The sequence below is a fragment of the Mesoterricola sp. MK458 genome (assembly GCF_055384935.1).
This window is the reverse complement of sequence record NZ_AP045075.1, coordinates 3,025,246-3,470,061: the sequence shown is the minus strand read 5'-3', so window position 1 is coordinate 3,470,061 and position 444,816 is coordinate 3,025,246. Positions and strand designations below refer to the sequence as shown.

Annotated in this window: 419 protein-coding genes, 9 tRNA genes, 2 pseudogenes and 3 riboswitches (1 of these 433 only partly in view); of the genes and pseudogenes, 249 read left to right on the top strand and 181 right to left on the bottom strand. The window is 67.6% G+C overall.

Going from position 1 to position 444,816, the window contains the following annotated elements; genetic code table 11:
• Positions 1–195: 195 nt before the first annotated feature.
• The 15 genes from ACZ5LB_RS15145 to ACZ5LB_RS15075 all read right to left on the bottom strand — a co-directional run bounded on the left by ACZ5LB_RS15145 (position 196) and on the right by ACZ5LB_RS15075 (position 13,279).
• The gene (locus tag ACZ5LB_RS15145; RefSeq protein ID WP_316413690.1) at positions 196–492 is read right to left on the bottom strand and encodes an ATP synthase F0 subunit C; all 297 of its coding nucleotides are present in this window, start codon (positions 490–492) and stop codon (positions 196–198) included.
• Between the two features lie 61 nt (positions 493–553).
• Entirely contained in the window at positions 554–1,285 is a 732-nt protein-coding gene (gene atpB / locus ACZ5LB_RS15140) for a F0F1 ATP synthase subunit A (RefSeq protein WP_464603042.1), read from the bottom strand.
• An 18-nt stretch (positions 1,286–1,303) separates the two neighbouring features.
• A complete protein-coding gene (locus ACZ5LB_RS15135; RefSeq protein WP_464603041.1) occupies positions 1,304–1,681 on the bottom strand; it encodes an ATP synthase subunit I in 378 nt (125 codons plus the stop codon).
• Positions 1,671–1,949, bottom strand: coding sequence for an AtpZ/AtpI family protein (locus tag ACZ5LB_RS15130; RefSeq protein WP_464603040.1), 279 nt, complete (start codon positions 1,947–1,949; stop codon positions 1,671–1,673). Before ACZ5LB_RS15130 ends, ACZ5LB_RS15135 begins: the two co-directional genes overlap by 11 nt.
• A 96-nt stretch (positions 1,950–2,045) precedes the next feature.
• Positions 2,046–3,503, bottom strand: a complete 1,458-nt coding sequence (locus tag ACZ5LB_RS15125; RefSeq protein ID WP_464603039.1) for an NADH-quinone oxidoreductase subunit N — start codon at positions 3,501–3,503, stop codon at positions 2,046–2,048.
• Positions 3,503–5,137 carry a complex I subunit 4 family protein gene (locus ACZ5LB_RS15120; protein ID WP_464603038.1) on the bottom strand — a complete coding sequence of 545 codons (1,635 nt, stop codon included), beginning with the start codon at positions 5,135–5,137 and terminating at the stop codon, positions 3,503–3,505. The genes ACZ5LB_RS15125 and ACZ5LB_RS15120 overlap by 1 nt, the downstream gene beginning before the upstream one ends.
• Positions 5,138–5,194: 57 nt before the next feature.
• On the bottom strand, positions 5,195–7,456 hold the full coding sequence (nuoL, locus tag ACZ5LB_RS15115; protein ID WP_464603037.1) for an NADH-quinone oxidoreductase subunit L: 2,262 nt from the start codon (positions 7,454–7,456) through the stop codon (positions 5,195–5,197).
• 40 nt (positions 7,457–7,496) lie between these two features.
• On the bottom strand, positions 7,497–7,799 hold the full coding sequence (gene nuoK, locus ACZ5LB_RS15110) for an NADH-quinone oxidoreductase subunit NuoK (protein ID WP_464603036.1): 303 nt from the start codon (positions 7,797–7,799) through the stop codon (positions 7,497–7,499).
• A gap of 3 nt (positions 7,800–7,802) precedes the next feature.
• Positions 7,803–8,357: an NADH-quinone oxidoreductase subunit J family protein gene (locus ACZ5LB_RS15105; RefSeq protein WP_464603035.1), complete on the bottom strand. Its 555-nt coding sequence runs from the start codon at positions 8,355–8,357 to the stop codon at positions 7,803–7,805.
• 4 nt (positions 8,358–8,361) lie between these two features.
• Positions 8,362–8,868 (bottom strand): NuoI/complex I 23 kDa subunit family protein, encoded by a 507-nt coding sequence (locus ACZ5LB_RS15100; RefSeq protein ID WP_464603034.1) that lies wholly within the window; start codon positions 8,866–8,868, stop codon positions 8,362–8,364.
• A gap of 10 nt (positions 8,869–8,878) precedes the next feature.
• On the bottom strand, positions 8,879–10,036 hold the full coding sequence (locus tag ACZ5LB_RS15095; RefSeq protein ID WP_464603033.1) for a complex I subunit 1/NuoH family protein: 1,158 nt from the start codon (positions 10,034–10,036) through the stop codon (positions 8,879–8,881).
• A complete protein-coding gene (locus tag ACZ5LB_RS15090; protein ID WP_464603032.1) occupies positions 10,033–11,133 on the bottom strand; it encodes an NADH-quinone oxidoreductase subunit D in 1,101 nt (366 codons plus the stop codon). Before ACZ5LB_RS15090 ends, ACZ5LB_RS15095 begins: the two co-directional genes overlap by 4 nt.
• Before the next feature lie 9 nt (positions 11,134–11,142).
• Entirely contained in the window at positions 11,143–12,420 is a 1,278-nt protein-coding gene (locus ACZ5LB_RS15085) for an NADH-quinone oxidoreductase subunit C (protein ID WP_464603031.1), read from the bottom strand.
• Positions 12,421–12,422: 2 nt separating this feature from the next.
• Positions 12,423–12,926 (bottom strand): NADH-quinone oxidoreductase subunit B, encoded by a 504-nt coding sequence (locus ACZ5LB_RS15080; protein ID WP_394366855.1) that lies wholly within the window; start codon positions 12,924–12,926, stop codon positions 12,423–12,425.
• Complete coding sequence (locus ACZ5LB_RS15075) at positions 12,926–13,279, bottom strand: NADH-quinone oxidoreductase subunit A (protein ID WP_464603030.1); 354 nt, start codon at positions 13,277–13,279, stop codon at positions 12,926–12,928. Before ACZ5LB_RS15075 ends, ACZ5LB_RS15080 begins: the two co-directional genes overlap by 1 nt.
• A gap of 192 nt (positions 13,280–13,471) precedes the next feature.
• Here ACZ5LB_RS15075 and ACZ5LB_RS15070 point away from each other — a divergent pair, with 192 nt between their 5' ends.
• From ACZ5LB_RS15070 to ACZ5LB_RS15060, 3 genes are all read left to right on the top strand, one after another.
• The gene (locus ACZ5LB_RS15070) at positions 13,472–15,076 is read left to right on the top strand and encodes a GspE/PulE family protein (RefSeq protein WP_464603029.1); all 1,605 of its coding nucleotides are present in this window, start codon (positions 13,472–13,474) and stop codon (positions 15,074–15,076) included.
• A 92-nt stretch (positions 15,077–15,168) separates the two neighbouring features.
• Positions 15,169–16,038: a phospholipase C/P1 nuclease family protein gene (locus ACZ5LB_RS15065; RefSeq protein WP_464603028.1), complete on the top strand. Its 870-nt coding sequence runs from the start codon at positions 15,169–15,171 to the stop codon at positions 16,036–16,038.
• A 15-nt stretch (positions 16,039–16,053) separates the two neighbouring features.
• Entirely contained in the window at positions 16,054–16,851 is a 798-nt protein-coding gene (locus ACZ5LB_RS15060) for a S1/P1 nuclease (RefSeq protein WP_464603027.1), read from the top strand.
• A gap of 47 nt (positions 16,852–16,898) precedes the next feature.
• Here ACZ5LB_RS15060 and gcvPB read toward each other — a convergent pair whose 3' ends face one another.
• The 3 genes from gcvPB to ACZ5LB_RS15045 all read right to left on the bottom strand — a co-directional run bounded on the left by gcvPB (position 16,899) and on the right by ACZ5LB_RS15045 (position 20,563).
• On the bottom strand, positions 16,899–18,428 hold the full coding sequence (gene gcvPB / locus ACZ5LB_RS15055) for an aminomethyl-transferring glycine dehydrogenase subunit GcvPB (RefSeq protein WP_464603026.1): 1,530 nt from the start codon (positions 18,426–18,428) through the stop codon (positions 16,899–16,901).
• Between the two features lie 10 nt (positions 18,429–18,438).
• Positions 18,439–19,794 (bottom strand): aminomethyl-transferring glycine dehydrogenase subunit GcvPA, encoded by a 1,356-nt coding sequence (gene gcvPA, locus ACZ5LB_RS15050; RefSeq protein ID WP_464603025.1) that lies wholly within the window; start codon positions 19,792–19,794, stop codon positions 18,439–18,441.
• Positions 19,795–19,963: 169 nt separating this feature from the next.
• Complete coding sequence (locus ACZ5LB_RS15045) at positions 19,964–20,563, bottom strand: putative metalloprotease CJM1_0395 family protein (protein WP_464603024.1); 600 nt, start codon at positions 20,561–20,563, stop codon at positions 19,964–19,966.
• A gap of 114 nt (positions 20,564–20,677) precedes the next feature.
• Between ACZ5LB_RS15045 and nrdR the strand changes: the two are divergent.
• The 4 genes and pseudogenes from nrdR to ribD all read left to right on the top strand — a co-directional run.
• A pseudogene (nrdR, locus tag ACZ5LB_RS15040) lies at positions 20,678–21,169 on the top strand (transcriptional regulator NrdR); the annotation flags it as partial.
• A gap of 180 nt (positions 21,170–21,349) precedes the next feature.
• A complete protein-coding gene (lon, locus tag ACZ5LB_RS15035) occupies positions 21,350–23,752 on the top strand; it encodes an endopeptidase La (protein ID WP_464603023.1) in 2,403 nt (800 codons plus the stop codon).
• Between the two features lie 85 nt (positions 23,753–23,837).
• Complete coding sequence (gene ftsY, locus ACZ5LB_RS15030; RefSeq protein ID WP_464603022.1) at positions 23,838–24,749, top strand: signal recognition particle-docking protein FtsY; 912 nt, start codon at positions 23,838–23,840, stop codon at positions 24,747–24,749.
• The gene (gene ribD, locus ACZ5LB_RS15025) at positions 24,742–25,881 is read left to right on the top strand and encodes a bifunctional diaminohydroxyphosphoribosylaminopyrimidine deaminase/5-amino-6-(5-phosphoribosylamino)uracil reductase RibD (protein WP_464603021.1); all 1,140 of its coding nucleotides are present in this window, start codon (positions 24,742–24,744) and stop codon (positions 25,879–25,881) included. Before ftsY ends, ribD begins: the two co-directional genes overlap by 8 nt.
• Here the strand turns inward: ribD and thiS (ACZ5LB_RS15020) are convergent, their stop codons facing one another.
• The 9 genes from thiS (ACZ5LB_RS15020) to rpmH form a co-directional block, all read right to left on the bottom strand.
• Entirely contained in the window at positions 25,882–26,082 is a 201-nt protein-coding gene (gene thiS, locus ACZ5LB_RS15020) for a sulfur carrier protein ThiS (protein WP_464603020.1), read from the bottom strand.
• Positions 26,083–26,085: 3 nt separating this feature from the next.
• Positions 26,086–27,282, bottom strand: a complete 1,197-nt coding sequence (locus tag ACZ5LB_RS15015) for a trans-sulfuration enzyme family protein (RefSeq protein WP_464603019.1) — start codon at positions 27,280–27,282, stop codon at positions 26,086–26,088.
• Positions 27,283–27,355: 73 nt separating this feature from the next.
• Positions 27,356–27,526, bottom strand: coding sequence for a hypothetical protein (locus ACZ5LB_RS15010; RefSeq protein ID WP_464603018.1), 171 nt, complete (start codon positions 27,524–27,526; stop codon positions 27,356–27,358).
• A gap of 8 nt (positions 27,527–27,534) precedes the next feature.
• On the bottom strand, positions 27,535–28,989 hold the full coding sequence (gatB, locus tag ACZ5LB_RS15005) for an Asp-tRNA(Asn)/Glu-tRNA(Gln) amidotransferase subunit GatB (RefSeq protein WP_464603017.1): 1,455 nt from the start codon (positions 28,987–28,989) through the stop codon (positions 27,535–27,537).
• 24 nt (positions 28,990–29,013) lie between these two features.
• Positions 29,014–30,318, bottom strand: a complete 1,305-nt coding sequence (locus ACZ5LB_RS15000; RefSeq protein WP_464603016.1) for a tRNA modification GTPase — start codon at positions 30,316–30,318, stop codon at positions 29,014–29,016.
• A gap of 15 nt (positions 30,319–30,333) precedes the next feature.
• Positions 30,334–30,798, bottom strand: coding sequence for a R3H domain-containing nucleic acid-binding protein (locus ACZ5LB_RS14995; protein ID WP_464603015.1), 465 nt, complete (start codon positions 30,796–30,798; stop codon positions 30,334–30,336).
• Between the two features lie 12 nt (positions 30,799–30,810).
• Positions 30,811–32,409 (bottom strand): YidC/Oxa1 family insertase periplasmic-domain containing protein, encoded by a 1,599-nt coding sequence (locus tag ACZ5LB_RS14990; protein ID WP_464603014.1) that lies wholly within the window; start codon positions 32,407–32,409, stop codon positions 30,811–30,813.
• Positions 32,406–32,681 (bottom strand): ribonuclease P protein component, encoded by a 276-nt coding sequence (locus ACZ5LB_RS14985; RefSeq protein ID WP_464603013.1) that lies wholly within the window; start codon positions 32,679–32,681, stop codon positions 32,406–32,408. Before ACZ5LB_RS14985 ends, ACZ5LB_RS14990 begins: the two co-directional genes overlap by 4 nt.
• 98 nt (positions 32,682–32,779) lie before the next feature.
• Positions 32,780–32,914 carry a 50S ribosomal protein L34 gene (gene rpmH, locus ACZ5LB_RS14980; protein ID WP_005035876.1) on the bottom strand — a complete coding sequence of 45 codons (135 nt, stop codon included), beginning with the start codon at positions 32,912–32,914 and terminating at the stop codon, positions 32,780–32,782.
• 220 nt (positions 32,915–33,134) lie between these two features.
• Between rpmH and dnaA the strand changes: the two genes are divergently transcribed.
• The 5 genes from dnaA to ACZ5LB_RS14955 all read left to right on the top strand — a co-directional run bounded on the left by dnaA (position 33,135) and on the right by ACZ5LB_RS14955 (position 41,362).
• Complete coding sequence (gene dnaA / locus ACZ5LB_RS14975; RefSeq protein ID WP_464603012.1) at positions 33,135–34,514, top strand: chromosomal replication initiator protein DnaA; 1,380 nt, start codon at positions 33,135–33,137, stop codon at positions 34,512–34,514.
• Positions 34,515–34,739: 225 nt separating this feature from the next.
• The gene (gene dnaN, locus ACZ5LB_RS14970) at positions 34,740–35,867 is read left to right on the top strand and encodes a DNA polymerase III subunit beta (RefSeq protein WP_464603011.1); all 1,128 of its coding nucleotides are present in this window, start codon (positions 34,740–34,742) and stop codon (positions 35,865–35,867) included.
• Between the two features lie 35 nt (positions 35,868–35,902).
• Positions 35,903–38,410: a DNA topoisomerase (ATP-hydrolyzing) subunit B gene (gene gyrB / locus ACZ5LB_RS14965; RefSeq protein ID WP_464603010.1), complete on the top strand. Its 2,508-nt coding sequence runs from the start codon at positions 35,903–35,905 to the stop codon at positions 38,408–38,410.
• Between the two features lie 61 nt (positions 38,411–38,471).
• Entirely contained in the window at positions 38,472–41,084 is a 2,613-nt protein-coding gene (gene gyrA, locus ACZ5LB_RS14960; protein ID WP_464603009.1) for a DNA gyrase subunit A, read from the top strand.
• Positions 41,085–41,233: 149 nt separating this feature from the next.
• Positions 41,234–41,362 carry a hypothetical protein gene (locus ACZ5LB_RS14955; protein ID WP_464603008.1) on the top strand — a complete coding sequence of 43 codons (129 nt, stop codon included), beginning with the start codon at positions 41,234–41,236 and terminating at the stop codon, positions 41,360–41,362.
• Between the two features lie 14 nt (positions 41,363–41,376).
• Here the strand turns inward: ACZ5LB_RS14955 and ACZ5LB_RS14950 are convergent, their stop codons facing one another.
• The 4 genes from ACZ5LB_RS14950 to ACZ5LB_RS14935 all read right to left on the bottom strand — a co-directional run bounded on the left by ACZ5LB_RS14950 (position 41,377) and on the right by ACZ5LB_RS14935 (position 45,592).
• A complete protein-coding gene (locus ACZ5LB_RS14950; RefSeq protein WP_464603007.1) occupies positions 41,377–43,233 on the bottom strand; it encodes a GGDEF domain-containing protein in 1,857 nt (618 codons plus the stop codon).
• A 278-nt stretch (positions 43,234–43,511) separates the two neighbouring features.
• Entirely contained in the window at positions 43,512–43,949 is a 438-nt protein-coding gene (locus ACZ5LB_RS14945; RefSeq protein ID WP_464603006.1) for a gamma-glutamylcyclotransferase family protein, read from the bottom strand.
• Entirely contained in the window at positions 43,949–44,335 is a 387-nt protein-coding gene (locus ACZ5LB_RS14940) for a response regulator (protein WP_464603005.1), read from the bottom strand. The genes ACZ5LB_RS14945 and ACZ5LB_RS14940 overlap by 1 nt, the downstream gene beginning before the upstream one ends.
• An 18-nt stretch (positions 44,336–44,353) precedes the next feature.
• On the bottom strand, positions 44,354–45,592 hold the full coding sequence (locus ACZ5LB_RS14935; RefSeq protein WP_464606318.1) for a serine hydroxymethyltransferase: 1,239 nt from the start codon (positions 45,590–45,592) through the stop codon (positions 44,354–44,356).
• Positions 45,593–45,696: 104 nt separating this feature from the next.
• Between ACZ5LB_RS14935 and purB the strand changes: the two genes are divergently transcribed.
• Genes purB through ACZ5LB_RS14920 form a run of 3 tightly spaced genes read left to right on the top strand, consistent with a single transcriptional unit; the run spans position 45,697 to position 48,615 of the window.
• Positions 45,697–47,148 carry an adenylosuccinate lyase gene (purB, locus tag ACZ5LB_RS14930; protein ID WP_464603004.1) on the top strand — a complete coding sequence of 484 codons (1,452 nt, stop codon included), beginning with the start codon at positions 45,697–45,699 and terminating at the stop codon, positions 47,146–47,148.
• Positions 47,149–47,159: 11 nt separating this feature from the next.
• Positions 47,160–47,975: a hypothetical protein gene (locus ACZ5LB_RS14925; protein WP_464603003.1), complete on the top strand. Its 816-nt coding sequence runs from the start codon at positions 47,160–47,162 to the stop codon at positions 47,973–47,975.
• Between the two features lie 4 nt (positions 47,976–47,979).
• Complete coding sequence (locus ACZ5LB_RS14920; protein WP_464603002.1) at positions 47,980–48,615, top strand: 4Fe-4S dicluster domain-containing protein; 636 nt, start codon at positions 47,980–47,982, stop codon at positions 48,613–48,615.
• A gap of 29 nt (positions 48,616–48,644) precedes the next feature.
• Here ACZ5LB_RS14920 and ACZ5LB_RS14915 read toward each other — a convergent pair whose 3' ends face one another.
• The 3 genes from ACZ5LB_RS14915 to ACZ5LB_RS14905 form a co-directional block, all read right to left on the bottom strand.
• Complete coding sequence (locus tag ACZ5LB_RS14915) at positions 48,645–50,111, bottom strand: menaquinone biosynthesis decarboxylase (protein WP_464603001.1); 1,467 nt, start codon at positions 50,109–50,111, stop codon at positions 48,645–48,647.
• A 58-nt stretch (positions 50,112–50,169) separates the two neighbouring features.
• Positions 50,170–51,462 (bottom strand): thymidine phosphorylase, encoded by a 1,293-nt coding sequence (locus ACZ5LB_RS14910; protein ID WP_464603000.1) that lies wholly within the window; start codon positions 51,460–51,462, stop codon positions 50,170–50,172.
• 66 nt (positions 51,463–51,528) lie between these two features.
• Entirely contained in the window at positions 51,529–52,206 is a 678-nt protein-coding gene (locus tag ACZ5LB_RS14905; protein ID WP_464602999.1) for a tetratricopeptide repeat protein, read from the bottom strand.
• Positions 52,207–52,294: 88 nt separating this feature from the next.
• On the opposite strand from ACZ5LB_RS14905, the gene ACZ5LB_RS14900 reads away from it, so the two are divergent.
• Positions 52,295–52,370 (top strand) — tRNA-Phe (locus ACZ5LB_RS14900).
• 911 nt (positions 52,371–53,281) lie between these two features.
• Positions 53,282–53,743 (top strand): hypothetical protein, encoded by a 462-nt coding sequence (locus ACZ5LB_RS14895; protein WP_464602998.1) that lies wholly within the window; start codon positions 53,282–53,284, stop codon positions 53,741–53,743.
• A 160-nt stretch (positions 53,744–53,903) separates the two neighbouring features.
• On the opposite strand, the gene ACZ5LB_RS14890 is transcribed toward ACZ5LB_RS14895, so the two are convergent.
• On the bottom strand, positions 53,904–54,491 hold the full coding sequence (locus ACZ5LB_RS14890; protein WP_464602997.1) for a hypothetical protein: 588 nt from the start codon (positions 54,489–54,491) through the stop codon (positions 53,904–53,906).
• A gap of 364 nt (positions 54,492–54,855) precedes the next feature.
• Between ACZ5LB_RS14890 and ACZ5LB_RS14885 the strand changes: the two genes are divergently transcribed.
• From ACZ5LB_RS14885 to ACZ5LB_RS14870, 4 genes are all read left to right on the top strand, one after another.
• Positions 54,856–55,032, top strand: coding sequence for a hypothetical protein (locus ACZ5LB_RS14885; protein WP_464602996.1), 177 nt, complete (start codon positions 54,856–54,858; stop codon positions 55,030–55,032).
• Positions 55,033–55,041: 9 nt separating this feature from the next.
• Positions 55,042–55,620 carry a hypothetical protein gene (locus tag ACZ5LB_RS14880; protein ID WP_464602995.1) on the top strand — a complete coding sequence of 193 codons (579 nt, stop codon included), beginning with the start codon at positions 55,042–55,044 and terminating at the stop codon, positions 55,618–55,620.
• Between the two features lie 346 nt (positions 55,621–55,966).
• Positions 55,967–56,830, top strand: a complete 864-nt coding sequence (locus ACZ5LB_RS14875; RefSeq protein WP_464602994.1) for a type IV toxin-antitoxin system AbiEi family antitoxin domain-containing protein — start codon at positions 55,967–55,969, stop codon at positions 56,828–56,830.
• Complete coding sequence (locus ACZ5LB_RS14870; protein WP_464602993.1) at positions 56,827–57,702, top strand: nucleotidyl transferase AbiEii/AbiGii toxin family protein; 876 nt, start codon at positions 56,827–56,829, stop codon at positions 57,700–57,702. Before ACZ5LB_RS14875 ends, ACZ5LB_RS14870 begins: the two co-directional genes overlap by 4 nt.
• Positions 57,703–57,823: 121 nt before the next feature.
• On the opposite strand, the gene ACZ5LB_RS14865 is transcribed toward ACZ5LB_RS14870, so the two are convergent.
• The 4 genes from ACZ5LB_RS14865 to ACZ5LB_RS14850 all read right to left on the bottom strand — a co-directional run bounded on the left by ACZ5LB_RS14865 (position 57,824) and on the right by ACZ5LB_RS14850 (position 61,040).
• Positions 57,824–58,744 carry a hypothetical protein gene (locus tag ACZ5LB_RS14865; RefSeq protein ID WP_464602992.1) on the bottom strand — a complete coding sequence of 307 codons (921 nt, stop codon included), beginning with the start codon at positions 58,742–58,744 and terminating at the stop codon, positions 57,824–57,826.
• A 94-nt stretch (positions 58,745–58,838) separates the two neighbouring features.
• Entirely contained in the window at positions 58,839–59,270 is a 432-nt protein-coding gene (locus ACZ5LB_RS14860; protein WP_464602991.1) for a hypothetical protein, read from the bottom strand.
• A complete protein-coding gene (locus ACZ5LB_RS14855) occupies positions 59,267–59,623 on the bottom strand; it encodes a hypothetical protein (protein ID WP_464602990.1) in 357 nt (118 codons plus the stop codon). Before ACZ5LB_RS14855 ends, ACZ5LB_RS14860 begins: the two co-directional genes overlap by 4 nt.
• A 169-nt stretch (positions 59,624–59,792) precedes the next feature.
• On the bottom strand, positions 59,793–61,040 hold the full coding sequence (locus ACZ5LB_RS14850; RefSeq protein ID WP_464602215.1) for an ISL3 family transposase: 1,248 nt from the start codon (positions 61,038–61,040) through the stop codon (positions 59,793–59,795).
• 710 nt (positions 61,041–61,750) lie between these two features.
• Here ACZ5LB_RS14850 and ACZ5LB_RS14845 point away from each other — a divergent pair.
• The 3 genes from ACZ5LB_RS14845 to ACZ5LB_RS14835 are packed head-to-tail and all read left to right on the top strand — an operon-like array spanning position 61,751 to position 66,977.
• Positions 61,751–63,742: a hypothetical protein gene (locus tag ACZ5LB_RS14845; RefSeq protein WP_464602989.1), complete on the top strand. Its 1,992-nt coding sequence runs from the start codon at positions 61,751–61,753 to the stop codon at positions 63,740–63,742.
• On the top strand, positions 63,739–65,682 hold the full coding sequence (locus tag ACZ5LB_RS14840; RefSeq protein WP_464602988.1) for a transglutaminase-like domain-containing protein: 1,944 nt from the start codon (positions 63,739–63,741) through the stop codon (positions 65,680–65,682). The genes ACZ5LB_RS14845 and ACZ5LB_RS14840 overlap by 4 nt, the downstream gene beginning before the upstream one ends.
• Before the next feature lie 35 nt (positions 65,683–65,717).
• A complete protein-coding gene (locus ACZ5LB_RS14835; protein ID WP_464602987.1) occupies positions 65,718–66,977 on the top strand; it encodes a cation:proton antiporter in 1,260 nt (419 codons plus the stop codon).
• Here ACZ5LB_RS14835 and ACZ5LB_RS14830 read toward each other — a convergent pair.
• Both ACZ5LB_RS14830 and ACZ5LB_RS14825 read right to left on the bottom strand, forming a co-directional pair.
• Positions 66,937–67,506, bottom strand: coding sequence for a response regulator (locus ACZ5LB_RS14830; RefSeq protein WP_464602986.1), 570 nt, complete (start codon positions 67,504–67,506; stop codon positions 66,937–66,939). The genes ACZ5LB_RS14835 and ACZ5LB_RS14830 overlap by 41 nt on opposite strands.
• Complete coding sequence (locus tag ACZ5LB_RS14825; RefSeq protein WP_464602985.1) at positions 67,503–69,575, bottom strand: ATP-binding protein; 2,073 nt, start codon at positions 69,573–69,575, stop codon at positions 67,503–67,505. Before ACZ5LB_RS14825 ends, ACZ5LB_RS14830 begins: the two co-directional genes overlap by 4 nt.
• Before the next feature lie 67 nt (positions 69,576–69,642).
• Here ACZ5LB_RS14825 and ACZ5LB_RS14820 point away from each other — a divergent pair, with 67 nt between their 5' ends.
• A complete protein-coding gene (locus tag ACZ5LB_RS14820; RefSeq protein ID WP_464602984.1) occupies positions 69,643–70,263 on the top strand; it encodes an acyltransferase in 621 nt (206 codons plus the stop codon).
• 57 nt (positions 70,264–70,320) lie between these two features.
• Entirely contained in the window at positions 70,321–72,657 is a 2,337-nt protein-coding gene (locus ACZ5LB_RS14815; RefSeq protein WP_464602983.1) for a PAS domain-containing hybrid sensor histidine kinase/response regulator, read from the top strand.
• On the opposite strand, the gene ACZ5LB_RS14810 is transcribed toward ACZ5LB_RS14815, so the two are convergent.
• A complete protein-coding gene (locus ACZ5LB_RS14810) occupies positions 72,616–73,872 on the bottom strand; it encodes a DEAD/DEAH box helicase (protein ID WP_464602982.1) in 1,257 nt (418 codons plus the stop codon). The genes ACZ5LB_RS14815 and ACZ5LB_RS14810 overlap by 42 nt on opposite strands.
• A 286-nt stretch (positions 73,873–74,158) precedes the next feature.
• On the opposite strand from ACZ5LB_RS14810, the gene ftcD reads away from it, so the two are divergent.
• On the top strand, positions 74,159–75,988 hold the full coding sequence (ftcD, locus tag ACZ5LB_RS14805) for a glutamate formimidoyltransferase (protein WP_464602981.1): 1,830 nt from the start codon (positions 74,159–74,161) through the stop codon (positions 75,986–75,988).
• On the opposite strand, the gene ACZ5LB_RS14800 is transcribed toward ftcD, so the two are convergent.
• Positions 75,981–76,514, bottom strand: a complete 534-nt coding sequence (locus ACZ5LB_RS14800) for an RBBP9/YdeN family alpha/beta hydrolase (protein WP_464602980.1) — start codon at positions 76,512–76,514, stop codon at positions 75,981–75,983. The two genes, ftcD and ACZ5LB_RS14800, sit on opposite strands and share 8 nt — an antisense overlap.
• Positions 76,515–76,592: 78 nt before the next feature.
• Between ACZ5LB_RS14800 and ACZ5LB_RS14795 the strand changes: the two genes are divergently transcribed.
• From ACZ5LB_RS14795 to ACZ5LB_RS14775, 5 genes are all read left to right on the top strand, one after another.
• The gene (locus tag ACZ5LB_RS14795; protein ID WP_464602979.1) at positions 76,593–77,027 is read left to right on the top strand and encodes a secondary thiamine-phosphate synthase enzyme YjbQ; all 435 of its coding nucleotides are present in this window, start codon (positions 76,593–76,595) and stop codon (positions 77,025–77,027) included.
• Positions 77,028–77,089: 62 nt separating this feature from the next.
• The gene (locus ACZ5LB_RS14790; RefSeq protein WP_464602978.1) at positions 77,090–77,866 is read left to right on the top strand and encodes a thiazole synthase; all 777 of its coding nucleotides are present in this window, start codon (positions 77,090–77,092) and stop codon (positions 77,864–77,866) included.
• A 38-nt stretch (positions 77,867–77,904) separates the two neighbouring features.
• Positions 77,905–78,831: a lipoyl synthase gene (lipA, locus tag ACZ5LB_RS14785; protein ID WP_464602977.1), complete on the top strand. Its 927-nt coding sequence runs from the start codon at positions 77,905–77,907 to the stop codon at positions 78,829–78,831.
• The gene (gene rlmN / locus ACZ5LB_RS14780; protein WP_464602976.1) at positions 78,828–79,889 is read left to right on the top strand and encodes a 23S rRNA (adenine(2503)-C(2))-methyltransferase RlmN; all 1,062 of its coding nucleotides are present in this window, start codon (positions 78,828–78,830) and stop codon (positions 79,887–79,889) included. Before lipA ends, rlmN begins: the two co-directional genes overlap by 4 nt.
• Positions 79,890–80,133: 244 nt before the next feature.
• Positions 80,134–80,715 (top strand): non-canonical purine NTP pyrophosphatase, encoded by a 582-nt coding sequence (locus ACZ5LB_RS14775; RefSeq protein ID WP_464602975.1) that lies wholly within the window; start codon positions 80,134–80,136, stop codon positions 80,713–80,715.
• Here ACZ5LB_RS14775 and ACZ5LB_RS14770 read toward each other — a convergent pair.
• Positions 80,712–81,155 (bottom strand): hypothetical protein, encoded by a 444-nt coding sequence (locus tag ACZ5LB_RS14770; protein ID WP_464602974.1) that lies wholly within the window; start codon positions 81,153–81,155, stop codon positions 80,712–80,714. The genes ACZ5LB_RS14775 and ACZ5LB_RS14770 overlap by 4 nt on opposite strands.
• Positions 81,156–81,203: 48 nt before the next feature.
• Positions 81,204–81,403, top strand: a riboswitch (cobalamin riboswitch).
• Between the two features lie 76 nt (positions 81,404–81,479).
• Between ACZ5LB_RS14770 and ACZ5LB_RS14765 the strand changes: the two genes are divergently transcribed.
• Genes ACZ5LB_RS14765 through ACZ5LB_RS14730 form a run of 8 tightly spaced genes read left to right on the top strand, consistent with a single transcriptional unit; the run spans position 81,480 to position 88,853 of the window.
• Positions 81,480–83,462 (top strand): TonB-dependent receptor plug domain-containing protein, encoded by a 1,983-nt coding sequence (locus tag ACZ5LB_RS14765; RefSeq protein ID WP_464602973.1) that lies wholly within the window; start codon positions 81,480–81,482, stop codon positions 83,460–83,462.
• A gap of 33 nt (positions 83,463–83,495) precedes the next feature.
• Positions 83,496–84,317, top strand: coding sequence for an ABC transporter substrate-binding protein (locus ACZ5LB_RS14760; RefSeq protein ID WP_464602972.1), 822 nt, complete (start codon positions 83,496–83,498; stop codon positions 84,315–84,317).
• Positions 84,314–85,285 (top strand): FecCD family ABC transporter permease, encoded by a 972-nt coding sequence (locus ACZ5LB_RS14755; RefSeq protein ID WP_464602971.1) that lies wholly within the window; start codon positions 84,314–84,316, stop codon positions 85,283–85,285. The genes ACZ5LB_RS14760 and ACZ5LB_RS14755 overlap by 4 nt, the downstream gene beginning before the upstream one ends.
• Positions 85,279–85,998 carry an ABC transporter ATP-binding protein gene (locus tag ACZ5LB_RS14750; protein WP_464602970.1) on the top strand — a complete coding sequence of 240 codons (720 nt, stop codon included), beginning with the start codon at positions 85,279–85,281 and terminating at the stop codon, positions 85,996–85,998. The genes ACZ5LB_RS14755 and ACZ5LB_RS14750 overlap by 7 nt, the downstream gene beginning before the upstream one ends.
• Before the next feature lie 11 nt (positions 85,999–86,009).
• Positions 86,010–87,044: a nicotinate-nucleotide--dimethylbenzimidazole phosphoribosyltransferase gene (gene cobT / locus ACZ5LB_RS14745; RefSeq protein WP_464602969.1), complete on the top strand. Its 1,035-nt coding sequence runs from the start codon at positions 86,010–86,012 to the stop codon at positions 87,042–87,044.
• Positions 87,041–87,769, top strand: a complete 729-nt coding sequence (gene cobS, locus ACZ5LB_RS14740) for an adenosylcobinamide-GDP ribazoletransferase (RefSeq protein WP_464602968.1) — start codon at positions 87,041–87,043, stop codon at positions 87,767–87,769. The genes cobT and cobS overlap by 4 nt, the downstream gene beginning before the upstream one ends.
• Complete coding sequence (locus ACZ5LB_RS14735; protein WP_464602967.1) at positions 87,766–88,335, top strand: histidine phosphatase family protein; 570 nt, start codon at positions 87,766–87,768, stop codon at positions 88,333–88,335. The genes cobS and ACZ5LB_RS14735 overlap by 4 nt, the downstream gene beginning before the upstream one ends.
• A gap of 2 nt (positions 88,336–88,337) precedes the next feature.
• Positions 88,338–88,853 (top strand): bifunctional adenosylcobinamide kinase/adenosylcobinamide-phosphate guanylyltransferase, encoded by a 516-nt coding sequence (locus ACZ5LB_RS14730; protein WP_464602966.1) that lies wholly within the window; start codon positions 88,338–88,340, stop codon positions 88,851–88,853.
• Here ACZ5LB_RS14730 and bluB read toward each other — a convergent pair whose 3' ends face one another.
• From bluB to ACZ5LB_RS14705, 5 genes are read right to left on the bottom strand one after another with little or no spacing between them, the layout of a single operon-like run.
• Positions 88,854–89,486, bottom strand: a complete 633-nt coding sequence (gene bluB / locus ACZ5LB_RS14725) for a 5,6-dimethylbenzimidazole synthase (protein WP_464602965.1) — start codon at positions 89,484–89,486, stop codon at positions 88,854–88,856.
• A 36-nt stretch (positions 89,487–89,522) separates the two neighbouring features.
• On the bottom strand, positions 89,523–90,248 hold the full coding sequence (locus tag ACZ5LB_RS14720; RefSeq protein WP_464602964.1) for a DUF4097 family beta strand repeat-containing protein: 726 nt from the start codon (positions 90,246–90,248) through the stop codon (positions 89,523–89,525).
• 44 nt (positions 90,249–90,292) lie between these two features.
• On the bottom strand, positions 90,293–91,750 hold the full coding sequence (locus ACZ5LB_RS14715) for an anion permease (protein ID WP_464602963.1): 1,458 nt from the start codon (positions 91,748–91,750) through the stop codon (positions 90,293–90,295).
• A 45-nt stretch (positions 91,751–91,795) separates the two neighbouring features.
• Positions 91,796–92,944, bottom strand: coding sequence for a response regulator (locus ACZ5LB_RS14710; RefSeq protein WP_464602962.1), 1,149 nt, complete (start codon positions 92,942–92,944; stop codon positions 91,796–91,798).
• Between the two features lie 3 nt (positions 92,945–92,947).
• Positions 92,948–95,449: an ATP-binding protein gene (locus ACZ5LB_RS14705; protein ID WP_464602961.1), complete on the bottom strand. Its 2,502-nt coding sequence runs from the start codon at positions 95,447–95,449 to the stop codon at positions 92,948–92,950.
• A gap of 191 nt (positions 95,450–95,640) precedes the next feature.
• Between ACZ5LB_RS14705 and recA the strand changes: the two genes are divergently transcribed.
• Positions 95,641–96,690 (top strand): recombinase RecA, encoded by a 1,050-nt coding sequence (gene recA, locus ACZ5LB_RS14700; protein WP_464602960.1) that lies wholly within the window; start codon positions 95,641–95,643, stop codon positions 96,688–96,690.
• Between the two features lie 106 nt (positions 96,691–96,796).
• Here the strand turns inward: recA and ACZ5LB_RS14695 are convergent, their stop codons facing one another.
• A complete protein-coding gene (locus tag ACZ5LB_RS14695) occupies positions 96,797–98,095 on the bottom strand; it encodes a trypsin-like peptidase domain-containing protein (protein WP_464602959.1) in 1,299 nt (432 codons plus the stop codon).
• Positions 98,095–99,342: a DUF1444 domain-containing protein gene (locus ACZ5LB_RS14690; protein ID WP_464602958.1), complete on the bottom strand. Its 1,248-nt coding sequence runs from the start codon at positions 99,340–99,342 to the stop codon at positions 98,095–98,097. The genes ACZ5LB_RS14695 and ACZ5LB_RS14690 overlap by 1 nt, the downstream gene beginning before the upstream one ends.
• 66 nt (positions 99,343–99,408) lie before the next feature.
• On the opposite strand from ACZ5LB_RS14690, the gene moaA reads away from it, so the two are divergent.
• Both moaA and ACZ5LB_RS14680 read left to right on the top strand, forming a co-directional pair.
• Entirely contained in the window at positions 99,409–100,416 is a 1,008-nt protein-coding gene (moaA, locus tag ACZ5LB_RS14685; protein ID WP_464602957.1) for a GTP 3',8-cyclase MoaA, read from the top strand.
• Between the two features lie 30 nt (positions 100,417–100,446).
• Positions 100,447–101,292, top strand: a complete 846-nt coding sequence (locus ACZ5LB_RS14680) for a MurR/RpiR family transcriptional regulator (protein ID WP_464602956.1) — start codon at positions 100,447–100,449, stop codon at positions 101,290–101,292.
• Here the strand turns inward: ACZ5LB_RS14680 and ACZ5LB_RS14675 are convergent.
• The gene (locus tag ACZ5LB_RS14675; protein WP_464602955.1) at positions 101,279–101,719 is read right to left on the bottom strand and encodes a hypothetical protein; all 441 of its coding nucleotides are present in this window, start codon (positions 101,717–101,719) and stop codon (positions 101,279–101,281) included. The genes ACZ5LB_RS14680 and ACZ5LB_RS14675 overlap by 14 nt on opposite strands.
• Positions 101,720–101,855: 136 nt before the next feature.
• Here ACZ5LB_RS14675 and ACZ5LB_RS14670 point away from each other — a divergent pair, with 136 nt between their 5' ends.
• Together ACZ5LB_RS14670 and ACZ5LB_RS14665 are read left to right on the top strand one after the other, a co-directional pair.
• Positions 101,856–103,706, top strand: coding sequence for a putative bifunctional diguanylate cyclase/phosphodiesterase (locus ACZ5LB_RS14670; protein ID WP_464602954.1), 1,851 nt, complete (start codon positions 101,856–101,858; stop codon positions 103,704–103,706).
• A 115-nt stretch (positions 103,707–103,821) separates the two neighbouring features.
• Positions 103,822–104,097, top strand: coding sequence for an HU family DNA-binding protein (locus tag ACZ5LB_RS14665; RefSeq protein WP_306598209.1), 276 nt, complete (start codon positions 103,822–103,824; stop codon positions 104,095–104,097).
• A gap of 48 nt (positions 104,098–104,145) precedes the next feature.
• Here ACZ5LB_RS14665 and ACZ5LB_RS14660 read toward each other — a convergent pair whose 3' ends face one another.
• The 4 genes from ACZ5LB_RS14660 to ACZ5LB_RS14645 are packed head-to-tail and all read right to left on the bottom strand — an operon-like array spanning position 104,146 to position 107,484.
• Positions 104,146–105,564 carry an NFACT RNA binding domain-containing protein gene (locus ACZ5LB_RS14660; RefSeq protein ID WP_464602953.1) on the bottom strand — a complete coding sequence of 473 codons (1,419 nt, stop codon included), beginning with the start codon at positions 105,562–105,564 and terminating at the stop codon, positions 104,146–104,148.
• The gene (locus ACZ5LB_RS14655) at positions 105,564–106,118 is read right to left on the bottom strand and encodes a cysteine hydrolase family protein (RefSeq protein ID WP_464602952.1); all 555 of its coding nucleotides are present in this window, start codon (positions 106,116–106,118) and stop codon (positions 105,564–105,566) included. Before ACZ5LB_RS14655 ends, ACZ5LB_RS14660 begins: the two co-directional genes overlap by 1 nt.
• A gap of 20 nt (positions 106,119–106,138) precedes the next feature.
• A complete protein-coding gene (locus ACZ5LB_RS14650; protein WP_464602951.1) occupies positions 106,139–106,999 on the bottom strand; it encodes an EamA family transporter in 861 nt (286 codons plus the stop codon).
• Complete coding sequence (locus tag ACZ5LB_RS14645; protein WP_464602950.1) at positions 106,996–107,484, bottom strand: Lrp/AsnC family transcriptional regulator; 489 nt, start codon at positions 107,482–107,484, stop codon at positions 106,996–106,998. The genes ACZ5LB_RS14650 and ACZ5LB_RS14645 overlap by 4 nt, the downstream gene beginning before the upstream one ends.
• 81 nt (positions 107,485–107,565) lie before the next feature.
• On the opposite strand from ACZ5LB_RS14645, the gene kdsA reads away from it, so the two are divergent.
• Positions 107,566–108,408 (top strand): 3-deoxy-8-phosphooctulonate synthase, encoded by an 843-nt coding sequence (gene kdsA / locus ACZ5LB_RS14640; RefSeq protein ID WP_464602949.1) that lies wholly within the window; start codon positions 107,566–107,568, stop codon positions 108,406–108,408.
• Here the strand turns inward: kdsA and ACZ5LB_RS14635 are convergent.
• Positions 108,405–109,262: a tetrahydrofolate dehydrogenase/cyclohydrolase catalytic domain-containing protein gene (locus ACZ5LB_RS14635; protein WP_464602948.1), complete on the bottom strand. Its 858-nt coding sequence runs from the start codon at positions 109,260–109,262 to the stop codon at positions 108,405–108,407. The two genes, kdsA and ACZ5LB_RS14635, sit on opposite strands and share 4 nt — an antisense overlap.
• A gap of 40 nt (positions 109,263–109,302) precedes the next feature.
• On the opposite strand from ACZ5LB_RS14635, the gene nth reads away from it, so the two are divergent.
• Entirely contained in the window at positions 109,303–110,757 is a 1,455-nt protein-coding gene (gene nth / locus ACZ5LB_RS14630; protein ID WP_464602947.1) for an endonuclease III, read from the top strand.
• Here the strand turns inward: nth and ACZ5LB_RS14625 are convergent.
• On the bottom strand, positions 110,747–112,474 hold the full coding sequence (locus ACZ5LB_RS14625) for a protein-disulfide reductase DsbD family protein (protein ID WP_464602946.1): 1,728 nt from the start codon (positions 112,472–112,474) through the stop codon (positions 110,747–110,749). The genes nth and ACZ5LB_RS14625 overlap by 11 nt on opposite strands.
• Positions 112,475–112,587: 113 nt before the next feature.
• Between ACZ5LB_RS14625 and ACZ5LB_RS14620 the strand changes: the two genes are divergently transcribed.
• From ACZ5LB_RS14620 to ACZ5LB_RS14605, 4 genes are all read left to right on the top strand, one after another.
• The gene (locus ACZ5LB_RS14620; RefSeq protein WP_464602945.1) at positions 112,588–112,923 is read left to right on the top strand and encodes a 6-pyruvoyl trahydropterin synthase family protein; all 336 of its coding nucleotides are present in this window, start codon (positions 112,588–112,590) and stop codon (positions 112,921–112,923) included.
• 1,328 nt (positions 112,924–114,251) lie between these two features.
• Complete coding sequence (locus ACZ5LB_RS14615) at positions 114,252–115,088, top strand: polysaccharide deacetylase family protein (protein WP_464602944.1); 837 nt, start codon at positions 114,252–114,254, stop codon at positions 115,086–115,088.
• A gap of 35 nt (positions 115,089–115,123) precedes the next feature.
• Entirely contained in the window at positions 115,124–117,757 is a 2,634-nt protein-coding gene (locus tag ACZ5LB_RS14610) for an FtsK/SpoIIIE family DNA translocase (protein ID WP_464602943.1), read from the top strand.
• Positions 117,754–119,145, top strand: coding sequence for a C45 family autoproteolytic acyltransferase/hydolase (locus ACZ5LB_RS14605; RefSeq protein ID WP_464602942.1), 1,392 nt, complete (start codon positions 117,754–117,756; stop codon positions 119,143–119,145). The genes ACZ5LB_RS14610 and ACZ5LB_RS14605 overlap by 4 nt, the downstream gene beginning before the upstream one ends.
• On the opposite strand, the gene ACZ5LB_RS14600 is transcribed toward ACZ5LB_RS14605, so the two are convergent.
• On the bottom strand, positions 119,146–120,153 hold the full coding sequence (locus tag ACZ5LB_RS14600) for a DUF2231 domain-containing protein (RefSeq protein ID WP_464602941.1): 1,008 nt from the start codon (positions 120,151–120,153) through the stop codon (positions 119,146–119,148).
• A 186-nt stretch (positions 120,154–120,339) separates the two neighbouring features.
• Here ACZ5LB_RS14600 and ACZ5LB_RS14595 point away from each other — a divergent pair, with 186 nt between their 5' ends.
• From ACZ5LB_RS14595 to ACZ5LB_RS14585, 3 genes are read left to right on the top strand one after another with little or no spacing between them, the layout of a single operon-like run.
• Positions 120,340–120,927, top strand: a complete 588-nt coding sequence (locus ACZ5LB_RS14595; RefSeq protein ID WP_464602940.1) for a YceI family protein — start codon at positions 120,340–120,342, stop codon at positions 120,925–120,927.
• A 15-nt stretch (positions 120,928–120,942) separates the two neighbouring features.
• Positions 120,943–121,212: a DUF493 family protein gene (locus tag ACZ5LB_RS14590; RefSeq protein WP_464602939.1), complete on the top strand. Its 270-nt coding sequence runs from the start codon at positions 120,943–120,945 to the stop codon at positions 121,210–121,212.
• Positions 121,213–121,220: 8 nt separating this feature from the next.
• On the top strand, positions 121,221–121,718 hold the full coding sequence (locus ACZ5LB_RS14585) for a DinB family protein (protein WP_464602938.1): 498 nt from the start codon (positions 121,221–121,223) through the stop codon (positions 121,716–121,718).
• A gap of 7 nt (positions 121,719–121,725) precedes the next feature.
• Here ACZ5LB_RS14585 and asnS read toward each other — a convergent pair whose 3' ends face one another.
• From asnS to ACZ5LB_RS14545, 8 genes are all read right to left on the bottom strand, one after another.
• On the bottom strand, positions 121,726–123,024 hold the full coding sequence (gene asnS, locus ACZ5LB_RS14580; protein WP_464602937.1) for an asparagine--tRNA ligase: 1,299 nt from the start codon (positions 123,022–123,024) through the stop codon (positions 121,726–121,728).
• 54 nt (positions 123,025–123,078) lie between these two features.
• Positions 123,079–124,014 carry a chemotaxis protein CheW gene (locus tag ACZ5LB_RS14575; protein ID WP_464602936.1) on the bottom strand — a complete coding sequence of 312 codons (936 nt, stop codon included), beginning with the start codon at positions 124,012–124,014 and terminating at the stop codon, positions 123,079–123,081.
• Positions 124,011–126,134: a chemotaxis protein CheA gene (locus ACZ5LB_RS14570; RefSeq protein ID WP_464602935.1), complete on the bottom strand. Its 2,124-nt coding sequence runs from the start codon at positions 126,132–126,134 to the stop codon at positions 124,011–124,013. The genes ACZ5LB_RS14575 and ACZ5LB_RS14570 overlap by 4 nt, the downstream gene beginning before the upstream one ends.
• Positions 126,135–126,137: 3 nt before the next feature.
• Entirely contained in the window at positions 126,138–127,646 is a 1,509-nt protein-coding gene (locus tag ACZ5LB_RS14565; protein ID WP_464602934.1) for a chemotaxis protein CheW, read from the bottom strand.
• A gap of 3 nt (positions 127,647–127,649) precedes the next feature.
• Entirely contained in the window at positions 127,650–128,219 is a 570-nt protein-coding gene (locus tag ACZ5LB_RS14560; protein WP_464602933.1) for a hypothetical protein, read from the bottom strand.
• A 32-nt stretch (positions 128,220–128,251) separates the two neighbouring features.
• Complete coding sequence (locus tag ACZ5LB_RS14555; protein WP_464602932.1) at positions 128,252–128,608, bottom strand: response regulator; 357 nt, start codon at positions 128,606–128,608, stop codon at positions 128,252–128,254.
• Between the two features lie 24 nt (positions 128,609–128,632).
• Entirely contained in the window at positions 128,633–129,028 is a 396-nt protein-coding gene (locus ACZ5LB_RS14550) for a PilZ domain-containing protein (RefSeq protein ID WP_464602931.1), read from the bottom strand.
• A gap of 115 nt (positions 129,029–129,143) precedes the next feature.
• Positions 129,144–130,724 carry an adenylate/guanylate cyclase domain-containing protein gene (locus ACZ5LB_RS14545; RefSeq protein WP_464602930.1) on the bottom strand — a complete coding sequence of 527 codons (1,581 nt, stop codon included), beginning with the start codon at positions 130,722–130,724 and terminating at the stop codon, positions 129,144–129,146.
• A gap of 70 nt (positions 130,725–130,794) precedes the next feature.
• Here ACZ5LB_RS14545 and rimO point away from each other — a divergent pair, with 70 nt between their 5' ends.
• Genes rimO through ACZ5LB_RS14530 form a run of 3 tightly spaced genes read left to right on the top strand, consistent with a single transcriptional unit; the run spans position 130,795 to position 133,197 of the window.
• Positions 130,795–132,171: a 30S ribosomal protein S12 methylthiotransferase RimO gene (rimO, locus tag ACZ5LB_RS14540; protein WP_464602929.1), complete on the top strand. Its 1,377-nt coding sequence runs from the start codon at positions 130,795–130,797 to the stop codon at positions 132,169–132,171.
• 31 nt (positions 132,172–132,202) lie between these two features.
• Positions 132,203–132,652 carry an OsmC family protein gene (locus ACZ5LB_RS14535; protein ID WP_464602928.1) on the top strand — a complete coding sequence of 150 codons (450 nt, stop codon included), beginning with the start codon at positions 132,203–132,205 and terminating at the stop codon, positions 132,650–132,652.
• Positions 132,652–133,197: a phosphatidylglycerophosphatase A family protein gene (locus ACZ5LB_RS14530; protein ID WP_464602927.1), complete on the top strand. Its 546-nt coding sequence runs from the start codon at positions 132,652–132,654 to the stop codon at positions 133,195–133,197. The genes ACZ5LB_RS14535 and ACZ5LB_RS14530 overlap by 1 nt, the downstream gene beginning before the upstream one ends.
• Positions 133,198–133,207: 10 nt before the next feature.
• Here ACZ5LB_RS14530 and ACZ5LB_RS14525 read toward each other — a convergent pair whose 3' ends face one another.
• Positions 133,208–134,959: a DNA repair helicase XPB gene (locus tag ACZ5LB_RS14525; protein WP_464602926.1), complete on the bottom strand. Its 1,752-nt coding sequence runs from the start codon at positions 134,957–134,959 to the stop codon at positions 133,208–133,210.
• A 289-nt stretch (positions 134,960–135,248) separates the two neighbouring features.
• Here ACZ5LB_RS14525 and ACZ5LB_RS14520 point away from each other — a divergent pair, with 289 nt between their 5' ends.
• Positions 135,249–137,042 carry a helicase-associated domain-containing protein gene (locus ACZ5LB_RS14520; protein ID WP_464602925.1) on the top strand — a complete coding sequence of 598 codons (1,794 nt, stop codon included), beginning with the start codon at positions 135,249–135,251 and terminating at the stop codon, positions 137,040–137,042.
• A 27-nt stretch (positions 137,043–137,069) separates the two neighbouring features.
• Here the strand turns inward: ACZ5LB_RS14520 and ACZ5LB_RS14515 are convergent, their stop codons facing one another.
• Genes ACZ5LB_RS14515 through ACZ5LB_RS14505 form a run of 3 tightly spaced genes read right to left on the bottom strand, consistent with a single transcriptional unit; the run spans position 137,070 to position 138,421 of the window.
• Positions 137,070–137,357: a hypothetical protein gene (locus ACZ5LB_RS14515; RefSeq protein WP_306598174.1), complete on the bottom strand. Its 288-nt coding sequence runs from the start codon at positions 137,355–137,357 to the stop codon at positions 137,070–137,072.
• Between the two features lie 43 nt (positions 137,358–137,400).
• The gene (locus tag ACZ5LB_RS14510; RefSeq protein WP_464602924.1) at positions 137,401–137,907 is read right to left on the bottom strand and encodes a hypothetical protein; all 507 of its coding nucleotides are present in this window, start codon (positions 137,905–137,907) and stop codon (positions 137,401–137,403) included.
• Complete coding sequence (locus tag ACZ5LB_RS14505; RefSeq protein ID WP_464602923.1) at positions 137,894–138,421, bottom strand: RNA polymerase sigma factor; 528 nt, start codon at positions 138,419–138,421, stop codon at positions 137,894–137,896. The genes ACZ5LB_RS14510 and ACZ5LB_RS14505 overlap by 14 nt, the downstream gene beginning before the upstream one ends.
• A 238-nt stretch (positions 138,422–138,659) precedes the next feature.
• Between ACZ5LB_RS14505 and ACZ5LB_RS14500 the strand changes: the two genes are divergently transcribed.
• Together ACZ5LB_RS14500 and ACZ5LB_RS14495 are read left to right on the top strand one after the other, a co-directional pair.
• Positions 138,660–139,310 (top strand): uracil-DNA glycosylase, encoded by a 651-nt coding sequence (locus ACZ5LB_RS14500; protein WP_464602922.1) that lies wholly within the window; start codon positions 138,660–138,662, stop codon positions 139,308–139,310.
• 33 nt (positions 139,311–139,343) lie between these two features.
• Positions 139,344–140,711 (top strand): tetratricopeptide repeat protein, encoded by a 1,368-nt coding sequence (locus ACZ5LB_RS14495; protein WP_464602921.1) that lies wholly within the window; start codon positions 139,344–139,346, stop codon positions 140,709–140,711.
• Here the strand turns inward: ACZ5LB_RS14495 and ACZ5LB_RS14490 are convergent.
• Positions 140,708–141,076 (bottom strand): PilZ domain-containing protein, encoded by a 369-nt coding sequence (locus tag ACZ5LB_RS14490; protein WP_464602920.1) that lies wholly within the window; start codon positions 141,074–141,076, stop codon positions 140,708–140,710. The genes ACZ5LB_RS14495 and ACZ5LB_RS14490 overlap by 4 nt on opposite strands.
• Positions 141,077–141,249: 173 nt before the next feature.
• Here ACZ5LB_RS14490 and rplI point away from each other — a divergent pair, with 173 nt between their 5' ends.
• From rplI to ACZ5LB_RS14450, 8 genes are all read left to right on the top strand, one after another.
• A complete protein-coding gene (gene rplI, locus ACZ5LB_RS14485) occupies positions 141,250–141,699 on the top strand; it encodes a 50S ribosomal protein L9 (protein WP_464602919.1) in 450 nt (149 codons plus the stop codon).
• Positions 141,700–141,774: 75 nt separating this feature from the next.
• Positions 141,775–142,074: an HU family DNA-binding protein gene (locus tag ACZ5LB_RS14480; protein WP_306598167.1), complete on the top strand. Its 300-nt coding sequence runs from the start codon at positions 141,775–141,777 to the stop codon at positions 142,072–142,074.
• A 188-nt stretch (positions 142,075–142,262) separates the two neighbouring features.
• The gene (locus ACZ5LB_RS14475; RefSeq protein WP_464602918.1) at positions 142,263–142,742 is read left to right on the top strand and encodes a 4Fe-4S dicluster domain-containing protein; all 480 of its coding nucleotides are present in this window, start codon (positions 142,263–142,265) and stop codon (positions 142,740–142,742) included.
• Positions 142,743–142,752: 10 nt separating this feature from the next.
• Positions 142,753–144,603, top strand: a complete 1,851-nt coding sequence (locus ACZ5LB_RS14470) for an aldehyde ferredoxin oxidoreductase family protein (RefSeq protein ID WP_464602917.1) — start codon at positions 142,753–142,755, stop codon at positions 144,601–144,603.
• Between the two features lies 1 nt (position 144,604).
• Complete coding sequence (locus ACZ5LB_RS14465) at positions 144,605–145,846, top strand: NAD(P)/FAD-dependent oxidoreductase (RefSeq protein ID WP_464602916.1); 1,242 nt, start codon at positions 144,605–144,607, stop codon at positions 145,844–145,846.
• Positions 145,843–146,097: a sulfur carrier protein ThiS gene (gene thiS, locus ACZ5LB_RS14460; protein WP_464602915.1), complete on the top strand. Its 255-nt coding sequence runs from the start codon at positions 145,843–145,845 to the stop codon at positions 146,095–146,097. The genes ACZ5LB_RS14465 and thiS (ACZ5LB_RS14460) overlap by 4 nt, the downstream gene beginning before the upstream one ends.
• A 115-nt stretch (positions 146,098–146,212) precedes the next feature.
• Positions 146,213–147,673: a PQQ-dependent sugar dehydrogenase gene (locus ACZ5LB_RS14455; RefSeq protein WP_464602914.1), complete on the top strand. Its 1,461-nt coding sequence runs from the start codon at positions 146,213–146,215 to the stop codon at positions 147,671–147,673.
• Positions 147,674–147,682: 9 nt separating this feature from the next.
• The gene (locus ACZ5LB_RS14450) at positions 147,683–147,961 is read left to right on the top strand and encodes a hypothetical protein (RefSeq protein WP_464602913.1); all 279 of its coding nucleotides are present in this window, start codon (positions 147,683–147,685) and stop codon (positions 147,959–147,961) included.
• Between the two features lies 1 nt (position 147,962).
• Here the strand turns inward: ACZ5LB_RS14450 and thiS (ACZ5LB_RS14445) are convergent, their stop codons facing one another.
• The 9 genes from thiS (ACZ5LB_RS14445) to ACZ5LB_RS14405 all read right to left on the bottom strand — a co-directional run bounded on the left by thiS (ACZ5LB_RS14445) (position 147,963) and on the right by ACZ5LB_RS14405 (position 158,019).
• Positions 147,963–148,160, bottom strand: a complete 198-nt coding sequence (gene thiS / locus ACZ5LB_RS14445) for a sulfur carrier protein ThiS (protein WP_464602912.1) — start codon at positions 148,158–148,160, stop codon at positions 147,963–147,965.
• 2 nt (positions 148,161–148,162) lie between these two features.
• Positions 148,163–150,316, bottom strand: coding sequence for an aldehyde ferredoxin oxidoreductase family protein (locus tag ACZ5LB_RS14440; RefSeq protein WP_464606317.1), 2,154 nt, complete (start codon positions 150,314–150,316; stop codon positions 148,163–148,165).
• A gap of 93 nt (positions 150,317–150,409) precedes the next feature.
• The gene (locus ACZ5LB_RS14435; protein WP_464602911.1) at positions 150,410–150,832 is read right to left on the bottom strand and encodes a 4Fe-4S binding protein; all 423 of its coding nucleotides are present in this window, start codon (positions 150,830–150,832) and stop codon (positions 150,410–150,412) included.
• Between the two features lie 149 nt (positions 150,833–150,981).
• On the bottom strand, positions 150,982–153,135 hold the full coding sequence (locus ACZ5LB_RS14430; protein WP_464602910.1) for a hypothetical protein: 2,154 nt from the start codon (positions 153,133–153,135) through the stop codon (positions 150,982–150,984).
• 50 nt (positions 153,136–153,185) lie between these two features.
• Positions 153,186–154,253: an ABC transporter ATP-binding protein gene (locus ACZ5LB_RS14425; protein ID WP_464602909.1), complete on the bottom strand. Its 1,068-nt coding sequence runs from the start codon at positions 154,251–154,253 to the stop codon at positions 153,186–153,188.
• Positions 154,250–154,948, bottom strand: coding sequence for an ABC transporter permease (locus ACZ5LB_RS14420; protein WP_464602908.1), 699 nt, complete (start codon positions 154,946–154,948; stop codon positions 154,250–154,252). Before ACZ5LB_RS14420 ends, ACZ5LB_RS14425 begins: the two co-directional genes overlap by 4 nt.
• A 3-nt stretch (positions 154,949–154,951) precedes the next feature.
• Positions 154,952–156,583, bottom strand: coding sequence for an L-glutamate gamma-semialdehyde dehydrogenase (pruA, locus tag ACZ5LB_RS14415; protein ID WP_464602907.1), 1,632 nt, complete (start codon positions 156,581–156,583; stop codon positions 154,952–154,954).
• A 58-nt stretch (positions 156,584–156,641) separates the two neighbouring features.
• Positions 156,642–157,466, bottom strand: a complete 825-nt coding sequence (locus ACZ5LB_RS14410; protein WP_464602906.1) for an ABC transporter substrate-binding protein — start codon at positions 157,464–157,466, stop codon at positions 156,642–156,644.
• A gap of 178 nt (positions 157,467–157,644) precedes the next feature.
• Positions 157,645–158,019: a winged helix-turn-helix domain-containing protein gene (locus ACZ5LB_RS14405; RefSeq protein WP_464602905.1), complete on the bottom strand. Its 375-nt coding sequence runs from the start codon at positions 158,017–158,019 to the stop codon at positions 157,645–157,647.
• A gap of 130 nt (positions 158,020–158,149) precedes the next feature.
• On the opposite strand from ACZ5LB_RS14405, the gene ACZ5LB_RS14400 reads away from it, so the two are divergent.
• The 3 genes from ACZ5LB_RS14400 to ACZ5LB_RS14390 are packed head-to-tail and all read left to right on the top strand — an operon-like array spanning position 158,150 to position 160,593.
• Positions 158,150–159,352, top strand: coding sequence for a molybdopterin molybdotransferase MoeA (locus tag ACZ5LB_RS14400; protein ID WP_464602904.1), 1,203 nt, complete (start codon positions 158,150–158,152; stop codon positions 159,350–159,352).
• Positions 159,349–159,729, top strand: coding sequence for a hypothetical protein (locus ACZ5LB_RS14395; RefSeq protein ID WP_464602903.1), 381 nt, complete (start codon positions 159,349–159,351; stop codon positions 159,727–159,729). The genes ACZ5LB_RS14400 and ACZ5LB_RS14395 overlap by 4 nt, the downstream gene beginning before the upstream one ends.
• Positions 159,730–159,738: 9 nt before the next feature.
• Positions 159,739–160,593: a mechanosensitive ion channel family protein gene (locus ACZ5LB_RS14390; protein WP_464602902.1), complete on the top strand. Its 855-nt coding sequence runs from the start codon at positions 159,739–159,741 to the stop codon at positions 160,591–160,593.
• Positions 160,594–161,192: 599 nt separating this feature from the next.
• On the opposite strand, the gene ACZ5LB_RS14385 is transcribed toward ACZ5LB_RS14390, so the two are convergent.
• Positions 161,193–163,148: a serine hydrolase domain-containing protein gene (locus tag ACZ5LB_RS14385; protein ID WP_464602901.1), complete on the bottom strand. Its 1,956-nt coding sequence runs from the start codon at positions 163,146–163,148 to the stop codon at positions 161,193–161,195.
• A gap of 1,261 nt (positions 163,149–164,409) precedes the next feature.
• Between ACZ5LB_RS14385 and ACZ5LB_RS14380 the strand changes: the two genes are divergently transcribed.
• The 6 genes from ACZ5LB_RS14380 to ACZ5LB_RS14355 all read left to right on the top strand — a co-directional run bounded on the left by ACZ5LB_RS14380 (position 164,410) and on the right by ACZ5LB_RS14355 (position 168,968).
• Positions 164,410–165,099, top strand: coding sequence for a Bax inhibitor-1/YccA family protein (locus ACZ5LB_RS14380; RefSeq protein WP_464602900.1), 690 nt, complete (start codon positions 164,410–164,412; stop codon positions 165,097–165,099).
• Between the two features lie 17 nt (positions 165,100–165,116).
• Positions 165,117–166,061, top strand: coding sequence for a peptidylprolyl isomerase (locus tag ACZ5LB_RS14375; protein WP_464602899.1), 945 nt, complete (start codon positions 165,117–165,119; stop codon positions 166,059–166,061).
• Entirely contained in the window at positions 166,058–167,038 is a 981-nt protein-coding gene (locus tag ACZ5LB_RS14370) for a peptidylprolyl isomerase (protein WP_464602898.1), read from the top strand. The genes ACZ5LB_RS14375 and ACZ5LB_RS14370 overlap by 4 nt, the downstream gene beginning before the upstream one ends.
• 2 nt (positions 167,039–167,040) lie before the next feature.
• Positions 167,041–167,361, top strand: a complete 321-nt coding sequence (locus ACZ5LB_RS14365) for a S4 domain-containing protein (protein ID WP_464602897.1) — start codon at positions 167,041–167,043, stop codon at positions 167,359–167,361.
• A gap of 9 nt (positions 167,362–167,370) precedes the next feature.
• Positions 167,371–168,345 carry a 3'-5' exoribonuclease YhaM family protein gene (locus tag ACZ5LB_RS14360; RefSeq protein ID WP_464602896.1) on the top strand — a complete coding sequence of 325 codons (975 nt, stop codon included), beginning with the start codon at positions 167,371–167,373 and terminating at the stop codon, positions 168,343–168,345.
• Between the two features lie 131 nt (positions 168,346–168,476).
• On the top strand, positions 168,477–168,968 hold the full coding sequence (locus ACZ5LB_RS14355; RefSeq protein ID WP_464602895.1) for a hypothetical protein: 492 nt from the start codon (positions 168,477–168,479) through the stop codon (positions 168,966–168,968).
• Here ACZ5LB_RS14355 and ACZ5LB_RS14350 read toward each other — a convergent pair.
• From ACZ5LB_RS14350 to ACZ5LB_RS14330, 5 genes are all read right to left on the bottom strand, one after another.
• Positions 168,965–169,846: a hypothetical protein gene (locus ACZ5LB_RS14350; protein ID WP_464602894.1), complete on the bottom strand. Its 882-nt coding sequence runs from the start codon at positions 169,844–169,846 to the stop codon at positions 168,965–168,967. The two genes, ACZ5LB_RS14355 and ACZ5LB_RS14350, sit on opposite strands and share 4 nt — an antisense overlap.
• A gap of 73 nt (positions 169,847–169,919) precedes the next feature.
• Positions 169,920–171,860, bottom strand: a complete 1,941-nt coding sequence (gene dxs / locus ACZ5LB_RS14345; protein WP_464602893.1) for a 1-deoxy-D-xylulose-5-phosphate synthase — start codon at positions 171,858–171,860, stop codon at positions 169,920–169,922.
• Complete coding sequence (locus ACZ5LB_RS14340; protein WP_464602892.1) at positions 171,857–172,762, bottom strand: polyprenyl synthetase family protein; 906 nt, start codon at positions 172,760–172,762, stop codon at positions 171,857–171,859. The genes dxs and ACZ5LB_RS14340 overlap by 4 nt, the downstream gene beginning before the upstream one ends.
• Positions 172,759–172,995: an exodeoxyribonuclease VII small subunit gene (gene xseB / locus ACZ5LB_RS14335; RefSeq protein ID WP_464602891.1), complete on the bottom strand. Its 237-nt coding sequence runs from the start codon at positions 172,993–172,995 to the stop codon at positions 172,759–172,761. Before xseB ends, ACZ5LB_RS14340 begins: the two co-directional genes overlap by 4 nt.
• A gap of 22 nt (positions 172,996–173,017) precedes the next feature.
• Entirely contained in the window at positions 173,018–173,773 is a 756-nt protein-coding gene (locus tag ACZ5LB_RS14330) for a DUF4412 domain-containing protein (protein ID WP_464602890.1), read from the bottom strand.
• A gap of 98 nt (positions 173,774–173,871) precedes the next feature.
• Between ACZ5LB_RS14330 and ACZ5LB_RS14325 the strand changes: the two genes are divergently transcribed.
• The 3 genes from ACZ5LB_RS14325 to ACZ5LB_RS14315 all read left to right on the top strand — a co-directional run bounded on the left by ACZ5LB_RS14325 (position 173,872) and on the right by ACZ5LB_RS14315 (position 177,412).
• Positions 173,872–175,302 carry a sigma-54-dependent transcriptional regulator gene (locus tag ACZ5LB_RS14325; protein WP_464602889.1) on the top strand — a complete coding sequence of 477 codons (1,431 nt, stop codon included), beginning with the start codon at positions 173,872–173,874 and terminating at the stop codon, positions 175,300–175,302.
• Between the two features lie 147 nt (positions 175,303–175,449).
• Positions 175,450–176,424 (top strand): hypothetical protein, encoded by a 975-nt coding sequence (locus ACZ5LB_RS14320; RefSeq protein WP_464602888.1) that lies wholly within the window; start codon positions 175,450–175,452, stop codon positions 176,422–176,424.
• A gap of 199 nt (positions 176,425–176,623) precedes the next feature.
• The gene (locus ACZ5LB_RS14315; RefSeq protein ID WP_464602887.1) at positions 176,624–177,412 is read left to right on the top strand and encodes a bestrophin-like domain; all 789 of its coding nucleotides are present in this window, start codon (positions 176,624–176,626) and stop codon (positions 177,410–177,412) included.
• Between the two features lie 18 nt (positions 177,413–177,430).
• Here the strand turns inward: ACZ5LB_RS14315 and ACZ5LB_RS14310 are convergent, their stop codons facing one another.
• The 11 genes from ACZ5LB_RS14310 to ACZ5LB_RS14260 form a co-directional block, all read right to left on the bottom strand.
• On the bottom strand, positions 177,431–178,546 hold the full coding sequence (locus tag ACZ5LB_RS14310) for a branched-chain amino acid aminotransferase (protein ID WP_464602886.1): 1,116 nt from the start codon (positions 178,544–178,546) through the stop codon (positions 177,431–177,433).
• Entirely contained in the window at positions 178,543–180,036 is a 1,494-nt protein-coding gene (locus ACZ5LB_RS14305) for an aminotransferase-like domain-containing protein (RefSeq protein ID WP_464602885.1), read from the bottom strand. Before ACZ5LB_RS14305 ends, ACZ5LB_RS14310 begins: the two co-directional genes overlap by 4 nt.
• A gap of 171 nt (positions 180,037–180,207) precedes the next feature.
• On the bottom strand, positions 180,208–181,476 hold the full coding sequence (locus ACZ5LB_RS14300) for a M16 family metallopeptidase (RefSeq protein WP_464602884.1): 1,269 nt from the start codon (positions 181,474–181,476) through the stop codon (positions 180,208–180,210).
• Positions 181,477–181,533: 57 nt separating this feature from the next.
• The gene (locus tag ACZ5LB_RS14295) at positions 181,534–182,319 is read right to left on the bottom strand and encodes a hypothetical protein (protein ID WP_464602883.1); all 786 of its coding nucleotides are present in this window, start codon (positions 182,317–182,319) and stop codon (positions 181,534–181,536) included.
• Positions 182,316–183,239, bottom strand: coding sequence for an ABC transporter ATP-binding protein (locus tag ACZ5LB_RS14290; protein WP_464602882.1), 924 nt, complete (start codon positions 183,237–183,239; stop codon positions 182,316–182,318). Before ACZ5LB_RS14290 ends, ACZ5LB_RS14295 begins: the two co-directional genes overlap by 4 nt.
• Complete coding sequence (locus tag ACZ5LB_RS14285) at positions 183,236–184,096, bottom strand: hypothetical protein (protein ID WP_464602881.1); 861 nt, start codon at positions 184,094–184,096, stop codon at positions 183,236–183,238. Before ACZ5LB_RS14285 ends, ACZ5LB_RS14290 begins: the two co-directional genes overlap by 4 nt.
• Entirely contained in the window at positions 184,096–185,004 is a 909-nt protein-coding gene (locus ACZ5LB_RS14280) for an ABC transporter ATP-binding protein (protein WP_464602880.1), read from the bottom strand. Before ACZ5LB_RS14280 ends, ACZ5LB_RS14285 begins: the two co-directional genes overlap by 1 nt.
• Before the next feature lie 9 nt (positions 185,005–185,013).
• Positions 185,014–185,616 (bottom strand): outer membrane protein, encoded by a 603-nt coding sequence (locus ACZ5LB_RS14275; protein WP_464602879.1) that lies wholly within the window; start codon positions 185,614–185,616, stop codon positions 185,014–185,016.
• Positions 185,617–185,736: 120 nt separating this feature from the next.
• Positions 185,737–186,099, bottom strand: coding sequence for a 50S ribosomal protein L19 (gene rplS / locus ACZ5LB_RS14270; protein WP_464602878.1), 363 nt, complete (start codon positions 186,097–186,099; stop codon positions 185,737–185,739).
• A gap of 81 nt (positions 186,100–186,180) precedes the next feature.
• Positions 186,181–186,981 carry a tRNA (guanosine(37)-N1)-methyltransferase TrmD gene (trmD, locus tag ACZ5LB_RS14265; RefSeq protein ID WP_464602877.1) on the bottom strand — a complete coding sequence of 267 codons (801 nt, stop codon included), beginning with the start codon at positions 186,979–186,981 and terminating at the stop codon, positions 186,181–186,183.
• A gap of 236 nt (positions 186,982–187,217) precedes the next feature.
• Positions 187,218–187,406: a DNA gyrase inhibitor YacG gene (locus ACZ5LB_RS14260; RefSeq protein ID WP_464602876.1), complete on the bottom strand. Its 189-nt coding sequence runs from the start codon at positions 187,404–187,406 to the stop codon at positions 187,218–187,220.
• 161 nt (positions 187,407–187,567) lie between these two features.
• Here ACZ5LB_RS14260 and dnaK point away from each other — a divergent pair, with 161 nt between their 5' ends.
• The 15 genes from dnaK to ACZ5LB_RS14185 all read left to right on the top strand — a co-directional run bounded on the left by dnaK (position 187,568) and on the right by ACZ5LB_RS14185 (position 208,188).
• On the top strand, positions 187,568–189,457 hold the full coding sequence (gene dnaK / locus ACZ5LB_RS14255; RefSeq protein ID WP_464602875.1) for a molecular chaperone DnaK: 1,890 nt from the start codon (positions 187,568–187,570) through the stop codon (positions 189,455–189,457).
• A 102-nt stretch (positions 189,458–189,559) separates the two neighbouring features.
• Entirely contained in the window at positions 189,560–190,642 is a 1,083-nt protein-coding gene (gene dnaJ, locus ACZ5LB_RS14250; RefSeq protein WP_464602874.1) for a molecular chaperone DnaJ, read from the top strand.
• 1 nt (position 190,643) lies between these two features.
• Entirely contained in the window at positions 190,644–191,036 is a 393-nt protein-coding gene (locus ACZ5LB_RS14245) for a MerR family transcriptional regulator (protein WP_464602873.1), read from the top strand.
• Between the two features lie 44 nt (positions 191,037–191,080).
• Complete coding sequence (locus ACZ5LB_RS14240; protein ID WP_464602872.1) at positions 191,081–191,944, top strand: sigma-70 family RNA polymerase sigma factor; 864 nt, start codon at positions 191,081–191,083, stop codon at positions 191,942–191,944.
• Positions 191,941–192,849, top strand: coding sequence for a P-loop NTPase family protein (locus ACZ5LB_RS14235; protein ID WP_464602871.1), 909 nt, complete (start codon positions 191,941–191,943; stop codon positions 192,847–192,849). The genes ACZ5LB_RS14240 and ACZ5LB_RS14235 overlap by 4 nt, the downstream gene beginning before the upstream one ends.
• Positions 192,842–195,409, top strand: coding sequence for an MMPL family transporter (locus ACZ5LB_RS14230; protein WP_464602870.1), 2,568 nt, complete (start codon positions 192,842–192,844; stop codon positions 195,407–195,409). Before ACZ5LB_RS14235 ends, ACZ5LB_RS14230 begins: the two co-directional genes overlap by 8 nt.
• Positions 195,406–196,470: an SAM-dependent methyltransferase gene (locus ACZ5LB_RS14225; RefSeq protein WP_464602869.1), complete on the top strand. Its 1,065-nt coding sequence runs from the start codon at positions 195,406–195,408 to the stop codon at positions 196,468–196,470. The genes ACZ5LB_RS14230 and ACZ5LB_RS14225 overlap by 4 nt, the downstream gene beginning before the upstream one ends.
• A 63-nt stretch (positions 196,471–196,533) precedes the next feature.
• Positions 196,534–198,663: a M3 family metallopeptidase gene (locus ACZ5LB_RS14220; RefSeq protein ID WP_464602868.1), complete on the top strand. Its 2,130-nt coding sequence runs from the start codon at positions 196,534–196,536 to the stop codon at positions 198,661–198,663.
• Between the two features lie 112 nt (positions 198,664–198,775).
• Positions 198,776–199,087, top strand: coding sequence for a 50S ribosomal protein L21 (gene rplU / locus ACZ5LB_RS14215; protein WP_464602867.1), 312 nt, complete (start codon positions 198,776–198,778; stop codon positions 199,085–199,087).
• Between the two features lie 27 nt (positions 199,088–199,114).
• On the top strand, positions 199,115–199,375 hold the full coding sequence (gene rpmA, locus ACZ5LB_RS14210) for a 50S ribosomal protein L27 (protein WP_306598103.1): 261 nt from the start codon (positions 199,115–199,117) through the stop codon (positions 199,373–199,375).
• Between the two features lie 73 nt (positions 199,376–199,448).
• Entirely contained in the window at positions 199,449–200,453 is a 1,005-nt protein-coding gene (gene obgE / locus ACZ5LB_RS14205; protein ID WP_464602866.1) for a GTPase ObgE, read from the top strand.
• A complete protein-coding gene (rsfS, locus tag ACZ5LB_RS14200; RefSeq protein ID WP_464602865.1) occupies positions 200,450–201,448 on the top strand; it encodes a ribosome silencing factor in 999 nt (332 codons plus the stop codon). Before obgE ends, rsfS begins: the two co-directional genes overlap by 4 nt.
• A gap of 3 nt (positions 201,449–201,451) precedes the next feature.
• Positions 201,452–202,702 (top strand): Glu/Leu/Phe/Val family dehydrogenase, encoded by a 1,251-nt coding sequence (locus tag ACZ5LB_RS14195; RefSeq protein ID WP_464602864.1) that lies wholly within the window; start codon positions 201,452–201,454, stop codon positions 202,700–202,702.
• Positions 202,703–202,743: 41 nt separating this feature from the next.
• On the top strand, positions 202,744–204,609 hold the full coding sequence (locus ACZ5LB_RS14190; protein ID WP_464602863.1) for an ArnT family glycosyltransferase: 1,866 nt from the start codon (positions 202,744–202,746) through the stop codon (positions 204,607–204,609).
• 2,391 nt (positions 204,610–207,000) lie between these two features.
• Positions 207,001–208,188 carry a type II secretion system F family protein gene (locus ACZ5LB_RS14185; protein WP_464602862.1) on the top strand — a complete coding sequence of 396 codons (1,188 nt, stop codon included), beginning with the start codon at positions 207,001–207,003 and terminating at the stop codon, positions 208,186–208,188.
• A 74-nt stretch (positions 208,189–208,262) separates the two neighbouring features.
• Here the strand turns inward: ACZ5LB_RS14185 and ACZ5LB_RS14180 are convergent, their stop codons facing one another.
• The 3 genes from ACZ5LB_RS14180 to ACZ5LB_RS14170 form a co-directional block, all read right to left on the bottom strand.
• On the bottom strand, positions 208,263–210,107 hold the full coding sequence (locus tag ACZ5LB_RS14180) for an LTA synthase family protein (protein WP_464602861.1): 1,845 nt from the start codon (positions 210,105–210,107) through the stop codon (positions 208,263–208,265).
• Between the two features lie 180 nt (positions 210,108–210,287).
• On the bottom strand, positions 210,288–211,439 hold the full coding sequence (locus ACZ5LB_RS14175; RefSeq protein WP_464602860.1) for a murein hydrolase activator EnvC family protein: 1,152 nt from the start codon (positions 211,437–211,439) through the stop codon (positions 210,288–210,290).
• Positions 211,436–212,185, bottom strand: coding sequence for a hypothetical protein (locus ACZ5LB_RS14170; protein WP_464602859.1), 750 nt, complete (start codon positions 212,183–212,185; stop codon positions 211,436–211,438). Before ACZ5LB_RS14170 ends, ACZ5LB_RS14175 begins: the two co-directional genes overlap by 4 nt.
• Before the next feature lie 111 nt (positions 212,186–212,296).
• Between ACZ5LB_RS14170 and ACZ5LB_RS14165 the strand changes: the two genes are divergently transcribed.
• The 13 genes from ACZ5LB_RS14165 (at position 212,297) to prs (ending at position 229,966) form a co-directional block, all read left to right on the top strand.
• Positions 212,297–213,667 carry a M20/M25/M40 family metallo-hydrolase gene (locus tag ACZ5LB_RS14165; RefSeq protein WP_464602858.1) on the top strand — a complete coding sequence of 457 codons (1,371 nt, stop codon included), beginning with the start codon at positions 212,297–212,299 and terminating at the stop codon, positions 213,665–213,667.
• A gap of 51 nt (positions 213,668–213,718) precedes the next feature.
• On the top strand, positions 213,719–214,372 hold the full coding sequence (locus tag ACZ5LB_RS14160) for an HAD family hydrolase (RefSeq protein ID WP_464602857.1): 654 nt from the start codon (positions 213,719–213,721) through the stop codon (positions 214,370–214,372).
• Positions 214,369–214,866, top strand: coding sequence for a cyclic pyranopterin monophosphate synthase MoaC (gene moaC / locus ACZ5LB_RS14155; RefSeq protein ID WP_464602856.1), 498 nt, complete (start codon positions 214,369–214,371; stop codon positions 214,864–214,866). The genes ACZ5LB_RS14160 and moaC overlap by 4 nt, the downstream gene beginning before the upstream one ends.
• A gap of 225 nt (positions 214,867–215,091) precedes the next feature.
• Positions 215,092–216,057, top strand: coding sequence for a peptidoglycan DD-metalloendopeptidase family protein (locus ACZ5LB_RS14150; protein ID WP_464602855.1), 966 nt, complete (start codon positions 215,092–215,094; stop codon positions 216,055–216,057).
• Between the two features lie 103 nt (positions 216,058–216,160).
• The gene (locus tag ACZ5LB_RS14145) at positions 216,161–218,131 is read left to right on the top strand and encodes a hypothetical protein (protein ID WP_464602854.1); all 1,971 of its coding nucleotides are present in this window, start codon (positions 216,161–216,163) and stop codon (positions 218,129–218,131) included.
• Positions 218,128–218,940: a purine-nucleoside phosphorylase gene (locus ACZ5LB_RS14140; protein ID WP_464602853.1), complete on the top strand. Its 813-nt coding sequence runs from the start codon at positions 218,128–218,130 to the stop codon at positions 218,938–218,940. The genes ACZ5LB_RS14145 and ACZ5LB_RS14140 overlap by 4 nt, the downstream gene beginning before the upstream one ends.
• Before the next feature lie 15 nt (positions 218,941–218,955).
• Positions 218,956–220,233 (top strand): glycosyltransferase family 2 protein, encoded by a 1,278-nt coding sequence (locus ACZ5LB_RS14135; RefSeq protein WP_464602852.1) that lies wholly within the window; start codon positions 218,956–218,958, stop codon positions 220,231–220,233.
• A gap of 1 nt (position 220,234) precedes the next feature.
• Positions 220,235–221,983 (top strand): DNA mismatch repair endonuclease MutL, encoded by a 1,749-nt coding sequence (gene mutL, locus ACZ5LB_RS14130; RefSeq protein WP_464602850.1) that lies wholly within the window; start codon positions 220,235–220,237, stop codon positions 221,981–221,983.
• A 168-nt stretch (positions 221,984–222,151) separates the two neighbouring features.
• Positions 222,152–224,863 carry an HAD family hydrolase gene (locus tag ACZ5LB_RS14125; protein ID WP_464602849.1) on the top strand — a complete coding sequence of 904 codons (2,712 nt, stop codon included), beginning with the start codon at positions 222,152–222,154 and terminating at the stop codon, positions 224,861–224,863.
• Positions 224,864–224,873: 10 nt separating this feature from the next.
• On the top strand, positions 224,874–225,632 hold the full coding sequence (locus ACZ5LB_RS14120) for a methyltransferase domain-containing protein (protein ID WP_464602848.1): 759 nt from the start codon (positions 224,874–224,876) through the stop codon (positions 225,630–225,632).
• Between the two features lie 20 nt (positions 225,633–225,652).
• Positions 225,653–227,689 (top strand): class I SAM-dependent methyltransferase, encoded by a 2,037-nt coding sequence (locus ACZ5LB_RS14115; protein WP_464602847.1) that lies wholly within the window; start codon positions 225,653–225,655, stop codon positions 227,687–227,689.
• A complete protein-coding gene (locus tag ACZ5LB_RS14110; RefSeq protein WP_464602846.1) occupies positions 227,686–229,020 on the top strand; it encodes a glycosyltransferase family 2 protein in 1,335 nt (444 codons plus the stop codon). The genes ACZ5LB_RS14115 and ACZ5LB_RS14110 overlap by 4 nt, the downstream gene beginning before the upstream one ends.
• A 4-nt stretch (positions 229,021–229,024) precedes the next feature.
• Positions 229,025–229,966, top strand: a complete 942-nt coding sequence (gene prs / locus ACZ5LB_RS14105) for a ribose-phosphate diphosphokinase (RefSeq protein WP_464602845.1) — start codon at positions 229,025–229,027, stop codon at positions 229,964–229,966.
• 1,108 nt (positions 229,967–231,074) lie between these two features.
• Here the strand turns inward: prs and ACZ5LB_RS14100 are convergent.
• From ACZ5LB_RS14100 to ACZ5LB_RS14070, 7 genes are all read right to left on the bottom strand, one after another.
• Positions 231,075–232,526, bottom strand: coding sequence for an RraA family protein (locus ACZ5LB_RS14100; RefSeq protein ID WP_464602844.1), 1,452 nt, complete (start codon positions 232,524–232,526; stop codon positions 231,075–231,077).
• Positions 232,527–232,636: 110 nt separating this feature from the next.
• Complete coding sequence (locus tag ACZ5LB_RS14095) at positions 232,637–233,437, bottom strand: hypothetical protein (RefSeq protein WP_464602843.1); 801 nt, start codon at positions 233,435–233,437, stop codon at positions 232,637–232,639.
• Positions 233,438–233,612: 175 nt separating this feature from the next.
• Complete coding sequence (locus tag ACZ5LB_RS14090) at positions 233,613–234,575, bottom strand: sigma 54-interacting transcriptional regulator (RefSeq protein WP_464602842.1); 963 nt, start codon at positions 234,573–234,575, stop codon at positions 233,613–233,615.
• A gap of 18 nt (positions 234,576–234,593) precedes the next feature.
• Positions 234,594–234,989 (bottom strand): hypothetical protein, encoded by a 396-nt coding sequence (locus ACZ5LB_RS14085; RefSeq protein ID WP_464602841.1) that lies wholly within the window; start codon positions 234,987–234,989, stop codon positions 234,594–234,596.
• A gap of 18 nt (positions 234,990–235,007) precedes the next feature.
• Positions 235,008–237,038: a hypothetical protein gene (locus tag ACZ5LB_RS14080; RefSeq protein WP_464602840.1), complete on the bottom strand. Its 2,031-nt coding sequence runs from the start codon at positions 237,036–237,038 to the stop codon at positions 235,008–235,010.
• Entirely contained in the window at positions 237,038–238,498 is a 1,461-nt protein-coding gene (locus ACZ5LB_RS14075; protein WP_464602839.1) for a tetratricopeptide repeat protein, read from the bottom strand. The genes ACZ5LB_RS14080 and ACZ5LB_RS14075 overlap by 1 nt, the downstream gene beginning before the upstream one ends.
• Before the next feature lie 39 nt (positions 238,499–238,537).
• On the bottom strand, positions 238,538–241,225 hold the full coding sequence (locus ACZ5LB_RS14070) for a HEAT repeat domain-containing protein (RefSeq protein ID WP_464602838.1): 2,688 nt from the start codon (positions 241,223–241,225) through the stop codon (positions 238,538–238,540).
• Between the two features lie 138 nt (positions 241,226–241,363).
• Between ACZ5LB_RS14070 and ACZ5LB_RS14065 the strand changes: the two genes are divergently transcribed.
• From ACZ5LB_RS14065 to ACZ5LB_RS14050, 4 genes are all read left to right on the top strand, one after another.
• Positions 241,364–242,065 carry a hypothetical protein gene (locus tag ACZ5LB_RS14065; RefSeq protein ID WP_464602837.1) on the top strand — a complete coding sequence of 234 codons (702 nt, stop codon included), beginning with the start codon at positions 241,364–241,366 and terminating at the stop codon, positions 242,063–242,065.
• 67 nt (positions 242,066–242,132) lie between these two features.
• Positions 242,133–242,492: a roadblock/LC7 domain-containing protein gene (locus ACZ5LB_RS14060; RefSeq protein ID WP_464602836.1), complete on the top strand. Its 360-nt coding sequence runs from the start codon at positions 242,133–242,135 to the stop codon at positions 242,490–242,492.
• A gap of 81 nt (positions 242,493–242,573) precedes the next feature.
• Complete coding sequence (locus ACZ5LB_RS14055) at positions 242,574–243,941, top strand: NupC/NupG family nucleoside CNT transporter (protein ID WP_464602835.1); 1,368 nt, start codon at positions 242,574–242,576, stop codon at positions 243,939–243,941.
• An 838-nt stretch (positions 243,942–244,779) separates the two neighbouring features.
• Positions 244,780–245,601, top strand: a complete 822-nt coding sequence (locus ACZ5LB_RS14050; RefSeq protein WP_464602834.1) for a hypothetical protein — start codon at positions 244,780–244,782, stop codon at positions 245,599–245,601.
• Positions 245,602–245,962: 361 nt separating this feature from the next.
• Here the strand turns inward: ACZ5LB_RS14050 and nuoF are convergent, their stop codons facing one another.
• A complete protein-coding gene (gene nuoF / locus ACZ5LB_RS14045) occupies positions 245,963–247,336 on the bottom strand; it encodes an NADH-quinone oxidoreductase subunit NuoF (RefSeq protein WP_464602833.1) in 1,374 nt (457 codons plus the stop codon).
• Positions 247,337–247,338: 2 nt separating this feature from the next.
• Positions 247,339–247,914, bottom strand: coding sequence for an NADH-quinone oxidoreductase subunit NuoE family protein (locus ACZ5LB_RS14040; RefSeq protein ID WP_464602832.1), 576 nt, complete (start codon positions 247,912–247,914; stop codon positions 247,339–247,341).
• 282 nt (positions 247,915–248,196) lie between these two features.
• On the opposite strand from ACZ5LB_RS14040, the gene ACZ5LB_RS14035 reads away from it, so the two are divergent.
• A complete protein-coding gene (locus ACZ5LB_RS14035) occupies positions 248,197–248,682 on the top strand; it encodes a MarR family winged helix-turn-helix transcriptional regulator (protein WP_464602831.1) in 486 nt (161 codons plus the stop codon).
• Here the strand turns inward: ACZ5LB_RS14035 and ACZ5LB_RS14030 are convergent.
• The 4 genes from ACZ5LB_RS14030 to ACZ5LB_RS14015 form a co-directional block, all read right to left on the bottom strand.
• Positions 248,679–249,866 carry an RluA family pseudouridine synthase gene (locus ACZ5LB_RS14030; RefSeq protein ID WP_464602830.1) on the bottom strand — a complete coding sequence of 396 codons (1,188 nt, stop codon included), beginning with the start codon at positions 249,864–249,866 and terminating at the stop codon, positions 248,679–248,681. The two genes, ACZ5LB_RS14035 and ACZ5LB_RS14030, sit on opposite strands and share 4 nt — an antisense overlap.
• 91 nt (positions 249,867–249,957) lie before the next feature.
• Positions 249,958–252,717 (bottom strand): M16 family metallopeptidase, encoded by a 2,760-nt coding sequence (locus ACZ5LB_RS14025; protein ID WP_464602829.1) that lies wholly within the window; start codon positions 252,715–252,717, stop codon positions 249,958–249,960.
• Positions 252,718–252,822: 105 nt separating this feature from the next.
• Positions 252,823–253,602, bottom strand: a complete 780-nt coding sequence (locus tag ACZ5LB_RS14020; protein ID WP_464602828.1) for a YwiC-like family protein — start codon at positions 253,600–253,602, stop codon at positions 252,823–252,825.
• 4 nt (positions 253,603–253,606) lie between these two features.
• Positions 253,607–254,146, bottom strand: coding sequence for a uracil-DNA glycosylase family protein (locus tag ACZ5LB_RS14015; protein WP_464602827.1), 540 nt, complete (start codon positions 254,144–254,146; stop codon positions 253,607–253,609).
• Between the two features lie 123 nt (positions 254,147–254,269).
• Between ACZ5LB_RS14015 and ACZ5LB_RS14010 the strand changes: the two genes are divergently transcribed.
• Entirely contained in the window at positions 254,270–254,455 is a 186-nt protein-coding gene (locus ACZ5LB_RS14010; protein WP_464602826.1) for a hypothetical protein, read from the top strand.
• A 6-nt stretch (positions 254,456–254,461) separates the two neighbouring features.
• Here ACZ5LB_RS14010 and metH read toward each other — a convergent pair whose 3' ends face one another.
• Genes metH through ACZ5LB_RS13980 form a run of 6 tightly spaced genes read right to left on the bottom strand, consistent with a single transcriptional unit; the run spans position 254,462 to position 263,575 of the window.
• Positions 254,462–257,893: a methionine synthase gene (gene metH / locus ACZ5LB_RS14005; RefSeq protein ID WP_464602825.1), complete on the bottom strand. Its 3,432-nt coding sequence runs from the start codon at positions 257,891–257,893 to the stop codon at positions 254,462–254,464.
• Positions 257,890–258,189 carry a 2Fe-2S iron-sulfur cluster-binding protein gene (locus ACZ5LB_RS14000; RefSeq protein WP_464602824.1) on the bottom strand — a complete coding sequence of 100 codons (300 nt, stop codon included), beginning with the start codon at positions 258,187–258,189 and terminating at the stop codon, positions 257,890–257,892. Before ACZ5LB_RS14000 ends, metH begins: the two co-directional genes overlap by 4 nt.
• Positions 258,182–260,026 (bottom strand): bifunctional homocysteine S-methyltransferase/methylenetetrahydrofolate reductase, encoded by a 1,845-nt coding sequence (locus ACZ5LB_RS13995; protein ID WP_464602823.1) that lies wholly within the window; start codon positions 260,024–260,026, stop codon positions 258,182–258,184. Before ACZ5LB_RS13995 ends, ACZ5LB_RS14000 begins: the two co-directional genes overlap by 8 nt.
• Positions 260,023–261,375, bottom strand: a complete 1,353-nt coding sequence (locus ACZ5LB_RS13990; RefSeq protein ID WP_464602822.1) for an aspartate kinase — start codon at positions 261,373–261,375, stop codon at positions 260,023–260,025. Before ACZ5LB_RS13990 ends, ACZ5LB_RS13995 begins: the two co-directional genes overlap by 4 nt.
• A complete protein-coding gene (locus tag ACZ5LB_RS13985) occupies positions 261,372–262,286 on the bottom strand; it encodes an alpha/beta fold hydrolase (protein WP_464602821.1) in 915 nt (304 codons plus the stop codon). The genes ACZ5LB_RS13990 and ACZ5LB_RS13985 overlap by 4 nt, the downstream gene beginning before the upstream one ends.
• Complete coding sequence (locus ACZ5LB_RS13980; RefSeq protein ID WP_464602820.1) at positions 262,283–263,575, bottom strand: O-acetylhomoserine aminocarboxypropyltransferase/cysteine synthase family protein; 1,293 nt, start codon at positions 263,573–263,575, stop codon at positions 262,283–262,285. Before ACZ5LB_RS13980 ends, ACZ5LB_RS13985 begins: the two co-directional genes overlap by 4 nt.
• A gap of 184 nt (positions 263,576–263,759) precedes the next feature.
• Positions 263,760–263,870: riboswitch (SAM riboswitch) on the bottom strand.
• An 83-nt stretch (positions 263,871–263,953) separates the two neighbouring features.
• On the opposite strand from ACZ5LB_RS13980, the gene ACZ5LB_RS13975 reads away from it, so the two are divergent.
• The 12 genes and pseudogenes from ACZ5LB_RS13975 to ACZ5LB_RS13920 all read left to right on the top strand — a co-directional run bounded on the left by ACZ5LB_RS13975 (position 263,954) and on the right by ACZ5LB_RS13920 (position 277,481).
• On the top strand, positions 263,954–265,729 hold the full coding sequence (locus tag ACZ5LB_RS13975; RefSeq protein WP_464602819.1) for a DNA repair protein RecN: 1,776 nt from the start codon (positions 263,954–263,956) through the stop codon (positions 265,727–265,729).
• Positions 265,730–266,148: 419 nt separating this feature from the next.
• A complete protein-coding gene (locus ACZ5LB_RS13970; protein WP_464602818.1) occupies positions 266,149–267,336 on the top strand; it encodes an ATP-binding protein in 1,188 nt (395 codons plus the stop codon).
• A gap of 289 nt (positions 267,337–267,625) precedes the next feature.
• Positions 267,626–268,741 carry an isocitrate/isopropylmalate dehydrogenase family protein gene (locus ACZ5LB_RS13965; RefSeq protein ID WP_464602817.1) on the top strand — a complete coding sequence of 372 codons (1,116 nt, stop codon included), beginning with the start codon at positions 267,626–267,628 and terminating at the stop codon, positions 268,739–268,741.
• A gap of 2 nt (positions 268,742–268,743) precedes the next feature.
• Positions 268,744–269,631: a hydroxymethylglutaryl-CoA lyase gene (locus ACZ5LB_RS13960; RefSeq protein ID WP_464602816.1), complete on the top strand. Its 888-nt coding sequence runs from the start codon at positions 268,744–268,746 to the stop codon at positions 269,629–269,631.
• Between the two features lies 1 nt (position 269,632).
• Positions 269,633–270,835 (top strand): CaiB/BaiF CoA transferase family protein, encoded by a 1,203-nt coding sequence (locus tag ACZ5LB_RS13955; RefSeq protein WP_464602815.1) that lies wholly within the window; start codon positions 269,633–269,635, stop codon positions 270,833–270,835.
• A gap of 21 nt (positions 270,836–270,856) precedes the next feature.
• Positions 270,857–272,143: a 3-isopropylmalate dehydratase large subunit gene (locus ACZ5LB_RS13950; protein WP_464602814.1), complete on the top strand. Its 1,287-nt coding sequence runs from the start codon at positions 270,857–270,859 to the stop codon at positions 272,141–272,143.
• Between the two features lie 12 nt (positions 272,144–272,155).
• Complete coding sequence (locus ACZ5LB_RS13945; protein ID WP_464602813.1) at positions 272,156–272,650, top strand: 3-isopropylmalate dehydratase small subunit; 495 nt, start codon at positions 272,156–272,158, stop codon at positions 272,648–272,650.
• A gap of 290 nt (positions 272,651–272,940) precedes the next feature.
• On the top strand, positions 272,941–275,040 hold the full coding sequence (locus ACZ5LB_RS13940) for a prolyl oligopeptidase family serine peptidase (protein ID WP_464602812.1): 2,100 nt from the start codon (positions 272,941–272,943) through the stop codon (positions 275,038–275,040).
• A 152-nt stretch (positions 275,041–275,192) separates the two neighbouring features.
• Positions 275,193–275,378, top strand: a pseudogene (locus ACZ5LB_RS13935) (carboxypeptidase-like regulatory domain-containing protein); the annotation flags it as partial.
• A gap of 356 nt (positions 275,379–275,734) precedes the next feature.
• Positions 275,735–276,772, top strand: coding sequence for an outer membrane beta-barrel protein (locus ACZ5LB_RS13930; RefSeq protein WP_464602811.1), 1,038 nt, complete (start codon positions 275,735–275,737; stop codon positions 276,770–276,772).
• Between the two features lie 177 nt (positions 276,773–276,949).
• Positions 276,950–277,213 (top strand): type II toxin-antitoxin system RelB/DinJ family antitoxin, encoded by a 264-nt coding sequence (locus ACZ5LB_RS13925; RefSeq protein WP_464602810.1) that lies wholly within the window; start codon positions 276,950–276,952, stop codon positions 277,211–277,213.
• Entirely contained in the window at positions 277,200–277,481 is a 282-nt protein-coding gene (locus ACZ5LB_RS13920) for a type II toxin-antitoxin system RelE/ParE family toxin (RefSeq protein WP_464602809.1), read from the top strand. Before ACZ5LB_RS13925 ends, ACZ5LB_RS13920 begins: the two co-directional genes overlap by 14 nt.
• Positions 277,482–277,541: 60 nt before the next feature.
• Here the strand turns inward: ACZ5LB_RS13920 and ACZ5LB_RS13915 are convergent, their stop codons facing one another.
• Positions 277,542–278,720, bottom strand: a complete 1,179-nt coding sequence (locus ACZ5LB_RS13915) for an MFS transporter (RefSeq protein WP_464602808.1) — start codon at positions 278,718–278,720, stop codon at positions 277,542–277,544.
• 149 nt (positions 278,721–278,869) lie between these two features.
• Between ACZ5LB_RS13915 and ACZ5LB_RS13910 the strand changes: the two genes are divergently transcribed.
• The 24 genes from ACZ5LB_RS13910 (at position 278,870) to ACZ5LB_RS13795 (ending at position 302,945) form a co-directional block, all read left to right on the top strand.
• The gene (locus ACZ5LB_RS13910) at positions 278,870–280,246 is read left to right on the top strand and encodes an OmpP1/FadL family transporter (protein ID WP_464602807.1); all 1,377 of its coding nucleotides are present in this window, start codon (positions 278,870–278,872) and stop codon (positions 280,244–280,246) included.
• A gap of 1 nt (position 280,247) precedes the next feature.
• Positions 280,248–280,982, top strand: a complete 735-nt coding sequence (gene rlmB / locus ACZ5LB_RS13905; RefSeq protein WP_464602806.1) for a 23S rRNA (guanosine(2251)-2'-O)-methyltransferase RlmB — start codon at positions 280,248–280,250, stop codon at positions 280,980–280,982.
• 101 nt (positions 280,983–281,083) lie between these two features.
• Positions 281,084–281,170, top strand: a tRNA-Tyr gene (locus ACZ5LB_RS13900).
• Between the two features lie 27 nt (positions 281,171–281,197).
• Positions 281,198–281,273 (top strand) — tRNA-Gly (locus ACZ5LB_RS13895).
• A gap of 10 nt (positions 281,274–281,283) precedes the next feature.
• Positions 281,284–281,358, top strand: a tRNA-Thr gene (locus ACZ5LB_RS13890).
• A gap of 64 nt (positions 281,359–281,422) precedes the next feature.
• Positions 281,423–282,616 (top strand): elongation factor Tu, encoded by a 1,194-nt coding sequence (gene tuf, locus ACZ5LB_RS13885; RefSeq protein ID WP_316413953.1) that lies wholly within the window; start codon positions 281,423–281,425, stop codon positions 282,614–282,616.
• An 11-nt stretch (positions 282,617–282,627) separates the two neighbouring features.
• The gene (gene rpmG, locus ACZ5LB_RS13880) at positions 282,628–282,777 is read left to right on the top strand and encodes a 50S ribosomal protein L33 (protein WP_464602805.1); all 150 of its coding nucleotides are present in this window, start codon (positions 282,628–282,630) and stop codon (positions 282,775–282,777) included.
• A gap of 55 nt (positions 282,778–282,832) precedes the next feature.
• Positions 282,833–282,908: transfer RNA gene (locus ACZ5LB_RS13875), tRNA-Trp, on the top strand.
• Positions 282,909–282,980: 72 nt separating this feature from the next.
• Positions 282,981–283,172 carry a preprotein translocase subunit SecE gene (secE, locus tag ACZ5LB_RS13870; protein WP_464602804.1) on the top strand — a complete coding sequence of 64 codons (192 nt, stop codon included), beginning with the start codon at positions 282,981–282,983 and terminating at the stop codon, positions 283,170–283,172.
• Positions 283,173–283,245: 73 nt separating this feature from the next.
• Entirely contained in the window at positions 283,246–283,818 is a 573-nt protein-coding gene (gene nusG, locus ACZ5LB_RS13865) for a transcription termination/antitermination protein NusG (RefSeq protein ID WP_464606315.1), read from the top strand.
• A gap of 63 nt (positions 283,819–283,881) precedes the next feature.
• The gene (gene rplK / locus ACZ5LB_RS13860; protein WP_464602803.1) at positions 283,882–284,313 is read left to right on the top strand and encodes a 50S ribosomal protein L11; all 432 of its coding nucleotides are present in this window, start codon (positions 283,882–283,884) and stop codon (positions 284,311–284,313) included.
• Positions 284,314–284,399: 86 nt separating this feature from the next.
• Positions 284,400–285,089, top strand: a complete 690-nt coding sequence (rplA, locus tag ACZ5LB_RS13855; RefSeq protein ID WP_464602802.1) for a 50S ribosomal protein L1 — start codon at positions 284,400–284,402, stop codon at positions 285,087–285,089.
• Positions 285,090–285,098: 9 nt separating this feature from the next.
• On the top strand, positions 285,099–285,602 hold the full coding sequence (gene rplJ, locus ACZ5LB_RS13850) for a 50S ribosomal protein L10 (protein WP_464602801.1): 504 nt from the start codon (positions 285,099–285,101) through the stop codon (positions 285,600–285,602).
• A gap of 58 nt (positions 285,603–285,660) precedes the next feature.
• On the top strand, positions 285,661–286,041 hold the full coding sequence (gene rplL / locus ACZ5LB_RS13845) for a 50S ribosomal protein L7/L12 (RefSeq protein WP_464602800.1): 381 nt from the start codon (positions 285,661–285,663) through the stop codon (positions 286,039–286,041).
• A 337-nt stretch (positions 286,042–286,378) separates the two neighbouring features.
• Positions 286,379–290,770, top strand: coding sequence for a DNA-directed RNA polymerase subunit beta (rpoB, locus tag ACZ5LB_RS13840; RefSeq protein WP_464602799.1), 4,392 nt, complete (start codon positions 286,379–286,381; stop codon positions 290,768–290,770).
• 46 nt (positions 290,771–290,816) lie between these two features.
• Positions 290,817–295,055 carry a DNA-directed RNA polymerase subunit beta' gene (rpoC, locus tag ACZ5LB_RS13835; protein ID WP_464602798.1) on the top strand — a complete coding sequence of 1,413 codons (4,239 nt, stop codon included), beginning with the start codon at positions 290,817–290,819 and terminating at the stop codon, positions 295,053–295,055.
• Positions 295,056–295,188: 133 nt separating this feature from the next.
• Entirely contained in the window at positions 295,189–296,163 is a 975-nt protein-coding gene (locus ACZ5LB_RS13830; RefSeq protein ID WP_464602797.1) for a hypothetical protein, read from the top strand.
• Positions 296,160–296,903 (top strand): sugar phosphate nucleotidyltransferase, encoded by a 744-nt coding sequence (locus tag ACZ5LB_RS13825; RefSeq protein ID WP_464602796.1) that lies wholly within the window; start codon positions 296,160–296,162, stop codon positions 296,901–296,903. The genes ACZ5LB_RS13830 and ACZ5LB_RS13825 overlap by 4 nt, the downstream gene beginning before the upstream one ends.
• The gene (locus ACZ5LB_RS13820; RefSeq protein ID WP_464602795.1) at positions 296,903–297,406 is read left to right on the top strand and encodes a dTDP-4-dehydrorhamnose 3,5-epimerase family protein; all 504 of its coding nucleotides are present in this window, start codon (positions 296,903–296,905) and stop codon (positions 297,404–297,406) included. The genes ACZ5LB_RS13825 and ACZ5LB_RS13820 overlap by 1 nt, the downstream gene beginning before the upstream one ends.
• Positions 297,407–297,408: 2 nt before the next feature.
• A complete protein-coding gene (rfbD, locus tag ACZ5LB_RS13815) occupies positions 297,409–298,248 on the top strand; it encodes a dTDP-4-dehydrorhamnose reductase (RefSeq protein WP_464602794.1) in 840 nt (279 codons plus the stop codon).
• 11 nt (positions 298,249–298,259) lie between these two features.
• Positions 298,260–299,234: a dTDP-glucose 4,6-dehydratase gene (gene rfbB / locus ACZ5LB_RS13810; protein ID WP_464602793.1), complete on the top strand. Its 975-nt coding sequence runs from the start codon at positions 298,260–298,262 to the stop codon at positions 299,232–299,234.
• 61 nt (positions 299,235–299,295) lie between these two features.
• Positions 299,296–300,351: a GDP-mannose 4,6-dehydratase gene (gene gmd / locus ACZ5LB_RS13805; RefSeq protein ID WP_464602792.1), complete on the top strand. Its 1,056-nt coding sequence runs from the start codon at positions 299,296–299,298 to the stop codon at positions 300,349–300,351.
• Positions 300,352–300,399: 48 nt separating this feature from the next.
• Positions 300,400–301,827 carry a lipopolysaccharide biosynthesis protein gene (locus tag ACZ5LB_RS13800; RefSeq protein WP_464602791.1) on the top strand — a complete coding sequence of 476 codons (1,428 nt, stop codon included), beginning with the start codon at positions 300,400–300,402 and terminating at the stop codon, positions 301,825–301,827.
• The gene (locus ACZ5LB_RS13795) at positions 301,824–302,945 is read left to right on the top strand and encodes a DegT/DnrJ/EryC1/StrS family aminotransferase (RefSeq protein ID WP_464602790.1); all 1,122 of its coding nucleotides are present in this window, start codon (positions 301,824–301,826) and stop codon (positions 302,943–302,945) included. The genes ACZ5LB_RS13800 and ACZ5LB_RS13795 overlap by 4 nt, the downstream gene beginning before the upstream one ends.
• On the opposite strand, the gene ACZ5LB_RS13790 is transcribed toward ACZ5LB_RS13795, so the two are convergent.
• The 7 genes from ACZ5LB_RS13790 to ACZ5LB_RS13760 form a co-directional block, all read right to left on the bottom strand.
• Positions 302,946–303,614 carry a PglD-related sugar-binding protein gene (locus tag ACZ5LB_RS13790; RefSeq protein ID WP_464602789.1) on the bottom strand — a complete coding sequence of 223 codons (669 nt, stop codon included), beginning with the start codon at positions 303,612–303,614 and terminating at the stop codon, positions 302,946–302,948. It abuts the gene before it with no gap.
• A gap of 54 nt (positions 303,615–303,668) precedes the next feature.
• Entirely contained in the window at positions 303,669–305,396 is a 1,728-nt protein-coding gene (locus ACZ5LB_RS13785) for an HAD-IIIC family phosphatase (protein ID WP_464602788.1), read from the bottom strand.
• A gap of 495 nt (positions 305,397–305,891) precedes the next feature.
• Positions 305,892–306,122, bottom strand: a complete 231-nt coding sequence (locus tag ACZ5LB_RS13780) for an acyl carrier protein (RefSeq protein ID WP_464602787.1) — start codon at positions 306,120–306,122, stop codon at positions 305,892–305,894.
• On the bottom strand, positions 306,119–306,592 hold the full coding sequence (locus ACZ5LB_RS13775; RefSeq protein ID WP_464602786.1) for a VOC family protein: 474 nt from the start codon (positions 306,590–306,592) through the stop codon (positions 306,119–306,121). The genes ACZ5LB_RS13780 and ACZ5LB_RS13775 overlap by 4 nt, the downstream gene beginning before the upstream one ends.
• 6 nt (positions 306,593–306,598) lie before the next feature.
• The gene (locus ACZ5LB_RS13770) at positions 306,599–307,357 is read right to left on the bottom strand and encodes an SDR family NAD(P)-dependent oxidoreductase (protein ID WP_464602785.1); all 759 of its coding nucleotides are present in this window, start codon (positions 307,355–307,357) and stop codon (positions 306,599–306,601) included.
• The gene (locus ACZ5LB_RS13765; protein WP_464602784.1) at positions 307,347–308,405 is read right to left on the bottom strand and encodes a 3-oxoacyl-ACP synthase III family protein; all 1,059 of its coding nucleotides are present in this window, start codon (positions 308,403–308,405) and stop codon (positions 307,347–307,349) included. The genes ACZ5LB_RS13770 and ACZ5LB_RS13765 overlap by 11 nt, the downstream gene beginning before the upstream one ends.
• Before the next feature lie 19 nt (positions 308,406–308,424).
• Positions 308,425–308,664, bottom strand: coding sequence for an acyl carrier protein (locus ACZ5LB_RS13760; protein WP_464602783.1), 240 nt, complete (start codon positions 308,662–308,664; stop codon positions 308,425–308,427).
• 443 nt (positions 308,665–309,107) lie between these two features.
• Between ACZ5LB_RS13760 and ACZ5LB_RS13755 the strand changes: the two genes are divergently transcribed.
• The 5 genes from ACZ5LB_RS13755 to ACZ5LB_RS13735 are packed head-to-tail and all read left to right on the top strand — an operon-like array spanning position 309,108 to position 314,437.
• Positions 309,108–310,367 (top strand): glycosyltransferase family 4 protein, encoded by a 1,260-nt coding sequence (locus ACZ5LB_RS13755; protein WP_464602782.1) that lies wholly within the window; start codon positions 309,108–309,110, stop codon positions 310,365–310,367.
• 3 nt (positions 310,368–310,370) lie between these two features.
• Complete coding sequence (locus ACZ5LB_RS13750; RefSeq protein ID WP_464602781.1) at positions 310,371–311,648, top strand: hypothetical protein; 1,278 nt, start codon at positions 310,371–310,373, stop codon at positions 311,646–311,648.
• Between the two features lie 44 nt (positions 311,649–311,692).
• Complete coding sequence (locus ACZ5LB_RS13745) at positions 311,693–312,829, top strand: NAD-dependent epimerase/dehydratase family protein (protein WP_464602780.1); 1,137 nt, start codon at positions 311,693–311,695, stop codon at positions 312,827–312,829.
• Positions 312,748–313,377, top strand: coding sequence for a serine O-acetyltransferase (locus ACZ5LB_RS13740; RefSeq protein ID WP_464602779.1), 630 nt, complete (start codon positions 312,748–312,750; stop codon positions 313,375–313,377). The genes ACZ5LB_RS13745 and ACZ5LB_RS13740 overlap by 82 nt, the downstream gene beginning before the upstream one ends.
• A complete protein-coding gene (locus tag ACZ5LB_RS13735) occupies positions 313,367–314,437 on the top strand; it encodes a WaaS/CpsH family glycosyltransferase (protein WP_464602778.1) in 1,071 nt (356 codons plus the stop codon). The genes ACZ5LB_RS13740 and ACZ5LB_RS13735 overlap by 11 nt, the downstream gene beginning before the upstream one ends.
• Positions 314,438–314,579: 142 nt before the next feature.
• Here the strand turns inward: ACZ5LB_RS13735 and pnp are convergent, their stop codons facing one another.
• The gene (gene pnp / locus ACZ5LB_RS13730) at positions 314,580–316,673 is read right to left on the bottom strand and encodes a polyribonucleotide nucleotidyltransferase (RefSeq protein ID WP_464602777.1); all 2,094 of its coding nucleotides are present in this window, start codon (positions 316,671–316,673) and stop codon (positions 314,580–314,582) included.
• A 542-nt stretch (positions 316,674–317,215) separates the two neighbouring features.
• Here pnp and ACZ5LB_RS13725 point away from each other — a divergent pair.
• Positions 317,216–317,443, top strand: a complete 228-nt coding sequence (locus ACZ5LB_RS13725) for an acyl-CoA carboxylase biotin carboxyl carrier protein subunit (RefSeq protein ID WP_464602776.1) — start codon at positions 317,216–317,218, stop codon at positions 317,441–317,443.
• Positions 317,444–317,500: 57 nt separating this feature from the next.
• Positions 317,501–318,790: a dihydroorotase gene (locus ACZ5LB_RS13720; protein WP_464602775.1), complete on the top strand. Its 1,290-nt coding sequence runs from the start codon at positions 317,501–317,503 to the stop codon at positions 318,788–318,790.
• Here the strand turns inward: ACZ5LB_RS13720 and ACZ5LB_RS13715 are convergent, their stop codons facing one another.
• The 7 genes from ACZ5LB_RS13715 to ACZ5LB_RS13685 all read right to left on the bottom strand — a co-directional run bounded on the left by ACZ5LB_RS13715 (position 318,791) and on the right by ACZ5LB_RS13685 (position 327,192).
• The gene (locus tag ACZ5LB_RS13715; protein WP_464602774.1) at positions 318,791–319,477 is read right to left on the bottom strand and encodes a sugar transferase; all 687 of its coding nucleotides are present in this window, start codon (positions 319,475–319,477) and stop codon (positions 318,791–318,793) included.
• A complete protein-coding gene (locus tag ACZ5LB_RS13710) occupies positions 319,474–320,439 on the bottom strand; it encodes an NAD-dependent epimerase/dehydratase family protein (protein ID WP_464602773.1) in 966 nt (321 codons plus the stop codon). The genes ACZ5LB_RS13715 and ACZ5LB_RS13710 overlap by 4 nt, the downstream gene beginning before the upstream one ends.
• Positions 320,440–320,824: 385 nt before the next feature.
• Positions 320,825–323,701, bottom strand: a complete 2,877-nt coding sequence (locus ACZ5LB_RS13705; protein WP_464602772.1) for a polysaccharide biosynthesis/export family protein — start codon at positions 323,699–323,701, stop codon at positions 320,825–320,827.
• Between the two features lie 119 nt (positions 323,702–323,820).
• Positions 323,821–324,726: a PfkB family carbohydrate kinase gene (locus ACZ5LB_RS13700; RefSeq protein WP_464602771.1), complete on the bottom strand. Its 906-nt coding sequence runs from the start codon at positions 324,724–324,726 to the stop codon at positions 323,821–323,823.
• 58 nt (positions 324,727–324,784) lie between these two features.
• Positions 324,785–324,867: riboswitch (S-adenosyl-L-homocysteine riboswitch) on the bottom strand.
• A gap of 51 nt (positions 324,868–324,918) precedes the next feature.
• Positions 324,919–325,953: an SPFH domain-containing protein gene (locus ACZ5LB_RS13695; RefSeq protein ID WP_464602770.1), complete on the bottom strand. Its 1,035-nt coding sequence runs from the start codon at positions 325,951–325,953 to the stop codon at positions 324,919–324,921.
• A gap of 37 nt (positions 325,954–325,990) precedes the next feature.
• Positions 325,991–326,278 carry a hypothetical protein gene (locus ACZ5LB_RS13690; protein WP_464602769.1) on the bottom strand — a complete coding sequence of 96 codons (288 nt, stop codon included), beginning with the start codon at positions 326,276–326,278 and terminating at the stop codon, positions 325,991–325,993.
• The gene (locus ACZ5LB_RS13685; RefSeq protein WP_464602768.1) at positions 326,275–327,192 is read right to left on the bottom strand and encodes a formyltransferase family protein; all 918 of its coding nucleotides are present in this window, start codon (positions 327,190–327,192) and stop codon (positions 326,275–326,277) included. The genes ACZ5LB_RS13690 and ACZ5LB_RS13685 overlap by 4 nt, the downstream gene beginning before the upstream one ends.
• A gap of 108 nt (positions 327,193–327,300) precedes the next feature.
• Here ACZ5LB_RS13685 and ACZ5LB_RS13680 point away from each other — a divergent pair, with 108 nt between their 5' ends.
• The 3 genes from ACZ5LB_RS13680 (at position 327,301) to ACZ5LB_RS13670 (ending at position 329,491) form a co-directional block, all read left to right on the top strand.
• The gene (locus tag ACZ5LB_RS13680; RefSeq protein ID WP_464602767.1) at positions 327,301–328,392 is read left to right on the top strand and encodes a tetratricopeptide repeat protein; all 1,092 of its coding nucleotides are present in this window, start codon (positions 327,301–327,303) and stop codon (positions 328,390–328,392) included.
• 128 nt (positions 328,393–328,520) lie between these two features.
• The gene (locus ACZ5LB_RS13675; RefSeq protein ID WP_464602766.1) at positions 328,521–329,192 is read left to right on the top strand and encodes a nucleotidyl transferase AbiEii/AbiGii toxin family protein; all 672 of its coding nucleotides are present in this window, start codon (positions 328,521–328,523) and stop codon (positions 329,190–329,192) included.
• Positions 329,192–329,491 (top strand): hypothetical protein, encoded by a 300-nt coding sequence (locus ACZ5LB_RS13670; RefSeq protein ID WP_464602765.1) that lies wholly within the window; start codon positions 329,192–329,194, stop codon positions 329,489–329,491. Before ACZ5LB_RS13675 ends, ACZ5LB_RS13670 begins: the two co-directional genes overlap by 1 nt.
• Here the strand turns inward: ACZ5LB_RS13670 and rfaE2 are convergent.
• The gene (rfaE2, locus tag ACZ5LB_RS13665; RefSeq protein ID WP_464602764.1) at positions 329,488–329,976 is read right to left on the bottom strand and encodes a D-glycero-beta-D-manno-heptose 1-phosphate adenylyltransferase; all 489 of its coding nucleotides are present in this window, start codon (positions 329,974–329,976) and stop codon (positions 329,488–329,490) included. The genes ACZ5LB_RS13670 and rfaE2 overlap by 4 nt on opposite strands.
• A gap of 56 nt (positions 329,977–330,032) precedes the next feature.
• On the opposite strand from rfaE2, the gene ACZ5LB_RS13660 reads away from it, so the two are divergent.
• From ACZ5LB_RS13660 to rplQ, 34 genes are all read left to right on the top strand, one after another.
• Positions 330,033–330,317 carry an FmdB family zinc ribbon protein gene (locus tag ACZ5LB_RS13660; RefSeq protein WP_464602763.1) on the top strand — a complete coding sequence of 95 codons (285 nt, stop codon included), beginning with the start codon at positions 330,033–330,035 and terminating at the stop codon, positions 330,315–330,317.
• A gap of 162 nt (positions 330,318–330,479) precedes the next feature.
• On the top strand, positions 330,480–330,878 hold the full coding sequence (rpsL, locus tag ACZ5LB_RS13655) for a 30S ribosomal protein S12 (protein WP_306597998.1): 399 nt from the start codon (positions 330,480–330,482) through the stop codon (positions 330,876–330,878).
• 7 nt (positions 330,879–330,885) lie between these two features.
• Positions 330,886–331,356, top strand: a complete 471-nt coding sequence (gene rpsG / locus ACZ5LB_RS13650; protein WP_306597997.1) for a 30S ribosomal protein S7 — start codon at positions 330,886–330,888, stop codon at positions 331,354–331,356.
• A gap of 112 nt (positions 331,357–331,468) precedes the next feature.
• Positions 331,469–333,577: an elongation factor G gene (gene fusA / locus ACZ5LB_RS13645; protein WP_464602762.1), complete on the top strand. Its 2,109-nt coding sequence runs from the start codon at positions 331,469–331,471 to the stop codon at positions 333,575–333,577.
• A gap of 269 nt (positions 333,578–333,846) precedes the next feature.
• The gene (rpsJ, locus tag ACZ5LB_RS13640; RefSeq protein WP_306597995.1) at positions 333,847–334,173 is read left to right on the top strand and encodes a 30S ribosomal protein S10; all 327 of its coding nucleotides are present in this window, start codon (positions 333,847–333,849) and stop codon (positions 334,171–334,173) included.
• A 15-nt stretch (positions 334,174–334,188) separates the two neighbouring features.
• Positions 334,189–334,815 carry a 50S ribosomal protein L3 gene (gene rplC, locus ACZ5LB_RS13635; RefSeq protein ID WP_464602761.1) on the top strand — a complete coding sequence of 209 codons (627 nt, stop codon included), beginning with the start codon at positions 334,189–334,191 and terminating at the stop codon, positions 334,813–334,815.
• 1 nt (position 334,816) lies between these two features.
• Entirely contained in the window at positions 334,817–335,446 is a 630-nt protein-coding gene (gene rplD / locus ACZ5LB_RS13630; RefSeq protein ID WP_464602760.1) for a 50S ribosomal protein L4, read from the top strand.
• Positions 335,443–335,718, top strand: coding sequence for a 50S ribosomal protein L23 (locus ACZ5LB_RS13625; RefSeq protein ID WP_464602759.1), 276 nt, complete (start codon positions 335,443–335,445; stop codon positions 335,716–335,718). Before rplD ends, ACZ5LB_RS13625 begins: the two co-directional genes overlap by 4 nt.
• A 74-nt stretch (positions 335,719–335,792) precedes the next feature.
• Positions 335,793–336,614, top strand: a complete 822-nt coding sequence (gene rplB / locus ACZ5LB_RS13620) for a 50S ribosomal protein L2 (RefSeq protein ID WP_464602758.1) — start codon at positions 335,793–335,795, stop codon at positions 336,612–336,614.
• 12 nt (positions 336,615–336,626) lie between these two features.
• Complete coding sequence (gene rpsS / locus ACZ5LB_RS13615; RefSeq protein ID WP_316413998.1) at positions 336,627–336,911, top strand: 30S ribosomal protein S19; 285 nt, start codon at positions 336,627–336,629, stop codon at positions 336,909–336,911.
• Between the two features lies 1 nt (position 336,912).
• Entirely contained in the window at positions 336,913–337,260 is a 348-nt protein-coding gene (gene rplV, locus ACZ5LB_RS13610) for a 50S ribosomal protein L22 (RefSeq protein WP_464602757.1), read from the top strand.
• A gap of 3 nt (positions 337,261–337,263) precedes the next feature.
• Entirely contained in the window at positions 337,264–337,911 is a 648-nt protein-coding gene (gene rpsC / locus ACZ5LB_RS13605) for a 30S ribosomal protein S3 (RefSeq protein WP_316414000.1), read from the top strand.
• Between the two features lie 10 nt (positions 337,912–337,921).
• Entirely contained in the window at positions 337,922–338,341 is a 420-nt protein-coding gene (gene rplP, locus ACZ5LB_RS13600) for a 50S ribosomal protein L16 (protein ID WP_306597987.1), read from the top strand.
• A 10-nt stretch (positions 338,342–338,351) separates the two neighbouring features.
• Positions 338,352–338,555: a 50S ribosomal protein L29 gene (gene rpmC / locus ACZ5LB_RS13595; RefSeq protein ID WP_306597986.1), complete on the top strand. Its 204-nt coding sequence runs from the start codon at positions 338,352–338,354 to the stop codon at positions 338,553–338,555.
• A 7-nt stretch (positions 338,556–338,562) separates the two neighbouring features.
• The gene (gene rpsQ / locus ACZ5LB_RS13590) at positions 338,563–338,820 is read left to right on the top strand and encodes a 30S ribosomal protein S17 (protein ID WP_306597984.1); all 258 of its coding nucleotides are present in this window, start codon (positions 338,563–338,565) and stop codon (positions 338,818–338,820) included.
• Positions 338,821–338,829: 9 nt separating this feature from the next.
• On the top strand, positions 338,830–339,198 hold the full coding sequence (rplN, locus tag ACZ5LB_RS13585; protein WP_306597983.1) for a 50S ribosomal protein L14: 369 nt from the start codon (positions 338,830–338,832) through the stop codon (positions 339,196–339,198).
• Positions 339,198–339,473 carry a 50S ribosomal protein L24 gene (rplX, locus tag ACZ5LB_RS13580; RefSeq protein ID WP_464602756.1) on the top strand — a complete coding sequence of 92 codons (276 nt, stop codon included), beginning with the start codon at positions 339,198–339,200 and terminating at the stop codon, positions 339,471–339,473. The genes rplN and rplX overlap by 1 nt, the downstream gene beginning before the upstream one ends.
• A gap of 193 nt (positions 339,474–339,666) precedes the next feature.
• A complete protein-coding gene (rplE, locus tag ACZ5LB_RS13575) occupies positions 339,667–340,221 on the top strand; it encodes a 50S ribosomal protein L5 (RefSeq protein WP_464602755.1) in 555 nt (184 codons plus the stop codon).
• A 9-nt stretch (positions 340,222–340,230) separates the two neighbouring features.
• Complete coding sequence (locus ACZ5LB_RS13570) at positions 340,231–340,416, top strand: type Z 30S ribosomal protein S14 (RefSeq protein ID WP_464602754.1); 186 nt, start codon at positions 340,231–340,233, stop codon at positions 340,414–340,416.
• A gap of 12 nt (positions 340,417–340,428) precedes the next feature.
• Positions 340,429–340,824, top strand: a complete 396-nt coding sequence (rpsH, locus tag ACZ5LB_RS13565; protein ID WP_316414005.1) for a 30S ribosomal protein S8 — start codon at positions 340,429–340,431, stop codon at positions 340,822–340,824.
• A 34-nt stretch (positions 340,825–340,858) separates the two neighbouring features.
• Positions 340,859–341,395 carry a 50S ribosomal protein L6 gene (rplF, locus tag ACZ5LB_RS13560; RefSeq protein ID WP_464602753.1) on the top strand — a complete coding sequence of 179 codons (537 nt, stop codon included), beginning with the start codon at positions 340,859–340,861 and terminating at the stop codon, positions 341,393–341,395.
• A 9-nt stretch (positions 341,396–341,404) separates the two neighbouring features.
• Entirely contained in the window at positions 341,405–341,767 is a 363-nt protein-coding gene (gene rplR / locus ACZ5LB_RS13555) for a 50S ribosomal protein L18 (protein WP_316414007.1), read from the top strand.
• 13 nt (positions 341,768–341,780) lie between these two features.
• A complete protein-coding gene (gene rpsE / locus ACZ5LB_RS13550) occupies positions 341,781–342,308 on the top strand; it encodes a 30S ribosomal protein S5 (protein WP_464602752.1) in 528 nt (175 codons plus the stop codon).
• Positions 342,309–342,506, top strand: coding sequence for a 50S ribosomal protein L30 (gene rpmD, locus ACZ5LB_RS13545; protein ID WP_464602751.1), 198 nt, complete (start codon positions 342,309–342,311; stop codon positions 342,504–342,506).
• Between the two features lie 3 nt (positions 342,507–342,509).
• Complete coding sequence (gene rplO / locus ACZ5LB_RS13540; protein WP_464602750.1) at positions 342,510–342,977, top strand: 50S ribosomal protein L15; 468 nt, start codon at positions 342,510–342,512, stop codon at positions 342,975–342,977.
• A gap of 25 nt (positions 342,978–343,002) precedes the next feature.
• Positions 343,003–344,349, top strand: coding sequence for a preprotein translocase subunit SecY (secY, locus tag ACZ5LB_RS13535; protein ID WP_464602749.1), 1,347 nt, complete (start codon positions 343,003–343,005; stop codon positions 344,347–344,349).
• Positions 344,346–344,999, top strand: a complete 654-nt coding sequence (locus tag ACZ5LB_RS13530; RefSeq protein ID WP_464602748.1) for an adenylate kinase — start codon at positions 344,346–344,348, stop codon at positions 344,997–344,999. The genes secY and ACZ5LB_RS13530 overlap by 4 nt, the downstream gene beginning before the upstream one ends.
• The gene (gene infA / locus ACZ5LB_RS13525; RefSeq protein WP_005038062.1) at positions 344,996–345,214 is read left to right on the top strand and encodes a translation initiation factor IF-1; all 219 of its coding nucleotides are present in this window, start codon (positions 344,996–344,998) and stop codon (positions 345,212–345,214) included. The genes ACZ5LB_RS13530 and infA overlap by 4 nt, the downstream gene beginning before the upstream one ends.
• A 29-nt stretch (positions 345,215–345,243) precedes the next feature.
• Positions 345,244–345,360, top strand: a complete 117-nt coding sequence (gene rpmJ / locus ACZ5LB_RS13520) for a 50S ribosomal protein L36 (protein WP_243288424.1) — start codon at positions 345,244–345,246, stop codon at positions 345,358–345,360.
• Positions 345,361–345,369: 9 nt separating this feature from the next.
• Entirely contained in the window at positions 345,370–345,738 is a 369-nt protein-coding gene (rpsM, locus tag ACZ5LB_RS13515) for a 30S ribosomal protein S13 (RefSeq protein WP_316414013.1), read from the top strand.
• 16 nt (positions 345,739–345,754) lie between these two features.
• Positions 345,755–346,162 (top strand): 30S ribosomal protein S11, encoded by a 408-nt coding sequence (gene rpsK / locus ACZ5LB_RS13510; protein WP_243330331.1) that lies wholly within the window; start codon positions 345,755–345,757, stop codon positions 346,160–346,162.
• 15 nt (positions 346,163–346,177) lie between these two features.
• A complete protein-coding gene (rpsD, locus tag ACZ5LB_RS13505; RefSeq protein WP_306597969.1) occupies positions 346,178–346,810 on the top strand; it encodes a 30S ribosomal protein S4 in 633 nt (210 codons plus the stop codon).
• Between the two features lie 10 nt (positions 346,811–346,820).
• On the top strand, positions 346,821–347,792 hold the full coding sequence (locus ACZ5LB_RS13500) for a DNA-directed RNA polymerase subunit alpha (RefSeq protein ID WP_464602747.1): 972 nt from the start codon (positions 346,821–346,823) through the stop codon (positions 347,790–347,792).
• A gap of 11 nt (positions 347,793–347,803) precedes the next feature.
• A complete protein-coding gene (gene rplQ / locus ACZ5LB_RS13495) occupies positions 347,804–348,202 on the top strand; it encodes a 50S ribosomal protein L17 (protein WP_464602746.1) in 399 nt (132 codons plus the stop codon).
• Positions 348,203–348,273: 71 nt separating this feature from the next.
• On the opposite strand, the gene ACZ5LB_RS13490 is transcribed toward rplQ, so the two are convergent.
• Together ACZ5LB_RS13490 and ACZ5LB_RS13485 are read right to left on the bottom strand one after the other, a co-directional pair.
• Positions 348,274–349,359: a hypothetical protein gene (locus ACZ5LB_RS13490; protein WP_464602745.1), complete on the bottom strand. Its 1,086-nt coding sequence runs from the start codon at positions 349,357–349,359 to the stop codon at positions 348,274–348,276.
• Between the two features lie 68 nt (positions 349,360–349,427).
• On the bottom strand, positions 349,428–350,735 hold the full coding sequence (locus tag ACZ5LB_RS13485; RefSeq protein WP_464602744.1) for an adenylosuccinate synthase: 1,308 nt from the start codon (positions 350,733–350,735) through the stop codon (positions 349,428–349,430).
• A gap of 132 nt (positions 350,736–350,867) precedes the next feature.
• On the opposite strand from ACZ5LB_RS13485, the gene ACZ5LB_RS13480 reads away from it, so the two are divergent.
• The 3 genes from ACZ5LB_RS13480 to ACZ5LB_RS13470 all read left to right on the top strand — a co-directional run bounded on the left by ACZ5LB_RS13480 (position 350,868) and on the right by ACZ5LB_RS13470 (position 356,601).
• Positions 350,868–353,327, top strand: coding sequence for an ATP-dependent Clp protease ATP-binding subunit (locus tag ACZ5LB_RS13480; protein ID WP_464602743.1), 2,460 nt, complete (start codon positions 350,868–350,870; stop codon positions 353,325–353,327).
• 111 nt (positions 353,328–353,438) lie between these two features.
• Positions 353,439–355,985, top strand: a complete 2,547-nt coding sequence (bamA, locus tag ACZ5LB_RS13475; RefSeq protein ID WP_464602742.1) for an outer membrane protein assembly factor BamA — start codon at positions 353,439–353,441, stop codon at positions 355,983–355,985.
• Between the two features lie 34 nt (positions 355,986–356,019).
• Positions 356,020–356,601, top strand: a complete 582-nt coding sequence (locus ACZ5LB_RS13470; RefSeq protein ID WP_464602741.1) for an OmpH/Skp family outer membrane protein — start codon at positions 356,020–356,022, stop codon at positions 356,599–356,601.
• 2 nt (positions 356,602–356,603) lie between these two features.
• Here the strand turns inward: ACZ5LB_RS13470 and dut are convergent, their stop codons facing one another.
• On the bottom strand, positions 356,604–357,062 hold the full coding sequence (gene dut / locus ACZ5LB_RS13465) for a dUTP diphosphatase (RefSeq protein WP_464602740.1): 459 nt from the start codon (positions 357,060–357,062) through the stop codon (positions 356,604–356,606).
• Positions 357,063–357,149: 87 nt separating this feature from the next.
• Between dut and ACZ5LB_RS13460 the strand changes: the two genes are divergently transcribed.
• The 3 genes from ACZ5LB_RS13460 to ACZ5LB_RS13450 are packed head-to-tail and all read left to right on the top strand — an operon-like array spanning position 357,150 to position 360,925.
• Positions 357,150–357,998 carry a DUF4097 family beta strand repeat-containing protein gene (locus ACZ5LB_RS13460; protein ID WP_464602739.1) on the top strand — a complete coding sequence of 283 codons (849 nt, stop codon included), beginning with the start codon at positions 357,150–357,152 and terminating at the stop codon, positions 357,996–357,998.
• Positions 357,999–358,007: 9 nt separating this feature from the next.
• Positions 358,008–359,690: a M16 family metallopeptidase gene (locus tag ACZ5LB_RS13455; protein WP_464602738.1), complete on the top strand. Its 1,683-nt coding sequence runs from the start codon at positions 358,008–358,010 to the stop codon at positions 359,688–359,690.
• Positions 359,687–360,925, top strand: coding sequence for a M16 family metallopeptidase (locus ACZ5LB_RS13450; protein WP_464602737.1), 1,239 nt, complete (start codon positions 359,687–359,689; stop codon positions 360,923–360,925). The genes ACZ5LB_RS13455 and ACZ5LB_RS13450 overlap by 4 nt, the downstream gene beginning before the upstream one ends.
• Here ACZ5LB_RS13450 and ACZ5LB_RS13445 read toward each other — a convergent pair.
• Positions 360,918–361,814: a phosphoribosylaminoimidazolesuccinocarboxamide synthase gene (locus ACZ5LB_RS13445; protein WP_464602736.1), complete on the bottom strand. Its 897-nt coding sequence runs from the start codon at positions 361,812–361,814 to the stop codon at positions 360,918–360,920. The two genes, ACZ5LB_RS13450 and ACZ5LB_RS13445, sit on opposite strands and share 8 nt — an antisense overlap.
• A gap of 11 nt (positions 361,815–361,825) precedes the next feature.
• The gene (locus tag ACZ5LB_RS13440; RefSeq protein WP_464602735.1) at positions 361,826–362,878 is read right to left on the bottom strand and encodes a tetratricopeptide repeat protein; all 1,053 of its coding nucleotides are present in this window, start codon (positions 362,876–362,878) and stop codon (positions 361,826–361,828) included.
• Between the two features lie 82 nt (positions 362,879–362,960).
• Between ACZ5LB_RS13440 and ACZ5LB_RS13435 the strand changes: the two genes are divergently transcribed.
• The 3 genes from ACZ5LB_RS13435 to ACZ5LB_RS13425 all read left to right on the top strand — a co-directional run bounded on the left by ACZ5LB_RS13435 (position 362,961) and on the right by ACZ5LB_RS13425 (position 365,551).
• Positions 362,961–363,575: a hypothetical protein gene (locus ACZ5LB_RS13435; protein ID WP_464602734.1), complete on the top strand. Its 615-nt coding sequence runs from the start codon at positions 362,961–362,963 to the stop codon at positions 363,573–363,575.
• 7 nt (positions 363,576–363,582) lie between these two features.
• Positions 363,583–364,344: an MBL fold metallo-hydrolase gene (locus ACZ5LB_RS13430; protein WP_464602733.1), complete on the top strand. Its 762-nt coding sequence runs from the start codon at positions 363,583–363,585 to the stop codon at positions 364,342–364,344.
• A gap of 157 nt (positions 364,345–364,501) precedes the next feature.
• Positions 364,502–365,551, top strand: a complete 1,050-nt coding sequence (locus ACZ5LB_RS13425; RefSeq protein WP_464602732.1) for a Fic family protein — start codon at positions 364,502–364,504, stop codon at positions 365,549–365,551.
• Positions 365,552–365,597: 46 nt separating this feature from the next.
• Here ACZ5LB_RS13425 and atpC read toward each other — a convergent pair whose 3' ends face one another.
• The 7 genes from atpC to ACZ5LB_RS13390 are packed head-to-tail and all read right to left on the bottom strand — an operon-like array spanning position 365,598 to position 371,696.
• A complete protein-coding gene (gene atpC / locus ACZ5LB_RS13420) occupies positions 365,598–366,014 on the bottom strand; it encodes an ATP synthase F1 subunit epsilon (RefSeq protein WP_464602731.1) in 417 nt (138 codons plus the stop codon).
• A 7-nt stretch (positions 366,015–366,021) separates the two neighbouring features.
• On the bottom strand, positions 366,022–367,452 hold the full coding sequence (gene atpD / locus ACZ5LB_RS13415; RefSeq protein ID WP_464602730.1) for a F0F1 ATP synthase subunit beta: 1,431 nt from the start codon (positions 367,450–367,452) through the stop codon (positions 366,022–366,024).
• Between the two features lie 37 nt (positions 367,453–367,489).
• Positions 367,490–368,359, bottom strand: coding sequence for an ATP synthase F1 subunit gamma (gene atpG / locus ACZ5LB_RS13410; protein WP_464602729.1), 870 nt, complete (start codon positions 368,357–368,359; stop codon positions 367,490–367,492).
• 3 nt (positions 368,360–368,362) lie between these two features.
• Positions 368,363–369,931 (bottom strand): F0F1 ATP synthase subunit alpha, encoded by a 1,569-nt coding sequence (atpA, locus tag ACZ5LB_RS13405; protein ID WP_464602728.1) that lies wholly within the window; start codon positions 369,929–369,931, stop codon positions 368,363–368,365.
• Positions 369,932–369,958: 27 nt separating this feature from the next.
• Positions 369,959–370,501 (bottom strand): ATP synthase F1 subunit delta, encoded by a 543-nt coding sequence (atpH, locus tag ACZ5LB_RS13400; protein WP_464602727.1) that lies wholly within the window; start codon positions 370,499–370,501, stop codon positions 369,959–369,961.
• Entirely contained in the window at positions 370,498–371,223 is a 726-nt protein-coding gene (gene atpF / locus ACZ5LB_RS13395) for a F0F1 ATP synthase subunit B (protein WP_464602726.1), read from the bottom strand. The genes atpH and atpF overlap by 4 nt, the downstream gene beginning before the upstream one ends.
• Positions 371,223–371,696: an ATP synthase F0 subunit B gene (locus tag ACZ5LB_RS13390; RefSeq protein ID WP_464602725.1), complete on the bottom strand. Its 474-nt coding sequence runs from the start codon at positions 371,694–371,696 to the stop codon at positions 371,223–371,225. Before ACZ5LB_RS13390 ends, atpF begins: the two co-directional genes overlap by 1 nt.
• A gap of 213 nt (positions 371,697–371,909) precedes the next feature.
• Between ACZ5LB_RS13390 and ACZ5LB_RS13385 the strand changes: the two genes are divergently transcribed.
• From ACZ5LB_RS13385 to ACZ5LB_RS13365, 5 genes are all read left to right on the top strand, one after another.
• A tRNA-Val gene (locus tag ACZ5LB_RS13385) sits at positions 371,910–371,985 on the top strand.
• A gap of 21 nt (positions 371,986–372,006) precedes the next feature.
• Positions 372,007–372,083 (top strand) — tRNA-Asp (locus ACZ5LB_RS13380).
• A 52-nt stretch (positions 372,084–372,135) separates the two neighbouring features.
• Positions 372,136–373,815, top strand: a complete 1,680-nt coding sequence (gene der / locus ACZ5LB_RS13375; RefSeq protein ID WP_464602724.1) for a ribosome biogenesis GTPase Der — start codon at positions 372,136–372,138, stop codon at positions 373,813–373,815.
• A gap of 60 nt (positions 373,816–373,875) precedes the next feature.
• A complete protein-coding gene (locus tag ACZ5LB_RS13370; protein ID WP_464602723.1) occupies positions 373,876–374,154 on the top strand; it encodes a BrnT family toxin in 279 nt (92 codons plus the stop codon).
• Positions 374,108–374,404, top strand: coding sequence for a BrnA antitoxin family protein (locus ACZ5LB_RS13365; protein ID WP_464602722.1), 297 nt, complete (start codon positions 374,108–374,110; stop codon positions 374,402–374,404). Before ACZ5LB_RS13370 ends, ACZ5LB_RS13365 begins: the two co-directional genes overlap by 47 nt.
• Here ACZ5LB_RS13365 and ACZ5LB_RS13360 read toward each other — a convergent pair whose 3' ends face one another.
• A complete protein-coding gene (locus ACZ5LB_RS13360; protein ID WP_464602721.1) occupies positions 374,405–375,184 on the bottom strand; it encodes an SDR family oxidoreductase in 780 nt (259 codons plus the stop codon).
• Between the two features lie 123 nt (positions 375,185–375,307).
• On the opposite strand from ACZ5LB_RS13360, the gene ACZ5LB_RS13355 reads away from it, so the two are divergent.
• Complete coding sequence (locus tag ACZ5LB_RS13355) at positions 375,308–376,693, top strand: MFS transporter (protein WP_464602720.1); 1,386 nt, start codon at positions 375,308–375,310, stop codon at positions 376,691–376,693.
• A gap of 54 nt (positions 376,694–376,747) precedes the next feature.
• Here ACZ5LB_RS13355 and ACZ5LB_RS13350 read toward each other — a convergent pair whose 3' ends face one another.
• A complete protein-coding gene (locus ACZ5LB_RS13350; protein ID WP_464602719.1) occupies positions 376,748–377,011 on the bottom strand; it encodes a rhodanese-like domain-containing protein in 264 nt (87 codons plus the stop codon).
• Positions 377,012–377,167: 156 nt separating this feature from the next.
• Here ACZ5LB_RS13350 and ACZ5LB_RS13345 point away from each other — a divergent pair, with 156 nt between their 5' ends.
• Together ACZ5LB_RS13345 and ACZ5LB_RS13340 are read left to right on the top strand one after the other, a co-directional pair.
• Positions 377,168–377,686: a KdsC family phosphatase gene (locus ACZ5LB_RS13345; RefSeq protein WP_464602718.1), complete on the top strand. Its 519-nt coding sequence runs from the start codon at positions 377,168–377,170 to the stop codon at positions 377,684–377,686.
• Between the two features lie 32 nt (positions 377,687–377,718).
• Positions 377,719–378,294, top strand: coding sequence for a hypothetical protein (locus ACZ5LB_RS13340; protein WP_464602717.1), 576 nt, complete (start codon positions 377,719–377,721; stop codon positions 378,292–378,294).
• Here ACZ5LB_RS13340 and lpxB read toward each other — a convergent pair.
• Positions 378,291–379,403, bottom strand: coding sequence for a lipid-A-disaccharide synthase (lpxB, locus tag ACZ5LB_RS13335; RefSeq protein WP_464602716.1), 1,113 nt, complete (start codon positions 379,401–379,403; stop codon positions 378,291–378,293). The genes ACZ5LB_RS13340 and lpxB overlap by 4 nt on opposite strands.
• Positions 379,400–379,987, bottom strand: a complete 588-nt coding sequence (locus ACZ5LB_RS13330; protein ID WP_464602715.1) for a hypothetical protein — start codon at positions 379,985–379,987, stop codon at positions 379,400–379,402. Before ACZ5LB_RS13330 ends, lpxB begins: the two co-directional genes overlap by 4 nt.
• A gap of 32 nt (positions 379,988–380,019) precedes the next feature.
• Between ACZ5LB_RS13330 and ACZ5LB_RS13325 the strand changes: the two genes are divergently transcribed.
• From ACZ5LB_RS13325 to ACZ5LB_RS13310, 4 genes are read left to right on the top strand one after another with little or no spacing between them, the layout of a single operon-like run.
• A complete protein-coding gene (locus tag ACZ5LB_RS13325) occupies positions 380,020–380,385 on the top strand; it encodes a DUF2203 family protein (protein WP_464602714.1) in 366 nt (121 codons plus the stop codon).
• Positions 380,382–380,705 carry an MGMT family protein gene (locus ACZ5LB_RS13320; RefSeq protein WP_464602713.1) on the top strand — a complete coding sequence of 108 codons (324 nt, stop codon included), beginning with the start codon at positions 380,382–380,384 and terminating at the stop codon, positions 380,703–380,705. Before ACZ5LB_RS13325 ends, ACZ5LB_RS13320 begins: the two co-directional genes overlap by 4 nt.
• Before the next feature lie 17 nt (positions 380,706–380,722).
• On the top strand, positions 380,723–381,847 hold the full coding sequence (locus tag ACZ5LB_RS13315) for a hypothetical protein (RefSeq protein WP_464602712.1): 1,125 nt from the start codon (positions 380,723–380,725) through the stop codon (positions 381,845–381,847).
• A 34-nt stretch (positions 381,848–381,881) separates the two neighbouring features.
• On the top strand, positions 381,882–382,424 hold the full coding sequence (locus ACZ5LB_RS13310) for a metal-dependent hydrolase (RefSeq protein WP_464602711.1): 543 nt from the start codon (positions 381,882–381,884) through the stop codon (positions 382,422–382,424).
• Positions 382,425–382,475: 51 nt separating this feature from the next.
• Here ACZ5LB_RS13310 and ACZ5LB_RS13305 read toward each other — a convergent pair.
• Positions 382,476–382,550 (bottom strand) — tRNA-Gln (locus ACZ5LB_RS13305).
• Between the two features lie 111 nt (positions 382,551–382,661).
• Here ACZ5LB_RS13305 and ACZ5LB_RS13300 point away from each other — a divergent pair.
• The 5 genes from ACZ5LB_RS13300 to ACZ5LB_RS13280 are packed head-to-tail and all read left to right on the top strand — an operon-like array spanning position 382,662 to position 387,427.
• Positions 382,662–383,207, top strand: a complete 546-nt coding sequence (locus ACZ5LB_RS13300; RefSeq protein WP_464602710.1) for a hypothetical protein — start codon at positions 382,662–382,664, stop codon at positions 383,205–383,207.
• A 2-nt stretch (positions 383,208–383,209) separates the two neighbouring features.
• Positions 383,210–383,998 carry a hypothetical protein gene (locus ACZ5LB_RS13295; protein ID WP_464602709.1) on the top strand — a complete coding sequence of 263 codons (789 nt, stop codon included), beginning with the start codon at positions 383,210–383,212 and terminating at the stop codon, positions 383,996–383,998.
• Positions 383,998–384,984 (top strand): GGDEF domain-containing protein, encoded by a 987-nt coding sequence (locus ACZ5LB_RS13290; RefSeq protein ID WP_464602708.1) that lies wholly within the window; start codon positions 383,998–384,000, stop codon positions 384,982–384,984. Before ACZ5LB_RS13295 ends, ACZ5LB_RS13290 begins: the two co-directional genes overlap by 1 nt.
• A 44-nt stretch (positions 384,985–385,028) precedes the next feature.
• Complete coding sequence (locus tag ACZ5LB_RS13285) at positions 385,029–386,000, top strand: diguanylate cyclase (RefSeq protein ID WP_464602707.1); 972 nt, start codon at positions 385,029–385,031, stop codon at positions 385,998–386,000.
• Positions 385,997–387,427, top strand: coding sequence for a protein kinase domain-containing protein (locus tag ACZ5LB_RS13280; RefSeq protein ID WP_464602706.1), 1,431 nt, complete (start codon positions 385,997–385,999; stop codon positions 387,425–387,427). The genes ACZ5LB_RS13285 and ACZ5LB_RS13280 overlap by 4 nt, the downstream gene beginning before the upstream one ends.
• 291 nt (positions 387,428–387,718) lie before the next feature.
• On the opposite strand, the gene ACZ5LB_RS13275 is transcribed toward ACZ5LB_RS13280, so the two are convergent.
• The 3 genes from ACZ5LB_RS13275 to murA all read right to left on the bottom strand — a co-directional run bounded on the left by ACZ5LB_RS13275 (position 387,719) and on the right by murA (position 390,610).
• A complete protein-coding gene (locus tag ACZ5LB_RS13275; protein ID WP_464602705.1) occupies positions 387,719–388,279 on the bottom strand; it encodes a hypothetical protein in 561 nt (186 codons plus the stop codon).
• Between the two features lie 4 nt (positions 388,280–388,283).
• Complete coding sequence (locus ACZ5LB_RS13270; protein ID WP_306597922.1) at positions 388,284–389,234, bottom strand: ribose-phosphate diphosphokinase; 951 nt, start codon at positions 389,232–389,234, stop codon at positions 388,284–388,286.
• Between the two features lie 65 nt (positions 389,235–389,299).
• The gene (murA, locus tag ACZ5LB_RS13265) at positions 389,300–390,610 is read right to left on the bottom strand and encodes a UDP-N-acetylglucosamine 1-carboxyvinyltransferase (RefSeq protein WP_464602704.1); all 1,311 of its coding nucleotides are present in this window, start codon (positions 390,608–390,610) and stop codon (positions 389,300–389,302) included.
• 55 nt (positions 390,611–390,665) lie between these two features.
• Between murA and ACZ5LB_RS13260 the strand changes: the two genes are divergently transcribed.
• On the top strand, positions 390,666–391,988 hold the full coding sequence (locus tag ACZ5LB_RS13260; protein ID WP_464602703.1) for a glycosyltransferase: 1,323 nt from the start codon (positions 390,666–390,668) through the stop codon (positions 391,986–391,988).
• Here the strand turns inward: ACZ5LB_RS13260 and lepB are convergent.
• Positions 391,985–392,422, bottom strand: coding sequence for a signal peptidase I (gene lepB, locus ACZ5LB_RS13255; protein ID WP_464602702.1), 438 nt, complete (start codon positions 392,420–392,422; stop codon positions 391,985–391,987). The genes ACZ5LB_RS13260 and lepB overlap by 4 nt on opposite strands.
• A complete protein-coding gene (locus tag ACZ5LB_RS13250) occupies positions 392,419–392,790 on the bottom strand; it encodes a 6-pyruvoyl trahydropterin synthase family protein (protein ID WP_464602701.1) in 372 nt (123 codons plus the stop codon). Before ACZ5LB_RS13250 ends, lepB begins: the two co-directional genes overlap by 4 nt.
• A 55-nt stretch (positions 392,791–392,845) precedes the next feature.
• On the opposite strand from ACZ5LB_RS13250, the gene ACZ5LB_RS13245 reads away from it, so the two are divergent.
• The 3 genes from ACZ5LB_RS13245 to rfaE1 are packed head-to-tail and all read left to right on the top strand — an operon-like array spanning position 392,846 to position 395,763.
• Positions 392,846–394,570: an electron transfer flavoprotein-ubiquinone oxidoreductase gene (locus ACZ5LB_RS13245; protein ID WP_464602700.1), complete on the top strand. Its 1,725-nt coding sequence runs from the start codon at positions 392,846–392,848 to the stop codon at positions 394,568–394,570.
• Between the two features lie 9 nt (positions 394,571–394,579).
• The gene (locus ACZ5LB_RS13240) at positions 394,580–394,762 is read left to right on the top strand and encodes a Trm112 family protein (RefSeq protein ID WP_464602699.1); all 183 of its coding nucleotides are present in this window, start codon (positions 394,580–394,582) and stop codon (positions 394,760–394,762) included.
• On the top strand, positions 394,759–395,763 hold the full coding sequence (gene rfaE1 / locus ACZ5LB_RS13235) for a D-glycero-beta-D-manno-heptose-7-phosphate kinase (RefSeq protein WP_464602698.1): 1,005 nt from the start codon (positions 394,759–394,761) through the stop codon (positions 395,761–395,763). The genes ACZ5LB_RS13240 and rfaE1 overlap by 4 nt, the downstream gene beginning before the upstream one ends.
• Before the next feature lie 7 nt (positions 395,764–395,770).
• Here rfaE1 and ACZ5LB_RS13230 read toward each other — a convergent pair whose 3' ends face one another.
• Positions 395,771–396,235 (bottom strand): hypothetical protein, encoded by a 465-nt coding sequence (locus ACZ5LB_RS13230; RefSeq protein WP_464602697.1) that lies wholly within the window; start codon positions 396,233–396,235, stop codon positions 395,771–395,773.
• A gap of 15 nt (positions 396,236–396,250) precedes the next feature.
• Entirely contained in the window at positions 396,251–397,246 is a 996-nt protein-coding gene (locus ACZ5LB_RS13225) for a zinc ribbon domain-containing protein (RefSeq protein WP_464602696.1), read from the bottom strand.
• A 150-nt stretch (positions 397,247–397,396) separates the two neighbouring features.
• On the opposite strand from ACZ5LB_RS13225, the gene tmk reads away from it, so the two are divergent.
• Both tmk and ACZ5LB_RS13215 read left to right on the top strand, forming a co-directional pair.
• Positions 397,397–398,056, top strand: a complete 660-nt coding sequence (gene tmk, locus ACZ5LB_RS13220) for a dTMP kinase (protein ID WP_464602695.1) — start codon at positions 397,397–397,399, stop codon at positions 398,054–398,056.
• A gap of 2 nt (positions 398,057–398,058) precedes the next feature.
• Positions 398,059–399,060 carry a hypothetical protein gene (locus tag ACZ5LB_RS13215; RefSeq protein ID WP_464602694.1) on the top strand — a complete coding sequence of 334 codons (1,002 nt, stop codon included), beginning with the start codon at positions 398,059–398,061 and terminating at the stop codon, positions 399,058–399,060.
• 1 nt (position 399,061) lies between these two features.
• Here the strand turns inward: ACZ5LB_RS13215 and ACZ5LB_RS13210 are convergent, their stop codons facing one another.
• Both ACZ5LB_RS13210 and ACZ5LB_RS13205 read right to left on the bottom strand, forming a co-directional pair.
• Positions 399,062–400,234, bottom strand: a complete 1,173-nt coding sequence (locus tag ACZ5LB_RS13210) for a GGDEF domain-containing protein (RefSeq protein WP_464602693.1) — start codon at positions 400,232–400,234, stop codon at positions 399,062–399,064.
• Position 400,235: 1 nt separating this feature from the next.
• Positions 400,236–402,200 carry a hypothetical protein gene (locus tag ACZ5LB_RS13205; protein WP_464602692.1) on the bottom strand — a complete coding sequence of 655 codons (1,965 nt, stop codon included), beginning with the start codon at positions 402,198–402,200 and terminating at the stop codon, positions 400,236–400,238.
• A gap of 113 nt (positions 402,201–402,313) precedes the next feature.
• Between ACZ5LB_RS13205 and pilB the strand changes: the two genes are divergently transcribed.
• The 4 genes from pilB to ACZ5LB_RS13185 all read left to right on the top strand — a co-directional run bounded on the left by pilB (position 402,314) and on the right by ACZ5LB_RS13185 (position 408,218).
• A complete protein-coding gene (gene pilB / locus ACZ5LB_RS13200) occupies positions 402,314–404,131 on the top strand; it encodes a type IV-A pilus assembly ATPase PilB (protein ID WP_464602691.1) in 1,818 nt (605 codons plus the stop codon).
• A 20-nt stretch (positions 404,132–404,151) separates the two neighbouring features.
• Positions 404,152–405,336, top strand: coding sequence for a type IV pilus twitching motility protein PilT (locus ACZ5LB_RS13195; RefSeq protein ID WP_464602690.1), 1,185 nt, complete (start codon positions 404,152–404,154; stop codon positions 405,334–405,336).
• Positions 405,337–405,420: 84 nt separating this feature from the next.
• On the top strand, positions 405,421–406,623 hold the full coding sequence (locus ACZ5LB_RS13190) for a type II secretion system F family protein (RefSeq protein WP_464602689.1): 1,203 nt from the start codon (positions 405,421–405,423) through the stop codon (positions 406,621–406,623).
• A gap of 263 nt (positions 406,624–406,886) precedes the next feature.
• A complete protein-coding gene (locus tag ACZ5LB_RS13185) occupies positions 406,887–408,218 on the top strand; it encodes an IS701 family transposase (protein ID WP_464602688.1) in 1,332 nt (443 codons plus the stop codon).
• Between the two features lie 200 nt (positions 408,219–408,418).
• On the opposite strand, the gene ACZ5LB_RS13180 is transcribed toward ACZ5LB_RS13185, so the two are convergent.
• Complete coding sequence (locus ACZ5LB_RS13180) at positions 408,419–408,763, bottom strand: hypothetical protein (protein ID WP_464602687.1); 345 nt, start codon at positions 408,761–408,763, stop codon at positions 408,419–408,421.
• Positions 408,764–410,044 (bottom strand): transcription antitermination factor NusB, encoded by a 1,281-nt coding sequence (locus tag ACZ5LB_RS13175; RefSeq protein ID WP_464602686.1) that lies wholly within the window; start codon positions 410,042–410,044, stop codon positions 408,764–408,766.
• 53 nt (positions 410,045–410,097) lie between these two features.
• Here ACZ5LB_RS13175 and ACZ5LB_RS13170 point away from each other — a divergent pair, with 53 nt between their 5' ends.
• The 10 genes from ACZ5LB_RS13170 to ACZ5LB_RS13125 all read left to right on the top strand — a co-directional run bounded on the left by ACZ5LB_RS13170 (position 410,098) and on the right by ACZ5LB_RS13125 (position 418,056).
• Positions 410,098–410,937 carry an Hsp33 family molecular chaperone HslO gene (locus ACZ5LB_RS13170; RefSeq protein ID WP_464602685.1) on the top strand — a complete coding sequence of 280 codons (840 nt, stop codon included), beginning with the start codon at positions 410,098–410,100 and terminating at the stop codon, positions 410,935–410,937.
• Positions 410,934–411,653, top strand: coding sequence for a lysophospholipid acyltransferase family protein (locus ACZ5LB_RS13165; RefSeq protein ID WP_464602684.1), 720 nt, complete (start codon positions 410,934–410,936; stop codon positions 411,651–411,653). The genes ACZ5LB_RS13170 and ACZ5LB_RS13165 overlap by 4 nt, the downstream gene beginning before the upstream one ends.
• 70 nt (positions 411,654–411,723) lie before the next feature.
• Positions 411,724–413,757 carry a serine/threonine-protein kinase gene (locus tag ACZ5LB_RS13160; RefSeq protein ID WP_464602683.1) on the top strand — a complete coding sequence of 678 codons (2,034 nt, stop codon included), beginning with the start codon at positions 411,724–411,726 and terminating at the stop codon, positions 413,755–413,757.
• An 18-nt stretch (positions 413,758–413,775) separates the two neighbouring features.
• A complete protein-coding gene (gene queC / locus ACZ5LB_RS13155) occupies positions 413,776–414,474 on the top strand; it encodes a 7-cyano-7-deazaguanine synthase QueC (protein WP_464602682.1) in 699 nt (232 codons plus the stop codon).
• An 11-nt stretch (positions 414,475–414,485) separates the two neighbouring features.
• Complete coding sequence (queF, locus tag ACZ5LB_RS13150; protein ID WP_464602681.1) at positions 414,486–414,881, top strand: preQ(1) synthase; 396 nt, start codon at positions 414,486–414,488, stop codon at positions 414,879–414,881.
• Positions 414,878–415,771: a hypothetical protein gene (locus ACZ5LB_RS13145; RefSeq protein WP_464602680.1), complete on the top strand. Its 894-nt coding sequence runs from the start codon at positions 414,878–414,880 to the stop codon at positions 415,769–415,771. Before queF ends, ACZ5LB_RS13145 begins: the two co-directional genes overlap by 4 nt.
• 1 nt (position 415,772) lies before the next feature.
• Complete coding sequence (locus ACZ5LB_RS13140; RefSeq protein WP_464602679.1) at positions 415,773–416,918, top strand: glutathionylspermidine synthase family protein; 1,146 nt, start codon at positions 415,773–415,775, stop codon at positions 416,916–416,918.
• Positions 416,919–416,920: 2 nt separating this feature from the next.
• Positions 416,921–417,361: a 2-amino-4-hydroxy-6-hydroxymethyldihydropteridine diphosphokinase gene (gene folK, locus ACZ5LB_RS13135; RefSeq protein WP_464602678.1), complete on the top strand. Its 441-nt coding sequence runs from the start codon at positions 416,921–416,923 to the stop codon at positions 417,359–417,361.
• Between the two features lie 40 nt (positions 417,362–417,401).
• The gene (locus tag ACZ5LB_RS13130; RefSeq protein ID WP_464602677.1) at positions 417,402–417,698 is read left to right on the top strand and encodes a BrnT family toxin; all 297 of its coding nucleotides are present in this window, start codon (positions 417,402–417,404) and stop codon (positions 417,696–417,698) included.
• Positions 417,691–418,056 carry a hypothetical protein gene (locus tag ACZ5LB_RS13125; RefSeq protein ID WP_464602676.1) on the top strand — a complete coding sequence of 122 codons (366 nt, stop codon included), beginning with the start codon at positions 417,691–417,693 and terminating at the stop codon, positions 418,054–418,056. The genes ACZ5LB_RS13130 and ACZ5LB_RS13125 overlap by 8 nt, the downstream gene beginning before the upstream one ends.
• 30 nt (positions 418,057–418,086) lie before the next feature.
• Here the strand turns inward: ACZ5LB_RS13125 and ACZ5LB_RS13120 are convergent, their stop codons facing one another.
• From ACZ5LB_RS13120 to ACZ5LB_RS13085, 8 genes are all read right to left on the bottom strand, one after another.
• Complete coding sequence (locus ACZ5LB_RS13120; RefSeq protein WP_464602675.1) at positions 418,087–418,767, bottom strand: superoxide dismutase; 681 nt, start codon at positions 418,765–418,767, stop codon at positions 418,087–418,089.
• 52 nt (positions 418,768–418,819) lie between these two features.
• Positions 418,820–419,602 (bottom strand): TSUP family transporter, encoded by a 783-nt coding sequence (locus ACZ5LB_RS13115; protein WP_464602674.1) that lies wholly within the window; start codon positions 419,600–419,602, stop codon positions 418,820–418,822.
• Positions 419,602–420,174 carry a ribosome recycling factor gene (gene frr, locus ACZ5LB_RS13110; protein ID WP_464602673.1) on the bottom strand — a complete coding sequence of 191 codons (573 nt, stop codon included), beginning with the start codon at positions 420,172–420,174 and terminating at the stop codon, positions 419,602–419,604. Before frr ends, ACZ5LB_RS13115 begins: the two co-directional genes overlap by 1 nt.
• Before the next feature lie 63 nt (positions 420,175–420,237).
• Entirely contained in the window at positions 420,238–420,918 is a 681-nt protein-coding gene (locus ACZ5LB_RS13105) for an HAD family hydrolase (protein ID WP_464602672.1), read from the bottom strand.
• Positions 420,915–421,412 carry a hypothetical protein gene (locus ACZ5LB_RS13100; protein ID WP_464602671.1) on the bottom strand — a complete coding sequence of 166 codons (498 nt, stop codon included), beginning with the start codon at positions 421,410–421,412 and terminating at the stop codon, positions 420,915–420,917. Before ACZ5LB_RS13100 ends, ACZ5LB_RS13105 begins: the two co-directional genes overlap by 4 nt.
• The gene (queD, locus tag ACZ5LB_RS13095; RefSeq protein ID WP_464602670.1) at positions 421,412–421,759 is read right to left on the bottom strand and encodes a 6-carboxytetrahydropterin synthase QueD; all 348 of its coding nucleotides are present in this window, start codon (positions 421,757–421,759) and stop codon (positions 421,412–421,414) included. Before queD ends, ACZ5LB_RS13100 begins: the two co-directional genes overlap by 1 nt.
• Positions 421,760–421,780: 21 nt before the next feature.
• The gene (locus ACZ5LB_RS13090; protein ID WP_464602669.1) at positions 421,781–424,798 is read right to left on the bottom strand and encodes a sensor histidine kinase; all 3,018 of its coding nucleotides are present in this window, start codon (positions 424,796–424,798) and stop codon (positions 421,781–421,783) included.
• Between the two features lie 45 nt (positions 424,799–424,843).
• Positions 424,844–426,094 (bottom strand): threonine/serine exporter family protein, encoded by a 1,251-nt coding sequence (locus tag ACZ5LB_RS13085; RefSeq protein WP_464602668.1) that lies wholly within the window; start codon positions 426,092–426,094, stop codon positions 424,844–424,846.
• A 65-nt stretch (positions 426,095–426,159) separates the two neighbouring features.
• On the opposite strand from ACZ5LB_RS13085, the gene ACZ5LB_RS13080 reads away from it, so the two are divergent.
• Positions 426,160–426,450: a hypothetical protein gene (locus ACZ5LB_RS13080; RefSeq protein WP_464602667.1), complete on the top strand. Its 291-nt coding sequence runs from the start codon at positions 426,160–426,162 to the stop codon at positions 426,448–426,450.
• 39 nt (positions 426,451–426,489) lie between these two features.
• Here ACZ5LB_RS13080 and ACZ5LB_RS13075 read toward each other — a convergent pair.
• The 8 genes from ACZ5LB_RS13075 to ACZ5LB_RS13040 form a co-directional block, all read right to left on the bottom strand.
• Positions 426,490–426,566 (bottom strand) — tRNA-Arg (locus ACZ5LB_RS13075).
• 67 nt (positions 426,567–426,633) lie between these two features.
• Positions 426,634–427,815 carry a SpoIIE family protein phosphatase gene (locus ACZ5LB_RS13070; RefSeq protein WP_464602666.1) on the bottom strand — a complete coding sequence of 394 codons (1,182 nt, stop codon included), beginning with the start codon at positions 427,813–427,815 and terminating at the stop codon, positions 426,634–426,636.
• Complete coding sequence (locus ACZ5LB_RS13065) at positions 427,812–429,521, bottom strand: [Fe-Fe] hydrogenase large subunit C-terminal domain-containing protein (protein WP_464602665.1); 1,710 nt, start codon at positions 429,519–429,521, stop codon at positions 427,812–427,814. Before ACZ5LB_RS13065 ends, ACZ5LB_RS13070 begins: the two co-directional genes overlap by 4 nt.
• Positions 429,518–429,781 (bottom strand): (2Fe-2S) ferredoxin domain-containing protein, encoded by a 264-nt coding sequence (locus ACZ5LB_RS13060; protein WP_464602664.1) that lies wholly within the window; start codon positions 429,779–429,781, stop codon positions 429,518–429,520. Before ACZ5LB_RS13060 ends, ACZ5LB_RS13065 begins: the two co-directional genes overlap by 4 nt.
• Positions 429,768–431,792 (bottom strand): [FeFe] hydrogenase, group A, encoded by a 2,025-nt coding sequence (locus ACZ5LB_RS13055; RefSeq protein ID WP_464602663.1) that lies wholly within the window; start codon positions 431,790–431,792, stop codon positions 429,768–429,770. The genes ACZ5LB_RS13060 and ACZ5LB_RS13055 overlap by 14 nt, the downstream gene beginning before the upstream one ends.
• A 1-nt stretch (position 431,793) precedes the next feature.
• Complete coding sequence (locus ACZ5LB_RS13050; protein WP_464606313.1) at positions 431,794–433,683, bottom strand: NADH-ubiquinone oxidoreductase-F iron-sulfur binding region domain-containing protein; 1,890 nt, start codon at positions 433,681–433,683, stop codon at positions 431,794–431,796.
• Positions 433,684–433,691: 8 nt separating this feature from the next.
• Positions 433,692–434,198 carry an NADH-quinone oxidoreductase subunit NuoE gene (gene nuoE, locus ACZ5LB_RS13045; protein WP_464602662.1) on the bottom strand — a complete coding sequence of 169 codons (507 nt, stop codon included), beginning with the start codon at positions 434,196–434,198 and terminating at the stop codon, positions 433,692–433,694.
• Positions 434,199–434,291: 93 nt separating this feature from the next.
• Positions 434,292–434,939 (bottom strand): redox-sensing transcriptional repressor Rex, encoded by a 648-nt coding sequence (locus ACZ5LB_RS13040; protein WP_464602661.1) that lies wholly within the window; start codon positions 434,937–434,939, stop codon positions 434,292–434,294.
• A 730-nt stretch (positions 434,940–435,669) separates the two neighbouring features.
• On the opposite strand from ACZ5LB_RS13040, the gene ACZ5LB_RS13035 reads away from it, so the two are divergent.
• The 8 genes in view from ACZ5LB_RS13035 to ACZ5LB_RS13000 are tightly spaced (at most 8 nt apart) and all read left to right on the top strand, a layout consistent with a single transcriptional unit that may run on beyond the window.
• Positions 435,670–437,619: a polysaccharide biosynthesis protein gene (locus ACZ5LB_RS13035; RefSeq protein ID WP_464602660.1), complete on the top strand. Its 1,950-nt coding sequence runs from the start codon at positions 435,670–435,672 to the stop codon at positions 437,617–437,619.
• 8 nt (positions 437,620–437,627) lie between these two features.
• Positions 437,628–438,563, top strand: coding sequence for a hypothetical protein (locus tag ACZ5LB_RS13030; RefSeq protein WP_464602659.1), 936 nt, complete (start codon positions 437,628–437,630; stop codon positions 438,561–438,563).
• Positions 438,560–439,894 carry a nucleotide sugar dehydrogenase gene (locus tag ACZ5LB_RS13025; RefSeq protein WP_464602658.1) on the top strand — a complete coding sequence of 445 codons (1,335 nt, stop codon included), beginning with the start codon at positions 438,560–438,562 and terminating at the stop codon, positions 439,892–439,894. Before ACZ5LB_RS13030 ends, ACZ5LB_RS13025 begins: the two co-directional genes overlap by 4 nt.
• Positions 439,891–440,889, top strand: coding sequence for a Gfo/Idh/MocA family protein (locus ACZ5LB_RS13020; protein WP_464602657.1), 999 nt, complete (start codon positions 439,891–439,893; stop codon positions 440,887–440,889). Before ACZ5LB_RS13025 ends, ACZ5LB_RS13020 begins: the two co-directional genes overlap by 4 nt.
• Entirely contained in the window at positions 440,890–441,492 is a 603-nt protein-coding gene (locus ACZ5LB_RS13015) for an acyltransferase (RefSeq protein WP_464602656.1), read from the top strand. It begins immediately after the preceding gene.
• A complete protein-coding gene (locus ACZ5LB_RS13010) occupies positions 441,489–442,613 on the top strand; it encodes a DegT/DnrJ/EryC1/StrS family aminotransferase (RefSeq protein WP_464602655.1) in 1,125 nt (374 codons plus the stop codon). The genes ACZ5LB_RS13015 and ACZ5LB_RS13010 overlap by 4 nt, the downstream gene beginning before the upstream one ends.
• A gap of 3 nt (positions 442,614–442,616) precedes the next feature.
• Complete coding sequence (locus tag ACZ5LB_RS13005) at positions 442,617–443,888, top strand: lipopolysaccharide biosynthesis protein (RefSeq protein ID WP_464602654.1); 1,272 nt, start codon at positions 442,617–442,619, stop codon at positions 443,886–443,888.
• Positions 443,885–444,816 carry the 5' portion of an O-antigen ligase family protein gene (locus ACZ5LB_RS13000; protein WP_464602653.1) on the top strand. It continues 223 nt past the right edge of the window, so the window shows 932 of its 1,155 coding nt (coding positions 1–932); its start codon is at positions 443,885–443,887; the stop codon falls past the right edge of the window. The genes ACZ5LB_RS13005 and ACZ5LB_RS13000 overlap by 4 nt, the downstream gene beginning before the upstream one ends.

Sequence of the window (444,816 nt, the reverse complement as noted above, 5' to 3'; positions counted from 1 at the left end):
GGATTTCATGACCTGAAGAGCACGAGCACTGAAGAAAACGTATCGTCCCGGGTGCCGTTGGACGTTGATTGGCTGGAAAGATCCCGGGCGGGTGGTGCGGTGGAGCGATTGTACTGCGAAAAAATCGAGGGACGCCAAGGTTTTATGGCGAAATTCCCGGAACGGGGCACGGGCCCCGTTCCGGGCGGGTGCGGGCTACTTGACGGCGAAGGCGGCCACGAGCACGTAGATCACCAGGGCCTCGATGAGGGCCAGGCCGATGATCATGGTGGTGCGGATGTTGCCGGCGGCCTGGGGGTTGCGGGCGATGCCTTCGCAGGCGGCGACCACGGCCTTGCCCTGGGCCATGCCGCAGCCGGCGGCCGCAATGGCGAGGGCGATGTGGGCCAGGAACTTGCCTTCGAAGATGCCGGGGGCGGGGGCGCCGGGGACCTGGGCGAAGGCGGCGACGGCCAGGGTGAACAGGAAGGCGGTGGTGAGGAACTTCTTCATGGGAAACCTCGGAAAAGGGGGACGCGGGGTTCGGAATCCCGACGTCCGGTTGGAAACGGGGCTAGTGCTCGTGCGCGACCGCTCCGGACACGTAGATCGTGGCGAGCATGATGAACACGAAGGTCTGGATCAGGCCGAAGAAGAGGCCCATGAAGGCCAGGGGCACCGGAACGACGAGGGGGGCCAAGCCGAAGAAGATCCCGGTCACCACGTGCTCGCCGGCGATGTTGCCGAAAAGACGCAGGCTATGGCTCAGGATGCGGGAGAACAGGCCCAGGACCTCGAGCGGCCACATGAGGATCCACAGGAACCACACCGGGCCCGCGAAATGGCCCAGGTACTTCCCGACGCCGTGCTCGCGCATGCCGTGGAAGTTGTAGTAGAGGAACACCACCAGGGCGCACCCCAGGGTCACGTTGTAGTTGGCCGTGCCCGAACCCAGGCCGGGGACCAGGCCGAAGAGGTTGTTCAGGAGGACGAAGACCCCCAGGGTGCCGATCAGCGGCACGTAGCGGTCCGGGTGATGGGCCACGTTGTCCGACACCAGGGTCCGCACGAAGCCCACCAGGTATTCCATGGTCTGCTGCAGGGGGCCGGGGACCCGCACCAGCTTCGCCCGGACCATGAGCACGAGGATGACCGTTACCAGGGCCGCCAGGACCGAGATGAGCAGGTGGTCGTAGCGCTCCAGGACCGACAGGGCCTGACCGTGGGCGAAGCCGCCCCACGGGTGCCTGGCCAGCCCCAGGAGGTTGGTCAATAGGACCGCGAGAAAGGACGCATGGTGTTCCATGGTGGGGACCTCGGGTGCTCAGTCGGGCCGGAAGATCAACCAGAACGCTTCCAGGACGATGGAAGCGCTGAACAGGAGGATCCCGGTGACGAAGGGTAGTACTTCCGAAGGGAAGCACACCATCATCCCACGCAGGAGAAGCACGATCAACGCCAGTTTGGCCAGCACCAGGAACCCGAAGAGCCACCGGCGCCTCACCGAAGGGGTCAGCATGCCGCCCACCACCCACCGGTGGAGGTTCCAGAAGAGGATGCTGGCCACCCCCCCCGCCGCGAACACCAAAGCCGCCCGCCAGGACCGGGCCAGACCCCAGCCCGCCGCGCCCAGGGGCACCAGGGCCAGCTGGATCCGGCCGATGCGGGTCAGGTGGTGCGCCCCCCCGTCCTCAGCCCCCATGGGAATCGTCCTTGCGCTTGCGTTCGGCCTCGTCGAAGCGGTCCAGGCGCACGGTGGTCTTGTACAGCTCCCAGAACCCCGTGGCCACGCCCCAGGCCAGGCCCACCCACATGCCGGCCCGGGGATGCCCGAAGAGCCCCCCGATCCAGCGCCCCAGGAAGAACCCCGAGACGATGGCGATGGGAAACACCATGCCCAGCCCCATGAGGTCGCCCCACAGGGCCCTTTCCCGGGGGTCGACCCCCTTGTCCTTGCGCTGGAACAGCATGCCGCCACCCGCCCTTGTCCGATTATCGCCTATTGTAACGGCCATCGCCGGCAGTCCCCATGGGGAGAGCTGCCGGCGACGGGGAAAGGGGGCGGGCTAGAGGATCGTGCCGGCCCAGTCCAGCAGGTAGGCCCCGAAGAGGGTTCCCGCCAGGACCAGGGCGCAGGACATGCCCACCACAAGGCTGGTGATCCCGCTCACGGGCTTGACTTCGCCCTCGGCGGGTTCCTTGAAATACATGACCGCCACCACCGCCAGGTAGTAGTAGGCCGCCACGGCGCTGGTGAGCAGCGCGATGACCGTGAGGGTCACGTGACCCTGCTCGATGGCCAGCTTGAACAGGTAGAACTTGCTGAAGAAGCCCACCAGGGGCGGAATGCCCGCCAGGCTCAGGAGGATGACCATCATGGCGAAGGCCAGCACCGGCCGGGTGCGGGCCAGGCCGCGGAAGTCCTCGATGCGCTCCCCTTCGCCCTTGCCCTGGAGGTAGATGACGATGCCGAAGGCCCCGCTCTGCATGAGCAGATAGGTGAGCATGTAGAGCCAGATGGCCTGCACGCCGCCGGGAACGTTGGAACTGAGCACCCCCAGCAGCATGTAGCCCACGTGGGCGATGCTGGAGTAGGCCAGCAGCCGCTTCATGGTCTGCTGGCGGAGGGCGGCGATGTTGCCCAGGATCATGCTGGCCGCGGCCACGAAGGCCAGGGGCGCCGTCCACTCCGCGTGGAGGCCGCCGAAGCCCGACCCGAACACCCGCGCGAAGGCCGCGAGGGAGGCCGCCTTGGGCGCCATGGACATGAAGGCCGTGATGGCCGTGGGGGCGCCGTCATAGGCGTCCGGGCTCCACATGTGGAAGGGCACCGCCGCCACCTTGAAGCAGAAGCCCACCATGACCATGAGGATCCCGAGGAACACCAGCAGGTTGCTGGAGGCGGGCAGGAGCGCCAGCTTCTCGTTGAGGTCCGCGAGGTTCGTGGTGACCCCGCCCGTGGCGGCGAAAAGCAGGCTGATGCCGAACAGGAGGATGCCGCTGGAGAAGGCCCCCAGCAGGAAGTACTTCACGCCCGCCTCGATGCTGCGTTCCTGCTCCCGGAAGTACGCCACCAGGATATAGATGCACAGCGCCATGAGCTCGAGGGAGAAGTAGACGGACACCAGGTCGGAGGCCCCAACCAGGAACAGCATGCCCGTCACCGAATAGAGGATCAGGGCGTAGTACTCCACCGACTGGTCCTTGTGCAGGTTCAGCTGCAGCTGGCTCAGGAGCACGGTGATGATGCCCGCGGCCAGGCACAGGTACTGGAAGCCCCGGGTGATGCCGTCCACCTGGTACATGCGGGAGAAGCCCATCCCGGAGGGGGTGCGGCTCACCAGGAACGCCGCGGCCGCGAGGACCAGGACGGTGACGGCGGCCCACTGGCTCTTCCCGCCCTTGGGCACGAACACGTCGCCCGGCCAGAGCATGACCGTGGCGGCCACCAGGATGAGAAGCTGCGGGTAGATGAGCGGGAGATCCCTGACCAGGGTCCCCCACAATCCGGCGGCGAAGGACATTACTCACCCCCTCCATGGCTGGTCGCGTGCTCTTCGGCGGCACCCTCGGCATGGGCCGGCGCGGCCATGGCGGCCATGCCGCGCTGGGCGGCTTCTCGCTGGGCGGCCGTGAGGGGCTGCTGCTTGTAGAAGGACGGATTGACCTGCATCACCAGCTTCTCCACGGGCTTGTCGAGGACGGCCAGGATCGGCTTGGGATAGAGCCCGATCCAGAAGGCGGCGATGAGCAGGGGCACGAAGTAGGCGATCTCGCGCAGGTTCAGGTCGGCCATCTTGGTGTTGGTCTCGCTGATGGGTCCGAACATGGCGCGCTGGTAGAGCCAGAGCATGTAGGCGGCGCCCAGGATGATGCCCGTGGTGGCCACCACCGCGATCCAGGGCGCGGCCTGGAAGGCGCCCTGAAGGATGGCGAACTCCCCGATGAAGCCGTTGAGGCCCGGGAGCCCGATGCTGCTCATGGTCATGATCATGAAGACGGTCGCGTAGATGGGCATGGTCTTGGAAAGGCCGCCGTACTCGGCGATGAGGCGGGTGTGGCGCCGCTCGTAGACGATGCCCACGATGAGGAAGAGCGCGGACGTGGAGATGCCGTGGTTGAGCATCTGGAGGATGCCGCCGGTGATGCCGTTGGGGTTCAGGGCGAAAATGCCCAGCATGCACAGGCCCAGGTGGCTCACGGAGGAGTAGGCCACGAGCTTCTTCATGTCCTTCTGGATCATGGCCACCAGCGCGCCGTAGATGACGCCGATGATCGACAGCGTCATGAACCAGGGCATCAGCTCCTTGGTGGCGTCCGGGGCGATGGGCAGCAGGAAGCGCAGGAAGCCGTAGGTGCCCATCTTCAGGAGCACGCCGGCCAGCACCACCGAACCCGCCGTGGGAGCTTCCACGTGGGCGTCAGGCAGCCAGGTGTGGAAGGGGAACATGGGCACCTTGATGGCGAAGCCCAGGAAGAAGGCCACCGCCAGGAGCGTCTGGAAGGTGTGGGACTGCTGGCCGACCGTGGCCGCCATGGCCTGGAAGGAGGCGATGGACATGTCGTAGTGGCCGGTGGTCTTGAACTGCAGGAAGTAGATGGCCAGGATGGCCACCAGCATCAGCACCGACCCCGCCAGGGTGTAGAGGAAAAGCTTGATGGCGGCGTAGAGCTTCTGGGGGCCGCCCCAGATGGCGATCAGGAAGTACATGGGCACCAGCATCAGTTCCCAGAACAGGTAGAACTGGAACATGTCCTGGGTGATGAAGACGCCCATCATGCTGAACTGCATGACCAGCAGCCAGATGTAGTACTCCTTGTGGCGCTCCTGGATGGCCGTGAACGAGCACCACACCACGATGAAGCCCAGGAGCGTGGTGAGCAGCAGCAGCACCAGGCTGATCCCGTCCATGCCGATGCTGAACTTGACCCCGATGCTGGGGATCCAGTCGCAGGAGTAGGCCCACTGGACCGCCGCGCTGGACCGGTCGTACTGGAACCACAGCGGAAGGCTCAGGAGGAAGTCCGCCACCGTGAAGGCGAGCGCTCCCAACTCGAAGGTCCGGCGGCTCTCCTTCGGAACAAGCAGAAGGAATAGGGCCCCCAGGAGGGGAAGGAAGGTGACCCACAACGGGAGGTTTTGGTACCAGGGGATCATGGGAACTCCAGGGAGCGTCTAAAGGTCGAACGGGGAAATCGAAGGGAGAGAAGGGGTTCAGGCCAGGAACTTCCAGAATGCGAACACCAGGAAGCCCAGGAACATGACGAAGGCGTAGTTCTGCACCCGGCCGCTCTGGAGCTTGCGGAAGCCCCCGGCGACCTGCTGCAGCACCCAGGCCACCAGGTTCACCAGGCCGTCGACGATCTTGGCGTCGAACCAGTGCAGGGCGTGGCTGCTGACGAGGGTGAACCGCGCGGCGCCGTTCACCATGCCGTCCACCGCCCAGGTGTCGAAGGCCCACAACTGGGCACCCAGCTGCTTGCAGGGTCCGATGAAGGCGGCTTCGTAGAACTCGTCGATGTAGTACTTGGCGTTCACCCATTCGAACAGCTCGGGGAAGCGCTTCACGAAGGCCTTGGGCTTGGACCAGGTGGGATCCGCGCCGTAGAACCACCAGGCCAGGCCCATGGCGGCCGGTGCCCACACGACGGTGGCCACGAACATCAGGATGTATTCCATGGCCGGGATGGCCTCGTGGGCCTCGTGGGCGTGGGTCTGGTAGAGCAGCGGGGCGATCCAGGCACTGAAGTGGCCGCTGCCGATCCAGTGGAGGCTGTGGGGGATGTTCAGGAAGCCGCCCACCAGGGCCAGGAGGCCCAGCAGGGCCACGGGCACCCACATGTTCCAGGGCACCTCGCGGGGACCGTGGGACCCGTGGGCGTCGTGGGCATTGTGAGCATCGTGGTCGTCGTGGCCGTGGGAGGCGTCGTGCCCGGCATGGTCGTCGGCGGCGTGGTGGACCTCGGAGGGGACGGTGAGGTGGTGGGGGTCATGCCCCGCGCCACGGTATTCCCCGAAGAAGGTCATGGCCATGAGCCGGACCATGTAGAAGGCGGTCATGAACGCCGCGATCATGCCCATGCACCAGGCCACCAGGTTCAGGGTGGAGCCCTGGTAGGTGCCGCCCGCGAACCAGCCCTCGAACACCTTCCAGAGGATCTCGTCCTTGGAGAAGAAGCCCGAGAAGGGGAAGATGCCGGCGATGGCGAGGGTGGCGATGCCCATGGACGCGAAGGTCCAGGGCATGTATTTCCTCAATCCGCCCATGTTGCGCATGTCCTGCTCGTGGTGGCAGGCCAGGATCACCGAGCCGGACCCCAGGAAGAGGGCGGCCTTGAAGAAGGCGTGGGTGAAGACGTGGAACATGCCGGCGGAGAAGGCCCCCGCGCCCATGCCCATGAACATGAAGCCCAGCTGGCTCACCGTGGAGTAGGCCAGCACCTTCTTGATGTCGTACTGCGCCAGGCCCATGCTCGCCGCCACCAGGGCCGTGAGGGCCCCCACGAAGAGCACCACCGACAGGGCCACCGGGGCGTTGATGTAGATGAAATTGAGCCGGGCGATCATGTAGAGGCCCGAGGTGACCATGGTGGCCGCGTGGATCAGGGCGCTCACCGGGGTCGGGCCCGCCATGGCGTCCGGAAGCCAGACGTAGAGGGGAATCTGGGCGCTCTTGCCGCAGGCGCCCAGGAACAGGCAGCAGCCGATGAGGTTGAACCACCAGGTGGGCGCGTGGGAGACGCCGAAGAGCGTGATCTCGGGCCGGGCCAGGATGTCCCGGGTCATGCCCATGAGCGTGTCGAAGTCCACCGAGCCGTAGATCATGAAGATCAGGAAGAACCCGATGAGGAACCCGAAGTCGCCGATGCGGTTGGTGACGAAGGCCTTCTTGCCCGCAACCGCCGCGTATTCACGGTCGAAGTAGAAGCCGATCAGCAGGTAGCTGCAAAGCCCCACCCCTTCCCAGCCCAGGAACATGATGATCATGTTCGCGCCCAGCACCAGGTTGAGCATGGAGAAGATGAAGAGGTTCAGGTAGGCCATGAAGCGGTAGTACTCGCCGCTCTTGCGCTCATCGGCCATGTAGCCCGTGGAGAACAGGTGGATGAGGAAGCCCACCCCGGTCACCAGCAGGCCCATGCAGGCGGAAAGGGGATCCACCTTGTAGGCCCAGGCCATGGTGTTGTGGGTGATCCCGCCCAGCACCTGGGCGTCGCCCAGGCTCAGCCAGGTCCACACCGTCTGGGTCACGGAGCGGTTCGCCGGTTCCAGGCCCATGAGCTGGACGAAGGTGTAGCACACCAGCAGGAAGGACGCCGCCACGGAACCCAGGGCGATGAGGTCCACCAGCTTGTTGTTCTTGAGCCTGCGCCCCGTGGCGCCGTTCAGGATGGCGCCGAACAGCGGCAGGAAAGGGATGAGCCAGAGCACGGAACTGTGGAGGGGCGTGCTCTGGACTGCGTGTTCCATGATCATGCGTTCACCTGGGTCGAAGTCGTCAGAGGGGAGGTCATGCTCAGCCCTTGAGAAGGTTGATCTGGTCCACCTGGATGGTGTCCTTCTTGCGGTAGAGGGCCACCACCAGCGCCAGGCCGATGGCCACTTCCGCGGCGGCCAGGCCCATCACCAGCAGGGCGAAGGCCTGTCCCGCCACCGTGCCCGCGTGGCGCGCGAAGGCCACGAGGTTCAGGTTGGCGGCGTTGAGCATGAGCTCCACGCACATGAGGATCACCAGGGCATTGCGGCGCACGAGGACGCCGGCCACACCCGCGGAGAACAGCAGGAATGAGATGAAGAGGACCGTGTTCATGGATGCCATGGCCTACACCCTTTCCTTCTTGGCCAGCGTCACGGCCCCGACCAGGGCCACCAGCAGGATCACCGACAGGATCTCGAAGGGCAGCAGGTAGCCCGCGAAGAGCCCGCGGCTCACGGCCTGGGAGTTCTCCTTGGCCACGTCCAGCCCCCGGGCCAGGCCCGGGTCGAGGGTGAGGGCCACGTCCGCGCTCTTCGTGAACCAGGTGCTCACGAAGACCCCGACGATGGCCGCGGCGCCGATGGCCACGGCCACGAGGGCATAGGGCGTCTGCGACTGGAACAGGCCCTTCTCCTTGAATTTGGTCATTTCCACCAGCATGACCACGAAGAGGAACAGGACGACGATGCCCCCGGCGTAGACCAGGAGCTGGGCCACCGCCAGGAACTCGGCGCTCATGCAGAGGTAGCAGCCCGCCACCGAGAGCATGGAGAAGAGGAAGCCCACCACGCTGTGCACGGCGTTCTTGGAGAAGACCAGCGCCAGGGCCCCGCCCACGGCCATGAGGCCGAAGATCAGGAACAGGTTGCGCCCGATGAAAGCCAGGAAGGTTTCGATCATGGGTTCAGTCCTCGTCCGAATAGGAGAACTTGCCGACCGGGGTCAGCCCGAACATGTTCTGGGACTCGCCCAGCATGCCGATGGAGAAGTCCTCGCGGTTGTAGGCCGCCAGTTCGAACTGGTGGTTAAGGATGATGGAATCGAATCCGCAGCTCTCAACGCAGAACTCGCAGAAGATGCAGCGCTCCATCTCGAAGTCGTAGCGGGTGGGGATCTTGGTCTTGCGCCCCTCCTTCTTGCCGCTCTCGATGGTGATCACCTGGGTGGGGCAGATCTTCTCGCAGGCCAGGCAGCACACGCACTTGATCTCGCCCTGCTCGTCCTTGAGCATGGTGAGCCGCCCGCGGAACCGGGGCGCCAGCTTCACGGGCACCTCGGGGTACTCCTCGGTGACGTGCAGCTTTACCTTGCGCCGGTTCGCCGTGGCGAAGACCTTCGCGAAGTGCGTGCCCGTCAGCTTCATGCCCTTGAAGATGTCCACCGGGAACAATGTCTTGAGGAACTTTCGCATACTCACTCCCCTAGGCCGCGAAGCGCAAGGCCGCAGCCAGCACCACAAGGACAAGCGTGAAAGGAATCAAATATTTCCACGCCACTGCCATGACCTGGTCGTACCGGTAGCGGGGAATGGTCCCGCGAACCCAGATGAAGACGAACAGCAGGAAGATCATCTTCACGACGTACCAGAGCGCGTTGGGCGAACCGATGATGGGCCAGTCCTGGACGAAGCGGTGCAGGCCGAAGGGCAGCAGGTAGGGTCCGCCCAGGAAGAAGGCGCTGGCCAGGGCCGCGACGACCACCATGTTGATGTACTCGGCCAGGTAGAAGAACCCGAAGCGCATTCCGGAGTATTCGGTATGGAACCCGGCCACCAGTTCGTTCTCCGCCTCGGGCATGTCGAAGGGCATGCGGTTGGTCTCGGCGAAGCCGCAGGTGAAGTACACCAGGAAGCCCACCGCCATGAGCGGCGCGGCCAGGGGAGACATCTCCAGGGCCAGCCTGCGGGTCATGTCGTTGAAGTTCAGGGTCCCGGTGAGCACCACCGGCACCAGCAGGCTGAGCGTCAGGGGCACTTCGTAGCTGACGATCTGGGCACCGGAACGCAGGCCGCCCAGGAGGGGATACTTGGAATTGGAGGCCCAGGCTCCCAGCACGATGCCGTAGACGCCCACCGAGGCGATGCCCAGGATGAACAGCAGGCCCACGTTCATGTCGGTGATGAAGCCGTTGAAGGGCACGCCCCCCAGGATCGGCACGAACTTCGGGAAGGTGAACAGCGCGCCAGGGTAGAAGCTCACCGCCGCGAACACCACCACCGACGCGATCAGCGACAGGGCCGGCGCCACCAGGAAGATGGCCCGGTCGGCCTTGGTGGGGACGATGTCCTCCTTGAGGAACAGCTTGGCGATGTCGCCCACCAGCATGGGGAGCCCGCGCCAGTAGGACAGGAAGGGCACCTTGCCCATGCGCCACATGCCGCGGTTCAGCCAGCCCGTGAGTCCGACGCGGTGGCCCGCGATGCGGGTCGCGCCCAGGCGGTCCTGGGCGTGGCCCAGCACCTTGCGTTCCGCGTAGATGGTCAGCGGCACGATGATGAAGATGAAGAGGACCACGCACACGGCCTGGATCACGGCCATCAGGCAGGTCTGGAGGAGGGTCAGCTCGGGGGTTGCGTTCATCGGTCGATCTCTCCCAGGACCACGTCAAGCGTTCCGATCGTGGCGATCACGTCGGCCACCAGGCCACCCTCGATCATCATGGGCAGCGCCTGGAGGTTGATGAAGCCCGGGGCGCGCACGTGGAAGCGGTAGGGGTTCAGCGAACCCTTCTCGCCCACCAGGTAGTAGCCCAGCTCGCCCTTGGGGGCCTCGGTGGCGTGGTAGACCTCGTTCACCTCGGAGCGGAGGACCTTGGGCAGCTTGGCCATCACGGGGCCTTCCGGCAGCCCGTCGATGCACTGCTGGATGATCCGGGCGCTCTGGCGCATCTCCTCCAGGCGGACCTGGTACCGCGCGTAGGTATCGGCCTCGGTGCGCGTGGGGATCTCGAAGTCCATCTCCGAATAGGCGGCGTAGGGGAAGGCCTTGCGGATGTCGTAGGCCACCCCGGCGGCCCTCAGCACCGGCCCGGTGACGCCCATGGCGATGGCGTCCTCGGCCTTGAGGATGCCCACGCCGATGGTGCGCTTCTTCCAGATGCGGTTCTCGGTGAGGAGGGTCTCGTATTCATTGATGCAGTCGGGGAATTTCGCCAGGAAGTCCCGGACCTTCTTCTCGAAGCCCGGCGGCAGGTCCTCCCGCAGCCCGCCGATGCGGAAGGCCGTGGTGGTGAGCCGGGACCCGCAGAAGGCGTCGAAGATGTCCAGGATGGCCTCCCGCTCCCGGAAGGTGTAGATGAACACCGTCATGGCGCCGATGTCGAGGCCATGGGTGGCCAGCCAGATCAGGTGGGAGGCCAGGCGGTTGAACTCATTGAGCAGGGTCCGGATGTACACCGCGCGCCTGGGCACCGTGATGCCGAAGAGCTTCTCGATGGATTCCGCCCAGCCCAGGTTGTTGGCGATGGCGGACGTGTAGTCCATGCGGTCGGTCCACACCTGGCCCTGGAAGAAGCTCTTGTTCTCGCAGATCTTCTCGACGCCCCGGTGGAGGTAGCCGATGCAGGGGGTGCACTTCGTGATGACCTCGCCGTCGAGCTTGAGCTTCAGGCGCAGCACCCCGTGCGTGGACGGGTGCTGCGGTCCCATGTTTATTTCCATCTCCTCGTTCTTGAACACAAGGAACTCCTATTCAGCTTTGGGCGGATGGAGGTTGATGCCCAGGTTCCCGGCCTTCTCCATCGCGATGCGCATCAGCACGCCGCTCCGGTCCTCGCGGAAGTCGATGTCCCGCTGGCCGAGGCCGGGGGTCGGATATTCCTTGCGGAGGGCGTGGCCCTCCCAGTCCTCGGGGCAGAGGATGCGGGTCATGTCGGGGTGTCCCTGGAACCGGATGCCAAGCATGTCCCAGATCTCCCGCTCCAGCCAGTTGGCCGTGGGGTAGACGGGGACGGCGCTCTGGGGCTCGTAGCCCTCGGGCACCAGGATGCGCAGGCGCAGGCGCTTGTGCCGGCGGATGCTGGTGAGGTGGTAGACCACCGCGAAGGCCCAGCCCTGGGCCGCCGGATAGTGGGTCGCCGTTTCGTCCGCGAGCATCTCGTAGCGCAGCGCCGGGTCCTCGCGGCACAGCTCCAGGACCTCCCGGATGGCGTCCCGGTGGACCTGGCAGGTCATTTCGCCGCCCTGCTGGAACGCCTCCTCCACCTTGTCGCCCAGGACCTCCATGAGCTTCAGGAGATCGGGGTCGGTGGGAGCCTGGGGCGCGGGGAACTTCATGTCGTTGGCGTCCGGCTTGGGCACGGGACGCACCGGCGCCTTGGGGGCGTCCTTGCCCTCGGCTTCCGCCTTGGCCTTGGCCGTCTCGTAGTCCGCGAGCGTCTTCTTCCACTTGGCCTCGTCGGCAGCCGCCAGGGCGGCCTGCTCCTCGAGGTAGGTCTTCAGGCTGGGCAGCGGCACCGTCTTGGGCATCACCACCTGCCGGTTGGGCGCGGCCTTGAGGTCGTAGACATAGGCAGCGGGCGCTTCCGGAGCGGCAGGCTCTGAAACCTTGGGCGCCGCGGGCTCGGGGGTCTTGGGCGCCACGGCCTCAGGCGCCTTGGGCGCCGCTGGCTCGGCCGCCTTGACCGGCTCCGGAGTGGGCTCGGCCGGCTTGACCGGTTCCGGGACATCCGGCGCCTTGGCGGCAGGCGCCTCGGGCGCGGGGGCCGCGTCCGCCACCTGTTCGAACTTGATGACCGTCACCGGGCACCCGTTGGCCGCGGCGACGATGCCGGCCTCCAGGCTCTTCTGCAGGTCCACCTTCAGAGGGGCCTTCTCGGCCCGGTTCTCGGTGGTCTGGCCATCGGCCCGCACCGCCGCGTTGATCACACAGGTATCGTCCGTGACGTGGAATACATCCGCGCACTCGGCCTCGCAGGCGTTGCAGACGATACAACCTTCGTCGATCCAGACTTTGATGATTGCCATGGTCAGCCCACCGCCTCGAAGATTTCCTTGTAGCGGTCAGCCATGCTGCTCGCCATGATCTTGTCCTGGAGCTTCATGAACCCGTAGAGGAGCCCCTCGGGGCGAGGCGGGCAGCCGGGAATGTAGACGTCCACGGGGACGACCTTGTCCACCCCCTGGATCGTGTGATAGCTGTCGAAGGGCCCGCCGGCGGTGGCGCAGCTGCCCATGGCGATCACCCACTTGGGCTCGGGCATCTGGTCGTAGAGCTGCTTGATGATGGGCGCCATCTTGTAGGTCACGGTCCCCGCCACGATCATCAGGTCCGCCTGGCGCGGTGAGGCCCGGAAGATGCCGCACCCGAAGCGGTCGAAGTCGAAGCGCGCAGCGCCGGCGGCCATCATCTCGATGGCGCAGCAGGCCAGCCCGAACGTCATGGGCCAGACGCTGGTGGCCCGGGACCAATTGATGACTTTCTCAACCTTGGTGGTGATGAGGATGTTCTCCAAGGCGGAGGGTTGATTCATCATTCCCATGTGAGGGCTCCTTTGGACCAGATGTACCCGTAACCGAAGAGAAGGAGGAACAGGAAGATGCCCATCTCGACGAGGCCGAAGATGGCGAGTTCCTTCATCTGGATGGCCCAGGGCATGAGGAAGACCGTTTCCACGTCGAACACCAGGAACATGACGGCCACCAGGTAGTAGCGCACCGAGAATTTTTCCCGGGCCTCGGCGACGGTCTTGATTCCGCATTCGTAGGTCGAGTATTTGGCCGCGGTGGGTATATGCGGACGAACGACTCTGGAAATGCCCCAGATCACCACCGGCAAAGCGATGGCGACCAGTATCAGCAATAAAACTGGAACATAACTGCGCATGGCACCTCCCGGGGGAGCGGTCGTTAGGATTTCCATTGTGGTATCCAGGCCCAAGGCCGGTCAATGAAGGATACCCGGGGAATTTAGTCAATAAGACCGTTTGAACCACTGGTCAAACCGACACACTATTAGACCATGGTAACCCCACCCTCCTCCCAACCTGAACCCGGAAGTCCCCTTCTCGCCGGCGAAATGACCACGGTCTTGGCAGCAGAGGAACTTACCAAGACCGAATACCGGCCGGCCTCCCTCTACCCCTCCCTGGACCTGACCCGGGAACCGGTGGATTTCGCCCTTTTCCAGGCGATCCCCCTGGATTTGATGTTGAAACATCGATTTGTCCCGGTGCACGAGCGGGACGGCGCCCTCTGGCTGGCCATGGCCGATCCCCTCGACGTGGTGGCCCAGGACCTGCTCCGCATGCACCTGAAGCGTCCCCTGCGCTTCGCGGCGGCCCCCTTCGCGCAGATCCAGGTGGTGCTCAAGAAGTCCGAATCAGGCCAGAAGGTCCTTGAAGAGGCCGGCGAGGCCCTCCGGGTCCAGGTGCTCCGGGAGGAGGACATCGACGAGGACGTGCTGGACCTGGAGAACCTCACCGACAAGGAGGAGGCGCCCATCATCCGCCTGGTGGACACCACCATCTTCAACGCCCTGCAGCGCCGGGCCTCCGACATCCACCTGGAGACCACCAGCACCGGATTCCAGATCAAGTACCGCATCGACGGCAGCCTCTACGCAGCCGCCGACCCCATCGACCGGCGCTTCGCGTCGCCCATCATCAGCCGGATCAAGGTCATGTCGGAACTGGACATCGCCGAGAAGCGCAAGCCCCAGGACGGGCGCTTCAAGCTCAAGGTGCGGGGCCGGGCCATCGACTTCCGCGTGAGCATCATGCCCACCATCCACGGCGAGGACTCCGTCATCCGAATCCTGGACAAGGAGAACCTCAGCGAGGAGTTCAAGAGCCTGAGCCTGGACATCCTGGGCTTCTCCCCCACCGAACTGGCCCGCCTCCGCCGCTTCGCCCGGGAGCCCTACGGCATGTTCCTGGTCACGGGCCCCACCGGCAGCGGCAAGACCACGACCCTCTACGCCGTCCTCAGCGAGATCCGCAGCCCCGAGGACAAGCTGATCACCATCGAGGATCCGGTCGAGTACCAGCTGGAGGGGGTCACCCAGATCCCCGTCAACGAGAAGAAGGGCCTCACCTTCGCCGTGGGGCTCCGGTCCATCCTGCGCCACGACCCGGACAAGATCCTCGTGGGCGAGATCCGGGATTCCGAGACCGCCCAGATCGCCATCCAGTCCGCCCTCACCGGGCACCTGGTGTTCACCACCGTGCACGCCAACCACACCCTGGACGTGCTCAGCCGCTTCCAGCACATGGGCGTGGAGGTCTACAACTTCGTCTCCGCCCTCAACTGCATCCTGGCCCAGCGCCTGGTGCGCACGCTCTGCGTCAAGTGCAAGCGTCCCATCGCGGCCCCCGGTGCCCAGGAGCTCAAGGAGAACGGCCTCACCGAGGCCTGGGCCCGCACCGCCACCTTCTACGAGAAGGTTGGCTGCATCGAATGCAGCGGCACCGGTTTCCGCGGCCGGCAGGCCATCATCGAGTTCATGGGGCTCAACGACGACCTGCGCGAACTCATCACGCGCAGGGCCTCGGTGCGCGAGATCAAGGAGGCCGCCCGGAGCTACGGCATGCAGAGCCTGCGGGAAAGCGCCGTGGAGAAGGTGCGCCAGGGCGTCACCACCCTGGCCGAGATCAACAAGGTGACCTTCCGCGAAAGCGAATGATTTATTTTTACAAATCATTCCCTTAACTCATAAATGCAACGAGCACAGGCTCATGGTTTGTCCCGGCCTCCGGGACCCTTTTCAGAGGAACCATGACCAGACTCGCCTGCCTCCTGACCACCGCCGCCCTCGCGGCGCTTCCCGCCTCCGCATGGAGCGACCAGGGCCACCGCCTTGCCGCCCGCGGCGCCGTCAAGGACCTCCCTCCCGCCGTGGCCATGTGGTTCCACCCCACCATGGAAGCCAGGATGGCCGACCACGCCAGCGATCCCGACACCTGGAAGGTGACCGACCCTTCCGAGCGGCCCCGGCACCACCTGGAATGTGAACCCTACGGAGGTCCCGGAAACGTGCCCCTGGACGAGGACACCGCCCGGAACCAGGTGGGCCCCGACCTGTTCCAGGCCTCCGGCCAGGTGCCCTGGACCATCCTGGCGCGGGTGGTGGAACTCACCCGGGCCTTTTCCGCCCAGGATGAGTATGAGGTCGTTTTCCAGGCCTCCATCCTCAGCCACTACGTGGCCGACCTCCAGGTGCCCCTGCACACCACCACCAACCACAACGGGGATGACACCGGCCAGCATGGCGTGCACAAACGCTGGGAAAGGGGTCTGGTCGAACGCATCGTGGAACGGGATGGATGGATACCTGAAGTCCGGCCCGCCGTTCTGGGCCCCGAGCCCGCCAAGGCACCCTGGGCGTGGCTCCGCCAGAGCCACAACCTCGTGGCCGGGCTCCTGCGGGACGACCTGGACGCCAGGCTCGGCCCCCCCGAGAAAGGACAGGCCCAGCAGGACGCCTACTGGACCGCCTTCATGGAGCTGCAGGGGCCCCACGTGAAAGAGCAGCTCAACCTCGCCGCCCAGCGCACCGCCGAGATGATCCTGTACGCCTGGACCCGCGCCGGAAAGCCCCGGCCCCCGGTCTCCTACCCGACCGGATCGGCACAACCCTCACGATGACCTTAGGATGGACCCATGAGGTCCACCCCACTTCTCCTTCTCCTCGCTGTCCTCGCCCCTTCCCCCCTGGCCGCCTGGGGGCGCAAGGGGCACCGGATCGTGGCGCGCCTCGCCCTGGAGGACCTGCCCCAGGGCCCCTCCGCCTGGTTCAAGGGGCGGGAGGCCTTCGTGCAGGCCCACAGTTCCGATCCGGACGAATGGAAGGAGGATGCCCAGGAGGGCCCCCGGCACTTCCTCGACATGGACCGCTACCCGGGGCAGGTGCCCACCCTCCGCGGCGAAGCGCGGGAAAGGGTCGGTCCGGCCATCTTCCAGCGGGCCGGCCAGGTGCCCTGGGTGGTCCAGGACCGGGTCAAGCTGCTCACCGAAGCCTTCCGGAAGGCCGACCGCGCCCAGGTGGCCTTCCAGGCCGCCGTCCTCAGCCACTACGTGGGCGATCTCCACGTGCCGCTCCACACCGTCTCCAGCTTTGACGGTCAGGCGACGGGCCAAAGAGGTATCCACAGCCGCTGGGAGACCGGCCTGGTGGACCGGTTGTCGACGGAGCCCCAGGTCCGTCCCGCCGCCCTGGAGCCGGGCCTCCTCCAGGCCCCCTGGCGCTGGCTGGAGGAAACGCACGCCCTGGTCCCCGCCCTCCTGGCCGATGATCGCGCCTCCGGCCCGGCGCCCGGCCGGACCCCGTCCGGGAGCTACTGGATGGCCTTCGCCCGCAGACAGGAGGGGACGGTCCTGGACCAGCTGGCCCGGGCCGGCCACCACACCGCCCAGTTGATCCTGGTGGCCTGGAACGAGGCCGGCCGGCCCACCCCATGAAAAAGCCCCCCCGGTGACCCGGGGGGGCTTTCGACGAAAAGGGGATGCTACTGGGGCCGGGTCCAGCGCAGCACGGGCTTCCGGGCCGCGGTGGTCTCGTCCAGCCGGCGCATGGGCGCCAGCACCGGCGCCTGGTGGAGCGCGTCGGGGTTCTCGGCGGCTTCCCGGGCGATGTCCTTCATCGCATCGATGAAGGCGTCCATCTCCTCCTTGCCTTCGCTTTCGGTGGGCTCGATCATCAGCGCGCCGTGGACGATGGCCGGGAAGTAGATGGTGGGCGGATGGAAGCCGCGGTCGATGAGGCCCTTGGCCACGTCCAGGGTGTGGATGTCGTGCTGGGCCAGGTAGCTGTCGTCGAAGATCACCTCGTGCAGGGTGGGCGTCTGGTATTCCAGGTGGTACGTCCCCTCCAGCTGCTTGCGGATGTAGTTGGCGTTCACGATGGCCCGCAGGGTGGCCGCCTTGAGGCCGTCGCCGCCGTGGCTGGCGCAGTAGGTGAGCGCGCGCACCAGGATGCCGAAGTTGCCGAAGAAGGTGTGGACCTTGCCCATGCTCTGGGGCCGGTCCCAGTCCAGGCGGTAGCTGTGCGCCGGCACCTGGCCTTCGCCCACGGTCCGGGTCTCCCGCACGACCACGGGCCGGGGGAGGAAGGGCTCCAGGGCCGCGGAGCAGGCCACGGGCCCCGAACCGGGGCCGCCGCCGCCGTGGGGGGTGGAGAAGGTCTTGTGGAGGTTGAGGTGCATGACGTCCACGCCGAAGTCGCCGGGCCGCGCCACGCCCACGAGGGCGTTCATGTTGGCGCCGTCCATGTAGACCAGCCCGCCCACGCCGTGCAGCGCGTCGCAGATGTCCTTGATGCGGTATTCGAACACGCCCAGCGTGTTGGGGTTCGTGATCATGAGGCCCGCCACCTCCTCGCCCAGCTCGGCCAGGAGGGTCGTGAGGCCCTTCTTCACCTTGCCCGAGGCGTCCACGACGTCCTCGAAGCTGACGGTTCCATCCGCCTGGGAGGCGATCTCCACCACCTCGTAGCCCGCCATGGCGGCGGTGGCGGGGTTGGTGCCGTGGGCGCTGTCGGGGATGAGGATCACCCGGCGCTTGCGGCCGTGGGCCACATGGAAGGCGCGGATGAGCATGACGCCCGTGAGCTCTCCGGCGGCGCCGGCGCTGGGCTGCAGGGTGACCGCGGCCAGGCCGGTGATCTCCTTGAGCCACTCCTGGAGCGTGTGGATCACCGCCAGATTGCCCTGGACGTGGGCGGCGCCTGTCATGGGATGGCTGTCGCAGAAGCCGTCAAGGCCCGCGGTCTTCTCGTTCAGCCGGGGATTGTGCTTCATGGTGCAGGAGCCCAGCGGGTAGAGGCCGTCGTCCACGCCGTAGTTCCACTTGGAAAGGCGCGTGAAGTGCCGGATGACGTCCACCTCGGTGACCGAGGGCAGCGCGTTGAAGGTCGTGCGCTTGAGGTGCGCCGGACGGGTGTCCTTGGCGGCGGGAACGTCGAGCCTGGGCAGGTCCATGCCGACCTTGCCGGCCACGGAGCGCTCGAAGATGAGGGGTTCGCGGGTGCGGTTCATCATGGCTTCGTCCTTATCCGACCACGCTGGGAACGCGGGCCAGCACCTCGACGAGGTGCTCGATCTGTTCGCGGCTGTTGAGTTCCGTGGCGCACCACAGGATCCGGTTCTTGAGGCTGGCCGCGTAGGGCGTAAGGTCAAGGCCCGGGAGGATGCCCTCCTTGGCGCATTCCGCCTGCAGGGTGGCCATGTCGCCCTTGTATTCCGTCACGAACTCGTTGAAGAAGGGAGCGGCGTAGGGAGCCGTGAAGTCCGGCAGTTCCAGCAGCCGGTCCCGCAGGTACTGCGCCTTGGCGGCGTTCTGGGCCGCCAGGCCCTGGAGGCCTTCGGGGCCCGCCAGCTGCAGGTAGATGTTGGCCCGCAGGGCGACCAGGCCCTGGTTGGAGCAGATGTTGCTGGTGGCCTTGTCCCGCCGGATGTGCTGCTCGCGGGCGGTGAGGGTGAGCACGTAGCCGGTCGTCCCGTCCAGGTCCCGGGTCTGCCCCACCACGCGGCCGGGGATTTCGCGCTTCTGCGCGTCCTTGACCGTCAGGAAGCCCAGGAAGGGCCCGCCGAAGCTGGGCCGGTTGCCGAAGGACATCGCCTCGCCGCAGGCCATGTCGGCGCCGGCGCGGCCCGGGGCCTCGAACCAGGCGAGGCTCAGGGCCTCCTGGGTCACCGACACCACCAGGGCGCCCGCGGCGTGGGCCAGCTCCCCGATGGCCGCGAGGTCCTCCACGCAGCCCAGGAAGTTGGGGTAGCCCACCAGGAACGCGGCCACGTCGCCGTTCAGCTTGGCCTTGAGGTCCTCCAGGTCGGTCACGCCGTCCTTGAGGTTCACCACCACCAGCTTCAGGCCCTCGTGGGGCGTGATGTTGGTGCAGAGCACCTCCTGGTAGTGGGGGTGGAGCCCCTGGGAGATGAGGATCGTGTTCTTCTTCTTCTGGAGCCGCACCGCCATGAGGGCGGATTCGACGCAGGCCGTGCCGCCATCGTAGAGGCTGGCGTTGCCCACTTCCAGGCCCGTCAGGTCGCACATGAGGGTCTGGTATTCGAAGATGTGCTGGAGGGTGCCCTGGCTGATCTCGGGCTGGTAGGGCGTATAGGCCGTGAACCACTCCTGCCGGTTGATCATCTGGTCAACCGCGGAAGGCACGAAATGGTCATAGGCCCCGGCACCCAGGAAGCGCGCCGTGAACCGTGTGTTCAAGTCGGCGAACCCCTGCATTTCCGCAAGCACTTCCTGCTCGGACAGCTGACCCGGAAGGTTCAGTTCCCGGTGAAGGCGAAGGGATTCGGGGATCCCCACAAGGAGTTCCTCGGCCCTCTGCACGCCTATGGCGTCGAGAAGGGCGCGATCCTCCGAAGGGGCCGTGGGCAGGTAGCGCATAGGGCAACCTCATAAAGAGTGGGAAACGATGATCAACCGTTCACCGTGAAGGGTACCATGGCGCCGCCCCCGATGCCTCGCCTTCAGGGGTTCAGGATGGGGTGTGACGGTTTTCACCGTCCGGTACCAGGACCCGGGCGGGGTTCCCCGGCCTCGGGATTCACCCCACTCAGGCCACCGTGTCGACCAAGCTGCCGGGCGCTCCGTTGGGCTTGGCCGTTTCACCGTAGGGCCCCTTCCCCACCCCGGCCTTGGGGCCGGTCGCCTTGGCGCCCTCCCGCGCCAGTTCCGCCGACGCCTGGGATGCCATGGAAGCGGCCTCCGCGGCCACGGACCGGTCCTGCCCCGAAGGGTCCGCCGGAGCCAGGGCGGACGCCATGATGCGGGCGGCCTTGACGAGGGTGGCCTGGGGGTTGTCCTTCACGGGGGAGGTGTCCACGGAGACCTCTCCGCCCACCGCGTAGTTCCGGCCGTCCGGTCCCCGCTGGTAGGCGTAGCTCGCCCCCGAGGTGACAACCCCGGCCCCGGCGGCGATGTGCGCGGCCTCATGGGCCTTCACGGCCGCGTCCCGGGCCTGGAGCTTGGCCACCTCGGCCTTGGCTTCCGGGGAGAGGTTGAGGGTGTCCGCGGCGCCCGAGGCCTTTGCCGTCGGACCACCAGGTTGCTTGGCGGCCTTTCCGTCCCCTGCCTTCCCGGACGCACCCTGGGCGGCGCGGCGGGGGTCCTCCGCGACGGCAGGGAAGGTAAGGGACGGAACGCCGTCGGTCATGGCACCTCATTATCGGCCAACGTTCCATCCAGGATGAGGGTTTTCCGGCCCCGGGCCCCTGTTCCACGTGGAACAGCGCGGCTCGGGCCCATGCCTTTGGGTTACTCTGGAGGCATGCGTTGCCCCTTCTGTGGCCATATCGAAGACAAGGTGGTGGATTCCCGCGAATCCCGGGAAGGGGATGCCATCCGGCGCCGCAGGGAGTGCCTCAAGTGCGGGCGACGCTTCACCAGCTACGAGCGCCTGGAGGAGCTGCCCATCCTCATCGTCAAGAAGGACGGCCGCCGGGAAGCCTTCGACCCCCACAAGCTCATGCGCGGCATGACCGCCGCCTGCCAGAAGCGCCCCGTGCCGCTGGGCAGGCTGGAGGAGGTGGCCGGGGACATCCAGGCCCGCCTCATGGAGATGAGCGATCGGGAACTGCCCAGCCGGCAGCTGGGGGAAATGGTCATGGATGCCCTCAAGGGGCTGGATTCCGTGGCCTACGTGCGCTTCGCGAGCGTCTACCGCGATTTCAAGGACCTCCCCGACTTCGTGAAGGCCCTGGAGGGCCTGATGGTGCCCCCCGCCGCGGCGCCGGCCCGGCCCGCTCCCCCATCCCGCCCGGCGCCTCCCGCCCGCGCCCCCGCGCCGCCGGCGCCCAGCGAGCCGCCCCCCGCCGCCGACGGCCTTCCCTTCGAATCCACCCCGCTTTTCCCCGGCGTCGAACCCGAGCGCCCGGGGCATCCGAAGCGGCGCAAGCCCCGCTGATGCGCACCAAGTTAAACTGAGACCTCGAGGTATGCCGTGGCCGAAGAAATCCTAGCCCCCCAGATCGTTGACGAGTCCCCCAGGATCCCCGACGTGCTGCCCGTCCTGCCCTTGCGCGACGTGGTGGTCTACCCCTACGTCATCCTCCCCCTCTCGGTCAGCCGGGAGAAATCCCTGCGGGCGGTGGACACCGCCCTGGTGGAGAGCCGGATGATCCTCCTCCTGTCCCAGAAGCAGATGGAAATGGACGATCCGGGCCCCGAGGACCTCTACAAGGTGGGCACCGCCGCGCTGATCATGCGGGTCCTCAAGCTTCCCGACGGCCGCGTGCGGGCCCTGGTGCAGGGGCTCCAGCGCGTGCGGGTGGAGTACTTCACCGAGACCGAAAGCCAGTTCAAGGCCAAGGTGGAAGTGCTCTCGGAGTCCGAGATCTCGGAGCGGAACATCGAGCTGGACGCCCTCCTGCGCTCCGTGAAGCAGACCCTCGAGAAGGCCGTGGCCCTTGGCAAGAACCTTCCCCAGGAGGTCCTGGTGATCGCGTCCAACCTGGACAGCCCCGGGCGCCTGGCGGACCTGGTGGCCTCCAACCTGGACCTCAAGCCCCCCCAGATGCAGGAAGTGCTGGAAATCGCCAACCCCACCCAGCGCCTCAAGCGCGTGAACGAACTGCTCATGCGGGAAATCGACCTCCTGGAAGTGCAGCAGAAGATCACCATGGAAGCCCGCGGCGAAATGGACAAGAGCCAGCGGGAATACTACCTGCGCCAGCAGCTTAAGGCCATCCAGCAGGAGCTGGGCGAAGGCAGCGAACTGGCCGAGGAGATCCAGGCCTTCCGGGACAAGATGGCCAAGATGAAGGTCCCGGACGAGCCCCTCCTGGAGATCGACCGCAACCTCAAGAAGCTCGAGCGCATGCACCCGGACAGCAGCGAGACCGCCGTCACCCGCACCTACCTGGAGTGGATGACGGAAATGCCCTGGGGCACCACCACCGAGGACAACCTGGACCTGAAGGAGGCCAAGCGGATCCTCGACGAGGACCACTACGGCCTGGAGAAGATCAAGGACCGCCTGGTGGAGTACCTCGCCGTGCGCAAGCTGAACCCCGAGCACAAGGGAACCATCCTCTGCTTCGTAGGCCCTCCGGGCACCGGCAAGACCTCGCTGGGCAAGAGCGTCGCCCGGGCCCTGGGCCGCAAGTTCAGCCGCATCTCCCTGGGCGGCGTCCACGACGAAAGCGAGATCCGGGGCCACCGCCGCACCTACGTGGGCGCCATGCCCGGACGGATCATCCAGGCGCTCCACCAGGTCAAGTCCATGAATCCCGTGATCATGCTGGACGAGGTGGACAAGATCGGCCGGGACATGCGCGGCGACCCCTCCGCGGCCCTCCTGGAGGTGCTGGATCCCGAGCAGAACCACACGTTCCGGGACCACTACATGAACGTCCCCATCGACCTCAGCCAGGTGCTTTTCCTCACCAACGCCAACGAACTGGATCCCATCCAGCCCGCGTTCCGGGACCGCATGGAGATCATCCACCTCTCCAGCTACACCCTGGAGGAGAAGGTCGGCATCGCCGAACGCCACCTCATCCCCCGGCAACTCGAGAAGAACGGCATCACCGACAAGCAGGTGGCCTTCAGCCCCAAGGGCCTCCAGGCCATCATCACCGGGTACACCCGCGAAGCGGGCCTCCGGCAGCTGGAACGGGAAATCGGCACGGTCTGCCGCAAGGTGGCCCGCAAGGTGGCCGAGGGCGACCTGAAGACGCGGATCACCCTCAGCGACAAGAACGTCCATGACCTCCTGGGCCCCGTGAAGCTCCTCCAGGACGAGAGGCTCAAGGCGCCGCGGGTGGGCGTCGTCACCGGCCTGGCCTGGACCTCCACCGGCGGCGAAGTGCTCTTCGTGGAAGCGCTCAAGATGCCCGGCAAGGGCGCGCTGGTGCTCACCGGCCAGCTGGGCGACGTCATGAAGGAAAGTGCCCAGGCGGCCCTGAGCTACATCCGCAGCCGCAGCGACGCCTTCGAGATCGACCCTGAAGTGTTCCAAAAGAACGACTTGCATATCCACTTCCCCGAGGGGGCCATTCCCAAGGACGGCCCCAGCGCCGGTCTGGCCATCGCCACCGTGCTCCTGTCCGTCCTCAAGGGCCTGCCCGTGCTCAACACCTTCGCCATGACCGGCGAAATCGACCTCCGGGGCGAGGCCCTGCCCATCGGCGGCCTCAAGGAGAAGTCCCTGGCCGCCCTCCGGGTGGGCGTGAAGGAGATCATCATCCCCTTCGCCAACCAGAAGGACCTGGAGGAGATCGCCCCCGAGGTGCGGAAGAAGCTCCACTTCCACCCGGTCAAGCACGTGGAGGAGGTCTTCGAGTTCGCCCTGGAGGGCTGGACCTGCCCGGAAAAGCGCAAGAAATCCCGCGCCAGGAAATGACCCTGTAATTTTCGAAGCTTCCCCTTTTCAAGCGTAAGGGCGATGTTCCACATGGAACCGCGCACCCCGCCCCCCCGAGGTTCCTTTGAGTCTTTTTGGTGATCTGTTCAACAAGTTCAAGCAGGGACTCCAGCGCACCCAGGAGCTGGTCCTGGCCCCCATGGGCCGGCTCCTGGGCCTGCGCCGCCTGGACGAGGACCAGTTGGAGGAACTGGAGGACCTGCTCCTCCAGGCCGACCTGGGGGTCCACGGCGTCAAGCGGCTCATGGACCGGCTCCGGTTCGAGATGAAGCGCTCCGGCGACATCGACCCCAAGGCCGTGCTCAAGGACGAGCTGCTGAAGATCCTGAACCAGGTCCCCCCCCGCCCCCTGGCGGCGCAGGGCACCCAGGTGTGCCTCCTGGTGGGCGTGAACGGCGTCGGCAAGACCACCACCCTGGGCAAGCTCGCCGCCCACCTCAAGGAACGGGGCGAGGACGTCCTGGTGGTGGCGGGCGACACCTTCCGGGCGGCGGCCATCGATCAGCTGGAGCTGTGGGGCAAGCGCGCGGGCGTACCGGTGATCCGCAACCAGATGGGCGGCGACCCCGCCGCCATCGCCTTCGACGGCGCCACCAGCGCGCTGAGCAGGGGCATCCCCTGGGTGCTGGTGGATACCGCAGGCCGGCTCCACACCAAGGACCACCTCATGCGGGAACTGGACAAGATCCGCCGCAGCCTCCAGAAGGTCATCCCCCAGGCCCCGCACCGCGTCATCCTCGTCCTGGACGCCACCACCGGACAGAACGGCCTGGTGCAGGCCGAAGCCTTCAAGCAGTCCGCCGGCATCACCGACCTGATCCTCACCAAGCTGGACGGCAGCGCCAAGGGAGGCGTGGCGGTGGCCATCCTGGAACGGCTGAAGCTCCCCATCGCCTTCGTGGGCGTGGGCGAACAGGTGGACGACCTGATTCCCTTCGATCCCGAGACCTTCGTGGATGGCCTCCTCGATGTGTGATGCACCCCGGCCCCTCACCGGTTCCCTGGCCTGGGAGCTGGCCTGTGGCGGACCCTTTCCGGATCCGGACGCCTGCATGGGGGACGAGCATTTCATGGCGCTGGCCATCCGCCAGGGCATGTCGGGCGTGGGCCTCAGCAGCCCCAACCCGCCCGTCGGGTGCGTCCTGGTGCAGGACGGGATCGTCATCGGCCAGGGCGTCCATACCCGGGCGGGCGATCCCCACGGGGAGATCATGGCCCTCCGGGACGCGGAGCTGAGGGACCAGGACACCCGGGGCGCCACGGCCTACGTCACCCTCGAGCCCTGCTGCCACCACGGCCGCACCCCGCCCTGCACGGAGGCCCTCATCCGGGCCGGCATCGCCCGGGTGGTGGTGGGCGTCAAGGACCCCAACCCCCGGGTGGACGGCGGCGGCATCGCCATCCTCCGCTCCCACGGCATCGAGGTCGCGGAGTCGGTGCTGGGCCTGGCGTGTTCGCGGTTCCACGCTCCCTTCTTCAAGCTGATCCGAACCGGCCTCCCCTGGGTGGTCCTGAAGCTGGCCCTGGGGGCCGACGGTTCCCTGGGCCCCGAGGGCCAGAGCACCCAGGTGACCTCCCCTGAAATCCAGAACCTCGCCCACGCCCTTCGCCGGGCCACCGAGGCCCTGGTGGTGGGCCGCTGGACCGTGGAGGTGGACGACCCCCGGCTCACCGACCGTTGGCCCCAACCCACCCCGCCCCACCGGCAGGCCCTGCGCGTGGTCCTGGACAGCCAGGGGCGCCTGCCCGGCTCCCGGAAGGTGTGGCTTCCGGTGGCCGGCCAACCGGTTCTGCGCGCCCTGACGGAGGACTGCCCGCCCATCCGCGGGGTGGAGGACCTCCACCTTCCGCCGGGTCCCGGCGGCGTCAGCCTGAAGCACCTGTTGCACGAACTGGTGGCCCGGGGCGTGGGGCGGGTCCTGTTCGAAGGGGGCGGCATCCTCGCCCGGCGCCTCCTGGAAGAGGGCCTCGTGGACGAGTTCCATAGGTTCGTGTCGGACGAACCCGCCCACGGCGCACCGGTGCGGCTGGACGTCTCCCGCCTGGGGGTGCTCCGGGCCCGGACGGCATTCCCCGGCGGGTCCTGGGACGTCCTGTCCGTGCTCTGATCAGCCGCCCCCCACCAGGCGGATCACTTCCAGACGGTCCAGGTCCTTCAGGGCCGTGGTGCCGAAGCTGGCCTTGCGCACCACCTCGCCGTTCAGTTCCACCGCGCTTCCGAAGGCCGGCAGCAGGAGCCACTGGGCCAGGTCCGCCACCGTTGCCAGGTCGGGCGTCTCGCGTTCCTTGCCGTTGAGGATCAGCTTCACCTGCTACCTCGCCGCGTCGGCCGCAAGGAAGCCGCTTTCCAGGTCGGCCTTGAGGTCCGCCTCGTCCTCGATGCCCACGGAAAAGCGCAGGAGCCCATCCGTGATGCCCAACCGCGCCTTCACTTCGGGGGGCGTGCGGAGGTGGCTCATGCTCGCGGGGTGCTGAATGAGGCTTTCAACCCCGCCCAGGCTCACCGCCCGGGTGATGATCCCAAGGGCCTCGCAGAACCGTTGCCCCGCCAGGAGGCCACCGCGCAGCTCGAAGCTCATCATGGCCCCGTAACCGCCGTTCATCTGTCGGCTGGCCACTTCGTGGCCCGGATGGTCCTTGGTGCCGGGGTAGTCCACCCGGGCGACCTGGGGCTGCCAAAGCAGCCATGCGGCCAGTGACTGGGCGTTGTCCGAGGCCCTGCGCACCCGGAGGTAGAGGGTCTTCAGTCCCCGGTGAAGCAGCCAGGCGGCAAAGGGATCCAGGGTGGGGCCCGTGATCTTGGCCGTGGCCCAGCAGGCCGCGATGTCGGCCTCGGTGCCCGCGATGACCCCGGCCACCAGGTCCGAGTGCCCGCCCAGGTATTTCGTGGCGCTGGAAATGCTCAGGTCGATGCCCAGTTCCACCGGCTTGGTGAAGATGGGGGTCGCGAAGGTGTTGTCGGCCACCGTGCGCACGCCCTTGCGCCGTCCGATGGCCGCGATGGCCGCCAGGTCCGTGACGGCCAGGGTCGGGTTGGAGGGCGTTTCCGTCAGGATCAACCGGGTGCGCTCCGTGACGGCCCCCTCCCATTCCGCCACGTCCAGGGAATTCTCCACCCAGGTGATCTTCAGGCCCTTGCGGGCCTCCCAGGCGCGCAGGAGCTGCTCGGTGCCCAGGTACACCGCGGCCGGCGCCACCACGTGGTCGCCCGCCTTGAGGAAGGTATCGAAGACCGTGGCGAAGGCGCTCATGCCCGAACTGGCCACCAGCGCTCGCTCGGCCCCTTCAAGGGTGGCCACCACCTGCTGGACCTCGCTGAAGTTGGGATTGCCCCATCGCGTATAGAACTGCGGAGGCTCGACGGCATTGGCGAACTCCGCCCCCTCCGCATTCTCCATGAGCTCGAACACCGAGGTCTGGAAGATGGGCGTCGTCACGGAGCGGGTTCCGTTGTGCGCCTTGCCGGCATGGATGGCAGTCGTGCTCAGGCCCCAACCCTTTGGATCCATGCTTCGCTCCCCCGGGGCCTTGGCGCGCCCCGCATCGCGGCCATGGTATCACCCCCGGGCCCCGGCCTCCATGTCACCTTGCCAGTCCGAACACCACGGATAACGCAGCCACGGCCACCAGGACGAGCACGAGGACCCTCCAGAAGGTGGGCTGGGGATCGTGGTCGTCCCTGGAATGGGCCGCGGGGTCCTGCAGGGCCTCGCGCTCCAGTTCGTCCTCTAGGGATTCGGGCGGCTCTTCCACGGGACCCCCTACCCTGCCAGCGCTTCGTCGAGGGCCTCGTTCACCAGCCGAGGGTCCACCTGCCCCTTGCCGGCCTTCATGACCTGTCCGACCAGGAAGCCCCGCAACGCCACCTTCCCGGCGCGGTAGGCCTCCACCTGGCCGGGATGGGCTGCCAGCACGGCTTCCACCAGGTCCACCACCGCGGCGCGGTCCGTCACCTGCGCGAGCCCCCGGTCCCGCACCAGGCCGGCCGGGGTGCCCTCCCCCCTCAGCAGCGCGGGAAAGACCACCTCCTTGGCGGTGTTCAGGTTGAGGGTGCCCTCGGCCACCAGGCGGATCAGTTCCGCCAGGGTCCCGGGGGCCAGCCCCAGGTCCTCCAGGCGCCCGCCGCCTTCGTTCAAGGTGCGGCTCACCTCGCCCAGCATCCAGTTGGCGGCCTGCTTCCCGTTGCCGGCGGCCCGCGCCACCTCCTCGAAGTAGGCGGCGAAGGAAGGCGTCTGGAGCAGCATTCCCGCCTCGTAGGCGGACAGCCCGTGCTGGGCCATGAAGCGCCGGCACCGCGCTTCCGGCAGTTCCGGGAGTGACGCGGCGGCCGCCTCGATCTCGGCCTCGGTGAGCACCAGGGCGGGCAGGTCCGGCTCCGGGAAATACCGGTAGTCCATGGCCGCTTCCTTGCTGCGCTGGCTCCGGGTCTCCCCCTTGTCCGCATCCCACCCGCGGGTCTCCGGGTCGAAGGACTCCCCCTTCTCCAGGAGGGCCGTCTGGCGCGCGAACTCGTAGTCCAGGGCCATGCGCACGAACCGGAACGAGTTGAGGTTCTTGATCTCCACCCGGGTGCCGAAGGGTTCCCCGGGGCGCCGCACGCTGATGTTGGCGTCGGCCCGGAAGGACCCCTCCTCCAGGTTCCCGTCGCAGATGCCCAGGAAGGTCACCAGGCGGTGGAGGGCCTTGAGGTAGTCGGACGCCTCCTGGGCGCTGCGCAGGTCCGGGGCCCCGACGATCTCCAGGAGGGGCACCCCCGCCCGGTTCAAATCCACCAGCGACTGCCGCCCGTGGGCGTCGTGGATGGATTTCCCCGCGTCCTCCTCCAGGTGGGCCCGCTCGATGCCCGCCCGCACGGGCCCCTCGGCCCCCCGGACCCGGGGGTCGCCCGGGATCATGACGTGACCGTTCTCCACGATGGCCACGGGTCCCTGGGTGATCTGGTAGCCCTTGGGCAGGTCGGGATAGACATACTGTTTGCGGTAGAAGGTGCTCCTGCGCCTCAGCCCGGCCTCCACGGCGAGGCCCAGGCGCAGGGCCGCGGTCACGGCCTCCCCGTTGAGGACCGGCAGGGCGCCGGGCAGCCCCAGGCACACCGGGCAGGTGCGGGAATTGGGTTCCCCTCCGTAGGCGTTGGCGCACCCGCAGAACATCTTTGAACGGGTGGACAGCTGGATGTGGACCTCCAGCCCGATGACCGCCTCGAAACCAGGATTCATGTGCCGCTCCGGATCCAGTCTATGTCACTTCCCAAGGCAGAACCCCGAGAACAGCTGATCCAGGGACGTCTCCGCGCGATCTTCCCCCGTGAGCCGCGCCAGGAGGCCCCAGGCGCCCTGGAGGAGGGAGGCGGCCACCTCCGGCGGGGCGCCGGGGTCCAGGCCGCACAGGAGGTCCATCTGGGCCACCAGGTCGTCCAGGATCCCGCGCTGGCGGGCGGTGTCCAGGGCGCCCAGGCACGCGTCCGGCGCCAGGGGACCCAGGAAGCGACGCTGGAGGGCCTCCGCCAGGGACGCCAGGTCGCCCGTGGCCGCGGAGATGCAAGGGTCCCCGCCGGGGGCGCCCCCGAGGTCCGCCTGGTTGCGCACGGTGACGACCTTGGCGTTGAAGGGCTCCAGGCGCTCCAGGATGGCGGGGTCCGGCGCGGGGTCCGGCAGCGGCACCAGGTGGAGGATCAGGTCCACCTGCTCCAGCACCTCCCTCACCCGGGCGACGCCCAGACGCTCCACGGGGTCCTGGGTCTGGCGCAATCCGGCCGTGTCGAAGAGGTACAGGGGGAGGCCCGCCCATTGGGCCCTCACCTCCAGGACATCCCGGGTGGTGCCGGGCACCTCCGTGACGATGGCCCGGTCCTGGCCGGCCAGGGCGTTGAAGAGGGTGCTCTTGCCGGCATTGGGCCGGCCCACCAGGGCAACCCGGATTCCGTCCCGGAGCCATTTGGCCCCCGCCGCCCTGCCCTGTTCCACGTGGAACAGCGCCGACACCTCCGCCAGGGCGCTCCGCATGGCTTCCAGGTCCAGGCCGATGCCCTCCTCCTCCCCGTAGTCCACGCTGGCCTCGGCGCGGGCCATCCACGGGGCCAGGGCCTCCCGGGCCCGGGCGATCCAGGCGGGCGCCCCCCCGCTTCGCGCCTGGGCCTGGCGCAGCTGGGTGTCCGTGGCGGCACCCACCAGGTCCCGGAGGGCCTCCACCTCCAGGAGCGACTGCTTCCCGTTGAGCAAGGCCCGCCGGCTGAATTCCCCCGGTTCGGCCATGCGGATGCCCAGCCCCCCCAGATGCTCCAGGAAGCGCCGCACCAGAAGGGGGTTCCCGTGCAGTTGGAACTCCACCAAGTCCTCGCCCGTGTAGCTTCCGGGCCCGGGAAAGTGGATCACGAGGCAGCGCTCCCGGTAGCCCTCCCAGGCTAGCGTGCGTAGGGCCGCCTGACGGGCGGGAGGCAGGTCCAGGAGGGAGGACAAACGCTCAGCCAACCTGGCGCCCGTGACCCGCACCACGGCGATGGCCGAGGGCAGGAGCGGGGTCGCCGGGGCGCAGATGGGCTCGAGCATGGGGACCCTGGGGGTCTAGACCCGGGTCACCTTCAGGGCCTTGAAGGTGCCCGTGCCTTCGCTCTCCGTGGCAAAACCAGGCTGGCGGCTGAGCACCAGATGAACCCAGCGGCGCTCCCGGGGGCTCAGGGAGGCGAAGGTATAGCTGCCCAGGGTCTTGGCCCGCTCGGCTGCCATCCCGGCCATGGCCACCACTTCCTTCATGCGGAAGAGGCGGAAGGACTGGACGTCCAGGTAGGCCTGCCGGTTCTCCTCCCGCTCGCCCTGGGCTTCGTGAACCAGGAACTGCAGGGCGTCCAGCCCCAGTCCCTTGTTGGCAGCCAGCCAGTGGGCGTCCGGCCCGTCCAGGACGATGCGGTTGGGAAAGAGGGTCTCGTCCCCGGAAGGCCCGGGTTCGGCGGTTACCTTCAGGCCCAGGTGGCCGCACAACTGGGCGACACGCTCGGGAACCTGTTCAAGGGGCAAAGCGGCCTTGCGCATGTTTCCTCCGGTTCAGGCCACCACGGGCTGGGGCTTGTAGCTCCGCATGACCAGCCAGGTCTGCAGGATGCCGATGAGGTTGAACATCAGGTAGTAGAGGCACAGGCCCGAAGGGGTGGTGGCGAAGAAGAAGGTGAACATGACGGGCATCATGACCATCATCATCTTGCGCTGGGTGGGATCGCCCACGGAAGGGGTCATGGCCTGCTGCACGATCATGGAGACGCCCATGAGGATGGGCAGCACGTAGTAGGGGTCCTGGGCGGAGAGGTCCTTGAGCCAGAACGCGAAGGGTGCGTGCCGCAGCTCGTAGACGGCGTTCAGCATGGACCAGAGCGCGAAGAACACCGGCATCTGGAGGATCATGGGCAGGCAGCCGCCCATGGGGTTGTGGCCGTTCTTCTTGTAGAAGGCCATGAGCTCCTTCTGCATTTCGGCCTTCTTGGCCATGTCGTTGCCGAACTTCTCGTACTTCGCCTGGAGGGCCTTCTGGTGGGGCTCCAGTTCCTTCATGCGGACCATCTGGACGGTGGTCTTGGTGTTCAGGGGCCACAGGGCGCCGCGGATGACCAGGGTCAGGAGGACGATGGACCAGCCCCAGTTGGGCACCACCTGGTGGATGCCGCGGAGGATCAGGAACAGCAGCTGCGCCACCAGGCCGAAGAAGCCGAAATCCATGATCTTCTGGAAGATCTTGCCGTCGGCGGGCCGTCCGGGGGCATGGAAGGCGCCGAGCTCCTCAGCCTGCTTGGGCCCCAGGTAGAGGCGGGCCGAGGCATTCCCGGAGGCGTCGGGCATCAGGTTGTAGCCCTGGGCCACATCCCGCACCGTGGTCGCCGAAGCGTCCCAGATGGCGGCGAAGTACCAGGCGCGCTGGCCCTTGGAGCCCAGGTCCAGGCCGGCGTCCATGCCCAGGCGGGAGGAGGCCGGGGGCAGGACCTTGCGCTTGGCGCCCACGAAGCTGAAGAAGGGGTCCTTCATCATGTCGGTCCAGGTGACGTCGTTGACCTTCTTGGCATCAAGCGTGAACACCCGGCCCAGGTTGTGCACGCTCAACAGGCTGGAGGGCATGGGCAGGAGGTTCAGGCCGGCGCCCCGGGGGCTGGACCATCGCATCTCGACCACGTGGCCCTTGTGGGGCACGCGGTAGGTCAGCTTGTCGCCCTGGCCGGACGTGAACACGACCTCCCGGCCGCCTTCCACGGGCGTCACCGCAGGGTCGCCCTCGAAGCGGCTCTGGAAGGCGCTGCCGAGGCCGGGGAAGTCCTGGGCGACCTCGTGGCCATCCTTGTCCTTGTGGGCCTGGGGCAGGAAGGGGGTGCCGTCCGCCCATTCCACCTGCACCAGCGCGCCGTCCTGCTTGCGCCAGGTGAGGGTGAGGCCGTCATTCTTGAGGGTGAACCGCGCCGTGGGATCCACCGCGCCCGGAACCGGCGGCAGGACGGCCTGCGCCGCGGGGGCCGGGGCGGGAGCGGCGGGGGTGGACGCCGGCGCTACCTTGGCCGCCGGGGGCACCGGCTTCGGGGGATAGAACTTGTTCATGGCGTAGTTGTAGCCAACCAGCATGAGGATGCTGGCGACGACGAAGATCACCATATTGCGGTTGTTCATCGGGGTTCCCAACGGCTCAGGGCCAGACGGATCTGGCCGACGATTTCCAGGTACGAGAATGGGCAGCCTTTCTTGGCGCTGCGTGCGGGACGGACCCACACGACGCCGAGGCTGCCTCCCAGGGAAGGTTGTTCACGGAGCACCTGCAGAAAGGCCATTCGGACCCTGCGGCGGAACCGGTTCCTCTGCACGGCGCGCCCCTGCTTGCGGGACGCGTTCACGAGGAGCATAGGCTCAACGCCGGAGGCCATGCGCCACACCCGGACGTCCAAGGCCTGCTCCTTGCCCAGCAACGGGCGGGGAACGACTTCGGGAACCGCGTGATCCTGGCGCCGCACGACCCGATAGGTCCCGGCCACCCTCATGGCACTTAAAGTGCGAGGACGTGCCGGCCCTTGGCGCGCCGGCGCTTGAGCACCAGACGGCCGTTCTTGGTCTTCATGCGGGAAAGGAAGCCGTGCGTCTTGGCGCGGCGACGGTTGTTGGGCTGAAAAGTCCGCTTCATGGTCCACCTCATGGCCCCATCCTGAAGGAAAGGGCGAACCTTCGAGGCTACCAGCAGGTCTTCGATCTCTCAACCCCAAAGAGAGGTCCCAACCTCCGGTTCCAGGTGATAAAGTAGTTCTCCCGAATCCAGACCGGAGTTCCGGGACGATCCCGAGGCGCTGCCCGCTGCGTTCCACCGCAGCGGGCAGCGCGGGTTCACCATCGAAAAAGGGCCTCCCATGCAAACGAACGATCCACACGCTCTCTGGGAAACCCTACGCAAAGGCCTGGCCACCCACCTCCCCGAGCGCACCTTCCACGACTGGATCGAGCCGTGCAAGGCCGTGAACTTCGACGGGACAACCCTCCTGATCCAGGTTCCCTCCCCCTCGGCGCGCATCTGGATCGAGCAGCAGCTGGCCGAGGAGTTCCACGACGTGCTGGTCCAGTGCGACCTGGCCAACCTCCGCCTTGGCTTCATGGTGGCGGGGGACGCCAAGGCCCCCGCCCCGCCCGCCAAGGGCAAGGGCGCGCACCCCGTCGTCCAGGAAGCGCCGCTGGATTCGCCCTTCCCCCAGGGCTTCCACCGCTACACCCTCGACCGCTTCGTGGTGGGTCCCAGCAGCCAGCTGGCCTTCGCCGCCGCCAACGCCGTCGTGGAGAGCCACGGCAAGCCCAATTCGACCCTCAACATGAATCCCCTCTTCATCTATGGGGGCTCGGGCCTGGGCAAGACCCACCTGATGATCGGCATCGGCAAGGGCATCCTGGCCAAGGCGCCCAACCTCCGGGTGGCCTACCTGAAGGTGGACAACTTCTTCAACGAACTCACCATCGCCATCCGGGCCAAGAACACCGAACCCATGCGCAAGAAGTACCAGCAGAACGACCTGCTGCTCCTGGACGACGTCCAGACCCTGGGCCGGATGGAGCGGACCCAGGAGGAGATCTTCTATATCCTCGAATACCTCCTTCAGTACGGTAAGCAGATCGTCATCACCTCGGACAAGCCCCCCCAGCGCCTGGAGGGCCTCCACGACCGCCTCATCACGCGGTGCAAGTGGGGACTCACGGCCGACATCCAACCGCCCGACTTCGAGACCCGCGTGGCCATCCTGCGCAAGAAGCTGGACGACGAGGTCTTCAAGGACCTGCCCGAGGTCCCGGAGGACGTCATCACCTTCATCGCCCACAAGGCCAAGGGCAGCGTGCGCGACCTGGAGGGCCTGCTCACCCGGGTCGTGTTCCAAAGCAGCTTCCTGGGCGTCTCTCCCAGCCTGGGCGTCGCCCAGGAGGCCTTCCTGGGCCAGACGGGGTCCGAGGCCACCGCATCCATATCCATGGAGCGCATCTGCCGCATGACCGCCGAGACCTTCAACATCTCCTTCAGTGACCTCATGAAGAAGAAGACCCGGCAGCAGGTGATCCTCCTGCCCCGCCAGGTGGCCATGTACCTGTCGCGCGAACTCACCGCCGCCTCCTTCACGGAAATAGGCAACAGCTTCAATGGAATGCATCATTCCACCGTCATGAACGCCATCGACTCCGTCAAGAACCGCATGCAGAAGGATGCCGATTTCCACAAACTGGTGCACTCCCTTCTTAATAGCATCCAGTGACAATACTCATGTTAGGTCCAGTTTCCACAACCGTGGCCCGCCCCCCCTGTGGACCCGCTGTGGAGAAGGCCCGGCCCCGGGGATCCCGTTCCGGCTTCCGGGGGCCAATCCGCGACTCCGCAGCCGAGACCCACACCTGCCCAGAGGCGTCCTTTCCAGATACACTAAGGGTTTGACCGTCATTTCCGCAGGTTGGCCCGCCACTCAGCATAATCAGGGTGAATCATGAACTTTCAAGTACAGGTCTCCAAGGAACGTCTTGATAAGACGCTCGGGATACTCAAGCACGCGCTGGAACGCAGGGTGACGCTGCCCATCCTCCAGCACGTCCTGGTGGAAGTTCAGGACCACGAGATGACCCTCAAGGCCACGGACATGGAACTGGCCTTCGAGGCGGTCCTCCCGGTCGAGGGACGCGGCAACCGCACCGTGGCCATCCCCGGCAAGAAGTTCGTGGAGACCGTTCGGGTCTATCCCGACGGCCTGCTCACCCTCGAGTGGCCGGACACCGGCAACCGCATCTGGCTGCGCGCAAAGGGTTTCAACTCTGAGCACAACATCCAGCCCGGGGAAGGCTTCCCGGAGCTGCCCAAGCCCGAGGCCGGCCTTCCCAGCGTCGTCGTTCCCGCGGCCCTCTTCCGCAAGGCGATCAACCTCGGTTCCATCTCCGTCAGCAAGGACGCCACCAAGCCGGCCCTGTCCGGCGTGCTGCTGCACATGGGGCGGACCTTCATCCGCGTGGTGTCCACCGACGGATTCCGCCTGGCGGTGGTGGAAGTCCCCATGGAAACGGGCCTGGAAGCCGACGCCCGCATCATCGTGCCCCGGCGCGCCCTGGACCTGCTTCCCTCCAGTCTGGGGGACGACGGCCACCTCACCCTCTCCTGGGACGAGCGCAGCCTGTTCATGGACCAGCCCGGACTCAAGTTCTCCACCCGGCGGGTCACGGGCAACTATCCGGCCTACGAGAAGGTCCTGCCCTCCGAGCTCCCGCGCAAAGTGATCGTGGACAGGGAGGATTTCCTCAAGACGCTGCGCGTCGTGGGCCTGAAGAAGGACGACTACAACAAGAACGTCCGGCTGTTCTTCGAGTTCCCCAACCTGCGCGTCTTCTTCCAGCACCCCGACGAGGGCGTGAACCAGGGCACCATCAGCTTCACGGGGGAGGAAAACCCCCTGGAGCTGGCCTTCAACATCGACTACCTCACGGAGCTCCTCGAGCGCATCCCCGGCGAGGAGGTCGTCTACCAGTTCAAGGATGACGTCGGCCAGGGCATCTTCATGTCCCCCAGCATCGAGGACATGAGCTTCAGGTACATCCTGATGCCCGTTAAGTTCGCGAATCCCAGCTAGCCAACACCCCAGGAATCCAGGAAAAGCGAGTATTGATGACCGAAGAAGTGAGCAAGGCCAAACAGCAGGAAACCGAACCCACCTACACCGCCGACAACATCACCGTGCTGCGCGACCTGGAGGCCGTCCGGAAGCGGCCCGGCATGTACATCGGGGACACGGACGACGGCAGCGGCCTCCACCAGATGGTCTACGAGGTGGTGGACAACGCCGTGGACGAAGCCCTGGCGGGCTATTGCACCCGGGTCGACGTCTACCTCCACGACGACGGCAGCTGCTCCGTGGAGGACAACGGCCGGGGCATTCCCACCGACCTCCACAAGGAGGAGAACCGCTCCGCCGCGGAAGTGATCATGACGGTCCTCCACGCCGGCGGGAAGTTCGACGACAACTCCTACAAGATCTCCGGCGGGCTCCACGGCGTGGGCGTCTCCTGCGTCAACGCCCTCTCCGAGCGCCTGTGGCTGACCATCTGGAAGGACGGCAAGGAGCACGCCATGACCTTCACCCAGGGCAAGGCGGACGCCCCCCTGGCCATCCTGGGACCCACCACGCGCCGGGGCACCCGGGTGCGGTTCAAGCCCGACGCCGAGATCTTCCACCTCAAGCTCGACTTCTCCTTCGAGATCCTCAGCCAGCGCCTGCGCGAGCTGAGCTACCTCAACAAGGGCGTCCACATCCGCATCACCGACGAGCGCAGCGGGGAGCACCACGACTTCTTCAACGCCGGCGGCATCGACGCCTTCGTGGAGCACCTGAACCGGAACAAGTCCGTTCTCCACAAGCCCCCCATCCACATCGAGGACACCAAGGCCGACATCACGGTGGAGGTGAGCCTCCAGTGGAACGACTCCTACCAGGAGACGCTCTTCTGCTTTACCAACAACATCCGCAACCGCGACGGCGGCGCCCACCTCGAGGGGTTCCGCGCCGCCATGACCCGGGTCATCAACACTTACGCCGAGAAGAACAACCTGCTCAAGTCCGCCAAGGTCGCCCTTTCGGGCGAGGACGTGCGCGAGGGCCTCACGGCGGTCATCTCGGCCAAGGTGCCGGACCCCAAGTTCAGCAGCCAGACCAAGGACAAGCTGGTCTCCAGCGAGGTGAAGGGCATCGTCCAGACCATCGTCTACGACCGCCTCACCAGCTTTTTCGAGGAGAACCCCCGGGAGGCCAAGGCCATCCTGGAAAAGGCCATCGAGGCGGCCCGGGCCCGGGAGGCGGCCCGCAAGGCCCGCGAACTCACCCGGCGCAAGGGCACCCTGGACAGCGCGGGCCTGCCCGGCAAGCTGGCGGACTGCCAGGAGAAGGACCCGGCCCAGTCGGAGATCTTCCTGGTGGAGGGCGATTCGGCCGGCGGCTCGGCCAAGCAGGGGCGTGAACGGCGCACCCAGGCCATCCTTCCCCTGAAGGGCAAGGTCCTCAACGTCGAGAAGGCCCGCTTCGACCGGATCCTGGGTTCCAACGAGCTGCGGATCCTCATCCAGGCCCTGGGCACCGGCATCGGCGCCGAGGACTTCAAGGTGGAGAACCTCCGCTACCACAAGATCGTGCTCATGACCGACGCCGACGTGGACGGGGCCCACATCCGGACCCTGCTCCTGACCTTCTTCTACCGCCAGATGCCCGAACTGGTGCTTCGCGGCCACCTGTACATCGCCCAGCCCCCGCTCTACAAGGTCAAGAAGGGCAAGCAGGAGCGCTACCTCAAGGACGAACGGGCCCTGGAGGAGTACCTGTTCAACAAGGCCCTGGACGGCTGGGTCCTGACCCTGCCCGACGGCAGCGAGCACCAGGGCCCCGCCCTCGTGCGCGAGATGAAGAAGTGGGGCGAAGTCAAACACTTGTATGAAAAGCTGGACCGGCGCGGCTACGCGCGTCCCCTGGTGGACGCCCTCCTGGAGGACGGCCTCCTGGACGAGGGCCGCTTCGGGTCCGACGAGGAGCTGGGGCAGCTCATGGTGCGCCTCCTCGCCAAGAAGCTCGGCGAATGCGAGCTGGAGACCCTGCCGGAAGAACTGGTGGACGGGGTCGCCATTCCCGCCGTGCACCGCCTGCGCGTGACCCGCATGCACCTCTCCCGGCCCATCACCCTCTGGATCGACGAACAGGTCTCCCACTGGGGCGAATTCCGCCGGCTGAAGGCCCTCCATGCGGACCTGGCCGTCTTCCAGGGGGGCGCCCTCAAGCTCCGCCGGAGCAACGCGCCCGCGGCCCCGGTGGAAGGCGAGGAGCCCGAACAGGGCATCACGACCCGGTCCCGGGAGCTCAGTTTCGCCAATGCCGAGGAGATGCTCGTCATGATCCTCGAGGAAGGCAAGCGGGGCCTCGGCATCCAGCGCTACAAGGGCCTGGGCGAGATGAACCCCGAGCAGCTCTGGGAGACGACCATGGATCCGGAGCGGCGCACGCTGCTGCAGGTCCAGGTGGACGACGCGGTGGAAGCGGATGAGATCTTCACGATCCTCATGGGCGACACCGTGGAACCCCGCAGGCGTTTCATCGAGAACAACGCCCTGCTGGCCGAGAACATCGACGTCTAACTTCCCCTTGAAAACCCTGCCTTTTTCGCCCCTGTTCCACGTGGAACGAATGGAAGACTGAATGACCCAGAACCAGCGAATCGAGCCCATCGAGATAGAAAAGGAAATGCGGAAGTCCTACCTGGATTACGCCATGAGCGTGATCGTGGGCCGGGCCCTCCCCGACGTGCGCGACGGCCTCAAGCCCGTGCACCGGCGCGTCCTCTACGCCATGAAGGAAGGCGGCAACGACTGGAACCGCGCCTACAAGAAGTCCGCCCGCACGGTGGGCGACGTGATGGGCAAGTACCATCCCCACGGGGATTCGGCCATCTACGACACCCTGGTGCGCATGGCCCAGCCGTTCTCCATGCGCCACGTCCTGGTGGATGGCCAGGGCAACTTCGGCTCCATCGACGGCGACAGCGCGGCGGCCATGCGCTACACCGAGGCCCGGCTCTCCCGCCTGGCCAACGAGATGATGTCCGACCTGGAACAGGACACCGTGGATTGGGGGCCCAACTACGACGACAGCATGGAGGAGCCCCTCAGCCTCCCCACCCGGTTCCCCAACCTGCTGGTGAACGGCAGCCAGGGCATCGCCGTGGGCATGGCCACCAGCATCCCTCCCCACAACCTGCGGGAGTGCTGCAACGCCCTCATCGCCCTGGTGGACGACCCCACCCTGGGCCTGGACGGCATCATGCAGCACATCAAGGGCCCCGACTTCCCCGGGGGCGGCCTCATGCTGGGCACGGAGGGCGTCCTGGACGCCTACCGCACCGGGCGCGGGCGCTGCATCGTGCGGGCCAAGTCCCACGTCGAGCAGATCAAGCGCGCCGGGGACCGGGAGCAGCTGGTCTTCACGGAGCTGCCCTACCAGGTGAACAAGGCCACCCTGCTGGAAAAGATCGCCGAGCTGGTCCACGAGAAGAAGATCGACGGCATCAGCGATCTCCGGGACGAGAGCGACCGCGAAGGCATCCGCATGGTGGTGGAGCTCAAGAAGGGCGAAGCCAGCGACATCGTCCTGAACCAGCTCTACCAGCTGACCCAGCTCCAGAACTCCTTCCCCATCACCATGCTCTGCATCGTCAACGGCCAGCCCCGGATCCTGACGCTCCGGGAAGTGCTCAAGGAGTTCATCGGATTCCGCCGCGAGGTGGTGACCCGGCGCACCCTCTTCCAGCTGCGCAAGGCCGAGGAGCGGCACCACATCGTCATGGGCCTGCAGATCGCCCTGGACCACCTGGACGCCGTCATCAAGCTCATCCGGGCCGCCGCCTCCCCCGAGGAGGCCAAGCAGGGCCTCATGGACGGGGCCTTCGCGACCGCCGCGGCCATCAAGAAGAACCCCGGCCTCAAGCTTTCCGAGCGCCAGGCCCAGGCGATCCTGGACATGCGCCTCCAGCGCCTCACCGGGCTGGAGCGGGAGAAGATCCTCGAGGAGTTGCGCGAACTGGAGCAGACGATCGCCTCGCTGAAGGCCATCCTCAACGACGACGCGCTTCTCATGCAGGTCATCCGCGAGGAGTTCCGCAGCGTGGCCGAGCAGTTCGGCGACGACCGGCGCACCGAGATCTCGGCCTTCTCCGGCAACATCCGCATGGAGGACGTGGTTCCCGACGAGGAGATGGTGGTCACCATGTCCAAGGCGGGCTACATCAAGCGCACGGCCCTGGCCGCCTACCGGCGCCAGAAGCGGGGCGGCAAGGGCAAGCTGGGCATGAAGACCAAGGACGAGGATTTCGTCGAGCGGCTCTTCCTCACCAAGGCCCATGACACCCTGCTGGTGTTCACGGACCGCGGCTACGCCTACGCCCTGAAGGTCTACGACCTGCCGGAGGCCGCGGCCTCCACCCGCGGCAAGCACATCAAGAACCTCATCTCCCTCAAGGACGACGAGAAGGTGGTCACCCTCATGGCCCTGCGGGAATTCCCCGAGGACAACCACCTGATCTTCGCCACCGCCGACGGCACGGTGAAGAAGACGAGCCTCAGCGCCTACGCCAACATCCGCTCCAACGGGCTCATCGCGCTCAACATCGACGAGGGCAACAGCCTCGTGTCGGTGCGGGTCTCCAACGGCACCCAGCAGATCCTCCTGATCAGCGCCCTGGGCAAGGCCATCCGCTTCCCCGAGGAGGATGTGCGCGCCATGGGACGCACCGCCACGGGCGTCCGGGGCATGCGCCTGGGCACCGGCGACGCCATCGTGGACATGGAGGTGGCGGATTCCCTGCCCGACCTGCCCGAGGGGGAGGTCGCCGACGAAAGCACCGCCTCCCACGGCATGCTCCTCACCGTCACCGAGAAGGGCTTCGGCAAGCGCAGCCTGCTCCAGGACTACCGCCTGCAGGGCCGGGGCGGAACCGGCGTCATCAACATCCGGGCCGGCGTTCGCAACGGCAAGGTGGTGGGTTCGGTGCTGGTGAAGGAGGGCGAAGGCTGCCTTCTGATCTCCCAGGAGGGCATGGTCATCCGCTTCAGCATCGACGGTGTCCGAAAGACCGGACGAGCGGCCATGGGCGTGAAGCTCTTCGCCCTGCCCTCCGACGCCGACCGGGTGGTTGGCCTGGCGAAGATCGACGCCAGCGCCCAGGCCCTGGACGAGGAGGAGGACGGCGTGGAAGGCGAAACCGGCCAGCCGGGTCCCGACGAGACCGGGGAACCCCAGAAGCTTGGGCTCGACTAGGTAGACGTACCGGAGCGTCCGCCTCGCCCCCCCGGGGGTGAGGCGGACGCCCTGCGTTTACGGCGTGGATGCGCGGGACGAAAAAGTCTGGGCGGAACGGCGCAAGGCGACCCATGCTTGGGGTGCATCCTGCGGGAAAGGAGGCTCCCGTGCATTTCCACCTCCCCTACCACCCCTTCCAGAACCACCCCATGGTGCCCGGCGCCTACGTCGCGAACCTCGTGCTGATCCTTCTGAGCATCCTGGTGGCCCTGGCCATCGGTCCCCTTCACCCGTAGCGGGAATCAGGCTTCTACGTGGTGGGTAGGCTGGCCCAGACGATGGGCCGGCCCTGGTGGCTTTCCGCCAGGAGCACGCCCTTGCCCACGAGGTCAGAGACATCCGGATAGCCGGCCATGATCTCCTGCAGGGATTCGGGCGCGTCCAGGGCCTCGTGCACGCCCACCCAGGTGTTCCGGCCCATGGTTTTGGCCGCGTAGAGGCATTGGTCGGCCACTTCGGCCACCTTCTCCCAGGCCACCCTGCCGGGTTCCCGGCGGAAGAACGGGTAGGAGGCGAACCCGATGGAGCAGGTCTTGTGGATGTGCTCCCCGTTGCCCAGGTCGAAGTCGAAGGCCTCCACCTGGGACCGGATTCTTTCCGCGACCAGATGGGCGTCCGTACGTGAGGTGTGTTTGGCCACCACGAAGAATTCCTCACCGCCCCAGCGCACCACCGTGTCGGAATCCCGCATCGTCTGGGAGAGGATGCCGGCGAACTGCTTGAGGACATTGTCCCCGGCCACGTGGCCATGCTGGTCGTTGACGGCCTTGAAATGGTCGATGTCGATCATGAGGAAGACCACATCGATGTTGGCGACCATGCGCTCCTTGCCCGCTTCCGACCTGCCGGCCCTCTGCAGGCGGTTCACCTGGGCCAGGTCCTCGGCGATGCGGGTGGTGAGGTAGCGGCGGTTCGCCAGGGAGGTGAGCGGGTCCCGCAGGCTCATGTCCGCCAGGGCCTTGTTCGCCGTTTCCAGCCGGCGCCGGCTAAGCACCAACACCCCGGCGATGCCGAATCCCAGGCCGCCCAGGGCGATCCACAGGAGGCGAAGGCGGGACTGGTTGCGCCGGTCCCGGCGGAGGGCCTCGATCTCCAGCTGCTTCTTGTCGTTCTCGAAGGCCGCGCTGGCATCGGCGATGTGCTTCAGGTCCTGGGACGCCTTGAGGCTGTCGGCGAGGGACTTGAATTCCACATGGGTCTCGTAGGCACGCTTGAAGTCGCCGGCGAAAGCGAACTCCTCGGCAAGGCTCCCGGCGATCTCCGCGGTGTCGTTGACGGCTCCGGATTTCTGGAAGTGCTCCAGACCCTCCTGGATCGCCTTCAGGCCTTCCGCGCTGCTGCCAAGCCGGTTCAGCGCGATGCCCCGGTTCACCTTGCACACGGCGATCGAGCCCGGGTCCTGGGCGGCGACGGCCAGCTTCATGGCGGCATCGGCGAACTTCAGGGTCCGGCGGTAGTCCTTCTTGCCCAGGTATACATCCGCCATGTTCACGGAAACCAGGAGCTGGGTGGCCGAATCGTTGACCTTGCCGGCCAGGTCCGAGGCGGTGCGCATTTCTGCGAGCTGGCGGTCCGAGTCGCCCATGGAGCCGTAGGCGTTGGCCAGGGAAAGATGGAAGGGGGCCTGCAGACGCAGATCGCCCAGGGATTCCGCCTCGGCGATGGCCGCCCGGTGCGAGGCCACGGCCTCGTCGAACCGGCGCATGAAGACGTAGAGGTAGCCCATGCGGTCCAGGATCTGGGCGTGGCCCTTCCGGTCATCGACCTCCTCGCTGATCCGTTGGGCCTTCTGGAGGGTCTGGATGGATTCGGAAAGTCGCCCCAGGTTCCGGAGGGCCGTGGAGAGGTTGCGGTAGGCGCGCGCCAGGAGCCGGCCCATTTCCACATCCTTGGGTGCTCCCTTGCGGTAGGTTTCCAGGGAGGGGATCAGGGTTTCGGCCTGGGCCTTGGACTCGGCGAAATGTTCGGTGGCCAGGAGCAGGTTGGCGGCTTCCACTTCCAGGGCGAAATGATCGCGCTGATTCCCGGTGCGGCCCACCAGTTTCCGGGCGCGCTCCACCGTCTCGGCGGCCTTCTTCAGGTCCTTGAGGACGATGGTGTCCCGCAATCGGCCAAGGAGGAACCAGGTCTCGGTTTCGGAATCCGGTTCGCGGGCAAGGAGGGCAAGGGCTTCATCCTCCGCAGCCAGCGAGACCGAGGGATGGGAGCGATTGTCCGACTCAACCTTATTTCTTAAATAATGTAGCTTGGCGCTTGTCAGCGCAGGTTCCTGTGCGGACAGCGACGTGCCTGGAAGGACCCAGAGAAGGGCCGGAAGGCACATGACTCCCGGTACCATCGATCTGAAATGCCATGGATGCATGGTTTCAATAATACTTGGAAGCATCAATCTTCGAGATATTCTTTCCAGTCTCCATTGAAAAGTTCAACCCCGTCCCGTTCGAGCCGGGGCAGGCGGTCGGGCGTAAATACATAAACCCAGGCACCGTAGCGGTGGCCGGAATCCAGGACCACGGGGAGGACGATCCGCGTGAACAGCCCGCCTTCCACGTCCTCCAGCGGGTCCAGGTCCTCCAGGGCGCTTTCCAGGGCCGCCTCGTCCTCGTAGCCGACGAAGGCGCCCGCCACCCACCCGGCTCCGGGGGGAGGCTGGGACGGCTCTTCCTGGGCCACCATGGCCGGGAAGCCATTGGCGGGGAGATGGAAGAGCCGGCCAGGAACGTGGGCCGCCGTGAGGCCTTCGGGGTTGGTTCGCATCAGCCAGGCGTGGTTCCGGCCGCCTTCCCGCATGGGGCCGTAGACGAAGATGCCGTCGGCCTCCACTACCCCTCCGCGGCCAGGAGCCGGCGCACCTGGTCCAGGAGATCCTTGCTGCGGTAGGGTTTGGCGAGAAAGCCGGTGGTGGGCGTGGCGCGGGTCAGTTCCGGCCGGGTGTCCGGGGAGAAACCGCTGCTGATGAGAATGCGGGTCCTGGGAGAGGCGTGGATGATCCGGTCCATCACCTGGAAGCCATGGAGACGGGGCATGACCAGGTCAAGGATGACCAGGTCGAACCGGCCGCCCGATTCAAGGAAGGCGTCTAGGCCGGCCTGGCCATCCACGGCCTCGGCAACGTCATATCCGGAATTCTCCAGGATCTCCCGGGCCATTTCCCGGATGAGCGGCTCGTCGTCCACCACCAGGATCCGGCCATTGGATGGGCTGGCCATGCGAGGTACCCCTGAAGGCTATTCGGGAATGGGGAACAGGCCCGTCTGCTCGAAGACTTCCTGGCGGATGCGGGCCGTCGCCGCTTCCTCGCCGCGGTGGCGCAGGGCCAGGTCGATCCAGCCGGCGATGCGTTCCATCTCGGGCTCCTTCATGCCCCGGGTGGTGATGGCCGGCGAGCCGATGCGGATGCCGGAGGGCTTGAGGGGGGGGTTGGGGTCGAAGGGGATGCCGTTCTTGTTGACGGTCATGCCGGCCTTGTCGAGGGTCTGCTCGGCCTCGTTGCCCAGGATGCCCTGCTGGAAGACGTCGATGAGCATGAGGTGGTTGTCGGTGCCTCCGGAGACCACCCGCCAGCCCCGCGCCATGAGGGACGATGCGAGGGCCGCGGCGTTGCGCACGACCTGCTCCTGGTACGCCTTGAACTCAGGCTTGAGGGCCTCGCCCAGGGCCACGGCCTTGGCCGCCACCACGTGCATGAGGGGACCGCCCTGCACGCCGGGGAAGAGGGCGCGATCCAGGTCCTTGGCGAAGCGCTCCTTGCAGAGGACGAGCCCGCCGCGGGGGCCGCGCAGGGTCTTGTGGGTGGTGGTGGTGACGAAGTCGGCGTGGGGAACGGGGCTGGGGTGGTGCCCGGTGGCCACCAGGCCGGCGATGTGGGCCATGTCGACCATCATGAGGGCGCCCACCTCGTCCGCGATGGCGCGGAAGGCGGGGAAGTCGAAGGTGCGGGAGTAGGCGGAAGCGCCGACGACGATGAGCTTGGGCTTGTGCTCCAGGGCCAGGCGGCGCACCTCGTCCATGTCGACCTTCTCGGTCTCCCGGTCCACGTGGTACCCGATGAACTTGTAGAGAATGCCGGAGCTGTTCAGGGGGTGGCCGTGGGTGAGGTGGCCGCCGTGGGCCAGGTCCAGGCCCAGGACGGTGTCGCCCGGCTTCAGGATCGAGAAGTAGACAGCCATGTTGGCCTGGGCGCCGCTGTGAGGCTGGACGTTGGCGTGCTCGGCCCCGAAGAGCTGCTTGGCGCGGGTGCGGGCGAGGTCCTCGACGCTGTCGACGTTGACGCAACCGCCGTAGTACCGGCGGCCGGGGTAGCCCTCGGCGTACTTGTTGGTGAAGTGGCTCCCCATGGCCTGCATCACGGGCCGGGATGCGTAGTTCTCGGAAGCGATGAGCTCCAGATGGTGGCGCTGGCGCTGGACTTCAAGCTCCAGGGCCTGGAAGATGGCAGGGTCGGCGACTCGCAGGGCCTCGTACATGGGCATGGCAACACCTCATAGGTTTCCGACAGAAATCTTCTCACAAGAAGCGCATAAAAGCGCGTTCCCGTCCGATCTGCCAAAATGAAAGGGAAAGGTGGCCCATGCCCATTCTGCCCCCCAGCGACGCCAGCGACCTGGAAAGCTTTGAACATCCCCTCGCCTCCCGGTACGCGTCCAAGGCGATGGTGAGGCTGCTTTCGCCCCTGTACCGCATGCGCGTGTGGCGCCGCCTTTGGATCGCCCTGGCCGAGAGCGAAGCCGAGCTGGGGCTGCCCGTGACGGCGGCCCAGATCGCGGAGATGCGGGCCACCCGGGACGCGGTGGACCTGGAAGCGGTGGCCCGCTTCGAGGCCTCGCTCCGCCACGACGTGATGGCCGCCATCCACGCCTGGGGCGAGCAGGCGCCCAGCGCCCGCCCCATCATCCACCTGGGGGCCACCAGTTGCTTCGTCACGGACAACGGGGACCTCCTCATCGCCCAGGAGGCCCTGCGGCTGATCCGTCGACGGCTGCAGGACGTCATCGCGGGCCTCCGGGACTTCGCTTCGGCCTGGCAGGACCAGCCCTGCCTGGGCTTCACCCATTTCCAGCCCGCCCAGCCCACGACGGTAGGCAAGCGCGCCACGCTCTGGCTCCAGGACCTGCTCCTGGACCTGGAGGACCTGGACCACGTGCTGCGCACGACGCCGGTGCGCGGCCTCAAGGGCGTCACCGGCACCCAGGCGAGCTTCCTGGAGCTCTTCGACGGCGATGGGGCCAAGGTGGACGACCTGGAGGCGCGGTTCTGCGCCAAGGTGGGCTGCGCGGCCATCCCCGTGTCGGGCCAGACCGCCACGCGCAAGCTGGAGGACCGCATCGGACAGGTGCTCTGCGGCATCGCGGCGTCGGCTTCCAAGTTCGGCTGCGATCTGCGGCTGCTGCAGCACCTGAAGGAGGTGGAGGAGCCCTTCGAGAAGAGCCAGATCGGCTCCAGCGCCATGCCCTACAAGCGCAACCCCATGCGAAGCGAGCGCATCGTGAGCCTCGCGCGCTTCGTGACCGGGCTCCTGCCCAGTTCGTACCAGACCACCTCCACCCAGTGGATGGAGCGCACCCTCGACGATTCCGCGCACCGGCGCCTCACCCTCAGCCAGGGGCTCCTGGCCGTGGACGCCATCCTGGTGCTGCTGCGCAACGTGACCTCCGGGCTGGTGGTTTACCCCCGCATGATCGAGGCCCGGCTCCAGTCGGAACTGCCGTTCATGGCGGCCGAACTCCTGCTCATGGAGGGGGTGAAGCGAGGGGGCGACCGACAGGATCTCCACGAGCGGTTCCGGGTGGCGTCCATGGAGGCGGGTCGGCGCATCAAGGAGGAGGGGCAGCCCAATACGCTTCTCCGGTTGCTGGCGGAAGATCCAGCGTGGAACATGAATGAATCGGAACTGACGGGCCTCCTGGATGCCCGTCGTTTCACGGGCCGCGCCGGGGAGCAGGTGCGCGCCTTCCTGGCCCAGGAGGTGGCTGCCGCCCTGGCGGACCACGAGCCGGCCGATGCCGCTTCCGTACGTGTTTAGAAAGGTATTTCATGCTTAAGCTTGCCGTCATTGGCGCCGGAACCCTCCTGGGGCGGGAACTGGTGGACACCCTCGAAGCCCGGGATTGCTCGGTGCTTCCGCTCTCCCATGGCCCCACGACCGTGGAGGAGGAACTGGGGGACGTGGTCATCTTCGCGCCCAGCCCCGCCCTCCTGGAGGGGATCGAGCTGGTCATCCTGGCCGAGACGCCCCTTCCCGAGGTCCTGGAGGGCTTCCAGGGCCGCGTCCTGGACCTGCGCCCGGACGCCGAGCCCTCCCTGGACCCCATGCCCCTGCAGGGGGCCTGGCCCAAGGGCAAGCTCGCCCTGCGGAACCGCCCGGCGGTGGAGCAGGTGCTGGCCGCCCTTCCGAGGCTGGTTGGGGGCATCGGTGAGGTGGGGGGCACCCACCTGCGCTCCGTGGCCTTCCTGGGCGATAAGGGGCTGGACGGGCTCGTGGAGCAGACCCTTACGGTGCTGAATGGGGAGGATCCGGAAATCGAGAAACTGGGTTACCGGGCCGCCTTCGAGGTGATCCCCCAGATCCCCCGGGGCCGGTTCGTGGAGGTGCGGGTACCCGCCTTCCACGGGGACCTCCTGGTGTTGCACCTGACCGCGGCCCCCGGCGCGGTGCTCACCCAGCTGGAGGCGCCCCAGGGCGTCACCTGGTCGACCCACCCGCCCTCCTCCCGGGAGGTGGCGGTGACCCCCGAGCTGCTGGCCCACCTTGGGCTTACGGACGAGGGGCGCGCGGGCGTGCTCACCCTCGGCTTCGACCCCATCCTGTGGGGGACGCTCATGCCCGTGCTGCGTCTCCTCGAGCTCTAGGACCATGGCCAAGCATCTGGACGAACCGCATGACCGGGGGGACTTCTTCAAGTCCCTGGGCACCCTCATGGCCGGGTTCGTGGCCATGCGGGTGGAGGACGCCGTCACGGGGGCCGGTCCTTCCCTGCTGCGGCCGCCGGGGGCCCTGGACGAGTTCGATTTCCTGCTGGCCTGCACCCGGTGCGACAAGTGCATCGAGGCCTGCCCGCAGGACTCCATCCTGAAGGCCGGGGCCCAGACGGCCCTGGCCACGGGCACGCCGTACATCCTCACCCGGAACATGCCCTGCTTCCTGTGCACCTCCCTGCCCTGCATCACGGCCTGCCCCGACGGCGCCCTGGTGTGGCCGAAGCGGAAGGTGGGCGACCAGGCCCTGGAGGGCCCGCCCGCGGTGAAGATGGGCACCGCGCGGGTCAAGCCCCGGCTGTGCCTGACCTACGAGCGCGAGGGGGAGACCAGCCAGCCCTGCACCACCTGCGTGGACCGCTGCCCCTACCCGGGCGTGGCCATCCGCATGGGGGAGGCCAAGGAGGGCGCCCTGCCCCATCCCGAGGTGGTGGCGGAATTCTGCACCGGCTGCGGGCTCTGCTCCTTCGGGTGCCCCACCCCCGAACCCGCCATCGTGGTGGACGCGCGCTAGGGACGTTTGTTCCACGTGGAACAGGCGGTTCAGATCCCGTATTCGGACCAGCGCCGGCCGATGCGCTCCAGGATGGCCTCGGGGAACACCAGGTCCCGGGGCCATTCCCTCTGGAAATTGTCCATCTTCAAACTCTTGCGGGTGGCGTCGATGCCGACCTTGCTGCCGAAGGCGAAGCGGTCGCTGCTGTGGTCCAGCACGTCCAGGGGGCCCTCGGTGAAGAGGAGGTCCCTGCGGGGGTCCACGTTGCTGGTGACCCGGAAGAGCACCTCATTGGCGTCGTGGGGATCGATGTCCTCGTCCACCACCACAATGCCCTTGGTGAACATCATCTGGCCCGTGCCCCAGATGGCGTTCATGACTTTTTGGGCGTGGCCGGGGTACGCCTTGCGGATGGCCACGATGGCCAGGTTGTGGAAGCCGCCGGCCGGAGGCAGGTGCATGTCCACCACCTCGGGAAGGACCATCTTAAGTAAGGGCAGGAAGATGCGTTCGGTGGCAAAACCGAGGTAGGCGTCCTCCTGGGGGGGGCGCCCTACGATGGTGGCGGGGTAGACCGGGTTCCGGCGGTGGGTGATGGCTTCCACGTGCAGGACGGGATAGTCGTCGGCCAGAGAGTAGTATCCCGTGTGGTCCCCGAAGGGGCCTTCCCGGCGCAGTTCCGCGGGGTCCACCCACCCTTCGATGACGATCTCGGAGTCCGCGGGCACCTCCATGTCGTTGGAGACGCACCGCACCATCTCGACGCCTTCGCCCCGCAGGAATCCGGTGAACATGATCTCCGAGAGGAAGGGCGGCAAAGGCGCGGTGGCCGCGTACGACAAGGCGGGATCGCCGCCCAGGCTCACGGCCACGGGCATGCGCTCTCCGGGAGCGTAGCCGTGGCGGGCGCGGGCGCCGTCATGGTGGAGCTGGGTGTGGAAGCCCAGGGTGTGGTCGTCGTAGACCTGGAGGCGGTACATGCCCATGTTCCGCAGGCCGCTCTTGTGGCGCGTGTGGCTCAGGCCGAGGGTGATGAAGGGGCCGCCGTCCTCGGGCCAGGTGGTGAGCACGGGAAGGCGGGAGAGGCGGGCCTCCTCGCCGCGCCACACCACCTCCTGGCAGGCGCCCTTGCGCACGGTCTTCGGCATCCAGGCCCCCACCTCGGCCAGCACAGGCAGCTTGGAGAGCTTGTCCAGGAAGCTCGCTCCGGGCTTGGGCATGGCCTCCTGGATGAGCTTCTCGATGCGCGCGGCCACGGCGTCCAGGCCCCGGGGATCGCCGTCCACGCCCAGGGCCATCTCCATGCGGCGGAGACTGCCGAAGACGTTCATGGCCACGGGCATGGTGGCGCCCTTGACGTTCTCGAACAGGAGCCCCTTCCCTCCCCCGGGGGCCTTGCTGACGCGGTCCGCGATGGCGCCGGCCTCCAGATGGGGATCGACCTCGGCGCGGACGCGGGCGAGCTCGCCGCGCGCGTCCAGCCGGGTCAGGAAGCTCTGGAAGTCCTGGGTCATGGTGCACCTCGAGCACCAGTTTCCATGGAAACGGGCTGCGGAGGCAACGCGGGTCTAGCTAGATGGTTTCCAGGAGCCAGGGCGCCTTGGCCACGGGGGCGGCCTGGATGTCGATCCAGCCCGCGGGGAGCGGGTTGCCGGTCCTGCCGTTGTGGTGCAGGGTGAGGAGCTTCATGCCCTTCTCGACCCGGTCGCCCACGTTGGCGTGCACCTCGATGCCGATGCCCAGATCCAGGACGTCGTCCTTGGAGGAGCGTCCGCCGCCCATCTCCATGGCCTTGATGCCCAGGCACCGGCTGTCCACGGCGTGGATGTAGCCGCTCGTCTCGGCCAGGATGTCCTCGCGGTGGGCGGCGCCGGGCAGGAGGCTGAAGTCGTCCAGGGCCGCGGCGTTGCCGCCGTTGGCGGCAACCCAGGCGCGGTAGGTGGCCATGGCCCGGCCCGACGCGACGCTGTCGGCCACGAGGGCCTCGGCGGCGGCGAGATCGGCCGCGGCGCCGCCCAGGATCAGCATCTCGGCCGCAAGGCGGAAGCTCATCTTCGCCAGGTCGGAACCGGCATGCATGCCCTTGAGGATCTCCACGGACTCGATCACCTCCATGGCGTTGCCGATGGCCCGGCCCAGGGGCTCCTCCATGCGGGTGATGAGGGCCTTGATCTTCATGCCGTGGGCCTGGCCCACGGCAACCATGCTCTGGGCCAGGGTGCGGGCGTCGTCCAGCGTCTTCATGAAGGCGCCGCCGCCGCACTTCACGTCCAGCACGAGGGCATCGGAACCGCCCGCGAGCTTCTTGGACATGATGCTGGCGGTGATGAGGGGGATGGACTCCACGGTGGCGGTGACGTCGCGCAGGGCGTAGAGCTTGCGGTCCGCGGGGGTGATGTCGCCGGTCTGGGCGCTGTTGGCGAAGCCGGTTTCGCGCAGGCTCTGACGGAATTCGTCCTGGCTCAGCTCCACCTTGAGTCCGGGGATGGCGGCGTACTTGTCCACGGTGCCGCCGGTGTGGCCCAGGCCGCGGCCGCTGAACATGGCGCAGGGGATGCCGCAGGAGGCCACGATGGGCCCGAGGATCAGGGTCGTCTTGTCGCCCACGCCGCCCGTGGAGTGCTTGTCCACCTTCACGCCGGGCACGGAGGCGAGGTTGACCTTGTCGCCGGAGTCCCGCATGCCCAGGGTGAGGGCGAGGGTCTCCTCCACGTCCATGCCGCGCCAGCAGATGGCCATGAGGAGGGCCGCGCTCTGCTCGTCGGGCACGGTGCCGCGGGCGGCGCCATCGACCCAGAAGGCGATCTGCTCGGGGGTGAGCTTTCCGCCGGTCTTCTTCGTGTAGATGAGATCGTACATTCTCATGGCTGGTACCTCCGCGCGGGGACCGGGACCCGGTCCGCCGGGCCCCCTCCCTCGATTCGATTGGGCCTAGACGCCCTGGAGCATGCGCTCCACGGCGGGATCGGCCTGCGTCTTGAAACGGACCTTGTAGTCCGCGAAATCCTTCAGGGCCTGGCTGCGGTCACCCTTGAGGCGGTCGGCGTCCAGGAGGGTGGTCCAGAAAAGGGGTGCCCAGGCCTGGTCGGGATCCGCGTCCTTGCGCAGGGAGCCCAGGGTGGACAGCGCCTCGGCGCCCTGCCCCATGGCGACCTGCTTCTGGGCCAGCCGCAGCTTGCCCCAGGCGTCTCCCGCCTCGGCGGGAATGGCGCCCTTCCCATCCAGCTGGAGCTTCCAGGAGGCCAGGATGCCTTCGGTGGTGGTCTTCTCGGAACCCGGTGCGCTGCGCACCAGGGCCTCCAGCTGCGGAAGCTTTTCGCGCATGCGCTTCTCGACCTCGGCGGCGGGCAGCGGTTCGGTGCTGTCGCCCGTGACTTCCAGCTGCAGGTTGGCGAGCTCGCTCTCGTGCCGCTCGATGCCCGCCGCACGCCAGTACCTGAATCCGAACACCACGGCGCCGAGGCCGAACACGACCCCCGCGGTGATGAGCATGGGCTTGAGCAGACCGGTCTGGATATCCTGCCCCGACGCGACCTTCTTCTGGAAGGCCTGCAGGCTCTGGGCCGGCTTCTGGACCTGGATGACCTTGTTTTTGCTGTTGGCAGCCATGGACGACACTCCGAACATTCAAGCATGCCCGACCGGCCCAGGTTTCGCACTTGAAAACTGGTGGGCGCCTGATACGATGGAACGCTAGGCCCGGATAGCTCAGTTGGTAGAGCAATGGACTGAAAATCCATGTGTCGGCGGTTCAAATCCGTCTCCGGGCACCAAAGAAGCCCCGATCCTGAAGGATCGGGGCTTTTCATGTCGGGTCGCACGTCCTCAAAGGGCCTGTTGAGATATCCAAAATCCTATCCATGCGGCGGGTCATTCCCTACAGGAATCACTACACCCAGGACCGGCTGGACCCGCACCAGATATCGGTTTCCGTCACGCAGTACCTACCTGGGAGGGTATTTGCCTGGGAACGGGTTTCCCTGAACACCAGCTTTGCCAGCCATGAGGCTACGGGCGGCAGACCTATGAACCGGTGTCCCAATGGCCTGAGACGGGTTGTGGCTTTACCCGAGGGGGATGTTACAAGGCGAGGGCACTATTGCTCGGGCTTTGGCAGTTGACCATCGGGGAAGAATCCATCAGGGAGATCCAGCGTCATGGGCAGTGTCTTCTTGTCCGGGAGATTGATCACCACGCCCCTCTTCCAGTCAATCCACCGCTCGCGATAGGAGTCCTTGGCATTGGGATCATTTTGGGCAACAGCCGGATCAGCCGGGTGGCGAGTCGCTTCCGTTGGGCGAAGGCGGCCCCCTTGCGCCGACACCGGGCGCCGGCACGACGATGGGCCTCCGTCCTGCAGGCGGGGTCACCGCAGACGTGCTGGCGGTTGCCCACCTTGGGATCAGGGGCGAACCAACGGTAGCAGATCCGGCAGGGGCGCCTGAACGACATGCCTCACCTCCTGGATGATCCTTCCAGCCTGTCGGATCGGGGGGCCTAGGCCAAGGCGGAACAACGAGTTCGGCCTCAGGCGACAGAACGATTTCCCCCCTGGAGTGCTGGCCCTGCCCAGACCAGGGCTGGATCTGGGAGGATGGGAATGAACATGGGAGGACGCATGGCTCGTTCGAAGCCGCGGAAAAAGTAGGTCGAAAAGGTGCGGCAGGAACGCACGGTGCAGCACATGGAGAACCGGACCCGGAAAGAGGAAGTGGGCCTGTTCTACGAAGTGGTCAAGGGCATCCTCACAAACCATCCGCCGGTAAAAAAGGAGAAGCCGATTACCCTCGAGGAGATCGAACACTGGTTCGATTCGGCCCCTGAGGCCCCAGTCGTCCTCCTCTCCTTGCCGCCAGATGAACATTCCTGGCAATCGCGGCGGATCAAGATCACCGTCAATCAGCTCGCCGTGGAACGCCACCTCAGAGAGCGGGGCAAGGACGAGAGCCACCCGTCCTGGGACCTGGGGTGCGCGATCGTCGGGAAAACTCTCCGGGACACTGCCAAGGAAGTGCTGGAGGATTACCTCCTCGAGAGATTGGACGACGACTTACTGGAGGATCCCCCCTGGGACGAAATCCCGGATCCACGCTCAGGGTGGATCAGTTCTGCCAAGCCGGAGCGGTCAACTTCTGACGAGCACTGAAGCTGGCGGTGCTCGGGACCGTGCTCCGGTACTTGTCCACGCCCGCGGTCGTCGTGATCGATCGCAGTGCCCCGCCCAAGGAATAAGGGACAACGCCCTTCCTGGCGGTCCAATTCCCCCGGGTTCTGGGGATTTGGACCGCCAGGTTTGGACGGACCCATTACATGAGGTTGACGGCCTGGAACAGCTCCCGGACGGTGAAGACCCGGGGAACCTGGTCCAGCCGGGTAAGCGTGATCCGGGCATGCTCCGGATTGGGAATCGAGCTGCGGAACAGGGTGCCATCCACTTCAAGCTCGATGCCTACCGCTACCGGAGCGGGTGCCGGGGCGGGAGCGGGCTGGACGTTGGCGACCAGTTCCTTCTTCAGCTCCAGCATCCGGGGGATCAGGAAGCTGGTGAACCAGGCGTCGAGGGCCTCGGTGGCGGCGATGTTCGCCTCATCCTTGGTCTTCACGTCGCGCAGGGTCTGCACCAGGACTGGAAGGCCCTCCATCGAAATGACCCAGCCCGGCTTGTGGCCCTTCTTGAACCCGTCCACCTCGATCTTCCGGACATAGGGATGCAGGGCTTTGACGTTGTACAGCAACTGCAGGAGGAAAGCGGGCGAGCGGTTGGTGTGCAGGTCATACGCACAAACCTCCACCCTGATGTCGAGCTTGGGGACGGCCCCAGTCCCCGCCACGATCTCGCGAAAGAGCCGGCACTTGCCGCCCCAAGGGGCTTTGATCACTTCGATGGGCTTCATGATAGGTTTCTCCGATTCGACCCCGGCCTGAGGTCTGACAATAAACTAATTCATCCAAAAACTTTTGCAATAGTGAAAACTTTTCGAATCGATGCAGATACCCACTTGAGTGATGTACCACTTCAAAAACGAGGTCGGTTGTGCATCCTCCCCCGCCTGGGACCGGATGGCCGGGAATATTTAGGCTTAGTTCAGCTAAATCAATGCGTTCCCCCGCGATGAGGCTGTCTACCAGTTCAAGGACGACATGGCCCAGGGCATCTTCAGGTCTCCCAGCATCGGGGACATGAGCTTACGCCACCCCCAGATGCCTCCCGCGTTCGATGGGCACGGAACCCCGCTGCCCCCACCTGAAAGGAACCCCATGCATCGAACCGCCATCATCGAGCTCGAGGACGGACGCCTCGTCAAGGGCGCCGTCCAGTCCGCCATCAACCACGGCATCCATGGCTGGGAGATCGAGCTGGCGCTCGCCTCCGGCGACACCTTCATCTGGAAGCAGGCCATGGACCGCGGCCAGCTCCTTCATCTCGACGCCTGAGGAGGCTTCATGGCCTACGAACCAATTCTTGGAACCTGGTCCCGCCACGGAAACCTCGGCCGGTTGACCCATCTGGAAGGTGTCCGCCGGGCGAAGGTCGATGAGGCGGTCCGGACCGGCCTCGGGGTAAAGGCTCTAGCGCTGGCCTACACGCCGGCTCGGATCATCGAAGCTCTCCAAGTTTCCCTTCCCCGGTACCGGGCTCTCGCCCGGGGCGAGTCTCCGGCCAGGGACGAAGCCTCCCGGATCAACCATTGGTGCCGACTGCTCCTGCGGGACCTGCAGCGCCTGGACGAAAGCCACCAAGTCCTCCAGCGCATCCAGGAGTGCCTATGGGCGGAGTGGAAGGCTCAGGGCACCGGGGAGACCACCTTCCGGCTCCGCATCCGGACTGAGCAGCTCGACGTGGGCCAGCACGAGGCCTTCGTGGACTGCCTGGCCCCAAGCGGCGGGGTGCTGTGGACAAGCTACGCCACCACCGTGGTCTACAAGACGGCCGCCCTCGCCCTCAGGGGCAGCAAGGCGAGGCTGGTCCATGTCATGCCCTGCCAGGACGATTACGCCGCCAGTTTCTTCGAACCGTTCTGATTTCAGACCAAACGGGACGAACGACCTTCCCGAACTCCTTGGGAAACACAAGTTTGTACGTTAGCTCACGAGAAACGCAATTTCAAAAGAATCCATCCTTACGAGCGAAAACAAATTCAATTAACACAATTCATTGCGATTGGATTAGGTTTGAGACTTTCCTTGAGAACTTCGGATGGAACGAACGTATCGATTCAATAGCAATCCCTTTTCTTTTTGGACAAAAATTCAGAAAAACCTTGACTTTGGGGGGTGTCACCTTTATACTCACGTCCAAAGGACGTGAGTATAAAGGAGACCCCGGCCTAAAATGTCAAAATCTTTAACGCGAATCCTAGAAGAGGGGTTGGCCCCCGAGGGCCGGCGGATCGTCTCGGACTGGAGGGCCCAGGTGATTTGGCTCCGGGCGTTCTTCCAGGGCTCCGAATCGGAAACCGTTCAGGCCAGGACGTTGGCCCGGACCAAGACCCTCCTCCGCCGAATGGTGGACAACCAGGACCTGGTGGTGGCCGACGAAGAAGCCGGCCTGTTCCAGATCTCTTCCCCCTATGCGAGCAAGGACCCGATCCTGGACTGGGAATTATTGATGGAGGCGAACCCGTCTTGCGCGGTCGCCTTCCACTCCGCGATGGCCTTCCACCGGATAACCGAGGATTTCCCGACCGGCCTTCAGGCTATGATCCCGGCCACCCCAGATTGGTTCCCGGTCGGCCTGACCGACGTAGACCTGGAAATGCAGGCCAGCATCCCCGCCCACTCCCGCCGATTCCCCAAGCTCCGGGGGATCCCCGTGGATTGGCACATCATCAAGCACACCCAGGGAATCAGGGAATACCACACCTTCACCTACCCGATCCGCGTCACCACTATGGAAAGGACGCTTCTCGACGGGTTGGCCCACCCCGAGTGGTGCGGCGGTCTCGAGTCAGTTTTCCGCTCGTGGACCAAGGCCCTCGATTTAATCAAGCTCCCCACCTTGGTGGACTTGGTCGAAGAGATGGATCGGCCGCTCCTGCGCCAACGTGCCGGGTTCGTCATGGAGACCCTGGGGCTCACCCATCCAAACCTGGAGGGGTGGTCCAAGAAGTCCGTGGCCGGGGGGTCCTCACGCCTGCTCGGCACCGCGCCCTTCCAGCGAGAAGGGTTCAGCGAGCGATGGAAGCTCTCCATCAACGCGCCGATCAACACCCTTCTGGAGGGCCACGTTTGAAGGATCTCTACCCCCGCTCCTTCCAGGAATTGACCACCTGGTGCCGTTCGAACGGAATCTCCGCCAACGAGGGGCGGGAACGCTTCGTCCAGTATGGCGTCCTTCTGGCCATCTCACGATCCAACACCCTCCGAGAACTCCTTGTGTTCAAGGGCGGCAACGCCCTGGACTTCATCTGGCTGCCCAATCGCAGCACCCAGGACTTGGATTTCACGGCCCGCGCCACGCAGCTCGATCCCAAACGGCTGGAAACGACCTTCGCAAACGCCCTGAAGGTCGCGGAGGTCGAGACGGGAATACGGTTCCGGGTGCAGAGGGTCGAGCAAATGCCGCGGGGCTCGAACCGAACCAGGGCCACGTTCAGGGTAAGCATCGGTTACGCGCTCTCCGATGATCACGCCAACCAAAGGAGGATCGACCTGGGGGCGGCTTCCAGGGTTTCGCTCCCGGTGGAGGTGAGCACCAACGAGGTGGTCTGCGCCGCGGAACCCGTCCGGCTTGACCCGGCGGGGGACAACCTGATGGTCGCGACGATTGAGGACATCGCGGCCGAGAAACTGAGGGCCCTACTCCAGCAAGTGACCCGGAATCGCCGGCGGAAGCAGGATTTGTTAGATCTCGCGGCCATGATCAAGCAAGGCACGGAACTGAACCCCCTCCGGCTCCGCGAGTTCCTCCGGCAGAAGGCCCGCGCGCGGGAGATCGAGCCAACCACCGAGGCGTTCCGGAATGAGGAGGTATGGACGCGGGCCGGTTACGATTACGAGCAGTTGAAGGGCCGGACGCGTGTTCTTTTCGTCCCCTTCGATGAGGCCAAGTGCCTTGTCCTCGACCTGGTTAACAAGCTTGGGCTCGAGGAGGAGGAAGGTTGAAAGTTGGACGTCCTATCGGGCGTCCCTGGATGGCGTGGGGGGCGCCCCATCTCTCAGGACGCAGCATCGCGCCCGGCTCCATCCACAAGTGGCCCTGCCCTCGAAGGAGGGCGAGGTCAGTTCAGTTCGTCCCCGGGACGCGATCATGGAGGGTCCAAAGAAGGCAATCAACCAAGGAAATGGCACGCAAGGCGTTCAGTTCCGTAGCGTATCCCACGTCCAAGCCGTGAAGAATGGCGTTTCGGCTGAATATTTCCTGGGACGCCAGCCATTCCTCGCTGGATTGTGAGAAGGGCAAGACCGCTTTCAGTGGTTCGAGAACGGCGTCCAGGAAGGGGGAGTCCTCCTGGGCGGCCAGTTCCTCCAGGTGCCGGATCCGCTCCTGCACCCTTCCCTTCACACCTGTGAACAGATGGCCTTGTCGGTTCAGCGCATCGTCACACACCCCATCCGCTTGGGCCAAAAGGACGGGGATAGCCAGGGCATAGCGCCCCTCACGATGGGCGGCGAACGCTTCCTTCAGAAGAGGGGCCCGCGCCGGGAGCCTTTCGAGAGCCCACGCTTCGACCCCCTCCCAATGGGTTCGGTAGTGATCCACGAAAAGGGCATCGATATCTTCGTCGTCGAGGCACTCCATCGCCGTAAAGGTGTCTATCGGGAGTTCAGGCCCGATGAACCACCCCCGCAGGGCAGCCTTGGTCGCGCACACCCGTGTTCGGTCTGGCAGGGCCTCCAGAGCGGCGGCGCTTGCGCGCAATGGCTCCGTAAGGACCAGGAAGGCCTTAGGGTCCCAGACCGGGATGGCGTTTTTGATGGCTTGCGAGATGCCCTGGGTCAGGCTCTGCGTCCCGCAATGCGCGGCCTCCTGGATCTCCCGGATCATTTCGGCGAAGCGGGCCAAGTCTGGGCCCACCTGGTGGAGGACCTCCCAATCCTTGGGCGCGATCTTGTTCTTCAGAGAGTCCATGCCCTGGTCGCCTTCTGCTGTTTGTCTGTTTTTAGACTGGGGGGAAAGACCTTGGATGGCAACCAAGGCGGACATCCCATCGTTTGTTCCAAAACGTAGAGGGGCTCCGGAGGGGGTCAAAAACACGCCCCCCTGCCCGAAGGCAGAGGGGCGTGCCGGCTCTATGGGCTTAACAGCCCAGAGTGCGCCGGACAGGGCGGAGCCAAGCCAGGGCCATCTCCAGGAGGTGACCCATGGTGGGCGGCGCCGCTTTCTCGTCGAAGAGGTCAACGCCGCTGACCCGCTGCCATGACTTGTTCGGGATGAACTCTGTCAGCAGGTGCCCGGAGAAGCGGATGGAGAATCGGCTCTCCGAAGTATCCAGGTTCACGTAGGCGGAGCCCTTCGAGCCGGTGCGGCAGATCGAGATGCCCCGCCCCAGGGGGTGTAGGCGCAGCATGGCGGCAAGATTCTGGGCTGTATAGTCCGCCGCGACCTTTGCCAGGCCCGGGTCCATGCAGCCCACAGGAACATGGTGCGCCGCCATCTGGTCAAGGCTCATGGCCTCGAGGGGTGTCTTGTCGATGGATAGCTTGAGGACGGGGAAGAGTCCGCGAGTCACTGGCCACCTCCTGCGAGAGAGGCGAAGTGCACGTCGGCGGCATAGCCTACGGCGGTGACGACAGCGGCGGCCGTGGTCGCGTTCAGGGCGTTTCCCCAACCCGGAATCCAACCGAGCAAGACGGCGGAAACGCTGCGGCCCACAAGGCTAGCGGAGAGGGTAAGGACGAGGTCCGTGGCCGCTGCGTTCGCCAGATCGACACCGTGGGCCCTGGCGATGGCCACCACGAGAGCTGTCTCGATGGCGGAGAGGGGGCCCGAATCCGATCCTGGGATTTGAGCGAGTCCGCTCCCGATTGCGGCGCCAGCGGCCGCTGCGGCCGCAATGAGCGGCCCGGTCTGTTTCGTGTTCATGGAGTTCTCCTAGTAGGTGCCTGAATTGTGATTAATAAAAAGTTTATTAATAAGGGTGCTGCTCTTGATAAAAGGGGTGGAGACCTTCACCTGACACCATACGCTTGCTCGGCCGTGCTGTATAGGTCTTTTAATCGGTTCCTCGCTGAAGCGAGTGGGTAGCGACCGGTTATAACCGGGCGGTTTGCCAGGCTGGGGTCAGATCGAACTTCAGCTTGCCGGCGATGAGGTAGGCCATCGTCACCAGGTTGCGGATGGTCCGGTAGCCCCGGGCTTTGGACTTGGCGGCCTGGAGCAGCGAGTTGATGCCTTCCAGCAGCCCATTGGCCAGGCCGCTCTTGAACCAGCGCAGAACCCCAGCCATGTGGTCCTTGAGCGTGTCGGCAGCTTTGACCATGGGTTGGATGCCGGACTCTCTGACCATCGTGATCCACTCTTTCAGGAACATCCCGGCCGCTTGTGGATTCGCCTGCTCATAGAAGTCCTGGAGGGTGAGTTTCATTCGGTAGGCCTCAGCCGTCAGCAGGTTCGCGCCCCGCAGTTCCTGGAGTCTCCCAGCCTGGGTCGCCCTGAGGTTAGAGGGGTTCTTCAGCCAGATGTAGCGGGTCTTCTTGAGCTCGGGCCGATCCTTGGCCTCTCCGCGCCGCACGTCGTCCACGGCCCTGTTGATCATCTGCATGACATGGAAGCGGTCGAAGGTCAGGTGCGCCTTCGGGAAATGCGCTCTCAGCCCCTTGATGAACGAGGGAGACATGTCCAGGCAGGCCTCCTCGATCCTCTCTGGGTCACCCATGTGGGCCACGAGGTCGGCCTTGAAGGCCTGCACGGTCTCATGGCTTCGCCCGGCCACACCGAACAGGACCTTCTTCTCCTCCATGTCCATGACCAGGGTGATGTAGTTGTGCCCGCGCTTGGCGGCGGTCTCGTCAATGCCGATCCGGGTGACGGTGGACATGTCCACCTTTGCCCGGGCCTCATCCACGTGGTGATGTACCAACCGCCAGAGCTTGGTATCGTGCTCGCCGACCAGCTTGGCGACTGTGGCTACCGGCATGGCCTGGACCAAGGTCATGATCAAGGCTTCGAACAGGAGGGTGAAACCTGATCCGGGTCGAGCCCAGGGGACCTGGACTTGCTTGACCCCGTCCACATCGCACTTGCAGCGAGGCACCCGGGCCGTCAGGTAAGCGGCGTGCTGAAAGAAGTCCAGGTGCCGCCAGGTCTTCTCCTCGGTGTCGTGGACCTTGGCGGGCTGGCCGCAGACCGGGCATGGAAAGTCAGCCCCACGGGTGAAATCGATCGTGATGTCCAACCGCTTGGCCTCCTCGTCGAACTGGAGATTCTTGACCTCCCAAGGGGCCTGGAGGCCGAGTGCCATGGTGAACAGGGTGTTGGTGTCCATGGCCCCATTGTCCATGGAACAGGCGCGCCGACCCACCCTCTGTGGCCGGTGCTCGGGAATGGAAAGCCCGCCGGATTCCGCTCCGCGGAACGGCCTATGGCCGCCCTTCGGGTCCGCGTCCTTCCCACACCCTCGGGCTCCGCCTGGAAAACGCTGGCGCGTTTCCCACACCGCCCACAGCGACCGTCAGCAGCAGCATGGTTTTGAGCCTCTACTTTCCCGGAATCCGAGTCCTGGCTTCACCGTTCCAGGAAACCTTTCGGAGCTGGGCCACAGCACGAAACAGGTCGGCGCTTTATGCGCTGGTCACCCACACGAAACAGCGACGGGCCCTATTTTTACACACCATCTGGAGCATTGTTCGTCAGCGAGCGAGGACCTAGGCTGTGCCGCTGTCATGAGTGATTTGCGGAAGAAGCCGGCGCAATGCTGCTTGCCATCCTTGGTTGGGAACGCTCATTCACGGAGGGTCCCATTGGGCATCGTCTGGATGGCAGTCCACAGCCAGGGCGGGAAGGGAATCCCGCCCGACTCCTTCCCCTTGGATCGCCCCCGGTGCACATCCCGGTTGTAGCCAATGGGCTTGAGCGGGTGGATCAGGTGGGTGGATGCCCGCCGCCGGCTGGGCGGAACCGGTTCCCAGATCCGGAAGGTCCCGTGAGGGGTTCCGTCCGATGGGCCAGGGTGGGAGACTGGAGGCAAACCCAACCTGATCCGAGGCATTGATGAAAACGGCTGCCCTGCTGCTCCTGCCTTTCCTCGCCCTGCCCCTCCTGGCGGCGAAATGGCCATCCATTCCGAAGGAGGTGTGGGCGATGCGGGACGACCAGGCCCTCGTGGCGGGGGGGGCCGTCATCCTGGAGCGCAAGCTGGATTTCCAGCCCAACTACCTGGAGGAGTCCGTGCGGGTCCGGGTTCTCAGCCAGGCGGGAATGGCGGCGGTGGAATTCACCGACCTGCCGCCGAACCTGACGTCGCTCGAAGGCCAGGTGACGCAGGCGGACGGCAAAGTGCAGGTCATCGGCCGGCGGGAGGATTTCCTGGTGCGCAAGGTCGTGTCCACGGTGGACGGCTCCGTGAACGAAGGGGTGCTGATTCCCCCGGGGGTCACCACCGACTGCGTCGTGGAGGTGCGGTGGCGCGAAGCGACGGAACGGGGGAAGGCCGAGCTCAGCCGGATGTCGCTCCGGGACAAGGGGCACCTGCCCGAGCGGTACGGGGATTTCCATTTCTGGAGCCTGGGTTCGGCATACCCCACGAAGGTCGCCCTGGTGCAGCGCGCCAAGGATCTGGAATGGCCCTTCCTGTTCTTTTCCACCGGCGGCCATCCCATGCAGGAGGGTTCGGGGTCCATGGGTTCGACGTACCAGTTCCGGGATCTGCCGGCCCTGCCCCCCGCCCCCTTTTCCCTGGAGGTGCACCGCCCTGTGCCCAAGGTGCTCTTCTACCGGCCCATCGATGGCCTGTCCTACCTGGCCAAGGCGCCCGCGATGGACTATTGGCAGAAGGTCGTGGACCTGGCCTACAAGCATTGGTTCATGGTTAAGGTGGCCAAAGGCGAGGCCTACCGGACATTTTCCGCCGGGATCCGAAAGGACCTGACCGGCGGTCCCCGCGAACGGGCCCGGCTCATCGCCGAGCGCCTCCAGCGGCGCACCGTTGACCTGGACCAGCTTCTGTACGATGAGAAACCCGACCCCCTGGCCCGCCACGCGGTCTCCGAGGACGGGGTCTCCAACCTGGATTACGCGGCCAAGACGGGTTTCGTGGACAGCCCAGGCATGGTCAAGCTCCTCTTCCACGTGCTTCTGGACGAAGGCCTCCAGCCCAAGGTGGCCATGGTGGCTGACCGTCGGCAATGGGTGGTGAACCCCGAGGTCCGCACGCCCTTCCAGTTCACCCACCACCTCCTGGGGGTGGAGGAACCGGGGCAGCCGGTCCTGTGGCTGGATCCCCTGGGCCGCGTCGTGCCGCCTTCGGAAGTGCCCTACTACTTCCAGGGCACCAAGGCCCTCACCTTCGACGGCGTCACCTGGAAGGCGGCGTTCCAGGAGGTGCGGGTCGCCCCGGCCAGCGCCAATGAACGGAAGTTCACCTACGACCTGGATCTCACGGACGAGGTGGCCAAGGTGCGGGTCGAGGCGACCTTCACGGGCGCTTCGGCCCTCCAGGCGCGAAGGACGATCTGCACCCAGTCACCAACCCAGAGGGAGGCCTGGTTCAAGAGCCCGCTGGAAAAGCGCGGGCTCGCCGTCTCCCGGGTGGAGGTGGCCAACGCCATGGATGTGACAAAGCCCCTGGCCTGCACGGCCGAGGCCACCCTGCCCGTGGAACCGGGGCGGATCCTCAAGGTCAACCCCTTCCCCGGCATGGATGCGGGGATTTATCTCCCTCCCTCGCTACCCGTCCAGCGCATGGATCCCATCATCATGCCCTTCCTGGGCATCCAGGAGGCCCAGAGCACGATCAAGGTGCCGTCCGGCTACGTCCTGCCCGCGCCCGTCATCCTGGTGAAGTCCACCCAGTGGGGCACGGTGCTCCTGGAGGTCCGCCAGGACCCAAGCAGCGGCAACCTCTCGGCGCGCATGAGGGCCAGCACCCTCTCCTCGTACAATTTCCCGGCGGCCTACGGCTCCCTCAAGGACTACCTGCAGGCGGTCCGGGCGGTGGTCTATCCGGAGGTCACCCTGGAGAAGTCGGCGGAACCCGCGAAATGAAGGCCGTGGCGCTGGCGGCGCTCTTTCTCTTCCAGGGCGCGGCGGAGGTGCCCGGTCTGGGCCGGCTGCCGGCGTGGGCCCAGGGGCCCGCCCGGGAGGCCGCCCAGGAAACCCCGCCTGCGGGGGCCGATGCATGGGTGCTTCTTTCGCGCCGGGAGATCGGGTACGGGGGGGATGGGGTGGTGCGCGTCCGGGAATTCCGCCTGGTGAAGCTCATCCGGGGGCGGGGCCTGGAGGAGGCGGGCTACGTGCGGCGAGGCCTGCTGGACGGCGCGGAGCGGATCCGGGACCTGAAGGGCTGGAACCTAAGGCCCGACGGGGAGATGGTCAAGCTGGAAGCCCGGGACAAGGCCACGTTCGGGGACGTCAGCCAGGCCTCCTTCGACCGGCGGACCGCCCAGGTAGCGCAACTGCGCCGGGCCACGGAGGGAAGCCTGGTGGCCTTCGAAGTGGAGGAGGAGGTGGGACCCCTGAAGGACCCCTGGACCTGCCCGGTGATGGAGGTCCACCCCGTGCGGCGGTGGGAACTGGACGCCTCGGCCAGGGACGGCGGCACAGCCGTCCAGGTGAGGCGGCTGCGCTTCCGGCCCTGGGTTTCCGGCGGCGGGGAGGAAGGCCCGGTCCAGTTGGCCCAGGTGCCGCCCCAGCCCCTGGCGGAGCCCGCCTGCCCCTTCCCCCACCGCCAGTTGCCGGCGGTGGAGGTGCGCTTCCTCGATCCCCGCTGGACCGGAACGGCCATCCTGGCTTCCTGGGACAACCTGGGGGGGTGGTACCACGGGATCTTCGCACCCAAGGTGCAGCCCGTGGCGGGGGAGGGCCAGGGCCTGGCCGGACTGCGGGCCATCTGGCGCCGCCTGGGGCGGGACCTCGTGTACAAGCAGGTCTACCTTTCTCCAGCGAGGTCCAATGTGCCCGAGACCTCCGTGGAGGTGGCGCGCAAGGGATACGGAGACTGCAAGGACCTGACGTGCCTGTTCCTGGCCCAGGCCCGGGCGGCGGGTTTCGAAGGCTATCCCGTGCTGGCGCGCATGCAGGTTGGGCCCATCCTCGAGTCGGAGATCGCGGGGCCGCCCCGGGACACCTTCGATCACGTCTTGGCGGCGCTTCGCCTGGAAGCGCCGCTGGGCCTGGAGGCGGAGGTGGTCACTCCCAAGGGCCGGTTCCTGCTGGTGGACCCGACGGATCCCTTCACGCCCCTGGGGCGGCTGGGAACCGCCCACCGCGATGGCAGGCTGCTCATCTGCCTTCCCGGGGGCGGGCAGTGGGTGGCGGTACCGCAGGGGGCCGTGGCCCCGGGCTCGGTGGAGATCAGCTTGAAGGGGAAGGTGGACGCCGGTGGTGGTCTGGAAGCCGAGGCGCGCCTCGTGGAGGCCGGCGGGCTGTGGGGCCTGAGGAGCCGGGCCAAGGCGCTCACCCGTGATGATTTCAGGGCCTACGTGGAGGCCGAAGTGCTGGACCAAGCCATCAATGGGAAGGTGGAGGTGCTTGCCCTGGGCGATCCCCTCGACCTGGAGCGCCCGTTCGCGGTGACCCTGAAGCTGGCGGGCCCCGGCGCGCTGGGCCGGCAAGGGGCCGCCTGGGTGCTTCGCACGCCCCTGGGATTGCCGGGGATGCCCCCGGCCTTCGCGCCGATGGGGCGGAAGCGCCAGTTGCCGGTGGTTTCACGACGCACCGGGCGGGTCGTGCTGGATGCGACCCTGGAGCTGCCGGGGGAGGCCCGGCCCATCCTGGCCGAATCCTCGGGGGAAACCCCTTTCAGGGCGCTGGCCTGGAAAGCCTCGCTGGAGCCCGGAGGGCGCCTGCTCCGGCTCCGGGTCGAGGAGAGCCGGAAGGATGCAGCCTTCGGCCTGGCGGATCTGGCGGCGGCGGAGGTGGCCTGGCGGAAGGACCGCGCCCTGGTGCGCTCCCTCCTGGAGGACGGGATGGCGTTCCGGCCCTGAGTGTTAGGATTGGGATTTCCGGGTCAGGAGGGCCGATGATGCTCGCAATGCTAGTTAACGATCCCTTCGCCGGTACGCTGGCCCTCCTGGCGCTCGTGTGGATCGCGGCCAAGCTGGGCGGTGAGGTGGCCGTGCGGCTGGGGCTCCCCTCGGTGGCGGGGGAGCTCACGGCGGGGCTGGGGCTGGCGGCGGTGCACCAGGCGCTTCCGGGGTTTCCGGATGTGGCGGCTTCGCCGGGGGCCGAAGTGCTGGCGAACCTGGGAGTGATCTTGCTGATGTTCGCGGTGGGGCTGGAATCGACGGTGTCGCAGATGCTCAAGGTGGGGGCGGCCTCCCTGCGGGTGGCCGTGCTGGGGGTGGTCCTGCCCATGGCGGCAGGGCTCCTGGGCGCCAAGGCGCTGCTGCCCGCGGGTACGCCTTTCATGGTGGACCTGTTCATCGGGGCTTGTCTTTGCGCCACCAGCATCGGCATCAGCGCCCAGGTGCTGCGGGAGCGGGGGGCGGCGGGCTCGGCGGAAGGCCGGGTCATCGTGGGCGCGGCGGTCATCGACGACGTGCTTGGCCTGCTGGTCCTGGTGATGGTGAGCGGCCTCGTGGCGGCCTCAGGGGGTGGCGGCCTGCCCTGGGCCAGTCTGGGACGGACCCTGGCCCTGGCCATGGCCTTCCTGGTGGCGGCCCTCACCGCGGGGCGCCTGGCCACGCCGCAGCTGTTCCGCCTGGCCAGCCGGCTTCGCAGCGAGCAGCTCCTGCTGCCCCTGGGGCTGGCTTTCGCGTTCCTCCTGGCGTGGCTGAGCGGGCTGGCGGGGCTGGCGCCCATCGTGGGCGCCTACGCGGCCGGGTTGATCCTGGAGCCTGCGCATGTGGAACTTCTGGAGGAGCGGGAGGCCCATTCCCTGGAGTCCCTGCTCCATCCCCTGGTCATGGTCATGGCGCCGGTCTTCTTCGTGCTCATGGGGGCACGGGTGGACGTACGGGCCCTGGTGGAACCGTCGACCCTCCTGTTCGCAGGGGTGCTGGGGGCCCTGGGAATCGCCGGCAAGCTCCTGGCGGGCTACGGGGCCGGAGGTGGACTCCGGGCGCCGGTGGTGGGTTGGGGCATGGTGCCCCGGGGGGAAGTGGGTCTGATCTTCGTGGCGGTGGGAGCCCAGAGCACGATACAGGGCGCGCCCCTGCTCTCCCCCGGGGTCCAGGCTGGGATCGTGGGGGCCATCCTCCTCACGACGGTGGCCGGCCCCATGGCCCTGGGACGCCTGCTCAAGCGAGAAGATCCCGCAGGCAGTCCGGACAGACCGTGAAGGCGGCCTGGGGCTGGACGGGCGCAAGCTCCCAGCCCTTCCCGCCGGTGTCCACCCGGTGGCACCAGGCGCACAGGGAGGGATGCCGGGGGCGGGCCCGGGCGCCCAGGGCCCGGCGGAGCTCGAGCACCAGGGCGCACTGCTGCTCGTAGAGGGCCTTGAGCCGCAGGTGGTTCCGCACCCGGGCTTCGATGAGGGCGGGAGGCGTGGACTTGGCCAGGTAGTCCACGGCGCCCAGGCCGAGGCCGGCGCATTCGTCCCCCTCGCCGGATTGGACCGTGAGGAAGATGACGGGGATGGGGGCGAGGCGGGGGTCGCCCTTGAGGCCGCGGCAGACCTCGAAGCCGTCCATTCCGGGCATGACCACGTCCAGGATCACCAGGTCCGGCTGGGTCCGGCGGGCCAGGTCCAGGGCCTCGGCCCCGCTGGTGGCGAAGAGCACCTCGCACTGGCGGACCAGGACCTCGCCCAGGACCACCACCTCGCTGGGGACGTCGTCGACGATCAGGACGGCGGGGCGTCGGGTCATGGGTTCCTCCCGGATTCGGACAGGGTGTCGAGGATGGCGAGGGCCCGGGGGAAGTCCAGGCTCTCCACCGCCTCCTCCAGGTCGCCCAGGGCCCCGGGGGGGCCGGAGCGCAGGAGCGCCTCGCGAAGGCGCGGGAGATGCTCGAGCGCGTCCAGGCTCTTGCGTTCCAGGAGGGCGCGCAGGGACGGGAGGTCCCCGGGGGCGGCGGGTGAAGGACTGGGCATGCGGACAGGCGTGAGGTATTCAGAAGCGGACAGTTCGGCCTCCAGCCTCCCCAGGGCCTGCTCCAGGATCGCCAGGTTGGCGGCGGAGGGCATCCGGTGGAGGCGCCGGGCGGCTTGGCCCACCGGGTCGGCGCCGATGTTGCCGGCGGCGCCCGCGAGGGAATGGGCGAGGGGGACAAGGGCGGCCAGGTCGCCGTGCTCCATGGCGTCCCGCATGGACGCGCGGAAGGAGGCGGCTTCCCGGCGGAACTGGCTCAGCACGCGCCGGAGGAGGTCCGGGTTGCCCTTGATGCGGTCGTGGAGGTACGCCCACCGGATGGAAGGCTGGCCGGCGGGAGCACGGGGCGCCTGGGGGGCGTGGAATTCCGGCAGGTGATGGCCCAGGGTCCGGTACAGCAGGTCGGGTTCCACGGGCTTGGCCAGGAAGCCGTCCATGCCCGCCAGGGCGCACTGGCGGCGCTCGTCCTGGAGCAGGCGGGCCGTGAGGGCCAGGATGGGGATGTGGGGGCCGCGCAGGCTCCGGATGTTCCGGGTGGCCTCCAGGCCGTCCATGTCGGGAAGTTCCAGGTCCATGAGGATGCAGGCGGGGGGATCGCCGGGGGCCATGGCGGCCCGCAGGCCGCTCCGGCCGTCCGCGGCCTCGACGACCGAGAACCCCACCTGCTCCAGCAGGTCCCGGGTGACCATGCGGCTCACCGCGTTGTCCTCCACCAGGAGGATCCGGGGGCGCCCCCGCACACGGATGGCGGCCGGTTCCAGGGCATCGGGGGCGGCGTCCCGGACCAGGTCCAGGATGCGGGCGCTGTCCGTGGGCACCAGAAGGAAGTCGAACACCCAGCCCAGGTCCACGGCCTTCTGGGCCCGGCGCACGGACCGGGCCGGCACCCGGTACACCAGGCTCCGCGCGGGCAGGCCGTGGCGGCGCTGGAGCCGGGGGGCCCCGTGGGGGATGAACAGCAGGTCCGGCACGTCCCCGGAGGTGAGGCGGGCCTCGGCGTCCGCCAGGGTCGGCAGGATCGACACGGATCCCACGAACGGGCGCAGGCCCGAGGCGAAGGCGTTGGCCAGGGCGGCGTCGCCGTCCACCACCAGGGCGGTGGCCAGGGGGGCTCCGGGGCCCTGGCTCCCGGCGGCGGGGAGGGTGAACCGGAAGGCGGACCCCTGGCCGGGAAGGCTTTCCACCGCCATGTCGCCGCCCATGAGATGCACCAGGCGCCGGCTCAGGGCCAGGCCGAGGCCGGAGCCTTCCCGCAGGGGGATGGGCCTGGAGAATGGGGTGAAGAGGGTGGCCAGCTGGCTTTCGTCGAGGCCGGGGCCGGTGTCCCGCACCCGGAATTCCAGGCCGGCGGGGATCCGCTCCACGAAGAGCCGGACCTCGCCTTCGGGGGTGAACTTCAGGGCGTTGTCCACCAGGTTCACCAGGACCTGCTTGAGGCGGTCGGGGTCGCCCAGGACGTGGCGGGGCACGTCCTGGCCCCACTGGATGCGGAAGAACAGGCCCTTCTCGTCGGCGCGGCGGCGCACCAGCGTGATCAGGTCCCGGCAGAGGGCGCCCAGGTCCAGGGGTTCCCGGGCGGGCTGGAGGGCCCCCGCCTCGATCCTGGACAAGTCCAGATTGTCGTTCACCAGGCGCAGGAGGGTGTGGGCCGAGGTCTGGATCTGCTCCAGGTAGCCGCGCTGCTGGGAGGAGAGGGGGGGCGTGTGGGTGGCCAGGTGGCAGAGGCCGAGGATGACGTTGAGGGGGGTGCGGATCTCGTGGCTGAGCTCGGCCAGGAACAGGGTGGTGGCGTCCGGGGCATGGACCGGCGTTCCGGGTGGCTGTGCGCGTTCTCCCTTCTCAGCCATGGCGGCTTCTCCCGCTAGAATCTGGGTGCCGCGCCCGGGGAAAGGTTCCGGGCCGGAAGGGGGGGCGATGGAGGACGGCGTGGAACGGTACCGGGACCAGCACAAGCTTCGGCTGTCCTGGATGCCCTGGCTCTTCTTCGCCCTGAAGGACCGGCACCGGGCGTGGGCCCAGGCCTGGCAGGAGGAGGTCCAGGCGCGGCTCCGGGACCAGGAGACGGTGGAGATCGGTCCGGGTTGTTTCGTGGCGCCGGAGGCGCGGATCTTCGGGGAGCCGGGGCGGGCGGTGGTGCTGGGGGCGGGCTGCTCGGTGGCGGCGGACGCCTTCCTGCACGGGCCCATCGTCCTGGGGCCGGACGTCTCCATCAACGCCCGGGCCTCGCTGGATGGGGGCGCCCGGGGGATCGCCATCGGCGAGGGAACCCGCATCGCCAGCGGCGCGGTGCTCTACGCCTTCGACCACGGGATGGACCCCGGGCGTCCCGTGCGGGACCAGCCGGTGCGGTCCCTGGGCATCACCGTGGGCCGGGACGTGTGGATCGGGGCCAACGCGGGCGTCACCGACGGCGTCGCCATCGGGGACCACGCCGTGGTGGCCATGGGGGCGGTGGTTACGAGAGACGTGCCGGCGTGGGCCATCGTGGGCGGGGTTCCGGCTCGGGTCATCGGGGACCGGAGAAATAATCGGTAATATTTCCAACCTCTCCTATTTATACTGCCTCTGCCGCGCAGGTGGCCGAGGGGGACGATGATCGAGCACGGGGATGCCAACCGGGGAACGCTGGAGGAGGGCCCCCTGCGCGACGTGCTGGAGAGCATGCCGAACCCGGTCTTCTTCAAGGACCGGCAGGGCGTCTACGTGGGCTGCAACCGGGCCCTGGAACTCTACCTGGGCCGGCCGCGGGAGGAGATCCTGGGGCGCACGGTGCGGGACCTGATCCCCGCGGAGGAGGCCCGGGTCATCGAGGGCCGGGACGAGGAACTCTTCCGCACGGGCGGCCGGCAGGTGTACGCCGCCGATGTGCGGCGGCAGGACGGCGAGGTGCGCCACATCCTTTTCAGCAAGGCCCTGTGGATCGGGGCGGACGGGGAGATCGCCGGATCCGTGTGCCAGTGCCAGGACATCACGGACTACCAGCGCATGGAGACGGCGCACCGGGAAAGCGAGGCCCACATGCGGGCCCTCCTGGACGGACTCCAGGAACGGGAGGCCCAGTTCCGGGCGCTGTTCCTGGCCGACAACGGCATCAAGCTGCTGCTGGCCCCGGAGGGCGGGTGGATCCTGGACGCCAACCCGGCCGCGGAGGCCTTCCTGGGCCATGACCTCCCCACGCTGCGCACCATGTGCATCTCGCAGTTCAACGGCATGGCCGAACCCCAGCTCACCGAATCCATGGCCCACATCGTCCTGGCGGGGGGAGAGAAGGTCCAGCGGGCCTACCGCCTGGCCTCCGGGGAGATCCGGGAGGTGGAGGTGTACGCCGCCCCCGTGGAGGTGAAGGGCAAGACCTACCTCTGGGCCACCCTGCACGACATCACCGAGGGCGTGGCCGCGGAGGCGGACCTCAAGGCCTCGGAGGGGCGCCTGGCGACCCTGGCGGAATCGGTGGAGGTGATCGTCTTCCGCTTCGGCCTGGATGGGGCCTGCATGTACGTGAACAGCCACTACGAGCGGATGACGGGGCTGCCCGCGGCCCTGGTGCTCCAACGGAAATGGGCCAAGGTCATCCACCCCGAGGACCGGGAGCGCATCCTGGAGGGCTGGAAGGCGGCGCGCAAGCTCAAACAGGTGCACGAAACCGAGTTCCGGCTTCTGAACGCCAAAGGGCAGGAGCTCTGGGTGCTGGGGAGGACCTCCCCGGAGCGGGACGCCGGCGGGGAGGTGGTGAGTTTCCTCACCACGTGCACGGACATCAGCCGGTTCCGCCGGGCCGAGGAGGCGCTGAGGCAAGCCACCAAACAGGAGAGCCTGGGGCTCCTGGCCGGAAGCATCGCGAACGATTTCAACAACATCCTCCAGGGCGTCTGGACCAGCCTGGATCTGGTGGAGGCCTGCGCCGGGGACCCGGCGAAAACCGCACAGGCGCTGGAGTGGGCCCGGGGGTCCCTGGGGAAGGCCAAGCGGATCACCCAGTTCATCCAGCAGTACAGCGGCCGGGGCACCAGTGCGCCCGAACCGGTGGACCTGGGGGCGCGGGTCCTGGAGATCGTCGCGGAACTGGCCACGCCGGGCATCCGCCTGGATGCGGAGGTGGCGCCGGGGCTGCCCAGGGTGGTGCTGGACCCCGAGCAGCTGGCCCACTGCGTGAAGGCCATGGTGGTCAACGCGGTGGAGGCCATGGGGGATCCCAAGGGCACCATCCGCGTCCTGGCGCGCCGTCCGGAGCGCTTCGACGCGGCCGACGGCGTGTGGATCCTCCACCCGCAGCCCGGGGACTCCGTGGAGCTGGTGGTGGAGAACGACGGACCCGGCATCCCGCGGGACGAGCTGCACCGGATCTTCGACCCCTACTTCACCACCAAGGAGGCCGGGCGCGGCCTGGGGCTCGCCTCGGTGCTGGGCATCGCCCGCACGCATCGCGCGGGGTTGTGGGTGGAGAGCCCGGCCGGCGCGGGGGTGCGCATCCGCATGCTCTGGGCGGTGGGAGGGCGGGTGATGGCGGACCTGGCGCCCATCCAGGGCGGCCCCGGGGCCATCCTGGTGGTGGACGACGATTCCGAGGTGCTGCGCGTGGTGTCCCGGCTCCTGGAGGAGATGACGGGACGCGCGGTGATCCTGGCCTCGGGCGGGGAGGAGGCGGTGGAAGCCATCCGGCGCGCCGGCGACGGGGTGAGCGTGGTGCTCATGGACGCCAACATGCCGGGCATGGACGGCACGACGGCCTTCCGGCTGATCCGGGAGCTGCGTCCGGGCATGCCCGGGCTACTGTTCTCGGGCTGCGACCCGGAGCAGGGCCGGGAGCTGGCCCGCACCTGCGGATTTTCGGGATACATCCAGAAGCCCTTCGACGCGGAGGATCTGCGGCGGAGCTTCGAGGCGCTGCTACCTGCGCGGGCGGGGGGAGGAAGGCCGGCCCCCGCCTGATCCGGGACGCCTGCCGCCGCCCTGGCGCGGACCGCCGCGGCCCAGGACGATGGGCTCGGCCTTGGCGTCGGGGTCGGGCACGAAGCCGGGGACCACCTCGGAGGGGAGGGTGCGCTTCAGGAGCTTCTCGATGTCCTTGAGGAGCCGCACCTCGTCCACGCAAACCAGGCTGAGCGCCTTGCCTTCGGTGCCGGCGCGGCCGGTGCGGCCGATGCGGTGCACGTAGTCTTCGGGCACGTGGGGGAGCTCGTAGTTCACGACGTGGGGAAGCTGGTCGATGTCCAGGCCCCGGGCGGCGATGTCGGTGGCCACCAGGACGGTGATGCGGCCGGCCTTGAAGTCCTCCAGGGCCTTGATGCGCTGGGGCTGGCTCTTGTTGCCGTGGATGGCCATGGAGGCGATGCCGTCGGTCTCCAGCTGCTCGGAGAGGCGGTTGGCGCCGTGCTTGGTGCGGCAGAAGACCAGGACCTGCTGGAGGCGCTGGCTGCGGATGAGGTGGGAGAGGAGGGCGCGCTTGCGGTCCCGGTCCACGGGGTGGACGATCTGCTCCACCAGGTCGGTGGGGGCGTTGCGCCTGGCCACGTCGATGAAGGCCGGGTTCTTCAGGAAGGCGCCGGCCAGATCCCGGATCTCGTCGCTGAAGGTGGCGGAGAAGAGCAGGTTCTGGCGCTTGGTGGGCAGCAGGGCGAGGATCTTGCGGATGTCCCGGATGAAGCCCATGTCCAGCATGCGGTCCGCTTCGTCCAGCACCAGGAAGTCCAGGTGGGAGAAGTTCAGGTTGTTCTGGCCGTAGTGGTCCAGGAGGCGCCCGGGGGTGGCCACCAGGATCTCCACGCCCGAACGCAGGGCCTTGACCTGGGGGTTGATGTTCACGCCGCCGTAGACGCTGGTGGAGCGCAGGGGGAGGTGGCGGCCGTAGGTGCGCACGCTCTCCTCGATCTGCATGCACAACTCGCGGGTGGGGGTGAGGATGAGGCAGCGAATGGGGTGACGTGCGGGCGAGGCGCTGGAATTGGCGTTGGGGGCCAGCAGCTGCAGGATGGGCAGCACGAAGCCCGCGGTCTTGCCGGTGCCGGTCTGGGCGCCGGCGAGCAGGTCGCGGCCGTCGAGGATGGCGGGGATGGCCTGCTCCTGGACGGGGGTGGGGGTTTCGTAGCCCTGCTCGCGCACGGCACGCAGCAGCTCCGGCATGAGGCCGAGGTTCTCGAAGGACATTGATGCTCCTGGTTGGGCCCTCCCGCGTTTTCGTGTGCGCGGGCCCCGGTCAGGGCAGGAATGGGATTTCGAAGCAGGAACCCGGCTCCGGCCGGGTGAAGGACGCAGACCGGAGCGCCTTCCAGAACGAGGGGATAGAATAGCGAGAATTGGTCGCAAATTCCACGAAATTCAATAACCTAAGCGGAATCAAGGTCCATTCCCCCTGCGATGGTTGTCACAAGCCGCTTGGCCCGGGATGCACCCCAGGGCATCTTGGAATGAACGATTTTTCGCGAGGCGTACGATGGCTCACCAGGTGGTGGAATGCGTTCCCAATTTCTCCGAAGGCCGTGACCTGGCCAAGATCCGCCAGATCACCGACGCCATCGGGGCGGTGGCCGGGGTGACCCTCCTGGACGTGGATCCCGGGGCCGACACCAACCGCACCGTCGTGACCTTCGTGGGGAGCCCGGAGGCTGTGGTGGAGGCCGCCTTCCAGGCGGTGAAGACCGCGGCCCGGGTGCTGGACATGGCCAGCCACGCAGGTGCCCATCCCCGCATGGGCGCCACGGACGTGTGCCCCTTCGTGCCGGTGGAGGGCGTGACCCTGGCCGACTGCGCGGCCCTGGCCCGGAAGCTTGGCGAGCGGGTCGGACGGGAGCTGGAGCTGCCGGTGTACCTGTACGAGCACGCCGCCACCCGCCCCGAGCGCCGGAACCTCGCGGTGGTGCGCAAGGGCGAGTACGAGGGGCTGGAGGAGAAGCTCAAGGATCCCCAGTGGGCCCCGGACTTCGGCCCGGCGCGCTTCGATGCCCGTGCCGGCGCGCTGATCACGGGCGCCCGGGAGTTCCTGGTGGCCTACAACGTCACCCTCAACAGCCGCGACAAGAACCACGCCACCGACATCGCCTTCGAGCTGCGGGAGAAGGGCCGCGTGGCCCGCAGGGGCCAGAAGGACGCCTTCTACAGCTCGGGCGAGATCCTGTTCTACCGGGAGGGGTGCTTCCCCTGCGGCAACTGCGAAACGGATTTCGCCACCTTCGAGGAGGTGGAGGCCCACTGCAGGGCCGAGCACGGCTACGAGCTGCGCCACCTCCTCAAGCTCAACGACATCGACGCGGCCAAGGGGGTCGTGGGGCGCAAGGTCCACCGGGCCGGTCTCTTCACCCACTGCAAGGCCATCGGCTGGTACGTGGACCAGTACAAGCGGGCCCAGCTCTCCATCAACCTCACCGACTACAAGGTGACGAGCCCCGTGGACGTGCTGGAGGCCACCCGGCGCATGGCGACGGAGCGCGGGCTGGTGGTCACGGGCAGCGAGATCGTGGGTCTGGTGCCCTATCAGGCGCTCCTCAAGGCCGGCCAGCACTACCTGCGGGTGCAGGGGAAGAGCCCCTTCGTGCCGGTGGCCGACGTGCTGGAGAACGCCGTGTTCTCCATGGGGCTCGCCGACGTGGCGCCCTTCGAGGTGGAGAAGAAGGTCATCGGGCTGCCCCGCACCTACCCCAAGGGCCTCATGGCCATGACGGGCTCCGCGTTCGTGGACGAGGTCTCCCGGGACACCCCGGCGCCCGGGGGCGGCTCCATCGCGGCGCTGGCCGGCGCCCTGGGCGCGGCCCTGGCGTCCATGGTGGCCAACCTCACCCAGACCGGGGCGCCCGAGCTGCGCCAGGCCGCGGAAGCGGCCCAGAAGGCCAAGGATGCCCTGGTGCTGGCGGTGGACGAGGACACCGACGCCTTCACCGCCTACATGGAAGCCCGGCGCCTGCCGGCGGGCACCCCCGAGGAGAAGGCGGCGCGGGAGCGGGCCATGCAGGACGGACTGAAGCTGGCCGTGGACGTGCCCCTGAACACGGCGCGCACCTGCTACGCCGCCATGGAGGCGGCGGAACTGGCCATGCACCACGGGAACCCCGCGTCCATCACCGACACCATGGTGGGCTTCACCATCGCCTTCGCCGGGGTGCGGGGCGGCATCTGGAACGTCCTGATCAACCTGAAGGACATCAAGGACGACGCCTACAACGGAGCCATGAAGGCCACCTGCGCCGAACTGCTGGCCCGGGCCCAGGCCCTGCTGGATCGCGCCACCGCCCACGGGGACGCGAAGCTGGAGGCCATGCTGGTCAGGTGAGGTCCTCCAGGAGGCCTTCGCCCTGGGCCCAGGAACCATGCCCCGAGGCCGTGTTCAGGTGCCCCTTGGGCCCCACGTCCGTGAACCGGCTCTGCCAGGCGTCGGCGAAGAACCGCGCCCGCTCCAGGGTCACGTGGGGATCGTTGCTGGAGGCCGCGACCCGGCTCAGGAAGGGCAGGCTGTGCAGCGGGATGGGGGCCCAGGACGGGTACTCCGCCAGGCCCTCGGGGGTCTCAACGTCGGTGGGCGCCACCAGGAGCGCGGCGTGGATGGGGTGCCGGTAGGCATCGGCCCAGTGGGCCACCGCGAGGCAGCCCAGGGAATGGGCCACGAGGATGGGGGGCCCGTCCTCCCCTGCCCTGCGGATGGCGGCGTCCAGGGCTTCCACCCAGTCGGGGCGGTGGGGGAAGTCCCAGTTGGGCATTTCGACGCGGCGGGCGCCGGGGAGGGAGGCCTCCCAGAGGCTCTGCCAGTGGCCGGGTCCGGAGTTCCGGTGGCCGGGGATGATGAGGATGGGCGGGCGCATGGGGACACCTGGGATGGATGCGCCCATTCTGCACCCATTCGGGCCGGGATCCTATAATGCTCGACTGCGGAGGCGCCCATGAAATCCCATCGAAGCACCATCACCCTGCATGAACCGGAACGGGTGGGATTCGTGAACATCACGCCCGACGTGGAAGAAGCCCTGGAGGCCAGCGGCATCCAGGAGGGCCTGTGCCTGGTCAACGCCATGCACATCACCGCCAGCGTGTTCGTCAACGACGACGAACCGGGCCTCCACGAGGACTACAAGCGCTGGCTGGAGCAGCTTGCCCCCTTCAACGCCGGGAGCGATCCCGCGCGGGGAGGGTACCTGCACAACCGCTCCGGGGAGGACAACGGGGACGCCCACCACAAGCGCCAGGTGATGGGGCGGGAAGTGGTCGTGGCCGTCACGGAGGGCCGGCTGGATTTCGGACCGTGGGAGCAGATCTTCTACGGCGAATTCGACGGCAGGCGGGACAAGCGGGTCCTGATCAAGATCATCGGCGAGTGAGCCTGGGAGGCTCTCCGGATTCTCCGGTGCAGTAGACTGGAACCTCGTTTTTGGAGTCGCCCATGCTCACCATCGCCGGCCGCACCTTCGGTAATCGCCTCATCCTGGGAACGGGCAAGTACAAGGATTTTCCCACCATGAAGGCGTGCTACGAGGCCGGCTCGGTGGAGATGGTCACGCTGGCGGTGCGCCGCTTCGACCTTTCCGCCAAGGGCGAGGACAACATCCTCAACTGGATTCCCAAGGGCATGGCCCTCCTGCCCAACACCGCGGGCTGCTACACCCGGGAGGACGCCCTGCGGGTGTGCCGCCTGGCCCGGGAGGCCCTGGAGACGGACTGGGTGAAGCTGGAGGTGATCGGCGACCCCTTGAGCCTCTATCCCGACGGGGAGGAGACGCTGCGCGCGGCGGAGATCCTGGTGAAGGAGGGGTTCGTGGTGCTGCCGTACATCAACGCGGATCCCATCCTGGCGAAAAAGCTCTGCGAGGTGGGTTGCGCGGCGGTGATGCCCCTGGGTTCGGCCATCGGTTCGGGGCTGGGGGTCCAGAATCCCTACGTGCTCCAGATCCTCCGGGACGTGGTGGGGGGGTTCGGCCTGCCGCTCATCGTGGACGCGGGGGTGGGCACGGCCAGCGACGCGGCGGTGGCCATGGAGCTGGGCGCGGACGCGGTGCTCATGAACACGGCCGTGGCCGAGGCCTCGGACCCCGTGAAGATGGCCCGGGCCATGGACTTCGCGGTCAAGGCGGGGCGCCTGGCCTTCGAGGCCGGCCGCATGCCCCGTCGCTTGTACGCCAGCGCCTCCAGCCCGGTGGGTGGGGTGGTGGGGAAAAGCTGAGGCGCCGGGTTATCCTGGTTGGGCAAGGGAGCCCATACATGCCTCGATTCTCAAGACGATCCGGCCGCGAAGTCCTGGAGGGCCATCCCCGGCTTCCCCACTGGATCGTCCAGGAGAAGGTCAAGCTTTCCGATCTCCACGCCATGAAGGCCGGGATGCGGGAATCCGACCTCCACACGGTGTGCGAGGAGGCCCGCTGTCCCAACCGCAACCACTGCTTCACCCACGGCACCGCCACCTTCCTGCTCATGGGCGACACCTGCACCCGGGCCTGCGGATTCTGCTCCATCCAGAGCGGCAAGCCCCTGCCCCTGGACCCCCGGGAGCCGGAGGAGACCGCCCTGCGGGTGGCTTCCCTGGGGCTGCGCTTCGCGGTGCTCACCTCGGTGAACCGGGACGACCTCCCCGACGGGGGCGCCGCCCACCTCGCCAGCACCATCCGCGCCATCCGCCGCCACAACCCGGGCGTGGGGGTGGAGGTGCTCACCCCGGACTTCATGGGGAACCTGGACGCCGTGGCCGAGGTGGTCGCCGCGGGCCCGGCGGTTTTCAACCACAACACCGAGACGGTGCCCGGCCTCTACGCCGAGGTTCGGCCCGCGGGGCGCTTCCAGCGGTCCCTGGATGTCCTGGCCCACGCCAAGCGCCTGGGCACGGCCCTGTTCGGGGACGAGTTCCGCACCAAGTCGGGGCTGATGCTGGGGCTGGGCGAAACCGAGGACGAGCTGCTGGAGGTCTTCGGGAAGCTCGTGGAGGCCGGCGTGGACATCCTCACCCTCGGGCAGTACCTGCGCCCCACGCGCCACCAGCTGCCGGTGCGGAGCTACGTGCACCCCGACGCCTTCGCCGAACTGGGACGCAAGGCCAAGGCCATGGGATTCCGCACGGTGTATGCGGGGCCCCTGGTGCGTTCGAGCTTCAACGCCCACGAAGTGAGCGCCATGGAAGGGATCTCCATCGCATGACCACGCACGCCCACCCCTGGGACGCTCCGGCCCCCGAGGCGGCGGGACTGCCGTCGGCCTTCGGGCTGCTGCCGGAGGACCTCGAGGCGGCCCCGGGCCGGGCGGAGCACGTCTTCGGCCGCCTGCAGCGGCCCTGGACCTACCGGCCCGAGGGGCTCTTCCTCAACCGGCAGGCCCGGGAGTGGATCGCGGCCTCGTTCGACACGTCCCTCCCCGAGATCGTGGAGCGCCACCCCAGCGAGGACGGCGCCACCAAGGTGGTGCTCCGCCTGCGGGACGGGGAGCGCATAGAGGCCGTCCACATGCCGCGCGACGTGCGAAACCCCAGGGTGACCCTCTGCATCAGCAGCCAGGTGGGCTGCGCCATGGGCTGCACCTTCTGCGCCACCGGCGCCATGGGCATCCGGCGCAACCTGTCCGCGGGGGAGATCGTGGGGCAGGTGCTGAGCCTCATCCGCACCCTGGGCCCCGCCCAGCCCCACGCCATCACCCTGGTGTTCATGGGCATGGGGGAACCCCTGCACAACCTGGACAACGTCCACCGGGCCATCCGCATCCTCAACCATCCCTGGGGCCTGAACATCTCCACGCGGCGCATCACGGTGTCCACCTCGGGGCTGGTGCCCGCCATCGAGCGGCTGGCGGGGCTGCGCCCCCGCCCCTGGCTCGCCCTCAGCCTCAACGCCACCACGGACGCGGCCCGGAGCCGGGTGATGCCCGTCAACCGCGTGTGGGGCCTCGCCCGCCTGCGGGAGGCCCTGGACGCCTGGGGGCTGGCGCCCGGGGAGAAGTTCCTCCTGGAGTACGTGCTCCTGGCCGGGGAGAACGACACGGTGGAGGATGCCGACCGCCTCGCGGACTGGCTGGGTGAGTTGCGCCACGGCCACAACATCAACCTGATCCGCATGAACGAGCATGCGGCCTCCGCCTTCAAGCAGCCGGAGGAGGAGCGTCTCCAGGCCTTCCTGGATCGTCTGAAGGCCAGGGGCTGCTTCGTGACGGTGCGCAAAAGCCGCGGCCGGGATGTGCAGGGCGCCTGCGGGCAGCTCCTCAAATGAATGGCGCGGCGGGCTGGTTTGATTAAACATTAATTTATCGGTGTGACCGCCGACCATTGGTGAACCGATTCAACCGTGGTAGCGTTCACCTCGTTCCTGATCGAGGTTCCGCATGAATCTGCCGGAAGACGTCTCACAATCCTGGGTTCCCCCCGCGGAGACCTGGCCGCCCGCGGGCCAGCCTCCCTCGATGGATCCGTATTATGAAGACCCGTACAACCCCGATCCCTATTCCAGGATGTAGATGAAGATCCTCCTCGCCTCCCGCAATGCGGGGAAGCTCCGGGAATTCGGGGAACTCCTCCGGGACGTGACGTTCCTCCCGTGGCCCGCCGACGCGCCGGACATTCCCGAGGACGGGGCGTTCTTCCAGGACAACGCCCTGCAGAAGGCGACCTTCGCCCGGGACTGGTGGGCCCGCCATGGGACCGGCCCGGTCGATGGGGTGCTCTCGGATGACTCCGGACTCTGCGTGGATGCCCTGTGGGGCGGTCCCGGGGTGCTGAGCGCCCGGTTCGCGCCGGGGCTTTCCCAGGATGCCCGGAACCGCCGCCTCCTGTCCCTCATGCCCCAGGGCGCCGCCCGTTCGGCCCGTTTCGTGTGCGTCCTGGCCTGGGCGCCCACGGCCGGCGATCCCACGACCTTCGGCGGGTCCGTGGAAGGCCACCTCGCCCTGGAGCCCCGCGGGACCCAGGGCTTCGGCTACGACCCGATCTTCGTGCCGGAAGGGCACCACCAGACCTTCGGGGAGCTCAGCTCCGCCGTGAAGCAGACCCTGAGCCACCGGTCCCGGGCAAGCCGAGCCTTCCTGGAAGCCGTGCGCTAGGCCTCCTCGTCGCCCCAGATCTTCTTCTCCCGCAGGTTCACGGCTGCCTGGTAGGCGGCCAGGATGGCGTTCCGAACCCGCTGGTATCCCTGCTCAGTGACCTTGGAATTGAACGTCAACGTGGCGATGACGTAGTGCCCCTCGCCGTTGGGCAGGGGCTGGGGGGCCGAGATCTGGATCTGGGGGGGGAGCACGGCGGAGGAGCTGTCCTCCCGAAGGCGGACCGCCACGCGGTCGGCCCATGCCTGGAGGCGTGGGGTGATGGCCAGGCCTTCCCCGGCGTCGGCCACCAGAACCCGCCCGTAGAGGGTGAAGGAGAGGCGGAGCTGGGGCATGTCGATGGCGCTGTTCAGGTAGCCGGCCATGGACGCCAGCTGCTGGAGGTCCTTCTGGATCGCAAGCAGCTTGGGACTCGTCTGGGAGAGGGGACGGGTGGGCATGGACCCATTATGCACCTTGAAATCCGCCCGGCCTCCTGCGAACCTTGAGCCCTACAGCGTGTGCTGGATGTTCGGGAAGCAGGTTGGAATCCTGCGCTGCCCCGCAACGGTATGCACCCCGGGCCGAGCGCCATGGACCGGGAGACCCTGCTGGATCCACTGGGGCGTATCCCCGGGAAGGTTCCAGGGGCATCGAAAGATGCCTGTCGCGTGCGAGCCCGGAGACCGGTCCTGCATTAACCCAACCGTCGTGGGGACGGGGAGGGCCCTTGCCCAACCGGCGATGCCTTCACTGCTCCCCCGGCACCATGCGCGGAGCATGCAATGGGCAATTCAAGAATTCTTTTCCTGCTGGCCATGGGTGCCGGCCTGAGGGCCGGAGGCCCCGTGGTGGAGCCACCGCCTCCCCGGTCCGACGCTTCGGCCACCGTCACGGTCACCGCGGAAGCCACCCCGGTGGAGCTGGTGCGGACCCCCAATCCCGTCCTCGTGGTGGACCGGGCCGCCATCGAGGCCCGGGGCGCCGACAACCTGGGCGACCTCCTCAGGATGCTGCTTCCGGGCCAGGTGTTCGCCTCGGGCGGGGTGGGCACCGCCGCCACCCTGAACCTGGGCGGGGGCCGGGCCCAGGACACGGTGGTGACCCTGGACGGCATCCGCCTCTCCGACGCCACGGGCCTGGGCGGGGTGAACCTCTCCATGGTCTCCCTGGCGGGCATCGAGCGCATCGAGGTGCAGCAGGGCCCCTGCTCCACGCGTTTCGGCTCGGACGCCCAGTCGGGGGTGGTGGCGCTCTACTCGGCGGGCCACGCCCGGGAGGGCCTCAGCGGACAGGTACGGGCCGGGGCCGGAAGCCAGGCCATCCGCCAGGGCCTCTTCGCGCCGGCCTACGGGTGGACTTCGGGCTGGGTGCGCGCCTCGGTGAGCGCGCAGCAGGAGGACGGCGCCACCGAAGCCGACCACCCCTTCCGTTCCTCGGGCGTCTTCCTGGGGGGGGGCCAGCAGCTGGGGTCCGACACCCTGCTTACCGCCAGCTACCGCAACGCCTTCGCGGGCGTGCCCGTTCCCATCACCTACGCGGACTACGGTTCCGGCAACCGGGACGCGTCCCAGTACGTCCCCTCCCGCCAGGATTTCAGCCGCACCGAGGTGGTCAGCGCCACGCTGCGCTCCACCCTGTCCCCGGCGCTCCTGGCGGAGCTGACCCTGGGGCAGGCGCTGCAGACGCGCCTGGAGCCAAACTACACCGACGGCGCCGCCACGGAGCGGTACACGAGCCGGCGGGACCAGGCCAACGGGGCCCTCACCTGGCGGGTGGACCGCACCACCACCCTCCAGGCCGGCTTCGACGCCTACCAGGAGACGGCCCGGTTCGCGGGCACCCTGGACCCGGCCAAGGGCCGCCACGTGGGGCTGTTCCTCGAGGACCAGACGGAGCTCACCGCCAGCCTGCGCGTGGTGGCGACGGTCCGCGCCGAGCAGGACCGGCTTACCTTCCCCGACGCCCCCGAAACCCGGGTGTCCCGCACCACCTGGAAGCTGGGGGCCAACTGGATCCTGGCGCCGGGGCTGCGGGCCTACGCCTCCGCGGGCACGGCCTTCGCGAACCCCCTGCTCTTCCAGACCATCTACAACGCCCAGTACCAGGGCCAGACCCTGGAGAACGAACGCAGCTTCACCACCCAGGCCGGCCTCACCTTCGGGAAGGGGCCCTGGACGGCGGGGCTGGAGCTCTCCCGCACCCGCTACGCCAACCTGGTGTACTTCGACGCCGACGGGGGGCAGTTCATCCCCACCTCCTGGGGCGGCTACTACTCGGGCATCTACCGCAACGGATCGGATTTGCGGCTCCAGTCCGCGCAGGTGACGGGGGGCTACCGCACCGAGGCCTGGAGCCTGCAGGGCTTCTACCGCAACCAGGAGTTCCGGGACGAGCGCGCCGCCCCCGGCGCACGGTTCTCCTCCGCGGCGGTGATCCGCAAGCCCTTCCAGTCCCTGGGGCTCAACGGCCACCGCACCTTCGGCGACCTCCGGCTCGAAGGCTGGTGGTCCTGGATCGGGCCACGCTACGACTACGGCCTGCCCACGGCCTTCAGGCAGCACTTCAACGACCTTGGCCTGAAGGCGACCCTGGCGCTGGGACCGGCCCTGGCCGTTTCCCTGAGGGGCGACCACCTGCTGCAGCCCCGCACGACCGTGGCCCAGTGGCTGGCCCGGGAGCGGGACTTCGAGAACGACGCCTCGCAGATCTTCGGGTTCCCAGCCCAGCCCCCGACGATGACGCTCGAGATGCGCTACCGTTTCTAGAAACCTTCCTGCGTGAAGGACACACCCTTGCACATGCGCCGCCTCCTGACCGTCCTCCTCCTCCCCGCCCTCCTGTGGGCGGGGGGGCCCACGCGGGTCGTGAGCCAGACGGTGGGCACCGACGAGCTCCTGGTGGCCCTGGCGGCCCCCGGCCAGATCGCGGCCCTGAGCCACCTGGCCCGGGACCCGGCCTTCACCCCGGACGTGCGCGTGAACGCGAAGTACCCCTGCCTGCGCACCGGGTCCGCGGAGGACGTCCTGCACTTCAGGCCGGGCCTGGTGCTGGCCGCGGCCTGGACGGCGCCCGAGACCCTGACCATCCTGCGCCGGGCCAAGGTGGATCTGGTGGTCGTGGAGCGCTTCGAGACCCTTGAGGACCTGTACCAGGCGGCGCGGAAGATCGGCGCGGCCCTGGGCCGCCGGGAACGCGCGGAGGAGCTCATCGGACAGTGGAAGGCGCGGGTGGCGGACCTGGACCGGCGGCTGAAGGGCGTGAGGCCCGTGCGGGTCCTGTCCGTGGGCCTCTACCCCTTCACGGCCGGCGCGGACACCACCTTCCAGGACCTGTGCGACCATGCCGGGGCCCTTAACGTCGCGGCCGAGCAGGGCATCCGGGGCCACCAGCCCACGCCGGGCGAGAAGGTGCTGACCTGGAAGGTGGACGTCCTGGTCACGGACAAAGGCGAACGCATGGCCGAGCGCCTCCGGGCGACGGCCCCGTACAAATACCTGGACGCGCTGCGCCGGGGGAACCTGGTGGAGGTGCCCGGACCCCTCATGTCGGCCACCAGCCAGGCCCGCATCGACGCCTACGAATTCCTGGCCCGCGCCCTGCACCCAGAGCGGTTCCGGTGAGGCGCCGGGCCGGGCTGGTCCTGGGACTGATCCTGCTGCTGGCGGTGGCGGGCTCCCTGGGGCTGGGCGACTCCAACCTCGGGCCCATGGCGCTCCTGAGGGCCCTGGCCGGCCGGGGCGACGCCCTGGACCGGACCATCCTCTGGGACCTGAGGCTGCCCCGGACCCTCGTGGGCATCGCGGTGGGGGCCGGTCTCGCGGCTTCGGGCGTGACCATGCAGGCCTTCTTCCGCAACCCCCTGGCGTCCCCGGGCCTCCTGGGCGTGAGCGCGGGGGGCGCCCTGGGGGCCGTTGCGGTGCTGGCCCTGGGCTGCCAGGCCAGCCTGCTCACCATGCCGCTGGCGGCCGTCGCCGGAGCCTTCCTGGCCACCGGCGCGGTCCTGGTGCTGGCCCGGCGCGGGGCGAGCCCCGAACACCTGCTGCTCTCGGGCGTGGCCCTGAACGCCTTCTTCGGGGCGGGCACCAGCTTCCTGCTGGCGATGTCCGCCGGCAAGTTCGAAGTGAGCGGCCAGATCCTCTTCTGGCTCATGGGCGGCATCGAGAACCGCACCTGGGAGCACGTGGCCATCGGCCTGCCCGGGGTGCTCCTGGGCTGCGCCCTCCTGCTGCCCCTGGGCCGGCCCATGAACCTCCTGAGCCTGGGCGAGCCCTCGGCCCAGAGCCTGGGGGTGGACGTGCGCCGCCTGCGGTGGCAGCTCATCGCGCTGTCCACGGTGCTCACGGCCCTGGCCACCGCGGTGGGCGGGGTGGTGGGCTTCGTGGGCCTGCTGGTGCCCCACCTCCTGCGTCTGGCGTTCGGTCCCGATCACCGGCGGCTCCTGCCTCTGTCCATGGTGGGCGGCGCCGCCCTGGTGCTCCTGTGCGACCTGCCCACGCGCTTCGTGCCGGGAGGCCTTCGCCTGGGGGCCATGACCGCCCTCGTCGGCGGGCCCTTCCTCCTCTGGATGCTGCGGCGGAACCCATGCTGAAGCCCGCCCTGGAGGCCGATGGCCTCACCCTGGGCACCCGCCTCCGGGAGGTGTCCGTGGCCCTGGAACCGGGCCGGATGGTGGCGGTGGTCGGCCCCAACGGCGCGGGGAAGTCCACGCTCCTCCAGGTGCTGGCGGGCCTCCTCCACGCGCGAGGGCGCATCCGTTGGCAGGGCCGGGACCTGGCCCGCATCCCCTTCCTCGAGCGGGGGAGGACCCTGAGCTGGCTGGGCCAGGAGAGCCATGCGGAGTTCGCGTTCCCCGTGCGGGAGGTGGTGGCCCAGGGGCGCCACGCCTGGGGCGACGACGGCCGCGGGGTGGAGGCCGCCCTGGAGGCCCTGGACATCCTGCACCTGGAGGCGCGTCCCATCACGGAGCTCAGCGGGGGCGAGAGGCGGCGGGTCTTCCTGGCCCGGGCCCTGGCCACCGGCGCCCCGCTTCAGTTGTGGGACGAGCCCGCCGCGAACCTGGACGTGCGCCACGCGCTGGAGGTGCTCCGGCTCGGCCGGGACCTGGCCAGCGCCGGATCGACGCTCCTGGTGAGCCTTCACGACCTGCGCACCGCCTTCCGCTTCGACGACGTGATGGTGCTGGACCAGGGACGGCTGGTGGGCTTCGGCCCGCCCGAAGCCATCCTCACCCCGGAACTCATCGCGGCCGTCTTCCGCGTGATGGCCGCTCCCGCCCAGGGTCTCGCCCTGGAACTTCCCTGACGAGGAATCCCATGCGCCTTCCGGCCCTGCCCGCCCTTGACCCGGCCTTCCGCGCAGCCGTGCTGCGGCACGTGGACGACCTCACAAAGCCCCTGGGGGCCCTGGGGCGCCTGGAAAGCCTGGGCGCGCAGCTGGCCTGGATCGCCGGCACCCTGCGCCCGGCCGATCCGGAGGCCTGCATCCTCACCTTCGGGGGGGACCACGGCCTCGCCCGCCACCAGGTGTCGGCGTACCCCCAGGAGGTGACGGTCCAGATGATGGCCAACATCGCCGGCGGCGGCGCGGCCGTCTCCGCCCTTTGCCGGGCCAACCGCATCCACCACCGGGTCGTGGATGTGGGCGTGGCGTCCCCCTGCCCCTTTCCCGGGGTGGCCCAGCGCAACGTCCTTCGGGGCACCCGGGACGCCCTGGCGGAACCGGCCATGACGCGGGCCGAGGCCGAGGCCACGGTGCAGGCGGGCCTGGACGAAGTGGCGCTCCTGCCGGCCCACCCTTTCGCCCTGCTGGGCGTGGGCGAGATGGGCATCGCCAACAGCTCCGTGGCCGCGATCCTGATGTGCGCCTTCACGGGCCTGGACCCCGCCGAGGCGGTGGGCCCCGGCACCGGTGTCGCGGGGGCGAGTCTGGGCCGCAAGATGGAGGTCATCCGCCAGGTGCTCGAGGCGCGCCGGCCGGACCCTTCGGATCCCATCGGCGCGCTGGCCGCGGTGGGCGGCGCCGAGTTCGGCGCCATGGCCGGGGCGATGCTCGGCGCGGCCGCGCGCGGCTGGGCGGTGATCGTGGACGGCTACATCGCCGGGGCCGCGGCCCTGGTGGCCCTGGCCCTGGACCCGCGCCTTGACGATTTCCTGGTGTGGAGCCACCGCAGCGCGGAACCCGGGGCCCGGCGCCTGCTGGAGCATCTGGGCAAGGAGCCCGTGCTGGACCTGGACCTGCGCCTGGGCGAAGGCACCGGAGCCGCGCTTGCGGTGCCCATCCTGCGCTCGGCCTGCGCGGTGGTGCGCGAGATGGCCACCTTCGCCGGCGCGGGCGTGAGCCGCCCATGATCCCGAGCCTGGTGGCCGCCATCCGCTTCCTCACCCGCGTCCCCATGCCGGGCCGGGCCACCCGCGTGGAGGACATCGCCGCGGGGGTGGGCTGGTTTCCCCTGGTGGGGGCGATGGTGGGGGGTGCGACCGCGGGCATCTTTGCGCTCGGGATGCGGGTCTGGCCCGCGCCCCTCGCGGGCGCCGTCGCGGTGGGCTGCGGCCTGATGATCACCGGCGGCTTCCACGAGGACGGGGCCACGGACGCCATGGACGGGCTGGGCGGAGGATGGACCCGGGAGCGGGTGCTGGAGATCATGAAGGACAGCCGCATCGGCGCCTACGGCGCCATGGCCCTGTGGGTGCTGCTGGCGGTGCGCTGGAGCGCGCTGGTGGCCCTGGACCGGAGGGCCCTGTGGGCCCTGCCCCTGGCCATGGTGTGGGGCCGGTGGTCCATCAGCGCGCTCATGGGGCTGCTGCCGCCGGTGGCTCCCGGCCTCGCGAAGGAAGTGGGGGGCGAAATGCGGTGGGGGCCCTTCCTGGGCGCCACCACGATCCTCCTGGCCGCGAATTTCCTGTGCCGGGGCCTCCCAGGCCTGGGCCGGGCCGCCCTGGCGGCCCTGGGGACCCTGGGCCTCTGGGCCCTGTACCTCAAGCGCCGCCTGGGGGGCCAGAGCGGGGACCTGCTGGGCGCGGGGAACCAGCTGGTGGAGGCGGCGGCCCTGCTGGCGCTGGTGGCGCGATGATGCCCCTCTACCTGCTCCGCCACGGGCCCACGGAGGCCGTGGCGAAGGGGGCGCCCCTGGGACGCCTGGACCTGCCCGTGACGCCCGAAGGCCGGGCCCAGTGGCCCCGGGTGAAGGCGGAGCTGCTTGCCCTGGGCATCCGCCGCGTGCTCACCTCCGACCTGGGCCGGGCCCGGGACCACGCCCTGGACCTGGGGCTGCCCTGCCTCGTGTTGCCGGGCCTCTCGGAACAGGCCTTCGGCGAATGGGAGGGCAGGCCCTGGGACGAGGTGGACGGCGCGGAGGGCTTCTTCCGGGACCCGGTCCGGGGCGTGCCCCCGGGCGGGGAGAGCTTCCTGGCCTGCTCGGGCCGGGCCCTGCTGGCGCTCCAGGGATCCCTGGACGGGGAGGGGGCGACCCTGGTGCTGGCCCACGGCGGACCCCTGCGGGCCATTCTGGCCCACTACATCGGCCTGCCCGCCACCCGCGCCCTGGACCTGTCCTGGCAGCCCTTCGGGCTCACGCGGGTGGACGCCTACGCCCCCGACCGCGGGGTGCTGCGGTTCCACAACCGGCTCGCGGGCTGACCGTGGGGCGGATCCTCTTCCTCACCGGACCCGTGCGCAGCGGCAAGAGCTCCTATGCGGTGGAGCGCGCCGCCGCCTGGGGGGAAGGCGTCGTCTTCGTGGCCACCTACCGTCCGGACCCCGCCGACGGAGAGATGCTCGAACGCGTGGCGCGCCACCGGGCCGGGCGCCCCGGGTGGCGCACCCTGGAGGCTCCGGCCCGGGTGTCCGAGGCCCTGGAACGCCTGGACCCCCCGCCCTCGGGCGTCGTGCTGGACTGCCTCACGCTCTGGCTGGGCGATCGCATGGAGGGGTCCGACGATGAGATCCTGCGGGCCTGGGACGAGGAACTGGCGGCCTTCGCCCGCAGCCCCTGGCCCATCGTCATCGTGGGCAACGAGTTGGGCTGGTGCCCCGTGCCGGCCGAGCCCGGGCTGCGGCGCTTCCGGGACCTGGCGGGGTGGCTGGGACAGGCCACGGCGAGGGCGGCGGACGAGGCCTGGCTCTTCGTCGCCGGATGCCCGTTGCGCCTGCGGTAGCTATCGCTGCAGCAGGTGTTTGGCCAGGGGGTTGCGGTGGTCCCAGCCGGCGATCTCCAGCACGGGGATCTCCGGTTCCTCCTGGGGCCAGCCGATGCAGAGGTAGCCGACCCAGCCCCAGGTGGGGGGCAGGTCCATGACCGCGCGCAGGCGCTCCGGTTCCAGGATGCTCACCCAGCCCACCCCCACGCCCTTGGCCCGGGCGGTGAGCCAGAGGTTCTGGATGGCGCACACGGCGGAGTCCCGCAGGGTCTCGGGCTGGGTCTGGCGGCCCAGGCCGTGGCCGGAATCGGGGTCCGTCTCCACGCACACCAGCAGGTGGATGGGGGCCTCCCTGAGCCCGGCCAGCTTGAGGCTTCGGTACAGGCGCGCCCGTTCGGAGTCGTAGCGCGCCGAGGCGGCGTCGTTGGCGCGCTGGAATTCGTCCACGACGGCCTGGCGCCGGGCGGGGTCGTCCACCCTCACGAAGCGCCAGGGCTGGGAGAGCCCGACGGAGGGCGCGTGATGGGCGGCCTCCAGCAGCTCGGTGAAGAGATCCTCGGGCACCGGGTCCGGCAGGAAGCGCCGCACGTCCCGCCGCAGGCGGAACAGCTCCTGGAGCTGGAACTGGAAGATGGGGGGGAAGGCCGGCATGGTCGGGCTGTCCTCGGCAGCTCAGCCCAGTGTAGTTCAATCCAGGGTGATGTCCCCGTTGACGGTCTTCAGTTGCAGGATGTTGGAGCCATCCCCGAACGAGGCTTCGAAGCTGCGCCGGGACACGTGCACGTCCTTGGCGCCTTCGCTCCTGATGCGCAGGTCGCCGTTGACGGTGGTGGCCCTGAGCCGGCCCTTCAGGCCCTGCGACGACAGCCTGATGGCGCCGTTGACGGTCTTGGCGCTGACCGGGCCTGTCAGGCCCCGGCCCGTGATGGCACCGTTGACGGTCTTGGCCTTGAGGGATCCCTGGAGCCCTTCCAGGGTGATCTCGCCGTTCACCGTCCTGCACTCGGCCGCGCCGGTGACGTCCTTGAGCTCCACGGGGCCGTTGACGGTCTCCAGGGTGGGGAGGGCGGAACGGGGGACCTTGAGGTCCATGTCGCAGGTCGGGCCCTTGCGGGACTCCCTGGGGTGCTCCCCGCGGATCTCCAGCCCGCCGCCCCGGGTTTCCAGCACGACCTTGACCTGCTCCCCGGAACGGGAGGGGGTGAAAGAGCCGGTGAACTCGACCTCGGAGCGGTCCCAGACGGTGACGCGGATGCGGCCGTTGACGTTGCGGACCTGGAGGGGCGCGCCCGGGGCCAGGGAGACGGTTCGCGTCTCCCTGGCGGCGGCGCCGGGAGCGGGCTGGACGACGACGGTCTGGGCTGCCAGAGGGGCGATGAGGATGAAGGCCGCGACAGGGGCAAGGAGATGCATGGTTCCCTCCGTTCGGTGGGGATACGGAGGGAACCGGGCCGGGTTTAACCCACGGGGTGGACCACCGTCAGCCAGGGGATCCCGAGGAAGATCAGGACCGCGATGAACAGGATCCCGAAGAAGAGTCCCAGCCCCCAGAAGGCCTTGGTGGAGATGTAGCCGCTGGCGTAGTACACGGGGCCGGGGCCTGTGGCGTAGGGGGTGATCACGCCCATGATGCCCAGGGCGAAGCACAGCAGGAGCGCGAAGGCCTTGGCGGGCATCCCGGGGATGGCCAGGCCCGAGGCCAGGACCACGGGCAGCACGGCGGCGGTGTGGGCCGTGAGGCTTGCGAAGAGGTAGTGCACGAAGAAGAAGAAGGCGACAAGGGCGCCCATCACCAGGATCGGAGAGAAGCCCGCCAGGTGCGCGGCGACGGCCTTGGCCACCCAGGTGACGAAGCCCACCTTGTTGAGGCCGTCGGCCATGGTCACGAGGGTCGCGAACCACACCAGGACGTTCCAGGCGGGCTTGTTGGCGAGGATGTCGTCCCAGGTCACCACCGCCAGCACGACCATGGCCGAGATCACGAAGAACACGACCGCCGTGGCGTCGATGAAATTGGAGCCGAACAGCGGCAGTCGGATGTTCTTGTTGGAGCCCACGATCCACAGGGCGACCGCGAGGATCACCAGGCACGCCATGGCCCCTTCCGAGAACTTGAACGCGCCCATCTTCTTGAGTTCGCCGGCGGCCCATGCCGGAGTTTCCTCGGACACCCGGACCTCGGGCGGATAGAGGAAATAGGTAAGGAGGGGGACCAGGGCCAGCAGCAGGATGCCCATGGGCAGGAAGCCCATGAACCAGTTCATCCAGGTGACGTCCATCTTGCCCACGGAGCGCAGGATGGCCAGGGCGGCCACGTTGGGCGCCAGGGAGGTGAGGAACATGGAACTGGTCACGCAGGTGGAGGCGAAGGCGGTCCACATGATGTACGAGCCGATCTTCCGGGCCGTGGGGCCGGGCTCGGAGCCGTAGAGAGCCGGGATGTTGCTGATTACCGGGAAGATCGTGCCGCCGCTGCGGGCCGTGTTGGAAGGGGTTCCGGGCGCGAGGACCAGGTCGGCCAGCATGATCGCGTAGCCCAGGCCCAGGGTGCGCCGGCCCAGGAGCTTGACCAGGAGCAGGGCGATGCGCCGCCCCAGGCCGCTCTTGGCGTACCCGATGGAGAAGATGAAGGCGCCGAAGATGAGCCAGACGGTCTTGTCCGAGAAGCCCGCCAGCGCCCACGCCACGGAGGCCGCGGGCGTCGGCGCCACGTAGCACATGATCGCGGCGAAGGAAATGCCGATGAACCCCACGGCCGCGGGTGGCAGGGGCTCCAGGATCAGGCCCAGGATCGTCGCCGCGAAGACGGCGAAGAAGTGCCAGGCCGCGGGCGTAAGGCCCGCTGGAACGGGAAGGAGCCTCAGGATGAGCCAGAAGAGGACTGGGCCGAGGGCCTTCATGACTTTCGTATTCATGGTTGCCTCCTGGATTTGCGTCCAGGATACTCCCGGCAAATTTGACTATGCGAACAACTTGATGGTCTCGTCGAGCTTCCTCAGGACGGCCAGGATCCGGAAGGGCTCGACGGGGAGGAAATCCACGGCGCCCGCAGCCAGGGCGCGGTTCCGCTTGAGGCCCTCGTCCTCGTCCGTGCCCACCAGGATGATGGGCAGGGCGCATTTTTCCTGCTCGACCACCTGCCGGGACAGCTCCAGGGGGCTGGCCAGGCGCAGGTGGTTGTGGATGAGGATCAGTTTCACCCGGCCCCACCCGGTTTCGTCGCCACCGAAGGGCTTGAGGAACGGGCGCACGGGGCCCGTGATGTAGTCGAGGCTGATCACCCCGAACTTCCGGCCCAGGGCTTCGGACATGTGCCGGGCGAACTCCTCCCGTTCCGTGAGGATGAGGATGGTGGGCTCGCGGTCGACCCAGAGCCGCGCCTGGGGCAGGTTGCTGCCCTTGGCCGGGGCCCGGCCCGATTCGAAGCTCTCCCGGTCGCGCTGGGCCTGGATGCGCTGCTGGGTGTCCAGCCACGTGCGGTACTGGCCCAGGAGGGTCTTGTCCACGCGCTCGGTGAACTTCATGCCCACGAAGTTCGCCCCGAAGTAGGCGACCCGGGCCGAAGCGGTCAGGAGCAGGCCGTCCTCCAGCGCCAGGTCCAGGGTGGACTCCTCGCCCATCCTCAGGACGTCCTCGATCTTCTGGGAGGGGTCCTTGAGCGCCAGTTCGAAGCCGTCGTTGCCGAAGCCCCGGATCTCGCCGTCGAGAACCGCGTTCCTGCTGTTGCTGAAGGTGACCGGGGGCGCGACGTCCGGGGCGAAGTGCGCGAGGCGGTTGTCGTCGGCGCGGCGCAGGGTCCGGGGCAGGGTGAAGGCGGCGCAGGGCACGCCTTCCAGGTCCGCGGGACCGACGAAGGCGATGACCGTCTCGTAGCGGAACCCCCGGTCGTCCAGGGTCATGGAGACGCTCTCGTCGGGCGCCAGCGCCCACGTCTCCAGGTCCTTGGGCCCAAGGCGGATCCCGATGCGGCCGGGTTCCTGGAAGAGGATCTGGAACATGCCGCGCTGGTCGCGGCAGCCCAGGGAGACCTTCATTCCGGCCACGCAGAGGCGCTGGAGCATCATGCGGATGGCGTAGGCGTTGTCGATGGTGCGGTCGGAGGCGTTCATGGGTCAGGCCGGAGGAAGCCATCGTTGGAGGGCGCTCTTGAGGTCCACGATGGTGATGGGCTTGGGAATGTAGTCGTCCATGCCGGCTTCCAGGCACCGTTCGCGGTCCCCCTGCATGGCGTTCGCGGTCATGGCGAGAATGGGGGTGCGGCGGTGCGCCCCCTCCCGCTCCCGGATGACTCGGGTGGCCTGGAAGCCATCCATCTCGGGCATCTGGCAGTCCATGAAGACCAGGTCGTAGGCCCCGGCCAGGACCATTTCCACCGCCTCCGCCCCGTTGTTGGCGACGTCGGCGGTGCACCCCAGCTTCCGGAGGATGGCCAGGGCGACCTTCTGGTTCACGGCGTTGTCTTCGGTCACCAGGAGGCGGGCACTGGACTGGGCGCCTGCCCAGGGCGTGGCTTCGGCCACGGCCGGCAGGGGCACGGCGTCCTTGCTGCGTTCGAGCAGCGCCTTGAGGTGGGACTTGCGCATGGGAAGGGGCAGGAATTCCGTGATGGGCAGGGAGGTGGGCTTGCGGGCCTCTTCCTGCTCGTAGAGCGAGTGGGCCATGATGAGGCGGAGGGCATCGAGGCCCGGGGCCGCGTGCACCGCCTGCAGGAACTCCATCATGCCGGCCTGGATGCCGCCTTCGGAGCCGAACACCAGGAGGGTCTTGTCGTCCAGGGGCGCGCAGCGCTCCCGCAGGAGGGCGAGCCCTTCCAGGCTGGGCTCCACGGTGGTCGTCGCGTAGCCCCACTCCTTGAGCTGGGCTTCCAGGACGCGGCCGGTGGCCGGTGGGAGGCCGGCCAGGAAGAAGCGGAAGGGCGCATCGGGCAGCCCCGTGTCCTGGGGTACGTCCTGGGCCTGGAACCGGGCCGAGAACCAGAACAGGCTCCCTTCCCCCTGGACGCTGTCGACCCCGATCCCGCCCTCCATGAGTTCGGCGATCCGCTTGCAGATGGCCAGCCCCAGGCCGGTGCCGCCGTACTTGCGCGTGGTGCTGGAGTCGCCCTGGTAGAAGGACTGGAAGAGCTTGCCGGCGACCTCGGGCGACATGCCGATGCCCGTGTCCTTCACTTCGAACCGGAGGAGCACGGAGGACGCGGTGCGCTCGGCCAGGACCACTCGGATGGTGACCGAACCGGATTCCGTGAACTTGAGCGCGTTGTCGGTGAGGTTCGAGAGCACCTGCCGCAGCCGCGTGGGATCGCCCAGGAGCTTGGTGGGCGCGTCCCCCTGGATCCACGTGGCCAATTCCACGCCCTTGCCGTGGGCCTTGAAGCCGAGGATGGCCAGGAGGTCGTCCAGCAGGCCCTGGAGGTCGAAGCCGATGCGCTCGAGCTCCATCTTCCCGGCCTCGATCTTCGAGAAGTCGAGGATGTCGTTGATCAGCCGCAGGAGCGTCGCGGCGCTGGTGCGGATGGTGGTGGCGTAGTCCATCTGCTCGCCGGAGAGCGTCGTGTTGAGGATCAGCTCGGTCATGCCGATGATGCCGTTCATGGGCGTGCGGATCTCGTGGCTCATGTTGGCCAGGAATTCCGACTTGAGCCCGGCCAGTTGCACCGCCTCGTCCCGGGCCTGGCTGAGTTCCCAGTTCTTCATCTCCATGTCCAGGGCGGCCTGGGCCAGCTGGGCCTCGGAGCGCTTGCGTTCCGTGATGTCGTGGAAGAGCCAGAAGTGGCCGAAGAGATCCTCGCCCGCGTCGATGGGCACGAAGTCCATGGACAGCACGCGGCCGTCGGCGAGGGGGATCTCGAGGCCGGTGGTGACCTTGCGCTCGGCCAGCAGGGAGGATTGCAACTCGAGGAGGTCGGCCGGGTAGAGGAAGGCGTCCAGGCCCATCTCCAGGAGTTCGATGGCCTCGCTGCCGGCGAGGAGATGGGGCGGGGCGGGGATGTTGAACATCCGGCAGAAGGCCTCGTTGATGAGCGCGATGGTGCGGTGCTCGGTCTCCACCAGGATGGCGCCCTGCATGTTCTCGATGAGGGCGCGCAGGCGCGAGGTGAGGGTGTTGAGGGCGGTCTGGGCCAGCTTGCGTTCCGTGATGTCGTTCATGGTGCCGGAGACGCCGATGACGACACCCTCGGAGTCGGTGGTGATGCGCGTGTACATCTCCACCCAGAAGTAGGCGCCCTCCCGCTTTCGGAACTGGAACTCCCCCCGCACCGTGTCCTCCCCGGTCTCCAGGGCGTAGGTGAGCATGTTCAGGTACCGGCCCTTGTCCAGGGGATGCATGTTGCCCAGGAAGGGCTGCCCGAGGCTCTCCTCCACGGAGAAGCCCGTGATCGCGCGCCAGGCGGGATTGAGGAAGGACCAGTTGCCGTCCCGGTCGATCTGGAAAAGCACCTCGCGCAGGTGGTCCACCAGGGACCGGTACCGCGCCAGCTCCGCCGCGGCGGGTCCCGCCGAAAGCCCCTCGTTCATCGACTCCAGGAACGCGGTCCAGGCCGGACCCGCCGGGAGCGGGGCGCCCGAGGCTTCCAGATTCGCCATGTGCTGGGCGAGCAGAGGGTGCATTTCCATGGCGGCAATCGATTCCGGCGTGAGAAAAGGAATCCATCCATACTATCGGTAGGGCCGCTGAAAACCAGGACGGGCGTGCCGGCCCGGAAAAAAATTCTTGTTTTTTTCGCTTTTTGCCCCCATCCTTGGGTAGCCGGTCCCGAACCGTCCCCCGACGCGAATATCCCCCCCTTCCGTTCCCCGGAGCTTCCATGGCCACTGCCAATGATCAGGACGACCGCCTCAAGGTCTTGAACCGCACCCTCGCGGAAATCGAGCGGGCCTTCGGCAAGGGCTCGATCATGAAGCTCGGCGAGCAGCACAACGTCGACGGGATCGAGGTGATCTCCACCGGTTCCATTTCCCTGGACGCCGCCCTGGGCGTGGGCGGCGTGCCCAAGGGCCGGGTGGTGGAGGTGTACGGCCCCGAGGCCAGCGGCAAGACGACCCTGGCCCTGCACATGGTGGCGCAGGCCCAGAAGAAGGGAGGGCTGGCCGCCTACATCGACGCCGAGCACGCCCTGGATCCGGATTACGCCCGCAAGCTCGGCGTGGACATCGACAACCTCTTCATCAGCCAGCCCGACAGTGGTGAGCAGGCGCTTGAGATCTGCGATCAGCTGGTGCGCAGCGGCGCCCTGGACATCATCGTCATCGACTCGGTGGCAGCCCTGGTGCCCAAGGCCGAGATCGACGGGGAGATGGGCGAAATGCAGGTCGGCCTGCAGGCGCGGCTCATGAGCCAGGCCCTGCGGAAGATGACCGCCTCCATCAGCCGCACCAACACCTGCGTCGTGTTCATCAACCAGATCCGAATGAAGATCGGCGTGATGTTCGGCAACCCGGAAACCACCAGCGGCGGCAACGCGCTGAAGTTCTACGCCTCCGTCCGCCTGGACGTGCGCAGCATCCAGAGCATCAAGGGCAACACGGGGGATCCCCTCGTGGCGGCCAAGGATGAGGACTCCTCCGTGGTGGGCAAGAAGACCAAGGTCAAGGTGGTGAAGAACAAGGTCGCGCCGCCCCTGAAGATCGCGACGTTCGACATCATGTACGGCGAAGGCATCAGCCGCATGTCGGAACTGGTGGAGCTGGGCACCCAGCTGGAAATCATCCAGAAGAGCGGATCCTGGTACAGCTACAAGGACTCCCGCCTGGGCCAGGGCGCCGACAACGTCAAGAAGCTGCTCGCCGACAACCCTGAGCTTGCCGATGAAATCGAGGCCCTGATCCGCGCGAAGGTCGGACTGAGGCCCAGCTAGCGGCCAGCAGGGATTCCGGCGGGCGCGTCCCAACCCGGTGCGGGGGGCATCGGGCGGGGAGCCTGCGCCCGCCGGGATCCCGCTGGCTGCCTTGGGGGGGGGCCGCTCAGGGATTCAGGTCCTGTTCCATTTCTGGCGCCAGGGCCCTGATGCGGGCCAAGGCCTCCTCGGCCAGTCCAGGGTGCCTGGCGCGGACGGAGACCTTGTAGAGCTCGCCCCACCACTCCGCGCGGAACGGCTCGTAGCGCAGGGCTAGGCGGTAGTGAGCCATCGCCGCGGGGAGCCGCCCGAGGCTCTGCTCGCAGAAGGCCAGGCGCGCCCAGGCGATGGCTTGGTCGCCAAGCAATTGAAGGCCGCGCTCGAGGGTCAGCGCAGCCTCTTCAAAGGCGCGGGTGTTGACCAGGCTCGCCCCGAGGTTGAGCCAGGCGAGGCCATAGCCGGGGTCGGCCTCCAGGGCCCGCCGGAAGGCGGCATGGGCTTCCGGGAAGCGGTTGAGGGTGTCCAGTTCGGCGCCCAGGTTGTTCCAGGCCCGGGCGTGGTGGGGGTCCAGGGTCACGGCGCGCCCGTAGGCGGCCAGGGCTGACTCGCGCAGGGCCGCGTCCTCCGGCTCCCGGCGGAGGCTCTGGTCCAGGGCCGTGCCCCTGCTGAACCACGCATCGGGGCTTTCCGGGGATTCCTGCACCCACCAACGGGTGAGATTGTTCCAGTTGGCCTCGTTGCGAGGTTCCTGCTGCATCAGGTCCCCGAAATCCACCAGCAGGCGGTCCACCACCACCAGGGGACAGGCCAGGCTCGGCATCACGGAGCGGTCCTGGATGAGAGCGAGCACCCAATCCACGGGGACCGCGAAATCGACACCTGCATTCCGGAACAGGCCAAAGGTGGTGATGCCCGCAAGGCGGCCATCCGCGGTGAACAAACCTCCTCCACTGGAACCAGGCCGGTTGTGGGTGTCGGTCTGGATGAGGAAGTCACCTCGGAAGGTCCAGAGGGCGGTGACTCGGCCCGATTCCGAACGTACGCCATGGCCTCCGGGATACCCCAGCGCCAGGACGGGAAGGCCCTGGCGCAGAGCGCCCGGAGCGACAGGAACGGCGGGGGGGAGCGGCAGGCCCGGCAGGCTGAGAAGGACGAGGTCCCGGTCGGCGGCGAGGCACAGCGCCTCGGCCTGCCAGGTACGGTCGCCCTTCAGGACCCGGATGCGGTAGGCGTTCTTCACCACGTGGGCGTTGGTGGCCACAAAGCCCTGTCCCAGGACGACGCCGCTGCCCTGCTGGAACTGGCCAGGGGCCGTTTCGGCCTGGACGAGGACGACGCTCCTGGCCGCCTGGTCCAGTCCCGGGTCTCCGGTCTGTGCGCCAAGGCTGCAGGCCAGGGCTAGGATGGCCAGAGCCGGGCGGAGCATCAGTCGTCGTTCTGGACGCCCAGGCTCAGGCCGCGGAGGTGCGCGGGCACAGGGCTCGAGGCCTGGCCCGAAAGGGCGCCTGGGTTCGCCTGGTTGGCCATGGCGGCCGTGCTGGGCCGGGGGGCCGCTGCCGGATTCGCGCCCTTGATGAGGGCGGCCATCTGCTCGCCAGTGGCGAAGCATTCCAGCCGGTCCAGTTCCTGGAGCGTCGGGAAGCCTTCGTACCGGAGGCGCCGGGGCCCCCAGATGTCCACGGGGGTGCCGTGCAGCGAGGTGATGCGCGGCAGGGTCTGCCGGAAGTAGATGCCCAGGGGCTTGCCGTCGGCACCGACGAAGGCGACCAGATCGGTTTCGGGAAGGAGGGTGGGCGCGCCTTCCTGCCACGTGGCCAGGCTCACGGAGCGCCCCTGCTGGGTGCGCAGGAGGCCCATGGCCGCGGACACGCCCAGGGCGGCCGGGAGGTGGGGTTCCTGGGCGCGGTAGGCCTCCATCAGGTCGCCCTGGCGAAGCTCGCGCTGGGGCTGGGCGATGGGGTGGGGGTCCTGCAGGTTGGCGGGGAGCAGGTGGTGCTCCACCTGCTGGAAGATGGTGCCGGCGAGACGCCGCCCGGGCCCGGCCAGGCCCGCTGCGATGCCCTCCACCAGCTTGGGCAGGATCACCTGCGGGGCCAGCAGCAGGCAGTCCTCGTTGGGAACGGCCACGAAGGTGTTTTGTCCGGGAAAGAGGCCCGCCCACAGTTCGGGCAGAAGGAGCCGGGCCGAGGCCCGGCCGTCCTCGAACTCGGCCTTGTAGATGCCGGAGGGCAGGCGCTTGAAGGGCTTCCCCTTGGATTTCTCGCGCAGCTGGTCCATGGCCCGTTCGGTCACATCCTCGGCCCCCAGGCCCCAAAGGACCAGCCAGGGCGCGGGCATCACCTGGCCGCAAACCCGGATGCGCATGGCCAGGCCATCGATGTAGGGGCGGTAATGGAGGCCATCCCGCTCGGCCATCCAAAGGGGCACCACCTCGGGCTGGAGGTCGTACTGGGCATCCAGCCAATCGGGAGGAAGCGGCCAGCCACCCGCAACGGTGGCCGCCAGGGCGTCCGCCCAGTGTCCGCGCTCCTCGCCCTTGAGGTGCTGGAATTCACCCTTGAAGGGTTCGAGGCCGGGCAGGTCCGTGGAAATTCCTCGGGCGGCCAGCAGGTCTTCGAGGGAGGGAAGGGGGGTGCGATCAGGGGTGGAGAAGAGACGCGAAAAAAAGGCCATGTGTTTCCCGGGGATGAAATTCCATTTTGACCAAGTTGGCATGCCGCTTTGACGTAATCTGGAGCCATGAGGGCACTGGACTCCCTGGACCGGCCGATGAAGGCCTTGCGCATATCGGTGACGGACCGGTGCAATTTCCGGTGCCCCTACTGCATGCCAAGGGACAAGTTCGGCTCGGACTTCCAGTTCCTGGATCGGAAGGAAATCCTCACCTTCGAGGAGATGATACGCCTGGTGCGGCTCTTTGTCTCTGCGGGGGTCGAAAAGGTGCGGCTCACGGGGGGCGAGCCGCTCCTGCGCCAGGACCTGCCGCTCCTGGTGGAAGGGTTGCGCGCCATCCCCGGCCTCCGGGAAATCACGCTTACAACGAATGGATCATTGCTTGCGACCCAGGCAGCCCCCCTGCGCAAGGCGGGCCTCGACCGGTTGACCATGAGCCTGGATACGCTGGACCCGGAGCGATTCCGGTCCATGTCCGACGCGTCGGTGCCCCTGGAACAGGTGCTGGAGGGCCTTCGCGCCGCGGGCGAGGCGGGTTTCCGGAACATCAAGCTCAACTGCGTGCTCAAGCGGGGCGTGAACGAAGACGACGTGCTGCCCCTCGCGGCCTTCGCGCGGGAGCGGGGGCACCATTTGCGTTTCATCGAGTTCATGGATGTCGGCACCGGAAACGGCTGGTGCATGGACAGCGTGGTGCCCTCCGCGGAGGTGGCCGAGCGCATCGGCGCGAACTGGCCCCTGGAGCGGGTCCATGCCCTGGACGCCGGCTGCGTGGCCCGGCATTACCGCTACCTGGACGGCGGAGGCTGGCTGGGCCTCATCTCTTCGGTGACGGAACCCTTCTGCGCGGGCTGCGACAGGGCCCGGCTCTCCGCCGAGGGTTCGCTCTACACCTGCCTGTTCGCCTCCCGGGGCCTGGACCTCAAGACCGCCCTGCGGGCGGGCGCGGACGATCCCCAGCTCCTGGGCCTGATCCTGGAACGGTGGCGGGTGCGGGACGACCGCTATTCGGAGCTGAGGACCCTGGGCACCTCCCCCCGGACCCGGGTTGAAATGTTCCACATCGGCGGGTGAAAATTATTTTCCGCCTGATAATCTAGGTGCATGATCACCCCCAAGCACACCCTGGTAGCAAGGATCCACGGCGCGAAGGGGCTGTCGTCAAGCCAACGCCGCATCGCGGACTGCGTGCTGGGCCGCATGGGCGAGGCGGCCTTCTGGGGCGTGGAGGAAATGGCCGAGCGAAGCCAGTCGAGCGTCGCCACGGTGGTGCGTTTCGCCCAGAAGCTGGGCTACTCGGGTTTCATGGAACTGCGCCAGGCCCTGGTCGCCCAGGCGAAGAAGCGTTCGTACGGCGGAGAGCGGCTCCTCCAGGCCCCCGAGGAGGCCGCGGCCACCCTCCTGGAAGTGGCCCGGCGGGACGTGCAGAACATCGAGCAGATGGTCCACGGGGTGAACGAACAGCTGCTGCAGGACGTGGTGCGCAGCCTGCGGGAGGCCCGGCACCGGGTGGTGATCGGGCGGGGCGTATCCCAGCTCATGGCCAGCCAGCTGGCCTACCTCCTGACCCAGGCGGGCCTTCCCACCGTGGAGGGGAGCCCGGCGGACTTCGCGGCCCAGGCCTCCAACCTGGGGGCCGGGGACCTGCTGGTGGCCTTCAGCTTCCACCCCTATTCCACCGAAACCCTGGACGCCACCGGCTACGCCCGCAAGCGCGGCCTGCGGATCCTCGCCTTCACCGACAAGCTGGGATCCCCCGTCACCCGCCTGGCCGACCACACCATTCCGGTGGCGGGTGAGAACCTGCTGTATTCCCACAGCATGGCGGCCTTCTCGGTGCTCGCCCACGGCATCGCCACGGCCCTGGCGGCCAGCGACCGGGACCAGGCCATCAAGCGCGTGCGCGAGGCGGACCGCGTGGCCCGTCCCCAGTTCGTCAAAGACGAGTGAGCGCTTCCTGGAGGCAGGCCTCCCATACCTCGTCCGACGCTTCCTCCAGGTAGATCTCCACGGCGTTGCCGGCGGGGCGGGCCTCGGGGTGGGCGGACCAGTCGTCGAACAGGGCATCCAGACCGCTGCGGTCCAGGGACTTGTCCCGGTGGCGGTGGGACTTGCGGATCCGGTCCGGATCCGGGCCCCGCAGGGAGAGTCCGTGGCGGGGTGCGGCGTGGAAGGTGAAGACGGCGGACCAGGTGGCGCCGATGAGCTGATTGAAGTGGAGGAAGGCGCCGTGGTTGGAATGGGTGGTCGTCAGGCTGCGCTTGGGGCCCGTCCACAGGGCCGTCCAGCGCAGGAGGATGGCTTCGGCGCGCTTGCGTTCCGACGCGTGCTTGAGGGCCCCCTGGGCCTTGGTGAAAAAGAAATTAAGGTCTTCCAACTTATACGCTCCCCAGCGACACCGATGCTGTCGTAAATTATGCTGGAAAGAATCCACCCTGGAAGGGGAATCGACCCCATGCGGTCATTCCTCGCCTTTTCTGCCGGAGGACGTCGGACATTGAGGGAGTTCCGCCATGCTTGCGCCTGACCCCCTGCTGGGTCTCCGGTCCTGGGGGGTCGCACCCGCCGGGCTCCTGGCGGGGGCGGTGCTCTGCGTGGCGGGGTGGGCCCTTTACATCCGCGCGCGCCTGAATGGGCGCGACAGCCAACGCCAGGCCCGGTTCGCCGAGGAGGAGCTCAAGGCCTACGTGGACCTGCTGCCCATCGGCGTGCTGACCATCGATGCCCGGGGCGCCCTGGTGCTCTGCAACCGCTCCGCGCCGGGCCTGCTCGGGATCGACCGGGAGGATCTCCAGGCCGTGGCCTGGTGCTCCCCGGAATTCGCCATCATCGACGCGAACGGGGACGGGCTTGAGCCTGAGGAGCTCCCGTGGAACAAGGCGCTGGCCACCGGGCGCCGGGTGCCGGGCGTCGTGGTGGGAATCGAGCGCATGGACACCGGCGACTGGTCCTGGCTTTCGGTGACCGCCCAGCCGCGCTGCGACGGCGACGGGGTCCTGGTGGAGGTGATCTGCACCCTGGAGGATGTGACCCAGCAGAAGACCGCCGAGGCCGAGTTGACCCTCCAGCACCTGCGGGACAGCCTCACCAGCCTGCCCAGCCGGGCACTGTTCATGGAGCGCCTTTCGCGGGCCATCCTCCGCTCCGACCGGCGGAAGTTCTTCTCGGCGGTCCTGTTCCTGGACCTGGACCGCTTCAAGGTGGTCAACGACAGCCTGAGTCATGAGGCCGGCGACAAGCTCCTCATCCAGGTGGCCAGCCGTCTCCGGGGCTGCCTGCGCCCCGAGGACACCGTGGCGCGCCTGGGCGGCGATGAGTTCGCGGTGCTTTTCGAGGACATCACCAGCGTGAACGACGGCCTCCAGGTGGCCGAACGCATCAGCCACAGCCTGGCCACTCCCTTCACCATCAACGGCCAGGAGGTCTTCACCACCTGCAGCATGGGCATCGCCATCAGCACCAGTTCCGAGACCCTCCCCGCCGAACTGCTGCGGGACGCCGAGGTGGCCATGTACCGCGCCAAGGCCAAGGGCGAAGGGTCCCTGGAGATCTTCGATCCCAGCATGAACGCGAAGGCCCTGGCCCGGTTCCAGATGGAAGGCGAATTGCGGCGCGCCCTGGATCGCGGCGAGTTCATCCTGCACTACCAGCCGGTGGTGGGGCTGGGCACCGGCCGGATCGAGGGGTTCGAGGCGCTGGTGCGCTGGAACCACCCAGAGCGGGGCATGGTGCCGCCCCTGGATTTCATTTCGCTGGCCGAGGAGACCGGGCTCATCGTGCCCCTGGGCAAGTGGGTCCTGGAGGAGGCCTGCCGCCAGGCCGGCGCGTGGAACCGGGCCTTCCCGACCGATCCGCCCCGCCTCATGAACGTGAACATCTCGGCCCGCCAGTTCCAGCACAAGGACCTCATTCCGACCGTGCTGGAAGCCCTCCGGGCGGCGGACATGGCGCCCGGAACCCTCAAGCTGGAAATCACCGAGAGCATCATGATGCGGGACCCCCTGGCCTCCCTGGAGGCCATGAAGACGTTCAAGAGCCTGAACATCCACCTGGTCATCGACGATTTCGGCACCGGCTACTCGTCCCTCAGCTACCTCAAGCGGTTCCCGGTGGACACCCTCAAGGTGGACAAGTCCTTCGTGGACGGCCTGGGCAAGGACCCGGAAAGCACGGCCATCGTGGCCGCCATCATCTCCCTGGCCCGTTCCCTGGGCATGCGGGTCACGGCCGAGGGCATCGAAACCAATGACCAAATGGAACATTTGCAGAAGTTAGCCTGCGACCAGGGACAGGGGTACCACTTCTCCAGGCCCCTGGACCGGGACCGGGCCGAGGAGCTGCTGGCGCGGGATCCCCGCTGGTGACGCATCTTTTTTGGAATGAACCTTCCCTTGGTATCTGTCACCTGATATTAATGTTGCACTCCCCGTGCTCCAAAGGTCTAAGCTATCTTCATTCCTTCCAAAGACTGAGGCGTTCATGATCAAAATCGACATCGCCGGCACTCTGATGCAGACCCTTCCCGTGTCCAAGGCCACGGCCCTGCAGGTGGTGGACCTCCTGACCGACCGCATGAAGAAGGCCCTCCTTGACGGTCACCGCATCGAGATCCGCGGCTTCGGCGTGTTCGAACCGCGGCCGCGCAAGCGCGGAATGGGCCGCAACATCAAGACCGGCGCCAGCGTCGACATCCCCAAGGGCCGGAGCATCCGCTTCAAGCCTGGCAAGGACCTGCGCGATATCGAAGTGGGCTGAGGCGGGCCGGAATTCCCGGCGGGTCGGGGGCCGGGCGGAGCCGCACCCCTACTCCTTCGGGTACACCCGCACGCTCTTCCACTGCTTGAGCAGCACCTTGCCGGGCGGGAACCCGCGGGGCTTGGACACGTCCGCGGCCCTGCAGTAGTGCACCTCCACCTTTCCGCCGTCCCGCGCCTTGCTGAAGAAGGCCGCCAGTTCGGCGGCGCGTTCCACCACCGGCCGCGGGAATTCAGAGATTCGGTCGGGGTTGCGCACCACCACATGGCTGCCGGGCGTGCTGGCCACGTGGAGCCACAGGTCCAGGGGGGCGGCCACCTTGAACGTGAGCTGGTCGTTGTCCGCGTCGCCCTTGCCGATGAGCACTTCGAACCCGTCCACCATGACGGAGCGGAAGGCCCGGCCCTTGCCGTCGCTCCTCGCCGTCTCTTTCTTCTCCATGGGCTTCCTCGCGCGCTGGGGGGGCCTTTCCGCCTGGGGCGGCGCGGCCTCCTTGTGTTCAAGTTCCAGGAACTGCCTTGCCAGTTCCCGCTCCAGTTCCTCCACCCGGGCCACGCCGCGTTCGGCGCGCTTGACGGCGGCGAACCAGATCTGCACCGCATCCTCGGCGCGCCGGCCCTCGGGGAGGACCACCTCCGTTCCGTCCAGCAGCGTCACCTTGTGCGTGGCGCCCTTCAGGCGGTAGAGCTCGGCGGACAGCGCGGTGGCCCGGGCCCGGAATTCCAGCCCCGCGCGGTGCTTCTCCTTGTCCGAGGCCAGGGCGGTGCGGTATCTCTCCAAGCGTTTGCGCTCGGCCACGAGCCTGCGGTCGGTGCGCGCCTGCCTGGGGGCCAGGACGATGCGGGCCGCCCGTTCCAGGGACCAGGACCGGTGCCGGGCCAGAAGGGTCCCCTCCCCCGGGAGGACGTCGGGGACCCGGCCGTCCAGGGCGGCCTGGAGATCGTCGCCATGCCGCTCCTTCCAGCGCAGGAAGGCGGGGGGCTCCACGCGCGGCTCGGGGGCCACGGGCGCGATGGCCTGGCCGAGACCCATGCGCGCGGCATTGAGGTCGAGGCCGTCCAGGCGCAGTCCGGCGCGCCCCGGGAAGGCCTGGAAGGCCAGACGCGCGGCCTCGATGCGGCCGGTGACGGCCCGGCGGCGGAAGATGAGGCCCACCCAGCGCTCCCGGGGGTCGCCCTCCACTTCGGTGAGCCGGGCGCCCTTGAGCTCCTGGCTCCAGCGCCGGGAGAGGTCCGGTTTGGCCTCGGCCTTGAGCTGGAGGTAGGCTTCGTCCTTGTCGTGGAGGAGCCAGAGCTCGGGCGCCGGGTTGAGCAGGAAGACCCAGGAAAGACCCGGCTCCAGCCCGGCCCGGCGGTCCGGGGCCCACTGCAGGGCAAGGGCCCGGGGCGAGCACCAGGCGTTCTGCACGGCGCCTTCCCCGGCCTGGAGCCGGGCGCAGGCCAGGGCGAGGAGGAGCGGGGCGTCCATCAGAGCAGCTGCAGGATGGCCTCGGTGGGCAGGACCACGGCGAACTCGCCGTGGAGTTCCGTGAGGCCGGCGTCGTGCAGCGCCTGGGCGGGGATGGTGTTGCCGTCCATGTCCTCCAGGTCGAAGGCGGCGCAGGCGTCCCGGACCACCACGGTCTTGAAGCCCAGGTCGCAGCTGAGCCGGGCGGTGGTGGACACGCAATGGTTGGTGGTGAACCCGGCGATCACGAGGCGGTCAATGCCCCGCTCGCGCAGGTGCGCCTCCAGGCCCGTGCCCACGAAGGCGCAGTGCGCGCTCTTGCGGAACTCGGCCTCCCCGGGCAGCGGCGCGGTACCGGGCTTGAACCCGTTGCCGGGCTCCCCGGGGAAGAGCGGGGAGTTGGGATCGCGGCTGTCGTGCCGGACGTGGACCACGGGCATGCCCTGGGCGCGGAAGGCGCGGGCGAGGGCGGCCTGGTTGGCCTCGGCCTGGGGGTTGTTGCGGGGGCCCCAGTAGGGTTCATCGAACGCCAGCTGGACGTCGATGAGGAGGAGGGCGGTGCTCTTGGGCAACATGGGCCTATCCTACTCCCCTTTCACGCGTTTTCGGGCGGCCCCTGGGGGGCCTGGAATTGAACGATGGCGACGCTCGCGAGGATGACGGCCATGCCCGCCAGCAGCCGCGGACCGAAGGGTTCGTGCAGGAAGGCGGAACCCAGCAGCACCGCCACCAGGGGGTTCAGGTAGGCGTAGGTGCCCATGCGGGTAGGGGGCCACACCTTGGCCAGGTAGGCGAAGGCGCTGAAGGCCACCACCGACCCGAAGACTGTGAGGTAGCCCACCGCCAGGGCCGCCTTGGCCGTGACCGGCGCGTGGAGGAACCCGCCGGTGAAAGGCACCAGCAGGAGCGCCAGGAGGCCCCCGGCGCCCATCTGCACCGCCACCTGCCCCAGGAGGCCGTGGCCCCGCACGTGGCGTTTGCCGTGCAGGGTGCCGTAGGCCCAGGTCGCGGTGGCCAGGAGGATCGCGGTGATGCCCCCCGCATGCAAGGAGGCCTGTCCCGGCCGGGACAGGATCACCACCCCCAGGAGGCCGAGGCCCAGGCCGGCCCACCGGCGCAGGCCCAGGGCCTCCCGGCCCAGGATGCCGTAGAGCAGGGGCGTCATGGAGCAGAGGACCGCCGTGACGCCGCTGGCCACGAAGCCCTCGGCCCAGGTGATCAGGGCATTGGAGCAGCCCAGGAGGAGCACGCCCACGAGGGCCAGGTGGGGCAGGTCCCGGCGCAGGGGCAGGTCCTCGCCCATGAGGCGGGAGAGGCCGAAGGCCACGGCCCCGCCCAGGAGGTAGCGCGTGGCCACCATGCCGAAGGGCGTGAACGACGTGATGCCCAGGGCGATGGCGAAGTAGGTGGAGCCCCAGACCAGGGCACAGATGGCGTAGGCGATCCAGGCCTTCACGGATTCTCCGACGGGAAGGGCGACGGGCCGATCTTCTCGAAGTAGGTCTTGAGGACCATGGTGGTGCGGGTGGTCACCTGGGGCCCGAGGGTCTTGATGCGCCGGAGCCGCCCGTGGAGGTCCAGGGGGGTTTCGGCCACCACCTTGAGCAGGAGCCAGTCGGCGCCCGCGGTGCTGTAGGCGGCCAGCACGTCGGGTTCGGCCTCCAGGGCGTGGAGGAAGCGGTCCTCGGCGCCCTCGTCGCCGCCAGAATGGAAGCGCACCGCCACGAAGGCCACGCAGGGCTTGTTCACGGCTTCGGGGGTGACGTTGGCGCTGTAGCCCGACAGGACGCCCTCGGCCTCCAGGCGCTTGATGCGGTCGATGACGGTGGGCCGGCTGACCCCGAGACGCTCGGCGAGTTCGGCGTGGCTGATGCGCCCCTCCTTCTGGAGGGCGGCCACCAGGCGGCGATTCAGATCATCCATGATCAAACTCTTGGACATGGCCCGGCTCCTGAGACTCTGAAACAATAGGTTCTCATACCTGGGGTCCGGCGGGTCCCAGCCAGCGGGATCGAGGCGACCATGGACTTCAACCACCCCCACACCGACCGCAGCTTCTTCCTCATCGCGGGGCCCTGCGTCATCGAGTCCCGGGAGCACGCCCACTTCCTGGCCTCCCAGCTGCAGGACCTGGCCGATTCCCGCGGCATCCCCTTCCTGTTCAAGGCCAGCTTCGACAAGGCCAACCGCACGTCCCTGGACAGCTACCGCGGCACCTCCATGGAGGAGGGCCTGGACATCCTTTCCGAGATCCGCACCCGCCACGGCGTTCCCGTGCTCACGGACGTCCACGAGTCCACCCAGTGCGCCCAGGTGGCCGCCGCCGTGGATGTGCTCCAGATACCCGCCTTCCTGTGCCGCCAGACGGACCTCCTCCTGGCCGCGGGAGCCACGGGTCGCGCCGTGAACATCAAGAAGGGCCAGTTCCTGGCGCCCTGGGACCTGGCCCATGCCGTGGAGAAGGTCCGCGGCGTGGCCGGCCACGGCCCCGTTTGGGCCACCGAGCGGGGCTCCAGCTTCGGCTACGGCAACCTGGTGGTGGACTTCCAGGGCTTCCCCCACCTCCGCCGCACCGGATGCCCCGTCATCTTCGACGCCACCCACAGCGTCCAGAAGCCCGGCGCCCTGGGCAAGACCACCGGCGGCGCCCGGGAGATGATCCCCGCCCTGGCCCGGGCCGCGGCCACGGCGGTGGACGGGTTCTTCTTCGAGGTGCACGAGGACCCCGCCAAGGCCCTCAGCGACGGCCCCAACGCCATCCGGCTGGACGCCTTCGGCGCCCTGCTCGACCAGGTGCTCGAGGTGTGGCGCGCGTCCCGGGCCGCCCTGCTGGCCGACCCCGCAGGGATGCCCCCGGGCGTCTAGACCCCCGCGGCGTACGTCAGGTTGAGGAGCGCCATGGCGCGGGTGACCTTGCCCACGCTGTTGCGCTTGGTGTTGGTGTACTGGATGCCCTTGGCGTCCAGGGCGTCGTAGTCGAAGTTGCCCTGGTGGCTGAGGTCGACACAGAGCGCGTCGGGCTTGATCCAGGCGGTGGGGATGCAGTAGCCGTCGGCGGGCACGGCGCTCACGATGACGTCGGCCATGCGGATGAAGCCCTCGAGGTGGGCCGGGTTGGTGTGGTGGTGGCAGAGGATGGGGGTGGCCTTGAGGTTGGCCACCATGGCGGTGATGGGCCGGCCGATGCGCAGGCTGTCGTTGATGCACAGCACGGTCTTGCCGTCGAAGTAGTCGCCGCCGAAGCCGCGCTTGATGACCTTGATGACGGCGCGGCCGGTGCAGGGCACCATGCAGACCCGGTCGATCCCTTCCGACATGCGCTTCCGGAACTTGTTCAGGTAGCCGATGTTGATGGAATGCAGCCCCTCGATGTCCTTGCCCGGGGCCACCAGGTCCATGATCTCGTCGTCCTTGAGCTCGTCGTAGCGCAGGGGGTAGAAGATGAAGATGCCGTTGGTGCCGGGATCCTGGTTGAGGTGGGCGATGAGCTTGACCACCTGGATGCCGCTTCCCACCTCGTGAATGGAGGGACGGATGCCCAGCTCCTCGCAGTCCCGGACCAGGAGGTCGCGGTACAGCACGCTGCCGGGGTCGTTGCTGCCCAGGATCACCCCCAGTCCGGGCGCGGAGCCGAGCTTGTGGATGTTGGATTTCACCCGGTCCCTGTAGTGCTGCGCCGTCTCAACGCAGTCAAGCTTGCCGGTGGGCTGGAAGGTCATTGGGCACCTCGCCTTGATTCTACCGGGTTAAGATGGCGGCATGGTAAGGAAGCCCCCCGCTCCCACCCCCCTCTCGGACCGGCTGAAGGCGGCCTACCCCGACGCCCGCTGCGCCCTGGATCACCTGGACCCCTTCCAGCTGGTGGTGGCCACCGTGCTCAGCGCCCAGTGCACCGACGCCCGGGTGAACATCACCACCCCCGCGCTGTTCCGGCGGTATCCGGATCCCGCGGCGCTGGCCGCCGCCGACCTGGGGGAGCTGGAGGGCCTCATCCGCTCCACGGGCTTTTTCCACAACAAGGCCCGGAACCTCAAGGCCATGGCCATGGCCCTGGTGGAGCGCCACGGCGGCGCGGTGCCCGATACCCTGGAAGCGTTGTCGGCGCTGCCGGGCGTGGGCCAGAAGACGGCCAACGTCGTGCTTTCGAACGCCTTCGGCATCCCCGCCCTGCCGGTGGACACCCACATCTTCCGGGTGGCCCGCCGCCTGGGGCTCTCGGAGGGCAACACCCCGGAGAAGGTGGAGGCCGACCTCTGCCGCCACTTCCCGAGGGAGGACTGGATCGATGTGCACCACCAGCTCATCCTCCACGGCCGGCGGGTGTGCGACGCGCGCAAGCCCGACTGCGCGGGATGCGTGCTGCGGGATCTCTGCCCCACCGGCATGGGACGCATGGCCGACCCCCACTCGGGCCGGATGCTGGGCTCGGCCGGCGCCACCGGGAAGGCCGCGCCCGCGGCGGCGCCCTCGGCCCCGGGACCCGGCCCCCTGCGCATCATCTCCCTGGTGCCCAGCGTCACCGAGCTCCTGGTCCAGTGGGGCCTGGCCTCGCGCCTGGCGGGCCGGACCACCTACTGCGTGGAGCCGCCCTGGATCCGCGCCACCGTGCCGCCCATGGGCGGCACCAAGAACCCCGACATCCCCCGCATCCAGTCCCAGCGCCCGGACCTGGTGATCCTGGAGCGGGACGAGAACACGCTGGAAACCGCCCAGGCCCTGGAGGCGGCCGGCGTGCCCCTGCTCGTGCTGGAGATCCGCTCCCTGAAGGACTGCCTCAAGGCCTTCCGGATCCTGGGCGACGCCGTGGGCGCGCCCGAAGCCGGCCGGGCCCGGGAGGCCTCCCTGAAGGCCCTGCTGCGACCCGCGCGGCGGAAGGGGCGCCGGACCCTCACCCTCATCTGGAAGGACCCCTGGATGAGCGCGGGGCCCGACACCTACGTGTCGGACCTGGCGCGCCAGGCGGGGCTCCTCCCCGTGGGGCCGGACCGCTACCCCGTGCTGGCCGACGCCGATCTGGAGGCCCTGGCGCCCCAGCTGGTGCTGCTGCCCAGCGAACCCTACCGCTTCACCCGCCGCCACCGCGACGAGCTGGCCCGGCGTCTTCCGGACGCCGAGGTGCGCCTGGTGGACGGCAGGGCCTTCACCTGGTACCTCAGCCGGTCCGAAGCCGCCCTGGGGCAGCTTCGCGACCTTCTGGAAGCACCTAGCTCTTGAGGAACTTCAACATCTCCGCGGGCTTCTGGAAGCCCATGGTGCGCCGGAGCTCGCGGCCTTCCGCGTCCAGGACGATCACGGTGGGATAGCTGCGGATCTGCAGCTTCGTGGCCAGGTCCTTGCGGACCTTGTCCGTGTCGATGCGGATGGCGATGGCGTTCTCCTTGATCCAGGAGGCCACGGCGGGGTCGGGCCAGGTCTTCTCGTCCAGTTCCTTGCACTGGGCGCACCAGTCGGCGTAGGTGTCGACCAGGACCACCTTGTTGCCGGCCTTGGCCTGGGCCAGGGCGCCTTCCAGGTCCTGCTCCATCCAGCCCTTGGGTCCCTTGGCCTCGGCGGAGGCGGCGCCGCCGCGGGGCAGCAGATCCAGGCCCAGCCCCCCCTCCACGGCCCGGATGCCCAGGAGGATGCCCAGGGCCAGGGCCAGGAGGCCGGCGCCCTTGCGCAGGCCGGCCACCAGCGTCCCGGCCGGGCCGAAGGCCTCCAGGACGGGCACGGCCACGAGGAGGACGAGGCTCCACAGGGCGAAATTCGTCCACTCGGGCACGAGGAGGCGGATGTTCCAGGCGGCGAAGCCCAGCACCACCAGCCCCATGACGTGCTTGAGCTTTTCCAGCCAGTCGCCGGAGCGGGGCAGGGCGGCCGAGAAGGTGCCCGTCACCAGGAAGAGCACCCCCATGCCCAGGGCGAAGGTGAACAGCTGGGCGGCGCCCATCAGGACCTGTCCCTTCTGGGCGATGGCCAGGAGCACCGTCCCGATCACGGGACCGACGCAGGGAGCCGAGAGGGGTCCCAGCACCAGGCCCATGACGAAGGCGCCCCCGAAGCCCTTGCGCGGGCCGCCGCCCTGGAGTTTCTGCTGGAGGGCGTCGGGAAGCCGGATCTCGAAGGCCCCGAACAGGGAAAGCGCGAACAGGCCGAACAGGACGGACACGGGGACCAGGAAGGCCGGGCGCTGGGCGAAGGCGCCGAAGGTGGCGCCGCTCTTGGCGGCCACGACGCCCAGGAGGGTGTAGGTCACCGCCATGCCCAGGACCAGGCTCAGGGACAGGGCGAAGCCGCGGGCCTTGCCGCCGCCCTTGGCGCCGATGATGGCCATGGTGATGGGGATCATGGGATAGACGCAGGGCGTGAGGGAGGCCCCCATGCCGAAGAAGAAGATGCCGAGGAAGACCCAGACCAGCCCTTCCCGGGGCGCGGGGGCGGGGGCCGGGGAGGCGGCGGACTGGGGCGCGGGGACGGCGGCGGGCGGCTCCGCGCCCACGGGGACGGCCGCGGCCGCCGGTTCCGCGGGGGCCTTGGCCGCCAGGTCCGGGATCTCAGAGGCCTTCACCTTCAGGACCTTGTCCGTGGGGGGGAAGCAGACGCCGCCCTCGCCTTCGGTGCAGGGCTGGTACTCCACCACCAGGTCCACGTCGCCCTTGAGGCCTTCGCCCGCGACGGGGATGACGACCCGGTCGTGCCAGATGCCGTCGCCCAGTTCGTCCTTTTCCTTCGTGGGGGGCATGGGGCCGGCCTTGAGGGTGCCCTTGGCGCCCTCCTTGAGGGCGACGGACATGAACGCGGCCTTGAGGTGGGCGCCCTGGGGGACGGTGACCACCACGGCGCCCTTGCGCAGCGCCACCTGGACGTCCCGCTCGGGATCGAAGCCCTTCGGGGACTGTGCCTGGACCCCGCTGCAGGCCAAGAGCAGCAGTGCGGTCAGGAATGCTGGCAACCCGCGCATCCATCCTCCAACGGGCCGGCAGGCCCACCCTCCATGATGCCAGCGGCGGGCGGGCCCGGCCATCGCCAGGATCTCCAGGGCCGGGAACCTGGATAGAATGGAGCATGGGGACCTTCCTCCAGTCCGTACGCCGGCCCTTCGTGGCCGACCATTTCCACGACCTGCCGGGGTTCGTGGAGGCCCGCCACGGCCACAACTGGGAAGCCGAAGTCACCTGGGCCGGCGGCGAGGACCCGGGACCGGCCCTGGACGCCTGGGTGGCCCGCATGGACTATTCGCTCCTGAACCTGCAGGAGGCCCTGGCCGGGCGGAATCCCACCGCCGAACTCCTGGCCCAGGACCTCTTCCGCTGCCTGGAGGCCGGGGGCCTCCGCGTGGAACGTGTCAAGGTGCGGGAGAAGGCCAACTACTGGGCCGCCTGTTCCCGGGAAGCCCGGTGAGGCGCGGAACCGCCTCCGGCTTCCTGCGCGTGGTGCCGGTCCTGGCGGGCCTGGCCCTGCTCCACTGCGGGAAGGAAGCCCCCCCGCCGCCCCCGCCTCCGGCCCCGTCCACGGCTCCGGCCCTGGACCCCTGGAGCTGGCACTTCGTGGGGGGTCTCCTGGTGATCACCGGCGAGGTGGAAGACACCGTGGAGGTGACCCTCAAGGGCACCACCCTGAACGAGACCCGCACCCTGCCCTTCGGACCCGTCCGCTGGGAACTGCTCCGGCCGCCCCCAGGCGAGGTGGCCGAACTTCGGGCCCATGGCAAACTGCTGATGAAATTCGAATACGACAAGGAGCCGCCGCCCCGCACCCGGGCGGCCGCACCGATCCCCCTGCCCGAGGCGGCTCCCCGGGCCGCCGGGCCACCTCCCGCCCCCCAGCGTCCCGTCACGGCCCCCATGGCCCCGCCCCCGGAGGCCGCTTCATCGCCAGGTCGTTCCGCGCCCCGGCAGGAACCTGCCCGGCCGGCACCCGCCCCCGTGCAGCCACCCGCCTCCGGGTCCCTGGCCGGCGCCTCCAAAACGCGGCCTACCGGTCGGCCGGAACCCACCCGGCCGGCAGCTGTTCCTGCCCAGCCACCCACCTCCGGACCCCTGGCCGGTGCCTCTGGAACCCGGCCTACCGGTCGACCGGAACCCGTCCGGCCGGCGCCCGCTCCGGTCCAGCCGCCCGCCTCCGGGTCCCTGGCCGGCGCCTCCAGAACCCGGCCTACCGGTCGGCCGGAACCCGTCCGGCCGACGCCCGCTCCGGTCCAGCCGCCGGCCTCTGGGTCCCTGGCCGGCGCCTCCAGAACCCGGCCTACCGGTCGGCCGGAACCCGTCCGGCCGACGCCCGCGCCGGTCCAGCCGCCGGCCTCTGGGTCCCTGGCCGGCGCCTCCAGAACCCGGCCTTCCGGTCGACCGGAACCCGTCCGGCCGACGCCCGCTCCGGTCCAGCCGCCCGCCTCAGGGTCCATGGCCGGCGCCTCCCAGGCCCGGCCTTCGGGTCGGCCGGAACCAGGCCGGCCGACGCCCGCTCCGGTCCAGCCTCCTCCCTCCGGGTCCATGGCCGGGAACGCCAAAGCGCGGCCTTCCAATCGGCCGGAACCCGTCCGGCCGGCGCCGGCTCCGGTCCAACCGCCTCCTTCCGGGTCCCGGGCCGGCGCTTCCCAAATGCGGCCTTCCGGTCGGCCGGAACCCGTCCGGCCGACGCCCGCTCCGGTCCAGCCGCCCGCGCCCGCGTCCACGGCAAGCGGGCAGCGTCCCCAGGCAACCCCCCCGCCCCGGCCCCCGGCCCCGGTGATGGTGGCGCGGTCCACCTCCAACGTGCCCGCGGCGCCATCGCCCTGGGCCAAGCCCGTGGCGCCGCCTCCGGTGAAGCTTCCGGAGGGGTCCGCCAAGGACTGGCCCGGCGCCGGCGAAGGGGTGAACCTCCTGCGGGGGCCCAAGGGCGACCGCCGCATCTGCATGACCTTCGACGGCGGCTCCACCTCGGAGGTGGCGCTGGACGTGCTGGACGCCCTCAAGGCCCGCAACATCCGCACGACGATCTTCCTCACGGGCGACTTCATCCGCAAGTACCCCGACCTGGTCCGGCGCATCGACCGGGACGGCCATGAGATCGGCAACCATACCCTCACCCACCCGCACCTGGCCCCGGGCATGCGGCGCGACCCCCGGTGGACCCGCGAGCGGGTCCAACAGGAGCTGCTCGAGGCGGACCGGGCCCTGTTCCGGCTGCTGGGGCGGCCCATGGACCCCATCTGGCGGGCGCCCTTCGGGGAGCACACGGCCGAGATCCGCAAGTGGGCGGAGGAACTGGGCTACCGCCACGTGGGCTGGAGCGAGGGCGCCGACACCCTGGATTGGGCCACGGTGAAGGAGCGCAAGCTCTACCGCACCGGCAACGCCATCCTGGACCGCCTCCGGGCGCGCATGGAAAAGCTCGACGGGGACGGGCTCATCGTGCTCATGCACCTGGGTTCCGGCAGGCCGAGCGGGGACCGCCCTGGCCAGGTGCTGGGGCCCTTCCTGGACCGGGCCTTGCAGGACGGCTGGCACTTCGTCCCCATCGGCGAGTACGTGAAGGGCCTGGGCAAGCCCAGGTGGGAACCGGTCCGGCGCGTGGCCCTCCTGCGCTAGACTCAGTATCCATGACCGGAGGAAGCGTGAAAGGTATGGGCAGGATCCTGCTCAGAGTGCTGGCAGGGGCCTTCGCCCTGGTGATGGGCCTATCGCTCATGAGCTATCACCCGCTGGACCCCCATCCCTTCTCCCAGGGCGGGGTGGGGATGCCCATCAACAACCTGTGCGGAACCTTCGGGGCCCTCCTGGCCGGAACCCTCCAGACCCTGGTGGGCGCCGGCGCCTGGCTCGTGCCCATGTACATCCTCTGGGAATGCTTTCCCTCGGGCACGACCCTCTGGCCCCGGCGCATCGCCTGGGGCGCCCTGGCGCTTTCCGTGTGGACGCTCCTCGGGGGCCTGGGGCCCCGGCTCTGGCACGGGGAGGGCTCCCAGGTCATCGCCCTGCGCTGGGGAGGGTGGCTGGGACAGACCCTGTGGCCCCCCTGCCGCAGGCTGCTGGGGCCCGTGGGGCTCCCGCTGGTGCTGGCGCTGCTCATCACCCTGGCGCTGATGCTGCTGGCGCCCGTGCTGGCGCGGAGCACCGGCAACGTCGTGGCGGGGTGGCTGGGAAAGAGCGCCCTGCCCTGGTTCAAGCCGCTGCCCGCCAAGGGCGCCCGCACCTTCATCGCGATGATCCGGCGCCCCTTCCTGCGGGTGTCGGCCCAGCGGGACGTGCCGGACCTGGACGCCCAGGACGCGGTGGAAATGTCCCGCGAATCCGAACGGCGCCGGCAGGAGCAGGAAGGCATCGACGCCATGGCCCGGGCGATGGAGGCCTCCGCCAGCTACCGCAAGAACAACCGCGGCGGGGAGCTGGAACTGCCCGTCATCCATTCCCTGCACCTGGACGTGGGCCCCGAGGACATCCCCGAGGACCCGGCCATCCTCATCTCCGAGCGGTACGGGACCCCGGCCGAACCCCTCCCGCCCCCCGTGCTGCTGCGCAACCTGCCCCCGCCGCCCCCGCCCAAGGCCCCGCTGGTGGCCCCCAAGGTGGAGAAGGACGGCTACGGCCGTGTGGTGGAGCAGCAGCCCCTGGGGCTCACCGAACCCACCCCGGCGCACCCCCTGCCGGCCCTGCCCGCCCCCAAGCCCCGTCCCGCGGCGCCCCGGGAAGCCGCACACCCGCCCGCGGCGGCCAAGGCCGCCCCACCCAAGGCCGCCCCCGAGGAGGTCGCGGGGACCGGCATCGTGGACCGGCTGGAGCTCCCGCCCCGGCGGCTCTTCGATCCACCCCAGGCCGAGCACCGCCAGGACCTGGCCCTGCTGGAGGCGACCCGGGCCCTGGTGCAGGCCAAGTTCACCGAGTTCAAGGTCAAGGGTACGGTCACGGGGCTCCAGCCGGGGCCTGTGGTCACGGTCTACGAGTTCCAGCCCGACCCCGGGGTGCCCGTGGCCAAGGTGCTGAGCATGGAGGAGGACCTGGCCCTGGGCCTCCAGGCCGAGAAGGTGCGCATCGACCGGATCCCGGGCCGCAACCTGGTGGGCATCGAGGTGCCCAACCGCCACCGGGAGGTCATCAGCTTCCGGGAGGTGGTGGACAGCCCCGCCTTCCGGGACCCTTCCCAGAAGGACGCCCGCAGCCTGCTCACGCTGGCCCTGGGCAAGGACATGGCGGGCCACCCCGTGGTGGCCGACCTGGCCAAGATGCCCCACCTGCTCATCGGCGGCTCCACCGGCAGCGGCAAGAGCGTGGGCGTCAACGCCATGATCTGCTCCATCCTCCTGCGCGCCATGCCCAACGAGGTAAAACTCATCCTGGTGGACCCCAAGATGGTCGAGCTGGGCATCTACGAGGACATTCCCCACCTGTGGGCGCCGGTGGTCACCGACATGAAGGAGGCCGGCCGGGTCCTGAAGTGGGTGGTGTCCCAGATGGAGGACCGCTACAAGCGCCTGGCCCTGCTTTCCGTGCGCAACCTGGAGGGATTCAACGCCAAGGTGGTGGAGGCCGGCGGCGAGATCGACATCAGCGACCGCACCCCCAACCCGCGCTGGCCCGAACGGCCCCCGGTGCTGGAACACCTGCCGTACGTGGTGGTGGTCATCGACGAGCTGGCCGACCTCATGATGGTCTGCCGCGCCGAGGTGGAGGAGAGCATCGCCCGCATCGCCCAGAAGGCCCGGGCCGTGGGCATCCACCTGGTCCTCGCCACCCAGCGCCCCTCCGTGGACATCGTCACGGGCGTGATCAAGGCCAACCTTCCCAGCCGCCTCAGCTACCGCGTCAACACGAAGATCGACAGCCGCACCATCCTGGATTCGGGCGGCGGCGAGCAGCTTCTGGGCAAGGGGGACGCGCTCTTCCTGGCCCCCGGCAATGCCCGGCCCAAGCGCATCCATGCGCCCCTGCTCACCGAGGAGGAGACGCTGCGCCTGGTGGAATGGCTCAAGGAGCGCGGGCGCCCCGACTACAACCGCGCCCTGCTGTGCGCCATGGAGACCGAGGACGAGCTGGCCCTGGGCGGCGCGGAGGAGCCCGCCGCCGGCGGCGACGACATCTACGACCGCGCGGTGGCGGTGGTCAAGCGCGAGCGCAAGGCCTCCACGAGCCTGCTCCAGCGCAAGCTGAACATCGGCTACGGCCGCGCCGCGCGCATCATCGACCGCATGGAGGACGAGGGCATCATCGGCGGCGACCGCGGCGCCGGCAAACCCAGGGAAGTGCTCGCAGGGGAGGAATGAGGATGCGCATGCTGGTGGCTTTCGCGTGTGTGCCGCTGCTCGCGGCTCCGCTCACCGACGCCCAGAAGGCGCTGTGCGCCAAGGGGAGCCGTTTCGAGCGTGCGGGATGGATCTACCTGCACCTGGAAGGCGGGCCCCGGGCCCGGGGCTTCCAGCACGGGTACCTGCTCGCGCGCGAGATCCAGGGCGGCCTCGTGGCCATCCGCAGGGGCTGGGAACGGGACACCGCGACGTCCTGGGCGAGCCTGGTGGAGAAGGCGACGGTGTTCTTCGTGCCGGGCATCGACGCCGAGAACCTCGAGGAGCTGGCGGGCATGGCCGAAGGGCTCGCCGCCGCCGGCGTCGCCACCACCCGGAACGAGCTCGCCGTGTACAACGGCTCGACCGAACTTTCCGGCTACTGGTGGCCGCAGGAGCTGGCCCGGATCCGCAACGCCCGGCCCGAGCCCCGGGTGAAGGAGTCCTGCAGCGCCTTCATCGCCATCGGCTCCTACACCGCCGGCGGCGAGCTCGTCATGGGCCACAACAACATGAGCGGCTTCCAGGACCCCCAGACCAACCTGGTGCTCGACATCGTGCCCGACAAGGGCCACCACATCCTCATGCAGGGCGTTCCGGGCTGGATCCACAGCGGCACGGACTTCTTCATCACGGACGCCGGTCTCGTGGGCACCGAGACCACCATCGGCGATTTCCAGCCCTACGAGGAGGGCGGCGTTCCAGAGTTCGCGCGCATGCGCCGCGCAACCCAGTACGCCGACGGCATCGACAGCTGGTGCGCGATCATGAAGACCGGCAACAACGGCGGCTACGCCAACGCGTGGCTGCTGGGCGACATCAACCGCAAGGAGATCGCGCGCCTGGAGCTGGGCCTGCGCTACGTGGGCTTCGAGCGCAAGGCCGACGGCTACTTCACGGGTTCCAACATCGCCGAGGATCCGCGGATCCTCCGCTTCGAGACCACCACCCGGGACACCGACATCACGACCTCCAAGGTGGCCCGCCGCCTGCGGTGGCGCCAGCTCATGGCGCAGCACCGGGGGAAGATCGACGTGGCGCTGGGAAAGGCGTTCGAGGCCGACCACTGGGACGTGTCGCGCCGGGAGGAGCACCCCGGGGGCCGTACCCTGTGCGGCCATTTCGAGCTGGAGACCGAGTCCCCCGGTGATGTCCCCTACGATCCCTCGGGCACCACCGACGGGAAGGTCCTGGACGCCTCCATGGCCCGGCGGATGGCCTTCGCCGCGCGCTTCGGCACCGCCTGCGGACGGCCCTTCGACGCACCGAAATTCCTGGCCGAACACCCGCAGTTCGAGTGGCTGAAGGGCATCCTGCCCAGCCGCCCCACCCAGCCCTGGGTGGAGTTCAGGGCCGGCGAGACGCGCTGATCAGGAAGCCGGGGCTTCGGCCCTGGGCTTTCGGGGCACCACCCAGACGCTCCGGTCCTTCCTGGGCGCAGGGCCCTCGGCGTGGCAGGACCCGCAGGAGGCCAGGCGCGGGTCGTCCCCGCGCCAGTAGGCGCTGGCGGCGCCCTGCGTCTCGGCCCTGCGGGCCTCGGGCACCTGGGGCCAATAGAAGGTGAGCCGGGGCTTGCCGTCCGTGCCGGTCTCCAGGGCGTACAGCGGGCCCTGCTCGAAGCCTGGGCGGCCCCAGCGGTCCTCCAGGGTGTTCATGACCACCAGGGCGCCCGCGGGGAGCTTCTCGCCGGCGCGGTAAGCCTGCTCCGCCCCGGGGCTCACCCACACGCGGATCCAGCGGTTGCCGTGGGGCCCGGACTTCACCGGCTCGGCGTGGAGGGCGCGAAGGGCGAGGTAGTTCAGGGCGCGCACGGGGGCCTGGGCCTCGGGGTCCTGGGGCGCCGGGGCCGGGGGCGGCGGTGCCGGGGCCGGGGCGGGTGTGGCCGCGGCGAAGTTCGGGGGGGCCACCAGGAGCGGGGGGGCCGGGCGCTGACCGCCCATGACGGCCCCGGAATAGGAGGAGAGGTAGGACAGGAAGCACCAGGCCAGGCCCGCGAGCAGGGCAGGGAACCCGATGCCCTGGTGTTCCTGCCGTCGGCGGTAGAGGGCCTTGAGGCACAGGGCGCCCAGGACCACCGAGGCCACGCCGCCGATCTCGTGGACCCGGAACAGGTAGGGCATCCCCGCCGTGGCGGGCCCCCAGAAGGTCCCTGCGGCGAGGCTCCCGTTGGCGCGGCCGAGGTAGAACCCGCTGGCCACGGCCAGGATGGAACCCACCGTGCCGACCCAGGCCAGGTAGCGGCAGGTGGTCCACCAGGGGCGGATCCCCCGGCCCCCGCGCTGGGCCGCGATGATGGGGATGGGGATCATGAGCGCCGCCGCGATGGGCAGGTGCACGAGGAGGGCGTGCTTGCTTGCGATCCAGGCTGTCCAGTTCATGGGGCAGGCGTCCAGGGGGTGAATAGGAAGTTTTGTATGTATTCTGCCTCGTTTCCAAGATCCATACCCTTGGAATCTGAGGTTTTCACACATTTCCGGTCACGCCTCCGGAAACCCCGGCAACCAAGGTCCATCACCAGGCACCCATCCCCGCCCGGGAAGGGGCCCTCCCCTCCGGAGCCGACCATGCTTTCCCGCATCCTCCTGGGTCTCGCCCTCGCCTCCGGCCTCCTGGCGGCCGAACCTCAGGTCTTCCGGGTGGACACCACCCACACCGTCCTGGGCTTCAAGGCCCAGACCGTCCTGTTCGACGTGCCCGGCCGGTTTGACCGGTACAAGCTCCAGGTCAAGGGCACGCCGTCGAACCCCACCGACGCCCAGATCCAGCTGGACATCGAAACGGCCTCCATCGACACGGCCAACACCAGCCGGGACAACCACCTGCGCTCGGGGGACTTCTTCGACGCGGCCAAGTACCCGGCCATCAGCTTCACCTCCAGCAAGGTGACCCGGGAAGGGGACAAGGTGACGGTGCACGGCACCCTCACCATGCACGGCAAGAGCCAGGAACTGGACATCCCCTTCCTGGCCTCCGAGGGCATGAACGGGGCCGGCAAGCGGACCTGGTCCTACCGGGCCACGGTACCCCTGGACCGCCTCGCCTTCGGGGTGGGGACCGACAGCATCGCCGCCAAGATCAGCCTGAAGCAGCAGGTGGAACTCAACCTCCTGCTGGTGGGCTTCTTCGAGGCCCCCAAGCCGCCCGCCAAGTGAGGCTATAATCCCGGAATGGACAGCTGCCCCCGCCCCGCCCAGGCCTTTCCCCAAAGGGTGCCCCTGAAGGTCATCGGCCGCGGCGCGGAGATGGATCCCCAGCGCATGGCCGCTCTGATCCTGGAGCACCTGGGCCCCCAGCCCGACGCGGACCGGGCCCACGCCTCCAACCAAAAGGGCGCCTACACCAGCTTCACGTTCTGGGTGACCCTGCCCCATGAGCGGGCCGAGGCGCCCCTGCGGGCGGCCTTGCAGGGCTTGCCCGGGGTGGTGATGCAACTCTAGGAGTTCACGTGAAACCGACGGTCCGAAGGCCCGGCGCCCTGGGCGCCCTCATGGACGAACTGGACCGGGCCGTCGCGGACCTGGTCCAGATCATCGGCCCCCTCACCCAGGTGGCCTACGACGTGGTGCGGGACCGGGAGACGGAGGACGAGGACTGCCGTTCCATCCGCACCGTGGCCGGACACGTGGTGCGTTCGGGCCACGGGTACGCGGAACGCCTGCGGGGGAGCCTGGGCCTGCCCTACGTGACGCCCGAATTCCAGGTGGGCACCCCCCTGGACGCGGTCCACGAGCTGCAGGCCATGGCCGGCGCCCTTGCCGGGACCTTCGAAGGCCGGTGGGACCTGCCCTGGGACGTGGTGTTCAGTGCGCGCATCACGGCCCGGTCCGGACGGATCTACGACATGGAGCAGCTCATCGAGCACGCCATCGTCCACGTGCTGCGCCACCGCAGGCAGATCGAGCGGTTCCTCTCGGAGGCCCGGTTCCGGGGGGACCGGCGCTGAGCTTCCGTCAGGGCCGGATGGTGCCCATCATGCGGGGGTAGGGCGCCGTCTCGCGCACGTGGGGGAGCTTGCAGATCCACGCCACGGCGCGCTCCAGGCCCAGGCCGAAGCCGGCGTGGGGGACGCTGCCGTACTTGCGCACGTCCAGGTACCATTCGTAGTCCGCGCGGTCCAGGCCTTCGTGGGCGATCTGGTCCAGGAGGTAATGAAGGCTCGAGGCCCGCTCGCCGCCGCCGATGACCTCGCCGTAGCCTTCGGGAGCCAGGAGATCGGCGCCCAGGGCCAGCTTGGGATCCTGGGGATCCGGTTCCATGTAAAAGGCCTTGAAGGACTTGGGGAAGCGGTGGACCCAGAGGGGGCGGTCCGTGGCGTTCATGAGGATGGTCTCGTCGTCGTTGCCGAAGTCCTCGCCCCAGTTGATGTCGCTGCCCAGCTCCTTCAGCCGGTCCACGGCCTCGGTGTAGGTCATGCGGTCGAAGGTGGCGTTCAGGGCGGTCTCCAGGGGGGCCAGGTCGCGCTCCAGGATGGCCAGCTCCTCCCGCCGGCCCTCCAGGACCCGCTGGAGGATGAACTTGGTCATGCGCTCGCCCAGGACCATCACGTCCTCCAGGTGGGCGAAGGCCACTTCGGGCTCGACCATCCAGAACTCCGTGAGGTGGCGGCGCGTCTTGCTCTTCTCGGCCCGGAAGGTGGGGCCGAAGCAGTAGGTCTTGCCGAAGGCGGCGAGCCCGGGCTCCTGGTAGAGCTGGCCGGACTGGCTGAGGTAGGCCATGCCCTCGTCGAAGTACTGGGTGCCGAACAGGCTCGAGGTGCCCTCGCAGGCGCTGGGGGTCAGGATGGGGGCGTCCAGGAGGGTGAAGCCGTCGCCGTCGAAGAAGTCCCGGATGGCCTTGGCGATGGTGTGGCGCACCCGGAGGATGGCCCACTGCCGCTTGCTGCGCAGCCAGAGATGCCGGTTCTCCATGAGAAAGGCGGTGCCGTGCTCCTTGGGGGTGATGGGGTAGTCCACGCTCTCGCCGATCAGGGCGACCTTGGTGGCCAGGATCTCGGGTTCGCCGGTCTTCGGGTGCTGCTGGACCCGGCCTTCCAGGACGACGGCGGCCTCCTGGGTGAGCTTGCCCGCCAGCTCATAGCTCTCCGGATCCGCCTCGGCGGCGCCCACAACGCACTGAACGAAACCCGAGCCGTCGCGCAGGTCGATGAACCGGGTCTTGCTGGTCCGGGCATTGCGGACCCACCCGCGGAGGGTCACGGTCTGACCGATGTGCTGCTTCAGGTGGCGGATTTCGGTAAGGGGGTGGTCCACGTCAGGCTCCAGCGATACCCCTCCATCATGGCGCGGATCGGGCTCAAGCCCAAGTCACGCCTTGTGGCCCATGTCCCGGAACTTGGAGCCGACGATCATCTGGAGGCCGCGGATGTGGTTCAGGACCCGCTCCAGCTTCTGGCGGGCGATGTCCTGGTACTGCAGCCTCTGGATCAGGTCGAACACCTCGTCCTGCATGCGGGATCCCAGGGCCTCCACCTGGGCCAGCACCGGTTCCAGGCCCTTCATGTGGCCCAGGCCCGCCTCCTGCTTGAGCCGGATCAGGCCCTTGAAGCTCTTGTCGGTGTCGGCCAGCATGGTCTCGACCTTCCCCAGGACCTTTTCCATCTCCTGCTCGGTGTGCGTGATGGCCTCCTCCATCTGGGGGATGATCCGGCTGGCGTCGGATTCGACCCGCAGGGGGGCGGCGGCGATGAGGTCCTTGAGGCCGGCGTCCAGGGCCTCCTCCACGTCGTGGCCCGGGTGGAGGCCCAGGCCGTGGGCCCGGGCGCTGTGGAAGGTGGTGATGAGCCGGCTGTCCAGGAGCGCGGTGATGCGCTCCTCCTGGACGATGAAGCCCTGCACCCAGGCCCCGTCGGGACCGGCGAGGAGGGCGCTGGCGGGCACCATCTGCTCGCGGGTGGCCTCCACGACGGAGGCGACGCGGTCCACCAGGAGGCCCACGTTGCTGGAGGACCCCATGTCCAGGACGATGATGTTGTGCGAGAGCTCGGAAGCCAGGGGCTCCATGCCCATGCGCAGGCGCAGGTTGATGACGGGGATGGACTGCCCGCGCAGGTCCAGCAGCCCCTCGACGCTCCGGGGCATGTGGGGGATCTGGTTCAGGTCGCGGTGGGGGGTGATCTCCGCCACCTGGGCCAGGGGCACGGCGTAGGTGTGGCCGGCCAGCTCGAAGCTGAGGTACTGCCCCTCCCGGACGGCTCCGGCCGCCGGTTCAGGGGTTACCCCGGGCGCCGCGGCAAGGCTCACAGGCCCTCCTGGACGGCGAGCATGAGCAGTTCGGCCGGGTCGAGGATCAGCACGACGCCGCCGTCGCCCATGATGCTGGCGCCGGAAATGCCCGGAAGGCTCGCCAGGTAGGGCGCCAGGGGCTTGATCACCATTTCCTGGCGGCGCAGGAAGGCGTCCACGATCACGCCCATGCGCCGGCCTCCGGTGGACACCACCACCACGGGCAGCTCCTCGTCCTCGGAAAGCTCGGCCGAGCCCTGCTTGAAGTGCAGCAGGTCGCTGAGCCGGGTGACGCCCAGGACCTCGCCCCGGAGGTTGATGGCCTTGCGGCGCGTGAGGTGGCTGAGGGTCTCCCGGGGCACCAGGAGGGTCTCCTCCACCGCCGTGCCCGGCAGGGCGAAGACCTGGCCCCCGCTGCGCATGAGGAGGGCGTCGATGATCGCCAGGGTCAGCGGCAGCTTGATGGTGAAGATGGACCCGCGGCCCACGGAGCTGGTCACGGAAACGCTGCCGTTGAGCTTGCGGACGTTGGACTTCACCACGTCCATGCCCACGCCGCGGCCGCTGATGTCGGTGACCTGCTTGGCGGTGGAGAAGCCCGGCAGGAAGATCAGGTTGATGGCCTCGTCGTCGGTGATGCTTTCGGCCTTCTCGGGCGTGAGGATGCCCTTCTCCACGGCCTTGGAGCGGATCACGGCGGGGTTGATGCCCTTGCCGTCGTCCTCGATCTCCACCAGGACGGAGTCGCCTTCGTGGCGGGCCCTGAGCACGACGGTGCCGGTCTCGGACTTGCCGGAACCCGCGCGCACGTCGGGCATCTCGATGCCGTGGTCGGCGCTGTTGCGGATGAGGTGGATGAGGGGGTCGCTGAGTTCCTCGATGAGGCTCTTGTCGATTTCCGTGTCCTCGCCCACCATCTGCAGCTCGATCTTCTTGCCGGAGGCCTTGGCCAGGTCCCGGAGCATGCGGGGGAACTTGGTGAAGATGGTCTTCACGGGCACCATGCGGATGCCCAGCACCGAGGCCTGGATCTCCTTGCTCACCTGGTCCAGGTACACCGACGAGCGGCGCAGTTCCTTCACCAGCGCGTCGGCCCCGGGGGTGAGGGTCTCGCCCTCCAGGCGTTCAACGATGTGGGCGATCATGGTCTTGCTGATGATCAGCTCGGCCACGGTGTTCATGAAATTGTCCAGCTTGGCCTGGCTCACCCGGATGGTGTCGTTGGCGGCCTTGCCCGTATCCTGGGGCTTGTCCTGGACCTTGCGGGCCTCGGTCACGGGGCCGGCGGCGGGCGCTTCCGCCGCCTCGGCCGCGGGCGGCTCCCCCAGGGCCAGGTCGAAGTACTCGATGGCCACGTTCTTGACGCCGTCGAAGAGCTTGCGCACCGAATCCGGCGACTCCGCGGGGGTGAGCAGGAGCAGCAGCCCCAAGGGCAGCTCATCCGGGCGGAACTGCTCCAGATCCAGGTACTTCATAATCTTGGACGAGTGGATCAAGCGGCCGACAAGGTCGACCATGGAGATCATGGACAGGGGATTGAAAGGCGTGCCCAGCAGGGCGGGGAGGAGGGTGACCTTCAGGGCCATGACGGGGACGCCCTGGTTCAGGGCCTCCTCCGCGGCCTGGATGGCCTCGGCGTCCATGTCCTCGAGGCCCGCGGGAACCCGGAGGCCCTGGGCCTTGGCGGCGGGTGCGGCGGGCGCGGCGGGGGCCTGGGCCGCGGGCTTGCCGCCGCCCTTGAGGGCCTCCAGGCGCGCGATGAGGCCGGAGGTGTCGGGATCGGCCGGGGCGCCCTGCTTGCGCAGGTTCACGGCCACGTCGTTCACCAGCACCTTGAGGGTGTCCTCGGTCTCGAAGAGCACCTCCATCACCTCGGGGTTCACCTTCATGCGCCCCTTGCGCAGGTCGTCGAGGATGTTCTCGCCGATGTGGGCCAGCGCCTGGACCTTGGCCAGGCCCAGGAAGCCCGAGGCCCCCTTGATGGTGTGCACGGAGCGGAAGATGGCGTTGAGGATCTCCAGGTCGCCCGGGGCCTCCTCGAGGGTCAGGAAGTTCTGCTCGATGAGCTCGAAATGCTCCCCGGCCTCCACAAGGAAGTCTTCGTAGAAGCTGGGGTCGTCCAGGGAGAATTCGCTCATGGTTCAGCCCTTTTTCTTTCCCTGGAAGACCTGGAGCTGCTGGCCCTCCACGTCGGTGAGCAGGCGTTGGACGTTGAGCAGGAACACCACGCCCTGGTCCGTGCGGGCCACCTTCTCGATGAAGGCGTTGGCGCCCACGGCGGTCACCCTGGGGGGCTCCTCCAGGCGCCGCTGGTCCACGGACTTCACCTCGTCCACGGAATCCACCACCAGCCCCGTGGACACGCCGCCGATGGGGGTGATGACGATGCGGGACAGGTTGGTGGCGGCCTGGCGCTCCAGTCCGAACCGCTCCCGCAGGTCGATGACCGGCATCACCTCGCCCCGGAGGTTCAGGACGCCTTCGATGAAGGAGGGCGCCCGGGGCACGGGGGTGATGTTGCTGACCATGATGATCTCCCGCACCTCGTGGAGGCGCAGGGAGTAGGCTTCGGGTCCCAGGCGGAAGACGACCAGCGGCAGCTCGAAGCTGTCGGCGTGCTCCTCCGTCGTTTCCTGGATGAGGCTGGTGCTCATGGCGGCGATCTTGGCCTGGTCCTCGCCGGTGATGATGTCCAGCACCTTGAGCAGGCTCACCATGCGGTCCGACCGCACCACCACGCCCTCCAGGTCGCGGCTCTCGCGCTCGCTGAGGGTCTGCGGGGGCGGAAGGATCTCCTCCTTCTTGATGCGGATGATCTCCTGGATGCCGTCCACCACGATGCCCAGCTTGGCCGCGCCGAAGCTCAGGAGGATGACCATGTCCCCGGCGGTGGGGTTCTCGGCGGGCTCGACCTGGAGGAGCTGGATGAAGTCCAGGAGCGGGAGCACCTGGTCCCGCAGGCAGATGACGCCCAGCACGTAGGGGGGGGCGTCGGGCACCTTGGTGATGGTGGGGATCTCGATGATCTCCTCCACCAGCTTGAGGTCGATGCCGAAGGATTCCCGGCCCAGGGTGAAGGTGACGAAGGGAAGCTCGTCCTCGATGAGCTCGACGGCCGTCTCCTGCGACATGAAGGTGGACGCGCCGGCCGCGGTGTCGGCCAGGACCTCGCGGTGCCCGAATTCCGCGGAATCCAGGATCTTCTCGAGGTTGATCAGGGTGATGAGGCGGTCGCCGGTGGTGACCATGCCGGCCAGGTACTCGCTGCGCACCCCGGCCACCAGGGGCGGCGTGTCCCGCAGGGTGAAGTCGTCGAGCTTGACCACCTCGGCCACGGAATCGACCATGAGCCCCGTGGGCTGGCCGGCCAGGCCCAGGATGATGATGCGGGTCTTGTCCGTGGGGGGCTTGGGGGGCAGGTGGAACCGCAGCCGGCTGTCCAGCACCGGGATGATCATGCCGCGCAGGTTCACCACGCCCAGCACGAAACTGGGCGCGCCCGGCACGGGCGTGATGTCGGTTCGGGGGGTGATCTCCTGGACCCGGTCGATGTCCAGACCGAACTCCACGCCGTCCAGGGTGAAAGTCACCAACTGGCCGGAGGGGACGAACTCATGGGCCTGTCTGGCCTGGACTTCAGCTGTTGCCATGGATCATTCCTTGGTCTGGCTTCGTTTGAATTCCTCGACCACCGAGTCCGCGTGGGTCTTCTTCTCGTCCGGAGTGGTGCCGGTGGTGGCGATGGTGCGGCTGATGGAGGCCCGCTCGCCTTCGCTCTTCAGGCCCGTGCCCAGGAGGTCCACGATGTAGTCGTGGATCTGGCGCAGGTGATGGACGATCCGCTCCAGCTTCTGGCGGGTGATGTCCTGGAACTGCATGAGGTCCATGGCTTCGTAGACCTTGTCCTGGATGTCCTTGCCCGCGGCCATGATCTGGCGGACGGCGTCCTGCACCGAGGCGTCCTGGGCGGAGGGATGGGCCATGAGGCCCGTGATCAGGGACTGCTGCTGGCCCACCAGGGTGCTGATGAGGTCCAGCTGGTCCATGACCTTGTTGGTCTCCCGCTCCGTGACGGCGGTGACGGCGTCCAGTTCGGAGATCACGTGCCCCTGGGCGTCCGGGGCCGGACCCGCCGGCGCCTTGGCGGGCCCGGCCTCCTTCCCGGCCTTGCCGGGCTTGTCCGGCGCGTTCTTCATGAGGGCGTCGATTTCGGATTGATCCATGGTGCCTCCCCTCGGGGGTGGTGCTGGGAGGTCTAGCCGAGCAGGGACTCGATCTTTTCCTTGAGCGTTTCGGGCGTGAAGGGCTTGACCACGTAGTTGTTCACCCCGGCCTGGAGGGCCTGCACGATATCCTCCTTGGCGGCGTTGGTGGTGACCATGAGGATGGGAATGGTGGTGTTCTGGCCGCGCACGGTCTGCACGAACTCCAGGCCGTCCATCTCCGGCATGTTCCAGTCGGTGATGATCATCTCCACACCGCCCTGGGCGAGCTTTTCCAGGCCCGCCTTGCCGTGCTCCCCTTCCACCACGTCGGTGTACCCGATGCGGGAAAGGGTGTTGATGATGATGCGGCGCATCGTCGAAGAGTCGTCCACGATTAGGATCTTCAAGGGAGCTCCTTTTAGGTCAATATCCTACTTCTCTTCAGCCATTGCTGCGGCATCGATGAATTTCATGAGGGCCGCCTGGTCATCCGGATAAACGTTGAGGAATTTTACCCCAAGTTCATATTCACCGCTTTCCAGGTGTTCGACCCGGACGACCTTGCCCACGGCCACCAGGGGCCTCAGGTCCGCCTCGGCGGCGGGGCCGAAGTGGTTCTGGTGCCGCCCCCAGCCGGGCACCCGGATCTCCAGCTTCAGGAGGGTCTCCAGGGGGAGCTCCCGGGGGGAGTTCAGCAGGAGGCCGCCGCCGGAGATGTCGCCGTAGACGCTGGTGGCGGGCTCCGGCTCCCGGGCGAAGGAGAGCTCCTGGAAGCCAACGGTGGCGCCACCTGGGATCCTTCGGTAGTTTCGGCGTTCGGAGGACATGGGGACCTTCCTGTGCAGGGTGATCGGAGGGGCGGACTCCCGGCTTGAATTTGAGTCTGGACAGTTCATTTCAACATGCGGATGGGGGGTACGTCCAAGGCCGGGGCGCCTCCGCTCATTCCCAGGGCACCAGGAAGGGCCGCACCTCCTGTTCGATGTTCTTGAGGGAGACCGGGCCGAGTTGGATAAAGTCTTTTGATTGCAATATTTCAGCGGTCCTGGGGCCGATGGCGATCTGGCCGGGGCCGGCCACGCTGCTCTCCAGGCGGGAAGCCAGGTTCACGGTGGAGCCCATGACGGTGTAGTCCATGCGCTTCTCGCAGCCGATGTCCCCGGCGAAGGCCTCGCCGCTGTTGATTCCGATTCGCATGCGCAGTTCGGGATAGCCCGCCGGGCGGTTCCCGTTCATGAACTTGAGGCCCTGCTGCATGGCCTTGGCCGCCTCCACGGCGTGGAGCGCATGGTCGGGGTCCGGCGCCGGGGCCCCGAAGAAGGCCATGATGGCGTCCCCGATGTACTTGTCCAGGGTCCCCCCCCGGATGAAGATCTGGTCGGTCATGACCTCGAAGGATCGGTTGAGGATGGTGGCCAGCTGCAGGGGCTCCATGCCCTCGGACATGCGGGTGAAGCCCGAGATGTCCGCGAAGAGGACGGAGATCTCGCAGCGCCGGGCCTGGAGGATGGGGGCGTCCAGGTTCTGGGCGGCCTTCAGGATCTCGTTGACCACCTGGGGGCTGTGGTAGCGCTCCAGGCGCTGGCGGAACCGGGTCTCCCGTTCCCGCTGGATGCCCACGGCGGCGAAATTGGCCATGGCCGAAAGGAGGTGCTCATCCTCCCGCTTGAAGCCGCCCTTGTTGAGGCTGGATTCCAGGTAGATCACCCCCAGCGCCTGGGTGTCCACGATGAGCGGGGCGCACAGGGCCGAGGAGATGCCGTGGATCTTGATGCTCTCCCCCGCCGAGAACCGGGGGTCGACCCGGGCGTCGGTGGTGAGGATGGTGACCTTGGCGGTCATTGCCGTCCGTGCGATCGTTCGGCTGATGGGGGTGGTGATGACCCCGGGCTTCTCCTCCCAGACGAACTCCGGTACCAGGTCCCCGCTGGCGTCCGCGAGGAGGATGAAACCCCGCTGGCATGGGATCTGGCCGGATATGAGGCTCATGACGGATTCCAGCAGCTCCGCCAGGCCGGCGGCCCCCAGGAGCTTGCCCGCCATGGAGGCCAGGCGGGAGAAGAGGGCCTCCGCCTCGGCGGGAGCCTGGCCGGCCTGATGCTTGGCCAGCAGGTCCTCCAGGGTGGAATGGGGCACCATGATGCTGCCGGAGGTGTCGAAAGCCCGGTCTTCCAGGGCGATCCGGGCCTCGGTGTGCGGCCTGGACAGGACCAGCGCGGGCGGGGTGGGCGCGCTCACCCCCTCGTCCAGCCACTGAACGGGAACCTCCCCCAGGAGGATCGTGTCTCCGGGGCGCAGGGGGGTCGGCTCCAGCACCGGGGCGTCCCGGAAGGTTGTGCCGTTCATGGATTTAAGGTCCTGCACATGGACCTGCCCGCCCTTGAGGAAGAAGCGGGCATGCACACGGCTGACCGCATTGGAGGAGATCCGCACCGTCGCAGCATCGCCCCGGCCCACGGTGATGCCTTCTTCCGTGAGTTCCACCGTCCGGCGGGCCCCTTCGACGAGCAGGATGATCTTCATGGCCTTCCACTCTCAGCAGAATGCAGAGAATAGCACCGATAACGTTATTCTGAAGGGTCAAGGAGGCCGGATGGCCAAAGTAGGTTTCATGTCCCTGGGCTGCCCCAAGAACCTCGTGGACAGCGAGGTGATGCTCGGCCACCTCAGGCTGAAGGGCTTCACCATCACCCCCGACCCCGCCCAGGCGGAGATCCTGGTGGTCAACACCTGCGGTTTCATCGAATCCGCCAAGAAGGAAAGCATCGAGGCCATCCTCCAGGCCGCCTCGTACAAGAAGGAGGGCGCCTGCCGGAAGCTGGTGGTGGCCGGGTGCATGGTGGAGCGCTACCGGGACCAGCTCCTGGCCGACATGCCCGAGATCGACGCCTGCCTGGGCACCCGGGACATCGAGCACATCGCCGAGGTGCTGGGTGCCTCCGACCGGCTCTTCGAGCCCGAGCGGGACCCCGGCTACCTGTACACCGAGGCCAGCCCCCGCCTCCTGACGACGCCCAAGGCCAGCGCCTACCTGAAGATCAGCGAAGGCTGCGACCACAGCTGCGCCTTCTGCATCATCCCCGCCATCCGGGGGCCCCAGCGGAGCCGGACCATCGCCAGCGTGGTGGCCGAGGCCCGGCGCCTGGTGGCCGGCGGCGTCCTGGAAATCAACCTGGTGGGCCAGGACACCACCGACTTCGGCCGCGACCTGGGGGATCCGGACGCCCTGGAAAAGCTCGTGCGCGCCCTGGGCGAGGTGGAGGGCCTGGCCTGGTTCCGCATCCACTACGCCTACCCCAACCGCCTCACCGACGGCCTTCTCCACGCCATCGCCGAAACCCACAACTGCGCGAAGTACCTGGACATGCCCCTGCAGCATGGGGATGCCGGCGTCCTCAAGGCCATGGCCCGGGGCGGGGGCCGCGCGACCTTCCTCAAGCTGCTGGCCAAGGCCCGGCGCATCATCCCCGACGTCTTCATCCGGTCCAACTTCATCGTGGGCTTCCCCACGGAGGACGAGGCGGCCTTCGCCGAGCTGCGCAGCTTCGTGGAGGAGGCCCGCTTCGAGCACGTGGGCGTGTTCACCTACTCCCTGGAGGAGGGCACCTCGGCCTACGCCCTGGGCGATCCGGTCCCCGCGCGCACCAAGAACAGCCGCAAGCGCATCCTCATGGAGCTCCAGCAGAAGATCTGCCGCGAGCGGAACCGCGGCCTGGAAGGCCGGGTGCTGGAGGTCCTGGTGGAGGGCACCCACGAGGAGACCGACATGGTCTTCAAGGGCCGCCACCGGGGGCAGGCCCCCGAGGTGGACGGCGGGGTGCTCATCGTGGGCGGGGACGTGGTGCCTGGCACCATCCAGTCCGTGCGGATCACCAAGGGACACGCCTACGACCTGGTGGGCGAGGTGGTGGAAGGCGGCGCCGAAGCGGCCGTGCGCCGCTACGAGGAATCCCGGCGGGCCCGTTCGTGATCCCGCTAGACTGTCGCCAAGGAGGCTCGTAATGTCCGAGAAATTCCCCGTCACCGTCAGCTGGAAGGGCAGCACCCAGGATCCCGCGTACAGCCGCTCCTCGCACCTCGCCAAGCCCGGCGCGCCCGACCCGGTCCCCGCCAGCAGCAGCCCCGCCAACGGCGGCGACACGTCCCGGTGGAACCCCGAGGACCTCCTGGCCGCGGCCATGGCCCAGTGCCACATGCTCACGTTCCTGGCCCTGGCCGCCAAGGTGCGCCTGACGGTCACCGCCTACGAGGGGGCGTCGGAGGCCGCCATGGAGACCGTGGACCGCCTCACCCGGGTGGCGACCATCACCCTGAAGCCCACGATCACCGTGGCCCCCGGCACCAGCCACGACAAGGTGCGGGAGATGTTCGAGAAGGCCCACAAGTACTGCGTCATCGCGAACTCCTTCAACGGCGAGGTGATCCTGGAGCCCGACGTGGTGGACGCCTGATGCGGGCGAAGCGCTGGGCGTGGTGGGTGGCCACGGGCCTGGGCTCGGGCCGCCTGCGCCCCGCGCCCGGCACCTGGGGCTCCCTGGCCGGGCTCGTCTTCTGGTGCCTGATCACGCCCCTCCTGGGAGCTCCCGGGGGCTGGGGTTCCGAGCTGCTCTTCCTGGCCGCGCCCCTGGGCATGACCTGGCTGGCCGTGGCCGCCTCGGACCGGGTGACGGCCGAGACGGGGCACAAGGACCCCGGCTACGTCGTTGCCGACGAGTGGGCCGGGCTGTGGATCGCCCTTTGGCCCGCGCGGTGGGAAATCGCCGGGGGCCTGCCCCGGCTCCTGCAGCCCGGGGGCTGGCGCCTGGCGGCTTCGCTGGCGGTTCCTTTCCTGGCCTTCCGGCTCTTCGACATCTGGAAGCCGTGGCCCATCCGTCAGATCCAGGTGCTGCCGGGAGGCGAGGGGATCGTGGCCGACGACGTGGTGGCCGGGCTCTACGCCATTCCCGTGGTGCTCCTGCTGCACCCGGCCGCCGCGCGGCTCCTGGCGGGGATCTGAGTCAGAGGTGTCAGGGCGCCAGCGGCTCGGATTCGGCGAGCATCTGGCGCCACACCGTGGGCTCGCTCAGGCCGTCGCCGTCCAGGTGCCGGCTTTCGATGAGGTAGCGGTAGCCCTGCTCGGTGAGGAACAGTTGGCGGTTCCGGGCGAACTCCTGCTCGGTGGTATCCCTGGAGATCAGCGAATAGAAGAAGCTGATGTTGCGTTCCCCCTTGGGCCGCAGGATGCGCCCCAGGCGCTGGGCCTCCTCCTGGCGGGACCCGAAGGTGCCGCTCACCTGGATGGCCACGCTCGCGTCGGGGAGGTCGATGGCGAAGTTGGCCACCTTGCTCACGATCAGCACCTTGAGCTCCCCCGCCCGGAAGGCGCGGTACAGCTCCTCCCGCTCCCGCTCGGGGGTCTGGCCCGTGAGGACCGGCGCGTCCAGGCGCTCGCCGATGATGCGCAGCTGGTCCAGGTACTGGCCGATGACCAGCACGCTGTCGCCGGGGTGCCCCGCCAGGAGCTCGTCCATGACCACCAGCTTCAGGCTGTTCTCCGAGGCGATACGGAACCGCGCGCGGGAGTCGGCCACGGCGTAGTCCATGCGCTCGTCGGAGGGCAGGGGCACGCGGATCTCCAGGCAGTGGGCTTCCGCGATGAAGCCGCTCTTCTCCAGGGTCTTCCAGGGCACGTCCACGCGCTTGGGACCGATGAGGGAGAAGACGTCCTCCTCCTTGCCGTCCTCGCGCACGAGCGTGGCCGTGAGGCCCAGGCGGCGCTTGGCCTGGAGCTCCGCCACGGCGCGGAACACCGGCGCGGGCAGCATGTGCACCTCGTCGTGGATGACGAGCCCCCAGTTGGCCGCCTCGAAGATCTTGAAGTGTTCGAAAGGCGCGCCCTTGCTCTTGCGGTAGGTGAGGATCTGGTAGGTGGCGATGGTGACGGGGCGGATTTCCTTGGTGTCGCCCGTGTAGAGGCCGATGTCCTCGTCCCGCAGGGAGGTCTTGTCCAGGAGCTCCTGCTTCCACTGCTTGACGGCGGTGACGTTGGTGGTGAGCACCAGGGTGCGCGTCTGGAGCCGGGCCATGCAGCCGATGGCGATGACGGTCTTGCCCGCGCCGCAGGGAAGCACCAGGACGCCGGCGCCGCCCTCGGGCCCGCCGCCGGCGTGGAAGACGTCCACCGCGGCCTGCTGGTAGGGCCGCAGCCCGAAGGGCTTGCCGGTGCCCGCCAGGGTGTCCCGCAGGGTGAATGCCAGGGGGTCGCCGGGCTTGAAGCCCGCCAGGTCCTGCACGGGGTGGCCCAGGCGGATGAGCTGGAGCTTCACCTCGCCGCGCTTGCCGTCGGCCAGGAAGATGCCACGCTGGTCCGGATACGGCTCGGCCAGGTGCTCCTGGAGGCTGCGCTGGTTCTCCAGTTCGTAGAAGAGGCCCCGGTCGTCCATCTCCAGGGCCAGCCGGCCGTCCTTCACCACCAGGCGCAGCCTGCCGTAGCGGGTGCCGTGGTCCTGGATCTCCTGGAGGAGGTTCTGGGGCACGGGATACTTGGACCACCGGTTGAGGGTGGAGGCCATCTCGTCGCAGGTGACCCCGGAGGCCGAGGCGTTCCACAGGGACAGCGGCGTGATGCGGTACGTATGGATGTGCTCGGGCGACTTCACCAGTTCCGCGAAGCGGCTCAGTTCGTCGCGCACCTCCTCGAAGGACGGGTGGGCCACTTCCAGGAGAAGGGTCCTGTCACTCTGGACGATCAGGGGGTTGTCCGGACGAAGGGCGATCACGCGGCAAGGTCCAAAAGGTTGAGACTAGAAGGAGTCGACCCCAGGGTCAACGCACCGGTGGGCGGGGGTGGGGTGACCGGATTTCCCCCTCACGTTTGCCCCTGAAACATGAGAAACTGATCGGTCATTACCGATCGGCCCCCCCGGCACAGCCCGGTGCATGTGAGGACCCATGGCGCCTTCGCATTATCAGCTCCTATGCAATTGCACTGACGACCAGCTCCGCGCCATCTGCCAGCGGAGGAAGCTGCCGGTCCCCCAGTACTGGCAGGAGGGGCCCGAGGGGCGCATGCGCCTCCTCAAGACCATGGTCTTCCATCTGGAGGACAACAAACAGCTCACCAACACCCTGCTGGACCTGGACGGGACCAAGCTGACCGCCCTCAAGCGCCTCGCCGAGGAGGAGGTCCAGCCCGACGCGGCCTTCCAGGGCGAGCTGCTGGCCCTGGGCCTCATCCTCCCCGCGGGGGAGGGCTGGGCCGTTCCCGGCCGGGTGGCCGACGCCCTGGCCGACTTCGACGACGCCGCCTTCTGCTTCCAGGGCGGAACCGACGTCGCCCTCATCCCGGCCCAGCCCTACGGCTTCGCCCTGGCCCTCACCTCCGTCCTGCTGCGCTGCATGGGCGGGATCCGGGTGCTGAAGGGCGGCCTGCCCGCCAAGAAGGAACTGGGCCAGCTCCTCCAGAAGAACGCCCTGCTCAAGGACGAGCGCGACGCCACCCTCATCTTCGGCCTCCTGCACCGCCTGGGCCTCCTGTGGAACCGCGAGGGCCGGGTGGACACCCTGCTGCCCGCCGTGCTCTCCCACTCCCCCCGGTGGGTTCCGGAACGGGCCTTCGCCATCCTCCTCGAGCACGATCTCAAGCTCTGGAACATGCCCCCCGCGGAGGACCGCACCTTCCTCATGCAGCACCTGCTGGAACGCCGGGGACAGGTGCTGGCCGTGAGGCCCTTCCTGGCCTTCCTCCAGACGCTCCACCCCCTGGACGTGAACCGCACCGAGACCGTGTTCCTGCCCTTCCTGGGCCGCATGGGCCTGGTGAGCCTGGATGCCGAGGGCGCCCACGTGACCCTTTCCCCCCACGGGGAGACCCTGGCCCAGGAGTACCTCCTGAGGGACCACCGGGGAACCGAAGGGCACTGGACCCTTTTCATGGCCCACCAGCCCCTGGTCATCCAGCCCACCCTGGAAGTCCTCACCCCCATGGTCCAGAATCCCCACCGCCTCCTGCGGGTGGCGCAGATGGCCGAGGTGGAGACCCTGGACGCCATGGTGAGCCTGCGGGTGGGTTCCGACACCCTCATCCGGGCCCTGGACATGGGCCTGACCCTGGAGGAGATGAACAGCCTCCTGGGCGCCCCGACGGCCGCGGTGCCCCAGCCCCTGGCGCAACTCCTGGAGGATCTGGCCCGGCGCCTGGGCGAAGTGGAGGTCCAGCAGGGCTGCCGCCTGGTGAAGGCCCGCACCGAGGCCCTGGCCGACGAGCTCCTGCTGCGCCCTGAACTGGCCACCCTCAACCTGCAGCGCGTCTCCGGGACGGTCCTGGAGGCCAACGGACCCGGCAACGCCTTCGCCCTGCTCAAGCAGGCCGGCTTCCTGCCCAAGCCCGGCCGCTTCCTGCCCGTGAGCATCGACGGGGACGAGGCCCTCTACCTCTGGTCCCTGGCCTGCCTTTCCTTCGTGGACGAGCAGGGCATGAACCACCACCTGGACCCCGTGCGGCAGATCATCCACGCCGCCCTCCAGCGCATCCAGGCCGAGGACCCCAACCTGCACCAGGAGATCCGCCGCCGGGTGCCCATGCTTCACATGGGCATGGGCGCCCAGGCCGCCGAGGAAACCACGCGCATCCTGGAATACGCCGCCAGCTACAACCTCATGGTGGAACTCACCTACTTGCCCCTGGCCGCGCACCGCCCCCAGCTGCGCAAGGTGACCCCCCAGGGCGTGGACGGCGAGCACCTGCGGGGATTCTGCCACCTGCACCAGGAGGTGATGAGCTTCCGCCTGAGCCGCATAATGGGCGTAAGGCTGCTGAACGAGCGCGGCTGGACGCCGCCCATGCATCCCCAGGCGGTCTAGCCGAAGCCCTGGGACGACCCGGGTGGTTCAGAGGTTGCCCAGCTCCACCATCCGCTTGTCGATGCGCTCGGCCACCTTTTCCAGGACGTCCTTGAATTCCGCCCGGCCGTCCTTGGATTCCTTGTCGAACTTCCGCTCCAACTGGAGGATGGACTTCTGCATCTGGTTCAGGAGCCCCTTGAGCTCCTCCACCTCGTCCATCACCTGGTTGATGCGGCCGTCGGGCGGCCGGCTGTTGCTGAAGACGCTCATCCCCGCCAGGGCCGCAGCCAGGGCGGAGCAGATCAAGATGAGTAGTTCCATTCCGCTGGACATGGGCGTCGCTCCAGGTCCGATTCTAGCCGGAAACGGACGCGGATCAGTGGGCCTTCACCTGCTGGGTGTCCTGGGGGATGACGTTGGCGGGACGTTCGATGGGGATGACCAGTTCCTTGCCCTTGGTGGCGGGCTTGGACTGCTTGCGGCCCGAAACCAGGACGGGCTGCTGGACCTGGACGGACTTGTCCGGCACGGGCGTGCGCTTGACGGAGGCGGCCATGCGGGTGAGTTCGGCCTCCTTCTGCACCATGGCGGAAGCCAGGTCCTCGGCCTTGTGCTTCTGGGCGATGCCCCAGAGGCTCACGCCGCCGAAGGCCACGGCCAGGGGCAGGGCCGCGGCCAGGAGCATCCAGTGGCTGCGGCGCCGGGCGGTGTGGTTGCGGCGCCGGGCCTCCTTGCGGAGGTCGTCGGCCAGGGCGATGAGCTCGGGGGTGGGCTCGGATTCGAAGTAGTTGCGCGGCTTCATGCCGAGGAGGGAACGGAGTTCGGCCCGCAGCGCCGTGTCGCCTGAAGGTTCTTGGCTGCGTTGGGGGTCAAGCCAGGACATGAAGGCCTCCAGAGTTTCCGGTCGAATTGAGTTGGTTCCTGAGGTGGGCTTTGGCGCGGTGGATGCGGGTCTTGACGGTGGCTTCGGGGATGTCGAGGATTTCCGCGATCTGGCGGATGGAGAGGTCCTCCACCACGAAGAGCCAGAGGGTCTCGCGGAAGGTGGGGGAGAGGGTCTTCATCCGCTCCCGGACCTCCTGGCTGAGCAGGTCGTCGTCCGCCTCCGGTCCCTTGCCCTGCTCCATGACGGCTTCAAGGCTGATGGACTGGTTCTTCAGGGGCCGGCGCTCCGTGAGGGAAAGGGTGCGCACGGTACCGTAGAGGTAGGCGGTGGGATGTTCGACGGGGGTTTCCCGCTGCATGAGAATGACGAAAGCTTCCTGGGCAATATCTTCCGGGTAAGTGGCGCCGTAGCGCCGTGCGTAGCTTACCAAACGGGGATAGAGGCAGGAAAAAATTTCGTGAAAGTCAGTGGTTTCCCCGAAGGGAAGATCCGGTGGATTGAACGGCTCCATGCATGGCTCCGAATTCTAAATGATGAAGGGGAGGCAAATGTTCCCGGAATGTGATCCCCTTCGTGGAATTGGGTACTCTAGGACCATGAGCGGGCATTTCCACCACTGGCGCGACACCCTCCAGGACCTGGGGGTGATCGGTCTGGTTCCTCCACCATACCAACCCGAGATCCTTCCTGATACCCCTGTTGTGCCCCAAAAAAACATTGTGGAGCAAAAGGCCGTATTGGAAAAAACAATGACGGCGCCCGCCCCTCCCCCCCCCTCCGGGCCCAAGGCTCTTCCCCCCCAGGAGTTGGTGGAGGCGGCCGGGAGCCTGGCCGACCTGGAGGCCTGCATCCAGGGGTGCCTGGCCTGCCCCCTGGGGGCCGGCCGCATGAAGTTCGTTTTCGGGGAGGGCGACCCCAAGGCGAGGATCCTTTTCGTGGGCGAGGGGCCTGGACGGGACGAGGACCTGCAGGGGCGCCCCTTCGTGGGCAAGGCCGGGGAACTCCTGGACAAGATGCTGGGGGCCATGGGCTTCGAGCGGAACCAGGTCTACATCTGCAACGTGGTGAAGTGCCGGCCCCCGGACAACCGCACCCCCACCCCCGCCGAGGCCCAGCGCTGCCTGCCCTACCTGCGGCGCCAGATCGAGCTGGTCCGCCCCGCGGTCATCGTCACGCTGGGCGCGACGCCCCTGCGCGAGCTCCTGGGCGTGACGACCGGCATCACGCGGGTCCGCGGGCAGTGGCACACCCTGGACATGCTGGGCGGGATCCCCGTGATGCCCACCTTCCATCCCGCCTACGTGCTGCGGCAGTACACCCAGGACGTGCGAAGGGCCGTATGGTCGGATCTCCAGGCCGCCAGGAACTGGCTGGCCGAGAATCACGCCACGGCCAAATGATGCCAAACTAGGCCTTCGAAACGGGGAACCTCCATGCGTCTGATCAACGTGCTCTTCATCGTGCTCATCGCCTTCGTGCTCATGTCGGTGGGCTACGTGTACATGGGGAACACCACCGTGCTGGGGCAGGACATCCAGCTCTGGAGCGGCGCGAGCGTCCGGGTGTCGTCCCTGCTGGTGGGCGCCTTCCTCCTGGGCTTCGTGCTGAACCTGCTCTACACCGGCATCATGGAATTCACCCGCTTCGTCAAGGGCATCAACGCGTCCGCCGCGACCCGCGCGGGAAAGCGCCTTTCCAGCCTCCTGGCCGAGGCCCGGGACCTCCTGTCCCACGGCCTTCCCGGCCATGCCCGGCAGGTGCTGGAGAGTGTCCTGCGCGAGCGCGGGGACCACGAGGCCGCGAGCCTCCTCATGGGCGAGGCCCTGGTGAAGCTGGGCGACTACGATGCCGCCGTCAAGCACCTGGAGGGCTGCGCGGCGGCCCATCCCGCGGCGATCGAGTTCCAGTACCTGCTGGCCGACGCCCTCATCGCGGCCCGCAACCCCGAGGCCGCCACCGTCCTCCTGAAGCGCGTGGCGGGGGACAACCCCAAGCAGGCCCTCCGGGCCCTGCGCAAGCTGCGCACCCTGCACATGGACGCCGGGCGCTGGGAGGAGGCCCTGGACGTCCACAAGCGCCTCGTGTCCCGCTTCGGCAAGGAAGTGAACAGCCCCGAGCGGGCCCAGGGCACGGCCTTGCAGTACCAGGTGGGCCTCACCAAGGTGGAGGCCGACCTCTACAAGGAGGCCGCGCAGATCTTCCAGCAGATCCTGAAGGAGGACACGACCTTCGTTCCGGCCTACCTGTCCCTGGGGCGCTGCATGATCCTGCAGGACCAGGAGGTCCAGGGCCTGGAGATCTGGCAGGAGGGCTTCCGCACCACCGGGGAGGGCGCCCTGCTGCAGGAGGTGGAGGACTACTTCATCCAGAGCGGCAAGCCCGAGGAGGGGCTCGCCGTGCTCCGCCGCATCGCCGCCACCAGCGAGTTCGCCACCACCGCCAAGTTCTTCCTGGGCAAGATGCTCTACCGCCTGGAGATCCTGGACGAGGCCCTGGTGCTGTTCCAGGAGGTGCGGGCCCAGGTGGTCTACTCGCCCATCCTCTTCTTCTTCATGGCCAAGATCCATTCCCGGCGCGGGCGCATGGAGCAGGCCCTGAACGAGTACCGCCAGCTCCTTCGCAACCTCGGCATCCTCCGCCAGCGCTTCGAGTGCAGCGTGTGCGGCCAGAAGACCCCCGACTACGTGGACCGCTGCGAGGCCTGCGGCAGCTGGAACAGCAGCCACTTCATGTTCAAGGAGAACGAGCTGCCCGAGCTTCACCTGCGGCCGGAGACGGGCCCATGGGTGGGGATGATCTAGCTTCTCGATTCGACGAAGTGGAGGAGCGATTCCTCCATGGACGGCGTCATGGCGAGGAAATGGATGCCCAGGCCGATGAGTTCCAGGGCGCCCCTGCCGCCGCCGGCGCCGCCCAGCACGTAGGCGACCTTGGCCATGAATGGCTCACCCGTCAGGTCCGGGTACTCGAAGCCGAAATGTTCCAGGAGCGTCCCCTGGCGGAAAAGATGGTTCTCGGCCCGGGGCAGGGTGGCGAAGCAGCCGCCAGCGCTCAGGTTGGTGATGCGGATGTTCTTGTATTCGAATTGCTTCACCCGGAACTGGATGGTGATGTCCGGTCCAACCACGATGCGAAGCTTCGATCTTCTGTCGGATGCAGAATCCATGGGGTTCCGTTAAGAGGGGTGTCGGGTTAAAGTAATATGACAGAAAAAGTGGCCTCAACCCACCGAGGGAACGGGCTCCAGACCATTGGAGAACCCTGGCCGGGAAATGGTTCCCAGCCTAACCTATGAGGGGACAACGCCTTAGCGCTGGCCATGCACTGGAGATCAAACCAATGGAGATTCTGCTCATCGAGAACGTGCCCAATCTGGGCGTGCGCGGGGACGTCGTCAACGTCAAGGACGGCTACGCCCGGAACTTCCTCCTTCCCCGCAAGAAGGCCCTGCCCGTGACCGCCGGGAACAAGCGCCAGATCGAGCTCGAGAAGGAGCGCAACATCAAGCTGCGCGCCAAGGAGCTCGCGGACGCCCAGTCCCTGGCCGAGAAGCTTTCCGCCCTGGCCCTTTCCGTGGCCAAGAAGGTGGGCGAGAACGGTCACCTCTTCGGTTCCGTCACCAACGGCGACGTGGCCGAGCTGCTCAAGGCCAAGGGTTTCGAGGTCGAGAAGCAGAGCATCACCGTGCCCCACGTCAAGACCGTGGGCGCCTATGAAGCGGACGTGCGCATCTACGCCGGCGTCCACGCGAAGATCGCCCTCGAAGTCACGGCCCTCGCGGCCGAGTAGTCCTTCCCGTTCCACGGAGCCGGGCCGCCCGTGCCCGGCTTCAGATCCTCAATACCGCCTCCAGAGAGGAACAGCATGACCAAGACCACCTCCAAGCCCGAAACCATCGGCATTCCCGAACTGTCCGCCTCCCTCGCCGAGGCCCACGATCTCACCAAGGCCCGCGCCAAGGCCATGCTCGACGGTCTCCGTGACGAGATCGTGCAGTCCCTCCTCGGCGGCAAGCGCGTGAACGTCTTCGGCCTGGGCACCTTCGAAGTTCGCGCCACCCGCGAGAAGATGGGTCGCAACCCCAAGACCGGCGAGAAGATCCAGATCCCCGCCGGCCGCAAGGTCGTCTTCAAGGCCGCCAAGGGCCTCAAGGACCAGATGTAGGTCCCACCGGACCCGGAAGGCGGCCACCTGCGGGTGGCCGCCTTTTTTGTACGGTGGTTTCCTGAATATATATCGATCCTGTCTATGCATTAATATTTATATAGTTGCCGTTGATACGGTGTCTCTGGCTGTGGCGACGCGCGGGTGAAGTCCATACTTCCCGCCAAATCCCCACAGGAGGCACCTCCATGCAGAAATCCCTGAAGATGGATCCCAACAAATGCACGGGCTGCCTCCAGTGCGAGATGGCCTGCGCCTACGAGCACCACCACACCTTCACCATCTCCCGGTCCCGCATCAAGGTGTTCGGTTTCGAGGACGAGGGGCGCAAGGTGCCGTACACCTGCACGCAATGCGACGAGGCCTGGTGCCTCCACGCCTGCCCCGTGGAGGCCATCGTCCTGGATCCCGCCACCGGCGCCAAGAAGGTGCTGGAGGACCTGTGCGTGGGCTGCAAGGTCTGCACCATCGCCTGCCCCTTCGGCACCGTGAACTACGTCGCGGCCACGGGCAAGGTGCAGAAATGCGATCTGTGCGACGGGGGCGAACCCGCCTGCGCGGGGGCCTGCCCCACGGGGGCCATCACCTATGTGGATGCGGACTGGACGGGGCTGGACCGCATGCGGCGGTGGGCCGGCCGGACCGACAACAACCCGGCAGCGGTGTGAGGAGGCGGCCATGACCTGGACCCGGAAGATCCTTCGCGTGAACCTCACGGCCGGCACCTGCAAGGCCGAGCCCCTGAACCTGGAATGGGCCCGCCAGTACCTGGGCCAGCGCGGCCTGGCCACCAAGTACCTGGTGGAGGAGACCGACCCCAAGGTGCTCCCCCTGGCCGAGGGCAACAAGCTCATCTTCGCCACCGGCCCCTTGACGGGCACCTCCGCCAGCACCGGCGGGCGCTACGCGGTGGTCACCAAGGGCCCCCTCACGGGCGCCATCGCCTGCTCCAACTCCGGCGGCTACTTCGGCGCCGAGATGAAGTTCGCGGGCTACGACATGATCATTTTCGAAGGGAAGTCGGAAAAGCCCGTGTACCTCCTCCTGGAAAACGATGAGGCCCGGCTGCTGGACGCCGCCCACCTGTGGGGCCGCACCTGCTGGGAAACGGAGGAGCTCATCAAGCATGCCCACCAGGACCCGCAGTTGCGGGTGGCCAGCATCGGCAGGGCGGGCGAGAACGGCGTCCTTTTCGCCGGCATCGTCAACGACCTGCACCGCGCCGCGGGCCGGTCGGGGGTTGGGGCCGTCATGGGCTCCAAGAACCTCAAGGCCGTGGCCATCCGGGGCACGCGCACGGACGCCTACGCCCCGGCCGATCCCGAGGGCTTCTTCAAGGCCGTGGCCGCGGCGAAGGCCGTGCTCGCGGGCAACGGCGTCACGGGCCAGGGCCTGCCGGCCTACGGGACCCAGGTGCTCATGAACGTCATCAACGAGGTGGGGGCCTTGCCCACACGCAACCACAGGGAGATCCAGTTCGAAAGCGCCCACGCCATTTCAGGCGAGGCGATGAAGCAGCCCAGGGACACCGACGGCAAACCCAACCTCATCGCCAACAACGCCTGCTTCGGGTGCACCATCGCCTGCGGCCGCATCTCGAAGATGGACAAGGGCCACTTCGCCGTGAAGGACAAGCCCCAGTACCACGGCGCGTCGGGCGGCGTGGAATACGAGGCCGCCTGGGCCCTGGGCGCGGCCTGCGGCGTGTCGGACCTGGAGGCGCTCACCTACGCGAACTTCCTCTGCAACGAGGACGGGTTCGATCCCATCACCCTGGGCACCACCATCGGCGCGGCCATGGAGCTCTACGAACTGGGCCTCATCAAGAAGGAGGAGGTGGGGTTCGGCCTGGAGTGGGGCAGCTCCGAGGCCCTGGTGAAGCTCGCGGAGATGACCGCCCAGGGCGTGGGCTTCGGGAAGGTCATCGGCCTGGGGTCCCGGGTGATGTGCACGTCGTATGGCCGGCCCGACCTGTCCATGTCGGTCAAGGGCCAGGAATTCCCCGCCTATGACGGCCGGGGCCTGCAGGGCATGGCCCTGGAGTACGCCACCAGCAACCGTGGCGCCTGCCACGTGCGCGGCTACATGGTCTCGCCCGAAGTGCTGGGCATCCCCCTGAAGATGGACCCCGGCGCGACCGAGGGGAAGGCCCCCATGCTCAAGGCCTTCCAAGACCTCACGGCCGTGGTGGACTCCGCCGGCATCTGCCTGTTCACCACCTTCGCCTGGGGCGGCCCGGACATCCAGTCCATGATCCAGCCCGCCCTGGGCGGGGACTGGTCCCTGGAGCGCCTGATGCTCCTGGGCGAGCGGGTGTGGAACCTCGAGCGCGCCTACAACCTCGCCGCCGGCCTCACGGGCAAGGACGACACCCTGCCGCCGAGGCTGCTCAACGAGCCCGCCCGCACCGGCCCCATGAAGGGAAAGGTCGCCGAGCTGGGCAAGATGCTGCCCGAGTACTACCAGGTCCGGGGCTGGACCCCCGACGGCGTGCCCACGCCCGAAACCGTCGCGCGCCTGGGGCTGTAGCATGCGCCACGTCATCATCGGCGCCGGCCCCGCCGGCGTCACCGCCGCCGAGACCCTACGCGGGGCCGATCCCGCGGGGCCGGTCACGCTCATCGAAGGTGAAGGGGAAATCCCGTACGCCCGCATGGCGATCCCCTACCTTCTCTCCGGCCGCATCCAGGAGCCGGGCCTTCGCATCCGTCCCCGAGAGGACCACTACGCCCGCATGGGCATCGACGTGGTGCACGGCCGGGTGCGCACCGTGGATCCGGCCGCCTCGACCGTGACCCTGGAAGGCGGCCGCGTCCTGGCCTACGACCGCCTCCTGGTGGCCACCGGCTCCAGGCCTTCGCTGCAGCGGATCCCCGGCATCGACCTGCCCGGGGTCCACACCTGCTGGACCCTGGAGGACGCCCGGGACCTCCTGCGCAAGGCCTCGCCCGGCACGCGGGTGGTGCAGATGGGCGCGGGGTTCGTGGGGTGCATCATCATGCAGGGGCTCGTGTCCCTGGGGGTGGACCTGACGATCCTCGTGCGCAGCGGGCGCATGGTCTCGCGCATGATGAACCCGGCTTCCAGCGCCATGATCCGGAGCTGGTGCGAGTCCCGGGGCGTGAAGATCCGGGTGGAAACCCTGCCCGAGTCGATCTCCGCGGAGGACGGCCACCTCGGCGTGCACCTTCCGGGGGGAGAAGTGCTCCCGGCCGATCTCTACCTCTGCCTGGTGGGCGTCAAGCCCGCCGTGGGGTTCCTGGAAGGCACCGGCGTGGAGGTCGGGTCGGGCATCCGGGTGGACGCGCGCATGGCCACCTCGGTCCCCGGAATCTTCGCCGCGGGCGACGTCGCGGAATTCGTGGACGTCGTCACCGGCGAGCGTTCCGTGAACGCCATCCAGCCCAACGCCGTGGAGCAGGGGCGCATCGCAGCCCTGGGCATGGCCGGGCGCAGGGCCGCGAGCCGGGGCACCTTCCCGTTCAACGTCCTGGACACCCTGGGTCTCAAGTCCTCCTCCTTCGGCGCGTGGCAGGGCCTGCCCGGCGGCGACGCCGTGGAGGTGTCGGACCCCAGACGCTACCGCTACCTCAAGCTGGAGTTCCTGGAAGACCGCCTGGTGGGCGCCAACGCCGTTGGCCACACGGACCACCTGGGGGTGCTGCGGGGCCTCATCGAAGGCAAGGTGCGCCTCGGCGCCTGGAAGGAGCGGCTGCGCAGGAACCCCGCCCTGCTCATGGAGGCCTACCTGGCCTGCGCGCTGAAGGCATGAACATCACCCTGAAGCTCTTCGCCACCCTCGCCGTCCACCTCCCGCCCGGGGCCCGCAGGTCCCATCAGGCGGAGGTGGACGTGGAGGCGGGGGCGACGGTGATGGCCGTCATCGAAGCCTTCCGCGTCCCCCCGGGGCAGTGCGCCCTGGTGCTGGTGAACGGCGTGTTCGTGGCGCCGGAGGCGCGGGCGGGCCGGGTCCTGGCCGAAGGGGATGTGCTGGCCATCTGGCCCCCCGTGGGCGGGGGCTGAGGGGGGCGCTTGTTGGCCTGCTTGAACAATCAGGTCTAGATAATCAGGGTCACGATCATTTGGTTTCCGTCTTTTTTCCGGTTCGGGTATGGTCGGGGCTTCCCCGGAGGCTCCCATGCGCCGTCTGGTCTTCGCCCTCCTGCTGGTCCCGCTGGGTATCACCATCGGTTGCGGATCCTCGGGTTCCTCGGCTCCGTCCGGTCCCACCCCGGCCCCGCCGCCGACATCACCCACCGACACCACCCCTCCGGCCTGCACCCTCACGTCGCCCGCAGCCTTCGCCACCGGGCTCACCGGCGCCCTGACCCTGGCCGCCACCGCCACGGACGACGTGGCCGTGGCCGCCGTGGACTTCCGCCTGGACGGGGCGGACCTGGGCACCGCCACCCAGGCGCCCTACACGTTCACCCTCCCGGATGCCGGCGCCTACGCTGCGGGGCAGCACGTGCTGGGGGCCCGCAGCCGGGATGCCGCCGGGAACGCCAGCCCCTGGTCCCAGGCCGTGGTGACCTTCGGCGGCGGCGCGGCCCTGCCGGCGGGCTTCACCCTGACCTCGCTCCCCGGCACGCTGTCGGCCGCGACCGTTCTGGGCATGGCGCCCGACGGCCGCATCTTCGTGTGCGAACAGGCCGGGGCCCTCCGGGTCTTCCGGAACGGCAGCCTCCTCGCCACGCCCTTCGCCACCCTGGCCACCACCGCCGCGGGGGAGCGGGGCCTGCTGGGCGTGACCTTCGACCCCGCATTCGGCACCAACGGCTACGTGTACGTTTATTACACCGCCACGTCCCCCGTGACCCACAACCGCGTCAGCCGCCTCACCGCCGACCCGGGGAACCCGGACCGCATGCTCGCCGGAAGCGAGACGATCCTGGTGGACCTCCCGGCCCTGGGGGCGGACAACCACAACGGCGGCGCCCTCCACTTCGGTCCAGACGGCAAGCTCTACGTGGGGGTGGGGGAGAACGCCGTGGGGGCCAACGCGCCCTCCCTGGTGAGCCCCCTGGGCAAGATCCTCCGGTACAACGCCGACGGCTCCATCCCGGAGGACAACCCCTTCTACGGCACCGCCTCGGGGGGGAACCGGGCCATCTGGGCCCGGGGCCTTCGCAACCCCTTCACCTTCGCCTTCCAGCCCGGGACCTCCCGCATGCACATCAACGACGTGGGACAGTCCACCTGGGAGGAGGTGGACCTGGGCGCCCCGGGTGCCGACTACGGGTGGCCCTCCACCGAGGGACCCACCGCCGCCCAGGGCCTCACGGGGCCCCTGTTCGCCTACGGCCACTCGGGCATCCCCCCCGGACAGCCCGCCAGCACGGGCACGTTCCTGGTGGGCCAGGCCATCCTGGGCGCCGCCTTCGATCCGCCCACCTCCACCTGGCCCGCCGGGTACCGGGGAAGCTACTACTTCGGGGACCTGGTGGGCGGGTGGGTGGCCCGGCTCCACCTGGCCAGCGGGACCGTGAGCCTGTTCGCCAGCGGGTTCGGGCAGGACATGCGAGACCTGGCCTTCGGGCAGGACGGGGCCCTCTACGTCCTGGTCCAGGACGGACTCAAGCGGATTGCCAGGCCGTAGACTCTAATCATGGTCCTTCTGGAAATGACCCTGTCCAGGGCGGAGTTCGACCGCTGCCTGCCGGCGGCGGCGGTGGACGGGCCCATCGTCCAGGACGGGGACGTCCTCCGGGGCGGGGAGGGCGCGCGCACCTGGGAAATCCGGGTCACGGCGCTGCCGCCCCTGGCCCTGGGAGCCCTGGCCCTGGAGCGGCTGCGGGTGGAGGTGGCGTTCGAGGGCTTCGCGGCCGCGGAAGAGGCCGCCTTCATGGACCGCTTCCGCGCCCACACCCAGCGAGGCGGGGGATAGGTCAGCCGCCGCTCATGAGGTGGATCACTTGCACCACCGCCCCGTCGGGGACGGGGGTGGTGGGGTAGTCCTTGGGCTGGACCAGGGCGCCGTCCACCTTGATGACCAGGAGCGGGAACTTGAAATTCCTCGCCCTCAGCACGTCCTGGACGGTCATTCCGGGGCTCCACGCCGCCTTGTCGCCGTTGACCGTGATCATGGTCAGCCGCCGTGGTTCTTCACGATCTCGACCACCTCGGGGAAGACGTCCAGGCCCAGTTCCTTGATGCGGGCCTGGGTGGGAACCCCATCGGGGGTCCAGCCGCGCCGGAGGTAGACGGCGTCCACGAGGCTGTTGTAGCGCTTCATGCGGTAGTCGCGGGTGATGGCGATCTTCTCGTCGGTGGTCCGGCCCGCGGGGTCCACGCCGATCTCCTCCAGCATCTGCTTGTCGTAGCGCTCGGCGCGGGATTCGTACTCCTCCCGGGTGACCGGGCCCACGGAACGGTAGGGCGGGATGTCGAAGGAGCGCAGGCCCTTGCCCATGCGGATGTTGAAGATGCGCTGGAAGTTGTAGACCTTGGCGCTCTGGTGGATCAACTCGTCCTTGTCGATCTTGATGCCCGTGGTGGCGGAGAAGACGTCCACGTAGTTCTGCACGTGCTCGGGGACTTTGGCGGGCTCGCTGGTGGAGGCGTTGTCGGAGGGGACCACGTCGTTCCAGGGGAGCTTGCAGAAGCCGTTGAGGCCGAACCAGGTGCGGAACAGGGGGAAGTAGTAGAGCGCCTCGGCCTTGTCCTCGAACGTGGGCAGCTGCTTGTTCACCATGTCCATGAAGATCAGCCAGGCCTCGTCGTGCTGGGGGCCCTTGTTGGTGAGGGCGTAGCCGCCCTGCTGGGCCAGGGACTCCTTGGACATGTACTGGCTGTATTCCAGGCCCTTGCACTCCATGCCGATGTCGGCCATGAGCTTGGGATCGCCCCACCCCTTGGCCTCGAAGATCGCCTTCATCTTGTGGATGCCCTGGCCCGCGATGAGGCCGAACCCTTCGCCCCGGGCCATCTGGTGCATCATCTCCAGGTCGGCTTCGGCGTTGCCCCAGGTGAGGTCCAGGCCGCCGGTGCGCTCCAGGTTCAGGATGCCGCGCTGGTAGCACTCCATGACGAAGGCGGTCAGGGTGCCCCAGGTGATGGTGCAGATCCCGTAGGTGTCGCAGTAGAAGTTCAGTTCCAGCAGGTAGTCGGGGTCGAAGACGCCGCTGTTGGAGCCCAGGCCCGCGGCGTTCTCGTACTCGGGGCCGTCCACGGTGACGGTGTGGCCCTTGTAGGGTCCGGTCTTGAGCACCAGGCCGTCGACGCCCTTGGCGCAGGCCATGGAGCACCCGTACCAGCACCCGTCCACGGTCTCCTGGGTGCATCGCGCCTGCCACACGGGGGAGGCGATCCGGTGCGTGTCGGGGTGGGAGCCGTACTGGAAGTTGTGCGTGGGAAGGAGGTCGTAGGCGTCCATGATCTCCACGATGTGCGCGGTGCCGTTGCGGCGCATCTTGCACTGGGAGTCGTCGTTGGTGCGCATCTCCTTGTGGAACTTGATGCCGGTGCGGGCGATGGTCTCGGGATCCGCGGGGTTGTTCAGGCCGCCCTTGACCACGGGGCCGCGGCACACGAGGGCCCGGATGCGCTTGTCCCGGAACACGGTGCCGATGCCGCCGCGACCGGCCTGCTTGAGGCGCACGCAGCCCCGGCGGTGGTCCCACCAGGAGAAGTTGAGCATGCCGATCAGGCTGTGCTCGGCGCCGGCGCCGGTGGACACCACGGAGATGTTCACGCGGTCCGCGTCGTTCTCCGCGTACATCCGGGTGAGGACCTCGGCCAGCACGTGGCTGTCCACGGGCTCCAGGGGCGCGGCCTCGATGCGGATGACGCCCTTCTGGCCGTCGATGAAGAGGATCACGTCCTGGTCGGCCTTGCCCTGGAGCTCCAGGGCGTCGAAGCCCGAGAACTTGAGCAGGGGGCCGAAGTAGCCGCCCACGTTGGAGTCCACGGGAATGTCGGTCTGGGGGGAGAGGGTCACCACCAGGGACTTGCCGCTGCCCGCATACTGCGTGGTGCCGGAGACGGGGCCGGGGCTGATGATGATCTCGTTGGCCGGGTCGTTCCAGCGGGTGGCGGGGGTGACCGCGTTCCACAGGTGCCAGAGGCCGAAGCCCCGTCCGCCCAGGAAGATGTCCTTCATCTGCTGGGTGACGGGCTTCTCCATGATCTCGCGGGTGCCCACGTTCACGTAGAGACTGCGGTTGTTGTAGCCCTTGTCGGGGAGGGTGGGGGTGAAGGTCGCCTCGGCCAGGAGCTTGTGGGCGGCCTGGATGGCCTCCATGCCCTCGTGGTATTCGGTGCGCTGGGTGAAGTCCACCTCGCAGCGGACGATGGGGGTGCTGGATTCCGGATGGCTCATCGTTCGTTCCTCGGTTCAGATGATGCGGGGGGCGGGTTCGGGAACTTCGACGATCTCCAGGGCGGCGTGGGGGCAGGCCTTCACGCAGATCCCGCAGGAGGTGCACTTGTAGGGTTCGATCCAGTCGGGGTTGCGCTCGAAGGCCTCCTTCTCGCAGAACCCGATGCACATGTAGCAGCCCACGCAGAGCTTCTTGTTGATCATGACCACGCCCAGCCGGTTGCGCTTGAGGGCCTCCGCAGGGCACACCACCACGCAGTCCCCGCACTGGTCGCAGAGGACCGCCGTGCCCTTGCCGTCGCCGTGGTCGCGGATGTGCAGGGCGGCCAGCGCGGGGTCGTCCACCTTGAACACCTTGGTGGCGCAATCGGATTCGCACTCGTGATTGCAGTCCCGTCCGTAGTTGCACTTGGTCAGGTCGATGCGCAGCTGTCTCATGCCCGGGCCACTCCCCTGGGGCAAACATCTTTCGACGGCATGTTGCCGTCGTGCGCCCCGGTTCAACGTACCTTGGCCTTTGCGGCTGAACAAGAAACCGGACGGAAATGTGATTTGGCTCACGGCTTTTCCCTGACAGCCGGAGTCGACTATTCCCCCGAGCTCAGGATGGCGCCCAGGCCTTCCCGAATCTCCTCCAGGTCGAACCGCACCGCCGACAGACGCTTGGCGTCGCCGGCCTTCCGGAGCGCCTTGCCCCACCCGGCCAGGAGTTCCGGCACCAGCAGGGCCTGGGTGTCGAAGTCGCTGCGGTCGCGGCCTCGCCGGGCGGGCAAGGATGCCCAGTCCGCCAGGAACGCGCTCAGGCCCCGGGACCAGATCACCCGCATCCACCCGTCCAGGTCCCGGTTCCGGCCCGAGGCGGCCAGGACCCGCCCCACCGCGACGCTGGCCAGGGCGGGGACGGGCCCGGCCAGGCCGTAGCCCCCCATGCGGGGCCAGGGTTCGAGGCCGGCCAGGAGGTCCTGGGGCGGCGGGATGCGGACATCCAGGGCCGACCACAACGTATAGGCTCTCCAGGCGTAGGGATTGGCTGGCCAAGCCTCCAGCCGCCGGGCGAGGGTTGCGCAAATGCGCCGGGCCACGGGGCCCCAGGTGGTGGGATCGGGCTTGAACGGAAGGGGTTCCAGGGACCCGCACGTGGCCTCGGCGTCGGCCAGGTAGAGCGCCTCCAGGGTGGGATCGGGGAGCTGCGGGCGCAGCAGGTCCATGCGTTCCCGCCTGGCGTCCAGACGGTCGGGATTGGCCTTGATGAACGCGCTGAGCGCATCCAGGCGGGGCGTGGCCTGGGCCCTGAGGGCCGCGTCCAGGGTCGCGGCGGAGGGGAGCCCCGGTCCGGTGGCCAGGAACCGGTCCCCCTGGAGCAGAACCCACCTGGGGCCCGGCTCCCAGCTGTGGGACTCCCGCAAGGCCCGGGCCTCGGCGGCGGTGAGAGGCGTCCAGGTGACATCCCCCGCCTCCCAGACCTTGAACCTCCCGTCGATCTGCACCCGGGCCCAGTCGATCCGGGCGTGGGAGCCCAGCATGGCCAGGCGCAGGGGCGGGGCTTCGGGCAGGGGCGGGTCCGGCAGCGGGGGCAGGGCGAGGGTTTCCAGGAACTGGGCGGCCTGGACCGGTGTCAGGGCCGGGGGAGGCGGAAGGCCATCCCGGGTTTCCGTGGAGGTGGCCACGACCCTCACACGGGCGGAGAGGCCCCGCCAGGCGGAACCGCTCCGGGCGCGCAGGTTCGCCGCCTCGGCCAGGGCTTCGTCGGCCCGCCCCTGGCGAAGGAGGGCTTCCAGCCGCAGCCCGCCCCACTCTACGAACATCCGGTTCACGTGGCGCCGGCCGAGCCGGCGCACCAGGGCGGGTTCGAGGTTGGCCTCCAGGAAGGACGCCGCCTCCCGGGCCAGGATGGCGGGGGCGTCCCGGTGGATCAGGCGGAGGAAGAAGGCCGTGAAGGGGGGCGGCCAGGGTCGCCCCGGCACCCCGGGCAGGGCGAGGGCCGCCGCCAGGGCGCCGGGTTCGGCCTCGGCGCCCTGGCGGAGATTGATGGCCATGTTCCACAAATTCAGGTCCTCGGGGTCCCGGGCCAGGAGCGGCCGGACCTGGGCGAGAAACCGGATGACCGCCGGGCCGATTTCCGGGTCCTGGTCCAGCTCCGCCTTGCCCAGGTTGTAGATGGCAGCCGGGGAGAGCCGTTCGCCTCCCGCTCCCAGGGACGCTTCGAAGCCTCTCAGGGCCGCCGACAGGTTCTGCCGCAGGGTGCCCAGGAGCCCGGGGCCCAGGCTGCCGGCTTGGCGGGCAAAAGCCGCATGGACGGCCAGCCCCTGAATGGCTTCCTGCCAGCCCTGGGAATCGCCCGGGTGGTCGCGCAGGTGGTCCCTGAGGCGGTCCCACTGGGAACGCCAGCCGTCGTCCTCCATCAGGGCCCGGACCCGAGCGGGCGTAGGCAGCCCCCGGCCCTCGGCGATGCGCAGGCCCGATGGCGCGAAAAGCGCCCAGTCCGGCGCCCCCGGAAGCCGGGCCATGACCGCCGCCACCTCCGCGGAAGGGGAAAGCGGGGTGAGGCCCTTGCGGTACTCGGCGCCCAGGCTGTCCTCCCCGAACCAGGCGAATTCGGGGGCCGGGAGGGCGGCCACCAGGACGTAGCTCTCCGGGGAACGCAGCGCGGCCACCGCCTTGACCACGGGAGCCCAGGCGTCCTGGGCCGGGAGGCAGGCCGTCGCAAGGAGCAGGGGCAAGCTTCGGAGGGTGGAACGCATGCCCTCCACGATGCCAGAGGAGCGGACGGCGCGCACCCCCACCGTGGGCGCTACCGCCGGAGGAGGTGCACCGCCGTGGCCTTGAACCGGGCCACCACCCGGCTCCCCTCGGCCAGGCCCAGCTCCTCCAGGGACACCGGGGTGACGTAGGCGGCCAGGAAGAAGCCGCAGTCCAGTTCCACCTTGAAGAAGGGGCCCCGGGGCACGATGCGGGTGACGGTGCCGGGAAAGCTGTTGCGGGCGCTGGAGTGGGCCTCGGCCTGGGCGGAAAGGGTGACGTTCTCCGGGCGGATGCCGATGCGTACCTCCTCGCCCGGGACGGCCTCCCCGGCGGCCACCACCACGCCGCCTCCCGCCGCCACCCGGAATTCGCCGTGGCCCGCGCCTTCCACCCGGCCCGACAGGACCGCCTCCATGCCCACGAAATCCGCCACGAAGGCGTCCGCGGGGCGGTTGATGACCTCGGCGGCGGGCCCGCATTGGACGATGCGCCCCTCGCGCAGCACGGCGATGCGGTCCGCCAGGCGCAGGGCCTCCATCTGGTCGTGGGTGGCGATGACGGTGGCAGTGCGGGTCTCCCGCAGGACCCCTGCCAGGTCGTCCAGGAGGGCCTCCCGGGTGGGGGGATCCAGGGCGGAGAAGGGCTCGTCCAGGAAGAGGATCTCCGGGCGCAGCACGAAGGCCCGGGCCAGGGCCGTGCGCTGGGCTTCGCCCCCGGAAAGGTTCCGGGCGGAACGGTCCAGGAGGTGGTCCACGCCCAGCCGGCGCGCCACGGCGGCCACCCGGGAGCCCCGTTCGGCAGCGGGTACCCCGTGGAGCTTCAGGCCGGATTCCAGGTTGGCCCGCACCGTGGCGTCGAAGAGGAGGGGGGCCTGGAAGACCATGGTCACCCGGCGCCGGTAGGCCTCGGGGCGCAGCGCCTCGCCCCGGAAGAGGAGGGTGCCCCGGGCGGGCTCCATGAGGCTGGCGAGGGTCTTCAGGAGGGTGCTCTTGCCTGACCCGTTGGGGCCGATGAGGGCCAGCACGCCGCCTTCCTCCAGTTCCAGGCCCGGCACCTCCAGGACCGGGACGTCCCCGCGCCGCACGAGGAGGTCCTCCACCCGCAGCAGCGCGGTCAACGGGGCCGCTCCCGCTGCTGGATGTGGGTCAGGACGGCGTTCACGGCGAAGGTGAGCGCCAGGAGGATGAGGCTGAGGGCGATGGCCACGTCGAAGTTGCCCTTGCCGGTCTCCATGACGGTGGCGGTGGTGAGCACCCGGGTGCTCCCCTTGATGTTGCCGCCCACCATGAGCGAGGCCCCCACCTCGGAGATGACCCCGCCGAAGCCCGCCATGACCGCGGCCAGGAGCGGCAGGCGCGCCTCGCGCACCAGGAGCCATAGCATCTGGAACCGGGTGGCGCCCAGGGAGAGGATCTGCAGGCGCAGGTCCGGGGGCAGCTGCTGGAGGGCGGCCACGCTGATGCCCGTGATGATGGGTGTGGCGATGACGGTCTGGGCCAGGATGATGGCCGAGGGCGTGTAGAGGAGCTCGAAGCCGCCCAGGGGACCGTTGCGCCACAGGAACATGGTCACGAACAGGCCCACCACCACCGGCGGCAGGCCCATGCCCGTGTTCACCAGGCTGATGACGACGCGCCGGCCGGGAAACTGGGTGAGGGCGAGAACGAGTCCCGCGCCCAGGCCCAGCACCAGGCTCGCGCACGTTGCCAGCAGGGTGACCTTCAGGGTGAAGAGGGTGATGCCCAGGACCTCGGGGTCCAGGGTGCGCAGAAGGTCAAAGGCCTTCCGGATGCCCTCCCACAGCAGCTCCAATCCTCATTCCTCGTCCATGAAAGGATAGGCGAAATCCCGGTGGGGGGCGAAGCACTCCTTGATGGTGCGGGGCGACGTCCAGCGAATGAGGTTCAGGAAGCTGCCGGCCTTGTCGTTGGTGCCCGAGGCCCGGGCGCCGCCGAAGGGCTGGTGGCCCACCATGGCGCCGGTGCACTTGTCGTTGATGTAGAAGTTGCCGGCGGTGTTGGCCAGGGCCTCGGTGAGGCGGTTGATGACGTAGCGGTTGCGGGCGAAGATGGCCCCGGTCAGCGCGTAGGGGCTGGTCTCGTCCAGGAGCTTGACCGTCTCGTCCAGCTTCGCGTCCTCGTAGACGTGGATGGTGAGCACCGGCGAGAAGATCTCCTCCTCCATGGTGACGAACTTCGGGTCGGTGGTGACGATGATGGTGGGCTCCACGAACCAGCCCCGGCTCTTGTCCCCGTGGCCGCCGTGGATGATCTCCGCGGCGGGGGACGCCTTGGCCAGCTCGATGTAGCGCATGGTGTTGTCGAAGCTGGCCTCGTCGATGACGGCGCCCATGAAGTTCCGGAAGTCCCTGGGGTCGCCCACCTTGATGCGGGCCATCATGCCGAGGATGAGCTCCTTGAGCTGGGGCCAGTGGGAAGCGGGGACGTAGGCCCGGGAGCAGGCCGAGCACTTCTGCCCCTGGTACTCGAAGGAGGCCCGGACGATGGCCGTGGCCACCTCCACCATCTCGGCGGAGTGGTGCACGAAGATGTAGTCCTTGCCGCCGGTCTCCCCCACGAGGCGGGGGTAGATCCGGTACTTGCCCACGTTGTCGGCCACGGTCTTGGACATGGAATTGAACACGCCCGTGGACCCGGTGAAGTGGAGGCCCGCGAAGGCGGGGTGGTCCAGGACGATCTTTCCGATGACCGAGCCCCGGCTGGGCACGAAGTTGATGACGCCCCGGGGCAGGCCGGCTTCCTTGTAGAGCTGCATCAGGTAGTAGTTGGAGAGGATGGAGGTGCTGGCGGGCTTCCACACGACGGTATTGCCCATGAGGGCGGGGGCGGTGGCGAGGTTGGCGCCGATGGCGGTGAAATTGAAAGGCGACACCGCGAAGACGAAGCCCTCCAGGGCCCGGTAGTGCACCCGGTTCCAGGTGTGGGTGTTGCTCTCGGGCTGCTGCCGGTAGATCTGCTCCATGAACTTGGCGTTGTACCGGAAGAAGTCCGCGGTCTCGCAGGTGGAGTCGATCTCCGCCTGGTGCGCGGTCTTGGACTGGTTGAGCATGGTGGCCGCGTTGAGGATATAGCGGTACTTGGTGGAGATGAGGCTGGCCATGCGGTTGAAGATGGCCGCGCGCTCCTCCCAGGGGGTGTTCTCCCATTCCGCCTTGGCGTCCAGCGCCGCCTGGATGGCGAGCCGGATCTCGGCCTCGCCGGCCTCGTGGTACTGGGCGAGCACGTGCCCGTGCTCGTGGGGGCACACGGCCTTCTGCAGGCGTCCGGTGCGCACCTCCTCGCCGCCGATGATGAGGGGGATGTCGACGACCTGGTGGTACTGGCGGTCCAGCTCGGCCTTGAGCAGGGCCCTTTCGGGGCTGCCCGGGGCGTAGGAGAACGCAGGCTCGTTGAAGGCTTCGGGGAGATTGAAGATGGCGTTGGTCATGGGTCCTTTCCCGGGTCCTTGGGGATGTTCCCAGTCTAGGGACCCCTAAATAACAGCCCTAGTTGTCCTTTTTGCCCGCGTCGGGGAAGAACAGGGGAGAGCCGAAGTGATCCTTCCCGAAGGTGCGGATCACCTCCTGCGCGGGGGCCGAAACGAGGAAGGCCGCGAAGGCCTTGCCCCCCGCCGCGTTGACCTTGGGGAACTTGGCCGGGTCGATCTCGATGACGTGGTAGATGTTGGCCAGGGACGCGTCGCCCTCGGAGACGATGGCCAGGCCCAGGTTCTTGCGCATGGCCAGGAAGGTGCCCCGGTCGGAGAGGGTGTAGGCCTTCTTCTCGGAGGCGACGTTGAGCGTCTGGCCCATGCCCTGGCCCGTCTCCAGGTACCAGGGCTTCCCGGCGGGGTCGATGCCCGCGCCCTTCCAGAGCTTCTTCTCCTGGGCGTGGGTGCCGGACTGGTCGGCCCGGGAAACGAACGTGAAGGAACCCGCGGCCAGCTTCCGGAAGGCCGCGGCGGCGCCCGGGGCGGCCTTCAGGCCGGCGGGGTCCGCCTGGGGGCCCAGCACGACGAAGTCGTTGTGCATGACCAGCTTGCGGTTGAGGCCGGGGCCGTCGGCCATGAAGGCCTTCTCCGCTTCGGGGGAATGCACCAGGAGCACGTCCGCCTCGCCCTTGCGGCCCATGGCGATGGCCTGGCCGGATCCCACGGCGATGGTCTTGACCTGGAAGCCGGTCTGCTTCTGGAACATGGGCACCAGGACATCCAGCAGGCCGGAGTCCTGGGTGCTGGTGGTGGTTGCGAGGATCACGCTGCGCTGGGCGAAGGCGGCGGGCCCCAGGCAGAGGATCGTCCCGGCCAGCAACGTCAGGAACCGGTTTTTCATGGAAGCCTCCGATCACGGCCGCCCCGGGGGGATGGGAACCGCACCCCTCGTATGGGGGCGCTAGGGCGCGGATCCATCCCGGCCCCGGGGCGGGCCGGTGCCCCGATGGTTGCACGTGTATATAGCGGATGGCAAGTCAGACGTGGCGCCCGGGCTCTGCCCCGGCACCACGTGCATGTCAGTCGGGCTGAATCCCCCCCGGAAGGCCCAGGAGGCGCTGGTATTCCCGGACGGAATGGCGCACGGCGTCCCAGGCCAGGGCCTGCAGGGCCCGGTAGCGCTTTACGGCCTCCAGGCCCAGGTCCGTGAGCACCGCGCCCCCGCCCTTGGGGCCGCCCAGCCGGGTGGCCACGACGGGTTCCTTGAAGCAGGCGTTCATCTCGTCCACCAGGAGCCAGGCGCGGCGGTAGCTCATGCCGAGCTTCCGCCCGGCGGCGGAGATGGAGCCGGTCGCCTGGATGGCCTCCAGCAGGTCGGCCTTGCCGGGGCCCATGGCGTAGCGCTCCCCCATGGGGATGCCGACGCTGACGATCTTCCTGGCCGAGGTATTCATCGTTTCCAGGGTAGCCCCCGGGCGGAATCCCGTCCATGCGCCCGGACATGAACGGGGGGGAACGCGCGCGGTGCCCGGGCAGGGCCGGGGCACCACGTCTGATACCATGGTCGGCGCGAGGAACGTGAGGATGCTCGGATACCTGGAGGCCCTGAAGCTGGTGCTGGAGCGCGCGGAGCCCCTGCCGCCCCGGCGGGTCCCGCTTCTGGAAGCCCTGGGGCTGGCCGCGGCGGAGGACATCCGTGCGGCCGAGCCGGTGCCGCCCTTCACCAATTCGGCCATGGACGGCTTCGCTCTGCGGTGCGGGGACGCGGCCCCGGGGCGCCTGCCGGTGGCCGGCACCGTTCCGGCCGGCATGGCCGAGGTGCCGCCCCTGGGGCCCGGGGAGGCCCTGCGCATCATGACCGGCGCCCCGATGCCGGCGGGCGCCGATGCCGTCGTGCCCATCGAGTTCGTGCGGGTGGAGGACGGCTGGGTGGTTCTTTCCGGGACCCCCCGTCCCGGCGCCAACATCCGCCTGGCGGGGGAGGACATCCCCGCCGGGGGCCTGGTGGTGTCCGCTGGCGCGGTGCTGCGGCCGGCCGAGGTGGGGGTCCTGGCCGCCATCGGCTGCCCCGAGGTCCCGGTGCGGCCCCGGCCCCGGGTGGCCGTCATCACCACGGGCAACGAGCTGGTGGACGCGGGGGATCGCCCCGGTCCCGGCCGCATCCGGGACGCGAACATCCATTCCCTTTGCGCCCAGGCCCTGGCCGCCGGGGCCATCCCCCTCCCCCGCCCCCGGGTGGAGGACAGCCGGGAGGCGGTGGCCCGGGCGGTGCGCGAAGCCCTCGACGAGGCCGACGTGGTGCTCACCAACGGCGGGATCTCCGTGGGGGACTTCGACTACATCAAGGCGGTGCTGGAGGACCACGGGGCCGAGCGGATCTTCTGGAAGGTGGCCCAGAAGCCGGGGAGTCCCCTGGGCTTGTGGGTCCACAAGGGCCGGCTCATCTTCGGCATCCCGGGCAACCCGGTGGCGGCCATGCTCATGTTCGAGGCCTACGTGCGGCCCGCCCTGCGGCGCATGATGGGGTACCGGAACCTGCACCGCCCCGAGCGGGCCGGGATCCTGGAGGCGGCGTGGAAGCGCAGCGGGGATCCCATGCGCACCGAGTTCCTGCGGGTGGTGGCCGGCCCCGGCGGGAAGGTGGCCCTGGCCGGACCCCAGGGCTCCGGGATCCTCTCGGGCATGATGCGGGCCAACGCCCTGGCGCTGATCCCCGAAGGCCCCACCGTCCTGGAGGCGGGCAGCGAGGTGCTGCTCCAGCTCATCGACGAGGCGGAGGACCATTGAACGAAGGATCCGCCCTCCCCTGGGCCCGGCCGTTCCAGGTGGGCCTGCGCACCATCCACATCCTGGCCATGGCCCTCGTCCTGGGGGGGGTCGCCCTGGGGGCCGGCCACGACCGGTTGAAGACGTCCATCGTGGCCACCGTCCTCAGCGGCGCCCTCCTGTTCGCCCTGGACCTGGCCAAGGGCACCACGGTGATCCACCACGCCAGCGGCGTGGCCGTGCTCGTGAAGCTGGCCCTCCTGGGCGTGGGCAACCTGCTGCCCCAGCAGCGCCTGGGGTGGTACCTTGCCGCCACGGCCGTGGCCTCCATCGGCTCCCACATGCCGGGCAGCTGGAGGCATTTTTCACTCATCCATGGGAACGTGGTCAGACGCTAGAGGGACGGCATGGGCATTGCGGTAGGCGGACATCTCGACAAAGTGGCCCTGTGGCTGGACCACACCGGCTGGCAGAAGCTGCAGCGCATGCTGGTGGTCATCGCCACCTGCCTGATCATCCTCTGGGCGCTGCGCCTGGTGTCCAAGGCGGTGGCCCGGTCCATGGCCACGGGCATGGGCGAGCACAACCCCGAGGCCCAGCGCCGGGCCAAGACCCTGGGCGCGGTCATCGGCAACTTCGCGCGGGTGCTGGTGATCTCCTTCTTCATCCTGGAGACCCTGCAGGAGTTCAGCGTCAACGTGGGCCCCCTGGTGGCCGGCGTGGGCATCGTGGGCGCCGCCATCGGCTTCGGCGCCCAGAACCTCGTGAAGGACGTCATCGGCGGGTTTTTCCTCCTGGTGGAGAACCAGTACGGCGTGGGCGACATCATCTCCGTGGGCGACAAGCACGTGGGCACCGTGGAGCGCATGACCTTCCGCATGACGATGCTGCGGGACATGGAGGGCCGGGCCCACTTCCTGCCCAACGGCACCATCAGCGACGTCATCGTCCTCAGCAAGCAGTTCGCCAAGGCCCTGGTGGACGTGGAGGTGAGTCACGACGAGGACCTGGACCGCATCATGGCCGTGCTCCGGGACGTGGGCGCCGAGCTCATGGCCGCCCGGGAGGACGTGCTGGAACCCACCGAGGTCCTGGGCGTGGAGGCCATGAACGCCGCCAGCTGCACCCTCCGGACCCTGACCAAGTGCCTCCCCGGCCAGCAGTGGGCCGTGGCGAGGGAGCTGCGCAGGCGGGTGCAGGTGCGGTTCAAGCTGGAGGGGTTCGGACGGCCCATTCCGCAGCGGATGATAATAAACAAATAAATTGGATTCGAATTAAATAGAAATTGAATTAATGGAATAGAATTCTTGACGTTCATCTAGGACCCGATTGGCTTGGTGCATCAATCAAAAAGGTAATAATTTACGTCAACGCACGGACCCATCGATCTGCGAATACCAAGGGAAAAACTAAACGCTGGGGCGCAGAGGTCTCGCTGAGGCGCTGGGTTAAAAAACCTGGGTGAAGGAATAGGTAGATTCTAATTTTCCTGGCAGATTGGCATAAGACCCCCCGGGAGGGTCTGTCATAGGGCCTTTCAAAATTCCTTTTCTCTTCCCAGCGCCCCAGCGAGACCTCAGCGCCTCTGCGTTTGATCTTTTTGATGGAGCTTCCGATCCACTCCGTACAATCCTGTCAAGCTAAAGAATTGAATAATAATCCTATTAATTAATGTGTATCTATAATATTTGTAATAAATGCTGTGCGCCAACACGACCGGATCTGAAGCGGCAAAGAGATGTACAGGTTTCAAGATTCTTTTTTCCCCCCCATTATTGAAATGCCACCTAGCCATTGACCAAACCGCACCATGCGCATTCCTGGCAGACCTCGGTTTTCCATGGTTCTCCACTCCGGGATTTCATCGCATCCTCACGCACCCCGCACAGCCGGGCGGTCCCTGGAGGGCCAGGAAGCAGATCCCCTGGCCCCTCCTGAGGTTCACCGTGCCGGGGCCCGCGCACTTTGCCACGAGGGTGAAGCTGGAATCGAACAGGGTCCAGGCGGTAAAGCCGTTCACGGTTACGTGGGTTGCGCCGGCGGGCACGGTGCGCCATTCCACATGGCCCTCCTTTCCGGTGGCCAAGTCGTTGGAGCCGTCCCGGAGGACGGGAACCGCGCCGAGCGGCCGGTAGATCCGGCCGGCGTAGCGCAGCCACACCTCTCCCTGATGGTCAAGGGGCCACACCTCGAACTGGTCCTGCCCGGCGGGTCCCGGGATGCGCAGCATTGCGGTCCCGGGGCCGTCCTTGCGGGTGAAATCCAGGGGGTGGAATCCCATGGCCCGCACGAACAGGGGGTGCTCCAGGCCTGGCAGGGAGGTGAGGGAAAGCGTGGGGGACGCCATGAACCGTGCGCTGTCCAAGGATTCGTTGACGAGTACCCAGGTCCCGCCTTTCAGCAAGGCCCAGAATTCGCTCAGCTTGCCGCCCGGGGCCACCTGTTCGGCGATGATCCGGCTGTCGATGCTGAACCGGGTCAGGCTGCGCAATGACAGGTAGAGGCGCCCCTGCCAGGGGAGGAAGCCATAGGCCGGTTCGCACGCCCCCTCTGGGCTGAAACCTCCGTCCGCCCGGGGCCGCAGGTCCGGCGCCAGCCGCTTCCAGGTGGCGGTTTCCACTTCGTAGCGATCGAGGTCAAGTCTGCCGGCGAACCGGCCCGGCCTGACCCGGTAGGTGTCCTCCCGGGAACCGTAGATGCCGAGGAATGCCTCGACGGGCCGGGGATCCGCCTGAGGGTCGGCGCCGGCTACCAGCCCGGGCGGGGCGGGCATTTCCGGGAGGGCGCCCTTCTCCACCAGGGCCCGCATCAGGATGCGCTCCGCGACCCGGACCAGGGCGTCGGCGTTCGGCCTCGTGGCGCCGGCGATGAAGATCCCCATCCGCTCCGAGGGTACGAGGATCATGGCGCTGGCGTAGTGGGGGGTCTGCCCCTGGATGGCCCAGGCTTCGTAGCCGGCAGCGCGGAGGGCGGGTTGGCAGACCGTGTCCCAGCCCAGGCCGAAGGCCGTGACCGGGGACGGCAGGGGTTCGGCCTCGGGCGGGAAGTGCCGGCGCCCCATTTCCCGCACGGAGGCCTCCTCGAGGATTCGGTCCCCCTTGATGCGGCCGCCGTCCAGGAGCATGGCCATGAGGCGGGCCATGTCCGGCGCCGATGCGTAGAACCCGCAGGAAGCATAGGCGTTGGCGTATTCCAGGGGATGGCGGCGCATGCCGTCGAAGGCCCGGGCATAGGGGTCCTTCCGCGGACGGGGGTTAGGTATGAAACAGCAATTGCGCATCCCCAGGGGATCGAGGATCTCCCGTTTCACGTAGTCGATGTAGGCAAGCCCGGTCACGGCCTGGATGCATTCCTGGATAACCGTGAAGCCGTCGCCGCAGGGCACGGGAAGGGTCCCCGGGGCATGGTTGAGGCGCTGGAGGGCCAGATCGTCCAGCACCTGGCCTCCGTGGCCGGCGAAAGGCACGGTGGTGAACCGGTTTCGAGGGGCCGTGCCGGGTATTCCGGACGTCTGGCCCAGCAGCATCCGGTAGGTGATGCCCCGGCATCCGGGGGATAGCATGCGGAAGGCCGGGAGGTGGGCCGCCACGGGGGCGTCCAGGCTGACCCGGCCCTCCTCTGCAAGTTTCAAGACCGCCACCGCGGCCAGCAGCCTGCCCACCTCGCCCACGCCGAAACGCGTGTCCGGGGTGGCGCCGATGAGCCTGGCGCCGGGACCGTCGCCGGAGGCGTTGGAAAACCCGAAGGCTTCTTCCCAAACGAACCGGCTGCCGTTCACCAGGGCCAGGGCCACGGAGGTGGTACCGGTGGCGGCCATTGCCTCCCTCACCGCGGCGGCCCCTTCGGTGGAGGCGAAAAAATGGACATCCTGCAGTCCGGATGACTTTAGGTGCGCAGGAAACGCACAAATAGGTAATAGGATGGCCACAATATATCCATAACGAAGTGGCATTGCCATTTGGCCTCCCGTTCCAAGCCTCCCCTTCCCAGTGCTGGACGCCTCCTGGAAGTTCGCGAATGGTCGGTCATCCCATTGCGAATCGGCTGCCAGCCGCTCATGATTTATTACAAATATAAAAATAATAATTTAAACTTTGCTGATTGAAGTTCTATTGAAACCGATTACTCCGGTCTATCAGATCCTAGTGACGGGGCTGTGCGGCCTCGGTAATTGCGGGACCATTCGTCCCGAAAGGAGAAGGGTTATGTACTTTAAAAGTATTGGCTTTCAGGGAATCGTGTGTCTTGCGGTTTCACAAACGCTGGGTGCTTGCGTGGGTGAATCTGAATGCCCACCCGTCAAGTTGGAGAGACCTGCCGTGACAATGGTGGCGGCCGCGGACGTTTTGCAAAGCATTTCCCTGCTGAGACAAATGGAGGTAGGGAACATGCAGGGTGCGCCAAGTAATGGTCTATATTACCTCGCTGTATGCTTGACGTGCCGGTTGGGTTCTGCGATCACAACGGACCCCTCGGTGTGCGTGCAATGGGGTCAGTTCCACAGCGCGAATAATCCGACGCATAACGTCGTGCTCCGGTCAGCCAGTAACCCAGCGGTGCTTGCACCTTGAACGCGAAGGGGTCCCGGAGGGCCAAGGCCACGAAGAGAGCCCCGCCCAGTGATTTCGTGACATCCCGGCGGTGGTAGGTGGGGCGCCGGGCCTGACCAGAGTCCCTGAACACCCGCCCCGCTCCCCCGAGGGCAGGCAGAAGAAGGACCCCTCCGGAAGACGGTTCCATCCCTTTTATCCCAGACATCACTGTTCATCCCTGTCCGGCAGGGCAAGCGATGGCTTGGGTCGGCGCACCCATGACCCACATGCGCCAACCCATCCAGGCCTCAGCCCTGCGGAAACGGGATGAACAGTGATGTCTGGGATGAAGGAGATTCGGCCTACAGATTCTCGGCGCCACAGGGGAGTCCGAAATATCCCCTTCCCGGGGAACCTTTCCGTCCCTTCCGTCACCCCTTGAACTTGTGAACGGGCGGCGCCATCCGGACTTCCGGGAGGCAAGGGATTGGGCAGGTGATACGATGGAAGGTCCCCCCCCGCTGGGGGTTTTCAGGGGTCGAAAGCATGGAATACAACTACGAAGGCAGGACGATCTTCGGGGCCTCCCGCGCCGAGGAGCGCACGGCGTTCGTCCGGAGCGTCTATCTGTGGCTGATGGGCGGGTTCGCGGTGGCGGCGGTGGGGGCTCTCGCCTCCCCCTTCGTCCTCAACTACCTCATCGGGGCCCTGGGCCGGTTCTTCTTCTGGCCCATCCTGGGCGTCTACTTCGGCACGTTCTTCTGGGCCCAGAAGGTCAGCCGTTCCCGGCCCCAGAACCGGTACGCCTATGCCGCGTTCACGTTCGTGGCGGGCATCATCGCGGGCATGGCCATGCTCGCGGCCATGCAGCAGTCGGGCCCGGGCATCATCCTGGCGGCCCTGGGCATGACGGCCGCGGACTTCCTGGTGCTGAGCGCCGTGGCGCACTTCAGCAAAAAGGACTTCAGCTTCCTGGGCAGCTTCGTCACGGTGGGCCTGGTGGTGGCCATGGTGGCCATCCTCATCGGGTTCTTCGTCCAGATGGAGATCTTCCACCTGGCCATTTCGGCGGTGATCGTCATCGCGTGCTCGGCCAAGATCCTCTGGGACACCTCCCGCATGCTGCGGGAAGGCGACTACGGCGACGCGGCGGGATTCGCCCTTTCGCTCTTCATCAGCCTCCTGAACATCTTCCTCAACCTCCTCCGCCTGCTCTCGGGCGGCCGCCGGAACTGATCGCCCAAAGGATGTACATGCTCCGCAGCCTCGTTTGCACCACCTTCTCCCTCGTCCTCGCCGCCCAGGCTCCCGCTCCCAAGGCCCCCGCCCCCAAGGCCCCCGCCGCCCCGGCCAAGGAGGACAAGGTCCTCGCGACCCTGGGCACCTCCGTGGTCCGGGAATCGGACTTCGAACTCTTCCTGAACGTGTCCCTGCCCGAGCAGCAGCGCGCCCAGGTCATGATGATGCCCGGCGCCCGGGAGCAGTACCTCAAGCGCTTCCTGGACTACAAGATCCTGGCCGCCAAGGCCCGCAAGGAGGGCATCGCCAAGGGTCCCGATTTCGCCAAGAAGATGCAGCTCATGGAGATGCAGGTCCTCATCCAGTCGCTGTTCGACCGCGACGGGGCTGCGCTCAAGGACAAGTCGGCCGTCAAGGACGAGGACGTGAAGGCGTTCTTCGACAAGCACCCCGAGAAGTTCATGACCCCCGAAAGCTTCAACGCCCGCCACATCCTGGTGAGCACCCGGGCCCAGGGCGCCGAGAAGGCCCGCACGGACGATGAGGCCAAGGCCCGCATCAAGGAGATCCAGGACGCCCTCAAGGCCGGCAAGTCCTTCGAGGAACTGGCCAAGACCTATTCCGACGACCCCGGCAGCAAGGACAAGGGCGGCCTCTACGACAACATGCCCTTCGGCCGCTTCGTGCCCGAGTTCGACAAGGCCGTGCGCGACCAGAAGGTGGGTGAAGTGGGCGAGCCCGTGAAGTCCATGCACGGCTACCACCTCATCAAGGTGGACAAGATCACCCCCGCCGTTCCTCAGACCTTCGAGGCCGCCAAGGAATCCGCCAAGCAGCAGGCGACCACCGACCGGCAGGAAAAGGTCATGAACGAATACATGGACGCGGCCCGCAAGGAGGTTGCCTTCACGGAAGGCGCGGCGGCGCCGGTGGCCAAGGCCAGGAAGGGAGCCAAATGAGCATCCGCGGGCTCGCGCTCCTCTCCCTCCCCTGCATCCTCATGGGCGCGCCGGAGATCCGGGAGGAGATCCTGGTGGTGGTCAATGGCCACACCATCACCCGCAGGGCATATCAGCAGGCGGTTGAGCAGGAGACCGCGTCCCTCTACCGGCAGTTCTCCGGCAAGGTCCTGGACGAGAAGCTCAAGGACGCCCGGGAGAAGACCCTCCAGGGCCTCGTGGACAACTACATCATCCAGGACAAGGCCGAGGACCTGGGCATCAAGCTCCGGGACGAGGACATCCGGAACTACATCGAGGACATCAAGAAGCAGAACAACTTCGCCACCGACGCCGATTTCGAGCGGGCCCTCAAGGGCTCGCTGGGCATCGGCCTCCAGGCCTACATGGCGCGCACCCGCACGGACATGCAGAAGCAGGAGGTGCTCCGGCGCGAGGTGTACTCCAAGATCGCCATCGAGGAGCAGGAACTGCGGGCCTACTACCTGGACCACAAGGAGGACTACCGCCAGCCCCCCCGCTTCCGCATCCGGGAGCTGGTCCTGGCCAAGGGCGTCACGCCCGAGGACCAGGCGGCCACCAAGGCTGTGATCGCCAAGATCCAGGAAGCGCTGGCCAAGGGCACCCCCTTCGAGACGCTGGTGAAGGAATACTCCACCAGCACCAGCCGCAGCACCGGCGGCGACCTGGGGTGGCTGCCCAAGGGCATCCTCCACGCCAACATCGAAACCGCCTCCCTGGCCCTGAAGCCCGAGGAGGTCTCGGCGCCCTTGGAGACGGACAAGAACGTCTACCTGGTCCAGCTCATCGAGGCCCAGTTGGACGCCATCAGGCCGTTCGCCGAGGTCAAGGAGAAGATCCTGGAGAAGCTGCAGGAGCCCAAGGCCCAGAATGCCATCGAAAACTACCTGTCCGGCTTGCGCATCCGCGCCAACGTCCGATACATGGTGCTGAAGGACGAGATCATCAAGGGGTGAACGTGCGCCTGGACCTGTTCCTCAAGAAGACCCACCTCGTCAAGCGCCGGGAACTGGCCCGGGAGCTTTGCGAGGAAGGCATGGTGCGGGTGGACGGCACGCCCCGCAAGGCCAGCTTTGAAGTGAAGGCCGGGGTGGAGTTGGAGTTCCCTCTGTACAACCGCCTCATCCGCGCCCGGGTCCTGAACGTCCCCGAAGGCAACGTGCCCCGGGGCGACCAGTGGACCTACATCGAGGTGCTGGAGGAGCGCTGGGCGCCCACCGACGACCCCCAGATGGCCGATCCCCTGGCCCCGCGGCCCAAGACCCCGACGTTTCATTAGGATGAAGTCATGACAGAGCCGGCAGCCCTCCGCACCCTCAAGGAGGGCGACGTCTTCAACGGCTTCCTCCTGGCCCAGGAAGTGGCCTTCAAGACCAGCGCCAAGGGCTCGGAGTACCTCGAACTCCGCCTCTCGGACGCCTCCGGCGACCTCAAGGGTTTCCTGTGGGACCTGCGGGCCGTGGAGGGCGACCTGGACCAGGTGGTGCCCGACGCCTTCCTCAAGGTGAAGGGCCAGATCTCCAACTACAACGGCCGCACCCAGATCCGCCTGGACAAGCTGCGCTTCGCCCGGGACGAGGAGGTGGGGGACCTGGCCCGGTTCTTCCCCGTGAGCCGCCGGGACGCCGAGGAAATGGCCCGGGAGCTGGACGGGCTCGTGGCCGGCGTGAAGGACCCCTGGATCCGGCGGCTGCTGGAGGCGCTCTTCATCGACGACCCCGTCCGGCGCGCAGCCTTCCGCCGGGCTCCCGCCGCCAAGAGCATGCACCACGTGTGCCTGGGCGGGCTCATCGAGCACACCATGTCGGTGGCTGGCATGGCCGCCAAGGCCTGCGCCCACTACCCCGACCTGAACGCCGACCTGGTGCTGGCCGGCGTCCTCCTCCACGACCTGGGCAAGACCGAGGAGCTCACCTACCAGCGCAGCTTCGGGTACTCCGACGCCGGCAACCTGCTGGGCCACATCTCCATGGAGGCTGAGTGGATCAGCCGCGCCGCCGCGGCGATCCCGGACTTCCCCGAGGAACTGCGCCTGCACCTGCTGCACATCGTCCTGAGCCACCACGGCAGGCTGGAGTACGGGTCCCCGGTGGTGCCCAAGACACCGGAGGCCCTTCTGGTGCATTACCTCGATGACCTGGACGGCAAGCTGGAGGCCATGTTCCGGGGCATGAGGGACGACGCGGGCGAGGGTTCCTGGACGCCCTTCTCCCGTTCCATGGAGCGGATGATCTACAAGAACCGGTGGCCGAAGGTAGATTAAATCAATGAACCTGGGACGGAATTGCCGTATTCTCTCCGCAGGTACACCTTCCTTCGTCCCATCACCAGGCTGTATGCAGCCATCCGCCCCTCCGGGCGCGGGCATGCGTCGCTCCCCGCCAGGTCGCCATCATGAAACGCTCCCGGAAAGCCAAGCGCTACGATGACACCGTCCTGCCCGGGGACTTCGTGGGGTTCGAGCCCTTCAGCCACGGGGACGCCGAGAGCGAAGGCGAGGTGAGCGGTGCCCTGCGGCGGACCCGGGAGGGCCTGGAGCTGGGCCACATCACCCTCGAGCGCCTGGCCGCGAAAAAGCAGACCTTCGCCAAGCTGAAGTCCCGGGCCGAAGTGCTGAGCCGCCAGCTCACCTACCTGGACGAGCACCTGGAGATCGTGGACCACGACCGCCGCGGGATGTACATCCAGCTGCGCAGCCTTCCCCCCTACAAGGACGAGGCCCAGATCCGCTTCAACGAGATCTCCATCGGCCGGGACAAGGTGGAGGTCAAGCGCATCGCCTTCTCCCGGCGCGACGAGGTGAAGCAGCAGGTGCCCCTCAGCCTCACCGAGGACCTGCTCGAGCGCCTCATGTCCGATCTGCGCCAGGTGCTGAGTCCGGTCTAAGGTATCGGCACGAAGGTGAGCCCCCCGGCCGGACCGCGCAGGACGGCGCTGGATTCCAGGATGCCCACGAGGATGGCCTTCTCGTCGGCGCCGGTGGGAAGGAAGCGCAGCTCGTGGGTGCCCAGGTCCAGCCTGGCGAGCATGAGTCCCTTGGCTTCGCCGGGCCCCAGCTGGTAGGCGGGCACGGCCATGAGGGCGACGTTGTTGTTCATCCACCAGGCCAGGCCGCCCCGGTCCCCGTCGGCCAGGGCCAGGAGGGGCAAGGGCTTGCCTTTCAGGGCGAAGTCCTCGGTGCCGGCGAGGGTCCCTTTCTCGATGTCGATGACGTCCAGCTTGAGGCTCTCCCCGGAGGTGAGCAGGATCTTGCCGTCCTCCCGGATGGCGATGCGATGGCGCACCTGGGCGGCGAGGCCCCCCTTGGACGGCTTGACGCCGTAGGTCCACATGACCGAGCCCCCCTTCAGGTCCCGGCGCTCAAGGTAGGGTTCCCGGGTGCGGTAGCACAGCACGAAGCTGCGGGCGTCCCAGGCCAGGTCGGCCACCTCCGCGGGCAGGGAATGGGAGGTGCCGACCTTGCCGGACTTCTCGAGCCGCTCCAGCGTCGTGGCGCTCACCACCCAGGCGTCGCCGGCGGGATCCATCACCCACTTCTCCGGGGGCCCGTCCAGCTTGGCCACGGGCAGCAGGTCCGTGGTGCCCATGTCCCGGGACCACACCCGCAGGGCCTGGGCCTCCGGGTCGTGGAACACGCAGGAGCCGTCCCGGTCGAAGGCGGCCCAACCCGTGGCGCTCTTCACCGGGTCCCATCCCTGCGCGGCGGCTGGAGCGGCGGCTAGAAGGAGGACGAAGGCTGCGGTCAGGACGCTGGCTGGGTTCAACGAGACCTCTGGCTGGGGTTGGCTGTATCAACCATAGTCAAGGCCCCGGCCTCGGGCAAGAAATCAGGCGTTTTTAATTTGCGGGCTGGGTGGAGGCGTGGGGAAGCGTCCGGTGGAACTCAACGATTCGTTCATAAAGCGCCCGGGGACTCAGCCCCTCCTCGTCCAGGAGCCGCGCCTGGTCCCCGTGATGGACGATGTGATCGGGCACCGCGCACCGGAGCAGGGGCCGCAGGATGCCCTGGTCCGCTAGGAGCTCGGCCACGGCCGCCGTGAAGCCGCCCGGGGCGCAGCCCTCCTCCAGGGCCACCACGCCGCGGACGCCGCGGCTCCAGTGGCTGATGAGGTCCGCGTCCAGGGGCTTGACGAAGCGCGCGTTGATGACCGCGCAGGAGACGCCCTCGGCCTCCAGGCGCTGGGCCAGGGCCTCGGCGGGCGCAACCAGGGTGCCCAGGGCCACCAGGAGGAGATCGGTGCCCTCCCGGAGCAGTTCGCCCTTGCCGATGGGAAGGGCGGCGACGGGGTCCTGGAGGGGCACGCCCAGGGCGTTGCCCCGGGGGTAGCGCAGGGCCGCGGGGCGGTTGCTGTAGATGGCGGTGAACAGCATCTGGCGCAGCTCGTTCTCGTCCTTGGGGGCCATGATGACGATGTTGGGCATGCACCGCAGGAAGGACAGGTCGTAGAGCCCATGGTGGGTGGGGCCGTCGGCCCCCACGATGCCGCCGCGGTCCATGGCGAAGGTCACGGGCAGGTTCTGCAGGCACACGTCGTGGAGCACCTGGTCGAAGCCCCGCTGCAGGAAGGTCGAGTAGATGGCCACCACGGGCCGGAGCCCCTGGCAGGCCAGGCCCGCCCCGAAGGTGACGGCGTGCTGCTCGGCGATGCCCACGTCGAAGCAGCGCGTGGGGTGGGCCTTCTGGAAGATGTTCAGGCCGGTGCCGTCAAGCATGGCGGCGGTGACGCCGACGATCTTGGGATCCTTGCGGGCCAGGTCCGTGAGGGTGGTGCCGAAGACGCTGGTGTAGCTGGGCAGCGGCGGCTTGGCGGGGTCCACGGGAGGCTTGCGGATCTCCCCGGCCTCGGCGTCGAAGGCGGTGACGCCGTGCCACTTGAGGGGGTCCTTCACGGCGGGGTCGTAGCCGAAGCCCTTCTTCGTCTGCACGTGGAGGAGCACCGGGCCCTCGGCCATGCGCTCCTTGGCCTCGCCCAGCCCCCGCAGGAGGGCCGCGACGTCGTGGCCGTTGACCGGGCCGATGTATTTCAGGCCCAGGTCCTCGAAAAGCAGGCCCGGCACGGCGATGCGCTTGAAGGATTCCTCGCTCCACTTGGCGACCTTGGCCAGGCGCCGGCTGACGCTGGCCACGGGGATCGCCTTGATGGCGTATTCGATGCGGTCGCGCCAGCGGTTGTAGTACTGGCCGTTGATCATCTGGTTCAGGTAGCCCTGGAGCGAACCCACGTTCGGGTTGATGCTCATGTCGTTGTCGTTGAGGATCACCATGAACTTCCGGGTTTCCAGGAACCCGGCCTGGTTGAGGCCCTCGAAGGCCATGCCCGCGGTCATGGAGCCGTCGCCGATGACGGCGATGCTGGAGAAGTCCTGCCCCAGCAGGTCCCGGGCCTGGGCCATGCCCAGCGCCGCGGAGATGGAGGTGCTGGCGTGCCCGGCGCCGAAGTGGTCGTAGACGCTCTCCTCGCGCTTGAGGAAGCCCGAGAGCCCCCCGTGCTTGCGCAGGGTGGGGAAGCGGTCCTTGCGGCCCGTGAGGATCTTGTAGGGGTAGGCCTGGTGGCCCACGTCCCAGACGATGCGGTCCACGAGGAAGTCGAAGTGGTGCATGAGGGCCACGGTGAGCTCCACCGTGCCCAGGTTGGAGCTGAAGTGGCCGCCGGTGACGCTGATGGAATCGATGAGGAACTGGCGCAGTTCCTGAGCCAGCTGTTCCATCTGGATTAGGGAGAAGTGCTGGATCTGCTGCGGCACCGTGACCGAATCGAGGAGGGGATACCGGCTCACGCGCTGCGCCCCGCCAAGTACGTGGCCAAGGCCGTCAGGGAATGCGGATTGGGTAGCGATCGTAACTGACATAATGCACGCTCTGTGGCCTCCCGCAAGGCGTTGCGGGCTCCAGCGAGCCCGAGCAGCAGGGGGTAGGTGATTTTACCCTTGCCCTCGTCTTTGCCAACCCGCTTCCCCATGGCTTCCTGGGTGGAGGTGGCGTCGAGGATGTCGTCCTGGATCTGGAAGGCCAGCCCGATGGCCTCTCCGGCCTCCCTCAGCGCGGCCCGTTCCTCCGGGGCGGCGGCGCCGGCGATGGCGCCCAGCTCCAGGGAGGCCCGGAGCAGGGCCCCGGTCTTGAGGCGGTGGATGACCTGCAGTTCCGCCAGGGTCACGGGGGCGGCGGCGCGGGTGCGGGCCTCGCCCTCCAGGTCCAGGGCCTGGCCGCCGACCATGCCCCGCCAGCCCGCGGCCTCGCCCAGCACCCGGATGGCCTCCACCCGCCGGGAAGGGGGCAGCTCCGGGTCGGAGGCCAGGACGGTGAAGGCCTCGGTGAGGAGGCCATCGCCCGCCAGGATGGCCGGACCTTCGCCAAAGGCCACGTGGCAGGTGGGCTTGCCGCGCCGGAGGTCGTCGTCGTCCATGGCCGGCAGGTCGTCGTGGATGAGCGAGTAGGTGTGGATGTATTCCAGGGCCATGGCGCAGGGCAGGGCCGCTTCGGCCCGGGCGCCCACGGCTTCGGCGGCCAGCATGCACAGCATCGGCCGGATCCGCTTGCCCCCGGCCTGCAGGCTGTAGGTCATGGCGAGGGCCAGGTTGGCCGCCTCGCCCTGGATGAAGGGGACGAGGTAGCGGGACTCGAAGAGAGGGAGGAGGCGGTCAAGGTCCGCCTTGAACTGCTGGGATGCGGGAAGCGTCAAGCCTGCTCTCCTTCCAGGGGTTCGGCGCGGTATTCTCCCCCGAGGCCCTGCTTGAGCACCTCCACCCGCCGCTGGGCCGCGGCCAGCTGCTGCTGGAGGGTCCGGCTGAGGCCGACCCCCTCCTCGAACTGCTGGAGGGCTTCCTCCAGGCCCAGGTTGCCTGCTTCCAGGCGCTGCACCAGGGCCTCCAGCCGGTCCAGTCCGTCGTCGAAGGAGGGGGGGGTCGTCGTCATGCCTCCATTGTACTGGCCGGGTCTACTTTTTCTTCATCATCTCCTCGCGCATCTTCTTGCCCGCATCCTCCATCTTGTATCCCGCGGGGAGCGCGAAGGTGGCGGCGGGCACGGGGCCCTGCTCGATCTTCGTGGCCTCGGTGGCCACGTCCATGCCCATCATGCCGGTCATGTGGGTCTTGAGGGGGATGCCCTTGATCTTGGCCATCTCCTCATAGAGGCGCTTGAAGCTGGCGCCCACGGGGCCAGCCTTGGCGAACTGGGCGGCGCGGGCCTGGACCATCTTCATGTAGGCGGCGTCGGGGATGGGCATCTTGAGGGTGGGGTCGGCGGAAAGGGCCATGACCAGCTTGCCCACCTTGATGTTCCAGGCCGTGCAGGAGCGCCCCGCCACGGTTTCCGGGCCCACCTTGTCCACCTTGAAGTCGTTGGGGTCGCCGAACATCGCCCCCATCATCGCCCCCATGCCCTCGGGCTGGGAGGCGTTGAGCGCGTCCAGGGCCGCAAGCGCGTCCTCGAAGCTCATCTTGGAGATGAGCTTCTTCTTGTGGTCGATGGTGTAGGAGATTCCGTTCTTGAAGTCCACCAGGGTGTCGCGCCGCTCCTTCTCGTTGCGCACCATGTTGAATTCGCTGCTGTAGTAGTGGATCTCGGTGGAGGTGTCGCCGGCGCCCATCATGCCTTTGGCCACGGAGTTGAAGGTGATGGTGAGGTCGGCCGCGGCGAGGGCTCCGCACACCAGGGTTGCGGCCAGGGCAAGAACAAGGCGTAATCTCATTAGGAACTCCTGGAAAGGTTGTCCCCAAATTACCCCCAAGCTTTCCGGGTTTCCAGAAGGATTTGTTGAAACTTCTAGGTACGAAGGTGGAAAAAACGATGGCGCGCGTATTGGTTGTGGATGATTCCCAGGAAACCTGCGACCTCCTGGAGCTGCTCCTGGGGGAGGGGCTCGGCCTGGAGGTGGAGGTGGTCAAGGCCACCCGGCCCGAGGACGCCCTGCGGCACCTGCGGGACGGCGGCTTCGACCTGATGCTTTCGGACATCAACCTGGAGGCCAGCCTGGACGGCCTGGACCTGCTCAAGGCCGCCAAGCCCCTGGGGGTGGAGACGATCCTCCTCACCGGGTTCGGGACCCTGGAGAAGGCCCTGGAGGCCGTGCGGGAAGGCGCCTTCGACTTCATCTCGAAGCCGTGGAACAACGAAGACCTGCAGTCCCTGGTCAAGCGCGCCCTGCTCATGAAGGGTTCCCGCCTCGGCCCGAAGGACCCGGACAAGGCCGACCAGCTCCACCGGAGCGTCATGATCGGCTCAAGTCCCAAGATGATGGAGGTCTACCGCACCATCGCCTCCCTGCAGAACAGCAGCACCACGGTGCTGATCATCGGCGAGAGCGGTACCGGCAAGGAGCTGGTGGCCCAGAACATCCACCAGAGCAGCGACCGCAAGGCCTGCCCCTTCGTGGCCATCAACTGCGGGGCCCTCACCGAGGGGCTCCTGGAATCCGAGCTCTTCGGCCACGTGAAGGGCGCCTTCACCGGGGCGGTCATGGACAAGAAGGGGCTCTTCGAGGAGGCGTCGGGGGGGACCATCTTCCTGGACGAGATCGGGGAGACGTCCCTGGGCTTCCAGGTGCGGCTCCTGCGGGTCCTGCAGGAGCACGAGGTGCGCAAGGTGGGCGGAAACCGCACCGTGAAGGTGGACGTGCGCGTCATCGCCGCCAGCAACCGGGACCTGGCCGCCATGGTCAAGGCCGGCAAGTTCCGCGAGGACCTCTACTACCGCCTTTGCGTGGTGGAGATCCGGGTGCCTCCCGTGCGGGAGCGCTACGCCCGCGACGCCCGCACGGGGCAGGTGGTCTCGGACATTCCCGCCCTGCTGGAGCACTTCCTGGCGGAGTGCGGCCAGAAGGACAGCCAGTACTACCGCCTCCGGGCCGACGCGCGCCAGCAGCTGGAGGCCTACAGCTGGCCCGGCAACGTGCGGGAGATGGGCAATATCATCGAGCACCTCACGCAGCTGAGCCGGGGCCGGGAGATCACGCCGGACGATTTCCCCGAGAAGATCCGGGACGAGCTGCGTACCAAGGGAACCAGCCTGCCGGCGGCCCCCACCCCGCTCCTGGAGCTCATCAAGGACTGGGACCACCTGCCCACCCTCGAGGAGCTGGAGAAGCGCTACATCCAGGTCCTCCTCAAGCACGAGCACCGCAAGAGCCGCGTCGCCGACATCCTGGGCAAGGACCGGACGACCCTCTACCGCAAGCTCAAGGACCTGGGCCTCGCGGAGGGGCCGGAGGAAGGGCTCTGATGGAAATTGCAACGCGTTGCAGAATCCAACGGGAACGCCTTGGGCGGAAAATAGGTAAGTCCTTATAATACTTAAAATAAATATTGGCCTGGTTCATGCTTTCTTGTGCCCAGCTTCCGGCCGTGCCGGTTTCATCCTGGAGATTCCATGAACAAGCTCGCAGCTCTGCTCGTCGCGGCCGCCCTCATCAGCCCCGCGTTCGCCGACGACGCCAAGAAGGACGTCAAGAAAGAGGAAGTGAAGAAGGTCGAAGTCAAGAAGGACGCCAAGAAGGACGTCAAGAAGGCTGAGCCCAAGAAGGAAGAGGCCAAGAAGGCCCTGACCGAAGAGAAGAAGGCCGAGGCCAAGAAGGCCGAGCCCAAGAAGGAAGAGGCCAAGAAGGCCACGAAGAAGGCCGAGCCCAAGAAGGAAGAGGCCAAGAAGGCCCTGACCGAAGAGAAGAAGGCCGAGGCCAAGAAGGCCGAGCCCAAGAAGGAAGAGGCCAAGAAGGCCGCGAAGAAGGCCGAGCCCAAGAAGGAAGAGGCCAAGAAGGCCCTGACCGAAGAGAAGAAGGCCGAGGCCAAGAAGGCCGAGCCCAAGAAGGAAGAGGCCAAGAAGGCCGCGAAGAAGGCCGAGCCCAAGAAGGAAGAGGCCAAGAAGGCCCTGACCGAAGAGAAGAAGGCCGAGGCCAAGAAGGCTGAGCCCAAGAAGGAAGAGGCCAAGAAGGCCGCGAAGAAGGCCGAGAAGAAGGCCGAGCCCAAGAAGGAAGAGGCCAAGAAGGCCCTGACCGAAGAGAAGAAGGACGAGGCCAAGAAGGACGCCGCCCCCAAGGCCAAGAAGGCCAAGAAGGCTGCCAAGAAGGCTGAGAAGGCTGCCGAGCCCGCCAAGGAAGAGGCCAAGAAGGCCCTGACCGAGGAGAAGAAGGACGAGGCCAAGAAGGATGCCGCCCCCAAGGCCAAGAAGGCCAAGAAGGCTGCCAAGAAGGCTGAGAAGGCTGCCGAGCCCGCCAAGGAAGAGGCCAAGAAGGCCCTGACCGAGGAGAAGAAGGACGAGGCCAAGAAGGACGCCGCCCCCAAGGCCAAGAAGGCCAAGAAGGCTGCCAAGGCCGAGAAGAAGGAAGCCGCTCCTGCCGAGAAGAAGTAAGCTCGAACGGATCAAGCGCAGAGAAGGGCCCCGCGAGGGGCCCTTCTCTTTTTGAGCCCTGCCGGCCGGTGCCGAACGCCCCGTGCCCGCGGACCGGTCCAGGCCCCTTGCACAACTTCATTAATTAATTATTATTGTCGGGAACCCGGGGTGCGGGGCCCGGTGGCCCCGCGTGGAACCCGATGCCTGGAGCCGGTCCATGTGGAAATTCGCCAACGACCTGGGTGCCTATGCCTCGGCCTTCCTGATCGTGACTTCCTTCGTGGCCCTGTCGGTGCTCTGCGTGGAATTCGTGAAGCGGTTCCTTCCCTGGTTCCAGTTCGACAAGGAAACCTCCGACCTCGGGCAGATCTTCGGCGGGGCCATCGGGACCCTGTTCGCCCTGGTGTTCGCCATGGTCACCGTGGCCGTGTGGCAGAACTACGACCGGGTGCAGAATGCGGTGGGCGAGGAAGCCAACGCCCTCCACAGCATCTACACGTCCCTGGAGACCTATCCTCCCGCCGTGCGGAACGAGGCCCGGGGGCTGCTCCATGCCTACGTGAAGGAGGTGGTCACCCACGAATGGGCCGTGATGAAGGAGCGGGAGACGCTGTGGGATTCCGAGGCCCAGCGGCTTTTCGACGAGCTCAGCGCCGCCCTGACCGGTTACCGGCCCCGGGACCAGGGGGAACTCCCCCTGCACGGCGAGGTGCTGACCCAGCTGTCCCGGAGCCGGAGCCTCCGCCAGGACCGGGTGCGCGCGGGCGTGGTCTACCTGGACACCGGCATGTGGATCTCCCTCGCCGCGGGGACCGTGGTCCTGATGCTGTTCTGCAGCGCCTGGCGGGTGCCCGGCCGGAAGCAGCACTACCTCATGGCCGGGGCCATGGGCGCCAGCCTGGGCATCGTGTTCTTCCTGATGCTCTCCTACAACCACCCCTTCCAGGGGCACGGGGCCGTGGGCCCCGCGCCCTTCCTCCTCTACAAGGACCTTCTCTGGAAGTGACCGAGGAGCCTTAACCTCCTAGCAGACCTGGTGCATCCAGCCGTTGGTGTCCGGTTCCACGCCGTGCTGCAGGTTAAGGAGCGCCTCGCGCAGCTGGGCGGCGACGGGGCCGGTCTCGCCGCGGTTGATCTTCCATTCGCCGTGGGCGGACTTCACCGTGCCGATGGGGGTGATCACGGCGGCGGTGCCGCAGGCGAAGGCTTCGGTCATGCGGCCTTCCAGGAGGGCGTCGCGCCAGTCGTCCACGGAGATGCGGCGCTCCTCGGAGCGGAAGCCGAGCTTCCGGGCCATCTCCAGGAGGCTGAGGCGGGTGATGCCGGGCAGCAGCGTGCCGGTGAGCACCGGGGTGACCACGATGGTCTCGCCGCCTTCCTTGTAGACGAAGAAGATGTTCATGCCGCCCATCTCCTCGATGTAGCGGCGATGCACGGCGTCCAGCCACACCACCTGGTCGCAGCCTTCGGCCTTGGCCTCGGTCTGGGCCACGAGGCTGGCGGCGTAGTTGCCGGCGCACTTGGCGGCGCCGGTGCCGCCGGGCGCGGCGCGCACGTAGTTCTCGGAGATCCACACGGTCACCGGCTTGACGCCCTGGGGGAAGTAGGCGCCGGAGGGGGAGGCGATGAGGATGAAGAGGTATTCCTTGGCGGCCTTCACGCCCAGGGCGGCTTCCGTGGCGATCATGAAGGGGCGGAGGTAGAGGCTCTCGCCGATGGCCTTGGGCACCCAGTCCTGCTCCTGGCGGATGAGCATGTCCGCGGCTTCCACGAAGAGGTCCACGGGCAGTTCGGGCATGGCCAGGCGCCGGGCGGAGGCGTTGAAGCGGTGGGCGTTGGATTCGGGACGGAAGGTCTTGATGTGGCCGTCGGGCTGGCGGTAGGCCTTGAAGCCCTCGAAGATCGCCTGGCCGTAGTGCAGCACGCTGGCGGCCGGATCCAGGACGATGGGGCCGTAGGGCTTGAGCACGCCCTTGCCCCAGCCCATCTCCTCGCTGTAGGGGATGACCACCATGTGCTCGGTGAAGACCTTGCCGAACCCGGGGTTCTGCATGCGCTTGGCCCGTTCCTCCGGTGACAGGGGCTCCCGGGCGAGCTGGACGTCGAAGCGCGCGGTGTTGGAGGTGGAAAGGGCGGTCATGGCAGCTCCTTCGGGGGAGAGGACCCGGGGCGGGCGTGGATCAGCCCTCCCAGGCGCTCGATGGCCTCGCGGGTAACGCTCGGCGCGTGGGTTGAGAAGTTGAGGCGCAGGCAGTTGGTGCCCCGCCCATCCGGAAAGAAGAGGGGACCCGGGGCGAAGCCCAGCCCGTGGGAGATGGCTTCGCGGTGCAGGTCGAGGGCGGAGACGTCCTCGGGCAGCACCACCCAGAGGTGCATGCCGCCCTTGGGCTCGGTGACTTCGGCGTCCCGGGGGAAGCTGGCCTGGATGGCCTCCAGCATGGCGTCCCGGCGCTCGCGCAGGGACTTGCGGATCCGCACCAGATGGCGCCGGAACCCGCCGGAGTCCAGGAAGTGGCCCAGCACGGCCTGGGAGAGGGTCGGCAGGGCGATGGTGTGGACCTCCTGCACCAGGGCCAGGCGCCGCAGGACGTCGTCGGGGGCGATGATGTAGCCCAGGCGCAGGCCCGCGGCCACGGACTTGGAGAAACTGCCCAGGTGGATGACGTGCTCGGCCCCGGGCAGGCTCCGGAAGCTCGGGGTGCGGCCGCCGATGAAGCGAAGGTCCCCGTAGGTGTCGTCCTCCACGAGGGTGACGCCGTGCGCGCGGGTGAGGGCCAGGATGCGCTCGCGCCTCGCGCGGGAGAGGGTCATGCCCGTGGGGTTGTGGAAGGTGGGCACGGTGAAGAGGAACTTGGCGTCGCCCTTCTGCAGGATGGAGGCGAGGCGGTCGGGGTTCAGGCCGTTGCGGTCCACGGGCACCGGCACGGCCTCCCGGCCCAGGGTGCGGATGAGGGCCAGGGCGCCCACGTAGCAGGGGCTTTCCACCAGCACGCGGTCCCCCGGGATGGTCAGGGATTCCAGCACCAGCGCGAGGCCGGCCTGGGCGCCGGGGATGGTGCGGACGCCCCAGCCGGGGGGCACCGGCTCGCCCTCGTCCCGGAGCCAGCCGGCCACGCCGTCCAGGAACGAGGGATGGCCGGCCGGTGCGGCGTACACCCAGGCCTCGGCTTCCAGTTCCTTCATGGTGCGGGTGTACAGCCGGCGCAGGGCATCGCCCGGCAGCAGGTCGGTGGGGGGGAAGGCGGCGGAAAAGCTCACCAGGCTCCGGTTCTGGGCCGCCTCCAGGGTGTCGCCGAGCCAGGGCCCCAGTTCGTCCTCCCGCACCCGGAGGGACGAGCCCTGGAAGGGGAAGGTGTCGGGGTCCAGCATGGCCGGGGCTTCGGGCAGGTAGTCGCTGACGAAGCTGCCCCGTCCCGTCACGGTCTGGACCCAGCCGGTGCGCTTGAGGCCGGCCAGGGCCTTGAGCACCGTCAGGCGGTGCACCTTGAACCGCTGCGCCAGGTCCGGGACTGCGGGCAGGCGCATGCCCGGGTTCCACTCGTTGGCCTGGATGAGCGAACGGAGGGTCCGCTGCAGTTGCAGGTAGAGGGGGCTGGCCGCGCCGGGGTTCAGGGGAGGGGTGGGGATCATGACCCCCAAAGCTTGGGCTCCTGGCCGCCAAAAGTCACCCCACGGGGGGCGGAACTACAGGCCATCGCAGACCACCGGCCGGGTTGGATGTATTTTCGATAATTTCCCATACCGGCACAGACCACTATCCTTCATTCATCAGCCTCGCCGGGAAGCCCCGGGCGGGGCCGATCAGGCGAAGTCCCCGCGCCGGATGCCCGCGGCCCGGCGGATGCCCAGGGCGGAAACGCCCAGGGTGTCCGGGTCCAGCACCTCCTGGGCCACCCGCCGCACCTGGTCCAGGTCGACGTCCTCGATTTCCTGGATCTGCTCGTCCAGGGAAAGGATGCGGTCGGTGTGCAGGCTCTGGTAGGCCAGGGAGAACATGCGGCTGGTGGCGGATTCCTGGCTGAAGACCAGGTTGGTGCGCAGCTGGAGCTTGGCCCGGTCCAGTTCGTCCCGGGTGACGCCCGAGGCCCGCACCTTGGCGCACTCGGCCGCCGCCCGGCGCACCAGTTCACGGGCCCGCTCCGGGGCGCAGCTGGCGCTGATCTGCAGGGCCCCGGTGTCGTGGTAGTGGGTGAGGTAGGTGCCCACCTGGTAGCACAGGGCGTTCTTCTCCCGCAGTTCCATGAAGAGCCGGCTGGACATGCCGCCCCCCAGCACGTGGCTCAGCACCCCCACCGCCGCCCGGTCCGGATGCACGTGGGGCTGGGCCGGGAAGCCCATGACGAGGCTGGTCTGTTGCAGTTCCTTGCGGGGCGTGTTGAGCACGAAGGGGCGGGGCGGACCGGAGGCGGCCCGGCCGGAACCTTCGTCCAGCAGGCCCAGCGGCAGGGCGTCCAGCACGGGCTGGAGGAGGTCCAGGAAGGGCTGCACCTCGATGTCCCCCGCGGCGACGATGAGGATGGTGGGCGCCCGGTAGGTCTTCTGGAAGAAGGCCCGGGCCTGGTCCCGCCCATAGGTGGCCACCTGGTCCCGCCGCCCCAGGATGGAGTGGGCCAGGGGGCTGCCCGGCCAGAAGTGGGCGTAGAACAGCTCGCTCACCCAGTCATCCGGCTGATCCTCGCTCTGGCTGATCTCCTCCAGGATCACGTTCCGCTCCCGCGCCAGCTCCTCGGCGTCGAAGGTGGGCGTGGTCACCAGGTCCTCCAGGATCGCCACCAGGTCCGGGAGCTTCTCCTTCAGGACCTTGCCGTAGAAGCAGGCGGCCTCCTTGCCCGTGAAGGCGTCGAGGCTGCCCCCCAGGTGATCGGTGGCCTCGGCCATGACCTGGGGTTCAGGGAACCGGGCCGTGCCCTTGAAGACCGTGTGCTCGATGAAGTGGGCCAGCCCCTCCTCCCCGGGAAGCTCCCAGCAGGAGCCCCGCTTCACCCAGAACCCCACGGAGCAGCTGCGCACGCCGGGGATGGGGTCGATGAGGATCTCGGTGCCGTGGGGGGTGACGGAACGGTAGGGCATCGGACCAGTGTAACGGTTAAACATCCCGCCCATTCGCCGGCATGGAAGTGCGGGATCCTACCCTTCCGCGTCCCGGCCGGCCAGGCCCACGGGGGTGACCTGGAGCTTCCACCCGCACAGCGCCCAGCACAGCGCGCCGAAGAGGAGGAGGGCCAGGATCGAGACCAGCACGGGGCTGGCGATCTGCTCCTGGGCGAGGATCTCCCAGTCCGCGACCATGCCGCCGCGGCTGCCGGAGATGCTCTCGATGTGATGGAGGAAGGTGAACCGCTGCAGGGTCGCGGGCAGCACCCGCAGGATGGATTCCCAGCCGAAGAGCACCAGGGCGCCCCAGAGGGTGCCCCGCTTGAAGACGAGGACCAGGAGGCTCATGAACGCCAGCTCCGCCCAGAAGGCCAGCACCAGGGCCAGGGCCTGGAGGGCGGCGGAGCCGGGGTCGGCGCCCAGGATCATCAGCCCGAGGCCGGCGGCCGCGAGCCAGCACCCGCCCCAGGCGAACCAGATGAGGCCCTTGGCGAAGGGGAGGCTCCACACGGGCACGGGGCGCACGAGGATGAGCGGGAGGGTGCGCTGTTCCATGTCCTCCCGGATCCCGCCGGGGGCGGCCACCAGCACCATGATGGGCAGGACCAGGGCCGCCAGGACCCCGTGGAAAAGGTGGAGGGCCAGGCGGGAATCGAAGCTTCCGAACTGCCTGCCGATCATCAGGCCCACGAAGGAGAACGCCACGGGCAGGATGGCCAGGGCGCACAGCACCCAGCCCCGGGCCTGGAGGACCCTGGGGGCGTACCCCAGGGCCACCGCGCGCACGGTGGCCAATGCGGAGAGGGCTCGGCTCGTCATTGGTTGTCCTTGGTGAGGAACTGGAAAACCGCGTCCAGGTTGAGGTCCAGGGGGTCGAGACCGGCCAGGGGGAGCCGGCCCTCCACCACCGCCTCCTGGAGCCGGGGCAGGAAGGTCCTGGGATTGCGCACGGCCAGGACTGTGCCGCCTTCCTCCATGCGCAGGGCGACCAGCTCGTCCTGCTCCACGGCCCATCGGGCCACGGCGGCGGCCGAATCAGCGGTGACGCGTAGCTCCACGGGGTGCCGGTCCAGCAGCTCGCGGATTTCGGGCACGCTCCCCTCGGCCAGGAGCCGGCCCCGGAAGAGCAGGAGGATGCGGTCGGTGAGCTGGGCCACCTCGCCCAGGATGTGGCTGGAGACGATGATCCGGGCGCCGCCCTCGGCCAGCATGCGCAGGAGGTCCATGAGCTGCAGGCGGGCTTCGGGATCCAGGCCGTTGAAGGGCTCGTCCAGGATGAGGAGCTTGGGTTCGTGGAGCAGGGCCTGGGCCAGGCGCACCCGCTGGCGCATGCCCTTGGACATGGAGGTGAAGGGCTGGCCGGCGCGGCTCTCCATGCCGGTGATGGCCAGGGCGCGCTGCAGGGCCAGGTCCAGGGCGCGGCCCTGGAGGCCCGAAAGCTGGCCCATCATGCGCAGCCACCGGTCTCCGCGCATGCCGCCGGGAAAACGATCCCCTTCGGGCACCAGGCCCAGGCGGGCGAGTACAAGGGGATTGCGGTAGGGCGCCTCGCCGAACACCTTCACCTCGCCGCCCGAAGGCGGAAGGAGGCCGCACAGGAGCTGGATCAGGCTGGACTTGCCCGCACCGTTGGGGCCCAGGAGGCCGGTGATGCCGCCGCCGGGACCCAGGTCGAAGCTGGTGGGGGACAGGCCGAGGATATCGCCGTAGCGGAGGGAGGCGCGCTGGAGGGAGATCATATGGTCGCCTCGCTGGGGCGCGTGCGCCGCACCGCGATGGTGAGCCACAGGGCCAGGTGGAAGCCGGTGCCCAGGAGCACGGGGATCCACCCCTGCTCGGTCTGGAGCCCGAGGATGAGCCGGGGCCAGGCCTTGCTCAGGGTGCCCAGGCCCAGGGCCATCCAGCGCGGGTCGGACAGGGCGCCGGAAGCCACGCCGCCCAGGGCGCTGGAGCCCAGCAGGATGCCCAGGGCCCAGCCGAAGCCCGCCTTGGGGGAGGAGGCCAGGCTGGAGGCGCCCAGCGTCACGGCGCCCATGAGGGCCGAAACGGCGGCGGCCGCGGGCAGCAGGTAGAGGGGCGCCGTGGGCCACACCGGCCCGTGCAGGCCGGCGATGGCCAGGGACAGGCCCCAGGGCAGGAAGATGAAGGGGAGCATCACGGCCAGGGGCAGCCCCGCGGCGAAGAGGGCCTTGGCGCCGAGGTAGTCCAGGGGCGTGACGGGATGGGCGTAGAGCAGGGGGCGGATGCGGTAGAGGGTGTCGCGGGCCACGAGCCCGCCGCCCACCAGGGCCACCTGGAGCCACAGGATGGTGATCATGAACGGGTTCAGGAGGCCGGCCTGGAACCTGGCGCCCTGGGGAAGGAAGGCTTCCGTGGCCTTCCGGATGTCGGCCAGGGCGGCCTTGCTGGCCATGAGGTGGTTCACGTAGAGCTGCGCGACCAGGATCAGCAGGATGGCCAGGAAGACGAAGCCGAAGAACCGTCCCAGCTTGAGGCGCAGCACGCGCCGCAGGTCGAAGCGGAAGATCACGAGGGCCGGGGGCAGGCCCTGGCCCGGTTCGGGGCGCGGAGGGAGGGAGGGGGCGTAGATGGGCATCAGGCGGGCCTCAGGGCGCGGATCAGGACTTCGTCGAGGCGGTCATGCCTGGGCGTGAGCTGCACCAGGGTGGCGCGTCTCGCCTGGGCCCACCGGAAGGCGGCCACCGGGTCGGCGTCCGCCAGTTCCACATCGTAGAGCCCGTTGCGCGCTTCCAGCACCGTGCCCAGCTGGCCCAGCTCGGCCTCCTGGGCGGCGCTGAGCGGATCCAGGAAGCGCAGCTCGAAGCGCCGCGACAGCATCCGGCGCAGGCCCGCCATGCTGCCGGAGGCCTTCACCTCGCCCTTGTCCAGGATCACCAGCTGGTCGGCCACGCGCTCCACATCCAGCAGCAGGTGGCTGGCCAACACGACGCTGGTGTCCAGTTCGGCGCGCACCTTCAGCACCAGGTCCAGCATGCGGGTGCGGCCTTCGGGATCCAGGCCGTTGGTGGGCTCGTCCAGGAAGACCAGCTCCGGAGAGTGCACCAGGGCCTGGGCCAGCTTCACCCGCTGGCGCATGCCCGTGGAGTAGCCGGAGACGTTGCGGTACCGCGACTCGTCGAGGCCCACGAAGTAGAGGACCTCGTGGGCACGGTCCCGGGCCTGGCGCGCCGACAGGCCGCTCAGCTCGCCCCAGAAGGCCACCTGCTCGTAGGCGGAGGCATCCTCGATGAGGGCGTCGTACTCGGGCATGTAGCCGATGCGGGAACGCAACTTCGCCGCATCGGCGCCGGCCAGGGGCACGTCCAGCACCTCGCCCCGGCCCCCTGCGGGCCGCAACAGGCCCAGCAGCGTCTTGAGGAGCGTGGACTTGCCCGAGCCGTTGGGGCCGAGGAGACCGATGATCCCCGGCTCCAGCCTCAAGGTCACCCCGCGAAGGGCGACCACCGGTCCGTAACGAACTTCCAGATCTTCGAATGCGAGCAAAGGACGCTCCTAGAATTTCATCCCGACGCTGCCCTGGAGGACGTTCCCATCGTAGGTGCGGTCAACGGAACTCACAAGGTAGCGCGCCTCGGCCGACAGCGCCCGGTTGAACCGGTAGCCCGCGCCCGCGGTCACCGCCAGCTTGGTGGTGTGGGAGGACACCCGGGCTCCGTCCGCCGGGGTGCGGTCGAAGAACCACCGCACGCCGCCCAGGCCGGCCAGGACGTAGGGCCCCTTGGCCGTGCCCGAGAAGTGGTAGAGGTGGTCGAAGGAGAGCACGTAGTTGCTGGCCTTGGTCTTCAGGGCCGGCGTCCCCGCGGGGCCGCCTTCGGGGAACACGTTCCATTCCAGGCGCGTGCGCCGCGCCAGCCCGTCCTTGAGGTAGCGGTTCCACTGCACGCCCAGGCCCAGGCCGGTGGTGTGGTCCAGGGCCCTGCCCAGCTCCTTGGCCGGGAGGTTCGCCTGCACCTGCCAGGCGAAGTCCGACCGGTCGCGGGAATGCCAGTGCCAGCGGTGGTGGTGGGCCGGCTTGGCGTCGGGCTCGTCGGCGAACCCGGGCGCGACGCTGGCGGCGCAAAGGAGGAAAGCGAGGTTTCGAAGAACGTGCCGCATGGAATCTCCGTGGCTTTTCAATGCCTACGCTCCGGCGGCCCGGAAGGTTTAGAGAGCCCGGTTTTGGACATGAAAAAGCCCGGCACGGGGTGCCGGGCTCGTGGCGTGGGCCAGGAAGGACTATTCGGTGACGAGCTCCCGGCGGCGCTCCTTGAGGCGGCCGGCCTTGCCGAGCTTGTCGCGCAGGAAGTAGAGCTTGGCGCGGCGGACCTTGCCGCTGCGGAGCACTTCCAGCTTGTCGATGGAGGGGCTGTGGAGGGGGAAGACGCGCTCGACCCCGATGCCGGCCGAGATCTTCCGGACGGTGAAGGAGGTGCGCATGCCGCCGCCCTTGATGCCGATCACCACACCCTGGTAGATCTGGATGCGCTCCTTCTCGCCTTCCTTCACCTTCACGTGCACCTTGACGGTGTCGCCGGGGGCGATCTTGGGCAGGTCGGAACGAAGCATGCCAGCTTCGAGGCGGTCCATAACGTTGCTCATGACATCTCCTGTTGTGGCCAGCGGTCCCGGGGCCAAAACGGCCGGACATGGCGCACGAATCCCAGACTCGGGCTGATCAGTTTACCGGAATGCCCCAGGATTTCCAGCGCTTTTCCAGCCCCGGGGCCGGGGCCGGTCCCAGTCCTCCGGGTGCTCCACCTGCCAGGCGCACCACTGGTCCGCCCGGGGCAGGGCCGGGATGCGGGCCTGGAAGGCCGCCCACAGGTCCGGGCGCAGGCGCCGCGTGCGGGCCATGGCCTCCCGGAGGCGGTGGAGCCGGATGGCTTCGTGGTTGCCCCCCTGGAGCACTTCCGGTACCGGGATCCCTTCGAAGTCCGCGGGCCGGGTGAAGTGGGTGTGGTCCAGCAGGCCTTCGGCGAAGCTGTCCGCTCCCGCGGAGGCGCTGTTGCCCAGCACGCCCGGAAGCCAGCGGCACACCGCGTCGATGAGGAAGAGGGCCGGGAGCTCGCCCCCCGAGAGCACGGCCTGTCCCACGCTGAGCTCCTCGTCCACGTAGAGGTCCACCGCGCGCTGGTCCAGGCCCTCGAACCGGGTGCACACCAGCACCACCTGGTCCAGGCCGGCCAGCTCCAGCACCTTCGCGTGGTCCAGGGGCGGGGCGGCGGGGCTGAAGTGGATGACGCGGCGCCGGGGTTCCCGGGGCAGCGACGCCAGGGCGTCCCGCACCACGTCGGGCCGGAGCACCATGCCGGGTCCGCCCCCGAAGGGCGGGGCGTCCACGTGGCCGAACGTGTTGCCCGCGAAGGGGCGGTAGGAATGGGTGGCCAGCACATGGCCCAGTTCCCGGAAGGCCCGGCCCGTGACCCCCGCATGGGCCAGGTCGAAGAATTCGGGGAGAAGGGTCAGGACGTCGAAACGCATGGGATCCAGTTTGTCACAGGGATTCGGGCGGCGAGGCCTTGCGCTTTGCCGGGGGGCGACCATCCTTTCGGTGTCGAATCCGGCCGGAACGGCTTCAATTATATAAATGATTCTCTTTAGAGTGGTCCAGCGGACCGCTCCGATCCCTTTTCAATCAACCATCCAAAAGAAAGGCACTCCCATGGAATGGGTCAATCTGCTTCTCCAGATCCTCGAACTGCTGGTGCGCTTCCTGGCTACGAAGTAGGCGCCGCCTCCGACCAACCCTCCCCGTCCTCCAGGGCGGGATCCACCGGCACCCGGTAGGCCTCGGAGCCCCAGGCTCCCAGGTCCCGGGTGCGGCAGCGCTCGGAGCAGAAGGGGCGGGTGGGGGTGGTCTCCCAGGGGACGGGCTTCCGGCATTGGGGGCAAGGGCGCACGAGCATGGGCCCAGTGTACCACCCACCCCTCCCGCCCAATCCTGCTTGTCTCGGCATTAAAAAATTTTAGTCAGTTTTGGAAGATCCTGTTGACACCTGGATTTCCTTGCGTAGACTGGGGAGTGCGGAATGGTGACGGAACCTTCCGGCACCCCCAGGAGGCACGTATGGGAAAGATCATCGGCATCGACCTCGGCACCACCAACAGCTGCGTGGCCGTCATGGAGGGTGGCCAGCCCAAGGTCATTCCCAACGCGGAAGGCTCGGACACCACCCCCAGCGTCGTGGGCTTCAACCCCAAGACCAGCGAGCGCCTCGTGGGCGCCGCCGCCAAGCGGCAGGCCGTGGCGCAGCCCAAGAACACCATTTCGTCCATCAAGCGGTTCATGGGCCTGCCCTTCTCGGACTCCCCCAAGGAGCAGCACCTGGTGCCCTACGTCGTGGAGCGCGGCGAGAAGGGCGGCTGCAACGTCAACATCATGGGCAAGCACTACACCCCTGAAGAGATCAGCGCCATGGTCCTCACCAAGATGAAGGACAGCGCCGAAGCCTACCTGGGCGAGAAGGTCACCCAGGCCGTCATCACCGTGCCCGCCTATTTCAACGACGCCCAGCGCCAGGCCACGAAGGATGCCGGCGCCATCGCGGGCCTCGAGGTCATGCGCATCATCAACGAGCCCACCGCCGCGGCCCTGGCCTACGGCCTGGACAAGAAGAAGGACGGCACCATCGCCGTGTTCGACTTCGGCGGCGGCACCTTCGACATCTCCATCCTCGAGGTGTCCGAGGGCGTGGTCGAGGTGAAGTCCACCAACGGCGACACGCACCTGGGCGGCGACAACGTGGACCAGCTGATCATCGACTGGCTCATCGAGGAGTTCCAGAAGGCCGAGGGCATCGACCTGCGCAAGCAGGCCGAAAGCCTCCAGCGCCTGAAGGAGGCCGCCGAGAAGGCCAAGTGCGAGCTCTCCGCCACCACCCAGACCGACATCAGCCTGCCCTACATCACCGCCGACGCCAGCGGCCCCAAGCACATCAGCCAGACCCTCACCCGCAGCCGGTTCGAGGCGATGCTCGAGCCCATCCTCCAGAAGCTCCGGATCCCCTGCGAGAACGCGGTTAAGGACGCCAAGCTCAGCCACCACGAGATCGACGAGGTGGTCCTGGTGGGCGGCTCCACCCGCACCCCCAAGGTCCAGGAGCTCGTCAAGTCCATCTTCGGCCGCGAGCCCAACAAGAGCGTGAACCCCGACGAAGTGGTCGCGGTGGGCGCCGCGGTGCAGGGCGGCGTGCTCGCCGGCGACGTGAAGGGCGTGCTGCTGCTGGACGTGACGCCGCTGTCCCTGGGCATCAACGCCAACGGGGGCCAGATGAGCGTCATCATCCCCCGCAACACCACCATCCCCACCAAGCGGTCCGAGATCTACACCACCGCCGTGGACAACCAGCCCGGCGTGGACATCGAGGTGTTCCAGGGCGAGCGTCCCCTGGTGGAAGGCAACAAGCTCCTGGGCAACTTCCACCTGGGCGGCCTGCCCCCGGCGCCCCGCGGCATGCCCCAGATCGAGGTGGTCTTCGACATCGACGCCAACGGCATCGTGCACGTCACCGCCAAGGACAAGGGCACCGGCAAGGACGCCAGCATCACCCTCACCGGTTCCACGGGCCTGTCCAAGGAGGAGATCGACGCCAAGGTCCGGGACGCCGAGGCCCACAAGGCCGAGGACGACGACCGCAAGAAGCTCCTGGAGGACAAGAATCACCTTGACCAGACCATCTACCAAGTGGAGAAGCTCATCAAGGAGAGCGGCGACAAGCTCCCCGAGGGCGACCGCAAGGATGCCGAGGCCGCCATCGCCGAAGGCAAGGAGGCCCTGGCCAGCCTGGACAAGGACCGCATCGCCAAGGCCCTGGAGAACCTAAACGCCAAGAGCCACAAGCTGGCCGAGAGCATCTACAAGGACGCCCCGCCCCCGCAGGATCCCGGCGCGGCGGCCCCCGGCGGCGGCGAGAAGAAGAAGGAAGACGACGTCATCGACGCCGAGGTCGTGAACTAGAAGTACGGTACATCCCAGGGGCCGGGGTCTCGACCCCGGCCCCTCGTCTATCCGGCAAAAAACCTTAGTCCGGTTGGCGCAAATCCAGGGTAAATTGCTGCCATGGCCACTCCCGACTACTACAAGATTCTTGGTCTGCCCAAGAGCGCCTCCGAGGAGGACATCAAGAAGGCCTACCGGAAGCTGGCGCGCAAGTACCACCCCGACCTGAATCCCGGCAACAAGGATTCGGAGGCCCGGTTCAAGGAGGTCACCGAGGCCAACGACGTCCTGTCGGATTCAACCAAGCGAAGGAACTACGACACCTACGGCGACCCTGCGGGGCCCGGGGCCCCCATGGGCGGACAGGGGTTCTCCTTCGAGGACGGCGGGTTCGCGGGCAGCTTCCAGGACCTCTTCGCGGGGTTCGGAAAGCGTCCCCAGGGGCGCCGGAGGCCCGGTCCCAGGGCGGGCGAGGACACCCAGCACACGGTGCGCATCGGGTTCAAGGACGCCTTCAACGGCACGCGCCTCACCCTCAACCTCCACCGGTCCGAGACCTGCCCGGCCTGCCAGGGCAGCGGCGAAAAGGTGGGGGCGCCGGTGAGCACCTGCCCCACGTGCTCGGGCCGGGGCTACCAGGAGCAGGGCGGCGGGTTCTTCCGGTCCCGGGAGGAATGCCCGGCCTGCGGCGGTTCCGGCAAGAAGGCCCCGCCCTGCGAGAGCTGCAGGGGCCAGGGGCGCATCCCCCGGAACGAATCCGTGACCGTGGCCATCCCCGCGGGCGTGGAGGACGGCACCCGGCTGCGGGTCGCCGGCAAGGGCGAGGCCGGCCGCCGAGGCGGCGGCCCGGGCGACCTCTACCTCCAGGTGCAGGTGGAGGGGGACCCGCGTTTCGAACGGCGGGGGGCCAACCTCTACCTGGATCTCCCCATCAGCTTTTCCGAGAGCGCCCTGGGGGCCAAGGTGGAAGTCCCCACCCCCGAGGGCCACTCCACCATCAAGATCCCGCCCGGCACCCAGGGCGGCTCCAACCTGCGCCTCAAGGGGCTGGGCATGCCCATCCCCGGCTCCTCCCAGCGGGGGGATCTCTTCGCCCGCATCAAGGTGGTGACGCCGAAGATCGAGGACGAGCGGTCCAAGGAACTGCTCCGGGAGCTTGCGGAAATCAACGACGGATCCATCCGGGCAAACGCGTGGAGGTGAAATGAGACGGGATCCGAAAAGCGGTTCGTACATGATCGGGGTGGTGGCCGCCCGGTACGAAATCCACCCCCAGACCCTGCGCCTTTATGAAAGGGAGGGGCTCCTGCTTCCTTCCCGAACCGAGGGCAAGACCCGGCTCTACAGCGAGGACGACCTGGAGCGTTTGGAGTTCATCCTGAGTCTTACCAGAGATTTGGGTGTCAATCTCGCGGGGGTGGAGGTGGTCCTGAATCTTCGGGATCGCATGAAAAAAATGCAGGAGGAAATGCAAAACATTATCGAAAAAAATGAATCTAAAATGAAGTCGGCCGGGCTTGAACCCGAAAGGGGTCCGGAAGGCATTTCTTCGACAGGCCTGGTCAAACTGACGCCCCAAGGCCTGCGCAAGAGGTAAGCTGACAATCCCTTTGTTATGCTGTTCCTTCTTCAAGGTGGAATGTGCCCCAACGGCATCTGGAAGAGCGGTCGCTCGACAAGTACTTCGACTCGATCAGGGATCTCCCCCTCCTGACCGCGGAAGAGGAGCGCATCAACGGCAGGTTGTGGCAGAACGACCGCAACCCGGAAGGCCTTCGCATGCTGGTGGAGGGCAACCTCCGCTTCGTGGTGAAGGAGGCCCGCAAGTTCCAGGGCATGGGCCTGGACCTGCTGGACCTCATCTCCGAGGGGAACCTGGGCCTCATCGAGGCCGCCAAGCGCTTCGATCCCGAGCGGGAGAACAAGTTCCTCACCTACGCGTCCTGGTGGGTGCGCCAGGCCATCTTCCACGCCTTGGCCGAGCACGGCAGCAAGATCCGCCTGCCCCAGAAGGTCGCCGGGCACCTGGTGCAGCTCAACCGCATCACCCACCGCCTGGGCCAGGACCTGGGCCGCACGCCCACCGTGGCCGACATCGTGGCCCACAGCAACTTCTCCTCGGAAGAGGTGGAGCGCCTCCAGCTCCTGCAGCAGACCACCTCCACCGTCAGCACCGAACAGGGCATGGGCGAGTCGGACCTCACCCTGGGCGACAGCCTTGAACAGACCATCGAGCCCAGCGCCATGGAAACCCTGGACCAGGAGTCGTTCCAGGACCAGGTTCGGCTCAGCCTGGGCCTGCTCAACGAGAAGGAGCGCCGCATCATCGCGCTGCACTTCGGCCTGGACGGCTCGGACCCCATGACCCTCGAGCGCATCGGGCAATCCTTCGAGCCCCCCATCAGCCGGGAGCGGGTGCGCCAGATCGAGGAGCGCGCCTTCATGAAGATCCGCGAGCGCAGGCGCGTCCTCCTCGGGCAGTTCCTGAAGGGAGACCGTTCGTGAAAGGCGTTGAAGTCTGCCCGCTGTGCGACGGGCGGCGGGTGATTCTCGATCCGGATCCCATGAAGCCGGCCCGGCCGTGCACGTGCGCGGCCCCGGCCGCGGCCCAGCGCGCGGTGCACGGCATCCCCGGCCGGTACCGGGAGGCCACCTTCGAGTCCTTCTGGGAGTGGTGGAAGATCCAGCACCCGCGCGAGAAGCTCGCCGGCGCCCTGGCCCAGGTCAACCAGCTGCTCGAAAACGCCGAGATCCGCGCCACGCTCTCCGAGGACCTGCGCAGCAAGCTCGACCTCATCGTCCACAAGTGCGGGGCCAAGGTCGGCACCGACGGCGAGCTGGGCTGGCGCGACGTGAAGCCCGCCCAGGAGCCCTGGGGCTACCGGTCGCTTTTCAACTGGGCGCGAAGCGACCGGGATCCCTCGGACTTCTGGTGGCTCGACGGACCTCCGGGCTCCGGGCGTAGCACCCTGGCCGCGGCCGCGCTCCGGGCCTGCGGCGAGCGCACCCGCGGCGGGGGCCTGTTCGTGCCGGTGCGCTCCTTCACCCTGGAACTGCGCGACACCTACTACGACAGCCGCAGCTTCACCAACACCGACTTCATCAGCGAGCGCGACCGCATGGCGCCCCTGCTGGAGGCGCCCATCCTCGTCCTGGACGACTTCGACCGCATGGACGGCGACATCCGCGTGGTGCGCGCCATGGCCCAGCTCCTGGACCACCGCTACGGCGAGCAGCTCCCCACCCTCATCACCGCGAGCCGGTGGACCGAGACCCTCCAGAACGGCGACCGGGACACCTACCCGCTGCTGCGCCTGGACGACCCCAGCCTCTTCAGGCGCCTGGCGTCGGCCAAGCGGGTCGTCCTGCGCCCCACCCTGGAGCGACTCCTGGAAACCCTGAATGGGTAGGAAGCTCCTCCGCGCACTCCTGCTCCTTCACCTGCGCCGCCCCGCGGGGCTCTGGGTGGCCCTGGGCGTCCTGACCCTGGTCCTGGGCCTGGGCGCGCTGCGGGTGGAGCGCAGGCTCGACCTCATGAGCCTCCTGCCCACGGACAACCCCGTGGTGCGCGCCAGCATCGAGGCCGGGGTGGGCCAGCAGGAGCTGCTCTGGCTCGCCGCCGAAGGCGGCCCGGGGGACCTGGAGGCGCGGCAGGCCTGGGCCGAGCGCCTCGTGGAGAACCTCCTCACGGACGAAGGCGTGCCCCTCAACGGCATGAGCGGGGAGGGACGCATCTCGCCCCCCGTGCCGGTGCCCGAGGCCCAGGGCGTCTCCCTGTGGCCGCCCCTCCTGGCCGCGGGCAGCTTCCTGGACGGCGACGCCGCCGTGGGGCGCCTGGTCACCGAGCAGTTCTACGCCCTGGCTCCCATGCTCCTGGGGGACCGCCTGGCGCCGCTCACGGAACCCGCTGAGCTCCAGCGGCGCCTGCGGGCCACGGCCAAGGCCCTGGCCTCGCCGGACCCGGCCAAGGCCAAGCTGGCCCAGCTCGACCCCCTCCAGCTCAGCCAGTTCGTCACCGACACGGACGAGACGCGCCTCCGGGTCACCCAGGGCGCCCGGGCCTTCCCCATGAAACTGCGCACCGGCTACCTGGAAACGCGGGACGGCCGGTTCGTCCTGGTGCCCCTGGTGCTCGACTTCCCCAGCGGGGACGCCCGGGCCACGGCGCGGGTCCTGCGATGGCTGGGGGACGGCGCCCGGGGGGCCCTGCCGGCCAAGGCCACCAGCTCCCAGGTCCGCGCGGCCCTGGCCGCGGGCCCGGACCGGACCTTCCCCCTGCAGGCCACCGGCGCCCACGCCATCGCGTACTGGGAATCCAACACCCTCACCCGGGAGGTCCTCCTCAGCCTGCTCCTGAGCTTCGTGCTCATCGGGGTGGTCTACTGGGTCGGCTTCCGAACCCTGGCGGGCTACGGCTTCGTGGTGATCCCGCTGCTGCTGGGCATGCTCTGGGCCCTGGGACTCACGGGCTGGATCCTGGGCAGGCTCAACCTCATGGCGGCGGCCTTCGGCGCCGTGCTCCTGGGCATCGGGGACGACGTGGGCATCCTGCTCTTCAGCCGCTACCGGGACGAGCGCCAGGAAGGCCGGTCCAAGGCCCTGAGCCTGCGGGCCGCCCTGCTGGGCACCGGGCCCGGGGTCGTCGCCGGGGCCCTGGCGACGTCCATGGCCTTCCTGGCCTGCGTGGCGGCGCCCTTTCCGGGTTTCCGGGACCTGGGCCTCACCGCCGGCCTGGGGCTCCTGGCCTGCATGGCCACGGGCTTCCTGGTGCTGCCCGCCCTGCTCCTGGCCCTGGACCGGGGCCATGGGACCTTCGCCCCCGCGCGGCACGCCCTGAAGCACACCGCCCCCATCCGCCCCTGGAAGCCCGCCGCGGCCCTGGTCCTGCTGCTCCTGGGCGCATGGGGGATCCGTTCCATGAAGTGGGAGGAGGACCTGCGCCGCTTCCGGCAGCAGGGCAACCCGGCCCTCGTCCTCCAGGAGAGCCTCGGCCATGCCCTGGGCGCAGGCCTCCAGCCCCTGGCCGTGCAGCTTCCCCTGGACGACCCCGCGCGCCTGCCCCAGCTGTGGAACGCCGTGGTCGTGCCCCTGCGCCGGGAAGGCCTGCCCATGCCCGAGTGGAAAGTGCCCTCGCCCGAGCTCAGGCGCATCCTGGGCTCGGACACCTGGTACCGGAAGGTACTGGAGGAGGCCGCCGCCGCGGGCCTGGACCCGGTGGCCCTGGAGCGCAGCCTCGCGGCCCTGCGCGCCAGCGTGGAGAACCCCCTCAACGTGCCCCGGAGCATCCAGGCCCTCATGCCCCCCGTGAAGACCCCCGTGCGCCGGGAGCCCCTGCGCCTCTTCGGATGGCACGCCGGATCCCCGGCGCCGCAGGCCTCCCGCTCCGAGACCTTCACCCTGCCCCTGCGGCTTTCCGAGGGCGCCCAGGAACGCATCGAGCCCGAGGTGGAAGCCGCGGGCGGACGGATGGTGGGCACGCGCCCGCTCTTCCGCGCCATCAAGGCCGTGGCCCGGGATGCCCTGCGCCAGGTGATCCTCCTGGCCCTGGCCGCGGTGCTGGCCGTGGTGGCCATCTTCGGCCGGCGCCTGCGCTTCCTGGCCCTGGCCCTGGTGCCCCTGGGCGCGAGCCAGGTGGGGGCCCTGGGCGTCCTGGGCTGGACGGGCGAACCTCTCACCTTCCTGTCGCTGGTGGCCATCCCCATCGCCCTGGGCGTCAGCGTGGACACCGCCATGAACCTCCTCCACCGGGCCCGCCTGGAACCCCATGCCGCCGCCCGGGTGGCCCGGGTCAACGCCGTGTGCGCCGGCACCACCCTGGCCGGCTTCGGGGGCCTGGTCTTCAGCGGCTACCGCGGCCTGCGGGGCCTGGGACTGGCCGCCCTGGGCGGCGTGGCCCTGGCCCTCCTGGCCACCCAGTGGATCCTCCCCTGGGTCCTGGCGCGGTGGCCCCTGCACCGGAGCGAACCGTGACCGACCTCAAGGCCCTCGTGGAGGCCCGCCTGGCCCAGGGACCCCTTCCCGCCGCCGAGGCCATGGCCCTGGCCCTCTACCATCCGGACTTCGGCTACTACCGGCGGACCCAGGGCCCCTGGGGCTTCGAGGGCGCCGACTACTACACGGCCCTGGACCTGGGCCCCCTGCTGGGCGAGGCCATCGCCGCGCGCCTGGAGCGCGCCTGGGAGCGCCTGGGACGGCCCGACCCCTTCGTCGTGCTGGAACCCGGCGCCGGCCGGGGCTGGCTGGGCCGGGACCTGCTCCAGGCCGCCCGCGGCCCCTTCGGCGAAGCCCTGCGCTACCTGCACCGGGACGACAACCCCGCCGCCGGCGCCGCGGCCCGGGCCGCGCTGGCCCCCCACCTGGAATCCGGCCGGGCCCGCATCGTCGCCCAGGGAGAGCCCCTGCGGCCCTTCCGGGGGGCCGTCCTCTCCAACGAGCTCTTCGACGCCCTGCCGGCCCAGCCCTACCGCTGGGACGGGGAGCGGTGGAGCTACGAGGCCCTGACCGCCCAGGGCCAGGCGTGGCTGCCGGCGGAGCCCTGCGAAGCCCTCGACTGGTTCGCCTCCCAGGCCGAGGGCGGCCTGGAGGCCGGCGACGGCGCCCCCTGGTGCCAGGACCTGCCGGACCTGGTGGGGGACCTGGCCGGGAGCCTGGAGGCGGGCCTCTTCCTGGCCGTGGACTACGGCCACAGCACCAGCCGCGTCCTGGACAAGGGCTCCGACCTGCGCCGCTTCAAGGGCCACAAGGTGGACGGCGCCTGGTGGGAGGACATGGGGGAGGCCGACCTCACCGCCGACGTGGACTTCACCCGCCTCCAGGCGCTCCTGGAGCGCGCGGGGCTGCGGGACGCGGGCCACGTGAGCCTCAGCGCCTGGATCCGGGAGCACGCGCCCCTGGCGGCCTGGGAGGAGGCGTGGCAGAGCCTGGACCCGGTGGCCCGGGCCCGGCGCATGGAGAACCTCCTGCAGCTCACCCTGCCCAACCTCATGGGCGAGCGGTTCCGGGTGCTGGAGGCCTGGAGGCATTGTGATTGAGGACCGGGTGTCCGGACGCCGGGGGGGGATAGAATGGGGTCCCCACCTGTGCCAAGGAGTCCCATGTCCATCCGCAACCACCTCACCCTGGGCCTCGTTCCGATCCTGGCCCTCGCCACGACGCCGCTTCGGCCGGAACAGCCCATGACCCCCACCCTCAAGGCCCTCACCGCCCCCTGGACGGGTCCCTTCGGCGGCGTTCCGCCCTGGGACCAGGTCAAGCCCGCGGACTTCTCCGCCGCCTTCGACCTGGCCATGGCCGACCAGCGCAAGGCCATCAAGGCCATCGTGGACAACCCCGCCGCCCCCACGTTCGAGAACACCATCGTGGCCATGGAGCGCTCCAGCCGGATGCTGGACCGGGTCAACATCCTTTCCGGCGTGCACTTCAGCACCCTTAAGTTGGGCGACGTGCCCCGCATCGAGGCCGAGATCAATCCGCGGCTCGCGGCCTTCGCCGACGAGATCATCCAGAACGCCGGGCTCTTCAAGCGCATCGACGCTGTCTACCAGGGCCTGGGCACCTCGGCCCTCACCCCCGAGCAGAAGCGCCTGACCTGGCTCTATCGCACCAATTTCGTGCGCGCCGGCGCCCTGCTCACCCCCGAACAGAAGAAGCGCATCCAGGAGATCAACCAGGAGCTGGCCGTCCTCAACACGAAGTTCGCCCAGAACGTGGTGGCCGAGGAGAGCGGGCTCTGCACCGTCATCGACTCGGAGGCCGGCCTCGCGGGGCTTTCCGCCGACTACAAGGCCGGCGCCGCCCGCGCCGCCGAAGCCAGGGGCCTCAAGGGCAAGTGGGTGATCGCCAACACCCGCTCGGCCATGGAGCCGTTCCTCGCCTACGCCGAGAACCGCGCCCTGCGCGAGAAGGTCTGGCGCACCTACGTGAACCGCGGCGACAACAACGACGCCCGGGACAACAAGGCCGCCATCTCCCGCATCCTCCAGCTGCGCTACGAGCGCGCCCGGATCCTGGGCTACAAGAGCCACGCCCACTGGTCCGTGGAGCTGTCCATGGCCAAGACCCCCGAACGGGCCGTGGCCCTCATGGAGGCCGTGTGGAAGCCCGGCGTGACCCAGGTGAAGGCCGACGTGGCCGAAATGCAGGCCATCATCGCCAAGGAGGGCGGGAACTTCAAGCTGGCCGCCTGGGACTACCGCTTTTACGCCGAGAAGCTCCGCAAGGCCAAGTACGACCTCGATCTCAACGAGGTGCTGCCCTACATGCAGCTCGACAAGCTCCGCGAAGGCATGTTCTGGGCCGCGGGCAAGTGCTACGGCCTGTACTTCACCCCCGTCCAGGGTCTGCCCATGCAGCACCCGGACGTGAAGGTGTGGGAGGTCAAGGACGCCAAGGGGGCCCACGTGGCTCTGTGGTACTTCGATCCCTTCGCCCGGGCCGGGAAGTCCTCCGGGGCCTGGATGAACGAGTACCGCACCCAGCAGCGCTACGACGGTGAGATCACCCCCATCGTCAGCAACAACTCCAACTTCACCAAGGGCGCCCCCGGCGAGCCCGTCCTCATCTCCTTCGACGACGCCCAGACCATGTTCCACGAGTTCGGCCACGCCCTGCACGGCATGCTGAGCAACGCCACCTATCCCGGCGTGGCCGGCACCAACACGGCCCGGGACTTCGTGGAATTCCCTTCCCAGATCAACGAGCACTTCTTCCTGACGCCGGAGATCCTCAACGCCTATGCCGTGCACTACAAGACCGGCAAGCCCATCCCCCAGGGGCTGGTGGACCGCATCAAGAAGGCCGCCAAGTTCAACGAAGGCTTCCTGACCATGGAATTCCTGGCTTCGGCCGTCATCGACATGAAGTTCCACCTGGCCGGGGCCGGGCCCATCGACCCCGCGAAGTTCGAGAAGGAGGAGCTGGCCCGGCTCGGCATGCCCGAAGAGATCGTCATGCGCCACCGGCCCACCCAGTTCAACCACATCTTCTCCTCGGACGGGTACTCCGCCGGCTACTACGCCTACCTCTGGGCCGACGCCCTCACGGCCGACGCCTGGGAGGCCTTCATGGAGGGCAAGGGCCCCTGGGATCCCGCCGTGGCCGCGCGCCTGAAGGCCACCGTGCTGTCCGTGGGCAACACCGTGGACCCCTCGGACGCCTTCCGGAATTTCCGGGGCCGGGACGTCAATACGGACGCCCTCATGCGCAAGCGGGGCTTCATGAAGTGACTTTTCCCTTGCAGTTCAAGGGAATGGATGACATTCTATTGGGCCTTGTCTTGGGCTCCCCAAGTGCGCCGGCTTTTCCGGGCGCCGCCCAAGCCTCCTTCGCGAGGACGTCATGTACGCAGTGATCCAGACCGGTGGCAAGCAGTATCGGGTTTCCGAGGGGGACATCCTCCGCGTGGAACTGCTCGAAAAGGACCTCAAGGAAGCCGTGGTCTTCGACCGCGTCCTCCTGGTGGACAACGGCGGCGAGCTGAAGGTGGGCAAGCCCACCGTCGAAGGCGCCACCGTCTCGGCGGAGGTCATCTGCCACGACCGCGCCAAGAAGGTTCTCATCTTCAAGAAGAAGCGCACCACGACCTACCAGCGCACCAAGGGCCACCGCCAGGGGTACACGGAAGTTCGCATCAAGGGCATCCAGGCTTAGGCCCGGTAAGAGAAGAGAGGTTCTGTCATGGCACATAAAAAAGGTGTAGGTTCCAGCCGCAACGGTCGCGATTCCAATGCCCAGCGCCTCGGCGTGAAGGCTTTCGGGGGCCAGCTCGTCACCGCCGGCTCCATCATCGTCCGCCAGCGCGGCACCCGCTTCAAGATGGGCGTCAACGTGGGCATGGGCACCGACCATACCCTGTTCGCCAAGATCGAGGGCAAGGTCCGGTTCCAGGATAAGGGCCAGCACGGCCGCTTCATCCACATCGACCCCGTCGAGGCCTGATCCCAGGCTGACCCCGGTGAGCGCGCGGCCCTGGGAAAAGGGGCTGTGCGCTCATCGTTTTGCAGGCTAAACCATGTTCCTTGACCATCTGACGCTGCACCTGGAGGCTGGCCACGGCGGCGCCGGCGCATCCTCCTTCCGCCGGGAGAAGTTCGCCGAACTGGGCGGGCCCGACGGCGGCAACGGCGGGCTGGGCGGGTCCATCCGCATCCGGGCCGTCAAGACCCTCAACACCCTGAACCCCTACCGCAACCAGCGCACCTTCCTGGCCGGGCGCGGCGGCAACGGCGCCGGCGGACTCTGTTCGGGCACCGACGGGGCCGACATCGTCCTGGACGTGCCGCTGGGCACCGTCATCAAGGACGCCCAGAGCGGCGAGGTCCTGGCCGAGCTGCTCACCCAAGGCGAATCCGTCACCGTGGCCCGGGGCGGCCGCGGCGGTCTCGGGAACAACAATTTCAAGAGCTCCACCAACCGCACCCCCCGCCACGCCCAGCCCGGCGAGGAGGGCGAGGTGCGTGACGTGGACCTGGAGCTCAAGCTCATCGCCGACGTGGGCCTGGCGGGCCTGCCCAACGCCGGCAAGTCCACCCTGGTCAGCCGCGTGTCCGCGGCCCGCCCCAAGATCGCCAACTACCCCTTCACCACCCTGGAGCCCCAGCTCGGCGTGGTGGCGGTGGACGAGATCACCAGCTTCGTCATCGCCGACATCCCCGGCCTCATCGAGGGCGCCGCGGGCGGAGCGGGCCTGGGCGTGCAGTTCCTGCGCCACGTGGAGCGCACCCGCATGCTGCTCCACCTGGTGGACCTCGCGGATCCCATGCTGGAACCTGAGGAGGCCATCCGCATCATCGAGGGCGAGCTCAAGGCCTTCTCCCCGGTGCTGGCCGCCAAGCCCTGCTGGCTGGTGGGAACCAAGCTGGACGCCCTGCAGGATGACGACCGGCGCATCCGGTTCGAGGCCCTGTGCCGGGCCCGGGGACAGGAGCCGATCCTCCTCTCCGGCGTGACCGGCGAAGGCATCCGGGCCCTCGTGTTCAAGCTCGGCGCCGCCCTGACGGGGGCCTCGGGCTCATGAGGCGGGTGGGGCTCCTGGGAGGCACGTTCAACCCTCCCCACGCCGGACACCTGAAGCTGGCGGACCTCGCCATCCTGGCCCTGGACCTGGACGAACTGCGCCTGGTCCCCACCGGCCTCCCTCCCCACAAGCCCCGGCCGGCCGTGGACGGGGCCATGCGCCTGCGTCTCCTGCGCGACCTGCCCTACCCGGTGGAATCCCTGGAGGTGGACCGGAGCGGACCCAGCTTCACGGTGGACACCCTGGAGGCCCTGGCCGCCAGGGAGCCCGGAACCGCCTGGATCCTGGTGATGGGCAGCGACCAGTTGGCCGGATTCCACACCTGGAAGCGGCCCGAGCGGATCCTTGAGCTGGCCTCGCTGGCCGTGTCGCCCCGCCCGGGCTTCGAGGACGTCGCCGTGCCCGGGCTCCTGCGGGACCGGTTCCGGGCCCGCTGGTCCGGAATGCCCGGGGAGGTCGTCGAACTGCCCGGAACCGCGCTGGACCTTGCTTCCACCGGGCTCCGGGGGGAGCTGGCGAGGGGGGGCGCGCCCACCGAAATTCCACCGCAAGTTCTGGCTGTCATTTGCCGGGAAAACCAGTACCGTAATGTCTGTTTGGGAGAACGAATGACCCTAGAGCCTCGGCTCGCGAGTGTGGTGGAAGCTGCCCGCTCCAAGAAAGCCTTCCGGATCCGCCTTTTCGACGTCACCGGGATCGCCAGCTTCACCGACACCTTCGCGTTCATGTCCGGGTCCAGCGACCGCCAGAACCGCGCCATCGCCGACGCGGTGGAAGAGCAGCTGAAGGCCATCGGCGTCCGCCCCCTGTCCCGCGAGGGCGAACAGAACGGCAACTGGATCCTCCTGGACTACGGCGACATCATCGTCCACGTCATGGATGAGGACACGCGCGGGTTCTACAATCTGGAAGGCCTGTGGAAGGACGCGAGGGAGCTCGAGCTCCCCCCCGAGGTGCATCCCTCCATGCCGAATACCGAACACCGGGAGGGGTGAGCCATGCTCAATCAACACAGCGCATTCGACGCCATGCAGTCGCGTCTGCGCGTCGCGGCCGAACTCTACGGCCTCGAAGAGGCGCTCTTCAAGGTCTTCATCGCCCCCATCCGCTCGATCATCGTCAGCTGTCCCGTCCACATGGATGACGGCGCTTGGGAGGTCTTCACCGGATACCGCGTGCAGCACAACGTCGCCCGCGGCCCCGCCAAGGGCGGCATCCGCTACGACCCGCGCATCACGCTGGACGAGATCAAGGCCGGCGCGGCGTGGAACACCTGGAAGACCGCCGTGGTCGACGTGCCCTTCGGCGGCGGCAAGGGCGGCGTCATCTGCGATCCCACGAAGATGAGCGACGGCGAGCTGGAGCGGCTCACGCGGCGCTACATCGCCGAGATCATGGACCTGCTGGGGCCCGACCGGGACGTGCCCGGCATCGACATGGGCACCAACAGCCAGGTCATGGCGTGGGTCCTGGACACCTACACCATGCACACGCGCAAGACCGAGAACGCCGTGGTGACCGGCAAGCCCATCTCCCTGGGCGGCAGCCTCGGGCGCACCGAGGCCACGGGCCGCGGCATCCTCATCTCCGCCCGCGAGGCCATGCAGCGCCTGGGCAAGCCCCTGGCCGGGGCCACGCTGGCCGTGCAGGGCTTCGGCAACGTGGGCTCCCAGGCCGCGCGGCTCCTGCACGAGGCCGGCGCGCGCATGGTGGCGGTGTCGGACCTCAAGGGCGCCATCCGCAACGACCGCGGCATCGACACCCACGCCCTCCTCAAGTACCACGCCGAACACAAGACGGTGGTGGGCTTCAAGGGCGCCGAGCCCATGGACGCCAAGGATCTGCTCACCATGGCGGTGGACATCCTGGTGCCCGCGGCCACCGAGAACCAGATCACCGAGGACAACGCCGCCAAGGTGCGCGCCAAGGTCGTGGTGGAAGGCGCCAACGGCCCCACCTCCCCCGAGGCCGACCCCATCCTCCTGGACAACGGCGTCCTGGTGGTGCCCGACATCCTCGCCAACGTCGGCGGCGTGACCGTGAGCTACTTCGAGTGGGTGCAGAACCGCCTGGGCTTCTACTGGCGCGAGCGCGAAGTGAACGAGCGCCTGGTGGAGTACATGACCCACGCCTTCCAGGCCGTGTTCGCCACCACGGACAAGTTCAAGACGAATCCCCGCATCGGCGCCTACATCCTGGCCCTGGACCGGGTGAGCCAGGCCATGCATGCCCGGGGCTTCTACGCCTGAGCACCCCTGGCCAAGACAAAATAAATAGTTAATATTATGGGATGGTCGACCGTCCCCCCGTGGGTTCCCGGAACCCGCTGGGGATGCTGGCGGAGAAGACGCCTGTCTGCAATACGATGGCTCTGGCCTGCCTGGTGGCGGCGGCGCTCTTCCTGGTGGGGCTCAATAACCACGGGCTTTGGGATTATCATGAACCTTACGTAGGCGGGATCATCCGGGAGATGGCGGCCTCGCGGGACTGGATCGTCCCGACGCTCAACGGGGAGCCCTACCTCGAGAAGCCGCCCCTCCACTACCTGCTGGGCGTGGCCGCCACCGGGCTGGCCGGGACCTTCGAACCCTGGGCGCTGCGGCTGCCCAGTGCGCTGATGTCCATCGGCACCGTGGCCTGGGTCACCTGGCTGGGATGCCGGCTGCGATCCTGCCGGGCCGGGCTGTGGGGGGGACTCCTGGCGGCCACCCACGTGCTGTTCTTCCGCATGGGGCACCAGGCCGTGGTGGACGTGGCCCTCACGGCCGCCCTCACCGCGACCCTGGGCCTGGCGCTCCTGGCCCTGGCGGAGCCGGAGCGCGGGCTCTGGGTGGAGCTGTTCTGGGCCAGCCAGGGGCCCCTGTTCCTGGCCAAGGGCGTCATCGGCCCCGTCATGGCGCTCTGGGCCCTGGCGGTGCTGCTGGCCCTGGACCGGCGCGCGGTGCGGCGTTTCCTGCGCCCGGGCTGGGGCATGGCCGTGGGTCTGGCCCTGGCCCTGGCCTGGGTGGTGCCGCTGGCCCTGCGGGGGGGGCGCGTCTTCCTCGAGGAGGTGTTCCTGCGCAACACCCTGGGGCGCTTCCTGGAGCGGGCCGACCTGGTGCCACGCACGGGCCGGCTGGACGAGCACCGGGAATCGGTCCTGTTCTACCTGGGGCGCGCCCCGGGCAACCTCCTGCCGTGGCTGGCGCTGTGGTGCGCGGCCCTGGTGCCCCGGGGGTGGCGGGAGGTCCGGGACTGGGGCCTCCCGGCCATGGTCGCGGCCACTCTTGTGATGCTGACCGTTTCCTCGGAAAAGCGCATGGTCTACCTCCTGCCCATCCTGCCCCTGTCCTTCCTGAACACGGGGCTCTGGCTGGACCGCGCCCTGGACCACGCCCTGGACCGCGGCCCGGACCGCATGGCGAAGGCCGCGGCGTGGGTCACCCTGGTCCTGGTCCCGGTGCTGGGCGCGGGCATGCCCTGGGTGGTGGTGGCGCGGGTGGGCATGGACGGGAAGGAGGCCCTGGCGCTCAGCGCCCCGGCCCTCCTCCTGGGGGGCCTCTCCTGGACCTTGGCGGCCCGGGGCAAGCTGGAGGCGGCCCTGCGGTGGACCCTGGCGCAATGGGTGGCCACGCTCCTTCTCTTCATGGGGGTGGCCGTCCCCCATCTGGACCGGGAGTGGAAGCCCATCCTGGAGCCGTTCCTGGAGGCCCGGAGGCTGGAAGACCAGGGTGTCCGGGTGTTCCAGGGGCGCCTGGAGGAGACCCAGGTGGGCTACGCCAGCCTCACCTTCGGCCGGGTCCTGCCGCGCGTGGCGGACGCCGGGGCGGTGCGGGATGCCCTGGCCCGGGCCGAGCCGGTGGCCCTGCTCCTGGAGCCCCGGCACTTCTGGCGCGGGGAGCTGGGTTCCAGGGCGCCGGGGGCTACGGAGCTCCCCACGGAGGCCTCCCGCTCCCGCCGACTCCGGGACCGCACCCCGGTGCTGCTCCTGAACCACCGGGCCGTGGACCTGCTGGATCAGAAGATCCTGAAGAAGCCCACATACCCGTTGCAGGAGCGCACCCCCGGGAGGGTGCTCAGCAGCCCCACGCCCAGGTCCACGCGCACGGCGGTGAACCACCAGAAGCCCGGCAGGTCCCCGGCGATGGCCAGGCCCGTGACCTGGAAGGTGCGCTGATCGTCCAGGCTGCGGAGCCAGGCCTGGTCCAGGCCCACGGTGAGCCTCAGCCGGGGCCCGGAGGGCAGCACCATGGCGGCCTTGGCATAGGTGAGCCGGTCGGCCGCGATGGCGTTGTTCCGGATGCCGGCGATGCGCACGCTGCCGCCGGTGCCGCCCACATCCAGGGCCTGGAAGCGGTCGAAGCCCCGGCCTGCGCTGAACCCCGCCTCGCCGTGAAGCCAGGATCCCCGGCCCAGCTCATGGTCGTAGCCCACCGAGCCGCCCCACCTCGCGAAGCTGCCCTTCAGCTCCTGCAGTTGGCCGGGCAATCCGAAGACGCCTTCGGGCCGGCGCCCGTCGCCGTAGTTCCCCTTGAGCTGGAAGCCGCCGGCCATCCAGCTGAGTTCAGCCGTGGTTTCGCGGGTCCACCCAGAGGGGGGAAGGACGAAGCCCTCGGTCCAGTGCTGGTCCCGCCACGGGCGGGAATAGGCGTCGTGCCGCAGGTTCGCGCGCCCCTGCAGGCGGAAGCCCCAGCCCAGGTCGTGGCCCAGGGCCAGCAGGAGGTTGCCCGACCTGCGCCCCACGCCCTCCCCGTCCGCCAGATGCCCGTTGCGCACGGGGCGCTCGGTGCCCGGCAGGAAGCTGAAGGCCGTGCTTGCCGCGAAATCGAACCCCGCCCCCACGTTGGGTACCGAGATCTGCCCGGTGTTGAAGATCCCGGCGGTGAGACCCGAAACCTGGATCCCCTTGCCCCACGCGTCGAAATCGAAGTAGGCCAGGCCCGCCAGGGGGATCACGGGCAGGGGCAGGGTGGGATCGAAGAGGAGGATGCCGCCGATGAAGCGCCCCGAGGTGCGGGGCTTCTCCTCGATCTTCCGGGTCCCGTCCGCCTGGCGCGTGAAGTACCGCAACCCGTCTGGGGTGCCGCGCAGCATGGTTCCGTCGGAACGGCGCGCCCGGAGCCGGTGGTCCTCGAAGTCCGGGCCGTTCACGGTGAAGCCCGAGTAGGCCAGGGTGCGCCGGGCCTGGGTGACGGCGCCGCCGATGACCCAGCGCTCGAAGACGACCGCCCTGGAAAGGCGCCAGATGCCGGGGGCCGCCTCGCCGTAGGTGAGGGTCCGGGTCTCGGACTTCACCATGCCCGGCAGGCCGGAACGGGAGGAGCGCTCCTCCAGGATGCGCCCCGAGGCCTCCTCCACCAGGAGCGTGCCGGTGTGCAGGGTGGCGTCGCCGTCCGCGGGCTCGAAGCGGATGAGCCGCTGCCCGGGGCCCCCGGCGCCGCCGTCCCGGTAGCGGTACCGCTCCGTGAGGGTGAGCGCCGCCGGGGGCGCGAGGCTCGTGCGGCTTTCCACGATGGGCAGCTGGAGCCCGCCCTTGAGCCTGGCCCGGACGCCGTTGAGGAGCACCTCCTCCTGGAGCGTCTCCTCGGGCTCGCCGGCGGCCTGGAAGGAACGGAACCGGAAGCCCAGGTCCGTGCCCGGCCCCTGGGAGGCCTGGATGTGGAGATCCACGGCCAGGTCGGCCTCCTGGGTGCGGACGGCCAAGGCCTCCCGGAGCCGCTCGGCCCGCACCCGCGCCAGGAGCGCACCCACGTCGTAGGTGTCCCGATCGGTGACCTGCACCTCGTGGCGGCCCGCTGGGGCCTCCACCGGGGACCAGGCGTCCTGGGCGAAACGCCAGCGGCGTTCGGCGCCGGTCCTGGGGTTGCGCAGGAGGAGGGTGCCGGCCCCGCCCTCCACGTCCGTGAACCCGGCCGGCACCTCCAGGCGCGCCCCGGGCCCGCCGGGGGGGATCACGAGGTGGCCCCCGTCACCCAGGAGCTGGCCCAGGCGGGGGCCGGGATCGCTGGGGAGCCAGAGGGTCCAGGGCCGCCCCGGCATGAACTCCTGGGCCCGGGCCAGGCGTCCCGGCCAGGCCGCGGGGTCGGGTCCCAGGTCCCCGGGCAGGAGCGCGCCGCCCTGCACCGCGCCCCAGGCGGCCTCGTCCCAGAGGGGCTCCGCGCCGGCATCGAAGCCCAGGTAGAGGACCACCTCCGGCGCCTGGGCCTTCAGGGCCTGGCTGGCGGCCAGGAGCAGGGGTATGCGCCCGGCGCCCCGGGGCAGGAGGATGCGCACCGCGGAGGTCCCCCGGAGCGGTGCGACCCGGTTGGACCAGGCCAGGATCTTCTCCTGGACCTGGGCAGGGTTCCGCGAATCGCCAGGAACCCAGTCGGCCGCCGCCGCATCCCTGAGGTCGAGCAATCCAGGTACCGATTCGCCCACCCGGAGGGGAGCCTGTCCATGAAGCGCCATGCAACTGACGGCGACCATGCTGGTCCTGATGATCACGCGGCCTCCCGGGGTGGACATCCAGCCAGTGTAGCGGTTCCGGCCGCGGCCCATTAGCGGCTATCCTTTCCCAGGGCTGCCCATGCGATTCACCGTCAAGTTCACAACATCCGCCGGCGAGATCCTCGTGAGGGACTACGAGGGCGGCGACGCCGAGGAAGTGAAGGCCCGGATCATGGCCGAGGGGAACTTCCCCATGGACGTGCGCCGCACCCTGGGCGCCTTCCGGAGCCAGAAGGCGCTCAAGGCCGAGACCCTGATCCTCTTCAACCAGGAACTGCTGGCCCTGCTCAAGGCCGGCATCCCTCTCCTCCAGTCCCTGGAGCTGCTGGTGGGCCACGGCAAGGACCCCCTGCTCCGCAGCTCCCTGGAGCGCGTGGTGGAGCTGCTCAAGGAGGGCATGTCCTTTTCCGAATCCATGGAGCAGGTGGGCACCTTCCCGGCGGTGTACCGCGCCAACGTGGTCGCCGGCGAGCGCAGCGGCACCCTGCCCGAGGTCATCGCGCGGTGGCTGGCCTTCCAGTCCTTCGCGCAGAACAGCCGCCGGCGCATCATGGAGGCCCTCTTCTACCCCTCCTTCCTGGTGGGCGTGCTCATCATCGCCCTGGCCGTGATCTTCAACGTCGTCCTGCCCAAGTTCGCGGAGATCTACCAGGGCAGCGGCATCGAGATGCCCCAGGCCACCCAGGTGCTCCTGGACCTGGGCGAGTTCGTGCGCCGGACGATCTACGTCCAGGCGGCCCTCCTGGTCGCGCTGGCCTTCGGCATCCGGTGGATGTTCACGACCGACGCCGGCAAGCAGGTCTGGGAGCGGATCCTCCTGGCGCTGCCCAAGCTCGGCGTGCTGTACCGCATGTACCACTCCTCGGTGTTCACCCGCACCCTGGGCGTCCTCCTCTCGGGGGGCATGCCCGCCCTGCAGGCCCTGGAGGTGATCCAGCGCACCACCCCCAGCGAGCGCATGAAGAAGCGCCTTCGCAACGTCACCGAGCTGGTGCGCGCGGGCTCGTCCCTGCACACCGCCCTGGAGCAGTCGCAGCTCCTGGACCCCCTGGCCGTGGAGATGACCCGTGTGGGCGAGCAGTCCTCGGCCCTGCCCGAGATGCTCAACCACGTTTCGGACTTCTTCGACCAGGAGGTGGAGAAGGCCACGACCGCCGTCACCGCGCTCATCGGACCCGTCCTCATCCTCTTCATGGGCGTGACGGTGCTGGGGCTGCTCCTGGCGGTGTACATCCCGCTCTTCAACGCGGGCAGCACCGTACATTAGTCTGCTTCGGCGACAACGAAACGGGGCGGGATGGAGGGGCCCGGGCCTGCCAGATACCGGGCGCTCCAGTGGAACTATTCGTGCGCTTTGGCCTTCAGGGTCACCGGGTCGCCTTGGAAGTAGTTGCCGCGGATGATCAGGTCCGCCACCTCCAGACCCTCCTTGCAGTGCGCGGCCTCCGCCGCCCCGGCTTCGCCCTTGAGGGTGCCGTCGGCCAGGACCACCTGGTTCCGGCCGGTGTTCAGGAGGTTGCGGCCCATCATCCGGTCGCCCCAGACGCCGGCGTCCACGCCCAGAAGCGCCAGGAGCGTGGGCATGACGTCCACCTGGCCGGCATGAAGGGCGATCTCCCGGGGGGCCAGGCCCTTGGCGACAATCAGGAAGGGGAGCTTCCGGTCCGGCTCCTCCCACCAGGGCTGGAAATGGCTGGACGCATGGATCTCCTGCTTGCAGTACTTGTGCACGCCCTGATGGTCCCCGGTGACCACCACGACGGTCCGGTCCAGGAGCCCGGTGCGGCGGAGCCGGTCGAGGAAGATGCCCAGATGCTTGTCCGTGTAGTGGACGCTCTGGAAGTAGCCGCCCATGACCTCCCGGTCCAGGTCCGGGTCCAGGGGAAGCTCGCGCAGGTAGTCGGGGGGCTCGAAGGGGAGGTGGCTGGACTGGGTGACCATGAAGGTGTAGAAGGGCTCCTTCAGGCCGGAGATGATCGGGACGGACTGGGCCAGGTAGGAGGCGTCCGACAGGCCCATGCCGAAGGAATCCGAGCAGTCGAAGGCCGAACAGTCCAGGATGCGTTGGAAGCCCAGGTTCACGTGGCCCTGGCGGACGTTCCACAGGGAGCCCTTGTCGGGGTGGAGGGAAAGCGTGGCGTAGCCGGCCTGGCCGAGGATCCTGGGCAGGCTGGGGAGGGTGGCGTTGGGGTAGGCGCAGAAGGTCGGAAGGTTCCGGACGGGGTAGACCGAGGTGTTGGTCATGAGATCCGCGTCCGCGCTCACGCCCAGGCCGACCTGCTCGTGGTAGTCCGTGAAGCAGAGGCCCTGGCGCTTCAATGCGTTGAGCACGGGGGTCACGGGGACGCCGTTGACGGTCCGGTCGAGCATGAAGAACTCCAGGGACTCAACCTGGATGATGAGAAGGTTGCGGCCGGCCAGGGCCCCCTGAAGGGGGCCTGGGCCGCGTCGTTCGCGGTTGTCCCGCAGCCAGGCCCCGATGCGGGCCCGGCTGGATTCCGATAGCTCCACGAACGCGGGGCCCTGGCTTCGGGCGAAGGTGGCGAGGTCCAGGGCGTGGTAGCCCAGGGGCGTCATCATGATGGAGGTGGACACCGGATCGAAGATGCTGAAGGGTTCCCTGGCGGCCTTGGAGCCGATGACCCCCCACGCCACGGGCGCCACCAGGAAGAAGAGCCCCGTGAAGGCCCCGGCCTGCGCCAGGAAGCGCCGCCATCCGGTGGGCCCTTCCAGGGTCAGGAGGTGGCGCAGGGGCAGCAGAAGGGCCAGGTCCAGGAGGAGGAGCAGGTCCCCCGGGCGGATGAACGTGGCGACCTGGTCCAGGCTGATGGAGAGGTTCCGGTACACCGACAGGGTGCTGAAGGCCGGGAAGGTGCGGAAGGCACGGTAGTACCAGAGGTCCAGCGCCATCAGACCGGACAGGGCGAGGCTGAGGCCCACGAAGGCACGCAGCTTCCGGCGGCCGGGTGCCAGGTTCAGCAGCGACAGCGCGATGAGGAACACCAGCGAGTGGTAGACGGGCCTAAGCAAGGACCGGAAGATCTCGCTGCCCAGCTGGTGGAAGGAGACGTTCACCTGGTCGGAGTTGAACACCAAGCTGAAGAAAACCAGCATTTTCAGCCACAAGAGACCGAAAAGGACCCACTCCTGCCGGGTGGGCCGCAGGATCTTGCCGAAGGAGACCATGGTTGCTCCGGGCAGGCCGGGGCAGGGCGAAGCCAAGGGCTGCGCCGGGTGTGCCAGGCCTGGTTGAAAAATTAATTAATTGAACATGACAAGTGCGAAGACAGTCTTACGACACCTGTCGACCCACGAGGGTTGGACACGTTTGAATAATAATCAATTAATAATTTCAGGCAAGGGCTATCAGCGGTAATGCTGCCTAAGCCACTTGTTGGGATCCTGGGGCTGAGTGAGGTGCCGGATCTCGAAGCCCAGCCGGGGGCCGTCCACGGTCACGCCGACCGTGCCCAGGGTCTCCCCCTGCTTGAGGATCTGCCCCTTGGCGGCGGAAATCCCCCGCAGGTGCGTGTAGAGCGAGAAGAAGCCGCCCCCGTGGTCCAGGATCACCATCGGCCCGAAGCTCTGGTAGATGTCCGCGAAGACCACCTTCCCGTCGGCCACGGCGTTCACCTGGGCGCCGGCGGCGGCGGAGATGAGGAGGCCGCTCTGCATGGTCCGGGTGTGGAACCGCGGGTGCAGGTGCTCGCCGAAGCCCTGGGCCAGGGAGCCGGGGGTGGGCTGGGGAAGTTCCCCCCGCAGGCTCGCGAAGGCCACGGGGCTCTCGAAGGCGTCGGCCCGGGGCTTGCCCAGGAGCTGGGTGAGCATGCGCTCCAGTTGCAGGGCCTCCTCGGCGAGCTCGGCTTGCACCGCCTTCTGGCGCGACTCGTCCGAGCGCAGCCCGTCCAGGAAGGAACCCAGGCGCTCCTCGTTGAGGGTGAGGCTGGCCTGGAACCGCACCGCCTCCTCCTCCTCCCGGGTGAGCCGCTTCATGGCCTCCTGGATCTCCACCTCCCGGCGGGCCAGGTCGGTCTGGAGGTGCTGGATGCGGTCCAGGCGGATGCGCTCCTGGTTGCGCAGGTAGGTGAGGTAGCGCCCCTGGACGAGGTACTGCTCGAAGGTGGCGAAGCTCGCGAACAGGCCCAGGTCCCCCAGGGGACCCAGCGCCTGCATCCACCGCACCTCCTTGCGCAGCTCGTTGCGGCGCTGGCGGATCTCCAGGTTGATCTCCTCCTTCTTGCGGCTGATGGACTGCACCTCCATCTGCGCCTGGTCCCGCTTGAGCCGGGCCTGCTCGGCCTGGGCCCGCACCCGGTCGGCCTGCAGGGAGATGGCCTGCAGCTCCACCAGGACCCCCTTCCGCCGCTTCTTGAGGGCGGTGATCTGCTGGTCCACGGCCGTGAGCGCGGCCTGGATCTCCGTGAGCCGGCCCTTGACCTGGTTGAGGTCCTGGGGGGGCGGCAGGGTTTCCTGGGCCGCCAGCGCGGCGCCCAGGACGAAGGCGGCGGCTCGTCTCAAGCCTTGCTCCGCTTGGGGGACTTGCCCGGCAGGAGCAGCAGGAGCGCCGCGAGGGCGATGGGCAGGCCCAGGGTCAGGGGCAGGGCCTTCCAGGCGAAGGGATCCGAGGGCAGCTGGGTGCTGGGCAGGGCCCGTCCCAGGAAGGCCATGGTCTTCACGGCCGCCTTGGGCACGTCCAGGTCGCCCAGGAACTCGCCGCCCCAGGCCATGACGCGCCCCACCTCCTGGAGCCCGAAGGCGAGGATGACCGCCAGGCCCCGGTTGGACTTCAGCAGGCACCCCAGGGCGGCCGACCAAAGCAGCAGCTCCAGGCCCAGGAGCACGGCGTTGGTGTCGGCCAGCAGGATGCGGGGGGCCAGGGGATTGCCCAGGAGCCGGTAGCTGGCGGCGAGGATGGGCAGGATGGCGATCTGGCTCAGGACGAGGCCGTGAGCGAAGGCCAGCGGCGCGCCCAGGGTCAGCCCCTTGAACCGTTCGGGCCGGGATCCCGAGGCCAGCCACTCGCCCAGGGGGAAGATGCCGCCCAGCAGGATCACGGCGGGAACCACCGCGAAAAGGAACCGCCCCAGGATGTCCGCCGCCCAGGCCTTGGGATCGTCAATGAACCCCAGGGGGATGCCTGAGCCGAAGACCATCAGCTGGCCGTCGCCGTTGATGCCCTGGATGCCGCCCAGGACGAGCCCGGTCAGCAGCAGGCAGATGCTGGTCCAGACGATGCGCAGTCTTGAACTTCCGAAACGATCCATGCCTTCTCCTGGTTCTCCGGTCAATTGTACCGTGCCCCCGCGCGGGTGAGGATTCCGCTTTCCGGGGTACCGCCCTGGAGCTATGGTAGAGGCCCGTCCCCAGGAGACGCCATGAATGCCGATGCCCTCACCCGTGAAGCCCTGGCGGCCTTCGCCCAGTCCAAGCGCCAGGCCTTCGAAGCCGAGCTCCGAACCCTCGTGGAGATCCCTTCCGTTTCCAGCGACCCGGACCGGGCCGGCGACATCCGCCGCTGCGCCGAGGCCGCCGTGGACCTCTTCCGCCGCCACGGAGGGGAGGCGACCATCCTGGAAACCGAAGGCAACCCCCTGGTCCTGGGCCGCTACGACCTGGACCCGGCCCTGCCCACCCTCACGGTTTACAACCATATGGATGTCCAGCCCGCCAACGAGCCCGAGTGGACGACGGAGCCCTTCCGCATGGAGATCCAGGGCGACACCTACAAGGGGCGGGGCACCACCGACGACAAGGGACCGGCCCTGTCGGCCTTCTTCGGGGCCATGGCGGCCCGGGAGGCCGGGGTACCGCTGAACGTCCACTTCCTGTGGGAACTGGAGGAGGAGATCGGGTCCCCCAGCTTCCGGGGCGGCCTGGAGAAGCACAAGCACCTCCTGGGCACCCAGGCCATCGTGGTGAGCGACACCGTGTGGATCACCCGGGGCAAGCCCAGCACCCCGGCCGGCCTCCGGGGCCTCAAGGGCTTCCGGCTCACCCTGGAGACCGCCAGCCACGACCTGCACTCAGGGGTGGTGGGCGGCGCCGCCCGCAACCCCCTGGCCGAACTCATGAGCGTCGTGGCCGGCATGGTGGACGGCCACACCGGGAAGGTGAAGATCCCCCACTTCTATAAGAAGGTGGTCAAGCCCTCCCGGAAGGAGCTGAAGGAATGGGCCAACTCCGGCTTTTCCGTCGAGACCTTCAAGGCCGACCACGAGATCCACGGCCTGCGCACCGAGAACCCCCTGAAGGTCATGAAGCGCATCTGGGGCCGGCCCACCATGGAGGTCCACGGGGTGGTGGGGGGCTACACCGGCCCCGGCATCAAGTCCGCCGTGCCCCCCCGGGCCGAGGTGAAGATGAGCTGCCGGCTGGTGCCCGACATGGACGAGGCCTCCACCTTCGACCTGATCCGCAGGTACCTGGCTCACCACCACCCCGACGTGCAGCTCCACGAGGAGCACGGCCTGGCCCCCTTCAAGGGCCACGTCTCGGGACCCTACGCCGAGGCCGTGAAGGATGCCTACGCCTTCGCCTTCGGCGCCCCCTGCTGCTTCACCCGGGAGGGCGGCTCCATCGGGGCGGTCAAGACCATGGAGGACGTCCTGGGCTGCGAGGTCTACTTCCTCGGCCTGAGCCTGCCCTCCCATGGCTACCACGCCCCCAACGAGAACTACGACTGGGAACAGGCCTCCGGGGGGATCGCGGCCTTCGCGCGGTACTTCCAGGTGGTCAGCGGATTCTGAGGACCCCCCGGGCCCGGCCCATGGGAAACTCCTTCCCTGGGAGGTTTCTGCGTGAAGCTCGTCATCTGGGATTTCGACGGTACCTTGGCCGACACCCGGCCCATCATCGAGGCGGGCATGGACCATGCCCTCAAGCAGATGGGGCTGCCGGGGACCGTGCGCGAGGAGTGGCTCAAGTACGTCGGACTGCCCCTGGAGGAAGGGATCACCCGCACCTTCGGCCCCCTGGGGCGCGCCCTTGAGGAGGTCCTGCCCATCTACCGGTCCTTCAACTACACCGCCAACGAGCACCTGATCCGGGGTTTCGAGGGCATGTCCGAGCTCCTGGCCGAACTGCACCGCCGGGGCGTGAGGCAGGCCATCGCCTCCAGCAAGCGCACCGTGCCCCTGGTCCGGCAGGTGGAAACCCTGGGGTGGACCCCCTTCTTCGAGACGGTGGTGACCCCCGACGACGTGGCCCAGGCCAAGCCGGACCCCGAGAGCATCCACCTGATCCTGGAGCGCCTGGGGGTCGCCCCCGGGGACGCGGTCATGGTGGGCGACACCCCCTTCGACCTGGACATGGCGCGGCGGGCCGGGATCCGCAGCGTGGCCGTGGGCCATGGCTTCTACGGGGAGGAGGCCCTGGCGGCCTCGGGCCCCATGGCCTACGCCCCCGGCACGGCGGCCCTCCGGGACATCCTGTTGGCCTGGAGCGCGTCATGACCCTGACCCACCTTGACCCCGAAGGGCGCCCCGTCATGGTCGACGTGTCGGCCAAGGCCGCCACGAAGCGCCGCGCCGTGGCCGCGGGCTACCTGGCCCTGAGCCCCGAATGCGCCCAGGCGCTGGCGGAGGGGGGCGGCCCCAAGGGCGACCCCTGGACCGTGGCCCGCATCGGCGCCATCGGCGGGGCCAAGCGCACCGGGGACCTCATCCCCCTGGCGCACCCCCTGGTGCTGGACGCCGTGACCGTGGCCCACCACTGGGACCCGGAGCTCCGCCGGGCCTGGCTGCGCGTGGAGGTGGCCCTGGAAGGGCGCACGGGGGTGGAGATGGAGGCCCTCACCGGGGTCAGCCTGGGGCTCCTGGTGCTGTACGACATGCTCAAGGCCGTGAACCACCGCATGGAGGTAGGTCCGGTGCGGCTCCTCCTCAAGGAGGGGGGACGGCGGGGGCGGATCGTGGAGAGCTGGCCGGATTGTCCCTGGCAAGAATAATGCCGCCATTTTCCATCCCCCCGCGGGTTGGCACCGATCACATTGAAAACAAAGGATGATGTCACGCCTGTCCGGCGGCCCGTGGCGCAAACGGAATGCATTTTCGTTTGCCATGGGGAAGGGCGCTGGCTAGGATCAGAGTTCCGATTGTCCACCATGGGGTGATCCCCAGGAGGGTTGCTAGCGTCCCATCACCTGAATCCCGTTCCCGCATGAGGAGAACCCATGCGCAATGCCCTTATTGCACTCGCACTCGCCATCTCCGGAATGACCGGGAGCCTTCAGGCTTCCAGGACCGTAGCCTCCAGCCTCCACAAGGTCCGGAGGGGTGAGACCGCCGCGCGCATCGCGCGGGACAACGGCCTTTCCCTGGCCCAGCTTGAAGCCATCAACCCCGGGCTGGACCTGGACCGCCTCCTGGTGGGTTCCATGGTCAAGGTCAAGGGCAAGCCCGCCCTGGCCTCCCACCGGAAGGCGGGCGCGTCCGTGCCCTCCCTGCCGGCCACCCCCGCCCCCGGCCCCACCACCTTCACCCACCTGGAGCGGATCCTCCCCGCCACGGCCCGGGATCTCTCGGCCATGGCTCCCGTGGAGGAGAACCGTCCGGCCCTGGCCGGCATCAAGTCCGTCCTGCCTCCGGTGGACCCCGCCGACGCGGTGGTTCTCCCCGCTCCGGCCTTCACCCCCGCAGATCCGACCCGCCTGGACCTGCTCTGGCCGGTGGAGACCCGCACGGTCAGCTCCGCCTGGGGCCCCCGCATGCGTTCGAAGACCATCAAGGTGAAGGCCTCCCGGCGCCGCGTGAAGTACCGGGGCAGCCACAAGGGCGTCGACCTCAACGCCCCCACGGGCACCGACGTCTTCGCCGCCATGGATGGCCAGGTGGTCACCGTGGGCTCCATGAAGCGCGGATACGGCAACTTCGTGATCCTGGACCACGGCAACGGCGTCGTGACCGTGTATGGACACCACCGGCGGAACTTCGTGCGGGAGGGCGAGATCGTCCACCGGGGCCAGAAGATCGCCGAAGTGGGCCGCACCGGCAACGCCACCGGCCCCCACCTCCACTTCGAGCTGCGCCTCGACGGGAGCGTGATCAACCCCCTGCCGTACCTGAACGACGTGGAGGAGATCCCCGCCGAACAGATCGCCGAGAACCAGGCTGCGGTGGCTCCCAAGACAAGGCATTGATTTTTCCAGAACCTTGCGTCCGTTCGCAGCACCCCTGCCTGGAACGAGCATGTTTGGGTTTGCCATGTTAGGCTTGGCCTTTGGGCGGTTGTACGAGGTGATCATGGTTGTACGTCATTACGGGCTGCGCGCGTGCGCCGCCATGCTTTTGGGAGCGTTCGTACTGGCCGCCGGGCTTGGGTGCACCAAGAAGTCCCTGGCCGAGAAGGCCGCGGAAGCCGTGGATTTCAAGATCACCGGCAAGGTGACCTACACGCGGGTGCCCATGCGCTACGACGCCAACGGCGTTCCCCTCGGGCTGGAAACGGATCCCGCGAAGTTCACCTCGGTGCCGGCCCGGGGCCTGCGCATCCGGGTCTTCCAGGTGCGCCGGGAGACGATGCCGGACTTCACCGTCCAGGACGTGTGGAATCTGGTCGCCCAGTCCACCACCTCCAGCAGCGGCGAGTACATCGCGAACATCGGCGTCCTCAAGAACTACCTCACCTTCGTGGAGGTGGAGGGGCAGATGACCCAGCCCACCACCCCCGCCGCCGTCGTCACCCTCAGCTCCGATCCGGATGGCATCTACAGCACCCGGCAGGTCATCGATCGAACGGTTTACGTAATTCGGAAATCCATTGATGGCACGTCTTCCACCACGAACGCCACGCCGGCGGCCGTGGGGACCGCCGACGTGGTCGTGAACTTCGACATCGGGCTGAACGACCCGTGGATGGTGGTGCTGCCCAAGTGGTGGATGCCCTACCAGAGCAGTTTCCCCTATCCCGAGACCGTCGCGGCCGGCAGCCGCATCCCGGCCATCCTGGACTCCTTCTACGAATTCAACAACAACATCGGCAACGCCGTGCCCATCGGCACCGGCGTCAGCGAGTTGACCATGCACTACCGCCCCGGTCTGTCCACCCGGCGGGGCACCTTCGTGGAATACCGCCCGAGCCTCCTGCCCAGATCCTATGACGGGGCCACCTACCGCTACATGGGTTCCATCTGCGGCGGCGGCACCATCGACGGGGTCCCCCAGCCGGACGACGCCTTCGATCCCGCCACCCTCTACGCGCTCATGGCCCGGAACACCATCCTGAGCCAGGGCAAGACGAACGTCCTTCCCACGGGCGTCCCCGCCACCAGCCTGGCGCCGGACCTGGCCCTGGTGGAAGGTTTCGGCGACGCCATCGCCGCGACCCTCCTGGAGCGCCCCTTCCTGCCCGCCGGCACCGGGGCTGACCGCTACGCGGCCGTGCGGGACATCCGCGACCTCAGCCAGCTGACCCCCGCCCAGATCGGCCCCTTTTCCGCCCCGGCCATCACGGCCCTCACCTGGGAACTGGCCCTCATCAACGGGAGCATCGCGTCCCCGGGCACCGTCACCACCTGGCCCAACATGACCGCCCAGAACCTGACGCGCTTCTATTCCGGGCTCGCCCCCACCATGACGTCGGGATCGGCCACCATCAGCACGGACGTGAACAGCATCTACACCCAGCTGGCCCGCCTCCAGGAGGACAAGACCAGCGCCGACACCTCCGACCTGAAGACCTTCTTCGGGGACGGGGTGCTCACCCCGCTCTGCGCGAAGTTCAACATCCCCTGGACCACCGCCGCCGAGGCCATCAAGCCGAAGTACACCACGGTCTGGGGCTCCGATCCCGACTCCCTGGCCACGCCCCTGCCCAGCTTCACCCTGTCCATGGCCGCCGCCTCCAAGATCAAGCGCTACTACCTGGACGCCGACAACGTGGAGCAGGTCGCGGAGTACTACCCCAACAACTCCCATGGCGAAGTGTTCTACGCCATGAGTTCCTGGGGCCTGGACCGCACCTACACCTTCCGGGCCACCACGGTGCCCGCCCTGCCCGCCGGCGCGTCCATCGAGGTGGTTATCGACGGCGACATCGCCAACCCCTACCTCTTCCCTGCGGGCACGGACACGTCCTTCCCCCTCACCATCAAGGGCAACCCCGGCGACCTGAGCACGCCCAACTGGCACCGCTTCCGGGTCCGCCTGCTCAGCCCATCGACCCTGGTTTCCGACACCCAGGTCACCATCCATCTCGATAAGGTCAAAGGATGAACATCCAGCCAGCTCTCGACATCCTCCGGGCCCGCGCCCCCTTCGTGCCCGACCTGGCCCTCGTGCTGGGCTCGGGGCTCGGCGCCCTGGCCGGCTGCGCCGAAGCCCGGGCGGGCGTATCCATCCCCTTCACCGACCTGGGCTTTCCCGTTCAGACGGTGCAGGGTCACCAGGGCAAGCTCATCTTCTGCGAACTGGAGGGCCGGAAGGTCGTCCTGCAGGCGGGCCGCTTTCACTTCTATGAAGGCAACCCCATGTCGCTGGTCACCGCCCCCATGCGCATGCATGCCCGGCTGGGCGTGAAGGCCGTGGTGCACACCAACGCCGCCGGTGCCGTGAACGCATCCTTCAAGGTGGGCCAGCTCATGGTCATCAACGACCATATCAACCTCATGGGCACCAACCCGCTCATTGGCCCCAACCAGGATCCCGGCCCCCGCTTCCCGGACATGACCGGCGCCTACGACCCCGCCCTGTCCGGACAGATCCTCGCGGCCGCCAAGGCCCTGGGCCAGGAGGTGCAGCAGGGCGTGTACCTCGCCGTCACCGGCCCCAGCTTCGAGACCCCCGCCGAGATCCGGGCCTTCCGCACCTTGGGCGCCGACGCCGTGGGCATGAGCACCGTCCCCGAGGTGATCGTGGCCCGCCACGAGGGCATGCGGGCCGCGGGCATCTCCTGCCTGTGCAACATGGCCGCGGGCATGCTGCCCCAGCCCCTCACCCACGCCGAGGTACTGGAAGCGGGCGCCGCCGCGGCCGCCAACTTCGAGAAGCTCGTGCGGACCTTCCTGCGGGACCTGGCGCTTTAGGCATATCCTTACCGGATGAAGCTGACGCTGTCGATGATCGTGAAGGACGAGGAGGCCCACCTGGGGCACTGCCTGGATTCCGTCCGGGGCCTCGTGGACGAGATCGTCGTGGTGGACACCGGCTCCACCGACGGCACCCGGGCCCTGGCCCTGGCCCGGGGCGCCGCGGTGCACGATTTCGCCTGGACCGGTGACTTCTCCGCCGCCCGCAACGCCAGCCTCGCCCACGCCACCGGCGACTGGGTGCTGGTGCTGGACGCCGACGAGGCCGTGGACGCCCGGGACCATGCCGCCCTGCGCGCGGCCTGCGGGGGCGCGGACGCCTACCGCGTGCTCATCCGCAGCTACCTGCCCGACGCCGCCTACACGCTCATGGATGCCCAGGCCAAACCCAACCCCGGCGGGTACACCGAGGGCGCACCCTGGCCCGCCTGCGGGGACACCCGGGCCGTGCGGCTCTTCCGGCGCATGCCGGGCGTCGCCTTCCGGGGCCGCATCCACGAGAGCGTGGAGGCCTCCTTCCCGGGCCCCCTCCCGGACCTGGACGCGGTGATCCACCACTACGGGTTCACCCTCCCCGCCCGGGTGGAAGCCAAGAAGCCCGTCTACCTCGATCTGGCCCTGCGGGACGCCCGGGACCGCCCCGGGGACCCCCTGTGCCTGTTCAACGTGGTGATCCAGGCCGCCACGGCCGAGGATTGGGAACTGGCGGTTCGCACTGCCGAACGCTATCGCGCGCTCACCCGGGAGCTCCCCCCGGCCCTGATCCTCACCCAGGGAACGGCGCTCCAGCGCTGCGGGCGCCACGAGGAGGCCCTGCGCGTCTTCGCCGAGCTCCCCGGCAGCCTTCCCGCCGCAGTGGGCCGGGGGGTCTCCCTGGAGCGCCTGGGCCGCAGGGAGGAGGCCCGGGTCCTGCTGGAAGCCTGCATCCGGGAAGCCCCCGGCTACACCACGGCCTACCTGGACCTGGCCGACCTGCATGCCCGGGCCGGGGACCCGGCGGCGGCCCGGGCCATCCTGGACGCCGGCCTGGAGGCCGCGCCGTCCGACGCGCCCCTGTGGGGCCGCCTGGTTCGCCTGGGCGTGGAGGAGGGCCGCATGGAGCAGGCCGTCCGCGACGCCTGGGGCGCCATCCAGCACTGCCCCCAGGGGGGCGACGGGAGCTGGCACAACCTCGTGGGCGTCTTCCTCCTGCGCCAGGGTGCCAAGGCCGAGGGGCGCCAGGTCCTCACCCTGGGCCTGGCCGCCTTCCCCGGCCATCCCGACCTCGCCCGCCTCCTGGAGCTCTGCTGACATGCCCCGAATCCGCGTCCTCCCCGACCAGGTGGCCAACCAGATCGCCGCGGGCGAAGTGGTGGAGCGCCCCGCCTCCGTGCTCAAGGAACTGGTGGAGAACGCCCTGGACGCCGGCGCCACCCGGCTGGAGGTGCGCTGGGAGGACGGCGGGAAGCGGCTGCTGGAGGTGGCCGACGACGGTTGCGGCATGGCCCGCGACGACCTGTACATGGCCCTGGAGCGCCACGCCACCAGCAAGGTGCGCACCGCCGACGACCTGGGCCACCTGGCTTCCTTCGGGTTCCGGGGCGAGGCGCTGCCCTCCATCGCCTCCGTGAGCCGCTTCGACATGGCCTCGGCCGAGCAGGACGGCGCCGGCCACCGCCTGCGTTCGGAATTCGGCGTCATCAAGGAGGTGCAGCCCTTCAGCCGGAGCCACGGCACCACGATCACAGTGCGCGACCTCTTCGCCCAGCTCCCGGCCCGCAGGCGCTTCCTCAAGGCCACCGAGACCGAGCACGCCCACCTGTGGGGCGTGATCACCCGCATGGCCCTGGCCACCCCGGCCATCCACTGGTTGCTGGAATCCGACCGCGGCGGCCGCCTCACCCTGCCCACGGTGTCCGTGCCCGGCGAGCGCCTGGGCCCGCTCCTGGGCGACAAGCTCACCGCCCTGGTGCCCTTCCGGGACGGCACGGCCCCCTGGACCCTCCACGGCTACGTCTCCCCCCCCGAACTGAGCTTCCGGGACCGCAACCATCTATACCTCTTCGTGAACGGCCGCGCCGTGCGGGACCGCCTCCTGCTGGCGGCCCTCGCCTCGGCCTGGGAGGGCTTCTTCCCCAAGGGCTCGTACCCGGCGGCCGTGGTGTTCCTGGACGTGCCGGCCGACGCGGTGGACGTGAACGTCCACCCCACCAAGGCCGAGGTGCGGTTCCGGGAGCCCCAGCGCATCTTCCCCTGGGTGGGCCGGGCCCTTCGCGAGGCCTGGAGCGGCTTGCGCGGCGGCCTGGCCTCCGTGCTGGACCTGCCCCCCCGCCCCCTGGAACCGGAGCTGGACCGCCCCCTGGCCCCCGTGGCCGCCGAGCACCCGCACCTTTGGTCCGGCGCCGGCACCTACCAGGCCCTGGAGGCGGCCTTCCCCCGCCAGGAGGAACCGGTCCGCGTGGCCGAACCCCCGCAGGAATCCAGGGTCCGCTACCTGGGTTCCTTCGATTCCACGTACCTCCTGGCCGAAGTGACGGGCGGCGCCGAACCCGAGCTGTGGCTGGTGGACCAGCACGTGGCCCACGAGCGCATCCTCTACGAGCGCCACTTCCTGCGCAAGCATCAGCCCGCCGTGCAGCCCCTCATGCCCCCCCGGGTGGTGCGCGTGGGCCCCGAGGCCATGTCCCGCCTGACCCCCTTCCTGGACACCTTCGCCGAAGCCGGCGTGGAGGTGGAGCCCTTCGCGGGGGACGCCGTGGTGGTGCGCGGCCTGCCCGACTTCCTCATGGACCGGGACCCCGAAGCCCTGCTCGCCGACCTTCTCCAGCGCCTGGAAGAGATCGGCCGCGTGGACCTGGACCACTTCCGCCGGGAACTCAACGCCGAACTCAGCTGCCGCAGCGCCATCAAGAAGCACCACCACTTGCCGGCCGACCTTGCCCAGCGCCTCATCGAGGACCTCATGGCCTGCGAGGTGCCGCACACCTGCCCCCATGGGCGGCCGGTGATCAAGAAACTGACGCGGACGGAACTGGAGAGAAGCTTCGGGCGGAGGGCCTGAGGGGTCTTCCATCCTGGGGATCGCAACGCGGCCTCTCGGCATGGATCTTGAAACCAGGCTGGAGATCCCGGTGTCCGTGCGCCATTAATCGGACGTTCTGGCCCTGGACCTGACTACGATACCAAGACCGGGCGGCAAGCTCTGCCCGCTCGCCTCTGAGGAAGGCCCATGCACCTGGATGACCCACAGCTTTGGCTGCACGATCCTTGGCTTGGCGGGCTCCACGAGCGCCTGACGGTGACGCCGCGGCCTTTCCGTCTGATCACCTTTGATTTCTTCGACACCCTGGTGCACCGGCTCACGGCCGAACCCTCGGACCTCTACGTGGAGGTGGGGCGAAGGATCCAGGCGCAGGGACTCTTCCGTCGGGAGCTTTCCCCGGAGGCGTTCTACCACGTGCGCATCGCCGCGGACGAAGGCGCCCGGAAGCGGGCCCAGCGCGAGGGGCGGCCCACGGAGGTCGACCTTGCCGCGATCTACGCGGAAATGGGGGAAGTGGTCCTGGACCCGGCCCGGGCCGCGGCCCTGGAGTGGGAGGTGGACCGGAACCTGTGCTTCCTCAACCCGTCCATGGCCAGCTTCGTGCGCTTCCTCCGGTCCCTGGGCTACGCCACCGCGGTGGTCTCCGACACCTTCTACGAGGCCCGGAAGCTGGAATACCTGCTGCAGGGCGAGGGCTTCAATCCGCGGCACTTCGATCGGGTCTGGGCGAGCTGCGAGCATGGCTGCGCGAAATACGACACGAATCTTTTCCGGCTCCTCCTCCGGGAAACGGGGTTGCACGGCAACGAGGTGCTCCATATCGGAGACAATCCCGTGGCCGACGTCAGGGCCGCCATCGCCGTCGGCATCGAACCCGTGGAATACCAGCGACGCCTTGGGGTCCACCAGGCGATCTTCAGGACCGAGAACCACCTTCGCCAGGAAGCGCACCCCGCCGCGGGTTCCCTGGACAGCATCCGGGTGCTCGCGTCCCGGCTGGGGGGCTGCAACCCCCTTGACGGCCATTTCGAGGGCGCCATGGGCTTCGGCCCGCTTCTGGCCCGGTTCGTGGACTGGGCCCTGGGCCACTACCAGCGGGCCGGCGTGACGGTGGTCCTGGCGCTGATGCGCGAAGGCGAACTCCTCGGGGAACTTCTCTCCAGGGCCGCCAGCGCCCGCCAGGTGAACCTGAAGGTGGTGCCCTGCTACGTGTCCCGCAAGTCCACGGCGACGGCTTCCCTGGGCGAACCCGCCGTGGACCGCATGATGGAGATCCTGCTCGGTGGCCCGAACCTGGCCTGGCAGGACGTTCTGGAGATCCTGGGTCTCATGGAGATCAGCCGCCAGTCCATCGGGCTCACGCCTGAGCTTCTGGCGCAGAAGGTCGAATCCCCGGAGGCCCTGCGCTGGCTCCTCAATTCGCTCCTGAACAGCGAAACCCTCTCGGCCGCCATGAAGGAGGGGATCCGGGAGAGCCACGCCCTCGCCTTCGAGTACCTCTCGGAGATCATCGGTGGCGAAGCCACGGTGGGCGTCCTGGACCTGGGGTGGAGCGGGAGCATCCAGAAGAACATGGCGCAGATCCTCCGCCACGGGGGACGGGAGATCCGCTTCGTGGGCTGCTACCTGGCCAACACGCCCCGGGCGGCCCGTCTGGCCCTGGACGGCCATGAGGCCCATGGCTTCCTCACCCAGGCGTGGTCATTCAAGTCCCTGCTCCTGGAGATCGCCATCACCGCGATGGTGGGCAGCACCGAAGGCTACCGCCGGGACCCCGACGGCAAGGTCGTGCCCGTGCTGGGGCCCTTCTCCGTCACCGGACCCGAACAGGTGACCAAGGGGCGAATCAAGGAAGGGATCCTCACCTTCCAGGATCTTTGGCTGCGCTTCCTGGCGCCCCGCCGCGGGGCCCCCCTGCAGGACCTCCTGGCGGACATCGACCGGCGCCTGTACGCCATCGTGGTCCGGATGCTGCACTATCCCACCCGGGAAGACGCCCTGGCCCTGGGCCTCCTGGAACATGACGAGAACTACGGGGTGAACTACCGCCAGCCGCTGGTGGACGACAAGACCGTCGAATACTTCAGGGAAGGCGGCATGGAGGCCCTCCAGCGCCATCCGGAATGCTACTGGCCCCAGGCTGTCCTGGCCCGGGAAAACCCGAAGCTGATGCATACGCTGGCCCTCCGCTGGGATGCCACCGCTCCCATGGGCCGGGTCGGGGCCCGGGCCGCCTTCCGGGGTCTGCCCCTGGCCTTCGGTCCGGAGGAGAGGCATTACCTTGAGCAGCTCATGGCTTCCGTCGGGCTTGGCCAGGTGTGCCTGGTGGGCCAAGGGAACGACGGGGAAGCCCTCTGGCTCCTGGACTGGCTCGAAACGAGATTCGGCGCGCAGGAGGCCGGCGAGGGTCCCTGGCCCCGGGAGTACGAACTGCCGGTGCCCGGCCTGGCGGGGCAGGCCCTTGCTCCCGAGTCCCTGCCCAGGGTCCTGTACCTGGACGCCAAGGCACCCGTGGGCCCCGCCAACGAGATGGTCCCCGGCTTCTGCCGGACGGGTGTGCGCCTCCTGACCCAGGAAGGGCTTCGCCGCCTGTCCTTCCTGCTCCGCCAGGACGAACCCTGCCTCCTCCTGTTCTCGGAAGGGCTGCCCGAGGACCTCGTCCTGGCGCTCCTGCGGGGCTTCACGCCCTTCGTCGCCCCGGGAAGCATCGTGGGCGTCTGCCACGGGGGGGCGGATCCTTCCCAGGCCTTCGGAAACGGTGCGGGCAAGCCGCTTTTCACCCACTGGATGGCTACCGGGGGCACGGAGGACAGGTTCGAGGTGGTGGACAACCTCTTCGAGAACCGCATATTCGGCACGAGCCTCTCCCTTGCCATGCGCAATCCCCCGCCCGCCTAAGGAGCAGTCCATGACCCTGCGCTTCCTATGCAATGTATGCGGTTCGAGGCAGATCTCGGTGACGGGCCGCTTCCAGCGGGAAGGGGGTTCCTGCCTGGCCTGCGGCTCGTCCATGCGGAACCGGGCGGTCGTGGAGGCCCTGTCCAGGGTGCTCTGGGACGCTTCCCTGCCGCTGCCGGAATTCCCCGAGCACAAGGATTGCCGGGGCATCGGCCTCTCCGACTGGGAGGGCTTCGCCCTGCGGCTTTCGGATCGCCTGGACTACGAGAACACCTTCTACCACCAGCACCCCAAGGTGGACATCTGCGAGCCGCCGGCGGACATGCTGGGCACGCTTGATTTCGTCACGTCCTCCGACGTCTTCGAACACACGCTGCCTCCGGCGTCCCGGGCCTTCACCGGCGCCTTCAGCGTGCTGAAACCGGGCGGGTGGCTGGTCCTCACCGTGCCCTACTTCCGGGGCCGCGAGACCCTGGAGAAGTATCCCAGGCTGGCCACCTACGAAACGGTGAAGGTGGGCGACCACTGGGCGCTGGTCAATCTCCTGCCCGACGGAACTCTGGAGCTTCATCCCGATCCGGTCTTCCACGGAGGGCCGGGCTCCACCGTGGAGGTACGCCAGTTCGGCGAGGACGACCTGCTGCGGGAACTGGCGGATGCCGGCTTCGAGGCGGTCCGGGTGTGCTCCGAAAGCAACCCCGAGTTCGGCATCGTCTGGGAGTACCAGGACCACCTGCCCATCGTCGCCCGACGCCCCTTCGCCTTCTGACCCAGCCTTCGAGGTCCGACGTGAGCCAACATTTCCTCTATTCCATGTCCGAGTTCATGCCCCTGGTGCGGCAGCTGCTGCCCGAAAGGGACGGCTTCTCCCTCACGGAAATCGGCTCCGAGCTGGGCACCATGACCCGGGCCCTGATGGATCTGGTGGACGAAGGCCGCCTGCGCGACTACGTCATCGTGGAACCCTACCCCTCGCCGACCCTCCTCGAGATGGCGGAAGGCCGCCGGTTCCGCCTGGTGGAGGCCCTCAGCGTGGACGCGCTGGCGAAAGAGCCCGTCACGGACGTCTACCTGGTGGACGGTGACCACAACTACCACACCGTGGTGCGCGAGACGCGCCTGATCCTGGAAGGGGCCGTCCGGGAAGGGAAGCTGCCGCTGGTGTTGTACCACGATGTGGCCTGGCCCTGCGGCGACCGCGACGCCTACTACGCCCCGGAGGTCATCCCCCCCGGGGAAAGACGGCCCCACACCCATCACCTGGGCCCCGTCCCCGGCCAGCCGGGGGTGTCCGCCACGGGCTGGCGTTCCGCAGGGGTGATGGCCTTCGCCCTGGAGGCCGGCGGGCCCGCCAACGGGATCCGGACCGCCATCCAGGACGCCCTGCAGGACCATCCCGACTGGGAGTTCCACCTGGTTCCCTGCATCCTGGGCCTGGGGGTGCTCTTCCCCCGGACGCATCCGGAAGGTGAACGCCTGCGCCGGGTGCTGGCGCCCTTCGAGGGCAACTTCCTTCTGGAGAAACTGGAGGAGAACCGGCTTCGCCTGATCATGGAAATCCAGGAAATGGAGGACCTGCGCGACGCCAGCCGGGCGGCTTCAACCGAACAGACGCTGGCCACCTCCATGCCCCTGCCCGCGTCCTGCCGGGATCTGACCCTGTGCCTGGCGGATGCGGACCCCGGGACCCTGCAGGCCGATTGGCTGCTGCCGCCCCGGGAACGGATGGCCGAGGTTTGGCGACGCCTGCGAAAGGAGGGGGAGCTCTCCTGCTTTGTGCCCCTGGAGACCTTCGCCCGGCTCCGGGGATCCTGGGAAACCCCCGCTGAAAACGCTTATGTCGCCCTGGCCGCCCTGGTCCGGGACCCCGCCGCATGTGCCCGCATCGAACGCAGGGTCCTGGCGGGCCTCCACCACCGGGAGGAGGCACCCGCCTCCTGCTACGGCAGCACATCCTACCTTGGACGGGAGCAGCTTCTGCTCCAGGCTCCGCTCCTTTCGGAGCATCGCCGGGAGGAGGCCCGGGCCGCCTGCACCCTTCTCCAGGACCTGCCCCCTGACCGGCGCACGATCAATCCCATTCCCTCCGATGGGGTACGCCACCTTCCGCCGGTGCTGTTCCGCTTCGCGGCCTGGTGCGTGGAGGAGGCGCGCCGCATGGGCGTGGGCCACCTCTCCGTCCTGCCGGACCGGCTCGAACTGCTGGCTCCGCTTCTGGTCCAGGAGATCGAGGCGGGGGGGCTGGCCATCACGGTCGGCCCGCCACACTGGGCCGAACGCGACCTGCATTTGGCCATGCTCACCGACTTCAAGGAAGAAGGCCTGGGGCGCCTGGGCCGATCCAACCTCGCCAATGGGGTCGCGGGGGCCGCGGACCTCCTGGGAATGAGCCCTGACGAGCTTCCGAAGGCCTGGCGCGACCGGTTCGCCGTGGCCGACCCGAGGCTGTTGCGGCTGGCGCTTCTGGAGGCGGTGACCTCCTCGGAGCTTCTGCCCCGCATCGAGGCCGGCAGCCGTGCGGCACGGGAGCGGCTCATGGCCGCCGGGCCCTTCGAGGCCGTCGTCGGCCTGGGATGGGGTGGGGAAACGGTCAACGCGCTGAACCGCCTTCTGGGGGCCTGTGGACGCCCGGACCGGTGCCAGGGCCTCTTCCTCGACCCGCCCGGGTCCGCCCTTGCCTCCCGGGATCTGTGGGAGCGATTCGACGTGGAAAGCCCCCTGCTGGCCTCCCTCTGGCGCACCCCGGAAGTCCAGGGCCCGCCCTCCCGCAAGCAGCGGCTCCGCACGGGGTTCCTGGAATTCCACCGGCAGTGGGTGCAGCCGTGACCATCGCGGACGCGAGCTCCCTTCCTGCCGTCACGGTCATCATTCCGGCTTTCAACAAGATGGAACTGACCCGGCAGTGTCTTTGCGCCCTGGGGCGGCTCCAGGACCCCGTGCCGTGCGAGGTGGTCGTCGTGGACAACGCGTCCGCCGACGGCACCCCGGCCATGCTCCGGGGCTTCCCCTGGGTCCGCACCGTGCGCAACGAGGAGAACCTGGGTTTCGCGAAGGCCTGCAACCAGGGCGCGCGGATCGCCAAGGGCCGGCATCTGGTCTTCCTGAACAACGACACCATCCCCTTGGACCACTGGCTGGAGCCCTTGGTGAAGGAGGTGGAGGCGGATCGCCGGGTCGGCATGGTGGGATCCAGGCTTCTGTACGAGAACGGCACCGTGCAGCATGCCGGCGTCGCCTTCTCCCGGCAGACGCGCATCCCCTACCACCCCTACCGTTTCATGCCTTCGAATGCGCCCTGCGTGAACCGCCGCAAGGAGATGCAGGCCGTGACCGCAGCCTGCGTCCTCATTCCCCGGGAAACCTTCACGCGCATGGAAGGCTTCTGCGAAGACTACCGGAACGGCTGGGAGGACCTGGACCTCTGCGTGCGTCTCCGGCTCGCGTCGATGCGGATCATCTATCAGCCCCAGAGCTGTCTTTACCATCTGGAAAGCCAGAGCCCCGGCCGCATGGACCGGGACGACGAGAACAAGGCGCGTTTCTTCCAGAAATGGCAGGGCCTGCTCCTTTCCGACGAGGACGCCCACTACCTCCAGGATGGCGCCTGCATGGGCTGGATCCGCGGGGGACGCGGCGCCGCCCGGATCCGGCCCCTGCACTCCGAGCGGGAGCGGGCCCAGTGGTCGCTGCCCGCCCAGGTTCAGCGCTCCGCCGCGGAGGCGGACATTCCGGCCATGCGCGCGGCCCTGGAGGACGCGCCGGGATGGCCCGCGGACCCCCAGGTCCTGTCCTGGGCCGGCCTGATCGCACACTCTCTAGGCCTCAAGCCCGCGGCAAGGCAGTTCATGGAACGGGCCCAGGCCATCCAGGACAGCCTGGAGGTGCGGATCTGGATGGCCACGCTCCTGGGGCTGGAAGGGGTCCTCCCCGACGGGGCCGGGGTGCAAGGCAAGGCCCTCGCCCTCAAGGCGGCCAAGGATGCCGAGGCCCGAGGGGAGTCCCTCGCGGCGCTCCACGGGTACGAGCGGGCCCTGGACCTGGGAGGGGGATCGCGGGAGGCCCTGGAAGGGCTTCTCAATTCGGCCGCGGCGCTCGGGGACGAACCCACCCGGGGGCAGGCCGCCGTGGCACTGGAATTCCTGGGCGCAGGGCGGTGATCCCATGAAGCCTCCGATCCTCTTCGCCACCGCCACCTCGGCCGCCCTGGCCGATGACGTCGCGAGGGAACTGGGCGCGGACCGGGGCCGGCTCCTGGTGGAGGTGTTCCCGGATCAGGAAACCGGCCACCGCCTGGATCCGGCCGCCACGCCGGATCTCCGGAGGCGCGATGTGGTCATCCTGGGGGCGGCCGAAAACGACGCATCCTATCTTGAACTCTGCGATCTCCTGGCGGGCCTGAGGGACCACCACCCGGCGAGCATCCGCGCCATGGTTCCCTACCTCTATTGCTCCACCCAGGAGCGTCCGGGGCCCAAGCGGGAGTTCACCAAGGCCCTGAACCGCGTCCGGGGGCTCCTGGCCATGCATCCGGACCAGATCACCTTCTTCGACCTCCATGCCCAGGGCGTGAAGGATGCCCACGACGGTCGCGCCCGGGTGGAGCACCTTTCGTCCGAAGACCTGGTGGTGAACCTCCTCAAGCAGCGCCCCGGCGCCGACCGGCTCGTCCTCGTCTCGCCCGATGCGGGGCGCGGCGAATGGGTCCAGTCCCTGGCGCGGCGCCTGGGGGTTCCCTACCTCATCGCGGACAAGCGCCGGCTTTCGGGGGACGCGGTGAGCATGGCCCACCTCGGGCGGCAGGTGGAAGGCCGGGAGACCCTGGTCTTCGACGACATGTGCCGAAAGGGCACGACCCTGCTCGCCACGGCGCACCTCCTCCTCGAGGCCGGGGCCCGCTCCGTGGACGCGGCCTTCACGCACGCCGTCCTGCCCCGGCACCCGGACCCCGCGGAAGACCCGGAGGCGCGCCTCCAGGCCTCCCCCATCCGGGCGGTGCTCACCACCGATTCGCATCCCAGGGCCCGGAGCATCCGGTCCCCCAAGTTCACCGTGACGCCCCTCGCGCCCATGTTCGCGGACTACCTGCGGAAGTGCATGGGCTAGGGCCGGGTTCAGCCGCGGGCCAGGTGTCCCGCCAGGTCCCCGGCAAAGGTCGCCACGTCGCGGCCGAAGGGGAGGGACGGATCGGGGACGCACAGCATCCTGTCGAAGGCGCTGACCACGAACCCCCGGGCCCGGGCGCGCCTGGTTTCGAAGTCGTCCCTCCGGAGGGCGCGGGAGAACAGCTCCTGGCCGGCCATCCCCTCCGTCCGCTCGTAGGCGATGCCCTGGCCCCGGAGGTGGCTGTTGGCCAGGGAAACGATGGGCTTCTCGAAGAACAGCGCCTCGTACTGGGCGGTGGTGCTGTCGGCGAGGACCACGTCCGCGGCGTCGCACAGCGTGTGGAGGTGGGCGTCGCCGGCGGGAATCAACTGGGGGCAGGCGAGATCGACATAGTCGTTGTGATCCATGGGGTGGGGCTTGAAGACCAGCACCGCCTCGGGGTCCTGGCGGATCGCCTCCAGGCTGTAGGCCAGGGTCTCCCGCACCGAGGCGGACCACGGCGAGACCGTGCGCGACAGGAATCGGCTCCGCGGGCTCACGCCGGCATAGATGTCGTTGTGGGTGAGAAGCAGGTGGATCTTGCGACCGGCGAGGCCCCGCGCCTGGCGGAACGCGTCCCCCGTCACGAAGGCGCCCTGGGGATATTTGGTGGGGCGGGTCTCCAGGTAGTGTCTCCGGATCGCTTCGTAGGTGCCGGGATGGTCCCCGATCCCTGGCGGCCAGGGGGTCCGGAACATCCCTTCGCAATCCGGCCAGGAGAAGGGTCTGACCATGAACGTTTCCGGGAAAAGGCCCCGTTCCAGGTCCAGGCATGCGGCGCCCTGCTCACGGGCCAGCCAATAGAGCAGTGGACTGTGCGGCAGGGACGCGCCCCATACCAGCACCAGCCTCGGCTTCAACGCGCCCATCATCTGCTTGTAGAAATAGTGGGCGGCCGCCACGCCACGCAGGTGCTCTTCCCAGGAGGCGCTGCCGCTCTCGTGGAAGGCCTGGTCGGCCTCGATCACGTCCCGCAGCAGGTCCGGCGGGAGTCCAAGGTGCTCCTGGTTTCCTGTGCATATTTTCTGGAAGGGCATGACGAGCAGGGGGATCTTCACGATCCGCGGCTTCAGGCCGGGCACGGGAAAGGGACCCGCGAAGGCCAGGTCCGTCTGGAAATCCCGGGCCAGGACCTCGGCGAGGCCATTGCCCAGGGCCGCCATGTCCGGGCTGGCCAGGAAGGTGAAGAGGAGGATGCGGGAGGGCGCCATGGTGCGCGGAATAAGAACAGGCCGTACTTCTGCACCAGTTCGCTGGTGTCGGCCCCCCGGGCGATGTCCACCAGGATCAGGCGCTCGTTCTGCATCCGGTCCAGGGCCTTGGCGAGGACTTCCTTCTCGACCTTCTTGGGGATGACCACGATGCCGTCCACGTCCCCGAAGATCAGGTCGTCCTTGTGGATGGTGACGCCGTCGATGACGATCGACCGGTTCCGGGACGTCACGATGCCCCGGCTCCGGGTGTCCTTGCAGTAGTGCCCTTTGGCGAACACGGGGAAGAGGATCCGCCGCGTTTCGCTGGTGTCCCGGGTGACCCCGTCGATGATCGCCCCCTGGGCCCCGGCGCGCACGGCCAGGTTCGCGTTCAGTTCCCCGAAGAAGGCATAGTCGGGCATGTTGTTGGCGACCACGACGATGTCGTTGGAGACCACGTGATCGTACAGGTGGAGGCTGTCGTAGATGCCCTTGAAGTCGTCGTCGTCCTTGCACACGTCGATCTGCATGGTCTTGGCCCGGCCCAGGATCTTGGCATCCTGGACGTTCAGCCCGAAATCCTTGGACAGCACGGAGTGGATGCCCAGGTCGTCCAGGAGGTCGCTCAGCAGGGAGCTGGAGAGCAGGTGCTTGATGTTGTCGAGAAGGCGGCGCTCCTGCTCGCGGAGTCCGATGGCGATCAGGTTGGCCATGTGGAAATCCGCAGGCCAGTTCACGTCGACGCCCTCGAGGGGATCCACCTCCAGCAGGTAGGGCTTGAGGCCGAGGCGCCCCTTCTGGGCCAGGGCCGCTTCCCGGCGCATGACATAGAGGCCCATGGTCTCGATGAGCGTGTCGTCCAGGTCGACGCTGTTGGGGATGTGCTCCCGGTTGTAGCAGGGGGCGCCGTCCTTCCAGAGGTACTGTTTCTCCTTCTTGACTGCGATGACGCAGTCGTAGGCCGGATCCTCTTTCAGAACCTGGATGGCCCGCTCGATGGTCTCGATGCGCATGAACGGAGACGTTCCCAGGAGCTGCACGCAGATGTCCGCCTCGGTGTGCCTCGCCTCGTTGAGGAACAGCATGTTGCCGTCGGTGCTGTTCCCGGCGAGTTCCGGCGCCCGGTGCATGACCTTGTGCCTGAGGTCGGCCGCCAGGGAGATGATCTCGTGGGATTCGGTGTCGAGGTAGACCTCGTCGACGCTGGGGCAGGCCAGGAGCTTCTTGAGGCTGCGGATGAAGAGGGGTTCGCCGTCAAGGAGCATGGTGTTCTTGTTGGGGATCCGTTGGCTGGACCCTTTTGCCGGGAGGAAGGCTGCGACGCGCATTTTTACCTCGGGATCAAATTATTGCCAGGATAGGGGCTATGGACCAATCGTACCAGGTCGTCCGCTCTGGACCCTGGATAAGGAACGTTCAGGTCCGGGCGCGCCATGGATCACCCGGGTGTGTTGCCGGCGCCGGCGGGAACCTCCGCCTCGCCCGCGAAGACCCTCCGGAGGATCTCACCTTCGGGCCGGGCCGACATCACCTCGTAGGCCCGCCGCTCCAGGTCGGCCCGGCCTTCGGCGTCCGCCGCCAGGCGCGTGCAGGCCGCCACGAGATCCTCGTACGGAACGAAGCAGGCCGCGTCCTCGAGCCCCGCCTCCAGTTCCGTGCGGGCATGGCACTCGGCCACCACGGCCTTGCGGTTGGCCCAGAGGTACGAGACCCGGACCAGTTCGAAGATGCTGGTGTCGTAGTAGTGGAGGTTCAGGACCACCTTGGCCCGGGCGATGAATGCGTCCCGCTCCGCGCCGTAGACGCCGAAGAGGCAGTGCACCTTGAGGCCCGCGTCCTCCAGGTCCCGCAGCACCCGCGCCCGCCGTTCGTTCACCGAACCGTAGAAGAGCACGTCGATGTCCTGGACCGCCGGCTTGGGGATCCGGCAAAGGCTCGGGACCATGCCGACGGGTACCCATTGGACGGGCGCGGGAAAACCGCCGGCCTGGAGGATGGCGATGTTGCGTGGGCTGTAGTCCCAGAGCTCGCAGGTCCCGCCCAGCCGCGCCAGGCGCTCCCGCAGGGCGGCCCGCCGGTCATCCAGCTGCTCGAGGTTATAGAGGATGCACTGGGGCGGAAGTTGCGAATCCAGGGTTTCAGGCAGGAGATGCCAGCCCAGCACCAGGTTCACGGTGCCAGCGTCGAACGTATTCACGCCCAGGCGGGCAGGGACCCCCAGGGTCCCGAACCCCTCCACCAGCGTTTCGGCCAGCTCGGCGAAGGCCTCCGCGTGGATGTTGCCCTGGGGCTTGAGGTAGACGATCTGGATGTGCGGATGGTCGGAAATGTCGGCCTCCTGGAGGGGGTCCGGGCAGATGGACCGCCCCAGGATAACTCACCGTTCCAGGGGGACGGTGCCCAAACCGGCGGCATCACCCGGCGGACCAGCGCGAGCGCTCCGCCCCCAGCGCCACTCCCAGGCGGCGGGCGGCGCCGTACAGCGCCGGGCGGGCCATGCCCAGGGCCCGGGCGGTTTCCGCGATCCTGAACCCGTGGCTCCGGAGGGCCTGGACGAGGTAGGAACGCTGGAACTGCCGCGTCGCCTCCAGCCAGGAGCCCGTCGCCTGGGGCGACGCCTCCATGGACGGGAAGTGGTGCAGGGCCAGAGGTTCGCCGCCGCAGGCCAGGAGGGCCCGCTCCAGGGCGGAGAGCAGTTGCCGGACGTTGCCCGGCCACGGAAAGCGGGCCAGGGCCGGGCTGAGACCCGGGTCGAGACGTGGCGCCTCCCGGGCCAGGGCCCGGGCAACGCGCGCCACCAGGCGCGGGACGAGGTAGGCGAACTCATGGCTGCGTTCCGCCAGGGAAGGCATGCGCAGCACGGCACCCCGGAGCCTGAAAAGCAGGTCCTCCCGGAATTGCCCGGAGGCCGCGAGCAGGTCAAGGGGCCGGTTGGTGGCCGCGATGAACCGGGTGTCCACCCGGAGCAACCGGTCGCTGCCCACCCGGCGGACCTCCCTTTCCTGGATCACCCGCAGCAGCAGGGACTGGACCCGGGGTGAAAGGTCGGCCACCTCGTCCAGGAACAGGGTTCCCCCCTCGGCGCATTCCACCGCGCCCTTCCGGTCCCGGGTGGCGCCGGTGAACGCCCCCCGCACGTGGCCGAACAATTCGGATTCGAGGATGCCCTCGGCCAGCGCGGAGCAGTTCACGGGCACGAGGGGTCCGGCGCGCCTGGACCTCAGGTGCAGGGCCCGGGCCGCCAGTTCCTTGCCGCAGCCGGTGGGACCCAGCACCAGGACCGTGAGGGGCGTCGGGGCCAGGACCTCCAGCTCCCGCAGCACCGCGCCCATGGGCTCGGAGCCGTCCGTGAGGAATTCGGGGGGCGCGTTCTGCACCCCCCCACCCTACTCCCCCTACCGCACGTCCATGTACGGCCGGCTGATGGTCTTGTCCGTGGTGATGGGGAAGGTGTAGGCGCCGTAGAGGTCCAGCTTCTGGGTGTACTTGAGCTTGATGATGCAAGTGCCGGCGCTCCGGTCGCCCAGGATCGTGAAGGTGATGCCGCCTTTGGCGAGGGCCTCGGGGATCTCCAGCTCCGAGGCCTTGGCCCGCAGCTGCTGCTCGAGGGTGGCCACGGGCATGATGCCAGCCCGGGACCCCAGGTCTTCCGCGGCGTTCACCAGGCTGTTGTTGGCGTAGAGGACCGGCACGACCTTCATGGCCACGGCGCCCACGATGATCAGCACCAGGAGGCTGACGATGCAGCCGATCTTGCCTTCGCCGCGTTCATTCCTGCGGTTGTCGGTCATGGCATTCCTTTCGGAGGTTCAGGGTTGGAGGTCCTGGAGGGCTTGCCGGGCCAGGGGCGCCAGGAGGGGCCCGTCGGGACCGAACAGGGTGGCCTGGGGGTACTTCAGGGCCTGGTTGAAGGATTGGGCGGCTTCGCGCTGGTAGGCGGTGCCCATGTGGAGAAGACAGGTGCCGGTGTAGTAGTCGAGGGTGCCTTGGCTCACGCCCTGGACGGCCACCATGCGGGCGTCGCGAAGCACTTCCAGCGCCTTGTCGTACTCGCGGAAGTGCATGAGGGCCAGGGCCTGGCCGAGCCGCAGGAGCGCGGCCCCGTCGCCCTGGGCGCCCAGGTAGCGCAGCCGCAGGTCGGCGAGCACCACGGGATAGCAGAGCCCGGCGGCGTTCACGGGAAGTTCGGTGGGCATCTGGGCGACGGCCAGTTTCACGGGGGCGTCCCCCTGGGACACCGTCAGGGTGCCGCCCCGGGCCTCGGCCAGGGCCTTGCGGAAATCCGCCACGTTCGCCACGGGCTTGCCCGCGGCCTCCGTGAGGAGCCTTCCGGGCTTGATGCCGGCCTTGAGGGCGGCGGCGTCGGCCTGGAGGACGTGGGCGCCTTCGGGCAGGTCCAGGAGGGTGAGGCCGGCCCAGGGCTCGGAGAGCGAGGCCTGCCGGTCCATGCGCGCCACCAGCGATCCCAGCGGGTCCTGCTCCAGGGGCATGACGGTGAGGCGTTCCTCCTGGCCGGTGAGGGTCGAGAGGACCAGCTCAACCTGCTGGACGGGCCTGCCCGGGGCGGGCCTGGCCCAGAGCAGGAGCTCGGTGTCGCGGCTGGACCGCAGGCGGGCCAGGCAGTCCTTGAGGGATTCGCCCTTGGGGGCGGTGAAGAAGGCCACTTCGTGAAGCCTGCCGCCCAGGGCCGCAAGCATGCCCAGGATCCGTTCGCGGCCCGCGAAGTCGTCGTTCCCTTCGAAGCCGGCGTAGGTGAGGCGCGGCTTGGGCCGCGCGACGACGGTGAGGGATGCGCCCTCGGCCACCTCGATGCGCTGGGTGAAGCTGCCCGCGGGGTATTTCACCTGGAGGTCGTAGGCCTGGGCGCAGACCTGCAGGTCGCGTGCGGGCACCCGGCCCATGTCGAGGCCCGAAAGGAACAGCTGGCCGCCGGGGACGGCGCTCTGGACGGTGAGGGTTCCGCGGCTGGGTTCGAGCTTGACGGGTTCCAGGTCGGAATCGGCGAAGGGGGTGGTGAGGGCCTCGGAGATTTCCAGGCGGCGGGTCCGGTGGCAGGGAAGTCGCACCTCCAGGAGGTGCTTGCCGGGCGCCAGGTCCGCGATGCGCAGGCCCTCCGAGAGCTGCTCGGGCTTCACCCCGGCGCGGTCGGCCAGGTAGCTCCGGTCGGCGGGGACCTGGCCCCGGGAGAACCCGCGGGATTTGCCGTCCACCAGCAGTTCGGCCCCCGCGGGGGAGGTGAAGACCGTGATGACCGACGAGGTGCGCTCCAGCTTGAAATCGAGATCCCGGGTGTCCTTGAGGGCCACCTCGAAGGTCATCTCGCGGGCCTTGTACCCGATCCGGGCGTAGGCGGCGGTGTGGGGGCCCGGGGCCATCCAGTGGAGGCCCGCCTCGGACCGCCGCGCCTTTCCATCCACCGTAAGGACGCCCCCGGCGGGTTCCAGCGCGAGCTTGACCCGGCCGAACCGGGCCGCCCGCAGCCCGTCGAAGGCGGCCTGGAGCCTGGGATTGGTGATGGTGCGGTCGATCTCGTAGTCGGGATCCAGGTCCAGGAGGCTTTCCAGGCGCTTGGGGGCCTGGGCCTTCTTCCCCGCGGTGCGGTCGTCCAGGACCGCCGTCCAGTTGTAGGCCTCGCAGAGAAGGCGGGTCCAGCCCTCGTCCAGGGTTCGGGCCGAAGGCTCGAGGGCGGCCAGGACGGCCTCGAACTTGGCGGCGGCGCCATCCCGGTCGCCCTGGGTGGCCCACAGGGCCTTGGCGGACGCCAGCGTGTCGCGCAGGGCCGGGTCCTGGGCGCCCAGGGCGGCGCAGGCGGTGAGGAGGAGGCAGAGGAGACGTCGCATCATTGCAGCCTGATCAGCAAGTCGTTGGAGCGGTCCGCGAGGATGAGGCCCCCGGCGCGGTCCAGGGCCACCGCCCGGAACTTCCCGGCGATGCCCAGCGCCTTGTAGGTGGCCGAGCGCAGCACGGAGCCGTCCGGACCCCACACGACCACCCCTTCGAAGTCGCCGTCCACCAGGGCGGCCACGTGCCCGAGGGGATCCGAGGCCAGGGAGACCACGTATTTGAAGGAGGCCGGGAGGTCCTTGCCGTAGGGCACGGTGGCCCGGGCATGCCCGGCGGCGTCCAGGAACAGGAGGCTCCTCGTGGCGTCCGAGGCCGCCGCGGCGCCGCCGTCGGGAAGCGGAGCCAGGGCCTGCACCGCGGGAACCGGCAGGGACCGGGGCGGGGCGTCCCCGGCCAGCACCTGGATGACGGGGGACCCCGGATCGCAGAGCCAGGCGTTGCCCCAGGCGTCGAGCATCCCGCCCGAAGGGGAGGGCAGCGGGGCCGCGGCGGCCTGGGGCCCTTCCTCTTTCACGAGGCCGGACCGGGCGTTCACGATCCAGGTGGTGCCGGGGGCCGGCACCAGGAGGGCCTTGCCGCCCTTGACCACGGGGCCCGAGGCGACCAGCGCGCCATCCTTGAGGTGGTAGGCCCGGTCGTCGTCGGACTGGTACAGGTAGACATCCCCCTCCGGGCCCGTGGCCAGGAGGGTGGGGGTCTTGAGCCACTTGGTCCTGCCCTGGGGCCAGGGGCCCTGGGACTTGAGGGGGGGCTTCTGGAGCCGCTGGACCACCCGCCCCTGGATTCGCCACAGCGCCTCCTGGGCTTCGGGGGCCTGGGGGTGCCGGTTCCGGAGGTCCTGGAGCATGCGAAGGCACCCCGGGAGGTCGCCCAGGATGTCGAGGGTCTCGGCGGCCTGGAGCTGCGCGGCGATGGCCGGGGGGGTGTCCGGGTCCATGCGCATGGCCTCGGTGAAGGCCTGGAGGGCCCGGGTCCAGTCGCCCTGGAGCTTGCGGGCCAGGCCCATGCGGAACCGGGCCTCCTGCACGAGGGGATGGTCCGGGAACAGGTCCACCAGGCGATTGAAGTCGGCCAGGGCCTCCTTGATGTCGGCGGGGGAATGGCTGCGCTCGGCCCTGAGCCTGCCCAGCAGAAGGAGGGCGTCCCCGGCCTGGGGGGTCTTGAGGTACTCGTTCTTAAGCTTCTCGAGGAAGGGGAGGGCGGCGTCGGGCTTGTGCTCCACATCCAGCTGGTGCCGGGCCAGGCTCAGCAGGGCCCGCGCGGCGAAGGGGGACTGGGGGAGCTGGGCGATGAGCTGGTTCCAGGTCTCGGTGGCTTCGGCGTAGCTGTGGGCGGCATGGGCGCGCTCACCGGAACGGTAGAGCCGTTCGGCCATGTCGCCGTCCTGGGCGCGCAGCAGGGGCGCGGCGGCCAGGATCAGGGTCATGGGGCGGATCCAGGTTCCTAGGACGTGCATGCGGGCCTCGAAATATTAATTGAATTTAGCTTAACCCCATCAGGGCTCCAGCGCCTGGACGACGTGCTCGGTGGGGTAGGGCTTGAACAGGGCCCCGATGACCCAGGCGTTCCCCCGCAGCTGCGCGATGTCCCGGTTGGCGGTGGAGAGCAGGGCGTAGCGGAAGCGCTCGCGGCCCTTGAGTTCCTCCAGCCAGGGAGCGAGGTCGCCCTGGGCGTCCTTGCTCTCGGTGATGACCAGGTCCACGGTGCGGGCCGCCAGGACCGCGCTGGCCTCCTCCCGGTTGCCGGCCTCCATGACCTCCCGGATCCCGTCGGCCAGGGCGTGGGCCAGGCGCTTGCGGAAGAAGGCGCTGGGCTCGAGGAGGAGGATGGAGCGCACCGGGGGCCGCCTGTTCAGGTCGGATTCCGAAAGGCCCAGGGCCAGGAGGGCGGAGCGGGCCGCGCTCTTGAGGCCCAGGCCCGAGGCCCCCAGGTAGATCTCCCGGATGGGTTCCACCAGCCCGGGCTGGCGGGTGAGGCCGCCGATCTCGCAGAGGTGGGCCACCTCCTTCCACTCGGCGCCCGGAGCCGCGAGCAGGCCGAGCACCAGGTCGGAGAGGGTCTGGGCCAGCTCCGGGCGGATGATCAGCTCGGGGTCGGCCAGGGCCTCCCGCAGGGCCAGGAGGGCCTCGGCCTTCTTCGGGCCCTTCTCGGGCACCTTCTGGATCTGGGCGGTGATGTCGGCTTCCTTCTGGGCCAGGAGCCCCAGGCCGTCGCCGCGCCGGGCCAGTTCCTTGACCACCAGGGCGACACGGTCGTTGGATTCCCGGTCCCAGGTCTCCTTGGTGCGCATGTCGAACAGGAAGTCGGAGACCCGGTCCTTCAACTGGCTGTAGGCGGCCCGGTCGAAGACGAAGAGGTCCTGGGAGGCCATGATGGCGCGCAGGCGCTGGCCTTCCCCTTCGCGCTCGTCGCAGCAGCGCTCGAAGAGCTTCAGGAAGTCGGGCAGGGCGTCCAGGGGCAGGGGCCGGTCGAAGCCCGGGAAGGCGGTCAAGGTGCCTTCCAGGGCCAGGATGAGCACCTGGGACTGCTTGAGGTTGGGGGCCTTGCCCAGGAGGCCGAGGGAGGCCTCCGGGGTCCCCAGCTCCTTGAGGGCGGTGGCCAGGGCGATCTGGAGGTTCAGGGGCTTCCCGTCGTGGAGCAGATCCAAGAGTACCGGCGCGCTGCCGGCGTAGCCGATGGCGGAAAGGGCCTCCACCGTCTCCAGGATGAGGGTGTCCCGGCTGTCCTTCTGGAGGAAGGCCAGGAGGGGCTCCGCGGCCATGCGCGTGCGGTTCTCCCCGAAGACGCGGATGGCGCTGCGCACCTGGTCCTGCTGGCCGCTCTCGAACATGCCCATGAGGGCCGGGAAGCTGGAAGGCAGCTTGCCCAGATGGTGGATGGCCCTCTGGCCCACCTCGACGATGGGATCCTCCATGGCCGCCAGGAAGAAGGGCGTCAGGGCGTCGTCCTCGCGGGTGCCCAGGGCGTCCAGGTACTTTTCCCGGCGCGTGATGTCGGGGTCCTTGAGCAGCTCGCCCAGCAGGGCCGTCTCCGACACGGGGAGCAGGCGCAGGAAGGCCGTGACGAACCCGTCGCCCCCGGCCCGGCTGCGCATGATCGGCGCGAAGATGGGAATGATCTCCTCCCGGGCGATCTCCCCGCAGTCCACCTTGAAGGCCAGGGCCTCGGCCACCTGGTCCACCAGGGCGGTCAGGAAGGCCAGGCGGGCCTCCACGCCCTGGGCGGCGTCGGACACCATGGCCGAGTACCGGGCCACCTTGCCTTCCCCGATGAGGGTCAGGGCGTCGCTGAGGAAGGTCTCGTAGGCGCCCGCAACCCAGGGGCGCAGCTCCTCGACCGCGCCCACGATGTCGGGCTCCTCCTGGGCCGCGGCCCGCTGGAGGCTCGCGAGCAGCTCCTGGGTCTCGGGGTGCCGGACCGAGAAGTGCGCCACGGTCTGGCGCAGGAGCTCGGGCAGGATCGAGGCCCGCTGCAGCGTCTGGAGGCGGTTGAGTCCGGCCTGCAGGAGCTGGTGGTCCAGGAAGTCCTCCCGGGCCGAGTCCGCCACCGCCTTCAGGAAGGCCGTGGCCCCGGCCTCGGGCAGGGAACCCATGACCCGGATGACCAGGCGCTGGGTGAGGGGGTCGCCGTTGTGGTAGGCCTCCACGATGGCGCCCAGGTCCTGGGCGCCGGCCGTGGCCCCCAGCAGCTTGGCGCCCTGGGTGGCCATGCGGACGTTGCCCTGGCCTTCCATGAGGCGGCTGATGTGGTAGGCGGCGCCCTGCTGGCTCTGGAACAGGCCCAGTTCGCGGTTGAGGATCACCTGGGGGTCGGGCTCGGTGCGGGAGGTCTTGAGGGCCTGGAGGGCCGTCAGGGCTCCCCGGGTTCCCAGGGCCCCCAGGGCGGCGCACCCCTCGTCGAAGATGCCCAGGTCCTGCTCGGTCTTGAGGGCCATGGCGATCCAGGGGGTCCACTCGGGCCAGTCGAACTTGGCCACCAGGGCCAGGATGGCCTTGCGCAGGCCCCGGGACGTGCCCTGGGAACCGAGCCGGCTGCCAAGTTCCTGCAGGGCCTGCTTTTTGAGCGTCTGGACCTGGCTGACCAGGCGCGCCGGGAACTGCACGTCCCCCTCGGCGAACTCCTTGAGGAGGTCGCGAAGGGTGTCCAGGGGCGTGAGCGGGATCTTCCGGAGGGTACTTGGCATTCCAACCTGTGGGAAAGGGGCGGCAAGCATTATTCTTTTCACAATCGGCGCGATTCGCTAGCGTTTCCACATGCGCATCCCCTATTTTCTGCCCTGGGCCGCGCCCCGCCTCCCCGGGGCCCCGGCCGTGAGGCGCTGATGGAATCCTTCCGCGAGCTCTGGGCACGGGCCATCCGCCCCCGGGAAGGCTTCCGGGCGAGGGCCGCCCAGACGCCCACCCTGGCTGAGGCGGTCCGGAGCCTGCTGGTGCTGCGGGCGCCCCTGGCCTTCCTGGGCATGGCGCTGAGCTATGTGGGCATCGCGGATATCTACGGCCGGCTCGCCTCCCCCGACAGCGACCTGTGGACGTACATCCTCCCGAGGCTGGGGGAGACCGTCGATCCCGGCGAACTGCGCGCGGCCCTGGCGCGCCTGCCCGAGGCCCCCGGGCTCCACGGGCTGCTGCCGTGGATGGCGCTGCTGGCGCCCGTGACCGTCCTGGGCCTCTGGCTCCACGACGCCACCTTCGACCACGTGGCCCTGTGGCTCCTGGGCGGCCTCCGGGAGCGCCGCGGGTTCCGCGCCAGCCTCGTGGCCGACGCCGAGGCCCTCAAGGTGGGCGCCCTCGGGGCCGCCGCGGCCCTGCTGGCCGACCTTCCCGCGGTGGGGTCCGCCTTCGGGCTGCTCCTCCTGCCCGTGGCCGTCTATTTCTGGATCCTCCGGGGCTACGCCCTGGCCGCGTGGCACGGCTGCCCACCCTGGAAGGGCGTGATGGCCACCCTGGTCCACGTGGCCCTGGTGGGCGCGTGGCTGATCCTGACGATCCTGGCCTGCCTCGTGATGGTTCTCCTGCTCCTGTAGAATGGTTCATGGTGGCGTTGCCCGGGCGGACAGGTCATCATTGGACCTTCCCCAAGGGAGTTCCCCCATGTCCTTCCAGGCGATTCTGGACAATCTTATCGAGCGGGTGCCCGAAGCCATCGCGGCGACCTTCAACGACAAGGACGGGGATCCCCTCTGCTCGCGCACCATCGAGGTGCCCAACGACGCCCTGCAGCTGCTGGGCGCCTACCGGAACGTCGTCAAGCGCCACCTCCAGCAGGCGGTGGAGGAATTCGACCGGGGCGAAGTCGAGCAGGTGGCCTTCTGCACCGACCAGCACTGGATCCTCATGATGGGCGGGATGGAACACTGCTCCCTGGTGCTGGTGATGCGCCGGGACGGCGTCCTGGGCCGCGCCCGCTTCCAGATGCAGCAGGCCCTGGAACAGCTCAACCGCGAGCTGTAGAACCCTTCTGAAACAAACAAAAACGAGTGTCAAGGGAGAATCATGGTCCGATTCACGGGTCTTCTTGGTCTTGTCTGCTTCATGGCTCTGGCCTATGCGTGGTCCTCGAACCGCAAAGCCATCCACTGGAAAACCGTCGGCTGGGGCATGGCCCTGCAGTGGATCCTGGCCCTGGTGGTGCTCAAGGGCGAGGCCCTTTCGCACGCCCTGGGCTTCATCCCCTTCCCGCCCCACGCCGGCTGGGTGATCTTCGCCCTCCTCTTCGTGCCGATGGTCTTCAAGCGCTACGGCATCCTCCAGGTGGCCTGGTTCAAGTGGGCCCTGGGCACCGTGGTGACCGTGGCCCTGGTGCGCGGCAACCTGGTGGGCTCGGTCTTCGACAAGGCGCGCGTGGTGGTGGAAGGCCTCATGTCCTACGCCAAGGCCGGCGCCACCTTCGTCTTCGGCCCCCTGGCCACGCCTTCGGGCGCCGCCGTCACCAACGCCCAGGGCGCCACCGTGGGCAGCATGGGCATGATCTTCGCCTTCGTGGTGCTCCCCACGATCATCTTCGTGGCCAGCATCTTCGCCGTGCTCTACCACGTGGGCGCCATGCAGTGGGTGGTGGGGGCCTTCTCCCGCGCCATCAGCCGCTTCCTGAAGGTGAGCGGCGCCGAGAGCCTTTCGGTCTCGGCCAGCATCCTCATGGGCCAGACCGAAGCGCCGCTGACCATCCGCCCCTACCTCGCCGGCCTCACCCGGTCCGAGCTCATGGTGGTCATGACCGCCGGCATGGCCCACGTGTCGGGCTCCATCATGGTGGCCTACGTGCAGGTGGCCCACGTGGACGTGGTGCACCTCCTCACCGCCGTCATCATGACCGCCCCCGGCGCCATCATGATCGCCAAGATCCTGGAGCCGGAAACCGGCACCCCCGCCACCGCCGGCGAGGTCCAGGTGAACATCCCCTCCAACGACGCCAACGTCCTGGACGCTGCCGCCCGCGGGGCCTCCGAGGGCCTGCACCTGGCCATCAACGTCGCCGGGATGCTCATCGCCTTCATCGCGCTCATCGCGCTCATGAACGGCGTCCTGAAGGCCATCTTCCCGGCGCTATCCCTGGAACTGGTGCTGGGCGTCCTGTTCCGCCCCTTCGCGTGGCTCATGGGCATCCCCTGGAAGGAAGCCGGCATCGTGGGCTCCCTCCTGGGCCAGCGCATGGTCATCAACGAGTTCGTGGCCTTCATCCAGCTGGGCAACCTCCCCGAGCTGAGCACCAAGGCCCGCCTCGTCTCCACCTTCGCCCTGTGCGGCTTCGCCAACTTCAGCAGCATCGCCATCCAGGTGGGCGGCATCGGCGCCCTGGTGCCCGAACGCCGCGGCGACCTCGCGCGGCTGGGCCTGAAGGCCATGATCGCGGGGACGCTGGCGAACTTCATGTCGGCCTGCATCGCGGGGATCCTGAGCTGAAGGGAAAGCCGGGACGGGTCGGGGCCAAATTAGGCCGTCTCGTTCCGACAGTGAAAAGTCCGGCCGGGGCCTTGCGCCTCGGCCGGAGGTGAATTAGCATGGTGTTTCGGTTCGCAATTTTGCGGATTTATTAAAATATAATTTTTTTGGAGAATATTTATGATTAAATTGAATTTTCCCGTCTTAGTTATAATTATTGCGTCCGCTAATCTCGGCGCAATTACTCCTCAAACGCCTGGAATTCAACACCCCATCTTCGATGAAATGGACTCCAGGAGTGGAGGATCCACTGCCCACAGGGACTGTGTGAAGACCTGTGACAAGGCTTTTGTAGAAAAGGTTAAGGCGGGATCCCTGCTCACAGGTATCGAACTACTTGCCTGGACTCTTCTTGTAAAAAATGAACACAATAAATGTATTTCGAATTGCCCATCTTAAGAAATGGTTCAAATGGAAAATCGATTTTAACTCGGCCATGTTGCTTTGGGTGATCCCGCATATTTAGCGAGGTCGGAAGTACCCTGTTACAGGCAATCGATCCTTAGGTGAAGACGTTCCAGTCTGGGATTCATTCATGCATACCATGCATTCCATTAAGACAATTATCTATTCCCTTTCATGCCTTTGTTGCCTGTGGTCACAGGATTCCACCGTATCCCCGGGTTTTCGCGACCAGCCGGGGCTCGTCTGGAGTGGCGGGAAGCGCATTCGATCCCTTGATTTCGGTCGCGCGCTTGAAATCGCCGACCAGAAGACCGGAAAGGAGGAGACCCTTGAAGAACCCGAGAGTGCCTTGGGCCTGACATACCGCGCCGGTGTCGCTACCACGTGCCGGCTCGTGGACAGGACGATCCTGGTCTCCCAGCAGAGGCTCCCGGGGCTCTGGGAAAATTTCCCCATCGATTTCGGGACCTTCGGACGCGACGAATTCTTCGGGCTGCCGTCGAAGCTCTATCAAACCGAATCCGGCTCGCGGTTTTTCGTCATGGACGTGATGCCCGGGTTTTCCAAAGGAAGGGACGCCTCCATCTGCTCCTGGTGGAGGCAGACGAATGCCGGGGTCTTCAAGGCGGAAGCCCTGATTCCCATCTCCTTGGACGCGCCGGTCTTCCAGTCATTCCGTCCGGCGGGGCCGGGCGGAGCGTGGATGGCCCAGGTGGCCCTCCGTTACCGGGGGCTCCTCCCGTTCCTGGAGTTTCCGGTGCAGGTGAAGGGGGCATTCCTGGTGGTCTCCTGGAACGCCGGCATCATCTGGGTGATCAAGGACGAGGACCCGTGGCCCTCGCGGACGATCAAGCTCCTGCCGCTGGACGACGATTGCCTGTCGGGGCGGAAACAGCACAGCCCCGTCCTCCTGGGGATCCAGCCCATGCCCAACGATCGGGTGCTGGTGGCCATGCGGACCCGGAAGGCGATCGAGGATTCCATCCGGTCGGAAACCGCGCCAAAGAGCACCGTCGCGCAGCAGTCCGAGGGCCTTGCACTGGACCAGATTGAATGGAAGGAGGTCGACCCCTTCGAGGGGCGGGTCGGCGAACCGGATCCAGCCATCCTCGAGCGCGCCCCCACCTCCTGGCCCGTGGGCGAAACCCTGCCTTTCGGGTTTGATCTGGCCGGGAGGCTGATGCTTCTGCAGGAAGGTCCACGTTGTTCACGGTAGTGTCCTGCTCAGCCCTGAGGTGGTGACGGGCGGCAGGGGCGAAAAGAAATCCAAAAGGCGGTTCTTCGCGTTCCTCTGCGTGATCTCAGCGCCGCGTCCAATTGGCTGCTGGTGTGTGCCGGCGCGACCGTCCACTGACGCAACGCGCCGACCCGCCTGGAGAACCACTTGAACGCGAAGGCGCTGAGGACTCGCGGAGGGTCGCGGAGGAATAACTTCAGGCTTCAAAAGTCGGGAAGGCCCACGTCATCCACCATGTGTCGATCTCGGTCGATGATTTCAACGGTTATCCCAAAATCGTCGATTACGATCGACAAAAATCAAAACCCGGCTGCCCGCAGGCCGCCCGAACGGGGACGTCTCAGTGCGCCGCCGCCAGCTCCGGCAGGATGCTCTTCGCCCCCGCCATGCAGGCCTTGTGCTCGATGTGGAACTCGAACTCGGGCCTGAACTTCTGCAGGAAGGACTCCACGGGGCCGCAGGCGGCGTCCCCCAGGGGGCACAGGGTCCGGAGGTTGATGCGCGGGGGCAGGCTCGCCAGCAGGTCCAGGTCGGTAGAGCGGCCCTGGCCGTGCTCGATGCGGTGGAGGATCATCTCCATCCAGTTGCAGCCTTCGCGGCAGGGGGTGCACTGGCCGCAGCTTTCGTGGGCGTAGAAGTGGGTGAGCCGGAGCAGGGCCTGGACCATGCAGGTGCTCTCGTCCATGACGATCATGCCGCCCGAACCCGCCATGGAGCCCCGCGCCTTGACGGTGTCGAAGTCCATGGGGCAGTCGAAGTCCTTCGCGTCGAAGACCGGGGCGCTGGAGCCGCCGGGGATGACGGCCTTGAGCTTCCGGCCCGTGCTGGAACCGCCGCCCAGGTCGTTGAGGATGAAGTCCATGGGCAGGCCCAGGGGGAGCTCGTAGAGGCCGGGGCGCTTCACGTGGCCGCTGAGGCCGTAGATGCGGGTGCCGGTGTTGCCGGGAGTGCCCAGCTGCGCGTAGGCGTGGCCGCCCATGCGGAGGATGGGGGCCACGGCCGCCAGCGTCTCCACGTTGTTCACGGTGGTGGGCTGGCCGAAGGCGCCCACGGAGGCCGGGAAGGGCGGCTTCACCCGGGGTTCGCCGCGGCGGCCCTCGAGGCTGTTGAGCAGGGCGGTCTCTTCGCCGCAGATGTAGGCGCCCGCGCCGCGGTAGGTGAGGATGTCGAAGTCCCAGCCGGTGCCCAGGATGTCCCGGCCCAGGAACCCGGCGTCGCGGGCCTCCTGCAGCGCGGCCTCGAGCTTGTCGATGAGCCAGGAGAACTCGCCCCGCAGGTAGATGAATCCGGTGCGGCACTGCATGGCCCACCCGGCGATGATCATGCCCTCGATGAGCTGGTGGGGGTTGTATTCCAGGATCGCCCGGTCCTTGAACGTGCCGGGCTCGCCCTCGTCGCCGTTGCACACCAGGTAGCGCGTGAGCTTGCGTTCGGGGGTGTCCTTGGGCATGAAGCCCCATTTCATGCCGGTGCGGAAACCGGCGCCGCCCCGCCCGCGCAGGTCCGAGGTCTTCACCTCGGCGATGACGGCGGCGGGCTCCATTTTCAGGGCCTTGCGGCAGGCCTCGTATCCCTCCCACTTCTGGGTGTAGACCCTGAGGTGCCAGTTGTCCAGGTCGCCGGCCCCGCGGAGCATGAGGTTGGGGTACTTCGACGAGCCGAACCCGTCGAAGGTGTAGATCTGGTGGTCGGGCTTGGTGCGGATGGCGGCCATGGTCACTCCCCCCACGCTGCGGTCTCGCCGCGCCGGCAGGCGTCCATGATGGCCTCCAGCTTCGCCTCGTCCACGAATTCATCGAAGACGCCGTGATTGATCTGGATGCAGGGGCCGCTTCCGCAGGAGGCCAGGCATTCCACCTCGTCCACGCTCCAGAGGCCGTCCGGGGACGGGCCTTCCCCGGGCCTGGCGCCGGTCTTCTCGATGACCTTGGCCAGGAGGTCCGCGGCCCCGTTCAGGGCGCAGCAGAGGTTGGTGCACACCTCGAAGTGGTACCGCCCCACGGGCTTTTTCCGGAACATGGTGTAGAACGTGGCCACGCCGAAGACGTGCGCCTCGGTGACCCCCAGCGCCGCGGCCACTTCCTTCATGGCCCCCAGGCTCAGGAAGCCGAACTCCTTCTGGGCGATGTACAGGGCCGGAAGGGTCCCGGCCATGCGATCCGGGAACTGGGAGGCGATGGCCTGGATCCGGGCGATGGCTTCCGGGCTGAGTTTCTCCCGCTGCGCCTTGGGTAGACGTTCGCCCGGCGCCAGGGGCACATCGCTGGTTTCAGGAGGCAGGGGATGGTTCATGGCTCGTCCGGGAAGGTAACTAAGAGCACCCAGTCTATCCTGTATCCCCCGCACCACGGCACCAAAGCCTCGCGGCGGGCCCCGCCCGCCGGCGCGCCCGGGGCGTGGTTCCGGTGTAAATATGTTTAAACATGCTGTTTCCGTGGGCGCCCCCGGGCCCGCGCCCGCTGGCCTTTCGCGCCTCCCTCCGGCCGCCACCACCGAGGAAATCGCGCGGCTGGACACGACGCCAGCCCCATCTACACTGAAGGCACGCCCAAGGGCACAGGAAACGGCCACCCCATGCAGCTGCGCGAAGAGCTCCTCATCACCAAGCCCCTGGAACCCGGCCAGGAGCTGCTCCTGTCCATCCTCCTGTGCCGGGAGTACGCCACCCGGCTCTCCGACGAGCGGCTCTTCAAGCCCGCCGGCATCACGGACCAGCAGTTCAACGTGCTGCGGATCCTCAAGGGGGGCCCCGAGGACGGCTACCTCATCCGGGAGCTGCGCCGGCGCATCATCTCCCGGAGCGCGGACGTGCCCCGCCTCGTGGACCGCATGGTCAAGGCGGGCCTGGTGTGCCGGAGGGAGGACCCCAACGACCGCCGGGGTTGCCTCGTGAAGCTCACGCCCGAAGGGCGGGCGCTGGAGGCCAGGCTGGCCCCGGTGCACACCGCCCTCTGCCGCGAGATCGACGGCCTCCTGGGGCCCGAGGAGGGCCGCACCCTCATCGCCCTGCAGCAGAAGCTGCGGGAGGCGATGCAGGGCCGGCTGGAATCGGCGGACTAGCCCTTTTTGGGGCCGGGCTTGCGGAACCCGCCGGCGGGCTTGGCCACGGGCCGGCCCCCCGCGGGGCGGGCATCGGCGGGGCGGCGCGGACGGGGGGCGTCCTCGCGGGCCGCGGGGCCGCGCCGGGGCTCGTCCCGGGTGAACCGCTCCGCGCGCCGGACCCGGTCCAGCTTGCGCTCGGCGGTGATCTTGGGCTTGTAGATGTCGGCCTCGCCCTTGAGGCCGGCGTCGGCGCGCTCCACGCGGCGCGCGGTCCGCAGGGCCTTGAGGGCCTTTTCCATGTCGGGGGGCATGGGGGCCGAGGCGGTCACGGACTCGCCGGTGACCGGGTGGCGGAAGCCCAGCAGCTCGGCGTGGAGGGCCTGGCGGTCGATGATGGGGCTGGGCGTGCCGTAGACCTGGTCCCCCAGGAGGGGGAAGCCGCGGTCGGCGAACTGCACGCGGATCTGGTTGCGCCGGCCCGTCTCCAGCTTCACCTCCACGACGGTGTGCCCCGGGAGGCGCTCCAGTACGCGGTAGTGGGTGATGGCGACCTTGGCGCCCTTGACGTCCTGCTTGCCCTTGGCGCTCTCTGGCACCACCTGCATGCGCAGGGACTTCCGTTCCACCAGCTTGTCGGAGAGGGTTCCGGCGTTCTCGGGCAGCTCGCCCACGAGGATCGCCTTGTAGATGCGGTGGAGGTGGTGCTCGTCGAAGATGCGCTTGAGGCCGTTGAGGGCCTCGGGGGTCTTGGCGAAGACCAGCACGCCCGAGGTGAAGCGGTCCAGGCGGTGGGCGATGAAGAGCTGGAAGCGCTTGAAGCCCCGGCGGCGGTAGTGGTCCGTGAGGGCCTCGGCCAGGCAGGGGTCGGTGTTCTTCTCGGCGGGCACCGTCAGAAGACCCGCGGGCTTGTCCACGAACACCAGGTGCTTGTCCTCCAGGAGGATCGTGAAGGGGCTGCCCGCGGACTTGCTGGGCTTGGGCAGCGTGTTGTAGACCATGTCCGGGTCGAAGACCACGTCGATGACATCGTCGGCCTTGAGGCGGTGGCCGTAGCTGCGCACCTCCACCCCGCCGACCTTGACGCAGCCGGCGTCGATGAGGCCCTTGGCCTGCCGGTGGCTGACCTCCAGCTTGCGGTGCAGTTCGGCGGCGAGGGCGCTACCTTCGACCGCGCCGGTCCAGTTTTCCTTCGATCGGGCCATGGGCTCCTCCAGTGCCTGGCGTCCGTTGAAACGCTGGGCTTGCTGGAAGAAGACCACGAAATCCTATATTTTTCAAGCGAAATCGCCTGGACTACTTGGCTTCAGCGGCCTTCCGGAAATCCCCGGCCTTCACCAGGGTGATGCGGGCGGGGTCCAGGTGCCGTTTCAGGGCGGCCACGATCTGGTCGCTGGTGAGGGCGGCGACGCGCTTTTCCAGGTCGGCCTGGAAGGCCATGGTCCGGCCCGCCTCGGCATTGCGCTGGAGCAGGGCGGCCAGCTGGGGGTCCTGGGCCCGGCCTTGTTCCTCGGCCTGGAGCCAGCCGGTCTTGGCCTCGGCGAGCTCCTTGGCGGAAAAGCCCGAGGCCAGCGCCAGGGCCAGCTCCTCGCGGATGGCGGCCTCGGCCTTGGCGGCGTTCTGGGGGGCGCAGATGGCGTAGAAGGTCCAGAGCCCGAAGGGGTCCAGGGCGCTGGCCTGGAGCTGGGAGCCCACGCCGTAGCTGAGGCCCTCCTTCACCCGCACCCGGGCCCCAAGCCGGGAATTGAAGGGGTTGCCGCCCACCATGAAGTCGCCCAGGAGCAGGGCGGGGTAGTCCGGGTCGCCTTCCTTCACCGCCAGATTGAGCCCGCCCAGGACCATGGCGTTGGCCTTGTCGGGGGTCTCGATCACCTGGGCCTGGGCCGGCGCCTCCTTGTAGGCGTTGGCGATGCGCTGGTAGGGCGCGGGGCTCTTCCAGGACCCCAGGAGCTGTTCCACCAGGGCGCGGGTCTCCCCGGCGTCCACGTCGCCGACGATGGTCAGTTCGCCGTGGGAGGCGCCATAGAAGGCGTCATGGAAGGCCTTGACGTCCTCCACCCGGGCGGCCTTCATCTCGCCGATGGCCTCGTCGAGGGTCCCGGCGTAGCGGGGGTGCCCCTTGGGCCAGAGGTTGAGGGCCCGGCGGTAGGCGACGGTGGCCAGGGCCTGGGGATCGCTGCGCTGGGCCTCCATGCCGGCCAGGAACTCCTGGCGGAGCATGTCGAATTCGCCGGCCGGGAAGGACGCCTCCTTGAGGGCCTCGGTGACCAGGCCCAGGACGGCGGGCAGGTTCTCCCGCACCGTCTCGACGGTGCCGCGGACGCCCTCAGCGTTGCCCCCCAGGTGCACGTTGGCCTTGAGCTTGTCCAGGGTGTCGGCCAGTTCCTGGCGGGTATGGCGGGCCGTGCCCCGCAGGAGCATGGCCCCCGCGAGGGTGCCGCGCGGGCCCAGGTCCATGAGGGCCGCCTCGGTGCCGAAGTGGAGGTTGAGGGCGACGTCCACCGCGCCTCCCCGGGTCTTCTTGGGCACCAGGGCCACCTTCAGCCCGGCGGCGGTGGCAAAGCGCACGGTGCGCCGGTCGATGGCCCCGGGGGCCACGTCGAAGGCCTCGCCCAGGCTGACGGTCTCCTGACCCTTGTAGTCCTTGACCATGGCCGCCACGTCCCGCATGGGCGGGATCTCGGCGCGGTCGGGTTTGGGGGTGGGCACGAAGAGGCCCAGGGTGCGGTTGCTGGGCTTCAGGTAGGCCTTGGCCACCCGGGCCACATCGGCCGGCGTGACGGCCTTCACCCGGTCCCGGTCCAGGAAGAAGGTGCGCCAGTCCCCGTTGGCGATGGCTTCGCTCAGCGCGAGGCCCACCTGGTCGGACTGGTTGAGGGTCAGGTCCACCTGCTTGAGGATGGCCGTGCGGGCCCGCTCCACCTCCTCGGCGGTGAAGGCGGTCCCGCCCACCTCCTCGGTGGTGGCGAGGACCCGGTCCCGGGCTTCCGTCAGGTCGGCCCCGGGACGGACCATGGCGCCCACGAGGAAGATCCCGGGCTCCCGCAGCTGCTCGGCCATGGAGAACACCTGGGCGGCCTTTCCGGATTCCACCAGGGCCTTGTGGAGCCGGCCCGAGGGGGCCGAGCCCAGCACCTGGCTCAGCACCGCCAGGGGGGCCAGGTCCGGGTCCGCGCCGGCGGGCATGTGGTAGGCGGCCAGGACCAGCTGGGTGTCACCCACCCGGCGCACCGTCACGCTGCGTTCGCCGTCCTGGGTGGGCTCCACCGTGTGGGTGGGCTCGAGCTTGCGGGAGGGGCGGGGGATGCGGCCGAAGGCCGCGTTCACCAGGGCCAGCGTCTTGGTGGGATCGAACCTGCCGGCCACGGTCAGCACGGCGTTGTCGGGCTGGTAGTACTTCCGGAAGAAGGCGGAGAGGTGGTGGATGTTGACGTTTTCGATGTCGGCCCGGCACCCGATGGTGGGCTTGCCGTAGTTGTGCCAGATGTAGGCGGTCTCCAGGACCCGCTCCATGAGGACCCGGAAGGGCTGGTTCTCGCCGCTCTCGAACTCGTTGCGCACGACGGTCATCTCCGTCCTGAGCAGGTCCGCGGCCTTGGCCGGATCCACCGCCACCCAGCTGTTGACCATGCGGTCCGCTTCCAGGTCCAGGGCCCATTTCAGGTTCTCGTCCGAGGCCTTCATGGATTCGTAGTAGTTGGTGCGGTCGTAGCTGGTGGTGCCGTTGTAGTCGGCGCCGTGGAGCGTGAGCTCCCCGGGGATGTCGGGGTGCCGTGCGGTGCCCTTGAAGATCATGTGCTCCAGGAGGTGGGCCATGCCCGTCTCGCCGTAGCTCTCGTCCCGGCTTCCCACGAGGTAGGTGATGTTGACGGTGACGTTGGGCTTGGTGGGGTCGGGGAAGAGCAGGACCTTCAGGCCGTTGCCCAGCCGGTATTCAGTGATGCCCTCCACCGAGGCGACCTTCACGGGGCCCCTGGGGGTGGCCTTGGAAGCGGGGGCCGCGGCGGGGGACGGCAGGCCCCCCAGGATCATCACGGCCGCCAGGGGCAGGTTCAATCGAATTCCAGACATCGTATTTCTCCAGACTGAACAGCAGTGCATGCTCGCGTTTCGTGCCGTCCGCAGCCGGTCGGCGGCGGGCGGGTCCCCGGGGCCGGGCGGTCACCACAGCCCGAGAACGGCCAGCCCCCCGCCCAGGAGGGCCATGGCGGTGGCGGCCCAGCCCACCTGCTTGAGCTGGCGCGGGGAGGGCGGTGCGACCCACACCCACAGGGCCGCCAGGGCCATGGGCGCCAGCGCGGCCCCGGCGGCCCGGGGCAGGCTTCCCTTCAGGGCGGCCAGACCCGCCGCGGTGGCCAGGGCCGCGCCCAGGGCGAAGGCGCAGAACCTGGGCACCCAGGAGCTGCCGCGCTTGAGGGCAAGGATGTGGCAGTGCACCACCGCGGTGGCCAGGGTGAACATGCCGCCCAGGAGGAGCGCCAGCAGGAAGGCCCTGCTGGGGCCTCCGCCGCCCAGCAGCACCACGCTGCCCGCCGTGGCGGAAAAGGCCCAGGCCGCCACCAGCTCGCCGGCGGCCGTGCGCTCCTGCCGGATGAGGAACAGGAAGAAGAGGGCCGCGCCCAGGAGGGCCGCGGGGAGGAGCCCCAGGAGATGCGCGGCCGGAGCGCCGATCCAGGCCCCGAAAATGGCCAGCAGGAGGATGGAGCCCAGGATCACCAGGCGCAGGGCGGCCTGCACCTGGGAGGCCCCCCGGGCGGCTTCGCCCCGGCGGCCCAGGAGGACCAGGGCCGGTTCGCTGGCCAGGAAGAGGGTCACCGCCAGCACGGCCTGGAAGATGCCGCGGGAGCCGTGCCCCAGGGCGGCTCCGCACAGGAGGGCCACACCCAGCTGGGCATAGGCGCCGTGTTCGCGGGGCCAGAGGGGGAAGGTTTCCTTGGGCATCGTGTCATCTCTCCAACAGGGCCGCGAGCCTGGCCTCCCACTCGCGTCTAAGATCTTCCAACTTCAATCCTTTACCCTTCCCGGGAGCGGCCTGGAGGAGGCCCTGGGAGGAAGGATGGGGCAGGACCTCCAGCTGGAAGTCCGGAACCCCTTCGATGCGGCCGAAGACCCACTGGGCCCGGCGCCCCATGGCGATGACCCGCAGCCGCCCCGGGCATCGGTCCGAGGCCCGCGCCAGTTCCTCCCGGAGCCTTTCCAGGTTGGCCGGGGCCAGGAGCTCCTTGTCGGAGGGGGCGCGGAAGGTCTGGAAGTCCCGGGTGGGGCACACCGGGAAGGCGTTGCTGAGGGCGACCTCCCGGAGCGAGGGCGCCAGGCCCGCGTCCCGGAAGCGGGCGCCGTCCCAGTCCCGGTAGGCCTCCGGGGGCACTTCGGCCAGGCCCGCGGCCTCCAGGGCCCGGAACACGCAGGTCCCGGCCCGGTCCCCCCAGAAGGGGATCCCGCTCTGGTCGGCCCCCCGGGGTCCCGGGGCCTCGCCGAACAGCATCACCCGGACCGGTCCCCGGGGAGGAAAAAGGGGGGCGACCTGGGTTTGAAGAATCCGTGCCATGGCATCAGATTGCCAGAGGCTTATCTTGGAAGATGCGATTTTGAAGTGCGGGAGGCGGGCATGAATTCGACCCCTGGCCTGGATGTGGGCATAAAAAGAATGGTGGAATCAGGTACTTACATCCCCGCCACCGGGAAGGTGGAGGCTTTGGAAATTTCCCGCCCCCCCCGCCTGAAGCGGAGCGATCTGGACGACCCGACCCGTTTTCACGTGCGTTTGGTTGAATGGCTCATGCAGCAGAAGTGACCAAGATCAAACCGCGAAATACCGGGCCTGGGGATGCCAGGCGATGAGGGCGGAGGTGGTGTATTCCGGATCCATCTGGAACTGGTCCGTGATCGACACCCCGATGCGGGCGCCGTCCAGGAGGTCCAGGAGGGCGGCGTTGCCCTCCAGGTCCGGGCAGGCCGGATAGCCGAAGGAGTACCGGGAGCCCTGGTAGCCCTGGCTGAAGAGCTGGCGCAGCTGGGTGGCGTCCTTCCCGTGGATCCCCAGCTCCCGGCGGACCCGGGCGTGGAGGTGCTCGGCGAAGGCCTCCGTGAGTTCCGTGGCCAGGCCGTGGAAGAGGAAGTAGTCCGCGTACCGGTCCGAGCGGTAGAGCTCCGAGGCCAGCTCCGCGGCCCGGTTCCCCAGGGTGACCACCTGGAGCGCCAGCACGTCGAAGCGCCCCGGGGCCTCCGGTTCGAAGAAATCGGCCACGCACAGGCGCCGGCCCGCATCCTGCCGGGGCAGGGCCAGGGTGGCCAGGAGGGTGGTGCGGTCCGGCGCGAAGACCCGCAGGCTGTCCCCCCGGGCCTGCACGGGCAGGTAGCCATAGCGGGCCTTGGGTTCCAGGAGGCCCTCGTCGAGGATCCGGCGCTTCCAGGCGGCCAGGAGGGGCTCGGCCTTTTCCCGGAGCACGGCCTCGAAGGCCTCGTCGGTGAGTTTGCCCTGGGTGAAGGACCACCGGTTGCGGATCACCACGAAGGTGTCCAGGAAGGCGAAGAGGTCGTCCAGGCCCACCTCGGGCTGGCGCACGCCCCAGAAGGGGGGCTCGGGCGCCGGCAGGTCCCGCTTCACCCAGGAACTCTGGCCGGCGGGGGTGAGGGGCACCTGGGCCGAGCCCCGGCGCAGCACCGTGATCCCCGTCGTTCCCGGCGGGGCCGCCGCGGGCTCCGCCGCCCCGCCCCCGCGGATGAGGTTGTCCATGTGGCGCAGGCCCTCGAAGGCGTCCCCCGCGTAGAGCACCCGGCCGCCGTAGACGGACTGGCACTGCTCGGCCACGAAGTCCCGGGTGAGCGCGGCGCCCCCGAGGATCACCGGGATGTCCAGGCCCTTTTCCGCCATGAAGATCAGGTTCTCCCGCATGACCGTGGTGGACTTCACCAGCAGCCCCGAGAGGCCCAGGGCGTCGGCGGGGTAGCCCTCCAGCGCGGCCAGGATGGCCTCCACGGGCTGCTTGATGCCCAGGTTCAGCACCTCGTAGCCGTTGTTGGAAAGGATGATCTCCACCAGGTTCTTGCCGATGTCGTGGACGTCGCCCTTCACCGTGGCGAGGATCACCCGCCCCTTGGTGACCGAGGCCTCCTTGGGGATGTGGGGCTCGATGGCCTTCACGGCGGTCTTCATGGCCTCGGCGCTCTCCAGCACGAAGGGCAGCTGCATCTCGCCGGCCCCGAAGCGCTCGCCCACCACGCGCATGGCGTCCAGGAGGATCCGGTTGATGATGTCCAGGGGCGGGATCGTGGCCAGGGCCTCGTCCACGTCGTCCAGGATCAGGCGCTTCTCCCCGCCCAGGATGTCGCGCTTCAGGCGCTCCTCCACGGGCAGGTTCCGGCCCTCGGGTCCCGCTGCGGGGGCCGCCTGGCCCGTGCCGAACAGGGCCATGACGGCTTTCAGGGGGTCGTAGCCCTCCCGCCGCCGGTCGAAGATCAGGTCCTCCGCCGCCGTGCGCTGCTCCGGATCGATCTCGGCCACGGGGATGACCTTGGCCGAGTTGAAGATGGCCAGGTCCAGGCCGGCCCGAACGGCGTGGTAGAGCATGAGGGCGTTGACCACGTGGCGCACGCCGGGGGCCAGGCCGAAGCTCACGTTGCTGACGCCCAGCAGGGTGAGCACGCCGTGGTGCCGGGCCTTGATGAGGCGGATGGCCTCCAGGGTCTCCAGGGCCGACCGGCGGAAGGCTTCCTCCCCGCTGCCCAGGGTGAAGGTGAGGGGATCGATGATCAGGTCTGAGGGGTTGAAGCCGTATTCGCCCACGACCAGATCGTGGAGCCGGGCGGCGACGTCGGCCTTGGCCTGGGCCGTGCGGGCCATGCCCTTCTCGTCGATGGTCAGGCCCACCACGGCCGCGCCGTAGGTGCGGCAGAGGTCCAGCACCCTGCGGGCCCGTTCCTCCCCGTCCTCGAAGTTGATGGAGTTGACCACGCACTTGCCGGGGGCGGCCTGGAGGGCCTTCTCGATGACCGGCACCTCCGTGGAGTCGATCATGAGGGGCAGGAGCACCTGCCCCACGGCCTTCTTCAGGAAGGCCTCCATGTCCGCGGCCTCGTCGCGGCCCACGTAGGCCACGCAAACGTCCAGCATGTGGGAGCCCTCCCGCTGCTGGTCCCGGGCGATGTCCACCAGGCCGTCGATGTCCTCCTTGGCCAGGAGGTCCCGGAACTTCTTTGACCCGTTGGCGTTGGTCCGCTCCCCCACGATCAGGGGGCGGGGCTCCTGGCGCAGGGGGACGCTCTGGTAGAGGCTGGAAACCGCCCGGTCCAGGGAAGGGGTGCGGTGGGTGACGCCCGAGGTGCCCAGATGGGCACGCAGGGCGCGGATGTGGTCGGGGGTGGTGCCGCAGCAGCCGCCCACGATGTTCAGGTTGAACTCCTTGGCCAGGTGGGCCACCTTCCCGGCGAAGGCCTCGGGCTCCAGGGGGTACACCAGGGCCCCGTCCCGGTTCACGGGCAGGCCCGCGTTGGGCAGGCAGCTGATGCGGCAGGGCGACTGCTCCGCCAGGGCCTGCAGGGGGGCGTGCATCTCGTCCGGGCCGGTGCCGCAGTTGAGCCCGATGACGTCCACGCCCAGCATCTCGATGCTGGTGATCACGGCCTGGATCTCCGTGCCCAGGAGCAGGGTTCCGGTGGTCTCCACCGTGGCCTGGACCCACAGGGGGCATTCCCGCTTCAGCTGGGCCATGGCGTCCTTGGCCGCGCGCACGGCCAGCTTGATCTGGCCCAGGTCCTGGCTGGTCTCGATGAGGATGCTGTCCACGCCGCCCAGCAGGAGGCCGCGCATCTGGGCCAGGTAGCTCTCGTACAGCGGGCCGTAGGCGATGTGGCCCAGGGTGATGAGCTTGGTGCCGGGGCCCACGGAGCCCACCACGTAGCGGCGCCGGTCGTAGGACCTGGCCACGTCCAGGGCCAGGGACGCCGCGGCGATGTTCAGCTCCTCGGCCCGTTCGGGGATGCCGAATTCCCCGAGCACCACCTGGTTGGCGCCGAAGGTGTTGGTCTCCACCGCGTCGGCGCCCGCGTCCAGGTAGGCGGCGTGGATGTCCCGGATCCACTCGGGGCGGCGCTGGCACAGCAGCTCCATGCAGCCTTCCAGGGCGGGGCCGCCGAAGTCGTCCACGGTGGGCCGGCGGGCCATGATCTGGGTGCCCATGCCCCCGTCGAGCAGGAGGGCGCGTTCCAGGAGAAGCGAAGAAAGGGAAGTCACGCGTCCACCCCCAGGTATTCCACCACCACGTCCCCGGCCACGGAGACCTGGCACGCCAGGCGATGGCCGGCGGGGGCGTCCATGCCCCGCAGGAAGTCCCGCTCCTCGGGGCCCATGGCCGAGCAGTGTTCCAGGCCGGAAAGGATCCGCACCCTGCAGGTGCCGCAGGATCCGGTGCGGCAGCCGAAGGTGAGGTCGGCGCCCGAGGCGTCGGCGATGGCCTGCAGGGGCGTGCCCGGGGGCGCCTCCACCAGCAGGTCCTCGGGGAGGAAGCGCACGCGCGCCGTTTCAGCCATGGTCCACCCCCGCGTCCAGCAAGGTTTCCAGGAGCTCCACCTGCCCCAGGGGCGCGGAGAGTTGCAGGCCCCGCACCGCCGGGCGCACCCGGGCGATGATCTCCCGGGCGATGTCCAGGCCCTCCTTCAGCTGGTCCTCGGCGGAGTGCCACCGGGCCATGCGCTTGAGAAGGACGTCGGGCAGCGTCACCCCGGGCACCTCGTTGGCCATGAACTCGGCGTTGCGAAGGCTCTTCAGGGGCCAGATGCCGGCGATGACCGGGATGCCCAGGGGCTCGGCGAACTCCAGGAAGCGGAACAGCGCGTCGGCGTCAAATACCGGCTGGGTGATGGCCCATTCCGCGCCCGCGTCCACCTTGTAGCGGAAACGCGCCTGCTCCCGGTCCGCGTCCACGGCCACCGGATTGGCCCCCACGCCGATGCTGAACCGCGTGGGCACGCCGATGTTGCTGCCGCCCAGGTCCAGGCCCGAATTCAGGCAGCGCAGGATGTTCACCAGGCCGATGGCGTCCACGTCGAAGACCGCCGTGGCGTTGGGGTAGGGGCCCAGCTTCGGGGGATCGCCCGTGATGGCCAGGACGTTCTGCACGCCCAGGCCCGCGGCGCCCAGGAGGTCGCTCTGGATGCCCAGCAGGTTCCGGTCCCGGCAGGCGAAGTGCATGAGGGCCTCCATGCCCACGCGCTGCTGGATGATCACGGCGGTGGCCAGGGCCGACATGCGCGCCATGGCCCGGGGGCCGTCGGGGACGTTGATGGCGTCCACGCCCCGGTCGCGGCAGTAGGCCGCCTTCTCCACCAGCTTGTCGGCGCTGATGCCCTTGGGGGGCACCAGCTCGATGGTGGTCACGAATTCGCCCTCGGCGATCTTCCGGCTGAAGGCGCTGCGCTCGGCCTGGGGAACCGGGAAGTGGGCGGCCTCGGGGGAAGGCCGCTCCGTGGCGCCTTCCACGAAGGCCTTCTCCTGCCTGAGCGCGCCCCGCATGGAGCGGGTGTGCCCCGGGGTCGTGCCCGCGCAGCCGCCCACGGCCCGGACCCCGAGCTGGAAGGCCTGGCGCGCGAACTCGCCCAGGTACTCGGGGCTGGCCATGTACAGGAGGCGCCCGTCCACCATGCGCGGCAATCCGGCGCTGGGCTGGAGGATGAGGGGGCAGGACGTCACGGCCCGGAACCGCTTGAGCAGGTCCAGCAGGGGGGCCGGGCCGGTGCCGCCGTTGACGCCCACGAGGTCGGCGCCCCATTCCGCCAGCTTGGCGATGTACCATTCCGGCTCGGTGCCGTAGAGGGTCTGGCCCTCGTCGTTGGGGGTCATCTGGGCCACCACCGGCAGCGCGCAGACCTCCTTGATGGCCAGGATGGCCTGGTGGATCTCGTTGAGGTCCGCGAAGCTCTCCAGCACGAAGAGGTCCACGCCGCCTTCGATCAGCGCCCGGGCCTGCTCGGCGAAGAACCCGCGGGCCTCCTCGAAGGAGGTGGGACCCCAGGGCTCGATGCGCACCCCCAGGGGGCCGATGCACCCCGCCACCCAGCCCGGGTCGCCGTCGTCCAGGGCGGCCCGCGCCAGGAGCGCACCCTTGAGGTTGATGTCCCGGAGGGTTTCCGCGAGGCCGTAGCCCTGCAGCTTCAGGCGGTTGGCCGCCCAGGTGTTGGTGGTGACCACCTGGGCGCCCGCGGCCCGGAACTCCTGGTGGATGGCGCCCACCAGCTCCGGGGAGGCCAGGTTGGCCTCGTCGAAGGAGCGGTTGATGTAGACGCCCCGCTCGTAAAGTACGGTGGGCGTGGAGCCGTCGAAGAGGAAACACTGCCCGGAATTCAGGGCTTCGGTGAAGGTCTGGGTCATCCGCCGCTCCTGGGTGCTGACTCCATGCAATGCGCATGCAGCCTGGGAATCAACAAAGAAAGCCGGTGGTCCGGCACCAGGAAGGCCAGGGAGACCCCGGTGTCCCCCGCCAGGACGGCCGCCACCGGCTCGTCCCCCAGGGGCTCCAGCAGGCTGAGGGCCCGTCCCGGCGCCTCCTTCAGCCCCTCGCCCACCAGGGCCACCGCCGCCCAGCCCCGCTGCACGGAAAGCCCGGAGGCCGCCAGGTCCCGCAGCACGGCTTCGGAATCCGCCGTCTCCCCCTTGGCCACCAGGAGCCCGCCGTCGGGGGTGGCCAGGAGGCCGTACAGGGAGGCCCCGGCCTCCAGCAGCCGGGTGGAGGCCAGGAAGAGCTGCTCCAGGTCCTGGGCGGGGGGGACCCGCAGGCAGGAAACGCCCTCCTTGTAGGCCACCGACGTGATCTCCCCGGGCCGGCGGGCGGGAGCCTCGGCGCGGATCTCCGTGCGGGAACCCTCGGGACGGTGCGTGTTGGCCACCACCAGGCCGAAGCCGGCCCGGCTCACGGGCGCCAGGGCGTCGGCGTGGAGCACCTTGGCGCCGAAGGCCGACAGGGCCGCCGCCTCCCGGAGGCTCATGACCGGAATGGGCCGGGCTTCCGGCACCAGGCTGGGGTCGGCGCTGAGCACCCCGTCCACGTCCGTCCAGATCTGGACCTCCGAGGCGTGCAGGGCTTCGCCCAGGAGGGTGGCGGTGGTGTCCGAGCCTCCCCGGCCCAGGGTCGTGGTGGACCCGTCGGGCGCCGTGCCCAGGAACCCCTGGGTGACCCACAGGGCGCCCGCGGCTAGGCCCTCCCGCCAGGGTCCGGCGGCGTCCCGGATGCGCTCCAGGTCGGGCCGGGCCCGGCCGTGACGGGCGTCGGTGCGCAATACCTCCCGCACGTCCCGGAACGAGGCCGGCAGGCCGCGGTTCACCAGCAGGGCCACCAGGAGCCGCGCCGAGAGCGTCTCCCCCAGGGCCAGGGCGGCGTCCCGGGAACGGGGGGAGGCCTCCCACAGGAGCCCCATGCCCTGCAGCAGGCCCGCCAGGTTCTGGAAGAGGGGCTCCCAGTGGGGGCGCACCGCCTCGTCCACGCCCAGGGCCCGGGCCGTGGCCCAGTGCCGGGCCTCCAGGGCGATGCGGGCCGCGCCCGAGGCTTCCAGATCCCCCTGGGCGGAGGCGTTGATGGCCTTGAGGATCAGGTCCGTGGTGCCCGACAGGGCCGAGACCACCACGAGGCCCCCCCGGGGCAGTTCGCGGCCGATGATCTCCGCCGCCCGTTCCAGGGCCTCCCGGGTGCCGACGCTGGTTCCTCCGAATTTCAGGACGTTCAAGGCAGTACCTCCTTCAGCCAGGCCTTCACCTGGTCCCATTCGATGAGGAAGGCGTCGTGCCCGTGGGGACTCCGCACCCAGCGGGCCTCCCCCAGGCGCCCGGCCTTCCGGGCCGCTTCCATCAGTTCCTCCAGGCAGGCCGCGGAGAAGAGCATGTCCCCCTCCAGGCCCAGCACGTGGAGCGTTCCGCCCAGGCGGGCCAGGACCTCGGGCAGGGGGCCCCGGCCCCGGGTGAGGTCGTGGTTGTCCATGGCGTCCAGCAGGGCCGCGTAGGCCGCCCGGGTGAACCGCGCCGCCAGTCCCCTGCCATGGAAGGCCAGCCAATCCCGCAGTTCGCCCGGAGCCGCGAACCGCTCCGCCAGGCCCGCGGGGCTCCGGAAGGTGAGCATGGCCACCCGGCGCGCCAGGGCGATGGCCTCGTCGTCGCCCAGGGAAGGGCTGGCCAGGATCGCCCGCTGGGCCTCCGTGGCCCCCCAGAGCCACGCGTCGGCGCGGCCCCCGCAGCCGATGACGCCCACCGCCTTGAAGCGCCCGGGCTCCAGGACCGCCAGTTCCAGCGCCACCATGCCCCCCAGGGACCCCCCCAGGAGCGCGTCGAAGGTGAGGTCCTCCGCGCGCAGCCACTGGGCCAGCACCTCGGCCTGGTACCGGGTGGACCAGCCGCCCCGGGGCTCCGGCCCCTGGGCGCCGTAGCAGCTCCCGGCGAGGTTGGGCGTCCACACCGTGGCCGCCGATGCCGAAAGGGGCGCCTCCAGCTCGAACATGGGACCCCACCAGCCCTTCACCCCCGGCGCGTCGGCGGCGTCGGGGCCGCCGGTGAGCGCGTGGAGGAGAAGGACCTTGGCCGGCCCGTGCCCGGTGACGCGGAAGGCGGTGCGCACGCCCTCCGGGGAGAGGAAGGCCTGGGTCAAGCGCCCACCCCGCCCAGGGCCTGGTCCAGGTCGGCCTTCAGGTCCTCGAGGTTCTCCAGGCCGATGGAGAGCCGGATGAGGTCGTCGGTGACGCCGTTGGTGGCGCGGTCCTCGGCGCTGAGCTGCTGGTGGGTGGTGGAGGCCGGGTGGATGATGAGGCTCTTGGCGTCGCCCACGTTGGCCAGGCGGGAGAAGAGCTCCACCGCGTTGATGACCTTGCCCCCGGCGGCCAGCCCCCCCTTCACGCCGAAGGTGAGGATGCCCCCGAAGCCCGCGCCCTCCCGGAAGTAGCGCCGCGCCAGGGCGTGGCTGGGGTGGCCGGGGAGGCCCGGGTAGTTGACCCAGGCCACCCGGGGGTGGGCCTCCAGCCACTGGGCGATGGCCAGGGCGTTGCTGCCGTGGCGGTCCATGCGGATGGGGAGGGTCTCGATGCCCTGGAGCAGCAGGAAGGCGTTGAAGGGCGACAGGGCCGGGCCGAAGTCCCGCAGGCCCTCCAGGCGCGCCTTGGCCGCGAAGGCCGCCGGACCCGCCACCTCCGTGAGGACCGCCCCGTGGTAGGAGGGGTTGGGCTGCGTGAATTCCGGGAACTTCCCGTTGGTCCAGTCGAAGGTGCCCCCATCCACCACCACGCCGCCCAGGCTCGTGCCGTGGCCCCCGAGGTACTTCGTGGCGCTGTGGACCACCAGGTCCGCCCCGTGCTTCAGGGGCTGGCAGAGCCAGGGGGAGGCCAGGGTGTTGTCCACGATGAGTGGCACCCCCGCCTCCCGGGCCACCGCGGCCAGCGCATCGAAATGGGGCACGTCCAGCTTGGGGTTGCCCAGGGCCTCCAGGTAGATGGCCTTGGTGGAAGGGCGCAGGGCCTTGCGGAAGGCGTCCGGGTCGCCGCTGTCCACGAAGGTGACGGCGATGCCCAGGCGCTTGAGGCTCTGGCTGAAGAGCGTGTGGGTGCCCCCGTAGAGGTTGGTGCCGGCGACCAGGTGGTCCCCGGCCTGGGCCAGGGTCACCACCGCCAGGGTGATGGCCGCCTGTCCCGAGGCGGTGGCCACCGCCGCCACGCCGCCCTCCAACTGGGCCACGCGCTTTTCCAGGACGTCCACCGTGGGGTTTCCGATGCGGGTGTAGATGTTGCCGGGCTCCTCCAGGCCGAACAGGCGCGCCCCGTGCTCGGTGGAGTCGAAGACGTAGCTGGTGGTCTGGTAGATGGGCACCGCGCGGCTGCGGGTGTCCCCGTCCGGGCTGTGGCCCCCGTGGAGGGCGATGGTTTCGAAGTGGGGCTGGCGTGGGCTCAAGGTGGGCTCCGGATAAAACGTCCCCTACCCGCCGTGGGGGGGGATTGCTTGGGTCCTTGTCTCCCCGCTAGGGGCCTCCGGACGTGTCGAGGGAGCCTTCGGTTCCTCGCGAGCTTCACATGGACGGAAAGGGGCCCGAATGTATCGGGCCCCTTTCCGTCTGTGTCTTGGCAGTCACATCAGTTCGGTATCTATCCGGCTCGACGCATGCGTCCACCGGCAGGAATTGGCACCTTGCTCATCGCAGGTTGCCAAGGTTTCACAGGGCCCGTCCCTCCACCTTTCGTGATAGCTCACTATGGAACTGACAAAGAACTCAGAACCACCATGATGCGTGTTCGCCATCCGGGAGTCAAGGGCTCAGGGTAGGCTTGACCCATGCTCTCTTCGCTCCGCATCCAGAATCTGGCCCTGGTGGAAGACCTCGCCCTGGACTTCCAGGCCGGCTTCACCGTCCTCACCGGCGAGACCGGGGCCGGCAAATCCCTCCTGGTGGACGCCCTCTCCCTCCTCGTGGGGGCCCGGGGCGACGGCGACATGGTGCGCCAGGGCACGGCCCGCGCCGTGGCCGAGACCGTGGTGGACGGCGCCTTCGAAGCCTGGCGCGCCTTCCTCTCGGACCGGGGCCTCCCCGAGGAGCAGCCCGTGGTGCTGCGCCGGGAAGTGGCCGCCAACGGCCGCAGCCGCGCCTGGATCAACGGCGGCGCCTGCAGCCTCGCGGACCTGCGCGAGGCCGGCCGCATCTGGATGCGCCTCACCAGCCAGCACGACCACCAGTCCCTCCTGGCCGAGGACCGCCACCTGGGCCTGCTGGACGAGGTGCTGGGCATCCGCGCCGACCTGGGCGCCCAGGCGGGCGAGGTGCGGGAGGCCCAGTCCCGCCTGGCGGCCCGCAAGAAGAGCGAAAGCCAGCGCGAAGAGCGCCTGGAGTGGCTGGCCGAACAGATCGCCGACCTGGAAAAACTGGCCCCCAGGGCCGGGGAATGGGCGCAGCTCCGCGGCGAGCGCGAGCCCCTGCGCCACGCCGTGCACCTGGAGTCCGCCTTCCGCGAAGGCGCCGAGGCCCTGCGCGACGCCCTGCGCCTGGTGGAGGACGCCCACCGCGCCCAGGCCCGGGCCGCCGCCATCCTTCCCGCCGTCCAGGTGGAGGTGGACCGCACCCGCTCGGCCCTGCTCGAGCTGGAGGACATCCAGGCCCTGGCCCAGGACCAGGCCATCCGCTGGTCGCGGGAGGGCGTGGACCGCATCGAGGCCCTGGAGACGCGCCTGGCCCAGTTCGAGAAGCTGGCCCGCCGCCACCGGTGCGAGCCCGAGGAGCTTGTGGCCCGGCTAGAGGCCCTGCGCCGCGAGCAGGACGAGCTGAACAATCACCACTCCAGCATCAAGGAGCTCGAGGGGAACCTGGCCCGGGCCTGCGAAACGTACCGCGCGGCCGCCGAGGCCCTCCACGCCCACCGCGCCGGCCTCGTGCCGCCCCTGGAGAAGGACGTGCACCAGCGCCTGGGCCGCCTGGGCATGAACGGCTGCCGCATCCAGCTGCGCCTGACGGTGGCGGAGGATCCCGCCAGCCCCGTCCTCCACCTGGGCCTGCCCGCGCGCGTCTCCCCCCAGGGATTCTCCAACGTCGCCATCTGGATCGAACCCAACGTGGGCGAGGGCTTCCGTCCACTGGCCAAGATCGCCTCAGGCGGCGAGCTGAGCCGGCTCATGCTGGCCATGCAGGGCGCCGGCATGGCGCTGGGCGCCGGCGCCAGGGACCCCCTGGTCCTGGTGCTGGACGAGGTGGACGCCGGCATCGGCGGCGAGACCGCCCTGGCCGTGGGCGCCGCCGTGCGCGAACTGGGCCGGAGCCACCAGGTGCTGGCCGTGACCCACCTGGCCCAGGTGGCCGCCCGGGCCGAGCACCACGGCCAGCTGCGCAAGGAAGTCAGCGACGGCCGCACCCGCAGCGGCCTCGCCTGGCTCGCGGGCGACGCCCGCGTGCGCGAACTGGCGCGCCTCCTGTCCGGCCACCCCGACCGCCCCGAGGCCGTGGCCCACGCCCGGATCCTCCTGGAAGGCGCCGTGGCCACCCCTCTGCTGGACGTCGAAGGGGTAGCCCCCGCCGAAGGCAAGCGGAAGCGCCCAGGAGCCGGGAAAGAGGTCAAAGCCTAGAAGAGGCCAATCCCCGATCGATTCCCCAAGAACGCCATCTACTTTCCCCAGCGCCCCAGCGAGCACTCTGCGCCCCAGCGTTTGAGCTTTTCGATGGTCTCTCCGATCCCCTTCAATCAATCCGCCTGCCATCTCAACTACAGGAACACGAACCCCGGTTCTCGACCCTAGAGGCAGCCGTTCAAACAAACGTCTTAAGATGCCGAACCCCCTCCAGAACCTTGGTGGATGAAAATTGGCCACCGCGTGGCATATTTTATCAAATGCATAAATAATTAACCCTATGCATGGCCTATACCACAAAATGCGATAATCTTTCGCCACAAAACATTTGAAATTTGGCCAAGGCGTGGCAAATTTTAATCATGATCGACCGTAAGCTAACCCCTTTCGTGGCTGAGGCCCTTCAGGACACCCCGGTGGTCCTTCTGTTGGGGGCCCGGCAGGTGGGGAAAAGCACCCTTGCCAAGACCCTCCTCGACGACCCTGGAAAGGGGCACTACCTCACCCTGGACGATCCAGCCGTGCGCCGGGCTGCTGAACTGGATCCGGCCGGCTTCGTGTCCCGGCATCAGGGACTGACGATCCTGGATGAAATCCAACTCGCCCCCGAGCTGTTCAGGGCGATCAAGGCCGCGGTGGATGAGGACCGGCGGCCGGGCCGTTTCCTGCTCACGGGCTCCGCCAATGTCCTCGTCCTTCCCCGGATTTCGGAATCGCTTGCCGGGCGCATGGAGATTTTGACCCTGGACGGCATTTCCCAGAGCGAGGTCCGGGGAACCCCCGACAACCTCGTGGACCGCCTGTTCTCTGGCCGGCCCCTGGAACCGCAGCGTCTGGAAATGAACCGGGAAACCCTGGTGAAGGCCATCCTCGAGGGGGGATTCCCTGAAGCCCGCGAGCGGGAACCCGGCCGAAGGCGAAGCCAGTGGTTCGAAAGTTACATCCAGACGATGCTCCAGCGGGATATCCGAGACATTTCGCACATCGAAGGCCTGACCCAGCTGCCCCGGATCCTTGAACTGCTATCCGTTCGTTCGGCGAGCCTGCTCAATGTCTCAGAGGTGTCCCGGTCCCTCGGCATTCCGGTGAACACCCTGAGGCGCTATCTGACCCTCCTGGAAGCCGTCTTCCTGATCGAAACGGTTCCGGCCTGGAGCGGCAGCCTGGGGAAGCGCCTGGTGAAGGCGCCCAAGCTCATGCTGCGGGACACCGGACTCCTGGCTCACCTGATGGGGGTGGACGCAGAACGGCTGCTGGGCAGGCCCGATCTCCTGGGCGGCCCCCTCGAGACCTTCGTCGCCGGGGAATTGCGAAAGCTGCTGGGATGGGCCTCCAGCCGGGCCCGCATCCACCACTACCGGACCCTGCCGGGCGAGGAGGTGGACCTCCTCCTGGAACGGGCCGACGGCCAGGTGGTGGGCGTGGAGGTGAAGGCCAGCGGATCCCTTCAGGCCAGAGATTTCAAGGGCCTGAAAGCCCTGGCGGAATCCCTGGGCGCAGCCTTCCACGGAGGCGTGGTTCTGTACACGGGCCAGGAGGTGCTCCCCTTCGGTGTGAACATCTGGGCGGTGCCGGTTTCGGCCCTCTGGCAGGGATTGGCTTGAGCAGCAATCTCTTTGCATAATGACGCATCCTGATCATTATGCTTATCAAATTGTAAAGCAAAATGCTCATTCCCAAGCATTTCCCCAGCCCCTGGGAAATCGTGTGTCTTCTGGTCACATTTGTTCATTTGATTGAACTAGATGCATGCTCGTCCGCTCCCGGGGCCCCCCGGAGCCCGCGTACCCATCGATTTTAAGACCTTCGTTCTGGCATCCGGACCCAACCGTCGGATCCTGATTTGGTAGCATTTGCCATCACGAAGGCAAAACCCTGACTCGGAGGCAACAAATGACCTACAAGATCGCTTGGCTCCCCGGTGACGGCGTGGGCGTCGAAGTCATGGAAGCGACCCGGATCTGCCTGGACGCCCTGAAATTCGACGCGGCCTACACCCACGGCGACATCGGCTGGGATTTCTGGTGCAAGGAAGGCGAGGCCTTCCCCCAGCGCACCATCGACCTGCTGGGCAGTTCGGACGCCGCCATGTTCGGCGCCATCACCTCCAAGCCCGCCAAGGACGCCGAGCGCGAACTGGTCCCCGAGCTCCAGGGCAAGGGCCTCGTGTACCGCAGCCCCATCGTGCGCATGCGGCAGATGTTCGACCTCTACACCTGCCTGCGGCCCTGCAAGGCCTACCCCGGCAACCCGCTCAACTTCAAGGAAGGCATCGACCTCGTGGTGTTCCGCGAGAACACCGAAGGCCTCTACGCAGGCGTGGAGTTCAGCCCCGTGCCCGCCGAGGTGGCCGACGCCCTCAAGCACCATTCCAAGCCCTTCGGCCACTTCGCCGAGAACGCCCCCGGGGACTACGCCATCACCTGCAAGATCAACACCCGCAAGGGCTGTGAGCGCATCATCCGCGCGGCCTTCGAGTACGCCAAGAAGTTCGGCTACCCCAAGGTCACGGCCATCCACAAGGCCAACGTCGTGCGCGCCACCGAGGGCATGTTCCTGGAGATCGCCAAGCAGGTGGCCAAGGACTACCCCGGCATCCAGATGGACGACGCCAACGTCGACGCCATCTGCATGTGGCTGCTGAAGAACCCCAAGAGCTACGGCGTCATGGTGGCCACCAACCTCTTCGGAGACATCATCAGCGACCTCAGCGCCCAGCTGGTGGGCGGCCTGGGCTTCGGCTGCTCGGGGAACATGGGCCAGAAGCTGGCCGTCTTCGAGCCCAGCCACGGGTCGGCCCCCAAGTACGCCGGCCAGTACAAGGTCAACCCCATCGCCACCATCCTGGCCGCGAAGATGATGCTGGACTGGCTGGGCGAGACCGCCATGGGCACCCGCCTCGAGGCTGCCACCGCCGCCGTCATCGCCGAAGGCAAGGTCCGCACCTACGACATGGGCGGCAGTTCCACCACGCTGGAGATGGGCGAAGCCATCGCCCGGAAGCTGTAGCCATGGACATCGTCATCCACGAGGTCGGCCCGCGCGACGGACTCCAGGTGGAGCGCCAGGTGGTGCCCACCGACGTGAAGGAAGGCTGGATCCGCGCCCTCATGGGCTCGGGCGTGGACATCGTCCAGGTGGGCTCCTTCGTCCACCCCGAGAAGGTCCCCCAGATGGCCGACACCGACGAGCTGTTCCGGCGCCTCGCCGGCGCCCGGGGCGCCCTCCTCAGCGGCCTCGTGCTCAACGAGAAGGGCCTGGACCGGGCCGGGGCCTGCGGCGTGGGGATGGTGTGCATGGGCGTCTCCGCCTCGGACACCCATTCCCGCAAGAACACCGGCATGGGCAGCCTGGAGGCCCAGGCGCGCATCATCGCCATGGGCCGCGCGGCCCTGGCCGCGGGCCGGAAGGTCCAGGTGAGCGTCCAGAGCGCCTTCGGCTGCGGCTTCGAGGGGCGGGTCCCCGACGAGCGCGTGCTGGAGATCGTCCGGGCCTACGTGGACGCCGGGCTCCTGAACATCAGCCTGGCCGACACGGCCGGCCACGCGCACCCCGAACAGGTCAAGCGACTGTTCGGGCAGGTTCTCGCCCTGGGCCCCATCCAGGCCACGGGGCACTTCCACGACACCTACGGCCTGGGCATGGCCAACGTCTACGCCGCCATGGAAGCCGGAGTGCGCGTGTTCGAGACCAGCTTCGCCGGCCTCGGGGGCTGCCCATTCACCAAGGTGGCCGCCGGCAACGTGGCCACCGAGGACCTGGTCCACGCCCTGAACCGCACGGGACGGCGCCGGGACGTCGACGTGCCCTGCCTCGTGGAGATCGCCAAGGACGTTGAGGCCTTCTTTGGCCGCGAAATGACCGGCCGCGTGCACCGCACCGGCCCATTGGGGTACTGACATGACCAGGCAACGCATGCTCGAAGGCGTCAAGGTTCTCGACCTCACCAACGTCCTCTCCGGGCCCTTCGCAACCCTTCACCTGGCCCTCCTGGGCGCGGACGTCATCAAGGTGGAGAACCCCAAGGACGGGGACCTGGCCCGCAAGCTGGGCATCGTCCCCGCCTTCAACAAGGCCTTGATGGGCACGAGCTTCCTGGCCCAGAACGCCAACAAGAAGTCCGTCACCCTCAACACCAAGAGCCCCGAGGGCAAGGAGATCTTCCGCAAGCTCGTCAAGGAGGCCGACGTGCTGGTGGAGAACTTCCGCCCCGGCGTCATGGACCGCCTGGGCCTGGGGTACGAGACCCTGAAGGCCATCAACCCCAAGCTGATCTACTGCGCCATCTCCGGCTTCGGCCAGACCGGCCCCGACGCCCTGAAGCCCGCCTACGACCAGATCATCCAGGGCCTGTCGGGCGAGATGGCCGTCAACGGCGACGAGCGGCTGAATCCCCTGCGCACGGGCTTCCCCGTGTGCGACACCGTGGGCGGGCTCAACGCCGCCTTCGCCCTCATGGCCGCGCTCTACCACCGCGAGCGCACCGGAGAGGGCCAGTTCATCGACATCTCCCTCCTGGACTCCATCATGCCCCTCATGGGCTGGGTGGCGGCGAACCTCCTCATCGCCGGCCAGGAGCCCGTCCTCATGGGCAACGACAACTTCACCGCCGCCCCCTCCGGCACCTTCCGCACCCGGGACGGCTTCATCAACATCGCCGCCAACAAGCAGGAGCAGTGGGAGTCCGTGTGCGACGTGCTGGGCGTGCCCGAACTCAAGGCCGACCCCCGCTTCCAGGAGCGCGACACCCGCAAGAAGAACCGCAAGGAGCTCACCCCCCTGCTGGAGGCGCGGCTCCAGGGCGACGACACCGACGTGTGGGTGGAGAAGCTCAACGCCCACGACGTGCCCAGCGGCGCCATCCTCAGCCTCAAGGAGGCCCTGCGCCAGCCCCAGGTGCAGCACCGGGGCGTGCTCCAGAAGACCCAGGTCCCCGGCGTGGGCGAGATCGAGGTCTTCGGCCTCACCGCCCTGTTCGGCGCCTGCACCGGGGACGTGGTGACCCCGCCGCCCACCCTGGGCCAGCACAATGCCGAGATCTACGAACGCGCCGGCCTGGACGAGGCCGCCCGCGCTGAACTCAAGTCCAAGGGCGTCATCTAGAACCGAAACGGAGGAACCCCCATGGGTATGACAGTTGTGGAAAAGATCCTCGCCCGCGCCGCCGGGCGCGAAGCGGTCAAGGCCGGCGACGTGCTCGAACCCAAGGTCGACCTGGCCATGTCCCACGAGAACGCGGCCCTGGTGATCAGCCAGTTCGAGGCCATCCATGAGGGCACCGGCATCGAGGCCAGGCCCTGGGACCCCAGCCGCATCGCCATCATCTTCGATCACCGCGTCCCCGCGGAGAGTCCGAAGACCGCCACCAACCAGAAGAAGATCCGCGCCTTCGTCACCCAGCACGGCATCGCCAAGTTCCATGACGTGCGCGGCGACGTGGGCGGCATCTGCCACCAGATCCTCCCCGAGTACGGCTACGTGCGCCCGGGCTTCGTGGTCGTGGGCACCGACAGCCACACCACCAGCCACGGCGCGCTGGGCGCCTTCTCCTTCGGCGTGGGCGCCACGGAGATGGCCTCCGCCTGGACCCTGGGCTACGCCGTCAACATCGAAGTGCCCGCCACCATCAAGGTGGTGGTCAAGGGCGAATTCGCCCCCATGGTGGGCCCCAAGGACCTGATCCTCCACCTCATCGGCGTCCTCACCGCCCAGGGCGCCAACTTCCGGGTGCTGGAGTTCCACGGCGAGACCATCCGGAAGATGACCACCTCCGGGCGCCTGGCCATCTGCAACATGAGCGTGGAGGCCGGCGCCACCAGCGGCATCGTGCCCGCCGACGGCGAGACCATGCGCTACCTGCGCGAGGAGGCCGGGGTCACCGACGCCATCACCCCCGTCACTCCCGATGCCGACGCGGTCTACGAGCGCGTGGTGGAGATCGACGTGAGCGCCCTGGCGCCCCAGATCGCCTGCCCCCACACCGTGGACAACGTCAAGGACATCGGCCTGGTGGCCGGCAAGCCCGTGCACCAGATCGTCATCGGCTCCTGCACCAACGGCCGCCTGGACGACCTGGCCATTGCCGCCGGCATCCTGCGTGGCAAGAAGGTGGCCGAGGGCACCCGCATGCTGGTGTTCCCCGCCTCCGGCAAGATCTTCGGCCAGGCCATGGACAAGGGCTACATCCAGGACTTCATGAAGGCCGGCGCCGTGGTCATGAACTCGGGCTGCGGCCCCTGCCTGGGCGTCCACGAAGGCGCCCTGGGGGACGACGAGACCGCGCTCTCCACCACCAACCGGAACTTCAAAGGCCGCATGGGCAACCCCAAGTCCGAGGTGTACCTCTGCAGCCCCGCCGTGGCCGCGGCCTCGGCCATCACCGGCGTCATCACCGACCCCCGCCAGGCCTGAGGAGAAGCCACCATGTCCAAAGTCATCATCAAGCTCGAAGCCGACATCTCCACCGACGACATCTACCCCGGCCGCTACATGGCCACCGTCCTGCCCACCGAGACGCCCCAGTTCTGCTTCGCCAACCGCACCGACCTCAACGAGAAGCTCCGGGCCGGGCAGTTCCCCAAGGGCTCGGCCATCGTCGCCGACCACAACTTCGGCTGCGGCTCCTCCCGGGAGCAGGCCGCCTCCGCCCTCAAGGGCTACGAACTCAACATCGTCGCCCGCAGCATGAGCCGGATCTTCCTGCAGAACTCCATCAACCTGGGCCTGAACGTCGTCCTGTGCCCGACCATCGAAGCCGAGGAAGGCGACGACCTGGACATCCAGGTGGACAAGGTCACCAACCTCACCACCGGGAAGACCTTCGACACCGTCAGGCTCCCCCCGGCCCGGCAGGCCATCATCGACGCCGGCGGGCTGGTTCCCTACACCCGCAAGCGGTTGCTGGAAAGGGTCCGATAGCGCCAATACCCGGCCGGATCGGTGCACAGTGCAACCAGGGAAGGCTCTTTGGCATAGCACGTACGCGTTGCGCCACGAAAACAGGCAGAAGATCAAACGCTGAGGCGCTGGGATCTCGCTGGGACGCTGGGGTCAGGATTCCCTTCCTTTCCCAGCGCCCCTGCGAGCCCTCTGCGCCCCAGCGTTCAATCTTTTCACTTGTCCTGCCGAATCGCCTCGGACAGGCCGCGAACAGGGGGTGACCGAATATGCCTCGTAATGATAGGCTAAAGGCCATCCCCGGAGGACCGATGCGAACGCTCCTTTCCTGTCTCGTGGCCACGACCCTGGTCGCGGCCGCGCCGGCGCCCCCCACGCGCAAATGCGACCAGGTCGACGACTACTTCGGCACCAAGGTCGCCGACCCCTACCGCTGGCTGGAGGACGACAACGCCCCCGAGACCAAGGCCTGGGTCGCGGCCCAGAACCAGGTCACCTCCGCCCACCTGGCGGCCATCCCCCGCCGCAAGGCGATCCTGGAGCGCCTGCGGACCCTCCAGGACTACGAGAAGTACACCGCCCCCCGCAAGGAGGGCCGCAACTACTTCTACACCCACAACACCGGGCTCCAGAACCAGGCCGTGGTGTTCGTGACCACCGACCCCGCCAAGCCGGGCAAGGTCCTGCTGGACCCCAACACCCTGAGCAAGGAGGGCACCATGGCCCTCGCCGGGATGAGCCCCAGCCCGGATGGAAAGCTGGTGGCCTACGCCGTGGCCTCCGCGGGCAGCGACTGGAAGACCTGGAAGGTGCGGGACGTGGCCACCGGCAAGGACCTCCCCGACGAGCTCCAGTGGACCAAGTTCGCCAACGTGGCCTGGAACCACAAGGGCACCGGCTTCTTCTACGTGGCCTACGCCGCCCCCGGCCAGGGGGACGCCCTCAAGGGCGTGACCAAGAGCCCCAAGGTCCGCTTCCACGCCATGGGCACCCCCCAGGCCGACGACACCCTGGTGTACGAGCGGCCCGACCAGCCCGAATGGTACCTGGGCCCCGACGTTTCCGACGACGGCCGATGGCTGACCATCCACGTCTCCAAGGGCGACGCCCCGGAGCACGCGGTCTTCGTGAAGGACCTCCGGAAGCCCGGCGCCAAGGTGGTGCCGTTCCTGGAGCGCTTCGACGCCCGCTACTCCCCCGTGGGGTCCAAGGGCGACACCTTCTACTTCAAGACGGACAAGGGCGCCCCCCGGGGACGCCTGGTGGCCATCCGCGTCAGCCATCCGGACCCCAAGGACTGGACCGAGCTCATCCCCCAGGCCCCCGGCACGGACGTCCTGCAGGGCGTTTCCCTGGTGGGCGGGCGCTTCGTGGCCAACTGGATGCGGGACGCCCACACCGTGATCACCTTCCACAGCCTCAAGGGCGCCCGCCTTTCGGAACTGGCCCTCCCCGGCGTCGGCTCCGCCGGCGGATTCCACGGCAAGATCCAGGACCGGGAAGCCTTCTACACCTACACGTCCTTCAACGCCCCCCCGGCCATCTACCGCTACGACTTCGCCACGGGCGCCTCCAAGGTCCTCCACGCCCCCAAGGTCGCCTTCGATCCCTCGGCCTACGTGGTCACCCAGGTGTTCTACCCCAGCAAGGACGGCACGAAGATCCCCATGTTCCTGGTGCACCGCAAGGGCCTGGCCCTGGACGGGAACAACCCCACGCTCCTGTACGGCTACGGCGGCTTCGACGTGTCCCTGAACCCCTCCTTCTCGGCCGTGCGCATCGCCTGGCTGGAGATGGGCGGCGTGTACGCCCAGCCCAGCCTGCGGGGCGGCGGGGAGTACGGCAAGGCATGGCACGATGCGGGCCGGCTGGCGAACAAGCAGAACGTCTTCGACGATTTCATCGCGGCTGGTGAATGGCTCATCAAGAATCGCTACACCTCGACTCCCCGCCTGGCTATCAACGGCGGCAGCAACGGCGGCCTCCTGGTGGGCGCCTGTCTGAACCAGCGCCCGGACCTCTGGGGCGCCGCGGTGCCCGAGGTGGGCGTCATGGACATGCTGCGCTTCCACAAGTTCACCGTGGGTTGGGGCTGGAAGGGAGACTACGGCTCCAGCGACACCCCCGAGGGCTTCCGCACCCTCCTGGCCTACTCCCCCCTGCACAACGTGAAGCCCGGCACCGCCTATCCGCCGACCCTGATCCTGACCAGCGACCATGACGACCGGGTCGTGCCCGCCCACAGCCACAAGTTCACGGCCACCCTCCAGGCGGCCCAGGCGGGTCCGGCGCCCATCCTCACCCGCATCGCCACCAACGCGGGCCACGGCGCCGGCAAGCCCACCGCCAAGATCCTCGAAGAGAAGGCCGATGTGTATGCATTCCTCATTGAGGCCTTGAAGATCAAGTAAACAAAATCCAGGTACATGAGGCAGGCCGCCGGAAGGTTCCCCCGGCGGCCTGCTTTTTTTGCGGAAATTTACACGTAGGACATTCCGTTCCCGGGGATTCCGTACAAAATCATCCAACTCATCCACGGCCCAACAGCCAAACCACCGGCGCCGTGCGGGGCACCGTCACCAGCCAGCAGAAGACGCCCATCGCCGCCGCCACCGTGCGCAACGTCGAGACCGGCTACGGCCAGACCGCCGTCACGGGCGCCAAGGGCGACTACCAGCTGCCCCTGCTGCCCACCGGCGTCTACGAGATCACCTTCACGGCCAAGGGCATGAAGACCCTCAAGGACCTCAAGGTCCGCGTCACCCTGGGCAACGCCACCACCGTCAACCCGGTGATGGATTCCGCCGAAATGGGCGCCACGGTGGCCGTGGTGGCCACCACCACCGACATCGACCCCAGCCGCACCGTCACCATGACCCAGGTGGACCAGAAGCTCGTGGAACAGGTGCCCCTGGTCAGCCGCAACTTCACGGACATGGCCCGCCTCACCCCCGGCGTCACCGCCGGCCAGGGCATGAGCGGCACGCCCCGCCTCATCGTCGAGGGCGGCCGCCAGATCTTCAACGCCGTGCAGATCGACGGCGCCTCCAACAACTCCGCCTTCTTCAACGAGCAGCGCGGCGGCTCATCGGCTCCACCACGAACATGCGCAAGCTCACGGACGCCGAGCTCGCGACCCTGGCCACCAACCCCGCGTTCACCGCCGGTTCCTCCCCCACCTCCCTGTGGGATCCCGATAACAAGCTGTCCCGCTCCCGCAAGATCAGCATCGGGATCGAGCACGACCTGGGCAACAACCTCACCGTCGGCCTCACGGCCAGCTACGTCAACTACTACAACCTCCAGCGCTTCGAGAACATCAACCTGACCCAGACCGGCGGGACCCCCTACAACGACGGCTACACCCCCGGCATCAACACCTGGAGCACCGCCACCCGCCCCGGCACCGCCACCATCCGCGGCCGCGTCGTGAACTTCGGCAAGGGCAGCGTGGTCCCCGGCAACCCCGTGGGCGGCTTCAGCGACGTCTACCTGGTCAAGACCGACGGCTACGGCTTCTACCGCGGCCTGAGCGCCACCGTGAAGAAGACCTGGGCCGAGAACCTGGGCCTGCTGGCCAACGTGACCTGGTCCAAGGCCCAGGACACCGGCTCCTTCGAGCGCGGCACCTACACCTCGGCGGGCAACTACTCCAGCGAGCTGGGGTCCTCCCTCACCCCCGATCCCCAGGACGTGGGCTCCAACTTCGGCTACGGCGACAGCGACCACCGCGTGGTGGCCAACGCGGTGGCGTACTTCCCCATCGTCCTCGGCATCGAGGGCTCCGTGCGCGCCCTGTTCAACACCGGCCTGCCCTTCACCGCCTACGACGCCCGCAATCTCAACGGCGACGGCATGATCAACAAGATCTACGCCGGCCACGTCCGCAACGACATGCGCCAGCCCAACTACACCCAGTTCGACGTCCGCCTCTCCCGCACCTTCCAGGTCTACAAGTCCATCCGCCTGCAGGGCATCATCGACGTCTACAACCTCTTCAACAAGGCCGACTTCCAGGTGCCCACCGGCAACTACCAGGTCAACACCCCCTCCGGCGCCGCCAGCCCCGCCTTCGGTCAGCTGGCCACCGTGGACAAGAACCGCACCCGCGAAATGCAGATCGGCATCAAGGCCATCTGGTAGGTCCACCTGTCCCGTTTGGGGAAGGGTCTCCCCCAGGTGAAGCCGTGAAGCCAGGACGGAAGGACATGCAGGTACGGGCCTCAGGGTCCGTACCTGCATTGCCTTCCAGGCCCAGTCTGGCAGAGTCTCCCTGGCGGGGTTGGCGATTTGGGCTACAATGTAGCTCAGGAGTCCATCATGCCTGCCAATGCCGTTGTCCGAGCCCGTGTTGACGAAAACATCAAGAACGAGGCTGCCGCCGTCCTGGCGTCGGTGGGGCTCACCTTGTCCGATGCCTTCCGGTTGATGGTGACCCGCGTGGCCCTGGAGAAGGCGCTTCCCTTCGAGCCCCTGGTTCCCAATGATGAAACCATTGCGGCCATGCGCGAGGCTCGCCAGGGTCGGCTCAAGAGCTTCGGCAGCATTGACGATCTGATGGCGGATCTCAATGCGAAAACTTGAGCACACAGGCACGTTCAAGCGGGATTTCAAGCGAGTCAAGGCCACCCCGAAGCACAGGGACGTTGATGCGATCCTTGTTCCGGTGCTTCAACTCCTGGCCACCGATCAGCCTATGCCTCGCAGCCTTTGCGACCACCCTCTAGCCGGCGAATGGAAGGACCATCGGGATTGCCACATCAAGCCGGATCTGGTTCTGATCTACCGGAAACCCGACGCAAAAACGCTTCAACTCGTGCGGATCGGCTCTCATAGCGAGCTGAGCCTGTAATCGCTCAACCAGAGGCCACAGGTAAAACGGGATCAGCCGGGTTTCGGGATGACACGGCCCTCACTGACCACAAGGCCCCCTCCGTGGAGTTTTCCGTCGTACGGACGACCACCCCAGGAGGCCCGCCAGGGCCGCCAGGGCCAGGGCGCTTTCCGCCAGGAAGGCGACCCGGGCCCCCGCCGAGGCCATGAGCAGGCCCATGAGCGGGCTGGAGAGGAGGGCCCCCAGCCCCAGCACGGACTGCAGGGCCCCGAACCCCGTGCCCCGGGAGGCCGCCGGGAGCAGGTCCGCCAGCAGCGCCTTCTCCACCCCTTCGGTGAAGCCGTAGAAGGCGCCGTACCCCAGCAGGGCCCCCGCGAAGAGGGCCGGGGTCGTGGCCGTGCCCATGGCGGCATAGGCCCCCGCGTACACCGCCCACCCCAGGGCCAGGAAGGGCACCCGGCCGAACCGGTCCGAGAGCCTTCCCGCCGGCAGGGCCAGGGACGCCGCCAGCAGGTTGAACACCAGGAAGATCCCCAGGATCGAGCGGATGGAAAAGCCCGCCTCCCGCGCCCGCAGCACCAGGAAGGCATCGCTGGAGTTGGCCAGGGCGAAGACGAAGACGAGGGCCAGGTAGCCCCGCGCCTCCCGCGGCACCCGGAAGGAGAGCCGCCGCCGGGATTCCGTGGCCCGGGGAAGGGCCGGCACCCACAGCACCAGGAGGGCCACCGTCGCCAGCCCCAGGGGCAGGGCGATCCACACGCAGGTCCGGAAGAGCTGGGGCGCCATGGGTCCCCGGCCGACGCCCAGGGCCAGCGCCAGGCCGATGCCCGCCGTGGCCCCCAGGGTGTCCAGGAACCGTGTCACCCCGAAGTCCCGCCCCGACCTGCCCACGGCCGCGGCATCGGCGATCATGGCGTCCCGGGGCGCCGTGCGGAGGCCCTTGCCCACCCGCTCCAGGACACGGCTCAGGCCCACCAGGGCCGGCGTGAAGGTGAGGAGGTAGAGCGTCCGGGCCAGGACCGTCACCGCGTAGCCGCCCACCACGAACCCCTTGCGGCTGGCCACGCGGTCCGAGAGCCACCCGGAAAGCCCCTTGAGGAACACCGCCGCGCTTTCGGCCACCCCTTCCACCACCCCGACGAGGGTGGGCGAGGACCCCAGGGCCACCGTGAGGTAGAGCGGCAGCATGCGCGCCAGCACCTCCCCCGCGCAGTCGTTCAGGAAGGCCACGCAGCCCAGGCGTGTGGAAATGCTCACGGGAGGGGAGGATGGGGCCAGCAGCGCCATGGGGAGAGAATAGCCTCTTGGTCTTGGGCGGTCTTCAGGCCATCCTGAATGTTCGTTGTTGAACTTATGGGTTGTCCGCGCCACTTCGTTGACATGGACACCATCTGGGAGGTTTGGGTATGGCGAGGACGACTGTGAGGATCGCACTGGGCGCGCTTGGGCTCCTGGCGGGCCTGGGGACGCCCCTGGCGGCCCAGACCCTTTGGCTCCCGGCATCCGACCCGGTGGGAATCGGCCGGGGCGGCGCGGGCGTGGCCTTCGGCCAGAGCCTCGAGGCCGCGGCCCTGAACCCCGCCCTCCTGGTGACCCTCCGGGACGACGCCAGCGCCTACCTGGCCGCGGGCATGGAGCTCCAGTCCTCCCAGGCCACCCTGCAGTCCAATTCCACCATCCTGCACAGCACCGACCGCAACCGTTTCCTGCCCGCCCTGGGGGCCGCCTGGAAACTCAAGCCCAACCTGTACCTCGGCTTGAAATTCGATAACCCATTCATGCGTCACGTCCTCATGCCGTCCACCTACACCGGACGGTTCGAGGCCCAGGGCATGGACCTCACCACCCGCAGGATGGAGGCCCAGCTCTCGTACGCCGTCACGCCTGCCCTGTCCTTCGGGGCGAGCCTGGGCATGACCCATGTCAAGTACCTCTTCACGAATTCCGTACGGGTCCCGGTGCCCGGCGTGCCCGGAGCCCCGGTTTCGGACGTCAACCCCGCCCAGGGCATCCTGGAGGTCAACGCCGAGGAACGGGGGTCCAAGTACCTTCCCAGCTACGCCGTGGGCTTCCGCTGGGCGATAAATCCCCGATGGACCCTCGCGGGGGCCTACCAGGGCTCCATCCAGGGCACCCTGCCCCTGACGGCCCGGGTGGACCCCAGCCACCGGCAGCTGGTGGGGATCAGCGGCTTCGGCACCCCCAACGCCATCGCCGTGCCCGCGGCCCAGACGCTCCAGGACGCCCTGGCCGTCCAGCCCGGCGAGGGCGGGATCACCCTTCCGGGCCGGTTCACCCTCGGCGTGCGGCAGCGCATGACCCAGACCTTCACCTGGGAGGCCGACCTTCGCTACGTCCTGGGCACCAGCACGAAGCTTCCGGGCTACGCCGCCGTCACGGGCCCCAGCGGCACCGTGGAGGGCAGGCCGGGCTTCCGGGACGATTTCCACAGCGGCTTCGGCATCAGCCTGGCCGGGGAGTTCTCCTTCACCAAGAACGTCACCGGCCGCATCGGCCTTTCCACGGACCCCGGGCTCCGGAAGGACGCCTCTCTGGAACCCGTGCTGGGAGGCTCTCGCACCGCGGCCTTCTCCGCGGGCCTGGGCTGGAAGGTCCTGAAGGGCGAAGTGAACCTCGGCTGGCAGATCCGCCAGTCCCAGGACCGCGAAGCCAGGAACCTGGACATCACCTGGGGCCTCGGCGGACCGGGCACCACCGGCACCCTCACCCGGGTCGAGGGCATGGGGCATCTCTGGTCCGTCGGATACAAGAAGGCCTTCTAGAATGCGATTCCTGGGACCCCACGCCTGCGAGGAGGCCCTGCTGCGGGGCGAACTCCAGACCCTGCGCATCGCGCCCACGGCCTGGGAGCGTTGCGCCAAGCTGAGATCCCAGGCCCGGGAGCAGGGCGTGGTCATCCACCGCGAACCCATGGACAGCCTGGACCGCAGGTCCCAGGGCCAGCGCCACCAGGGCGTCCTGGGCGAAGGCGAGGCCATCGCCCTGGGGACCATGGACGCCCTGGCCCAGCGGGTCCGGGAGCGCGGCGCGGCGGCCCTGGTGCTCGTGCTGGACGGCGTGACCGATCCTCACAATTTCGGCGCCATCCTGCGCTCGGCCGCGGCCGCCGGGGTGGACGGGGTGGTCTTCCCCGAACGCCGATCCGCGCAAGTGAACGAGACGGTGGTGCGCGCCAGCGCGGGCACCGTCGGCCGCGTTCCCCTGGTGCGCGTGGTGAACCTGGCCCGGGCCCTGGAGGACCTCAAGGAGGCCGGCGCCTGGGTCTACGGACTGGCCGCGGGGCCCCGCAGCACGGACTACCTCGCCGAACGGTTCGACCGCGCCACGGTGCTCGTGCTGGGCTCCGAGGGGGGGGGCCTCCACCAGAAGATCCAGGAGCGCTGTGACGGCCTGCTGGCCATCGGCATGCCGGGCGGCATCGAGAGCCTGAACGTCTCGAGCGCGGCGGCGGTCATGGTTTTCCGCGTCCTCGCCCAGCGCGGGGTCCACCCGGCGTGAATCTTTTTTGTTGTGCGCGTCCCGGCGGCGTGTTACCTTTGCAATTCCCTGTCAGGAAAGCTTTGCCTCACAGAGCGCCGAAACAGGGTTCCTTTGACATTGCCTAGATGGCCGAGTGGTTAATGGCAGCAGACTGTAAATCTGCCGGGCTCCGCCCTACGGAGGTTCGAATCCTTCTCTAGGCACCAGTTCTTTCGCGGAAGACTGGTTGTTTTGCGGGAATAGCTCAGTTGGTAGAGCGTCAGCCTTCCAAGCTGAATGTCGCGGGTTCGAACCCCGTTTCCCGCTCCAGAAAAGCATGGCCCACATAGCTCAGTGGCAGAGCGCGTCCTTGGTAAGGACGAGGTCGGCGGTTCAATCCCGCCTGTGGGCTCCACTTTTCATCCGCGCAGCACCCAACCCGGCAATATCACAATCCCCACCACCTCCAGGAGGCACCTGTGGCCAAAGAGAAATTCGATCGCTCAAAGCCTCACGTCAACATCGGCACCATCGGCCACGTGGACCACGGCAAGACCACGCTGACGGCCGCCATCGCGACCCTGCTGTCCGTGACGCAGGGCGGCACGGCCAAGTCCTACGAGCAGATCGACTCCGCTCCTGAAGAGAAGGCCCGTGGGATCACGATCAACACGGCCCACGTCGAGTACCAGACCCCCCGTCGGCACTACGCCCACGTGGACTGCCCCGGCCACGCCGACTACATCAAGAACATGATCACGGGCGCGGCCCAGATGGACGGCGCCATCCTGGTGGTCGCCGCCACCGACGGCCCCATGCCCCAGACCCGCGAGCACATCCTGCTTGCCCGTCAGGTCGGCGTGCCCTACATCGTCGTCTTCATGAACAAGATCGACATCGCCGATCCCGAGCTGAGCGACCTGGTGGAGATGGAGCTGCGCGAGCTGCTCACCTCCTACGGCTTCCCCGGCGACGATATCCCCATCATCCGCGGCTCGGCGAAGCTGGCCATGGAAAACGCCACCAACGTCAACGCCCCCGAAGTCAAGTGCATCTATGAGCTCATGGAAGCCGTTGACTCCTACATTCCCGATCCCGCCCGTCCCGTCGACAAGCCCTTCATCATGCCCGTCGAGGACGTGTTCACCATCACCGGCCGCGGCACCGTGGTCACCGGCCGTATCGAAGCCGGCGTCGTGAAGGTGGGCGAGGAGATCGAGATCATCGGCCTGCGCGACACCGTCAAGAAGGTCGTCACCGGCGTCGAGATGTTCAAGAAGTCCCTGGATCAGGGTCAGGCCGGCGACAACGCGGGCATCCTGCTCCGCGGCGTGGAGCGCAAGGACGTGGAGCGCGGCATGGTTCTGGCCAAGCCCGGTTCCATCACCCCCCACACCAAGTTCACCGCCGCCGTCTACGTCCTGGGCAAGGACGAGGGTGGCCGCCACACCCCCTTCTTCAACAAGTATCGCCCCCAGTTCTACTTCCGCACCACGGACGTGACGGGTTCCATCGAGCTGGAAGCGGGCCGCGAAATGGTCATGCCCGGTGACAACGTCACCCTGACCGTCGAGCTGATCGTTCCCATCGCCATGGAAAAGGGCCTCAAGTTCGCCATCCGTGAAGGCGGCCGCACCGTCGGCTCCGGCCGGGTCGACGAAGTCATCCACTAAAGGAACACGTCATGCGTGACATCGTTCAGCTCCTCTGCACCGAGTGCAAGCGCAAGAACTACACCACCACCAAGAACAAGCGCACCACCACGGGCAAGCTCGAGTTCAATAAGCATTGCCGCGCCTGCGGGGGCCACAAGCTCCACCGGGAAGGCAAGTAGGAAGGGTCGAACGGGATCCCGCCCAGGCGGGATTCCGCTTTCCTTGGAAGTCCAGAGGGGAGTAGCTCAGCTGGTAGAGCAGCGGACTCCAAATCCGCAGGTCGCGGGTTCGAAACCTGTCTCCCCTGCCATTCGTGCTCGGCCCCAGCCAACGACAGCTGGGGCCAATTGCTTAAAAAGCCATTGAAAGCCGGGAGTTCCCGTTGATTTCAGCCATCAAACATCAGGCCATGGAGCTCCTTTCGGAGCTCAAGCGCGTTGACTGGCCCGGAAAGCCGAAGGTAATGAGCGCCGCCTACTCGGTGGTGATCGTCTCGGCTTTCGTGGGCCTTTTCCTGTGGGCGTGCGACAAGGCCATCTCCTGGGGGATGGCCGCCGTCCTCCCCCACAACTAGTCCGGAGGACCCGATGACCGATCTTTTGGGTATGCCCGGAGAAACCTTGGCATCTCCGACCAACGAACGGAAGATGGCCTGGTTCATCATCCACACCTATTCCGGCTACGAGGCCAAGGTGATGGAGAGCCTGCGCCAGCGCATAAAGATGGAAGAGCGGGACGAGCATTTCGGCGACATCCAGATCCCCGAGGAAACCTACGAGGAGATGAAGGTCGACGCCAAGTCCGGGCGCAAGGAGCGGGTGCTGAAAAAGCGCAAGTCCTTCCCCGGCTACCTGCTGGTCGAGATCGCCGTGACGAAGAAGGGTGCGAACTACGAGATGGAGGATGCCGATTGGCACCTCGTCCGCAACACCCCGAAGGTCACCAGCTTCGTGGGCGCCAACAAGAAGCGCCCCACGCCCCTGACGGACGAAGAGGTGCGGCAGATCATGAACCACACCGAAGAGACCCAGGAGAAGCCCAAGCCCAAATACCACTTTGAGAAGGGCGAAAAGGTGCGTATCATAGACGGCCCGTTCGCCAACTTCGAAGGGGATGTGGAGGAAATCCACGAAGAGCGCTCCACCATCAAGGTGATGGTGACGGTGTTCGGTCGCAGCACCCCCGTGGAGCTCGACTTCATCCAGGTGGAGAAGCGCTAGCTTCCCGCCCTACAAGGCGACAGTCGCCGGCATGCGCCGGAATCCGTCGCGGGAGAATAAGACATGGCCAAGAAGATCACCGGATACATCAAGCTGCAGCTCCCCGCCGGGGAAGCCACCCCTGCGCCTCCCGTGGGTCCCGCCCTCGGCCAGCACGGCGTGAACATCATGGAGTTCGTGAAGCAGTTCAACGCGAAGTCCGTCACCCAGGTGGAAAAGGGCACCATCCTCCCCGTGGTCATCACCGTCTACGGCGACCGCAGCTTCAGCTTCATCCTCAAGACCCCCCCCGCCGCCGTGCTCATCAAGAAGAAGCTCGGCCTGGAAAAGGGCAGCGCGATTCCCAACAAGACCAAGGTCGGCAAGATCACCCAGGCCCAGCTTGAGGAGATCGCCAAGGTCAAGATGCCCGATCTCAACGCCGGCAGCCTCGAGGCCGCCATGCGTTCCATCGCCGGCTCCGCGCGCTCCATGGGCGTTGAAGTCGTCAAGTAGGACACCTTTCAACGGAGTCCCGCATCGTGCGGGAAACCCGGCAACCGCGACCGTCATCGCGGAAGATCTTTAGAACAGGAGTTAATATGGCAAAACCTGGAAAGAAGTACCAGGCTGCCGCCTCCAAGATCGAAGATCGCCCCTACGACCTCGCTGAGGCCCTTGGCGTGATCACGAACCTGGCCTTCGCCAAGTTCGATGAGACCGTGGAAGTGCACATGAGGCTCGGCGTCGACCCCCGTCACGCGGACCAGATGGTCCGTGGCACCATTGTCCTGCCCCACGGCACGGGCAAGAGCATGCGGGTGGCCGTCATCGCCACGGGCGAAAAGATCAAGGATGCGGAAGCCGCCGGTGCGGACATCGTGGGTGGGGACGATCTCGTGGAGCGCATCGCGGGTGGTTTCCTGGAATTTGACGCCCTCGTCGCCACGCCGGACATGATGAAGGGCGTCGGACGCCTTGGCAAGGTGCTGGGCCCCCGCGGCCTCATGCCCAACCCCAAGACGGGCACGGTGACCTTCGACGTGGCCAAGGCCATCAAGGAGATCAAGGCCGGCAAGGTCGAGTATCGCGTCGACAAGACGGGCATCATCCATGCCGGCGTCGGCAAGATCTCCTTCGGGGTCGAGAAGCTCAAGGAGAACGCCAAGGCCCTCATCGATGCCGTCAACAAGGCCAAGCCGTCCGCGGCCAAGGGCAAGTATGTGAAGGCTATCCACATGGCTTCCACCATGGGCCCCAGCGTCTCCGTCAACCACGTTGCGGAAAAGTAGGAGCTGACCATGGAACGCGAACAGAAACGCACCGAAGTGGCCCAGCTCAAGGGGACGTTCTCCACGGCGAAGTCCGCCGTCGTCCTCGGGTTCAAGGGCCTTACCGTCGTCAAGGACACCTCCTTCCGGAAGTCCATCCGGGAGAGCCAAGCCCAGTACCGGGTTTCCAAGAACACGCTGCTCAAGCTGGCGGTGAAGGAATCCCAGTTCGAAAGCCTGTCCGAGCACTTCAAGGGCGCCACCGCCGTCGCCACCACGGAAAACGACGTGGTCGCCCTGGCCAAGGCCGTCAACAACTTCCTCAAGGACAATCCGGCCGCCAACCTCAAGGGCGCCATCCTTGACGGAAAGGCCGTCAGCATGGCGGAGTTCAAGCAGATCGCCGAACTCCCCTCCCGCGACGTCCTCATCGGCAAGCTGCTCTACCTCATGATGTACCCCATCTCCGGCATCGCAGTGGCTCTGGAGGCGATCCGCAAGCAGAAGGAAGACGTGGCCCCCGCCGCCGAATAGGCCCGCGACCACCCCGTCTCCACCCACCCCGAAACCAATCATTCGAGAGGAGAACTACATGGCTCTCACCGCTGATATGTTGATCAAGGAAATCGAAACCATGACCGTCCTTGACCTGGCCAACCTGGTCAAGGCCCTTGAGGAGCGCTTCGGCGTCTCCGCCGCCGCCGTTGCGGCCCCCGCCGGTGGCGGTGCCGCCGCCGCGGCCGCTCCCGCCGAGGAGCAGACCGAGTTCAACGTCGAGCTCGTCGAGGCTGGCGCCCAGAAGCTGAACGTCATCAAGGCGGTCCGCGAGATCGTTGCCGGCCTGGGCCTCAAGGAAGCCAAGGACATGGTCGACGGCGCTCCCAAGGTCGTGAAGGAAGGCGTGTCCAAGGACGAAGCCGCCAAGATCAAGGAAAAGCTCGAAGCCGCCGGCGCCAAGGTCGCGATCAAGTAAAAAGCCGACCGGCCGCGTCAAATCCAAAGCGCGAGGTGTCTTTGTACACCTTGCGCTTTGTGGTTTGTGAAAAAGTGGTATGCTTATTTCTTGCCCCCGGACCCACGTCCGGGCATTTCGATCCCAGCCACCACAAAGGGCCCCGGTTGCCTCATTTTCCGTGTGCCAGAACATCGCGATCCTCAGGGTCAGCTTCCGCCGGTGACGGCGGTCGGCTGACCCCAGGTCCGTCGTATGTCGTGAGTTCGGTGGGCCTGGTCCGAGTCTTCTCGTTCGACCTCTCCACGTTTTCCCGTCAGCCCCACCGGGGCAGCGCGGGTGTCTTCCGGAGTGAACCATGAGCGTTCAACAGAACATCTACCGCCAGCGTGTGCAGTTCTCGAAAATCCGCTCCCTGGTTCCCATCCCGAACCTGATCGACATCCAGAAGCGCAGCTACGACGAATTCCTGCAGATGAACCTGCTCCACACCGAGCGGGAAGGCCGCGGCCTGAAGTCCGTGTTCGAATCCATGTTCCCCGTGCACAACGGCAAGAACCCCGACGGCAGCGACGCGAGCCTCGAGGTGGAGTTCGTCGACTACACCGTCGGCCACTGGGCCTGCAAGTGCGGAAAGAACGAGGGCCTCGAGCACCTGCGCACCACCTGCAAGAGCTGCGGCCACCACATCGTGACCGACCACCCCAAGGACCCCACGGTGGACTGCCCCAAGTGCGGCACCCGCAACAAGAACCAGGCGAAGATCTGCGACGTGTGCAGCGAGCCCGTGGGCCTGCACCAGAAGATGCGCATGGAGGAATGCGTCGAGCGCGGCGCCACCATGGCCTCGCCCCTGAAGATCCGCGTGCGCCTCAACCAGTTCGACAAGGACGAGAAGGGCAACCGCCGCTACAAGCAGAGCCAGGAGTCCGAGGTCTACTTCGGTGACCTCCCGACCATGACCGACCGCGGCACCTTCGTCATCAACGGCACCGAGCGCGTCATCGTCAGCCAGCTGCACCGCAGCCCCGGCGTCTTCTTCGCCATCACCAACGACAAGGCCCTGTACAGCGCCCAGGTGATCCCCTACCGCGGCAGCTGGATCGAGTTCGAGCTCGACACCAAGGGCCTGCTCTACGCCCGCATCGACCGCAAGCGCAAGTTCCTGGGCTCCACCTTCCTGCGCGCCCTGGGCCTGTTCGACGAGCGGCTCGCGGACAACCAGTCCATGCTCGCCCACTTCTACACGGCGCAGCGCTTCACCCTGAAGGGCGCCGTCGTCTACCTCCAGCCCAGCGAGCTCCTGGTGGGCCAGAAGGCCCTGGAGGACATCAAGAATCCCAAGGACAAGGAGATCATCGTCCCCAAGGGCAAGGCCGTCAGCCGCCGCCTCCTGGAGGCCATGATCAAGGCCGGCGTCACGCAGGTGGCCGTGGAACGCGGCATGCTGGACGGCGCCGTGCTGCTGGAGGACGTGGTCAACATGAACACCGGCGAGGTCCTGCTGGAGGCCAACGACGCCTTCGTGCAGACCCACCTCGAGATGTTCCTGGCCAACAACGTCGATGAGTTCGCGGTGTGCTTCCCCGAGAACGACGCCACCGGCAAGGTCTTCACCGAGACCCTCTCCAAGGACCACACCGAGGACAGCGAAGAGGCCGCCAAGGAGCTCTTCAAGAAGATCCGGCCCGGCGAGCCCGCCACGCTGGAATCCAGCAAGAAGCTCCTGCACTCCATGTTCTTCGACGCCCAGAAGTACGACCTCTCCAAGGTCGGCCGGCACAAGATGAACGCCAAGCTGGGCCTGACCACGGAGCTGGAGGCCCGCACCCTCTCCACCGAGGACTTCGTCGCCACCGTCCACTACCTGCTGCGCCTCAAGAAGTACGACACCACCCGGTCCGACCGCGTGGACGAAGTGGCGCCGGTGAAGAAGGACGACATCGACCACCTGGGCAACCGCCGCGTCCGAAGCGTGGGCGAACTGCTGGAGAACTGCTTCCGCGTGGGCCTGGTCCGCGTGCAGCGGGCCATCAAGGAGAAGTTCTCCATGGCCCAGGATCCCAACAGCCCCCTGCAGCCCCACGACCTCATCAACTCCAAGCCCGTCATCGCGGCCATGAAGGAGTTCTTCGGGTCCAGCCAGCTGTCGCAGTTCATGGACCAGACCAACCCCCTGTCGGAGATCACCCACAAGCGCCGCCTGTCGGCCCTCGGACCGGGCGGCCTCAGCCGCGACCGCGCGGGCTTCGAGGTGCGCGACGTGCACACCTCCCACTACGGCCGCATCTGCCCCATTGAAACGCCCGAAGGCCCGAACATCGGCCTCATCTCCAGCCTCTCCTGCTACGCCCGCATCAACGAGTTCGGGTTCATCGAGAGCCCCTACCTAAAGGTGGAGAACGGCCGCATTATCAACTACGCCAAGGTCACCAGCGTGGGCGACAGCAAGTTCGGCTACATGCAGGTGGTCCCCCTGGACGAGCTGGAGGCCGAGAACGCCAAGCTGGACAAGGCCGGCAAGCGCCCCGCCAAGTACGAGATGCACGCCTGGTACCTCTCCGCCTGGGAGGAGGACGCCCACACCATCGCGCAGGCCAACGTGCCCGTGGACAAGGAGGGCAACATCCTGGACGAGTTCGTGGTGGCCCGCGTCGCCGACGAAACCAAGACCGTCGAGCGCGAGAAGGTCACCCTCATGGACGTGAGCCCCAAGCAGCTCGTGTCCGTGGCCGCCAGCCTCATCCCCTTCCTTGAGAACGACGACGCCAACCGGGCGCTCATGGGCGCCAACATGCAGCGCCAGGCCGTGCCGCTGGTGCGCACCGAGGCCCCCATCGTGGGCACCGGCATGGAATACTACGCCGCCCGCGACTCCGGCGCCTGCGTCCTCTGCCGCCGCTCCGGCATCGTGGAGACCGTGGACGCCAACCGCATCGTGGTGCGCGTCGAGGACGACCCCGACACCGAGGGCGAAGAGAGCGGCGTGGACATCTACACGCTCATCAAGTACGCCCGGAGCAACCAGAACACCTGCCTCAACCAGGTGCCCCTGGTGAAGAAGGGCGAGTACGTGGCCTCCGGCCAGATCCTGGCCGACGGTCCCTGCTGCGAGCACGGCGAGCTGGCCCTGGGCCGCAACCTCGTGGTCGCCTACATGCCCTGGCGCGGCTACAACTTCGAGGACGCCATCCTCATCAGCGAGCGCATCGTCAAGGAAGACCTCTACACGACCATCCACATCGAGGAATTCGAGGTCCACGCCCGCGACACCAAGCTGGGCCCCGAAGAGATCACCCGCGACATCCCCCAGGTCCGGGAGGAGATGCTCAAGAACCTGGACGAGTCCGGCATCATCCGCATCGGCGCCACCGTGCGCCACGGCGACATCCTCGTGGGCAAGGTCACCCCCAAGGGCGAAACCATCCTCAGCCCCGAAGAGAAGCTCCTGCGGGCGATCTTCGGTGAGAAGGCCAGCGACGTGAAGGACGCCAGCCTCACCGTGGGCCCCGGCATCGAGGGCACCGTGGTGGACGTCAAGGTCTTCACCCGCAAGGGCCAGGAGAAGGATCTCCGCACCCAGCAGATCGAGCGCGAGCAGATCAGCAAGTGGGAGAAGGACCTCGAGGACGAGGAGCGCATCATCCGCGCCGAGGCCAAGAAGAAGATCGTCGCCCTCCTGAAGAACAAGGAGCTCGCCGAGCCCCTCACCGACGACAAGGGCAAGGAACTGCTCCCCAAGGCCAAGAAGCTCACCCAGAACATGCTGGAGGCCGTGCCCTACCACCGCTTCCGCCAGGTGACCGTCGCCGCCGGCAAGGAGCGCCTGGAAGCCCAGGTGCTGGACATCCTCGACAAGACCGAGAGCCAGCTCCGCGTCCTGCGCGACATCCTCAACGAGCGCATCGACCGCCTGGTCAAGGGCGACGAGCTCATGCCCGGCGTGCTCAAGACCGTCAAGTGCTACGTGGCCGTCAAGCGCAAGCTGCAGGTCGGTGACAAGATGGCCGGCCGCCACGGCAACAAGGGCGTGGTCAGCCGCATCCTCCCCGTGGAGGACATGCCCTACCTGCCCGACGGCAAGCCCGTGGACATCGTGCTGAACCCCCTGGGCGTGCCTTCCCGCATGAACATCGGACAGGTGCTCGAGTGCCACCTCGGCTGGGCCGGCAAGGTCCTCGGCGTGCACTTCACCACCCCGGTCTTCGACGGCGCCCGCGAGTCGGACATCAAGGAATGGCTCGTCAAGGCCTGGGAGAAGAACGACAAGAAGGGCCCCGATGTCACCGGCAAGACAAAGCTCTTCGACGGCATGACCGGCGAGGCCTACGAGCAGCCCGTGAACGTCGGCTGCGTCTACATGCTCAAGCTGCACCACCTCGTCGACAACAAGATCCATGCCCGGAGCATTGGACCCTACTCCCTCATCACGCAGCAGCCCCTGGGCGGCAAGGCCCAGTTCGGCGGCCAGCGCTTCGGTGAGATGGAAGTGTGGGCCCTGGAGGCCTACGGCGCGGCCCATGTGCTGCAGGAGCTCCTCACCTACAAGTCCGACGACATGCACGGACGCACCCAGATCTACCAGGCCATCATCAAGGGCGAGACCATCAAGGATCCCGGCCTCCCCGAGAGCTTCAACGTGGTCAAGAAGGAGCTCAACGCCCTGTGCATCGATGTGGCGATGCTGACGCGAGAGGAACTCGAACCTCTCCAGGACGTCGAAGAACCCGCGTTCTCCATCGAGGGTTAAGTTCGCGACTTTCTGGTGAATCCACAACGATTTTGAGAGGTCTGAAATGTTTCCCGAGCAGCAGAACATCAACGCCTATGAATGCATCCGGGTCACCCTCGCGTCGCCCGACGTGATCCGCTCCTGGTCCCGCGGCGAGGTCACCAAGCCCGAGACCATCAACTACCGCTCCCTCAAGCCCGAGCGCGACGGCCTCTTCTGCGCCCGCATCTTCGGGCCCGTCAACGACTGGGAATGCCTGTGCGGCAAGTACAAGCGCCAGAAGTTCAAGGGCGTCATCTGCGACAAGTGCGGCGTCGAGGTCACCAAGAAGGCCGTGCGCCGCGAGCGCATGGGCCACATCGCCCTGGCCTCCCCGGTCAGCCACGTGTGGTTCTTCAAGGGCGTCCCCAGCCGCATCGGCTACCTGCTGGACATCCCCCTCAAGGACCTTGAGCGGGTGCTGTACTTCGAAGCCTACGCGGTGACCGATCCCGGCACCACCCCCCTGAAGGCCCGGGAGATCCTGGCCGAGGAGAAGTACCGCGAATACAAGGCCGAGTACGGCGAAGGCTTCCGGGCCCAGATGGGCGCCGAGGCCATCAAGGAGCTCCTGCGCCACGTGGACGTGGAAGCGCTCGCCATCGAGCTGCGCCACCTCATGAAGCAGGAGACCTCCACCCAGAAGCGCGTGAAGATCGCCAAGCGCCTCAAGGTGACCGAGGCCTTCAAGCGCAGCGGCAACAAGCCCGAGTGGATGATCCTGGACGTCGTCCCGGTCCTGCCCCCCGAGCTGCGGCCCCTGGTGCCCCTGGACGGCGGCCGTTTCGCCACATCCGACCTCAACGACCTGTACCGGCGCGTCATCAACCGCAACAACCGCCTCAAGAAGCTCCTGGAGCTCCGGGCCCCCGAAGTCATCGTGCGCAACGAGAAGCGCATGCTGCAGGAGGCCGTGGATGCCCTCTTCGAGAACGGCAAGCGCGGCCGCCTCCTGCGCGGCGTCAGCAACCGCCCCCTGAAGTCCCTGTCCGACGCCCTGAAGGGCAAGCAGGGCCGGTTCCGCCAGAACCTGCTTGGCAAGCGCGTGGACTACTCGGGCCGGTCGGTCATCGTCGTGGGTCCCGACCTCAAGCTCCACCAGTGCGGCCTCCCCAAGAAGATGGCCCTGGAGCTCTTCAAGCCCTTCATCTTCAACCGCCTGGAGCACAAGGGCCACGCCGCCACCATCCGCCAGGCCAAGGAGATGGTCGAGCAGGGCGTGCCCGAGGTGTGGGACGTGCTGGATGAGGTCATCCAGAACCACCCCGTGCTGCTGAACCGCGCCCCCACGCTCCACCGCCTGGGCATCCAGGCCTTCCAGCCCGTCCTGGTGGAAGGCAAGGCCATCCGCCTGCACCCCCTGGTCTGCACCGCCTTCAACGCCGACTTCGACGGCGACCAGATGGCCGTGCACGTGCCCCTGTCCCCCATGGCCCAGATCGAGGCCCGGGTGCTCATGATGTCCACCCAGAACATCCTGAACCCCGCCAACGGTCGCCCCAACGTGGTGCCCTCCCAGGACATCGTGCTCGGCGGCTACTACCTGACCAAGAAGCGGCAGAACCGCAAGGGCCAGGGCATGGTCTTCGGAACCATCAACGAGGTCATCGCGGCCCACGAGGCCAAGGTGGTCGACACCCACGCCATCATCCAGCTGCGCTACACCGGCGAGGTGGTGGACGCCGAGGCCTGGCACAAGAAGGATCCCAAGAAGCACTCCGAGCAGGAGATCTTCGAATGCCCCAGCCACGAGGTGAAGCGCGAACTCATCACCACCACCGTGGGCCGGGTCATCTTCAACCGCTCCATGCCCGAAGGCCTGCCCTTCATCAACGCCCTCCTGAAGAAGGAAGGCCTGCTGTCCCTGGTGAACCGCGCCTACAAGCTCAACGGCCCCGAGCTGACCATCAAGCTCCTGGACGCCATGAAGGACGTGGGCTTCCTGTGGGCCATGAAGGCCGGCGTCTCCGTGGGCATCGACGACATCGTCGTGCCCGGCTCCAAGGGCAAGCTGCTCAAGGAAGCCAATGACGAGGTGCGCGGGGTCGAGCACGAGTACTACCACGAAGGTAAGCTGGACGCCGCCACCCGCTACAACAAGATCCTCGAGATCTGGGGCCGCACCTCCGAGCAGGTGGCCACGGACATGATGAAGGAACTCGAGAAGCGCAACGAGACCGGCGAGTTCCTCAACTCCATCTACATCATGGCCGACTCCGGCGCCCGCGGATCCAAGACCCAGATCCGCCAGGTGGCCGGCATGCGCGGCCTCATGGCCAAGCCCTCCGGCGACATCATCGAGACGCCCATCACCTCGAACTTCAAGGAAGGCCTCTCGGTTCTGCAGTACTTCACCTCCACCCACGGCGCCCGCAAGGGCCTGGCCGACACCGCCCTCAAGACCGCCGACTCCGGCTACCTCACCCGCAAGCTGGTGGACGTGGCCCAGGACGTCATCATCAACGAGGACGACTGCGGCACCCTGGACGGCATCGAGGTCAAGGCCATCGTCAACAGCGACGGGACCATCCGCTCCCGCCTCCGCGACCGCATCATGGGTCGCGTGGTGCTGGACGACGTGGTGGACCCCTATTCCAAGCAGGTCATCGTCCCCGCTGGTACCCTCCTCACCGAAGAACTGGCCTTCCACATCGAGACCTCGGGCATCGTGGCCGTCAAGATCCGGTCCGTGCTCACCTGCGAAGCCCGCCGCGGCGTCTGCGCCATGTGCTACGGCCTGAACCTGTCCACCGGCCGCATGGTCGACCTGGGCGAGGCCGTGGGCGTCATCGCCGCCCAGTCCATCGGCGAGCCCGGCACCCAGCTGACCATGCGAACCTTCCACGTGGGCGGCGCCGCCAGCCGGACGTCGGAGAAGTCCACCCACGAGGCCCAGATCGCCGGCATCGTCAAGCTCGACGGCATCAAGTACGTGGAGAAGGCCGCCGCCGCCGACTCCGACGCCGGGACCGAGCTCATCGCCATCAGCCGTTCCGGCAACATCCTCGTGGTGGACGCCAGCGGAAACGAGCGCGAGCGCTACAAGATCGCGCCCGGCGCCATCATCCGCGTGCGCGACGGCGAGGCCGTGGAACCCAAGACCGTCCTGGCCGAGTGGGACCCCTACAACGACTACCTCATCTCCGAGAAGGCCGGCGTCGCCGACTTCAAGGAATTCGACCTGAACTCCAGCTACCAGGAAGAGAAGGACCAGATCACCGGCCGCTTCCGCAAGCGCGTCATCGATCCCACCGACGACAAGCTGCACCCCCACATCAACGTCAAGGGGGACAACCACAAGGTCCTCCAGCGCTACAACATCCCCACCGGCGCCTACGTGGAAGTGGAGGACGGCCAGGAGATCCTGCCCGGCGACGTGCTCGCCAAGACCCCCCGGCAGCAGGCCAAGACCTCCGACATCACCGGCGGTCTGCCCCGCGTCACCGAGCTCTTCGAAGGCCGGAAGCCCAAGGACCCCGCCATCATCAGCAAGGTCACCGGCCTGGTGAAATACGGCAACCGCGTCCGCGGCAACCAGAAGGTCATCGTCGAGAACGAGCAGGGCGACCGTGAGGAGTACCTCATCCCCCGCGGCAAGCACATCCAGGTGCAGGACGGCGACGAAATCCAGGCGGGCGAAAAGCTCACCGAGGGCGCCGTCAGCCCCCACGACATCCTGGAGATCCAGGGCGACAAGGCCCTCCAGGCCTTCCTGCTCAACGAGGTCCAGGAGGTCTACCGGGCCCAGGGCGTGACGATCAACGACAAGCACATCGAGACCATCATCCGCCAGATGATGCGCTGGGTGCAGATCACCGACGTGGGCGACACCCCGCTCATCGTCGACGAGAAGGTGGACAAGCACCGCTTCAAGGAGATCAACGAGCAGGCCCTCAAGGACAGCGGCGCCCCCGCCACCTGCGAGCCCCAGCTCCTGGGCATCACCAAGGCCGCCCTCACCAGCGAGTCCTTCATCTCCGCCGCCTCCTTCCAGGAGACGACGAGGGTGCTCACCGAAGCCGCCCTCGAAGGCCGCGTGGACTACCTCCGCGGCCTGAAGGAAAACGTCATCCTGGGCCGCCTCATCCCCGCCGGCACCGGCATGGCCCTCTACCGCAACCTCGAAACCGAAGAAGGCCAGTACCCCGAAGTGTCCGACACGGACAACCTGGGTATCGACGACTTCGACGACGAGTACAGCCGGATGGCGCAGCATGTCGAGGAACTGCAGGGTATGAGTGAGGTCGAGGGGGAGGATCTTTAATCTCTAATCCTGGCCATTGAAGGGCGGCAAGCGCACCAGATGGTTCTGCTTGCCGTCCTTCAATGTTAGACTGTTTCGGAACCGAATCTGTGTGTGCTCCGATTCTGTTAATTTCATTATTATTGGGGTTGTCTTGATTCCACAATGGCTTTGGCAGCTCAAGCGACCGCTTCAAGTCGGGTTCATTGTGGCCGTCTGCGTTGCTGTCTTGTCGATCCTGATGCCAAATTACTATAGGTCAGAGGCTCGAATCCTCCCCGTGCAGACGCGGTCAAACAGTGGAGGGCTGGGTGCCCTGGCAGCCGCTGCGGCTGCATTTGGGGTTTCGACGGCGGGATCTGACGGAAATGATGCAAATTTCGTCGACATTCTTAATAGTCGGTGGCTTCGTGAGCGACTGCTCACGTCCGAATTTCAGTTCAAGGCCAGATCATGGCGCTTTGGCGCTTTGAAAGCGCAAAGGACTACCCTTAAACAGTTTCTTGGCACAGAGAATGTCGACCGAGGCCTTAAAGCGCTCGCGCCGATGATTCGGGTGTCCAAGGATGCAAAGTCCTCGGTAATCACTTTGGCCGTTGAGTCAACGTCACCAACCTTGTCTCAGCAGGTCGTCCAGGAATCCCTCCGCCTGTTGGAGGCGTTCGTCCAGGAAAAGGGGCGGACAAGGGGTAGCGCGAAGGCACTCTTCTCGGCAGCCCGCCTAAGCGAATCCAGGGCGGAGATGAGCCAGGCGGAAGAACAATTCCGCTTGTTCCTGGAATCCAACCGAAATTACCTCACCAGTTCCGATCCGTCCGTGCGGCTGAAGGGAGCTCGCCTCGAGGCTGAACTCAAGCTTAGGCAACAACTCGTCACGACTTTAGCTATGAATCGTGAGCAGGCCCTGATGGAAGAGAAGAACGATATGCCTATCCTGAACGTCATGGACTATGGCAATATCCCAGACGAAAAAAGTCGGCCTGCCCGATTGACAATGATCCTGGTGTCCTTCGTGCTTGCTCTGGGGGGCACTCTTGTTTACCAAAATAGGTCCTGGCTCAGAGAGCATTTGTTGGAGTCCGAGGAATCGTTCCGTTCATCAATAACCAGTCCTGAGGGGGATGCATGAAAGGGGTAGTTCTGGCGGGGGGCACAGGTTCGCGTCTTTATCCGCTCACGAAGGTCACGAACAAGCACCTCCTCCCGGTTGGGTATGCCCCCATGCTCTGGCACCCCGTGTGGAAAATGAAGCAGGCCGGCATTGAGGAAATTCTTATTGTGACTGGGACCGAGCACATGGGAGATGTGGTCGGATGCCTTGGGAGCGGAAAGGATTTCGGCTGCCGTTTCACATACAAAGTCCAGGATGAGGCTGGCGGCATCGCCCAAGCATTGGGTCTGGCTGAGAACTTTGCCGGCGCGGACAACCTTTGCGTCATCCTAGGTGACAACATTTTCGAAGATGATCTCAGCGCCCAGGTCCGGGCTTACGATGACCAGGGAAAGGGGGCGCGGATAATGCTGAAAGCCGTGCATGATCCCCAGCGATACGGCGTTGCGGAACTGGTAGGGGAAAGGGTGGTAGGGATCGAGGAAAAGCCTCGAGAACCGAAGTCCAACATGTCCGTGACCGGGATTTATTTTTATGATGCTGGTGTCTTCGGAATCATCCGCGGAGTCAAGCCTTCCGGGCGGGGTGAAATGGAAATCACAGACGTCAATAATGCGTATATTTCTCGTGGAGAGATGTCATTCGGGATCTTTCAGGGATGGTGGACAGATGCGGGGACGTTCCCGAGCCTGGCGCAGGCGAATAAATTAGCAATTGAGGGCAGCATGCCGTTCCCTGACTTACCACGGAGAGTCTGATGGAATTCAAGAAGGGCCCCATCGAGGGTGTTGTTATTAAACCCCTGGTAAGGTTCCTGGACGAACGTGGCTGGCTAGCTGAACTATTTCGGCACGATGAGGTGAACCCCGAATTTCATCCTGCGATGAGCTACATCAGCATCACGAAGCCAGGTATCCTCCGGGGGCCCCACGAGCACGTAGATCAGGCTGACCTCTTTTGCTGGGTAGGGCCAGGTGACTTTAAACTGACTCTTTGGGATAACCGCCCTGAAAGTCCGACCTACCTGAACCGTATCGAGGCGTATCTAGGGGCGAACAACCCAGGATCGGTCATCGTGCCGAAGGGCGTCGTCCATTGCTACCGTTGCGTAAGCGTGGAGCCGGGTTGGGTCGTGAACTGCCCGAATCGCCTCTTCGCCGGCGAGCTCAAGCGTGAGCCCATCGACGAGATCCGCCACGAGGATGACCCTGCGAACCCATTCGTCGTCGATGAGCGCGTCAGGCGCGCGCATCTGGGTTAAGCATGGCCAGGATCCTTGTCACCGGTGGCTCCGGTCAGCTTGCATCCGCGATCATCAGGACTTGGAAGGGGGATGAACTGGTGGTCCCCGACGAGGCGGATCTTGACCTTAGTCGTCCCGATTCGATTCAGAATATGGTCGCGCAAATACGTCCCCAAGTTGTTATAAATGCTGGAGCTCTCACAGTCGTCGACCGTTGCGAAACGGAGGTGGCCTTGGCGAACCGGATCAATGGCCAAGCGGTGGGTTGGCTAGCGGAGGCATGCTCCGAAGTCGGGGCGCTCCTGGTTCAGATCAGCACGGATTACGTGTTTGATGGTAAAAGCCCTAACCCTTACCGAGAAACCGATGAGCCTAACCCCCAGTCAGCATATGGGCGGTCCAAGTTGCTTGGTGAGCAGGAGGCTGTTCGCGCTCCCGAACATCTCATTGTGCGAACTGCTTGGCTCTTCGATGCCTGGGGAAAGAATTTCTATCGGACGATGCTGAATGCAGCCGAGCAGGGAAGAAACCTCAAGGTGGTTGCGGATCAGTTCGGGTGTCCAACCACTTGTCGGGCACTCGCTCGTCAACTCCAGGTCGCTGTCGGAGAAGGTTGGCGGGGTTTGGTCCACGGTACTTGCCGGGGAGAGACAAGCTGGTATGGCTTCGCAGCCGAGATTTTTCGCCAATCGGGCATTGAGGCTCGCCTGAGCCCCTGCACTACCGCCGATTTCCCGGTCCTTGCACCGCGCCCCGCAAATTCAGTTCTTGATGGATCACGGCGTTCGGAACTGGGGACGGACATCATGTGCACCTGGCAGGATGCCCTGACCGAGGTGATCCAGCATCCCGACTTGTAGAAGGATTACGAATGTCCGAATCCATCCTGATTACTGGAGGCGCCGGATTCATCGGCAGCAACCTCGTGCATCAATGGCATCGGGAGCACCCGGCAGACCGGATCCTGGTTCTAGATAAGCTCACCTATGCTGCCGACCCTACCCAGATCGCCGGGCTCGAGGGCGTGGATTTGGTCGTGGGGGATATCCAGAACCTGGAACTCATTCGCCACCTCCTTGAGCGTCATCATGTGAGCAAGGTATTCCACCTGGCAGCAGAAAGCCATGTGGATCGCAGCATCACGGGGCCTGCAGCCTTCATTCAGGCGAACATCGTAGGGACGTTCACAATGCTGGAGGCCGCGCGCCAGGTTTGGGCGGGTCAGAAGGAGTGCCGATTCCTCCACATCAGCACGGACGAAGTTTACGGATCACTCGGAGAGACTGGCAAGTTTCACGAGAAAATGGCCTACGCGCCGAACAGCCCTTACAGTGCCAGCAAGGCAGGCAGCGACCACCTCGTCCAGGCGTACCATCACACTTATGGGCTAAATACGGTCCTGACTAACTGTTCCAATAATTATGGCCCCCGGCAGCACCCCGAGAAGCTGATCCCCCTTGCGATAACCCGCATGGCCAAGGGCGAGCCCATTCCCATTTATGGAGACGGCCTTAACATTAGAGACTGGCTATTTGTGGAAGACCATTGCACTGCTTTGGCGCTGGTCATGAAAAATGGGCAGGCGGGAGAATCCTATTGCGTGGGTGGGGACAATGAGCAGACCAACCTCGCTCTTGTGGACCTCCTTTGCGATCTTGTAGATCGGCAACTAGGCCGGCCTTCCGGGACGAGCCGAAATCTAAAGACTTTCGTACAAGATCGTGCCGGACACGATCGCAGGTACGGCATCGACGCTAGCAAGATCCACAACCAACTGGGCTGGGTCCCGGCCACCGGATTTGCAAAGGGTTTGGAAGCGACGGTCGAATGGTATCTAGGCCGGTAGCCTATCCCAGTGAACCTTCAATCCTTAATAACGAACAACCAAATCGCGCAAAGGAATTTCCATGGCTGAAGTTAAAAAGGCTCTAATAACCGGCATCACCGGGCAGGATGGAAGCTATCTCGCAGAGTTCCTCTTGGGCAAAGGCTATGAGGTTCACGGTATCATGCGTCGGGCTTCGACCTTCAATACCAGTCGCATTGATCATCTCCATATGGGACCTCAGGCGAACCCCAACTTTCATTTGCACTATGGTGACTTGGCAGACACTGGGTCGCTCCGCGACGCGCTGGACCAGGTTCTGCCCGACGAGGTGTACAACCTTGGTGCCCAAAGCCACGTGCGCATAAGCTTCGACCAACCGGAATACACAATGGATACCACCGGCACCGGGGTGCTGCGGCTGCTTGAATCAATCCGGAATTACCAAAAGCATGGCGGAAGGCCTGTTCGCTTCTACCAGGCTGGGTCCAGCGAGATGTTCGGTTCTGCCAAGCCCCGGCAGCATGAGGGAACTCGTTTCGAGCCCAGGTCCCCCTATGCATGCGCAAAGGTGGCAGCTCACTACCAGGTGATCAACTACCGGGAAAGCTATGGGCTCTTTCTTTGCAATGGCATCCTTTTTAATCACGAAAGCCCAAGGCGGGGCGAGAATTTTGTGACCCGAAAGATCACCCTAGGTGCTGCCCGAATCAAGAAGGGTCTGCAGAAAAAACTAGTGCTGGGCAACCTGGAGGCCAAGCGGGACTGGGGGTTTGCTGGGGATTATGTTCAGGCCATGTGGCAGATGCTGCAAGCTGACAAGCCGGACGATTATGTCATTGCCACCGGCATCTCGATCTCGATCCGGGATTTCCTCGACCTGGTCTTCTCTCAGCTAGACCTGGACTGGCATGAGTTCGTTGAGATCGACCCGCGCTTCTTCCGTCCCGCTGAGGTGGACCACCTGGAGGGGGACTCCAGCAAGGCCCAGCGGCTCCTTAATTGGAGACCCGCAATGGATGTCAAATCTCTTGTCGCCAAAATGCTGGACAATGACCTCCGATTGGCAGAGCAAGAGCAGGTCATCCGGGATGCTACCAGTTCAGGGCTGATCCGCAGTGAGAAGGTGCGGGCCTGAGGTTCAAAGCACCATGGATGCTTCGAAGATGATTCCAGGGGATCGTGTATGGCAGTGATCGGCTCGGCCCTGCTTGTCAGGCTTGCCCGCCTTCGGTCCCTAATCCGGTTGACCCCATTCGACCCCTCCACGGAGGAAGGACGATCGAACGAGCGTTACCGAAAGATCGTTCTGAACGCTGCAACGAACCTTTTGGCCCGGGGAACCAACATGCTGGTCGGGCTTGTGTCGGTGCCGCTCGTTCTGTCCTACGTGGGCAAGGATCTATTCGGGTTTTGGGCTGCGATCACTTCCTTCGTGACCTGGGTGAGCCTTTTTGATTTTGGTTTGGTCAACGGTTTGGTGAATGTCATCTCCGAAGCCAATGGTCGGGACGACCGGAGGACGGCCCAGGCCTGTGTCTCGACCGCCTTTTTTATCCTTGCCACGATAATGGTCGTGGGAATCGTCGCGGTCCTGATTTTGGCACCCACCGTTGGTTGGGCCCAGGCCTTCGGGGTGAGTGGCCGGTTGGACAGTTCGTACGTCAAGTGGTGCGTCCTCGCTGCCCTACTTCCGATCCTTGCAGGTTTGCCGCTGTCCATCGTTCGCCAAATCTATACGGGTTACCAGAAAGCCTACCTTGGGAACATTTTCATGATCCTGGGGTCCATCGCTACTCTGGGGGGAATGTACGCTTCCCTCAAGGTGGGACTTAGCCTTCCATGGTTAATTCTGGTTTTTACCGGCTGCAACATTGTTTTCGTGCTTTTCAACTTCTGTTACTTAGTGATTTGGGAAATGCCCTGGCTGAAGCCAGGTTTCCGGTACATCTCCCGACCTGCCATTCGCCGGCTTATGGCGAGCTCCACCCCAATCTTCCTCTACCAAATAGGGGCCCTGCTGGTGAACAATTCCCAACCGATGGTCATGCTTCACTACACCAACCTGACCACGGTTGCGGACTATTCCATCATCATCAAGCTCCAGGTCGTTCTTTCAGGGGTTCTGTTGTGGAGCACCAACTCCTTTATCCCTACGTTTCGGGAGGCAAGGGAGCGAGGTGACTTTGCGTGGATGCGGTTGAGCTTCAGACGAATGGTAACGCTTCGGATGGTGCTTGCCATTCTGGTCTCACTCGTGCTTTTCGTCCTGGGAAACCGCCTGATCACCCTGTGGCTCCGGCAGAACTCGGTGCATTTCGGATCCGCTGTTTGGCTTGCAATGAGCATCTCCATTATCGGGGCCGCATGGGTCAGCGCCTATGGGGATTTCCTGACCGTAATGGATATCATTTGGGTCCAAGTTGTTATGGTCATCCTAAATGGCCTTGGGACCGCCATCTTCACAATCCTTCTTGCCCCGAGGTTTGGGGTGCTCGGTGCCATCATTGCCGTCAGTCTCGTGAACGTGGCCATCATAAGTTGGGTGGTGCCACTTATCGCCAAGCCGGTCCTTTGGGCTGATCTCCGCATGAAAGAAAGGGTGAACCTATGATCCGGATTCCTGTTGCCATTCCCGACCTGAAGGGGAACGAAGAGAAATACGTCAGTGAGGCTGTCCGAAGCACTTGGATCTCTTCGTCAGGGCCGTTTGTTGAGAGGTTTGAAAAGGAGTTCGCCACCCTTTGCGAGACTCGCTCGGCGGTCAGCGTTGCCAACGGGACCGTGGCCTTGCATGTGGCGCTCCTGGCCCTTGGCGTGCGCCCGGGGGACGAGGTAATTGTGCCGTCTCTGACCTACATCGCCACCGCAAATGCGGTGCGTTATGTGGGGGCAGAACCCGTGTTTATTGATGTTGACCCGGCAACCTGGTGTCTGGATCCGGGAAAGATAGAGGCAGCCATCACCCAGCGGACCCGGGGCATCATTCCGGTCCATCTTTATGGGCACCCAGCAGACATGGACGCCATCAACCACATTGCGGCCGTGCACGGCCTTTGGGTCCTGGAGGACGCGGCTGAGGCCACCCTGGCTCGCTATAAAGGTAAGGCAGTGGGTGGTTTGGCTTCCATGGCGACCTTTTCCTTTTTCGGCAATAAGATCTTTACCAGCGGGGAAGGTGGCGCAGTGACGCTTAACGATCCCCAACTTGAAACCCGCCTACGGCTCCTCAAGGGCCAAGGGGTAGATCCAACCCGGAGGTATTTCTTCCCAATCACTGGATACAACTTCAGGTTGACGAACATTGCCTGCGCCTTGTTGTGTGCTCAGTTGGAACGTCGGGAGGAGATCATCGGGCGGCGCAAGGAGATCTATGCGGCGTACGAGAATCGGTTGGCCGGAATTCCGGGAATCGGATTCCAGCCGGTTGCACCATGGGCAGAAGTGGCTCAATGGCTGTTTTGCATCACGGTATCGGAAGAGGCGTTTGGCTGCTCCCGGGAAACCTTAATGGCCGAACTTGCGGATGCGGGAGTTGATTCTCGGCCCTTCTTCGTACCGCTCCACCGACTCCCCCCTTTCCAGCGGGAAAGCCTTAGTCGTGGCGAGAACCTCCCCGTGACGGACCACCTAAGCCAGATCGGCCTCAATCTTCCTACCTACACGGGCCTAAAAAATGAGGACATTCGTTTCATCACTGACACGATTCGGCAGATCAAAGAAAGATATTAGTCATTTCTTGGGCCTAAACAGAAACTGAATCGGCACCCCTATGGCGGAAGCGCCGGGGGGGATGGATCGGTTGGCGAAGGACGACGCGCCCAAAGTCGCCCAAGCGCCGATTTGCACGCGGGGGGCAGCGACACAATTCGACCCAAGCATGGCGCCCTCTTCCGCTCTGACCCAACCTGAAATACGGGCACCGGGGCAGGCCTGAGAGAAGTCGCCCAGGTCAGAATCGTGGCCGATGGAGCATCCGTGGTTGATGATCACATGGCGCCCCAGCTTTGCACCGGGGGAAAGGATGCTGCCCGCACCTACATAAGTGCCGGCACCGATGGTCACCTCCGGAGCCACGATCACGGATGGGTCAACAACAGTGAACGGAATCAGACCCAGGTCCTCGCAAAACTCACAGGCTTTCTTGCGTCGTTTGTTGTCCCCGATGGCGCAGATGAAATGTGTGGGGGTGTCGGCCCTCCCGTCTAAAATTTCCGCTCGCTCTACGCCCAAATAGGGAAGGCCATCGACGACTGACTCCTGGTCAGGAGAGGGCAAGTCGGTAAAGCCGACAAATTCCGCTGTCCAGTTCTGAGACAAAGCCTGGGCACGCCTTGAAGCCCAAAGGACTTCCCTCCCGAATCTTCCGAACCCGACCAGGATCACCCTTTCGTTGGCCATGGAGGCAGCTCCTTTATGTTTGAATAAAAATTAGCCCGGAGACGGCAACGGTGCTCATTGAGAGATATCTTGAATGAATCTCACCGCCGGCGGGTTCAGCGTCAAAGGCTCAATGCGGTATACGACCCCCTCCTTCCCCTGGAGGGGGGTCCCGGAGAAGCCCATATCTGTAAACAGGTTGGCAACCATTGCGTTCTTCGCGGTTGGGAGGAAGAGTCCGTCGATTCGAGTTATACCGCGCTCTCGGGCGGCCCCCAAGAGTGCGTTGAACATGAATTGCTCCAATTGGCGCCCAATAACCCGGCAACTCATCAGCCAGGTGTCAAGTTCCCAGACGCTGTCTTCCTTGGGGTGCGGGGTTGCGATCATAATCCCTACCAACCCGTTATCATCGAATTTGTCCTTCAGCCTAAAATAGTGGGTCCAGCCCGCCGGGTCGACCATCATTTGGCGCACATGGGCCTCTGAATGGCGCCTTGTGGTGAGGTTGAACTGATTTGTTTTCCCGATTAGTTGCACGATCCGGGGTAGCCAGTGCTCGTCGAAAGGGCCGTGTTCACAAGTCATGGCAAGACCGGCCAGGAAAGAATCAAGAGATCCTTGGTCGGACCGGAAAGCTTCCCGCTCCAGATTTTTCAGATAGTTGCGACTCCTCTCCAGATCCTCACTGGAGAGCGAGTCCGCATCGAAATAACCGGTGCCGTCAAGGATCTCGACGTAACAAGCGGGGTCGGACCCAATTTCAGGTACAGAAACCTCCGGTAATTCCTGCCTGACGAATGCTCGTTCTGTTGGGTTGTCGTCCACAAAAACGAAGCTGTCCAGCCCAAGATTCAGGCTTCTGGCCATGGCCCGGAGGTTGGCGGGCTTGTCCTGCCAGTTCGCAAAGAAGGCTGCGAAATCTTCCAGCTTCAGATGCATGGCTTCGTGCTGGAGGAAGGGAGCCTTCGCATCAGCCTCGTTATTTTTGGAACACACCCCTAGGAGGATCCCTCGTTCCTTCAACTGCGCTGCATAGCGCTGGAAGGCCAGATGAGCTTCTCCGGTTGCAGAGGGAGGGCCTACCTGGATTCCCTTTAGCCCTTCCTCGCCTATCACCCCGCCCCATAAAGTATTGTCCAAGTCCAGGACCAAAACTTTCTTTGTCAGACCAAGGCCGGCCCGGATTCGGGCGACAATGCCGTCCACAAAGGTCGGGAGTCCATTGGGAGCGGGGTACTGTTTCGCGAGGTGCCAGTAGCTGGCATCGGACCAAGCACGCTTGCCATACGAGGCGGCCAGATGGTCTAGGTTCAGGACAGACACATGATGGGTTCGAGCCTCTTCAAGGATCCTCTCATTAAGGTTCCTAATGACGGAAGCTCGGCCTCCAGGGAGGATATGGCTCAGGTGTCCCGCTGCGTCGATCGCCGGAATTTCGAAATTCGCCTGGATGATTCGAACTGGTACACGCGCGAGGATGGTTCGCCACACTTCCACCGTCTCGGCGGCCAATTCTTGGGCCCGGAGGTTCGGTTCCGCAACCAGGAAAGGAAGGTCTAGTTCTCGCCAAGTCGGCAGTAGAATCACCATTTCCGGACCAAATGCATAGAATGGTGATCCGGGATCAAGGATGGCTTGCCTGTAAGCGCCGTACGGTGGTGTGAATATGTCGGCCCAGATTCCTTCCCGAAACAGGCCCAGACGAAGGAGGGGGACCAGGAGATCGGTCGTATAGGGGTGCAGCACCGCGAGCTTCAGGGTCCGTGAACAACCATGGGCGGCAACATCTTTGAGCCGCATTAGCTGCTTGGCTGCGCGTGTAAGGAATGCGAAATCCCGAGAGCCCTGAATGGCTCTACGAAGGAGACCGCATGCTTCCGCTTTCCCACCCTGGGCTGCAAGAAGCCTAGCCAGGTCCAATAGGATGTGCCCCTGTTCCCCGCCCCCGGCCTCCTCCAACTTTCGGTAAAGTCGGGTGGCCTCCGGTAGATCTCGGCTCATTTCGTTGATTAGGGCTAATAGGTGAAGCCCCAGGGGTGCCCGCTCTATCACCTCCCGATGCAATGCCAGCTCTTTGGCGAAGCTGTGGGAGCCCAGGATACCCTTCGTCTCCAGGTGAGCAATTATTGCGGTCACAAGGCCCCTGTCGAGTCTTGGGTGGGCCTGGGCGAGTTCGGCTAGGAACGAAGCGGGGCCTCTGGAATGGCTATTGAGCATCCAGACTGCCACCTCGGGGGTCAGGCGTTCGGGGAAGGTCGTTGCGGGGCTGGAAGGATCGCCGTTCATGGGAAGGGCTCAGGCGCGGGCCTTGAGGGCGGCGAGGAAGTCGGCAACGCTACGGATGTGGGCCACCTCTTCGGTGGTGAAGCGCATCTCGAAAACCTCCTCCACTGCCAGGACGAGGTGCACCTGGGCGACGCTGTCCCATTCCGGAAGGGTGGCATGGGATGTCTCTGGGGTGATCACCAGGGTAGGGTCATCGAAGAATTCGCGGAAGATTGCCTGGAGTTTTTGGAGAGGGCTCATCGGCTGGGCTCCTTGATGGGGCGGGGGAGAATGGATGCCAAGGAAAGAGGCCCTTCGCCTGCTTCCACGAGTTCGGTGAGAAGGCCGGCGCGATCCATGAACCATGCGATGCACCGGCCACCAAAAGCAACTGCAGGGGTTGGACCCGAGAGCAACAACTGCCTTCCCTCACGTAGGTGGGCGATGGCCGCGGCGAGGCATGAAACCTCGTAGCAAAGGTGATGTAATCCCTCCCCGCGCTTGGCGAGTGCGTTGAAGAGCTTGCTTTGCTCATTCTCTGGCGCTACAAGTTCCAGCCAGTGCTGGGCATGGGGGAGACGAAGAAATCGTACCCGGGCCGTTTGAATGGGGTCATGGATGATTTCGCTTTCGATCTGGTACCCGTACCGGGTGAGCTGCACCTGGGTGGCGCTTTCAACGTCCTTCACGAGGAGGCCGATATGGTGAAGTTCATAGGTTGGTTGGGTCATAGGCACTTAATGAGCTGTGAGGCCGCCGTCTACCACCAGCGCCGTTCCGGTTATCCATCGGGCCCCAGGCGAAAGGAGGAACTCGGCTGCAGCAGCCACATCATCTGGGAGGCCGATGCCCAAAGGATGGTCCTTGCGGATGACCTCCTGCTGCTCCGGGGACAGTTTCTCCAGGAAGGAACGACTCTGGGGAGTATCCACTACCCCCGGCAGGATGACATTAACTCGAATCTTTCTCGCCGCGAATTCCGTGGCCGCAACCCGAGTTGCGGCTAACAATCCGGCCTTGGCGGTGGCGTAGGCGAATGAACCCGGACCACCCTGAAGGGCTGCGGCAGAGGAAATGAACACGACGCTGGCCCCGGACTTGGGGAAGGCGCGATGGGCAATGCCTTCCCGCAGAAGATACAGGGCGGACTTTAGGTGCGAGTCAAGCATCTCCTGAAACTGGCTCCCCGAAGTCACCTGAATAGGCCGGAGCCAGTGGATGCCCGCAAGGTGGACGATGCCTCCCAGTTGAATCCCTTGATTCCGGAGCCGGGCGAATAGGGCACTCACTGCGGCCTCGTCCGTTAGGTCGGAACACTCAACCTGGGCCCCGGGAACACCGGCTGCAACTTCATCCAAGGGGCCCGAATGCCGGCCCACCAGCACTAACTGCGTCCCGGAAGCACCTAGTCGCAGAGCGAGGGCCCTTCCGATCCCTGAGCCAGCGCCGGTCACGAGGGTCGCAAGCCTACCTGGCAATTGGGCTTCATTTGGCATAATCAACAAGTTCCATGTGTGAGGGGGCCATTCCGTCGGGCCACTTGATCGCAAGCACGCCCCAAGACAAGCCAACACCGAAAGAGGCCAGTAGGGTGCGGCTCCCAGGCTTAATTGCGCCCTGACGCCATGCTTCAGCCAGCAACATTGGGGTGGAAGCACCGCTGGCGTTTCCAACCTTGTCCATGAAGTAGAACCGCTTTTCAGGTGGCACCCTAAGCGATTTGTAGATCATATCCACCATCGTTCGATTTGCCTGGTGTAGCAAGACCAGATCAAAATCTTCCACGCTCATCGAATGCTTTTGAAGGCCAGCCTTGATGGCATCCGGAACCTTGTGGAGTGAAAAATGGAATACGGCAGGCCCATTCATATAAAGATGTTCCTGGCTGCGAACAATGCCAGATTCATCTTCGAATTCTTTGGCGGTCTCGACTGTTCTGGGATTTCTCCCCCCACCTGCTGGTATGACTAGGTGCTCCCAGCCAGTGCCATCAGTGCCAAGTTCAGCCCAGAGGATGCCGTTTCCCTCCTCGCAGGGTTCGATCAGGCTTACGACAGCAGCATCGCCATGGAGGGGGACGAGGCCCCGATCCTTGGGGTGGATCAGGGTTGTAATGGCCTCGGCGTTTATGACCAAGGCTTTACGGAATCCCCCCAATTCAACCATGGAGGAGGCCACGCGGGCCGCGTAGGGGAACGCGGAACAGCCCAGGTTCAGGTCAAAGGAAGCGCAGGTTTGCGGTAGGCCTAATCGGCCATGGAGTACGCAGGCCGTTGCGGGCAGTTGATAGTCTCCCGTCTGGGACGCGAAGATCAGGAGATCGATCTCAGAAGGGTCGATCCCACGAGCGTCCAGGAAGCGGCGCGCGGCGCAGAACCCGAGATCGGAAGCGGTCTGTCCAGGTTCAACTACTCGGCGTTCTTGGACGCCGGCCATCTTTACGATTGAGGCGATAGCTTTTTCTCCGAACCTGGATTCCAGATCGGCATTATTCAAGACTTTGGTGGGAAGGCAATAGTGCATGCCTGTAATGGTTGTGGCCAAGGGTGCACCTCGTGTCTAATCAATTCTCAAGTGTGCCGTAACGAGCGATCAGGTGTTCCACATCACCAATGGTTTTAAGAGCGGCGAGTTCTCCAGGCGAGCATACAACCTGGGCATCCTCTTCAAGTCTTACCATCAATGTCAAAGCGCAGACCGAATCGTAAGAGGGAAAATCATAAAGGCTGGTCTCCGGCAGAATCGCGTTCGTTTCCGTCTCTAGGAGATCTGCCATCATTTGAATAAATTCGTCTCGTTTCATTTTTTCTCCTGTTTTGAACGATTCGAGTTTGGGGGTTGGTCTTTTGGTTGGAATTTTAGGCAAAGTTGTTGGATTCTGTACGAATTTTCGGGGCTCGGTGCTAGGATCTTTGGAAGTCCATTTATTGAGTTCATCCGACCACGCTCAACCCTCTTGCCGTATATTGCATTCCACCGGACATTATACAGGGTGCATCTGGGTTCGTCGAACGCCATTGATGGAAGGTTGGACTTGGGGACCTCGTGTTCCGGGTTTCCGGGGTGGTCGGGGGAAATTTGCCATTGAAGGCAGAGGCGCCACGGGTTTCCGGTGCTTCGGAACGGCGTCGACTTGAAAATAGTTTCAAGAGTTGGTATTTTAACGGCAGTAGAGGAGTTGGAATTTACCTGTATCACGCATTATTTCCTTGAGTCACCGATGTGGGAAAGCGATTGGGGTTTGAAATGACAGGGCTTCGGGTATGCATTGATGCTCGGCTGATTGCGGGTACCGCAGGAGGCGTCGAGCAGTTCATTATTGGATTGGCCCAAGGCCTCTCCCGTCTTGAAGACGGCGAGGAGACATATCATTTCCTTGCCTATGAAGGAGCAGACGAGTGGATACTTCCTCACCTGAAGGGACCTTGCCGGGTTCTGCATGGGCCTTCGAGGCCGGTCGAAAAGGGGTGGATCAAGGCCTTTCGTAACCGTCTGCCATGGCTTCATGCCGTATGGAAGCGCATCTATCCGGTCTCGGAACGTTGGAGTGTCCGGCGATTGTGGTCAGATGGGACCATCGAGCGAGAAGGAATGGATATTATGCATCAGACGATCCCATATTCTTTCTTGACTCGAGTTCCTTCGATATATCATCCACACGATTTACAGCATATTAATCTTCCGCAAAATTTCTCTTTGTCCCAGCGTATCATGCGCGAAATCCTATTCCGCACATTTTGCTGGCGGGCCAACACGGTATCTGTGGCCTCAACGTGGGTGAAGCAGAATGTAATCGAGAATTACAAGCTACCCGAAGAAAAGGTGCAGGTGGTGCCGTTTGCACCGGTAATGGCGATGGGGGATCTTGGGCCCACGGAAGTTGAGGCCATTAAGGCTAAATTCAATTTCCCAGATGCTTTTATTTTTTACCCCGCCCAAACCTGGGTTCACAAGAATCACGTGCGCCTCTTGGAGGCTCTGAAAATATTACGCGATAAATATGGACTTATTGTCCCGTTTGTATCCACGGGCAGAAAATACGAACCTTACTTTCCGACTATTGAGGCCAAAGTCAAGGAGCTCGGATTGGAGGATCAGGTCCGGTTCTTGGGGCATGTCACGTTGGAGGAACTCAAGTACATATACATGGCCTGTCGGTGCGTGGTGATACCGACGCTGTCGGAGGCTGGTAGCTTCCCCCTCGGCGAAGCATTCCTTGCGGGTGCACCAGCGACCTGTTCCAACATCACCTCTCTTCCTGCTCAGGCTGGAGATGCTGCAGTCATCTTTGACCCATACAATTGTGATGAAATTGCGGAATCGATCCGAACCTTATGGACAAATCCCGAATTGTGCAAAGAGCTTGTGGTGCGGGGCCGCGAACGCATCAGCCAGTTTTCATGGGACAAAACGGCCCATTTATTTCGCGCACACTATCGAAGAATTGGTGGCCGGGACCTGACTGACGAAGATAGGAGGCTTTTGAGTGCCAAGCCCCTGCTATAAGAAATGACTGTCCTCGGAATTTTTTCCCTATTCGGAGCCCTGGTTCTGCTGGGTGCTCTGGCGGGTGTTATTCGCTATCGTACCCCCTTAAACCCTTTGACGTCTTTTTCGCTGATTGACGTAGGAATTTTTATATTATTTTCGGGAGTTGGTGCCCAGTATTTTCAGCTCGATCCACCTTATACGCCGGATGTGGTTGTGAAGACGGCCTGGATTTCCATCGCCTACTTCGCGGGGGGGGTTGCCCCATACGTCGTCCGAAATCGAATTTTTCGGAAAGCATACGAAAAATTCATGCATCGCCTTCGTCTCGACACCCCCATACTGCCTGATCATTTCTCCCCTGCCATCCTGTTGATCCTGGCAACTGGATGGCTGCTCTCATTTATGTCGCTTGCGGTGGTCGGCGGGGGAGGGCTTCTCTGGCTAACGAATACTCGCGAGGCTTATATTACTTACAGAAGCGGTGCGGGTCTCTTTTGGCTTTTGACGCAATGGTTTATTGTGGCGGCAGTGATCTATTATTTGTGGACTCGGCGGCCAAGAAGGGTGAAGCTGTTGGCTGCCGTAGCCTTGGCTTGTTTGGTTTCGTTTCTTACTGGCTCAAAAAATAATATTTTAATAGTTATAGTGTTGGCAGCGACCTATTATCATTTTCTGGTAAAGCGAGTGCCAATCTTGGTGTTCGGCATGCTTTTCGGGGTAATTGCAGTCGGAATTTTTGCGCTAATGGTGTTACAGGGCTCCTATGCTTCAATGGCCGACTCTCTCTCCTATTTTGGCGGGGGTGGGTATTTTGATACCACAGCACAGATAGTTGGACGGATGCCGGAGTTTGGATTTCAGTACGGCAAAGGTTTCCTGTCCTCTCTCTGGTTTTATGTGCCGCGTGCTCTGTATCCTGGCAAGCCCTATGAATATGGAGCGGTTCTATTCTATGGCACCCTTTTTCCCGGTGCGGCAGAGCAGGGCTACACTCCCGGGTACCTGGTTTGGACCTTAGACTACATGGATTTTGGCATCCTTGGAGTCTTCCTGTCTGGCTTCGTGCGTGGCACTTTTCAGCGAGCAGTGTTTGATTATTTCTTGGCCAACAAGAACCGATTCTTTGGATTCTTGGCAGTACTCCAATTCGCCCTCCTGCCTGTGTTTGTTTCAATGTCATTGGCGGTAACAGTGGTTTGGAGCATCGGGCTGCTAAACCTATTTTATCTTGTCAAAAGGACAAAATCGACCAACGGGGGCCCGGGCGGGGTATGCAACAATGGCTTGGTTGATTGATTAATGCGTTTTCTCCCGGGAAACCGGGTTTAGGGAGTTTGGCAATGGGACAAGGTTGTGTTTGTGTAACCGGTGGTTGTGGGTTCATCGGATCCCACCTCACCCGCCTGCTGAGAGAGGAGGGTTATCTGGTTCGTATCTTGGATAACCTTAGTCCTCAGGTCCATGGGAACATTCCTATCGTGGACGCGAGTCTCTTCGGAGACGACGGGGTCACGTTCACGCGAGCTGATATTTTTGACCGGAAGCAAAGGGCCCAGGTCCTTGATGGGGTTGACTATCTAGTCCACTTGGCTGCGGAAACAGGAACGGCCCAGTCGATGTACGAGATTGCTCACTACAACTCTGTTAACTCACAGGGGACCGCCGTTCTGCTGGATCACTTGGTTAATCAGAAGCATTCCATTAAGAAGGTCGTTCTCGCTTCTTCTCGATCGATTTATGGCGAAGGTGCGTACCGCTGCAAGATTTGCGGTGAAGTCACCCCAGAGTCCCGCACCGAGGACGCCATGGGGCGAGGCATTTGGGAACCAAACTGCCCGACTTGCATGGGCCCTTTGGAACTGCTGGCCACATCGGAATCCTCCAGGCCCAAGCCGGCATCAATTTATGCAGCGACCAAGCTGGCCCAAGAGGACCTGGTCCGGATCGCCTGTGGGGCCGTGGGCATCCCCTACGGAATTCTTCGCTTTCAAAACGTTTTCGGTGAAGGTCAGTCCTTGAAGAATCCGTACACGGGAATTCTCTCGATCTTTTCCACCCGCGTGCGCAGAGGAATCGATCTCCCCATTTTCGAGGATGGCCTTGAAAGCCGGGATTTTGTCCACGTGAAGGATGTGGCCAGGGCTATTCACCTTTGCATGAGTTCCGGGGCGGATGCCAATGGTGTGTTCAATGTGGGGTCAGGTATTCCAACGACGGTATTGGACGTGGCCCAGCGACTGATTGGAATTTTCAATAGTCCGTCGCGAATTCAAATCACTGGGCAATACCGGGTTGGGGATATTCGACATTGCTACGCAAACATTTCCGCTTTGGAGAAGGCAACCGGCTTCAAGCCTCAAATCAGCCTTTCGGAAGGTCTGGCGGCATTCGCTAAATGGGTGGAGGGCCAAGCCCTCCCAGAAGACGGATTGGACCGCGTAAATCAGATCCTGGTGGAAAAGGGATTGATGAAATGACATTTAATCAGTTGTTAAAGGCAGATGTAGAACGTCAGTTGTTCTACACCGGCCGACAGGGTAAGGCGGTGACGTTCCTTACGATGATTTCCGCGTGTCTCTCCCCCCGGTTCATCCCGGTTCTGCTGTTTAGGCTAGGGGCTTGGTGCGCCCAACATCATCTTCGACCAGTGGGGAAGCTGTTTTCTCTCCTGAATTTCACATTGTTTGGCCTGGAAATTGCGCTGGATTGTCAAATCGGTCCAGGCCTGTACTTTCCCCACACTTCCGGGACCGTGATCGGCGCCCGCCGAATCGGGGCGAACGCAGTCATCTACCATAACGTAACGATTGGAGCCAAGGTGCCCGACTTGGCCAACGATGGCTCTCTCAGGCCCGAATTGGGAGATGGCGTTTTTCTCGGAGCAGGCTGCAAAATATTAGGACCAATTGCCCTAGGCGATGGTGTGACGGTTGGGGCGAACGCCGTCGTCCTCAAATCGTTTCCGGCTGGCTGCCTTGTTGGCGGTATCCCGGCGTCGCTCCTGCGGGGACCCGATGTGTCTTGACCGGCCTGGGCTAAATGGGGTCAAAGGGTTGGAAGGCGCCAGGATCCTTCTGATTTCCCCTCGGTTTTTCGGATACGAGAAACGAATTCTCGAACGCCTTCGGGAACGCGGCGCCGAAGTTGAGTACGTGGACGACCGACCCGATAACAGCGTGCTTACCAAACTTTCAGTCAGGTTGGATTTAAGCTTCTTCAGGGCGAGGTTCGAAGCATATCATGAATCGGTGTTGAAGAACCTTCAGGGAAGAAAATTCGATCACATTCTTTTTATCGTTCCCGAGACCTGCTCAGTCGCTATTGTAAAAAAATATCAAGAGGCCTTCCCGGAGGCAAAAACTCGTCTCTACATGTGGGATTCCTTCGAGAACAAGGTTCGACTGAAGAAAAATGCAAAGTCGCTGGTCAAGATGTTTGATCAATGCTTCACTTTTGATCGGAAGGATTGTGAAGAATTTGGTATCCATTTTAGGCCGCTCTTTTTCTGTGGTAACACTGCTGAAGCCCCAAGGTCTGGGGCGGAATATGCATTCTCCTTCATTGGCACCATCCACAGTGACCGGTACCGGATTCTCAAGAGAGTCGCTGACCAGGCCAGAACCCTAGGCCAGACTTACTTCCTCTACCCATTCCTTCCGAGCTACCTGCACTACCTTCTCTATAAATGCACGAAGTGGGATGTATTCCGCACACCAAAGAACGTCTTCCAATTCTCCAGCCTTCCTTATGCAGAGGTGTTGCGGGTGATTGCGAATTCCATTGCGATTATCGATATTGAGCATCCTCGACAACGCGGGTTGACAATGCGGACCATCGAAGTCATTGCGTCTGGACGAAAGCTTATCACTACTAATTGCAATGTTAAGGATTACCGGTTCTATTCTCCAGACCGGGTCCTTGTAGTTGATCGAAAGGCCCCTGAACTTCCAAGATCGTTCTTCGATTCTCATGCAGATCCAGTGTGTAAATCATTTCTGTCTGCCTACAGTCTGGACGGCTGGATCGACGATGTATTTGGAGTCAATGGAAGCCAGCGCGAAGTATCGGATTTCTTATTTCATTAAAAGGGATGGGCCCGGGGGGATGTTTCCCCCCGGGCCCAAATCCTGGGTTGACTGTAAAACAGGTGGTTCGTCGGGTATTCGCTGGGTTGAATAGTATGCGGTTAAACCCTATGTATTGGTGGGGTTTTAGCGCATTTTATCTCTATTCAGCCATCAGCGCCTTCCGGCTCAGCTTGATCTTCCCGTTGGCATCAACCGCGATGCACTTGACCATGATCTCCTGACCTTCGGAGACCTCGTCGGCGGGGTTCTTCACGCGGTGGGGGGCCATCTCGGAAACGTGGAGCAGGCCGTCGAGACCGGGCAGGATGGTCACGAACGCGCCGAACTCCACCACCTTGGCCACCCGGCCCAGGTAGGTCTGGCCCACCTCGGCGGTCTGGATGAGGTCGCCGATCATCTTGAGGGCCACGGCCAGCTTCTCCTTGGTGGGGCCGGCGACCTGGCAGGAGCCGTCGTCGTCGATATTCACCTGGCAGCCGCTCACTTCGATGATGTTGCGGATGACGGCGCCGCCCTTGCCGATGACGTCGCGGATCTTTTCCTTGGGGAGCTGGATGGTGTGCATCTGGGGGGCATTGCCGGCGTATTCGGAGCGAGGGGCGGCGAGGACCGAGCCCATGGACTCCAGGAGCTCCAGGCGGCCCTTCTTGGCCTGGTCAAGCGCCTTGGTGAGGATCTCGGTGGTGATGCCGCCGATCTTGATGTCCATCTGGAGGGCGGTGATGCCCTTGGTGGTGCCGGCGACCTTGAAGTCCATGTCGCCGTAGTGGTCTTCCTGGCCGGCGATGTCGGTGAGGACCACGAACTTCTCGCCATCGCTCACCAGGCCCATGGCCACGCCGGCCACGGGGGCCGCCAGCTTGATGCCGGCGTCCATGAGCGCCAGGGTGCCGCCGCAGATGGTGGCCATGGAGCTGGAGCCGTTGCTCTCGGTGATCTCGGAGACCACGCGGAGGGTGTAGGGGTTCTCCTCCTTGGAGGGGAGCACCTGGAAGATGGAGCGCTCGGCGAGCATGCCGTGGCCGATTTCGCGGCGGCCGGGCCCACGGTTGGGCTTGCACTCGCCCACGGAGTAGCCGGGGAAGTTGTAGTGGAGGTAGAAGCGCTTCTCGTACTCCTCCTCGATGCCGTCGATGTGCTGAATGTCGTCCGCGGTGCCCAGGGTGGCGGTGACCAGGGCCTGGGTCTCGCCGCGGGTGAACAGGCAGGAGCCGTGGGCCGCGGGCAGGACGCCCACTTCGATGTTCAGGGGGCGGATCTGGTCGAACTTGCGGCCGTCGAGGCGCGCGCCCTGCTTGAGGATGGCGTTGCGGAAGAGGGTCTCCTTGAGGGTGTCGAAGCTCTCGACCACATCCTTCTTGAGCTCGGGCTTCTCCTTGGTGAGCTCGGCCACGGCTTCCTTCTTCAGGGCGTCAATGGCCTTGTAGCTGTCGATCTTGACCTTCATGGTCAGGGCGGCCAGCAGCTTCTCGGCATACTTGGAGGCCACGAGCTTGTAGACCTCCTCGTTGCGCTCGGCCTTGACGGCGACCATCTTGGTCTTGCCGACCTTGGCGCGGAGCTCCTTCTGGAGCTTCACGAGGGTCTTGATGTTGGCGTGGCCGAACTCCAGGGCCTTGACCATCTCGGCTTCCTGGAACTCGCTGGCGCCGCACTCGACCATCACCAGGGCGTCCTCGGTGCCGGCGACCAGGAGATCCAGGTCGGACTCGGGGCGCTGGCTGACGGTGGGGTTGATGACGAACTGGCCGTTGACGCGGCCCACGCGGACGCCGCCCACGGGGTTGTTGAAGGGGATCTCGGAGATGATCAGGGCCGCGGAGGCGCCGACCATGGCCAGGACGTCGGGCTGGTGGTCACCGTCGAAGCTGATGACCTGGGCCGTGATGACGGTGTCGCCGTTGTAGCCTTCCTCGAAGAGGGGGCGCAGGGGGCGGTCGATGAGGCGGGAGACCAGGGTTTCCTTGGTGGTCTGCTTGCCTTCGCGCTTGAAGAAGCCGCCGGGGATCTTGCCGGCGGAGAACACGGGCTCGCGGTAGTCGACGGTGAGGGGGAAGAAGTCGATGCCTTCCCGGGGTTCCGCGACGCACACGGCCACGAGGACCATCGTGTCGCCCTGGCGGACGATGACGGAGCCTGCAGCCTGCTTGGCGATGCGGCCGGTCTCGATGCTGATGGGGGTCCCGCCCAGGTCGATGCTGACGGTGGTGGGGTTGAATTTAAGGGCGTTCATGGATTCTCCTGGGAGCTCGGTCCCGAAGTGGCTCCCTGATTGCGATCCCTCCATGAAACCCTCCGCCGGAACATATGGGAGGAGGTGGGCTTCCTGCAGAGGTCGCTGCCGACGGGAGCGAACGGATCGGCACGTCAATCCTACCATATTGGGAAATAAGAGGCCCCCCTTCAATGCCTGGGGGTGGGTCAGGGCAGGTACCGGGCCTGTGTCGGAGAGGAGGTCGGACTCCCTCCCGCCGGCGAGGAGGGCTTTTACACCCCAGCTGGGTTTGCCTTTTGCTGGCCGGTTCCCAAATCCCCGTTCGAAAGGGCTCTGGCTGTTGCGCTGCCTGCGGATTGCCCGGTTAGGGTGCGCGGCGCCATTGCTGCATGAAACGAGGTGATTCCATCGCCATCCCAAAGGAAAAATAAGGGGTGGCAAGCGCGGCGCGCGGTCCTCTGCGCGAATGGAGTGGCCATTTTCTCAAGTATTTTTCGGTTCCCAATCTTGCGCGAACCGTAGGATTACCATACTTTCCACGAAGAACCACGGAGGTATGCATGATCATCCGGGCGGAATGGCCGGGCTATGTCATGGGGGTGCTCGTCTCCCCCGGCCAGGAGGTGGAGGAGGATGAGTCTCTAATGCTCCTGGAGGGGACCGACACCGGCCACACGCCCTTCTACGTGAGCGCGCCCGAGTCCGGCAAGATCAAGCGCATTCTCCTCGAGGAGGGGGATTTCGCCGAGGAGGACGACGAGTTGGTGGAGATGGCCGACATGGACTGAGGCAGGGCGCTCCCGGGGGTCCGTTCCTGTAAGATGGGAAGGTTCCTGGAGCCGCCCATGTCATTGCTGATCAAGAACGCACGCCTTGTCGATCCTTCCCAGCAGTGGGATGGCCCCGCCTCGCTCCTGGTGGTGGATGGCCGGGTTGCGGCGGTGGGCGAGAACCTGGTGGACCCCAGGACCGAAGGGGCGGACGTGGTCGACGCGGAGGGCCGGCTTCTGATTCCGGGCCTTGTGGACCTGCACGTGCACTTCCGGGAACCTGGGCAGACCGCCAAGGAGACCATTGAGACCGGGAGCAAGGCGGCGGTGGCCGGCGGTTTCACGGCCGTGTGCGCCATGGCCAACACCAAGCCCGTGAACGACTCGGTGGCCATCACGGAGATGATGCTGACCCGCGCCCGCAAGGCCGGCCTGTGCCGCTACTTCCCCCTGGGCACCGTCACCAAGGGCGCCGCAGGAGAGGAACTCACGGATTACGGCACCCTCAAGGCCTCCGGCTGCGTCGCCTTCAGTGACGATGGCCTGCCGGTGATGAACGCGGCGATCATGCGCCGGGCCCTGGAATACACGGCTTGGCTGGACATGCCCATCGTCGCCCACGAGGAGGACACGAACCTCGCCGCCAAGGGCTACATCAACGAGGGCGCGGTGAGCGCCTACCTGGGCTGCCTGGGCATCCCCGCCGCGGCCGAGGAGGCCATGGTCGCCCGGGACATCGTCCTCGCCGAGCACACCGGAGGCCATCTCCACCTGGCGCACCTGAGCACCAAGGGATCCCTGCGCCTGGTGCGCGAGGCGAAGGCCCGGGGGCTGAGGGTCACCTGTGAGGTGACGCCCCACCACTTCGCGCTCACGGACCGGGAACTGGCGAAGTTCGATTCGGACTTCAAGATGAATCCGCCCCTTCGCAGTCAGGCCGATCTCGAGGCGATCCTGGAGGCCCTGGCGGACGGCACCGTGGACGCCATCGCCACGGACCATGCGCCGCACACCTGGGACGACAAGGAGTGCGAGCTTCGCGATGCCTCCTTCGGCGTCATCGGGCTGGAGACGGCGCTGCCGCTCACCTTGGAGCTCCTGGTGGAGAGGAAGGTCATAACGCTTTCGCGGGCGGTGGACCTGCTTTCTTGCGGCCCGGCCCGGACCTTCCACCTGGACCGCCAGGGGCTCGGGAGCCTCAGGCCCGGTTCGGCCGCGGACTTCGCGCTGGTGGATCTGGACGGGAAGATCACCGTGGACCGCGCCTTCGTGCAGAGCCGGAGCTTCAACACGCCGTTCAAGGGGTGGACGTTGCCCGGGAAGGTCGTGGGAACCTGGGTCGGTGGTGTGAAGGTCTGGGGCTAGCTAGCGCGCACCCTGCCCGAAGATCACGACCCTGACGGTCTTGAGGACGATGTGGCCCCACATCCTCAAGGTCCGGTTCTCGATGAACATCAGGTCGAAGGAGAGCTTGATGCGGGTTCCGTCGATGGAATCCACGTAGCCCTGGGAAACCTGCGCGAGACCCGTGATGCCCGGCTTCACCTGGAACCTCTCGTTGTACCGGGGAATCTCCTTGAGGAAGGAATCCACGAAGGCCGATTGCTCAGGGCGGGGCCCCACCAAGGCCATGTTGCCCATGAGCACATTCCAGAACTGGGGGAGTTCGTCAATCCGGGTCCGCCGCAGGAACTGGCCTCCGGGGAGGATCCGGTCGTCTTCGTGGGCGCAGAATCGGGCGTGGCCGTGATGGTCATGCCGCATGGAGCGGATCTTGAAAATCCGGTAGGGCTTCCCATCCATGCCGATGCGGATCTGCGTGAAGATTGGGTTGCCCTGGTCCACCACCATGACGTAAAGCAGGCTCAGAAGGAGCACGGGCAGGGTGAGGATGAACAGGACCAGGGTCGCAAGCCAGTCGACAGAATAGATCAGATCCAGACTGGCCCTGGCGGGTTCGGCCTGGACGTCCTGGCGGGAAGGGGCGCAATCAACCCCGAGCCTTGAATAATCGAGGGCCAGGGCAATTTTGTTTTCTTCTGCGGGGGTCATTCGGAAACTCGAATTGGGTGGCCGATCGCTGGGATGGAGGATTCCATTCTTGAAAACCAGTCAACGGTCTCCTTCAGGCCATGCTGAAGGTCGGTGACGGGTTCCCAGTCTATTACTTTTTTTGCCAGGGAGGGGTCCAGGATGGACCTAATCTGCTCCCCCTGAATGGGAGGGAAATGGGAAATTCCGGGGTCCACAGGGAGGATTCCCCGAATGCGATCCGCCAATTGGAAGATGGACGTCTCGATTCCGGTGCCGAGGTTCATGACGCCCTGAGGCCGATGGTGGAGGATCAGGAGAGCGGCCCGGGCGAGGTCCTTGGCAAAGACGAAATCCCGGGTCTGCCGGCCGTCGCCGTTGATCCGGAGCGGCTTGCCCTTCAAACCTTGGCCGATGAGCACAGAAACCACCCCTGCCTCGCCACGACCGCCCTGCCGGGGGCCATAGACGTTGGAGAACCGCATCGAGCAGGAGGGAAGGCCCCGGTAGTGGTGAAAGGATGCGAGATATTTATCAACGCTAAGCTTTGCGACCCCATAGGGGGAGCATGGCCGCTCGGGGTGGCTCTCGTCCTGGGCGCCAGCCATGGGTTCCCCGTAGATGGCCCCACCGGACGAGGCGAAGGCGAAGTAGGCTAGCCCGTTCTGCATGCCAAGTTCCAGGAGTTTCAGGGTATTGATGATGTTCTGCTCGGCATCCAGGATGGGGTTGGCGGCGCTGACGCGCACATCGATCTGGGCTGCATAATGAAGGATCGCCTCAGGACGGAACCTTTGGATGATCCCCGCGGCTCGGTCGGACTCGATGGCCTCTTTCTCGAAACGGGCACCGGAGTTGAGGTTGCGTTCGGAACCGGAGGAGAGGTCGTCGATAACTAGGACATCCCGGCCCTGCTCAACGAGGGCATCGACAACATGGCTGCCGATGAATCCGGCGCCCCCGGTAACTAGGATGCGCTTCAAAAGGCCCCCTTGATAAAAATGTCAGAATCATTGCGGTCGCCGTGGAGCGACCTTCTGGCTTTACCTTGGTTCCATTTAGAGTGAAAAGGTTTAAACCGATTCTGCCTTCAGGAGGATCATATCGTACTTGGGGTCTGCATTGAAAAAAAATGGCTTACCTGCGCCACTTGGTCATGCACGAACAATATAAAATAAATGAAACAAGAGGCAAGTGGATTGTGTTTTAGATGGACAATGGGCTCAAGAGGCCATTGCAGGTGTTAAATTTATGGTACTAGGACACCTTTTGCGGAGCCAATTTGAAATCTAAATAAACATCACGTAACGGATCACGTTTGAATGAATAATCTCGAAGGTCGCGGTTTGAAGATGCGTTGCGGGTTCCTCACTTGATTGCATTCAGAATGAGCGCCAGGGGCGTGATCGCCTGGAGGTTCTCCTGCCAGGTCGTATCACGGCGCACCTTCTGGGGCACCAGGACCGCGTCGCCGGGCTCCACTTCGGAGCCCATGATGCTCCGGTCCAGGATCCGGCCGTCGGCCTTCAGGAGGCGGATGTTGGATTCGTCCGCGTTGCGGGTTAAGCCGCCGGCGACCTTGACCATGTCCCGCACCTTGAAGCCGGGGACCACGTGGTAGGACATGAAGGGGCTGGCGGTCTCGCCGATCACGTAGGCGGTTTCCGTGCGCCTGGGGACGATGATCTGGTCGCCGTCCTGGAGGTCCACATCCAGTTTGGTGTCGCCGGCCAGGATGCCGGGGACGTTCACCACCAGGCGGTCCAGGCTCCCGGTGCCGAGGCCGTGGAGGATGGGGGTCTTGAGGAGCACGCCCGTGGTGGGCTGGCGCTTGGTCTCGTTGAGGCGCTCGAGGATGTTGTTGATGCCGTTCAGCGCGGGGGCCTTGGTGTTGGCCCGCTGGGACTCCAGGCTGAAGGCGTCGGCGTTGGGGGTCGTCATGGGGCGCAGGAAGATGGAGCCCTGGGGCATGGCCTCGGCGGTGAGGCCGCCGGCGCGGGCCAGGACCTCCCGAAGGCCCGTCCGGGGCGAATCCAGTACGTACACGCCGGGCCGGGCCACCTGGCCGATGAGGGTCACGCTGCGGTGGGCACGGTAGTCGGGCTTGGCGTAGATGCTGATCTGGTCCTGGGGCCTGAGCACGGGGTTCACGGCCTCGTCGTCGAGGCGAACCGGGCTGGAGGTCTCATTCGACAGCAGGCGGGTCAGGTCCAGCTTCCGAACTTCGCTAGGCTTGCCCTCACGGGTGTGGGCCAGTTCCGCCACGAGGCGGTCGGCTTCGTTCAGGAGGACACCGGTCTGGAAGAGGAGGTCCGAGGCGCGCATGCCCTCGTGGAAGGGGAAGGTGCCGGGGCGGGAGACGGGGCCCCGCACCTGGACGGTCTGGGGAAGGCGGAGGTCGGTCACGCGGTAAAGCTCGATCTGGTCCCGGTCCTGCAGGGGCAGGTTGTGGTCGGGTTCGCCCGCCAGGGCCTTGGCCAGGTCGAAGGCCACATAGGTGGTCTTCTGGTCGGGCAGGGTGCGGACGATCTCGCCCCGGTGCATGTAGGTGTCCGGCAGGATCTGGGATTCCCGCCGGAGGAGGTCCCCAACGCGCAGGCCCTCGGACCGGGAGAATGTCCCGGGAACCCGGGCCCAGCCGGAAACGGTGACCGTCTTTTCCACGCGCTCCCGGCTGGCCAGGGCCGAAAGCACGTCGCCCCGGCGCAGTTCCACCTGGCCGGCCTTCGCAAGGGGGACGTCGGCGGCGTCCAGGACCCCACCCTTACCCATCCGGCGCAGGACGAGGCCGTCGTCGAAGGCCTGCAGCGCGAGGCCCCCGGCGAAACGCAGGGCCTGCTCGGCGGTTTCCCCCGGGAGCATCTCGAACTGCATGGAGGGGGCCTTCCCGTCGGTGTTCCAACGCACCAGCCAGCCGGGTAACCCGCTGTACTCCTGGGAATAGCCGTCGGCCAGGGCTTCCTGGTCGGTGAGCTCCTGGGTGCGCTGGTCGCCGCGGGCCTGGAGGGTGAGGCGATCCAGGCGCTTCCGGAGGAGCGTGAGCCGCTCGTTGATGAGGGTGCGTTCCGCCAGCGAGGGCTCCTGGTATCCCGTGGTCTGGGTCGGGACGGGGCCGACGGCCAGGGCCTGGCCGACCCCTTCGGCGCTAGCGCGTTCCTGGGCCATTTCCGGATCCAGCTCCTTGTTCTTCTGTTTCGCCTCGTCCTTGTCCTTGTCCTGTTCCTCGTCCGGGTCGAGTCCATCGATCCCCTGCCGCTCGCCCAGCAGCGCCTCGGCGTGCAGGCGGTTGGCGGATCCCTTGGGTCCCAGGCGGTATTCCTCGGCGGCGATCTGCTCCTTCAGGCGGGCGATCTCCTTGTCCTGGCGCGTCTTCACCTTCCGGGGTTCCAGGTCGCCGGTGGCGGCCACCACGCGGGTGAAGGCGCCCTCGAGGGTCACCGGGTTGAAGGCCAACGGCACGAACACGGTGTCGCCGCTCTGGAGTCCGAAGTTCATGTTCCCCAGGCCCTCGGCGCGCAGGGGGTAGAGGTCCACCTGGTGGACCACCTTGCCGCCCCGCATCACGCGGATCTGGCGGTAGCTGCCCGCGGCGGTGGGACCGCCCGCCAGGCCCAGGACATTGACGAGGCTGCTGAGGCTGGGCACGAGGTAGCCCCCGGGGCGGTACACCTCGCCCAGCACGAAGACCCGCACCTCCCTCAGTTTCACCACGGCGAGATCCACCGAGGTGCGGCTGAACTGTTGGGCCACCTTCGCCTGCACGGCGGAGCGGGCCTTGGCCAGGCTCATGCCGGCGACCTTGACCGTCCCGACCTTGGGCACCACCAGTTCCCCGCGGCCGTCCACCGTGGCCGGAAGCTCGAAGTTGGCGCTGCCGAAGGCGCTGATCTGGATCTGGTCGCCCGCGCCCAGGACGTAGTCCTCGGAAATGCCGCCCTCCGTGCCGGTGCTTGATGCCTGGCGGGTGGCGAACAGGTCCTCGGCGAAGCGCTTGGGACCCTTCTCCTTGGCTTTCGCGGCCCGGATCTCGGCCTGGATGCGGTCCTGCTCGGTCTGGGTGGGCCGCACGGGTTCAGGGGTCGTACGCGCCGCCGCGGTCCGGGGCGTGGCATCCGCCGCCGCGGCCCCTCCTGCCTGGGCAGCCGCTGCGGCCTGCCGGAGGCTCTGGAGGTCCGGAAGGCCGGGCTCCTGGGCCACCAGGGAGAGGGCCGTGAACATGATGCCTACGAGGGGGGGACGGACCATGAATTCACCTTTTAATTTTACAATCCTAGCACCGCGTGGAGACACGCCCCAATGGGTAGGTGATCGCGGGGTCCCCGTCAAGCACCGGTTGGCCACGGCCTGCTGGGCGGGCGGAAGGTTCAGCCCACGTGGATCATCGTCCGGAAGGCCTCGACGCGGCTGGCGTACTCCCCGTCCTTGAGGGCCTGCACCCGCTCGGTGCCGAAATCCTGCACGGCGAAGCTGGCCATGACCGTCCCGGCCAGGGCGGCGTGCTTCATGGAGGCCAGGTCCAGAGTGCCCGCGGCCGCGAGGTGGCCCAGGAAGCCCCCGGCGAAGGTGTCGCCGGCGCCGGTGGGATCCTTGACCTCCTCCAGGGGGAAGGCCGGCGCCGCGAAGAACCCCTCGGGGGTGAACAGCAGCATTCCGTATTCGCCGCGCTTGATCACCAGGATCCGGGGGCCCAGGTCGCGGATCTTCGCATACACCCTCAGCAGGTTGCGTTCGCCGGTGAGGGAGCGGGCCTCGGCCTCGTTCACCAGGAGGATGTCGATTTCCTTCAAGACTTCCAGAAGGGCGGTCCGCGCGCCGTCGATCCAGAAGTTCATGGTGTCCAGGGCGATCCACCGGGGGCGCTGGGCCATCTGGCGCACCACGTCCAACTGGAGGACGGGGTCGATGTTGCCCAGGAAGAGGAAGGGGGAGGTGCGGAATGCCGGGGGCAGGTCGGGCTTGAACCCCGCGAAGACGTTGAGGTGGGTCTCCAGGGTGCGCGCCTCGTTGAGGTCGGTGCCGTACTGGCCCTTCCAGTGGAAGCTGAGGCCCGGGGTCTTCACCAGGCCCGCGAGGTCGATGGGGCGGCCTTCGAAGACGCCGTACTCCGCGGGGCCGAAGTCCTCGCCCACCACGGCGACCACCCGCACCGGGTGGAACCGGCTGGCGCTCAGGGAGAAGTGGCTGGCGGACCCGCCCAGGATGTTGTCCCGGCGGCCGGAGGGGGTTTCCAGATCATCGAACGCGACGCTTCCGACGGCGAGAAGGCTCATGGAGTTCTCCGGACGTGGGGGAATGGGGATGGACGCTCACCCGGCACCCTTCGGGGTCGCGGGGTGAGCGTCGTTGGACGGGACGGAGGCCGCCGAGCCTAGGCCGCCTGGATGGGACGGCTCGCAACGCTCCTCGGTGACATTAGATCCTACCTTGCGGATCCCTTGCGGGGCAACGCCAATCCGGGGGGATCAGGCCATTCCGTGCTTGGAAAGAATGGCGCTGCGCTGCTTGTCGAACTCTGCCTGGGTGATGAGCTGGCTGTCGAAGAGGTCCTTGAGCTCGGTGAGCTCCTCCTTGATCGACTTGGCGGGGGCCGGGGCGGCCTGGCCGGCCGGGAAGGGGGCCTGGGCCATCTGGCCCATGGCGCCGCCCATCTGCTGGCCCATCATGTTGCCCATGCCCACGCCCACCCCCAGGCCCATTCCCAGGCCGGCGATGCCGCCGGGATTCTGGGCGGCCAGGGGCACCGAGTCGGCCACCTGCATCTGGGTGTAGGCGCCCATGACGGGGGCCATCATGCCCACCGAGGTGCGCTTGTCCATCATGGCCTCCACTTCCTCGGGGAGGCTGATGTTCTCGATGAAGAGCTTGGAGCACTCAAGGCCCATGGTCTGGAACTCGGGATCCATCTTCTGGCGCAGCAGGTCCGACAGGTCGTCGTAGTGGGCGGCCAGGTCCAGGGCGGGGACCTTCGCCTCGCCCAGGGCGTCCGTGAACTTGCTGATCAGGCTCTTGCGCAGCTGCTCGGTGATGTCGTCCTTGGTGTAGACGCCGTTGGTGCCCACCAGTTCCTTGAGGAACTTCTTCGAGTCCTTCACGCGGATGGAGTAGATGCCGAAGGCCCGGATGCGCAGCATGCCGAAGTCGGGGTCCCGCATCATGATCGGGTTGGAGGTGCCCCAGCCCAGGTCGTTGTAGAGCCGGGTGTTGGTGAAGTACACCTCGGACTTGAAGGGGCTCTCGAACCCGTACTTCCAGCCCTTGAGGTCGGCCAGGATGGGCATGTTCCGGGTGGAGAGGGTGTGGGTGCCGGGCGCGAAGGTGTCAGCGAACTGCCCCTCGTGGACGAAGGTGGCCTCCTGGCTCTCGCGCACCACCAGTTGGGCGTTGTTCTTGATCTCCTGGTTCCGCACGGGGAAGCGCCAGGCCAACACGTCGTTGGAATCGTCCAGCCACTCGATGATCTCAATGAATTGGGCCTTGCCCCAGTCCATAAAAGCCATAAAGGCCTCCTCACGGCATTTGCCGATGGCAAGCAGTCTACGACCTCTTCCTGGTTTTGGGCGGTTCAGGATTGGGAATCCGCGTCTTGGTGTAGACCGAACGCGTGTCGCTGTCCACCACGCACCGCCACCCGCGGGTCTCCCCCGGCATGCGCAGGTCCACCTCCCACCCGCCGGTGGCGCCGTTGAGGTGGATCCTCCGGGCGCTGACGGCGATGCCGCTGGTCTCGTGCTCGGCGATGGCCCGGGCCTCCCGGGCGCTCCCCACGGGGCGGGCCAGGGCCGCGGGGCCCAGCAGGAGGAGGGCGGCGAGGAGGGCCTTCACCGGGCTTCGGGGATGCCCAGTTCCCTGAGCCAGGCGGCGTGGACCGAGGGGCGCTCGCTGCGGACCCCCTCCCGGCGCAGGGTGTGGAGGCGCAGCGCGCCGTCCCGGAACCCCAGGAGGATTCCCTCCCGGCCCTCGCGGAAGTGGCCCTGGGGGCAGGTGGAGGCCGAGGGCAGGGCCCAGGCCACCTTCACCAGGCCCCGGCCGGTCTCCAGGAAGGCGTTGGGCCAGGGGTCGGCCACCGCCCGGATGAGGTTGAAGGCCTCGTGCAGGGGACCCGCGAGGTCCAGCTGTCCGTCCTCGGGGGACCGGCCTCCGAAGTAGCTGGAGGCGCCCAGGCTCTTCTGGGGGACGCGCTTGGCGGTGCCGTCCACCAGGCCCGGCACCAGGGCCTTGACCAGGGTCCTGGCCGCCGCGGCGGAGCGAAGGGTGAGGCTCAGGGCCGTCTCGTCCCAGGCGATGGGCAGGGGGGTCTGGCCGATGATGTCGCCGTCGTCGGGGCGGGAGGTCATGGTGTGCAGGGTGATGCCGGTGGCGGTTTCGCCCTTGACCAGCACCCAGTTGATGGGCGCCCGGCCCCGGTAGGCGGGAAGGAGGGAGCCGTGGAGGTTGTAGGCGCCCTTCTTGGGCAGGTCCAGGTACCGCTGGTGGATCATTTCCCGGAAGTAGAAGCTGAAGAGGAAGTCGGGGGCCATGGCGGCGATGGTCTTGTAGACCCGGTCGCTGTTGAAGTCCTTTTCCATGTGCACGGTGATGCCGTGCTTCTGCGCCAGCGCCGCGGGGGGCGTGAACCAGGCCTCATCGGGGCGCTGCGGGTAGGTGTACAGGGCCTGCACGTTGATGCCCGCCTCCAGGAGCCCGGCCAGGGCCTCGTGGCCGACGGAGGAATAGGCGCAAACGATGGCTGTGGTCATGGGCGGGCCTCCGGGGGACGTCCATTCTAACCTCCGGGCCGTTCCCTGCCGTATTCTGAACGAGGAGGCGCAATTCCTGTAAAGTCGTGGGCGGAGGGCACGCAGGTGATGGACATACGTCCTTTCATGGTCGCCGGGATCCTGGGGGTCGTCTCCCAGGCGCAGACGGCGCCCGCCCCGGGGGATCCCTTCTTCCTGCCGCCGGAGGCCAAGGCTTTCATCCTCAAGGCCACCGGCTCCGCCCCCTCGACCCAGACCAAGCTCCAGGATCTCCTCCAGACCCTCTTCCAGAAGCGCAGCGAGGGGGGCCTCGGACTGGTGTACGACAACACCCGCACCCGCACGGTGGCCGAGGTGTGGACCGAAGGCAGGGCCAACTGCCTGTCCCTGACGGCCTTCTTCGTGGTGGCCTGCCGCGCCATCGGCATCCACGAGGAGTACGCGGAGGCCCTGAACACGAACCACTGGCGACGGGCCGGGGGGATCGTCCGCTACGAGCGGCACGTGGTCGCCCTGACCCCCGCCCCCCCCCACGGCGACCTCATCGCCGATTTCGTGCCTGAGTTGCGCAAGCGCTACGGCACCTACAAGGTCGTCGTCATTCCGGAGGCGCGGTTCCGGGCCCTCTTCTACAGCAACCGCGCCGTGGAGCGCCTCACCGACGGGGACCTGGGCGCCGCGCGGGACCAGGCCCAGCTTTCCCTGGAATCCGATCCCAAATCCAGCGTGGGCTGGAACATCCTGGGGGTCGTGCACTCGGCCATGGAGGATCCCGTCAAGGCCGAGGAGGCCTACCGGCGCGCCATGGAACTGGACAAGCGGGACGGGGCGCCCATCGGGAACATGGAGGCCCTCCTGCGAAACGCGGGGCGGGTGGAGGAGGCCCAGCGCTACCGCGTCCTGGGGGAGACGGTGCGCAAGAAGGACCCGTACTTCCACGCCTACCTGGCCGAGGAGGCCCTGCTGGAGGGCGACCTGTCCGAGGCCCAGACCCGCATCCGGTCCGCCCTCAGAATCCTTCCCAAGGACCCCGACCTGCTCCTGCTGGCCGCGCGGGTGCGCCTGGCGGGAGGGGACCTGGAGGGGGCCATCAAGAGCCTGCAGGAGGCCAAGAAATACTCGGATCCCGCCGAGCAGGAGCGTTACACCAGCAAGATCGAGGGCATCCAGGGGATGAAGGGCGGGAAGGTGGAGCGCTGACGACCATCCCGAATGGGAAGCTATACTTGATGGCGAGGCATTCAGCGGGCACCCCGAGAGGGCGGAAAATGACGGTCGGTGGTCCAAAGCGTGAGGGGGATTCGGCCGGGCCTGGGGCCGCTGTTTTCGTGCCCGAACTGCAAATCCTTCCCGTCATCCAACGCGCCCTTTGGCCCGATCTCCGCCCGCTCCGGAACCAGGGGTTCGTCCTCTACGGAGGTACGGCCATCTCCCTGCGCCTGGGGCACCGGATCTCGGTGGATTTTGACTTCTTCACGGACCGGCCCCTGGAGCACGCGGGTCTCATCGCGGAACTGCCCTTCGGCGGGAGGTCCCGGGTCCTCCAGGAGGCGCCCGACACCCTCACCCTCCTGGTGCCATCGGAAGAGGGTTCCAAAGAAGGCGTGAAGGTCTCCTTCTTCGGGGGAATGACCATGGGACGGGTGGGGACGCCGGACCTGAGCAGCGATGGTGTCCTAGCCGCGGCTTCGCTTCTGGATCTGATGGGGACGAAGCTCAAGGTCATTCAGCAGAGGGCTGAAAAGAAGGATTATGTCGACATCCATGCTCTGCTCGGGTGGGGGGTCCGTCTCGAGGATGGCCTCGCGGCGGGGAAGGCGCTATTCGGCAGGACCTTCCAGCCATCCGAGGCCCTGAAGGCCCTGGCGTATTTCGGGGATGGGGACCTCGGGGACCTGCCGCAGGACGTTCGCGGATCCCTGGCGAGAACGTCCGCCTCCGTGACCCGAATCCCGGTCCTTGCAATCCGTTCGTCGCAACTCGGGCCTGGAGAACCCTGATGAACCCTACCGTCCACGAAAGGCTCCTCGAGGATGCCCGTCGATACATCTGGTGGGAGACCCCCGGCGAGGCGATGCTCCGCCCCGCCAGGGTCATCGCCCAAGTCATGAATATTGGAGATTTTGACGATTCACGGGCCCTCCTTGCAGCCGTCGGGGAGGCTTCCTTCCGGGAGGTGCTCGCGTCCGCCGAACCCGGCTGGTTCAACGAACGGTCCTGGTACTACTGGCACTATGCGCTGGGGATCTGCGAACCCGAAGGGATGGTCCCGCCGCTGCCCACGCGCCGTTATCACTAGGCGAGGACGCCCCGACCCGTCTTGATCCGCTCCACGATCGTGCTGGTGCTGTGGCCCGGCAGGAAGGGGATGAGGACCAGCCTGCCCCCCCGGGCCTCCACCACCTCCCGCCCGACGACGGTCTCGGGCGTGTAGTCTCCGCCCTTGGTGAGGATGTCGGGCTGCAGGGCGGTGATGAGTTCCAGGGGGGTGTCCTCCTCGAAGCGCACCACGGCGTCCACGCTGCGCAGGCCCAGCAGCACCAAGGCCCGGGCCGCCTCGTCCTGGAGGGGGCGCGAGGGGCCCTTGAGCCGGGCCACGGAGGCGTCGGAATTCAGGCCGACCACCAGGAAGTCCCCCAGGGCCCGGGCATCCTCCAGGTACTGCACGTGGCCGGGGTGGATCAGGTCAAAGCAACCGTTGGTAAAACAAAGCTTCCCCGCCCGGGTGGGGTGGGCGCGAAGGAAGGACTGGGCGTCGGGGAAGTAGCGGACGGGTGAAGTCATGGGTTTCCTGGGGTAAGCTGGTAGTTCCGGCCGTCGGCCGGTTTCAAGAGGATGCCATGCCGCTGTATGAATACCGCTGCGAATCCTGCGGCGAACGCGAAGAAAAGCTGGAGGGTTTTTCCGCTCCCACCGAGCACGCCTGCGAACACTGCGGCGCCGGCGGGGGGATGAAGCGCCAGATCTCCCGGACGGCCTTCAACCTGGCCGGCGGGGGGTGGCACGCCCAGGGCTATTCGGGCCTGGCCCCCGAGAAGAAGGGAGGCGCTCCGGAACCTCCGGCCGCGCCCAAGGGAGGCTGCTCGGGTGGCTGCGCCTGCCATTCTCCGGCCAAGGACAATTGAAAATCGGGATTGTGGCTGGACATTCCCCCGGATTTCGGTAACATTTCAGATTCCCGGGCCCCACGGGCCCGAGGTTTTTCGCCCGACGTCATCCCGCATGACCTCTCCGGCGCCGGCAAGCGGCGAACATCTTGCTGCATGCCCAAAACATAGGAGGATGGTGTGCCAACCATCAATCAGCTGATCCGCCAGGGGCGGAGCACCTTTGAGAACAAGACCAAGAGCCCGGCGCTCGACGCCTGCCCGCAGAAGCGCGGCGTGTGCACCCGGGTCTTCACGACGACGCCCAAGAAGCCGAACTCCGCGCTGCGCAAGGTGGCCCGTGTTCGTCTCACCAACGGCATCGAGTGCACCACCTACATCCCCGGCGTGGGCCACAACCTCCAGGAGCACAGCATCGTGCTCATCCGCGGTGGCCGCGTGAAGGATCTTCCGGGCGTGCGCTACCACGTGGTCCGAGGCACCCTGGATGCCACCGGCGTCGCCGGCCGCAACCAGTCGCGTTCCAAGTACGGCGCCAAGCGCCCCAAGGCGGGTGCCGTCGCCGCCAAGAAGAAGTGAGGTAGACATGAGCCGCCGTTCCAGCCCCGCCAAGCGCGAGATTCTGCCGGATCCCGTCTACAACAGCCTCACCGTCTCCAAGTTCATCAACGTCCTGATGGAGCGCGGCAAGAAGTCCACCGCCGAGCGCATCCTCTACGGAGCGTTGGAGATCGTCGCCAAGAAGTCCGGCGAGGAGGCCCTGGAGGCCTTCCAGAAGGCTCTCAACAACATCAAGCCCTCCGTCGAGGTGAAGTCCCGCCGCGTCGGCGGCGCCACCTACCAGGTGCCCGTGGAGGTCCCCCAGGGCCGCCGCCAGTCCCTGGCGATGCGCTGGCTGAAGACCTACTCCGCCGGCCGCGGCGAGCGCACCATGCGCGACAAGCTCGCCGGCGAGATTCTGGACGCCATGAACTTCCGCGGTTCCTCCGTGAAGAAGAAGGACGACGTCCACAAGATGGCCGAAGCCAACAAGGCTTTCGCCCACTTCCGCTGGTAGGTACAGGACCTGCAAACCCGGGGCCGATCATGACGGATCGGCCCCGGTTTTTGCCCGGTGCAGTCGCAACCCTAATCTGATATTTGATTCCTGAACTCTGAAGGAGGCCCCCGTGGCCCGCACGACTCCCCTCGAGCGCTACCGAAACATCGGCATCATGGCCCACATCGATGCCGGCAAGACCACGACGACGGAGCGTATCCTCTATTACACCGGCAAGATCCACAAGATCGGCGAGGTGCATGAGGGCGCGGCCACCACCGACTGGATGGTTCAGGAACAGGAGCGCGGCATCACCATCACCTCCGCCGCCATCACCGCGGCGTGGACGGCCCAGACGGGCTTCCTCAAGGACATCGAGCACCGCATCAACATCATCGACACCCCCGGCCACGTGGACTTCACCGCCGAGGTGGAGCGCAGCCTGCGCGTGCTGGACGGCTCCGTGGCGGTGTTCTGCGCCGTCGGCGGCGTCGAGCCCCAGTCCGAGACCGTGTGGCGCCAGGCCGACAAGTACGGCGTTCCCCGCCTGGGCTTCGTGAACAAGATGGACCGCCCCGGCGCCGACTTCTTCCGCGTCTGCGAAATGATGCGCACCCGCATCAAGGCCCGGCCCATGCCCATCCAGATCCCCATCGGGGCCGAGGAGAACTTCAAGGGCGTCGTGGACCTAGTCCTCATGCAGGGCCTCACCTTCAGCGAAGGCGACAAGGGCTTCGAGGTCGTCTACGGCGAGATCCCCGAGGATCTGGTGGAGACCGCCAACGAGTGGCGCGAGAAGATGATCGAGATGGTCGCCGAGACCGACGACGTCCTGATGGACAAGTATCTCAGCGGCGAGAGCCTCACCGAGGATGAGATCCGCACCGGCATCCGCAAGGGCTGCCTGAGCCTCGCCTTCACCCCCATGTGCTGCGGCTCCGCCTTCAAGAACAAGGGCGTCCAGCCCCTGCTCGACTGCGTCGTCAGCTACATGCCCAGCCCCCTGGACGTGCCCGCCATTCAGGGCCACGACCTCGACGGCAATGAGATCGAGCGCCAGGCCAAGGACACCGAGCCTTTCAGCGCCCTGATCTTCAAGATCATGGCCGACCCCTTCGTGGGCAGCCTCGCCTTCATCCGCGTCTACTCCGGCGTCATGGCCGCGGGTTCGGGCGTCTACAACTCCAACAAGGGCCGCCGCGAGCGCATCGGGCGCCTCCTCCAGATGCACGCCAACAAGCGCGAGGACATCGACGAGGTCCGCACCGGCGACATCGGCGCGGCCGTGGGCTTCAAGGACGTCCTCACCGGCCAGACCATCTGCGATGAGAACCACCCCGTGATCCTGGAGTCCATGGACTTCCCCGATCCCGTCATCCAGGTGTCCATCGAGCCCAAGACCAAGGCCGACCAGGAGAAGATGGGCATCGCCCTCAGCCGCCTGGCCCAGGAGGATCCCACCTTCAAGGTGAAGACCGACCCCGAGACCGGCCAGACCATCATCGCCGGCATGGGCGAGCTGCACCTTGAGATCATCGTCGACCGCATGATGCGCGAGTTCAAGGTGGAAGCCAACGTGGGCAAGCCCATGGTGGCCTACCGCGAAACCATCCGGAAGCGGGTGGAAGCCGAAGGCAAGTTCGTGCGTCAGTCCGGTGGCCGCGGCCAGTACGGCCACGTCAAGGTGGTCGTCGAGCCCAACGAGCAGGGCAAGGGCTACGAGTTCATCAACGACATCAAGGGCGGCGTGATCCCCAAGGAATACATCAAGCCCGTCGACCAGGGCATCCAGGAGGCCATGATGTCGGGCGTCCTGGCCGGCTACCCCGTGGTGGACGTCAAGATCACCCTCTACGACGGAAGCTTCCACGAGGTGGACTCCAACGAAATGGCGTTCAAGATCGCCGGCTCCATGGGCTTCAAGAACGGCTGCGAAAAGGCCAACCCCGTGCTGCTCGAGCCCATCATGAGCGTCGAGGTGGTGGTCCCCGAGGACTACATGGGCGACGTGATCGGCAACCTCAACAGCCGCCGCGGCCGCATCGAGAACATGGAAGACCGGGCCGGCGTCAAGGTCGTCACCAGCCAGGTCCCCCTGGCCGAGATGTTCGCCTACTCCACCAGCCTGCGCGGCATGACCCAGGGCCGCGGCAACTACACCATGCAGTTCAGCCATTACGACGAAGCTCCCCGGAACGTGGCGGAAGAAGTGATCGCCAAGGTCAAGGGAACGAAGTAGCAGAATTCCGGGCGCCGAGGCGCCGGGACGCAGTCACAGCCCCCATCCGGGGGTGAGGTCGCCCGAGATCCCCAGGATCGAGACCTCTTCATACGGAGCTTGACGGAGGGGAAACCCTCCCGATTGCCTTGAAAATCAAAAAAAGCCATTGCGAAATCGATGGCTTTTGCTATTCTGACTAGCCCTGTCCCTGCTATCGGGACAACAAAACCCATGGGCGGTCAGCGCCCCACGTCTATGGACGGTAAAGCCGTCCCACTGGAGTGAAGATGAAAGACAATATTCGCATCCGTCTGCGAGCCTTCGACCACCGTCTGCTGGACCAGTCCACCCGCGAAATCGTGGAGACTGCCAAGCGCACCGGGGCGCAGGTTGCGGGGCCCATCCCCCTTCCCACGCGCACGTCGAAGTACACCGTCAACCGCTCTCCCCACGTCGACAAGAAGAGCCGCGACCAGTTCGAGATCCGCACCCACAAGCGGCTCCTCGACATCCTGAACCCCACGCAGAACACCGTGGACACCCTCATGCGCCTGGACCTCCCGGCGGGTGTGGATGTCGAAATCAAGGTGTTCAGCCGGCAGGGCAACAGGTAAAGGGAGGCGACGATAATGACCAAGGGAATCATCGGCAAGAAGCTGGGCATGACCCAGATCTTCAATGAAAAGGGACAGGTCGTCCCCGTAACCGTAATCCAGGCCGGCCCGTGCGTGGTCGTGATGCGCAAGACCGTGGCCCGCGACGGCTACGAGGCTGTCCAGGTGGGTTTTGTGGACCCCCAGGGCGGCAAGCGCGCCTCCAAGCCCGAGAAGGGCCACTGCGAGAAGCACGGCGTGGCTCCCGTCAGGGTGCTGCGCGAGCTGAAGGTGGACGCCACCGACACCCTGAAGGAAGGCGACTCCATCGTGGCCTCCCAGTTCGAGGGCGGCTCCAAGGTGCATGTCACCGGCATCAGCAAGGGCAAGGGCTTCGCCGGCGTCATGAAGCGCCACCACTTCAAGGGTGGCCGCGCGACCCACGGCTCCATGTTCCACCGCGCCCCCGGCTCCATCGGCGGTTCGTCCTACCCCTCCCGTGTGTGGCCCGGCATGCGCATGGGCGGCCACATGGGCGCTGAGCAGGTCACCGTCCGGAACTTGGAAGTGGCCCGTGTCGACGCCGAGAACAACCTGCTGCTCATCAAAGGCGCCGTTCCCGGCCCCAAGGGCGGCTACGTCGTGATCAAGCAGGAGGCGTAAGATGGCGGTCTTCTCTCATCCCGTTCTTAACCTGGAAAACAAGCAGGTTGACACCGTCGAGCTCATGGCCGAGGTGTTCAAGCTTGAAGAGATCAACAGCCACCTGATCTGGGAATCCGTGCGGCACCACCTGGCCAAGCGCCGGGCCGGCACCGCCAAGACCAAGGACAAGTCCGAGGTCTCCGGTTCGGGTCGCAAGCTCTGGAAGCAGAAGGGCACCGGTCGCGCCCGCGTCGGTTCCATCCGCTCCATCATCTGGAAGGGCGGCGGCACGGCCCATGGTCCGAACCCCCGCTGCTTCGACTACGCCTTCCCCAAGCGGGCCCGCCGCTCCGCCCTGCGGAACGCGCTGTCGGCCAAGTTCGCCTCCGGTCAGGTGGTCGTCGTGGAGAACTGGGCTGTGGATTCCCACAAGACCAAGGCTCTCATCGCGACCCTCGCCAAGCTGGGCGTGGCCGGTTCGGCCCTCCTGGTCGGCACCACCGACAAGGCCGCCCTCGCCGCCGGGAACAACCCCAAGCTCCACACCATCGAGAGCCTGGGCGTCAACGTCTATGACCTTCTGAAGTTCGACCAGGTCGTCTTCTCCAAGGAAGCGATCCTGGCCCTCCAGGAAGTGGTGAAGCCATGACCAAGATTTTCGAAGTGATCCGCAAGCCCCTCCTCACCGAGAAGGGACAGATCCTGCGCGAGGCCAACATCCAGGTCTTCGAGGTCGCCGTCTGGGCCTCCAAGCACCAGATCAAGGAAGCCGCCGAACTCCTTCTCCAGGCCAAGGTCAAGTCCATCCGCACCGTCAAGATGCCCAGCAAGAGCAAGCGCCTGGGCCGCTGGATGGGCACGACCGGCAGCAAGAAGAAGGCCTATATCGAACTGGTCGAGGCCACCGAGGCCGCGCAGTAGCGACCGTTCATCCATTCGTCGGGCGGACAAGCATTGCCACTATCGCCCGGCCCTTTTGAGGCAAGAGGATAATCATGAGCATCAAGCTGCTCAAACCCACGACTCCTGGTCAGCGGGGAATGTCCAAGCAGGGCTTCGAGGAGATCACCACCGATCGCCCCGAGCGCACCCTCCTGGGCACGCGCAAGCGCACCGGCGGCCGGTCCAACACGGGCCGCGTCACCACCCGCCACATCGGCGGCGGCCACAAGCGCCGCTACCGCATCATCGACTTCAAGCGCAACAAGTCGGACGTTCCGGCCCGGGTCGCCACCATCGAGTACGACCCCAACCGCTCCGCCCGCATCGCGCTGCTGATCTACGCCGACGGCGAGAAGCGCTACATCCTGGCCCCCGATGGCCTGGAAGTGGGCCGCACCGTCCTGTCCGGCAAGAACGCGGACATCCTGGTGGGCAACTCGCTGCCCATCAAGAACATCCCGCTCGGCACCGAAGTCCACAACATCGAGCTGAAGCCCGGCAAGGGCGGGCAGATCGCCCGCGCCGCCGGCACCTTCGCCCAGGTCGTGGCGAAGGACGTCGAATACGCCCAGCTGCGCATGCCCTCCGGTGAGATCCGCAAGATCCACCTCGAGTGCTACGCCACCATCGGCAAGGTCGGCAACCTGCAGCACGAGAACGTCGCCCTGGGCAAGGCCGGCCGGCGCATCTGGCTGGGTGTTCGCCCGACGGTCCGCGGCGTGGTCATGAACCCGGTGGATCACCCCCACGGCGGCGGCGAAGGCCGCACCTCCGGCGGTCGTCACCCCGTGACGCCCTGGGGCCAGCCGACTCGCGGCTACAAGACGCGCTCCAACAAGCGCACCACCAAATTCATCGTCAAGCGGATCAACTAGGAGGGGTAGTCAATGGCTCGTTCGCTTAAAAAAGGTCCGTTCATCGATGCCCACCTCCAGAAGAAGGTGGACACCGCCCAGCAGCAGGGCGACAAGCGGGTCATCAAGACCTGGTCGCGCCGCTCCACGGTGGTTCCCACGATGATCGGCCTGACCATCGCCGTGCACAACGGCAACAAATTCATCCCTGTCTACGTCACCGACAACATGGTGGGCCACAAGCTGGGGGAGTTCTCCCTGACCCGCACCTTCAGGGGCCACGCCGGCAAGTCCGACGCCAAGGCCAAGGGGAAGTAAGATGACGACCATCGTTAGCAGTGCCACGCTCCGGCACCTCCGGGGATCGGCCCAGAAGGCCCGGCTCGTGATCGACCTCATCCGCGGCAAGAAGGTGGGCGAAGCCCAGTGGATCCTTTCCTCCACCAAGAAGTACGCCGCCGGACACATCAAGAAGATCCTGGACTCCGCGGTGGCCAACGCCATCGACAAGGATGCCGCCGTCAACCCCGACGAGCTTTTCGTCAAGAGCGCCTTCGTGGACGAGGGCTTCCGCATGAAGCGCGTCCGCCCCGCCCCCATGGGCCGGGCCTACCGCGTGCAGAAGCGCACCTGCCACATCACGGTTCAACTCGGTCGGGAGGAATAAGCCATGGGTCAGAAAGTCCATCCGTACGGCTTCCGCATTGTCCACAACAAGAACTGGCATTCCAAGTGGTTCTCCAAGCGTGAGTACGCGACCCTCCTCCACGAGGACCTCAAGCTCCGCCGCGAACTGAAGAAGCAGCTCCATGGCCTGAACGCCATGGTGTCCAAGATCGACATCGAGCGCGCCGCCGACAAGGTGACCGTTCGCATCTTCACCGCCCGTCCCGGCATCGTCATCGGCCGCAAGGGCGCCGAGATCGACAAGCTCCGCGAGGAGCTCCAGGCCAAGCTCAAGCGCCCCGTGAGCGTCGACATCCAGGAGATCAAGAAGCCCGAGATCGACGCCCAGCTCGTGGCCGAGGGCGTCGCCCAGCAGCTCGAGCGCCGCATCGCCTTCCGCCGCGCCATGCGCAAGGCCGAGGAAGCCGCCATCCGCTTCGGCGCCAAGGGTTTCAAGATCAAGGTTTCCGGTCGTCTGAACGGTGCCGAGATCGCCCGCACCGAGGACTATCTCTCCGGCCAGATGCCCCTCCAGACGATCCGGGCCAACGTTGACTACGGCTTTGCCGAGGCCAACACCACCTACGGCATCATCGGCGTCAAGGTGTGGGTCAACCTCGCCGAAGCCGCCGTCGAAACCGTGAAGCGCTGAGGTAACAGCCATGTTGATGCCTAATAAGGTCAAGCACCGCAAAGTCCAGAAGGGCCGCACCTGCGGCGTCTCGACTCGCGGCAACGAAATCTCCTTCGGCGACTACGGACTCAAGGCCCTCGAGCACTGCTGGCTCACCAACCGGCAGATCGAGGCCGCCCGTATCGCCATGACCCGCCACATCAAGCGCGGCGGGCGCATCTGGATCCGGATCTTCCCCGACCGGCCCACCACCAGCAAGCCGGCCGAGACCCGCATGGGTTCCGGCAAGGGCGCGCCCGATGGCTGGGTGGCCGTGATCCGTCCCGGCCGCATCCTGTTCGAGATGGAAGGTGTGGACGAAGCCACTGCCAAGGAGGCCCTGCGCCTCGCGCAGATGAAGCTCTCCGTGGCCACCGAGTTCATCTCCCGAACCCCCCCGGAAGAGTGAGAGGCACGAGATGAACAAGAAGAATCCATTCAGCGAACTGGCCGGCAAGAGCATCGAGGAGCTGGCGCAGCTGGAGGCCGACCTGGCCGCCAAGCGCTTCACCCTGCGCTTCCAGCATGCCGTGGGACAGGTGGAGAACACCGCCGAGATCCGCAAGACGCGCCGCGAACTGGCCCGCGTCAAGACCGCCCTCAAGTCCAAACTGGCTGTGTGAGGAAACCATGAGCCTAGAACATAAGATGATTCGCAGTGGCGTAGTGGTCTCCAACAAGGCCGACAAGACGGTGGTGGTGAAGGTGGAGCGCAAGTTCCAGCACCCCCTGTACTCCCGGACCGTGAAGCAGACCGCGAAATTCATGGCCCATGACGAGACCAATGCCTGCCAGATCGGCGACGTGGTCAAGATCGTGGAGTCCCGTCCCCTTTCCAAGCGCAAGCGCTGGATGGTCCTCGAGATCACCCAGAAAGCTGGCGAGTAAGGAGCCGATATGATTCAGATGGGATCCATGCTTACCGTCGCCGACAATTCCGGCGCAAAGAAGATCTGCTGCATCCTGCCCCTGGGCGGGGGCGTCGGCAGGATCGCCCAGCTGGGCGATGTGATCACCGCTTCCGTCAAGGAAGCCATCCCGGGCGGCACGGTCAAGAAGAAGGCCGTCGTCCAGGCCGTCATCGTCCGCCAGCGGAAGGCCTTCCGCCGCAAGGACGGGTCCTACATCCGCTTCGACGAGAACGCCGCCGTCATCATCAAGAAGGATGGCGAGCCCGTGGGAACCCGCGTCTTCGGACCCGTGGCCCGGGAACTGCGCGAGCGGAAGTACATGAAGATCGTTTCGCTCGCCCCTGAGGTGCTCTAATGGACAAGCCGACCAAGATGAAGCTCAAGAAGGGCGACGAAGTGGTCGTCATCGCGGGCAAGGAAAAGGGCAAGCGCGGTCAGATCGCCAAGGTCCAGCCCGCCACCAACAAGGTGGTCGTCGCCGGCCTGAACCTGATCAAGAAGGCCACCAAGCCCAACCAGCAGACCGGTGAGGGTGGCGGCATCATCACCAAGGAGGCTCCCATCCACGCCTCCAACGTCATGCTGATCGACCCCACCACCCAGAAGCCCACCCGCAAGCGGGCCGAGTAAGAATTTTCCATTCCATTCCCTCACAGGTGTGAGAGAATGACCCTTCCGCCGATGGATCTCCGTCGGCGGAATTGCGACCTGTCGCACCATTGACAATCGAGGTTGGAAGGAAACGGGCCGGACCGCCGGTTCCAAGCCCTTCCGCCCTCCCGAACCCTGGGGATGTAGTCGTCCCCCGGAAATGGAGGAAAGAATGCCCAACAATGCGGAACCCCGCATCAAGGCCCGTTACCACGCCGAAGTGGCCGGGAAGCTCAAAACGGAATTCGGGTACACCTCTGCGATGCAAGTGCCCCGTTTGAACAAGATCGTCATCAACATGGGCGTCGGCGACGCCATCCAGAACATCAAGGTTCTGGACGTCGCCGTGGAAGAGCTCACCGCCATCGCCGGCCAGAAGGCCGTCGTGCGGAAGGCCAAGAAGAGCGTCGCCCAGTTCAAGCTGCGCGAGGGCATGCCCATCGCCTGCATGGTGACCCTGCGTGGCAACCGCATGTGGGAATTCCTGGACCGCCTGGTGAGCCTGTCGCTCCCCCGCGTCCGCGACTTCCGCGGCGTCCCCACCAAGTCCTTCGACGGCCGCGGCAACTACACGCTGGGCCTCAAGGACCAGTTGATCTTCCAGGAGATCGACTACTCCAAGGTTGAAAAGATGAAGGGTATGAACATCACCTTCGTGACTTCAGCGCCCACGGACCCCGAGGCCCGTGCCCTGCTTGCCCACCTGGGCATGCCTTTCCGGAAATAGGGAGCCCACATGGCCAGCACCAACAAGATCTACAAGGATAGCGTCAAGCCCAAGTTTTCCACTCAGCACCGGAACCGCTGCAAGTGCTGCGGCCGTCCCCGGGGCTACATGCGCAAGTTCGAACTCTGCCGCCTTTGCTTCCGCAAGCACGCCCTCGCCGGCGAGCTCCCGGGCGTCCAGAAGTCCAGCTGGTAAGGAGAGGCATCCATGAACACTGATCCGATCGCCGATTACCTCACCCGCCTCCGCAATGGCATCATGGCCGGCCACGATGCCGTGGTCGTGCCCGCCAGCAAGATGAAGGAGCGTCTCTCCGCCATCCTGAAGCAGGAAGGCTACATCCACGGCTACAAGGCCGTCGAGCACGAGGGCCGCGACTACCTCATCATCCAGGTCAAGTACGTGAAGAACGGGGAATCCGTCATCCACGGCCTCAAGCGCATCTCCAGCCCTGGCCTGCGCGTCTACGCCGGCGTCAAGGAGATCACCGAGGTCCAGGGTGGCCTGGGCATCTCCATCCTCACGACGCCCAAGGGCCTGCTGACGGGCAAGGACGCCCGCAAGCAGAACCTCGGTGGCGAAGTCCTGGCCCACGTCTGGTAGAAACCGCTCTCCAACCCTTTCCAAGGAAACCATCATGTCTCGCATCGGAAAAAAGCCAGTGGCACTGCCGTCAGGCGTCAAAGTGACCATCCACGGGGCTGAGGCCGTCGTCGAAGGCTCCAAGGGCAAGCTCACCTGCCCGATCCCCCAGGGGATCACCGTCGAAGTCGCGGCCGATTCCATCAACCTTACCCGCATCAACGATGAAGCCCAGAACCGGGCCTTCCACGGCCTCACCCGCGCCCTGCTGAACAACGCCGTCGTCGGCGTGACCACGGGCTGGAAGAAGGAACTGGACATCGTCGGCGTTGGCTACAAGGCTGCCATGGAAGGCGAAAGCCTCCGCCTCGACCTGGGATACAGCCACCCGATCAACTATGCCGCTCCCCAGGGCATCCAGATCGCCGTGGAAAAGAACACTCACCTCGTCGTGACCGGGATCGACCGCCAGCTGGTCGGCCAGGTCGCAGCGGACATCCGCAAGTACCGGAAGCCGGAGCCTTACAAGGGCAAGGGTGTCCAGTACACGGGTGAAGTCATCCGCCGCAAGGCCGGCAAGACCGGGAAGTAGGGAGCAACCATGGCTAACGACATCTCGATTCGCCGTCAGAAGACGAAGACCCGCATCCGGGGCCGCATTTCCGGCACCCCCGAGCGTCCGCGTCTCACCATCTACAAGAGCCTCAAGAGGATCTACGTGCAGGCCGTGGATGACACCCAGGGTGTCACCATCGCCGCCAGCAGCTCCCTCGAGAAGGGCCTGCGGGAAACCCTGGCCTCCGGCTCCAACATCGCAGCCGCCAAGGCCGTCGGCGAGAGCATTGCCGCTCGCCTGAAGGAAAAGGGCATCACGTCCGTGGTGTTCGACCGCAACGGTTATGTCTACCACGGCCGCGTCAAGGCGCTCGCCGACAGCGCCCGGGCTGCCGGGCTCCAGTTCTAGGAGGGTGAGGAACATGGCTTACAATGCACCAGACACCAAGCCCACTTCCCAGAGCGGGGACCAGCAAGGCGAAATGAAGGACCAGGTCATCTACGTTGGCCGCGTCACCAAGGTCGTGAAGGGGGGCAAGAACTTCTCCTTCAGCGCGCTGGTGGTCGTGGGCGACGGCAACGGCAAGGTGGGCTTCGGCCTCGGCAAGGCCCTGGAAGTGCCTTCCGCCATCAAGAAGGGCATCGAGAGCGCCAAGCGGAACATGATCAACGTTCCCGTGTCGCCCAACCGCAGCCTGCCCCATCCCATCACCGGCCGCTTCGGCTCCGGTTCGGTCCTCATGAAGCCCGCTCCCGAGGGCACCGGCATCATCGCCGGCGCCGCGGTCCGCGCCATCATGGAAGCCGCCGGCATCAACAACGTGCTCACCAAGAGCCTCGGTTCCTCCAACCCCCACAACGTGGTTCGCGCCACCTTCGAGGGTTTCAAGAACCTCATGGATCCCTACACGGTCAACGTCAACCGTGGCCTGGATCAGGCGGAGGCCTAAATGTCCCAGTTCCTCGGCAAGCAGGTCACTCTGACCCTGAAGCGCTCCAGCATCTGCACCGTGCCCAAGCATCGCGCCTTCCTCCAGACCCTCGGTCTCAAGAAGGTCGGGGACAAGCGCGAGTGCGAGTACACGCCGAATGTGCATGGCATGGTCAAGCTCATTCCGTACCTCATCGACGTCACGGTGAAGGGGTAAGTCATGAAGCTCAATGAACTGAGGCCCGCAGAGGGCGCCACGAAGAACCGCAAGCGCATCGGCCGGGGCAAGGGCTCGGGCAATGGCAAGACCGCCGGAGCCGGCGAAAAGGGCCAGAAGTCCCGCCGGGGCTACAGCTCCCAGCGCGGCTTCGAGGGCGGCCAGATGCCCCTGCACCGCCGCCTGCCCAAGCGCGGTTTCACCAACATCCATGCCATCCAGCTCCAGGAGCTGGGCCTGGACTTCATCAGCGCGCACTTCGCCGAAGGCGAGATCGTGTGCCTGGAAGCCATGAAGGACAAGAACCTCCTCGAACCCAAGATGGGCGGGATCGTGGTTCTCAAGCGCGGCGAGCTGACCCACAAGATCACCGTCGTCGCGGACCGCGTCACCAAGGGGGCCCGCGAGGCCATCCTGGCCGTGGGCGGAACCATCCAGGAGCCCCCCTGCTCCAAGCAGGCGGCCAAGTAGTCCTTCCCGTTAGGATCTGAAACGCATGGAAAAGCTCCGGCAGTTGTTCTCCAATCCCGAACTCCGCAAGCGCCTCCTGTTCACGCTGGGGATGCTGGTCATCTATCGGCTCGGCGTGCACGTGTCGGTGCCCGGCGTGAATGCCGAATCCCTGGCCAAGAACCTGGGCAAGGCGGGGGATCTGCTGAACGTGGTTGACCTGTTCTCGGGCGGCGCCTTCAAGAAGTTCTCGGTGTTCGCCCTGGGCATCACCCCGTACATCACGGCCAGCATCGTGCTCCAGCTCATGGGCGCGGTGGTTCCGACCCTCGAGAACCTCCAGAAGAAGGAGGGCGAGGCGGGCCGCCAGAAGATCAACCAGTGGACCCGGTACCTCACCGTGGTTCTGGCCTTCGTGCAGGGTTTCGGCATCGCGTCCCTGGCCCAGAGCCTGGGTTCGGACGTGGTCATCAACCCCGGCCTGGGCTTCAAGGTCCTTTGCGCCTTCACCTTGTCCACCGGCACCATCTTCGTGATGTGGATCGGCGAGCAGATCACGGACCGGGGGGTCGGCAACGGCATCTCGCTCCTGATCTTCGCGGGCATCGTCTCGGGCCTGCCCAAGGCGATGGAGACCATCGGAACCATGTTCGGCGCGTCCCTCAAGGGCGCCGGCAACGTGGCCCCTCCGGGCGTCTTCCTGCTCCTTCTGGCCTGCATGACCGTCGTCCTTCTGGCCGTGGTCATGGTGGAGAACGCCTACCGGAACATCCCCATCCACTACGCCCGCCGGGTGGATTCGTCCCGCATGGCCAGCCAGCGAAGCTCGTACCTGCCCCTCAAGGTGAACACCGCGGGCGTCATGCCGGTGATCTTCGCCAGCTCGGTGATCTTCTTCCCCGCCACCATTGCGCAGTTCACGCGCTGGGAATGGCTGAGCAAGGCCTCCAGCTACATCAGCCCGCAGTCCCATTTCTGGACCTACACCCCCATCTTCGTGGGCGTGGTCATCTTCTTCGCCTTCTTCTACACCAGCATCGTCTTCAACCCGGATGAGACCGCCGAGAACATGAAGCGGTCCGGCGGTTACATCCCCGGCATCCGGCCTGGCAAGGAGACCTCGGTCTACATGGACAGCATCCTGTCGAAGCTCACCTTCGCGGGCGCCGTCTACCTGGCCCTGGTTTCCATCGTCCCGCTCGTGATAACCAATTCCATGCCGGGTCTCAACTTCTACTTCGGCGGAACCTCCCTTCTCATCGTCGTCGGCGTGGCCATGGACACCGTGGCCCAGTTCGAGAGCTACCAGGTGATGCGCCGGTACGACGGGTTCCTCGAGAAGGGTCGCATCCGGGGTGGCCGGCTGGCACGCTCGGGAGTGAAGACGCCATGAAGATTCATATCCTACTCGGGGCCCCTGGCAGCGGGAAGGGAACCCAGGCCAAGCGCCTGGTTCAAAAAAGGTCTTTGATACACCTGTCCACAGGTGATATTCTGAGAGATGCCGTCTCGAAAGGGACGGAAATAGGCCTTCGGGCCAAGGCCCTCATGGCCAGTGGCAAGCTTGTGGATGACGACACGGTTAACGGTCTTGTTTTCGCGCGGCTGCAGAACGAGAGCGGAGATGTGTTGTTCGATGGATATCCCCGGACCCTGCAACAGGCTGAATCCTTGGAGACTTTCCTCTCCTCCCAGGGAATCGGCCTCGGATTCGTGATCGACATCTTCGTCCCCGAGACTGTCTTGGAAGCCCGCGTGGTGGATCGCATGGTGTGCAGCAACAACGATTGCGGCGCCATCTACCATCTCGTGACAAAACGGCCCCACCAGGAAGGCGTCTGCGACCTGTGCCACAGTCCGCTGAAGCACCGCGCCGACGACTGCTCCGAGGCCTTCAGGAGCCGGATGGTCGAGTTCAACAAGACCTTCCAGCCGCTCCAGGCCTACTACAAGGAGAGGCCGAACTATCGCGCCGTCGACGGCAACCTTTCGCCGGATGCGATCCACGCCACCATCCTTGACCTTTTCCAGGAGCAAGCTTGAGCAAAGAAGAAGCCATTGAGCTCGAAGCCACAGTGGTGGAGTCCTTGCCCAATGCCGTGTTCCGGGTCGAGTTGGAAAACAAGCATCAGGTGCTGGCCCACATCAGCGGCAAGATGCGGAAGAACTTCATCCGCATCCTCCCTGGCGACAGGGTCCTGGTGGAAGTCACCCCTTACGATCTCAGCCGTGGCCGGATCATCTACCGATTCAAGTAACCTCACACATTAATCCCTGGGGGAAACCCATGAAAGTCAGGCCCTCTATCAAGAAGCTGTGCGAGCACTGCAAGGTGGTCCGCCGCGAAGGCATCAACCGGATCATCTGCAAGAAGAATCCCAAGCACAAGCAGCGCCAAGGCTAAGGAGTCAACATGGCACGCATCGCAGGCATCGATCTGCCAATTGCCAAGCGCATCGAGATCGCGCTCACGTACATCTATGGCATCGGTCGCCCCAAGGCTCAGAGCATTCTGACCCGGGCCAAGGTGGACTTCAGCACCAAGGTGCGGGATCTCACCGAGGACGAGGTTGGGCGCATCCGTCGCGTCATCACGGCCGAAGAGACCGTGGAAGGCGATCTGCGCAAGAACATCGGCTTGGACATCAAGCGCCTCATGGACATCGGCTGCTACCGGGGCCTGCGCCACCGGAAGGGCCTCCCCGTCCGTGGACAGCGCACTCACACCAACGCGCGGACCCGCAAGGGCAAGCGCAAGACCGTGGCCGGCAAGAAGAAGTAAAGGTTGAGGAACTGATATGGCAAAGACTCAGTCAAAGACCGCCGGCAAGAAGGTGGTCAAGAAGAAAGAAAAGAAGAACGTCCCCCACGGCGTGGCGCACATCCAGGCCTCGTTCAACAACACCATCATTTCCATCTCTGACCCCATGGGGAACATGCTCAGCTGGGCGTCCTCCGGCAACCAGAACTTCCGGGGCACCCGGAAGGGCACGCCCTTCGCCGCGCAGATCGCCGCGGGCGTCGCCGCCGAAGCCGCCAAGGAACAGGGCATCCGCAGTGTGGATGTCCGCGTGAAGGGACCCGGAGCTGGCCGCGAAAGCGCCATCCGCGCCCTGAACGCCGCCGGCATTTCCGTGACCAGCATCCGCGACGTCACCCCCATCCCCCACAATGGTTGCCGCCCTCCCAAGCGGCGCCGGGTTTAAGAGAGGAGGAGAACCATGGCTCGATATCAAGACGCCGTTTGCCGCCTCTGCCGACGCGAGGGCATGAAGCTTTACCTCAAGGGTGAGCGCTGCTTCAAGGAGAAGTGCTCCTTCGAGACCCGCAAGGGCAAGATCCCCGGCCAGCACGGGGCCGCCAAGGCGAAGAAGCCCACCGGCTATGCCCTCCAGCTTCGCGAGAAGCAGAAGGTCAAGCGCATCTATGGCGTGCTGGAAAAGCAGTTCCGCCTCTATTTCGAACGTGCCGATTCCAAGAAGGGCGTGACGGGTCACAACCTGCTCTCCTTCCTGGAAAGCCGTCTCGACAACGTCGTGTTCCGGCTCGGGTTCGCCCCCAGCCGCGCCGCTGCCCGCCAGATGGTGATGCACGGCCACATCCTGGTCAACGGCAAGCGCTGCGACATTCCCAGCTACCAGACCAAGAGCGGCCAGAGCATCGAGATCTCGGTCAAGGCCCAGGCCAACGACTTCGTTAAGTCCTCCCTGGAAACCGCGGCTGGCCGCGGAATTCCCCAGTGGCTCACCCTCGACGCCGGCGCCTTCAAGGGCTCCGTCATCGCGGTTCCCAAGCGGGAAGATGTTCCTCTTGACATCAACGAGCAGCTGATCGTCGAACTCTACAGCAAGTAAGGGGACAGGAATGCTGAACATCAGCGATTTCCAGAGGCCGCGTTTCGCGGAGGTCAGTGCGGGCTCGAAGACCGGCTCGTACGGCGAGTTTGTCGCCTATCCCTTCGAACGCGGTTTCGCCACCACCTGCGGTCATTCCCTTCGCCGGGTGCTGCTCAGCAGCATCCAGGGCGCGGCCGTCACCAACGTACGGATCAAGGGCGTGCAGCACGAGTTCACGGCCATGCCCGGCGTGTGGGAGGACATCACCCACATCCTCCTGAACCTCAAGGAAATCCCTTTCAAGCTCCATTCCTCCCAGCCCCAGATCGTGACCATCAGCCACAAGGGCGAAGGCGTGGTGACCTCCGGGTCCATCCGCTGCAACCAGAACGTGGAAGTGATGAACCCCGATGTGCACATCGCCACCCTGGGTGAGGACGGGGAACTTGAAATGGAGATCCAGGTCTCCATGGGCCGCGGGTTCGTGACCGCCGACCGCAACCTGGACGAGAAGCTGGGCCTCGGGTTCATCCCCCTGGATTCCAACCACAGCCCCATCCTCCGCGTGAACTACATCGTCGAGCCCGCCCGCGTGGGCCACAGCACGGACTACGAGAAGCTGACCCTCCAGGTGTGGACCAACGGCACGGTCGACCCCAAGGACGCGGTGAGCGATTCCGCCCTCATCCTCCGTGAGCACTTCCTCATCTTCGCCCGCCAGGACGAGGATGCCGTCGAGACCGAGCAGGGCGCCACGATCCTCACCACCGAGGGCGTGAACGGCATGCTGGGCAAGTCGGTCGAGGAGCTCGAGCTGTCCGTCCGGGCCAACAACTGCCTGCGCAACGCCAACATCACCACCATCGGTGAACTGGTCCAGCGCACGGAAGCGGAGCTGATGAAGACCAAGAACTTTGGTAAGAAGTCGCTCCAGGAGATCAAGGACGAGCTCGCCCGCATCGGCCTCTCCCTCGGCATGCGCATCGAACAAGAAGTCTAAGGAGCTTACCCATGCGTCACAATGTCACCGGCAAGCGCCTTGGCCGTACCACCAACCAGCGCAAAGCTCTCATGAAGGGTCTCGCCATCTCGATCATCGAGCATGAGCGCCTCGAGACCACCCTCGTGAAGGCCAAGGAACTCCGCAAGTTCGTGGAGCCCTTCATCACCCTCGGCCGCAAGGACACCGTCGCGAACCGTCGCCTGGCCATGGCCCGGCTCGGCAGCAAGAAGACCGTGGAGAAGCTTTTCTCCGAGGAGTTCTCCGCCCGTTTCGTCGGCCGTCCTGGCGGGTTCACCCGCATCCTCAAGACGGGCCACCGTCTGGGCGACGCCTCGGACATGGCGATCATCGAACTCGTGGACTATGTCCTGCCCGAGCCCAAGGAAGCCGAAGCCGCCGCCGAGTAGGTTCACGGCCGCTTCAAGGAAAGGGCGCTCTCCGGGGCGCCCTTTCCTCGTACCGCCCTGGGCGATCCGCCTCAGGGGCCCGGCGGGCCATCCGGGACCTGCGCCAGGGCCGGATCCCAGGCCGCCGTCAGGAGGGTGGCTTCACGGCCGTTCAGGCGCAAGGTCCGTCGGATGAGGACCTCCGCGGTGGGCCCGGCCCCCTGGCGCAGGGTGAAACCCGCGGCCGGGTCACCCGTGAGGGCGAACCCATGGGGCATATGGCTGGCTGCGTCCCAGATGCGGAGGGTGATGGGCGTCTCCCCGGCCGTAAGGGGCAGGAACCGGGTGGCGTGGGGTGGCAGGGCGTAGGTTTCGGCCGCGGGCAGGAAAACCTGGAGGCGCGGTTTGACCCGGACGGACGTGCCTTTCCTGATGCGCCAAACCCCATGATTGGCAAGTCCCCCCTCCAAAGCGAACGTCCAGGTTGCGTCCGAGGCGTTGGTCAGGGTCAGGACCTGGGAGGCCGGGGATGCGGCGACCGGGGTCTGGGTGGTGGTCGTGGAGGTGGCGTCCTTCGCCGGATCCTTGGTTTCTTCGGGGCGGTGGCGGGTCAACGGTTGGAGGTTCGGGTCCGCCCCGTCCGCCTGGCGCTTCACGCCCCGGCCCGTCGGTACCAGGACGGGTGAGTCCTTCGGGACGGGCGGGTCCCAGCCATCCCCGAGGATGCGCACGGTGTCGCCGTCCACGACGCAGGGAATCCAGTGCGGGTCCCCGATGCGCTGATCGATGGTCACGAGAGGGCTCCCCTCCCCCTGGGTTTCCTGCTTCGGGAATCGAAGGTGCAGGGTCCGGCTCTTGCGGCGACGGCCCCGGCCGTCGCTGTCGAAGAGACCGACGGTGACGAACTCGGGGCCTCCCGGGGTGGGCCGGGTGAGGGTGAGGCGCTGGCCCGGCTCCAGGGGAACGTCGCGGACCGAAGGGCTTAGCCGGCGTTCCACCGCAGCCCCTCCGGGGAACACGAGCAGCTTATCCTTTCGGGGCTCCAAGTACAGGTGCCACCGGGACCGGGACAGGTTCTCGATGTGCAGGTTGAGATTGGCGCTGAGAGGGTTGCCGCATAGGCACAGCACCGTAAGGAACGCGCGCGCGGCGGCGGCAAGGGGGAGACCTTGACTCATGGCTGGGGGACCTCAGCCATTAAATTAAATCATTTATAAAACGACGCAAGCCTGTTGAAGCAGGGACCCTAGGCCAGGAGGCCGGCCAGGAAGCTGCCGGGGGCAACGTAGCCCTCCACGCGGTCGGGGCCGGTGCTCAGGTAGGCGATGGGGGTGTCCACGCTGGCGGTGAGGGCGTCCAGGTAGGCGCGGGCCTCGGCCGGGAGTTTCGCCGGGTCCTGGATGCCGCGGGTGGGGGTGCTCCAACCTTTGAAATACTTGATTTCGGGCTGGATCTCCTTCCAGTCCTGGATGCAGGAGGGGATGCGGTCGCCCACCCGGCCTTCGCCATCCCGATAGCCCACCACCAGGCCCACCTGGTCGAAGCCGTCCAGCACGTCCAGCTTCATGAGGCCCAGGCCGTCCACGCCGTTGACCCGGCAGGCGTGGCCGGTGATGACGGCGTCGAACCACCCGCAGCGGCGGGGCCTTCCGGTGGTGGTGCCGAATTCGCGGCCCAGTTCCCGGATGCGGTCGCCGGTGGCGTCGAGCAGCTCGCTGGGCATGGGGCCGGCCCCCACTCGGGTGGTGTAGGCCTTGGCCACGCCCAGGACGTGGGAGAGGGCCCGCGGAGGCAGGCCGGTGCCGGTGAAAAGACCGCCGATGCTGCAATTGGAGGAGGTGACGTAGGGGTAGGTGCCGTGGTCGATGTCCAGGAGGGTGGCCTGGGCCCCCTCGAAGAGGATGGATTCGCCCTTGCGCCAGGCGCTCCAGAGGTAGTCCTGGATGTCGCCGATCATGGGCAGGAGGGGCTGGGCGATGGCCAGGAGGTCGCGGGCGGTGTCCGCCACGGAGGCAAGGCCGCCGTCGGGGCCCAGGAGCTGGGTGACCTCGGCGTGGCCGTGGCCGATGCGCTCGGGGAGGGTGGCGGGGTGGAGGAGGTCGCCCATGCGAACGCCCATGCGGGCGGCTTTCATCTCGTAGGCGGGCCCGATGCCCCGGCCGGTGGTGCCGATCTTGTTGAGGCCTCCCTCGCGCCATTTGTCCAGGGCGATGTGGTGGGGCAGGATGATGTGCGCCTTGTCCGAGATCAGGAGCCGGCCGGTGAGGTCGAAGCCGCGCTTGGCCAGGCGATCCAGCTCCTGGAGGAAGACCTCCAGGTTGAGCACGACGCCGGAGCCGACCACCAGGAAGCAGCCCGGGTGGAGCGCCCCGCTGGGGACCTGGTGCAGGGCGATGCTGACGCCGTCCACCACGACCGTGTGTCCGGCGTTGTTGCCGCCCTGGAAACGCACCACGTTCCGGAACCGGGCGCTGAGAAGGTCCACGAGCTTGCCCTTGCCTTCGTCGCCCCACTGCAGGCCGAGAATGGCCAGATTTTCCGCAAGTACGCCCATGCGTCTACCCCCGTCTCCCAGGTTACCGCGCCAGGAAGCAAATGGGGACACCAGGACCGGATGAGGCTACCCTTTAGTGTCCGGTCCTGTCTCCAATGGGGGGGCGGGGTTCAGAAAGATCCGGGGGGCCGCATGTTCGAGAAATTCACCGAAAAAGCACGCCGCGTCATGTTCTTCGCTCGCTATGAAGCCAGCCAGTTCGGCTCCGAGAGCATCCAGAGCGGCCACCTTCTGCTCGGCCTCCTACGCGAGGCCGAGAAGACCTCCATCCAGCTGCTGGACCGCATGGGCGTCCAGACCAACCTGCTGCGGGAGCGTCTCATTTCCGCCCTGAGCCCGCGGGACAAGCGGCTCACGCCGAGCTCCACCAGCATCGACATCCCCATGGAGGAGGAGGTCAAGCGCATCCTCCAGCACGCCACCCAGGAGAGCGCCAAGCTCAACCACAAGCACGTGGGAGCCGAGCATCTGCTGCTGGGCATGCTCAAGGAGGAGCAGGGCCTCGCGGGCCGGCTCCTGAAGGAGGCCGGCGCGGACCTCATCGCCGCCAAGGAGATCCTCCTGGAAGCCACCAAGGAGGAGAAGATCGCCAAGAAGAAGAAGGAGCATCCGCTCCTGGCCGAGTTCGCGCGGAACCTCTCGGAACTGGCCGAGCGCGGCATCTTCGACAACCTCATCGGCCGCGAGACCGAGGTGGACCGCATCATCCAGATCCTTTCCCGCCGGCGCAAGAACAACCCCATCCTCCTGGGCGAGGCCGGGGTGGGCAAGACCGCCATCGTGGAGGGCCTGGCCCAGAAGATCCACGAGGGCCTCGTGCCGCCCAGCCTCCAGGAGAAGCGCATCTACGCCCTGGACCTGAGCCTGGTGGTGGCGGGCACCAAGTACCGCGGCCAGTTCGAGGAGCGCCTGAAATCCATCATCGCCGAGGCGTCCAAGGACCCCAGCGTGGTGCTCTTCATCGACGAGATCCACAGCATCATCGGCACGGGCGCCGCGGAAGGCAGCCTGGACGCCGCCAACATCCTCAAGCCGGCCCTTTCCCGCGGCGAGATCCAGTGCATCGGCGCCACCACGCACAAGGAGTTCGCGAAGTACATCGACAAGGACCGCAGCCTCGTGCGGCGCTTCCAGCCGGTGAACGTGAACCCCCCGGACGAACCCGAGAGCCTGCGCATCCTGGAGGGCATCCGCAGCCGCTACGAGCTGTTCCACCGCGTGCGCTACACCCCGGCCACCCTGCTGGCCTCGGTGTACCTCTCCAACCGCTACATCACGGACCGGTCCCTGCCCGACAAGGCCATCGACCTCCTGGACGAGGCCGGGGCGCGGGTGAAGCTCCGGGGCGGCGTGACCGTGGGCGAGAGCCACAAGACCGAGGAGGAGCTGCACCGGGTCATCACGGAGATGAACGAGGCCGTGCTCAACCGCGACTTCGAGAAGGCCGTGCTGCTCCGCCAGAAGGAAGTTCAGCTGCGCGAGCAGATCACCGGAAGCGAAGGGGAGCTGTCGGAGGAGGACTACGAGAGCTTCGCCGAAGTGACCGAGCGGGACATCGAGGACGTGGTGGCCTCCTGGACGGGCATTCCCGTGCGGGCCCTCAAGAACGAGGAAAAGGCGAACCTCGCCCACATGGAGGCACACATCAACGAGCGCGTCATCGGCCAGGAGGAGGCCGTGAGCGCCGTGAGCCGGGCCGTGCGGCGGGCCCGCACCGGCCTCAAGAACCCCTCCCGCCCCATGGGCTCCTTCCTCTTCCTGGGGCCCACCGGCGTGGGCAAGACCGAGCTGGCCAAGACCCTGGCCGGGTTCCTGTTCGGTGATCCCAAGAAGATGATCCGCTTCGACATGTCCGAATTCATGGAGAAGCACGAAGTTTCCAAGCTGCTTGGGGCCCCTCCGGGGTACGTGGGCTATGAGGAAGGCGGCATGCTCACGGACCGGATCCGGCGCAACCCCTATTGCGTCATCCTTTTCGATGAAATGGAAAAGGCCCACCCGGACCTCATGAACGTCCTCCTGCAGATCTTCGACGACGGTCAGGCCACCGACGCCTTCGGGAACCAAGTGGACTTCAAGAACACAATTATCATCATGACCTCCAATGTGGGCAGCCGGGAACTTCTCCCGGACAAGAACCTTGGCTTCGGGATAAAGGATGACCGTCCGGATTCGAAAGCTGGCGAAGCGCTCAAGGTGCTCAAGCGGACCTTCCCGCCCGAGTTCCTCAATCGCATCGACGAGATCGTGGTGTTCAACCGCCTCGGGGACGCGGAGCTCCGCAAGATCGTGCGCCTGCTCATCACCGACCTCAACCTCACCCTCCAGAAGCACAACCTGGTCGTCACCCTCTCCGACGAAGCCTGCGACCACCTGGTGCACACCACGGCGCGGGACCGCGCCTATGGCGCCCGCCCCCTTCGCAGGGCCATCCAGAAGATGGTGGAGGATCCCCTCGCCGAGCTCATGGTCGCCAAGGAGGAGGTGCCCGCGGGCATGGTCCACTTCGACCTGGTTGATGAAAAGCTCGTTCCATTGTTCACCGAAACGCCCGCCGTTACCGAACCCCAGCTCACCGAGGTCCAGGGATGATTCAAAAATCCGCCTAAGGGGCGGCCCGGTTCGCCGGGGGACCTTCCAGAGAGACCTACGGCCCCTTCGGCCTTGGGAATTCAATGCTCGACCTTATGTAATGGATCATGAATGAGATTGCTCGCCACACCCCAGCGCCCGACCCCGCGTCGCCCCCTTCTCGGCCGGTGGGCACGGGGCCTGTCACCCCTGGTTCTGGCGGCCAGTCTCCAGGGCCTGCCCGCCCTGGCCCAGGACTCCGAGGTGATCACGAAGATCGAGGTCATCGGGGCGCTGAAGCAGACGCCGGAAACCATCATCTTCAAGACCGGGCTGAAGCCGGGCGACGACCTGCGCAACGTGGACCTCACGGCGATCCTGGACAAGCTCTGGGCAACCAACGCCTTCGATGACATCAAGTTCCAGGCCGATGACGAAGAGGGCGGCAAGAAGCTGATCATTCTCGTCAAGGAGCGGCCCCTCATCAAGGAAGTGGACTTCCGCGGCGGCACGGAGGTGGGTCTTTCCGCCCTGAAGGACAAGATCAAGGAGAAGAAGCTCACCATCAACCCCGACACCGTCTACGACCCCGAGGCGGCCCGCAAGGTCAAGGACCTCATCGTCGACCAGTGCGCCGAGAAGGGCTTCCGGAACCCGGTGATCGAGGTGTCCCTGGAGAACATGGGGCCCGCCACCTCCCGCCTGGTCTTCGACATCAAGGAAGGGGGCAAGGTCAAGGTCTACAAGGTCGCCTTCCGCGGCAACAAGGCCATCAGCAGCGGCGCCCTCGCCAAGGTCATGACCAAGACCCGCAGGCACTGGATGTTCAGCTGGCTCACGTCCCATGACCTCCTGGTGGAGAAGAACCTGGACGAGGACCTGATGGCCATCAAGAAGGCGTACTGGCGCCTGGGCTACAAGGACGTCTTCGTGGGCAAGCCCACCATCGAGGTGCGGGACGTCACGGCCGAGAAGAACAAGAAGAAGAACGAAAAGCGCGCCCGGGAGGGCAAGTCGCCCAAGTACGACATCCGCGCCGAGCTGATGATCCAGATCCTGGAAGGGGACCGCTACTCCGAGGGCACCTTCAAGCTCGAGGGCAACGACAACGTCCTCAAGGGCGAGGCCGGCGAGAAGTTCTACCGCACCAAGATCGCCGAAGCCAGGCGGGACAACCACTCCTGGCTGGGCAAGCTGCTCAGCGTCAAGCCCGACATCCGTGACCCCAAGGACACCGAGAACCGGCCCTTCGACCTGGATTCCCTCAACATGGGCATCGACAAGGTCAAGGAAGAGTACAGCAACCTGGGCTACATCATGTTCCGGGCCGAGAAGAAGATGGACGTCCGGGAGGTGAACGGGGTCAAGAAGGTCGACGTCACCCTGAAGGTGGACGAGGGCGAGCTGTACACGGTGCGCCACCTCAATTTCGAGGGCAACAGCACCACCAAGGACAAGGTCCTGCGCCGGGCCATGATCATCAAGGAAGGCGACCCGTTCCAGACCGAGCTGTTCAAGGATTCCTTCACGGGCCTGGGCCAGCTGGGCTTTTTCGACGTGAAGGCCTCCGAGCCCAAGGTCGACATCGTCCCGGACAAGCCCCAGGTGGACATCACCATCCGGGGCGAGGAGGCCGGCGTCAACGAAGTGCTCTTCCAGGGGGGCTACGGTTCGGTGCTCGGCTTCTCCCTGGGCATGAGTTTTTCCACGCGCAACCTCGGGGGCGGTGGCGAGACCCTCAGCCTGAGCTACAACGGCGGCAAGTACCAGCGCATGGCCTCCGTCTCCTTCACGGAGCCCTACATCTTCGACCTGCCGTACTCCCTGACCACCAGCGTCTCGGACGGCACCACGGACTACGACGCCTCCCGGGTGGGCGCCGACTACGCCTACAAGCAGCTCTCCCGGTCCCTGGGCGTGTCCATGGGCACGCGCCTGGCCACCTTCATTCCCGGCAAGACCTGGGCCTGGTTCACCACCTACCAGGTGGGCTACACCTTCCGCACCCTCAAGATCGAGGGCGGCCGGAACTACTACTACCGGGACACCAGCTCGCAGCTCACCTCCACGATCAACAACTTCATCACCTACAGCACCGTGAACCACCCCTTCAAGCCCACCCACGGCACCAAGCTGTCCCTGGGCTTCGAGTACGGGGGCTGGCAGTTCGGCGGGGACCGGCCCTTCTACCGCACCACGCTGGAATTCGCCAAGTGGGCCAACATCGGCGAGCGGCACATCTTCGGATTCAACTCCAGCTACGGCTACGTGCGCAACCTGACCAGCGAAAGCCTGGCTATCTGGGAGCTGTACCGTCCCGGCGGCGAGAACTCCATCCGCGGCTACACCTATGGCCAGGTGGGCACGGCGGCCAGGGACAACACCAATAACCTGGTGGTGGTGGGAGGCAACAAGCAGTTCATCGCAAACGCCGAATACCAGTTCAAGATCGCCGACCAGTTCCGCATCGTGGCGTTCTACGACGCGGGCAACGCCTGGGCCCAGGGCGTCAAGATCTTCCACGAGTCCCTGCGCCGCAGCGCGGGGCTGGAGTTCCGGTTCTTCCTGCCCATCAGCCCGGCCCCGCTGCGGCTCATCTGGGCCCGCAAGCTCAATCCCTACGAGTTCGACTCCGAAGGGAAGACCCAGTTCCAGTTCAGCATCGGCACCACCTTCTGATCCCAAACCCCCCACCGTCAACCCGGAGCCACCCATGCGCATCCTGAACTACCTGCTGCCCCTGGCGGCCGTCGTGAGCCTTTCCGCCCAGGACATCACCCCCAAGATCGCCGTGTTCGTACCCGACCGGCTCATTGCCAACACCGTGCGCGGCCGCCAGCTCTTCGCGGAGCTGGAAGTCGTGAAGAAGAACCTCGAGGAGAAGCTCAAGGCCAAGGGCGAGGAAGGCGCGCGCCTCCAGGCCCAGCTCCAGTCCCCCAGCATCAGCGACGCGGGCAAGGAGCAGATCACCAAGCAGCTTCGCGACGCCGACTACGAGTTCAAGAAGCTCCAGGAGGACAGCCAGGCCGAGTTCCAGAAGACCCAGCAGAAGGTCTTCGGCCAGTTCCAGCAGGAGGTCGGCCCCATCGTCGACGCGGTGGCCAAGGAGCAGAAGATCCAGCTGGTGCTGCAGTACCAGCAGGGCCTCATCGCCTACGGCGAGGAGGCCTGGATGCTGGCCTTCACCAACGAAGTGGCCAAGCGCTTCGACGCCAAGGCTCCCGCAGGTCAGCCGGCCGCCAAGCCCGCCGCCGCCCCCAAGCCTGCCGCCAAGCCCGCCACCCCCAAGAAGTAGGCCTAACGACCGGTAGAACCGTAACCGCCACCGCCGCGCTGGGTGTCCCCCAGGGCGGCGGTGCCGCGTTCGGGGCGCCATTCCCAGGTCGGCACGGGCGCCAGGAGGAACTGGGCGATGCGCTCGCCCCGGGCCAGGGTGAACGGCTCGCTGCCGTGGTTGATCAGCACCACCGCTACCTCCCCCCGGTAGTCCGCGTCGATGGTGCCGGGGGCGTTGAGCACGGTGACGCCGTGCCTGAAGGCCAGCCCGGACCGGGGGCGCACCTGCCCCTCGAAGCCCTCGGGGATGGCCATCACCAGGCCGGTGGGCACCAGGCGGCGCTCGCCGGGCGCCAGGGTCCAGGTCTCCCCCTCGGGAAGGGCGGCCCGCAGGTCGAGGCCGGCCGCGTGGGGCGTGGCCCTTTCGGGCAGGGGGAGGCCCTCGCCGTGGGGCAGGAAGGTGACTGGAACCTGGATCATGGAATCTCCGCGATGCCCTCCACCTTAACGCGTCCCTAACCCGGAATGCCCCTTAGTGCGTTACCTTTCATGAATGCGGAGGTCACCATGAGGATCGGGATTGCTTTGGCGACGTTGACGGTCTGCGCGTGCCTGGGCGCGGCCGACGGGCCCGGCTCCGGCAACCGCACCGAGACCCACCTGGAGAAGCTGGCCTATGGTTCGAAGCTCTGGGTGAAGAACCGCAACGGAGCCATCCGGGTGGTGGGCTGGGACAAGGAGGAAGTCTCGCTGGTGGCCATGATCCGGGACACCCCCAAGCGCAAGATCGACCTGGTGGTGCAGCATGTGGGCCCTGACCTGGACATCGAGGCGCAGTTCCAGCAGCCCGTGGTGGTCTTCAGCTTCGGCTTCTCCCCCAGCCCGCGCTGCGAGATGACACTGAACGTGCCCCGCAAGCTCCTGGGCCACTTCCGCACCACCAACGGCTCGGTCACCGTCTCCAGCCTCGAGGGCTACGCCCGGTGCGAGACCACCAACGGCGACGTGGTGCTCCGGGACCTCAAGGGCGAGGCCCTGGCGGAGACCACCAACGGCGCCCTGGAGGCCTACGGGCTCAAGGCCCGGCTCAGGGGCGGCACCACCAACGGCCGGGTCCACCTCGAGGACGTGCAGGGCGGCATCCAGGTGGAGACCACCAACGGCGGCGTCACCGCCAAGAACCTGGACGGCTGGGGCGAAGGGATCCGCCTGGAGACCACCAACGGCGGCATCGAAGTGGTGCTGGGCCGGGCCACCGGGGACATCCACGCGGAGAACCACCACGGTTCCATTGATATCAAGGTGCCTGGCGCCACGGTGATGGAATCGGGCAAGCATTCGGCGTGGGTGAAGGTTCCGGGCCGGGAGCAGAAGATCACCCTGGAAACCAGCAACGGCGGCATCACGGTCCGCTAATCTGGAGGGATGTTCGACCCGAGACCGTTCTTCCTGGCCTTCCTGGGCGCGGCCTGCGCAGCCCAGATCATCCAGCCGCCCGACGTGGCGGACCGGACCCTCTCCAACGGCGTGAAGGTCCTGATGGTTGAACGCCCGGGCCTCGGGGCCGTGCGGGCGGACCTCTTCCTCCAGGGCGGGCGGACCGGCACCGGGGACCTGGCCCCCGCGGCCGCCGACCTCCTGGCGCGCACCCTCTTCCGGCGCCAGCCCCCGGTCCAGGTGGAGAAGGACCTGGACCTGGCCCTGCGCCAGGAGGGCACCACCTTCGAGACCCTGCGCCTGGAAGGGCTCCGCCAGGCCCGTCGCCCGGACCGGGCCCCCTCGCCGGAGCTCCCGGCCCTGCAGGCCATGCACCAGGCCGCCCTGGCGGCCATCCAGGAACGCATGCGCCCCTCGGACGCCTGGGATGAGGTGGACGAGCTGGGGGGCACCCACCGGACCCTCGAGGTGACCGCGGACTACATCACCCACGGGGTCGACCTTCCCGCCGGGCGCCTGGAAGCCTGGTGCCGGTTGGAGGCCGCGCGCCTGGCCCAGCCGCCCCTGGCCCGCTTTCCCCTGGAACGGGAGCGGCTGCTGCTGGAGGTGGACGGCGGGAACCCCCCGTGCCCCTCCTCCCTTTCGGTGCTCCTGTCCATGGCCCTGGCCGGGCGGCCCTATGCCCAGGCTTCGGAGTTCCACCGCTCCGACGTGGCGTCCATCACCCTGGCCGACCTGAGGACCCTGGGACGCCGGCTGCTGGCCCCCGGGCGCATGACCCTGGTGCTGGTGGGCGATTTCCGGGGCGAGGCCATCCTGCCGGCCCTGGAACGGGCCTTCGGGGCCCTGGGCAAGGGGGAGGCCGCCCCGGCGCCCTCGCCCTTCAAGGACGACGACCCCATGAATGCGTTGGAGTCCCCCGCGGGACGCAAGATGCTGGTGAGCACCACCGGCGAGACGCGGATCATCGTGGGCTGGCGGGTCCCCCCGGCCAACCACCCCGACGGCCCCGCCCTGCGCGCCCTGGCCCAGGTCATGGCCGGCAGCCCCAGCTCCCGTCTGAACCAGATGCTCCTCACCACCAAGGGCATCGCCAGTTCCCTCACCCTGAGCCTCGGCGTGCCCGGGCAACGGGACCTGAACCTCCTGGTGCTGGACGCCGAGCCCGCCCCGGGCCACTCCCTGGGCGAGCTGGAGCAGGCCATCATGGGCGAAATCCTCCGCCTGCAGCGGGAACCCCTTCCCGAGGCGGAGGTGCGCCGGGCCCAGGTGCAGCTGGAGGGGATCCAGATCCAGGTGCAGGAGGACGCGGCCACCCTGGCCGGCGTCCTGGGGAAGGCCCACTGCCAGGGCGGCGACTGGCGCCTGGCCTTTCGGGCCCTCTCCGCCGCCCGGGACCTCCGGCCTTCGGACGTGCAGGCCGCGGCCCGCACCTACCTGGTGCCCTCCCGCATGACCCTGGCGCAGTTCGGCCCGGATCCCCTGCTCCTGCCCCTGGACCAGACGGAGAGCCGCCTCGTCCAGGTCCTCAACGCGTTGGTGCAGCGGCGCCTGTCGGACCCCGTGGAGGCCCAGGGCGTGCTCCGGGAGGCGCTCCGCCAGTTGCGCATGCTGAGCCCCGGGGAGCGCCTGCAGACCCTCAAGCTCCTGGAAGCCCAGGTGACCCCATGAGGGGCTGCCTGTTCCTGGCCTGCGCCGCGCTGGCGGCCGCCCCGGGCCCCCAGACCTTCAGCCTCCCCTCCGGCCTGCGGTGCGTTCTGCTGGAAAACCATGACCAGCCCCTCATCCGGGCGGAACTGGCCACCCGGTGGGAACGCGAGCCCCGGCCCGGAACGGCGGGATTCCTGGCCCAGCTCCTGCGGGCGGGGGGCGCGGGAGGGTATTCCAGGGCGGAGTTCAACCGGGCCCTGGACGACCTGGGCATCACCTTCGCGTTCGAGAGCCGGCCGAACCTCTACCGGTGGACCCTGGCCACCGACAGCCGCAACCAGGAGCCGGCCATGGAACTGCTGGCGGACGCCGTCTTCCGGCCCGCCTTCGACCCGGGGACCCTGGCGGCCCAGCGCCTGGCCGCGGGCCGGTGGCTCGCCGCCGCCACCGCCGCCGAACGCGGGCGCGCGCGCTTCCTGTGGGCCCTGGGGGATCCGGAGGTGGACCTGCCCCCCGCGGAGGGCGCCGTGGACGCCCTGGACTTCGCGGCGCTCCAGGCCTTCCGGCGCGCTGCGGTGCGCCCCGAGCGCTCCTGTCTGGTGCTGCACGGAGACCTGAGCCTGACCCAGGCCAAGGAACTGGTTTTCCTTCATTTCGGTCTGTGGGGGCCGGCGCTTGCGCCCGCGGGGGAGGCGGCCCCGCCCGCGGCGCCCGAACCCAGACTCCTGGAGGTGCTGGAGGGCGGGGAAGCCGAGCTTTGGGCCGGGCGCCCAAGCACCTCCTGCGACCCGGCGGTGCTGGAACTGCTGGAGGACCTCCTGGGGCAGCTTCCCGGGGTGCTGGCTCCGGGCCTCGCCCGCACGTGCACCGTCGGTCCCGGGCGTCCCCTGCTGGTGAAGGTGAAGGCGGGCGCCGGCGGGCGGGCCGGGCTGGTGGCCGCCCTCCTGGATACCCTGGACGCCCTGCGCACCCGGGGCTTCACGGACCCGGACCTGGAGCGGGCCCGGGCGCGGTGGCGAGCCCGGCTGGACGCCTTGCCCCTGCACCCGCAGGACCTGGTGCGCCGGGAGCAGGAGGGGGTGCTGGATCCGGCCTTCCGCCAGCGGGTGGAGGCCGTTCGGTTGAAGGACCTCAACGGCGCCCTGGCCGCCCTGCTGGCGCCGGGCGACCTGAGGTTCCTCCTTCTGGGCGGGGACGACGCCCTGGCGCAGCAAGCCGAGAAGGCGGGCCTGGGGCCCGCCGTGGCGATCAGATAGCCGGTTCGGGCTGGACGCCGAAGCGGGCCGCCAGGTCCAAGTACCGGTCCCGGATCCCCTGGATGACGTCACCGGGGAGGTGGGGCGCGGGGGGCTGCTTGTTCCAGTGGGCCAGGGTCTCCAGGTAGTCCCGCAGGAACTGCTTGTCGAGGCTGGGCGGGTTGGCGCCGGGTTGCCAGGCGTCGGCCAGCCAGTAGCGGCTGGAGTCGGGCGTGAGCACCTCGTCGATGAGCATCAGGCTGCCGTCCTCCAGGAGCCCGAACTCGAACTTGGTGTCGGCCAGGATGATGCCCCGCTCCAGGGCACGTTCGCACCCCCGCTGGTACAGGGCCAGGCTGGCGGTGCGCACCCGGGCCGCCAGGTCAGGGCCGATGAGGCCGGCCATGGTGGCGAAGTCGATGTTCTCGTCGTGGCCCTCCTCGGCCTTGGTGGAGGGGGTGAAGATGGGTTCGGGCAGACGGTCGGCATTCCGCAGGCCGGGGGGCAGGGCGATGCCGCAGACGGTGCCGCGCTGGGTGTATTCCTTGAGGCCGGACCCCGCCAGGTAGCCGCGCACCACGCACTCCACGGGCAGGGGCGCGGTCTTGCGCACCAGGATGGAGCGGCCCCGCAGCAGGCTCGCGAAGGGACGCAGCACCTCGGGATAGGCCTCCACGTCGGTGGCTTCCAGGTGGTTGGGGAGGATGTCCGCGGTGGCGCCGAACCAGAAATTGGCCACCTGGGTGAGGATGCGGCCCTTGCCGGGGATGCCTTCGGGCATGATGCAGTCGAAGGCGGAGATGCGGTCGGTGGCCACGATGAGGAGGCTGCGCCCGAGGTCATAGACATCCCGCACCTTGCCGCGCCGGAAGGCGGGGAGGGGCAGGTCGGTTTTCAGGAGTGCGTCCATGGGGTCCTCGTTCAGGGGGTGGGGGGCAGTTCCGGGATGTACCGGGGGGTGGGGGCCAACCAGTGGAGGGCCATGGGCAGGAGCTGGTAACGGTTCTGGATGTTCACCCACCGGGAAAGCTCCGCTTCCCGCACGGTGGAGCCGGGACCGGTGACGGGCAGGCCCCGCTCGGCGCAGAAGGCGTGGACCTCGGCGCCGGTGACGCCCAGGAGGGCGGACAGGACGTCCAGGGGGTAGGTGTTCTCGTTGGGGGCCGGCGCGAGGATCCGGAAGTCGAAGGTCTCCCGCAGCACCGAGAGGGTGGCCTCCCGGTTCAGTTCCAGGGCCGCGTCCAGGTGGGGAAAGGGGTCCTGGCCGCCGAGGCTCCGGGCCTGGGCGGCGCCCAGGTGGGCCAGGGAATGGACGGGGTTGGCCTTGAGGACCCTGGCGAAGGCCTCGCCGGCCTCCAGGTACCGCCCCAGATTGATGAGACATTCACCCCTGTGCAGGAGGGCCTCCACGCTGCCGGGGTCCTGGGAGAGGATGCGGTCCGTGATGTCCAGGAGTTCCTCCACCATGCCCGCCTGGCGCAGGAGGGCCGAGAGGTGTTCCAGGGCGGAGCGGTGGCTGGGGGTGAGCAGGAGAAGGCGCTCCAGAAGCTCGATGGCATGGGCGTCGTCCTGCTCCTGCTCGGCCCGCCGGGCCCAGTCCCAGAGCACCTCGGACTGGCGAGCCACCGGGTGTCCAAGGGTGCCCCGGCGCTCGTCGGAGGGGTGGAGCAGCTGGGTGCACACCCAGGTGTAGCGAGCGGGATCCCGGCCGCCGGTGTCCCCCAGCTCGTCCTCGACGGCGCGGATGACGGTCTTCAGGCCGCGATCCCACAGGGGCGGGACGGGCATCTGGACGTGCGTTTGGAGCTCGCGCCGCAGGGGCTGGAGGGGGTCCCCGGTGCGGCCGAGGTGGAGCTTCAGGCGCAGGTAGCGCAGCTCCGCGGGGGGATCGGACTCCACCCTCACCCGCAGGGCGAGTTCGCCCGTGTCAGGGTCGAATCCGTCGAGGAGGAGGTACTGGAGGTGGGCCCGCATACGAAGAGATTAGCAAAGGTAGTTGACCTCGCGCCCGGTAGCCACGAAGATTGGGATGTTCCAATGTCGCAGGGGAGCCCCCATGAAAATCCTGTCCGCTGCCGGTTGCGCGTTGATCGCTCTCGCACCCGCGACGGTGCATGCGGGGGGCCTGGAACTGGGGCTGCTGCTGGACAAGCAGGTGGGCAAGGCCCAGGCGCTCACGGCGCCCTCCAACGGGCTCAAGGCCGGCAACTACGATTCGGTGGGCCCCACCGGCGTGGGCTTCCGGGCCGCCTACACGTTCCTGGACCTGAAGGTCGCGGGCCTGGGCGCGGCCGTGACCTACCACCCCAAGGCCGAGGGCGACCTGAAGTCGGGCTCGACCAACCTCGGGAAGTTCGGGTCCGAATACACCTCCGTGGGTCTGCAGGCTGATTGGAAATTCATAGTCAACCTCAACGCCGGCATCGATTACCGGTTCGAGAAGCTGACCACGTCCGGCTCCGGCCTCCCCACCGAGTCCACGAACCTGGGCCGCCCCTGGGTGCGCGCGGGGGTGGGCTTCTCGGCGCCCCTGCCTGTGGTCAGCCCCTTCGTGCGCCTGGAGGTGGCGGCTCCGCTCAGCACGCCCGCCAAGGGCGACGGCAACGAGGAATTCCGCAAGGCCATGGCGCCTTCCTTCCAGGTCGCCCTCTATGGGGGCATCCGCTTCTAGGGGCCGCATGGAACTTCGCGTTCTAGGGTGTTCGGGGGGCGAGGCCGAAGGCAACCGCCTGACGGGGCTCCTGGTGAACGGCACCGTCGCCATCGACGCGGGAAGCCTCACCCAGGCCCTTTCCCTCGAGGAGCAGGTGGGGATCCGGCAGATCTTCATCAGCCACTCGCACCTGGACCACATCTGCACCCTGCCGTTCTTCACCAAGAACATCTTCGGGCACACCGACGTGCCCGTGCATATCCACGCCCTGCCCGAGACCCTGGACGCCCTGCGCCGCCATCTCTTCAACGACGAACTGTGGCCGGACTTCTCGGTGATCCCCAACCCGGACAATCCCATCATCCGCTTCAGCGAGATCGAGCCCGGCCGCGCCTACGAGGTGGAGGGCCTGCGGGTCACGCCCATCCCCGTGAACCACCTGGTGCCCTGCGTGGGCTACCTGGTGGAGGACGACCACTCCGCCTTCCTCTTCAGCTCCGACACCGCCGCCACGGACCGGGTGTACGAGGTGGCCAACGCCACGGCGAACCTGCGGCTCTTCATCACCGAAGCCAGCTTCCCCAACGCCCAGGGCTGGCTGGCGGACGCGGCCAAGCATCTGACGCCGGAGAAGCTGGGGAAGGAACTGGAGAAGCTGAAGGTGGACGTGCCGGTGGGCATCTACCACCTGACGCCCGGGGACCGGCCGGTGATGCTGCCGGAACTGAAGGCGCTCAAGGATAAGCGGTTGAAGCTGCTGGATCAGGACGCGCGATTCCAGTGGTGATGCAGGACTCGCGTCCTCATGGCTGGAGCGCATTGAAAACCGGGCTTTGAACCGATTTGGATAGGCCGTACCTTCCCTGGCGCGAATTGGGTGAAATTGGGTGTTTTTTGGGGTTTCGGCGTTTGAATTGGGTGAAATTGGGTGTAGTTTTGGGTGCATGTTCCGCACCGAATCCCTCCAGATCACCCAGGAATTCCTGAAACTCATCTCGGATATCGAGGAATTCAAGGGTATCTGGCGCTCGCTGGGCGTTCTGGCCCCGGACCGGCTGGCGACCCTGCGCCGGGTGGCCACCGTGGAAAGCATCGGATCCTCCACCCGCATCGAGGGAAGCCGGCTCACCGACCGGGACGTGGAACGCCTTCTGGGCGCCCTGGAGATCCGGGAATTCGCGAGCCGGGACGAGCAGGAAGTCGCCGGCTACGCAGGGGTGATGGAACTGATATTCACATCCTGGCAGGACATCGCCTTCACCGAGAATCATGTCCGCCAACTCCACCGGGACCTCCTGGTCCACAGCGAGAAGGACGCTTGGCACCGCGGCGACTACAAGATCACCTCCAACTCCGTGGCGGCCTTTGATGCGGAAGGGAACCAGGTGGGGGTGGTCTTCGAAACCGCCGCGCCGTACGACACCCCCCGGTTGATGGCGGAGCTGATCGGGTGGGTCCGGGATGAGTTGGAGCTTCGCCGCATCCACCCCCTGCTCGTCATCGGCATATGGGTGGTGGTCTTCCTGGAGATCCATCCGTTCCAGGACGGCAACGGGCGCCTCAGCCGTGCCCTGACGACACTGCTCCTCCTCAAGGCGGGCTACGCCTACGTTCCGTACAGTTCCCTGGAGAGCATCATCGAGCGGAACAAGGAGGCGTATTATCTTGCGCTGCGAAGGACCCAGGGAACCATCCGCACCCAGGCTCCGGACTGGCAGCCCTGGGTGGGATTCTTCCTGCAGTCCCTGTACGAGCAGACCCGCGTCCTTGGCCGCAAGATCGAACGGGAGAAGGGCGTGCTGGCGGCGTTGCCCAGGCACTCCCTCCTCATCGTCGAATTCGTCCGCGAGCAGGGTCGGATCACCATGAGGGAGGCAGTCCGGGTCACGGGCGCCAACCGGAATACGCTCAAGGCGCAGCTTCGGACCTTGGTGATATGGGGATTGCTGAACCAGCACGGGGAAGGGCGGGGCGTTTGGTACGACCTGGCATGAACAAAGGGCCGGGGCGAACCCCGGCCCTTTGTTCCCTTTCGCAGGTTCAGTGCGCGATGGGCCTTCCCGCGGCCTGCAGGCGCACCAGGCTGGCGGAGAGCTTGGCCTGGGCCACGTCCAGCTCGTCCTCGGTGTCGGCGTCCTTGATCATCTTCAGGGCGCGGACCCGGGCGGCCTCGGCGCGGTCGGCGTCGATCATGTCCACGGTCTCGCTGATGCGGGCCAGGATGGTCACGTGCTCGGGGCCCACCTCCGCGAAGCCGCCGAAGACCGTGAGCCAGTGCTTCTGGTCGTTCTCGGTGTAGTAGACGAGGCCGGAGCCCAGGGCGGTCACCAGGGGGGTGTGGCCGGGAAGCACGCCATAGTAGCCCAGGTCGGCGGTGGGGAACTGCACTTCCGAGACGTGGGCGGAAAAGACCCGGCGCTCGGGAGTCAGCACTTCGAGGAGGATGGAGTCGGTCATGGCAGCCTCAGGCCTGGGCCAGCTTTTCCGCCTTCGCCGCGGCCTCTTCGATGGTGCCGACCATGTAGAAGGCCTGCTCGGGGAGGTGGTCCCACTTGCCGTCGCAGATCTCCTCGAAGCCGCGGATGGTCTCCTCCAGCTTCACGTACTTGCCAGGCATGCCGGAGAAGGTCTCGGCCACGTGGAAGGGCTGGCTGAGGAAGCGCTGGAGCTTGCGGGCGCGGGCCACGGCGAGCTTGTCGTCGTCGGAGAGCTCGTCCATGCCCAGGATGGCGATGATGTCCTGGAGCTCCTTGTACTTCTGCAGGATGGCCTTCACGCGCATGGCGGTGCCGTAGTGGCGCTCGCCCAGAACGCGGGGATCCATGAGGCGGCTGGTGGAGGCCAGGGGATCCACGGCGGGGTAGATGCCCAGGGCCGACAGCTCGCGGCTCAGGTTGGTGGTGGCGTCCAGGTGCGCGAAGGTGGTGGCGGGCGCGGGATCGGTGTAGTCGTCGGCGGGCACGTAAACGGCCTGCACGGAGGTGATGGAGCCCTTCTTGGTGGAGGTGATGCGCTCCTGCAGTTCGCCCATCTCGGTGGCCAGGGTGGGCTGGTAGCCCACGGCCGACGGCATGCGGCCCAGGAGGGCGGAAACCTCGGCGCCGGCCTGGGTGAACCGGAAGATGTTGTCGATGAACAGCAGCACGTCCTTGCCCTCGGCGTCGCGGAAGTGCTCGGCGACGGTGAGGCCGGTGAGGGCCACCCGGGCGCGGGCGCCGGGAGGTTCGGTCATCTGGCCGTAGATGAGGGCCACCTTGCTTTCGGCGATGTTCTCCTTGTTGATGACGCCGGAGTCCATCATCTCGACCCAGAGGTCGTTGCCCTCGCGGGTGCGCTCGCCCACGCCGGCGAACACCGACAGGCCGCCGTGGCCCTTGGCCAGGTTGTTGATGAGCTCCATGATCAGCACGGTCTTGCCCACGCCGGCGCCGCCGAACAGGCCGGTCTTGCCGCCCTTGGCGTAGGGTTCCAGGAGGTCGATGACCTTGATGCCGGTCTCGAACATCTCGGCGGTGGTGTTCAGTTCGTCGAGCTTGGGGGCTTCGCGGTGCATGGGCAGGGTGCCCTTGTTGCCCAGGGGGCCGCGCTCGTCCACGGGCTTGCCCACGACGTTGATGATGCGGCCCAGGGTCTCGGGACCCACGGGCACCTGGATGGCGCTGCCGGTGTCGACCACCTTCTGGCCGCGGACCATGCCCTCGGTGGGCTCCATGGCCACGCAGCGCACGCGGTTCTCGCCCAGGTGCTGCTGGACTTCGAGGGTCACCGTGCTGGTGACGCCGCTGGCGTCGGTGACGTCGGTGAGGATGGCGTTGAGGATCTCGGGGAGGTGGTTCTCCTCGAACTCCACGTCCACGGCGGGGCCGATGATGGCGATGACGCGGCCTTGCTTCATTTGACTCATGTCGGACCTCAGGGCTAGGGGGGGATGATCAGGCGTTGGCGCCGGACACGATCTCGATGATCTGGTTGGTGATGGAAGCCTGCCTCAGCTTGTTCATGTTGAGGGTGAGGCGGGCGATCATGTCCTCGGCGTTGGTGCTGGCCTTGTCCATGGCTGCCATGCGCGCGCCGTGCTCGCTGGCGGAACTCTCCAGCAGGGCGTGCAGGAACGTGGTCTCGATGAAGCGGGGCAGGAGGGCGTCCAGCACCCGTACGGGGCTGGGCTCCAGCAGGGGGGGTACGGATTCCCCGGCGTGGGTGCCGATCTCCATGGGGAAGACGCGGAGCGTCGTGGGCACCTGGGCGAGGGCCGAGGCGAAGTAGTTGTGGATGACGTACAGCGCGTCGATCTCGCCGGCCTCGTACTGCCGGGCGGCTTCCTCCGCGATGGCCTGGGCGAGGGCTGGAAGCCCGGCCAGGGACACGCCGGTGTGGTCGGCGGCGCAGGCCATGCCCCGCTTGCGGGCCCAGTCCGCGGCGCGCTTGCCCACCGCGTCCAGGTGGACGATGTTCGAGGCGGTGGCGTCCGCGAAGGCCGTGGCCTGCTTCAGCACGTTGGCGTTGAAGCCGCCGCACAGGCCCTTGTCGCTGGCGATGACCACCAGGCGGATGTTCTTCTCCTCGCGGGGGGCCAGGAAGGCCTGGGCGATGGGGCTGTCGATGGAGGCGCCCAGCTCTTCCGAACGGGTCACCACGTTGCGCACCACGTCGAGCATCTTGGCGGCGTAGGGGCGCAGGGCCAGAAGGCTTTCCTGGGATTTCCGCAGCTTGACGGCGGAAATCATCTTCATGGCCTTGGTGACCTGCTGGGTGTTCTTCACCGACCGGATGCGGCGGCGAATGTCCTGTAGGCCGGCCATGGGTTATGCTCCCGCGGGCTGGTTGAGCGAAGCCAGGAAGGTCTCCTTGAAGCTCGTCACCTGGACCTTGAGGGCGGCCTTGGTCTCGTCGGAAAGGACCTTGGTGTCCCGGATGGTCCGGAGCAGCTCGGGAGCGTTGATGTCGAGGTACCCGTGGAGGCCGGTCTCGAACGTGCGGCACTGGTTGACCGGCAGGTCATCCAGGAAGCCGGCGGTGGCGGCCCAGATGGTGACCACCTGCTTCTCGACGGGCATGGGCACGTACTGGGGCTGCTTGAGGATCTCCACCAGGCGCTGGCCGCGGTTGAGCTGGGCCAGGGTGCCCTTGTCCAGGTCGGATCCGAACTGGGAGAAGGCCGCCAGTTCGCGGTACTGGGCGAGCTCGAGCTTGATGGAGCCGGCCACCTGCTTCATGGCCTTCACCTGGGCGGCGCCGCCCACGCGGCTCACGGAGATGCCCACGTTCAGCGCGGGCCGGACGCCCGAGTTGAACAGGTCGGATTCCAGGAAGATCTGGCCGTCGGTGATGGAGATGACGTTGGTGGGGATGTAGGCGGACACGTCGCCGGCCTGCGTCTCGATGATGGGCAGGGCCGTGAGCGATCCGCCGCCGCGGGCCTTGCTGAGCTTGGAGGCGCGTTCCAGCAGGCGGGAGTGGAGGTAGAACACGTCGCCGGGGTAGGCTTCACGGCCGGGAGGACGCCGCACCAGCAGCGAAATCTCGCGGTAGGCCACGGCCTGCTTGGAGAGGTCGTCGTAGATGGCGAGCACGTGCTGGCCGGGGTTGTCGGCCGAGGCCTCCTTGCCGTCCACGCCGTGCCACATGAAGTACTCGCCCATGGCGGCGCCGGTCATGGGCGCGAGATACAGCAGGGGCGCGGGCTCGGAGGCCGTGGCGGCCACCACGATGGTGTGCTTCATGGCGTCGAAGTCTTCCAGGGTCTTGACCACCTGGGCGACCGTGGAGCGCTTGAGGCCGATGGCCACGTAGATGCAGATGACCCCGGTGTCCTTCTGGTTGATGATGGCGTCCAGCGCCACGGCGGTCTTGCCGGTCTGGCGGTCCCCGATGATCAGCTCGCGCTGGCCGCGGCCGATGGGGATGAGGGCGTCGATGGCCTTGAGGCCGGTCTGCATGGGCTGGCTCACGCTCTCGCGGTCCACGATGCCCGGCGCGATGCGCTCGATGGGGTTGCGGCCGGCGGCGGCGATGGGGCCCTTGCCGTCGATGGGGTTGCCCAGGGCGTCGATGACGCGGCCCACGAAGGCCGGGCCCACGGGGACGCTCATGATCTTGCCGGTGCGCTTGACGGTGTCGCCTTCCTTGATGGCGGCGGTCTCGCCCAGCAGGATGATGCCGACGTTGTCCTCCTCCAGGTTGAAGGCCAGGCCCTTCACGTCGTGGGGAAGTTCCAGCAATTCGCCGGCCATGACCTTCTCGAGGCCGTGGGCCCGGGCGATGCCGTCACCCACACTGATGACCGTCCCGATCTCGGAGACGTCCACCTGGGCGTCGAATCCTTCGATCTGGCTGCGGATGATGCGGGAAATCTCTTCCGCGCGAATGTCCATGCGTTCCTCCGGAATCCGGGATGGGGGTTAGGCAGAAAGGAGCTTGGCCTTCAGGAGCCGCAGCTGGCCCTGGAGGGAGGCGTCGTAGACGGTGGAGCCCACCTGGACCTTCACGCCGCCGAGGATGGCGGGATCCGGCTGCCAGCGGAACCGGATGGTCTTGCCGGTGCGCTGGGCCAGGGTGGCCGTGAGGGCCGAAGTCTGGGCCCCGGAGAGGGGCTGGGAGCTGCGCACGCGGGCTTCCACCACGCCGGAGGCCTGGTCGACGAGTTCCGAGTAGGCCTCCGCGATTTCGAAGACGAGGGAGAGGCGCGCGGCCTTGGCCACCACCTGGAAGAACCGCCGCACCGTTTCGCTCATGCCGCCCCGTTGGAGGATGGCGTCGAAGGCCGCGGCCTTGCGGGAGGGGGCGAGGAGGGGGTAGAAGGCCAGGCGCGTGAGATCGGGGCTGGCCTTCACCAGGGCCGAGATCTCGGCGAGCTCCTCCTGGTAGGCGGCGAGCTTGCCTTCCTTCTGGGCCAGGTCGGCGAGGGCCTTGGCGTAACGGCGGGCGACGAGGCGGTTGCTCACTGGGCTCCTCCGACCTGCTGGATGGACTGGTCGATGACGCGGGCGGCCACGTCCCCGGTCACCTGGTTCTGGAGCCGGCGGCTGGCGCCCTCCACGGCCAGGGTGGCCACCAGGGTGCGCAGCTCGGCTTCCGCGGCGCGCTTCTGGTGGTCGATGTCGGCGGCGGTCTGGGCCCGGATCTGGGCGGCCTCGGCCTGGGCGGACTGGATGATGCGCTCCTTCTCGGCCTCGGCCTCGGTCTCGGCCTTGGCCATGATGCCGGCCAGTTCCGTCTGGAGCCCGGCCATGCGGCCCTCCAGCTCGGCGATCTGGGCGTCGGCCTCGGCGCGCTCGCGCTCGGCCTGGCTGAGCTTGTCCTCCAGTTCCTTGGCGCGGGCCTTGAAGGCGCTCGCGAGAGTGCCCTTCAGGAGGACGTAGAGGAGGCCGGCGAAGAGGGCGAAATTGAAGGCCTTGATCCCGAACTGGCCCAGGGGGCCCAGTTCCTTGCCCATGAAGATGAAGGGGACATGGTGTCCGCCGCCGTGGCCTTCGGTTTTGGCCTCATGTCCTTCGGGCTTCGCTTCATGCCCTTCGGGCTTTGCTTCATGCCCTTCGGGCTTTGCCTCATGCCCTTCGGGCTGGGCCTGCGCGTGGCCGGCGGGTTCCTGGGACCGCAGGGCGGGGGTTCCCAGGGCGAGGCCGGCGAGAAGGGCCAGGTAGACGAACGTTCGGAGGATTTTCATCACGCCTGCCGGAGAAGATGGGAAACCATGGATTCGGAAAGGGCGTCCACCTGGGTCATGAGGTCGGCCTTGGCCGCCTCCTGCCCGGCTTTCAGCTCGGCCAGTGCGCGCTCCCGGTGGCCCGCCGATTCGGCGCGGGCCTTTTCCAGCAGGGCCTCCTTCTCGGCGGAGGCGGCGGCGGAAAGGCTCTTGCGGTGCTCGAAGGCCTTGGCGCGCAGCTCCTTGAGACGGGCGGCGTAGTCCGCCTGGCGCTGCTCCACCAGGGTGGCGGCCTCGGCCCGGCGGCTCGCGCCCGACTGGATGGCGGCTTCCCGGTCGTCCATGACCTGGATGATGGGCTTGAAGAAGACGTACTTGAGGAAGACGAAGAGGGCCGTCACCAGGACCATCACGAAGATGAGCGTCCCGGGATCGATCTTCATGGGATCGGGCAGCGCATCCATGAATCCCTGGGGTTCGCCGGCATGAAGCATCCCCGCCCCGCCAATCGACATCAGAACATCAGGTAGCACGGATTCCTCCAATCGACCTACGTTTCCCCTCGGCTAGGACCACCCGGGGCGCGGGCAGGCAGGTCCTTTGATAAGGGAGCCAGACATTCTCTCAACTTCCCCGCGATACCTCAAGCCGGGGATTTAGCCTTGACGCTGCGGGAGGGCCATGAGAGTATCTTGGTTCGGCGATACGGGCGATTAGCTCAGTCGGTAGAGCAGCTGCCTTACACGCAGCATGTCGGCGGTTCGAGTCCGTCATCGCCCACCAGCAATGGTGCTTTGAAAACCGGGGGTTGTAGCTCAGTCGGTTAGAGTGACGGCCTGTCACGCCGTAGGTCGCGGGTTCGAGCCCCGTCAGCCCCGCCAGTAAAAGGATGCGCCCTCGCAAAGAGGGCGCGTTTTTTTAGGGAGCCACCCCATGAAACTCCCCATCGTCGCCCTGTGTGGTCGTCCCAACGTGGGCAAGTCTACTCTTTTCAATCGGCTGACCCGGAGCCGGGCGGCCCTGGTGCACGACCTTCCGGGCATGACCCGGGACCGCAGCTACGGACGGGTGACCTGCCTGGACGAGGTGGGGGACCCCACGGAGGTGTTCGAGCTGGTGGACACCGGCGGCCTGGATTTCGACGGGGGCGACGTCATCACCCAGGGCATCACCCGCATCGCCGAGGCGGCCATGCAGGAGGCCCACGTCCTCATCCTCATGGTGGACGCCCACGACGGCTGGAACCCCGACGACGCCGAGATCGCCACCCGCATCCGCGTCCAGGGCAAGCCCTCGATCCTCGTCATCAACAAGATCGACGGCGTGCGGGGCGGGTCCCCGGACAGCGCCTTCTACGAGCTGGGGTTCGACGAGGTGCACATCCTCTCCTCCGCCCACGGGGACGGCGTGCCCGAGCTGCTGGAGCGCATCAAGGCCCATCTCCCCTTCCACCGCACCCCGGAGGAGGCCGAGGTCCACGACCCCGGCGACGAGCTTCGCTTTGCGGTCGTGGGGCGGCCGAACGTTGGCAAGTCCTCGCTCGTCAATAAGTTCCTTGGCTACGAGCGGAGCCTCGTGAGCGCCGTGGCCGGCACCACCCGGGACACGGTGGACACGGTGTTCCAGGTGGAGGACCGCATCTACCGCCTCATCGACACCGCCGGCATCCGCCGCAAGGGCAAGACCACCGAGGGCGCCGAGAAGCTCTCGATCCTCAAGGCCAAGCAGGCCATGGCCCGCGCCGACGTCTCCCTGCTGCTGGTGGACGCGGTGGAGGGCGTCACCCACCAGGACGCGGTCATCGCCGGCTACGCCCACGACGCCGGCGCCGCCGTGATCATCGTGGTGAACAAGTGGGACCTGGTGGAGAAGGACACCTTCACGTCCCTGGCCATGGAGGACCGGATCCGCCAGGACCTGGGCTTCCTCCAGCACTCGCCCATGATCTTCGTGTCGGCCCTCACCGGCCAGCGGGTCTCGAAGATCTTCGCCCTGATCCACGAGGTGGCCGACGCCCACGCCCGGCGCATCCCCACCAGCAAGCTCAACACCTTCCTCCGGGATGCGGTGTCGAACTTCCCCCCGGCCGCGGTGGAGGGCCTCAAGCCCAAGCTCTACTTCATGACCCAGGTGGGCACCCGCCCCCCCAGCTTCGTCATCAAGACCAACACCGACCGGGAGCTCCACTTCAGCTACCAGCGCTACCTGGAGAACCGCCTGCGGGAATCCTTCGGGTTCACGGGCACCCCCATCCGCCTCGCCTTCCGCAAGCGCGGCGTGGGCGAGGGCCAGGACGAAGGCACCGCGAAGGTCCGGCGGATCCTGGACCCCGGCGAGGGCCTGAAGCCCAGCCGGAGCGCCGAGGCCAAATCCCATTCCTCCCAGGGCCCCGGCGCCCGGTCCCGCAGCTTCAACCGGCCCCGGACCGAGGGCGAGGCGGACGCGCCGCGCGCTCCCCGCACGCCCAAGGCTCCGGCCAAACCAGCGGCCTCCCGCCCGGCCCGGGCCCCCAAGGCCGCGCCCGCCAAGGGCCGGGCCTCCAGGGGCGCGAAGGGGCTTTCGGCCACCCGGGCCGGACAATCAGCCAAGCGGCAGGTCAGCAAGAAGAAATAGGCTGGGGCGTCAGGACGAGGGGAGCCTTGACGGCTCCCTTTTTGTGCCCACAATCAGGGAATGGAGATCACCTTCGACCCCGCGAAAAATGCGCGGAATGTCGAACTCCGCGGATTGTCGTTCGAAGAGGCCGCAGGCCTTGATTGGGATGAAGCAAGGGTCCGGGAGGACGACAGGAAACCCTACGGTGAAAGGCGGTTCGTCGCCTTGGCCCCCTTGCGCGGAAGGCTCCATGTCGTCTGCTTCACCGAAACCCCCTTGGGAATCCGGGTGATAAGTTTCAGGAAGGCGAATGCCCGAGAGGTTAGAGACCATGAGCACCAGAAGGCCGTTGACTGACAAGGATGGTGAGGTCCGAGAGCTCACGGCCGAGGACTTGGCCGCCTTCCGGCCGATCCATGAGGTACTCCCCCCCAGACTGCTGAAGAACATGGCAGTACGCGGCCCCCAGAAGGCGCCCACCAAGGACAGGATCAATATCAGGATCTCGCATGAGGTTCTGGAACATTTCCGCTCCACCGGGCCCGGGTGGCAAACCCGTATTGACGAGGCGTTGCGGGAATGGGTCCGCCTCCATCCGGCGGGTTGATCAGAGCGTTCCCTGGATGATCCCCCCGTCCACCTGGATGGAGCTCCCCGTCAGGTAGCTTGATCGCTCGCTGCAAAGGAAGGCGATGACGTCGCCGATCTCCTCCGGCCGCCCCAGGCGGCGCACGGGGATGCTGGCGTTGGCCTTCTCGAAGTAGTCCTCCACGGTGGTGCCGTCCTTCTGCGCGCGTACCTCGGCCAGGTGCACCTGCCGGTCGGTCATGACGTGGCCGGGCAGGAGCGCGTTCACGAGGATGTTGTCGGGGCCGAACTCGGTGGCCATGGTCTTGGTCAGGGCCGAAAGGCCCGCGCGCAGGGTGCTGCTGATGGTGAGCAGGGGCGTGGGCTGCTTGGCCACCAGGGACGTGATGTGGACGATGCGGCCCCATTTCCGCTCACGCATGCCGGGCAGGACGAGGCGGGACATGCGCACGGCGTTCAGGAGGGTGCTCTGGACGCCGCTTTCCCACTGGGCCTCGGTGAGGTCCAGGAAGGTGGCCGCGGGGGGGCCGCCGGTGTTGGTGACCAGGATGTCCACCTGGCCGAACGCGGCGAGGGTGGCCTTGAACCAGTCCTCGAGGTCCGCCGGGTTCGTGACATCGCAGCGCACGGCCAGGACGGACCCGCCCAGCTCCGCCCGGGCGGCCTCCAGGGCTTCCGGATCCCGGCCGCAGATGGAGACGCGGCATCCTTCCTTCGCCAGGGCGGCCGCGGCGGCCTTCCCCAGGCCCTTGCTGGCGGCCGCCACCATCGCCACGCGGCCCTTGATTCCGAGTTCCATGCGGGCACCTCCTGAGCAAGGCTGTCACGAATGGGGCAGGGCCGGAAGGTGCCACATGGAAGGAAGACAACCCCGCGCCGGTCCGGTAGCCTTGTATTAAACAACTTTTCCCGGGAAGACGCCATGACGGAAGCCATCAGAAGATCCCTGCGCGATTCGGTCCTGGCCCGGTGGGCATCCCTGCTCATCGTGTCCTTCACGATGCTCTGCGGGTACTACGTGGCCGACGTGCTCTCCCCGCTCAAGCCTCTCATCGAGCAGCAGCTCAAATGGACCAGCGCCGAGTACGGGTTCGTGACGGGCGCCTACGCCTGGTTCAACGTGTTCCTCTTCATGCTCATCTTCGGCGGCGTCATCCTGGACAAGATGGGCGCCCGGTTCACGGGCATCCTCGCCAGCGCGCTCATGGTGATCGGCTGCGGCGTGAAGTGGTGGGCGGTGAGCACCCACGCCCTGGACGGCACGATGGTGCCGCTGATCAACGTCAAGGGCCAGGTCATGGCGGCCTCCCTGGGCTTCGCCACCTTCGGGGTGGGCATCGAGATCGTGGGCGTCACGGCCACCAAGGTCATCGCCCGCTGGTTCAAGGGCTATGAGATCGCCCTGGCCATGGGCCTCCAGGTGGGCACCGCCCGAATCGGAACGGGCCTGGCCATCGGGCTGGGCGGGCCCATCGCGGTCCACTTCCGGTCCGTGGGGGCGCCCATCCTCGTGGGCGTGGTGCTCCTGGCCGTGGGCCTCGTGGCCTACTTCTTCTACTGCGCCATGGACCTGAAGCTGGACCGGACCGAAGGCGTCGACGCCCAGGGCGTGGCCGAGGAGGACGCCTTCCGCCTTTCGGACATCGGCGCGATCCTGCGCATCCGCGGGTTCTGGTACATCACCATCCTCTGCGCGCTGTTCTATTCGGGCGTCTTCCCCTTCTTGAAGTACGCCCCGGACCTCATGGTGCAGAAGTTCCACGTGAAGGAGAGCCTGGCCGGGTCCATCCCCAGCATCCTCCCCTACGCCGCCATGCCCCTGACCTTCCTCTTCGGCAGCTACTACGACCGCAAGGGCAAGGGCGCCACCCTGATGGTCATGGGCTCGGTGCTCCTGGTGGCCGTGCACTTCGTGTTCACGGTGCCGCTTCTCGACAGCTGGCTGGTGGCCCTGGCCGCCACGATCTTCCTGGGCTTCGCCTTCGCCCTGGTGCCTTCGGCCATGTGGCCCTCCGTGCCCAAGTTCATCCCCCACCGCCAGCTGGGGACGGCCTACGCCCTGATCTTCTGGACCCAGAACCTGGTGGCCCTTTGGGGCGTCCCCTACCTCATCGGCTACGTGCTGGACCGCTACTGCATCGTCGGCACGCGGGTGGTGGACGGCGTCAGCAGCCCGGCCTACAACTACGCCCTGCCCATGACGATCTTCACCTGCCTGGGCGTGCTGGCCGTGGTGTTCGGCCTGCTCCTGAAGCGCGAGGACAAGGCCAAGGGCTTCGGCCTTGAGCTGCCCTGCCGGGTGAAATGACCTGAACGAGGGGGGACGGAGCGTTCGCTGCGCTCACACTCCGTCCCCCCGCGTCTAGAGGAGGTTCGTCCAGGCTCCGCCGTTGTGGACCTCCCGGCATCCCTCCCGCTCCAGGAACTGCTTGGCGATGCCGGACCGGCCGCCGCTGGCGCAGAAGACGATCACAGGCCGGACCGGGTCGATCTCGGCCAGGCGCAGTTGGAGCTGGTCCAGGGGGATGTTGACGCTTCCCGGGACGTTGCCCTGGCCGAATTCGGCCGGGGTGCGCACGTCCACCAGTTGGGCACCTGCGGCTTTGAGCTGGTCGAAATCACCCACGGCGTTGACCTCCACGGAAAAGGAGCAGGATCTGCTTGACGACGAAAAGGATGCCCCAGGACACGGCCAGAACCAGCATTGCCTTGCCCAGATGCATGGGATCCTTTCCTATGATGCTTTAGAAGATATCCTTGTTCCGTTCCCGGAGGCGATCCCATGACCAGCATCGAGGAAAGGGCGAAGGCCATCCGCCTCGTGTGCACCGACGTGGATGGCGTGCTCACGTCCGGGGGGCTTGTGTACGGCACGGATCCCCGGCACACGAAGATCTTCAACGTCCGCGACGGGGCGGGGATCAAGTGGCTCCAGCGGTTCCGGATCCCGGTGGCCTTCATCTCGGGGCTGGATTCGCCGGCCACGGTCCACCGCGCCTGGGACCTGAAGGTGGAGGACTGCTTCGTCGGCCACCTCGCCAAGAGGCCGGTGCTGGACCAGCTCTGCGCGAAGTACGGCCTGGCGCCGGAGGAGGTGGCGCACGTGGGCGATGACCTGGCCGACCTGCCCCTGCTCACGCGGGTGGGACTGGCCTGCTGCCCCCGGGATGCCGTGGCGGAGGTGCGCGCCGCGTGCCACCTGGTGGTGCCCGTGGACGGCGGCGCGGGCGTGGTGCGGGCGGTGGCCGAGGCCATCCTGAAGGCCCAGGGCCACTGGGACGAGGTGGTGGCCTCGTACTGAAGTACACTGGAGCCACCTCCATAGGATCCGCCATGCACTTCCTTCGCAGGACACTGGCTTGCGCCCCGGCTTTCCTCCTGGCCTCCGGGCTCTGGGCCCAGGAGGCCGAGCCCTCCACCCTGGGCCTCCAGCTGCGGGGCAGCTTCCCGGAATCGGGCCTGGCCGACGCCGTGGGCGGAGGTAACGCGCCGGGGGTGGGCGTGAGCCTGGTCATGGAGAACGACCTGGCCGAGTACTACCCGGGCTGGCGGTACCGCGTGGCCCTGGGCATGGACTTCTGGTTCTGGGGCAACCTCACCAAGGTGCCCGGGTCGGCGGGCAAGGTCTCCGTGGGCCACCTGGACGCCGAGGCGGTGCGCATGCTGCGCCCCACCAGCGTCACGGGCCCCTACGTGGTGGCCGGCGTGGGCATCTACGCGTGGTCCTGGTCGAAGACGGACCCGGTGCTGGGCAAGGTGGACCAGAAGGCCGCGCACGCCGCGGGCACCTTCGGCTTCGGGTACCGCATGACCCGGTCCCTGGACGTGGAGGTCAAGGCGCTCATGGGCAAGATGGATCCCGATGTCACGGCCGTGGCCATCATGGCCGCGGCCACCTACCGCTTCTAGAGGTACCCGGCCAGGTGGTCCGCCACCCGGCGCGCGGCGCCGGGCTCGCCCAGGCGCGCGCGGATGCCCGCGAGGTCCTCGCGCATGGCCGCGGCCCGGGAGGGTTCCAGGAGGTCCTTGAGCACCTGCCTGAGGCGGACGGCGTTCACCTCGTCCTGGAGGAGTTCGGGCGCCACCTCGCGGCCGGCCACCACGTTGGCCAGGCCGAAGTGGGGGATCCGCACGAAGTACCGGGCCGCGAGGTAGGTCAGGGGGCTCAGTTTGTAGATGATCGCGAACGGCGTGCCCAGCAGGGCGGTCTCGAGGGTGGCGGTGCCCGAGCACACCAGCGCGGCGTCGGCGTAGGCCCGGGCGGCGTAGCCCAGGTCCTCCACCACCCGGATGGGGACGTCCCCCAGGCGCAGGGAAGCGGCGTCCAGGGTGGGCGCCACGGCAAGCACCCACTGGACGTCCGGGCCGTCCCAGGAGGCGGCGGTGGCCACCAGGGGCGGCAGGAGGCGGTCCAGCTCCCCCCGGCGGCTGCCCGGGAGCAGGGCCACCAGGGGCCGGGACGGGTCCAGCCCGGTCCGGCGGAAGAAGGTCTCCCGGTCCACCTCGGGCGCCACGGCCTCCACGAGGGGGTTGCCCACCCACAGGGCCTCCACGGGATGGCCCCGGAAGAGGGCCGGCTCGAAATCGAACAGGCAGTAGAGGGTGTCCAGGGTGCGTCCCAGCTCGGGAATGCGGCCCGCCTTCCAGGCCCACACCTGGGGGCACACGTACCAGTGCAGGCGCACGCCGGGCATGGCCTTGCGGAACGCCTTGGCCAGGCGGAGGTTGAGGCCGGGGTAGTCGATGAAGAGGACCGTGCCCACCCCCTCTTGCCGGGCCACGTCCAGGATATGGCCGAAGAGGCGGCGCAGCTGGGGCAGGTGGCGGATCACCTCCACGAAGCCCACCACGCCCAGATCCTTCACGTCGGCCAGCTTGCGGTCGAGGAAGGGGGTCATGAGCCCGCCGCCCACGCCGATGACCCGCAGGTCCGGGTGCGTGGCGCGCAGTTCCCGGAGGATCTCCGCGCCGTGGAGGTCGCCGGAGGCCTCGCCCGCGATGACGAGCAGGGGCTTCACTGCGCGCCTCCCCGGAACAGGGTCTCGGGCCAGGCCCGGACCAGGTCTTCGAGGCCCACGCCCATGGGCACGGCCACGTTCCACCGGTAGCCCAGGTCCCGGAGGCCGCCGAGGTCGTCGCCGGGTTCCGCCACGGCGCAGAAGAGGCGGTCCGAGATGCATTCCAGGTCCGCGCCCACGGTCCGGTCCCAGCAGAAGCCCACCGCCTCCCCCCGCACCTCCCGCAGGCGCCTGACCAGGGCCGGCGCGGCGCCGGGGGCGGGGCGCAGGGCCAGCTTCACGCCGGTCCCGTGGGTGACCTCCAGGAGGCCCTCCAGCACCCCCAGGAAGCGGGAGAGGTCCATGCGGGATTCCGGGTCCTCGGCGGCCAGCACCAGGAAGTCGGGTTCGAGCCGGGCCCGGAGGGCGGCCAGGGCCGTCACCCCCAGCGCCTCGTCCCAGGGGGCCGGAGGGAGGTGGATGGCGTGCACGGGCAGGCCGGACCACCCCGGATGAAGGGGGCCGTTCCACGCCAGTTCGATGGCCTGGAAGGGCTTATGGGCGCCGGGATCGATTTCGGAAGGGACGAGGGGAACAAATCGCATCAGGTGACTATCATGGAACACTGGAGGCACCCATGGCCCGAGTTTTCACTCTCGAGGAAGCCCGGCTGGCGCTGCCGCAGGTGCAGGTCATCACGCGTCCGGTGTTCGAGCTGGCCTCGAGCCTGGCCGAGGAGCTCCAGGCCGCCGAGGACCGGCAGGACGACGCCCGGGTGGAGTCGCTCCAGACCCGCCTGGAGGCCCTCATGGAAAGCTGGGCCGAAGCCGTCCGCGACCTGGGTCCTGACGTGAAGGGCCCCTGGCTGGTGGACTTCGATTCGGGCGACGGCTACTGGTGCTGGGCCTTCCCGGAGGAGGACCTGGACCACTGGCACAGCTACGAAGGGGGCTTCTCCTCCCGCGTTCCCGTGGCCCTGAAGCCGGAGACCCGGCGCGGGTGACGGCCTTCCGTGAAGCCGTGTGCGCCGCGGTGGCCCTCGTTCCCCGGGGGCGGGTGGCGACGTACCGGCAGATCGCGTGGATGGTGGGCTTCCCGCGCCGGCCGCGCCAGGTGGGAATGGTCCTCAAGGGCCTTCCCGAAGGCACGGACCTGCCCTGGCACCGCATCGTGAACGCCAAGGGCTACGTGCCCAGCCGGGGCCGCTGGTGGGGGGCCATGCTGCAGATCGAGCGGCTCCGGGCCGAAGGGATCGAGGTGGACGACGCCGGCAACCTGGACCTGTCCGCCTTCGGGTGGGACGGCGCCGAACCCGGCCGTTGAACCAGGGGGAGGCGGGATTGCGCAAGATTGGATCGGGTCGGGCGGGGGTGGTCCTGGTGGTGTCCGCCCTGGTACCCGGGGTCTCCTGCCGCAGGGAGGACCCGAAGATCCGCGAACTGACCGTCAAGGCCGCCCAGGCCGACGAGGCCGCCCAGGAGTTGCGGCAGGCCTGGAAGGCGCAGCTGGGCCGGCTTCCGCTCATCGCCCGGTTCCAGCCGCGCCGGCCGGGCCCCTACGCCATCCCCTTCACGGCGGAACAGATCCGCTACCTGCAGGCCCGGGTGAACGCCGAGCGGGACGTTTCCCGCAGGGCGCTGATCCTGGAGGCCCTGGCCAAGGACAAGGAGATCCGGGACCTGGGCGAGCGCCTGGTGCGGATGAAATCGGATCTTCCCGCCCCCGACGTGGTCAGGATCCACCAGACCCATTACGGCCTGGCCATGCGGTTCCTGCGCAGCCGAGGGGTCGCGGACGATCGCGCCCGGGACCTGATCCGGCGGGCGAACATCCTGGACCGCCTCGCCCCCGGGTTCGAGGTCTACCATTTCCTCGAGGACGGCGTGTACGCCACCTGGGTCGCCCAGGGCGGCGCGCCCTATTCGCCCGCGGAATTCAACCGCATGGCCGTGCTGGGGGAGATCGCCGAGGCCCGGGCCCACAGCGGACGGCTCGACCTGGCCCTCGGGGCGCTGTTGGCCCAGAAACGGTCCCTGGAGCTGGAGGTGTCGGAGCTGCGCATCGAGCGGGAGGCCTTCCTGGAGGACCGCGCCGCCCTCCAGGGGGAGGAGACCGCCCACGTGGCCTCCCTCAATTCCCTCCACTACCTGGTGGGCGAACGGCACAAGCTGGAGCGCGCGGGGGTGGTCAGCCTCCCCTTCCTGGGGCGAAGCCGAGCCGGACCGAACTGGCAAAGTGACCTTTTCGACCAGCACCTCGATCTCCGGCGGGCCACGGCGATCCAGATCCAGGCCCGGGACATGGGCCTGGAGCGCATCGGTTCGGTGGACGTCGTGCCCGGTTCCTACCTTCGGGACGTGCACTACCGGGTGGATTACAGCCCCGACCGCCGGACGGTGACCGTGGAACTGGTGAATGCGGGCAGGTTCCGGAACGACAACGTCGTGTTTGCCGTGGCCGAATAGCGTCCGGTATCCTGGACGATCGGGAGCCCCCTGGATGCCCTCCATTTTCGGACATGCCCTGGCGGGCTACGCGGTTGCTTCGGCCTACCACCAGGGCCGGCCGTCCCGGCGCACCGCGCTCCTGGCCGTGGCCTGCGCCGCCGCCCCCGACCTGGACTGGTTCACGGGATTCCTGGACGTCCACGACCGGTTCGGCCTGGCGCACCGGGGCCTCCTCCATTCCCTGCTCGCCGCCGCCCTCATCACCGCGCTGGCCGTGTGCCTTGCCTACCGGCCCCGCCTGCGGCGGCCGGGACCCTGGCTGTTCCTGGGCACGGCAACCTTCTCCCATGGGTTGCTGGATGCCTGCACCTTCGGGGGCACCGGCGTGGCCTTCCTGGCGCCCTTCTCCGATGTCCACTTCGTCGCGTCCTGGCAGCCCATGTTCGTTTCGCCGATCCCCCTTTCGGACCACCTGACGAACTGGCTGCTCTTCTCGCTGGGCACCGAGGCCCTCTGGATCGGCGTTCCGGCGGCCCTGGTGATCCTGGGGTTCCGTTATTTCCGGCGGGCCGGGCTGGGCTCGTCGGAAGCCTGACCTTTGGGCAAAACGGGGAAGGCCCCGGAGCGTAACTCCAGGGCCTTCGGTTGGTTGGGGAGGAAGGATTTGAACCCTCACCTGACAGAATCAGAATCTGTTGTCCTACCGTTAGACCACTCCCCAAACGGCACTACCAGGATATCGAATTTCTGGACGAAAACAAGACCTTTGGGTGAAATGTCCGGCCGCCCACCCGCGGTATCCTCTTAGCCAACCCCTTCCGCGGACGGACCCATGGCAGACACCCTGAAACTGGCCTATTTCGTGGCAATGAAGGAGGGCGCCAGCTACCTGGGGGGGCTGCTGCTCACCGACGCCTCCGGGATCCCGCTGGACTTCCGCTACACCGAGCCCATCACCCCCACGAAGCTCCAGGCGGTGCTCTACGGCAAGGCCCTGGAACCGCACCTCAAGGAGGAGGTGATCCAGAAGACCCTCCTGAAGGAACTCAAGTCCGCGCCCGACCTGTTCATCCTGCCAGCGGCCGAACTGGCGGGGGGATGGAACGGGGAGGCGAAGTGCCCGGCGCTGGCGGTGCAGAAGACCCAGGATGCCCCCCTGGCCCGGGTGGGGGAGAGCTTCCGGGCCTCGCCCCGGGAGGTACTCCTCCAGGTGGCCGAAGGGGCGGCGCCCCTGCGGGTGATCTTCGCGCAGTCCGTGGACCTGCCGGCCCAGGAACTGGCCCTGGGCAAGCTCCTGGAGGCCGCCTACCAGATGGATCCCGTGGAGCCCCTGGAACGGGTGGCCGCGGCGCTCCAGACCCTCGTCAAGCCGGAATAGGCATGGCGGGCGGCCGGTTCCGGGACGTGATGTCCGACATGGCCGAAACCATCCGGAGGGCCTTCACGGACCCGCCTTCCCGGGACGTGGATCTCCGGGTGCCGGCCCCCGCGGCCCGGGGGACCGAACCCCTGGCGACCCGGGCGGAGGTCCCTGACTTCCGGCTCCGGGCGGTCACCGGCGCGGTGCCCGCGCTTACGCCGATTCCGCCCACGGCGGTGGGGTTCCGGTGGACGGCCGAGGTCCGCGGCGAGGCGGGCTGGGGCACCTGGGCCGCGGGGGCGCAGGTGTGCGTCCTGCCGCTCTTCGAAGGGGGGATGGCCGCCCGCATCCAGGTGCCGCCCCTGCCCCGGCGGCCCCGGGTGCGCGAGGGGGCCCCGGAGGGGTTCCGCACCCGGAGCCGCCCCGGGCTGGATCCCCTGCCGGGCGCCCGGTGCCTGGCGGCGCCCTGCGCCCTGGGCGCCCCGCGGTCCTTCCGGGCCCTGGAGCTCGCCCTGGCCCTGCCGCTGGCCTTCGTGGGGGAGGATGTCCAGAAGCTCCCCAAGGCCATCTGGATGCGGTATACCCTAAAATTGGTGCGGGAGACCGGCGAAAACATCCGTAATCTGGAGGTGCTGGGCCTCTATCGGATCCCCACCCGGGGAACCCGACAGATCAACCACCAGGCCGCCACCGGGCGGCTCCTGGTCACGCTCGGCCCCGAGAGCGTGGGCGCCCCGAGGGCCCCCTTCGTGCTGGCCCGGAGGAAGGATGACGAATCGATCGTGTGCTGCTTCGTGGAGGATGTGTGATGTCCAAGCCCGGCAAGGAACCTGAAAAGGACTGGACTGCCGAGGTGGACGCGCCCGACCCCACGGTGCCCATCACCGGCTGGCCGGATTTCGAGACGGCCCTGCGCAAGCGCTTCCCCGGGGAGACCGGCCCCGTGCCCTGCGAGTACGTCGTGGTGGTGTACGCCGGCGCCCACCTGGGACGGGTCTTCCCCCTGGTGCCCGGGGCGAACATCATCGGCCGCAGCCCCAGCGTGGACATCGCGCTCCTGGATGAGGAGGTGAGCCGCACCCACGCCACCATCACGCTCTGGCACGGCCCCGCCGGGGACCGGGTGCAGCTGGAGGACAACGCCAGCACCAACGGGACCTTCCTCAACGGCCGAGCCGTGACGCGCACCCACGACCTCTCCCCCGGGGACCGCATCGCCATGGGGAGCCACGTGCTCAAGCTCGTGGCCATGGACGCCATGGAGCGGGCCTTCCACGCGGTGCTCCTGGACCAGAGCACGAAGGACCCCCTCACGGGCCTGGGCAACCGGCGCACGGCGCTGGAGGAGCTGCAGCGCCGCTTCGACCTCTCCAAGCGCCACCACCGTCCCCTGTCGATCATCATGTGCGATCTTGATTTCTTCAAGCGCATCAACGACACCCTGGGCCACTTGGCCGGGGACCAGGTGCTGCGGGACTTCGGGGCGCGGGTGGTGAACGGCCTGCGCACCACCGACGTGGCCGGGCGCATCGGGGGCGAGGAGTTCCTCCTGGTGCTTCCCGAGACGGACATGGAAGGCGCGCTGCTGCTCGCGAACCGGCTCCTGGCCGCCACCGGGGAGGTTCCCTTCGACCTGCCGTCGGGGCCCCTGTCGGTGACCTGCAGCCTGGGCGTGGCCGAGCGCCGCGAGGAGGACCGGGACGGCGGCGCCCTCATGGGCCGGGCCGACGGAGCCCTCTACCTGGCCAAGCGCGGCGGGCGGAACAAAGTGGTGTGCGACCAACCTGCTCGTTGACAAGGCGCGCCGCGGCACCTTAAATGGCATAGGACTTCCCGCCCGTGCCAGCCCATACAATGCCCATACAGCCACCTCTCTACGAGGACTTCGCCGAATCCGATCCGCCGACGCTCTTCGCTTCGCCCCTGGGCGACACGTTGCCGCCGGCCCAGGGCGAGTGGGCGCTCATCCGCTACGTGGGCGTGCCCATCGGCGAGGTGCTTCCCCTGCGCACGGTGAACCTCAGCGTGGGACGCTCTCCCGAGAACGACCTGGTGCTTCCCGAAGTGGAGGTTAGCCGCCACCACGCCCGCATCGAGCTGGTGGGGCAGGAGGACCAGGCGCCCATCGTCCTCATTTCCGACCTGGGCTCCACCAATGGCACCTTCGTGAACGGACGGAAGATCCTCACCCGCAACGGGCCGGTGAGCCTCCAGCACGGCGACGTGATCCGCGTGGGGGCCCACGCCTTCAAGCTCAAGCACCTGGATGAAATGGAGAAGCACTACCACGAGGCGGTGCTGGCGCAGACTACGGTGGATTCCCTCACGGGCCTGACGAACCGGGCCTCCGTGCTGGGGTTCCTGGAGAAGCAGACCGACCTGGCCCGGCGCCACGGGCGCCCCCTGACGCTGATCATCTGCGACCTGGACCACTTCAAGGACGTGAACGACCAGCACGGACACGCCGTTGGGGACCAGGTCCTCAAGCGCTTCGGCCAGGTGGCCATGGGCCGGCTCCGGGCCTCGGACCACGTGGGACGCATCGGCGGGGAGGAGTTCCTCATCGTACTGCCCGAGACCGAGGGCCGCGAGGCCCTGGCGGTGGCCGAGGAGCTGCGCAAGGCCCTGGCCGAGGAATCCATGGCGTGCCACCTGGAGGGGCAGTCCTTCCACGTCACCTGCTGCTTCGGCCTCGCCCAGTTCCGGCCGGAGGACGCGGACGCCGGCTCCCTCCTGGCCCGGGCCGACGTGGCGCTGTACCGCGCCAAGTCCCAGGGCCGCAACCGGGTGGAATTCGACGGGCGGTCATGAACCTGGTGCTGCCCAAGCGCGCCGGCGGAGCCCGCGTCCTGGAGCGCCTGGGCGAGGGCGGCATGGCCGTGGTGCACCGGGCGGAGGATCCCTTCCGCCCCGAGCGGGCCCTGGCGGTGAAGTTCCTCAAGGCCGAGGCGGCCGCGGATTCCGACCTGGTGGTGCGCTTCCTGCGGGAGGGGGAGGTGCTCCGGCGCCTGTCCCATCCCAACCTGGTGGAAGTGTTCGATTTCGGGCGGGCTGGATCCACGCCCTTCATTCTCATGGAACTGCTCCCCGGCGGGGACATCAAGCGCTGCTACGGCGAGGCTCCGGCGCGGATCCTGCGCCGGCTCCTGCCGGTGGCCGGCGCCCTGCGCACCGCCCACGAGGCCGGGATCATCCACCGGGACCTCAAGCCTTCCAACCTGCTCTTCGACGCCGTGGGCAACCTCAAGGTGACGGACTTCGGCGTGTGCCTGTGGGAGGCCGGCGAGGGCACCCGGGTCACCCGCAGCCAGATGGTGGTGGGGACCCTGGGCTACATGGCGCCCGAGCAGCACGGTGATCCCAGGACCGTGGACGGGCGGTGCGATGTGTACGCCCTGGGCTCCATCCTCTACGAGTTCACCACGGGCCGGCCCTACAGCCAGGTGCAGCTCCCGCCCGCCCTGGTGCGCACGGGCTTCCCGCCCCGCATGGCCCGCATCCTCATGCAGGCCCTGGCCCCGGACCCCGCCCGGCGCATCCCCTCCATGGAGGCCCTGGCCGCCGAATGGGCGGATTGGCTGGAAAGCGCCGAGAGCGCCGGCTGGGGCGACCAGCCCCTGCCCGGGTTCCGCATCGAGGACGTGGAGCAGGAGACCGTGAGCCGCGTGGAGCGCACCGCCGGCGAGGATTCCGAGGCGCGTCTGGGGCCCTACCTGGACGGCCTGCGCACCGGCGGCGTGGGCAGCCGCCGCGCGGCGGCCGAAGGCCTCCAGAACGCCGTGACCGCGGGGGACGAGGCCTTCCTGTTGTCCGAGCTGGCCCGGGCGCCGGAGGCCATGCGGTTCGCCCTGTGCGCCGCCCTGGGCGCCGTGGGCACGCCGGAGGCCATCCCGGCCCTGCTGGCGCTGCTGGGGGACCCATTCGCGCAGCGGGAGGGGGCCGAGGCCGCCAGCCTCATCGCGCACCGGGCCGGGCTTCCGGATCTGGTCCTGCCGCACCTGCGCGAACCGGGCCTGGGCGCCTCCTGGCGCTGGATACCCAGGGCGCGCCTGGGGGACGGAGCCTGGGCCGAGGCCTTGACCCGGGACTGGGGCGCGCTGAACGCGCCGTTGCGCCTGCAGGCTTTGGAGGCCGCGGGGCTTCTGCCGGCGGCGGTGAAGGCCGAGGTGAAGGCGGGGTTGAGGGCGGCCCTGGAGCGGGCCGGAGGGCAGTTGCAGAAGGCGTGGGAGGGCCTTTAGCCGGGGAAGATGCAATAAGGCTCCTATCCCTTTTTTATCCCCGTTCATCTGCGTTCATCCCCGGCCCGTTCTTTTGGCCGGTGTGGGTCGGCGGGCTAGGGTTCGGCTTCACGGCAATGGCCCGGTTGCATTAAATGTTTGAATTTGCCGGGGATAAAGGGGATGGACGGGGATAAAAAAAGATGATTTCTTGCATTTTACCTATCGCCTTGAACACTTCGTCCCGGCAACAGGGCAAGATTTGATGCCAGGGATCTTCGCTGGGTGGCGCCTTCGATTGCAGAACCCGGGCTAGACCAGTAGGTTCCGGAACCCGGCCGGGTCCCAGTCCCTGGCGGGTCCGGGCAGGAGGATGGCGTGGGCGCCGGCGTACAGGGCGCTCCAGAGGGCGCCGCGGGCTTCCTCGGTGTGCAGGGCGGCCAGGGGCAGGGTGACCTCGGAGGTGTGGTCCCATCCCAGGCGTCCGTTGAGGCGGCGCAGACGCGCCAGGAGCTCGGCGTGGGTGAGGGTCCCCGCGAAGGGGGCTCCGGGGTCCGGGTCGCAGTCGTGGTAGGGCTGGCGCCCCTCGTCGCTGTTGAAGCGGGGGCCGCCCAGGATCGCGGGATCCACGGCGCCGGCGGGATCCCACACGCGCCCGCAGGCGGCGCAGGCCACTTCGCAGGCCCAGTCCCAGGGGCCGGCGCTCCGGCTGAACACGGGCCCGGGGGCGCCCGCCATGAGGCCCAGGGCCACGCCCTCCACCCGGTTGCGGAAGGCGGGGTACCCGAGGGTCCCCCAGCCCGGCGCGGTGAGCGCCGGCCACTCCTGGAGGCGCGCGGCGCGCTGGATCAGGAGGGCCCTGAGGGTGTCCAAGGCGCTAGGCCTCCATCATCTCGCTGATGCTTCGGCCGCCGTGGATGCGCAGGATGGCGTCGCCGAACATGGAGGCGGTGGAGAGGACCTTGAGGTTGGGGATCTCCGCGGAGATGGCGGGCGGGATGGGGATGGTGTCGGTGACCACCAGCTCGTCCAGCTCGGCCTCCTTGAGGCGCGTGAGGGCCGTGCCGGAGAAGACGGCGTGGGTGGCGCCCACGCGCACCCGGCGCACGCCGAAGCCCCGCAGGATCCGGGCGGCCTCGCGGATGGAGCCGCCGGTGGCGATCTCGTCGTCGAAGATGATGCAGTCCTTGTCCGCCACTTCGCCGATGAGGGCGGTGGAGCGGGCCGATTCGCTGTCGTCCACGCGGCGCTTGTCGATGATGGCCATGGGCAGGCCCAGGCGCTTGGCGAAGTGGCCGGCGATCTTGCCGGCGCCGGCGTCGGTGGCCACCACCACGGAATTGGAGAGGTCGGAGGACCGGAAGTGGTTCACCAGGACCGGCGTTGCCAGGAGCTGGTCGGCGGGGATGCGGAAGAAGCCCAGGATCTGGGGGGCGTGCAGGGTCATGGCCAGCACCCGGTCCGCCCCGGCGGTCTGGAGGAGGTCCGCCACCAGACGGGCGGTGATGGAAATGCGAGCCTCATCCTTTTTGTCGCTGCGGGCGTACGGGTAGTAGGGCAGGACTGCCGTGATGCGGGCTGCGGACGCGAACTTGAGGGCGTCGATCATAATGAGCATTTCAACCAGGTTGTCGCTCACCGGAGGGGCGCTGGTCTGGATGACGAAGACGTCGGATTCCCGGACGTTCTCGTCGATCTTGACCTTGATGTTCTCGTTGGAGAAGCGGGTGATGCGGGATTTTCCCAGCTGCATCCCGATGTGGCCGGCGATGCCGGCGGCCAGGGTTGGATGGCTCGAACCCGAAAAGACCTTCATCTCACCGAACATGATTCCCCCAGGGGCCAGTTTACCAACCCGGACCCCGCCTCGACAGGCGAATGGAGATCGAAATTCTAGACGGTCCCGCCTCCGACGCGTTCGATGCGCGCGCCCAGGCCCTTCAGCTTCCTTTCCAGGCCCGAATAGCCCCGGTCCAGATGGTAGATGCGGTCGACGGTGGTCTCGCCCCGGGCCACCAGGCCCGCGATGACCAGGGTGGCGGAGGCCCGGAGGTCGGTGGCCATGACGGTGCAGCCGGTCAGGGCGCTGGGGCCGGCCACGATGGCCGTGCCGCCGTCGATGCGCAGGTTGGCGCCCAGACGCTCGAGTTCCATGGCGTGCTGGAAGCGGTTCTCGAAGATGGTCTCCCGGATCACGGAAATGCCGGTGGCCTGGGTCATGACGGCCATGACCTGGGCCTGGAGGTCCGTGGGGAAGCCGGGATAGGGGGTGGTGGTGACGTCCTTGGCGTGGAGCTTCTGCCCGGCCTCGCGCTGGATTCGCAGGTTCAGGCCGGTCTGGCCCTCGCGCTCGGTGAACACGCAGCCGCAGCGCTCCAGCAAGTCGATGATGGTCCGGAGGTGGTCCGGCTCCACCCGCTCCAGCAGCACGTCGCCCCCCGCCGCGGCCACCGCGCAGAGGAAGGTGCCGGCCTCGATGCGGTCGGGGATGATGCCGTGGTCGCAACCGCCCAGGCCGTCCTTCCCCCGGATCGTGAGGGTGGAGGTGCCGATGCCCTCGATGGGCGCGCCCATGGCCACGAGCATGTTGGCCAGGTCGCTGATCTCGGGCTCCATGGCCGCGTTGCGCAGCACGGTGGTGCCGCTGGCCAGGCACGCCGCCATGAGGATGTTCTCGGTGGCGCCGACGCTCACCTTCTCGAAGGTGTGGTCGATGGCCTTGAGGCGGCCGGCGGGCACGTGGGCCTCCACGTAGCCCTTGTGGATCTCGATGACGGCGCCCATGCGCTCCAGGGCCTCCAGGTGGAGGTTCACGGGGCGGGCGCCGATGGCGCAGCCCCCGGGCAGGGACACCGAGGCCTTCCCGTACCGCGCGAGCAGCGGCCCCAGCACCAGGATGGAGGCCCGCATGGTCTTGACCAGGTCGTAGGGGGCTTGGAGACCGCCCGCGGCCACGCCGGAGGCGTCCACGGCGGCGGTGAGCTCGAAGCCCTCCTCGTCCTTCGTGATCTCGGTGGCGCAGCCCAGGGCCTGGAGCACGCGCAGCATGGTGCGGATGTCCGAGACGGCCGGCAGGTGGCGCAGGGTGACCTGATCCCCGCCCAGGAGGGCGGCGGCGATGCAGGGGAGGGCGGCGTTCTTCGCCCCGGAAACGGCCACGCGCCCCTGGAGGGGGACGCCACCTTGGATAACCAGCCTGTCCATCGACACTCCAATCTCGACCTTCCAGCATAGACTGAGGTGTCCCCGGGAGCGAACGTTGCGCCTTTCAGCCGCCATGATCGTCAAGAACGAAGCCGGTTGCCTGGGGCACTGCCTCGGGTCCATCCGGGGCCTCTGGGACGAGCTGGTGGTGCTGGACACCGGGTCCACGGACGGCACCCCGGACCTGGCCCGGTCCTTCGGGGCCCGGGTGGAGGCCTTCACGTGGGTGGACGACTTCGCCGCCGCGCGCAACGCCTGCATCCGGAGCTGCACCGGGGACTGGATCCTGGTGCTGGACGCGGACGAGGCCATCGACCCCGCGGACCATGCCGCCCTGCGGGCCGCCCTGGAGGACCCCCACGCCCAGGCCTACACCCTGCCCATCCGGAACTACCTGCGCAGCGGCGCCTTCGTGGGCATGGACGGCCCGGCCCGGCGCAACGAGGGGACCTCGGGGGAAGGGTCCCAGTGCAGCCACTACTACCTCCAGAAGACCATCCGCCTCTTCCGCCGGCGCCGGGACGACGTGTACCGGGGCCGGGTGCACGAGATCGCCGAGCTCTACTTCGAGGAGAAGGGCCTGCCCGCCCCGGAGCTGGCCGTGCCCATCCACCACTTCGGCAAGCTGGACATGGCGCGGGACCGGGACAAGCAGGGCGAGTACTTCCGTCTGGCCCGGGCCGAGGCCGAGGTCCGGCCCCGGGACCTGCAGCTCCAGTACAACGTGGTTCAGGAGGGCCTGCTGGTGGAAGCCTGGGAGGACGTGCGCCGGGCCGCGGAGCGCTTCCGGGCCACGGCCCCCCGGGCGCCCATGCTGGTGTGGCTGGGGGGCGGGCTCGCCCTGCAGGGCCTGGAGCGGTACGAGGAATCCTTGCTGTGGTTCGGCAACATCCTGCGCCAGCAGCCCGGCCATGCCGCGGCCCTGGGCGCCCGGGCCGAGTCCCTGTGGAAGCTGGGCCGCATCAACGAGGCCAAGGACGACTACCTGAAGGCCCTGGAGGCCGACCCCGGCTACACGCTGCCCTTCCTGAAGCTGGCCTCCCTGCTGGAGGAGGCCCAGGACCTGGAGAGCGCCCGCAGCGTGCTCGAGGCCGGACTGGACCAGAACCCCCGGGACACCCTGCTGTGGGAGGCCCTGGTGGGCCTGTCGGCGCGCTACCGGGATCCCCGGGTGGCCTCCGACGCCCTGGATGCCCTGCGGGCCGTGCCCGACGGCGGCAGGACCCTCTGGCACCAGATCGTCATCCACGCCCTCCTGGACGCCCAGGAGACGGAGAGCGCCGCCGGGATCCTGGACCTGGGACTGGCCGCCTTCCCCGGGGACGAGGAACTGCTGGCCCTGGCGGACCGGTGCGGGCGAGGCACGCCGGGCGACTAGTCGAGAATCCGCGCCTCGAGGCGCGCCGCCGGCAGGGTCCCCCAGGCGCGGCTGTCCTGGCTCTCCTGGCGGTTGTCGCCCAGGAGGAACCAGCCCGGGCCCGTCTCCCAGGGGCCCCCGGAGGCCCGTTCCGTGACGGCCACGTAGGGTTCCCGGATGTACTTGCCGTCCACCCAGAGTTCCCCGTCGCGGATTTCCACCCGGGCGCCGGGGCCGGCCACGAGGCGCTTGACGACCGTGCCGGAGGGGCCCTTGGCGAGCCACACCTCGCCCACGGCGGGTCCGCCGGCGCACCAGGCGCGCAGGGCCAGCCGCATCTGGCCGTCCTTCAGCCCGGGTTCCATGCTCCTGCCGGCGATGCGCACGGGGTGCACCACGGCCAGGGGGGCCAGGCCCAGGGCCAGGGCGGCCGCGAGGAGCCGCGGGGAGATCACGGGCGGTAGGCCAGCCGGCGGCCCTGGCCGTCGGTGAGGGCGACCTCGGCGAGACGGGCGGGAGGCGGAACCTTCAGGGCCAGTTCGGTGGCCAGCAAGCGGACCAGGTCCATGGGCCCCTGAAGGCCCAGTTCGCCCAGAAGGTGTCCCCGCAGGGGCTCCAGCAGGGCGTCCAGGGCGGCCTCCAGGTCGCGGAAGTCCACCACCACGTCGAAGCCGTCCAGGCCCTGGCGCGCGGCGATCACTTCCACGCGGTAGTCGTGGCCCTGCCAGGTGCCGTCCGCCCCGCGGTACACCACCGAGAGGGGGCGCTCCACGGCGGCCTCGAAGCGCAGGACAGTGGGCGGGGCGGGGCGGGGCGCATCCATTCCTAAGATTCTGCCACCGCCCGCGGTAAACTGTGCCGGTTCTCTTGGAGTGGCCATGCCTGATTTCTCGACCCAGCTTGCCCGTCCCGGCGTGGAGCGGGAGGACCTGGAATTCGACGTCCTGTTCGTGGGGGCCGGCCCCGCCAACCTGGCGGGTCTCTGGCGCCTGCTCGACCTGGTGGAGGCCCGCAAGCTCACGGGGCTCACCATCGGCCTCATCGAGAAGGGGGAGGAGATCGGGGACCACGCCTTTTCCGGGGCGGTCCTGGATCCCGCGGCCCTGGATGAGCTCTGCCCGGACTGGGCGGAGCGGGGCTTCCCCTCCGAGGGGCAGGTGGCCTCCGAGGAGGTCTGGTACTTCACGGAGCGCGGGGGCCTCAAGGCGCCCTTCCCGCCGCCCTTCCTGGCCAACCACGGCTTTCCCATCGTCTCCCTGAGCCGGATGGTGCGCTGGATGGCGGCCGAGATCGAGAAGCGCGAGGTGCCCGGCGTGGACGTGATGCTCCTGCCGGGCTTCGCGGGCGTCAAGGTGCTGTGGGAGGACGGCCGGGTCGCGGGGGTCCAGACCGCGGACCAGGGCGTCAACGCCGACGGCTCCCCCCGTTCCACCTTCGAGCCCGGCAACAACCTGCGGGCCAAGGTGACCGTCTTCGGAGAGGGCCCCCGGGGCCATCTCATGCGGGAACTGGACGAGGCGCTGGGGCTCCAGGCCCAGGCCGTCAACCCCCAGGTGTACGAGACCGGGGCCAAGGAGATCTGGGAGCTGCCCGCGGGCCGGGTTCCCGAAGGCTTCGTGCTGCACTCCGCGGGCTGGCCCCAGGCCGACGGCGAATCCGGGGGCTCCTTCGTCTACAAGATGGCCGGGGACCGGCTGGCGGTGGGCTACGTGGTTTCCCTGGACACCCGGGATCCCTTCGCCGACGCCCACCTGATGCTCCAGAAGTTCAAGACCCACCCCCGCATCAAGGCGATGCTGGAGGGCGGAAAGCTCGTGCAGTACGGGGGCAAGGCCCTGGCCATCGGCGGATGGAACTCCATGCCGCGCCTGGCCTTCGCCGGCGGGATGCTGGCCGGGGACGCGGCCCAGATGGTCAACGCGGGCCGCCTCAAGGGCATCCACCTGGCCATGAAGGGCGGGATGTGCGCGGCCGAGACCATCGCGGACGCTCTGGCCGAAGGGGACTTCGGCGAGGCCTCCCTCATGCGCTACAGCCGGGCCTACCTGGCCTCCTGGGCGGGCACGGAGCTCTACCGCGCCCGGAACTTCCACGCCATCCTCCAGCACGGGCCCACCCCCGGGGCGCTGGTCAACCTGGCCCTCAGCCAGGTCACGGGCGGCTGGGTGCCGGGGGACCCCCTGCGCCTGGGCGCGGACGCCGACGCCACCGCCACCACCGAGGCCTACTACGGCCGGGAGGGCCTCAGGCGCGACGACCTGGACTGGGGCGTGAAGATGGACGGCGCGCTCACCTTCTCCAAACTGGACGACGTGTACGCCTCGGGCACCATGCACGACGAGCACCAGCCCGGCCACCTCAAGATCGTCAAGGGCGACCAGGTCTGCGTCGCCTGCTACGCGTCCAAGGGCAGCCCCTGCACGGTGTTCTGCCCCGCCCAGGTGTACGAGATGCATCCCGACGCCCAGGGGCGGGTCGCCCGGGTGGATATCGCATTCTCCAATTGTGTCCATTGCAAGACTTGCGACATCAAGTGTCCGGAGGGGAACGTCGTGTGGACGCCTCCCGAAGGGGGCGGCGGTCCCAAGTACACCCTCTGCTGAGAGACCCCCATGCTTGATCCGAGACTGCTGGAAATCCTGTGCTGCCCCGCCGTGGACGGCGACACGCCCTGCCACGGCGACCTGGCCGAGACCCCCGTTGGGCTCGCCTGCGCACGCTGCGGGCGGGTCTACCCCGTGGAGGACGGCATTCCCGTCATGCTGCAGGACAAGGCGGCCAAGGAGGTCCGATGAGGCTCGACCGTGAACAGGCCGGGGCCCTCCTGGGGCTGATCCAGGGCCGGAAGGTGGCCGTGCTGGGCGACGTGATGCTGGACGAGTACCTTTTCGGGGAGGTGAGCCGCATTTCCCCCGAGGCGCCCGTGCCCATCGTGCGGGTCTCCCGGGAGCGGGCGGTGCTGGGCGGGGCGGCCAACGTTGCGGCCAACCTCAAGGCCGTGGGCGCGGATCCCGTCCTGGTGGGCACCCTGCAGGACGACGCCGCGGGCCGGCGCCTGCGGGGCCTCCTGGAAGGCCTGGGCGTCGCCCAGGACCGGCTCGTGGTGGACCCTTCCCGGCCCACCATCATCAAGACCCGGGTCATCGGCCAACAGCAGCAGATGCTCCGCATCGACCGGGAGGAGACGGATCCCTTCACGCCCGCGGCCGTGGAAGGCCTGTGCCGGAGCCTGGAGGCCGCCCTCGTGGACGTGGGCGCGCTCATCATCTCCGACTACGCCAAGGGCGCCGTGAACGGCCCGGTCATGGACCGGGTGCGCCTCCTCTGCGCGGAGCTGTCCATCCCCTGGATCGTGGACCCCAAGCCCGCCCACGCCCCCCTGTACCGGGGCGCCACGCTCATGACGCCCAACACCAAGGAACTCACCGAGCTCAGCCACATGGCCGCCAGGACCGACGCCGACGTGGCGTCCGCGGGCCTAGCCATGGTGGAGGCCCTGGACCTCAAGGGGCTCCTGGTCACCCGCAGCGAGAAGGGCATGGCTCTGTTCACGCCCGAGGCCCTGCACCGGGAACCCTGGCTCATCCCCACCGAGGCCCGGGAGGTGTTCGACGTCAGCGGCGCGGGCGACACGGTCATCGCCGTGTTCGCCGCCTCCATCGCCTCGGGCGCGGACTGGAAGCAGGCCGCGATGCTGGCCAACGCCGCCGCCGGCGTGGTGGTGGGCAAGATGGGCACCGCCACGGCCACGCCGGAGGAGATCCTGCGGCACTACCAGGACCAGGAAGCGATCTAAGCCAAGCCTAGTCCCTCAGCTCGATGCTCAGGTAGAAGTGGTCCCCCTTGGGGAGCCGCTCCAGCACCTGGCGGAAGTTCAGGTCGAAGGTCTCGGTGGTGCCGGCGCCCACGCTGCCGATCTTGGTGCCGCCGGAGGCCACGCCCAGAAGGCGGTCCTCGGCGTCGAAGACGGCCACGGAGAAGCCCGGGGTCCGGTTCTTGGAGGAAGTGTTGGTCACTTCCACCTTGGCGCGGGTGCCGAAGTCGGCGCCGCGCAGGGGCCAAACGGTGGTCTCGCGCTTGTTGAAATAGATGGAGGTGACCTTCAGGCCGTCCAGTTCGACGCCCTGGATGGGGATCAGGGCGTTCCAGGTGAAGGGGAGCCGGAAGCTGGCGAAGCCCAGGGGCTGGGCCGCGGCCGGCGGCGGGGCCACGGGGGCGGGTTCCTGGGGGGAGAGGGCGAGGAGGGCCGGCAGAAGCAGGGAGAGCATGGGACTTCCTTTGGTTCAGTTTCGTCCGAAGAGGCCGCCGAAAAGGCTCTTCTTGGCGGGGGCCATTTCGGGGGCGGGCAGGGGGGCCTCGGCGGAGGAGGGGGCGCCGTCCCGGCGCCTGCGGTCGAAGACGGGGCGCAGGGCGGGAACCTTCACCGCCTCGATCCAGTTCTCGCTGAATTGGCGGGCGACCATGTGGTACTCGTGCACGCGGCCCTGCTCGATCCAGGCGGAGACCTGGTCGATGGTGACGTTGTTCAGGGTCTCCTGTTCCATCTGGATCTTCAGGAGGTCCGCGCCCGGGGAGGCGGGGGGCTCCATGGGCCGGGGCGGGGGCGGCAGCTCGGCCCGGGGGGGCGGCGGCGGCAGGGGCGGGGGCGGCGGGGAGGTCCGGGCGCCCACGGAGGCCATGGCCGCCTGGATCTCCTGGGCCGTGAGCTTCATGGTGGAGGCGGTGGCCTCCACGGCGGGCGCGGGCGGGTTCCCGCCCAGGGTGGCGTCGAGGGCGTTGAGCGTGGCTTCCACGTCCATGGAGCTGCGGGACCCCAGGAAGCGGCGCTCGCTGGTGGACGCGTGGGCCGCGGGGGCGTTCTCGCCCATGAGCTTCGAGATGGCGTCCCGGGCGGAGGAGAAGCCTCCGGAGGCGGTGGGGTCGCCATCGGCCATATCGGGCTCGGCGGCGACCTCGGGCTCCGCGGCGACCTCGGGCTCGCCGGGGGGCGGGTTGATGACGAGGGTCTTCTCCATGATCTCCTCGTCGGCGCCCTCCAGGTCCCCCAGGGTCAGGGAGGGGGGCGGCGGCGCGTCGAAGGCGGCGAAGGGGGAGGGCTCGGGGGCCGCGTTCGCGGGGGCCTCGACGGCGGGGGCCGGAAGGAGCCTGCCCACCACGTCCGCGATGTCGAACACCGTCTCGCACCGGAAGCACTTGGCGCGGCGAAGCCCGGCGTGGACCCGTCCGGGGGTGAGCGTGTAGCGGGTGGAGCAGCCTGGACACCGAATGGTTTCTGTCACGGTCATCTCCGGGGTGGAAACAATTTTTTAAAGGATATGCCCATTTCCGGAGATTGTGCAGCTTCGATGGCGTCCGCCGGGGCGCCGATTCGTCCTCCGGGCCCGCGAGCGGGTATCCTCGAAAGGTGCCGTGAGGCGCTGGGAGGTTGCGTGGCAGGGCTGTTCATCACCATGGAAGGCATCGAGGGGTCGGGCAAGTCCACCCAGCTCCGCAAGCTGGCTTCGAGGCTTTCGGATTGCGGACTGACGGTGGACGTGTCCAAGGAGCCGGGGGGAACGCCCCTGTGCCGCGAGCTGCGGCAGCTGCTGCTGGAACCCCACGCCTCCGGGGAGAGCTGGTGTCCCAAGGCCGAGCTCCTGCTGTTCTACGCGGACCGCGCCCAGCACCTGGCCCAGTTCGTCCTGCCGGCCCTGGAGCAGGGGCACGTGGTCCTGCTGGACCGCTTCGACGACTCCACCCGGGCCTACCAGGGGGCCCAGGGCATCGGCGATTCCGTGGTCGAGCGCATCGGCGAGGTGGTGCTGGGGCGCCTGAAGCCTAACCTCACCATTCTCCTGGACATGGACCCCGTCGTCTCCCTGGCCCGGGTGGAGGCGCGCAACGCGGCCGCCAGCGGCTTCCGGGAGACCCGCTTCGACCAGGAGCACCTGGAGTTCCACCGGCGCGTGCGCTCCCGCTTCCTGGCCATCGCCCACAAGGAGCCCCAGCGGGTGATGGTGGTGCCCGCCCAGGACGCCCCGGAGGTGGTGGAGGAGGCCATCTGGAGGAGCCTGGCGCCCCTCCTGCGCACCACCGGCCTGACGGTGTAGTCGTGTTCGACCCGCTGATCCTGGGCCACCGGGCCATCCGCGAAAAGCTGCTGACCCGCGTGCGGGAGGAGCGGATGGGCGGCTCGCTGCTGTTCGCCGGGCCCGACGGGGTGGGCAAGCGCCGCGTGGCCCTGGAGTTGGCCCAGCGGGAGCTATGCTTTCGCCGCACGGCCTGCGGGGAGTGCGAGGGGTGCCGGATGTTCCGGGGCTCCGGCGACCAGGGCGACCTTCCCGTGGAGCTCCCCAACCTCCTGCGCATCGCCCCGGAGGGGAAGGCCGGCCTCATCCGCATCGGCACGATCCGCGAGGACGACCTGGTGGAAGGGGGCGTCATCAACTGGGCTCACCGGGCGCCCCCCCCAGGCTGCCACCGGTGGATCCTGGTGGAGGACGCCCACCGGCTCAACGGCGCCTCGGCCAACATGCTCCTCAAGACGCTGGAGGAACCCCCCGCCGGCACCTGCTTCCTCCTCGTGACCCATCGCCCCGAGGCCATGCTCCAGACCATCCGCAGCCGGTGCGAGCGCATCCCCTTCCTGCCCCTGTCGGCCGAGGACGCCTGGGCCGTGGCGCGCCGGGCGGGTTGGGACGAGGGGCACCGCACGCGCTGGACGGCCCTGGCCGGGGGCACCCTGCGCTACCTCGACGAGGCGGCCTTCCAGCGCGCCTCGGACCAGGTGGACGCCTGGATCGCCGTGGTCGGGGGCGCCGCCTTCAGCGCCGCCGGCGCCGCGCTGGCTCCGGACAAGACCTCGGACGCCTCCCAGAACGAGCAGGTCAGCCAGTGCCTGGAGCTCCTGCTGGTGGTGCTGGCCGACGTGGGGCGCCTGCGGGAGGGCCGCCCCCTGCGCCTGGCGCCCTGGGCCGCGGGCCTGGCGAAGCTGGCCGAGTCCCCCATGGTCCTCGAGCCTGCCCAGGCACGGGCCTTCGAGGCCATGCGCAACCTGGCCCGGAACCCCTCGGCCGAGTCGCTCCTGCGCGAAGTGGCGATGGCCCGCGGCTGACCTACCTGTCCAGGTTGCGGGTCTCGTCGGCCAGCATGACGCAGCCCTTGCCGCTGGCCTTGGCCTTGAGCAGGGCGCGGTCGGCCTTCTCCAGCAGGTGGTCGGCGCCGTCGGCGTCCGCGGGGAAGGACGCCACGCCCACGCTGATGGACACCGCCACCTCGAACCTGCCCACCTGCAGCGGGCTTCGCGCCAGGGCGTTGAGGAGCCGCTCGCCGATCTTGGCGGCGACGGCGGCGTTGGATCCCGGGATGATGATGCAGAACTCGTCCCCGCCGTAGCGGTAGAGGCGATCCAGGTTGCGGATGATCTGCTTGGCCTCCAGGGCCACGGTGGAGATCACCCGGCTCCCGGTGGGGTGGCCGAACTGGCTGTTGAGTTCCTTGAGGTTGTCCACGTCCAGGAAGAGCAGGGCCACGGATTCGCCCCGCACCGAGGCCGCGCGGATGGCCTCGGGCAGCTCCACCTCCAGGCAGCGGCGGTTGTAGGCCACGGTGAGGTCGTCCCGGTACGAGAGGTTGCGGCTCTGCTCCAGGTTCCAGGCCTTCACCAGGAGGTCGTCCACCTCCTTGATCCAGCCCAGGAAGGTGTCCTCGGGGGTGCGAGGCTCCACCAGCCGCAGGAGGCCCAGCTTCTCCCGGGGGCACAGGAAGAAGGCGTCCCCGGCCTCCACCAGGGCCTCGGCCTCGGCGAGCCCCACCGGCGCCTCGGGGAACCCTGCGCCGCACCGCTGGAAGAAGCTTTCCTCCTGGCGGATCCAGATGGCCCCGCCCCGGGCGGCGGAAAGACCCATGGCCCGGGCGAGGATCGGGCGGAGCAGCTCGTCCAGGGTGGCCAGGTGGATCATCTGCCGGAGCCAGCCGTCGCTGCCCAGGTCCCGGCTGCGGATGCGGTGCAGGGCCTCCCGCACGCGTTCCAGCGGCTGCTCCTGGCGCAGCACCCAGCCGAAGCGGAGGCTGAGCACCTGGCTCACCTCCTCGGGGTCGGCCTCCTTCACCCACCACAGGACTTCGGAACCCGAAGGCGGGATCCACCTGGGGTCGGGACGGTCGGCGACGATGATCACCGTTCCCTCCCCGGGCCCGGGCGAGAGCGTGTGCCCCCAGGAGGCCAGGGCCGCCTCCAGGGCGGCGAGCCCCTGGGCTTCGTGGATGGTGATCAGGCCGATGGTCATGTCAGCTCAGGGCCGCGTTGAGGCGGGAGGCGAGGTGCTCCAGGTGGGAGAGGAGGGTGTCCAGCTGCGTCTTGACCTCGCGGCCGCTGCGCTCGGCGCGCACCCAGCGCTTGAGGAGGTTGAGGGCCTGGGGGTCCCTGACGCCCAGGGGCTTGGTGGTCTGGATGAGCTTGTGGGTGAGCCGCGCGCGGTCCGGGGCGTCGCCGCGGGTCTCCCGCAGGGCCTGGCCCAGGCGCAGCGCCTCCCGGGACGTGTTGAGGTCCAGGCGGATCAGGGGCACCCGGGCGTTGATGCGGAGCAGGAACTGGTCCAGGAAGCGCAGGATCTCGACCACGGTCTCGGCGGCCTCCTCCAGGGAGGCCTCGATGACCGCGGGGTCCTCGAGGGTGCGCGTGAACTGCAGGGTGAGCCGCTCGAACTCCTGGCGGTCCACGCTGCGGATGAGCAGGAACTCGGGGCTCCGGCGGAAGCTGGCCACCTGGCTCTGGGCCTGGGAGAGGGCCAGGGCCAGCCTCGGCCAGCTCCGGAGCTCCAGGTGGAGTCGGATCTGCCCGAGGGCCGGGTCCATGTACTGCCAGAGCCGGTGCAGGCGCTGGCGGAGGCGGTCCCCCTCCTCGGTGAGCGAGGGGGAGTCCGGGAAGAGCTTCTGGCGCAGCTCGGGGCTGAACAGGCCCACCAGGTCGCCCATGAGCTGGCGCTGGTGGGAGAGGAGCAGGGCCTTGAGGTTGTCGAGGGTCGTGGCCAGCTGGTCCACGTCGTCGTTGGTCAGGGTCTGGAGGAGCAGGCCGCGGATGGTGGCCTGGTCCTGCAGGAGGCTGAGCACCGCCTGGCGCAGGAAGGCGCCCAGGAGCAGCGACTCCTCGCTGCCCTTGGGCAGGTTCTCCGCCGCCCGCGGATGGAAGACCCGCTCGGCCAGGCGCCCCAGTTCGCCTTCGATGACGTAGAAGTGGGGCACGGAGGCGAAGCGCCGGGGGATGGAGGCGTTCACCGCGGGCTCCATGCCCTCCACCAGGCTCAGGAGCGCCAGGTGGCTCACCAGGGCCCGGGCCACGATGCGGAACGAGGGCGGGTGGGTCTCGCGCAGCTGCTTGAGCAGGGCGCGCACGTCGCCGGGAAGGCTCTTCTCCAGGAGGCGGTCCTCCACCCGGGGCAGGCTCCAGCCCAGGTGGTTCCAAAGCCACTGCAGGCTGCCGCGGATGTGCTCCACCGCCGGCCAGTGGACGCCCCGGTCCAGGGGACGGAAGAGGATGATGCGCAGGCTGCTGATGACGTGCTGCACCAGCAGGAGCGGCTCGGCCCGCAGGCGGGTGGATTCGGGAAGGGCGCCGCCCAGGAGGGCCTCCATCTTCCGGATGGACTCCAGGGGATTGCCGGAGCCCGACTGTAGGGCCCGGTTGAGGGCCTTCATCTGCTGGTTGAGGCGGGCCACGAGGGCCGGGCCCTCCTCCATGCCGGCCAGGACGGCGAAGATGCTGCGGATGTGGTCCCGCTCCTCCTGGAGGTAGGCGGTCCAGTGCTCCTTGAGCTGGGAACCCTCGCCCGAGCCCAGGGAGGTGGCCATGGTGCGCAGGCTGGCGATGAGGTCCAGGAGGTGGATGACCCAGTCCGGCTCCAGGTTCTGGTCCAGCACTTCCCGGTGCGCGGCGGCGGCCAGTTCGCTCAGGGTGTCCAGGCTGTGCTGGAGCACCAGGCCCATGGCCGGGCGCACCTCGCCCAGGCGCCGTTCGGAGAACTGGTTCAGGAAAGCGAGGAAGAGACCGAAGGCCCGGCGAAGTTTCGCGAGGTGCAGGGACTCCCCCACCGGGAAGGCTTCCCCGGGCCCGGTCTCCAGGAGCGGAAGGAGATCGCCGCCTCCGACTCTAAGTATTTCATCCAATAGCTGGAGATCCTGGCGCGAAAGTCCCTTCTCCCGGATGAGTTCCCGGACCAAATCGAGGCGCTGACCGGAGGACTGGGCGCTGGGCATGACCCCAGGATAGCCGGTTGGTTGAATCTCGCTATATCCCAAGCACCTGATTGTAGGTGTACACTGCCCACCAACCCCCTTGGGAGGATCCATTGGCTAGCAAGCTAGGTGAAATGCTTGTGAAGGCTCAGCTGATTTCAGAAATTCAGCTGGACGAGGCCATCAAGCTGCAGCGCCGGGAGGGCGGGAAGCTGGGCAGCATCGTGGTCCGCCTGGGATTCTGCTCGGACCAGGACATCGTGAGTTTCCTGGGCATGCAGTACGGCGTGCCGGCGGCCGACCTTGACCAGTGGCCCCCCATCGAGGCCTCCGTCATCGCCCTGGTGCCCTCCGAGCTGGCCAACAAGCACAAGGTTCTTCCCCTGCAGCGGTCCGGGAACGTGCTGACCATGGCCATGTCCGACCCCACGGACATCTTCGCCATGGACGACGTGCGGTTCCACACGGGCTACAACATCGACCCGGTGGTGTCCTCGGAGCGGGGACTGGTGCGGGCGATCGAACGCTATTACGGCGGCACCAGCGCCGTCCGCCTGCGGGACCGCCAGGATGACGGGCGGGGCGTCTACAACGCCGGCGCCCCGGGCGCGGACGCCGCCGCCGGTGCGCCCTCCGACGACTTCGGGGACCACGAGGACGCCAGCCTCGACCTGAAGGGCCTCGAGGAGGAGATGGCCGAGTCCACCCAGTACGAGACGCTGGACGAGGAGGACGAGGTCAATGCCACGGCCCTGGGCAAGGCGTCCGAGGACGCCCCGGTGGTGCGGCTCGTGAACATCGTGCTCATCGACGCCATCCGCAAGGGCGCCTCCGACATCCACATCGAGCCCTACGAGAAGCACTACCGCATCCGGTTCCGCATCGACGGCCTGCTCCAAGAGGTGATGCGCCCGAGCATCAAGCTCAAGGACCCCGTCACCTCCCGCGTGAAGATCCTGGCCAAACTCAACATCGCCGAGAAGCGCCTGCCCCAGGACGGCCGCATCAAGCTGCGGGTGCAGCTGGGCGGCAAGCAGAAGGTCATCGACTACCGGGTGAGCATCCTTCCCACGCTGTTCGGCGAGAAGATCGTGCTGCGGCTCCTGGACTCCGACAAGCTCATGCTCGACCTCACGAAGCTGGGCTTCGAGCCCGAGAGCCTCGAGCAGTGGGACCGCCAGATCAGCAAGCCCTACGGCATGGTGCTGGTGACCGGGCCCACCGGCTCGGGCAAGACCAACACCCTCTACTCCTCCATCTCCAAGCTGAACACCGCGGACGTGAACATCATGACCGCCGAGGATCCCGTGGAGTTCAACTTCGCGGGCATCAACCAGGTGCAGATGAAGGAGCAGATCGGGCTGAACTTCGCGGCGGCCCTGCGCAGCTTCCTGCGCCAGGACCCCAACATCATCCTGGTGGGCGAGATCCGGGACTTCGAGACGGCCGAGATCGCCATCAAGGCGTCCCTCACGGGCCACCTGGTGCTCTCCACCCTTCACACCAACGACGCCCCCTCCACCATCAACCGCCTCATGAACATGGGGGTGGAGCCGTTCCTGGTCGCCACGTCCGTGAACATCATCTGCGCCCAGCGCCTGGTGCGGCGCATCTGCGCCAACTGCAAGCAGGCCGATCCCCACCAGCTTCCCACCGAGGCCCTGCTCAAGGTGGGCTTCACGGAGGAGGAGGTCAAGCGCGGGATCGTCCTCAAGAAGGGCGCCGGGTGCGAAGTTTGCGGCGGCAGGGGCTACAAGGGCCGCGTGGGGCTCTACGAAGTGCTCGAGATGTCCGAGACCCTCAAGGACATGATCCTCACCGGCGCCAGCGCCATCGAGTTGAGGGAGCAGGCCCAGAAGGAAGGGATGATCACGCTGAGGCGTTCGGGGTGCCGGAAGGTCCTGGACGGCGTCACCACCATCGAGGAAATCGTCCGCGAGACGGTCCTCTAAGCCCAGAAGGGGTAGCAACCATGGTCGAACCCAGTGCCCAGTACGTAGTGCCCCTCCAGCAGCTCCTGAAGACGATGGTCGAGTACGGGGGGACCGACCTCCACGTCACCACCGACACCGCCCCCCAGGTGCGCATCGACGGGCGCATGGTGCCCTTGAAGCTCCCGCCCCTGGAGGCCTCCCAGACCCGGTGGCTCTGCTACGGCGTCATGACCGACCAGCAGAAGCACCGCCTGGAGGAGGACCTGGAGGTGGACTTCTCCTTCGGCCTCCAGGGGGTGTCCCGCTTCCGGGCCAACGTCTTCAACCAGAAGGGCGCCACCGCCGGGGTGTTCCGGGCCATTCCCGAGAACATCCGCAGCTTCGAGCAGCTGGGCCTGCCGCCCATCGCCCAGACCCTCTGCGACAAGCCCCGGGGCCTGATCCTCGTCACCGGCGTCACCGGCTCGGGCAAGTCCACCACCCTGGCCGCCATGATCGACCGGATCAACGAGGTGGAGCCCCTGCACATCCTCACCATCGAGGATCCCGTGGAATACGTGCACCACCACAAGCGCTGCCTGGTGAACCAGCGCGAGATCCACGCCGACACCCACAGCTTCAAGAAGGCGCTGCGCTCGGCGCTGCGCCAGGACCCCGACGTGGTGCTGGTGGGCGAGCTGCGCGACCTGGAGACCATCGAGGCCGCCCTGACCATCGCCGAGACCGGCCACCTCACCTTCGGCACCCTGCACACCAGCAGCTGCGTGCAGACCATGAACCGCATCATTGACGTGTTCCCCGCCCACCAGCAGCCCCAGATCCGGGCCCAGCTCTCCCTGGTGCTGGAAGGGGTCATCTGCCAGTCCCTGATCCCCAAGGCCTCGGGCAAGGGCCGGGTGCTGGCCCTGGAGGTGATGATCCCCAACCCCGCCATCCGCAACCTGATCCGCGAGGACAAGATCCATCAGATCTACAGTTCCATGCAGACCGGCCAGCTGAAGTTCGGCATGCAGACCTTCAACCAGAGCCTGTCCGAACTGGTGCTCAAGGGCGACATCACCCAGGACATGGCCATGTCCTACTCCTCCAACCAGGACGAGCTGCGCGAGCTCATCAACCGGGGGGTGGGCACCCAGAACATGGCCCCCACGAACCAGGCCAAACCCGTGAGCCAGCCCAACAGCGTGCTGGGGGGCCGGAATCCTAATATTAAGTACACCTAGTTAAAGGACATCATGGCTTCCCATGACCATCCATTGGCCTTATCCTGATCCCACTGACACGTCCCAAATCTTGAAGAGGTTCTGATGCCCGCATATGCATGGAAAGGCAAGAATCGGCTCGGGGAGATTCAGGAAGGGGTCATCGTCGCCGAAACCCGGGACGGGGGCGCCGCCACGCTCAAGCGCAACGGCATCCAGGTCATTTCCATCAAGCCCCAGGGCGCGGCGGGCGGCAAGTCCCTGGGCAGCGTCAAGGCGAAGGAACTGGCCATCTTCACCCGGCAGTTCAGCGTGATGATCGACGCCGGCCTTCCCCTGGTCCAGTGCCTGGAGATCCTCGGGGCCCAGCAGGCCGACAAGGGTTTCCAGAAGATCATCGCCGCCGTGCGCAAGGACGTGGAGCAGGGCGCCACCCTGCAGACCGCCCTCAGCAAGCACCCCAAGGCCTTCAACGACCTGTACGTCAACATGGTGGGCGCGGGCGAGGCCGGCGGCATCCTGGACGTCATCCTGCAGCGCCTCTCCGGCTACATCGAGAAGGCCGTGAAGCTCACCGCCAAGGTGAAGGGGGCCATGACCTACCCCATCACCGTGATCATCATCGCCATCGTGGTGGTGGCCATCATCATGGTGAAGGTCATCCCGGTGTTCTCCCAGATGTATGAAGGCATGGGCAGCAGCCTGCCCTTCCCGACCATCATCTGCATCGCCATCTCCAACGTGCTGATCAACTACTTCTACGTGGTGCTGATCTTCATCGCCCTGGTGTGGTTCGGCCTGCGGCAGTACTACAAGACGCCCACGGGGCACCTCCAGATCGACACCTTCATCCTGAAGATCCCCGTCATCGGCGAACTGCTGCGCAAGGTCGCCGTGGCCCGCTTCTGCCGCACCCTGGGCACCCTCACCAGCTCGGGCGTGCCCATCCTGGAGGGCATGGACATCACCGCCCGCACCGCCGGGAACCTGGTGATCCAGAACGCGATCATGAAGTCCCGGGAGGCCGTGGAACAGGGCCGCAACATCGCCGGCCCCCTGGCCGAGACGAAGGTCTTCCCGCCCATGGTGGTTCAGATGGTGGGCGTGGGCGAGGCCACCGGCGCCCTGGACGCCATGCTGAGCAAGGTCGCCGACTTCTACGAGGACGAGGTGGACAACGCCGTGGCGGCCATGACGGCCATGATGGAACCCCTGATCATCGCCGTCCTGGGCGGCATCATCGGCTTCATCGTCATCGCCATGTATCTGCCGATCTTCAATCTGGCCAACGTCATGGGCAAGGACTGAGGCAGGGATACGACTGAAGGGGCAAAGCGGGATCCGGCCGGGGTGCCGGGGCCCGCTTTGCTTTTCAGTCTTGGGGTGGTGGAGCACAGTGAACAAGGGCTGACGAGCCCCATCCTTCTTCATCCCCGGCATCGGCGTCTCTACTGGGGCGCGCGTCTGCCATTCCCGGAATCTTGGATTGGCAGGGGTTATGGATGCTGGGGGGAGGATGTAACCCTCGGTCCCGATGCGGCAGTAGAGATTACGGGGTCTGGAGGTGTCAGATGACCGTACAGGACATCGATCAGGCCAAGGTAGTGGCATTTGCCAGTGCTCTGTTGGTGCCGGCCTTGCGGAAGGCCAACTGGTGGGGTCCGGAGCAAGTCGTTTGCGACTATTGTCGAGGGCTGGCGCTGCCCGGCGAGCGAAAAAGCATGGAGCCCATGGCGGCGCGGCTCGCACCCGGGAGCACCCAGGCCAAGCATGCGTCGCTGCAACGATTCATCACGGATTCCGTCTGGGATCACCGGGCCATTCTGCGCGGGGCCCGGGACTATGCCTTGCCATTTCTGCTCTCCAGGGGTGCCCTGGAAGCCTGGGTCGTGGACGATACCTCCTTCCCGAAACGCGGTTCCTGCTCCGTAGGGGTGGCCAATCAATACTGCGGCGAGCGGGGCATCGTCGCCAATTGCCAAAGCGTGGTTACGATCAACCTTGCCAACCAATTTGCGAGCCTGCCTACCGCCTACCGGCTGTTCCTGCCCAAGGAATGGACGCAGAATTCAGCCCGCCGCCGGATGACCGGCATCCCGGAGGACATGAAGTTCCTTTCCAAGCCGGAGATTGCGCTTGGACTGATCGATGACCTGATTGCAGAAGGAACGGACTTGGCGCCGGTAGTCGCCGATGCGGGTTACGGCGACAGTGGCGCCTTCCGCAAGGGGCTGGCCGATCGAGGTTTGAGTTTCATGGTGGGAGTCCGCTCCAGCATCTTGGTCTGGAAGGAGGGACAAGGTCCGCTGCCACCCCGGCGGCGGAGGCCCAAGCGCGGGAGATACTCGCAATGTTTCAGGCCCAACCCGAAGCAGCCGACCCGAAAGGTCCTGGTCCTGGCCCAGGGGCTACCGAAGACGGCTTGGAGATCCATCGAATGGCGAGAAGGCTCGAAGGGACCATTGACCTCCCGATTCGCCGCCTGCAGGGTTTTGGTGCCGGGGCTCCTGCGCTCCAAGGGCAACTATGTGTTCATCCATCCGGAGCAATGGCTGCTGGTCGAGTGGCCACCGGAGTCTCCCAGCCCGGTGCGGTTCTGGCTCTCCAACTTACCGGCCAACACCTCGTTGCGAGCCCTAGTCCAGGTGGCCAAGCTGCGCTGGCGGGTCGAGCGGGACTACCAGGAATTGAAGGGGGAACTCGGCTTGGGACACTTCGAGGGCCGGACCTGGGCCGGCTTCCACCACCATGGCAGTTGTTGCTTGGCCACCTTTGCGTTCCTGGTCACCGAGCGAGCTCGGGTTTTCCCCCCTACGATTCACGAACTCCTTGGATCTCCGAAACCTCCCTTTCCCGAAGCCCGTTCCTGGCGGACCCCCGCTGGTCCGGCCCGAACGCCATAGCCCGTTTTCCATCCCCACCCTGAGGGCCTGGGTCGCCCGAGAGGCAATCCGAACCTTGCCCTGGTGTCCCTTCTGTGGCCGACCTGATCCTCGACCGCCTCCCGGAATGCCTCGGCCCGACGTAAGAGCTCCCTGACGCCCCAGTAGAGACGCCGATTACAGGGATGGATGAGATAAAGCCCTCCCCGGCTTCGCCTCCTTCATTCCGTCCAGTGGCAATCCTGGCAGATGCGGCGCCTCTGGTAGGCCCCCATGGCGGCGCGGTCCGTCCTGCGGGCGCGGATCCAGGTGAGGAGGGTGACGGCGCCGAGGGCCAGGAACGTCCACAGGACGGGGAGGGCCCGTTCGGCGGCGACGAAACCCGGGCTGAGGGCGGCCAGGAAGAAGAGGGTGATGCACGCGGTGCCGTGGAAGGTCGAGCGGCGCAGGGGCGGGGCCAGGGCGGCCAGGGCTTCGGGGTCGGCTTCGGGGATCCGCACCTGGGCGGCATAGTGTTCGGCGACGGCCACCACGTGGTTTCCGCCGCAGGAGGGACAGGCTTGCATTCAGGACTCCAGGGTGCGGGTGAAGGCGAAGGCCTGGAAGCCTTCGCCGGGCCAGGTCAGGGGATCGGGGCGGAAGAAGGCCGTGGGGCCGTCCTCCGCGCCCAGCCCCGCGGGCCATGCGGCCACGGGCGCCAGGCCGGGGCGGGTCAGGAGCCAGTCCCGGTGGTCCTGTCCCTCCTCGGAGAGCCAGGAGCACACGGCGTAAACGAGAAGGCCGCCCGGGGCCAGGCGGGTGACGGCGGCCTCCAGGAGGTCGCGCTGGACGGCGCGCATGCGGGGGCGGTCGATGGAGGGCCCGATCCAGGTGAGTTCCGGGTGTTTCTGGAGGGTGCCGCTGCCGGTGCAGGGCGCGTCCAGGAGGATGAGGTCGAAGGCGGGCCCGGGCTTGCGCATCCAGGGGGCGGCGTCGTCCACCACCACCTCCGCCTCGACGCCGCGGGCCTGGAGGTTCTCCTTCAGCCGCGCGGCGCGCGCCGGGTTCTTTTCCAGGGCCGTCAGGGCGGCCTCCGGGTAGCGCCGGGCCAGGGCCGTGGTCTTGCCCCCGGGGGCGGCGCAGGCGTCCAGGATGGTGCGGGGGGAGCCCTCCCACGCGAAGGCCAGGAGGGCCTGGGAGCTCAGGTCCTGCACCATGCCCCGGCCCGAGGCGAGCCACTCCCGGGGAAAGTCCGCGCCCGGCGCCAGCTGAAGGGCCCCGGGGACCCCGTCGACGGGCAGGAGGGTCTCCGGAGCCGGCCCCAGGGCCCTGAAGAAGGGCTGGGGCGGCGCCTGCAGACGCTTCCACAGCAGGTCCCGGGCCGCGCCCTGGCCCCGGGGGTAGAGCGCCGCCTTGAGGGCGAGTTCGGCGAAGGGCGTGCGGTCCAGGGCCGGGTCCATGGCGTCCAGGGTGGCGCGGAGGGCGGCGCGGTCCTTGCCCGCCCTGCGGAGGATGGCGTTGACCAGGCCCCGGTGGGGCGGAAAGCCCAGGTCGCGGTCCCCGGCCAGGTCCACGGCCTCGTTCACCGCGGCGTGGTCGGTGACGCCGTCCAGCCACGCCAGCTGCGCCAGGCCGATGGCAAGGGCCACCTGGGTGCCCAGGGGTACCCCCCGGGCGGGGTTCTTGAACTGGGGCCTGCAATGGGCCTGGAGCGTGCCCCAGCGGCGCAGGCAGTGCCCCAGGAGCGCGTTGGCCAGCCCCGCGTCGCCGGAGGCGAGGTCGGCGTCCCAGGCGTCGGGGACCCTTTCCCCCTCGCCGAAGACGATCTGGAGGGTCCGTGCCACTGCGATGCGACTTTGCGTTGCCATCCCTAGAGCCTCTCACATTCCGGGGGGCCGTGGGGAGCCGCTACACTTGGAGCATGACCGAAGCCGAAACCCCCGCCCTGGTCGTCCGGGCCCTCACGTCCGACCGCCATATCCGCTTTTCCGCCCTGGACGCGAGCCCGCTTTGGGACGGCGTCCGCCGGGGCCATCCGCACCAGGAGGCCGAAGCCTGCGCGGTGCTGGTGGAGGTGCTGGCCAGCGCCCTCCTGCTCCAGGCCCGGAACTTCTTTTCCGAGCGCCTCCAGATCCACCTGCGCACCGCCGGCCGCGCCCGGGCGGTGGTGGCCGATTCCTGGCCGGACGGCGACATCCGCGGCGTGCTGGACGAGGGCCCCGCCGAGGGCGCCTGGCTCCAGGGCCCCGGCCTCCTGCAGGTGACCCGTTCCACGGGCGCCGATACCCCGTACGTGGGCACGCTCGAACTGGTGGAGGGTCCCCTCCAGGCCCAGCTCGAGGCTTATCTCCTCCAATCCGAGCAGGTGCAAGCCAGCGTCCACCTCTGGTGCGACCCGGGCACGGGGGAAAGCGGCGGCCTGCTGGTGGAGCTCATGCCGGGGTGCCCGCCGGAGCGCCTGCGGGTCCTCGTGGACGCCCTGGAGGGCCTGGAGGTCGTCCCCTTCCGGGAACGCACCCCGGAATTCCTCAGCGCCTGGATCAACCAGGGCCCGGGGGCCGAGGTGCTCAACACCACCGCCATGCGCTACCGGTGCCGCTGTTCCCGGGAGAGCCTGCTCGAGGTGCTGGCCGGGTTCGACCGGGCCAGGCTGCAGGAGATGTTCAAGGATGGCCAGCCCGTGCAGGTGCGCTGCGACTACTGCGGCAAGGACTACGCCATCGCCCCCGGGGACCTGGGGCCGGAAAGGGGGGAGCCGTGAGCGGGGTCCAGATCGTCGAGCGGGGCAGGCCCGTGGGCGGACCCGTCAGCGTGTGGCTCAACTTCAGGCTGGTGCCCTTCGTGGCCGCGGCCCTGGTGAAGACCCTCTCCTACACGCTGCGCGTGGCCCGGGAGGGTTTCGGGCCCGTGGAGGACCTGGTGGCCGGGGACCGGCGGGTGATCCTCTCCTTCTACCACCGGCGCCTGGTGATGATGCCCCAGGCCTATCCCTTCCGCCGCACCGCGCCCGGCGGCGAGGCGCGGGGGGTGGCCATCCTCTCCAGCGACAGCAAGGACGGCGAGCGCAGCGCGGCCACCTGGCAGTGGTTCGGCATCCACGCGGTGCGCGGCACCGCCGGGGACCGGGGGGCCCAGGCCCTCGTGCGGATGATCCGGGCCGTGAAGGAGGGGTGGGACCTGGGCATCACCGTGGACGGCCCCAGGGGCCCCCGCCAGGAGGTCAAGGGCGGCGTGCTGGCCGTGTCCCGCAAGACCGGGGCCTGGATCGTGCCGGTGTGCGTGGCCTACCAGTCCGCGTGGAAGCTGCGCACCTGGGACGAGATGCTGGTGCCAAAGCCCTTCTCCCAGGTGCGGGTGCGCTACGGCGCGCCCTTCCAGGTGCCCCCCGCGGGGGACGAGGAGGCCTTCCGCGTCGCGCTGGAAAAGGAACTGGACGCCATGGAGGGATGGGCGGAGGGATTCAAGGGCGATTTTTAAATAGTTAATATAAAATTAGGCCATCTGATTCTTTGGCAGCCATTTTATAGAATTAATTTATAATTGGGCCATGGATGGCGCGTCGATCACCCCGTGTCCCCCGGAGGCGGGATCCTTCGCCCGGCCCCCCTGGGCCCTGGCGGGGCGCCGCCTGGGGCGGTACCGCCTGGGCCCCAGCCTCGGCCGGGGCGGCATGGGCGAGGTGTTCGAGGCGTGGGACACGCTCCTGAACCGCCAGGTGGCCGTCAAGATCCTCGTGGCCCCGGGCCCCTCGGCCATCCTGCGCTTCATGAAGGAGGCCCAGCTCCAGGCCCGGGTGAGCCACCCCAACGTGTGCCGGATCTTCGATGTGGACGTGTCCGACAACGTCCCCTTCATCGCCATGCAGCTGGTGAGGGGTTCCAGCCTCTTCGAGGCGGGACCGGCCCTCGGCCCGCGGGAGGCGGTGGAGATCCTGGCCACCGTGGCCCTGGCCATGCACGCGGCGCACCGGGTGAACCTCATCCACCGGGACCTCAAGCCCTCCAACATCCTCCTGGAACGCTCCCCCGCGGGCGGATGGGTGCCCTACGTGGCGGATTTCGGGCTGGCCAAGGACCTCGCCGAGGAGGGGTTCACCCTGTCCCACGGCGTGCTGGGCACGCCCAGCTACATGGCGCCCGAGCAGAAGGCGGGGGAGGGCGTGCGCATCGGCCCGCCCACGGACGTGTACGCCCTGGGGGCCACCCTCTGCGCGGTGCTGGGGCTGGACCGCCGGGAAGCGGAAAGGACCGGCCGGAGCCGGCCCGCCGCGGCCCCGCCCACCCAGCCGTCCTGGCCCGCGGTGCCCAGGAAGCTGCGGGCCATCCTCGTGCGGTGCCTGGAGGAGCGGCCCCAGGACCGGTATCCCACGGCCGGGGCGCTGGCGGAGGACCTGAGGCGCTACCTGGACGGCGAACCCCTGCTGGCGAGCCAGCCCGATTGGCTGCGCCGGGGGCGGCGGATCCTTCGCCGCCACCCCGCCCTGGCGGCGTCCCTGGGCATCGGCCTCCTCCTGGGGGTGGGATTCGCGGCGTGGAGTTCGCGCCTGGAGGCCGCCTCGGAGCGGCGGACGGTCCTGGCCCTGCGGTTCGCCCACGACGCCAAGGACCTGGAGACCCGCATCGGCATGGCGCGTCTCTATCCCCCCCACGACCTGCGGCCCCTCCTGGCGGGCATGGCGGAGGGCCTGGAGCGGATCCGGAAGGACATCGCCCACCTGGGCCCCGAGGCCCGGGGGCCCGGCAACCTCGCCCTGGGGCGGGTCTTTCTCAGCATGCGCTACCTGGAATCCGCGAGGGAGGTCCTGGAGGCGGCCTGGAACGAGGGCTACCGCACCCCCGACGTGGCCTACGCCCTGTGCCGTACCCACAGCGAGTTCTACCTGCGGGTCATCGAGCACGAGCAGCTGGGGGACATCCCTCCCTCGCCGGAGATCGCCGCGCGCCACCTGCAGGCCGCCCAGGCGCTTCTCGCCCAGGCGGCGGGGGCGGCCTGGGAGCCGCCGGACCTCTGCGTCGCCCGGGTGCGCACCTTCGAGCACCGGGCCTCGGAGGCCCTGGAGGTGGCGCGGGCGCTGTTCGCCCGGAACCGGTGGTTCCACGAGGCCAAGGTTGAGGAATCCCGGGCCCTGGCCTCCCTGGGGTGGGAGCGCCAGCGGGCCGGGGAGTCCGCGGTGGCCCTGGCCTTCTACCGGCAGGCCGACGCCGCGGCCCGGGCGGCCCAGGGCATCGCACCCAGCGACATCACCGGGTGGCTGGCGGGGGCGGATTGGCGGCTGCGCTGGCTGGAGCAGCCCGGCCTTGGCCCCTGGGAGGCCCTGGAGGCGTGGCGGGAGACGGAAAGCCTGCTGGACACGGTGCTCGTCATCCGGCCCGGCAATCCCCGGGCCATCAGCGGCAAGGTGCACGTGATCCTGGGCCGGGCCCGCGCCCTCAAGGCCGCCGGGAAGGACGCCGGCCCCGAACTGGCCCGGGCCGAACGGTTCCTGCACGCCGCCCAGCACCACCCCCGCTTCCGGTGGCTGGTCCCGGTGAAGGAGGACCTGATCCGGAAGACCCGGAAGGAGCTGGCCCGGGTATCTTAGTAGGTTCAAGGAACCGCGATGACCCCTGCCCCCATCTCCGTCGTGTCCCTTTCGGGGGGACTGGACTCCTGCGTGGCCGCCGCCGCGGCCCGGGCCGAAGGCTTCGACCTGGCCCTTCTCCACGCCGACTACGGCCAGCTCACGGAGGCCCGGGAGCGCAGGGCCTTCGAGGCCATCGCCGACTTCTACGCCGCCCCCCGGCGCCTGGTGGTGCCTTTCGCGGGACTGCGGGCCATCGGCGGCTCGGCCCTCACCGATCCGTCCATCCCGCTCCCCGGGGGCGACCTGGATCGGGAAGGGGTGCCCGTGAGCTACGTGCCCTTCCGCAACGCGCACCTCCTGGCCACCGCCGTGAGCTGGGCCGAAACGATCGGCGCGGGCGCCGTGCACGTGGGCTTCGTGGAGGAGGACTCCAGCGGGTACCCCGACTGCCGCGAGGCCTTCCTTCGCGCCTTCGAGGCCGCGGCCGACCTGGGCACGAAGCCCGAAACCCGCATCGCCTTCCACGCCCCGCTCATCCACCTGCGCAAGGCCCAGATCGTGGCGCTGGGCGTGAAACTGGGCGCCCCCCTGCACCTCACCTGGAGCTGCTATCAGGCCGACGACGCCGCCTGCGGCACCTGCGATTCCTGTCTTCTCCGGCTGCGGGGCTTCAAGGAGGCCGGCGTCGCCGACCCCATCCCCTACGCCACCATCCCCGACCACCTGCGACCCTGAGGAACCACCCGTTGCCCAAGCCCACCCTCAAGACCCTCCCCAAGCGCCGCGTCACCGAGCCCTCCACCACCCTCGACACCTTCCTGAGCCCCCGTCCGGGCCGGGCCTTCGAGATCCGTTTCGAGACCGACGAGTTCACCTGCCTGTGCCCCATGACGGGCCAGCCCGACTTCGCGCGCCTGCGCATCACCTACGTTCCCGACCAGCTCTGCGTGGAGTCCAAGTCCCTCAAACTCTACCTCTGGAGCTTCCGCGACCGCGGGGCCTTCCATGAGGCGGTCACCAACCAGATCCTGGACGACCTGGTGGCGGCCCTGGCGCCCCAGTGGCTGCAGGTGGAGGGCGACTTCCTCATCCGGGGCGGCATCCGGACCCTGGTGAAGGCCGAGCACGGGCAACGCCCGTGAGGTACCGCGGCGCCGCCCCTCCCCTCGTCCTGATCCTGGCCGCCACGGCCGGGACCCTGGCCTGCGACACCCAGGCCCGGCGCGAGGCCCGGGCCGAGGCGGCCCGGAAGAACCAGGCCTGGGAGGCCAGCCAGCGCCGCGAGGCCGAGACCGCCGCGCCCACCCCCGAGGTGCAGGCGCAGGTGGACACCGCCGTGAAGTCCTTCATGGGCGAGCACCATCCGGAACTGCAGATGGAGGGCTCCACCTACACTCCCCTCACCCCGAACCTGTTCCTGGTGGGCGTGAGCGTCCACGATCCCCTCAAGGGCAATTCCTACGTGGCGCAGCTCACCGCGGAGCGGCTGCGGGACGTGGACTGGGGCGAGGACGACCCGCCCCGGGAGAACGGCAGGCTCCTGTGGGTGGTGGACTACGCCAGCGCCGACAGGATGCGCGCACTGGCCCAGCGCCACGGGTTCGCCGAGGAGGTGGACCGCATCCGGGACCAGGACCGGGACAACCGCTACCAGACCTCCTGGGGCCACCGCTCCTGGCTGGACGACTACCTTCTCTGGCACTTCCTCTTCCACCGGCCCCTGGCCTACGGCTACCGAGGCGGCATGGCCGCGCCCATGGCCCCCGGGTACCGCTTCCACGACCCGGGCCGCCCCATCGCGCCGGAGGACGCCTCGCGCTTCGCGCCCGCCGCGGCCCCCACCGGGGGCCGGTCCATGGTCTTCCTGGGCGGCTCCGCCTGGCGCCCGCCGCTGGCGAGCGGCGCTGGCGCCCTGGCGGGGCGGGCCTTCGTGGCCGGGCCCCGCGGCTCCATCTCCGGCAAGGCGGCCACGGGCTCGGTGAGCCGGGGCGGCTTCGGCTTCTCGGGCCACGCATCCGGATCGGGAGGCTGACGTGCGCAGAGCGTCGATTGGACCGCGCCCCGGATGGGAAGCCAGGCTGGAGGCGGCCGGCGTCCCCTTCCACACCCACGACGACGGCAGCCCCTACTGGCGGGAGGACGCGTACTACGCCTTCGGGCCCGCCGAGATCGAGCGCATCGAGCGCGCCGCCACCGAGCTCCAGGCCATGTGCCTGAAGGCCGTGGAGCACGTCCTGGACACGGGCCGCTTCCAGGCCTACGGCATCCCCCCCTGGATGGAACCCGTCATCCGGGAGAGCTGGGAACGGGACGAGGTGAGCCTCTACGGGCGCTTCGACCTGGCCTATGACGGCCAGGGCTTCCCCAGGCTCCTGGAATACAACGCCGACACCCCCACCTCCCTGGTGGAGGCCGCCGTGGCGCAGTGGTACTGGCTGGAGGAGCGGTTCCCGGGCCGGGACCAGTTCAATTCCCTCCACGAGCGCCTCGTGGCGGCCTGGAAGCGCGCCCAGGACTTCCTGCCCGCGGGCACCCTCTACTTCCTCCACCAGGACACCCTGGAGGACCAGCAGACCGTGGCCTACCTGCGCGACACCGCGGACCAGGCCGGGCTTTCCACCGCCCAGATGCTCGTGGAGGACCTGGGCTGGGACGAGGCCAAGGGCGGCTTCTGCGACCTGGACGAACGCCCCGTGCGCAGCGCCTTCAAGCTCTACCCCTGGGAATTCATGGTCAAGGACGCCTTCGGGCCCCAGCTGGCGCGCCAGCCCCGGCCCTGCACGTTCCTGGAGCCCGCCTGGAAGATGCTCCTGTCCAACAAGGCCCTGCTGGCCATCCTGTGGGAACTGTTCCCGGGCAGCCCCTACCTGCTGCCGTCGTACCTGGACGGCCCCAGGGATATGGCGAACTACGTGAAGAAGCCCATCCTCGCGCGCGAAGGCGCCAACGTGGAGATCCACGCCGGGGGCCGGGTGATCACCGGCAAGACCCAGGACTGCTACGGCGCGGAGGGCAGCGTCTACCAGGCCCTGGCCCCCATCCCCGTCTTCGAGGGGTACCAGCCCGTGCTGGGCGCCTGGATCGTGGACGGCGAGCCCGCCGGCATGGGCATCCGGGAGGCCAGGGGCCCCATCACCGACAACGGCAGCTCGTTCGTGCCCCACCTGATCGAGGCCTAGCGGTGCGCGCGCTGGTGGCCCTGGGCTCCAATCTCGGCGACCGCCGGGCCAACCTCGGAGCCGGCCTGGCCCTGCTGGGGGAACTGGGCCAGGTCACGCCCTCGCCGCTCTGGACCGAGACCCCCGACGAGTCCGGCAGGGGCCCCGACTACCTCAACACCGTGGCCCTGGTGGAAACCTCCCTGGACCCCCGGGCGCTCCTGGAGGCCCTGCTCCGAGCCGAGCTCCGCGCGGGCCGCGATCGCGCCGCGGGCCGCAACGCGCCGCGCACCCTGGACCTGGACCTCATCCAGGCCGAAGGCGCCGAAGGCCGCTGGACGTGGCCCGCACCGCCCGGCCTGGAGGGCCTGGGCGCCGAGCTGGTCCTGGAACTGCCCCACCCCAGGGCCAAGGCGCGGCCCTTCGTGGTGGAGCCGGCCCGGGCGCTGGGCGTGGAGGTCTGAGGGGTCTTGACGGGTGCTACAATGTATATACACTTGACGTGTGGACGTACTTTTCATCCGAAATGGCCAAGCCTTTGAATGGAATGCTGACAAGGCCCTCCTGAACCTGAAGAAGCATGGCGTTTCCTTCGAGCGGGCCAGCGAAGTCTACTTCGACCCCTTCATCCGCTTGGTTGATGCCAGCGACCGAGCGGAATCCAGGGATGCGGCCCTGGGCTATTCGGAGGAGGGCGCATTGCTGTTCGTGGTGCATCTTGTCCGCCATGAGGAAACCATTCGGGTGATCTCCGCTCGCCCAGCCACCCCCTCGGAAAGGAGGGTCTACGAAAATGAATGAGAAAATCCTGAAGCGCCTCCAGAAGGACCGCCCCATGGTCAGCATCTCCATCCGGTTCCCGGAGGATGTCCTCGAGGACCTGAAAGCGGTCGCGCCGGCCCTGGGTTTTTCCGGCTACCAGCCACTTATCCGTGCCTACATTGGCCAGGGCCTTCGGAAGGACCTGGCCAGACTGGAGAAGGACCCGTTGACCCGGGTGTCTGAAAGCCTCCGTCGCCAGGGGGTGGCGGATGAAATCATCGCCGAGGCGGTGAGGTCGGCCCTCGCGGTACGGGAGCCGTATCCCGCCGGGGGCACCGGGTTCCTGGAGCGGGTCAGCGAACCCCCCGCCGATCCCTACGGGACGGCGGAGGGCTGATCCCGCCTGCCGGGGCCTTCCGGGGGCGCCTCAGTAGCGCTTTTCCACCACGCCCCAGTCGATGAGGGGCCGGATGGCGTCCACGTACTTCGCCCGCGCGGTGGCGCCGTAGTCCTTCACGTAGGCGTGCTCCCACACGTCCACCACCAGGATGGGCACCGTGCCCACGGGGAAGGCGTTCTCGTGGTCCTGGATCCACGCGTTCATGAGGCGGCCCGTGTGGGGGTCCTTCACCAGGGCGCCCCAGCCGATGCCGGTCATGGTGCAGGTGGCCTTGAAGGCGGCCCACCACGCATCGAAGGTGCCCCATCCCGCCTGGATGGCCTTCTGCAGGGCGTGGCCGGGGCCGGGGCCGGCGGCCTTTTCGCGCAGGGCCTCGAAATAGAGCTCGTGGAGGCGCATGCCGCTGAACTCGAAGCCCAGGCGCCTGCGGGACTCCTGCACGGCGGTGGTGGCGCGGCCCTCGGCCTCGGCGGCCTGGAGGTCCTTGAGCAGGGCGTTGGTGCGGTTCACGTAGCCCTTGTAGAGGGCCAGGTGCTCGCCCAGCATCTCCTTGGAGAGACCCGGCAGGCCGGTCTCCAGCGCGAAGGGCCGGGGCTTGTAGTCGGAGCGGGGGTCGGAGGTCGCGGGCTGCGCCGCGTCGAGGTGGGGGGCCAAGCCCAGGGCGAGGGTCCCGGCGGCGAGGGTTCCCAACAGTTCTCTGCGTTCCATGGTGCCTCCTTGGGGCAGGAAACACTATAGCCGACTCATCTGGTCGTGAAAGCTATTTTCCTAGCATCTGCCAGCCGAGGCGCAGGATCAGGGCCGAAACCACGGCGATGAACACCCCCCGAACCAGGCCGCTCCCCTTGCTGAGGGCGGTGCGGGCGCCCAGGTACCCGCCCAGGCCGTTGCCCACGGCCATGGTGACGCCCACCACCGGCATCCAGCTGCCCTGGCTCACGAACAGGGCGAGGCTGGCGACGTTGGAGGCCCAGTTGGCGCTCTTGGCCAGGGCCGAAGACCGGAGGAAATCGAAGCCCAGCACCGCCACGAACAGGAAGATGAGGATGGATCCCGTGCCCGGCCCGAAGAACCCGTCGTAGGCGCCCAGGATGAAGGCGATGAGCGCGGCCAGGCCACGCTGGTGGTTCAGGCCGTACTTCGGCGCGTGGACCTTGCCCAGGTCGGGCCGGAATACCGTGAAGGCCAGCATGACCACCATCAGTCCGACCATCACGGGCCTGAACCACGCGTCGCCCTTGCCCTGGAGCACGTAGGCCAGCCGCACGCCCAGGGCCGCGCCGGCCATGGAGCAGACCACGGGGCCGGCCATGGACCGGAGGGTGAGGACCTTGGCCCGCAGGAACTGGGCGGTGGCGAAGGTGGCGCCGGCGGAGGCCACCACCTTGTTGGTGCCCAGGACGGTGGTGATGGGGGTTCCCGCGGGAAGCCCCAGGAGCAGCGCCGGGATGGTGATGAGTCCGCCGCCGCCCACGATGGCGTCCACGAAGCCCGCCAGGAGGGCGGCGAGCACCAGCAGCGCGAGGGTCGCCGGAGGGACCATCAGATGTGCATGATCTCGGCGTCCTTGTGCTTGATGATGTCCTCGACGTCCTTGATGGACTCGTCGGTGATCTTCTGGATGTCGGCCAGGGCCTTCTTGGCGGCGTCCTCGCCCAGGGGCGCGGTCTTGTCCTTCTCCAGCTTCTTCACGTCCTCGTTGGCGTCGCGGCGCACGTTGCGGATGGCGGTCTTGATCTCCTCGCCCATGCGGCTCACGACCTTGACCAGGTCCTTGCGGCGCTCCTCGTTCAGGGGCGGAATGGGCAGGCGGATCACGACGCCGTCGTTGGCGGGGTTGAGGCCCAGCTCGGACTTGAGGATGGCGTGCTCGATGGCCTTGATGGCGGACTTGTCGAAGGGGGTGATGACGAGCATGGAGGCCTCGGGAACGCTCACGCCCGCGATCTGGTTCAGCGGCATGGTGGCGCCGTAGTACTCCACGTGCAGGGTGTCCAGGATGCCCGAGTTGGCGCGGCCCGTGCGAACGGTGGCCATCTCCTTCTTGAGGGTCTCCAGGGAGGTCTTCATGCGCTTCCTGGTTTCGGCCAGAATCGTTTCAACGGTCGCGGTCATCGGATACTCCATCAAAGGCGCACTGTTCTTTTCTATCGGGAATCCCCCCGAAATGCCAGCGGATCAGCCCAGGCAGGTGCCGCAGCGGGCACCTTTCTGGAGGTTCTCGATGATCCCGGGGACGTGGGAGAGGTCGGGGACCTCCACCAGCTCGGCTTCGGGGTCGACCTCGGGCCTGGGATGGCCGGCGCGGTTCACCCAGATGGCGGTCCATCCGGCCTCCAGGGCCCCGGTGACGTCGTCCCGCCAGCTGTCGCCCACCATGGCGATCTCGCCGGGGAAGAGTCCCAGGCGCCTTTCCATGATCCGGAAGGCGTCGGGCTCGGGCTTGAGGTGGCCCGTGAGGGCGCTGAGGCAGCGGGTGGGCAGGGCCCGCTCCAGGCCCAGGCGGTCCAGGAACTCCATGTCGAAGCTCTGGGTGTTGGAAAGCAGGCCCACCCGCGCCAGCTTGCGGGTGCGCGCCACGGCGTCCATGGCCTCCGGGAAGCACGCGGCGTCGTCGGCGGCGGTCTGGAAGACCTCGGCCATGGCCAGGATCTGGGTGCCGGAAAGGGAGAGCCGGTCCATCCAGCCCGCGATGAAGGTGCGGGCGTCGGGGTGGGGCCGGTCCATGGCCTCGCGGCGAAGGGCGGGGTAGAGGGCGCGCTGGTCGTCGTCCAGAAGGCGCTGGAGGTGGCGGAAGGGGTCGCCGTGCTGGCTGTGCACCAGGGTGTTCCAGAGATCGAAGACGACGGCCCGGATCATGGGGCCCCTCCGAAGGCGCGGCGGGACTTGACCGGAAGCTGGATGGGGAACCCGTAGGCCTCGGTCTTCAGGGCGCCCTCCAGGAGCCAGACGCCGGAACCCCCCTGGGCCGCGGCCTGGATGGCCACCCAGTTGTCCCGCAGGTCCCCGTAGGAGAAGGAGACCTCCACGTCCATGCTGCCCGAGCCCCGGGGCGCGAGCTCGATGGGCCGGGCCAGTTCCATGCGCCCGATGGCATGGGTGGCGCCGCGGGTCTCCAGCTTCAGGTCCCCGGTGAAGGCCGAAACGTGGAAGGGCACGCCGGAGGGGTTGTCCACGCCCACCACGACGCGGAAGGCCATGCGCGAGCGGTCCAGGGGCAGGGCCAGGTGGACCCGGGGCTCGACCCGGTCCAGGTGGAAGCGGAGGCCGCGGGCGGCCTCCCGGTAATCCCTGACGGGAGCGCAGGCGGTGGCGAGGACCAGGACTGGAAGGGCCAGGCGGGCCGGGCGCATCAGGCCCCCCGGTAGATCACGCTGTTGTCGAGGGTCTCGAAGACCTCGACCTGGCAGAGCAGGGGCAGGGACGGCTTGAGCTCGTCCCAGATCCACACCGAGATGTTCTCCGCCGTGGAGAGGGGGATGAGGTCGTTGAGGAAGCGGTGGTCCAGGCGCTGGATGACCTTCTCCACGACCACCTTGGACAGGTCGTCGAAGTCGATGATCATGCCCGTCTCCTGGTTCACGGTGCCCTCCAGGGACACGAAGAGCTTGTAGCTGTGCCCGTGCAGGTTGCGGCACTTGCCGGGGTGGTTGTGGATGAAGTGGGCGGCCTCGAAGCCGTATTCCTTGCGCAGGATCATGAATCTCGCCTTAAAACCCCATTATCGCACAGGGGACGGCAGGGGAAGGCGGACCCTGACCCGGGTCCCGGCCCCGGGCGCGGAATCCAGTTCCACCTTGCCGCCGAGCATCCCGGTCAGGCGCTGGACCAGGGTGAGGCCGAGTCCGGTGCCGCCGTACTTGCGGGTGGTGCTGGAATCGGCCTGGACGAACTCGCTGAAGACCCGCTTCTGCTCCTCGGGGGTCATGCCGATGCCCGTGTCCTCCACGGCGAACACCGCCCAGCCCGGCTCGGTGGAGACCCGGAGCACCACCTTCCCGTTCTCGGTGAACTTGGCGGCATTGCCCAGGAGGTTGGCCAGGATCTGCTGGAGCCGCGTGGAATCGGTGGCCAGGACCTCCGGGGCGTTCCCGCCGTCCACCTGGAACACGTTCCCGTTGCGCTCGACCACCGGCCGCAGGGCGGAATCCAGGCTCGCCAGGAAGGGCGCCACCGCCAGGTCCTGGATTTCCAGCTGCATGTGGCCGGCCTCGATCTTGGAGATGTCCAGGATGTCGTCGATGAGGTTGAGCAGCGAGCTTCCCGCCTGGCGGATCCGGCCGGCGTCCCTCGAAGTGGAGTGAAGCCCCCGCTCCTTGGCCTCCTCCTGGAGCAGCTCGGAGTAGAGGAGGATGGCGTTGAGCGGCGTGCGCAGCTCGTGGCTCATGTTGGCCAGGAAGGCGCTCTTGGCCTTGGAGGCCTCCTGCAGGGCGCGGGTCTGGCGGGCCACCTCCTCCTGCAACTGGCGGTTCCGGGCCCGGAGCGACACGCTGCGCAGCCAGAAGAGGAGCCAGATCCCGCCCCCCACCGCCAGCAGCCCCAGGGACCGGGCCCAGGGCGTCTCCCACCAGGCCGGCACGACCGTGAAGGTCACCGCCAGGACGGGGCCCTCGATGCCGTTGTCGGGGAGGACGCCCCGCAATTCCAGGGTGTGGCTTCCCGCGGACAGGCCCGCGTAGCGCAGATGGCCTTCCTCCTGGCGGATCCAGCCCGGGTCCACCCCCAGCAGCCGGGCTTCGTGCCAGACCTTTCCTGGGGCCTGGTAGGTGGGGATCATGAACGTGAGTTCGAGCATGTTGGAGTCCCGGGCCAGTTTCGGGTCCGCCAGCGGAAGGTCCAGTTCCCGGGCGCCGGACCAGGCCTGGATCACGATGGGCTCCTTGAGCACCGGGCGGATCTCCATCTGGCTGGAATCGTAGGAGGCCAGGCCCGAGGTGGTGCCCACCCAGACCCGCCCGCGCTCCGCCAGCATCGCCCACTCGTTGCACTCCGGGCTCACGAGGCGGTCCTCCATGCCGATCATCCGGAAGACGGAGTCGTCGCCCGGGGCGAGTTCGCCCAGGCCCTTGTTGGTGCCCACCCACACGCGCCCCTCGGGATCCATGCCCACCGAGAAGATGGACATGAGCGGGTCGCTGGCCAGGCCCTGGACGGGGACGATGCGGCGCCGTTCGGAGGTGTCCCCCAGGAGCCGGTGGAGCGTGACCACGGAGCGGTTCTGGTAGGGGTTCCGGTACGACACCACGAACGCGCCGCCGGGCCCGAAGGCCACGGCGCCGGGCGTATCGGGAAGGAGGCCCGGCACCGGGTGCCAGGCCCCATGGCGGTACATGGACGCGGAGGCGTCGTGGAGCACCATCATCCCCCCGCCGGGCACCGCGGCCAGGCCCAGCACCTCGCTGGGGTCGCGGCCGCCGATGCGCACCCGGGTCCAGGTCCAGCCCGCGGCGGTCCGGGTGCCCCGGGCCACGCCCTTGAACCGGTCCGCCACCCAGGGCGTGCCGTCCTCGTCGATGGCCAGGCCCGCGGTGATCCGCCCCCGGGGCAGCACGTCCACGGTGTGGGGCCGGGACGCCATCGTGGCCGGGTCCAGTTCGTGGACCAGCCCCCCGGGGCTGCCGGCGGCCCAGAGGTGGCCGTCGGGCGCCGCGGCCAGGGACAGGAACCGCCCGGGGAGGACCACCCGGAACCCGGTCCGGGTGGCCACGCAGAGGCCCTTGTCGGTGCCCACCCACAGGCGGCCCGACCGGTCCCGCAGGGGCTGCCAGGCCAGGTTCGCGGCCAGACCTTCATGGGTGTCGTAGCCCGCCCAGCGGCTGCGGCCCAGGTTGCGCTGCACGCCGTGGTCGGTGCGGATCCAGATGCCGCTTTCCCGGTCCACCATGCCGCCCTTGGCGTCGTCCCCGGCGCGGCCGTACCGCTCCCGGGCGTCGCCCTTCATGCGCCACAGGCCGTCGGCGTCGTCGAACCACACCCAGCCCCGGGCGTCCCGGTCGGGCCGGGAACTGAAGCTGAAGCCCCCGGTGGGGCCGGTGCGCACTTTGTGCCAGGCGCCGTCCTCCCGGCGCTGCCACATGGCGCGGCTGGTGCGCACCCAGATGCATCCGAGGCCGTCCCTCGCGTGGTTGAGGAGCTCCTCCCCGGGGCCGATGGGAGGTCCCGGAACGAGCGCCCAGGCCCCAGCCCGCCACTCCAGGATGTGCCGGGAGGTGATGACCATCGGCACGGGATCCGCGGGGTCGGCGTACAGGTGCACCGGGCGCTCCGGCACCGGCAGGGCCGGGGCCTTCACGAACCGCATGGAGCCGTCCTCCACGTAGAGGGCCTCGGTGGAGAGGACCCACAGGTGGCCCAGGGCGTCCCGGCCCAGCTTCCGGTAGAAGCCGCGGGGAAGGCCGTCGGCCTCCCCCAGGAGCCGGGAGCGCCGGTTCCGGATGCGGGCCACGCCGCCGTCCGTGGCCACCCACAGGGATCCGTCCGGGTCCCCGAGGAGGTCGGTGAGCACCGGTGACGGGAGCTGGCCCACGTAGGGCGCGAACTGCCGGCCCTGGAAGGAGGTGAGCCCGGCCTCGGTGCCCGCCCAGATCTGCCCGTCGGCGGTGATCGCCATGGCCGTGACCACCTCGCTCAGGAGGCCGTCCTCCTTGCCGTAGTGCCGCGTGGGTGGGCGGCCCGGGCCCTGGGGCCAGAGGGCCGTGGCCAGGAGGAACGCTGCGGCGAGCCTGAAGAGGGGGGACATCGGCTGGATCCGGGTGGGGGTATCGACCATGATAGGCGAAGGGTGCTAGAAAGTCCTTCTCGAGACCAGGGCGTTGGCCAGGAACAGCCCGAGCATGAGGGCCAGGGTGACCGACAGCGCCCGGGTTCCCGCCTCCAGCCCCTCCAGGGTCTGGCCGTGCATCATCATGGTGATGCCCCGCACCCCCAGGCTGCCGGGCAGGATCAGCATGATCGAGGGCAGCAGGAGCACCGCGCCGGGGCGCCGGGTGCGCCGGGCGTACTGGTTGCACGCGGAACCCAGGGCCAGGGCCGCGAGGCCGGCGCCCGCCTCCGCGCCCAGGGACGTGGTGCCCAGGCGCGCGGCGCCCCACGCGAGCACGCAGGCGCCTAGGGTCCAGCCGAAGTCCTCCATGCGTCCCTGGAAGACCACCAGGAAGCCCAGGGCCACCAGGGCCAGGGCCGGGGCCAGGGTCCAGTCGGGAAGGGGGATGGCGATGGAGGGCACGCCCACGAGCCACGCGCCGCCCATGTGCTGGCCCAGGCCCACCCCGAAGGCCAGGAGCAGGAACACCAGGACGGTTCCGGCCAGCCGCGAGGTGCCGGCCACCAGGTTGCCGGTGCCCAGCTCCTGCATGGACACCAGGAGCCCGAGGCCCGGCACCAGGACGATGATCCCGCTGAGCACCAGGATGGGATGGGAGGCGGAAGGGAGGAAACGCCCCAGGAGCGCGCCGCCCAGGGAACTGATGACCCCGCCGAGGAGCGGGGTGAGGCTCGCCAGCCCGGGCCGCCTGCGGGCGAGCTGCTCCGCGGCGCCCACCATGAGCCCGATGAGGGCGCCCAGCACCACCTCGCGCCAGCCGCCCCCGAAGATGACGGCCATGCCCATGGAGGCCATGCCGTAGGCCAGGACCTGCAGGCGGGGCGAAAAGCGCGCAGGCCGCGCCGAAAGCCGGGCCAGCTCCTCCCGGGCCGTGGCCACGTCCACCCGGTCCTGGAGCACCCGGTCCACCAGGGCCTCGGCGTCCGCGAGCCGTTCCAGGGAGGAGGGCCCCGTATCCACCCGGATGAGGTAGGTCTTCCCGTGGTGCCCCTCCTTGCGAAGCGAGGCCAGGAAGCCCGTGGGCGTGGCGTAGATGGCTCCTTCCAGGTCCAGGTGCTGGGCGAGGCGGCCCAGGGCGTTCTCCAGGGTGGCGGCGCTGACGCCGCACTCCTGGAGGGTCCGGCCCAGTTCCAGCACGAGGGCCACCTCGGGGATCGAACTGGGGCCCTGGTAGGCCAGGGACGGGATGGGGGCTTCGCCTGGATCGTTCATGGATCTCCAGCATAGCGGCTGACACTGCGCCCTGGGGCATAATGGGCCCGTCCCCCGGAGCCCGCATGGACCTTCTCTTCAAAGCCGGTGACCGCGTCCGCCTCGCCCGGGCCGCCTACGCCCTGTACGGCGGCGCGTGGCCGAACTTCTGCCCCCAGGGCCAGGGCGGGGGCCGGCCCGGAACGGTCCTCTTCGCCGGGGACCGCCCCCACAAGCCGGGCGCCGCGCCCCGGCCGTACTACGTCCGCTGGGACAACGGCGTGGAGAACAGCTACCGGGTGGAGGATCTGGAGGCCGACGAGGAACGGCCGGAAGCGGCGGACAACATCATCCCGTTCGCGCCAAGGCGGGCCTGAAACCGGGTCAAAGGCCCTGCCCGAACCTTGGCAAGGAAATGGTGCGCCCAGCGCGACTCGAACGCGCGACCTACGGCTTAGAAGGCCGTTGCTCTATCCAGCTGAGCTATGGGCACTGGTTGCCGGCGGGAGACCGGCCGGATCCAGAATCCTAAAGATCCGGCTCCAGGGTCAAGGGGCATTTCAGATGAACCGGATCCGCACTTCCTTGAGGAACTTCTCGGTCAGCACCTTCCTCAGGCCCCGGAGGATGTTCCTGCGGATGTCCAGGTCCTCGGGGAGGCTGGGGTCCTGGAGCGCCTCGTTGATCTTGGTGCCGGCGACGATGTGGATGATGTCGCTGTCCAGGAGGATGCCGGCCAGCTGCGTCGCGGCGTTGGGCTTGAGCAGGTCGGGGGCGTCCTCCTCCTCCAGGAGGCGCACCATCCGCGCCAGGGTGATGGCGCCCTCCGTGACCAGGTCGAAGCCATCCATGCGGGAGATGGGCGGCACGTCGGGGTCGAGGTTGCTCAGGTCCATGGTGAGGGTCCGCCCCAGCTCCCGGCCCAGGATGGCCGAGGTGGTGCCGCCGCAGATGACCTTGCGGCCCGTGAAGGCCTGGGCCACCTCGGCCATTTCCGGGTCCCGGTCCCGGGACACCGGGGCGCCGGTGAGGATGAGGACCTCCCGGGGCTCGCGGTAGTACATGACCGCGCAGCTGATGTCGTCCTTGGCCGTGCCGCCGTCGATGGACTTGGCGCGGAGGACGAGGGTGCGCGCCAATTGGCGGGCGGAAATGCGTGGGCGTTCCCGGATGACCTTGCTGAGGTAGGCGGCCACGGCCTCCTGGCCCCAGCCCAGGGGGGTGCCCGGGTAGCCCACCCCGGCCTGGGTGACGCCGTCGGAGAAGAAGACGATGCGGTCGCCAGGGCGCACCTCGAAACGGGCGTGGCGCAACTGGGCCTGGCGGCCCTCGGTATCGGGCAGGGGCAGGATCTCGGGGATGATGGGCACGGGATCCGGGCCGCGCATGAGGATGCTGGGGGGGTTGTCGTACTCCAGCACGCGGGTGGCGCCCCAGGGATCCATCTCCACGATGGTGAAGGTGGAGTAGGCGATCTGGCGCTCCCGGCACACCGGCAGGGTGGCCATGATCGTGGTCGCGGCCTTGCGCACGTCCATGTCCGATTCCATGTAGCGGATGGCCATGGTGGAGGTGAGGTTGGCCAGGACGTTGGCCTTGATGCCGCTGCCCAGGCCGTCGGCGAGGACGGAGATCACCCGGTGATCCTCGGCGACCTTCTCAGAAAGGAACACGTCCCCGCAGGCGGCCTGGCTGTGCTTGCGTTCCTGGTAGTGGTCCACCTCCATGAAGTGGCGGGTCATGGATCCTGCCTCTTCACGGGCGGAAGCTGGAAGGACTCGATGACCGAGCCCAGGATCAGTTCGGTCTCCGCGGCGTTCTCGCCCAGGAGGTAGGCGATCTGCTGGACGGTGGTGACGTTCTTGCGGATGACGTCCTGGGTCTTCTGGATGATCTGCTCCCGCACCACGGCGGGCTCGGTGATGTCCTGGAGGATGCCGCCCACCATGTGGCCGGACTCGATGGGGAAGACCATGAGGCGGATGACCCGGTCCCCCACGCGCAGGTCCTTGCGGATGGGTTCCCCATGGGAATCCAGGGCCTCCATGAACAGCCGGCTGAAGGGTGCCACCTTGGCCAGGGACGCCCCCTCCATGCCGGGGCGCGCCTCGTAGATCATCAGGCACTCGGGGCCCATCATCTCGGCGAAGAGCCGGTTGCATTCCACGATGGCCAGGTTCTCGTCGGCGATGACCACGCCGCTGGGCATGGCCCGGATGAGGGCGTTGGCCTTGTTCATGGCCAGCTTGCGCATGTGCGACACGCACATGCCGGGCTCGGCCCGGCCCTCCAGGAGGGCCAGGGCCAGCTGCCTGCAGTCGTCGTAGCCGCAACCGCCGCAGTTGAGCTGGTCCTCCGGCAGGGTCTTGCCCACCATGCGCAGGGCCCGCTTGATGTCGGCGGCGCTGTGGACGGGGTGGGCGACGGGCCCCTCATGCACCGGCAACGCCAGGTCCACGGTGGGGGCCGGGGGAGGTCCCACCTCGCCGGGGAAATGGTCCATGACCCGCAGCCATTTGAGGGCCGTGCCGCAGGTGCGGGACGCCTGGGGCCCGTTGACGCAGCCCCCCTCGCAGGCCAGGAGTTCCAGGAAAAGGCCCTTGGCGTCCGAATCCAGGCCCTTGAGGGCGTCCTGGAGGTAGGAGATGCCCGAGAAGGCCATGAAGTTCGAACCGCTCCCGCCGGCGCCCCGGATGCCCCGGATCATGCCGCCGTCCATGGGATAGAGCGCGCCCTCCCGGGCCGGGCCGGGGACGAACTCCTCCCCGGGGGCCTGGGCGGCGGGGTCGATGCCCCGCTCCTCGAACCACCGCCGCAGGTCGGCGAAGGTCAGCGCTACGTCCAGGAGCAGGGGGTTGGCGTCGGCCTCGAGCTTCTTGGAGATGCAGGGGCCCAGGAAGACGATGCCGACCTCCTCCCCGTATTCGTGCTTGAGCAGCCTGCAGTGGGCCAGGAGGGGCGAAAGGTAGCGGGTCACCGCCTCCAGGTGCTCCGGGTGGTACTTCCGGATGAGCTCGACCGCCGTGGGGCAGGCCGAGGAGATGAGGAAGGCCGACGGATTCCTCTCCAGGGCCGCGGCGCAGGCGCCCGACACCTGCTGGGCTCCCAGGGCCGTCTCCGAGACGCCCCAGAAGCCCAGGGCCTTGAGGGCCGCGACCATGGACCCGGGGGTGACCCCGGGGAACTCGGAGACGAACGAGGGCGCCAGGGACGCCACGACCTTCGGCCGGCGCTTGAGCAGGAGCCGGGCCCGGTACAGGTCGTCCCGCACCTTCTTGGCACCCACGGGGCAGACGTTGACGCAGGTTCCGCAATACACGCATCTTTCGGGAATGACCTGGGCGCTTCCGCCCTGGACCCGGATGGCCTTGACGGGGCACTGCCGGACGCACTTGTAGCAGTCCTGGCATTGGGTCTTTTCCGTGAAGATGGGCATTTCGTTGTTCACCTGCCGCCTCCAGTGGCCTGGCCCAGGCGCTCTTCCAGTAACTGGAGGATGGCCTTGGGCTCCATCCCGCAGAAGCACTCGCCGTGGACCATCACGTTGGGTCCCTGGCGGCAGCGGTCCTGGCACAGGGTGCCGGTGACCTGGACGTCCCGCTCCAGGCCGCGCTCCTTCAGGTAGTCCTGGATGAGTTCCAGGGCCTTGATGTTGCCCCTGGAGAAGCAGGCGCTGCCCATGCAGACTACCAGCTCAATGGCAGGCATGACCCGCCTCGGTGGGTTCCAGTTCGCCCCGGAGGGCCTTGGCGATGAGGTCCTTGACGGCCTCCAGGTCGGCCCGGTGCAGGGTATGCCCGGCCACGCGCACCGAGGGCCCCCGGTCGCAGGCCTCCATGCAGAAGGTGGCCCGGATCTCCACCGCCTCGCCCAGCTCCTGGTCTTCCACGTGGTGGAGCAGGGCCTGAAGGAGCTTCTGGGAGCCCCGGATGTGGCAGGAGGTTCCCACGCACACGCTCACCGGGATCCGGGTGCCGCCTTCCTCGGTGAGGGCGATGCCCTCGCCCTGGATCCGGCGGCGGATGTGGTAGTGGGTGTGCAGGAGGCGGTGGGCCTCGGGGGAGTTGGGCTCGCCCAGGTGGTCCTTGTAGGCCTGGGTGACCAGGGAGTTGTCCTTGGAGACGCGCAGGTCCATGGACGCGTCCAGGCGGCGCAGGGAATCGGCGCGGCGCTGCCGGGTGCGGGAATCCATGGCCACGGGCTGGCCGGCGCCCCCCGAGCATCCGCCGGGGCAGGCCATGACCTCCACGAAGTCGTAGTGCTCACGGCCGGCGCGCACGTCCTCCATGAGTTCCCGGGCGTTGGCCAGGCCGTGCACCACCGCGATGCGGATCTCGCCACCGGGCAGGTCCAGGACGGCGGTGCGCCGCCCACGGGTCGAGCGCACCTGCTCCAGGACCGGGCCCTCGCCCAGCACGCCCACCACGTTGCGGATGACGGCTTCGGTGACGCCGCCCGAATTGCCGAAGATGATGCCGCCGCCGGTCTTGAAGCCGAAGGGCATGTCCATGCCCTCGGGCTCCAGCTCGCCCAGGGCGAGGCCGGCGTTCTGGATCATCCGGCCCAGTTCCTGGGTGGTGAGGACGAAGTCGACGTCAGGGTTCCCCTCCACCGCGAATTCGGGCCGCCGGGCTTCGGACTTCTTGGCGGTGCAGGGCATGATGGAGACCACCACCAGGTTGGCGCGGTCGATGCCCAGTTCCCGGGGCAGGGTGTCCTTGGCCAGGGAGCCGAACATCTGCTGGGGGCTGCGGCAGCTGGAGAGGTGGGGCAGCTCGCCCGCGTACTCCTGTTCCATGAACTGCACCCACGCGGGGCAGCAGGAGGTGAACAGGGGCAGCTTCTCGCCCTTGGCCCGGCGGGCCAGGAATTCGGTGCCCTCCTCCATGATGGTGAGGTCGGCGGCGAAGGCGGTGTCGAAGACCTTGTGGAACCCCAGGCGGCGCAGGGCGGCGACGGTGCGGCCCATGACGTGGGTGTCGTCGCCCAGGCCGAAGAGCTCGCCCAGGGCCACCCGCACCGCGGGGGCGACCTGCACCACCACGGTCTTGGCGGGATCGTTCAGGGCGGCGTGAACCTCGTCCACGTCCTGCCTGACGGTGATGGCGCCGGTGGGGCACACGGCGGCGCACTGGCCGCACTGCACGCACTCCACGTCGGCCATGGCCTTGTCGAAGGCCGGAGCGACGGTCACCTGGGAACCGCGCCGGGTGAAGTCGAGGACGCCCAGGCCCTGGATCTCCTGGCAAACCCGCACGCAGTCGCCGCAGAGGACGCACTTGTTGGGGTCGCGCACCAGGCCGTGGCTGGAGGTGTCCAGGGGACGGGTCTCCCGGGGGGCGTTGAAGCGCACCTTGTCCACGCCCAGGCGCTGGGCCAGGGACTGGAGCTTGCAGGAACCGCTCTTGCCGCAGGTCGGGCAGTCGTGGTCGCCGCTGGCGAGGAGCAGCTCGAGGTTGACCTTGCGCAGTTCGCGGACGGGGCCGGTCTGGGTGCGCACCCGCATGCCGGGTTCAGGAAGGGTGGAACAGGCGGCGATCATGCCGCGGCCCTCCACCTCCACCACGCACAGGCGGCAGGCGCCGTAGATGCTGAGTTCGCTGTGGTAGCAGAAGGTGGGCAGCTCGATGTGAGCCTTGCGGATCACTTCCAGCAGGTTGCGCTCGCCCTGGATGGGGACCTTGAAGCCGTCGATGGTGAGGGTTTCGGAAGCGCTCATGTCAGGCTCCAGTGATCGCGTTGAATTTGCAGGCGTCCACGCAGGCTCCGCAGCGGATGCACTTGCCGGGGTCGATGGTGTGGGGTGCCTTCCGTTCGCCGATGATGGCGCCCACGGGGCACTTGCGGGCGCACAGGGTGCAGCCCCTGCAGAGCGAGGCCTCGATGGCCGGGGTCATGAGGGACTTGCAGACCCGGCTGGGGCAGACCTTGCGGTGCACGTGGGCCTCGTACTCGCTCCGGAAGTGCTTCAGGGTGCTCAGCACCGGGTTGGGCGCGGTCTTGCCCAGGCCGCAGAGGGCCCCGATCTTCACGTTGCGGGCCAGCATCTCCAGGAGCGGCAGGGTCTCGTCGGTGGCCCGGCCCTCGGTGATGTCGTCGAGAAGGGCCAGCATCTGCCGCGTGCCTTCCCGGCAGGGGACACACTTGCCGCAGCTCTCGTTCTGGGTGAACTGCATGAAGAACTTCGCCACCTGGACCATGCAGGTGTCCTGGTTCATCACCACCAGGCCGCCCGAGCCCACCATGGCGCCGATGGCCGTCAGGTTGTCGAAGTCCATGGGAAGGTCCAGGTGGTCCCGGGTGAGGCACCCCCCGGAGGGTCCGCCGATCTGCACGGCCTTGAAGCCTTCGCCGGAAACCCGGCCGTCCTTGCCCGTGACCCCTCCGCCCACCTCGTAGACGATGTGGCGCAGGCTGGTGCCGAAGGGCACCTCGATCAGGCCCGTGTTGGCCACGTGGCCGGTGAGGGCGAAGGTCTTGGTGCCCGGGCTGGCGGGGGTGCCGGTGGCCTTGAAGGCCTGGGCGCCCTGGGCCAGGATGAGCGGCACCGAAGCGAGGGTCTCGACGTTGTTGATGATCGTGGGCTTGCCGAAGAGGCCGCACTGGGCGGGGAAGGGGGGCTTGGGCATGGGCATGCCGCGCTGGCCTTCGATGGAAGCCAGGAGGGCGGTCTCCTCGCCGCACACGAAGGCGCCGGCGCCTTCCATGACGTGGATCCGGAAGCTCATCCCCGTGCCGAAGACGTCGTCTCCCAGGAGGCCCTGCTTCTCGGCGTCGGCCACGGCCCTGCGCACCCGGGCCACCGCCAGGGGGTACTCGGCCCGAACGTAGACGTAGCCTTCGTCCGCGCCGATGGCGCGGGCGGCGATCATCATGCCCTCGATCACGGCGTGGGGGTTGCCTTCCATCACCGAGCGGTCCATGAAGGCCCCGGGATCGCCCTCGTCCCCGTTGCACACAATGTATTTCTTGGGGCCGGGCTGGATCCGGGCCATCTCCCATTTCCGGCCCGTGGGGAAGCCCCCGCCGCCGCGGCCGCGCAGGCCCGACGCCAGGATCTCGCCGCACACCTCCTCGGGCTGCATCCGGAGGTAGGCCTTGGCGGCGGAATCGTAGCCGCCGTGGCTGAGGTACTCGCGGATGTCCTCGGGATCCAGGGTGCCGCAGCTCTTGAGCACGGTGCGCTGCTGGAGGGCGTAGAAGGGGATCTCATTGCGGCCGCGGCAGGGCTTGCCGGTGACCGGGTGGGGATAGAGGAGGCGTTCGACGGCCACGCCGTCCAGCAAGGTCCGGCTCACGATCTCGGTCACGTCGGAGGGGCGCACCTTGCAATAGAGGATGCCGTCGGGCTCGATGCTGAGCAGGGGGCCCATCTGGCAGAATCCCTGGCATCCGCTCTTGGTGAGCAGGCCGTCCCGGGTGCGGGTCTCCTCGAAGTCCAGTTCGATGTCCAGGGAGATGCCGTTGTCGGAGGCCTCCTTGCGCAGGGCCTCGAAGACCTTCATCGCCCCGTTGGCCATGCAGCCGGTGCCGGCACAGATCACGACGCGCCGCTTGAATCGCTTGGACGCCTCGTTGTAGCCGTCGCCCAAGGCCTGGAGTTCCATCATCGCTGTGTTCACATGCCCTCCTGCTGCCGGATGCCCTCGAGGATTTCCAGGGCCTGGTCCGGCCCCACCTGCCCGTGCACGTCTTCGTTGACCACCATGGCCGGCGCCAGCCCGCAGGCTCCCAGGCACGACACGGTCTCGAGCGTGAACATCATGTCCGAAGTCGTCTTCTTCGCCCCCGCCAGGCCCAGCTTGGCCTGGAGCGCATCCACCAGGTCCTGGCTGCCCTTGACGTGGCAGGCGGTGCCGTCGCAGACGCGGATCACGTACTTGCCCTTGGGCTCCAGGGCGAAATGGCTGTAGAAGGTGGCCACGCCGTAGACGCGGGCCGGGGAGATGCCCAGGGACGTGGCCACCAGGGTCATCACCTCTTCCGGGAGGAACCGGTACTCGTCCTGGACGGCCTGGAGGATGGGAACCAGCCGCGTGCGGTCGCGGTGGTGGCTGTCCAGGATCTGGATCACCTTCTCGAATCTGCGGCCTGCTTCCTGGGCCATGGGTGCCGTTGCTTCCATACTGAAACTCCTTTCGTTCGGGACAGAGCTTCCCCGCCGGCGTTTCGCCGGGTGCGGGTCAGGTGCTTTTCCCGGCCCCGGGGGGCCGGCGCGCTAGCTCAGGGCTGCCGCGGCGCGGCTGTCCGAGAGCCTGCGGAGAAGGTAGGCGAGGCTGGTGAAGAGCTCGAGATTCTCGACGATGACGTCATCCGGGAGATGAAGGTGCACGGGCGCGAAGTTCCAGATGGCCCGGATGCCGCTGTCCACCATGAGGTCCGCCGTGGCCTGCGCCGCCTCGGACGGAACGGTGAGGATGCCCACCGAGATGTGCATGCGCTCGGCCAGGCTGGAGAACTTCTCGATGGGCAGCACGGGGGTGTCGCCCACGCGCATCCCCGCCTTGGCGGGGTCCGCGTCGAAGGCCGCGACGATGCGCGCGCCGGCCCTGTCGAAGCCGGGATATTTCATGAGGGCCGTGCCCAGGCTCCCGACGCCCACCAGGAACGCGTCGGAGTTGCTGTCCCAGTGGAGGAACCCCTCGATGGCCGCCATCAGCTCGGCGACCTTGTGCCCCGTCTTGGGCCGCCCCTGGCACCCCGTGATTGCCAGGTCCTTGCGCACCTGGGTGTGGTGGACGCCCAGCACCTCGGCCATGCGGGCCGCCGATACCTGCTCCTGGCCGGAACCCTGGAGGCGCGCAAGGTACTGGTAGTACCTTGGCAACCTTCTGAGGGTGGGGATGGGAACCGCTGGGCCGGACACGGTGGCCTCCAGAATGATTCAAGATTTTTGAGTCGATACAAAAATCATGATTAAAGGTAACGCCCCGCCTGCTCCCCTGTCAATGGCCGGGTCGAAATTGATAAAAAATGGAAAAAACGGATAGAAATGCGATATGAAATAAGCGAATAATTATAGCGTGATGACTTTTATTCGGTTAATATTTGTGTCTTTCTTGGAATGCATCTAATAGAATACAAATAAACGAAGTGATCGAATTGAAATTTCAATTCATGGACGTGTTAGTATAACCGCTTGAATGGTGTAGAATAAGGCTAAGCTGAATTTAGCATATTAATAGTAATCAATTATGATTAACACGCATTCAATCCATGCGTTCCTAAAATCCGGAATCGATCTGTAGATGATTTTAAATGAATTGATGGAAGAAAGTGCAAGAATAGCTGATATTCAATAATATATTGTTATCATACCGTTCATCCTCAGGAATTGGTTGACAAGTCGTTTGGTTTCGACTCAAATAGTAGCCGTATCAGTTGTGAAAATTCAGCTGATCAAAATTTTGAAAAACGTATTACAACATTTATTAAATTGGCATTTCAAAGGTATCTGCTATCGAAAAAAACTTTGGGCCCACCCGAACTTATGGACGGCCGTAGGCCTCTAAGAGGCCATTTCCCAAATATCTGCCGCCTTCCTTCCGAGGGCTGCGGCGGAAGGCTGACCCTTCCTTGAAAGGATGGATAACGCCATGTCAGGCATAGATTGCATCCAGAAACCCCATCAGGTCCTCGGGCCGGGCTGGGGACGGCTCCACAGGGCGCCCTGGGTTCGGCGGGCGGGAAAGATCCTTCTGGACGCGGGGCTGGCATGCCTGGCCTGGGAACTGGCGGAAGGGGCGGGCGGGTTGGCCGATCGTGTTCCGGGGAGCCAGGTGCTCTTCGTGAGCCTGGCCATGGCCGTCAACCTCGCATGGCAGCTCACGGCCCAGCACTACCGGCTGCTGGACCTGCGGGAGGCCAAGGCGATCCTGTACGCCGACCTGACGCTCACCGCCGCGGTCCTGGTCTTCTGCGCGCTGTGGGGGGAGGGGGTGGTGGCGGAGCGGGACGCCTTCTTGGGGGCCAGCCTCCTGTGCGGCGTCCTGTGGTTCATGGCCCGGATCCTCCTGGGGACCGGCCCGGGCCACCGGACGGCGGCGGGGGCGTGCTCGGAACGGGCGCTCATCGTCGGCGCCGGGCGGGCGGGTCTCCGCCTCTGCCAGGAGGTGTCCGAGCACCCGAAGGTGCGGTTCCAGGTGGTGGGGTTCGTGGATGACGCTCCGGAGAAGCAGGGGCTCCGCATCGAGGGCGTGCCCGTGTTGGGGGCCACCTCCAGGCTGCGCGAGCTGGTGCGCGAACGGGGGATCTCCCTGGTGGTCCTGGGCCTGGCCAGCGCGCCGGGGGCCCGGGTGCGGGAACTGTGCCGGGAGGTGCAGGCCATGGGGGTGAAGGTGAAGGTCGTGCCGGGAATCCTGGATTTGGTGGGGGACCGGCCCTGGAAGCCGCAATGGCGGGACGTGGCCATCGAAGACCTCCTGCGGAGGGAGCCGGTGGTTCTCGACACCACCGCGATCCGCGGGGCGCTGGAAGGCAGGCTGGCCCTCATCACGGGGGCGGGGGGCTCCATCGGCAGCGAACTGGCGCGGAGGGTCGCCGCCTTCGGGCCCAGCCGCATCGTCCTCCTGGGAAGGGGGGAGAACAGCCTCTGGGAGATCGAGGGGGACCTGGCCCGCAGGTTCCCGGGCCTGCCCACGGAGGTGGCCCTGTGCGACGTGCGGGACCCGGCCCGGCTCCGGCAGGTGTTTGAAACCTGGAAGCCCCGCGCGGTGTTCCACGCCGCAGCCCACAAGCATGTCCCCTACCTGGAAAAGCACCCTGAGGAGGCGGTCCTGAACAACATCCTGGGGACGCGCAACGTCCTGGAGGCGGCGCTGGCGGCGGGCACCCAGGTGTTCGTGAACGTTTCCACGGACAAGGCCGTCAACCCCGTGAACGCCCTGGGCGTGAGCAAGCGCATCGGCGAGAACCTCGTGACCCTGGCCGCGGGCCAGGCGCCTCCCGGGGCGCGGTACGTGAGCGTGAGGTTCGGCAACGTCCTGGGGAGCCGCGGCAGCGTCATCCCGCTCTTCCGGGAGCAGATCGCCCGGGGCGGGCCCATCACGGTCACCCACCCGGACATGGTGCGCTACTTCATGACCATTCCCGAGGCGGTCCAGCTGGCCCTGCAGGCCGGGATCCTGGGGGAGACCGCCAAGGTCTTCGTCCTGGACATGGGGGCCCCGGTGCGGATCATGGACCTGGCCCAGGACCTGGCGCGCCTTTCGGGCTTCAGCGCCGGGGTGGACATCGACATCAAGATCACCGGCACCCGGCCCGGGGAGAAGCTCTTCGAGGAGATCTTCTCCGACCGGGAGACGCGAAAGGCCGACATCCATCCCAAGGTGCTCGAGGCGGGCCAGGACCGGCAGGATCCGGACCTCCTCGCGCGCGGGCTCCTGGCCCTGGAGGAGGCTTCGGCCCTGCCGGAGGGCGAGCGCCAGCGCCGGATCCTCCTGTGGTTCCGCAGGCTCGTGCCGGCCTACGTCCCGTCGCCCGAAGGCCTCGGGCGCTGGCTGGACAGGCCCCTGCCGGCCCCCGCCCCGGAAACGGTCCGCACCTAGCCATGGGCATGCCCTCCCTCCCCCCCGGCCTTCGAAGGCCGCTCGCCGCCGCCGCCCTGGCGGGTCTCCTCGCGGGATGCCTCTCGCTGCTCCTGCCGGACCAGTTCCGGGCGGAGGTCCGGATCCTGCCGGATGCCGGGCACGCGGGCGCCCAGGGCCACTCCGGCATCTGGGCCCCCACGGCCCCCCCGGTGGTTCCCGGCACCCGGGAGGACGGTCCCACGGTCATCTACGACGACATCCTCCGGAGCCGGAGGGTGGCCGACCGGGTCCTGCGCGCCGACTACCGGTACCAGGCCAGGACCTGGCGCTTCGGCGCGCTCCGGAGCCACCGGGGGACCCTGCTCCAGTACCTGGGCGCCTCGGATCCGGACCGGGCCATGGGCGCCTTCCGGCGCCTGCTGCGGGTGGAACGCAACCCCAAGTCAGGCCTCCTGACCCTTTCCGCCGAGACCCGGTCGCCCGGGCTGAGCCTCCAGGTGGTGCGCCGCGCCACGGAGGAGCTCCGCCTCGCCCTGGTGGACCTGGCCCAGGCCGACGGCAGGAACCGGGTGCGTTCGACCCAGGCGCGCCTGGAGGAGGTGAGCGCCATCTGCTCGGCCCGGGACGAATCCTTCCGCAGGTTCCAGGACGCCAACCGCAACTGGGAGACCAGCGCCTCGCCCAACCTGCGCCACGAAGGGCGCCGCCTGCAGGAGCAGCTGGCCCTTTGGAGGCGGGTGCAGGAGAACCTCACCCTCAACCAGGAGCAGGCCCTCCTGGAGGCCCGCAACGACGCCCAGACCCTGCTGGTCCTGGACGCCGGGGAGCTGCCCAGCGCCAAGAGCCGGCCCCACCGGTCCTTCATCGTCTTCGGGGCCATGTTCGTCACCGGCACCGCCACCTGGGCCGCCGTCAACCGCACCAAGGTCCACGACCTTTTCATCGCCAAGGAGAAGCCATGAGCAGCAGCACCGTCCCGGCCCATGCCGGGGAACTGATCCGCAAGTTCGAGAAGCGCACGGCCCGGGTGGGGGTGGTGGGGCTGGGGTACGTCGGCCTGCCCCTGGCGGTGGAAAAGGCCAAGGTCGGCTTCCAGGTGGTGGGCTTCGACCGCAACGCCGCCCGGGTGGCCAGCGTGAACCTCGGCGTGAACTACATCGAGGACGTGGTGGACGCCGAACTGCGCGACCTGGTCCTCGACCACAAGCGAATGGAGGCGTCCTCCGAATGGGCCCGGCTGGCGGAGATGGACGCCATCGTCATCTGCGTCCCCACGCCGCTGACCCGCAACCTCACCCCGGACCTCCAGTTCGTGGAGGCCGTCACCCGCGAGGTGGCCCGACGCCTGCGGCCAGGGCAGTTCGTGAGCCTGGAGAGCACCACCTACCCCGGCACGACGGAGGAGGTCATCAAGCCCATCCTGGAATCCACGGGCCTGCGGGAGGGGGAGGATTTCCACCTGGCCTTCAGTCCGGAGCGCGTGGACCCCGGCAACAAGCGCTTCACCACGCGCAACACCAGCAAGGTGGTGGGCGCGGCCAGCCCCACGAGCCTGGAGGTGGCCCTGGCCTTCTACCGGCAGACCATCCAGGAGGTGGTCCCCGTCACCTCGTCCCGGGTGGCGGAGATGGTGAAGGTCTTCGAGAACACCTTCCGCTCGGTGAACATCGCCCTGGTCAACGAGCTGGCCATGCTCTGCGACCGCATGGAGCTGGACGTGTGGGAAGTGCTGGACGCGGCCGGAACCAAGCCCTTCGGGATCATGCCGTTCTACCCCGGCCCCGGGGTGGGGGGGCACTGCATCCCCCTGGACCCCCACTACCTGGAATGGAAGGCCCGGGAGTTCAACTTCAACACCCGCTTCATCGCCCTGGCCGGGGAGATCAACCGGCGCATGCCCGAGTTCGTGGTGGGCAAGGCCATGCGGGTCCTCAGCGACCGGGGGCTGGGCCTGCGGTCGGCGCGCGTGCTGGTGCTGGGCCTGGCCTACAAGAAGGACGTGGACGACGCGCGGGAGAGCCCGGGGGCCGAGGTGCTCGGGCTGCTCGCGGCCCGCGGCGCCCGGGTGGAGTACCACGATCCCCACGTGCCGCGGTACGGCGACGGCCGAATGGACATGCGCAGCGTAGCCCTCACCGAGGCCGCCCTGGACCTGGCCGACCTGGTGGTGATCCTCACGGACCACTCGGACGTGGACTACGCCTTCGTGCTCCGCCACGCCCGGCTCGTGCTGGACACCCGCAACGCCACCCGCGGCCTCAAGGCGGACCGGGACCGGCTGGTGCTCCTGTGAGCGCCCCGGTGAAGGTCGCCGTGGCGGGGGCGGGCGCCTGGGGGCGGAATCACCTTCGGGTCCTCCACGGGCTGGGGGCCCTGGCCGGCGCGGTGGAGGTGTGCGAGGCCTCGCGGGAGCAGGTGCGGCGCGACTACCCGGGGCTGCCGGTGTGGGGGTCCCTGGCGGAGGCCTTCAGGCACGGCGAGGCCGTGGACGGGATCGTCATCGCGACTCCCGCGCCCACCCATGCGGACCTCGCCTCCCAGGCCCTGCGGGCCGGCAGGGGCGTCCTGGTGGAGAAACCCATGACCCTGGAGGCCGTGGAGGCCCAGCGCCTGGTGGACCACGCCGACGCCGCGGGCCGGGTCCTCATGGTCGGGCACCTCCTGCTCTACCAGCCAGCCGTGATGGAACTCAAGCGGGTGCTCGATTCCGGGATCCTGGGGCGGGTGCACCGGATCCACCAGGAACGGACCAACCTGGGCCGCGTGCGGTCCACCGAGAGCGCCTTGTGGAGCCTGGCCCCGCACGACGTGGCGGTGCTCATCCACCTGATGGGGGAGGCCCCCCTGCACGTGGCGGCGGCGGGCGCGGCCTTCCTCCAGCCCGGCATCCACGACGACGTCCACCTGGAGCTGGCCTTTTCCGGGGGGCGCAGCGCCCACGTGCACGTCTCCTGGTACTGGCCGGGGCGGCGCCGGGGGCTGCGCGTCCTGGGGGAGCGGGGCATGCTCGTCTACGACGAGGCGGACCAGAGCCTCACCCTGCACCGCAAGCGCCTGCAGGGAGGAATCACCAGCCGGAGCCTGGAGGCCGTGGACGAGGGGTCCGTGCGGGTCTTCGAGGGCCCGGGCGAGCCCCTGCGGCTGGAGGACGAGCATTTCCTCCATTGCCTGGCCACCGGCAGCACCCCCGTGAGCGACGGCCGCAGCGGCCTCGACGTGATCCGGGTCCTGGAGCGGGCCGATGCCCAGCTCCTCGCGGCCCTTCCACCCACCCTGAAGGAGGCATGAATGAACAGCCTTACCGAAGCACCGTCCCACATGGTGCATCCCCTGGCCGTCGTGGACGAAGGCGCCACCGTGGGCGACGGCACCCGCGTCTGGCACTTCAGCCACGTGTACGGCGGCGCCGTCATTGGCGCCCACTGCGTCCTGGGCCAGAACGTCATGGTGGCCTCGGGCGTGACCATCGGCGACCACTGCAAGATCCAGAACAACGTCTCCCTGTACGAGGGCGTCGTGCTGGAGGACTACGTCTTCTGCGGACCCAGCATGGTCTTCACCAACGTGCGCACCCCGAGGTGCCTCCATCCCCGCAACACCTCCGCGGACTACGCGCCCACCCGCATCAAGCGCGGGGCCAGCATCGGGGCCAACGCCACCATCGTCTGTGGCGTGACCCTCCACGAGGGCGCCTTCGTGGCCGCCGGGGCCGTGGTCACCCGCGACGTCCCGCCCTACGCCATGGTGGCCGGCGTCCCGGCGCGCGTGGTCGGGCACATGTGCGAGCGGGGCGAACGCCTGCGCTTCGACGACGCCGGGTTCGCGCGCACCAGCTATGGCCAGGGCTACCGGCGCACGGCCGACGGCATCGTCCGGAAGGAGGAGGCATGAGCACCCAGACCCGCATACCCAGCCTCGATCTCTCAGGACCGGTGGAGGCCCTCTGGCCGGAACTCTTGGGGGCCGTGGAGAAGGTGCTCCGCTCCGCCCACTTCATCATGGGCCCCGAGGTGGCCGCCTTCGAGGCCGAGGCGGCCCGGTTCCTGGGCGCGCGGCACGCCGTCTCCTGCAATTCCGGGACCGACGCGCTGGTGCTCGCCCTGAGGGCCGCGGGCATCGGCCCCGGGGACGAGGTGATCACCACCCCCTTCACCTTCTTCGCCACCCCCGAGGCCATCAGCAACGTGGGGGCCCGGCCCGTCTTCGTGGACATCGACCCGGACACCTTCAACCTGGATCCCCGGCTCGTGGATGCCGCGGTCACCCCGCGCACCCGGGCCATCCTCCCGGTGCACCTCTTCGGGCGGCCCTGCGACATGGCGGGGGTGCTGGGCGCCGCGGCCCGGCACGGCCTCAAGGTGGTGGAGGACTGCGCCCAGTCCTTCGGCGCCCGGTACCACGGCAAGGCCGTGGGCACCCTGGGGCACGCGGGGTGCTTCAGCTTCTTCCCCGCCAAGAACCTCTCCGGATTCGGCGACGGCGGCCTCCTGGCCACGGACGACGAAGGCCTCGCCCAGACGGCCCGGATGCTCCGGGTGCACGGGAGCCGCAGGAAGTACCACAACGAGGCCGTGGGCTGCAACTCGCGCCTGGACGAACTGCAGGCCGCCCTGCTGCGGGTAAAGCTGCCCCATGTGGAAGCCTGGAACGAGGCCCGGGTCCGGGCCGCGCGCACCTACCAGGAACTCCTGGAGGGGGAGGAGCGCCTCGTGCCGCCGGGGATCGGCGATGGCCACGTGTTCAACCAGTACACGGTCCGCCTGCGCAGCCGGGTCCTGGACCGGGACCGGGTGCGCTCCCGGCTGGAGGAGGAGGGCATCGACGCCATGGTCTACTACCCCGTGCCCTGCCACCGCCTGAAGGTCTACGCGGAGAGCCATGGGGACGTCGTCTGCCCCGAGGCCGAGCGGGCCGCCTCCGAGGTCCTGAGCCTGCCCCTGTGGCCGGGCATCGATCGGGACACCCAGGGCCAGGTGGCCTCCACCCTGCGCCGCGTCCTCCGGGAAGGGTGAGGCGTGCCGTCCCCCTTCACCGGGTTCCGCCTGAAGGTCCTGCAGGTCGCGGGCGGTACCGCCGTGGCCCAGGGCCTCCTGGTGGCGGCCGCGCCGGTCCTGACGCGCCTCTACACGCCCGCGGACTTCGGGGTGCTGGTGGTGTACGTGTCCCTGGTCTCCCTGCTGGTGACCGTGGCCTCCCTGCGCTTCGAGCTGGCGCTGCCCCTTCCCGAAGGCGAGGCGGAGGCCGCGGGACTCCTGCTGCTGTGCGTGGCGCTGGTGGCCCTCACCACCGCCGCGGGCGCCCTGGGCATCCACGCCTTCCGGGGCCGGATCCTGGGGTGGATGGGGGAGCCGGGCCTGGGCCCCTACCTCTGGCTGGTGCCGGTGAGCACCCTTGGTGCGGGGCTCTACCAGGTGTTCACCTGCTGGGCCATCCGCAAGGAGCGGTACGACCGCATCGCCCGCACCCGGGTGACCCAGGGGGTGACGCAGCTGGCAGTGCAGGTGGCCGCGGGGCTCCTGGGGCAGGGGCCCGCGGGCCTCCTGGCGGGGGACGCCCTGGGCCGCACCAACGGCACCCGGACCCTGGCCCTCCTGGACTGGCGCAGGGACTGGGCCCAGGTCCGCCGGACCGGGCCCCGGGATCTCCTGGCCGCCGCCCGGCGCTACCGGAGCTTTCCCCTCTACTCCAGCGGCACGGCCCTGCTGAACACCCTGAACCTGCGCATGCCCGGGCTCCTCCTGGCCATCGGGTACGGCCCGGCCACCGCGGGCTGCTTCGCCCTGGCCCAGCGGGTGTTCGCGCTGCCCAGCTCGATCATCGGGGAATCCGTGGCCCAGGTGTTCTTCGGGGAATCCGCGCAGCTCAAGGGCGGGAGCCTCATGCCGCTGTTCAAGGGCACGGTGAAGCGCATGTTCCTGCTGGGCCTTCCGGTCATGGCCCTGTCGTCGGCGGCGGGGTGGTTCCTCTTCCCGGCCCTCTTCGGGGCGGCCTGGAAGAGCGCGGGGGTCTTCCTGGTGGCCATCGCCCCCATGGCCCTGGCCCAGTTCACCGGCGCCTGCGTCTCCAGCGCCCTGGTGGTCCTGGAGCGCCAGGACCTGGCCCTCCTGCGGGAGATCATCCGGTCCCTGCTCTTTTTCGGCGGTATCGGCGCCGCCTGGCTCCTGAAGTGGGATGCGCCGCACGCGGTGGGCCTGTTCGGGCTGACGGGGACCCTGTCCTACGCCCTCTACGGGTGGATCACCTGGTACGCCATCCGGCGCCACGACCTGGCGCAGGCCCGGCCATGAGGGCCTGGGCCGAGGCCCTGCGGATCCCGGCGCCGTTCCTGGCGCTGGGGGCCTTCCTTTTCGCCGGGGTGATCAAGGCCGGGCCGCTGCTGTCGCGGCTGCCCGTGGACCTGACCCTCCTGGCCGGGGCGGGGCTCGCCTGGGTCCTGCTCCGGGCCTGGCTCCGCGGGGCCCGGGCGGCCTCGGCTCCGGGACTGGGGCTCACCGGCCTGTGGTACGCCAGCTTCCTGCCCGGGGCCGCCCTGGCGGCGCCATCGGCCTACGCCTTCCAGAAGGTGGCGACCCTCTTCACCTTCAGCCTCCTGACGTCCCTCGCCCCGTTCGTCCTGGTGCGGGAGTTCGAGGACCTGCGTCCCTTCCTTCGCGCCGTGGCCCTGTTCTGCCTGGTGATCACCGCCGACGGCCTCCTGGGCGCGGGCGCCGGCGCCCAGCGCCTGGAGACCGCGGGGGGCGGAACCATCGCCCTGGGGCGGGCGGCGGGCTTCCTCTTCCTCGCCGGCGCGATCCTCCTTGCCCGGCCCGGGCCCCTGTCCCCGCCCATCCTGGTCCTCACGGGCGCCGCCGCGGTGGCCGCGGTCTTCTCCGGTTCCCGGGGGCCCATGGTGGGGGCCGTCCTGGCCCTGGCGCTGACCTTCGCGCTGGGCAGGCGCGGGGCGGGGACGGCCCTGCCCAAGCTGCTGCTGTGCGGCGGGGCCGTGGCCTTGGCGGTGGCCCTTTCCCTGGCCCTGGCGCCCCCGGGCTCCCTCCGGCGCACCGGGAGCTTCCTGCGGGGCGAGTTCGGAACCTCCGAACGGTACCGGGCCGTGGCGGCCCGGGCCGCCTGGGACCGCCTGGGTTCGCGGCCCTGGGGCGACGGCTGGGGGGGATTCGCCACCCAGGTCGACCTGGACGGGGGCACCGGCCGCCAGTACCCCCACAACCTCCTCCT

Coding starts and splice junctions, on each gene's coding strand:
- ACZ5LB_RS15145 (WP_316413690.1), bottom strand. CDS start 492: ATGAAGAAGTTCCTCACCACCGCCTTCCTGTTCACCCTGGCCGTCGCC.
- atpB (WP_464603042.1), bottom strand. CDS start 1,285: ATGGAACACCATGCGTCCTTTCTCGCGGTCCTATTGACCAACCTCCTG.
- ACZ5LB_RS15135 (WP_464603041.1), bottom strand. CDS start 1,681: ATGGGGGCTGAGGACGGGGGGGCGCACCACCTGACCCGCATCGGCCGG.
- ACZ5LB_RS15130 (WP_464603040.1), bottom strand. CDS start 1,949: ATGCTGTTCCAGCGCAAGGACAAGGGGGTCGACCCCCGGGAAAGGGCC.
- ACZ5LB_RS15125 (WP_464603039.1), bottom strand. CDS start 3,503: ATGTCCTTCGCCGCCGGATTGTGGGGGACCCTGGTCAGGGATCTCCCG.
- ACZ5LB_RS15120 (WP_464603038.1), bottom strand. CDS start 5,137: ATGATCCCCTGGTACCAAAACCTCCCGTTGTGGGTCACCTTCCTTCCC.
- nuoL (WP_464603037.1), bottom strand. CDS start 7,456: ATGATCATGGAACACGCAGTCCAGAGCACGCCCCTCCACAGTTCCGTG.
- nuoK (WP_464603036.1), bottom strand. CDS start 7,799: ATGGCATCCATGAACACGGTCCTCTTCATCTCATTCCTGCTGTTCTCC.
- ACZ5LB_RS15105 (WP_464603035.1), bottom strand. CDS start 8,357: ATGATCGAAACCTTCCTGGCTTTCATCGGGCGCAACCTGTTCCTGATC.
- ACZ5LB_RS15100 (WP_464603034.1), bottom strand. CDS start 8,868: ATGCGAAAGTTCCTCAAGACATTGTTCCCGGTGGACATCTTCAAGGGC.
- ACZ5LB_RS15095 (WP_464603033.1), bottom strand. CDS start 10,036: ATGAACGCAACCCCCGAGCTGACCCTCCTCCAGACCTGCCTGATGGCC.
- ACZ5LB_RS15085 (WP_464603031.1), bottom strand. CDS start 12,420: ATGGCAATCATCAAAGTCTGGATCGACGAAGGTTGTATCGTCTGCAAC.
- ACZ5LB_RS15080 (WP_394366855.1), bottom strand. CDS start 12,926: ATGAATCAACCCTCCGCCTTGGAGAACATCCTCATCACCACCAAGGTT.
- ACZ5LB_RS15075 (WP_464603030.1), bottom strand. CDS start 13,279: ATGCGCAGTTATGTTCCAGTTTTATTGCTGATACTGGTCGCCATCGCT.
- ACZ5LB_RS15070 (WP_464603029.1), top strand. CDS start 13,472: ATGACCACGGTCTTGGCAGCAGAGGAACTTACCAAGACCGAATACCGG.
- ACZ5LB_RS15065 (WP_464603028.1), top strand. CDS start 15,169: ATGACCAGACTCGCCTGCCTCCTGACCACCGCCGCCCTCGCGGCGCTT.
- ACZ5LB_RS15060 (WP_464603027.1), top strand. CDS start 16,054: ATGAGGTCCACCCCACTTCTCCTTCTCCTCGCTGTCCTCGCCCCTTCC.
- gcvPB (WP_464603026.1), bottom strand. CDS start 18,428: ATGATGAACCGCACCCGCGAACCCCTCATCTTCGAGCGCTCCGTGGCC.
- gcvPA (WP_464603025.1), bottom strand. CDS start 19,794: ATGCGCTACCTGCCCACGGCCCCTTCGGAGGATCGCGCCCTTCTCGAC.
- ACZ5LB_RS15045 (WP_464603024.1), bottom strand. CDS start 20,563: ATGACCGACGGCGTTCCGTCCCTTACCTTCCCTGCCGTCGCGGAGGAC.
- ribD (WP_464603021.1), top strand. CDS start 24,742: ATGTGTGATGCACCCCGGCCCCTCACCGGTTCCCTGGCCTGGGAGCTG.
- ACZ5LB_RS15015 (WP_464603019.1), bottom strand. CDS start 27,282: ATGGATCCAAAGGGTTGGGGCCTGAGCACGACTGCCATCCATGCCGGC.
- gatB (WP_464603017.1), bottom strand. CDS start 28,989: ATGAATCCTGGTTTCGAGGCGGTCATCGGGCTGGAGGTCCACATCCAG.
- ACZ5LB_RS15000 (WP_464603016.1), bottom strand. CDS start 30,318: ATGCTCGAGCCCATCTGCGCCCCGGCGACCCCGCTCCTGCCCTCGGCC.
- ACZ5LB_RS14995 (WP_464603015.1), bottom strand. CDS start 30,798: ATGCGCAAGGCCGCTTTGCCCCTTGAACAGGTTCCCGAGCGTGTCGCC.
- ACZ5LB_RS14990 (WP_464603014.1), bottom strand. CDS start 32,409: ATGAACAACCGCAATATGGTGATCTTCGTCGTCGCCAGCATCCTCATG.
- rpmH (WP_005035876.1), bottom strand. CDS start 32,914: ATGAAGCGGACTTTTCAGCCCAACAACCGTCGCCGCGCCAAGACGCAC.
- dnaA (WP_464603012.1), top strand. CDS start 33,135: ATGCAAACGAACGATCCACACGCTCTCTGGGAAACCCTACGCAAAGGC.
- dnaN (WP_464603011.1), top strand. CDS start 34,740: ATGAACTTTCAAGTACAGGTCTCCAAGGAACGTCTTGATAAGACGCTC.
- gyrB (WP_464603010.1), top strand. CDS start 35,903: ATGACCGAAGAAGTGAGCAAGGCCAAACAGCAGGAAACCGAACCCACC.
- gyrA (WP_464603009.1), top strand. CDS start 38,472: ATGACCCAGAACCAGCGAATCGAGCCCATCGAGATAGAAAAGGAAATG.
- ACZ5LB_RS14940 (WP_464603005.1), bottom strand. CDS start 44,335: ATGGCCAGCCCATCCAATGGCCGGATCCTGGTGGTGGACGACGAGCCG.
- ACZ5LB_RS14935 (WP_464606318.1), bottom strand. CDS start 45,592: ATGTACGAGGCCCTGCGAGTCGCCGACCCTGCCATCTTCCAGGCCCTG.
- purB (WP_464603004.1), top strand. CDS start 45,697: ATGCCCATTCTGCCCCCCAGCGACGCCAGCGACCTGGAAAGCTTTGAA.
- ACZ5LB_RS14925 (WP_464603003.1), top strand. CDS start 47,160: ATGCTTAAGCTTGCCGTCATTGGCGCCGGAACCCTCCTGGGGCGGGAA.
- ACZ5LB_RS14920 (WP_464603002.1), top strand. CDS start 47,980: ATGGCCAAGCATCTGGACGAACCGCATGACCGGGGGGACTTCTTCAAG.
- ACZ5LB_RS14915 (WP_464603001.1), bottom strand. CDS start 50,111: ATGACCCAGGACTTCCAGAGCTTCCTGACCCGGCTGGACGCGCGCGGC.
- ACZ5LB_RS14910 (WP_464603000.1), bottom strand. CDS start 51,462: ATGAGAATGTACGATCTCATCTACACGAAGAAGACCGGCGGAAAGCTC.
- ACZ5LB_RS14905 (WP_464602999.1), bottom strand. CDS start 52,206: ATGGCTGCCAACAGCAAAAACAAGGTCATCCAGGTCCAGAAGCCGGCC.
- ACZ5LB_RS14895 (WP_464602998.1), top strand. CDS start 53,282: ATGGAGAACCGGACCCGGAAAGAGGAAGTGGGCCTGTTCTACGAAGTG.
- ACZ5LB_RS14890 (WP_464602997.1), bottom strand. CDS start 54,491: ATGAAGCCCATCGAAGTGATCAAAGCCCCTTGGGGCGGCAAGTGCCGG.
- ACZ5LB_RS14885 (WP_464602996.1), top strand. CDS start 54,856: ATGCATCGAACCGCCATCATCGAGCTCGAGGACGGACGCCTCGTCAAG.
- ACZ5LB_RS14880 (WP_464602995.1), top strand. CDS start 55,042: ATGGCCTACGAACCAATTCTTGGAACCTGGTCCCGCCACGGAAACCTC.
- ACZ5LB_RS14865 (WP_464602992.1), bottom strand. CDS start 58,744: ATGTCCGCCTTGGTTGCCATCCAAGGTCTTTCCCCCCAGTCTAAAAAC.
- ACZ5LB_RS14855 (WP_464602990.1), bottom strand. CDS start 59,623: ATGAACACGAAACAGACCGGGCCGCTCATTGCGGCCGCAGCGGCCGCT.
- ACZ5LB_RS14850 (WP_464602215.1), bottom strand. CDS start 61,040: ATGGACAATGGGGCCATGGACACCAACACCCTGTTCACCATGGCACTC.
- ACZ5LB_RS14845 (WP_464602989.1), top strand. CDS start 61,751: ATGAAAACGGCTGCCCTGCTGCTCCTGCCTTTCCTCGCCCTGCCCCTC.
- ACZ5LB_RS14840 (WP_464602988.1), top strand. CDS start 63,739: ATGAAGGCCGTGGCGCTGGCGGCGCTCTTTCTCTTCCAGGGCGCGGCG.
- ACZ5LB_RS14835 (WP_464602987.1), top strand. CDS start 65,718: ATGATGCTCGCAATGCTAGTTAACGATCCCTTCGCCGGTACGCTGGCC.
- ACZ5LB_RS14830 (WP_464602986.1), bottom strand. CDS start 67,506: ATGACCCGACGCCCCGCCGTCCTGATCGTCGACGACGTCCCCAGCGAG.
- ACZ5LB_RS14825 (WP_464602985.1), bottom strand. CDS start 69,575: ATGGCTGAGAAGGGAGAACGCGCACAGCCACCCGGAACGCCGGTCCAT.
- ACZ5LB_RS14820 (WP_464602984.1), top strand. CDS start 69,643: ATGGAGGACGGCGTGGAACGGTACCGGGACCAGCACAAGCTTCGGCTG.
- ACZ5LB_RS14815 (WP_464602983.1), top strand. CDS start 70,321: ATGATCGAGCACGGGGATGCCAACCGGGGAACGCTGGAGGAGGGCCCC.
- ACZ5LB_RS14810 (WP_464602982.1), bottom strand. CDS start 73,872: ATGTCCTTCGAGAACCTCGGCCTCATGCCGGAGCTGCTGCGTGCCGTG.
- ftcD (WP_464602981.1), top strand. CDS start 74,159: ATGGCTCACCAGGTGGTGGAATGCGTTCCCAATTTCTCCGAAGGCCGT.
- ACZ5LB_RS14800 (WP_464602980.1), bottom strand. CDS start 76,514: ATGCGCCCGCCCATCCTCATCATCCCCGGCCACCGGAACTCCGGACCC.
- ACZ5LB_RS14795 (WP_464602979.1), top strand. CDS start 76,593: ATGAAATCCCATCGAAGCACCATCACCCTGCATGAACCGGAACGGGTG.
- ACZ5LB_RS14790 (WP_464602978.1), top strand. CDS start 77,090: ATGCTCACCATCGCCGGCCGCACCTTCGGTAATCGCCTCATCCTGGGA.
- lipA (WP_464602977.1), top strand. CDS start 77,905: ATGCCTCGATTCTCAAGACGATCCGGCCGCGAAGTCCTGGAGGGCCAT.
- rlmN (WP_464602976.1), top strand. CDS start 78,828: ATGACCACGCACGCCCACCCCTGGGACGCTCCGGCCCCCGAGGCGGCG.
- ACZ5LB_RS14775 (WP_464602975.1), top strand. CDS start 80,134: ATGAAGATCCTCCTCGCCTCCCGCAATGCGGGGAAGCTCCGGGAATTC.
- ACZ5LB_RS14770 (WP_464602974.1), bottom strand. CDS start 81,155: ATGCCCACCCGTCCCCTCTCCCAGACGAGTCCCAAGCTGCTTGCGATC.
- ACZ5LB_RS14765 (WP_464602973.1), top strand. CDS start 81,480: ATGGGCAATTCAAGAATTCTTTTCCTGCTGGCCATGGGTGCCGGCCTG.
- ACZ5LB_RS14760 (WP_464602972.1), top strand. CDS start 83,496: ATGCGCCGCCTCCTGACCGTCCTCCTCCTCCCCGCCCTCCTGTGGGCG.
- ACZ5LB_RS14750 (WP_464602970.1), top strand. CDS start 85,279: ATGCTGAAGCCCGCCCTGGAGGCCGATGGCCTCACCCTGGGCACCCGC.
- cobT (WP_464602969.1), top strand. CDS start 86,010: ATGCGCCTTCCGGCCCTGCCCGCCCTTGACCCGGCCTTCCGCGCAGCC.
- cobS (WP_464602968.1), top strand. CDS start 87,041: ATGATCCCGAGCCTGGTGGCCGCCATCCGCTTCCTCACCCGCGTCCCC.
- ACZ5LB_RS14735 (WP_464602967.1), top strand. CDS start 87,766: ATGATGCCCCTCTACCTGCTCCGCCACGGGCCCACGGAGGCCGTGGCG.
- bluB (WP_464602965.1), bottom strand. CDS start 89,486: ATGCCGGCCTTCCCCCCCATCTTCCAGTTCCAGCTCCAGGAGCTGTTC.
- ACZ5LB_RS14720 (WP_464602964.1), bottom strand. CDS start 90,248: ATGCATCTCCTTGCCCCTGTCGCGGCCTTCATCCTCATCGCCCCTCTG.
- ACZ5LB_RS14715 (WP_464602963.1), bottom strand. CDS start 91,750: ATGAATACGAAAGTCATGAAGGCCCTCGGCCCAGTCCTCTTCTGGCTC.
- ACZ5LB_RS14710 (WP_464602962.1), bottom strand. CDS start 92,944: ATGAACGCCTCCGACCGCACCATCGACAACGCCTACGCCATCCGCATG.
- ACZ5LB_RS14705 (WP_464602961.1), bottom strand. CDS start 95,449: ATGGAAATGCACCCTCTGCTCGCCCAGCACATGGCGAATCTGGAAGCC.
- recA (WP_464602960.1), top strand. CDS start 95,641: ATGGCCACTGCCAATGATCAGGACGACCGCCTCAAGGTCTTGAACCGC.
- ACZ5LB_RS14695 (WP_464602959.1), bottom strand. CDS start 98,095: ATGCTCCGCCCGGCTCTGGCCATCCTAGCCCTGGCCTGCAGCCTTGGC.
- ACZ5LB_RS14690 (WP_464602958.1), bottom strand. CDS start 99,342: ATGGCCTTTTTTTCGCGTCTCTTCTCCACCCCTGATCGCACCCCCCTT.
- moaA (WP_464602957.1), top strand. CDS start 99,409: ATGAGGGCACTGGACTCCCTGGACCGGCCGATGAAGGCCTTGCGCATA.
- ACZ5LB_RS14680 (WP_464602956.1), top strand. CDS start 100,447: ATGATCACCCCCAAGCACACCCTGGTAGCAAGGATCCACGGCGCGAAG.
- ACZ5LB_RS14670 (WP_464602954.1), top strand. CDS start 101,856: ATGCTTGCGCCTGACCCCCTGCTGGGTCTCCGGTCCTGGGGGGTCGCA.
- ACZ5LB_RS14665 (WP_306598209.1), top strand. CDS start 103,822: ATGATCAAAATCGACATCGCCGGCACTCTGATGCAGACCCTTCCCGTG.
- ACZ5LB_RS14660 (WP_464602953.1), bottom strand. CDS start 105,564: ATGGACGCCCCGCTCCTCCTCGCCCTGGCCTGCGCCCGGCTCCAGGCC.
- ACZ5LB_RS14655 (WP_464602952.1), bottom strand. CDS start 106,118: ATGTTGCCCAAGAGCACCGCCCTCCTCCTCATCGACGTCCAGCTGGCG.
- ACZ5LB_RS14645 (WP_464602950.1), bottom strand. CDS start 107,484: ATGTCCAAGAGTTTGATCATGGATGATCTGAATCGCCGCCTGGTGGCC.
- kdsA (WP_464602949.1), top strand. CDS start 107,566: ATGGACTTCAACCACCCCCACACCGACCGCAGCTTCTTCCTCATCGCG.
- ACZ5LB_RS14635 (WP_464602948.1), bottom strand. CDS start 109,262: ATGACCTTCCAGCCCACCGGCAAGCTTGACTGCGTTGAGACGGCGCAG.
- nth (WP_464602947.1), top strand. CDS start 109,303: ATGGTAAGGAAGCCCCCCGCTCCCACCCCCCTCTCGGACCGGCTGAAG.
- ACZ5LB_RS14620 (WP_464602945.1), top strand. CDS start 112,588: ATGGGGACCTTCCTCCAGTCCGTACGCCGGCCCTTCGTGGCCGACCAT.
- ACZ5LB_RS14610 (WP_464602943.1), top strand. CDS start 115,124: ATGGGCAGGATCCTGCTCAGAGTGCTGGCAGGGGCCTTCGCCCTGGTG.
- ACZ5LB_RS14605 (WP_464602942.1), top strand. CDS start 117,754: ATGAGGATGCGCATGCTGGTGGCTTTCGCGTGTGTGCCGCTGCTCGCG.
- ACZ5LB_RS14600 (WP_464602941.1), bottom strand. CDS start 120,153: ATGAACTGGACAGCCTGGATCGCAAGCAAGCACGCCCTCCTCGTGCAC.
- ACZ5LB_RS14595 (WP_464602940.1), top strand. CDS start 120,340: ATGCTTTCCCGCATCCTCCTGGGTCTCGCCCTCGCCTCCGGCCTCCTG.
- ACZ5LB_RS14590 (WP_464602939.1), top strand. CDS start 120,943: ATGGACAGCTGCCCCCGCCCCGCCCAGGCCTTTCCCCAAAGGGTGCCC.
- ACZ5LB_RS14570 (WP_464602935.1), bottom strand. CDS start 126,134: ATGAGCGAATTCTCCCTGGACGACCCCAGCTTCTACGAAGACTTCCTT.
- ACZ5LB_RS14565 (WP_464602934.1), bottom strand. CDS start 127,646: ATGGCAACAGCTGAAGTCCAGGCCAGACAGGCCCATGAGTTCGTCCCC.
- ACZ5LB_RS14560 (WP_464602933.1), bottom strand. CDS start 128,219: ATGGATCAATCCGAAATCGACGCCCTCATGAAGAACGCGCCGGACAAG.
- ACZ5LB_RS14550 (WP_464602931.1), bottom strand. CDS start 129,028: ATGTCCTCCGAACGCCGAAACTACCGAAGGATCCCAGGTGGCGCCACC.
- ACZ5LB_RS14545 (WP_464602930.1), bottom strand. CDS start 130,724: ATGAAGATCATCCTGCTCGTCGAAGGGGCCCGCCGGACGGTGGAACTC.
- rimO (WP_464602929.1), top strand. CDS start 130,795: ATGGCCAAAGTAGGTTTCATGTCCCTGGGCTGCCCCAAGAACCTCGTG.
- ACZ5LB_RS14535 (WP_464602928.1), top strand. CDS start 132,203: ATGTCCGAGAAATTCCCCGTCACCGTCAGCTGGAAGGGCAGCACCCAG.
- ACZ5LB_RS14530 (WP_464602927.1), top strand. CDS start 132,652: ATGCGGGCGAAGCGCTGGGCGTGGTGGGTGGCCACGGGCCTGGGCTCG.
- ACZ5LB_RS14520 (WP_464602925.1), top strand. CDS start 135,249: ATGCGCCTCCTCAAGACCATGGTCTTCCATCTGGAGGACAACAAACAG.
- ACZ5LB_RS14515 (WP_306598174.1), bottom strand. CDS start 137,357: ATGTCCAGCGGAATGGAACTACTCATCTTGATCTGCTCCGCCCTGGCT.
- ACZ5LB_RS14510 (WP_464602924.1), bottom strand. CDS start 137,907: ATGTCCTGGCTTGACCCCCAACGCAGCCAAGAACCTTCAGGCGACACG.
- ACZ5LB_RS14505 (WP_464602923.1), bottom strand. CDS start 138,421: ATGGAGCCGTTCAATCCACCGGATCTTCCCTTCGGGGAAACCACTGAC.
- ACZ5LB_RS14500 (WP_464602922.1), top strand. CDS start 138,660: ATGACGGCGCCCGCCCCTCCCCCCCCCTCCGGGCCCAAGGCTCTTCCC.
- ACZ5LB_RS14495 (WP_464602921.1), top strand. CDS start 139,344: ATGCGTCTGATCAACGTGCTCTTCATCGTGCTCATCGCCTTCGTGCTC.
- ACZ5LB_RS14490 (WP_464602920.1), bottom strand. CDS start 141,076: ATGGATTCTGCATCCGACAGAAGATCGAAGCTTCGCATCGTGGTTGGA.
- rplI (WP_464602919.1), top strand. CDS start 141,250: ATGGAGATTCTGCTCATCGAGAACGTGCCCAATCTGGGCGTGCGCGGG.
- ACZ5LB_RS14480 (WP_306598167.1), top strand. CDS start 141,775: ATGACCAAGACCACCTCCAAGCCCGAAACCATCGGCATTCCCGAACTG.
- ACZ5LB_RS14475 (WP_464602918.1), top strand. CDS start 142,263: ATGCAGAAATCCCTGAAGATGGATCCCAACAAATGCACGGGCTGCCTC.
- ACZ5LB_RS14470 (WP_464602917.1), top strand. CDS start 142,753: ATGACCTGGACCCGGAAGATCCTTCGCGTGAACCTCACGGCCGGCACC.
- ACZ5LB_RS14465 (WP_464602916.1), top strand. CDS start 144,605: ATGCGCCACGTCATCATCGGCGCCGGCCCCGCCGGCGTCACCGCCGCC.
- thiS (WP_464602915.1), top strand. CDS start 145,843: ATGAACATCACCCTGAAGCTCTTCGCCACCCTCGCCGTCCACCTCCCG.
- ACZ5LB_RS14455 (WP_464602914.1), top strand. CDS start 146,213: ATGCGCCGTCTGGTCTTCGCCCTCCTGCTGGTCCCGCTGGGTATCACC.
- ACZ5LB_RS14450 (WP_464602913.1), top strand. CDS start 147,683: ATGGTCCTTCTGGAAATGACCCTGTCCAGGGCGGAGTTCGACCGCTGC.
- thiS (WP_464602912.1), bottom strand. CDS start 148,160: ATGATCACGGTCAACGGCGACAAGGCGGCGTGGAGCCCCGGAATGACC.
- ACZ5LB_RS14440 (WP_464606317.1), bottom strand. CDS start 150,316: ATGGAGGCCATCCAGGCCGCCCACAAGCTCCTGGCCGAGGCGACCTTC.
- ACZ5LB_RS14435 (WP_464602911.1), bottom strand. CDS start 150,832: ATGAGACAGCTGCGCATCGACCTGACCAAGTGCAACTACGGACGGGAC.
- ACZ5LB_RS14430 (WP_464602910.1), bottom strand. CDS start 153,135: ATGCGTTCCACCCTCCGAAGCTTGCCCCTGCTCCTTGCGACGGCCTGC.
- pruA (WP_464602907.1), bottom strand. CDS start 156,583: ATGACCAACGCCATCTTCAATCTCCCCGAAGCCTTCAACGAGCCTGCG.
- ACZ5LB_RS14410 (WP_464602906.1), bottom strand. CDS start 157,466: ATGAAAAACCGGTTCCTGACGTTGCTGGCCGGGACGATCCTCTGCCTG.
- ACZ5LB_RS14405 (WP_464602905.1), bottom strand. CDS start 158,019: ATGAATACCTCGGCCAGGAAGATCGTCAGCGTCGGCATCCCCATGGGG.
- ACZ5LB_RS14400 (WP_464602904.1), top strand. CDS start 158,150: ATGCTCGGATACCTGGAGGCCCTGAAGCTGGTGCTGGAGCGCGCGGAG.
- ACZ5LB_RS14390 (WP_464602902.1), top strand. CDS start 159,739: ATGGGCATTGCGGTAGGCGGACATCTCGACAAAGTGGCCCTGTGGCTG.
- ACZ5LB_RS14385 (WP_464602901.1), bottom strand. CDS start 163,148: ATGGCCGCCACCGGTACCACCTCCGTGGCCCTGGCCCTGGTGAACGGC.
- ACZ5LB_RS14380 (WP_464602900.1), top strand. CDS start 164,410: ATGGAATACAACTACGAAGGCAGGACGATCTTCGGGGCCTCCCGCGCC.
- ACZ5LB_RS14375 (WP_464602899.1), top strand. CDS start 165,117: ATGCTCCGCAGCCTCGTTTGCACCACCTTCTCCCTCGTCCTCGCCGCC.
- ACZ5LB_RS14370 (WP_464602898.1), top strand. CDS start 166,058: ATGAGCATCCGCGGGCTCGCGCTCCTCTCCCTCCCCTGCATCCTCATG.
- ACZ5LB_RS14360 (WP_464602896.1), top strand. CDS start 167,371: ATGACAGAGCCGGCAGCCCTCCGCACCCTCAAGGAGGGCGACGTCTTC.
- ACZ5LB_RS14355 (WP_464602895.1), top strand. CDS start 168,477: ATGAAACGCTCCCGGAAAGCCAAGCGCTACGATGACACCGTCCTGCCC.
- xseB (WP_464602891.1), bottom strand. CDS start 172,995: ATGACGACGACCCCCCCCTCCTTCGACGACGGACTGGACCGGCTGGAG.
- ACZ5LB_RS14330 (WP_464602890.1), bottom strand. CDS start 173,773: ATGAGATTACGCCTTGTTCTTGCCCTGGCCGCAACCCTGGTGTGCGGA.
- ACZ5LB_RS14325 (WP_464602889.1), top strand. CDS start 173,872: ATGGCGCGCGTATTGGTTGTGGATGATTCCCAGGAAACCTGCGACCTC.
- ACZ5LB_RS14320 (WP_464602888.1), top strand. CDS start 175,450: ATGAACAAGCTCGCAGCTCTGCTCGTCGCGGCCGCCCTCATCAGCCCC.
- ACZ5LB_RS14315 (WP_464602887.1), top strand. CDS start 176,624: ATGTGGAAATTCGCCAACGACCTGGGTGCCTATGCCTCGGCCTTCCTG.
- ACZ5LB_RS14310 (WP_464602886.1), bottom strand. CDS start 178,546: ATGACCGCCCTTTCCACCTCCAACACCGCGCGCTTCGACGTCCAGCTC.
- ACZ5LB_RS14305 (WP_464602885.1), bottom strand. CDS start 180,036: ATGATCCCCACCCCTCCCCTGAACCCCGGCGCGGCCAGCCCCCTCTAC.
- ACZ5LB_RS14300 (WP_464602884.1), bottom strand. CDS start 181,476: ATGCCCTACCGTTCCGTCACCCCCCACGGCACCGAGATCCTCATCGAC.
- ACZ5LB_RS14295 (WP_464602883.1), bottom strand. CDS start 182,319: ATGACGAGCCGAGCCCTCTCCGCATTGGCCACCGTGCGCGCGGTGGCC.
- ACZ5LB_RS14290 (WP_464602882.1), bottom strand. CDS start 183,239: ATGATCTCCCTCCAGCGCGCCTCCCTCCGCTACGGCGATATCCTCGGC.
- ACZ5LB_RS14285 (WP_464602881.1), bottom strand. CDS start 184,096: ATGCCCATCTACGCCCCCTCCCTCCCTCCGCGCCCCGAACCGGGCCAG.
- ACZ5LB_RS14275 (WP_464602879.1), bottom strand. CDS start 185,616: ATGCGGCACGTTCTTCGAAACCTCGCTTTCCTCCTTTGCGCCGCCAGC.
- rplS (WP_464602878.1), bottom strand. CDS start 186,099: ATGAGCAACGTTATGGACCGCCTCGAAGCTGGCATGCTTCGTTCCGAC.
- trmD (WP_464602877.1), bottom strand. CDS start 186,981: ATGCGTTTCGACGTCCTGACCCTTCTCCCCGAATTCTTCGACCTGGCC.
- ACZ5LB_RS14260 (WP_464602876.1), bottom strand. CDS start 187,406: ATGCTCGTGCGCCCTTGCCCCCAATGCCGGAAGCCCGTCCCCTGGGAG.
- dnaK (WP_464602875.1), top strand. CDS start 187,568: ATGGGAAAGATCATCGGCATCGACCTCGGCACCACCAACAGCTGCGTG.
- dnaJ (WP_464602874.1), top strand. CDS start 189,560: ATGGCCACTCCCGACTACTACAAGATTCTTGGTCTGCCCAAGAGCGCC.
- ACZ5LB_RS14245 (WP_464602873.1), top strand. CDS start 190,644: ATGAGACGGGATCCGAAAAGCGGTTCGTACATGATCGGGGTGGTGGCC.
- ACZ5LB_RS14230 (WP_464602870.1), top strand. CDS start 192,842: ATGGGTAGGAAGCTCCTCCGCGCACTCCTGCTCCTTCACCTGCGCCGC.
- ACZ5LB_RS14220 (WP_464602868.1), top strand. CDS start 196,534: ATGTCCATCCGCAACCACCTCACCCTGGGCCTCGTTCCGATCCTGGCC.
- rplU (WP_464602867.1), top strand. CDS start 198,776: ATGTACGCAGTGATCCAGACCGGTGGCAAGCAGTATCGGGTTTCCGAG.
- rpmA (WP_306598103.1), top strand. CDS start 199,115: ATGGCACATAAAAAAGGTGTAGGTTCCAGCCGCAACGGTCGCGATTCC.
- obgE (WP_464602866.1), top strand. CDS start 199,449: ATGTTCCTTGACCATCTGACGCTGCACCTGGAGGCTGGCCACGGCGGC.
- rsfS (WP_464602865.1), top strand. CDS start 200,450: ATGAGGCGGGTGGGGCTCCTGGGAGGCACGTTCAACCCTCCCCACGCC.
- ACZ5LB_RS14195 (WP_464602864.1), top strand. CDS start 201,452: ATGCTCAATCAACACAGCGCATTCGACGCCATGCAGTCGCGTCTGCGC.
- ACZ5LB_RS14190 (WP_464602863.1), top strand. CDS start 202,744: ATGGTCGACCGTCCCCCCGTGGGTTCCCGGAACCCGCTGGGGATGCTG.
- ACZ5LB_RS14185 (WP_464602862.1), top strand. CDS start 207,001: ATGCGATTCACCGTCAAGTTCACAACATCCGCCGGCGAGATCCTCGTG.
- ACZ5LB_RS14180 (WP_464602861.1), bottom strand. CDS start 210,107: ATGGTCTCCTTCGGCAAGATCCTGCGGCCCACCCGGCAGGAGTGGGTC.
- ACZ5LB_RS14170 (WP_464602859.1), bottom strand. CDS start 212,185: ATGGATCGTTTCGGAAGTTCAAGACTGCGCATCGTCTGGACCAGCATC.
- ACZ5LB_RS14165 (WP_464602858.1), top strand. CDS start 212,297: ATGAATGCCGATGCCCTCACCCGTGAAGCCCTGGCGGCCTTCGCCCAG.
- moaC (WP_464602856.1), top strand. CDS start 214,369: ATGACCCTGACCCACCTTGACCCCGAAGGGCGCCCCGTCATGGTCGAC.
- ACZ5LB_RS14150 (WP_464602855.1), top strand. CDS start 215,092: ATGCGCAATGCCCTTATTGCACTCGCACTCGCCATCTCCGGAATGACC.
- ACZ5LB_RS14145 (WP_464602854.1), top strand. CDS start 216,161: ATGGTTGTACGTCATTACGGGCTGCGCGCGTGCGCCGCCATGCTTTTG.
- ACZ5LB_RS14140 (WP_464602853.1), top strand. CDS start 218,128: ATGAACATCCAGCCAGCTCTCGACATCCTCCGGGCCCGCGCCCCCTTC.
- ACZ5LB_RS14135 (WP_464602852.1), top strand. CDS start 218,956: ATGAAGCTGACGCTGTCGATGATCGTGAAGGACGAGGAGGCCCACCTG.
- mutL (WP_464602850.1), top strand. CDS start 220,235: ATGCCCCGAATCCGCGTCCTCCCCGACCAGGTGGCCAACCAGATCGCC.
- ACZ5LB_RS14125 (WP_464602849.1), top strand. CDS start 222,152: ATGCACCTGGATGACCCACAGCTTTGGCTGCACGATCCTTGGCTTGGC.
- ACZ5LB_RS14120 (WP_464602848.1), top strand. CDS start 224,874: ATGACCCTGCGCTTCCTATGCAATGTATGCGGTTCGAGGCAGATCTCG.
- prs (WP_464602845.1), top strand. CDS start 229,025: ATGAAGCCTCCGATCCTCTTCGCCACCGCCACCTCGGCCGCCCTGGCC.
- ACZ5LB_RS14100 (WP_464602844.1), bottom strand. CDS start 232,526: ATGCGCGTCGCAGCCTTCCTCCCGGCAAAAGGGTCCAGCCAACGGATC.
- ACZ5LB_RS14085 (WP_464602841.1), bottom strand. CDS start 234,989: ATGACCGACAACCGCAGGAATGAACGCGGCGAAGGCAAGATCGGCTGC.
- ACZ5LB_RS14080 (WP_464602840.1), bottom strand. CDS start 237,038: ATGCGACGTCTCCTCTGCCTCCTCCTCACCGCCTGCGCCGCCCTGGGC.
- ACZ5LB_RS14075 (WP_464602839.1), bottom strand. CDS start 238,498: ATGCACGTCCTAGGAACCTGGATCCGCCCCATGACCCTGATCCTGGCC.
- ACZ5LB_RS14070 (WP_464602838.1), bottom strand. CDS start 241,225: ATGCCAAGTACCCTCCGGAAGATCCCGCTCACGCCCCTGGACACCCTT.
- ACZ5LB_RS14065 (WP_464602837.1), top strand. CDS start 241,364: ATGGAATCCTTCCGCGAGCTCTGGGCACGGGCCATCCGCCCCCGGGAA.
- ACZ5LB_RS14060 (WP_464602836.1), top strand. CDS start 242,133: ATGTCCTTCCAGGCGATTCTGGACAATCTTATCGAGCGGGTGCCCGAA.
- ACZ5LB_RS14055 (WP_464602835.1), top strand. CDS start 242,574: ATGGCTCTGGCCTATGCGTGGTCCTCGAACCGCAAAGCCATCCACTGG.
- nuoF (WP_464602833.1), bottom strand. CDS start 247,336: ATGGCCGCCATCCGCACCAAGCCCGACCACCAGATCTACACCTTCGAC.
- ACZ5LB_RS14040 (WP_464602832.1), bottom strand. CDS start 247,914: ATGAACCATCCCCTGCCTCCTGAAACCAGCGATGTGCCCCTGGCGCCG.
- ACZ5LB_RS14035 (WP_464602831.1), top strand. CDS start 248,197: ATGCAGCTGCGCGAAGAGCTCCTCATCACCAAGCCCCTGGAACCCGGC.
- ACZ5LB_RS14030 (WP_464602830.1), bottom strand. CDS start 249,866: ATGGCCCGATCGAAGGAAAACTGGACCGGCGCGGTCGAAGGTAGCGCC.
- ACZ5LB_RS14020 (WP_464602828.1), bottom strand. CDS start 253,602: ATGCCCAAGGAAACCTTCCCCCTCTGGCCCCGCGAACACGGCGCCTAT.
- ACZ5LB_RS14015 (WP_464602827.1), bottom strand. CDS start 254,146: ATGCTGTTCGGCGAGGCCCCGGGACCCCGGGGGGCCGACCAGAGCGGG.
- ACZ5LB_RS14010 (WP_464602826.1), top strand. CDS start 254,270: ATGAATTCGACCCCTGGCCTGGATGTGGGCATAAAAAGAATGGTGGAA.
- ACZ5LB_RS14000 (WP_464602824.1), bottom strand. CDS start 258,189: ATGGCTGAAACGGCGCGCGTGCGCTTCCTCCCCGAGGACCTGCTGGTG.
- ACZ5LB_RS13995 (WP_464602823.1), bottom strand. CDS start 260,026: ATGACCCAGACCTTCACCGAAGCCCTGAATTCCGGGCAGTGTTTCCTC.
- ACZ5LB_RS13975 (WP_464602819.1), top strand. CDS start 263,954: ATGCTCTCTTCGCTCCGCATCCAGAATCTGGCCCTGGTGGAAGACCTC.
- ACZ5LB_RS13965 (WP_464602817.1), top strand. CDS start 267,626: ATGACCTACAAGATCGCTTGGCTCCCCGGTGACGGCGTGGGCGTCGAA.
- ACZ5LB_RS13960 (WP_464602816.1), top strand. CDS start 268,744: ATGGACATCGTCATCCACGAGGTCGGCCCGCGCGACGGACTCCAGGTG.
- ACZ5LB_RS13955 (WP_464602815.1), top strand. CDS start 269,633: ATGACCAGGCAACGCATGCTCGAAGGCGTCAAGGTTCTCGACCTCACC.
- ACZ5LB_RS13950 (WP_464602814.1), top strand. CDS start 270,857: ATGGGTATGACAGTTGTGGAAAAGATCCTCGCCCGCGCCGCCGGGCGC.
- ACZ5LB_RS13945 (WP_464602813.1), top strand. CDS start 272,156: ATGTCCAAAGTCATCATCAAGCTCGAAGCCGACATCTCCACCGACGAC.
- ACZ5LB_RS13940 (WP_464602812.1), top strand. CDS start 272,941: ATGCGAACGCTCCTTTCCTGTCTCGTGGCCACGACCCTGGTCGCGGCC.
- ACZ5LB_RS13930 (WP_464602811.1), top strand. CDS start 275,735: ATGCGCAAGCTCACGGACGCCGAGCTCGCGACCCTGGCCACCAACCCC.
- ACZ5LB_RS13925 (WP_464602810.1), top strand. CDS start 276,950: ATGCCTGCCAATGCCGTTGTCCGAGCCCGTGTTGACGAAAACATCAAG.
- ACZ5LB_RS13920 (WP_464602809.1), top strand. CDS start 277,200: ATGCGAAAACTTGAGCACACAGGCACGTTCAAGCGGGATTTCAAGCGA.
- ACZ5LB_RS13910 (WP_464602807.1), top strand. CDS start 278,870: ATGGCGAGGACGACTGTGAGGATCGCACTGGGCGCGCTTGGGCTCCTG.
- rlmB (WP_464602806.1), top strand. CDS start 280,248: ATGCGATTCCTGGGACCCCACGCCTGCGAGGAGGCCCTGCTGCGGGGC.
- rpmG (WP_464602805.1), top strand. CDS start 282,628: ATGCGTGACATCGTTCAGCTCCTCTGCACCGAGTGCAAGCGCAAGAAC.
- nusG (WP_464606315.1), top strand. CDS start 283,246: ATGGCCTGGTTCATCATCCACACCTATTCCGGCTACGAGGCCAAGGTG.
- rplK (WP_464602803.1), top strand. CDS start 283,882: ATGGCCAAGAAGATCACCGGATACATCAAGCTGCAGCTCCCCGCCGGG.
- rplA (WP_464602802.1), top strand. CDS start 284,400: ATGGCAAAACCTGGAAAGAAGTACCAGGCTGCCGCCTCCAAGATCGAA.
- rplJ (WP_464602801.1), top strand. CDS start 285,099: ATGGAACGCGAACAGAAACGCACCGAAGTGGCCCAGCTCAAGGGGACG.
- rplL (WP_464602800.1), top strand. CDS start 285,661: ATGGCTCTCACCGCTGATATGTTGATCAAGGAAATCGAAACCATGACC.
- rpoB (WP_464602799.1), top strand. CDS start 286,379: ATGAGCGTTCAACAGAACATCTACCGCCAGCGTGTGCAGTTCTCGAAA.
- rpoC (WP_464602798.1), top strand. CDS start 290,817: ATGTTTCCCGAGCAGCAGAACATCAACGCCTATGAATGCATCCGGGTC.
- ACZ5LB_RS13825 (WP_464602796.1), top strand. CDS start 296,160: ATGAAAGGGGTAGTTCTGGCGGGGGGCACAGGTTCGCGTCTTTATCCG.
- ACZ5LB_RS13820 (WP_464602795.1), top strand. CDS start 296,903: ATGGAATTCAAGAAGGGCCCCATCGAGGGTGTTGTTATTAAACCCCTG.
- rfbD (WP_464602794.1), top strand. CDS start 297,409: ATGGCCAGGATCCTTGTCACCGGTGGCTCCGGTCAGCTTGCATCCGCG.
- rfbB (WP_464602793.1), top strand. CDS start 298,260: ATGTCCGAATCCATCCTGATTACTGGAGGCGCCGGATTCATCGGCAGC.
- gmd (WP_464602792.1), top strand. CDS start 299,296: ATGGCTGAAGTTAAAAAGGCTCTAATAACCGGCATCACCGGGCAGGAT.
- ACZ5LB_RS13800 (WP_464602791.1), top strand. CDS start 300,400: ATGGCAGTGATCGGCTCGGCCCTGCTTGTCAGGCTTGCCCGCCTTCGG.
- ACZ5LB_RS13795 (WP_464602790.1), top strand. CDS start 301,824: ATGATCCGGATTCCTGTTGCCATTCCCGACCTGAAGGGGAACGAAGAG.
- ACZ5LB_RS13790 (WP_464602789.1), bottom strand. CDS start 303,614: ATGGCCAACGAAAGGGTGATCCTGGTCGGGTTCGGAAGATTCGGGAGG.
- ACZ5LB_RS13785 (WP_464602788.1), bottom strand. CDS start 305,396: ATGCGGCTCAAAGATGTTGCCGCCCATGGTTGTTCACGGACCCTGAAG.
- ACZ5LB_RS13780 (WP_464602787.1), bottom strand. CDS start 306,122: ATGAGCCCTCTCCAAAAACTCCAGGCAATCTTCCGCGAATTCTTCGAT.
- ACZ5LB_RS13775 (WP_464602786.1), bottom strand. CDS start 306,592: ATGACCCAACCAACCTATGAACTTCACCATATCGGCCTCCTCGTGAAG.
- ACZ5LB_RS13770 (WP_464602785.1), bottom strand. CDS start 307,357: ATGCCAAATGAAGCCCAATTGCCAGGTAGGCTTGCGACCCTCGTGACC.
- ACZ5LB_RS13760 (WP_464602783.1), bottom strand. CDS start 308,664: ATGAAACGAGACGAATTTATTCAAATGATGGCAGATCTCCTAGAGACG.
- ACZ5LB_RS13755 (WP_464602782.1), top strand. CDS start 309,108: ATGACAGGGCTTCGGGTATGCATTGATGCTCGGCTGATTGCGGGTACC.
- ACZ5LB_RS13750 (WP_464602781.1), top strand. CDS start 310,371: ATGACTGTCCTCGGAATTTTTTCCCTATTCGGAGCCCTGGTTCTGCTG.
- ACZ5LB_RS13745 (WP_464602780.1), top strand. CDS start 311,693: ATGGGACAAGGTTGTGTTTGTGTAACCGGTGGTTGTGGGTTCATCGGA.
- ACZ5LB_RS13740 (WP_464602779.1), top strand. CDS start 312,748: ATGGGTGGAGGGCCAAGCCCTCCCAGAAGACGGATTGGACCGCGTAAA.
- ACZ5LB_RS13735 (WP_464602778.1), top strand. CDS start 313,367: ATGTGTCTTGACCGGCCTGGGCTAAATGGGGTCAAAGGGTTGGAAGGC.
- pnp (WP_464602777.1), bottom strand. CDS start 316,673: ATGAACGCCCTTAAATTCAACCCCACCACCGTCAGCATCGACCTGGGC.
- ACZ5LB_RS13725 (WP_464602776.1), top strand. CDS start 317,216: ATGATCATCCGGGCGGAATGGCCGGGCTATGTCATGGGGGTGCTCGTC.
- ACZ5LB_RS13720 (WP_464602775.1), top strand. CDS start 317,501: ATGTCATTGCTGATCAAGAACGCACGCCTTGTCGATCCTTCCCAGCAG.
- ACZ5LB_RS13715 (WP_464602774.1), bottom strand. CDS start 319,477: ATGACCCCCGCAGAAGAAAACAAAATTGCCCTGGCCCTCGATTATTCA.
- ACZ5LB_RS13705 (WP_464602772.1), bottom strand. CDS start 323,701: ATGGTCCGTCCCCCCCTCGTAGGCATCATGTTCACGGCCCTCTCCCTG.
- ACZ5LB_RS13700 (WP_464602771.1), bottom strand. CDS start 324,726: ATGAGCCTTCTCGCCGTCGGAAGCGTCGCGTTCGATGATCTGGAAACC.
- ACZ5LB_RS13695 (WP_464602770.1), bottom strand. CDS start 325,953: ATGGCTTTTATGGACTGGGGCAAGGCCCAATTCATTGAGATCATCGAG.
- ACZ5LB_RS13685 (WP_464602768.1), bottom strand. CDS start 327,192: ATGACCACAGCCATCGTTTGCGCCTATTCCTCCGTCGGCCACGAGGCC.
- ACZ5LB_RS13680 (WP_464602767.1), top strand. CDS start 327,301: ATGGACATACGTCCTTTCATGGTCGCCGGGATCCTGGGGGTCGTCTCC.
- ACZ5LB_RS13670 (WP_464602765.1), top strand. CDS start 329,192: ATGAACCCTACCGTCCACGAAAGGCTCCTCGAGGATGCCCGTCGATAC.
- rfaE2 (WP_464602764.1), bottom strand. CDS start 329,976: ATGACTTCACCCGTCCGCTACTTCCCCGACGCCCAGTCCTTCCTTCGC.
- ACZ5LB_RS13660 (WP_464602763.1), top strand. CDS start 330,033: ATGCCGCTGTATGAATACCGCTGCGAATCCTGCGGCGAACGCGAAGAA.
- rpsG (WP_306597997.1), top strand. CDS start 330,886: ATGAGCCGCCGTTCCAGCCCCGCCAAGCGCGAGATTCTGCCGGATCCC.
- rpsJ (WP_306597995.1), top strand. CDS start 333,847: ATGAAAGACAATATTCGCATCCGTCTGCGAGCCTTCGACCACCGTCTG.
- rplC (WP_464602761.1), top strand. CDS start 334,189: ATGACCAAGGGAATCATCGGCAAGAAGCTGGGCATGACCCAGATCTTC.
- rplD (WP_464602760.1), top strand. CDS start 334,817: ATGGCGGTCTTCTCTCATCCCGTTCTTAACCTGGAAAACAAGCAGGTT.
- ACZ5LB_RS13625 (WP_464602759.1), top strand. CDS start 335,443: ATGACCAAGATTTTCGAAGTGATCCGCAAGCCCCTCCTCACCGAGAAG.
- rplB (WP_464602758.1), top strand. CDS start 335,793: ATGAGCATCAAGCTGCTCAAACCCACGACTCCTGGTCAGCGGGGAATG.
- rpsS (WP_316413998.1), top strand. CDS start 336,627: ATGGCTCGTTCGCTTAAAAAAGGTCCGTTCATCGATGCCCACCTCCAG.
- rplV (WP_464602757.1), top strand. CDS start 336,913: ATGACGACCATCGTTAGCAGTGCCACGCTCCGGCACCTCCGGGGATCG.
- rpsC (WP_316414000.1), top strand. CDS start 337,264: ATGGGTCAGAAAGTCCATCCGTACGGCTTCCGCATTGTCCACAACAAG.
- rplP (WP_306597987.1), top strand. CDS start 337,922: ATGTTGATGCCTAATAAGGTCAAGCACCGCAAAGTCCAGAAGGGCCGC.
- rpmC (WP_306597986.1), top strand. CDS start 338,352: ATGAACAAGAAGAATCCATTCAGCGAACTGGCCGGCAAGAGCATCGAG.
- rpsQ (WP_306597984.1), top strand. CDS start 338,563: ATGAGCCTAGAACATAAGATGATTCGCAGTGGCGTAGTGGTCTCCAAC.
- rplN (WP_306597983.1), top strand. CDS start 338,830: ATGATTCAGATGGGATCCATGCTTACCGTCGCCGACAATTCCGGCGCA.
- rplX (WP_464602756.1), top strand. CDS start 339,198: ATGGACAAGCCGACCAAGATGAAGCTCAAGAAGGGCGACGAAGTGGTC.
- rplE (WP_464602755.1), top strand. CDS start 339,667: ATGCCCAACAATGCGGAACCCCGCATCAAGGCCCGTTACCACGCCGAA.
- ACZ5LB_RS13570 (WP_464602754.1), top strand. CDS start 340,231: ATGGCCAGCACCAACAAGATCTACAAGGATAGCGTCAAGCCCAAGTTT.
- rpsH (WP_316414005.1), top strand. CDS start 340,429: ATGAACACTGATCCGATCGCCGATTACCTCACCCGCCTCCGCAATGGC.
- rplF (WP_464602753.1), top strand. CDS start 340,859: ATGTCTCGCATCGGAAAAAAGCCAGTGGCACTGCCGTCAGGCGTCAAA.
- rplR (WP_316414007.1), top strand. CDS start 341,405: ATGGCTAACGACATCTCGATTCGCCGTCAGAAGACGAAGACCCGCATC.
- rpsE (WP_464602752.1), top strand. CDS start 341,781: ATGGCTTACAATGCACCAGACACCAAGCCCACTTCCCAGAGCGGGGAC.
- rpmD (WP_464602751.1), top strand. CDS start 342,309: ATGTCCCAGTTCCTCGGCAAGCAGGTCACTCTGACCCTGAAGCGCTCC.
- rplO (WP_464602750.1), top strand. CDS start 342,510: ATGAAGCTCAATGAACTGAGGCCCGCAGAGGGCGCCACGAAGAACCGC.
- secY (WP_464602749.1), top strand. CDS start 343,003: ATGGAAAAGCTCCGGCAGTTGTTCTCCAATCCCGAACTCCGCAAGCGC.
- ACZ5LB_RS13530 (WP_464602748.1), top strand. CDS start 344,346: ATGAAGATTCATATCCTACTCGGGGCCCCTGGCAGCGGGAAGGGAACC.
- rpmJ (WP_243288424.1), top strand. CDS start 345,244: ATGAAAGTCAGGCCCTCTATCAAGAAGCTGTGCGAGCACTGCAAGGTG.
- rpsM (WP_316414013.1), top strand. CDS start 345,370: ATGGCACGCATCGCAGGCATCGATCTGCCAATTGCCAAGCGCATCGAG.
- rpsK (WP_243330331.1), top strand. CDS start 345,755: ATGGCAAAGACTCAGTCAAAGACCGCCGGCAAGAAGGTGGTCAAGAAG.
- rpsD (WP_306597969.1), top strand. CDS start 346,178: ATGGCTCGATATCAAGACGCCGTTTGCCGCCTCTGCCGACGCGAGGGC.
- ACZ5LB_RS13500 (WP_464602747.1), top strand. CDS start 346,821: ATGCTGAACATCAGCGATTTCCAGAGGCCGCGTTTCGCGGAGGTCAGT.
- rplQ (WP_464602746.1), top strand. CDS start 347,804: ATGCGTCACAATGTCACCGGCAAGCGCCTTGGCCGTACCACCAACCAG.
- ACZ5LB_RS13490 (WP_464602745.1), bottom strand. CDS start 349,359: ATGAGTCAAGGTCTCCCCCTTGCCGCCGCCGCGCGCGCGTTCCTTACG.
- ACZ5LB_RS13485 (WP_464602744.1), bottom strand. CDS start 350,735: ATGGGCGTACTTGCGGAAAATCTGGCCATTCTCGGCCTGCAGTGGGGC.
- ACZ5LB_RS13480 (WP_464602743.1), top strand. CDS start 350,868: ATGTTCGAGAAATTCACCGAAAAAGCACGCCGCGTCATGTTCTTCGCT.
- bamA (WP_464602742.1), top strand. CDS start 353,439: ATGAGATTGCTCGCCACACCCCAGCGCCCGACCCCGCGTCGCCCCCTT.
- ACZ5LB_RS13470 (WP_464602741.1), top strand. CDS start 356,020: ATGCGCATCCTGAACTACCTGCTGCCCCTGGCGGCCGTCGTGAGCCTT.
- dut (WP_464602740.1), bottom strand. CDS start 357,062: ATGATCCAGGTTCCAGTCACCTTCCTGCCCCACGGCGAGGGCCTCCCC.
- ACZ5LB_RS13460 (WP_464602739.1), top strand. CDS start 357,150: ATGAGGATCGGGATTGCTTTGGCGACGTTGACGGTCTGCGCGTGCCTG.
- ACZ5LB_RS13455 (WP_464602738.1), top strand. CDS start 358,008: ATGTTCGACCCGAGACCGTTCTTCCTGGCCTTCCTGGGCGCGGCCTGC.
- ACZ5LB_RS13450 (WP_464602737.1), top strand. CDS start 359,687: ATGAGGGGCTGCCTGTTCCTGGCCTGCGCCGCGCTGGCGGCCGCCCCG.
- ACZ5LB_RS13445 (WP_464602736.1), bottom strand. CDS start 361,814: ATGGACGCACTCCTGAAAACCGACCTGCCCCTCCCCGCCTTCCGGCGC.
- ACZ5LB_RS13440 (WP_464602735.1), bottom strand. CDS start 362,878: ATGCGGGCCCACCTCCAGTACCTCCTCCTCGACGGATTCGACCCTGAC.
- ACZ5LB_RS13435 (WP_464602734.1), top strand. CDS start 362,961: ATGAAAATCCTGTCCGCTGCCGGTTGCGCGTTGATCGCTCTCGCACCC.
- ACZ5LB_RS13430 (WP_464602733.1), top strand. CDS start 363,583: ATGGAACTTCGCGTTCTAGGGTGTTCGGGGGGCGAGGCCGAAGGCAAC.
- ACZ5LB_RS13425 (WP_464602732.1), top strand. CDS start 364,502: ATGTTCCGCACCGAATCCCTCCAGATCACCCAGGAATTCCTGAAACTC.
- atpC (WP_464602731.1), bottom strand. CDS start 366,014: ATGACCGACTCCATCCTCCTCGAAGTGCTGACTCCCGAGCGCCGGGTC.
- atpD (WP_464602730.1), bottom strand. CDS start 367,452: ATGAAGCAAGGCCGCGTCATCGCCATCATCGGCCCCGCCGTGGACGTG.
- atpG (WP_464602729.1), bottom strand. CDS start 368,359: ATGGCCGGCCTACAGGACATTCGCCGCCGCATCCGGTCGGTGAAGAAC.
- atpA (WP_464602728.1), bottom strand. CDS start 369,931: ATGGACATTCGCGCGGAAGAGATTTCCCGCATCATCCGCAGCCAGATC.
- atpF (WP_464602726.1), bottom strand. CDS start 371,223: ATGAAAATCCTCCGAACGTTCGTCTACCTGGCCCTTCTCGCCGGCCTC.
- ACZ5LB_RS13390 (WP_464602725.1), bottom strand. CDS start 371,696: ATGCTTCATGCCGGCGAACCCCAGGGATTCATGGATGCGCTGCCCGAT.
- der (WP_464602724.1), top strand. CDS start 372,136: ATGAAACTCCCCATCGTCGCCCTGTGTGGTCGTCCCAACGTGGGCAAG.
- ACZ5LB_RS13370 (WP_464602723.1), top strand. CDS start 373,876: ATGGAGATCACCTTCGACCCCGCGAAAAATGCGCGGAATGTCGAACTC.
- ACZ5LB_RS13365 (WP_464602722.1), top strand. CDS start 374,108: ATGCCCGAGAGGTTAGAGACCATGAGCACCAGAAGGCCGTTGACTGAC.
- ACZ5LB_RS13360 (WP_464602721.1), bottom strand. CDS start 375,184: ATGGAACTCGGAATCAAGGGCCGCGTGGCGATGGTGGCGGCCGCCAGC.
- ACZ5LB_RS13355 (WP_464602720.1), top strand. CDS start 375,308: ATGACGGAAGCCATCAGAAGATCCCTGCGCGATTCGGTCCTGGCCCGG.
- ACZ5LB_RS13345 (WP_464602718.1), top strand. CDS start 377,168: ATGACCAGCATCGAGGAAAGGGCGAAGGCCATCCGCCTCGTGTGCACC.
- ACZ5LB_RS13340 (WP_464602717.1), top strand. CDS start 377,719: ATGCACTTCCTTCGCAGGACACTGGCTTGCGCCCCGGCTTTCCTCCTG.
- ACZ5LB_RS13330 (WP_464602715.1), bottom strand. CDS start 379,987: ATGCGATTTGTTCCCCTCGTCCCTTCCGAAATCGATCCCGGCGCCCAT.
- ACZ5LB_RS13325 (WP_464602714.1), top strand. CDS start 380,020: ATGGCCCGAGTTTTCACTCTCGAGGAAGCCCGGCTGGCGCTGCCGCAG.
- ACZ5LB_RS13310 (WP_464602711.1), top strand. CDS start 381,882: ATGCCCTCCATTTTCGGACATGCCCTGGCGGGCTACGCGGTTGCTTCG.
- ACZ5LB_RS13300 (WP_464602710.1), top strand. CDS start 382,662: ATGGCAGACACCCTGAAACTGGCCTATTTCGTGGCAATGAAGGAGGGC.
- ACZ5LB_RS13295 (WP_464602709.1), top strand. CDS start 383,210: ATGGCGGGCGGCCGGTTCCGGGACGTGATGTCCGACATGGCCGAAACC.
- ACZ5LB_RS13290 (WP_464602708.1), top strand. CDS start 383,998: ATGTCCAAGCCCGGCAAGGAACCTGAAAAGGACTGGACTGCCGAGGTG.
- ACZ5LB_RS13280 (WP_464602706.1), top strand. CDS start 385,997: ATGAACCTGGTGCTGCCCAAGCGCGCCGGCGGAGCCCGCGTCCTGGAG.
- ACZ5LB_RS13270 (WP_306597922.1), bottom strand. CDS start 389,234: ATGTTCGGTGAGATGAAGGTCTTTTCGGGTTCGAGCCATCCAACCCTG.
- murA (WP_464602704.1), bottom strand. CDS start 390,610: ATGGACAGGCTGGTTATCCAAGGTGGCGTCCCCCTCCAGGGGCGCGTG.
- ACZ5LB_RS13250 (WP_464602701.1), bottom strand. CDS start 392,790: ATGGATGCGCCCCGCCCCGCCCCGCCCACTGTCCTGCGCTTCGAGGCC.
- ACZ5LB_RS13245 (WP_464602700.1), top strand. CDS start 392,846: ATGCCTGATTTCTCGACCCAGCTTGCCCGTCCCGGCGTGGAGCGGGAG.
- ACZ5LB_RS13240 (WP_464602699.1), top strand. CDS start 394,580: ATGCTTGATCCGAGACTGCTGGAAATCCTGTGCTGCCCCGCCGTGGAC.
- rfaE1 (WP_464602698.1), top strand. CDS start 394,759: ATGAGGCTCGACCGTGAACAGGCCGGGGCCCTCCTGGGGCTGATCCAG.
- ACZ5LB_RS13230 (WP_464602697.1), bottom strand. CDS start 396,235: ATGCTCTCCCTGCTTCTGCCGGCCCTCCTCGCCCTCTCCCCCCAGGAA.
- ACZ5LB_RS13210 (WP_464602693.1), bottom strand. CDS start 400,234: ATGACCATCGGCCTGATCACCATCCACGAAGCCCAGGGGCTCGCCGCC.
- ACZ5LB_RS13205 (WP_464602692.1), bottom strand. CDS start 402,200: ATGCCCAGCGCCCAGTCCTCCGGTCAGCGCCTCGATTTGGTCCGGGAA.
- pilB (WP_464602691.1), top strand. CDS start 402,314: ATGCTTGTGAAGGCTCAGCTGATTTCAGAAATTCAGCTGGACGAGGCC.
- ACZ5LB_RS13195 (WP_464602690.1), top strand. CDS start 404,152: ATGGTCGAACCCAGTGCCCAGTACGTAGTGCCCCTCCAGCAGCTCCTG.
- ACZ5LB_RS13190 (WP_464602689.1), top strand. CDS start 405,421: ATGCCCGCATATGCATGGAAAGGCAAGAATCGGCTCGGGGAGATTCAG.
- ACZ5LB_RS13185 (WP_464602688.1), top strand. CDS start 406,887: ATGACCGTACAGGACATCGATCAGGCCAAGGTAGTGGCATTTGCCAGT.
- ACZ5LB_RS13180 (WP_464602687.1), bottom strand. CDS start 408,763: ATGCAAGCCTGTCCCTCCTGCGGCGGAAACCACGTGGTGGCCGTCGCC.
- ACZ5LB_RS13175 (WP_464602686.1), bottom strand. CDS start 410,044: ATGGCAACGCAAAGTCGCATCGCAGTGGCACGGACCCTCCAGATCGTC.
- ACZ5LB_RS13170 (WP_464602685.1), top strand. CDS start 410,098: ATGACCGAAGCCGAAACCCCCGCCCTGGTCGTCCGGGCCCTCACGTCC.
- ACZ5LB_RS13160 (WP_464602683.1), top strand. CDS start 411,724: ATGGATGGCGCGTCGATCACCCCGTGTCCCCCGGAGGCGGGATCCTTC.
- queC (WP_464602682.1), top strand. CDS start 413,776: ATGACCCCTGCCCCCATCTCCGTCGTGTCCCTTTCGGGGGGACTGGAC.
- ACZ5LB_RS13125 (WP_464602676.1), top strand. CDS start 417,691: ATGAATGAGAAAATCCTGAAGCGCCTCCAGAAGGACCGCCCCATGGTC.
- ACZ5LB_RS13120 (WP_464602675.1), bottom strand. CDS start 418,767: ATGGAACGCAGAGAACTGTTGGGAACCCTCGCCGCCGGGACCCTCGCC.
- ACZ5LB_RS13115 (WP_464602674.1), bottom strand. CDS start 419,602: ATGGTCCCTCCGGCGACCCTCGCGCTGCTGGTGCTCGCCGCCCTCCTG.
- frr (WP_464602673.1), bottom strand. CDS start 420,174: ATGACCGCGACCGTTGAAACGATTCTGGCCGAAACCAGGAAGCGCATG.
- ACZ5LB_RS13105 (WP_464602672.1), bottom strand. CDS start 420,918: ATGATCCGGGCCGTCGTCTTCGATCTCTGGAACACCCTGGTGCACAGC.
- ACZ5LB_RS13100 (WP_464602671.1), bottom strand. CDS start 421,412: ATGCGCCCGGCCCGCCTGGCCCTTCCAGTCCTGGTCCTCGCCACCGCC.
- queD (WP_464602670.1), bottom strand. CDS start 421,759: ATGATCCTGCGCAAGGAATACGGCTTCGAGGCCGCCCACTTCATCCAC.
- ACZ5LB_RS13090 (WP_464602669.1), bottom strand. CDS start 424,798: ATGTCCCCCCTCTTCAGGCTCGCCGCAGCGTTCCTCCTGGCCACGGCC.
- ACZ5LB_RS13085 (WP_464602668.1), bottom strand. CDS start 426,094: ATGAACGATCCAGGCGAAGCCCCCATCCCGTCCCTGGCCTACCAGGGC.
- ACZ5LB_RS13080 (WP_464602667.1), top strand. CDS start 426,160: ATGGACCTTCTCTTCAAAGCCGGTGACCGCGTCCGCCTCGCCCGGGCC.
- ACZ5LB_RS13070 (WP_464602666.1), bottom strand. CDS start 427,815: ATGACCCGCCACTTCATGGAGGTGGACCACTACCAGGAACGCAAGCAC.
- ACZ5LB_RS13060 (WP_464602664.1), bottom strand. CDS start 429,781: ATGCCTGCCATTGAGCTGGTAGTCTGCATGGGCAGCGCCTGCTTCTCC.
- ACZ5LB_RS13055 (WP_464602663.1), bottom strand. CDS start 431,792: ATGAGCGCTTCCGAAACCCTCACCATCGACGGCTTCAAGGTCCCCATC.
- ACZ5LB_RS13050 (WP_464606313.1), bottom strand. CDS start 433,683: ATGATGGAACTCCAGGCCTTGGGCGACGGCTACAACGAGGCGTCCAAG.
- nuoE (WP_464602662.1), bottom strand. CDS start 434,198: ATGGAAGCAACGGCACCCATGGCCCAGGAAGCAGGCCGCAGATTCGAG.
- ACZ5LB_RS13035 (WP_464602660.1), top strand. CDS start 435,670: ATGTCAGGCATAGATTGCATCCAGAAACCCCATCAGGTCCTCGGGCCG.
- ACZ5LB_RS13030 (WP_464602659.1), top strand. CDS start 437,628: ATGCCCTCCCTCCCCCCCGGCCTTCGAAGGCCGCTCGCCGCCGCCGCC.
- ACZ5LB_RS13025 (WP_464602658.1), top strand. CDS start 438,560: ATGAGCAGCAGCACCGTCCCGGCCCATGCCGGGGAACTGATCCGCAAG.
- ACZ5LB_RS13015 (WP_464602656.1), top strand. CDS start 440,890: ATGAACAGCCTTACCGAAGCACCGTCCCACATGGTGCATCCCCTGGCC.
- ACZ5LB_RS13010 (WP_464602655.1), top strand. CDS start 441,489: ATGAGCACCCAGACCCGCATACCCAGCCTCGATCTCTCAGGACCGGTG.